Origin of the sequence: Shewanella zhuhaiensis (assembly GCF_022484835.1) — a bacterium.
Classification (GTDB): Bacteria; Pseudomonadota; Gammaproteobacteria; order Enterobacterales; family Shewanellaceae; genus Shewanella; species Shewanella khirikhana.
In genome coordinates, this window is record NZ_JAKUDL010000001.1 from 1 (window position 1) to 461,373 (window position 461,373).

General features: G+C 55.1%; 385 protein-coding genes, 2 tRNA genes, 1 rRNA gene, 1 pseudogene and 1 riboswitch (1 of these 390 only partly in view). Of the genes and pseudogenes, 225 read left to right on the forward strand and 164 right to left on the reverse strand.

The features are described 5' to 3' along the window. The first annotated feature begins 114 nt into the window (after positions 1 to 114). Together MJ923_RS00005 and rrf are read left to right on the forward strand one after the other, a co-directional pair. Positions 115 to 190, forward strand: a tRNA-Thr gene (locus MJ923_RS00005). 40 nt (positions 191 to 230) lie between these two features. After that, positions 231 to 346: ribosomal RNA gene (gene rrf, locus MJ923_RS00010) — 5S ribosomal RNA — on the forward strand. Positions 347 to 476: 130 nt separating this feature from the next. Here the strand turns inward: rrf and mutT are convergent. The 9 genes from mutT to nadC all read right to left on the reverse strand — a co-directional run bounded on the left by mutT (position 477) and on the right by nadC (position 9,185). Beyond that, complete coding sequence (mutT, locus tag MJ923_RS00015) at positions 477 to 872, reverse strand: 8-oxo-dGTP diphosphatase MutT (protein ID WP_240589363.1); 396 nt, start codon at positions 870 to 872, stop codon at positions 477 to 479. A 41-nt stretch (positions 873 to 913) separates the two neighbouring features. Next, positions 914 to 1,129 carry a DNA gyrase inhibitor YacG gene (gene yacG, locus MJ923_RS00020; protein WP_240589364.1) on the reverse strand — a complete coding sequence of 72 codons (216 nt, stop codon included), beginning with the start codon at positions 1,127 to 1,129 and terminating at the stop codon, positions 914 to 916. Between the two features lie 62 nt (positions 1,130 to 1,191). Beyond that, entirely contained in the window at positions 1,192 to 1,926 is a 735-nt protein-coding gene (zapD, locus tag MJ923_RS00025) for a cell division protein ZapD (protein ID WP_240589365.1), read from the reverse strand. Next, positions 1,919 to 2,536: a dephospho-CoA kinase gene (gene coaE, locus MJ923_RS00030; RefSeq protein ID WP_240589366.1), complete on the reverse strand. Its 618-nt coding sequence runs from the start codon at positions 2,534 to 2,536 to the stop codon at positions 1,919 to 1,921. Before coaE ends, zapD begins: the two co-directional genes overlap by 8 nt. Beyond that, the gene (locus MJ923_RS00035) at positions 2,536 to 3,450 is read right to left on the reverse strand and encodes a prepilin peptidase (protein ID WP_276312929.1); all 915 of its coding nucleotides are present in this window, start codon (positions 3,448 to 3,450) and stop codon (positions 2,536 to 2,538) included. Before MJ923_RS00035 ends, coaE begins: the two co-directional genes overlap by 1 nt. A 13-nt stretch (positions 3,451 to 3,463) precedes the next feature. Continuing rightward, on the reverse strand, positions 3,464 to 4,723 hold the full coding sequence (locus MJ923_RS00040; RefSeq protein WP_240589368.1) for a type II secretion system F family protein: 1,260 nt from the start codon (positions 4,721 to 4,723) through the stop codon (positions 3,464 to 3,466). 56 nt (positions 4,724 to 4,779) lie between these two features. Next, positions 4,780 to 6,486: a type IV-A pilus assembly ATPase PilB gene (pilB, locus tag MJ923_RS00045; protein ID WP_240589369.1), complete on the reverse strand. Its 1,707-nt coding sequence runs from the start codon at positions 6,484 to 6,486 to the stop codon at positions 4,780 to 4,782. 171 nt (positions 6,487 to 6,657) lie between these two features. Further along, on the reverse strand, positions 6,658 to 7,014 hold the full coding sequence (locus MJ923_RS20735; protein ID WP_276312930.1) for a prepilin-type N-terminal cleavage/methylation domain-containing protein: 357 nt from the start codon (positions 7,012 to 7,014) through the stop codon (positions 6,658 to 6,660). Positions 7,015 to 8,327: 1,313 nt separating this feature from the next. Continuing rightward, positions 8,328 to 9,185 carry a carboxylating nicotinate-nucleotide diphosphorylase gene (gene nadC / locus MJ923_RS00055; protein ID WP_240589370.1) on the reverse strand — a complete coding sequence of 286 codons (858 nt, stop codon included), beginning with the start codon at positions 9,183 to 9,185 and terminating at the stop codon, positions 8,328 to 8,330. Positions 9,186 to 9,431: 246 nt separating this feature from the next. Here nadC and ampD point away from each other — a divergent pair, with 246 nt between their 5' ends. From ampD to MJ923_RS00100, 9 genes are all read left to right on the forward strand, one after another. Continuing rightward, on the forward strand, positions 9,432 to 10,004 hold the full coding sequence (gene ampD, locus MJ923_RS00060) for a 1,6-anhydro-N-acetylmuramyl-L-alanine amidase AmpD (RefSeq protein WP_240589371.1): 573 nt from the start codon (positions 9,432 to 9,434) through the stop codon (positions 10,002 to 10,004). Position 10,005: 1 nt separating this feature from the next. Next, a complete protein-coding gene (gene ampE, locus MJ923_RS00065) occupies positions 10,006 to 10,884 on the forward strand; it encodes a beta-lactamase regulator AmpE (protein WP_240589372.1) in 879 nt (292 codons plus the stop codon). 327 nt (positions 10,885 to 11,211) lie between these two features. Next, positions 11,212 to 11,964 (forward strand): pyruvate dehydrogenase complex transcriptional repressor PdhR, encoded by a 753-nt coding sequence (pdhR, locus tag MJ923_RS00070; RefSeq protein ID WP_126169211.1) that lies wholly within the window; start codon positions 11,212 to 11,214, stop codon positions 11,962 to 11,964. 72 nt (positions 11,965 to 12,036) lie between these two features. Further along, positions 12,037 to 14,742 carry a pyruvate dehydrogenase (acetyl-transferring), homodimeric type gene (aceE, locus tag MJ923_RS00075; protein ID WP_240589373.1) on the forward strand — a complete coding sequence of 902 codons (2,706 nt, stop codon included), beginning with the start codon at positions 12,037 to 12,039 and terminating at the stop codon, positions 14,740 to 14,742. An 11-nt stretch (positions 14,743 to 14,753) separates the two neighbouring features. Then, positions 14,754 to 16,676 carry a pyruvate dehydrogenase complex dihydrolipoyllysine-residue acetyltransferase gene (gene aceF / locus MJ923_RS00080; protein ID WP_240589374.1) on the forward strand — a complete coding sequence of 641 codons (1,923 nt, stop codon included), beginning with the start codon at positions 14,754 to 14,756 and terminating at the stop codon, positions 16,674 to 16,676. Positions 16,677 to 16,846: 170 nt separating this feature from the next. Beyond that, entirely contained in the window at positions 16,847 to 18,277 is a 1,431-nt protein-coding gene (gene lpdA / locus MJ923_RS00085) for a dihydrolipoyl dehydrogenase (protein ID WP_126169213.1), read from the forward strand. A 151-nt stretch (positions 18,278 to 18,428) separates the two neighbouring features. After that, on the forward strand, positions 18,429 to 22,904 hold the full coding sequence (locus MJ923_RS00090) for an EAL domain-containing protein (protein ID WP_240589375.1): 4,476 nt from the start codon (positions 18,429 to 18,431) through the stop codon (positions 22,902 to 22,904). A gap of 104 nt (positions 22,905 to 23,008) precedes the next feature. After that, positions 23,009 to 25,210 (forward strand): patatin-like phospholipase family protein, encoded by a 2,202-nt coding sequence (locus MJ923_RS00095; RefSeq protein ID WP_240589376.1) that lies wholly within the window; start codon positions 23,009 to 23,011, stop codon positions 25,208 to 25,210. A gap of 142 nt (positions 25,211 to 25,352) precedes the next feature. After that, positions 25,353 to 27,413 (forward strand): M13 family metallopeptidase, encoded by a 2,061-nt coding sequence (locus MJ923_RS00100; RefSeq protein WP_240589377.1) that lies wholly within the window; start codon positions 25,353 to 25,355, stop codon positions 27,411 to 27,413. 74 nt (positions 27,414 to 27,487) lie between these two features. On the opposite strand, the gene hxpB is transcribed toward MJ923_RS00100, so the two are convergent. Next, positions 27,488 to 28,153, reverse strand: coding sequence for a hexitol phosphatase HxpB (hxpB, locus tag MJ923_RS00105; protein ID WP_240589378.1), 666 nt, complete (start codon positions 28,151 to 28,153; stop codon positions 27,488 to 27,490). A 370-nt stretch (positions 28,154 to 28,523) separates the two neighbouring features. Here hxpB and acnB point away from each other — a divergent pair, with 370 nt between their 5' ends. Beyond that, on the forward strand, positions 28,524 to 31,121 hold the full coding sequence (gene acnB / locus MJ923_RS00110) for a bifunctional aconitate hydratase 2/2-methylisocitrate dehydratase (protein WP_240589379.1): 2,598 nt from the start codon (positions 28,524 to 28,526) through the stop codon (positions 31,119 to 31,121). Between the two features lie 1,596 nt (positions 31,122 to 32,717). Then, positions 32,718 to 33,467 carry a DUF2971 domain-containing protein gene (locus MJ923_RS00115; RefSeq protein WP_140051739.1) on the forward strand — a complete coding sequence of 250 codons (750 nt, stop codon included), beginning with the start codon at positions 32,718 to 32,720 and terminating at the stop codon, positions 33,465 to 33,467. A gap of 865 nt (positions 33,468 to 34,332) precedes the next feature. Here the strand turns inward: MJ923_RS00115 and MJ923_RS00120 are convergent. Beyond that, entirely contained in the window at positions 34,333 to 35,766 is a 1,434-nt protein-coding gene (locus MJ923_RS00120) for a DEAD/DEAH box helicase (RefSeq protein ID WP_240589380.1), read from the reverse strand. A gap of 600 nt (positions 35,767 to 36,366) precedes the next feature. Continuing rightward, a complete protein-coding gene (locus MJ923_RS00125; RefSeq protein ID WP_240589381.1) occupies positions 36,367 to 37,029 on the reverse strand; it encodes an alpha/beta hydrolase in 663 nt (220 codons plus the stop codon). A 478-nt stretch (positions 37,030 to 37,507) separates the two neighbouring features. On the opposite strand from MJ923_RS00125, the gene MJ923_RS00130 reads away from it, so the two are divergent. Further along, positions 37,508 to 38,494, forward strand: a complete 987-nt coding sequence (locus MJ923_RS00130) for a DUF1852 domain-containing protein (RefSeq protein ID WP_240589382.1) — start codon at positions 37,508 to 37,510, stop codon at positions 38,492 to 38,494. Positions 38,495 to 38,507: 13 nt separating this feature from the next. After that, a complete protein-coding gene (locus MJ923_RS00135; protein ID WP_240589383.1) occupies positions 38,508 to 39,551 on the forward strand; it encodes a methionine synthase in 1,044 nt (347 codons plus the stop codon). Positions 39,552 to 39,813: 262 nt separating this feature from the next. On the opposite strand, the gene rsd is transcribed toward MJ923_RS00135, so the two are convergent. Then, entirely contained in the window at positions 39,814 to 40,278 is a 465-nt protein-coding gene (gene rsd, locus MJ923_RS00140) for a sigma D regulator (RefSeq protein ID WP_126169224.1), read from the reverse strand. 458 nt (positions 40,279 to 40,736) lie between these two features. Here rsd and hemE point away from each other — a divergent pair, with 458 nt between their 5' ends. Then, the gene (hemE, locus tag MJ923_RS00145) at positions 40,737 to 41,801 is read left to right on the forward strand and encodes a uroporphyrinogen decarboxylase (RefSeq protein WP_126169225.1); all 1,065 of its coding nucleotides are present in this window, start codon (positions 40,737 to 40,739) and stop codon (positions 41,799 to 41,801) included. A 165-nt stretch (positions 41,802 to 41,966) separates the two neighbouring features. Here hemE and MJ923_RS00150 read toward each other — a convergent pair whose 3' ends face one another. The 4 genes from MJ923_RS00150 to MJ923_RS00165 all read right to left on the reverse strand — a co-directional run bounded on the left by MJ923_RS00150 (position 41,967) and on the right by MJ923_RS00165 (position 45,648). Continuing rightward, a complete protein-coding gene (locus MJ923_RS00150) occupies positions 41,967 to 43,394 on the reverse strand; it encodes a sensor histidine kinase (protein ID WP_240589384.1) in 1,428 nt (475 codons plus the stop codon). After that, complete coding sequence (locus MJ923_RS00155; protein ID WP_420854397.1) at positions 43,394 to 44,152, reverse strand: response regulator transcription factor; 759 nt, start codon at positions 44,150 to 44,152, stop codon at positions 43,394 to 43,396. Before MJ923_RS00155 ends, MJ923_RS00150 begins: the two co-directional genes overlap by 1 nt. Positions 44,153 to 44,215: 63 nt before the next feature. Continuing rightward, a complete protein-coding gene (locus MJ923_RS00160; RefSeq protein ID WP_240589386.1) occupies positions 44,216 to 44,935 on the reverse strand; it encodes a spondin domain-containing protein in 720 nt (239 codons plus the stop codon). Between the two features lie 11 nt (positions 44,936 to 44,946). Then, positions 44,947 to 45,648 carry a spondin domain-containing protein gene (locus tag MJ923_RS00165; protein ID WP_240589387.1) on the reverse strand — a complete coding sequence of 234 codons (702 nt, stop codon included), beginning with the start codon at positions 45,646 to 45,648 and terminating at the stop codon, positions 44,947 to 44,949. 338 nt (positions 45,649 to 45,986) lie between these two features. Between MJ923_RS00165 and MJ923_RS00170 the strand changes: the two genes are divergently transcribed. After that, positions 45,987 to 48,452, forward strand: coding sequence for a putative bifunctional diguanylate cyclase/phosphodiesterase (locus MJ923_RS00170; protein ID WP_240590213.1), 2,466 nt, complete (start codon positions 45,987 to 45,989; stop codon positions 48,450 to 48,452). 70 nt (positions 48,453 to 48,522) lie between these two features. Next, positions 48,523 to 49,323 carry an SDR family oxidoreductase gene (locus MJ923_RS00175; RefSeq protein ID WP_240589388.1) on the forward strand — a complete coding sequence of 267 codons (801 nt, stop codon included), beginning with the start codon at positions 48,523 to 48,525 and terminating at the stop codon, positions 49,321 to 49,323. Positions 49,324 to 49,380: 57 nt separating this feature from the next. Here the strand turns inward: MJ923_RS00175 and MJ923_RS00180 are convergent, their stop codons facing one another. From MJ923_RS00180 to purH, 3 genes are all read right to left on the reverse strand, one after another. After that, on the reverse strand, positions 49,381 to 52,578 hold the full coding sequence (locus tag MJ923_RS00180) for an ImpA family metalloprotease (protein WP_240590214.1): 3,198 nt from the start codon (positions 52,576 to 52,578) through the stop codon (positions 49,381 to 49,383). A 194-nt stretch (positions 52,579 to 52,772) separates the two neighbouring features. Further along, positions 52,773 to 54,068 carry a phosphoribosylamine--glycine ligase gene (gene purD, locus MJ923_RS00185; RefSeq protein WP_240589389.1) on the reverse strand — a complete coding sequence of 432 codons (1,296 nt, stop codon included), beginning with the start codon at positions 54,066 to 54,068 and terminating at the stop codon, positions 52,773 to 52,775. Positions 54,069 to 54,125: 57 nt separating this feature from the next. After that, entirely contained in the window at positions 54,126 to 55,715 is a 1,590-nt protein-coding gene (purH, locus tag MJ923_RS00190) for a bifunctional phosphoribosylaminoimidazolecarboxamide formyltransferase/IMP cyclohydrolase (protein ID WP_240589390.1), read from the reverse strand. A gap of 294 nt (positions 55,716 to 56,009) precedes the next feature. On the opposite strand from purH, the gene zntR reads away from it, so the two are divergent. Both zntR and MJ923_RS00200 read left to right on the forward strand, forming a co-directional pair. Further along, positions 56,010 to 56,471 carry a Zn(2+)-responsive transcriptional regulator gene (gene zntR / locus MJ923_RS00195; protein ID WP_240589391.1) on the forward strand — a complete coding sequence of 154 codons (462 nt, stop codon included), beginning with the start codon at positions 56,010 to 56,012 and terminating at the stop codon, positions 56,469 to 56,471. Next, complete coding sequence (locus tag MJ923_RS00200) at positions 56,462 to 57,958, forward strand: SO_0444 family Cu/Zn efflux transporter (protein ID WP_240589392.1); 1,497 nt, start codon at positions 56,462 to 56,464, stop codon at positions 57,956 to 57,958. The genes zntR and MJ923_RS00200 overlap by 10 nt, the downstream gene beginning before the upstream one ends. A 57-nt stretch (positions 57,959 to 58,015) precedes the next feature. Here the strand turns inward: MJ923_RS00200 and MJ923_RS00205 are convergent, their stop codons facing one another. Next, on the reverse strand, positions 58,016 to 58,606 hold the full coding sequence (locus tag MJ923_RS00205; RefSeq protein ID WP_126169236.1) for a carboxymuconolactone decarboxylase family protein: 591 nt from the start codon (positions 58,604 to 58,606) through the stop codon (positions 58,016 to 58,018). A 199-nt stretch (positions 58,607 to 58,805) separates the two neighbouring features. On the opposite strand from MJ923_RS00205, the gene MJ923_RS00210 reads away from it, so the two are divergent. Both MJ923_RS00210 and MJ923_RS00215 read left to right on the forward strand, forming a co-directional pair. Next, positions 58,806 to 60,194: an aminotransferase-like domain-containing protein gene (locus MJ923_RS00210; protein ID WP_240589393.1), complete on the forward strand. Its 1,389-nt coding sequence runs from the start codon at positions 58,806 to 58,808 to the stop codon at positions 60,192 to 60,194. Between the two features lie 93 nt (positions 60,195 to 60,287). Further along, complete coding sequence (locus MJ923_RS00215; RefSeq protein ID WP_240589394.1) at positions 60,288 to 62,243, forward strand: alpha/beta hydrolase family protein; 1,956 nt, start codon at positions 60,288 to 60,290, stop codon at positions 62,241 to 62,243. A gap of 390 nt (positions 62,244 to 62,633) precedes the next feature. Here the strand turns inward: MJ923_RS00215 and MJ923_RS00220 are convergent, their stop codons facing one another. Both MJ923_RS00220 and MJ923_RS00225 read right to left on the reverse strand, forming a co-directional pair. Beyond that, on the reverse strand, positions 62,634 to 63,659 hold the full coding sequence (locus MJ923_RS00220) for a DUF4382 domain-containing protein (RefSeq protein WP_240589395.1): 1,026 nt from the start codon (positions 63,657 to 63,659) through the stop codon (positions 62,634 to 62,636). 185 nt (positions 63,660 to 63,844) lie between these two features. Next, on the reverse strand, positions 63,845 to 64,771 hold the full coding sequence (locus tag MJ923_RS00225; RefSeq protein WP_126169240.1) for a LysR family transcriptional regulator: 927 nt from the start codon (positions 64,769 to 64,771) through the stop codon (positions 63,845 to 63,847). 98 nt (positions 64,772 to 64,869) lie between these two features. On the opposite strand from MJ923_RS00225, the gene MJ923_RS00230 reads away from it, so the two are divergent. The 4 genes from MJ923_RS00230 to MJ923_RS00245 all read left to right on the forward strand — a co-directional run bounded on the left by MJ923_RS00230 (position 64,870) and on the right by MJ923_RS00245 (position 68,427). Beyond that, positions 64,870 to 65,913 carry an HlyD family secretion protein gene (locus MJ923_RS00230; RefSeq protein WP_240589396.1) on the forward strand — a complete coding sequence of 348 codons (1,044 nt, stop codon included), beginning with the start codon at positions 64,870 to 64,872 and terminating at the stop codon, positions 65,911 to 65,913. 53 nt (positions 65,914 to 65,966) lie between these two features. After that, positions 65,967 to 67,574, forward strand: coding sequence for a DHA2 family efflux MFS transporter permease subunit (locus tag MJ923_RS00235; RefSeq protein WP_240590215.1), 1,608 nt, complete (start codon positions 65,967 to 65,969; stop codon positions 67,572 to 67,574). A 77-nt stretch (positions 67,575 to 67,651) separates the two neighbouring features. Continuing rightward, positions 67,652 to 68,113, forward strand: coding sequence for a GNAT family N-acetyltransferase (locus MJ923_RS00240; protein ID WP_240590216.1), 462 nt, complete (start codon positions 67,652 to 67,654; stop codon positions 68,111 to 68,113). Further along, the gene (locus MJ923_RS00245; RefSeq protein WP_240589397.1) at positions 68,110 to 68,427 is read left to right on the forward strand and encodes a putative quinol monooxygenase; all 318 of its coding nucleotides are present in this window, start codon (positions 68,110 to 68,112) and stop codon (positions 68,425 to 68,427) included. The genes MJ923_RS00240 and MJ923_RS00245 overlap by 4 nt, the downstream gene beginning before the upstream one ends. 237 nt (positions 68,428 to 68,664) lie before the next feature. Here the strand turns inward: MJ923_RS00245 and MJ923_RS00250 are convergent, their stop codons facing one another. Continuing rightward, entirely contained in the window at positions 68,665 to 68,919 is a 255-nt protein-coding gene (locus tag MJ923_RS00250; protein ID WP_240589398.1) for a hypothetical protein, read from the reverse strand. A gap of 133 nt (positions 68,920 to 69,052) precedes the next feature. On the opposite strand from MJ923_RS00250, the gene MJ923_RS00255 reads away from it, so the two are divergent. Continuing rightward, positions 69,053 to 69,937, forward strand: coding sequence for a radical SAM protein (locus tag MJ923_RS00255; RefSeq protein ID WP_240589399.1), 885 nt, complete (start codon positions 69,053 to 69,055; stop codon positions 69,935 to 69,937). A 71-nt stretch (positions 69,938 to 70,008) separates the two neighbouring features. Here the strand turns inward: MJ923_RS00255 and MJ923_RS00260 are convergent, their stop codons facing one another. The 4 genes from MJ923_RS00260 to MJ923_RS00275 all read right to left on the reverse strand — a co-directional run bounded on the left by MJ923_RS00260 (position 70,009) and on the right by MJ923_RS00275 (position 74,314). Continuing rightward, complete coding sequence (locus MJ923_RS00260; RefSeq protein ID WP_237158677.1) at positions 70,009 to 70,947, reverse strand: LysR family transcriptional regulator; 939 nt, start codon at positions 70,945 to 70,947, stop codon at positions 70,009 to 70,011. Further along, positions 70,941 to 71,858, reverse strand: coding sequence for a LysR family transcriptional regulator (locus tag MJ923_RS00265; RefSeq protein ID WP_240589400.1), 918 nt, complete (start codon positions 71,856 to 71,858; stop codon positions 70,941 to 70,943). The genes MJ923_RS00260 and MJ923_RS00265 overlap by 7 nt, the downstream gene beginning before the upstream one ends. 320 nt (positions 71,859 to 72,178) lie before the next feature. Beyond that, entirely contained in the window at positions 72,179 to 73,201 is a 1,023-nt protein-coding gene (locus MJ923_RS00270) for an outer membrane beta-barrel protein (RefSeq protein ID WP_240589401.1), read from the reverse strand. A 279-nt stretch (positions 73,202 to 73,480) separates the two neighbouring features. Next, complete coding sequence (locus MJ923_RS00275) at positions 73,481 to 74,314, reverse strand: mechanosensitive ion channel family protein (protein WP_240589402.1); 834 nt, start codon at positions 74,312 to 74,314, stop codon at positions 73,481 to 73,483. Between the two features lie 304 nt (positions 74,315 to 74,618). Here MJ923_RS00275 and MJ923_RS00280 point away from each other — a divergent pair, with 304 nt between their 5' ends. Beyond that, the gene (locus MJ923_RS00280; protein ID WP_126169249.1) at positions 74,619 to 75,794 is read left to right on the forward strand and encodes a type III PLP-dependent enzyme; all 1,176 of its coding nucleotides are present in this window, start codon (positions 74,619 to 74,621) and stop codon (positions 75,792 to 75,794) included. A 72-nt stretch (positions 75,795 to 75,866) separates the two neighbouring features. On the opposite strand, the gene MJ923_RS00285 is transcribed toward MJ923_RS00280, so the two are convergent. Further along, positions 75,867 to 76,082: an HP1242/YdcH family protein gene (locus MJ923_RS00285; RefSeq protein ID WP_126169250.1), complete on the reverse strand. Its 216-nt coding sequence runs from the start codon at positions 76,080 to 76,082 to the stop codon at positions 75,867 to 75,869. A gap of 380 nt (positions 76,083 to 76,462) precedes the next feature. Here MJ923_RS00285 and udp point away from each other — a divergent pair, with 380 nt between their 5' ends. The 5 genes from udp (at position 76,463) to MJ923_RS00310 (ending at position 80,261) form a co-directional block, all read left to right on the forward strand. After that, positions 76,463 to 77,221 (forward strand): uridine phosphorylase, encoded by a 759-nt coding sequence (gene udp, locus MJ923_RS00290; protein WP_126169251.1) that lies wholly within the window; start codon positions 76,463 to 76,465, stop codon positions 77,219 to 77,221. A gap of 139 nt (positions 77,222 to 77,360) precedes the next feature. After that, entirely contained in the window at positions 77,361 to 77,828 is a 468-nt protein-coding gene (locus tag MJ923_RS00295) for an NfeD family protein (RefSeq protein ID WP_126169252.1), read from the forward strand. Between the two features lie 22 nt (positions 77,829 to 77,850). After that, entirely contained in the window at positions 77,851 to 78,762 is a 912-nt protein-coding gene (locus MJ923_RS00300) for an SPFH domain-containing protein (protein ID WP_240589403.1), read from the forward strand. A 12-nt stretch (positions 78,763 to 78,774) separates the two neighbouring features. Continuing rightward, the gene (locus tag MJ923_RS00305) at positions 78,775 to 79,707 is read left to right on the forward strand and encodes an SPFH domain-containing protein (RefSeq protein ID WP_240589404.1); all 933 of its coding nucleotides are present in this window, start codon (positions 78,775 to 78,777) and stop codon (positions 79,705 to 79,707) included. 44 nt (positions 79,708 to 79,751) lie between these two features. Further along, entirely contained in the window at positions 79,752 to 80,261 is a 510-nt protein-coding gene (locus MJ923_RS00310; RefSeq protein ID WP_240589405.1) for a DUF2059 domain-containing protein, read from the forward strand. A 49-nt stretch (positions 80,262 to 80,310) separates the two neighbouring features. Here the strand turns inward: MJ923_RS00310 and MJ923_RS00315 are convergent, their stop codons facing one another. Together MJ923_RS00315 and MJ923_RS00320 are read right to left on the reverse strand one after the other, a co-directional pair. Further along, positions 80,311 to 81,804, reverse strand: a complete 1,494-nt coding sequence (locus tag MJ923_RS00315) for an amidase (RefSeq protein ID WP_240589406.1) — start codon at positions 81,802 to 81,804, stop codon at positions 80,311 to 80,313. A gap of 500 nt (positions 81,805 to 82,304) precedes the next feature. Continuing rightward, positions 82,305 to 83,198, reverse strand: a complete 894-nt coding sequence (locus MJ923_RS00320; RefSeq protein ID WP_240589407.1) for a response regulator — start codon at positions 83,196 to 83,198, stop codon at positions 82,305 to 82,307. A gap of 141 nt (positions 83,199 to 83,339) precedes the next feature. On the opposite strand from MJ923_RS00320, the gene uvrD reads away from it, so the two are divergent. Together uvrD and ubiA are read left to right on the forward strand one after the other, a co-directional pair. After that, on the forward strand, positions 83,340 to 85,505 hold the full coding sequence (uvrD, locus tag MJ923_RS00325) for a DNA helicase II (RefSeq protein ID WP_240589408.1): 2,166 nt from the start codon (positions 83,340 to 83,342) through the stop codon (positions 85,503 to 85,505). Positions 85,506 to 85,561: 56 nt separating this feature from the next. Continuing rightward, positions 85,562 to 86,434 (forward strand): 4-hydroxybenzoate octaprenyltransferase, encoded by an 873-nt coding sequence (gene ubiA / locus MJ923_RS00330; RefSeq protein ID WP_240589409.1) that lies wholly within the window; start codon positions 85,562 to 85,564, stop codon positions 86,432 to 86,434. On the opposite strand, the gene torT is transcribed toward ubiA, so the two are convergent. Then, positions 86,385 to 87,458, reverse strand: a complete 1,074-nt coding sequence (gene torT / locus MJ923_RS00335) for a TMAO reductase system periplasmic protein TorT (RefSeq protein WP_240589410.1) — start codon at positions 87,456 to 87,458, stop codon at positions 86,385 to 86,387. The two genes, ubiA and torT, sit on opposite strands and share 50 nt — an antisense overlap. Before the next feature lie 238 nt (positions 87,459 to 87,696). On the opposite strand from torT, the gene MJ923_RS00340 reads away from it, so the two are divergent. Next, complete coding sequence (locus MJ923_RS00340; protein WP_240589411.1) at positions 87,697 to 88,125, forward strand: excinuclease ABC subunit A; 429 nt, start codon at positions 87,697 to 87,699, stop codon at positions 88,123 to 88,125. 64 nt (positions 88,126 to 88,189) lie between these two features. Here the strand turns inward: MJ923_RS00340 and MJ923_RS00345 are convergent, their stop codons facing one another. Next, on the reverse strand, positions 88,190 to 88,762 hold the full coding sequence (locus MJ923_RS00345; RefSeq protein WP_240589412.1) for a nucleoside triphosphate pyrophosphohydrolase family protein: 573 nt from the start codon (positions 88,760 to 88,762) through the stop codon (positions 88,190 to 88,192). Between the two features lie 94 nt (positions 88,763 to 88,856). Here MJ923_RS00345 and MJ923_RS00350 point away from each other — a divergent pair, with 94 nt between their 5' ends. Continuing rightward, positions 88,857 to 89,147, forward strand: coding sequence for a helix-hairpin-helix domain-containing protein (locus MJ923_RS00350; RefSeq protein WP_240589413.1), 291 nt, complete (start codon positions 88,857 to 88,859; stop codon positions 89,145 to 89,147). Positions 89,148 to 89,263: 116 nt separating this feature from the next. Here MJ923_RS00350 and MJ923_RS00355 read toward each other — a convergent pair whose 3' ends face one another. From MJ923_RS00355 to MJ923_RS00365, 3 genes are read right to left on the reverse strand one after another with little or no spacing between them, the layout of a single operon-like run. After that, positions 89,264 to 89,869 (reverse strand): TlpA family protein disulfide reductase, encoded by a 606-nt coding sequence (locus tag MJ923_RS00355; RefSeq protein ID WP_240589414.1) that lies wholly within the window; start codon positions 89,867 to 89,869, stop codon positions 89,264 to 89,266. 9 nt (positions 89,870 to 89,878) lie between these two features. After that, positions 89,879 to 90,298, reverse strand: coding sequence for a cytochrome c-type biogenesis protein (locus tag MJ923_RS00360; RefSeq protein WP_240589415.1), 420 nt, complete (start codon positions 90,296 to 90,298; stop codon positions 89,879 to 89,881). After that, the gene (locus MJ923_RS00365) at positions 90,295 to 92,274 is read right to left on the reverse strand and encodes a heme lyase CcmF/NrfE family subunit (RefSeq protein ID WP_240589416.1); all 1,980 of its coding nucleotides are present in this window, start codon (positions 92,272 to 92,274) and stop codon (positions 90,295 to 90,297) included. The genes MJ923_RS00360 and MJ923_RS00365 overlap by 4 nt, the downstream gene beginning before the upstream one ends. 369 nt (positions 92,275 to 92,643) lie before the next feature. Between MJ923_RS00365 and MJ923_RS00370 the strand changes: the two genes are divergently transcribed. The 11 genes from MJ923_RS00370 to MJ923_RS00420 all read left to right on the forward strand — a co-directional run bounded on the left by MJ923_RS00370 (position 92,644) and on the right by MJ923_RS00420 (position 103,339). Continuing rightward, positions 92,644 to 94,689 carry a cytochrome c3 family protein gene (locus MJ923_RS00370; protein ID WP_240589417.1) on the forward strand — a complete coding sequence of 682 codons (2,046 nt, stop codon included), beginning with the start codon at positions 92,644 to 92,646 and terminating at the stop codon, positions 94,687 to 94,689. Positions 94,690 to 94,736: 47 nt separating this feature from the next. After that, the gene (locus tag MJ923_RS00375) at positions 94,737 to 95,177 is read left to right on the forward strand and encodes a rhodanese-like domain-containing protein (RefSeq protein ID WP_126169268.1); all 441 of its coding nucleotides are present in this window, start codon (positions 94,737 to 94,739) and stop codon (positions 95,175 to 95,177) included. Between the two features lie 28 nt (positions 95,178 to 95,205). Further along, positions 95,206 to 95,949, forward strand: a complete 744-nt coding sequence (locus MJ923_RS00380) for an FKBP-type peptidyl-prolyl cis-trans isomerase (protein WP_240589418.1) — start codon at positions 95,206 to 95,208, stop codon at positions 95,947 to 95,949. A gap of 44 nt (positions 95,950 to 95,993) precedes the next feature. Next, on the forward strand, positions 95,994 to 96,680 hold the full coding sequence (locus tag MJ923_RS00385; RefSeq protein WP_240589419.1) for a tetratricopeptide repeat protein: 687 nt from the start codon (positions 95,994 to 95,996) through the stop codon (positions 96,678 to 96,680). Between the two features lie 15 nt (positions 96,681 to 96,695). Further along, positions 96,696 to 97,397 carry a 4Fe-4S dicluster domain-containing protein gene (locus tag MJ923_RS00390; RefSeq protein ID WP_240589420.1) on the forward strand — a complete coding sequence of 234 codons (702 nt, stop codon included), beginning with the start codon at positions 96,696 to 96,698 and terminating at the stop codon, positions 97,395 to 97,397. A 1-nt stretch (position 97,398) separates the two neighbouring features. Continuing rightward, positions 97,399 to 98,346, forward strand: coding sequence for an NrfD/PsrC family molybdoenzyme membrane anchor subunit (gene nrfD, locus MJ923_RS00395; RefSeq protein WP_240589421.1), 948 nt, complete (start codon positions 97,399 to 97,401; stop codon positions 98,344 to 98,346). A 123-nt stretch (positions 98,347 to 98,469) separates the two neighbouring features. Continuing rightward, positions 98,470 to 98,955, forward strand: coding sequence for a nitrous oxide reductase accessory protein NosL (locus MJ923_RS00400; protein ID WP_240589422.1), 486 nt, complete (start codon positions 98,470 to 98,472; stop codon positions 98,953 to 98,955). A gap of 1 nt (position 98,956) precedes the next feature. Continuing rightward, positions 98,957 to 100,360 (forward strand): nitrous oxide reductase family maturation protein NosD, encoded by a 1,404-nt coding sequence (nosD, locus tag MJ923_RS00405; RefSeq protein WP_240589423.1) that lies wholly within the window; start codon positions 98,957 to 98,959, stop codon positions 100,358 to 100,360. Next, positions 100,350 to 101,111 (forward strand): ATP-binding cassette domain-containing protein, encoded by a 762-nt coding sequence (locus MJ923_RS00410; protein WP_240589424.1) that lies wholly within the window; start codon positions 100,350 to 100,352, stop codon positions 101,109 to 101,111. The genes nosD and MJ923_RS00410 overlap by 11 nt, the downstream gene beginning before the upstream one ends. Continuing rightward, positions 101,111 to 101,929, forward strand: coding sequence for an ABC transporter permease (locus tag MJ923_RS00415; RefSeq protein ID WP_240589425.1), 819 nt, complete (start codon positions 101,111 to 101,113; stop codon positions 101,927 to 101,929). Before MJ923_RS00410 ends, MJ923_RS00415 begins: the two co-directional genes overlap by 1 nt. A 129-nt stretch (positions 101,930 to 102,058) precedes the next feature. After that, on the forward strand, positions 102,059 to 103,339 hold the full coding sequence (locus tag MJ923_RS00420) for a winged helix-turn-helix domain-containing protein (RefSeq protein WP_240589426.1): 1,281 nt from the start codon (positions 102,059 to 102,061) through the stop codon (positions 103,337 to 103,339). Positions 103,340 to 103,371: 32 nt separating this feature from the next. Here MJ923_RS00420 and MJ923_RS00425 read toward each other — a convergent pair whose 3' ends face one another. The 3 genes from MJ923_RS00425 to ubiD all read right to left on the reverse strand — a co-directional run bounded on the left by MJ923_RS00425 (position 103,372) and on the right by ubiD (position 106,582). Continuing rightward, entirely contained in the window at positions 103,372 to 104,151 is a 780-nt protein-coding gene (locus MJ923_RS00425; protein WP_240589427.1) for a substrate-binding periplasmic protein, read from the reverse strand. Positions 104,152 to 104,259: 108 nt separating this feature from the next. After that, positions 104,260 to 104,958, reverse strand: a complete 699-nt coding sequence (gene fre, locus MJ923_RS00430; RefSeq protein ID WP_240589428.1) for an NAD(P)H-flavin reductase — start codon at positions 104,956 to 104,958, stop codon at positions 104,260 to 104,262. A 142-nt stretch (positions 104,959 to 105,100) separates the two neighbouring features. Beyond that, positions 105,101 to 106,582, reverse strand: a complete 1,482-nt coding sequence (ubiD, locus tag MJ923_RS00435; protein ID WP_240589429.1) for a 4-hydroxy-3-polyprenylbenzoate decarboxylase — start codon at positions 106,580 to 106,582, stop codon at positions 105,101 to 105,103. 96 nt (positions 106,583 to 106,678) lie between these two features. Between ubiD and MJ923_RS00440 the strand changes: the two genes are divergently transcribed. Next, positions 106,679 to 107,194 carry a hypothetical protein gene (locus MJ923_RS00440; protein WP_240589430.1) on the forward strand — a complete coding sequence of 172 codons (516 nt, stop codon included), beginning with the start codon at positions 106,679 to 106,681 and terminating at the stop codon, positions 107,192 to 107,194. Positions 107,195 to 107,254: 60 nt separating this feature from the next. Here the strand turns inward: MJ923_RS00440 and MJ923_RS00445 are convergent, their stop codons facing one another. Next, positions 107,255 to 109,585: a M4 family metallopeptidase gene (locus MJ923_RS00445; RefSeq protein ID WP_240589431.1), complete on the reverse strand. Its 2,331-nt coding sequence runs from the start codon at positions 109,583 to 109,585 to the stop codon at positions 107,255 to 107,257. A gap of 279 nt (positions 109,586 to 109,864) precedes the next feature. Further along, positions 109,865 to 110,245: a gamma-butyrobetaine hydroxylase family protein gene (locus MJ923_RS00450; protein ID WP_240589432.1), complete on the reverse strand. Its 381-nt coding sequence runs from the start codon at positions 110,243 to 110,245 to the stop codon at positions 109,865 to 109,867. Positions 110,246 to 110,364: 119 nt separating this feature from the next. Here MJ923_RS00450 and MJ923_RS00455 point away from each other — a divergent pair, with 119 nt between their 5' ends. From MJ923_RS00455 to MJ923_RS00470, 4 genes are all read left to right on the forward strand, one after another. Continuing rightward, a complete protein-coding gene (locus tag MJ923_RS00455; RefSeq protein WP_240589433.1) occupies positions 110,365 to 113,595 on the forward strand; it encodes an nSTAND1 domain-containing NTPase in 3,231 nt (1,076 codons plus the stop codon). Positions 113,596 to 113,701: 106 nt separating this feature from the next. Continuing rightward, entirely contained in the window at positions 113,702 to 114,040 is a 339-nt protein-coding gene (locus MJ923_RS00460; protein ID WP_240589434.1) for a DP-EP family protein, read from the forward strand. Between the two features lie 253 nt (positions 114,041 to 114,293). Continuing rightward, the gene (locus MJ923_RS00465; protein ID WP_240589435.1) at positions 114,294 to 115,205 is read left to right on the forward strand and encodes a GGDEF domain-containing protein; all 912 of its coding nucleotides are present in this window, start codon (positions 114,294 to 114,296) and stop codon (positions 115,203 to 115,205) included. 23 nt (positions 115,206 to 115,228) lie between these two features. After that, on the forward strand, positions 115,229 to 115,522 hold the full coding sequence (locus MJ923_RS00470) for a hypothetical protein (RefSeq protein WP_240589436.1): 294 nt from the start codon (positions 115,229 to 115,231) through the stop codon (positions 115,520 to 115,522). Here MJ923_RS00470 and MJ923_RS00475 read toward each other — a convergent pair. Both MJ923_RS00475 and MJ923_RS00480 read right to left on the reverse strand, forming a co-directional pair. Further along, positions 115,512 to 116,807: a Xaa-Pro dipeptidase gene (locus tag MJ923_RS00475; RefSeq protein WP_240589437.1), complete on the reverse strand. Its 1,296-nt coding sequence runs from the start codon at positions 116,805 to 116,807 to the stop codon at positions 115,512 to 115,514. The genes MJ923_RS00470 and MJ923_RS00475 overlap by 11 nt on opposite strands. A gap of 132 nt (positions 116,808 to 116,939) precedes the next feature. After that, positions 116,940 to 117,542, reverse strand: a complete 603-nt coding sequence (locus MJ923_RS00480; RefSeq protein WP_240589438.1) for a histidine phosphatase family protein — start codon at positions 117,540 to 117,542, stop codon at positions 116,940 to 116,942. Between the two features lie 41 nt (positions 117,543 to 117,583). Between MJ923_RS00480 and MJ923_RS00485 the strand changes: the two genes are divergently transcribed. Then, positions 117,584 to 117,970, forward strand: a complete 387-nt coding sequence (locus tag MJ923_RS00485; RefSeq protein WP_240589439.1) for a hypothetical protein — start codon at positions 117,584 to 117,586, stop codon at positions 117,968 to 117,970. A gap of 42 nt (positions 117,971 to 118,012) precedes the next feature. Here the strand turns inward: MJ923_RS00485 and hslU are convergent, their stop codons facing one another. The 4 genes from hslU to argS all read right to left on the reverse strand — a co-directional run bounded on the left by hslU (position 118,013) and on the right by argS (position 122,331). Next, entirely contained in the window at positions 118,013 to 119,335 is a 1,323-nt protein-coding gene (gene hslU, locus MJ923_RS00490) for an HslU--HslV peptidase ATPase subunit (RefSeq protein WP_240589440.1), read from the reverse strand. Positions 119,336 to 119,344: 9 nt separating this feature from the next. Further along, positions 119,345 to 119,869: an ATP-dependent protease subunit HslV gene (gene hslV / locus MJ923_RS00495; RefSeq protein ID WP_011758561.1), complete on the reverse strand. Its 525-nt coding sequence runs from the start codon at positions 119,867 to 119,869 to the stop codon at positions 119,345 to 119,347. A 149-nt stretch (positions 119,870 to 120,018) separates the two neighbouring features. Continuing rightward, positions 120,019 to 120,582 carry an SPOR domain-containing protein gene (locus tag MJ923_RS00500; RefSeq protein ID WP_126169291.1) on the reverse strand — a complete coding sequence of 188 codons (564 nt, stop codon included), beginning with the start codon at positions 120,580 to 120,582 and terminating at the stop codon, positions 120,019 to 120,021. 3 nt (positions 120,583 to 120,585) lie between these two features. Next, positions 120,586 to 122,331 (reverse strand): arginine--tRNA ligase, encoded by a 1,746-nt coding sequence (argS, locus tag MJ923_RS00505; RefSeq protein WP_240589441.1) that lies wholly within the window; start codon positions 122,329 to 122,331, stop codon positions 120,586 to 120,588. A 280-nt stretch (positions 122,332 to 122,611) separates the two neighbouring features. Here argS and MJ923_RS00510 point away from each other — a divergent pair, with 280 nt between their 5' ends. The 5 genes from MJ923_RS00510 to MJ923_RS00530 all read left to right on the forward strand — a co-directional run bounded on the left by MJ923_RS00510 (position 122,612) and on the right by MJ923_RS00530 (position 125,543). After that, on the forward strand, positions 122,612 to 123,127 hold the full coding sequence (locus tag MJ923_RS00510) for a DUF2589 domain-containing protein (RefSeq protein ID WP_240589442.1): 516 nt from the start codon (positions 122,612 to 122,614) through the stop codon (positions 123,125 to 123,127). A gap of 49 nt (positions 123,128 to 123,176) precedes the next feature. Next, the gene (locus tag MJ923_RS00515; RefSeq protein ID WP_240589443.1) at positions 123,177 to 123,845 is read left to right on the forward strand and encodes a DUF2589 domain-containing protein; all 669 of its coding nucleotides are present in this window, start codon (positions 123,177 to 123,179) and stop codon (positions 123,843 to 123,845) included. A gap of 65 nt (positions 123,846 to 123,910) precedes the next feature. After that, on the forward strand, positions 123,911 to 124,129 hold the full coding sequence (locus tag MJ923_RS00520; RefSeq protein ID WP_240589444.1) for a hypothetical protein: 219 nt from the start codon (positions 123,911 to 123,913) through the stop codon (positions 124,127 to 124,129). Next, positions 124,122 to 124,577, forward strand: coding sequence for a hypothetical protein (locus MJ923_RS00525; protein WP_240589445.1), 456 nt, complete (start codon positions 124,122 to 124,124; stop codon positions 124,575 to 124,577). Before MJ923_RS00520 ends, MJ923_RS00525 begins: the two co-directional genes overlap by 8 nt. Positions 124,578 to 124,625: 48 nt before the next feature. Beyond that, positions 124,626 to 125,543, forward strand: a complete 918-nt coding sequence (locus tag MJ923_RS00530) for a hypothetical protein (RefSeq protein WP_240589446.1) — start codon at positions 124,626 to 124,628, stop codon at positions 125,541 to 125,543. Between the two features lie 3 nt (positions 125,544 to 125,546). On the opposite strand, the gene MJ923_RS00535 is transcribed toward MJ923_RS00530, so the two are convergent. Beyond that, positions 125,547 to 126,851, reverse strand: a complete 1,305-nt coding sequence (locus MJ923_RS00535; RefSeq protein WP_240589447.1) for a LuxR C-terminal-related transcriptional regulator — start codon at positions 126,849 to 126,851, stop codon at positions 125,547 to 125,549. A 611-nt stretch (positions 126,852 to 127,462) separates the two neighbouring features. On the opposite strand from MJ923_RS00535, the gene MJ923_RS00540 reads away from it, so the two are divergent. Continuing rightward, positions 127,463 to 127,630 carry a hypothetical protein gene (locus MJ923_RS00540; RefSeq protein WP_240589448.1) on the forward strand — a complete coding sequence of 56 codons (168 nt, stop codon included), beginning with the start codon at positions 127,463 to 127,465 and terminating at the stop codon, positions 127,628 to 127,630. A 134-nt stretch (positions 127,631 to 127,764) separates the two neighbouring features. On the opposite strand, the gene MJ923_RS00545 is transcribed toward MJ923_RS00540, so the two are convergent. Continuing rightward, positions 127,765 to 129,612 carry a hypothetical protein gene (locus MJ923_RS00545; RefSeq protein ID WP_240589449.1) on the reverse strand — a complete coding sequence of 616 codons (1,848 nt, stop codon included), beginning with the start codon at positions 129,610 to 129,612 and terminating at the stop codon, positions 127,765 to 127,767. Positions 129,613 to 129,897: 285 nt separating this feature from the next. Between MJ923_RS00545 and MJ923_RS00550 the strand changes: the two genes are divergently transcribed. Then, positions 129,898 to 130,035, forward strand: coding sequence for a hypothetical protein (locus MJ923_RS00550; protein WP_240589450.1), 138 nt, complete (start codon positions 129,898 to 129,900; stop codon positions 130,033 to 130,035). 38 nt (positions 130,036 to 130,073) lie between these two features. Here MJ923_RS00550 and priA read toward each other — a convergent pair whose 3' ends face one another. Continuing rightward, positions 130,074 to 132,266, reverse strand: a complete 2,193-nt coding sequence (priA, locus tag MJ923_RS00555) for a primosomal protein N' (RefSeq protein ID WP_240590217.1) — start codon at positions 132,264 to 132,266, stop codon at positions 130,074 to 130,076. Positions 132,267 to 132,350: 84 nt separating this feature from the next. On the opposite strand from priA, the gene MJ923_RS00560 reads away from it, so the two are divergent. From MJ923_RS00560 to tldD, 29 genes are all read left to right on the forward strand, one after another. Beyond that, positions 132,351 to 133,088, forward strand: coding sequence for a FimV/HubP family polar landmark protein (locus MJ923_RS00560; protein ID WP_240589451.1), 738 nt, complete (start codon positions 132,351 to 132,353; stop codon positions 133,086 to 133,088). A 146-nt stretch (positions 133,089 to 133,234) separates the two neighbouring features. Next, a complete protein-coding gene (gene rpmE / locus MJ923_RS00565; RefSeq protein WP_011758567.1) occupies positions 133,235 to 133,447 on the forward strand; it encodes a 50S ribosomal protein L31 in 213 nt (70 codons plus the stop codon). A 514-nt stretch (positions 133,448 to 133,961) separates the two neighbouring features. Further along, on the forward strand, positions 133,962 to 135,209 hold the full coding sequence (locus MJ923_RS00570; protein ID WP_240589452.1) for a malic enzyme-like NAD(P)-binding protein: 1,248 nt from the start codon (positions 133,962 to 133,964) through the stop codon (positions 135,207 to 135,209). 146 nt (positions 135,210 to 135,355) lie between these two features. Further along, the gene (gene csrD, locus MJ923_RS00575) at positions 135,356 to 137,263 is read left to right on the forward strand and encodes an RNase E specificity factor CsrD (protein ID WP_240589453.1); all 1,908 of its coding nucleotides are present in this window, start codon (positions 135,356 to 135,358) and stop codon (positions 137,261 to 137,263) included. 185 nt (positions 137,264 to 137,448) lie between these two features. Next, positions 137,449 to 138,309 carry an MSHA biogenesis protein MshI gene (locus tag MJ923_RS00580; protein WP_240589454.1) on the forward strand — a complete coding sequence of 287 codons (861 nt, stop codon included), beginning with the start codon at positions 137,449 to 137,451 and terminating at the stop codon, positions 138,307 to 138,309. Further along, positions 138,306 to 138,908, forward strand: a complete 603-nt coding sequence (locus tag MJ923_RS00585) for a PilN domain-containing protein (RefSeq protein ID WP_240589455.1) — start codon at positions 138,306 to 138,308, stop codon at positions 138,906 to 138,908. The genes MJ923_RS00580 and MJ923_RS00585 overlap by 4 nt, the downstream gene beginning before the upstream one ends. Next, a complete protein-coding gene (locus tag MJ923_RS00590; protein WP_240589456.1) occupies positions 138,905 to 139,555 on the forward strand; it encodes an MSHA biogenesis protein MshJ in 651 nt (216 codons plus the stop codon). The genes MJ923_RS00585 and MJ923_RS00590 overlap by 4 nt, the downstream gene beginning before the upstream one ends. Beyond that, positions 139,539 to 139,838, forward strand: a complete 300-nt coding sequence (locus MJ923_RS00595; protein ID WP_126169307.1) for an MSHA biogenesis protein MshK — start codon at positions 139,539 to 139,541, stop codon at positions 139,836 to 139,838. The genes MJ923_RS00590 and MJ923_RS00595 overlap by 17 nt, the downstream gene beginning before the upstream one ends. Before the next feature lie 5 nt (positions 139,839 to 139,843). Continuing rightward, positions 139,844 to 141,526 carry a pilus (MSHA type) biogenesis protein MshL gene (gene mshL, locus MJ923_RS00600; protein WP_240589457.1) on the forward strand — a complete coding sequence of 561 codons (1,683 nt, stop codon included), beginning with the start codon at positions 139,844 to 139,846 and terminating at the stop codon, positions 141,524 to 141,526. A 1-nt stretch (position 141,527) separates the two neighbouring features. Further along, positions 141,528 to 142,433, forward strand: coding sequence for an ExeA family protein (locus tag MJ923_RS00605; protein ID WP_240589458.1), 906 nt, complete (start codon positions 141,528 to 141,530; stop codon positions 142,431 to 142,433). Continuing rightward, entirely contained in the window at positions 142,430 to 143,689 is a 1,260-nt protein-coding gene (locus tag MJ923_RS20820; protein WP_240589459.1) for a tetratricopeptide repeat protein, read from the forward strand. The genes MJ923_RS00605 and MJ923_RS20820 overlap by 4 nt, the downstream gene beginning before the upstream one ends. Beyond that, positions 143,686 to 145,449 (forward strand): GspE/PulE family protein, encoded by a 1,764-nt coding sequence (locus tag MJ923_RS00615; protein WP_240589460.1) that lies wholly within the window; start codon positions 143,686 to 143,688, stop codon positions 145,447 to 145,449. The genes MJ923_RS20820 and MJ923_RS00615 overlap by 4 nt, the downstream gene beginning before the upstream one ends. A 2-nt stretch (positions 145,450 to 145,451) precedes the next feature. Continuing rightward, complete coding sequence (locus tag MJ923_RS00620; protein ID WP_240589461.1) at positions 145,452 to 146,672, forward strand: type II secretion system F family protein; 1,221 nt, start codon at positions 145,452 to 145,454, stop codon at positions 146,670 to 146,672. Further along, positions 146,672 to 147,163: a hypothetical protein gene (locus MJ923_RS00625; protein ID WP_240589462.1), complete on the forward strand. Its 492-nt coding sequence runs from the start codon at positions 146,672 to 146,674 to the stop codon at positions 147,161 to 147,163. Before MJ923_RS00620 ends, MJ923_RS00625 begins: the two co-directional genes overlap by 1 nt. Before the next feature lie 70 nt (positions 147,164 to 147,233). Then, a complete protein-coding gene (locus tag MJ923_RS00630; protein WP_126169314.1) occupies positions 147,234 to 147,839 on the forward strand; it encodes a pilin in 606 nt (201 codons plus the stop codon). A 38-nt stretch (positions 147,840 to 147,877) separates the two neighbouring features. Then, entirely contained in the window at positions 147,878 to 148,396 is a 519-nt protein-coding gene (locus MJ923_RS00635) for a type II secretion system protein (protein ID WP_240589463.1), read from the forward strand. Between the two features lie 131 nt (positions 148,397 to 148,527). After that, complete coding sequence (locus tag MJ923_RS00640) at positions 148,528 to 149,028, forward strand: pilus assembly FimT family protein (protein WP_240589464.1); 501 nt, start codon at positions 148,528 to 148,530, stop codon at positions 149,026 to 149,028. Further along, positions 149,018 to 149,542 carry a type IV pilus modification PilV family protein gene (locus MJ923_RS00645; protein WP_240589465.1) on the forward strand — a complete coding sequence of 175 codons (525 nt, stop codon included), beginning with the start codon at positions 149,018 to 149,020 and terminating at the stop codon, positions 149,540 to 149,542. Before MJ923_RS00640 ends, MJ923_RS00645 begins: the two co-directional genes overlap by 11 nt. After that, complete coding sequence (locus MJ923_RS00650) at positions 149,542 to 150,384, forward strand: PilW family protein (protein WP_240589466.1); 843 nt, start codon at positions 149,542 to 149,544, stop codon at positions 150,382 to 150,384. Before MJ923_RS00645 ends, MJ923_RS00650 begins: the two co-directional genes overlap by 1 nt. Next, entirely contained in the window at positions 150,374 to 150,805 is a 432-nt protein-coding gene (locus MJ923_RS00655; RefSeq protein ID WP_240589467.1) for an MSHA biogenesis protein MshP, read from the forward strand. Before MJ923_RS00650 ends, MJ923_RS00655 begins: the two co-directional genes overlap by 11 nt. After that, positions 150,795 to 154,190, forward strand: coding sequence for a DUF6701 domain-containing protein (locus tag MJ923_RS00660; RefSeq protein ID WP_240589468.1), 3,396 nt, complete (start codon positions 150,795 to 150,797; stop codon positions 154,188 to 154,190). The genes MJ923_RS00655 and MJ923_RS00660 overlap by 11 nt, the downstream gene beginning before the upstream one ends. Positions 154,191 to 154,488: 298 nt before the next feature. Then, a complete protein-coding gene (locus MJ923_RS00665) occupies positions 154,489 to 155,538 on the forward strand; it encodes a rod shape-determining protein (RefSeq protein WP_126169321.1) in 1,050 nt (349 codons plus the stop codon). Positions 155,539 to 155,584: 46 nt separating this feature from the next. Further along, positions 155,585 to 156,493 carry a rod shape-determining protein MreC gene (mreC, locus tag MJ923_RS00670; protein WP_240589469.1) on the forward strand — a complete coding sequence of 303 codons (909 nt, stop codon included), beginning with the start codon at positions 155,585 to 155,587 and terminating at the stop codon, positions 156,491 to 156,493. Then, positions 156,490 to 156,978, forward strand: coding sequence for a rod shape-determining protein MreD (mreD, locus tag MJ923_RS00675; RefSeq protein ID WP_126169323.1), 489 nt, complete (start codon positions 156,490 to 156,492; stop codon positions 156,976 to 156,978). Before mreC ends, mreD begins: the two co-directional genes overlap by 4 nt. 6 nt (positions 156,979 to 156,984) lie before the next feature. After that, on the forward strand, positions 156,985 to 157,569 hold the full coding sequence (locus MJ923_RS00680) for a Maf family protein (RefSeq protein ID WP_240589470.1): 585 nt from the start codon (positions 156,985 to 156,987) through the stop codon (positions 157,567 to 157,569). A 91-nt stretch (positions 157,570 to 157,660) separates the two neighbouring features. Further along, positions 157,661 to 159,127, forward strand: a complete 1,467-nt coding sequence (rng, locus tag MJ923_RS00685; RefSeq protein ID WP_240590218.1) for a ribonuclease G — start codon at positions 157,661 to 157,663, stop codon at positions 159,125 to 159,127. A gap of 26 nt (positions 159,128 to 159,153) precedes the next feature. Beyond that, positions 159,154 to 163,386, forward strand: coding sequence for a YhdP family protein (locus tag MJ923_RS20825; protein ID WP_338092214.1), 4,233 nt, complete (start codon positions 159,154 to 159,156; stop codon positions 163,384 to 163,386). Further along, on the forward strand, positions 163,310 to 164,152 hold the full coding sequence (locus tag MJ923_RS00695) for a carbon-nitrogen hydrolase family protein (protein WP_240589472.1): 843 nt from the start codon (positions 163,310 to 163,312) through the stop codon (positions 164,150 to 164,152). Before MJ923_RS20825 ends, MJ923_RS00695 begins: the two co-directional genes overlap by 77 nt. A gap of 23 nt (positions 164,153 to 164,175) precedes the next feature. Continuing rightward, positions 164,176 to 165,624: a metalloprotease TldD gene (gene tldD, locus MJ923_RS00700; protein ID WP_126169328.1), complete on the forward strand. Its 1,449-nt coding sequence runs from the start codon at positions 164,176 to 164,178 to the stop codon at positions 165,622 to 165,624. Positions 165,625 to 165,688: 64 nt separating this feature from the next. On the opposite strand, the gene MJ923_RS00705 is transcribed toward tldD, so the two are convergent. Together MJ923_RS00705 and MJ923_RS00710 are read right to left on the reverse strand one after the other, a co-directional pair. Further along, positions 165,689 to 166,390, reverse strand: coding sequence for an aspartate/glutamate racemase family protein (locus MJ923_RS00705; protein ID WP_240589473.1), 702 nt, complete (start codon positions 166,388 to 166,390; stop codon positions 165,689 to 165,691). Between the two features lie 76 nt (positions 166,391 to 166,466). Next, entirely contained in the window at positions 166,467 to 167,321 is an 855-nt protein-coding gene (locus MJ923_RS00710; protein WP_240589474.1) for a polysaccharide deacetylase family protein, read from the reverse strand. Positions 167,322 to 167,524: 203 nt separating this feature from the next. Between MJ923_RS00710 and MJ923_RS00715 the strand changes: the two genes are divergently transcribed. The 5 genes from MJ923_RS00715 (at position 167,525) to MJ923_RS00735 (ending at position 172,904) form a co-directional block, all read left to right on the forward strand. Next, positions 167,525 to 168,940 carry an alpha/beta hydrolase family protein gene (locus MJ923_RS00715; protein ID WP_240589475.1) on the forward strand — a complete coding sequence of 472 codons (1,416 nt, stop codon included), beginning with the start codon at positions 167,525 to 167,527 and terminating at the stop codon, positions 168,938 to 168,940. Next, on the forward strand, positions 168,937 to 170,076 hold the full coding sequence (locus MJ923_RS00720; RefSeq protein WP_240589476.1) for a sensor histidine kinase: 1,140 nt from the start codon (positions 168,937 to 168,939) through the stop codon (positions 170,074 to 170,076). Before MJ923_RS00715 ends, MJ923_RS00720 begins: the two co-directional genes overlap by 4 nt. Further along, positions 170,069 to 170,779 carry a LytR/AlgR family response regulator transcription factor gene (locus MJ923_RS00725; protein ID WP_240589477.1) on the forward strand — a complete coding sequence of 237 codons (711 nt, stop codon included), beginning with the start codon at positions 170,069 to 170,071 and terminating at the stop codon, positions 170,777 to 170,779. The genes MJ923_RS00720 and MJ923_RS00725 overlap by 8 nt, the downstream gene beginning before the upstream one ends. 98 nt (positions 170,780 to 170,877) lie before the next feature. After that, on the forward strand, positions 170,878 to 172,284 hold the full coding sequence (locus MJ923_RS00730; protein ID WP_240589478.1) for a sensor histidine kinase: 1,407 nt from the start codon (positions 170,878 to 170,880) through the stop codon (positions 172,282 to 172,284). Continuing rightward, the gene (locus tag MJ923_RS00735; RefSeq protein WP_240589479.1) at positions 172,281 to 172,904 is read left to right on the forward strand and encodes a response regulator transcription factor; all 624 of its coding nucleotides are present in this window, start codon (positions 172,281 to 172,283) and stop codon (positions 172,902 to 172,904) included. The genes MJ923_RS00730 and MJ923_RS00735 overlap by 4 nt, the downstream gene beginning before the upstream one ends. A 237-nt stretch (positions 172,905 to 173,141) precedes the next feature. Here the strand turns inward: MJ923_RS00735 and MJ923_RS00740 are convergent, their stop codons facing one another. Continuing rightward, positions 173,142 to 175,199, reverse strand: a complete 2,058-nt coding sequence (locus MJ923_RS00740; RefSeq protein WP_240589480.1) for a TonB-dependent receptor plug domain-containing protein — start codon at positions 175,197 to 175,199, stop codon at positions 173,142 to 173,144. A 118-nt stretch (positions 175,200 to 175,317) separates the two neighbouring features. Beyond that, complete coding sequence (locus MJ923_RS00745; protein WP_240589481.1) at positions 175,318 to 175,812, reverse strand: cupin domain-containing protein; 495 nt, start codon at positions 175,810 to 175,812, stop codon at positions 175,318 to 175,320. Positions 175,813 to 176,255: 443 nt separating this feature from the next. Between MJ923_RS00745 and brnQ the strand changes: the two genes are divergently transcribed. After that, positions 176,256 to 177,548, forward strand: a complete 1,293-nt coding sequence (gene brnQ, locus MJ923_RS00750) for a branched-chain amino acid transport system II carrier protein (protein ID WP_240589482.1) — start codon at positions 176,256 to 176,258, stop codon at positions 177,546 to 177,548. A 23-nt stretch (positions 177,549 to 177,571) separates the two neighbouring features. On the opposite strand, the gene MJ923_RS00755 is transcribed toward brnQ, so the two are convergent. Then, complete coding sequence (locus tag MJ923_RS00755) at positions 177,572 to 178,156, reverse strand: response regulator transcription factor (protein ID WP_240589483.1); 585 nt, start codon at positions 178,154 to 178,156, stop codon at positions 177,572 to 177,574. A gap of 298 nt (positions 178,157 to 178,454) precedes the next feature. On the opposite strand from MJ923_RS00755, the gene MJ923_RS00760 reads away from it, so the two are divergent. Then, entirely contained in the window at positions 178,455 to 180,188 is a 1,734-nt protein-coding gene (locus tag MJ923_RS00760; RefSeq protein WP_420854412.1) for a sensor histidine kinase, read from the forward strand. A 91-nt stretch (positions 180,189 to 180,279) separates the two neighbouring features. Here MJ923_RS00760 and MJ923_RS00765 read toward each other — a convergent pair whose 3' ends face one another. Next, positions 180,280 to 181,383, reverse strand: a complete 1,104-nt coding sequence (locus MJ923_RS00765) for a putative sulfate/molybdate transporter (RefSeq protein ID WP_240589485.1) — start codon at positions 181,381 to 181,383, stop codon at positions 180,280 to 180,282. Between the two features lie 341 nt (positions 181,384 to 181,724). Between MJ923_RS00765 and MJ923_RS00770 the strand changes: the two genes are divergently transcribed. Next, complete coding sequence (locus MJ923_RS00770; protein ID WP_240589486.1) at positions 181,725 to 183,230, forward strand: EAL domain-containing protein; 1,506 nt, start codon at positions 181,725 to 181,727, stop codon at positions 183,228 to 183,230. A 177-nt stretch (positions 183,231 to 183,407) separates the two neighbouring features. Here MJ923_RS00770 and MJ923_RS00775 read toward each other — a convergent pair whose 3' ends face one another. The 4 genes from MJ923_RS00775 to MJ923_RS00790 all read right to left on the reverse strand — a co-directional run bounded on the left by MJ923_RS00775 (position 183,408) and on the right by MJ923_RS00790 (position 188,156). Further along, positions 183,408 to 184,775 (reverse strand): tetrathionate reductase family octaheme c-type cytochrome, encoded by a 1,368-nt coding sequence (locus MJ923_RS00775; RefSeq protein ID WP_420854413.1) that lies wholly within the window; start codon positions 184,773 to 184,775, stop codon positions 183,408 to 183,410. A gap of 88 nt (positions 184,776 to 184,863) precedes the next feature. Beyond that, positions 184,864 to 186,603, reverse strand: coding sequence for a DUF3373 domain-containing protein (locus MJ923_RS00780; protein WP_240589488.1), 1,740 nt, complete (start codon positions 186,601 to 186,603; stop codon positions 184,864 to 184,866). 152 nt (positions 186,604 to 186,755) lie between these two features. Then, positions 186,756 to 187,085 carry a c-type cytochrome gene (locus MJ923_RS00785; protein WP_240590219.1) on the reverse strand — a complete coding sequence of 110 codons (330 nt, stop codon included), beginning with the start codon at positions 187,083 to 187,085 and terminating at the stop codon, positions 186,756 to 186,758. Positions 187,086 to 187,415: 330 nt separating this feature from the next. Beyond that, on the reverse strand, positions 187,416 to 188,156 hold the full coding sequence (locus MJ923_RS00790) for an SDR family oxidoreductase (protein WP_240589489.1): 741 nt from the start codon (positions 188,154 to 188,156) through the stop codon (positions 187,416 to 187,418). 161 nt (positions 188,157 to 188,317) lie between these two features. On the opposite strand from MJ923_RS00790, the gene MJ923_RS00795 reads away from it, so the two are divergent. The 5 genes from MJ923_RS00795 to MJ923_RS00815 all read left to right on the forward strand — a co-directional run bounded on the left by MJ923_RS00795 (position 188,318) and on the right by MJ923_RS00815 (position 194,613). After that, positions 188,318 to 189,163 (forward strand): LysR family transcriptional regulator, encoded by an 846-nt coding sequence (locus tag MJ923_RS00795; RefSeq protein ID WP_240589490.1) that lies wholly within the window; start codon positions 188,318 to 188,320, stop codon positions 189,161 to 189,163. Positions 189,164 to 189,428: 265 nt separating this feature from the next. Further along, entirely contained in the window at positions 189,429 to 191,711 is a 2,283-nt protein-coding gene (phsA, locus tag MJ923_RS00800) for a thiosulfate reductase PhsA (RefSeq protein WP_240589491.1), read from the forward strand. A gap of 13 nt (positions 191,712 to 191,724) precedes the next feature. Beyond that, positions 191,725 to 192,291, forward strand: coding sequence for a 4Fe-4S dicluster domain-containing protein (locus MJ923_RS00805; protein WP_240589492.1), 567 nt, complete (start codon positions 191,725 to 191,727; stop codon positions 192,289 to 192,291). A gap of 2 nt (positions 192,292 to 192,293) precedes the next feature. Next, on the forward strand, positions 192,294 to 193,280 hold the full coding sequence (nrfD, locus tag MJ923_RS00810; protein WP_240589493.1) for an NrfD/PsrC family molybdoenzyme membrane anchor subunit: 987 nt from the start codon (positions 192,294 to 192,296) through the stop codon (positions 193,278 to 193,280). 139 nt (positions 193,281 to 193,419) lie between these two features. Further along, a complete protein-coding gene (locus MJ923_RS00815; RefSeq protein ID WP_240589494.1) occupies positions 193,420 to 194,613 on the forward strand; it encodes a conjugal transfer protein TraF in 1,194 nt (397 codons plus the stop codon). 30 nt (positions 194,614 to 194,643) lie between these two features. On the opposite strand, the gene MJ923_RS00820 is transcribed toward MJ923_RS00815, so the two are convergent. Beyond that, entirely contained in the window at positions 194,644 to 195,372 is a 729-nt protein-coding gene (locus MJ923_RS00820) for a sulfite exporter TauE/SafE family protein (RefSeq protein WP_240589495.1), read from the reverse strand. Positions 195,373 to 195,435: 63 nt separating this feature from the next. After that, positions 195,436 to 195,750: a met regulon transcriptional regulator MetJ gene (gene metJ, locus MJ923_RS00825; RefSeq protein ID WP_126169354.1), complete on the reverse strand. Its 315-nt coding sequence runs from the start codon at positions 195,748 to 195,750 to the stop codon at positions 195,436 to 195,438. A gap of 215 nt (positions 195,751 to 195,965) precedes the next feature. Between metJ and metB the strand changes: the two genes are divergently transcribed. From metB to MJ923_RS00855, 7 genes are all read left to right on the forward strand, one after another. Further along, positions 195,966 to 197,126, forward strand: a complete 1,161-nt coding sequence (metB, locus tag MJ923_RS00830; RefSeq protein WP_240589496.1) for a cystathionine gamma-synthase — start codon at positions 195,966 to 195,968, stop codon at positions 197,124 to 197,126. A 13-nt stretch (positions 197,127 to 197,139) separates the two neighbouring features. Continuing rightward, positions 197,140 to 199,533 (forward strand): bifunctional aspartate kinase/homoserine dehydrogenase II, encoded by a 2,394-nt coding sequence (locus tag MJ923_RS00835; protein WP_240589497.1) that lies wholly within the window; start codon positions 197,140 to 197,142, stop codon positions 199,531 to 199,533. 174 nt (positions 199,534 to 199,707) lie between these two features. Further along, positions 199,708 to 200,598 carry a methylenetetrahydrofolate reductase gene (gene metF / locus MJ923_RS00840; protein WP_126169357.1) on the forward strand — a complete coding sequence of 297 codons (891 nt, stop codon included), beginning with the start codon at positions 199,708 to 199,710 and terminating at the stop codon, positions 200,596 to 200,598. A gap of 83 nt (positions 200,599 to 200,681) precedes the next feature. Further along, the gene (locus MJ923_RS00845; protein WP_126169358.1) at positions 200,682 to 200,906 is read left to right on the forward strand and encodes a hypothetical protein; all 225 of its coding nucleotides are present in this window, start codon (positions 200,682 to 200,684) and stop codon (positions 200,904 to 200,906) included. Next, entirely contained in the window at positions 200,907 to 201,107 is a 201-nt protein-coding gene (locus MJ923_RS20875) for a cysteine-rich CWC family protein (RefSeq protein WP_126169359.1), read from the forward strand. 43 nt (positions 201,108 to 201,150) lie between these two features. Then, on the forward strand, positions 201,151 to 201,690 hold the full coding sequence (locus tag MJ923_RS00850) for an SRPBCC family protein (protein ID WP_240589498.1): 540 nt from the start codon (positions 201,151 to 201,153) through the stop codon (positions 201,688 to 201,690). 195 nt (positions 201,691 to 201,885) lie between these two features. Beyond that, positions 201,886 to 203,265 carry an alanine/glycine:cation symporter family protein gene (locus tag MJ923_RS00855; protein WP_240589499.1) on the forward strand — a complete coding sequence of 460 codons (1,380 nt, stop codon included), beginning with the start codon at positions 201,886 to 201,888 and terminating at the stop codon, positions 203,263 to 203,265. 68 nt (positions 203,266 to 203,333) lie between these two features. On the opposite strand, the gene MJ923_RS00860 is transcribed toward MJ923_RS00855, so the two are convergent. Then, the gene (locus MJ923_RS00860) at positions 203,334 to 204,689 is read right to left on the reverse strand and encodes a flavohemoglobin expression-modulating QEGLA motif protein (protein WP_240589500.1); all 1,356 of its coding nucleotides are present in this window, start codon (positions 204,687 to 204,689) and stop codon (positions 203,334 to 203,336) included. A 127-nt stretch (positions 204,690 to 204,816) separates the two neighbouring features. Next, positions 204,817 to 204,999 (reverse strand): hypothetical protein, encoded by a 183-nt coding sequence (locus MJ923_RS00865; RefSeq protein WP_126165654.1) that lies wholly within the window; start codon positions 204,997 to 204,999, stop codon positions 204,817 to 204,819. Positions 205,000 to 205,280: 281 nt separating this feature from the next. On the opposite strand from MJ923_RS00865, the gene MJ923_RS00870 reads away from it, so the two are divergent. The 4 genes from MJ923_RS00870 (at position 205,281) to rimK (ending at position 210,537) form a co-directional block, all read left to right on the forward strand. Continuing rightward, positions 205,281 to 207,386 carry a CHASE domain-containing sensor histidine kinase gene (locus MJ923_RS00870; protein WP_240589501.1) on the forward strand — a complete coding sequence of 702 codons (2,106 nt, stop codon included), beginning with the start codon at positions 205,281 to 205,283 and terminating at the stop codon, positions 207,384 to 207,386. After that, positions 207,383 to 207,814 carry a response regulator gene (locus MJ923_RS00875; protein ID WP_240589502.1) on the forward strand — a complete coding sequence of 144 codons (432 nt, stop codon included), beginning with the start codon at positions 207,383 to 207,385 and terminating at the stop codon, positions 207,812 to 207,814. Before MJ923_RS00870 ends, MJ923_RS00875 begins: the two co-directional genes overlap by 4 nt. Positions 207,815 to 207,824: 10 nt before the next feature. Beyond that, positions 207,825 to 209,555, forward strand: coding sequence for a putative bifunctional diguanylate cyclase/phosphodiesterase (locus tag MJ923_RS00880; RefSeq protein WP_240589503.1), 1,731 nt, complete (start codon positions 207,825 to 207,827; stop codon positions 209,553 to 209,555). Between the two features lie 76 nt (positions 209,556 to 209,631). Further along, the gene (rimK, locus tag MJ923_RS00885; RefSeq protein ID WP_126165657.1) at positions 209,632 to 210,537 is read left to right on the forward strand and encodes a 30S ribosomal protein S6--L-glutamate ligase; all 906 of its coding nucleotides are present in this window, start codon (positions 209,632 to 209,634) and stop codon (positions 210,535 to 210,537) included. Between the two features lie 43 nt (positions 210,538 to 210,580). Here the strand turns inward: rimK and MJ923_RS00890 are convergent, their stop codons facing one another. The 4 genes from MJ923_RS00890 to MJ923_RS00905 all read right to left on the reverse strand — a co-directional run bounded on the left by MJ923_RS00890 (position 210,581) and on the right by MJ923_RS00905 (position 213,200). Continuing rightward, positions 210,581 to 211,270 (reverse strand): TorF family putative porin, encoded by a 690-nt coding sequence (locus tag MJ923_RS00890; RefSeq protein WP_240589504.1) that lies wholly within the window; start codon positions 211,268 to 211,270, stop codon positions 210,581 to 210,583. 226 nt (positions 211,271 to 211,496) lie between these two features. After that, positions 211,497 to 211,769: an HU family DNA-binding protein gene (locus MJ923_RS00895; RefSeq protein ID WP_126165659.1), complete on the reverse strand. Its 273-nt coding sequence runs from the start codon at positions 211,767 to 211,769 to the stop codon at positions 211,497 to 211,499. Positions 211,770 to 211,900: 131 nt separating this feature from the next. Beyond that, positions 211,901 to 212,701 carry a response regulator gene (locus MJ923_RS00900; protein ID WP_126165660.1) on the reverse strand — a complete coding sequence of 267 codons (801 nt, stop codon included), beginning with the start codon at positions 212,699 to 212,701 and terminating at the stop codon, positions 211,901 to 211,903. Between the two features lie 112 nt (positions 212,702 to 212,813). Beyond that, positions 212,814 to 213,200, reverse strand: coding sequence for a hypothetical protein (locus MJ923_RS00905; RefSeq protein ID WP_240589505.1), 387 nt, complete (start codon positions 213,198 to 213,200; stop codon positions 212,814 to 212,816). A gap of 122 nt (positions 213,201 to 213,322) precedes the next feature. On the opposite strand from MJ923_RS00905, the gene MJ923_RS00910 reads away from it, so the two are divergent. Then, a complete protein-coding gene (locus tag MJ923_RS00910) occupies positions 213,323 to 213,832 on the forward strand; it encodes a DUF4240 domain-containing protein (RefSeq protein WP_240589506.1) in 510 nt (169 codons plus the stop codon). Here the strand turns inward: MJ923_RS00910 and MJ923_RS00915 are convergent, their stop codons facing one another. Next, positions 213,833 to 214,135, reverse strand: coding sequence for a hypothetical protein (locus MJ923_RS00915; RefSeq protein WP_240589507.1), 303 nt, complete (start codon positions 214,133 to 214,135; stop codon positions 213,833 to 213,835). It abuts the gene before it with no gap. A gap of 465 nt (positions 214,136 to 214,600) precedes the next feature. On the opposite strand from MJ923_RS00915, the gene MJ923_RS00920 reads away from it, so the two are divergent. Next, positions 214,601 to 215,125, forward strand: a complete 525-nt coding sequence (locus tag MJ923_RS00920) for a DUF3016 domain-containing protein (protein ID WP_240589508.1) — start codon at positions 214,601 to 214,603, stop codon at positions 215,123 to 215,125. Between the two features lie 6 nt (positions 215,126 to 215,131). Here MJ923_RS00920 and MJ923_RS00925 read toward each other — a convergent pair whose 3' ends face one another. Both MJ923_RS00925 and MJ923_RS00930 read right to left on the reverse strand, forming a co-directional pair. Next, the gene (locus tag MJ923_RS00925; RefSeq protein WP_240589509.1) at positions 215,132 to 216,883 is read right to left on the reverse strand and encodes a bifunctional diguanylate cyclase/phosphodiesterase; all 1,752 of its coding nucleotides are present in this window, start codon (positions 216,881 to 216,883) and stop codon (positions 215,132 to 215,134) included. 63 nt (positions 216,884 to 216,946) lie between these two features. Then, positions 216,947 to 217,255: a prephenate dehydrogenase gene (locus tag MJ923_RS00930; protein WP_240589510.1), complete on the reverse strand. Its 309-nt coding sequence runs from the start codon at positions 217,253 to 217,255 to the stop codon at positions 216,947 to 216,949. A gap of 45 nt (positions 217,256 to 217,300) precedes the next feature. Between MJ923_RS00930 and MJ923_RS00935 the strand changes: the two genes are divergently transcribed. Together MJ923_RS00935 and MJ923_RS00940 are read left to right on the forward strand one after the other, a co-directional pair. Then, positions 217,301 to 218,212 carry a TraB/GumN family protein gene (locus MJ923_RS00935; protein ID WP_240589511.1) on the forward strand — a complete coding sequence of 304 codons (912 nt, stop codon included), beginning with the start codon at positions 217,301 to 217,303 and terminating at the stop codon, positions 218,210 to 218,212. A gap of 147 nt (positions 218,213 to 218,359) precedes the next feature. Further along, complete coding sequence (locus tag MJ923_RS00940; protein ID WP_126165668.1) at positions 218,360 to 218,995, forward strand: chemoreceptor glutamine deamidase CheD; 636 nt, start codon at positions 218,360 to 218,362, stop codon at positions 218,993 to 218,995. Here the strand turns inward: MJ923_RS00940 and MJ923_RS00945 are convergent. Continuing rightward, a complete protein-coding gene (locus MJ923_RS00945) occupies positions 218,992 to 219,765 on the reverse strand; it encodes a methyltransferase domain-containing protein (protein ID WP_240589512.1) in 774 nt (257 codons plus the stop codon). The genes MJ923_RS00940 and MJ923_RS00945 overlap by 4 nt on opposite strands. A gap of 248 nt (positions 219,766 to 220,013) precedes the next feature. Between MJ923_RS00945 and MJ923_RS00950 the strand changes: the two genes are divergently transcribed. After that, the gene (locus MJ923_RS00950; protein ID WP_240590220.1) at positions 220,014 to 220,850 is read left to right on the forward strand and encodes a MaoC family dehydratase; all 837 of its coding nucleotides are present in this window, start codon (positions 220,014 to 220,016) and stop codon (positions 220,848 to 220,850) included. A gap of 75 nt (positions 220,851 to 220,925) precedes the next feature. Here MJ923_RS00950 and MJ923_RS00955 read toward each other — a convergent pair whose 3' ends face one another. After that, positions 220,926 to 221,816: an aldo/keto reductase gene (locus tag MJ923_RS00955; RefSeq protein WP_240589513.1), complete on the reverse strand. Its 891-nt coding sequence runs from the start codon at positions 221,814 to 221,816 to the stop codon at positions 220,926 to 220,928. A 153-nt stretch (positions 221,817 to 221,969) separates the two neighbouring features. On the opposite strand from MJ923_RS00955, the gene MJ923_RS00960 reads away from it, so the two are divergent. After that, entirely contained in the window at positions 221,970 to 223,652 is a 1,683-nt protein-coding gene (locus MJ923_RS00960) for a formate--tetrahydrofolate ligase (RefSeq protein WP_240589514.1), read from the forward strand. 86 nt (positions 223,653 to 223,738) lie between these two features. Here the strand turns inward: MJ923_RS00960 and MJ923_RS00965 are convergent, their stop codons facing one another. Then, positions 223,739 to 225,340 (reverse strand): mechanosensitive ion channel family protein, encoded by a 1,602-nt coding sequence (locus MJ923_RS00965; RefSeq protein ID WP_240589515.1) that lies wholly within the window; start codon positions 225,338 to 225,340, stop codon positions 223,739 to 223,741. Between the two features lie 136 nt (positions 225,341 to 225,476). Here MJ923_RS00965 and MJ923_RS00970 point away from each other — a divergent pair, with 136 nt between their 5' ends. Beyond that, positions 225,477 to 225,806, forward strand: a complete 330-nt coding sequence (locus MJ923_RS00970) for a hypothetical protein (protein ID WP_126165672.1) — start codon at positions 225,477 to 225,479, stop codon at positions 225,804 to 225,806. Here MJ923_RS00970 and MJ923_RS20755 read toward each other — a convergent pair. Next, positions 225,803 to 225,925 (reverse strand): hypothetical protein, encoded by a 123-nt coding sequence (locus MJ923_RS20755; RefSeq protein ID WP_257791721.1) that lies wholly within the window; start codon positions 225,923 to 225,925, stop codon positions 225,803 to 225,805. The two genes, MJ923_RS00970 and MJ923_RS20755, sit on opposite strands and share 4 nt — an antisense overlap. 203 nt (positions 225,926 to 226,128) lie before the next feature. On the opposite strand from MJ923_RS20755, the gene MJ923_RS00975 reads away from it, so the two are divergent. The 6 genes from MJ923_RS00975 (at position 226,129) to rraB (ending at position 230,764) form a co-directional block, all read left to right on the forward strand. Continuing rightward, the gene (locus MJ923_RS00975; RefSeq protein WP_237158691.1) at positions 226,129 to 226,422 is read left to right on the forward strand and encodes an ABC-type zinc uptake system zinc chaperone; all 294 of its coding nucleotides are present in this window, start codon (positions 226,129 to 226,131) and stop codon (positions 226,420 to 226,422) included. Positions 226,423 to 226,505: 83 nt separating this feature from the next. Then, positions 226,506 to 227,699, forward strand: a complete 1,194-nt coding sequence (locus tag MJ923_RS00980) for a hypothetical protein (protein ID WP_240589516.1) — start codon at positions 226,506 to 226,508, stop codon at positions 227,697 to 227,699. After that, a complete protein-coding gene (locus MJ923_RS00985) occupies positions 227,683 to 228,588 on the forward strand; it encodes a metal ABC transporter solute-binding protein, Zn/Mn family (RefSeq protein ID WP_240589517.1) in 906 nt (301 codons plus the stop codon). The genes MJ923_RS00980 and MJ923_RS00985 overlap by 17 nt, the downstream gene beginning before the upstream one ends. Positions 228,589 to 228,591: 3 nt before the next feature. Beyond that, complete coding sequence (locus MJ923_RS00990; RefSeq protein WP_240589518.1) at positions 228,592 to 229,353, forward strand: metal ABC transporter permease; 762 nt, start codon at positions 228,592 to 228,594, stop codon at positions 229,351 to 229,353. A gap of 162 nt (positions 229,354 to 229,515) precedes the next feature. Beyond that, the gene (locus tag MJ923_RS00995; RefSeq protein ID WP_240589519.1) at positions 229,516 to 230,253 is read left to right on the forward strand and encodes a 1-acylglycerol-3-phosphate O-acyltransferase; all 738 of its coding nucleotides are present in this window, start codon (positions 229,516 to 229,518) and stop codon (positions 230,251 to 230,253) included. 85 nt (positions 230,254 to 230,338) lie between these two features. After that, positions 230,339 to 230,764 carry a ribonuclease E inhibitor RraB gene (rraB, locus tag MJ923_RS01000; RefSeq protein WP_126165677.1) on the forward strand — a complete coding sequence of 142 codons (426 nt, stop codon included), beginning with the start codon at positions 230,339 to 230,341 and terminating at the stop codon, positions 230,762 to 230,764. Between the two features lie 84 nt (positions 230,765 to 230,848). Here rraB and MJ923_RS01005 read toward each other — a convergent pair whose 3' ends face one another. After that, positions 230,849 to 231,808 (reverse strand): sensor domain-containing diguanylate cyclase, encoded by a 960-nt coding sequence (locus tag MJ923_RS01005; RefSeq protein ID WP_240589520.1) that lies wholly within the window; start codon positions 231,806 to 231,808, stop codon positions 230,849 to 230,851. 13 nt (positions 231,809 to 231,821) lie between these two features. After that, positions 231,822 to 232,829 carry a response regulator gene (locus MJ923_RS01010; RefSeq protein WP_240589521.1) on the reverse strand — a complete coding sequence of 336 codons (1,008 nt, stop codon included), beginning with the start codon at positions 232,827 to 232,829 and terminating at the stop codon, positions 231,822 to 231,824. 304 nt (positions 232,830 to 233,133) lie between these two features. On the opposite strand from MJ923_RS01010, the gene MJ923_RS01015 reads away from it, so the two are divergent. Further along, a complete protein-coding gene (locus MJ923_RS01015; RefSeq protein ID WP_240589522.1) occupies positions 233,134 to 233,940 on the forward strand; it encodes a crotonase/enoyl-CoA hydratase family protein in 807 nt (268 codons plus the stop codon). Between the two features lie 122 nt (positions 233,941 to 234,062). Continuing rightward, the gene (locus tag MJ923_RS01020) at positions 234,063 to 234,560 is read left to right on the forward strand and encodes a YqhA family protein (RefSeq protein WP_240589523.1); all 498 of its coding nucleotides are present in this window, start codon (positions 234,063 to 234,065) and stop codon (positions 234,558 to 234,560) included. Between the two features lie 38 nt (positions 234,561 to 234,598). Here the strand turns inward: MJ923_RS01020 and MJ923_RS01025 are convergent, their stop codons facing one another. The 3 genes from MJ923_RS01025 to rapA form a co-directional block, all read right to left on the reverse strand. Next, positions 234,599 to 235,492, reverse strand: a complete 894-nt coding sequence (locus tag MJ923_RS01025; RefSeq protein WP_240589524.1) for a DUF3530 family protein — start codon at positions 235,490 to 235,492, stop codon at positions 234,599 to 234,601. Positions 235,493 to 235,535: 43 nt separating this feature from the next. Next, on the reverse strand, positions 235,536 to 237,305 hold the full coding sequence (locus MJ923_RS01030; RefSeq protein ID WP_420854399.1) for an amidohydrolase: 1,770 nt from the start codon (positions 237,303 to 237,305) through the stop codon (positions 235,536 to 235,538). 198 nt (positions 237,306 to 237,503) lie between these two features. Beyond that, on the reverse strand, positions 237,504 to 240,407 hold the full coding sequence (gene rapA / locus MJ923_RS01035; protein WP_240589525.1) for an RNA polymerase-associated protein RapA: 2,904 nt from the start codon (positions 240,405 to 240,407) through the stop codon (positions 237,504 to 237,506). Positions 240,408 to 240,741: 334 nt separating this feature from the next. Here rapA and MJ923_RS01040 point away from each other — a divergent pair, with 334 nt between their 5' ends. The 4 genes from MJ923_RS01040 (at position 240,742) to MJ923_RS01055 (ending at position 249,164) form a co-directional block, all read left to right on the forward strand. After that, a complete protein-coding gene (locus MJ923_RS01040; protein ID WP_240589526.1) occupies positions 240,742 to 242,133 on the forward strand; it encodes a PhoH family protein in 1,392 nt (463 codons plus the stop codon). 195 nt (positions 242,134 to 242,328) lie between these two features. Then, positions 242,329 to 246,036: a response regulator gene (locus MJ923_RS01045; protein WP_240589527.1), complete on the forward strand. Its 3,708-nt coding sequence runs from the start codon at positions 242,329 to 242,331 to the stop codon at positions 246,034 to 246,036. 11 nt (positions 246,037 to 246,047) lie between these two features. After that, positions 246,048 to 248,432: a zinc-dependent metalloprotease gene (locus tag MJ923_RS01050; protein ID WP_240589528.1), complete on the forward strand. Its 2,385-nt coding sequence runs from the start codon at positions 246,048 to 246,050 to the stop codon at positions 248,430 to 248,432. 192 nt (positions 248,433 to 248,624) lie between these two features. After that, positions 248,625 to 249,164, forward strand: coding sequence for a hypothetical protein (locus MJ923_RS01055; protein ID WP_240589529.1), 540 nt, complete (start codon positions 248,625 to 248,627; stop codon positions 249,162 to 249,164). Positions 249,165 to 249,238: 74 nt separating this feature from the next. Here MJ923_RS01055 and MJ923_RS01060 read toward each other — a convergent pair whose 3' ends face one another. Then, a complete protein-coding gene (locus MJ923_RS01060) occupies positions 249,239 to 250,591 on the reverse strand; it encodes an MATE family efflux transporter (RefSeq protein ID WP_240589530.1) in 1,353 nt (450 codons plus the stop codon). 224 nt (positions 250,592 to 250,815) lie between these two features. On the opposite strand from MJ923_RS01060, the gene MJ923_RS01065 reads away from it, so the two are divergent. From MJ923_RS01065 to MJ923_RS01080, 4 genes are all read left to right on the forward strand, one after another. After that, complete coding sequence (locus tag MJ923_RS01065) at positions 250,816 to 251,106, forward strand: co-chaperone GroES (protein ID WP_126165692.1); 291 nt, start codon at positions 250,816 to 250,818, stop codon at positions 251,104 to 251,106. Positions 251,107 to 251,160: 54 nt separating this feature from the next. Beyond that, positions 251,161 to 252,798, forward strand: a complete 1,638-nt coding sequence (gene groL / locus MJ923_RS01070; protein WP_240589531.1) for a chaperonin GroEL — start codon at positions 251,161 to 251,163, stop codon at positions 252,796 to 252,798. A gap of 1,083 nt (positions 252,799 to 253,881) precedes the next feature. After that, positions 253,882 to 254,859 (forward strand): retron St85 family effector protein, encoded by a 978-nt coding sequence (locus tag MJ923_RS01075; protein WP_240589532.1) that lies wholly within the window; start codon positions 253,882 to 253,884, stop codon positions 254,857 to 254,859. Next, positions 254,849 to 255,790: a retron St85 family RNA-directed DNA polymerase gene (locus tag MJ923_RS01080; protein ID WP_240589533.1), complete on the forward strand. Its 942-nt coding sequence runs from the start codon at positions 254,849 to 254,851 to the stop codon at positions 255,788 to 255,790. Before MJ923_RS01075 ends, MJ923_RS01080 begins: the two co-directional genes overlap by 11 nt. A gap of 208 nt (positions 255,791 to 255,998) precedes the next feature. Here the strand turns inward: MJ923_RS01080 and MJ923_RS01085 are convergent, their stop codons facing one another. Both MJ923_RS01085 and MJ923_RS01090 read right to left on the reverse strand, forming a co-directional pair. Further along, positions 255,999 to 258,434: a nuclease-related domain-containing DEAD/DEAH box helicase gene (locus tag MJ923_RS01085; RefSeq protein WP_240589534.1), complete on the reverse strand. Its 2,436-nt coding sequence runs from the start codon at positions 258,432 to 258,434 to the stop codon at positions 255,999 to 256,001. 282 nt (positions 258,435 to 258,716) lie between these two features. Continuing rightward, positions 258,717 to 259,010, reverse strand: coding sequence for a hypothetical protein (locus MJ923_RS01090; RefSeq protein ID WP_240589535.1), 294 nt, complete (start codon positions 259,008 to 259,010; stop codon positions 258,717 to 258,719). Between the two features lie 344 nt (positions 259,011 to 259,354). On the opposite strand from MJ923_RS01090, the gene MJ923_RS01095 reads away from it, so the two are divergent. After that, the gene (locus MJ923_RS01095) at positions 259,355 to 259,591 is read left to right on the forward strand and encodes a helix-turn-helix domain-containing protein (protein WP_240589536.1); all 237 of its coding nucleotides are present in this window, start codon (positions 259,355 to 259,357) and stop codon (positions 259,589 to 259,591) included. 225 nt (positions 259,592 to 259,816) lie between these two features. On the opposite strand, the gene MJ923_RS01100 is transcribed toward MJ923_RS01095, so the two are convergent. From MJ923_RS01100 to MJ923_RS01110, 3 genes are all read right to left on the reverse strand, one after another. Further along, a complete protein-coding gene (locus tag MJ923_RS01100) occupies positions 259,817 to 260,704 on the reverse strand; it encodes a Tim44 domain-containing protein (RefSeq protein WP_240589537.1) in 888 nt (295 codons plus the stop codon). Between the two features lie 720 nt (positions 260,705 to 261,424). Beyond that, the gene (locus MJ923_RS01105) at positions 261,425 to 261,796 is read right to left on the reverse strand and encodes a hypothetical protein (RefSeq protein WP_240589538.1); all 372 of its coding nucleotides are present in this window, start codon (positions 261,794 to 261,796) and stop codon (positions 261,425 to 261,427) included. Next, a complete protein-coding gene (locus tag MJ923_RS01110) occupies positions 261,793 to 262,116 on the reverse strand; it encodes a monooxygenase (RefSeq protein ID WP_338092207.1) in 324 nt (107 codons plus the stop codon). The genes MJ923_RS01105 and MJ923_RS01110 overlap by 4 nt, the downstream gene beginning before the upstream one ends. A gap of 129 nt (positions 262,117 to 262,245) precedes the next feature. Between MJ923_RS01110 and MJ923_RS01115 the strand changes: the two genes are divergently transcribed. Next, entirely contained in the window at positions 262,246 to 263,145 is a 900-nt protein-coding gene (locus tag MJ923_RS01115) for a LysR family transcriptional regulator (protein WP_240589539.1), read from the forward strand. Between the two features lie 193 nt (positions 263,146 to 263,338). Further along, the gene (locus MJ923_RS01120; protein WP_240589540.1) at positions 263,339 to 263,812 is read left to right on the forward strand and encodes a LabA-like NYN domain-containing protein; all 474 of its coding nucleotides are present in this window, start codon (positions 263,339 to 263,341) and stop codon (positions 263,810 to 263,812) included. Between the two features lie 191 nt (positions 263,813 to 264,003). On the opposite strand, the gene MJ923_RS01125 is transcribed toward MJ923_RS01120, so the two are convergent. The 4 genes from MJ923_RS01125 to MJ923_RS01140 all read right to left on the reverse strand — a co-directional run bounded on the left by MJ923_RS01125 (position 264,004) and on the right by MJ923_RS01140 (position 268,371). Further along, positions 264,004 to 264,474 carry a group I truncated hemoglobin gene (locus tag MJ923_RS01125; protein ID WP_240589541.1) on the reverse strand — a complete coding sequence of 157 codons (471 nt, stop codon included), beginning with the start codon at positions 264,472 to 264,474 and terminating at the stop codon, positions 264,004 to 264,006. Further along, the gene (locus MJ923_RS01130) at positions 264,471 to 265,349 is read right to left on the reverse strand and encodes a DUF3034 family protein (protein ID WP_240589542.1); all 879 of its coding nucleotides are present in this window, start codon (positions 265,347 to 265,349) and stop codon (positions 264,471 to 264,473) included. Before MJ923_RS01130 ends, MJ923_RS01125 begins: the two co-directional genes overlap by 4 nt. An 81-nt stretch (positions 265,350 to 265,430) precedes the next feature. Beyond that, positions 265,431 to 267,728 carry a bifunctional diguanylate cyclase/phosphodiesterase gene (locus MJ923_RS01135; RefSeq protein ID WP_240589543.1) on the reverse strand — a complete coding sequence of 766 codons (2,298 nt, stop codon included), beginning with the start codon at positions 267,726 to 267,728 and terminating at the stop codon, positions 265,431 to 265,433. Next, positions 267,718 to 268,371 carry a methylamine utilization protein gene (locus MJ923_RS01140; protein WP_240589544.1) on the reverse strand — a complete coding sequence of 218 codons (654 nt, stop codon included), beginning with the start codon at positions 268,369 to 268,371 and terminating at the stop codon, positions 267,718 to 267,720. Before MJ923_RS01140 ends, MJ923_RS01135 begins: the two co-directional genes overlap by 11 nt. Before the next feature lie 405 nt (positions 268,372 to 268,776). On the opposite strand from MJ923_RS01140, the gene MJ923_RS01145 reads away from it, so the two are divergent. After that, positions 268,777 to 269,640: a transporter substrate-binding domain-containing protein gene (locus tag MJ923_RS01145; protein WP_240589545.1), complete on the forward strand. Its 864-nt coding sequence runs from the start codon at positions 268,777 to 268,779 to the stop codon at positions 269,638 to 269,640. Positions 269,641 to 269,947: 307 nt separating this feature from the next. After that, positions 269,948 to 272,239, forward strand: a complete 2,292-nt coding sequence (locus tag MJ923_RS01150; protein ID WP_240589546.1) for a carboxypeptidase-like regulatory domain-containing protein — start codon at positions 269,948 to 269,950, stop codon at positions 272,237 to 272,239. Positions 272,240 to 272,317: 78 nt separating this feature from the next. Here the strand turns inward: MJ923_RS01150 and MJ923_RS01155 are convergent, their stop codons facing one another. The 3 genes from MJ923_RS01155 to MJ923_RS01165 all read right to left on the reverse strand — a co-directional run bounded on the left by MJ923_RS01155 (position 272,318) and on the right by MJ923_RS01165 (position 275,349). Then, positions 272,318 to 273,865 carry an MFS transporter gene (locus MJ923_RS01155; RefSeq protein WP_240589547.1) on the reverse strand — a complete coding sequence of 516 codons (1,548 nt, stop codon included), beginning with the start codon at positions 273,863 to 273,865 and terminating at the stop codon, positions 272,318 to 272,320. A 259-nt stretch (positions 273,866 to 274,124) separates the two neighbouring features. Continuing rightward, a complete protein-coding gene (locus MJ923_RS01160; RefSeq protein WP_240589548.1) occupies positions 274,125 to 274,703 on the reverse strand; it encodes a cytochrome P460 family protein in 579 nt (192 codons plus the stop codon). 1 nt (position 274,704) lies between these two features. Further along, entirely contained in the window at positions 274,705 to 275,349 is a 645-nt protein-coding gene (locus MJ923_RS01165; RefSeq protein WP_240589549.1) for a cytochrome P460 family protein, read from the reverse strand. A gap of 75 nt (positions 275,350 to 275,424) precedes the next feature. On the opposite strand from MJ923_RS01165, the gene MJ923_RS01170 reads away from it, so the two are divergent. The 5 genes from MJ923_RS01170 (at position 275,425) to MJ923_RS01190 (ending at position 280,608) form a co-directional block, all read left to right on the forward strand. Next, positions 275,425 to 276,378 (forward strand): AraC family transcriptional regulator, encoded by a 954-nt coding sequence (locus tag MJ923_RS01170; protein ID WP_240589550.1) that lies wholly within the window; start codon positions 275,425 to 275,427, stop codon positions 276,376 to 276,378. 65 nt (positions 276,379 to 276,443) lie between these two features. Further along, on the forward strand, positions 276,444 to 277,184 hold the full coding sequence (locus MJ923_RS01175) for an arginine N-succinyltransferase (RefSeq protein WP_420854400.1): 741 nt from the start codon (positions 276,444 to 276,446) through the stop codon (positions 277,182 to 277,184). 202 nt (positions 277,185 to 277,386) lie between these two features. Next, positions 277,387 to 278,565: a GGDEF domain-containing protein gene (locus tag MJ923_RS01180; protein WP_240589552.1), complete on the forward strand. Its 1,179-nt coding sequence runs from the start codon at positions 277,387 to 277,389 to the stop codon at positions 278,563 to 278,565. A gap of 165 nt (positions 278,566 to 278,730) precedes the next feature. After that, on the forward strand, positions 278,731 to 279,207 hold the full coding sequence (ybaK, locus tag MJ923_RS01185; RefSeq protein WP_240589553.1) for a Cys-tRNA(Pro) deacylase: 477 nt from the start codon (positions 278,731 to 278,733) through the stop codon (positions 279,205 to 279,207). Positions 279,208 to 279,288: 81 nt separating this feature from the next. Then, complete coding sequence (locus MJ923_RS01190) at positions 279,289 to 280,608, forward strand: BamA/TamA family outer membrane protein (protein ID WP_240589554.1); 1,320 nt, start codon at positions 279,289 to 279,291, stop codon at positions 280,606 to 280,608. A 94-nt stretch (positions 280,609 to 280,702) separates the two neighbouring features. Here MJ923_RS01190 and MJ923_RS01195 read toward each other — a convergent pair whose 3' ends face one another. After that, complete coding sequence (locus tag MJ923_RS01195) at positions 280,703 to 283,717, reverse strand: M9 family metallopeptidase (protein WP_240589555.1); 3,015 nt, start codon at positions 283,715 to 283,717, stop codon at positions 280,703 to 280,705. Between the two features lie 332 nt (positions 283,718 to 284,049). Between MJ923_RS01195 and MJ923_RS01200 the strand changes: the two genes are divergently transcribed. Next, positions 284,050 to 285,039: an NAD(P)H-quinone oxidoreductase gene (locus tag MJ923_RS01200; RefSeq protein WP_240589556.1), complete on the forward strand. Its 990-nt coding sequence runs from the start codon at positions 284,050 to 284,052 to the stop codon at positions 285,037 to 285,039. Positions 285,040 to 285,286: 247 nt separating this feature from the next. After that, positions 285,287 to 285,706 carry a hypothetical protein gene (locus tag MJ923_RS01205; protein WP_126165716.1) on the forward strand — a complete coding sequence of 140 codons (420 nt, stop codon included), beginning with the start codon at positions 285,287 to 285,289 and terminating at the stop codon, positions 285,704 to 285,706. An 83-nt stretch (positions 285,707 to 285,789) separates the two neighbouring features. On the opposite strand, the gene MJ923_RS01210 is transcribed toward MJ923_RS01205, so the two are convergent. From MJ923_RS01210 to cutA, 5 genes are all read right to left on the reverse strand, one after another. Then, positions 285,790 to 286,815: an aldose epimerase family protein gene (locus MJ923_RS01210; protein WP_240589557.1), complete on the reverse strand. Its 1,026-nt coding sequence runs from the start codon at positions 286,813 to 286,815 to the stop codon at positions 285,790 to 285,792. A gap of 144 nt (positions 286,816 to 286,959) precedes the next feature. Beyond that, positions 286,960 to 288,108, reverse strand: a complete 1,149-nt coding sequence (gene galK / locus MJ923_RS01215) for a galactokinase (protein ID WP_240589558.1) — start codon at positions 288,106 to 288,108, stop codon at positions 286,960 to 286,962. 140 nt (positions 288,109 to 288,248) lie between these two features. Next, on the reverse strand, positions 288,249 to 289,856 hold the full coding sequence (locus MJ923_RS01220) for a cation:proton antiporter family protein (RefSeq protein ID WP_240589559.1): 1,608 nt from the start codon (positions 289,854 to 289,856) through the stop codon (positions 288,249 to 288,251). A 137-nt stretch (positions 289,857 to 289,993) separates the two neighbouring features. Beyond that, positions 289,994 to 291,808, reverse strand: a complete 1,815-nt coding sequence (locus tag MJ923_RS01225) for a protein-disulfide reductase DsbD (protein WP_240590223.1) — start codon at positions 291,806 to 291,808, stop codon at positions 289,994 to 289,996. Continuing rightward, complete coding sequence (gene cutA / locus MJ923_RS01230) at positions 291,808 to 292,137, reverse strand: divalent-cation tolerance protein CutA (protein WP_126165719.1); 330 nt, start codon at positions 292,135 to 292,137, stop codon at positions 291,808 to 291,810. The genes MJ923_RS01225 and cutA overlap by 1 nt, the downstream gene beginning before the upstream one ends. Before the next feature lie 308 nt (positions 292,138 to 292,445). Here cutA and MJ923_RS01235 point away from each other — a divergent pair, with 308 nt between their 5' ends. Further along, positions 292,446 to 293,003, forward strand: a complete 558-nt coding sequence (locus MJ923_RS01235; protein WP_240589560.1) for an FxsA family protein — start codon at positions 292,446 to 292,448, stop codon at positions 293,001 to 293,003. Positions 293,004 to 293,136: 133 nt separating this feature from the next. Here the strand turns inward: MJ923_RS01235 and MJ923_RS01240 are convergent, their stop codons facing one another. Next, positions 293,137 to 294,951, reverse strand: coding sequence for a protein kinase domain-containing protein (locus tag MJ923_RS01240; protein WP_126165721.1), 1,815 nt, complete (start codon positions 294,949 to 294,951; stop codon positions 293,137 to 293,139). A gap of 200 nt (positions 294,952 to 295,151) precedes the next feature. Here MJ923_RS01240 and MJ923_RS01245 point away from each other — a divergent pair, with 200 nt between their 5' ends. Beyond that, complete coding sequence (locus MJ923_RS01245; RefSeq protein WP_240589561.1) at positions 295,152 to 295,496, forward strand: hypothetical protein; 345 nt, start codon at positions 295,152 to 295,154, stop codon at positions 295,494 to 295,496. A 90-nt stretch (positions 295,497 to 295,586) separates the two neighbouring features. Beyond that, positions 295,587 to 296,243 carry a thiopurine S-methyltransferase gene (locus MJ923_RS01250; RefSeq protein ID WP_126165723.1) on the forward strand — a complete coding sequence of 219 codons (657 nt, stop codon included), beginning with the start codon at positions 295,587 to 295,589 and terminating at the stop codon, positions 296,241 to 296,243. Positions 296,244 to 296,307: 64 nt separating this feature from the next. On the opposite strand, the gene MJ923_RS01255 is transcribed toward MJ923_RS01250, so the two are convergent. From MJ923_RS01255 to MJ923_RS01265, 3 genes are all read right to left on the reverse strand, one after another. Continuing rightward, positions 296,308 to 297,333, reverse strand: a complete 1,026-nt coding sequence (locus MJ923_RS01255) for a porin (protein WP_240589562.1) — start codon at positions 297,331 to 297,333, stop codon at positions 296,308 to 296,310. Positions 297,334 to 297,615: 282 nt separating this feature from the next. After that, positions 297,616 to 298,647 (reverse strand): porin, encoded by a 1,032-nt coding sequence (locus tag MJ923_RS01260; protein WP_240589563.1) that lies wholly within the window; start codon positions 298,645 to 298,647, stop codon positions 297,616 to 297,618. 390 nt (positions 298,648 to 299,037) lie between these two features. Then, positions 299,038 to 300,105, reverse strand: a complete 1,068-nt coding sequence (locus tag MJ923_RS01265) for a porin (RefSeq protein WP_240589564.1) — start codon at positions 300,103 to 300,105, stop codon at positions 299,038 to 299,040. 425 nt (positions 300,106 to 300,530) lie between these two features. Here MJ923_RS01265 and tcdA point away from each other — a divergent pair, with 425 nt between their 5' ends. Beyond that, positions 300,531 to 301,337, forward strand: a complete 807-nt coding sequence (gene tcdA / locus MJ923_RS01270) for a tRNA cyclic N6-threonylcarbamoyladenosine(37) synthase TcdA (RefSeq protein WP_240589565.1) — start codon at positions 300,531 to 300,533, stop codon at positions 301,335 to 301,337. A 23-nt stretch (positions 301,338 to 301,360) separates the two neighbouring features. On the opposite strand, the gene MJ923_RS01275 is transcribed toward tcdA, so the two are convergent. Next, entirely contained in the window at positions 301,361 to 303,001 is a 1,641-nt protein-coding gene (locus MJ923_RS01275; RefSeq protein ID WP_240589566.1) for a sensor histidine kinase, read from the reverse strand. A gap of 156 nt (positions 303,002 to 303,157) precedes the next feature. Here MJ923_RS01275 and MJ923_RS01280 point away from each other — a divergent pair, with 156 nt between their 5' ends. Next, positions 303,158 to 303,778, forward strand: coding sequence for a superinfection exclusion B family protein (locus MJ923_RS01280; protein ID WP_240589567.1), 621 nt, complete (start codon positions 303,158 to 303,160; stop codon positions 303,776 to 303,778). 189 nt (positions 303,779 to 303,967) lie between these two features. Here the strand turns inward: MJ923_RS01280 and MJ923_RS01285 are convergent, their stop codons facing one another. Continuing rightward, positions 303,968 to 304,096, reverse strand: coding sequence for a DUF3149 domain-containing protein (locus MJ923_RS01285; protein WP_240589568.1), 129 nt, complete (start codon positions 304,094 to 304,096; stop codon positions 303,968 to 303,970). 241 nt (positions 304,097 to 304,337) lie between these two features. On the opposite strand from MJ923_RS01285, the gene MJ923_RS01290 reads away from it, so the two are divergent. After that, a complete protein-coding gene (locus tag MJ923_RS01290; RefSeq protein ID WP_240589569.1) occupies positions 304,338 to 305,900 on the forward strand; it encodes a bacteriohemerythrin in 1,563 nt (520 codons plus the stop codon). Positions 305,901 to 306,038: 138 nt separating this feature from the next. Next, positions 306,039 to 306,125 (forward strand) — tRNA-Leu (locus MJ923_RS01295). A 389-nt stretch (positions 306,126 to 306,514) separates the two neighbouring features. Here the strand turns inward: MJ923_RS01295 and MJ923_RS01300 are convergent. From MJ923_RS01300 to MJ923_RS01320, 5 genes are all read right to left on the reverse strand, one after another. Next, on the reverse strand, positions 306,515 to 307,684 hold the full coding sequence (locus MJ923_RS01300; protein WP_240589570.1) for an AGE family epimerase/isomerase: 1,170 nt from the start codon (positions 307,682 to 307,684) through the stop codon (positions 306,515 to 306,517). A 75-nt stretch (positions 307,685 to 307,759) separates the two neighbouring features. Continuing rightward, complete coding sequence (locus tag MJ923_RS01305) at positions 307,760 to 308,734, reverse strand: carbohydrate kinase family protein (RefSeq protein ID WP_240589571.1); 975 nt, start codon at positions 308,732 to 308,734, stop codon at positions 307,760 to 307,762. Beyond that, positions 308,731 to 309,972, reverse strand: a complete 1,242-nt coding sequence (locus MJ923_RS01310) for a sugar MFS transporter (RefSeq protein WP_240589572.1) — start codon at positions 309,970 to 309,972, stop codon at positions 308,731 to 308,733. Before MJ923_RS01310 ends, MJ923_RS01305 begins: the two co-directional genes overlap by 4 nt. A 3-nt stretch (positions 309,973 to 309,975) precedes the next feature. Beyond that, complete coding sequence (locus MJ923_RS01315; RefSeq protein ID WP_240589573.1) at positions 309,976 to 312,507, reverse strand: GH92 family glycosyl hydrolase; 2,532 nt, start codon at positions 312,505 to 312,507, stop codon at positions 309,976 to 309,978. Positions 312,508 to 312,551: 44 nt separating this feature from the next. Further along, a complete protein-coding gene (locus tag MJ923_RS01320) occupies positions 312,552 to 314,906 on the reverse strand; it encodes a GH92 family glycosyl hydrolase (RefSeq protein ID WP_420854401.1) in 2,355 nt (784 codons plus the stop codon). 159 nt (positions 314,907 to 315,065) lie between these two features. On the opposite strand from MJ923_RS01320, the gene MJ923_RS01325 reads away from it, so the two are divergent. Further along, the gene (locus tag MJ923_RS01325) at positions 315,066 to 316,082 is read left to right on the forward strand and encodes a LacI family DNA-binding transcriptional regulator (protein ID WP_240589574.1); all 1,017 of its coding nucleotides are present in this window, start codon (positions 315,066 to 315,068) and stop codon (positions 316,080 to 316,082) included. Between the two features lie 82 nt (positions 316,083 to 316,164). Here MJ923_RS01325 and MJ923_RS01330 read toward each other — a convergent pair whose 3' ends face one another. The 6 genes from MJ923_RS01330 to MJ923_RS01355 all read right to left on the reverse strand — a co-directional run bounded on the left by MJ923_RS01330 (position 316,165) and on the right by MJ923_RS01355 (position 325,085). Beyond that, a complete protein-coding gene (locus tag MJ923_RS01330; RefSeq protein ID WP_240589575.1) occupies positions 316,165 to 319,236 on the reverse strand; it encodes an efflux RND transporter permease subunit in 3,072 nt (1,023 codons plus the stop codon). Continuing rightward, on the reverse strand, positions 319,236 to 320,321 hold the full coding sequence (locus MJ923_RS01335) for an efflux RND transporter periplasmic adaptor subunit (RefSeq protein WP_240589576.1): 1,086 nt from the start codon (positions 320,319 to 320,321) through the stop codon (positions 319,236 to 319,238). Before MJ923_RS01335 ends, MJ923_RS01330 begins: the two co-directional genes overlap by 1 nt. 291 nt (positions 320,322 to 320,612) lie before the next feature. Further along, positions 320,613 to 321,713 carry a site-2 protease family protein gene (locus tag MJ923_RS01340; protein ID WP_240589577.1) on the reverse strand — a complete coding sequence of 367 codons (1,101 nt, stop codon included), beginning with the start codon at positions 321,711 to 321,713 and terminating at the stop codon, positions 320,613 to 320,615. A gap of 96 nt (positions 321,714 to 321,809) precedes the next feature. Further along, entirely contained in the window at positions 321,810 to 322,139 is a 330-nt protein-coding gene (locus tag MJ923_RS01345) for a DUF4144 domain-containing protein (RefSeq protein ID WP_240589578.1), read from the reverse strand. Then, positions 322,139 to 323,809, reverse strand: coding sequence for a DUF342 domain-containing protein (locus MJ923_RS01350; protein ID WP_240589579.1), 1,671 nt, complete (start codon positions 323,807 to 323,809; stop codon positions 322,139 to 322,141). The genes MJ923_RS01345 and MJ923_RS01350 overlap by 1 nt, the downstream gene beginning before the upstream one ends. A gap of 247 nt (positions 323,810 to 324,056) precedes the next feature. After that, positions 324,057 to 325,085 (reverse strand): class I SAM-dependent methyltransferase, encoded by a 1,029-nt coding sequence (locus MJ923_RS01355; RefSeq protein WP_240589580.1) that lies wholly within the window; start codon positions 325,083 to 325,085, stop codon positions 324,057 to 324,059. A 176-nt stretch (positions 325,086 to 325,261) separates the two neighbouring features. Here MJ923_RS01355 and MJ923_RS01360 point away from each other — a divergent pair, with 176 nt between their 5' ends. Genes MJ923_RS01360 through MJ923_RS01370 form a run of 3 tightly spaced genes read left to right on the forward strand, consistent with a single transcriptional unit; the run spans position 325,262 to position 329,283 of the window. Next, the gene (locus tag MJ923_RS01360) at positions 325,262 to 325,666 is read left to right on the forward strand and encodes a type 2 periplasmic-binding domain-containing protein (RefSeq protein WP_240589581.1); all 405 of its coding nucleotides are present in this window, start codon (positions 325,262 to 325,264) and stop codon (positions 325,664 to 325,666) included. Beyond that, positions 325,653 to 326,804, forward strand: a complete 1,152-nt coding sequence (locus MJ923_RS01365) for a TonB-dependent receptor (protein ID WP_240589582.1) — start codon at positions 325,653 to 325,655, stop codon at positions 326,802 to 326,804. The genes MJ923_RS01360 and MJ923_RS01365 overlap by 14 nt, the downstream gene beginning before the upstream one ends. Before the next feature lie 4 nt (positions 326,805 to 326,808). Further along, entirely contained in the window at positions 326,809 to 329,283 is a 2,475-nt protein-coding gene (locus tag MJ923_RS01370) for a putative bifunctional diguanylate cyclase/phosphodiesterase (RefSeq protein WP_240589583.1), read from the forward strand. A 268-nt stretch (positions 329,284 to 329,551) separates the two neighbouring features. On the opposite strand, the pseudogene MJ923_RS01375 reads toward MJ923_RS01370, so the two are convergent. From MJ923_RS01375 to MJ923_RS01405, 7 genes and pseudogenes are all read right to left on the reverse strand, one after another. Further along, positions 329,552 to 330,844 (reverse strand): annotated as a pseudogene (locus MJ923_RS01375) (alkaline phosphatase); the annotation flags it as partial. 40 nt (positions 330,845 to 330,884) lie between these two features. Continuing rightward, the gene (gene gshB, locus MJ923_RS01380; RefSeq protein ID WP_126165746.1) at positions 330,885 to 331,832 is read right to left on the reverse strand and encodes a glutathione synthase; all 948 of its coding nucleotides are present in this window, start codon (positions 331,830 to 331,832) and stop codon (positions 330,885 to 330,887) included. A gap of 30 nt (positions 331,833 to 331,862) precedes the next feature. After that, positions 331,863 to 332,594, reverse strand: coding sequence for a 16S rRNA (uracil(1498)-N(3))-methyltransferase (gene rsmE, locus MJ923_RS01385; RefSeq protein WP_240589585.1), 732 nt, complete (start codon positions 332,592 to 332,594; stop codon positions 331,863 to 331,865). Positions 332,595 to 332,619: 25 nt separating this feature from the next. Then, a complete protein-coding gene (locus MJ923_RS01390) occupies positions 332,620 to 333,336 on the reverse strand; it encodes an endonuclease (RefSeq protein WP_240589586.1) in 717 nt (238 codons plus the stop codon). Positions 333,337 to 333,411: 75 nt separating this feature from the next. Beyond that, positions 333,412 to 334,002 carry a SprT family zinc-dependent metalloprotease gene (locus MJ923_RS01395; protein WP_240589587.1) on the reverse strand — a complete coding sequence of 197 codons (591 nt, stop codon included), beginning with the start codon at positions 334,000 to 334,002 and terminating at the stop codon, positions 333,412 to 333,414. A 133-nt stretch (positions 334,003 to 334,135) separates the two neighbouring features. Beyond that, a complete protein-coding gene (locus MJ923_RS01400; protein ID WP_240589588.1) occupies positions 334,136 to 335,284 on the reverse strand; it encodes a C15 family peptidase in 1,149 nt (382 codons plus the stop codon). A gap of 257 nt (positions 335,285 to 335,541) precedes the next feature. Beyond that, complete coding sequence (locus MJ923_RS01405) at positions 335,542 to 336,453, reverse strand: LysR family transcriptional regulator (protein ID WP_126165751.1); 912 nt, start codon at positions 336,451 to 336,453, stop codon at positions 335,542 to 335,544. A gap of 121 nt (positions 336,454 to 336,574) precedes the next feature. Here MJ923_RS01405 and MJ923_RS01410 point away from each other — a divergent pair, with 121 nt between their 5' ends. The 6 genes from MJ923_RS01410 to MJ923_RS01435 all read left to right on the forward strand — a co-directional run bounded on the left by MJ923_RS01410 (position 336,575) and on the right by MJ923_RS01435 (position 348,102). Then, a complete protein-coding gene (locus MJ923_RS01410; protein ID WP_240589589.1) occupies positions 336,575 to 341,128 on the forward strand; it encodes an ATP-binding protein in 4,554 nt (1,517 codons plus the stop codon). Between the two features lie 332 nt (positions 341,129 to 341,460). After that, positions 341,461 to 342,660 carry a hypothetical protein gene (locus MJ923_RS01415; RefSeq protein ID WP_240589590.1) on the forward strand — a complete coding sequence of 400 codons (1,200 nt, stop codon included), beginning with the start codon at positions 341,461 to 341,463 and terminating at the stop codon, positions 342,658 to 342,660. A gap of 2 nt (positions 342,661 to 342,662) precedes the next feature. Continuing rightward, positions 342,663 to 343,088, forward strand: coding sequence for a type 2 periplasmic-binding domain-containing protein (locus MJ923_RS01420; protein ID WP_240589591.1), 426 nt, complete (start codon positions 342,663 to 342,665; stop codon positions 343,086 to 343,088). Beyond that, entirely contained in the window at positions 343,078 to 344,673 is a 1,596-nt protein-coding gene (locus MJ923_RS01425; protein ID WP_240589592.1) for a sensor domain-containing diguanylate cyclase, read from the forward strand. Before MJ923_RS01420 ends, MJ923_RS01425 begins: the two co-directional genes overlap by 11 nt. 279 nt (positions 344,674 to 344,952) lie before the next feature. Continuing rightward, positions 344,953 to 347,043 (forward strand): elongation factor G, encoded by a 2,091-nt coding sequence (gene fusA / locus MJ923_RS01430; protein ID WP_240589593.1) that lies wholly within the window; start codon positions 344,953 to 344,955, stop codon positions 347,041 to 347,043. Positions 347,044 to 347,232: 189 nt separating this feature from the next. After that, complete coding sequence (locus MJ923_RS01435; protein ID WP_240589594.1) at positions 347,233 to 348,102, forward strand: universal stress protein; 870 nt, start codon at positions 347,233 to 347,235, stop codon at positions 348,100 to 348,102. Here MJ923_RS01435 and MJ923_RS01440 read toward each other — a convergent pair. The 5 genes from MJ923_RS01440 to MJ923_RS01460 form a co-directional block, all read right to left on the reverse strand. Beyond that, positions 348,099 to 348,992 (reverse strand): LysR family transcriptional regulator, encoded by an 894-nt coding sequence (locus MJ923_RS01440; protein ID WP_240589595.1) that lies wholly within the window; start codon positions 348,990 to 348,992, stop codon positions 348,099 to 348,101. The genes MJ923_RS01435 and MJ923_RS01440 overlap by 4 nt on opposite strands. Before the next feature lie 338 nt (positions 348,993 to 349,330). Beyond that, positions 349,331 to 350,089 (reverse strand): PepSY domain-containing protein, encoded by a 759-nt coding sequence (locus MJ923_RS01445; protein ID WP_240589596.1) that lies wholly within the window; start codon positions 350,087 to 350,089, stop codon positions 349,331 to 349,333. Positions 350,090 to 350,097: 8 nt separating this feature from the next. Then, the gene (locus MJ923_RS01450) at positions 350,098 to 350,607 is read right to left on the reverse strand and encodes an FMN-binding protein (RefSeq protein ID WP_240589597.1); all 510 of its coding nucleotides are present in this window, start codon (positions 350,605 to 350,607) and stop codon (positions 350,098 to 350,100) included. A 50-nt stretch (positions 350,608 to 350,657) separates the two neighbouring features. Further along, complete coding sequence (locus MJ923_RS01455) at positions 350,658 to 351,809, reverse strand: porin (protein ID WP_240590225.1); 1,152 nt, start codon at positions 351,807 to 351,809, stop codon at positions 350,658 to 350,660. Positions 351,810 to 352,069: 260 nt separating this feature from the next. Beyond that, positions 352,070 to 354,244 (reverse strand): TonB-dependent receptor family protein, encoded by a 2,175-nt coding sequence (locus MJ923_RS01460; RefSeq protein ID WP_240589598.1) that lies wholly within the window; start codon positions 354,242 to 354,244, stop codon positions 352,070 to 352,072. Positions 354,245 to 354,505: 261 nt separating this feature from the next. Between MJ923_RS01460 and MJ923_RS01465 the strand changes: the two genes are divergently transcribed. From MJ923_RS01465 to MJ923_RS01485, 5 genes are all read left to right on the forward strand, one after another. After that, positions 354,506 to 355,207, forward strand: a complete 702-nt coding sequence (locus MJ923_RS01465) for a DUF3581 domain-containing protein (protein WP_240589599.1) — start codon at positions 354,506 to 354,508, stop codon at positions 355,205 to 355,207. Positions 355,208 to 355,442: 235 nt separating this feature from the next. Beyond that, positions 355,443 to 359,123, forward strand: coding sequence for an ATP-binding protein (locus MJ923_RS01470; protein WP_240589600.1), 3,681 nt, complete (start codon positions 355,443 to 355,445; stop codon positions 359,121 to 359,123). Continuing rightward, positions 359,123 to 359,788 (forward strand): hypothetical protein, encoded by a 666-nt coding sequence (locus MJ923_RS01475; protein WP_240589601.1) that lies wholly within the window; start codon positions 359,123 to 359,125, stop codon positions 359,786 to 359,788. Before MJ923_RS01470 ends, MJ923_RS01475 begins: the two co-directional genes overlap by 1 nt. Further along, positions 359,785 to 361,005 carry a phosphoenolpyruvate carboxylase gene (locus MJ923_RS01480; RefSeq protein WP_240589602.1) on the forward strand — a complete coding sequence of 407 codons (1,221 nt, stop codon included), beginning with the start codon at positions 359,785 to 359,787 and terminating at the stop codon, positions 361,003 to 361,005. The genes MJ923_RS01475 and MJ923_RS01480 overlap by 4 nt, the downstream gene beginning before the upstream one ends. Positions 361,006 to 361,411: 406 nt before the next feature. Further along, entirely contained in the window at positions 361,412 to 362,656 is a 1,245-nt protein-coding gene (locus MJ923_RS01485) for a dicarboxylate/amino acid:cation symporter (protein WP_126165765.1), read from the forward strand. A 143-nt stretch (positions 362,657 to 362,799) separates the two neighbouring features. Here MJ923_RS01485 and ppa read toward each other — a convergent pair whose 3' ends face one another. Together ppa and MJ923_RS01495 are read right to left on the reverse strand one after the other, a co-directional pair. After that, on the reverse strand, positions 362,800 to 363,333 hold the full coding sequence (gene ppa / locus MJ923_RS01490) for an inorganic diphosphatase (RefSeq protein ID WP_126165766.1): 534 nt from the start codon (positions 363,331 to 363,333) through the stop codon (positions 362,800 to 362,802). 123 nt (positions 363,334 to 363,456) lie between these two features. Then, a complete protein-coding gene (locus MJ923_RS01495) occupies positions 363,457 to 364,419 on the reverse strand; it encodes a class 1 fructose-bisphosphatase (RefSeq protein WP_240589603.1) in 963 nt (320 codons plus the stop codon). A 228-nt stretch (positions 364,420 to 364,647) separates the two neighbouring features. Here MJ923_RS01495 and MJ923_RS01500 point away from each other — a divergent pair, with 228 nt between their 5' ends. Next, on the forward strand, positions 364,648 to 366,855 hold the full coding sequence (locus MJ923_RS01500; protein WP_420854414.1) for a S9 family peptidase: 2,208 nt from the start codon (positions 364,648 to 364,650) through the stop codon (positions 366,853 to 366,855). A gap of 171 nt (positions 366,856 to 367,026) precedes the next feature. Here MJ923_RS01500 and arcA read toward each other — a convergent pair whose 3' ends face one another. Further along, positions 367,027 to 367,743, reverse strand: coding sequence for a two-component system response regulator ArcA (gene arcA / locus MJ923_RS01505; protein WP_240589605.1), 717 nt, complete (start codon positions 367,741 to 367,743; stop codon positions 367,027 to 367,029). A 558-nt stretch (positions 367,744 to 368,301) separates the two neighbouring features. On the opposite strand from arcA, the gene MJ923_RS01510 reads away from it, so the two are divergent. From MJ923_RS01510 to MJ923_RS01520, 3 genes are all read left to right on the forward strand, one after another. After that, the gene (locus MJ923_RS01510) at positions 368,302 to 368,748 is read left to right on the forward strand and encodes a DUF3293 domain-containing protein (protein ID WP_240589606.1); all 447 of its coding nucleotides are present in this window, start codon (positions 368,302 to 368,304) and stop codon (positions 368,746 to 368,748) included. Positions 368,749 to 368,846: 98 nt separating this feature from the next. Continuing rightward, positions 368,847 to 369,022, forward strand: a riboswitch (Lysine riboswitch). Positions 369,023 to 369,160: 138 nt separating this feature from the next. Beyond that, entirely contained in the window at positions 369,161 to 370,519 is a 1,359-nt protein-coding gene (gene lysC, locus MJ923_RS01515; protein ID WP_240589607.1) for a lysine-sensitive aspartokinase 3, read from the forward strand. Next, on the forward strand, positions 370,519 to 371,622 hold the full coding sequence (locus MJ923_RS01520; RefSeq protein ID WP_240589608.1) for a succinylglutamate desuccinylase/aspartoacylase family protein: 1,104 nt from the start codon (positions 370,519 to 370,521) through the stop codon (positions 371,620 to 371,622). Before lysC ends, MJ923_RS01520 begins: the two co-directional genes overlap by 1 nt. A 71-nt stretch (positions 371,623 to 371,693) precedes the next feature. Here the strand turns inward: MJ923_RS01520 and asnC are convergent, their stop codons facing one another. Continuing rightward, the gene (asnC, locus tag MJ923_RS01525; RefSeq protein ID WP_126165772.1) at positions 371,694 to 372,155 is read right to left on the reverse strand and encodes a transcriptional regulator AsnC; all 462 of its coding nucleotides are present in this window, start codon (positions 372,153 to 372,155) and stop codon (positions 371,694 to 371,696) included. A 78-nt stretch (positions 372,156 to 372,233) separates the two neighbouring features. Next, positions 372,234 to 372,908 (reverse strand): bifunctional tRNA pseudouridine(32) synthase/23S rRNA pseudouridine(746) synthase RluA, encoded by a 675-nt coding sequence (gene rluA, locus MJ923_RS01530; protein ID WP_240589609.1) that lies wholly within the window; start codon positions 372,906 to 372,908, stop codon positions 372,234 to 372,236. A gap of 156 nt (positions 372,909 to 373,064) precedes the next feature. On the opposite strand from rluA, the gene MJ923_RS01535 reads away from it, so the two are divergent. Further along, complete coding sequence (locus MJ923_RS01535) at positions 373,065 to 375,275, forward strand: winged helix-turn-helix domain-containing protein (protein ID WP_240589610.1); 2,211 nt, start codon at positions 373,065 to 373,067, stop codon at positions 375,273 to 375,275. 293 nt (positions 375,276 to 375,568) lie between these two features. Further along, the gene (locus MJ923_RS01540) at positions 375,569 to 375,757 is read left to right on the forward strand and encodes a hypothetical protein (RefSeq protein WP_240589611.1); all 189 of its coding nucleotides are present in this window, start codon (positions 375,569 to 375,571) and stop codon (positions 375,755 to 375,757) included. A gap of 260 nt (positions 375,758 to 376,017) precedes the next feature. Here the strand turns inward: MJ923_RS01540 and MJ923_RS01545 are convergent, their stop codons facing one another. Genes MJ923_RS01545 through MJ923_RS01555 form a run of 3 tightly spaced genes read right to left on the reverse strand, consistent with a single transcriptional unit; the run spans position 376,018 to position 377,233 of the window. Continuing rightward, positions 376,018 to 376,305, reverse strand: coding sequence for a hypothetical protein (locus tag MJ923_RS01545; RefSeq protein ID WP_240589612.1), 288 nt, complete (start codon positions 376,303 to 376,305; stop codon positions 376,018 to 376,020). Between the two features lie 2 nt (positions 376,306 to 376,307). Continuing rightward, positions 376,308 to 376,826: a class I SAM-dependent methyltransferase gene (locus MJ923_RS01550; RefSeq protein WP_240589613.1), complete on the reverse strand. Its 519-nt coding sequence runs from the start codon at positions 376,824 to 376,826 to the stop codon at positions 376,308 to 376,310. After that, a complete protein-coding gene (locus MJ923_RS01555) occupies positions 376,823 to 377,233 on the reverse strand; it encodes a hypothetical protein (protein ID WP_240590226.1) in 411 nt (136 codons plus the stop codon). Before MJ923_RS01555 ends, MJ923_RS01550 begins: the two co-directional genes overlap by 4 nt. Positions 377,234 to 377,595: 362 nt before the next feature. Here MJ923_RS01555 and fccA point away from each other — a divergent pair, with 362 nt between their 5' ends. The 3 genes from fccA to MJ923_RS01570 all read left to right on the forward strand — a co-directional run bounded on the left by fccA (position 377,596) and on the right by MJ923_RS01570 (position 381,335). Beyond that, complete coding sequence (gene fccA / locus MJ923_RS01560) at positions 377,596 to 379,377, forward strand: fumarate reductase flavoprotein subunit FccA (protein ID WP_240589614.1); 1,782 nt, start codon at positions 377,596 to 377,598, stop codon at positions 379,375 to 379,377. A gap of 167 nt (positions 379,378 to 379,544) precedes the next feature. Continuing rightward, entirely contained in the window at positions 379,545 to 380,534 is a 990-nt protein-coding gene (locus tag MJ923_RS01565; protein WP_240589615.1) for a 2-hydroxyacid dehydrogenase, read from the forward strand. A gap of 66 nt (positions 380,535 to 380,600) precedes the next feature. Then, positions 380,601 to 381,335, forward strand: a complete 735-nt coding sequence (locus tag MJ923_RS01570; RefSeq protein ID WP_240589616.1) for a dienelactone hydrolase family protein — start codon at positions 380,601 to 380,603, stop codon at positions 381,333 to 381,335. Positions 381,336 to 381,404: 69 nt separating this feature from the next. Here MJ923_RS01570 and MJ923_RS01575 read toward each other — a convergent pair whose 3' ends face one another. Next, complete coding sequence (locus MJ923_RS01575) at positions 381,405 to 382,049, reverse strand: mechanosensitive ion channel family protein (protein WP_240589617.1); 645 nt, start codon at positions 382,047 to 382,049, stop codon at positions 381,405 to 381,407. Between the two features lie 96 nt (positions 382,050 to 382,145). Here MJ923_RS01575 and MJ923_RS01580 point away from each other — a divergent pair, with 96 nt between their 5' ends. The 12 genes from MJ923_RS01580 (at position 382,146) to MJ923_RS01635 (ending at position 396,044) form a co-directional block, all read left to right on the forward strand. Beyond that, positions 382,146 to 382,892, forward strand: coding sequence for a spermidine synthase (locus MJ923_RS01580; protein ID WP_240589618.1), 747 nt, complete (start codon positions 382,146 to 382,148; stop codon positions 382,890 to 382,892). Positions 382,893 to 383,028: 136 nt separating this feature from the next. Beyond that, on the forward strand, positions 383,029 to 384,555 hold the full coding sequence (locus tag MJ923_RS01585; RefSeq protein ID WP_240589619.1) for a leucyl aminopeptidase: 1,527 nt from the start codon (positions 383,029 to 383,031) through the stop codon (positions 384,553 to 384,555). 205 nt (positions 384,556 to 384,760) lie between these two features. Further along, a complete protein-coding gene (gene ahpC / locus MJ923_RS01590) occupies positions 384,761 to 385,330 on the forward strand; it encodes an alkyl hydroperoxide reductase subunit C (RefSeq protein WP_011758735.1) in 570 nt (189 codons plus the stop codon). Positions 385,331 to 385,423: 93 nt separating this feature from the next. Continuing rightward, entirely contained in the window at positions 385,424 to 386,998 is a 1,575-nt protein-coding gene (gene ahpF / locus MJ923_RS01595) for an alkyl hydroperoxide reductase subunit F (protein WP_240589620.1), read from the forward strand. 129 nt (positions 386,999 to 387,127) lie between these two features. Then, a complete protein-coding gene (locus MJ923_RS01600; RefSeq protein ID WP_240589621.1) occupies positions 387,128 to 388,252 on the forward strand; it encodes a GGDEF domain-containing protein in 1,125 nt (374 codons plus the stop codon). Between the two features lie 119 nt (positions 388,253 to 388,371). Further along, positions 388,372 to 389,457, forward strand: a complete 1,086-nt coding sequence (locus tag MJ923_RS01605) for a porin (protein WP_240589622.1) — start codon at positions 388,372 to 388,374, stop codon at positions 389,455 to 389,457. A 9-nt stretch (positions 389,458 to 389,466) separates the two neighbouring features. Continuing rightward, a complete protein-coding gene (locus tag MJ923_RS01610; RefSeq protein WP_240589623.1) occupies positions 389,467 to 389,874 on the forward strand; it encodes a type 2 periplasmic-binding domain-containing protein in 408 nt (135 codons plus the stop codon). A 45-nt stretch (positions 389,875 to 389,919) separates the two neighbouring features. After that, positions 389,920 to 391,539 (forward strand): methyl-accepting chemotaxis protein, encoded by a 1,620-nt coding sequence (locus MJ923_RS01615; RefSeq protein ID WP_240589624.1) that lies wholly within the window; start codon positions 389,920 to 389,922, stop codon positions 391,537 to 391,539. 656 nt (positions 391,540 to 392,195) lie between these two features. Continuing rightward, positions 392,196 to 393,719, forward strand: coding sequence for a M20 family peptidase (locus MJ923_RS01620; protein ID WP_240589625.1), 1,524 nt, complete (start codon positions 392,196 to 392,198; stop codon positions 393,717 to 393,719). Between the two features lie 110 nt (positions 393,720 to 393,829). Further along, positions 393,830 to 394,474 carry a DUF3299 domain-containing protein gene (locus tag MJ923_RS01625; protein WP_240589626.1) on the forward strand — a complete coding sequence of 215 codons (645 nt, stop codon included), beginning with the start codon at positions 393,830 to 393,832 and terminating at the stop codon, positions 394,472 to 394,474. A gap of 228 nt (positions 394,475 to 394,702) precedes the next feature. After that, positions 394,703 to 395,611 carry a LysR family transcriptional regulator gene (locus MJ923_RS01630; RefSeq protein ID WP_240589627.1) on the forward strand — a complete coding sequence of 303 codons (909 nt, stop codon included), beginning with the start codon at positions 394,703 to 394,705 and terminating at the stop codon, positions 395,609 to 395,611. A 142-nt stretch (positions 395,612 to 395,753) separates the two neighbouring features. Then, on the forward strand, positions 395,754 to 396,044 hold the full coding sequence (locus MJ923_RS01635; RefSeq protein WP_240589628.1) for a hypothetical protein: 291 nt from the start codon (positions 395,754 to 395,756) through the stop codon (positions 396,042 to 396,044). A 16-nt stretch (positions 396,045 to 396,060) separates the two neighbouring features. On the opposite strand, the gene MJ923_RS01640 is transcribed toward MJ923_RS01635, so the two are convergent. From MJ923_RS01640 to MJ923_RS01650, 3 genes are all read right to left on the reverse strand, one after another. Beyond that, positions 396,061 to 396,261 carry a cytoplasmic protein gene (locus MJ923_RS01640; protein WP_126165790.1) on the reverse strand — a complete coding sequence of 67 codons (201 nt, stop codon included), beginning with the start codon at positions 396,259 to 396,261 and terminating at the stop codon, positions 396,061 to 396,063. Positions 396,262 to 396,365: 104 nt separating this feature from the next. Further along, positions 396,366 to 397,769, reverse strand: coding sequence for a TlpA family protein disulfide reductase (locus MJ923_RS01645; protein ID WP_240589629.1), 1,404 nt, complete (start codon positions 397,767 to 397,769; stop codon positions 396,366 to 396,368). Between the two features lie 168 nt (positions 397,770 to 397,937). Then, complete coding sequence (locus MJ923_RS01650; protein WP_240589630.1) at positions 397,938 to 398,381, reverse strand: OmpA family protein; 444 nt, start codon at positions 398,379 to 398,381, stop codon at positions 397,938 to 397,940. A gap of 303 nt (positions 398,382 to 398,684) precedes the next feature. Here MJ923_RS01650 and ohrR point away from each other — a divergent pair, with 303 nt between their 5' ends. From ohrR to rlmC, 3 genes are read left to right on the forward strand one after another with little or no spacing between them, the layout of a single operon-like run. Then, on the forward strand, positions 398,685 to 399,122 hold the full coding sequence (gene ohrR / locus MJ923_RS01655; RefSeq protein WP_126165793.1) for a transcriptional regulator OhrR: 438 nt from the start codon (positions 398,685 to 398,687) through the stop codon (positions 399,120 to 399,122). Next, the gene (locus MJ923_RS01660; protein WP_240589631.1) at positions 399,119 to 400,336 is read left to right on the forward strand and encodes a glycerol-3-phosphate dehydrogenase/oxidase; all 1,218 of its coding nucleotides are present in this window, start codon (positions 399,119 to 399,121) and stop codon (positions 400,334 to 400,336) included. The genes ohrR and MJ923_RS01660 overlap by 4 nt, the downstream gene beginning before the upstream one ends. Before the next feature lie 32 nt (positions 400,337 to 400,368). After that, positions 400,369 to 401,505: a 23S rRNA (uracil(747)-C(5))-methyltransferase RlmC gene (gene rlmC, locus MJ923_RS01665; RefSeq protein WP_338092209.1), complete on the forward strand. Its 1,137-nt coding sequence runs from the start codon at positions 400,369 to 400,371 to the stop codon at positions 401,503 to 401,505. 18 nt (positions 401,506 to 401,523) lie between these two features. Here the strand turns inward: rlmC and MJ923_RS01670 are convergent, their stop codons facing one another. The 5 genes from MJ923_RS01670 to MJ923_RS01690 form a co-directional block, all read right to left on the reverse strand. Beyond that, complete coding sequence (locus MJ923_RS01670; RefSeq protein WP_240589632.1) at positions 401,524 to 402,720, reverse strand: sensor histidine kinase; 1,197 nt, start codon at positions 402,718 to 402,720, stop codon at positions 401,524 to 401,526. Further along, a complete protein-coding gene (locus MJ923_RS01675; protein ID WP_240589633.1) occupies positions 402,717 to 403,421 on the reverse strand; it encodes a response regulator transcription factor in 705 nt (234 codons plus the stop codon). Before MJ923_RS01675 ends, MJ923_RS01670 begins: the two co-directional genes overlap by 4 nt. Beyond that, entirely contained in the window at positions 403,406 to 403,777 is a 372-nt protein-coding gene (locus MJ923_RS01680) for a DUF3019 domain-containing protein (protein WP_240589634.1), read from the reverse strand. Before MJ923_RS01680 ends, MJ923_RS01675 begins: the two co-directional genes overlap by 16 nt. 9 nt (positions 403,778 to 403,786) lie before the next feature. Further along, a complete protein-coding gene (locus tag MJ923_RS01685; protein WP_240589635.1) occupies positions 403,787 to 404,623 on the reverse strand; it encodes a MipA/OmpV family protein in 837 nt (278 codons plus the stop codon). An 85-nt stretch (positions 404,624 to 404,708) separates the two neighbouring features. After that, positions 404,709 to 404,975 (reverse strand): hypothetical protein, encoded by a 267-nt coding sequence (locus MJ923_RS01690; protein WP_240589636.1) that lies wholly within the window; start codon positions 404,973 to 404,975, stop codon positions 404,709 to 404,711. 52 nt (positions 404,976 to 405,027) lie between these two features. Here MJ923_RS01690 and chrA point away from each other — a divergent pair, with 52 nt between their 5' ends. Then, positions 405,028 to 406,173 carry a chromate efflux transporter gene (gene chrA / locus MJ923_RS01695; protein ID WP_240589637.1) on the forward strand — a complete coding sequence of 382 codons (1,146 nt, stop codon included), beginning with the start codon at positions 405,028 to 405,030 and terminating at the stop codon, positions 406,171 to 406,173. Between the two features lie 109 nt (positions 406,174 to 406,282). Here chrA and lpoB read toward each other — a convergent pair whose 3' ends face one another. Genes lpoB through MJ923_RS01720 form a run of 5 tightly spaced genes read right to left on the reverse strand, consistent with a single transcriptional unit; the run spans position 406,283 to position 409,983 of the window. Further along, complete coding sequence (gene lpoB, locus MJ923_RS01700; RefSeq protein ID WP_164551116.1) at positions 406,283 to 406,876, reverse strand: penicillin-binding protein activator LpoB; 594 nt, start codon at positions 406,874 to 406,876, stop codon at positions 406,283 to 406,285. 2 nt (positions 406,877 to 406,878) lie between these two features. Then, positions 406,879 to 408,267 carry a COG3014 family protein gene (locus MJ923_RS01705; RefSeq protein ID WP_240589638.1) on the reverse strand — a complete coding sequence of 463 codons (1,389 nt, stop codon included), beginning with the start codon at positions 408,265 to 408,267 and terminating at the stop codon, positions 406,879 to 406,881. Beyond that, positions 408,264 to 408,764, reverse strand: a complete 501-nt coding sequence (gene def, locus MJ923_RS01710) for a peptide deformylase (RefSeq protein ID WP_240589639.1) — start codon at positions 408,762 to 408,764, stop codon at positions 408,264 to 408,266. The genes MJ923_RS01705 and def overlap by 4 nt, the downstream gene beginning before the upstream one ends. Before the next feature lie 17 nt (positions 408,765 to 408,781). Then, on the reverse strand, positions 408,782 to 409,006 hold the full coding sequence (locus MJ923_RS01715) for a SlyX family protein (protein WP_240589640.1): 225 nt from the start codon (positions 409,004 to 409,006) through the stop codon (positions 408,782 to 408,784). Between the two features lie 2 nt (positions 409,007 to 409,008). After that, positions 409,009 to 409,983 (reverse strand): WD40 repeat domain-containing protein, encoded by a 975-nt coding sequence (locus MJ923_RS01720; RefSeq protein WP_240589641.1) that lies wholly within the window; start codon positions 409,981 to 409,983, stop codon positions 409,009 to 409,011. A gap of 145 nt (positions 409,984 to 410,128) precedes the next feature. Between MJ923_RS01720 and fkpA the strand changes: the two genes are divergently transcribed. Continuing rightward, positions 410,129 to 410,905 (forward strand): FKBP-type peptidyl-prolyl cis-trans isomerase, encoded by a 777-nt coding sequence (gene fkpA, locus MJ923_RS01725; protein ID WP_240589642.1) that lies wholly within the window; start codon positions 410,129 to 410,131, stop codon positions 410,903 to 410,905. A gap of 84 nt (positions 410,906 to 410,989) precedes the next feature. On the opposite strand, the gene MJ923_RS01730 is transcribed toward fkpA, so the two are convergent. Further along, on the reverse strand, positions 410,990 to 411,955 hold the full coding sequence (locus MJ923_RS01730) for a zinc transporter ZntB (RefSeq protein WP_240589643.1): 966 nt from the start codon (positions 411,953 to 411,955) through the stop codon (positions 410,990 to 410,992). A 141-nt stretch (positions 411,956 to 412,096) separates the two neighbouring features. On the opposite strand from MJ923_RS01730, the gene MJ923_RS01735 reads away from it, so the two are divergent. Beyond that, positions 412,097 to 412,471: a YacL family protein gene (locus tag MJ923_RS01735; protein WP_240589644.1), complete on the forward strand. Its 375-nt coding sequence runs from the start codon at positions 412,097 to 412,099 to the stop codon at positions 412,469 to 412,471. 100 nt (positions 412,472 to 412,571) lie between these two features. Here the strand turns inward: MJ923_RS01735 and MJ923_RS01740 are convergent, their stop codons facing one another. Both MJ923_RS01740 and narQ read right to left on the reverse strand, forming a co-directional pair. After that, positions 412,572 to 413,201: a response regulator gene (locus MJ923_RS01740; RefSeq protein WP_240589645.1), complete on the reverse strand. Its 630-nt coding sequence runs from the start codon at positions 413,199 to 413,201 to the stop codon at positions 412,572 to 412,574. Beyond that, positions 413,194 to 414,906, reverse strand: a complete 1,713-nt coding sequence (narQ, locus tag MJ923_RS01745; protein WP_240589646.1) for a nitrate/nitrite two-component system sensor histidine kinase NarQ — start codon at positions 414,904 to 414,906, stop codon at positions 413,194 to 413,196. The genes MJ923_RS01740 and narQ overlap by 8 nt, the downstream gene beginning before the upstream one ends. A gap of 245 nt (positions 414,907 to 415,151) precedes the next feature. Here narQ and nrfA point away from each other — a divergent pair, with 245 nt between their 5' ends. Then, positions 415,152 to 416,555: an ammonia-forming nitrite reductase cytochrome c552 subunit gene (nrfA, locus tag MJ923_RS01750; RefSeq protein ID WP_240589647.1), complete on the forward strand. Its 1,404-nt coding sequence runs from the start codon at positions 415,152 to 415,154 to the stop codon at positions 416,553 to 416,555. 93 nt (positions 416,556 to 416,648) lie between these two features. Here nrfA and MJ923_RS01755 read toward each other — a convergent pair whose 3' ends face one another. Further along, a complete protein-coding gene (locus tag MJ923_RS01755) occupies positions 416,649 to 417,188 on the reverse strand; it encodes a hydrolase (RefSeq protein WP_240589648.1) in 540 nt (179 codons plus the stop codon). Positions 417,189 to 417,426: 238 nt separating this feature from the next. On the opposite strand from MJ923_RS01755, the gene MJ923_RS01760 reads away from it, so the two are divergent. The 4 genes from MJ923_RS01760 to MJ923_RS01775 all read left to right on the forward strand — a co-directional run bounded on the left by MJ923_RS01760 (position 417,427) and on the right by MJ923_RS01775 (position 420,760). Beyond that, positions 417,427 to 417,765 carry a P-II family nitrogen regulator gene (locus MJ923_RS01760; protein WP_126165812.1) on the forward strand — a complete coding sequence of 113 codons (339 nt, stop codon included), beginning with the start codon at positions 417,427 to 417,429 and terminating at the stop codon, positions 417,763 to 417,765. Between the two features lie 12 nt (positions 417,766 to 417,777). After that, on the forward strand, positions 417,778 to 419,028 hold the full coding sequence (locus MJ923_RS01765) for an ammonium transporter (protein WP_240589649.1): 1,251 nt from the start codon (positions 417,778 to 417,780) through the stop codon (positions 419,026 to 419,028). Positions 419,029 to 419,154: 126 nt separating this feature from the next. Then, a complete protein-coding gene (locus MJ923_RS01770) occupies positions 419,155 to 419,520 on the forward strand; it encodes a hypothetical protein (RefSeq protein ID WP_240589650.1) in 366 nt (121 codons plus the stop codon). A gap of 82 nt (positions 419,521 to 419,602) precedes the next feature. Further along, positions 419,603 to 420,760, forward strand: a complete 1,158-nt coding sequence (locus tag MJ923_RS01775) for a tetratricopeptide repeat protein (RefSeq protein WP_240589651.1) — start codon at positions 419,603 to 419,605, stop codon at positions 420,758 to 420,760. A 79-nt stretch (positions 420,761 to 420,839) separates the two neighbouring features. On the opposite strand, the gene MJ923_RS01780 is transcribed toward MJ923_RS01775, so the two are convergent. Further along, entirely contained in the window at positions 420,840 to 422,099 is a 1,260-nt protein-coding gene (locus MJ923_RS01780; protein ID WP_240589652.1) for a DUF4785 family protein, read from the reverse strand. 10 nt (positions 422,100 to 422,109) lie between these two features. Further along, positions 422,110 to 422,967, reverse strand: a complete 858-nt coding sequence (locus MJ923_RS01785) for a lipase family protein (RefSeq protein ID WP_240589653.1) — start codon at positions 422,965 to 422,967, stop codon at positions 422,110 to 422,112. Positions 422,968 to 423,961: 994 nt separating this feature from the next. Between MJ923_RS01785 and aroG the strand changes: the two genes are divergently transcribed. Further along, on the forward strand, positions 423,962 to 425,017 hold the full coding sequence (gene aroG, locus MJ923_RS01790; RefSeq protein ID WP_240589654.1) for a 3-deoxy-7-phosphoheptulonate synthase AroG: 1,056 nt from the start codon (positions 423,962 to 423,964) through the stop codon (positions 425,015 to 425,017). A gap of 56 nt (positions 425,018 to 425,073) precedes the next feature. Here aroG and MJ923_RS01795 read toward each other — a convergent pair whose 3' ends face one another. Then, positions 425,074 to 425,250, reverse strand: coding sequence for a hypothetical protein (locus MJ923_RS01795; RefSeq protein ID WP_126165818.1), 177 nt, complete (start codon positions 425,248 to 425,250; stop codon positions 425,074 to 425,076). Positions 425,251 to 425,617: 367 nt separating this feature from the next. Between MJ923_RS01795 and MJ923_RS01800 the strand changes: the two genes are divergently transcribed. The 5 genes from MJ923_RS01800 (at position 425,618) to MJ923_RS01825 (ending at position 430,368) form a co-directional block, all read left to right on the forward strand. Further along, positions 425,618 to 427,402, forward strand: a complete 1,785-nt coding sequence (locus tag MJ923_RS01800) for an ABCB family ABC transporter ATP-binding protein/permease (protein WP_240589655.1) — start codon at positions 425,618 to 425,620, stop codon at positions 427,400 to 427,402. 70 nt (positions 427,403 to 427,472) lie between these two features. Beyond that, on the forward strand, positions 427,473 to 427,730 hold the full coding sequence (locus MJ923_RS01805; RefSeq protein WP_126165820.1) for a hypothetical protein: 258 nt from the start codon (positions 427,473 to 427,475) through the stop codon (positions 427,728 to 427,730). Between the two features lie 439 nt (positions 427,731 to 428,169). Beyond that, positions 428,170 to 428,775 (forward strand): DUF5610 domain-containing protein, encoded by a 606-nt coding sequence (locus MJ923_RS01815; protein ID WP_240589657.1) that lies wholly within the window; start codon positions 428,170 to 428,172, stop codon positions 428,773 to 428,775. A 116-nt stretch (positions 428,776 to 428,891) separates the two neighbouring features. Continuing rightward, positions 428,892 to 429,638 carry a ferredoxin--NADP reductase gene (locus MJ923_RS01820; protein ID WP_240589658.1) on the forward strand — a complete coding sequence of 249 codons (747 nt, stop codon included), beginning with the start codon at positions 428,892 to 428,894 and terminating at the stop codon, positions 429,636 to 429,638. 136 nt (positions 429,639 to 429,774) lie between these two features. Further along, a complete protein-coding gene (locus MJ923_RS01825; protein ID WP_240589659.1) occupies positions 429,775 to 430,368 on the forward strand; it encodes a glutathione S-transferase family protein in 594 nt (197 codons plus the stop codon). Between the two features lie 97 nt (positions 430,369 to 430,465). On the opposite strand, the gene MJ923_RS01830 is transcribed toward MJ923_RS01825, so the two are convergent. Continuing rightward, a complete protein-coding gene (locus MJ923_RS01830; RefSeq protein WP_240589660.1) occupies positions 430,466 to 430,969 on the reverse strand; it encodes a hypothetical protein in 504 nt (167 codons plus the stop codon). A 303-nt stretch (positions 430,970 to 431,272) separates the two neighbouring features. Here MJ923_RS01830 and MJ923_RS01835 point away from each other — a divergent pair, with 303 nt between their 5' ends. The 5 genes from MJ923_RS01835 (at position 431,273) to MJ923_RS01855 (ending at position 437,820) form a co-directional block, all read left to right on the forward strand. Then, positions 431,273 to 432,280 carry an extracellular solute-binding protein gene (locus MJ923_RS01835; RefSeq protein WP_240589661.1) on the forward strand — a complete coding sequence of 336 codons (1,008 nt, stop codon included), beginning with the start codon at positions 431,273 to 431,275 and terminating at the stop codon, positions 432,278 to 432,280. 81 nt (positions 432,281 to 432,361) lie between these two features. Continuing rightward, on the forward strand, positions 432,362 to 433,990 hold the full coding sequence (locus MJ923_RS01840) for an ABC transporter permease (protein ID WP_240589662.1): 1,629 nt from the start codon (positions 432,362 to 432,364) through the stop codon (positions 433,988 to 433,990). Position 433,991: 1 nt separating this feature from the next. Then, positions 433,992 to 435,017, forward strand: a complete 1,026-nt coding sequence (locus tag MJ923_RS01845; RefSeq protein WP_240589663.1) for an ABC transporter ATP-binding protein — start codon at positions 433,992 to 433,994, stop codon at positions 435,015 to 435,017. A gap of 53 nt (positions 435,018 to 435,070) precedes the next feature. Next, on the forward strand, positions 435,071 to 436,777 hold the full coding sequence (gene ggt, locus MJ923_RS01850) for a gamma-glutamyltransferase (protein WP_240589664.1): 1,707 nt from the start codon (positions 435,071 to 435,073) through the stop codon (positions 436,775 to 436,777). 107 nt (positions 436,778 to 436,884) lie between these two features. Further along, positions 436,885 to 437,820 carry a Dyp-type peroxidase gene (locus tag MJ923_RS01855; RefSeq protein WP_240589665.1) on the forward strand — a complete coding sequence of 312 codons (936 nt, stop codon included), beginning with the start codon at positions 436,885 to 436,887 and terminating at the stop codon, positions 437,818 to 437,820. 99 nt (positions 437,821 to 437,919) lie between these two features. Here MJ923_RS01855 and argR read toward each other — a convergent pair whose 3' ends face one another. Continuing rightward, complete coding sequence (gene argR, locus MJ923_RS01860; RefSeq protein WP_126165831.1) at positions 437,920 to 438,384, reverse strand: transcriptional regulator ArgR; 465 nt, start codon at positions 438,382 to 438,384, stop codon at positions 437,920 to 437,922. Positions 438,385 to 438,668: 284 nt separating this feature from the next. Here argR and mdh point away from each other — a divergent pair, with 284 nt between their 5' ends. From mdh to MJ923_RS01895, 7 genes are all read left to right on the forward strand, one after another. Next, positions 438,669 to 439,604, forward strand: coding sequence for a malate dehydrogenase (gene mdh / locus MJ923_RS01865; protein WP_126165832.1), 936 nt, complete (start codon positions 438,669 to 438,671; stop codon positions 439,602 to 439,604). Positions 439,605 to 439,916: 312 nt separating this feature from the next. Next, positions 439,917 to 440,978 (forward strand): efflux RND transporter periplasmic adaptor subunit, encoded by a 1,062-nt coding sequence (locus MJ923_RS01870; protein ID WP_240589666.1) that lies wholly within the window; start codon positions 439,917 to 439,919, stop codon positions 440,976 to 440,978. Then, complete coding sequence (locus MJ923_RS01875) at positions 440,978 to 442,051, forward strand: efflux RND transporter periplasmic adaptor subunit (protein ID WP_240589667.1); 1,074 nt, start codon at positions 440,978 to 440,980, stop codon at positions 442,049 to 442,051. Before MJ923_RS01870 ends, MJ923_RS01875 begins: the two co-directional genes overlap by 1 nt. Before the next feature lie 9 nt (positions 442,052 to 442,060). Beyond that, on the forward strand, positions 442,061 to 445,141 hold the full coding sequence (locus tag MJ923_RS01880; protein WP_240589668.1) for an efflux RND transporter permease subunit: 3,081 nt from the start codon (positions 442,061 to 442,063) through the stop codon (positions 445,139 to 445,141). 198 nt (positions 445,142 to 445,339) lie between these two features. Then, a complete protein-coding gene (locus MJ923_RS01885; RefSeq protein WP_240589669.1) occupies positions 445,340 to 445,936 on the forward strand; it encodes a hypothetical protein in 597 nt (198 codons plus the stop codon). Further along, entirely contained in the window at positions 445,936 to 446,271 is a 336-nt protein-coding gene (locus MJ923_RS01890) for a cupin domain-containing protein (RefSeq protein WP_240589670.1), read from the forward strand. Before MJ923_RS01885 ends, MJ923_RS01890 begins: the two co-directional genes overlap by 1 nt. 112 nt (positions 446,272 to 446,383) lie before the next feature. Beyond that, positions 446,384 to 448,303, forward strand: coding sequence for a peptidase U32 family protein (locus MJ923_RS01895; RefSeq protein WP_240589671.1), 1,920 nt, complete (start codon positions 446,384 to 446,386; stop codon positions 448,301 to 448,303). Between the two features lie 88 nt (positions 448,304 to 448,391). Here the strand turns inward: MJ923_RS01895 and MJ923_RS01900 are convergent, their stop codons facing one another. Beyond that, positions 448,392 to 450,767, reverse strand: coding sequence for a M4 family metallopeptidase (locus tag MJ923_RS01900; protein WP_240589672.1), 2,376 nt, complete (start codon positions 450,765 to 450,767; stop codon positions 448,392 to 448,394). A gap of 503 nt (positions 450,768 to 451,270) precedes the next feature. Here MJ923_RS01900 and MJ923_RS01905 point away from each other — a divergent pair. Both MJ923_RS01905 and MJ923_RS01910 read left to right on the forward strand, forming a co-directional pair. Further along, positions 451,271 to 451,648 (forward strand): PH domain-containing protein, encoded by a 378-nt coding sequence (locus MJ923_RS01905; RefSeq protein ID WP_240589673.1) that lies wholly within the window; start codon positions 451,271 to 451,273, stop codon positions 451,646 to 451,648. Between the two features lie 359 nt (positions 451,649 to 452,007). After that, positions 452,008 to 455,031 (forward strand): TonB-dependent receptor plug domain-containing protein, encoded by a 3,024-nt coding sequence (locus MJ923_RS01910; RefSeq protein ID WP_240589674.1) that lies wholly within the window; start codon positions 452,008 to 452,010, stop codon positions 455,029 to 455,031. Positions 455,032 to 455,128: 97 nt separating this feature from the next. Here MJ923_RS01910 and MJ923_RS01915 read toward each other — a convergent pair whose 3' ends face one another. Beyond that, on the reverse strand, positions 455,129 to 456,304 hold the full coding sequence (locus MJ923_RS01915; RefSeq protein ID WP_240589675.1) for an AAA family ATPase: 1,176 nt from the start codon (positions 456,302 to 456,304) through the stop codon (positions 455,129 to 455,131). Positions 456,305 to 456,364: 60 nt separating this feature from the next. Continuing rightward, on the reverse strand, positions 456,365 to 457,885 hold the full coding sequence (locus MJ923_RS01920) for a DUF3612 domain-containing protein (RefSeq protein WP_240589676.1): 1,521 nt from the start codon (positions 457,883 to 457,885) through the stop codon (positions 456,365 to 456,367). Positions 457,886 to 458,051: 166 nt separating this feature from the next. Between MJ923_RS01920 and MJ923_RS01925 the strand changes: the two genes are divergently transcribed. Continuing rightward, positions 458,052 to 458,627, forward strand: coding sequence for an aldolase/citrate lyase/malate synthase family protein (locus tag MJ923_RS01925; protein ID WP_240589677.1), 576 nt, complete (start codon positions 458,052 to 458,054; stop codon positions 458,625 to 458,627). Between the two features lie 65 nt (positions 458,628 to 458,692). On the opposite strand, the gene MJ923_RS01930 is transcribed toward MJ923_RS01925, so the two are convergent. After that, positions 458,693 to 458,983 carry an antibiotic biosynthesis monooxygenase family protein gene (locus MJ923_RS01930; protein ID WP_240589678.1) on the reverse strand — a complete coding sequence of 97 codons (291 nt, stop codon included), beginning with the start codon at positions 458,981 to 458,983 and terminating at the stop codon, positions 458,693 to 458,695. Positions 458,984 to 459,026: 43 nt separating this feature from the next. After that, positions 459,027 to 460,826, reverse strand: coding sequence for an aminopeptidase P family protein (locus MJ923_RS01935; RefSeq protein WP_240589679.1), 1,800 nt, complete (start codon positions 460,824 to 460,826; stop codon positions 459,027 to 459,029). 205 nt (positions 460,827 to 461,031) lie between these two features. On the opposite strand from MJ923_RS01935, the gene MJ923_RS01940 reads away from it, so the two are divergent. Continuing rightward, on the forward strand, positions 461,032 to 461,373 hold the 5' end (the start) of the coding sequence (locus tag MJ923_RS01940; RefSeq protein WP_240589680.1) for an MFS transporter. Its footprint extends 852 nt past the window's final position; 342 of the gene's 1,194 nt are visible here — the first part of the coding sequence; its start codon is at positions 461,032 to 461,034; its stop codon lies beyond the right edge, outside the window.

The following is a 461,373-nucleotide window of genomic DNA, read 5'->3' on the forward strand; positions in this document are numbered from 1 at the left end:
AGTAGTGAAACGGAGCAGCGCCGATGGTAGTGTGGGGTCTCCCCATGTGAGAGTAGGTCATTGCCAGACGCCTAATTCTGATTTATACATTTTTAATGTGAAATCAAAGAGTTTGCTGATATGGCTCAGTCGGTAGAGCGCATCCTTGGTAAGGATGAGGTCCCCAGTTCGATTCTGGGTATCAGCACCATTATTCGCCGCCAGGTACTAAATGGCAGCAACAAAATTTGCTTGGAAACCATAGCGCTGTGGTCCCACCTGATCCCATTCCGAACTCAGTAGTGAAACGCAGTAGCGCCGATGGTAGTGTGGGGTCTCCCCATGTGAGAGTAGGACATTTCCAGGCATCAAATACGAGAACCCCGACGGCAACGTCGGGGTTTTTCTTTATCTGGGCATCGAAGGCCAGATGCTGTTTTTAGGAGGGTGTTACGCCACAGCTGACGTAACACCTCGGTAAAGCCTGTAGAGGAAGTTCAGCTAAAGTCTTGCAATATTTTATCAAGGATCGGCTGGTTGGCATCCGGGAATTGATAGGTGTCGATGTCCTGCAGTGACACCCATTCGATTTGCTGCCCTTCGATACCGCTAGCTTCACCGCTGAAGTCTTCAACCAGATGAATATCCAGCAACACCTGCTTGTCAGGATAATCGTGGCTGATTTCCATATAAGGTCGGCTGGAGTGTACAGTCAGGCCAACTTCTTCTTTTAGCTCGCGTTTGAGGGCTTCTGAGGTGCTTTCACCGGCCTCTACCTTGCCACCGGGAAACTCCCATTTTCCACCCTGATGTAGATGGCCATGACGCTTCGCCAGCAAGATGTGCGAACCTTGTTTAATGATGCCTACGGCAACGTGAACACGTTTGGTCATACGATGATTCTTTGATAGTAAGTTTGGGAATGGGCTAGGGGTCAATCGGGTGCTTTGAAGAAATCTGCTTCTTCATAACCGAGCTGATCCAGCAGCTCTTCGCTGATGTCATCTTTTATTGGAATGGCATGCTTCTCTGAGGCCCAATCTCCCAAGTCAATCAGTTTGCAGCGTTCACTGCAAAATGGCTTGAAGGCGGAGGAGGCGTCCCAGGTAACAGGCTTTTGGCACTGGGGGCACTTAACCATCAATGTCATGAGAAAAACCTTTTTGGATGGAATAACAATCCCAAAATGGGGAAGGCCTTATGGTAAAGCCTTCAGGCGCAGGTCGCCAGTTTAAAGGCAATGGTCTTATCTGAATGACGTTGATCGGCGAATTGAACGAAGTGAATGGCATAGCGGGTTTTGTGGCCGCTGATAGTAGGATAGCAGCCTTGACCCGGGTCAATCTTTACCCGAATGAGCGATAGTGGCTGGGCATTGGTACCCTGATAGAAGCCGCCAGCAGCGGTTGCGTCCTGGTATTCAGCGGTGCTGCGGATCAGTGAGAGTAACAGGCTTACCGGTGTAAGCAGTGGCGTAAAGTGTTCTACCCACTGTTGATATTCGCCTCTGCGCTCATCCCAGGGTTTGGCAAGCCAATAGTGCAGTTGAGGCAGGTCGAAGTTGCAGCAAGCGCCTGGCATGCCAAAACGTTGCCTGAGAGCACTTAGAAATCTGTCTTGTTTGAGGGCACTGCCGATCCGGGATGGGTTTTGCAACAGCTCTCGCGCCTTGGAGAGGCCATCGATATATTCCTGTACCTGGACTGAGTCAACGTGGGGGAGTACCTGCCACTTGGCCAGGATGAAGAGTTGTTTATCAATTTCTTTAAGAAGATCACCGCGGTAGTCGCAGCGTTCATTGAGCTCAAGCAGCGAAAATAAGGGGTAGAAACAGCGCTGCTGATGGTCATTATCCAAATTGTGCTGAACTTGCTGAGCAAGGTATTCAAGCCGCAGATAGCTGCGGATTTTTTCATTTAAGGGTTGCTCATAAATCAGTTCAGTCATTTTTTGTCTTCGATGCTGCCAATGCCAGATATTTCTGGTGCAGGAGATCAACCTGCTTTTCCAGCTCGGCAATCACTCCCCGGTTATCGATAATGTCGTCAGCCATGGCAAGCCTTTGTTCACGGCTTACTTGACTGGCAACGATACTGGCGACTTGATCTTCGCTCACGTTATCTCGTTTGGCGGTACGACTGATTTGTAGTTCGGGTGAAATATCAACCACCAAGGTACGATCGACTAACCTATCTAACCCGTTTTCAAATAGCAAGGGCACGACCAAAATTACATAAGCCGAGTCGGCCTTTTTTGCCGAAGACATCATGGTTTCGCGGATCATCGGGTGCAGCAGATTATTGAGCCAAAACCGCTCGGTCTCGTTGGCAAAAATGTATTGGCGTAACTTGGCGCGATTAAGCGTGCCATCGGGCTGGAGAATCTCGGCTCCAAAGTGCTCTGCTATTGCATGAAGTCCGCTCGAGCCTGGCTCAACTACTTGTCGGGCAATAATGTCGGCGTCTACCAGGTCAATGCCACGGGCATGGAATAGGTTGGCGACGGTTGTTTTGCCGCTGCCAATACCACCGGTGAGCCCAAGCACATATCTGGCCATCACAGGCTTCCCAAGTACCAGGTAACGATGTCATTCCCCCACACCAGTGCTATCCAGCCTGCGGCAGCTATATAGGGGCCGAATGGAATTGGATTCTCCCGTTTATGGCTTTTCCAAACCATCATCGCGATGCCTACAAGGGCGCCGACGAGGCTCGAGAGCATGATGATAAGCGGCAGCATTTGCCAGCCAAGCCAGGCCCCAAAGAGTGCCATCAACTTGAAGTCACCATAACCCATGCCTTCCTTGCCGGTGGTAATCTTAAATAGCCAATAAACCGACCAAAGCGACAGGTAGCCCGCAACGGCACCAATCAGCGCATCCTCTAGACTGGTGAAAAGGCCTTGGTAATTCAGCAGCAATCCAAGCCACAGCAGAGGCAGTGTAAGGCTGTCGGGCAGCAGCATCTCATCCAGATCGATACCTGACATAGCAATCAGACCTAAGGTTAACAATGCTGATGCCGCAAATTCCCACGTAGGGCCAAAATGCCACGCGAGCGCTGCGACAGCGACTCCTGTAAATGCTTCAACAATAGGGTAGCGACTGGATATAGCGGCTTTACATGAGGCACATTGGCCACCAAGCACAAGCCACCCCAGAACTGGAAGATTGTGCCAGGGCTTGATGCCGTTGCCACATTTTGGGCAGGAGGAGCCTGGGACAATCAGATTGTAACGTGCGGGATAACCATCAATGGGCTTTTCCAGATTTGCTTTGCCAAGTTTTTTAAAAAGCTCAGGCTGGTACTCTTCCAGATAGGCATTACATTCCTGTTGCCACTCTCTTTTCATCATGACGGGAAGGCGATGAATGACGACATTCAAAAAACTGCCGATGGTGGCTGCAAAAATGAATGCGAGCAAAATAAAGAGCCAGGGGTACTGGCTCATTAAGGATATTAGTTCTGTCATTATTTTTTAATTGTTACCCAACGATATTACCCATCTGGAAGATTGGCAGATACATACCTACAATCAATCCACCCACCAAGGTGCCGATTACTACCATCATAATGGGCTCAATCAGGCTTGATAAACCATCGACAGCATCATCAACCTGCATCTCATAAATGTTGGCTATTTTGTTAAGCATGCTATCTAGTGAGCCTGATTCTTCGCCTATCATAACCATCTGAATCAGCATATCTGGAAAAAGACGAACTGTTCTCATAGCCACATTCATTTGCATGCCTGCCATGACTTCTGTTCTTATTTTGAAAAGAGCTTTACGATACACAGCGTTACCAGATGCCCCAGCAGCTGACTCCAAACCATCTATTAATGGAACCCCTGCTGCAAAAGTTGTCGCTAACGTCCTAGCAAAACGTGCCATGGCGGCTTTATGAAGAATCTCACCAACAACCGGGATTTTCAGAACAAGTTCATCTTGTCTATCTCGAACAGACTGAGAACCTCTATGCATTTTAATATACAGCCAACTCAAGGCTACGACTATTGTTAGAAAAATATACCAAGAAGACTGAAGGAAGCGTGAGATATTCACGATCATTTGAGTGAACGCTGGTAGCTCGGTACCAAAACCTTTAAAAATCTCTTCAAATTGAGGCACCACAAATAGCAGCAGAAGAGTTGTGACAGCTATAGCCACAATAACAACAGCAACTGGATAGAACATTGCCTTTTTAATCTTTGATTTAAGTTGTTCAGCTTTCTCTTTATAAGTGGCTATTCTATCAAATACAGTATCCAATGAACCTGAATGCTCACCGGCAGCTACTAAATCGATAACTAGATCATCAAAATAAATTCTATGGGGTCTGAGAGCCTCAGAAAGAGGTATACCTGATTGGATATCATTTAGGATTGTTCCCAACAGTTCTCTCATCTTCGGCTTTTCATGTCCCTTGCCCAAAATATCTATCGTCGTTACCAAAGGCACTCCAGCAGCGAGCATCGTTGCGATCTGCCGGGTTATCATAGCAATATCCATTGCTTTGATTTTTTTACCGCTATTACCTAGCAACCCCTCGGGTTTTTTACGGACCTGTTTTGGATTTATGCCTTGTGTCTTCAGAATAGACTTAATTTCAGCAGCACTTGTTCCTCTGAGTTCACCGCTGGTTTTCTTACCATCGCGATTTGTACCCTTCCACTCAAAGGTATATGCCTTTGTTTGCTGTTTAGGTGAACTTTTTTTGGGTTTACTCACAGTAGCGGTTGCCATGAGATATTATTCCTTTAGGATTTTAATTTTTTCATGTGAGTTGAATAATTTAGTGTCTAAAAACTGGTCACGCGGTTAACTTCGGTGATGCTCGTTACGCCTTGGATAACTTTAAGGAGTCCTGAGCGTCTAAGATCTCTAACTCCCTGAGAAATGGCCATTCTAGCAATTTCGAGTGAGTTACCACCCTCCATTATCACTCTGGCTATTTCGTCAGACATGGGCATCACTTCATAGATACCGACCCGTCCTTTATAGCCTCCTGAGCACAAGTCACAGCCACATGGCCTATAAACGGTAAAGCCTTCAGAAATCTGAGTTTGGGTAAATCCAAGTCTTTCCAGCTCGTGATTGGGTACTTCTTCAGGCTGTTTACACTCTGGACAGAGTCTTCGTGCCAAGCGTTGGGCGATAATCAGATTTACTGAACTGGCAATGTTGTAACCCGGTACACCCATATTCAAAAGTCGGGTCAGGGTTTCAGCAGCTGAATTAGTATGCAGGGTTGAAAGCACCAAGTGACCAGTTTGTGCTGCCTTGATCGCAATTTCAGCGGTTTCCAAATCCCGGATTTCCCCGACCATCACCACATCGGGATCCTGACGTAGGAAGGAGCGTAGGGCAGAGGCAAAGGTAAGCCCTGCTTTGTTATTAATATGAACCTGGTTTACACCTTCCAGGTTGATTTCGACCGGATCTTCGGCGGTGGAGATATTGCGCTCTTCGGTATTGAGAATATTCAGACCCGTATAAAGGGATACGGTTTTACCCGAGCCTGTGGGTCCGGTAACCAGAATCATGCCCTGGGGCTTCGCCAGGTTATCCAAGTAGAGCTGTTTTTGGTCTGGTTCGTAACCGAGTTTCTCAATCCCCAACTGCGCAGAGGACGAATCCAGAATACGCATTACAATTTTTTCGCCCCAGAGCGTCGGCAGGGTACTTACCCGAAAATCGATGCTCTTGGTACGACTGAGCTTCATCTTGATTCGGCCGTCCTGGGGCAGGCGGCGCTCGGCGATATCAAGCTTGGACATCACCTTTAAACGGGCCGATATCCGCCCTGAGAGGTTGATCGGTGGTTCAGAAACTTCGTGAAGGATGCCATCGATACGAAAACGGATGCGGTAGCGTTTTTCGTAGGGCTCAAAGTGTAAGTCAGACGCACCACGACGAATGGCATCTGTTAGGATCTTATTGATATAGATAACGATAGGTGCATCATCAGCCCCTTCGTTTTCTGTATCAGAGCGCCTATCAGTATCGGTGACTTCAATTCCGGCGAGCGCTTCTTCATCCATACCGCCCAAATCTAACGCACTGATATCCTCTTCCAGAATCTTTTCAAGCACCTTACCAAGTTTATCGTCTTCAACAAGTATGGCTTCTGCGTGAAGCCCAGCAGAGAACTGAAAATCTTCCAGTGCTGCAATATTGGTAGGATCTGAGGTGCCAATGTAGAGCCTGTTTCCACGCTTAAAAAGTGGTAGGCAGCGATGCTTTTCTATTAACTTTTTGTTGATGAATTCTTCTGGGATGGTTGCAACTTCAAACTCAGCCAGATCCAATAAAGGGGTGCCGTATTCTTCGTAACAGAGCTCAGCAACTTCTCTTGCAGACACAGCCCCTTCACTAATCAGTGACGATACCAAAGTGAGCTTATTCTTACGAGATTTGGAGATAGCCGTGGCCATTTGCTCTTCACTGAGCAAACCTTTGCGGATAAATAGTGTTGAAAGCCCTAAGTGAAGGCCGGTTGTCGGCATTACAGGTTCCTTAAGATGCTGAGTCCAGTATATCCATACTGGATAATTATATTCATCCCCGTTCAAATAGCTTCTAATTTTAAAGGTTTATAAAGGCATGAACCACATGATTCATGCCTTTATTACTAGAAAGTGGCCTAATGATATCTCGTTAAGCGACTTACCCTAGTATTAAGGTGCAGTACATACTGCATTCGCCCAGTCACAAGTAATGATTGTCGAATTTTGATCTTTGGCCGTTGTTGTCTCAGTACCTGTCAAGTCTGCAATAGTAGCTGGTTTTTTCAGTGCAGAAACACAGGCTGAAGGAGTGTGTGTGGGAATTGGTGTTTCACCGATTACGGCAGCATGGGCAGCCTTTGCGTAGGCCGAAGCCTCGCCTTCACACGCATTGACCTTACCTTTGTTGATATAATCGGTGTAAGCGGGCAGCGCTATAGCTGCAAGCACACCGATGATGGCTACTACGATCATCAGTTCGATCAGGGTGAAACCCTTGGCGTTTTTGTTTAAAGTGATACCTTTCATTTCTCTCTCCGTTAATTGCAATGCTGTGTGAGGTAGTGTGTGTTAAACCTCAGCAACAGCGCAAAAAAGTTGCCTTCGTTGTGGTCCATCTTTATCACTCGTCCCCGTTCTGTAAAGAGCCGGTTTGGTGAGACTTCCCACAGCAAGGTGTTGGCGTCACTCCTGTGGTGCCCTGTCATGCAAGCTAGAGCAGTTAAAGTGTAATGCACCATTTACTACCTGTAAAAAGCGCGCTACGAATGCTAAAGCTTACGTCTTCCTCGACGACACTTGCACTTTCCAGCTTATGCGGCCGCAAACATTGAGTCTGCATAAGATGGAGAAGGCCTGTTAACCAATTTGGGCTTAGCATCCACTTTGTTGGATAGCATGTGCTGCTGCACTTGTTATCCTCAAAGCTTGGTCCAGCCCCGTGTTTTCACCCTGGATGTGGCCTTGCCCATTACTGGAACCGTTCACATCTTGGTTTGTTATTGCCCCACAGTCCATTCTGTTAAGAATGAGCGTTCTGCTATGAATTAACCTTTGACTGCTTGCTGCACAGGCTGTTTGGATGAGCCGATGCTGCGCGCTGCTAACTGTTAACCCCCAGCGAACAGACTGTGGGGTAGAAACCGATTTTGGCCCTTCTGGCTATCTCGGTATCCAGTACCTTAGGCGTTGCCCGGCCCACTTGTAAACAAATTGTAGTGGTTTGCTCGCTGTACCCAGTTTGCTTGCCTTCTACTCTTCGTCAGCTAGCCAAGTTGCCGCATAACGTACTTTATTCCGGTAGTGCGGTAAAGCGGCACTCCCAAGACTCGGAAGTTTACCTGCATTTATAGTGCTTTAGTATGAACCTCTGCAGAAGGCAAAAGATCCAATGATTTAAAACACCCTAAATTTGCTGCTTTTTTGCACTGGCCGGAAAGGCCATTGAGCCTTGGGTAAAAGTTAGTACAAAGTTTGCGAAAATGAAACAGGAAATTGCACGAAAGTCGTCGCTATTCACTTAATTTATCTAAAGTAGTTTGTTTGGTGTACGGTTTGTTCTAACAATTTTTTGACTGCGTTCGAAAGGGTGACGGTTTTCTGTTCAAGGTCAAAAAACCGTCGTGATTTGCGGGTTGAACCTGTGTCAAAAAGGGCAGGGATTTTTGTTGAGGAATGAAACCTGAGACTGATGGGAATTTGAAGTAATTCACTGCTGTCAGCTGCAGTGGCAGAATAATCTGCATTCAGGGGCAATCAAGCTAAGCGTTCAGAATATCGAGCAAAATTAAAAGTGGCGGTTGGTTGCCTGTATGAACTACAGGCAACCAATATCAATCAAATCAGCTCTTTAAGCGGAGAGATAAATCCATGGCGCGCACGTGCTTGGTGAGGGCGCCAACGGAAATAAAGTCGACGCCTGTTTTGGCAAACTCGCCCAGGGTATCTAAGGTCACGTTACCGGACACTTCCAGTTTGGCTCCGCCACCACGGGCTTTGTAGCCATCATTGATGCTGACTGCTTCGAGCATCATGGTGATGTCGAAGTTATCCAGCATAATGATGTCGCTGCCGGCGTCCAATGCCTGGGTCAGTTCATCCAGGCTTTCTACCTCAACTTCCACTGGCTTGGTTGGATGCAGACTCCGGGCTTTGTCGATGGCGGCTTTGATGCCGCCGCACGCCATGATGTGGTTTTCTTTAATCAGAAATGCATCATAAAGACCGATGCGATGATTTTTACCGCCACCACAGGTGACTGCGTATTTCTGCGCGGTTCTGAGCCCTGGAATCGTCTTGCGGGTATCCAGCAACCGGCAATCCGTGCCTGCCAGCTTATCCACATAGATTTTGGTCAGACTGGCTACGCCGGAAAGTGTCTGGATAAAGTTCATCGCAGTGCGCTCGCCGGTGAGGATGGCTCGGGCGGGGCCAGACAGCTCACATAGCATCTGATTGGGCACCACCAGATCGCCATCATCTACATGCCAGTGAATGGCAACCGTGCCGCCCAGCTGGTTGAAGACTTGCTCGGCCCAGGCTTTGCCGCAGAAAACCCCTTCTTCTCGGGTGATCAGAGTGGCTTCGGCAATCTTGTCTTCGGGGATAAGCTCGGCAGTAATATCGGCGTTGGCACCGCCCTGACCCAGATCTTCATCCAGTGCGGCTTTAACTGCGAGTCTGATGTCATTTTCCAGCATGACGACTTCCTTGAATTTAAGTGAGCGTTGTATCTATTGGCGTTAAGAACAGGCTACGAACCTTATGCGGCAAAGGATACCACGTATCGGCTCCCATCTAGAAGTGAAGCAGACCTCCCCAAAGCCAACCCCATGGTTGCCCGACCGGCATCTGCTGGCAATTCAGATTATGGCTGGAGAACATAAGTAAAATCGCTACAATAATCAGGCATTAGCCAAATACAGGTGGAGGCTCGATAAGCTGCGATGACAAAGGCAACGTGGGAAAATGGGTGGTATGCCGATGCCAGGCGAAGCCCGTCAGCCTTTTTTAATCAGCGCCCCCTCGGTGAGGTGAGTCTGCTGGTGATCCACAATATCAGTCTGCCAGCCGGGCACTTCGGGTTGCCGCACATCGAAGCCTTGTTCACCGGTTGCCTCGATTGCCATGCGCATCACAGCTTTGCCCAGCTCAAGGGGCTGGAGGTGTCGGCGCATTTTCTTATCCGCCGCGACGGTGAGCTGGTGCAATTTGTTTCCTGTGATGACAGAGCCTGGCACGCCGGGGTGTCCTCGTTTGAGGGGCGTACAAATTGTAATGATTATGCGGTAGGCATAGAGCTTGAAGGCACTGACAATTCGCTGTACACAGACGCGCAATATGCCTGTCTTGAAACCCTGACAAAGGCTATGATGGCCAAATACCCGGCCATTACGCCTGAGCGGATCACCGGCCACAGCGAGATAGCCCCCGGGCGCAAGACCGACCCCGGTCCGGGATTTGATTGGCAGCGTTACTTGACCGGTCTGACTCCAATCAACCAGGGAGAGGAGATTTAACATGGCACTGTTTTCATTGTTGATGGCCATTCTGGCCGAGCGCCTTAAGCTGTTGCCGGAGTCCTGGCAATTCGACTCGTTACAAACTTGGCTGCACCAACGTCTGTTTGCTGGAGACGACTTTTATTCAGGCAAGGTTTCAGAATTCAAAGTGCTGGCGGCGCTACTGCTGCCTGCACTCCTGGTGTATCTCGCCATTTCCCTGGTTGAGGGTATGGTGTGGGGGCTGGTATCGCTGGCGGTGTGGGTGCTGGTCGCCATGGTTTGCTTCAGCCATCAGGAACAGCGCAGTGCCTTCAAGCGTTATATTCAGGCAGCTTGTCGTGGTGATATCCAGGCCTGTTATCGTCATGCAGCCGAGCTGGATTGCTCCTCCTGCCTCGAGGCGGTGAGTGCCGATGAGCTTGGGCTCAAGGTCGGGCAGAGTGTGGCCTGGATTAACTACCGTTTTTATGGCGCTGTGGCGCTTTATCTGATTGTGCTTGGTCCGGTCGCGGCCGTCCTGTATTGCACGGTGCGTTTTTATGATGTGCGTCAAAAGGCGCTGCAGCAAACTACTGCCGAGTTCAAACTGCCTTATGTCGATGCCATTCTGACAGTACTCGATTGGTTACCAAGTCGCTTATTTGCTTTCGGCTATGTGCTGACGGGGCATTTCCACTCGGCCTTCAGTCGCTGGCAAAAGCTCGCGTTCAATGCATCGTCTTCGGCGCGGCAAATCATTACCGAAACCGCCACCGAGGCTGAAACTATTCCCGCCCCCAGCGCTGCGCCCGTGTGTTTGCAACCAACCCTGGTGCTGCTTGGGCTGAGTAAACGTAACTTTGTGTTGCTGCTGGCGCTGGCATCGTTGCTGACAATATTTGGCTTTATCAGTTAACCACCAATAAAATGCTGGCAGATTGACGCTGCCCTGGGCTCAGGGCAGCTGATATAGGGTAGATGCCGACAAGGTTGCTGCTCAGCGTCGTCAATCATCTTAAGACCCGGGCCAAAGGAGATGGCCAAAGCCTGCGATTTACGCCTACTTGAAGAGGCTATTTCAGGCTTTCATAAATTGGTCTGACCCCATGACAATTTTTTTCCGCTATCCTCTCTTGTCGTGGGTGATATCGATCACTGTATGGACTTTAAAACTGTGATTTGATAAAGTGCGCTCACTCGCATAAATTGGTAAGACCAATTTACAATGGAGCTGAGGGCCCACATGGCATATAGCAAAATCAACCAGCCGAAGATCTCAGATGTGATCATGCAGCAGCTCGAGCGCATGATCCTCGAAGGCAGTCTCAAGCCCGGCCAAAAACTGCCCCCCGAAAGGGAGCTGGCCATTCAATTCGAAGTTTCCCGTCCTTCCCTGCGCGAAGCCATCCAGAAACTGGAAGCCAAAGGCCTGCTTATGCGCCGTCAGGGTGGTGGCACCTATGTAAAGGAACAGCTGTGGCAAAGCATGGCTGATCCTATCGTGGAGCTCATGCAGAGCGACACCGAAAGCCAATACGACCTGCTCGAATTCCGTCATGCCACCGAAGGCATGATGGCTTACTTTGCCGCCCTGCGCGGTACCGATGCCGACATGCAAAACATCCAGCGGATGATCCTCGAAGTGGAAGAGGCCAAGGATATTGAAGGCCAGGCCGCTGCCATCGTGCGTTTTTATCGCGCCGTGGCCGAAGCCTCCCACAACGTGGCCATGTTGCATCTGGTTTTAAGTTTAACTCCGGTGCTTCACAAGAATGTGGCACAAAACCTGGAGCTTCTGAGCCGCCGCGAAGAAGCCTCCCGCATGGCGAACGAACACCGCCGGGCTCTGCTCGCCGCCATTGTTCGCCGCGATCCCGAAGCGGCCCGCGAAGCCTCGAATGAGCACTTGAGCTACATCGAGGAGGTCATGCTGGCCGTGAGGGAAGAAGACAGCCGGTTGCAGCGCAGTCTGCGCCGATTAAAGAGCGGCGCCTGATAACTGGGATGGCACTTCGCCAGTACCCAGTCAGCCGCTTTCCTATAAATATGTATAAATAAGGACAGTCTCATGTCTGAACCTATGCAAAAAAATTCAGTGCTACAAGACTTAGACCCAACCGAAACCCAGGAGTGGCTTGCGGCCCTCGAGTCCGTTGTTCGTGAAGAAGGCGTAGAGCGTGCCCAGTTCCTGTTGGAGCAAGTGTTGGAGCAGGCCCGTCTTGACGGTGTAGACATGCCCACCGGCATCACCACCAACTATGTGAACACCATTCCGCCTACCCAGGAGCCGGCTTACCCTGGCGACACCACCATCGAGCGCCGTATCCGTTCCATCATCCGCTGGAACGCCATCATGATCGTACTGCGCGCCTCCAAGAAGGATCTGGAGCTGGGTGGTCACATGGCGTCTTTCCAGTCGGCGGCTGCTTTCTACGAAGTGTGTTTCAACCACTTCTTCCGCGCACCTAACCACAAAGATGGCGGCGACCTGGTGTACTATCAGGGCCACATTGCCCCCGGTATCTACAGCCGCGCTTTCCTCGAAGGCCGCCTGACCGAAGAGCAGCTGGACAACTTCCGTCAGGAAGTGGATGGCAAGGGTATTTCTTCTTACCCGCATCCCAAGCTGATGCCTGAATTCTGGCAATTCCCAACCGTATCTATGGGTCTGGGTCCTATCTCTGCTATCTATCAGGCGCGTTTCCTCAAGTACCTGAACGGCCGTGGCCTGAAAGACACCACTGAGCAGCGCGTATACGCCTTCCTCGGCGACGGTGAAATGGACGAGCCGGAAAGCCGCGGTGCTATTTCTTTCGCTGCCCGTGAGAAGCTGGACAACCTGTGCTTCCTCATCAACTGTAACCTGCAGCGTCTCGACGGCCCGGTAATGGGTAACGGCAAGATCATCCAGGAACTCGAAGGCCTGTTCAAAGGCGCCGGCTGGAACGTGATCAAGGTAGTGTGGGGCAGTGGCTGGGACAAGCTGCTGGCCAAAGACACCACCGGCAAGCTGTTGCAGCTGATGAACGAAACCGTTGACGGTGACTATCAGACCTTCAAGGCCAAAGATGGTGCCTACGTGCGTGAGCACTTCTTCGGTAAGTACCCAGAGACTGCTGCTCTGGTTGCCGACATGACCGACGAAGAAATCTTCGCCCTCAAGCGCGGTGGCCATGAGCCATCCAAGCTGTACGCGGCATTCAAGGCTGCCCAGGATACCAAGGGCCGTCCAACTGTGATCCTGGCCAAGACCGTAAAAGGTTACGGCATGGGCGATGCTGCCGAAGGTAAGAACATCGCGCACCAGGTGAAGAAGATGGATATGTCCCACGTAGCCAAGCTGCGTGACCGTCTGGGTCTTGGCGACCTCATCAGCGATGAATCTCTGGTTAACCTGCCTTACATCAAGCTTGAAGAAGGCAGCACTGAGCACAAGTACCTGCACGCCCGTCGTGAAGCCCTGCTCGGTTACACGCCAAAGCGTCTGCCTAACTTCACCGGCGAGTTTGTTGCCCCTGAACTGACTGAATTCCAGCCGCTGCTGGAAGAACAGAAGCGTGATATTTCTACCACCATGGGCTTTGTTCGTACCCTGAACATCCTGCTCAAGGACAAGAATATCGGCAAAAACATCGTGCCTATCATCGCCGATGAAGCCCGTACCTTCGGTATGGAAGGTCTGTTCCGTCAGATTGGTATCTACAACCCATACGGCCAGAACTACATCCCTGAAGACCGCGATATCGTGTCTTACTACAAGGAAGACACTTCAGGCCAGGTACTGCAGGAAGGTATCAACGAGTTGGGCGCCATGTCTTCATGGGTTGCCGCTGCCACCTCGTACAGCACCAACAACCTGCCGATGATCCCGTTCTACATCTACTACTCCATGTTCGGCTTCCAGCGTGTGGGCGATATGGCGTGGATGGCGGGTGACCAACAGGCGCGCGGCTTCCTGTTGGGTGCCACTGCCGGTCGTACCACTCTGAACGGTGAAGGTCTGCAGCACGAAGACGGTCACAGCCACATCCTGGCCGGTACCGTACCTAACTGTATTTCTTACGATCCGACCTTCGCATACGAAACAGCCGTGATCATTCAGGACGGTATCCGCCGCATGTATGGCGAGCAGGAGAACGTGTTCTACTACCTGACCCTGATGAACGAAAACTACGCCATGCCAGCCATGCCGGAAGGTGCCGAGGAAGGTATTCGCAAGGGTATCTACAAGCTCGAAAGCCATACTGGTGGCAAGGGCAGTGCCTACAGCCCAGCGAAGCCATCAAAGGTACAGCTGATGGGCTCAGGCACCATCATGAACGAAGTACGCAAAGCTGCAGTCATCCTAGCTGAAGAATACGGCGTAGGTTCTGATGTGTTCTCAGTGACCTCGTTCAACGAGCTGGCCCGCAACGGTCAGGACTGCGAGCGTTTCAACATGCTGCATCCAGAAGCCGACGCCCGCGTACCTTACATCACCACTGTGATGGGCAACGAGCCTGCCATCGCCGCGACCGACTACATGAAGAACTACGCCGAACAGGTGCGTGCCTTCATGCCAAGCGTGTCTTACAAGGTGCTGGGTACCGACGGTTTCGGTCGCTCCGACAGCCGCGCCAACCTGCGTCGTCACTTCGAAGTGAACGCCGGTTACGTGGTGGTTGCAGCCCTTAACGAGCTGGCCAAGCGCGGTGACATCGAAAAATCTGTGGTAGTTGCTGCCATCAAGAAGTTCGATATCGACACCGAGAAGATGAACCCACTTTACGCGTAAGAGACGAGACAATGGCAATCGAAATTCATGTACCCGATATCGGCACTGATGAAGTCGAAGTGACCGAGATCCTGGTCAAGGTGGGTGATTCCATCACTGAAGATCAGTCGCTGATCACCGTGGAAGGCGACAAGTCTTCCATGGAAGTACCGGCTCCCAAGGCCGGTGTGGTCAAGGAAATCAAAATTGCGGTGGGCGACAAGGTCGCCACCGGCTCACTGATCATGATGTTTGAAGGTGAGCAAGCGGCTGCTGCTCCGGCGGCCCAGGCCGCGGCGCCAGCGCCGGTTGCTGCAGCTCCTGCGGTAGCCGCACTGAAAGATGTTTTCGTGCCTGACATCGGCGGTGACGAAGTTGAAGTTACTGAAATTCTGGTGAAAGTGGGCGACAGCATCTCTGATGAGCAGCCGCTGATCACCGTAGAAGGCGACAAGGCCTCTATGGAGGTGCCTGCGCCGTTCGCCGGTGTGCTGAAAGAAATCAAGGTCGCCACCGGTGACAAGGTTGCCACTGGCTCCCTTATCATGGTGTTCGAGACTCAGGCTGCATCTGCTGCCCCTGTGGCCGCTGCTGCGCCAGCTCCGGTTGCCGCCGCGCCAGTTGCTGTTGCCGGCGGTGACAAAGACATTCACGTGCCGGATATCGGCGGCGATGAAGTGGAAGTGACCGAAGTGCTGGTGAAGGTAGGCGACACCGTTGCTGCCGACCAGTCACTGCTGACCGTGGAAGGCGACAAGGCCTCCATGGAAGTGCCAGCGCCATTTGCCGGTACCGTGAAAGCCATCAAGGTGGCCACGGGTGACAAGGTGTCTACCGGTTCACTGATCATGGTGTTTGAAGTCGCAGGGAATCCTGTTGCAGGTGCTGCTCCTGCTGCCGCACCAGCTGCACCTGTGGCTCAAGCTGCTGCTCCGGCCGCTGCGGCGCCTGGCGCAAATGCCCAGGCTCAGTCTCCGTCTCAGGGGCAAAGCAAGACCGGCGAGTTCGTGGAAAACCACGAGTACGCCCACGCGTCACCGGTTATCCGTCGTCTGGCCCGTGAGTTTGGCGTTAACCTCGCCAAGGTTAAAGGTACAGGTCGCAAGGGCCGTGTGGTGCGCGAAGACGTGCAGTCTTACATCAAAGAAGCACTCAAGCGTCTCGAGTCAGGTTCAGCCACCGCTGCTGCGGGCGCTGCCTCTGGTGCTGGTCTGAACCTGCTGCCATGGCCTAAGGTCGACTTCAGCAAGTTTGGTGACGTTGAAACTCAGCCGCTGTCTCGCATCAAGAAGATCAGTGGTGCCAACCTGCACCGCAACTGGGTGATGATCCCCCATGTGACTCAGTTTGATGAGGCCGACATCACCGAGCTTGAGGATTTCCGCAAGGCGCAAAACGCCGAGGAAGCCAAGCGCGATACCGGCATGAAGATCACCCCACTGGTGTTCATCATGAAGGCGGTGGCAAAGTCACTGGAAGCCTTCCCATCGTTCAACGCGTCTTTGTCTGAAGATGGCGATAGCCTCATTCTGAAGAAATACATCAACATCGGCATTGCGGTGGATACCCCCAATGGTCTGGTGGTGCCAGTGGTACGCGATGTGAACAAGAAAGGCATCTATGAGCTGTCCCGCGAGCTGGCCGATATCTCCAAGAAGGCCCGCGCCGGTAAGCTTACTGCCTCTGATATGCAGGGCGGCTGCTTTACCATCTCCAGCCTGGGTGGCCTCGGTGGTACCTCGTTCACCCCAATCGTGAATGCCCCTGAAGTGGGTATTCTGGGTGTGTCCAAGTCTGAGATGAAGCCCAAGTGGAACGGCAAAGAATTCGTGCCACGTCTGATGCTGCCACTGTCGCTGTCGTACGATCACCGGGTGATCGACGGCGCCGAAGGTGCCAAGTTCACCACTTATCTGAGCGGTGTACTGTCAGACATACGCAAACTCGTTCTGTAACCGTAAAGGCTGTCCTGAATAGGACGGCCTTTTTATTGTGATCCGTGTCGAACGCGGGTTAAAATGCGGCCACCTTACAAGCGGGCCGATAGTTGGTTTAAAAAGTCGCCTCCCTCAAATGCTTGAGCAACTTTTTAAACGACGGAATGAAGAAAAATTCAGAGGAAAACATGAGTAATCAAATCAAAACTCAGGTAGTAGTGTTGGGCGCGGGCCCTGCGGGTTATTCCGCCGCTTTCCGTGCTGCCGACCTTGGTCTGGAAACCGTAATCATCGAGCGCTTCAGCACCCTGGGTGGCGTGTGTCTGAACGTGGGTTGTATCCCATCAAAGGCCCTGCTGCACATTGCCAAAGTGATTGAAGAAGCCAAAACTGCTGCCGAGCACGGCGTAGTATTCGGCGAGCCAAGCATCGATATCGACAAGCTGCGCGGCTACAAAGAGAAAGTGATCGGCCAACTGACCGGTGGTCTGGGTGGCATGGCCAAGATGCGTAAAGTGCAGGTTGTAAACGGTCTGGGTAAATTCACCGGCCCTAACAGCATCGAAGTAACCGGTGCCGACGGCGCCGCTACCGTAATCAACTTCGACAACGCCATCATTGCTGCCGGTTCACGTCCAATCCAGCTGCCATTCATTCCTCATGAAGACCCACGTATTTGGGACTCTACCGATGCGCTGGAACTGAAAGAAGTACCTAAGAAGCTGCTGGTGATGGGCGGCGGTATTATCGGTCTGGAAATGGGTACTGTGTACCATGCTCTGGGCAGTGACATCGACGTGGTTGAAATGTTCGACCAGGTTATCCCAGCTGCAGACAAAGACGTGGTGAAGGTTTACACCCGTAAGATCAGCAAGAAATTCAACCTGATGCTGGAAACCAAGGTGACCGCGGTTGAAGCCAAAGAAGACGGTATCTACGTCTCTATGGAAGGCAAGAAGGCCCCAACTGAGCCTGTGCGTTACGACGCCGTGCTGGTTGCCATCGGCCGTACCCCTAACGGCAAGCTGATCGACGCCGACAAGGCTGGCATCAACGTTGATGAGCGCGGCTTTATCAATGTAGACAAGCAACTGCGCACCAACGTGCCACACATCTTCGCCGTGGGCGACATCGTGGGTCAGCCAATGCTGGCGCACAAAGGTGTGCATGAAGGCCACGTGGCTGCCGAAGTGATCTCTGGTCTGAAGCACTTCTTCGATCCTAAGGTTATCCCCTCTATCGCTTACACCGACCCTGAAGTGGCCTGGGTAGGTCTGACCGAGAAAGAAGCCAAAGAGAAAGGCATCGCGTACGAGACTGCGACCTTCCCGTGGGCAGCTTCCGGCCGCGCCATCGCCTCTGACGCCAGCGACGGTATGACCAAGCTGATTTTCGACAAAGAGACTCACCGTGTTATCGGTGGTGCCATTGTTGGTGTGAACGGCGGCGAGCTGCTGGGCGAGATCGGCCTGGCCATCGAAATGGGTTGTGATGCCGAAGATATCGCTCTGACCATCCACGCTCACCCAACTCTGCACGAGTCTGTGGGTCTGGCGGCTGAGGTTTACGAAGGTTCTATCACTGACCTGCCAAACCCCAAGGCGAAAAAGAAAAAGTAATTTTCTGATCCGCCGCAAAAAAGACGCCGAAATGGCGTCTTTTTTTATGGCGGCATTTGTGAATGGTGTAAAATTTATGTAATTATCTTCAGGTCTTAGGCTGCTGGTGGCTCTTGGGAATCTGGTCGCAGATCTTAACGCAATAAAAATCATGATAAGAAAAGCCGTTCATCATCTGCTGTTGTGTTTGTGCCTTTATCTGCCCTGGCTGGGAATAAGCCACGGCGGCGAATTTGTGCAGCGCGTTTTTGAAAGCCGCGATGGCTTGTCCAATGGCATGGTGAACTCCATAGCCTTCGATGGCTATGGTTTTGTCTGGGTTGCCACCGAAGATGGCCTGTTCCGGGTCAGCAAGACCCTGGTGCGGCGCATCGATACCTATCAGGGCGAAACCCGCCTCAACGATTCTTACTTTGTGGATGTCAAAGCCCTCGGGCAAGAACATCTGCTGATAAGCCTCTCCGACGTTATTTATCGCTATCACATTCCCTCCGACACCTTCGAGCAGGTCGGCACCGCCGAACTCATGCCTGAATTTGAGGGTGGTGGGATCGTAAGTTCCAACTTTATCGATGACCACACGCTGGTGTTCCTGACCAGCGAAGGCGAAGTGTATCGGCTCAACTTCAGCAGCTGGCAGATAGAAAAAGTCATTCAGCTGCAACAGGACCCGGATCAGCCCTGGGATAAAATTTTGTCCCTCTCCGATGGCAGATTGCTGATTGGTAAGGAATACCACTTGGAGCTTCGCAGTCGCCAGGGTGAAAAGCTGGTGGACTTGCCCTGGGTGGAAGCCTCTGGGCAGGCGAAGCGCTTCTACCGTGACCGGGCCGGGCGGGTATGGCTGACCTCGAGCGACGGTCTGTTCAGCATCGACCCGCAGCGCGAACAGATAACCGCTGTTACCGAAGTGCCGTTTTATGTCACCGCCATCAACGAGGATGCCAAAGGCAATCTGTGGCTTGCCAGCCGCGGTGGGGTACTGAAATGGGAGCCCGAGTCGCGCAAGCTCACCACCTTCGATGGTGATCTGCGCCGCACTGCCAACATCGACTACCTTACCGATCTTGCCATCGACAATCAGGGACTGATTTGGCTTGGTGGCGCCGGTGACGGGCTGGTGCTGGCGGTGGACACGTCGGACTTCATGAAGCAGAAATTTACCGACGCACCGCCGTATCAGCTTGGTAATCAGATGGTGTGGTCCATCTACACCGAGGGCAATAGCTATTGGTTTGGTACCGATGCCGGCGTTATTCGGGTCGAAGAAGGTAAGCCCGGCTCGGTGCTTATCACGCCTGATGAATTTGAGTCCAATGACAGCGTTTACGCCGTGACGTCGTTAAGTCTGGACGAGTTATTAATTGCCACCACCAACGGTCTGTTTGTGCTGAATAAGCAAACCAATGCTGCCCGGCGTTTTTCGGAATGGACCCACGGCAGTGAGTCGTTGAAGCGCAAATACATTCTGAATGTGTATCAGGACCCCGGCATTCCCGGCCGCATCTGGTTTTTGACTGCGACCGGACTCTTCTATTGGGAGCCGGGACTGTTCGACCCTCAGGAGTTTTCCATTCAAAGCCGCAGCGGTGAGCCGCATCTGCCGTCGCTTTACACTATGCTCAGGGCGGCCGATGGTAAGTTGTGGCTAGGGGGCGAGCGCAAGTTCGGCTATCTTGACGGCGATAACTACTACATAGATAAAACCGAGATGTTTGCCAACTTCAAGGGCGATTTGCAGGTCAGCCAGATTGCAGAAATTTCCCCGGGCAAGTTCTGGCTGGGAACGTCCATGTATGGCGTGCTTGAGTATCAGGAAGCCTCCGACAGTCTCGAGTCATTGATGGAGCGCTGGAAGCTCAGCTGCTATATCTCCTACGGTATTGTTGATACCGCGGACTATCGGGTGCTGGTTTGCCCTAAATCTCTGGTGCGGCAACACAAGGCCACCGGTGAGGTGCAGGTGTTTTCGGCCAATGATGGGGTGGTGAACTCCGAATTCAACGAAGGAGCCATCAGTTACCGGCCCGACAAAGGGCTGTTTTTGGGCAGCCCCAATGGGGTGCGACTGCTGGATGTGGCCAAGTTGTCTAATCGGATTTCCAATGAGCGGGTGTTCCTGGAGTCGGTTACAGTGTTTTACGACAATCACGTCGAAAAGGCCTTGGTCCCGTCCAGCGAGACCTATCTCGCCCCCGGTGCGCGCATGATTAGCCTGCAGCTGACCACCAATGATTATCTGGACGATTCCCCCATTTCCTTCCAGTATCGGCTTACCCGCCGCGGCGAGCTGAGAGAGCCCCATTATCTGATGCTCGATGGTCAGCCGCAGCTGAATTTATCCGGGCTTTCCGCCGGTTCCCACAGTCTGGAAATTCTCAGCCAGCGCCACGGGGTTTGGTCAGAAACTCCATACATTCACCAGTTGAAGGTAGATCTTTACTGGTGGGAAACCCCCTGGTTCAAGTGGTCGCTGATTTTTATGCTGATGGGCCTGACCCTGGCCATCATCTTCGTGCGTCAGCGCCAGGTCTCACGTTTCCGCGCCATCAACACTGCGCTGCACGAAAGTGAAGAGCGGCTCCGGCAGTCGCTGCGCGGCAGTGACTCCGATTTGTGGCTGTGGACCCGTAAAGACAACAACTTCTATCTGGATAACAAAAATGGTGTGCTGTCGGTCGACAAGGACGTCCTGGTGTTGGCGCCCGCCGACTTTCCAATCCACCCCGACGATAAAGAGCGGGTGCTGAACCACTGGAATGCGGTGGTGGACGGTGAAGTCGATCGCTTCGATGCTGAATATCGCTTCCGGCGCCGCAGCGGCAGCTGGGGTTGGCTGCGGGTACGTGGCCGTCCAAGTCAACTGGCGCGAGACACAGGTGAAGTGCTGAAAATCAGCGGCATCTACAGTGATATTACTCAGCACAAAGAGCTGCAAAATGAGGTGGATCTGCTGGCGCAGGCCTTTGAAAATACGTCGGAAGGGGTGCTTATTCTCGATGCCGACGAGCAAATCAAGGTGGCCAACCGCGCGGCGCAATCAATACTGGGCTCAACCACGGGTGAGCTTAGTGGGCGCAAGTTTATTTCGCTGCTGTCGGAGCATGGCGGTAACCGCAGTGAGATAGCGGCGCTGCTTTCCAACGGTATGAGCTGGACCGGTGAGCGCGAACTGCGTATCGCCAAGGGGCAGGTGTGTCCTGTGTGGCTCAATGTCTCGGCCATGCTTGGATTGCAGGGCAGGGTCCAGCACTATGTGGTGGTGTTCTCGGACATCACCGAGCGAAAGCGCAGCGAGGCCGACCTGCGCCGTTTGGCCAACTACGATGTGCTCACCGGCTTGCCCAACCGTTCGTTGTTTGCCGCCAGACTGAATCAGGCCATTCACAAGGCGACCCAGCACGATGAGAAGCTGGCGCTGATGTTCCTCGATCTGGACCGCTTCAAGCACGTCAACGATTCTTTCGGCCACAGCATGGGCGATGCACTGCTGGTGGAAGCCGCGGCGCGGCTGCAGTCCTGTATCGACCCTGAGTTCACTCTTTGTCGGTTTGGCGGTGATGAATTTGTAGTGCTCGTCAATGGCGCCGAAGTAGACACGCTCAACCATCTGGCCAACGCTATGCTGGAGCAAATCGAGACGCCGTTCAGGCTGTTTGGCCGCGAATTTTATATCTCCACCAGTATCGGTATTGCCATTTGGCCCGACGATGCGCGTCAGCCGGAGGCGCTGATTAAAAACGCCGATCTGGCCATGTACCACGCCAAAGAAGAAGGCCGTGGCAACTTCCAGTATTACTCTCAGGAGCGCAACGCCGAAGCGCTGTACCATTTGCGCCTGGAGGCTGACCTTCGTAAGGCACTGGAGCGCGGCGAATTTTTGCTGAATTATCAACCACAGGTTGATGTGTTGGAAGACAATCAACCCGTGGGTATGGAGGCCTTGCTGCGCTGGAATCACCCAAAAGACGGCTATGTGCGTACCGACATTTTTATCAAGGTGGCAGAGGCCTGTGGCCTGGTGATCGATATCGACAAGTGGGTGCTGAAGCAGGCCTGCTCCGACGGCGCCCGCTGGAGCAAGCTGCTTGGGCGACCATTCAAGCTGTCAGTGAATATCTCGGCGGTGCATTTCCGTCAGCATGATTTTATTGAGCACCTGCAGCAAACCCTGGACGAAACCGGTATGCCGGTGGAAAACCTGGCGCTGGAAATCACTGAAGGGGTGCTGATGAAGGAGCTGCACGTGGCCCGCGACCACCTGCGGCAGCTGAAAATTATGGGCGTGCAGGTGGCGATTGATGACTTCGGTACCGGTTACTCCTCGCTGGCGTACCTGCGTCACTTCGATGTGAACGTGCTGAAGATTGACCGCTCCTTCCTGATAGATATCGCTGAAAACCCGGCGGATCAGGCCATTGTGTCCAGTATCATAGAACTGGCCCGCAACCTGAAACTCAAGGTAGTGGCCGAAGGGATTGAAACCGAAGAGCAGCTCGAGCAGGTGTTCCGCCGTGGCTGCCATGTCATCCAGGGATATTACTTCGCCAAACCCATGCCAAGGGATGATTTGGATGCCTTCCTCGGCTTGTCTGATCCCGATGAGGCCCTTTCCAGCCAGGTCTGATGAGTCTGTTACTGCTCAGTAAATATTCAAGTTTTTAACTTTATTGCGTCATGTCTGATAGAATGGCGCACAACTTTTTTCCGATACCTTAGCGACCGGCTTAAATGAAGAAGATACTGTCTCTGCTGCTGCTTTTTTCCCTGTCTGCCGCCCAGGCTGCCGATCGCCCCAAGATTGGCCTGGTGCTCAGTGGTGGCGGTGCCAAAGGGGCTGCCCACGTGGGCGTGCTTAAGGTATTGGAAGAGAACCACATTCCGGTGGACTACGTGGCAGGCACCAGTATTGGCGCTTATGTGGCAGGCATGTATGCCCTGGGATACAGCGCCGCCGAAATCGAAGCCATCATGATGAACGTGGACTGGAACCGCGGCTATTCTGACACCATTCCCCGTGAGTCCCTGAGCTACCGCGATAAGCAGCTCAGAGACAAGTACAATATCCCGCTTAATATAGGCTACAGCGAGGGCGAGGTGCAGGCGCCTTCCGGGCTCCTGCGTGGCCAAACCATGTCAGTATTGCTGCGTGAGTCCACGGATGTGGTGCGCGAATTTGCCAGTTTTGACGAGCTGGCGATTCCTTACCGTGCCGTGGCCACCGATCTGGTGACCAGCAGGGCGGTGGTGCTTACCAGCGGCAGCGTGGTCAATGCCATGCAGGCATCAGCCACTGTGCCGGGTGCGCTGCAGCCAATGTTGATTGACGACCGCCTGTTGGTTGATGGTGGTATTGCCAACAATATGCCGGTGGATGTGGTAAAAGCCATGGGGGCCGACATAGTGATTGCGGTGGACATTGGCTCGCCTCTGGTAGGGAAAGATCAGCTCAATGGCACCCTGGCGGTGCTCAATCAGCTATCGACCATGCTGACTGCCGCCAGCACCGAAGCGCAAAAGAAGTTGCTCACAGACGCCGATGTGTTGATTAGACCCGCTATTGATGATCTCAGTACCACCGACTTCACCGTGATGAGCACCGCATTGGTGCTGGGCGAAGAAGCTGCAAACACCCAGGTCGACAAGCTAAAAGCCCTTGGCGTCGACGCCGAGCGTTATGCCGTGTATCAGGATAATAAACGCCAGCGTTCCAGGCAGTGGCTCGAAGACATGCAGCGCCCGGTGGTGAAAGTGGTATACGCCAACCAGTCGCGGGTGAGTGAAAGCCTGCTGGCGGAGACTCTGGGTATCGAGGCCGGAGAAGTGGTCAGCCGTGAAGACCTTGAAGCCGGTATCAACCAGCTTTATGCGCTGAACCGTTTTGAGCGGGTGGATGCCGAGTTTACCGATACCCCGGATGGCCGGGTGCTGACCGTGAACACCAAAGCCAAGTCCTGGGGACCCAACTATTTTGATCTGGGCTTTAACTGGGAAGATGACTTTACCGCTGACTCGGCCGTGACCCTGGATACTGCCTACACCATGACCAACCTCAATGAGAATGGCGGTGAGTGGCGCAACGAGCTAAAGCTGGGTTACGAAAAGCTGATTGGTACCGAGTTTTATCAGCCGCTGGATAAAGATCAGCAGTTTTACGGCCGCGCCCGCTACCAGTATGAGATTGAAGCCTGGGATCTGTTCGACGCCAATAACAAGGTGTTTGAGCTGGACAAAAACACCCATCAAATTGATCTGGGGCTGGGGCTTAATTTTGCCAGCCATGGCCAGATGGAGATTGGTCTGACCGGCGAAAAAGGCAGAATTTCCAATGAGGCCTGGCTTGCCGAAGATTTGGGATTCTCATCCTACGGCAGTTATTTCCAGATTGGCTACGATACTCTCAACAGCATCAGCTTCCCCACTTCCGGCAATAGGGTCACGCTCAAGGTGACCGTGCGCAAGGAAGAGTTTGATGTGGAAGGGGTGGAAAACGAATCCAGCACCCAAATTCAGGCCGATTGGAAAGGTGCCCTGGGCTTTGGCAATCACGCCTTTGTGGGTAAGGCATCGCTGGAGTCGTCCGACTCCGATGGTAATTCTATCCACATTGCTGAGCTGGGCGGCTTCCTCAACCTGTCGGGGTATCGCAAAGATGCACTGGCCGGTGCCCATAAGGTGTTTGGTGCCTTCGTGTATCAGTATGACCTTGGCCGCGATGCGCTTGGGATGACAGATTATCCACTCTATCTTGGCGCCAGTGTCGAGGCCGGTAACGTCTGGTGGGAAATGGATGAGGTGTCGCTGCAGGATCTTATCTATGCCGGCAGCCTCTACATAGGCACAGATACCGATCTTGGTCCTGCCGCCCTTGGCATAGGTCTGAGCGACGATGGTCAGCGTTCCTTCTACCTGTTCATCGGCAAGAACTTCTAAGGCAGGTGCGAACCAGTCCTCGCACCCTGCCAACTAACAGAATTTTACAAAAACCCGCTTAGAGCAGCCTGACATCTCCTGTTAGGCTGTGCGGGACCTTTCTGCCCGCCGCATGGGCATATAACAATAACCGGGGATTGATATGACCAAGTTATCTACTCTGGCGCTGGGCGTAGCCCTGGGGCTGGGTCTGGCTGGCTGTGCCGACAGCACCAAGGCGCCCGAAGCCGCCGTTGCCAATACCGTTGCCGTTTCCGGCATCGAACAGCAAAACTTCGATAAAGATGTGCGTCATCAGGACGACTTCTACTACAGCGTCAACGGCAACTGGCTGAAGAACACGCCAATTCCGGCCGACAAATCCAACTACGGCGCCTTCTCTGTGCTTTATGATGACAGCCAGAAAGCCCTGCGCGAAATCGTTGAAGCAGCCGCCGCCAAAGAAAACAAACAGGCTGGCTCTACCGAGCAAAAAATCGGTGACTTCTACCAGAGCTACATGAACACCGACAAGCTGGAACAGCTGGGTGTTGCGCCGGTTAAGCCTGCGCTGGATGCCATCGCCAAGGCAAAAAGCCATGAGGCACTGGCGGGTTTGATGGGCAAATTGCTCACCGACGGCAGCAAAATTCCTTTCGGTTTCTGGGTTAACAACGACGCCAAAAACTCTTCCCAGTATGCGGTATACATGAGCCAGAGCGGCCTGACCCTGCCTGATCGTGATTACTACCTGAAAGATGACGCCAAGTATGTGGCCAACCGTGACGCCCTGGCCAAGTATGTTACCGAGGTGCTGAGCGCTGCCGGTTACGCCGATGCCAAGCGCGCTGCCAAGAGTGTGGCTGAGATTGAACTCTTTATCGCCAAAAACCAGTGGAGCCGCGTGGAGTCACGTGACGCCAACAAGGTTTACAACAAGCTGAGCCGCAAAGAGCTCGATAAACTGTTCGGAGGTTTTGACTTTGAAGCCTTCGCCGCCAAAGCCGGCATGGGCGACAAGGTGACCGACATTATCGTGCGTCAGCCTTCTTACTTCGAAGCGCTGGGCAAGGGCTTCAATGAATTCCCCGTGGCCGCCTGGCAGGACTATCTGGCCTTCCATCTGGTGGATGGTGCCGCCGAGCTCTTGAGCGACAACTTTGTGCAGCTGCACTTTGATTTCCACGCCAAGACCCTGGCCGGTGTGCAGGAGCAGGCGCCACGTTGGAAGCGCGCCGTGGACGCTGCCGATCAGGTGATTGGTGAGCTGGTGGGTGAAGCCTATGTGAAGGCCCACTTCAAGCCCGAAGCCAAGGCCCGCATGGAGCAGCTTATTCATAACCTTATCAAGGCCTTCGAGGTGAGCATCAATGAGCTGGAGTGGATGACGCCCGAAACCAAGATTGCCGCCCAGGACAAGCTGTCCAAGTTCACCTACAAGATTGGCTATCCGGATAAGTGGAAGGATTACACCGGGCTTGAAATCAAGGCCGACGATCTGGTGGGCAACTACGTGCGCTACGCCAACTTCGAATACGCCGATATGCTGGGCAAGTTGGGTCAGCCAATCGATCGCACCGAGTGGCACATGACGCCGCAAACCGTGAACGCCTATTACAGCCCTGTGGGTAACGAAATTGTGTTCCCGGCCGCGATTCTGCAGCCGCCATTCTTCAACATGGACGCCGACGATGCAGTGAACTACGGTGGTATCGGTGCCGTGATTGGCCATGAAATCAGCCACGGCTTTGACGATCAGGGCTCCAAGTACGACGGTAACGGTAACCTGCGTAACTGGTGGTCTGACAAAGACCGTGACGAATTCCAGAAGCGTGGCAAGCAGTTGTCTGAGCAGTACAGCAAGTACGAAGCCCTGCCAGGCAAGTTTGTTAACGGCGACCTGACCCTGGGTGAAAACATCGGTGACCTTGGCGGCCTGACCGTAGCCCTGCGCGCCTATCAGATGAGCCTGAACGGCAAGCCTGCGCCGGTAATCGATGGTCTGAGCGGCGATCAGCGCTTCTTTATGGGCTGGTCCCAGGTATGGCGCCGCAACTACCGCGATGAAGAGCTGGGCCGTCGTCTGCTGACCGACAACCACTCGCCAAGCCACTTCCGCGCCATGGGCACCCCACGTAACATCCCCGGCTTCTACGAGGCCTTCGGCGTGTCCGAAAACGACAAGATGTACCTGCCAGAAGAGGCGCGGGTGAAGATCTGGTAACGGATTTTTCCCACTAAAAAAGCCGGGCCGCTGAGGATCAGCAGTCCGGCTTTTTTTATTACTTTTACAGCCAGTTAACTGTGGCTTGTCAGCAGCACAGGCAGGGCGGTTAAGTCGTCGGCCTTTACGTGGGCGACGGCCCAGCGGGCCTGTTCGCGCTCGTGGGCGGGGGGAATGGCCAGGGTCTGCATGGTGGCGGCGCGGGCGGCGATCAGGCCGTTGAAGGAGTCTTCCACCGCCAGACAGTTGCGGGCAGGCACCCCCAGAGCGTCGGCACACTTCAGGTATACCTCGGGGTGGGGCTTGCCGTAATCGAGATGCTCGGCAGATTCCATGGCCTCGAAATAGCCGCGGATATTCAGGGTATCCAGCACCGCATCGATAATGGCCCAGCTTGAGGAGGTGGCAAGGCCTATTTTAAGACCCTTGGCACGGCAAAATTCCAGCGCCTCAATCACGCCCTTCATGGGTACGCCTTCGGCGAGGATATGAGCCACCACGCCATCGACAATCTGTTTGGCCACGGCGGCGTTGTCGTAGTTATCCCAGGGGAAACGGCGATACCAGTAGTCGACCACCATATCGATGCGCAGCCCCACGGTGTCGTGGATGTCTTCGGGCTTGATGGGCAGGCCGAGTCCGGCCAGTACTTCGTATTCGGCGAGTTGCCACACGGGTTCTGAATCGATAAGTATGCCGTCCATATCAAAAATTACGGCATCGATGCGGTTGGTTAACATGCTGGCTCCTCAGAAAATGAGTCGATATTGTCGCTTGGGCAAAATTTTTTTTCAGCCCATATTTGTCTGCACTGAAAACCCGGCTGTTGAAATTAAATGGGCAGGTGATTGGTAACGTTTTGTATTGTATGAAATTTGCCCTTGTTTCAAACTATTGTCTAATTTCGTGCGTTTAATCGCTGGGATAAGGTGCCGCTTGCCCACAGAATTTCCGCAGATTTCCCCCGCACAAGAGTGTGAGCTGATTCATACTTTTTCAAAGCTGTAGTATACTGCAGCCCGGAAATCCGGGTCGTCCTGTCGGACTGTAGCCTTCATCCACGAAGACGTGCAGTTTCGTTGAGAGCGCCATACAAAGAGGAATGTTGCCGTGCTAGAAGCATATCGTAAACACGTCGAAGAACGTGCTGCAGAGGGCGTTGTCCCTAAGCCACTCGATGCCCACCAGGTAGCCGAACTGGTTGAATTAGTAAAGAATCCTCCAGCAGGTGAAGAAGCCTTCATCCTGGATCTGCTTGAAAACCGTATTCCCCCCGGCGTTGACGAAGCCGCCTATGTGAAGGCCGGTTTCCTGGATGCCATCGCCAAGGGCGCTGCCACTTCTCCTATCCTGAGCGCTGAGCGTGCCGTTGAGCTGCTGGGCACCATGCAGGGTGGCTACAACATCGAGCCGCTGATCCATCAACTGGACAACGACAAGCTGGCCCCGCTGGCCGTTAAAGCCCTGTCGCACACCCTGCTGATGTTCGACTCATTCCACGATGTGGTTGAGAAGATGAACGCCGGCAATGCCCACGCCAAAACTGTGGTTGAGTCATGGGCCAACGCCGAGTGGTTCCTGAGCCGTCCAAAGCTGGCTGACAAGATTTCCCTGACCGTATTCAAGGTGACCGGTGAAACCAACACCGACGACCTGTCTCCGGCTCCGGATGCCTGGTCTCGTCCAGATATCCCGCTGCACGCCCTGGCGATGCTGAAAAACGCCCGCGACGGCATTGTGCCCGATGAGCCAGGCGCCATTGGCCCAATCAAGAAAATCGAAGAGCTGAAAACCCAGGGTTTCCCACTGGTTTATGTGGGTGACGTAGTAGGTACAGGTTCTTCCCGTAAGTCTGCCACCAACTCAGTGCTGTGGTTCATGGGTGATGACATCCCATTCGTACCTAACAAGCGTGCCGGTGGTTTCTGTCTGGGCGGCAAGATTGCGCCTATCTTCTTCAACACCATGGAAGATGCCGGCGCGCTGCCAATCGAGCTGGACGTCAGCAAGATGGAAATGGGCGATGTGATTGATATCTACCCTTACGAGGGCAAGGTACGTCGCCATGGCAGTGATGAAGTGATTTCTGAGTTTGAACTCAAGACCGACGTGCTGCTCGATGAAGTACGCGCCGGTGGCCGTATTCCGCTGATCATTGGCCGCGGTCTCACCGACAAGGCCCGTGAAGTGCTGGGTCTGGGCGCGTCGAAAGAGTTCGTCCGTCCGCAGGACGTAGCCGATACTGGCAAGGGTTTCACCCTGGCCCAGAAGATGGTTGGTAAAGCCTGTGGCGTGGCCGGTGTTCGCCCCGGTCAATACTGTGAGCCCAAGATGACTTCTGTTGGTTCTCAGGACACCACAGGTCCTATGACCCGTGACGAGCTGAAAGACCTCGCCTGTCTGGGCTTCAGCGCCGACCTGACCATGCAGTCATTCTGTCACACCGCCGCTTATCCAAAGCCAGTGGACGTGAACACCCACCACACCCTGCCTGACTTCATCATGAACCGCGGTGGTATTTCACTGCGTCCGGGTGACGGTGTTATCCACTCATGGCTGAACCGCATGCTGCTGCCCGATACCGTAGGTACCGGCGGTGACTCGCACACCCGTTTCCCAATCGGTATCTCCTTCCCGGCCGGTTCCGGTCTGGTAGCCTTCGCCGCTGCCACCGGCGTTATGCCACTGGATATGCCTGAGTCGGTACTGGTGCGCTTCAAGGGTCAGATGCAGCCTGGTATCACCCTGCGTGACCTGGTGCATGCCATCCCGCACAAGGCCATCGAAATGGGTCTGCTGACCGTTGAGAAGAAGGGCAAGAAGAACATCTTCTCTGGCCGCATTCTCGAAATCGAAGGTCTGGAACACCTGAAAGTTGAGCAGGCGTTCGAGCTGTCTGATGCCTCTGCCGAGCGCTCTGCCGCCGGTTGTACCATCAAGCTGGATAAAGATCCTATCATCGAGTATCTGAACTCCAACATCGTCATGCTCAAGTGGATGATCGCTGAAGGCTACGGTGACCGCCGTACCATCGAGCGTCGCATCAAGGGCATGGAAGAGTGGTTGAAGAACCCAGAGCTGATGGAAGCCGATAAGGATGCCGAGTACGCTGCGGTTATCGAAATCGACCTGAACAACATCAAAGAGCCAATCCTGTGTGCGCCTAACGATCCGGACGATGCCGTGCTGCTGTCTGCCGTTGCCAACACCAAGATTGACGAAGTGTTCGTCGGTTCCTGTATGACCAACATCGGCCACTTCCGTGCTACCGGTAAGGTGCTGGACAAGTTCGCCAAGAGCCTGCCAACCCGTCTGTGGATTGCTCCGCCAACCAAGATGGACAAGGACCAGCTGACCGAAGAAGGTTACTACGGTATCTTCGGCCGCGTCGGTGCCCGTATCGAAATCCCGGGTTGTTCTCTGTGTATGGGTAACCAGGCTCGCGTAGCCGATGGCGCCACTGTGGTGTCTACCTCTACCCGTAACTTCCCGAACCGTCTGGGTACCGGTGCCAACGTGTACCTGGCCTCAGCGGAACTGGCCGCCGTAGCCGCCCTGCTGGGCCGTCTGCCATCGCCAGAGGAATATCAGGTATACGCCAAGGAAATCGACGCCACTGCCGCCGATACCTACCGCTACCTGAACTTCGACCAGATTGATTCCTACACCAAGAAAGCCGGTGAAGTGATCTTCCAATCTGCGGTCTAAGTACTGACGCTTTGAGTCAAATTAAAAGCCGGCGCAAGCCGGCTTTTTTGTGTGTTTTTTTAGTAGGTTAGTAAAAGCCTGCCGCCTACGGCAAGGCTACATACTCGTACAGACATTTGGTTGCCCACCACCAGTCTTTGTTGTACCTTGGTGCAACTTGTTACTGACAAGGCTTTGTTAACCCTAAGGTGATGAATTAAGGGCGTTAATTAAGCATGCCGTACACGGTAAACAGTAAAGGGTACAACAACGTGGATCAGGGAAGAACCGCTTAGCCAAGCCGCCACAGGCTCGGCCAGCAAAGCAGGGACAGCGCCACTTAGGCACGCCACTTAGGCACGCCACTTCGGCAAACACAGCCCTCCCTTCAACTTCTCCCCTCGTTGCACAAAACATGAACCAGTCCAAGGTTTGATTAAGCCCATACTGTTAGCGTAGTAAAGTTAATTTTTTAAACGAAATCTGTTGGTTGGGTACGTAATAAGGCTGCGAGTGCCGGTGCGGTAGCCTACCCGGAATTTGGGCGCTGCGCTTGGCTGATATGGGTTTTGGCGAGATGAATTGGCAGGTAAACCGACCTGCGGTCGGTTTGGGGAGATTGCCAAACTGCGTTTGGCGAAAGTCGTGGGGCTTCACCCCACACCCGAGGAAAGGGGGCAGTATCGACTTGCCCCCTTGTCCAATCCCCCTGCGACCCCAGACGAAGCCGAGCACTTTGGCCTTATGGGCTGAAAACGACCACCGTGACCGATTCGCTCCAAGCTCAACGGTCACTGCCTCGACGTCCCTGTCTCGGCTCGCTCGTTTCACTCAGCCCAACAGCCAAAGCGGCTTCGACGGGGGGGAGGGGGGGAGAAGTGAAACCTTTGGGCGCAGTGTTGTGTGAAAGAGTTGTGGTTGTCCTCACTCTTTTTTGAAAATCAGTCGATTTTTGGGCTAAAAACCGTGCCGTCTTTGCGCATTATTTCTGAAACACTTTTTATAAAGTGAACGATTTCAGATGGTTATAAACAGTGCGCGAAACAAAGCGAGCGCAAATCATGCGCATGCGCACTTTCCACCCAGGATGATTTTTGCTAATTTAAAAATCAAATTTAAAAACAGCGTGTTGCGTGATTTCTTGCCAAGTGGTTGGAGGTGAGATTATGCGCAAGCGCACTATACAAATGTTATGCGGGGTAATTTTATAATTGTCCGGCGTGCTCAATATGGTTCGGAAATTTAGTCAGTCAGAACGAAGGATTATTCAAACACGGAAGTTTGCACATCTTTTCATACTTCAAATTTTTATAAATTCCGTGTTTTCTTGAGGCATTGCACACTTAATCTAGCGCTAACGTTTTGAGCTGGTGTTGTGTTAAATTTAGGCTTCTTTGGCCTGGTTTTGTTTGCGAGTCTTGGCCATTAAATTAACAATGCACCTTGTTCTGCTTGTGGTTGTAGGCTTTTGTTTTACACAGCTTCTAAGCCAATTCCGCACACGCATAACAAGGTGCAGCAGCTGACCTTCGGCAATTGTCACCTTTTGTGCATTCGCACAAAAACTGCCAATTACCTTGGCCGCTGTGCACGGCGTTATGTTTAAAGAGGTTAAGCTTGAAGTTCTATAAATACATGACATTAAATAAGAATACTCTTGATGCGTTTATCAATGAGTATTGTTGGTATAGCTCTCCGCTCAGTTTCAATGACCCATTTGATTGTGCGTTAATGAAAGGGAAGAAGTTTAAAGAGTTCTTTCTAGAAACCAAGAAAATACTATGTTTAGCAACTGAGCATAACAATTTGCTAATGTGGTCTCACTATGCTGATTCGCATAAAGGAATTTGTATTGAATATACGCCTTTTAGTGATGAAGAAATTGCTAGTTTAAAAGAACAAGGGATTTTCGGAGATTCTCCCAACGACAGATTGTGTATCGTACAAAACGCTCGTAAAGTTGAGTATAAATCAGTTGAAGCAATAAATGATTACCTTGCTTTATTGCCGAATACTGACCAAGAATTTATGGAATTGCATGATCAAAAGCAGGCAGCTGGACAGGCTGAGGAATACTACTCAATGATAAGTAAAGCTTTGACCATAAAGCATGAATCTTGGGCGTATGAAAACGAGTATCGCATTATCCATGATGGTAATAACAGAAATACTCATCCGGGCAAAATCACCAAGATCTATATTGGCGCTAAGGCATCTTCACAAGACAAGCGAACGCTATCGATGTTGACGAATGGCAGTATAGACCTCGTATGTATGGACTTTTCTGAATCAACATATGCTTTAACCGAAAGAAGCCTAAATCCGGAAATTGATTTTCAGGGTTTGGGCTTGCGCTTTGAAGAATAAACATAACAAACGCTTTAAGACGGATTCGCAACGCGTGGCATTTTCATCATGCGTTGATTTTAGTGATTTAGGTGGTGTGCGGACACACTGTATTGCGTTGCTCACCACTTAAGCGGGCGTTGATATGATTCCCTCTGTCAAATGGATAATAGTGTCCTTAGCGGAGACCTAAAAAATCTCCGGTAAGGACACTCTGGCAGACGGGCTTCGGCGAGTAAGTGTCGGCGGTTGACCTTGCACTCTTGTTGACGAAATGGCCGCGAGTTTGGTTATTCGCATTACTTGTGTTCGCCGCTGGAGCCTTGCCTCAGTCTAGAAGCGCGGGCGAAAGAGTCAGGAGAGGCATAACACTTCACTTGCAGATTGCACCGCACCTTCATCCCGCTCGAAGCGGCCGAGGGAGTTGCTGAAAATGGCGTAGCGAGGCATGGATGCCGATGCAGCGCCAGTCGAATCAGGGATGAGCGTCTGGCGCGTTAGCCAATTTTCAGCATAAGCCCGAAGGAGTGGTCCGCTTCGTCGCGGGTCGCAGGGGATTGGACAAGGGGCCTGTCGAAACGGCCCCTTTCCTCGGGTGTGGGTTGAAGACCCACGACCTTCTGTCGCTTGCAAAGCGACTATAGAACTATAGAGTTGAGGGCGTCCTCACTCTTTCTTTCCTCGAGTGTGGGTTGGCGAGTGTCGCACAGCGACAGGCTCACGAGCGAGAGCCGGGGATGGTGAGCTGGCCTTTTTGCACTGATGCAATCACAAGTCGAAACGGCATCCGCGTGGCGCCAAGAGTGCTTCGGCTCCAGCAAAGCGACAATACACAGTTAAGGCCGCTGAATGCGGCCTCATTTCCTCTGGCGCTATTCCTCTCGCGTCAGCCTCTTGGCTTACCTGAGTCCTTGCCCTTTGGCGTTCCAGATCTGGCGGCGCTGGTGCCACGCTGCGGGTTGGCAGGTTTTTTCCTTTGCGCCGATGCCCAAGGGTCTTTGGCTGGGCTCATGTCCTTACCTGTGCCGCTTTCGCTTGCCCCTGGTTTTTCTGGGCGCGACTTTGATTGAGAGATGCGCTGAGAGCTGGGTTGAGCGCTGGGTTGAGAGCTGCGCTGAGAGCCGGGGCGAGAGCTGGGTTGAGAGCTGCGCTGAGAGTTGGGCTTATAATTGAGAATAGACACCGGAATGGGCTTTTTGGGCTCAAATCCCTCAATCACTCGCCGTTCAATCACATGCCCCAGACGGCTTTCAATCATACACAGATTCTTGAAGTCATCTTTTGACAGCAAAGATACAGCTTCCCCTGTCATGCCCGCCCGACCGGTACGACCGATACGGTGAATATATTCATCCGGCGGGTATGGCAGATCGTAGTTCACCACCCTTTGCAGCTTGTCGACATCAATCCCCCGTGCGGCCACGCCGGTGGCTACCAGATACTGCAAACTGCCGTCTTTGAATTCACTCAACAGCTGTTCACGCACCGCCTGACTGCGGCCACTGTGAAAGGCTTCGGCGTGAATGCCACGCTTTTCAAGCTGGCTGACCAACTTGGCCGCGCCATGTTTGGTTTCAATGAAAATCAGCGCCTGCTGCCATTGTTCAGTTTGGATAAGATGGCTCAGGAGGGCTGACTTGGCGTCCTTATCTACCGTCACCAGCCACTGGGAAATCTCTTTTTTGCTGGGCTTGGCAATGGCAATTTCAACCGGATCCGGCACCGCAGTTTTGGCCAGCTCGCGAATGCGCGGAGACAAGGTCGCTGAAAACAGCAGATTCTGGCGGTTCGTCGGCATACGGCCGATAAGGTCGTTAATGACCTCAATAAAGCCCATATCCAGCATGCGGTCAGCTTCATCCAGCACCAGCACCTGGATTTCTTCAAAATGCACAGCGCGCTGATGGTACATGTCTTTGAGCCTGCCTGGCGTCGCCACCAGAATATCCACGCCCGCAATCAGTGCCTGCTTTTGGGCCTGCATATCCACACCGCCATACATGGCCAGCACGGTCAGTGGCAAATTTGCCGCGTAGGCGCTCAGATTGTCAGCCACCTGCACCACCAACTCCCGGGTTGGCGCCAAAATCACCGCCCGTACCCGTTTTTTCCGCTCGGTCTTGCCCTGGCTCAGGCGCTCAATCAGCGGCAGTCCAAATGCTGCGGTTTTGCCTGTTCCGGTTTGAGCCGCGGCCAGCAGATTGCGGCCACTTAAGGCTACCGGGATAGCCTTTTGCTGGATCTCGGTAGGCTGTTGATAGTTCAGCGACTCAAGTGCAGAAGTAATGGCGGGAGCTAATCCCAGACTGGCAAATGACATAGAAAATCCAACTCAGTGTAGTGGGCAGTAGCCTCAGGATGGGCGCGCATTCTATCGCTATTCATCCGGTATTCAAAGCCAGCGGCGCGTGATGGGGGTAAGCCGACATGGCATTAAGTCTGGCACAGAAAGGCCGCACACACATGGACACATCCCACAGATGCAGGCCGCCTTTTATTCGCGGATAGCCATCCGTTGTGTGAAGCAAAAGTGAGGACAGCTATAACACTTCACTCGCAGATTGCACCAGCTTTTACCCCATCGAAGCCGCTTTGGCGGTTGGACTGAGTGAAACGGGCAAGCCGAGATATGGATATCGAGGCAGAGACCGTCGAGCTTGGAGCGAGTCGGTCTTGGTGACCGTTTTCAGTCCATAAGGCCAAAGTGCCCGGCTTCGTCAGGGGTCGTTGGGGGATTGGACAAGGGGGCAAGTCGATACTGCCCCCTTTCCCCGGGTGTGGGTCGGCGACCCACGACTTCGAGCAAACTTTCCGTCATTTAGTCAAACGACACCCAAAACGCGCAGACAGCCACTATTCGGCCATCCTGTCGAACATCATGAAACTGATACCGTTTGCATCTGAAGTAAGCGCCAATCCATCACTCTGCCTTACCGTGTATCCAATCCAGCATTGGGCTTAGCCACTCGGGTAGGGGTTGATAAAAGGCACCGTGCAGTTTGCCGGTATCGATTTTAAGCTCCTTGAAGCTTGCCGGTTTTTCGGGAAAGTCCATAAAGTGGCGGCAGCTTGCGCCCAGGGTATCGCTCGCTTCATAAATCGACAGCACCTTGCCGGATAATCTTAAGCTGGGTGGCACTGAACCTTCGGGGCAGGAAGCCAGCAGCACGTAGCGCAGCTGTGGTCGATGCAGATAGCTCGACACTCTGGTAGTAATGCCGCCGCCCTTTGAAAAGCCGACCACCACTATGTTGTGCTCGGGTACACCCGCTTCAATCAATTGTTCAACCTGCGCCACTATGGTGCCTGCATAGGCGTACATGTTGGTATTGGCCGGGCGCTGGGATGAAATCACCACCGCGCCACGGGAAGCCAGCGCATCAAGCACTGCCGGATAGTCATATAAGCCAAAACGTGGGTCGGTTGGCCTGGGGCCGCTGTTTTCAATAATGCGGCCGTGTAAATAAAAGAGATAGGTTGCCGATGGGCTCGGCTTGTCAGGCGGCGCAGTCACCACAGTGCCGGCGTGCGCCTGCATGGCTACAAAGCTTGCCAGCGCCAATGCTGCCAATTTTAATTGCATCACCACCTCGTCAGTTTGTTGCTCCAGCCCCTTAAGGTCACACACATTGGTAACTTTGTGAACAGTGAGTCGTCAGTTGCTTGGTGTTGTCGGTGCAGTGTTGCCAAGGCTTTCAGCAAAGGCTGCCAGATGTTGAACTGTGAGCCGAAAGGCTGATATTGCCGGGACTTGTCTGCCTGCTCATCGGCTTTACCTCAGTTACAGCCCAGGCGGATGCGGCTTTCAGCTCATGTTGAATTTGGCTCATATTGAAGTCGTGGATCATTCAATTTGCTTCGACCTTCTGTGTCTGTATAAAGCTCTCTTATAGCGAGCTTTGGACGTTTAGATGGCTAAATATCTTGAGTGCGACAGATGTTATGGCGGCTGAAGCCCCCGGGCTCTGGCACAGGCTCACAGACCCAGTGATACCGCAAAGCCCGCAGGCGCCAGTGAATAATGGCGCGGGTTTGGCTAAGCGTTAATGGAGCGCAGCAGTATGAGTAACGAATTTTCTTTTTCAATCAAAAGTATCTGTTTTGATGAGCATTACGTCCCATCCGACAGTACCCGCATCACCACCAACTTTGCCAATCTGGCCCGGGGTGAGCGTCGTCAGCAAAACCTGCGCAATACTCTGACCATGATTAACGACCGCTTCAATTCGCTGGCCCATTGGGATAACCCCGACGCCAATCGCTATTCGGTTGAGCTGGAGATAGTGTCGGTGGATATTCAAATTGAGACGCAGGCCAATGCCTTTCCGTCCATTGAAGTGCTGAAAACCAACATTATCGATCACAAGACCAATGAGCGAATTGAAGGGCTGGTGGGCAATAACTTCTCTTCTTACGTGCGGGATTACGATTTCAGCGTGCTCTTGCTGGAGCACAATAAAAACAGGCAAGGGTTCAGCATTCCGGAAAACTTCGGTGAGCTGCACGGACGGCTGTTCCAGCATTTTGTGAAATCCGATGCCTATCAACGCCAGTTTAAAAAGCGGCCGGTGATTTGCCTCAGCGTATCCGATAGCAAGGTATACCAGCGCAGCACCAATCAGCATCCGGTGCTGGGCTTTGAATACCTGCCAAATGAGACGTCACTGACAGAGCAGTATTTCAAGAAGATGGGCCTGAATGTGCGCTATTTTATGCCCACAGGCTGCGCTGCGCCGCTGGCGTTTTACTTCTTTGGCGATCTTCTTAACGACTACAGCAACCTTGAGCTGATTGGCACCATCAGCACCATGGAAACCTTCCAGAAAATCTACCGTCCGGAAATTTATAACGCCCATGCTGCCGCAGGTCAGCGGTATCAGGCCGATTTGAACAGCCAGCAGCACTCGCTTACCAAAATCGTTTACGACCGTGAAGAGCGCAGCAAACTGGCGATTCAGCAGGGCAAATTTGCCGAAGAGCACTTTATCAAGCCCCACAGGGCGTTCCTCGAGCAGTGGGCCGCCAATTTTTCTCAGTCAGTCGCATAAGCCCGGAGCCGTTATGAAAAAACTCTTACCTACCTCGAGTGCAGGCAGCTTACCCAAGCCGCGGTGGCTGGCTGAGCCTGAAACTCTCTGGTCGCCCTGGAAGCTTGAGGGCGATGCACTGCACGACGGCAAATGTGATGCGCTGCGTATCGCCCTGCAGGAGCAGCAACAGGCAGGGATTGATATTGTCAGCGATGGCGAGCAGTCCCGGCAGCACTTTGTTACCACCTTTATCGAGCATTTGAACGGGGTTGATTTCGAGAAGCGCGAGACGGTGCGTATTCGCGACCGCTACGATGCCAGCGTGCCAACCGTGGTGGGGCCGGTATCGCGCACCAAACCTGTGTTTGTTGAAGATGCCAAATTCCTGCGCCAGCAAACCGACAAGCCAATCAAGTGGGCATTGCCGGGGCCTATGACCATGATAGATACCCTGTACGACGCCCATTACCGTGACCGCGAAACCTTGGCGTTTGAGTTTGCCAAAATCCTCAACGAAGAGGCCAAACAGCTCGAGGCCGCCGGGGTCGATATCATCCAGTTTGATGAACCGGCCTTTAACGTGTTTTTTGATGAGGTAAACCAGTGGGGCATAGCGGCGCTGGAGCGCGCCATCGAAGGCCTCAAATGCGAAACCGCAGTGCACATTTGCTATGGCTACGGCATTAAGGCCAACACCGACTGGAAGAAAACCCTGGGCTCAGAGTGGCGCCAGTATGAGGAGATTTTCCCCAAACTGCAGCAGTCATCCATCGACATTATTTCGCTTGAGTGCCACAACTCCCGGGTGCCGATGGAGCTATTGGAACTGGTGCGCGGCAAAAAGGTGATGGTGGGTGCCATCGATGTGGCAAACCATGCCATCGAGACCCCGGAAGAGGTGGCAGCAACCTTACGTAAGGCACTGCAATTTGTGGATGCCGACAAGCTTTACCCCTGTACCAATTGCGGCATGGCGCCGCTGCCCCGCCAGGTGGCACGCGGCAAACTGGCGGCACTCGCGGCCGGGGCCCAGCTTGTTCGAGAAGAGTTAGTGCGTGAAGCGCTGGCTCGTTAAAAACTGGAGCCTGAAGCGTCAGCGCGTTCACGCTGATGCTTCACAAGCCGCAAGCCAAGGCAAGTTAACGCCAACTCTGTAAGCCATCCCATGGCGGTGCTGCTTTGCTCAGGGGCTCGGTTGATGATAGCGATAAGGCGTGGCGGCTAAGGTGCTTTATCCCCTGTGGGCAGATACCAAACAAAAAGCCGGCATCAGCCGGCTTTTTGCTTAAGCTCTTTTTTGCTTAAGTGCAAATAAGCGCTTAAGTGCAAATAAGCGCTTAAGAGTGTTTGGCGTGCAGCACTTCGAGCAGCTGATCTTCGAGCTGGAAGCGGGTTTCCATGGCGTCGCCCAAGTGGGAGAGGTCTTCATCGAGCTGCATCAGCACATTGTCATCGTCTGAGCCTGTGTACTTGTCGTTGAAGTCGAGTGCGGCATCCGTGGTGTTGTGAATGCGTGGCAGCAACTGCTTGGCAATGGCCTGGCTGGACTGACCGTTGGTTTCGCAGGCGCTCACCACCCGGTTGTAGATTTCGAAGTGGCCTTCGGAGACATAATCGACCAAGAGGTCGCAGAAGGCTTTGACATGATCGGCAGAAGGCAGGCTCTGTCGCCCTTCATAGGGAGGTAAACCGGCGATTTGGCAATAGTGCACCAGCAGATTTCTGCGGTTTTCCAGCCACTGATCGATGAGCTTATTGGCTCCACCCCATCTTTGTTCTGCTCTTTCAAGCTGGCTCAGCATTTTTGGCCTCACTTCCTCAACAGTCCTTCCTCTACTGTAGGAGAGAAATCGGTCCTTGATCAACTGATTTTTGACGCTTTCAGTATCCCGTATGGAATGGACAAACCAGTTGTTTTGTATACAAAAATGACAAAAATAAAAAGCCCGGCGACAGAAACCTGTAGCCGGGCGAGTCAGAATATATGCGGGCTCGATGTGACGAGCTTCTTGATTGTTCTTGCTAGCGCAGAGTTTTTATACCAAAGGGGATCCCCCCACGCAACTTTTTTCTGCCTTCAAATTCACAAAGGCGTCATTTTCCCGTCATCTGTTGATCTTGATCAGAACTACTGCAGTTGGTTGACAGGATCCGCTCCGCGGGCGGGATCAGGTCACAGAAATGCACTGAGAAAGGTTACTTTATTCCCGTAAATGCTAAACTACCGCGCAGCTTTCAATAAGAACAGGAATCACGCCAAATGGCAGAATTGAAAAACGATCGTTACCTGCGCGCCCTGCTTAAACAACCCGTGGATGTCACTCCCGTGTGGATGATGCGTCAGGCGGGCCGTTATCTTCCTGAATACCGTGCCACCCGTGCCCAGGCCGGTGACTTTATGTCACTGTGCAAAAACGCTGAACTGGCCTGCGAAGTGACTCTGCAGCCACTGCGTCGCTATGAGCTGGACGCCGCAATCCTGTTCTCTGACATTCTGACCATTCCCGATGCCATGGGCCTGGGTCTGTACTTTGAAACCGGCGAAGGCCCACGTTTCGAGCGTAAGGCCGATACGCTGGAAGCCATCAAGGCACTGCCTATCCCGGATCCGGAAGATGAGCTGGGCTACGTGATGCGTGCCGTGAGCACCATCCGCCGCGAGCTTAAGGGTGAAGTCCCTCTGATTGGTTTCTCCGGTTCGCCATGGACCCTGGCCACCTACATGGTGGAAGGTGGTTCCAGCAAGGCGTTCGAAAAAATCAAACGTATGATGTACTCCGAGCCAATGGCTTTGCACCTGCTGCTGGACAAGCTGGCCGATTCGGTCATCCTGTACCTGAACGCGCAAATCGCCAACGGTGCCCAGTCAGTGATGATTTTCGACTCCTGGGGCGGCGCCCTGTCTCACAGCGCCTACCGTGAGTTCTCACTGCGTTACATGCAGAAGATTGTTGATGGCCTGACCCGCGAAGCCGATGGCCGCAAAGTGCCTGTGACCCTGTTCACCAAGGGTGGCGGTCTGTGGCTCGAATCTATGGCCGAAACCGGCTGTGATGCCCTGGGTCTGGACTGGACCGTGGACATCGCCGATGCCCGCCGCCGCGTAGGCCACAAGGTTGCGCTGCAGGGCAACATGGACCCATCCATGCTGTATGCGCCAATCCCACGCATCGAAGAAGAAGTTGAGCAAATTCTGGCTGGCTTCGGCGAAGGTACCGGTCACGTGTTCAACCTCGGCCACGGTATCCATCAGCATGTGGATCCTGAGCATGCAGGCGCCTTCATCAAGGCGGTACACGAGAAGTCGCGCAAGTATCACAAGTAAACGGTCGTTACGCTTAACTGAATACTGCCAAAAGGCCCGCAATTGCGGGCCTTTATGTTTTTGAAAGCCGGTTTTTGAAAGACGATTGGTGAATGCCGGTTGGTGAGTGCCAATTGTTCAGGATGTGTTGCCTATGGGCTGGACGCTGTGGAATTGACCCGCCTTTCAGGTGGGCAGTTCAATTCTGAACTCGCAGCCCTCACCGGGGCGGCTGACGGGCATCAGCTTCATGCCCAGCAGGCCGGTCAACTGGCGCACAATCGACAGGCCGACCCCCAGCTGTGGCAAATCCGTACTGCCGGTTTGCTGCCATGCCGCCTGCAATTCAGCGCCCATGCCGGGGCCTGTGTCGCGAATGCAGATGCTCTGCTGCTCGCCCTCAAGCAGGCTGACAGAGATTTTGCCGCCCTGCGGGGTGTAGCGCAGCGCGTTGTCCACCAGATTGGCCAGCACCCGGCCGAAGAGTTGCGGGTCGGTATGCAGCGACAAGGCGCCGGGATCGTCGATACAGAGTTCAATCTGTTTCTGCTGAGCCTTGGGTGCAAAGCACTGGCCCAGCTCATCCAGCACGGGCTTAAGCGGCGTTAAGCGTGAACGCACCCGTATCTGCCCATTTTCCAGCGCAGCCAGCTCCAGCAGCTCGCCAAGTTGCGATTTAAGCTTATCCCCCGAGCGCATCCCGGCTTCAAGCCAGGCGGTGTCACGCTGCTTTTCTGGGGTGATAAGAAAGGTTTCCAGATAGCCCAGCAGTGAGGTCAGTGGCGTCTTGAGGTCGTGGGATAAGTGCAACAAAAACTGTTGCCGGGCCACTTGTTGGCTCACCAGTTTTTGATGCTGCTGCGACAAAGTTGTCAGCAACAGATTGATATTATTCGCAAGACTTTCTATTTCGGCGCCGCCGCCATAATGCCCCGGCAATGTGGTGTGGCCCGCTTCGGCACCCGACAGCCGCAGGGTTTCCAAATCTTTACTCAAGCGCCTGAGCGGCGTGCTCAGCGCCTTGGCCAGCAGTAAAAACAGCGCTATCACAAAGCCAATGGCCAGCAGCATACCGGCGCCAAGGCCGCGACTTTGAATGTCACTTGCGAGCAGTTGATGCCAGCTGTCGTAAATCTCGCCGCCGATGATGACATAAAGGTAACCCGTGAGATTGCCGCTGGGGTCTTTAAGCTCGCTGACCGAGAAAATTTTTTGCAGCTTTTCGGAGCGCGGATCCGTGCCGGTAATCGGCAGCGGCTCGCCTCGCAGAAAGCGCGCAATCGGTGCCAAATCCACCTTACCGGTGACGACCTTGTTTGGCGCGGCATCGAATGCCAGCACCTGCCCGGTTGGGCTTAGAGTATAAATTTCAAAGCTTGGCCCCAGCAGCATAAAGTCGTGAAAGGCTTCTTTGAGGGCGCTGTCGGAGGTGATCCCCCGCGACAGCATGGGGTTGATATGGGCCATATGGGCCGCCAGTTCCAGATGCAGCGACTGCTGCACCTTGTCGCGCCCCAGCCGGTGGCTTTGCTCCAAAAAGGCGCCGAGAGCCAGCATCAGCCCCAGCATCAATACGGTCGAGGCCAGCAGCAGCCGGGAAAACAGGGTTTTCATCAGTGCAATGCCGCCTGAGCTGCGGGAGGAGCAAATTTATAGCCCACGCCCCACACGGTTTGCACCAGCTCACGGGAGCCGGGGATATGGGCGAGTTTGCCCCGCAGACGATTGATGTGGCTGTTGACCGTGTGCTCGAAGCCATCAAAACGATAGCCCCACACGGCATCCAGCAGTTGGGTGCGGCTGAAAACCTGTTGCGGGTGGCGAGCCAAAAAGGCAAGCAAGTCAAACTCTTTGGCGGTGAGGGGCAGGGGATTGTCGAAGGCGACCACTTCGCGGGAGTCTACATCGATACGCAGTCCTTCAAATTCAATCAGCTGCCGAGAAGGTGCGGCGGTCAGACGGCGTCTGAGCAGCGCTTTGGCACGGGCACGCAGCTCGAGCACGCTGAAGGGCTTGGTCATATAGTCGTCGGCACCGCTTTCGAGCCCGAGAACTGTATCGGCCTCACCATCGCGGGCGGTCAGCAGCATCACCGGCATTTCCTGGCCTGTATTTCTCAGTTGCTGACACAGCAACAGGCCATCGCCATCGGGCAACATGCGGTCGAGCAGCACCAGATCGATACGCTTGGCCTGCAGCAGCGCCTTGGCCTGATGCAAAGAGGCGGCGTGAAAGACCCGGAAATTAAGGGCCGTCAGGTTAACCATAATCATTTGGGCCAAATCCTGCTCGTCTTCCACAAGCAGGATCTGCACCCCTCCTTCCATAGCATGGCTATCTTTGGTGTTGCTTCCATTAATCTGATAAGGCATCACACAGGCTCCGGCGGTGACAGGTAACAAGATGACCTGACGCCGGCGCCTTTTATTTCACCCTTATTCGGTGCGTGTGATGGTTACCTTGAGTACAGGGTTGTCGAACTTGTGTGAAGCGTGCAGCACAGAGTCGGCCAAACCATCGTCCTGGCTGATAACACCCGGGTGCACGTGAACCCGGTTCACATCGTCCCGCGCGGCATTAAAACCTTCGCCGCCATCGGCTGGGCCGGGGATGGTGCCTTTGGCTTCGGAGTTGGCCTCGGTACCTGCATCGTATGCCATCAGCCTCAGGCTCTTGCTGGCGCCATTTTCCATGGATTCGATATCCATGGCGTTGAAACCGCTGAAGGCATCATTGGTATTCACCAGCATGGTCAGCAGCGACAGCGCATCCACCTTATCTTCTGCGAGTGTGAGCGTGAGGGTTTCACTCATACCCGGCGGCAAAATGCCTGTGCCGCGCACCAGGGTATCTACGCCGCTGATAGCGTCGAATCCGCTACTGTCGCCACCTTCGGCCAGTTGCTCCAGCGCCACACTGGCACTTTCACCTATTTGCCACAGTGCTATGTCATCATTATGACTGGCAAGCGCCAGTGGCGACATCGGCTGATTGGCGGTGAGGTTGGTGACTGTAACCTCGAAGCTCTTCATTACCACTGGAGGCGGCGCAGGTGGCTCCGGCGGCGGTGGTGGCAGATTGTCACTGTCGGAGCAGGCTCCCAGCCCTAACAGGGCAAGCGCCAGCAGGCTGGTTTTCATAGGAAGCTTATTCATCTTGAGCCTCCTTATTTCACAGTGACAACCACGCGGGCCACGGGGTTGAGCCAGCGGTGGATACGGCTGTCGAGATCAGAGGCGCCGCCATTAGGGTCGGTGTCACCCAGCACGCCGGGGTGGATATGCACCTTGTCATTGGTTGAGCCGTCGGCTACGCCGGTGCCGTTGCTGCCGCCATCACCGCCGGGGGCTGCTGGAATACCGGGTTGGCCCGGAGCTCCGGCACCATTGATGATTTCATCGTTGGCTTCGGTACCGGCATCGTAGGCGTTCAGATACAGGGTGTAGGTGCCAGGCTCGGTGGGAATAGGCCAGCTATCCAGGCCGATAAAGGCATCGTTGGTGGGCAGCACCATGGCGACCACACTCAGGTGAGTTTGGCTGCCGCTGTCCATCATAACGCCGGACACGGTGCTACCTGCGGCCATCAGGCCTGCTGCGGGGTTTTGTACTGTTACACCTCCTGCGCCTTCTACCTGAGTAACCAGCTCGTCGATAGCGCCGCCTTCGGCCATTTTTTGCAGCGCGGCAGTGGCCATTTCGCCACTTTGGAACAGGTGCATGTCAGCGCCATGGGCGGCAATCAGTACCGGAGTAAAGTGGTTGCCGTGGGTGAGGTTGGTGATGCTGATGTCCAATTCGGCGGCGTTGCCGATAAAGGGCAGGGCAGCGGCAAGCAGGGCGCCTGCGGGCAAAATTCTGTGGGCCATGGTGTCTCTCCTTTTTGTGATTGATGGAGAGCAGCATCCCTTGAGAACTTCACTCAAATATCGCCGAAATATCACAAAAAAATCACAGAGTGCCGGTTGTTTGTGCCAAAAAATGCGCTAAGTCAAAGCGAATTGTCATGGATTTAGGCAAGCTGCCGCTGTTTTTGCATTGGAAGGCACAAGACTGGTTTCGGCGCGGCCGCAAATAAGGTATGTTTCGCCGCGTTATCGCAGTACCCGGCAGGTATTTGGCCTGCGTGGGGTGAACACAGCCGTGGTTTAAGATGCACATTGGCAGAAAATTTCTGGTTTTCATTGCGGGCTTTTGCGTGCCGGCGATGTTACTGGTCTATTGGGGATTGGGGCTTTGGTTCGACAACAAGGCATCGTCCTTGCTTGAACAGAACATTTCTCAGGAGCTGGCGAGCATTCGCGAGCACTATCAAAGCAGTGTCAAACGGCAGCTGCTGTTGAGTCACATCTATGCCGGGCCGTTAAAGGCCTTACCGCCGGAGGCGCAGGCCAGTATGGACTCGGCCTGGCACGAGCGCACCCATGCGCTGGGGCTGCACTTTTACCGCTTTACCGACGGCGGCCTGTCGGTGCTTGGGCAAAGCACAGACGCAGGCTTGCCCGATGACGTGCTGCAAACGCTGGCGTTTGACGATGAAGTAGTCGGCGCCGTACTGCTCGACAGCGGCCCCCATATCCTCACCTCCATTCATATTGGCGACGCCAGAGTATTGGTGTCCCGCACGCTTTCTGACAACGAACTCAATCGCCTCGGGCAAACCGGCTTTGTGGAGCGAATCCGCATGGTGCCTGTGGCGGGCAGTCCGGCTGACGCCCATCTGGTGCCCATCGACAGCCTGGGCGCGACTCCGCTGGCATTGCAGGTCAGTTTTGGCACTGCCGATTACAGCGGATTGGCTATTACACCCGACTGGGTGGTGTGGGGCATTTTCGGCCTGGGTGTGTCTGTGCTGGCGCTTGGCTATGTGTGGATCCGCCGCAGCCTGGTAGCGCCACTGCGGGGATTGATGGCGCAGCTTGGCAATATCGACCCCAGCGCCAGTGAATATCAGCCACTGAGTGCCGAGGGCTGCACCGAGGTGCGGCATTTCTCAAGGGTAAGCAATCAGTTACTGGCGGAAATCTTTGCCCAGAAAGAGCGGGCAAGAGCGATTCTGGAAGGCATTGCCGATGCGGTGCTGCTGACCGACACCCAGGGACAATTGCTGTATCTCAATCCACCTGCGGCCCGGCTGCTTGGGGTTGAGGCCGGGCAGCTCGAAGGCAAGAGCCTGGTGGCCGAGCTGGGCCTGAAGGCATCCACTATCTCCGATTTTCTGATTGGCTCCGGCCAGCAGCGGCGTCAGGGGCGGCTTCGCTTTGCCAATAAGCTGATGCAATACAGTTTGAGCCGCATCGAAGATCATCAGGGCCAATTGCAGGGAGCGCTGATGGCGCTGCGGGACGTGACAGCCGAAGAGCGGCTTAAGGCCGAGCTGCGCCGTCAGGCTGAGGAAGACACCATTACCGGCCTGCCCAACCGCGCCACTTTCGAGTCACGGCTGCAAACCATCAGCGGTGATGTGGGCTCGGCGGCTGTTTGTTACCTCGATTTGGAGCAGTTCAAAATCATCAACGACAGCTGTGGTCATCTGCAGGGCGACAAGATGTTGCGTATGGTAGCCAGAGCACTGCAAAGCTGCCTGAACCCCAAAGAAATTCTGGCGCGTTTGGGGGGCGATGAATTCGGCATTCTGCTGCTTGGTCGCAGTGCCCATGAAGTGGCCATGGTGCTTAAAGAATTGCAGCGGCAGTTGTCGATGCAGGTGCTGGAATATCGCGGTCAGTGTTACCGGGTCGGTGTGAGTATTGGGGTCGCCTTTGCCCGGGCGCCTCTGCCACGGCTGCAGGAGCTGTTCAAAGATGCCGACATTGCCTGCGTGGCCGCCAAACGTAAGGGCAGCAATCAAATCCACTTCTACGATGACAAAGATAAAGAGCTGAATTATCAGCGTAATGCGCCTAAATGGGCCATGCGCATTGCCCATGCGATCCACAGCCATGAGCTGGAGCTGTACTACCAGCCCATCCATGCTTTGGATGCGGGCAACCCGCGTCAGCGGCTGGAAGTGCTGCTGAGAATTCGTGAGGCCGACGGCCGTATTTTGCCGCCGGCGCAGTTTATTGCCTCGGCGGAGCGCTTCAAGCTGATGCCCGAGGTCGACAAGGCCGTGGTATCAAAGGCCATGCAATGGCTGGCGGCCCGGCCTGAACTCTGGAGCGACCATTGCCTGTCCATTAACCTCTCGGGCAACTCGCTTGGAGTTGAAGGTATGGAAACCTTTATCGTTGAAGAGCTTAAACGCACCGGCGCCCCTTCAAGCTGTATCTGTTTTGAAATCACCGAAACCTCGGCCATTCAGAACCGTCAGCGGGCATTGGATATGCTTCGAAACCTTCGTAAACAAGGGTTTGCCTTCGCTATCGACGACTTTGGCAGCGGCTTTGCGTCTTACGGTTATCTGCGTGAGCTGCCGGTGGACTATGTGAAAATCGACGGCTGCTTTGTGCGTCAGTTGGCGGGCAACGCCAAGGACTACGCCATTGTGAAATCCATTCACGATGTGTGCGCCGTGATGGGCATAGAAACCGTGGCGGAATTCGTCGAGAGCCAGGACATCATCCGCAAACTGGAAGAAATAGGCATCAATTATGCCCAGGGTTATGCCGTTGGCAGGCCCAAGCCGCTGGAGGACTACCACGGCCGGCCGCAGTTGGCCCGATTGGCCTGATATTGCAAGTTACCCCCGATTGTGACAGTGTAAATCCTTGTTAGTTAGGATAAATAAGGTTGGGGGACCTATGGATGGCCTGATGGACAAGGTGGTGATACTCACAGGTGCCTCGGAAGGTATTGGTCGGGCGTTGGCCCGCTCACTGGCGCGCCTGGGTTGCCGTCTGGTGCTGAGCGCCCGCAATGAAGCCCGCCTCAGAACACTGCAGCTGGAGCTGGGCTCGGCGGCAGACGTGCTGCTGGTGGCAACAGATGTGGCCGATGAGACGCAGTGCCGCAGCTTGGTGGATGCTTGTATAGACAAGTACGGCCGCCTCGATATTCTGATCAATAACGCCGGTATGACCATGTGGTCGCGCTTTGATGAGCTGGAAGATCTTCAGGTGCTCGAGCAGATCATGCAGGTCAATTACCTCGGCCCTGCCAGACTCACTCACTACGCCTTACCGCATCTCAAGCAAAGCCATGGTCAGGTGGTCGCCATTGCCTCTGTGGCTGGGTTGACCGGCGTTCCCACCCGCAGCGGCTATGCCGCTTCCAAACATGCCATGATGGGCTTTTTTGACTCGCTCAGAATCGAGCTTGCCGACGATGATGTGGCCGTCACCGTGATTTGCCCCGACTTTGTGGTCTCCCAGATCCATAAACGGGCCCTGGATGGCAAAGGTAATCCGCTTGGCACCACGCCGATGAAAGAAGACAAGATTATGAGTGCTGAGGCCTGCGCCGAAGCCATGATCCCCGCCATCGCCTGCCGTGAGCGTATGTTGATTATGTCCCGCCGCGGCCGTCTTGGCCGTTGGGTGCGTCTGCTGTGGCCCTCGGCCATCGACCGAATCGCCAAAAAGGCCATTGCCGGTGGTCACTGAGGTAAATTTTTAAGCCAATAAAAAAACGCCCCTAAGGGCGTTTTTTGTTTTACAGGTTTATTGCGCCGGGCAACTTGCCGGTGAGCTGCCATCGCGCCACTGGGTGGTGGCATCTGAGAGTGACAGCGGCAGGAAGCTCAGGCCTTCACTCATGTTGGCTGGCGGCAGGTCTGTCTCCAGCACATACATGCCCATCGGCAGGCTGCCCTTGGTGGCATTGGCCTGCGCTTGGGTGGCGGCGAGGCTGGAGTAGCGCAGCCCCAGCATATCGAAGTGGCTCTGCCAGTTGATGCCGGTGAGCTTGCTTAATGACACCAGCATAAAGTCGTTGCCCGGAATATCCCGCACCTTCTTGCCCGCGTAAACGCTGTGGCCTTCGAAGGGGAACAGGCCAAAACCGAGGCGGTCTTTATTGGCATCCCAGTCAGCCTGATTGCCGCTTAAGGCGCCAAAGACGCGCTGGTGCTGGTACAGCAGGGTGAAGATGTTGAAACCATTGGCCAGACGGGTGCCATCGGCCAGCTGCATGCCGTGGCTGCGCAGCGCCATCTGGATGTAAAACGCCATCCGATAGCCGTTGTGCACCGCGTAGTTATTGCTCTTCCAGGGGGCTTCGTAGCGGTCGCTGCCCGCATCCAGCACCTTGCAGTTGGCGCCAAGCACCACCCGGTTGCCGCTGCTGTCTTTCACGCCAGCGGCATCCGACATAAACACATAAAACAAATCTTTATGGTTCATATGGCCATCGGTGATGGGGGCCGTGTTGCCGTCACGCACATAATGGGCCTGCCATTTCACCACGTAGGGGAAGATGTTGTTGGAGTTCTCCCCGGCGCGGCTGCCGTAACCCGCCCAGTTGTCTCCGTCGCCTGCGGCGGCATATTGCACATTGAGGCGGTTGGTTTGCAGGTTGTGGCCAAGCTCGTGGTTATCGCCCCAGCCGGTTGGGCTGATATTCCAGGCCGCATCCCAGGGGTTGCCGCTGCAACCGGCGCCGCAGTGAGCGTTCTGGTCGTAGTTGGCGTGCTGGATGATTTTGCGGGTGTGCAGGGTTTCATCCAGGCACTCGTTGCCAAGTAGATTCACGCAGGCGGATTTCACATCGGCAGGCAGAGATTCTGCCAGGGTTTTGCCCTGAATTTTAAAACCGGCCAGGGTGTAGACCGCATTGATATGATCTTCAGAGATGCTCTCAAGCAGCGCATTCACATCGGCCACGGCGCCGCCAATGGCATTGGTAAAGCGGTCGCGGCGCATATGCTGCTCGGCGCCATCGGTACGCAGATCCACATGGGGCAGTTCGGTCTGGCTCAGGCGCTCATTAAAGGCAGCGATTTGGCTGTCATCGCTGAAATTCATGATGGCCGGATGGCGGGTCACGCCGCTGGCGCTGATGTCTGCGCTCAGGGCTTCACCGCTGCCACCCAGATACAGGTACAGAGGTCCGCCATAGGGACTTGAAAAGCTGATGCTCTCGCCCTTTTCCAGTCGCAGGCGCTGGGTGGCCAGCTCCAGTGGTGCCCGGTACACCTTTTGCTCGAAGGCGCGGTTGGTGTTGCGTCTGTGGTAGTTGAGTTTGATTTCCACCCGTGCATCGCTGTTATCCAGTCGATTCAGGGTCACAGTTTGTCCCGGCAGTACATACCAACCGGTGGTGCTCCACTGGTTGGGGTAGGGCACGCCTATGGTTTTACGTTCGGTGACTGTGGCCGGATGGGCGTAACTGGCGTTGCTGCCCTTGGCGAGATTGTTCCTGTCGGTTACGTATTCTCCGAGGTCGGCCTGAGCCGGATTGTCCTTGCGGGCATAGTTCACCAGCCAGTCGGCGAACATGGCTTGCTGCCAGCTTTGCTGCTCTTCCCAGGCGATGGGGTAGTCGATGGCTGCGCGATATTTGTCGGCAAGCAGCACGGCAGCATGCAGGGTGTCTGCGCCGCTCAGTGACAAGGCATCCTGGCCCATATTATCGAGGGTGACGGCAGCGCCTCTAAGCCAGTCGGCCCCGGCTTTGAAGGCGTCAACAAAGCCTGTCTCGTTACAGGAGAGGAAGTTGCCGCCACAGTTGGCCAGCAGCGCAGTATCGAAGTTACCGGTGCCGAGGTTGGCCAGCAGGCGGTCGACCGCTGCCAGATTGGCATCGTTGGCGCGGATGTCGCTCACGGCCAGATTGTCGGCATTGAGTTTTGACCAATAGTTGCCATAGGTCACCAGCCCCATTTGCTGATACAGCGGGCTGAGCGTGGGGCTGGCTTCACGCCAGTAGTTGGACAGCAGCAGCGGGATCCCCGCCGCTCTGGCCTTGGCGACGGCTGCGGCTATGCCCTCATGACCAAGTGACTTGCGGTCTATGTCCGACAGGATAATCAGGTCGGGCTTAAGGTTGTCTATACAAGTTGATAACTCATTGTAATCACAGTTATTGGCTTCGTTAATGCTGTGGGCATTGGCATAGTTATTGGTCAGCCAGGTGCGGATCCCTTCGTTATGGGGGAAATACCAGCTGTCGGCGCGGCTCGGCATTTGCGCGGTGACTATGCTGAGGCCATCGGCTTGGTCGGCCCCCTTGGTGAGCCAGCCAATGAGGCTTTTGAGCAGCATATCGGTTTCGGTGGAGGTACTGACCGAAAACAGGTTTGCTGCCATGGCCGCGCTGCGGTATTCACCGTCTTCTGACACCATTACCAGGCCACGATTGGCGCTGTTGCCAGCGCCATCTTTATTGGCGGGTAGCAAGGTGTGGGTGCGCTCAGGCAGGAAACTGGTGAAGGTGATGGAGTCGTGGCTTGGATGCCAGCTGATTTGGGATATGCCCTGATACAGGGAATCGACCAGCGCCTTACGTGAGCCCTCGGCGGCAGCGACGGCCTCCCTTGCGTGGCTGATAAGCTCAGCATCAGTTGCCAGGCTGTGGTCGCGGTGGCGAATGGCATTGGCGGCATTGGTGATAAAGCTGGCGCTCACGGTGCAATCCGCGCCCATGGCGGCGGTGGTGTAGCTGCTGCCCGACAAGGTGCCGCCACAACCGTCTATGGTATCCAGAGTAAAGCCGCTGCTTGCGGTTACAGTGAAGCTGCCCTGTTTGCCTGCTTCAATGCTGAGACTGGCGGGAGACAGCTGACCGCCGCTGCCACTTTGGGCCTTGGCGGTGTACAGGGTAGCGGCAGGTGGCGTGGTGGTGCCACCATCGGAAGAACCGCCGCCACCACAGCCATAGAGGGCCAGGCTCAGGGCGGTGAAAACCAGGGTATTTCGCATGGCCACTGTGTTTCTCATGGGTAGTCCTTGTGGTCTTTTTGTACTGTTATTGTGCAGGCATTATAACCTTTCCTTCTTAGCTTTAAAGAATTAAATATAAGAAATTCATTGCGTTACAGAATGGCATCTTTGACGTTCGTCAAATTTCAGGCACAAAAAAGCCGGCTGGCGCCGGCTTTTCAACAGCTGACTATTTACTGTTTTTCGCGGGCAATGGCGCGGTAGCCAATGTCGGTGCGGAAGTACACGTCATCCCAGTGGATTTCATCTACCAGCGCATAAGCGGCTTTTTGGGCTTCGGTCACTGTGTTGCCAAGGGCAGTGGCGCACAGCACGCGGCCACCGTTGGTGACAACGCGGCCATCGACCAGCTTGGTACCGGCATGGAACACCTTGGCGTCGTTGTTGCCGAGGGACAGACCCTCAATCACATCACCCTTGCGGTAGTCATCCGGATAACCACCGGCGGCCAGTACCACACCTACGGCGGCGCGGCTGTCGTACTCGGCGGTCACCTTGTCCAGCTCACCGCGGCAGGCGGCCAGACACAGCTCAACCAGATCAGACTTCAGACGCATCATGATGGGCTGAGTCTCTGGGTCGCCGAAGCGGCAGTTGTATTCCAGCACCTTGGCCTGGCCCTGTGGGTCGACCATCAGACCGGCATACAGGAAGCCGGTGTAGACATTGCCTTCGGCGGCCATGCCATCCACGGTTGGGCGGATCACATTGGCCATAACCCAGTTGTGTACGTCCTGAGTTACCACAGGGGCTGGTGAGTAGGCGCCCATGCCACCTGTGTTGGGGCCATGGTCGGCGTTATCGCGGGCCTTGTGATCCTGGCTGGTGGCCATCGGCAGAATGTTTTTGCCGTCGACCATCACGATAAAGCTGGCTTCTTCACCCTTGAGGAATTCTTCTACTACCACGCGGGAACCGGCTTCGCCGAACTTGTTGCCAGCCAGCATATCGTCGATGGCGGCATCGGCTTCGGCCTGATCCTGCGCGATAATCACGCCCTTACCGGCGGCCAGACCATCGGCCTTGATAACCACTGGGAAACCGGTCTTGCTGGCAAGCTCGGCCACAAAGGCCTTGGCGGCTGGGATCTCGGTGAAGTTCTGGTAATCCGCTGTCGGGATCTGATGACGGGCCAAAAAGTCCTTGGTGAAGGCCTTGGAGCCTTCCAGCTGGGCGGCACCCTGGGTAGGACCAAAAATGGTCAGGCCGTCGGCGCGAAACGCATCCACCACACCAATCACCAGTGGCGCTTCCGGGCCGACTATGGTCAGGGCGATATTGCTTTCTTTGGCAAAAGCGAGCAGCGCAGGGATGTCGGTGGCTTCAATGGCCACGTTTTCCACTTTTGGCTCCAGGCTTGAACCGGCGTTGCCGGGTGCCACAAATACGGTATTTACGTCGGCATTCTGAGCGGCTTTCCAGGCCAGGGCGTGTTCGCGGCCACCACTGCCAATTACGAGAATATTCATCTGCTTATTCCTTAAATCTTGAATGCGAAAGGCAGCCATAAGGCTGCCTCAATCTTATCAGTGGCGGAAGTGGCGCATGTTGGTGAATACCATGGCCATGCCGTGCTCGTCGGCAGCGGCAATCACTTCCTCGTCGCGGATAGAACCGCCGGGCTGGATGATGCAGCTGATCCCGGCAGCCGCTGCGGCGTCGATACCGTCGCGGAATGGGAAGAAGGCGTCGGACGCCATCACAGAGCCCTCAACCACCAGACCTTCGTCGGCGGCTTTGATGCCGGCAATCTTGGCACTGTAGACGCGGCTCATCTGGCCTGCGCCCACGCCTATGGTCATGCCTTCTTTGGCATACACGATGGCGTTGGATTTCACGAACTTGGCCACTTTCCAGCAGAACATCAGATCTTTGAGTTCAGCTTCGGTCGGTACACGCTTGGTCACGACTTTAAGCTCGGCCTCGGTCACCATGCCCTGATCGCGATCCTGAATAAGCAGGCCACCGTTTACGCGCTTATAGTCCAGACCCTTGGTTTGCTCGGTCCACTGGCCACATTCCAGCAGGCGCACGTTGGTTTTCTTGGCAACCACGTCGCGGGCGGCCTGGCTCACCACAGGGGCGATGATCACTTCCACGAACTGACGCTCAACGATGGCAGCGGCGGTTTCGCCGTCCAGCTCGCGGTTAAAGGCGATGATGCCACCGAAAGCAGAAGTTGGGTCGGTCTTGTAGGCGCGGTTGTAAGCGTCCAGCAGGTTGTCGCCCAGAGCCACACCACAGGGGTTGGCGTGCTTGACGATAACGCAGGCTGGGGCGTCGAATTCTTTTACGCACTCAAGGGCGGCATCGGTGTCGGCGATGTTGTTGTAAGACAGTGCCTTACCCTGTAGCTGAGTGGCGGTGGCCACGGAGGCTTCGTCGCTGTTCAAATCCACGTAGAAGGCAGCGCTCTGGTGGCTGTTTTCGCCGTAGCGCAGGTCCTGCTTCTTCACCAGCTGGGTGTTGAAGGTGCGTGGGAATTTGGAGTCGTCGTGGCACTCGTCGCTGCTGTGAGCTGGAACCATGGTGCCGAAGTAGTTGGCAATCATGCCATCGTAAGCAGCAGTGTGCTCAAAGGCGGCAATGGCCAAATCAAAACGGGTAGCGTGGGTGGTAGAGCCGCCATTGGCGCTCATTTCGGCCAGCACGCGGTCGTAGTCTTTGGCGTTAACCACAATCACCACGTCTTTGTGGTTCTTGGCGGCAGCGCGCACCATGGTAGGACCGCCGATATCGATGTTTTCGATGGCGTCTTCCAGTGTGCAGCCTGGCTTGGCAACGGTAGCGGCAAAGGGATACAGGTTAACGGCAACCAGATCGATAGGGCCAATGTTGTTGGCGGCCATTACGTCTTCATCCTGGCCGCGGCGCGCCAGAATGCCACCATGCACCTTGGGATGCAGGGTCTTGACCCGACCGTCCATGATCTCAGGGTGACCTGTGTAGTCAGAAACTTCGATCACAGGTACGCCGTTATCGGCCAGCAGCTTGGCGGTGCCACCGGTGGACAGGAGTTCTACGCCCTGTGCATGCAGTGCCTGGGCAAACTCGAGGATACCTGTTTTATCGGACACGCTCAGCAGCGCGCGGCGAATGGGTCTGGCATTATTCATTTTGGGTACAGTTTTCCGCTGTTAAGGGTTCAAGGATCTTTCGGAAAACAAAACAGCATCAATGTTTTATTTTCCAAAAGTCCCTCGCGTTTCCCCTCACGCGAGTTTATTTGTCTGCCAAGACACCTTTTTATGGGCGCGTATTCTACCGTAAAACGCTGCCCGGCGCTGTTTTTTCTGCGTGATTTCACAATATCGTTCTGCGAACGACACCCAAGCCAACACAGACCCTTGACCTTGGATTAAACTCCAAGGTTTATACTTGCGCCATTGTTGGAAATTCGGGATAGACACATGTATCGCATTGGTGAATTGGCGAGCCTCTGTGAGGTGAAAGCCGATACCCTGAGGTTTTACGAAAAACACGGTTTGCTGGCGCCCTCGATGCGCACTGATTCGGGCTATCGGCTTTACAGCCGCGATGATGCCGCCCGGCTGAAATTCATTTTGCGTGCCAAGGCGGTGGGCTTTAGCCTGAATGAAATCACCGAGCTGTTGTCCATCGAGCTGAATAAGGCCGAGTGGGCCTGCGCCGATGTGAAAGGTATGGTGGATGACAAGCTCGAGCAGGTCAGCGCCAAAATCGCCGAGCTGGCTGTGTTTCACGATTCCTTGCAGCGTCTGTCTGATGCCTGCTGCGGCGGCCCCGAGAGCGCCGAACACTGCTCCATTTTGGAAGCCTTGGAAACCAATCGTCAGGTGCGCGCCGAAGATCACGGCAGCACACAGCATAAGGGTGATGATTCATGCTGTTGAATAACTTTCTTCATTTATTTTTGGAATCCGCCCCCTGGCTGCTGCTGGGGCTGTTCCTCGCCGGAATGCTGAAAATGTTTGTGCCGATGGAGTGGATGCAAAGGCAGCTCGGTGGCCACGGCTTTAAGGCCACGGTTAAGGCGGCGCTCTTGGGCGCGCCCCTGCCGCTGTGCTCCTGCGGGGTCATTCCGGCGGCCGTGGGCCTTCGGCGCAGCGGCGCTTCCAAGGCAGCCACCACTTCGTTTTTGGTGTCCACCCCTGAGACAGGCGTCGACTCAGTCACCGTCTCCTATGTGCTGCTTGGGCCCTTTATGGCCATCATCCGCCCCATCGCTGCTGTGACCAGCGCCATAGTGGCAGGCCTGCTGGTTGGCCGCGATGAAGATGAGCCGGATAACGGATATCAATCCACAGAAGCATCACCTCAAAAGCCGCCTGAAAAGCAGTCTGATAAGTCTTCTGAAAAGCCAATGGCCAAGCCTGCCATGAGCTTCAAACCGGTTGCGGCAGACAGCCCACTGATGACCCCAACCGGCGCCAAGTTGGCTGGGGCTCCGGCGGTGAGCTTCAAACCCGTTTCCGAAAAAACAGCGGCAAAGACTGGCGCCAGCTGCTGCTCAGGCAAAGCCGAAGCTGAGCCCAAGCCTGAACCCGTACAGGGATCCTGCTGCACGCCGAAGGCGGTTGCGACTGCTTCTGCTTCCTGCTGCGATGCAGAGCCCTCTGCCGAAACGGCTTCTTGCTGCGACGCCAAGCCCGCCGCTGAAATGGCTTCTTGCTGCAGCCCCAAGGCCGTAGTACCCGAGGCATCAAGCTGCTGCGCTTCTTCATCATCCTCGTCCATGGCCAAAGCTGCTGATGCAGGCTGCTGTGGCAGCACGCAACCGCATGCTCGTCCGGCGGATAAGCCTGCCTCTGTGATAGAGCGGATTTGGCACGGGCTGGTGTATGCCTCAACCGACCTGGTGCGCGATACCGCCATCTGGTTGCTGATAGGTCTTTTCTTTGCCGCCTTGGTGCAAACCTATGTGCCGGCAGACTTTTTAGCTCAGTGGGGTAACGGCATTCTCGCCATGTTGGTGATGGTGCTGGTGTCCATTCCCATGTATATCTGCGCCACGGCGTCGACCCCGATTGCGGCAGGATTGCTGCTGGCCGGTGTGTCTCCCGGCGCTGTGCTGGTGTTTATGATGGCAGGCCCAGCCACCAATATCGCAACCCTGGGGGTGGTGACCAAGGAGCTGGGTAAGCGGGCGCTGTTTGGCTACCTGGGTGGTGTGCTGGGTGTGGCCCTGGCGTTTGGTGTGCTGGTGAACTATCTGGTGGCGACCTTCGGCTTTGAAGTGGCGCCGCAGATTGGTGAAGAGCATGCCATGCTGCCAGACTGGCTGGTGGCCTCATCCGGGCTGCTGCTCGCCTTCCTGATGGGCCGGGTGCTGTGGCAAAAACTGCCCCGCAAGCAAAAAACCGGCAGCTGTTGTAGCTAATCCCAACGCATCAAAAAGCCCCGCAGCGCGGGGCTTTTTGTTTAAAAAGAGCTGAGCTTATTTGTGCTTGCCGGTATTCCAGCCGCGGTGGCCAAGCAGTTTTTCACCGGATTCGATGGCGCCGGTTTCCAGGGTGGTGCCCATGGAATCGTTCCAGCGGTTGAGGTAGCCAAAGAGGGCGATAACCCCCAGCATTTCCACTATCTCATCTTCTTCCCAATACTGATGCAGTCTGGCATTCAGCTCGGCGTCTACTTCATTGGGCACAACCGAGGCCGCCACGGCAAAATCCAGCGCCGCCCGTTCGGCCTCACTGAATGCGCTGTGGGTCTTGTATTCCCACACATGCTCCAGTTGCTCAGCGTCGGCCCCGTATCGTTCGGCGGCGCGAATGGTGTGCGCCTGGCAGTAGCGACAGCCGGTGATATTGCTGGATACATAGGCTATCAGCCGCTTCTGGGCGCTGGTCAGGCGCCCCTTGTTTTCCATTACCGCCATGTTCAGTTCGATAAATGCCTTGGCGATACGGGGGCGGCGCATCATGGTCAACACGCTATTGGGGCAAAAGCCCAGTGTCTCGTTGAAAAACTTGGCCATTTCGGCCACTTCCGGGTTGGAATCGGCGGGCAGGGGGCTAACCAGCGGCATGATGTCTCCTTGATGCATCCAAAAAGAGAAAAAGCACCTTGGGGCAATCCCGCACCCGCGGCGCTTTGAGAGAGTACCTTCATAGCCTAAGAAAAAGTTTTGCTTGGCAATAGTTGCGCCGCCGCACTAAGTTATCGATACACTTTCGGAGCAAACTTTCACTGTATCGTGGATTTTTGGCACAACTGTATCGGTTGAAATGAAAAAATATCAGCAAGTCGCAGAGGCTATCGCCAGGCAGATCCGCGAAGGCCGTTATGGCCTCGGCGAGCGTTTGCCCTCGGTTCGGGAGGTGTGCGGCCGCTTTGGTATCAGTATGTCCACTGCCCAGGCCGCGTTTCGGTTGTTGGAAGATCAGGCACTGGCACAGGCCCGGCCGGGCGCCGGTTTTTATGTCAGTTTTCGCGGCACGCCGCAGGTACCGGTGGAGGGGCCGACCAGGTATGAGGTGCATAACCGCATGCTGCAGGTGCTGTCCTGGTGCGCCCAGCCTGGCATCACAGATTTGGGTACCGCGGTATTGTCTCCCGGGCTGTTGCCCAGAGCGGCTTTATCGAAGCTGCTGGCTCGTCAGGCACGTTTTGAGATGGCAACCGTGCTGCAACCGCTTTTCAGTGGTGGCCATCCACCGCTGAGGCGCGAAATTTCCAAGCGGCTGATACTGCAAGGGATTGAGCTCGGTGAAAGCGAGGTACTTGTTACCGGTGGCTGTCAGGATGCGATTTCACTGGCTCTCAGTGCCATTGCCCGTGCAGGCGACACCATAGCGGTGGAAAGCCCCTGTTTTCCCGGGTTGCTGCAGGTGATTGAATCTTTGGGTATGAAGGTGCTGGAAATTCCCTGCTCCCCCGGACAGGGGATCAGTGTGGAGGCGCTGCAACTGGCGCTGGCACGTTGGCAGGTGGCAGCTCTGGTGCTTTGCCCGGATTTTTCCAATCCCACCGGCAGCCAAATGCCCCTGGCCAATCGGCAACGGTTGCTGGCGCTGGCGAGGCAGCACGATCTGGCGATTATTGAGGATGACCTGTTTTCTGAGTTGCAGGAGCCGGGCAAAGGCATACCCGCCCTGAAGGCGCTCGATACTGACGGGCGGGTTATCTACTGCTCATCGGTGGCCAAATCGCTGGGATCTGGGCTCAGGCTCGGTTGGCTCTGCGGCGGCCGTTATCATGGCGATATCGCCAAATTGAAGGCGTTTCGGAATGTATCTGAGCCCTTGATTATTCAGGCATTGGTGGCGGAGTTTATGGCCAGCGGTGGTTATAGCAGGCACCTTGGAAGCCTTGGAAAGCGACTGCAACTGAATTTGAAAAAACTGCGCAGCTGGGTGGAGCAGGCCTTTCCGGGTCAGACTCAAATCGGGCGGCCGGAGGGGGGCTTTGTGCTCTGGGTAACCTTGCCCGGCATAGATTCGCGGCAGCTGTTGTCCCTCGCGGTTGCCGAAGGGGTTGCCTTCTTCCCGGGGGATGTGTTTTCCGGGGCGGGGCAATACAACCACTGCCTGCGTTTAAGTGGTGCCTTCGACGATGACGACAAGACCCAAAAAGCCGTGGCAGTGCTTGGGCGACTTGCCCATAGTTTGTTGTAAATGCTTACAAAAGGAACTTGTCTAAACAAGTTCATCCACCCATGATGGATGAGTTCCAGCGGTAACGGATTAATAATTTTCAGAGGGATTTTCATGAAAAAAACCATGCTGGCGCTAAGCCTGTCTGCCTTGGCAGTCATGGGGTGCCAATCCACATCAAATGAATCGGCCACAGCGCCAACGGCCAGCCAAAGTGGCGCCGAAGCCCTGGGCCCCATGGCCAAGCCTCGTTTGTTGGCGCATACCCGTTATGACGCCAAAACCTTCTACGACACCACGTCCTATACAGGCTCCAGCATCAGTGCCGATGGCCGTTCTGTGCTGGTGGGCTCTGATGAGTCGGGCATTTACAACCTGTACAGCCTCAATCTCGCCGATGGCAGCAAGACACAGCTGACCAATTTCGAAGACAGTACCTATCCCGAGCGCTGGTTCCCGGCCGACGACAGGGTGCTGTTTTCCAAGGATCAGGGTGGTAACGAGTTAAATCATGTTTATGTGCGTGAACTCGATGGCAGCATCCGTGATCTGACCCCGGGCGATAACACCCGCGCCTCCTTTGCCGGCTTTACCGAAGACGGTAAGTCATTCTTTATCCTCACCAATGAGCGCGATCCCAAGTTTATGGATCTTTACCGCTACGATGCCTCCAGCTACGAGCGCACCCGGGTATTCCAAAACGATCAGGGCTTTTCGCTGGGGGATATAGATAAGAGTGGCCGCTTTGTGGCACTGAACAAATCAGTAAGTAACAAAGACAGCGACATCTATTTGCTGGATTTGCGCAGCCGCAGCCTCAAACCCGTGATGGTCAGCGAGTCTGGCCTTGAAGCTGCAGAAGAGGTGAAGAGCTTCTCGCCGGATGGTCGCACCCTGTATTACAGCAGCAATGCCAAGTCTGAATTCGATGAGGTGTGGGCCTACGATATTGCCTCTGGCAAGCGCACTAAGGTGGCCTCGGAATACTGGGATATTCTTTACTATGGCTTCTCTGAAAGTGGCCGTTATCAGGCGATGGCGGTGAATGCCGATGCCCGAACCAAGGTCAGCATCACCGACACCCAAACCGGCAAGGCGCTGGCGTTGCCACCGCTGCCTGCGGGTGACATCCGTGGCGTGAGTTTTTCCAAAGACGATAAAACCATGGTGTTTTATCTGAACTCGGACATTTCGCCTTCGGATCTGTACGTGTGGCGTGTTGGCGAGCCGTCGGTGAAACGCCTGACCAATGCCCTGAGCGCGGATATCGATCGCAACAGCCTGGTGGCTTCCAAAGTGGTGCGCTACAAGAGCTTCGATGGCCTTGAAGTGCCGGGGCTGCTGTATCAGCCCAAGCTGGCCCATGGCGCCAAACCGGCACCGGCCATTTTGTGGGTTCACGGCGGTCCGGGTGGCCAGAGCCGCAGCGGCTACAGCCCTACCATCCAGCATCTGGTGAACCATGGCTATACTGTGTTTGCGGTTAACAACCGTGGCAGCTCAGGTTACGGCAAAACCTTCTTCCATCTGGATGATAAAAACCATGGTGAAGGCGATCTGCAGGACATGGTGTGGGCCAAAAAGTATCTGCAAAGCCTCGACTGGGTCGACAACGACCGCATTGGCATTGTCGGCGGCAGTTATGGTGGCTTTATGGTGGCCGCTGCGCTGGCCTTCACTCCGGAGGAATTCAAGGTCGGTATCGATATCTTTGGGGTGACCAACTGGGTACGTACCCTGAACTCAATACCGCCCTGGTGGGAGAGTTTCCGCAAGTCGCTCTACGATGAAATGGGCGATCCGGCCACCGATGGCGAGCGCCACAAAGCGATTTCACCCCTGTTCCACGCCAGCAATATAGTGCGGCCGCTGATGGTCATTCAGGGCGCCAACGACCCAAGGGTATTGCAGGTGGAAAGCGATGAGCTGGTGGAAAAAGTTCGCGCCAACGGGGTGCCGGTGGAATATGTTCTGTTTGATGACGAAGGTCACGGCTTTACCAAGAAGGCCAACAGAATTGCGGCATCCGAGGCGTATCTCAAATTCCTTGATACCTATTTAAAGCCCTGATAGCACAGGCTGAAGACACAAAAAAGGCACTCATTTGAGTGCCTTTTTCATGGATGTTCTATAACGGCGGTGCTGGCTTACTTGCCCTTTTTACCGAGGTTTTCAACCTTGCTGCCGGCTTGTTGTTTCTTCGCCTGTTTGGCGGCGCGTTTTTCCTTCATGCTTTTTTTCGGTGCTTTCTTTTGGTCTTTGCTCATGGTGGCTCCCTGCGGTGGTCGGTGGCGCCGTTTGCTGAATTTTTAAACGGCAAGAGTCAGCTTAGAGAATCCCGAAAAAGACAGATAGATTATTTTGCGCTAATAGAAATTGGCTTATTCGAAAGCTTGCTAACGGCGCAAAGCCATAAAAAAAGCCCCTGTTTTAAGGGGCTTTTTTTGACTGCTGTTCGACTTAACCCGCAGGGGTGTAGTCGGCAGGGAAGTTACGGCTGCTGGTGGCGCCCTGGGTGACAGTTACGTCCTGCTCATCGGCGTGGATGAAGAAGGGGGCAACTTCGTCTGTGGGCGCGTTGTCGGCTTCAGGATCGTCGTTCTGGGCCACGCAGGTGTAACCCAGGGCATAGCTGCCAGTCACCACATAGCCAAACTCATAGCCATGGCCGGTAACATTACCCGCTTCATCGGTGATGTCATTGACGCGGGCCACCGCCAGAGGCGCAACCATGGGCTCGGTAACCTGAGCGCGGATGTCGCTCATGTTTTCCAGCACAGTGCCTGCGTCGTACAGGTACACGGCACCGGCAAACTCGCTGCCACCGGCCGCGGTTTCACAGGCAGCAATGGTGTCAGGGCCAATCAGACCTTCGATGTTGCCAACTTCGGCGCGGTTAACCAGCTGTACAGAGGTCGGCTTGAGGGTCCAGTAGTCTTTGTTGCCATGGGGCGCCTGAATACCACGGGCGAGGTCAAACTCGGCAACGTAGTCGTTGGCACCGGCGGCAATGGTGAAGCTCTTGTTGAAGAACAGGCGGCCAGTGTCGGCGTCTTCGGCGCCTGTGCCACCGCAGCTGCCGTTGCTATTGGTTACCAGACCATGGTCGTTACCATCGTTGGTTTTCACAAATGAGCTGGCGGTATCCACGGTTTCGCGGTTTTCCATGTAGATGCACATCTGGTATTCGCCAACAGGTACCTGCACACCTTCTACCAGGGTCTCGGCCGACGCGCCCTGGAACGACAGCAGGTCAACCTGCTTGGCGGCGCCATTGTTTGCCACGTTGAAGGAGTATGTGCCGCTGGCATTTTTCAATACCACTTGTTTGAAGGCGATATTAACCTCGGTCGCATCGGCTGGGTTATCCGATACGCCCAGGCTGAAGCTGCCCATTTGTACCTGTGGGGTGTCATCGCCACCGCCGCCGCATGCGGCAAGCAAGGAGGTCAGGGTGACGGCAATCAGAGTTTGGGTGAATTTCATGTTGCACCTTTTTCGTTATTCAGAGTTCCATAAGTCCCTGTTTTTGAGGTTTACTTCTTCCCTGATCCCTCAGTGCTCATGCGAAAGTGTTAGCCTGAGCACCTGCCGGACAGGATAACCCCTCGTACGGTAAATGCAAATCTCCTGATGTAGCGCCCGTTTGCCACCGTCGAACAGGCCCGGTTTCAGCGTTTGATAAAGTCTGGCACTTCCAGCACCTCATCGCCAAATCGCTCGAACAAATGGGTAAACACAAATTCGATAAACACCCGGTAGCGCCGTGGCAGGTAGGCGCGCTGGGGGTAATTGAGGGTGATTTTCGCCTGCTGCATGGGAAAGTCTTCCAGCACAGGCACCAGTTGCCCGGCCTCAATGGCATCTTTGGCTATCAGGGTGGGTACGGCGGCGATCCCCACCCCTTCGAGGGCCGCTTCCCGCGCCAGGGTGACATTGTTGACCGTGAGCTGCGCCTCGGGCTCAAACACCTGCCACTGCTCGCCATCAAAAATGCGCCACACGCCATCGATATGAGCCGAGGTCAGCCTGATGGCTCTGTGATGCACCAGATCGGCTGGAACCTTCGGGGTGCCGAATCTGGCCAGATAATCCGGTGAGGCCAGCAAAATCTTTTCGGCGCGGATCAGCGCATGGCTTGTTAGCCGGGTGTCTTTGACATCGGAAATCTGAAACAGCATATCGATGCCTTCTTCCATTACGTCTACCCGGCGGTTAGTCAGCTCAGTTTCAATATTGATTTCAGGGTATTGCATCAAGAAGCGCGCCAGTACCCGGCCAAGATACAGCTGCCCCAATTCGATAGGGCAAATGACCTTGAGGGTGCCACGAATTTGCTGCTGGCTGGCGCTCAGCTGTTCTTCGGCCAGTTGCAGCTCAGACAAAATCCGATTGATGCGGTTGTAGTAGTTGTTACCTGCCTCGGTGAGTTTGAGGGCGCGGGTGGTGCGAAATAGCAGCTGCACTCCGGCGTCTTTCTCCAGCTCGGCAACTTTGCGACTTACGGTGGCCTTGGTAACGCCAAGCTGCGCGGCCGCCGCAGTGAAGCTGCCCTGTTCCACCACAGCGGCAAACAGCTGTACCCGATTTAAGTCCATGATTGTTACACCTGTGAAACAGTGGGTTGAATTTTGGCTGACTAATCAAAAAAAAGAGACAGAAGTACAATAGCAGTCACTGAATAAGGAGTCTACGAATGAGCAAATCAAAACTCTGGGTGCTGTTGCCTGTGCTGGCCATAGTTGGCGGTGGCCTGTATCTGTGGCACAGCCTCAGGTTTATTGAGCGCACCGACAATGCCTATGTGGAAGCCGATATTTCTCAGGTCAGCGTGAAGGTGCCAGGGCTGGTGGTGGAGTCGCGGGTGCAGGACAACCAGCATGTGCTCGCCGGCGCCCTGCTTGCCCGCCTCGATGACAGTGAATACCGCGCCAGGGTGGCACAGAGCGAGGCGCGTCTGGCCAATGTCAGTGCCGAACTTGCCACCTTGGAAGCCAAGATAAATTTGCAGGGCGCCCTGATCGCCCAGGCCCGTGCGGGGGTGCAGGCGGCCGATGCCGAGCACAAGCGGGTGAAGCAACAACTGGTGCGTGCCAGTGAGCTGCGCCGCCGTGACTACAGCTCCCAGGACGATGTGGATCGCCTGAGCGCCGAGCTCGATGGCGCCACAGCCCGCACTGAAGAGAGCCAGGCATCGCTGGATGCCCGTGAGCAGGAACTGGCGGTGCTGGTGGCCGAGCGCAATCAGCTCAATGCCAGCCATGCCGAAGCAGTGGCAGGATTAAGCCTGGCCAAATTGCAGCTTAAAGATACCGAAATCCGCGCCCCCTTCGATGGGGTGGTGGGCAAGCGCGGCGCCTTTGTCGGCCAATATGTGCAGCCGGGGCAAGCGCTTTTCAGTTTGGTGCCGGACGGGGCCATGTGGATCACTGCCAATTTCAAAGAAACGCAGATCCACGGGATGAAACCCGGTCAGCCGGTGACAGTGTCACTCGACGCGTTTCCCGACCATGAGTTCCATGGAGTCATCGACAGCCTGTCGCCGGCTTCCGGTGCCAAATTCAGCCTGCTGCCAGCAGAGAATGCCACCGGCAACTTCACCAAGATTGTGCAGCGTATTCCTGTGCGGATCCGGCTTGAAATGAGTGAAGAGCAGGCCCACGTCGTGCCCGGCCTCAGCGCCGTGGTGTCGGTGGATACCCAGCTGGCCCCCAAGCAGGCGTTGACGGCGAGCCGCTGAGGTTGCCAGACGCTGCCCGGATGTAAGGAGCCACCATGAGCCACTCTGTTTCCATGCCCGGCCACGCCCCGGGCGACAAATCTGATATTGCCCCCGCCATCGACTATGGGGTTGGCAGCCGCCGCGCCTGGATTGCTGTGATGGGCGGTCTTATCGGCGCCTTTATGGCGATATTGGATATCCAAATCACCAATGCGTCGATGAAGGAAATTCAGGGGAGCCTGGGGGCGACACTGGAAGAAGGCTCCTGGATTTCCACCGCCTATCTGGTGGCGGAGATGATTGCCATTCCGCTGTCCGGTTGGCTCAGCACCGGCTTGTCGGTGCGCCGTTATTTGCTGTGGAGTACCTCGGCCTTTATTGTCAGTTCGCTTTTGTGCTCCATGGCCTGGGATTTAAACTCGCTTATTGCCTTTCGGGCGATGCAGGGCTTTTTTGGTGGTGCCTTAATTCCCTTGGCCTTCAGGCTGATTGTGGAATGTTTGCCTCAGGAAAAGCGGGCCACAGGGATGGCGCTGTTTGGAGTAACGGCTACCTTTGCGCCGTCGATTGGCCCAACTCTGGGCGGCTGGCTTACCGAGCATTTCAGCTGGCATTTTCTGTTTTACATCAACCTGCCACCCGGACTGCTGGTGCTGGCCATGTTGGGGTGGGGGCTTGAGAAGCATCCTATCGATTGGAGCAAGCTGACCCAGGTGAGTCTGGGGGCTATTCTGACCATGGCTTTGGGGCTTGGCTGCCTCGAAGTGGTGCTGGAGGAGGGCAACCGCAAAGACTGGTTTGGCTCGGATCTTATCCTGAATCTTGCCATAGTTGCGGCCATCAATCTGGTGCTGTTTGTGGTATTGCAGCTCAGAAGCCGGGCGCCACTGGTGAATCTCAGACTGCTGGCGCAGCGTGACTTTGCGCTGTCATCTGTGGCTTATTTTCTGCTGGGGTTGGGCCTGTTTGGCGCCATCTATCTAATCCCTCTGTACTTGTCGCAGATCCACAATTACTCGGCGTTGGAGATTGGCAAGGTCATCATGTGGATGGGCTTCCCGCAGCTGCTGATCCTGCCGCTGGTGCCCAAGTTGGTTGAGCGCTGGGATCCCCGTTATCTGGCGGCATGGGGCTTTTTACTGTTTGCGCTGAGTTATTACCTGAACTCCCATATGACCGCCGACTTCGCCGGTGAGCAAATGATAGTGGCGCAAATTGTGCGCGCCATGGGGCAGCCCTTTGTGTTGGTGCCCATAGGTATTATTGCCACCATGCACCTTAAACCACAGGACAGTGCCAGCGCCTCTACACTACTGAATCTTATCCGAAATCTTGGCGGCGCCTGTGGTATTGCGCTGGTAGCCACCATGCTCGATAACCGGGCGCGGGAGCATCTGGCCTATCTGAAAGAGTCGGTGCCGGCGGTCAGAGCCTCGGTGCAGCAGCATCTGTCGGCGCAGGCATCGAGCCTGTTTGCCTCGGGGATTGACCCTGTCAGCGCCGATGCCATGGCCCGCAAGCTGTTTGGCGATACCCTGACGCGGGAAGCCTTTATGCAGGCGTATAACGATGTGTTTTTTGCCATTGGCATGTTGCTGGGGCTGGCGGTTGTGGCAGTGCTGCTTATCCGTCCTAGGGGCAAACAGGCGCCGGGCGCCAGTGCCGGTGAGATGCATTAATTCCGATAACGGCGGGGCTGCGCCACGGGTTTGGCGGTGATAGACTGGCGTTTTCGACTGTTTCGGAGAGCCCCGTGATCCAATGGCAAATCAAACGCTTCGCTGAGCTGGATGCGCTGACGCTGTATCAGCTGCTCAAGCTCAGGGTTGATATCTTCGTGGTGGAACAAAGCTGCCCTTATCCCGAACTGGACAACAAAGATCTGGCTCCGGATGCACTGCATCTGCTTGGCTGGCGTGATGATGCGCTGATGGCTTACGCCCGTATTCTGCCGCCGGGAGTGAGTTACCCTGAGGCCAGTATTGGCCGGGTGGCGGTGGCTGAGGCAGCCCGTGGCGGCGGCAATGCGCGCCAGTTGATGGCCCAGGCTATAGAGGCTGCGCTGACTCAGTGGCCTGATGCCGGGATCCGGATTGGTGCCCAGCAGTACCTCGAAGGCTTTTATGGCTCATTGGGTTTTGCAGCTGTCTCCGAAGTCTATCTTGAAGATGGTATTCCCCACCTCGACATGTTGTTCAACAAGGAATCGATGTCATGACTCAATACGTGAAAAACGAGCGCCAATTGGTATGTGTTGCCAGCTTTCTGGCTTTTCCCGGCAAAGAAGAGGCGCTGATTGCAGCCTTAAGTTCGCTGATTGCCGACACCCGCCGCGAGCCGGGTTGTATCCGCTACGAGCTGAACCAGAGCCGTGATGAGCCCAGACGCATTACCTTTGTGGAGAAGTTTGTCGACCTGCAGGCGTTTGAGGAGCACTGCGCCAAAGACGCTATCCAGCACTATTTTCATCAGGTCATGCCGGGGCTGGTGGAGTCGTATCAGGTAGAAACCTATCACGAAATCATCGCCTGATTTGCAAGCAAGCCATCTGAGCAAAAGCCCCGCCGAGCGGGGCTTTTTGTTTGAGCGTGAATCGGCCACAGAATGCGAAAAGGCCGTATCAGGGAAGTCTTGAACTGTGCCGGAAGGGAAAGGGATTTGAGAAAACAAGGCAGTGGCGACCAGATTGACCGCCTGCTGTCTGTGTCAGCCCACTATTGCCGGGGAGGACTGCCGGGAGGGGGCATCGGCAACAGGGCCCGCGAAGGCTTAATGAGGCCTCAGGGTTATCTCAGGCCGGATGTTCAACTCGCCATCGGCATCCAGGGTGGCTATGTCTTTATCCTGGGCGATAATCGCCAATGGACCCTGGGGCAGGTTTCGCACAAACAGCAGGCGATATCCCCAGGTTTGCAGCCGGTAGAGGCTCATCTTCTGTTCTGCGGTCATGGTGTCCCAGTGGTCCTGGGTACGCAGTGCAATCCCTCGCCTGTCTTGATCCACCGCCAAGGTTTGATTCATCATATCTCGCCCCAACAATTAGGTGATAACTGGCATATTAAGCGCGCATTTTACCCTATTTTATCTGGTTAAAATTTGCGCTGGCGCATGTTTATCCTCTATACGCACCCAGAGCTTGTCAAGGATCAACTTAAGTATGTTCGACTACATCGCGCCCGTGTTTCGTCCACCCTCGGAATGGAAGTCACTGATATTGCAAGTGACCAACGGTTGCAGCTATAACCGCTGCCGTTTTTGCGACATGTATACCGCCGAGCAGAAACGTTTTCGGGCCTTTAAAGAAGACAAAATCGAGGCGGAACTGGCCAAAGCTGCTGCCTCGGGCGTGCCCATCAGACGGGTGTTTCTGGCCGATGGCGATGCCATGACGCTGCCATTTGCCCGCCTCGAAGCCATCTTGCTGCTTATCAAACAATACCTGCCCGATGTGAGCCGGGTGAGCAGTTATTGCCTGCCGCGCAATCTGGCCAATAAGTCGGTACCACAGTTGGCGCGGCTGCGGGAGCTGGGGCTTAGTTTGATGTATGTCGGTTGCGAGAGCGGCGATGATGAAGTGCTGGCCCGGGTTGCCAAGGGTGAAACCTTTGCATCGTCGCTGGAGGCGCTGGAAAAAATCCGCGCCGCGGGGATGAAATCGTCGGTGATGATTTTAAATGGCCTCGGCGGCAAGGCTCTGTCGCAGCAGCATGCGCTGAATTCCGCCCGGCTGATGAATGCCGCCCAGCCCGATTATCTGAGCACTCTGGTGGTGACATTGCCGCTTGGCAAGGCGCGGATGGATGAGGGGTTTGATGGCGGTTTTGAGCTGCCGTCCCAGGCGGAACTTTTTACCGAAATGCACACGCTGCTGGCCAATCTTGAACTTGAGCAGACTGTGTTCCGCTCAGATCACGTTTCCAACTATTTGGTGCTGAAGGGCATTTTGGGGCGGGATAAGGATGCGCTGCTCAGGCAGGTTCAACTGGCAATGCAGGCGCCTGCCGAGGCAAATCTGCGACAGGAGTGGCAGCGGGGGCTGTAGCGCTTGCTTGGCTCTCGTACTCGCTTCGCTGAGGCACAGGCAAGCACAGAGCCGACTTTGGAGGTGTGCCACTAGGATTGTGGCAGCTGTCCCTCGGCAATCATGTCTTTGGTCAGCTCGATACACAAATCTTTAAACCATTGGATTAATGGGTCTTTATGTACCCTTGCATGCCAGTAAAGCATGCCTTCGATGGCCGGGATTTGTGCCAGCGCCAGATGCTGCAGGCCTTCGCTGCGGGCTAAGAATCGCTCCGGCAGGAATGCCAGGTGCCTGCCGGCTTTCAGGGATTGTTGCAGTACCAGAATCGATGAGCAGCTGAAACTGCATTTGCGGCCAAGGCCCAGCTCCTGCGCCAACAGGTCGATTTGCTGTTCAATCAGATTCGAGGCGCTGAAGCGGGCATGATCCCACTCGAACACATCTTCAATCGTCGGCTTTGCCAGCTTGGCGATGGGATGATTTGGGCTGAAAAACACCAGATATTGCTCGCGGGTGGTGCGGCGGCCATAAATGTTGGGCGGCGGCATTTCCACCCCGCCTACTGCCAAGTCGAGCTCACCCGACTCCAACATGGAAAAGATATCCGACGGTTTATGGATAAACTCCAGCTCCACATTGGGCGCATCCACCATCAACCGCTCCAGCAGTCTCGGCACAAAGGCCTCGGCCACATCGGCCACCAGACTGAAGCGAATTTTACCGCTGGCTTCCTCCGGCAAAAATGGCTTTTGCAGCAGCAGTCGGCTGGATAATTGCAGCCACTGGTGCAGCGGCTGGTACAGCTTGAGCGCTTTGTCGGTGGCGGCAATGCCCTGGCCTTGCTTAACAAACAGCGGTTCATCAAACAGCTTGTGCAGTTTTTTCAGGTTCTGGCTCATGGCCGGTTGTGACAGGCCCAGCCGCTCGGCGCTGCGCGAGACACTCTGCTCTTCAATCAATACTGCAAGACACAGCAGCAGATTGAGGTCGCAACTACGGATACGGGCGATGTCGGCCTGATTCAACATAATGAAAACTCTTTGGATAACAGGCTGGCCTTCACTAACGATGCCAACTCGTTTCGAAAATACTGATGCAGTTGTCTGTGCCTTGGACGGTCCGCCCAGCACAGCTGCAAATCGAGGTATTGGGGCTCGCCAAACCAGACCAGCCGCTGTTGTATTTCTGCGGGCAATACCAGCACCGCATGATGGGGCAGCAGGGTGGCGGTTCCGGCCTGGCGCAGACCATTGACCAGCACGCTTAAGGATTCGGACGACAGTAAATAACCCTGCGCCGCATCATCCATGGCCTGCAGACTTTGCTGCTGCTTTAACTGGCCGTGCTCCTGAAACTGATAACTGAGCAGTCGCTTGGGGCCTGAATCACTATCCAGGGTGGCATATTGCCAGCAAGCCTTGCCGATACTGGTGTGCCTGATACCTTTGGGAAAGCTGTCGTAAAACCCCAGCACCAAATCCAGTCTGTCCCGCAGCAGCGACTGAAAACAGTCTTTGTGCTGGGCCTGATAGTCCAGCGTCAGCCCCGGCGCGCGTTCACCAAAGTGGCTGATAAGGTCGGGAATAAGCAGCTGAGCCGCCACATCATTCATGGCGAAGCGTACCTGCTCCTGCGCCTTGGCCGGGTCAAAACTCTGATCCCCCAGCAGCGCCGATGCCATGGTGAGGCAGTTTTGCAGCTCAGGCAGCATGGCTTCTGCCTTGCTCGACAGAGTCATGCCGTTGTGACTTTTAATCAGCAGGGGATCTTCAAACAGCACTCTTAAGCGGTTCAATGCCTGGCTCATGGCCGATTGGGACATTCCCAGCGCCTGCGCCGCTCTGGATACATGGGCATGCTCCAGCAGTACCGACAGGGTAAACAGGGCATTGAGATCGCTCGCTCTGAGCTTTTCAAGGTTTTGGTCCGAAAGGGGCATCCGTGTCTCACAGCAGGGGGTAACCTGCTGACTATAAAATGAAAGCACCCTTATCGCAAAATTAGCTGCACAAACCCTGTGGATATAAAAAAGGCCATTCCATGGCCCCGGATCACAAAGGCTGAAAGCGCCGTCCCCTCCACTCGCTCTGCTCTCTGTCGGGAATTGCCGGGGGGAGCTGCATAGCGGCTATGCATGATTGGCAATTCTGAGCAGAACGAGCTTGCCCGAGGCGTGGTTGACTCAAAGTGGCAGTCATTGAATCAACCGGGAGGTTGGGCAATCCATCAGCCCCACTATCCAAACCTTGAAGGTACCCCTTACGGGGCTACCTGAATTTGCTTCTCGGCGGTCAGGGTCACAATCACCCGGCGCTCCAGCTGACGTTCGCTGATGCTGTCACCATGGGCCTGAGTTTCACCTTCGGCGCGCTGGTCCATGGACTGTACGTCAACACCGTGGCTGGCCAGATAATCGGTCACTGTGGCAACACGCTTCTCAGACAGCATCTGGTTGTAAGTCGCATCGCCCTGGTTGTCGGCCTGACCGATAAGCACAATGGCGTCTTTATCGTTCTGCTTCGACAGGTCCACGATTTGGTCCAGCTTGGCCTGGCCTTCACCGGTCAGAGTGGCTGAATCAAAGCCGAACAGTACGGCAACACTGGTGCTCTCGGTGCGGGTTTCCACCACAGGACGAGGCATCGGCTTGGTTTGCTTGTCGATGACTGCAGGCAGTGTCACGGCTGTTACCGGAGCCGGCTTGGCACCAAAGCGGTAGGTCAGCTGCACGCCAACGGTTTCGGCGTCCATATGGGCGGTTTCCCATGCGGTTTCATCGATATCGGTGAAACGGCGGTACTTGGCGGTCACGTCCATATTGTCGGTGATGCGATAGCCGATACCGGCGCCCACATAGGGAGAGGTGTCAGTGGCACTCACGTACTTGCCCACGCCCATCTGGTGCTCGAGGTGGTACTGATAGGCTCCCGCCTCACCGGTCAAAAACCATTTCTCAGACAGTGGCAGGGTACCCACAATGCCGAGGGTGGCACCGCTCACGTCGATGTTCTGACCCTGAGCCGCTGCGCCGCGCATATCGGTGGCATCCAGGGTGCCCAGGTCTTGCCAGCCAGCTTCGACGGCAAAATATTTGTTCAGTTGATAACCTGCAACAGCATTCCAGGCGGTGTCGTCACCGTCTTTCAGGTGGCTGTCGGTGCTGACATTGTTGAAGTCAGTCTGGCCGGCGCCGGCGCCGAAGTAGAAGCCGCTATCAGGTGCGGCGGCGCTGGCATAAGAGGTGGCAGCAATCAGGGCCAGTGCAATCATTGACTTTTTCATCGTTCACTCCTTGGTGTTGGAACACTTTGTTTTCGAAAGTGAAGCCATTGTAGGCAAGGCAACGGTGATGAACGATAAGGCGAATCTAATATTGATTATTAGCTGTGGTTATATTTATTTGCCGGACGAATGAATGGCACAAGAACGGATAAGCAGAAAAAATGAAGGCCCCGCCAAATGCGGAGCCTTTATTGGTGAGCTTTATTGCTGGTGCTGATTAGCAGGTCTTTGGTGACTCAGCCCCATCAGCGCTTATGAATGGCGCTTACCGGCGTTGATTCATTCCGAAATCAGATGCACTTCACGGCTGGGGCAGGGGATCTTGATCGCGGCTGCCTTCAGCGCTTTGTGAATCGCCTGATGGGTAATGTATTTGTCCTGGAAGTAGCTTTGGGTTGGCAGCCAATAGCGGATACCTATCTCGATGCCTATAGCATTAAAGCCGTTAATACCAACCTGAGGTGGATGTTCGGCGCTGAGGCGGCCGCTTTGGCACAGGGCGTCGTTGATAAGGACCACAACTGCCTCGGCATCTTCCTGATAAGCAATATTGAAATGGCTTTCCACCAATTTGAACTCGAAGGAGTTATGCAGGATTTCACCGACAATGTGCTTGTTGGGGATGCTGATTTGTTCGCCTTCTTCATTGGTCAGAATGGTCATGCCCAGCAGTATGTCTTTTACTACGCCGGTGACGCCGCGCACGCTGATGGTATTACCCACAACGAAGGGGCGGGTGACTATGATGGTGATCCCGGCGGCGTAGTTGGACAGCATTCCCTGAATGGCAAGACCTGCACCAAGGGAGGCAGCACCTATGGCGGCGACCATGGGGGTGACACTGATCCCAAGCTTACTCAGGGCGACAATGGCCACCATAATCACAATCAAAATACGGATAAGATTGGTGGCAAAGTTGCTCAGGGTGATATCGATTTCATGCTTTTCGAGCTGCTTGGCCACCATAGAGGCCACCTTTTTTGCCAGCCACAGGCCCGCGAGAAAGATGAGGATGGCGCCCATCAATTGAAAGCTGTAATTCACCAGATATTGGTAAATGATGTCGTAGGCGCCCTGAAGCTGCGCCAGTTCCTGTTCCAGACTCGAATTCATGTCCATATTTCCTTTATCTTTGCCTCAAGCTGAGGGCAAGGGACATCTTAGCCAATCAACAGCAGAAATGAGAGCAAAAAAATGCAGATAGGTACCGATTTTGTGGTCGCAAAACCTTCTATATCTTTTTGTTTTTATTAATTAAAACGCACCGTTCAATATATTTGACTTTGTATGAATAATAAATTACGCAAATCGCATAAAAATTCGTTGCATCTTCATAAAAAATAGCGTCTACTTCGCTCGATTTTTAGCGGCAGACTGCCATCCTTTATTTAGGCGAAGCACAGGAGACCAAGGGCCAATGAGCCAATTTCAATCTATTGACGTTGCTGATTTTTATGACAGTGAAACCTTTGCGCGAATTCAGGAATTCGCCAAGGACAAGGCAACCCCTTTCGTGGTGATTGATACCAATATCATCGCGAAGCAATACGATGACATGGTGACTAATTTTCCCTTTGCCAACGTTTATTATGCAGTTAAGGCTAATCCGGCGAAGGAAATCCTGACGCTGCTGAAAGACAAGGGCTCCAATTTCGATATCGCCTCTATCTATGAGCTGGATATGGTGATGGCTGTGGGCGTAAGCGCCGATAGGGTCAGCTTTGGCAATACCATCAAGAAGCGCAAAGACGTGCGTGCCTTCTTTGAGCGCGGTGTTCGCCTTTTTGCATCCGACTCTGAAGCGGATCTGCGCATGATTGCCGAAGAAGCCCCCGGCTCAAAAGTGTATGTGCGCATTCTGACCGAAGGCTCACAAACCGCTGACTGGCCGCTGTCGCGTAAGTTCGGCTGCCAGAATGAAATGGCCTACGAGCTGCTTGCTCTGGCCAAAGAGCTGGGTCTGGACCCTTATGGCATCTCCTTCCACGTGGGCTCACAGCAGCGCGATATCGGCGCCTGGGATGCGGCGATTGGCAAGGTGAAGGTGTTGTTCGACCGTCTGCGCGACGATCACGGCATTACCCTGAAGATGATCAACATGGGTGGCGGCTTCCCCGCCAACTACATCGACAAAACCAATCAGCTTGGTGTTTATGCCCAGCAGATCAAACACTTCCTCAAAGAGGACTTTGGTGATGAACTGCCGGAGATCATTCTGGAGCCAGGCCGCTCGCTGATTTCCAACGCCGGTGTGCTGGTATCGGAAGTGGTGCTGATCAGCCGTAAATCCCACACGGCGCTGGAGCGTTGGGTGTATACCGACGTGGGTAAGTTCTCCGGTCTGATTGAGACCATGGATGAGGCCATCAAGTACCCGATTTACACCGAGGCCAAGGGTGAGCTGGAGAAATGCGTGATTGCCGGTCCTACCTGCGACAGCGCCGATATCATGTATGAGCACTACGCATATGGCCTGCCCGCTGATCTGGCCATTGGCGATCGCCTCTACTGGCTGACTGCGGGCGCGTACACCACGACCTATTCAGCAGTGTGCTTCAACGGTTTCCCACCACTGAAAGACTACTACCTGTAACGGTTTTCCTATAAAAGAAGGGCGCCTTATCGGCGCCCTTCGCTTTTTGAAGCAGCAGCTAACAGGGTGACATCAGTTGTCGTATGACTTGAGGATTTGGTGTATTTCCTCTTTCAAGTGCAGCTTCTTCTGCTTCAAAACTTTCAATTCCGGGGTGCTGTCGCTGGCTGGATGTCTCTCCAATTCTGTGATTTCTTTGTCTAGCTCATTGTGTTCATTAAATTTTTTAATAAAGTGCGCATCTTCGGTTTTTAATTTGGTGATCAGCTCTCGGTACTCTGGAAACATCGGCAGCGTCCTTTTTTACAGGTGTTTTTTCTTGGGTTCACCTTAACCCTACGCCTGAGTTTCAGGGCAAAAAGTGATCTGGATCACCAAATGAATATCATTAAATTAAGCTATTTATTTTTAAGACTTTTATTGCGAATTGACCACCGGATTTGCCACTGTGATCACATTTGTGGGAATCGGCCTTTCGGCCAATGGAATCGCTACTCACGGCTGCTATCTTATTAATCAGCAGATTAGTTTGTTTGGTAACTCTATTACGACATAACCTTTACGCATTGGCAGAAATTTCGTGATCAAGTTAACCTTATCGGCTTCGATACTAGGTTAAAGTCGAAGCTATTAGAATTTTATTATCAAAAATGAAAGGGGTTTTCACCATGGCTGATGTATTTCACCTGGGTTTGACTAAAGACATGCTCGACGGCGCCACCCTGGCGATTGTGCCGGGCGACCCGGAGCGCGTGAAGCGAATCGCCGAACTGATGGATAAGCCAACCTTCCTGGCAAGCCACCGCGAATTCACCACTTATCTGGCCTATCTGGACGGCAAGCCTGTGGTGGTTTGCTCTACCGGTATTGGTGGTCCATCTACCTCTATTGCCGTGGAAGAGCTGGCTCAGCTGGGCATCAACACCTTCCTGCGCGTGGGCACCACGGGTGCCATTCAGCCCCATGTGAACGTGGGCGACCTGATTGTGACCCAGGCATCTGTGCGTCTTGATGGCGCCAGCCTGCACTTTGCACCTATGGAGTTCCCTGCGGTGGCCAACTTTGAATGTACCAGCGCCATGGTAGCCGCCTGCCGCGATGCCGGTGTTGAGCCACACGTTGGTGTAACTGCCTCCAGCGACACCTTCTATCCAGGTCAGGAGCGTTACGATACTGTATCTGGCCGCGTGACCCGTCGTTTTGAAGGTTCCATGAAAGAGTGGCAGGACATGGGCGTGCTGAACTACGAGATGGAGTCCGCCACCCTGTTCACCATGTGTGCCTCTCAAGGCTGGCGCGCTGCCTGTGTGGCTGGTGTGATTGTAAACCGCACCCAGCAGGAGATCCCGGACGAGTCCACCATGAAGAACACAGAAGTCAGTGCTGTGTCTGTGGTAGTGGCTGCGGCCCGCAAGCTGCTGGCCTGATCCCGGCTTGATTAAAAAGGCGCCCTCGGGGCGCTTTTTTTATGGTCAAAGAAATTCCATTATGATTGACATAATATGTCGCCAAGCTGAAAAACTGCTGTTATAGTCGTGTCAGGATCGCACTGGATTGGAGGGGGAGATGGAGTTTTCAAATCCGGTAATCATTTGGGCCTGTGTCGGTGTGGTGTTGATGTTGGCCGAGGTCATAGTACCCGGTGGCATTGTCATCCTGCTGGGCGCAAGCTGCCTTATTGTGGCGGCCTCGCTGGGCATTGGGTTGATTGAGGGCGTGGCTCAGGCTTTCACCCTCTGGTTCATCAGTTCTATGGTGTTGTTGCTGGGATTTCGTCATGTGACTCAGCGACTGGTGGGGGGCGACTCTCACGTCGACAACACCGATGAAGAGCTGGATCTGTACAATCAGCAGGCGCTGGTTAAAGCCGATATCGGGCCGGGGGAAAAACCGGGCCGGGTCGAGTTTCAGGGGGCCGATTGGCCCGCATTGGGGGATGGCAGCCTGATCCCATCAGGAAGCCGTGTCAGGGTAATTTGCCGTGACAACATTTCATTAGTGGTCGAGGCTGTGCCTGCGGACCAACACGCCTGATTTTTCGAACAGGGAGGGAACCATGTTACTGTTCACAATCGTTTTCTTATTCATTGTTTTTCTTCTTTTTAAGCTGATGCTGGTGGTGCCCATGCGCGAGGTGGCTGTGATTGAGCGCCTTGGCAAGTTCCGCACCGTGCTGGCACCCGGCTTCCATTTTCTGATCCCGTTTTTTGATCGGGTGGCTTACAAACACGATACCCGCGAGCAGGTGCTGGACGTACCCGCCCAAAGCTGTATTTCCAAGGACAACACCCAGCTTGAGGTGGATGGCCTGGTATACCTCAAGGTGATGGATGGCAAACTGGCGAGCTATGGCATTGAGGATTATCGTCTGGCGGCGGTAAACCTGGCCCAGACCACCATGCGCTCGGAAATCGGTAAGCTCACCCTGAGTGAAACCTTCTCTGAGCGGGATCGCCTCAACGAGTCCATCGTACGCGAAATTGATAAGGCCTCTGAGCCCTGGGGCATCAAGGTGCTGCGCTACGAGATTAAGAACATCACCCCATCGCGCCACGTTATTCATACCCTTGAAAAGCAAATGGAAGCTGAGCGTCGCAAGCGGGCAGAAATTACCCTCGCCAACGCCGAGAAGGCGGCCATGATTAACCTTTCCGAAGGTGAGCGTCAGGAGGCCATCAACCTCTCTGAAGGCGAGAAGCAAAAGCGCATCAACGAAGCCAGGGGCACAGCGGCGGAAATCGCCATTGTGGCCGGCGCCAAGGCCGAAGGTATGGCGCTGGTTTCCCATGCCCTGTCGGTGAATGGCGGTACCGAAGCGATGAACATGCAGCTTAAGGAACAGTTCATCAAGCAGATAGGTGAAGTGCTGAAAAATGCCGAAGTCTCAGTGGTTCCGGCGGAGCTTGGCAAGATGGAAGGCTTCTTCGAAGGCATGGACAAAGTCAGCCACGCATTGAACAAGGCATAAGGAGACGCACACATGGAATTGCCAGTAGAAACCGATCTGATTGTGATGGCCATCTGGGGCCTGATTTTCTTCATCTTTATTGTGAAGCTGTTCCAATCTATCCGTCTGGTGCCCACCAAGTCGGCTTATATTGTTGAGCGTCTTGGCAAGTATCACTCCACCCTGGATGCAGGCTTCCACGCTCTGGTCCCCTTTATCGATAAGGTTTCTTATATTCATGATCTGAAAGAAGAAACTATCGATGTTCCGCCGCAGGAATGCTTCTCCAGCGACGAAGTAAAGGTGGAAGTGGACGGGGTGATTTATATCTCTGTGGTTGACCCGGTTAAAGCCAGTTACGGCGTGACCGACTACCGCTTTGCCGCCATCCAGCTGGCGCAGACCACCACCCGCTCTGTGATTGGTACTCTGGAGCTGGACCGCACCTTCGAAGAGCGCGATGTGATCAGCGCCAAGGTGGTGGAAGTGCTGGATCAGGCCGGTGCCACCTGGGGTATTCGGGTACATCGTTACGAGATTAAAAACATCCAGCCGCCTGAAACCGTGAAAAACGCCATGGAAATGCAGGTGAACGCCGAGCGTGAGCGCCGGGCGCTGCTGGCCAAGAGTGAAGGTGATAAACAGGCCAAAATTAACCGCTCCGAGGGTATCAAGGCCGAAACCATCAACCGCTCAGAAGGTGAGATGCAAAAGCGCATCAACGAAGCCGAAGGTAAGGCGGAAGAGATCCTGGCCATTGCCCGTGCCACCGCCGAGTCGATTGAAAAGCTCGCCGGGGTGATTGCTGCGCCCGGGGGCCAGAACGCACTCAGGCTACAACTGGGTGAGCAGTATCTGAGTCAGCTCAAGGGCCTTGGCCAGCAAGGCAGCCGCGTGGTGGTGCCCGCCAATATGGTCAACTTCGACCAGTGGATGGATGCCATGGGATTAAAAGAAAAGCGCTGAAATAACAGCGTTGTTAACGCCTGAATCATAGCAAGGAAAGCCCTATGAAAAAGACACTGATGTCCATCCTGATCGGCGCAAGCCTCCTGAGTGCTCCGGTATTTGCCGGTGAAGCAGAGCGCCGTGCCCAGGTTGAAGAGCTGCTGATTGCCATGAATGCCGATGCCCTGATGGATGCCATCTATGGCCAGATGGCAGGCATGATGAACCAGATGCAGGCGCAGCTGCAGGTGAAAGAAAGTGAGCGTGCGATCGTGGATGAATTCAACGCTAATGTCGTTAACTTTATCACTGAGGAGATAGGTTGGGATAAGCTCAAAGGCCCGATGATTGATATCTACGTGAATAACTTAACCGAGAAAGAAATCAGCGACATGCTGGCTTTTTATCAGAGTGAAACCGGTCAATCCATGGTGAAAAAGATGCCGGCCATGACTCAGGAGTCGATGCAGGTGACCATGGGGCTGATGCAGCAGGCGATGCCGAAAATGGACGCCTTGGTAGAAGATTTTAAGCGTAAGCTTCAGGCGGAACGCGCCAAGAACAACCAGTAATCACTGCTTGTGTCTGAATAAAAAAGAGGGCCTTGGCCCTCTTTTTGTTTTAATGCGATTTGCTTTGCAGTAAGGGCTCCAGCGCCATCGCAATACCAATCAAACGGGCGTCACTGTCTTTACCTGCAAAGAGTGACAATCCCAGCGGCATGCCGCCGGTTTTGGCCATGGGAATGGTGATATGGGGATAACCCGCCACGGCTGCAGGGCTGCTTGCACTGCCGCCATAATGGTCGCCGTTGAGTTCATCGATTTTCCAGCCGGGCCCTGTGGTGGGGGCGACAAGGGCATCGAGCTTATGCGCTGCAAGCAGCTTATCGATACCCAGCTTGCCTGCCAGTTCCTGCGCCCGCGCGCGCGCAGCTGCAAACTCAGGCTCGGCGCGGCCTTTGGAAGCATCACTCATTTCAAACAGTTCCTGACCGAACAGCGGCATGGCCTTCTGGGCATTGGCGTTATTGGCAACAATCAGATCCGCAAGGCTTTTTTGCGGCAGTGCTGTGCCCGCCAGGTACTCGGCAATGGCATCTTTGAAGTCCCACAGCAGTAGTTGAAACTCAAGCTCGCCCATTTCACCCAGCCCCTCTAGCTCAAGGCCATCGACCAGGGTGACGCCGGATGCCTGCAACTTTTCAAGGCTGGCGGCAAAGGCGGCATCAGTACGGGGGCTGTAGCCCATCAGATTGGCCACTACACCAAGGCGCAGGCCCTTAAGCTCAGCGGCGGGCACCCTCATGTTGTGACCCGAAATCACCACAAGCAGGGTGGCGGCATCGGCAACCGAGTTGGCCATGGGGCCTGCGGTATCCTGCAGCGCTGAGATGGGAATAATCCCCTGTTGGCTAACCCATCCAAGCGTTGGCTTGATACCCACCACGCCGTTCATGGCCGCAGGGCAGGTGATAGAGCCATCGGTTTCTGTGCCTATGGCCAGCGGCGCCATTCCCAGTGCCACAGCGGCGGCAGAGCCGGAACTTGAACCACAGGGGCTGCGACTGGGGTCGTGGGCGTTACCGGTTTGGCCACTGAGGCTGCTCCAGCCGCTGAGGCTGTGGGTGGAGCGAAAGTTGGCCCATTCACTGAGGTTGGTTTTGCCAAGAATAATGGCACCTTCGGCCCTGAGTTTCTGGATAAGCGGCGCATCCTGAGTGGGGACGTTGTTGGCCAGCAGCACGCTGCCAGCGGTATTGGCCATGCCATCGGCGGTGTCGATGTTGTCTTTTATCAGCACAGGAATGCCATGCAACGCGCCCATGGGTTTACCTTGTGTACGGGCGGCATCCAGCCGTTGTGCCTGGGCGCTAACATCGGGCGCCAGGGTGATTACCGCGCGGTATTGGGGGTTTTTGGCGGCAATCACATCCAAATAGTGACGGCTGATGTCGGCGGCTGACAAGGTACCCTGCTGCTGGGCATTCAGCAGCGAGGCAACATTGGCATGTTCAAAATCGAAGGGCGCGGCAGTTTGCTCAGCAAAGGCGCTGCCAAGTGACACGGCACAGAGCAGAGCGCTGAGAAGCAGAAATCGGGCTTGGGGTTTCACGTATGACCTTTCCTTGGGCGTAACAGGTATGGGTCAAGGTGCGCAAATTTCAGTCCGCCGTCAAGCGGCTGGGTTCTGGTGTCTGTCTGGTGGCGCTCAGGCAGCATGTCGCGGCTTTACACGGGAAGCACGCAGGTCTGGCGTTACTCCCGCAGATGAAACAGCAGATACAGACTGGTGATAATGAAGATGGCAAGCAGGATGGCAAGTAACATGAATTTCCCTCCCTTCAGGCGACTCCTCCTTTTGCGCCTTGATTGCACCTGTAACTGGGTGGCGGCGCCCCGGTCATCCTTGACCATGGCCGGTGCCAGGCTCGACTCCAAAGCCCCGACCAATTGGGCGCCATTGTAAGGGGAATTTCCCCTTTTCCCTTTCCGCAGTTATCCGACCCTGAGCCGCATACTTTTGGACAGCAAAGTTGTAGCGCCAAATGGCCAAAAGTGGGTGTGAAATGTTTTGAATTTATTTGAAATCTAAATAAATCAAGTGATTAGATTTTACTGTTGTTGCGCCAATGAAGCGGCCGGTGGGGCTTTATCGGTGGATTTAACTCCCCAGCTTACGCCATCCAGCAGGGCAAACAGCGCTTCCTCATCCACGGCCACTCCCTGGGCACCGTGCTCAAGTACCAGCTGACGCTGGGCATCCGAGGGCAAAATGGTATAGAGGAAAAATGGGGTGTTGTCGCCACTCTGTCGCAGGCTCTCTACCAGCTTAAGCCCTGCCAGCGAATCTTCGCCACGACCCATGTCGGAGATAATCACATCGTAGCGATACATCGACAGCAGCATAAGCGCTTCGTCGGTGCTGGTGGTGGTGTACACCGCGATATTGCGTTTTTTCAGGCTGGTGATTTCAGCCTGGTTGTTACTGGGATGGTCATCCACCCACAGTAGTCGGCCTTTTACGTCCGCGGGTTCGCCAATGAGCAGGGTTTGCGGATTTTGACTGAGATACTGCCAAACGCCTGCCAACAGCACTGTGGCTGCAAGGGCTGCCCACAGCAGCGGATGGGCACGGCGTTTAGTGGCTGGATGCATCTGTGTTGTTGGGGCGGTCTCTTGCTGCGGGGCTGTTTGCAACCGGGCGGCCAGTTCGGGCTCGAGCCGATAGCCACGGCCGTGCAGGGTTTGAATAACGCTCTCGGTCACCCCGGCATCTTTAAATAACTTGCGGGTATCGGAGATCAGCCGGGCAACTGACCAGCTACTGACCACTGTGTTGGGCCACAGGGTGTCGAGCAACATTTGCTGATCCACCGGCTCCGGAAAGCGCTCGATCAGCAGTTGCATCAGCAGCAGGGTACGTTCGTCACAATGAAGCTTCTGACCATGGCAGGTCAGGTTGCGTCCTTGGACGTCCAGTGTCAGCGGCGGCAGTGTATAAGTCATGGAGTCGAATTTGGCTGTATCAGAATTGCACAATTGTATCTTAATCACTCGCCGGCGATTTGCCCAGTAATGGATTGTGCGGCGGCGCCCCATGCCGGAATGCTTCTGTTATAATGCCGCCTCGACTTTTGGGAGGCAGGAATGGACGTTTCTTTTTTACTGGATGGCCTGAACGATAAACAGCGTGAAGCGGTGGCAGCGCCCCAATCCAGCATGCTGGTGCTGGCCGGTGCAGGCAGTGGCAAGACCCGGGTATTGACCCACAGGATTGCCTGGCTGTTGCAGGTTGAAAACCAGAGTCCTTATTCCATTCTCGCCGTGACCTTTACCAACAAGGCCGCCGCCGAAATGCGCGAGCGGGTGGAAAAAATCGTTGGCCATAACACCGGCCGGATGTGGATTGGTACTTTCCACGGCCTGGCTCACCGGCTGCTTCGTACCCACTGGCAGGACGCCGGATTGCCGCAAAGTTTCCAGATCATGGACTCCGACGATCAGCAGCGACTGCTTAAGCGTATCCTCAAGAGTCTGAATCTGGATGAAAAACAGTATCCGCCCAGGCTGGTGGCGGGCTATATCAATGGCAAAAAAGATCAGGGCTTAAGACCCGACCATATTGATGCCGGTCCCTTCCCGATGGAGCAAAAGCTGCTGGAGCTGTATCGCATCTATCAGGACAGCTGTGACAGAGCCGGTTTGGTGGATTTTGCCGAAATCCTGCTGCGCGCCCATGAACTGTGGCTCAATAAGCCCCATCTGCTGGCTCATTATCAGGACAGATTCCGCCATATTCTGGTGGACGAGTTTCAGGACACCAACGCCATTCAATACGCCTGGATCCGGGTGCTGGCGGGTAACAGCGGCAATGTGATGATAGTGGGCGACGACGATCAGTCGATTTACGGCTGGCGCGGCGCTCAGGTGGAAAACCTGCATCGCTTCTTAAAAGATTTCCCCAGCGCCCAGACCATACGTCTTGAGCAAAACTACCGCTCCACCGGCAATATCCTCAAAGCCTCCAACGAGCTCATTGCCAACAACCCCGACCGTATGGGCAAGGAGCTGTGGACCGAAGACAAAGACGGCGAGCCGATTTCTCTTTACTGCGCCTTCAACGAAATGGATGAGGCGCGCTTTATTGTCGGTCGGATCAGCGACTGGCAGGACAAGGGCGGCATGCTGGGCGAGTGCGCCATTCTCTACCGCTCCAACGCCCAGTCGCGGGTATTGGAAGAAGCCTTGTTGCACAAAGGCTTACCTTATCGTATCTATGGCGGCCTGCGCTTCTTCGAGCGTCAGGAAATTAAAGACGCCATGGGCTATCTGCGGCTTATTTCCAACCGCGATGACGATGCCGCCTTCGAGCGGGTGGTCAACACCCCCGCCCGTGGCATAGGCGAGCGCACCATGGATATCTTGCGCTCAACCGCCCGCAAAGAGCAGCTGACCCTGTGGCAGACCAGTCTGCGACTGATGGAAGAAAAGGTATTGTCTGGCCGCGCCGCCAACGCGGTGAAGGGCTTTTTGGATTTGATAGTGCAGCTGCGAAACGACACCGACGAGCTGCCACTGTATCGGGTGGCTGACCATGTGATTCAGCACTCGGGCCTTAAGGCTATGTACGAGGCTGAAAAGGGTGAAAATGCCCAGGCTCGGGTAGAAAACCTTGAAGAATTGGTCACTGCCGCCCGCAGTTTTGAGATGCCCGAAGAGCTGGATGACATGCCAGAGCTGGACGCCTTCCTGTCCCACGCAGCGCTGGAAGCCGGTGAAGGTCAGGCAGATGCCCACACGGATGCGGTGCAGCTGATGACGCTGCACTCCGCTAAGGGCCTGGAGTTTCCGCTGGTGTTTATGGCCGGGGTGGAAGAAGGGATTTTCCCAAGCAAACTGGCGCTGGAAGAAGGCGACAGGCTCGAAGAAGAGCGGCGCCTGTGTTACGTGGGTATGACCCGCGCCATGGACAAGCTCTACATCACCTATGCTGAGTCACGGCGCATTTACGGCCGTGAAGATTACGCCCGTCCCTCGCGCTTTATCCGCGAAATTCCGCCGCAGTATGTGGAGGAAATTCGCCTCAAGGCTCAGGTGTCGGCGCCCATGGCGGCCAACCGTTTTGCCCATGCTCAGCAGTCGTTCAACGATTCGGGCCTCAGAGTGGGCGGCCGGGTCAGACACTTCAAGTTTGGCGATGGCACAGTCACCAACTACGAAGGCAGCGGCCCCCAGGCGCGGGTACAGGTACATTTCGATGACTTCGGCAGCAAGTGGCTGGTGGTCAGTTACGCCAAGCTGGAAAATATCTGATTTAAGGTCGTCACGGCATTTGGCATAATCGGGCGCGAAACCCAAAAGGAAGTCACATGAGCAAACTTGCGCAAAAATGGGATGCATACTCCCGCCTGATGCGGCTTGACCGCCCGATCGGCACTCTGCTGCTGCTGTGGCCCTGTCTGATGGCACTGCTGCTTGCTGCCGGTGGCATGCCCGACATCAAGGTGCTGATGGTGTTTGTGATTGGTGTGGTGGTGATGCGTGCCTGCGGCTGCATTATCAACGACTATGCCGACCGGGATCTCGATGGTCATGTGGCCCGCACCAAAAGCCGTCCGCTGGCCAGCGGTGAAGTCTCGGTGCGTGAGGCGATTATTCTGTTTGTGGCGCTGGGGCTGTTTGCCTTTACCCTGGTGCTGATGCTCAATCCGCTGGTGGTGAAGTTGTCGGTGGTGGGCATTATCCTCACCGTAATTTACCCCTTCACCAAGCGCTGGACCAATATGCCGCAGATGTTCCTCGGTGTGGTGTGGAGCTGGTCGATTCCCATGGCCTATGCCGCCCAGACCGGTGAAGTGCCTGCGTCTGCCTGGTGGCTTTTTGCCGCCAACTGGTTCTGGACTGTGGCCTACGACACCATGTATGCCATGGTCGACAGGGATGATGACCTTAAGGTTGGTATCAAGTCGACGGCGATTTTGTTTGGCCGATTTGACAGAGAAATCATTGGCTTATTTCAGCTTGCGGCGCTGGGCTGCTTTATTGCCGCCGGTTGGAGTGCCGATCGTGGCCTGCTCTATGCCCTGGGCATTGCTACCTTTATCGGCTTTTCGGTGTACCAACAGCGGCTTATCCATGGCCGCGACCGCGCCGATTGCTTCAAGGCGTTTTTGAACAACAACTATGCCGGACTTACTCTCTTTTTGGCGCTGGGTGCAGATTACGGAATATCTGCGCTGTAGCCGCGCCTACCGGGCTGAGCTGCTGGTGGATCATCCACTGATTGTCCGGCGGTAGCGTTCGCTCCAGATCAGCATCTTTCACATTCTCCGGCGTCAGCACCTCGATAATGGGACTGACCAGTGCCGGCGCATAGCCATCTTCCAGCCATTTCACGGCCAGACTCACAGATACTCTTGCCTGCAGCACCGGCGAGTCGGTGACTGTCGCCTGCAGGGCGCCATCGCGAATAAGTTCAATGGTTTGCGGGTTTGAATAAAAGGAAATCACCTTGGTTTTGCCGCGCTTGCCATCGGTAAAGTACTTGCTTGCCACTGTGGCGGCCACTGCGTTGGCGATGATGTAGTTGGGGTGGTGGCTGCCCACCATTTTGCGTACCAAATCGGCCTGTACAAAGGTTTCGGTAACCCCGTAGCCGCCGTGGTACAGGGTAAATTGCTGGCCCTCCAGCGCGGCTTCTAGGCCGTTTTCAGCGTCTGTGACCCAGGCGGCGCCTTCCGGCCCGGGGAACCAGCCCAGATCCCGCTCACCCTGAGTGTCCTGTGCCAGCATAAATTCCACAGCGGCCCTGGTCATATCCGAAAAATGCACCAGCGAGCGACTGCTGACCTTATCGGTGCTCATGCCATTGACCAGATCGATTACCGGAATGCCATCGGCATTCAGCAGTGCCGCCTCGGCGTTGAGGCCATCGGCGGAAATGGCCGCGATGATATAAGCATCGGCCTTGAGTTTATGGCAGTCGCGCAGCTGCTGTTTTTGTACTGCCAGCTTGTCGTAGCCACCGGCATCGTAAATACCGATTTCCACGCCGAGGCGTTTCGCTTCCTCCGACAAGCCCCAGGCAACGCCCCACCAGTAATGATCTTTGCCATGGGGCAGGAGGGCGCACAGGCGCCAGGGCTTGCTGGCCGTCCTGGGAGGCTGGAACTGGGCAGGGCTGCCATCGACCATCATTTCCAGGGGAAACCACTGTGCTGCACAGGGCAGGGATAGCAGGGTCAGCAGCAGGGCAAGGGTTCGCATAGTGCACGGGTTGATTAAGGGTTATTGAAATAAGCCTAGTTCTTCTGTGGCCAATTGAAAGGCGCCCGCAAGCAGCAAGGCAAATAAAGCGATAAATCAGCGGCTTAACCGTATGCCGAACGTTTAAAAATATTAGATCTGCAGTGGTTTCTGTTGTCAAAATCCACCGCGATGGCGTTATCATGATGCGGTTTAGCAAAATAATTGCGTATCAGCTGTCTGTTATAGGGAAATTTAGATGAAGAAAGTGATTGTGCTGGCGCTGCTTGCCGCTGGTGTTGTGGGCTCTGCCCAGGCTCGGGACTCTATTGGTCAATATCCCATTGAAACCCTGCTGGCGAGCAGCAAAGCCAAAGAGGCGCTGCTGGATGTACCTTTGTATTTTGGCAGCCAAACTCACCCGGAAGTGAAGAGCAGCTATGGCGAAGTGGTCAGCAATAAAAAGACCAATGCCTTTGGCAAATCGGATCAGGAAGCCTGTGAATGGGTCATGCTGAGTGCGCTCAAAGCCCTGCAGGAACGAGCCCAACGTGAAGGCATGGATGCGGTGGTGAATATCCAGTCCTGGTACAAGAAGCGCGATTTTGCCAGCGACACCGAGTATGAATGTGGCGCCGGAAACATTATGGCCGGCGTGGCGCTGAAAGGCACTCTGGTGAAGTTCTAACACTGAACTCAAGAGACAAAAAAGCAGGCCTTGGCCTGCTTTTTCTGTTTATGTCTAAGGCTGATTACACCAGTGTGGCCAGGTTGGCCGGACGGTAATACACGGATTTGAGCACCTTACCCTGACGTACGGTTTTGCCTTCCAGATCAACATCTTTGGCGCACTTGGCAATTAAAAAATCGCCCTGATGGCTGCCAACAATCTCCACACCCTGCTTGGCGTAGTGGGCGATGGTGTCGTTAAGCTCGGCCTCGGTGCGGCACACCTTGCTCATATTGCTTGAGTGCACTTCATCCCAGCAAACTTCAAAGTTGATGCCACGGTTTGCCGCCACGTGCAGCAGCACATCGATAAAATAGCTGATTTCCAGATGGGCATCGGCGCGCTTGGCACCCAGATGCACCGCGCGGCCCATGAGTACATAGACGCTGTCCACAATGGCATCGGCCTGCTCGACTTTGCTATCGGCTTCGGCAAGCTCGGTCAGCTCTTCAATAATCAGCGAAGAGTGCAGGGTGTCGGCCTTGTCATCCAGGCTGGCGCCGTCTTCCACCGGTAAATCGAAGGTGGTGCGGAATTCGTGAATGTCCCGGTACAGTTTTTCATAGAGTGCCGGTGTCAGCATGGTCAGTTTCATGGCTCGCCTTTTTGCGGAAATTACGTGAGACTCGGGATGATAAAGAATTGCCTCGCCCGAGGCAAAACCCATTCAAGCCAACCAAGGAGCCCGAATGCATCCCGCCAAGGTCGACCGTAACAAGCTGAATAAGCTCACCGACTTGCCCAACGTGGGGCCAGCCACTGCCAAGGATTTGGTATTACTGGGAATTCATCACCATGATGCGCTGAAGGGGCAAGATCCGCTGACCTTGTATTTGCGGCTGTGCGACCTCACCGGGGAGCGGCACGACCCTTGTGTACTTGATGTGTTTATGTCGTTGGTGGCTTTCAGTGAGGGGGATGACCCCAGGCCATGGTGGGATTACACCGAGGCGCGCAAAGCGCGATATCCAGAGATTTAGAAAAAGCCTTTCCCGCCGGAAAGTCGGCGTGCATGGCGGGAAAGGGGCACAACACTCTTTGGGTGGAGGAACCCGAAAAGACTCTTGCCTAGCAGGGTGGTTTGCAGGGAACCAGTTTAGACGGAAGGGGTTTCCATCAGGGTTTGTAGATGCTCGCCGGTATACTTGTGGCCGAGCGCGCGCAAAAACGCCTCGGACTCCTTATCGCTCCAGTCAAGGAAACCTCGGACAAAGCCCACAAGGTTTCCCTCACCATCAAATACATAGGTTGCCGGTACCACGTTGGCGGGCATGATGGCCTCCACTTTCAACTGTGGGTCGAACCAGCTTTGATATTGCTCCAGCCCATGGCGGCTCAAAAAGGCCGGAATGCCGGACGGATCTTCATCCAGCGACAGCGGCACTATTTCGATAGGCGCATCAATGAGCTGGGTTTGCAGCGCCTGCAGCGCCGGCATTTCCCGAAGACAGGGGGCACACCAGCTGGCCCACAGGTTCAGTACCACCAGTTTGCCCTGATGCTCATCGAGGCGTTTGGCATTGCCATCGATATCGGCAAAGCGAATATCCGGAATGCTGCGGGCACGGCTGAGTTCCACAAAGCCTGTCATCACCATGGGCTTACTGAGAGCTTCCCCTGTGTCATAGGCCTTGTGTTGCAGGTTTCCGGCAGCCATGGCCGCGCTGCCAAACAGGCTCAGAATAATCAGCAAGATACGCATAGTTGTTCCTTATTCGGTTCGGGTGAGCCGGGTGAAGTTGGGCCTCAGGGCCAGTAATATCAGCCCCAAAAACAGCAGCACAGGTGCGCCCCACAGCATGGCTGTGCCGAGGGCGAGTTTGGGCTGATAGCGGATCTGCTCACCGTATCTTTGGGTCATAAAATCGAGAATTTGCTCGCGGCTCTGACCCTGTTCCAGCATCAGGTAAATCTGTGCCTTGAGTTCGCTGGCAATAGCGGTTTCCGACTCAAACAGATTCTGATTGGTGGCCATGGGGCAGCGCAGTTCTTTGGCGATATCCATGGCGAGGCTGAGCCTATCTGTACCCTTTGAGCTGGCCACAGCATGGCCCTGGGCGGCGCAGGCGCTTTGCTGCGGCGCCATTGCCAGCAACATGAATAACATCAGTGGCAAAAACAGCAGCTTCATAAAACCTCCCCGGATATGGCTGGTGATGAAGAGTGCTCGGTCTGTGTTGAAAGGCGCGCCGAGCAGCCCTTTGCGCCTGCGCTGATTCGCCGGCGGGCAAACGCCAGACACCTGAGCAGAACTGGCAGCAGTACCGCCAGCATCATCAAGGCGCCGCCCAGCCATATCCAGCTCACCAGTGGCTTGATGGACAGGCGGATGAGATAGGTGTTTTCATCGAGTTTCTGCCCCATGGATACATAAAAGTCCTGCCACAGACCATGGCTGATGCCTGCCTGGGACATTTCCATGCCATTGCTTTTGAAGCTTTGACGCTGTGGCAGCAGCCACAGGATGCGCTCGCCTTGGGCGTCGAGCAGCTCAATCCGGCCTTCAATGGCGTGGAAAGCACGGGTTTCCACCCGGGCGGTTTCGCGGTAAACAAAGCTGTAGTCGCCGCCCAGGCTGCTGATGGTTTTGCCTGTGTCCGGCCCCATTCGCAGCACGGCTTCGGTTTCGTACTGACTGACAAAGGTGGCGCCAAGGATGCTGATAGCAACGCCAATGTGGGCCAGTCGCGCCCGGGGGCGTGGGCGTTTGCGGGCTTGGCGCCACAATGACAGCTCGGCAAGGATTAGCCAGCAGGCGGCGCTCATGCCAAGCAGTGCCCAGATATCAGAGTCCGGCCGCTCAGTGGCTATCAAGCCAAGCGGCAATAGCATCGCCAGTGCGGCGGCCAGCCATCGCTGCGATGCCGAGCCAAACCAGCGCCAGCCCATCAGCGCCGCCGCCAGCCACACCAGCGGCACGAATACGCTGTTGAAGTAGGGGGCGCCAACGGAAATTTTGCCAAGGCCGCTCAGTTCATAAAGCAGCGGATACAGGGTGCCAAGCAGTACGGTCAGCGCCGCTGTGCTGAGGCTGACGATGCCGAGGTCCAAGGTCTGCGATTGCCGGTTCGCTGCCTGCCCGGATTGATGCCCGGATTGAAGTCCGGATTGATAACCTGAATGGCGCAGGGCAAATAACCACAGGGCTGGCATGAGGCAGGCGCCAATCAGAGCCAGCAAGCTTGCGCCGCGCTCGGGGGAGCTGGCAAAGGCATGCACAGATTGCACTATGCCGGAACGCACCAAAAAGCTGCCCAGCAAACAGGTACCGAAGGCGGCGACGGCCAGTAGCTGAATAGAACGCCCGGTTACAGATGCGCTTTTACCACAAAGGCTGTGCAGCAGCGCCGTGGTCAGTAGCCAGGGGATAAAGGCTGCGTTTTCAACCGGATCCCAAAACCACCAACCGCCCCAGCCAAGCTCGTTATAGGCCCACCAGGACCCCAGCACATTGCCGCCGGTTAAAAACAGCCAGCCAAGCAGGGTCAGGGTACGCAGCTGTTTGCGTGCCGCTGGCTGCTGCGCCGCCGTGGGTGGTTGCCACAGCGCGGCCAGCACGGCCACAAAAATCAGGCACAAAAACACATAACCGATAAACAGCATCGGCGGATGCAAAATCAGCCCTATATCCTGCAAGACCGGGTTAAGGTCGCGACCTTCGGCTGGCACCCCCGGCAGTAATCGGGCAAAGGGGTTGGCCGAAAACACTATCACCAGGCCGAAACCGGCCAGCAGCCATTGGCTTAGCCCCAACCCAGGCTGGGATTTGAAAAATATCACCGCGAACAGCCCAAGCAAGCCAGCCCACAGCAGCAGTGAGCCCTCATGGCTGCCCCAAAGTGCTGCCACCTTGAAAACCGGTGGCAGCCCTGAGTTGGAGTGGTTGGCCACATAGGCCACCGAAAAGTCATCCGTGAGAAAGCACAGCGCCAATATCAGCATGGCACCCAGCCACAGCGCCGCACCCATCCAGGCCAGCGCCTGGGACAGCCGACACAAATAGCGGGTGTATCTGGGTTGCCATTGGCCACTGGCCATAAGGCAGCCGCCTCCCAGCCCCACTGTCGTGGCGAGAATAAGCAGATAGTGTCCGATTTCGGCAAGCATAAAGGTGCTCTGGTGTTTGCAGGTGAGGGCACCTTAACGACAAATCGCCGGGGGAAATGTGATCCCTCTCAAGGGCAAAATCGGCTGTGTTTTTTTTCACTTTTCAAGGGGGGATTCATAAGTTTTGAGAACTCAAAAAAGGCATTTTTACATCTGAATTGATGTGATTTGGTGATGGCTAACATTATGAAAAATAATGGAATGTACCTCTTTGATAATTCCTGAGATATAAGCCGTTTTCCAGTGTGCGTCAGCGCAGATTTTTTCCCTTCACTCCCACTCATTATGGCCTCGCTCAAGTCGTTGACCGCTCTGGCAAGTGCGCCGGGGCGGCAAGAAAACAAACAAAGATGATGAGAGGAGAGTGTGATGAAACCATGGAAATCCAGGACGGCACTGTCAGTGCTGTTGAGCCTGGGTAGCGTCGCCTTATCCGGCGCTGCCGTTGCGGCTTCTGAAGGGGATCCGGGCTATGGCAATAAGAACATGGGCAAGTCTGCCCAGAAGGTCATTGCCAATCCGGATCTGACCGAAGAAAGCAAGGGCGTAAAAACCCTGCAGGACTATATTGTTCAGGAAAAAGAGCTGTTTGACTTCCTGTTCCAGAACCACCCTGTATTCAAGTACGCCGAAGAAGGCCGTATCAAGGGGACCTACCGTATTTCCGACCGGGGTGAAGAATACCTGGATCAGGGCAACAGCCAGAAATACAGTGAGCGCGTTGGCCGCCCAATGGCGGTGCAATACCGTCTGGGTGCCAAATCGATTCTCGATTATCCCAACAAGTTTGTTGGCCCCGAGAAGTGCGGCGAGTGTCACGCGGTGCAGTACGAGAAGTGGAAACGCTCCCGTCACGCCAAGACAATCCGCTTCCCCGGCGATCACCCTGAGGTGGATAACGACCTCAAGCAAAAAATGTATGGCTCAGAGGCATCTATCCTGCCTGATGGGGTGACCGCCGAAGCTATTTACGCCACCGTGGGTACGCCACGTACCAAGTACGGCTTTATCGACAGCTATCTGGTGCGCGGCAGCTACCACATCAAAGACGGTCTGCTCAAAGACGGCACCGGCACCCTGGTGGCGGGCGGTAACCAGTTTTCCCGTGGCTGGGCCGAGTGGCTGACCCCGGAAATGGCCAAAAAAATCAACAAGGCAATTCCTGGCTTCCCAACCGAAATGAAGGACTTTGGCGCCAGTGGCTCCCACCAGTGGGGCATGACCTCCTACGGTGCCAAGTACGAAAAAGACTTCCTGTTCCAGCCTGCCAGCTCCTACTGCGAGGTGTGCCACACCTTCAAGTTTGACTTCAAGAGCAAGGATGAATTCTTAAGCGCCCTGGGCGACCCCAAGAAGCTGCAGGAACACACCATCAGTAAAGGTATCGCCTGTGAAGAGTGTCACGGCGCCGGAGGTCACCTCGATGGCGGTGTGGGCGGCGGCATGCCATCCAACTGTGAACGTTGTCACCAGCGGTTCAACTTTATCGATGAACTGGCAGACACCCCACAGGGCAAGGAAAAGATGGAGTACGCCTTCAACGTGAAGATGAAGTCGGCCTGTCCATCCTGTGGTACCGAAGGCTCGCAAATGTTCATGTCGGCTCACTACGACAAGGGCATGCGCTGCGCTACCTGTCACGATCCCCACGAAGTGACCGGCAACGATTGGCAGTCTGGCTTCACCAAGCCAACCCTCAAGAAAGAATGTACCGACTGTCACACAGTGCAGGCGGAAGTGGCCAAAAACACCGACACCCACAGCAACAGCACCTGTACCAGCTGTCACATGCCCAACATGGGCAGCTGTGAGAACTTCACCGCCATTCAGTATCCGGATCAGGCCGGTTTCGATGCGGTGCGTAAGTCTCACCTGTGGAAGATTGACGTGAGCCCTGACCGCAAGACCCTCAACCCACCGGAAGGCAAGCCTCGGGAATCCACCACCAAGGGCTGGACTGTGGCCCAGGACGAGAACGGCCATGGCTACCTCGACCTGATGTGGAGCTGTGCCCGTACTGCGATTTCCGACCACTCAGTGGTGGAAGGCAAGGGCTGTCACAGCCAGTTCCAGTCTGAGCTGGAAGTTGGCCTGCACTTCGAAGATCAGATGGAAATCTACGGCGAAGTGATGAAGTGGCAGACCCCGGTGAAAGAGGTGTTCGAGAAGGTGGAACAGGCACTGGTACGCATCGACAAACTGATGGAAGTGACTGTGCTGAACGTGGATGACAAGACCCAGGTATTGCTGCTGACCGACAAGGCCCGCGATACCGTCGACATGGTCCGTAAAGACGGTTCATGGGGTGTTCACGGCCCACGCTATATCCAAAAACGTCTGGATGCGGCCCTGACCTACGTCACCCAGGCCCAGAACATTCTGGATGCCAGCGGCACTACCGCCAAAACCCTGTAATACCCAAGGCCCCCGGCTAAGGTCGGGGGCAGCAAGAGAGGATGCTGATGCGAAACCCAAGCCTGTATCTGTGGCCGGCGCTGCTGGCGCTTGGCGCCCCCTTTGTCCTGACCAGTGAGTGTCAGGCCGGCGGTGGCGGCGAGCTTAAACCCGCAGTGCGCTACGAGGCCGAGCTTAACCAGATCTCCATGATGGAAGCCGAGTCACTGCTCGGTCAGCCCAATGTGCACTTCTTCGATGTGAACACCCTGGAAATCTGGGCCGATGGCTACCTGCCCGGCGCCGTGTTTTTCAACGTGCGCGACTGGCAGAAGCTGCTGCCCGCAAACAAGAGCGCCACTCTGGTGTTCTATTGCGCCAACCGCCTGTGCACCGCCAGCGTGCTGGCCGCGCGGGAAGTGATGAAGCTTGGCTACACAGATGTGCGCCAGATGCCCGACGGTGTCTATGGTTGGCGTATTTCCGGCAGGCCGGTGGAAAAGCCCTGATCCCTTTTTGCTTTTGGAGAAAGTAGTAATGAAATCAATCCAGTTCAAATTCAAAACCCTCACCCTGGCCCTGTCTGGAGTGTGTCTTTCACTGTCTGTTGCTGCCGCCGATGCCCCTGCGGATGAGTCCTATGCGCTGGGCGCCTCTGTGGGCAGCTATGTGTCCAATCAGCTCTATCAACATGCCGAACTTGGTGAAAATGCCGAGGTGGCCAAGGTGATTGAAGGCTTCGTCGATGCCCTCAAAAACCAAAGCAAACTCAGCGATGACGTCATTGTTGGCCTTTTGAACGACAGAGCCGAGCGGCTGAACAGCGCCCGTGACGCCAAACTGGCCGAGCTTGCCGCCGAGCAGAAGGCGCGCAGCGAGGCGTTTTTGGCCTCCAACGCCAGCAACGCCAAGGTCACCACCCTGGAGTCTGGGGTGCAGCTGGAGATGCTGAGCGTTGGTAAGGGCGAGCAGCCCAAGCCCGAGGATGTGGTCACAGTGAAATACCGCGGCACCTTAAGCGACGGCAGCGAGTTTGAGAACACCGGCGACACACCGGCACGCTTTGCGCTGATGACGGTGATCCCGGGGCTTGAGCAGGGTATCCGTCAGCTGCGCGAAGGCGGCAAGGCGAAAATCCTGATCCCCGCCGACCTCGCCTACGGCAAGGACGGTGCCGGAGTCATTCCGCCCGAGGCTGCGGTGATGTTCGAACTTGAACTGGTCAAAGTCGAACAGCCTGGCAAGGGTGACCACGGCGCCATGATGGGCATGGGTCACTGAGGCGCGGATGAGTCGTTGAGTTTGGTAACCCGAAGGATGTTGTCATGACGCTGCTGATAGTGCTCATCGCCATAAGTTTGCTGGTCCCTGCTGCACTGGTATTCGGTCATCTCCGTGCCAGCGCCGGGGGCGAGGCCACCGACGCCTGGCTACCCATCTCCCTGGTGTGCCTGTTGCTGCCGCTGGCGGCAGCCATCTACGCCGGGCAGGGAGCCTTTGGGCAGTGGCAAACGGCAAGGGTAGATGAGCGTATCGACTATCAGCTGGCAGGCCGTATCACTGAGACGCGCCGCGAGCTGGAAGCCAGGCCCGGCGATGTCGGAGTGATGCGAAAGCTCGCCGGACTTTACGGCGAGGGCAGCCGCTACAGTGAGGCCGCGAGCCTGTGGCAGCAAGTGCGTTTGCTTGAAGGGGAAAAGAGCGAACTTTTCACCCGCGAAGCCGAGGCACTCTACTACCGTGATGGCCGCATCTTAAGCCAAACCAGCTCAGGGCTTATCGCCCGCGCCCTGGCTATCGACCCCTTTGATTTGCAAAGCCGCCTGCTGCTGGCCACCGCCTTTTATCAGGCCGGTGCCTTCAGTGCCGCCCGAGGGCAGTGGCAGTGGCTGCTGGACAGCAACGCCGGGGAAACCAGGCGCGAGGCCATAGAACGCGCAATTGCCCGTGTCGATGCCCGCATCGAGGCCCGTGTCGAAGCCAGGCTGAAGGATAACAGGGTCAATCCATGACCCGAGGAGGAATCTGTGAGTGAACATCTATCGCGGCGCCGGTTTTTGATCGGTGCCTGCTCGGCAGCCCTGCTGCCCATGGGATGTACCAGCCGCGAGGACGCCGAAGCCGGCGGCCACAAGCCGCACTACGTAATGGTGTTCGACCAGAACAAGTGTGTCGGCTGCGGCGAATGTAAAACCGCCTGCAATCAGGCCAATGGCTTGCCCGAAGGCCAGTCGCGGCTGTTGCTTGAGCAGCAGTCCGGCCGGGTGGAAGGTAAGCCTTGCCCCCACTGCGGTAAGCTCAAGTGCGACTGCGAGCGCAAGTTCGTGCGGGTGTCCTGCCAGCAGTGTAAGGACGCGCCCTGCGTGACCGTATGCCCCACCGGCGCCGCCATGCGTGACCCGGCCACCGGCGTGGTCACCATGGATGAAGGCAAGTGTGCCGGCTGCAAGTACTGCATCGGTGCCTGCCCCTACAACGCGCGCTTTATCAACGCTGCCACCAAGGTGGCCGATAACTGCGACTTCTGCCTCGAAAGCCGCCTGTCGAAGGGACTGCTGCCTGCCTGTGTGGAGAGTTGCCGTCACGACGCGCTGGTGTTTGGCGACATCAATGATCCGGACTCTTACGTCAGCAAGCTTTTGGCGGTGAAGGACTCGGTCAGGATCAAGCCGCATCTTGGCACCGAGCCGAGCCTGCGTTACATCCCCATAGTGAAAACAGGAGTCTGACATGGACGGAAGCATTGCTTTTACCCTCGGGCTGTCTGAAGGGGTCGCCTGGCCCTGGCCTATCGCGGTGTACCTGTTTTTCGCCGGGATTTCCGGCGGCGCCCTGACCATCGCCCTTGGGCTTAGGCTATTTAAAGGCCAGAGCGGCAACACGCCACTGCTGAAGGCTGCCAGCATTACCGCGCTGGTTACCATTGGCCTTGGGATGTTGTGTCTGGTATTGGACTTGACCAACCCGCTGTTTTTCTGGCGAATTCTGGTGTTTTATAACCTGAACTCGGTCATGTCCATCGGGGTGATTGCCCTGTGTGCCTATATGCCGCTGTTGGCGCTGGTGTGTTTGGTTGCCCTGAAAGAAGAGCTTAAGTATTTGCCCATGGGCGCCATGCTCAGCGGCATTGCTGCCAGGCTTGAAGGTCAGCGTCGGCCGATGGAAATCGCGCTCCTGGTACTCGCGGTATCCGTGTGTGCCTACACCGGCTTTCTGATCTCGGCACTTATCCGCTTCCCCATCATCAACACCTCGGTACTGCCGGCGCTGTTTGTGGCGTCGGGTCTGTCGGCGGGTGCGGCGGCGGCCAAGATGGTGGCGGTGCGCTTCTTCAATGAAGATTTGCACAGCAGTGACATGAAGCTCCTGCACGGCGCCGAGTGGCCGATTATGGCCGCCGAAGCCCTGTTCATCTTCATGATCATGGTGTCGCTTGCCACAGGTAATGCCGGTGCCCAGATGGCCTTTGCCGCCTTTAACGGCGGTGACTGGTCGATGCTGTTCTGGCTTGGTGTGGTTGGTGTCGGCTTTGTTCTGCCGCTGTTGCTTAACTTCGCCACCGGCAAGCGCTTCAGCCACTCGGCCCAGGCGTTCTATCTGGGTGGGCTGTGTGCGGTCAGCGGCATGATGTGTCTTAGACTCTTCATCCTGTATGCAGGCCAAAGCTATGCGATCTGACAGGTAGCTATGCCATCTGACAAGCAGAGCGCTTAACGTCTGCGTGGTAAAACCGGCCGCCGCCCCATCTCATCTCCGTGTTGGGCGGCGGCTTTTAAGGAATCATTTCATCCGGAGCCAGCCATGAAAAAACTGCTGATTGCCGCCCTTATCCCTTTGCTCAGCGCCTGCTTTTCTGAGGTCACTGCTACCGATCTGCGCCCCGAGCCATTGCACGACCATGACCGCTGCCACCTGTGCGGTATGATGATCACCAAATATCCCGGCCCCAAAGGGCAGGTGATACTGAATGACGGCGAGACCCGTCCGCGCTTCTGCTCCAGCCGCGACATGTTCAACTATGTGCTGCAGCCCGAAAACGGCCGCCGTACCCTGGCGTTGTTTGTCCACGACATGGGCGCAACCAACTGGGAAACGCCTGACGACAGCGCCTTTATCGATGCCAAGAGCGCCTTTTATGTGTACGGCACCAGCAAAAAAGCCGTAATGGGCCCGGCAGTGGCGCCCTTTGCCAGCCGTGAAGCGGCCGAGAAGTTTGCCGCCGACTTTGGTGGCCGGGTGCTTGGCTTCGATGACATCACCCTTGAGCTGCTCAAAGGCGAGGATTGAGATGGCTACCCGGCAGGGGGGCTTGCTGGCGCTTGGCCTGAGCTTGTCCTTTGGTCTGCTGTTGCCTTATTACCTAAGCGCAGACGAGAGAGCTTCAGGCATCCCCACAGCCACCCCGGCAAGTTTCAGGGCGATGTTGGCGCAAAAGCCTGCGACTCTGCTGCTTGATGAGGGTCGCTACGCCTGCGGCGATACCATCGACTTTCCAATTGAACTCATCGCCCAAACCCCGGGCAAGGTGCTGTTTGACTGCGGCGGTGTCGGCTCGGGGCTCATTATCGCCGCAGCCGATGTCACCCTGGATGGCATACATTTTCGTGATGTTGGCGGCTCTCAGCTTAGCCGTGATGCGGCGGTGCAAGTGCTCCCCGGCGCCCATAGAGTGACGCTTGCCAATCTCAATATTGAGGGACCCGGTTTTGGTGTTCATGCCGAACATGCGGATTTTCTTGAGGTTCACCACAGCCGTATTCGCGGTGATGCCAGTTTGCATCTGCTCGATAGGGGCGATGGCATTCACCTCAAGGGTGGCAAGGGGGCGCGCATCGCCCATAACCGCATCGAAGCGGTGCGGGATGGCATTTACCTTGAAAGCACCCAGGGCAGTGAACTGATTGCCAACCACATGAATTCGTTGCAATACGCCGTGCACACCATGTACAGCCGAGGCGAGCGGATAAGCAGCAATCGGGCTGAGGATGTGCTCGGCGGCTATGCGCTGATGAGTTCACAGGCGCTGCAACTTGTCGAAAACGCAGTGCATAACGCCGTCGATTTTGGGGTGCTTTTGAATGTCACCGAGGACACCCATGTGCGCGGCAATCTGGTGAAGGGCAGCAAGGCTCAAGCTGAAACCAGCCTGGGTGCCAGCATGGATATTTTCAGTGTCGGTAAGGGGCTCTTTATCTACGATGCCAAAAAAAACCTGATTGAAAATAATCACTTTATTGATGGGGATGTCGGCGTTGCCATTGCCATGGGCGCGGAGGCAAACCGCTTTCATGGCAATGTTATCGCGGGTAATGGCGAGGAGCTGCGTTACACGGGCACAGTGGCCATGAACTGGAGTGAGCAGGGGCGGGGCAACTTCTGGGGTGGCCATTCGGGTCTGGATCTCGACGGCAATGGCATAGGCGATGCGCCTTATCGGCCAAACGATCGCTTCGATCGGCTGTTTCTCATCTACCCCGAAGCCAGACGGTTGATGCAAAGCCCGTTGGTGATGTTGCTTAAGTCCATGTCCGAAGCGCTGGCGCTGGAGCGGGGAGAAGGAGTGACCGACCCCTATCCGCTGATGAGCGCGCCGCCGCTGACCTTGCATGCTCAAGTTCAAGCTCAAGTTCAAAATGATGATGAGCAGCCTCCATCTTCCCTTCCCGCCACGGAGTATCGCCATGCTGATTGATGCGCAGCAACTGGGTTATTGCAGGCCAGCACGCGGCCAGTCCCTGACGGCACGGCTGTTTAAGGCCCGCCGCGCCAGCGCGACCAGTGCCCTTGAGGGGGTAAGTTTCTCACTCGGGGCCGGAGAGTTGCTGGCGCTTGTTGGTCATAACGGCGCCGGTAAGTCCACGCTTATCAAGCTGCTGCTGGGGCTGATTGCGCCAACCAGTGGCCGTCTTCAGGTGCTGGGGCAAACGCCCCGGCGTGGCATGGCCGGGGTTGGTTATCTGCCGGAGCATTGCAGGCTCTACCCCAGGCTGTGCGCCGCTGAGTTGTTGTCGCTGTTTGCCCGTGCCAGAGGTGCATCCAAAGCCGAGGTTGATGAGCTTATCGACGCCTTCAGGCTGCAAGCCATTTTGCACCAGCCGAGTATGAGCCTGTCGAAAGGACAGTTGCAGCGCCTGGCGCTGGCGTTGGCGCTCCTCGGTAAACCTGGGTTATTGCTGCTTGATGAACCCACCACCGGGCTTGACCCCGGCGCCTGCGATTTTATGTATCAGCGCCTGGATGCACTTAAGCGCGGCGGCAGCGGTCTGGTGATTTGCAGCCATGATTTGGCGCTGATTGAACCCAGGTGCGACAAAGCGCTGTTTATTGGCGCAGGCGAGCAGCAGGCGTTTGGCTGCATAGAGGAGTTTGTGAGCCAATCCGGCGGTTTGCGTCAGGCTTACAGCCGCTTGATGGCACCTTTGGCAATGGGGGAGTTGGGCTGATGACTGAGCTTATTCAGGAGCGGCGCCAAAGCTGGGTAACACCTAAGGGTTCCCGGGCGGCGCCGGTGATGTTTATTGCCCGGCTGGAATGGCTACAGGCCAGACGGCAGCGGCTTTTTGCCATCAGTTCGCTGATGTTGTTGCTGCTGGGGCTCAGTGTCTGTTTATCTTTTTCAGCGGATAGCAGCTTGCTTGCCGAGCCGATGGCGGCGCTTAAATCCCTGAGTGCCCTGTGGGGCCTGGCGCTGCCACTGATGGCGCTGATGGCTGGCTTTAAAGGCATTGCCGCCGAGCGTGAAGCCGCCACCCTGGGATTACTGCTTACGGCGCCGCTGACAGACACTCAGCTGTTGCTTGGCAAGTGGCTTGGTGGCGTGTTGCCATTGCTGCTTGCCATCAGCCTGGCGGCGCTGATGACGGCGATGATTTATGGTTTTGCCAGTGACGGTGTGCCTGCTCAATTTTACCCAGGACTGCTGCGACTCTGGCTTGGCGGCACGGCGCTGACCTTGGCCTGCCATCTCACAGCGCTTGCCATCAGTGCCTGGTGCACCAGCAGCCAGAGTGCGCTGTTTTTGGGGCTGGCCTGGTTGGGGGCGCTGCTGTTTTTGTGGGATTTGGCACTGCTGCTGGCGCTACTGCTCGGCGCCATTCCTGCAGGCTTGCTTGAAGGGCTGATGTATTTCAACCCGCTGAGTTTGTTTCGCGATTTTTGCGAGTTTGGGGCATTGCCGCTGTGGGCGCTGTTCCTGCAGCTTGCCGCCGTGGCCACGGTTTTTCGGCTGGGACTTATTGGCTTGGGGCGCCGGGAACTGTGATCCGGCCTTAAATTAACAAAAGTGGTTGCCATACATAGACTTGATTGGGTTCGGGGTCACACATTGGCTTGAGGCTGGCCGTTAAAATGACGGCAATGCCCTGCCTTGGGGCCGCGTTTCGGACAAGCTATGCATCAACTGACCCCATACCTGATATTTGAGCCATCGGCCAAGGTGCTGGTGGATCAGCGTGACGACAGCCAGATCCCCCTGACGTTCTCGGAAACTCAGGTGCTGGCGGCCTTGCTTGAGTCCCCGGAAACCATTCTCAGCAAAGAAGATTTGCTCGCCATTGGCTGGCCCGATCGTGTGGTGTCGATGACCTCGCTGACCCAATGTGTCAGCACCCTGCGCAAGAAGCTCGAACCCTTTCCCGAACTGCAACTGAAAACCGTGGCCCGCCGTGGCTATCAGCTGCATATTTCCCGTCAGTCCCATGTACATATGCTGGCGCTTCACGACGGCGAAGCCATCAAGGATGCCTTGATAGGGGTGTCGCTGCGGGTCAAGCTGGTGGGCATAGTGATACTTGGCATCATACTGGCGCTGTTTTGGTATCTGAGTGATCGCCACGCCATGATGAAAGAGGTCAGCCGTTGGCACTCGGATCGCAATATTCCTCTGAATGTGGGTGGTAGCCTCACCAATGCGGCGCTGTTTTATCTGGACGACAGCGACAGACTGCATCCCACGATGTGGCAGCGCCATCTGGCGCCCGAAGGCAATCAGCTCAGTGGTTATGGCGCCCTGTCAGGCTTTGCCGCCACCGATGGCCACAACTACTCCTTTGCCGTGTGTCCGGGTGAGTCACCGCTGGATTGCGCCGGCAAGCGCATCATCAATATCACCAGCATAGGTGAAGAGCCTGCGGGCCTCAGTATGGCGGAGTTTTTGCCCTTAAGTCGCAAGATGGAAGAGCGCATTCGCTACAACAAGGTGATCCTTCCTGCCGCCCAGGGCAGTGGTGAGATTGAAGAGCATAACTTCCAGGCCGACGTCTACTTTCCGGTGGCTGGAGAGCTGATGGTGCGGGCGGATTTGAGCCTGTCGTTGGTATATGAAGGCACGGATGTGGGGCAGTTCCATGTGTCGGCCTGTATTACCGATGAGAACTGCATTACCACCCCCATCAAGTACCGGCTGCGGGGCGACTTTATCCAGTACCAGAGCCGGATAGGCGGCTTTGGTGCCGATGTGTTTCAGGTGAAGGTAAGGCAAAAAACGCTGGAAAAGCCGGACAATGTCAGTGACTCAGCGCTGCATTTTTACCGTGAGATCCGCAAACACGATATCCGCGACGATACCCTGTATTTCTACCGGGTGTGGCAGGGCAAGGACACCGCAGTGTGGATTGTGCCGCAGATAGGGCACATTCTGGCATGGACCCGCTACACCAAGGCGGTGCTGTAAGGCTGCGGATTAATCCAAAAAGTGGCTGCTGCCTAATCCAAATACAGGCTGCGGATCTGCTGCCAGTGGCTGTTGCCGTTTTCATCCGCCGTTTTGATGGCATCTATCGCGCGCTGCAGCCTATCCCGCAGCGGCGCGGGCACATCGCGGCTGAAGGCATAGTAAAGCTCAGCTTCTTTGAGCACATACACCACTTCAAAGTCATCAAAACTCATACCGGCTTCTTTTATCAGCCAGCGGGCCACGGTTTCTTCGTAGGCCCATAAATCAATGCGGCCCCGGGCCATCATTTTCAGCAACAGATCTGTGCTGGCGTTGCTTTGCAGCCGATGATCCAGTCCCATGCTGGAAAGGGTGACTTCGCCAATGTCGTCCCGCACCACGCCAATACGATAGCGCTCCAACTCACTGGCATCCTTTATCCGAATAGCGCTTTCTTTGCGGGCCAGCAGCACCAGTCGGATAGGGGAGATAGGGCCAACCCAGTGGAACAGCGACTCCCGCTCCGGGGTGCGGGTGGTGGAGAACAGCACGCTGTTTTTGCCGTGCAGAGTGAGGGTGTAAGCGCGGGTCCAGGGAAACACCCGGATATTGGCTGCCTGGACCGGGCTGTCATTCTGCCGGGCCGCCGCCAGCAGCAAATCCACCGCCATGCCCTGTAACTTGCCGTTATGGGTGAAATTAAAAGGCGGGTATTCCTCGGTCATCAGGTTAAGCTCGCCGAGTGTCTCGGCGGCGCGTGGAGCACCTGTGCTCAACAGAGTGAGCAGCACAAACAGCAACAGTTGCCTGAAGAGCCGCGCAGCATCCATGACATAAACCTCCACAGCGGTGGTCTGTACAGTGTAGTTTGCTGCGGGCCTGGCGTAAAAAATCCCGGCCGGGGCCGGGATGTTCAAAATCAAAGCAAGCGCTGCGACTTATTTGATAAAGGCAAAGGCGTCGCCATAGAGGTGCGGCTCATCCACGCCCATTTCGCGGAAGACTTCGCGAGCGGCGCCGACCATGTTAAAGCGACCGGCGATGTAGATGTCGTAACCCACCAGGCTGATAAAGTCGGCCTTGATTTGCGCCAGCAGGTTGTTGGTTTTGCCATCCCAACCTTCAGGCGCTTCTTCCACCACAGGCACAAAGTGCATCCAGGGGTGAGCATCGTGCCACTGGCGGGCGATTGACTCGTAATACATGGCGTCCTGGGTGCGGCAGCCCCAGTAGAGGCTGGTTTCCACTTGCTGGCCCAGAGCGATTTGCTGCTCGACTATGCTCTTGATGTAAGAGAAACCTGTACCACCGGCAATCAGCAGTCGTGGACGATGGCTGTCTTGGCGCAGGAAGGCGTCGCCGCCGGGGGCTTCGATGTCGATATGGGTCTCGGTTTTCAGGCGCTCAACCACCTGCATTGGGTAGCTTTCGCTTACCGCAGCACCTATGTGCAGCTCGATAATCTCACTGCCGGGAGCCGAAGCGATGGAGAAGGGGCGCTTGTCTTTTTCGCCCATCACCACGCACAGGTATTGGCCGGCCTGAAACTCAAATGGGGTTTCCGGGGCCAGTTTGACCTGAAACACGGCGTCGTTAAACGGCTGGATACTGAGAACCTTACATCGGATGCTGTTCATCTGTGTTCTTTAAAACCTCTGTGCTTTTAGGGTCCCTTTCTGCTGAAGGGTTGCTTTCAATGTTGTAAGTATTGCCGCCATCGCCGTGAGGGCAAGTGCGGCCCGGCGGGTGACGGCGTTTGCCGCCCCGCGTTTGCAATGGTTACAGTGTTGGCGCCTGATCTATGCCAAGCTCGTCCCAGATACTGTCGACCTTTTGTTTCACCGACTCATCCATCACGATTGGGGTGCCCCATTCGCGGCTGGTCTCGCCTTCCCACTTGTTGGTGGCATCCAGACCCATCTTGGAGCCCAGGCCCGCCACCGGTGAGGCAAAGTCGAGATAGTCGATGGGGGTGTTGTCTATCATCACGGTATCGCGGGTCGGATCCATGCGGGTGGTGATGGCCCAAATCACGTCCTGCCAGTCGCGGCAGTTCACATCTTCATCCACCACCACAATAAACTTGGTGTACATAAACTGGCGCAGGAACGACCAGGCACCCATCATCACCCGCTTGGCATGACCTGGGTATTGCTTGCGGATGGAGATCACAGCCATCCGATAGGAACAACCTTCAGGCGGCAGGTAAAAATCAACAATTTCAGGATATTGCTTGCGCAAAATCGGCACGAACACTTCGTTCAGTGCCACCCCCAGCATCGCAGGTTCATCCGGTGGACGGCCGGTGTAGGTGCTGTGGTAGATGGCGTCTTTCCTGTGAGTTATATGAGTCACGGTAAACACAGGGAAGCTGTCGGTTTCGTTGTAATAACCGGTGTGGTCGCCGTAGGGGCCTTCTTCGGCCATCTCGCCGGGGGCGATATAGCCCTCGAGGATGATTTCGCTGGTGGCCGGTACTTCAAGGTCGCAAGACAGCGCTTTCACCACCTCGGTACGCTCACCGCGCAGCAGGCCCGCAAAGGCATATTCACTCATGGAGTCAGGCACAGGGGTTACTGCGCCCAAAATAGTCACGGGATCTGAGCCCAGCGCTACTACTACCGGGTAGTTTTCGCCCGGGTGTTTTTCCTGGAAATCGCGGAAATCCAGCGCGCCGCCCCGGTGGGACAACCAGCGCATAATCAGCTTGTTCTTGCCCAAAAGCTGCTGACGGTAGATGCCGAGGTTCTGACGCTTCTGGCGTGGACCCTTGGTGATGGTCAGGCCCCAGGTAACAAGGGGGGCAACATCGCCGGGCCAGCAGTGCTGAATGGGCAGCTTGGTCAGGTCAACATCGTCGCCTGTCATCACCACTTCCTGACAGGGCGCTCGGCTCACTGTCTTGGGCGGCATATTCAGCGCCTGCTTGAACATGGGGATTTTGGCGATGGCATCTTTAAAGCCGCGTGGTGGCTCGGGTTCTTTGAGGAACGCCAGCAGTTCGCCCACATCGCGCAGCGCCAGTGGGTCTTCTTTACCCAGCGCCATGGCCACGCGTTTTGGCGTGCCAAACAGGTTTGCCAGTACCGGCATGCTGTGCCCCTTGGGGTTTTCAAACAGCAGCGCCGGGCCGCCCGCGCGCAGTACGCGGTCAGCGATTTCTGTCATTTCAAGATAAGGATCAACTGGATAGTCGACGCGCTTAAGCTCACCGCACTCTTCAAGGTGAGCGATGAAGCTGCGTAAATCCTTAAAACTCATATGGAAATGCCTCGGTTTGCAAACATCCGTCGTGGCGCGCACTATACCACTATTGGCCCTTGGGCGGAATTAAAAGCGCCTGCAGCAGGAGGGGGTATGGCAACACATTGGCATTTGGCGGCGCTGCTCAGCGCGGCTCTGCTTGGCGGTATGTCGGCGGCGCAGGCTGACGGCAACCTCAGCACCTCGGTATGGGTGGGGAACCACAATGGTCTGGGGATGAGTTATTCCAGCGGTGGCTATGGTCACTGGCGTTATCCGGGGCCTTATTGGAACACGGGGATTGGCTGGGGCTGGCGCGATCCCTTTTACCGGGATCCCTTCTGGCGCTACAACGACAGCTGGTACTGGCAGGAGCGCGCCTGGGAGCGGGAACGTCAGGCACGGCGGGAAGAGCGTGCCGAGCGTGAGCGCCAGCGGCTGATGACCCAGCCAAGGGTGGTGCCGCCGGCCATGATCACCCGCAGTGAAGAAAAGGTCGAAGGCCTGGCAGCGTTACCGCAAAACGCGCGGGTGATTATGGTGGATGGCAAGCCTCAGTATGAATGGCAGGGGCAAAGATACAGTTTCGACTGGCAAACCCAGCGTTATATGCCCTTGAAACAAGAGTAACCCGAGCAATAAAAAACGCCGTCCACTGGACGGCGTTTTCAGTTTAAACCGTTTTGCTTATCAGAAGCTTACGGTTTCGATGTCAGAGCAGCCACCGTCAGCGTTACATACCTGGTAGGTATAGCTTACGCCGGTTGGAGTGCTGAAACGGTCAACGAAGCTGTTGGCAGAAGTGGTGCCAACCAGGTTGCCGTCACGCAGTACTGAGTAAGAGCTGCTGTTACCGGTCCATTCCAGGCCAACACGGGCACTGCCGCGGCGTGAACGGTTAACCTTGGTCACAGTCAGATCCATCTCGGCTGCTGGTACTTCCACGTCGTATACCTGAGATACGGAGCTGGTGGCGCCGTCATCGTCGGTTACGGTCAGGGTGACAGTGTAGCTGCCGCTCATCAGGTACTGGTGGCTGGCAGTTTCGCCGCTGCCGGTATCGCCATCACCGAAGTCCCAGCTCCAGGCAACTACGCTGCCGTCACTGTCGCTGGAGGTGCTGGTGAAGTTGTATAGGGCGCCGGTGTTGTCAGCGGTGAAGCTGGCCATTGGGGCTTCGTTAGGATCGGTGCTGCCACCGTCGAAGCTGCCCACCAGAGTGGTGCCGCTGTAAGCGCTGTAACCGTTCAGCATCACCCAGTAAGTGCCGGTCTGAGCAGGATCGATAGCACAGTTTTCGTTGTTGCCAGAAGCATATGGACGGCAATCGTAGTCAGTGCTGGTTGGGAAAGTGCCAAACTTCACATAGAGGTCGGCATCGCCCGAGCCACCAGACAGGTTGAACACCAGGTTGCTGGCACCGGCAGGAACGTCCAGGGTCCAGTACTGCTTGGAACCGGCGCCGCCGCTGATGTCAGTTACGGCTACGCCGTTTTGCAGCACGTCAGCTTCTGGTGGTGGTGGTGGTGGTGGTACTTCACATGGGGTGATACCCACGGCCGCGAAGGCAGCTTCTACGTCGGCAGTGCTGTAGCCCTTGTCGGCGGCAGCGCTTTTCACGCCGCATGCACCTTCATACATCAGGCTGTTGGGTGTCCAGTAGATTTGGTTGGCAACCACAAATACTTCGAAGGCTTTGCGGGTGTCCCAGCCAGCTGTGGTGGCCAGAGTGTAGAAGGCCTTGTTGAACACACCTGAGCTGTAGTGTACATCCAGACCATCATAGTAGTCGTCGATGTGACCGATAGACTTGCCATCCTGGGTTGGGTCGGCCATGTAGCGCAGCGCGCCAGTACCCTTGAAGATATCGGCGCCCACCAGCCAGTCGTTGGTGCCTTTCATAAAGAATTCGGCAGCTTCACCGGCCATATCAGAGAAGGCTTCGTTCATACCGCCAGACTGGTTGGCATACACCAGACCAGAGTTCTGCTCGGTGAAACCGTGGCTCACTTCGTGGGCAGAAACGTCCAGAGACACCAGTGGGTAGAAGTAGTTCTGACCGTCACCGAAGGTCATGGCACTACCGTCCCAGAAGGCGTTTTCGTAGTTGTTGCTGTAGTGTACGCGCATGGTCAGCTGGAAGCTCAGCGGCGCAGTGCCGTACCACTGATCGTACATGTCATACACCACACCACCGAAGTAGTGAGCATCGTTCAGCGGCGAGTAGGCGCCGTTGATTTCTTTTACTGTGTTGCGTGGGCAGGTGTAGCTGAACGCGGTGTTGCCGGTGGTGCCGTGGTTCAGGTTCACGGTTTTCACGTTGGCGTTGTTCATGGTGCAGGTATCACCATTCACTTCCACGTCCAGATTGCCGTAGTTGGTGCCGTACTCGTACTGGCCGGTTTTGGCGTTACCGCCTGGGCCGGTACCTATGTCGGCATGGTTCAGGCCTTCCCAACGCTGCAGCACTTCACCTGAGTGAGCGTCTACCATGGTGAATGGACGGCTTGGGGCATCGCCATCAACCACGTAAGAGGTGATGTACACCAGACGCGGCTCCTGAGCTTTGCCGTAAAGGATGATCCATGGCTGAGCACTGTCATTGCGGGTCTTGCCGGCCTTGAGGCCGTGGCCACCCTTGGCGGCTTTGGCAATTTCCAGGGCTTTTTCTTTGCTCAGGGTAGGCTTGGCAAAGGCAGCATCCTTGTCGATATCGGCCAGCATCTGACCTTTAAGGTTACTGTAGAAGCCCATTTCAGAGCGATTAGCGGCCACAGTGAAGCCATAAACAGGCACACCGTGGAAGTATTGCTGCAGACGCTCTTTTTTCAGGCCCTTGCCCAGATCGAGTTGTTTGGCGGTACGGAACTCATGGCCCGGGGCCAGTTGCAGTACACTGCCGATGTCGCCTGAGGCGGCGTGGCGCATCTTGGCCACGTCCACTACGTTGGCGGCGTAAGCTGATGTACCCAGGGTTGCCGAAACGGCGATAAACAAGAGTGAGAGTTGTTGCTTGCGCATAAGTGACTTGTCCTTGTGGTCTGGCGGCTTGGCTGCCGCAAAGCACTTCCTTTAGTCCACCGCAGGCAGTTGCCGGACGATGGTTCACAACTACATTGAAGTCGGGGTTAACCCCTTTTTCACGGATTTTTAACCCGAGAGAAACCTCATGTTATTGAGCTGTGAATGGATGAACAATTGTACGAACGCACTATACTTGCAAAGCTGAAACAGACTCCGATGCTACTTTTGGCTAGGTGGATCACCAGTTTTGACTGGCTTTTTGCTAATTGGCGGAGCTTATCTGTAGCGGATTTCCATGGGGATAACCGCTTCTCTGGATCCCTTTTCAGCCCGCAGCCGCGCCAGATACTGTTCCCACAAAATTAATTGGTTGGTCGCCAGTTGGTGTAATACCTGCCACGAATAAAGTCCGGTATCATGGCCATCATCAAACACCAGTTTAACCGCGTAGTTACCTACAGGTTCAATGGCGGTGATGTTCACGGCTTTCTTATTGGTAACCAATACCGGGTTGCCATGGCCGTGCACCTCTGCCGAAGGGGAATACACCCGCAGGAACTCACAGCTCAGTTGATACTGGCTGCCGTCATCAAAACCCACTTCCAGCAGGCGAGACTTGCGTTTCAGCTTGAGGGATACAACCTGGGGATGGCTCATGGAAACTCCTGACAGTGAATAACCCGGATATGGTCGCTCGCTTTGCAGCGCTTGTGAACCCCGCAAAATAGAAAAAGGTGAGGCTGATACAGCCAAGGCCAAACAAGGTACAGCAGGGAATGACAGATACGATTTTTTTCTTCGGCGAATGGCAAGTCTCGCCCCAAAGTAATCGACTGAGTCGCGGCAGTATCAGCCGCCAACTCGAACCCAAGGCCATGGAGGTGTTGCTGTATCTGTGCCATCGCCCGGGGGATGTGGTTAGCAGTGACGATCTGCTCGATGCCTGCTGGCCGGGGCTGGAAACCGGCGACAACCCGCTGCACAAAACCATCGCCCAGCTGCGCCGCGCATTGGATGACAGCGCTACAGCGCCGCAATTTATCGAAACCATTCGCCGCCGTGGCTACCGTACCCTGGCCCAGGTCAGCTTTCCCTCGGGGGATGAGCAGAGTGTGGACGAGGTGGTGTGGCAGTCCGGTTCGCCTTTTCCGGGGCTGCGCCCCTTCAGTGCCAAAGATGCCGGGGTCTTCTTTGGTCGCCGTGAACAAATCAATGGCGTCCTTGAAAATATCCATAGGCAGGTACGCAGCGGCCGTGGCCTGTGTTTGCTGCTTGGCCCCAGTGGCAGCGGCAAAACCTCGTTAATCCACGCCGGTATTCTGCCTAACCTCAGTACCCCGCAAGGCGTAAATGGTATTGGGCTGGTGTCCAGCGCCGCCATGGATATGGCCGATGTCGCCCCCGGCGCTTTGCTGCTGGAGCTGGCTTCGGCCATGCTCGATTGGGAGAGCGGCGATAAACCCGTATTCGACGGCGACAGCGCCGACACCCTGGCGGCCAAGCTTGCCGAGGGCGGCGCCACAATCGCTGTGACTTTGCAATTGGCGCTGCCAAGTGGCCGCTGGGAAAAGCCGCGTTTTGCGCTGGTGGTCGATAGGCTCGAAGTGCTGTTGTCGTCCCCGGCCTTCGATGAAGCCAGCCGCAGCCAGTTTCTGGCACTGCTCGATAGCCTGTCCCGCAGCGGTGCGGTACTGGTGCTGTGCGCCTGTCGTAACGACTTTTACCCGCAGGTGGTCAGCCGCAGTGTGCTGATGGCAGGCAAGGGCAATGGTGCCCACTTTGACCTTGAGCCCCCAAGCCGCCAGGCGTTGCTGCAGATGATCCGTCTGCCAGCGGCGGCTGCCGGTCTTAGCTGGGAGTTTGATAGCGACAGTGCCCTCGGCCTCGATGAAATTCTCTGCCGCGAAGCGGCCGCCAGCCCAGATGCGCTGCCGATGCTGCAATACCTGCTGCAGGCGCTTTACCTTGCCCGGGGCGATGACAATCAGCTCAAACTCGAAGTGTATCAACGCCTGGGTGGCATTGAAGGCGCCATTGGTCGCGCTGCCGATGAGGCCATCGCCGACCTCAGCGCTTCCACCCGCGAGGCGCTACCCGGAGTGCTGGCACGGCTGGTCACCCTCAAGGAAGATGAACTCTCGGTTACCAGCCGCAGCGCCCGTTACAGTGAGCTTGCCACCGATGCCGAGCGCAAACTGGTGCAGGCACTGGTGGACAGCCGCCTGTTTGTTTCCCACCTCGATGGCGCCGAGCCCAGCTTCAGCGTCGCCCACGAAGCCCTGCTGCGGCGCTGGCGCCGCGCCGCCAGCTGGATTGAAGAACACCGCCGCTTGCTGGCGCTCAAAGCCCGGGTATTTCATCAGGCGCTGCGTTGGCAGCGCTCGGGCCGCGAGCGGGATTATCTGCTGGGGTCTGGCAAACCCGTGCTGGAGGCGCGCCAGTTGCTGGCCGATAACCAGCTGATACTGGACGAGCAAAGCCGCGATTATATTCAGGCCTCGCTGGCGCGGGACATACGCCGGGGCTGGATAAAGCGCGGCACAGTGGCGCTGCTGACCCTGCTTACTTTTGTCTCTGTGGTGATGGGGATTAAAAGCATGCAGGCCGAGCGGCAGGCCACCGAGCGGCGTCTTGCCGCCGAAGACTTGCTGGGTTTTATGGTGGGCCAGTTTGCCGACCGGCTTCGCAGTATCGGCCGCATGGATTTGCTCGACGGGGTCAGCAACAAAGCACTGGACTACTTCAGCGCCCCGGACGCAGGGCTCTCGGAGGCCGCCCTGTTCCGCCACGGACAAACCCTGGAGGCCATGGGTGAGGTAGCCTATAGCCGCGAAAAGCCCGACGAGGCGAGGGCGGCGCTGCTGGCAGCGCGGGATAAGCTATTGCCGCTGCGGGGGCGTGATGTGCCACAGCTCGAACTGTACAAAACCCTGGGTGCCAACGCATTCTGGCTGGGGCAACTCGAATACGACAAGAGTGACTGGGAAGCCGCCAAGCCCTGGTTGACGGCCTACCTTGAGCACAGCGAAGCCATGTTGGCGCTGGCGCCCGACAGTCGCGATGCCATGCTGGAGTTGTCCTACGCCGAAAACTCCCTCGGCAGCCTGGCGATGAAGCTCCAGGACTACGCCACTGCCCAACAACGATTTGAGTCATCACTGATTTTGAAGCAAAAGTTACTTGCAGATACACCTGATGACGGTCAATTGATTGCCGATCTTGCTGATACTGAGTCCTGGCTTGCCAGTGCGGCATTGGCGACAGGGGATATTAAGACTGCATTGGCACTCCACCAGCATATCGAAGCAGTCCTTGGCAGCTCTAATGAAGCTTATGTGCTTGACCGGTTATCTCATAGCCAAGCGAACTTGGTGCTGCTTTATCAGGTGCTTGGTGATATTGATGGAGCACAGCAAGCTTTGGGCAGAGCTCTTGCCAAACGCCTTGATACTCTCGCCAGTGACCCAGAAAATTTATCCTGGCGTTACGATCTGCTGAACTTGAAGTTGCATGGGTTGGAATTGGGTTTGTATGCAACCTCAAAATCAGCGATGGAGTCTTTTTACCAAAGTTTACAGCTGGATGCTGCTGCTCTATCGGAAGGAAAACAACAGCAGTTGGATGCTCACTATCATTTAGCCGCGGCCAGCCAATTATTGCGTTGGGGGGACATTGCAGCATCCAAGGATGCCACCGAAAAAGCGACAGCAGTTTTCAATGTCCTAGCCGGTGCTTCGCCGGATGACTTGAAGGTACAGATTCAACTTTCAGAGGCAGAGCTTATGTTGATGAAACTCAGTCAGAGAGGTAAATCAAATATTGAGGTTATGGAGCTATGTCGGCGGGTTAAAATGCGTCTTTATCCCCTATCCCAAACGTCAAAAGAACCCAGAATTGTCCGGCCTTTAGTACAGGCTCTTGAGTGTTTGGGTGAAAAATCTCAGGCTGAGAGTCTAAAATCACCTCTGGTTGCTCAGGGGGTGAATTTTGAGTCATCAGTTTTTTAATATAAAACAAATGGATGTGAGGTAAGATTATCGGAAGGTGTTTACTGGCAGTACGAGTATTCTGCCCCTTCCGCAGTAAACCTAATAACCAAATTAAGGAACAATTATGCCAACTCCAATAGCGATAACCGTAACTGCATCATTGAATATCAATAATGAGCCTGTGTTCACTTACGACCCAAGTGGCCCAGTTGTGATCACTCAGAAGTCACGTATTGATTACACTCTGGTGGACAATACCGGTAAGAATTTAGGTTTTGCTGGCGCGGCTTTCACCACTCCCTTTGATAGTATTGTTGATTCGGTCGAAGTGACTCCAAATTTGCTGAGTCTATTTGATACCGACAAAGTGGTAGGTGAAACTGGTTTCCACTTAGTTTTCACCATACCCGGAAGCACTTTGTTAATGTGTAGTCCAGATCCTCAGATCATAAATAAAATCTAAAATCATCGCGATTTATTAAATGCCCGGCCATGTGCCGGGCTTTTTTATGGTCATAAGCATCTGTCTTTGGCCCATGCGTGCTGGCATTTTGGCTCGAATAGCTGGATTTAATAGCGTCTGGCGTCGTAAGTTTGGCGGAAGGTTGATTTTTACCGGTTATTTATCAATGCTTTGCGTGGTAAGGTTGGCGGAAGGTAGTTTTTTGGGGAATTCGTACACTGGTTAGCATCAAGGACGTTGCCAGGAGCCAGCCATGTACGCCATCCGTGAAAGTTACTGCGATTTTGAAGCCGTTGCCGAGGTTATCCACTGTCTGAATCAGCCGATGGTGCTGGCCGATGGCAATGGCAAGGTGCTGTGTGTCAATCAGGCCGCCGCCGGTTTGCTGGGTGATGAGCCGGAAACCTTTGTGGGTGAGCACTGGCCTAGTTGGTTGGAGAGCGGCTATCAGACGCAGTATCAACAAATGTTTGAGCAAGTGCTTGGTGAGCTCCGGCCGTTGCAGCACCAGGCCAGGGAAATACAGCTCAGGCGAGTGGATGGCGCGCTGTTATCGGTGAAGCTGACACTCTCTTTCGTGCAGGGGTTGCTGCCGCTGTTTCTGGTGGGGATTGAAGATCTGTCGCAGCACAAGGCTGAGATCCGCCGCCTTAAATCTCTGGCTGCAACCGATTGTTTAACCGGTCTTGCCAATCGTCGCACCCTGATGGAAACCCTGGAAAAGCAATGGCAGCTGTGCGTTGCCCGCCGGCATCCGGTGAGTGTGGTGATTGTGGATGTGGACTTTTTTAAGCAATTCAACGACCTTTACGGCCATCTGAAAGGAGATGAATGCTTAAAGCTGATTGCGGCTGCGCTGGCATCGGCTTTACCCTCTCCTCAGTGTCTGGCGGCACGGTTTGGCGGTGAAGAGTTTGTGCTGATCCTGCCGGGCTTTAATGCCGCCATGGCCGAGCTGATTGCACAGCAGGTGTCACAGGCCATTGCTGCCATTGATACTACTGCTATGGGCTTGCCCGCCGGGGCGCTGCTGACCGTGAGTCAGGGCATTGCCAGCGAAACCTGCGGTCAGTTCCGCACCGCCGATGCCATGTTGCTGGGGGCTGATACTGCGCTGTACCGGGCCAAGCGGGAAGGCAGAAACAAAATCATTTTGTCGGACTGAAACGGATTTCGGGAGATAACATCATGAATTGGTCAATTATTTCGGTGTTGGCAACACCCAGGGAACGGGCTGACACCTTCGTGTATTTACAACGCAAGCGCTACGGCCGCGCCCCTGAGCAGGCGGCACTGGCATTGTGGAAAGGGGTGTGCACCGAGCCATTGGCCCGGCGCCTTGTTGATGACTTAAAGCAGGTTCTGCAGCATGACGTGCTGCCGCCCCGTGACCGCAGCTATCTCACATCTATGCTTGATCACTTTGATACTCTGTCTTCGGGGCAGCAGGTGGTGGCGTTGGCGCCTTATCTCAGTTCTTGAACACAGCGCCGTCTTTCATCACAAAGCTGACGTTTTCCAGCAGACGGATGTTGTCCAGCGGATTGCCATCCACTGCAATGATATCGGCCAGATAACCGGGCTTGAGTTCGCCAAGATCCGGCTGCTTGAGCAGCGCTGCACTGGTGAGCGTTGCCGCCTGAATCGCCTGCAGCGGCGTCATGCCGAATTCCACCATGGTGGCAAACTGCTTACCGTTGTCGCCATGGGGGTAGATGGCGGCATCCGAGCCAAACACCATGCGCACCCCGGCCTTGGTGGCCTTGCGGAAACTCTCACGCTGAGCCTTGGATACCTGTTTCTCTTTGTTGATGTTCTCTTCGGGTACCCCATTGGCGGCGCCGAAGGCGAGGGTGTATTCGGTGTTGTAGATATCACAGCTAAGATAGGTGCCGTTTTTCAGTGCCAGCTTGATTGCTTCGTCATCGAGGAAGCTGCAATGCTCAATGCTGTCGATACCGGCGCGAATGGCCGCCTTGATGCCGCTGGTGCCATGGGCGTGGGCGGCAATAATCATCCCGCGCTGATGGGCTTCTTCGGCTGCAGCCCTGAGTTCATCCTCGGTGTACTGCTGCACGCCCACCTTGGTGCCCTTGGAGAACACGCCGCCGGTGGCGCAAATCTTTAAGGTGTTGGCGCCGTATTTTATATTTTCCCGCGCCTTGGCCCGCACCGCCCAGGGGCCGTCGGCCACGCCGCCTGCCACTGAGTGCATTTCAGGAGCGCTGAAGTTATCGTCGCAGTGGCCGCCGGTAATCGACAGCGCATGGCCTGCAGTCCAGATACGCGGACCGGGGATTTCTCCAGCGTTAATGCCATCGCGCACTGCAATCACGCTGTAGCCTGAATCTCCCAAATCCCGCACCGTGGTAAAGCCCGCTTCGAGGGTCTTTTTGGCGTTTTTCACCGCCTTTACTGTTTGCCGGGGCACCGAGTAGTTCATCGACTCGAGGAAGTTGTCTTCGGCATCGCTGCCAAGGTGCACGTGCATATCCATCAGCCCCGGCAGCAGGGTTTTACCTTTAAGTTCAATCAGCTCGCTGCCTTCTGGCACGCTAAGCTTGCCCTGGGTACCAAGCTCAAGGATGCGGCCATCCTCAATTTTCAGCACAGGATTTAGCATCATTTTGCCGGTTTTGACATCCAGCAGCGCATCGGCGCTCAGATAAGTGGCTGCAAGGGCAGGCAGGGGTGACAGTGCCGTGATTAACGACAGGCCGAGCAGGGATAAACGCTGCCTGGACGCATGGGGACGAGTGTTGTGCATGGGACGCTCTTTTGATTGTTATTGTAAAAAACGCGTTAAAACGATTCCTGAGCATATCCCAGTGGCGGCGGGCGAACAACGCTGCCGCCAAGCCAAAATGCTTGGGTTCCGGCCAATTTGGCCGTTAACAGGTCAGCGGCAGGCGATGCGCTTTAGGGTGCCCTGCGAGAAGTAATAAAAGGCGTCCTGGGGTTTGTCCTGAGCCCACATGGCTTGGGGTTCGAGCCCCAACAGTAATCCGCGCAGCACCACGCCGGTCACGCCGTGGGAAACCACAATCACTCGTGAAGGGGTGGCCGGATCCTTGAGCCAGTCATGCAGCCTGGCCTGAATATTTTCGAGCGGCTCGGCACCCGGACCATCCAGATACCAGCCAGGTTTGTCGGCAAGGCCGGGGTTGGCGGCGTGGATATCGGGAATATGGCCATGCTCCCACTCCCCAAGCCCGGCTTCCTTGACTCTGTCATCGGCGCTCACAGCGCCAGGTTCACGGCCGAGGCCTGCTGCCACTATGGCGGCAGTTTGTATGGCGCGTCCCAGGGGACTCGACACTATGGCAAAGTCGTTCAGTTCGGCGGTGTTTAACTGCCCGGCAAGGCTCTTTAAGGTATTGCCGTAGGCCAGCGCCTGGGCTTCACCCTGCGCAGTTAAGGGCGAGTTACAGTGCCCCTGCAAGCGCCGCTGGGCGTTAAATTCGGTTTGGCCGTGACGAAGGATAAAAAGTTCTGAAACCATAGGGACGACTGGGCTTTCATACGCTAAAACGGGTGGCGGCAGTGTATCACAATCACCCCCAGCCGCAGCCTGCTTGTGGCGCAACAGAGGCCTTGCTACATTGGGCTTGGTGGCAGCTTTTATTCAGCCAAACAGAACAGGGAAGAAAATTGAAGACAAAACAAGAGGAAGCAACGCAAGTTAAACTGCGTGGGAACTGGCATCTAACCCGCGCGGGCTTTTGGGTGTTTGGCCTTGGGTGCTTGATCATGTTGCCATTTTTGGCCCTGCCGGATTTGTATCCCTCTGTTTTTGAAGATGAACTGAGTTTACTGGCATCTTTTCCGCTCCGAGCCCTGCTTGGACTGCCAGCCATGCTGTTTATGCTTGGAGTGGAGCGCTTACTGCTTAGAAAAGGTATCGTACTGCTGAGCCCACCAGAAAAGTAAAGCCGGGTTTCCCCGGCTTTACTTTGCTTTCCCTCAAACTGCTTACAGAATAAAGCGGCTTAAGTCTTCATCCTGCACCAGGTTATCCAGGTGCGCATTCACATATTCGGCATCTATGGTGAATTTGCTGCCGGATTTGTCGCTGGCCTCGAAGGAAATGTCTTCCATCAACCTTTCCATGACCGTGTGCAGACGGCGTGCACCGATGTTTTCGGTGCGCTCGTTCACCTGCCAGGCGGCCTGGGCGATGCGGTCGATGCCGGTCTCGGTAAACTCTATGGTCACGCCTTCGGTGGCCATCAGCGCCACATATTGCTCGGTGAGCGAGGCATGGGGCTCGGTAAGAATACGCTTGAAGTCGGAGGCGGTGAGGGCATCCAGCTCAACCCGAATTGGCAGGCGGCCCTGCAGCTCGGGGATAAGATCCGATGGCTTGGCCATCTGGAATGCGCCCGAGGCGATAAACAGGATATGGTCGGTTTTCACCATGCCGTGCTTGGTGTTGACTGTGCAGCCTTCCACCAGGGGCAGCAGGTCGCGCTGTACCCCTTCTCGGGACACATCGGGGCCTGAGGTTTCGCCGCGCTTACAGATTTTGTCGATTTCATCGATAAAGACGATACCGTGCTGCTCCACCAGTTCGATGGCCTTTTCTTTCAGATCTTCCTGATTCACCAGCTTGGCGGCTTCTTCATCCACCAGTTGCTTGAGGGCATCTTTGATCTTCATCTTTTTACGCTTGGCAGGCGCCTGACCCATGTTCTGGAACAGGCTCTGCAGCTGATTGGTCATTTCTTCCATGCCGGGGGGTGACATGATTTCCACGCCAATCTGCGGGCCTGAAATGTCGATTTCGATTTCTTTATCGTCCAGCTGACCTTCACGCAGTTTTTTACGGAAGATCTGACGGCTGGAGGAGTTGTCGTCGCTGTTGTCCCAGTCGTTTTTCGGGCGTGGCAGCAGCGCATCCAGTACCCGCTCCTCGGCAGCCTCTTCGGCGCGGGCGCGGCACTTTTTCATTTCCACTTCGCGGGTGAGCTTGATGGCGCTGTCGGTCAGATCGCGAATGATCTGCTCCACTTCTTTGCCCACATAGCCCACTTCGGTGAACTTGGTGGCTTCGACCTTGATAAAGGGCGCGTTGGCGAGCTTGGCCAGGCGGCGGGCAATTTCGGTTTTACCTACGCCGGTAGGGCCAATCATCAGGATGTTTTTGGGGGTCACTTCGTGACGCAACGCGGCGTCCAGCTGCATGCGGCGCCAGCGGTTACGCAGGGCCACGGCCACGCTGCGTTTGGCTTTTTGCTGACCAATGATATGGGCGTCCAGTTCGTGAACAATCTCGCGGGGAGTCATTTCAGACATGATGATTCCTCAGTAACTCAGTTCTTCGATGGTCTTGAACTGGTTGGTGAATACGCAAATATCGCCGGCGATGGTCAGTGACTTTTCGGCAATCTCGAGGGCGCCAAGGTCGGTGTTTTCCAAGAGCGCAGTGGCGGCGGCCTGGGCGAAGTTACCGCCGGAGCCGATGGCAATCAGGTCGTTTTCGGGCTGCACTACGTCGCCGTTACCGGTAATGATAAGTGAGCTTTCGGCATCGGCCACGGCCAGCAGGGCCTCGAGTTTTCGCAGCATGCGATCGGTGCGCCAGTCTTTGGCCAACTCCACCGCGGCGCGCATCAAATGGCCCTGGTGCATTTCCAGCTTGGCTTCAAAGCGCTCGAACAGGGTGAAAGCATCGGCGGTGCCACCGGCAAATCCGGCCAATACCTTGCCGTGGTACAGGCGGCGTACCTTGCGGGCATTGCCCTTCATCACGGTATTGCCGAGGGAGACCTGGCCATCACCTGCGATGACCACCTGATTGTTACGGCGGACGGATACGATAGTAGTCACAATGGATCCTCTTTTAGCGTCCGAAGGATAGGCCTTCGGGGACGGATAGAGCTTATATGGGGTCGTGACCTTTTTTTTCAAGTGGGCAAAAAGAAAGGCCGCCCGAGGCGACCTTATTTTTGTGACAGTTTAGCGATTGTTGCTACCCGTTATTGCCACAGCCAGATTTGGCAGGTGTTCATACCAATGGCCTGCAGTTTGTGGCGGGCGCGCTCTGCATCACGTTTGCGCTCGTAGGGGCCAAGTACCACCTTGTACCAGGCGCCGTTGCTGCCCTGGGCCTTGCGGATTTGTGCTTCCATGCCCTGGAAGGCGATAACTGCCTTCATCTTCTCGGCCTGTGCCTCTTCGCGGAAAGAGCCGCACTGCATCTGATACGGGCCTGTGGCGCGCAGGGTGTCCTGCTTGGGAACATCCACTTCAACCTGCTTGTTTTCAAGCTCTTGCAGATAGGTCCATTCTTCCTGCGGCTTGGGCGGCAGGGCGTTTGGATCCTTCTTTGGCTTGCTGGATTTGGTTTCGGCTTTGGCTTCCACTCTGGGCTCTTCCTTATCGGCGCTGCCCTTGATGGTCCACAGGAAATAGCCAAAGCCCAGCACCAGTACCAGTACCGCAATCAGCGCAACCCAGGGTTTACGCCGGGGCGCGGGGGCACCCTTGCGGCCGCCACGGCCTTTACCCCGTGGCGCTCGATTGGCGTAATCACGACTCATGGGTTACATGCGCTCCAGAGTCTCGATGCCCAGCAGTGACAGACCCTGCTTGAGGGTGTCGGCGGTCAGGCGCGACAGCAGCAGACGGCTTTCACGGGCGGTTTCACTGTCGGCGCTGAGCACTGGGCAGGCTTCGTAGAAGCTGGAGAAGGCGCCTGCCAACTCGTACAGGTAACCACAGAGGATGTGCGGCTGGCCCTTGTCCACCATACGGGCAAGGATTTCACCGAACTGTGCCAGCTTGTTGCCCAGTTCTTTCTCTTTGTCGTGATCCAGTACCAGCTCGGCGTTGGTCAGGTCGATGTCTTCGGCTTTCTTAAAGATACCTGCCACACGGGTGTAGGCGTACAGCAGATAGGGGGCTGTGTTGCCTTCGAAGCTCAGCATCTGCTCGAAGCTGAAGATGTAATCGCTGCTGCGGTTCTTGGACAGGTCGGCGTATTTCACCGAGGCAATACCAACCACGCGGGCGATTTCTTTAACTTCGGCCTCATCCATATCCGGGTTCTTGCTGCGAACCAGCTGCTCGGCACGCTCAACCGCTTCATCGAGCAGGTCAACCAGCTTCACTACGCCGCCGGAGCGGGTCTTGAAGGGGCGGCCGTCTTCGCCGTTCATGGTGCCAAAGCCCATGTGCTCGAGGGTCATGTTTTCACGTACGAAACCGGCGGTGCGGGCCAGGCTGAACACCTGCTGGAAGTGCAGTGCCTGACGCAAATCTACAAAGTAGAGCACGCGGTCGGCATTCAGCACACTTGAGCGGTAGCGCATGGCGGCCAGATCGGTCGTGGCATACAGGAAGCCGCCATCGGCCTTCTGGATGATCACCGGCAGCGGCTCGCCGTCTTTGTTGCGGAACTCTTCCTGGAATACCACCTTGGCGCCGTCGCTGATGGCGAGCAGGCCCTTGGCATCGAGATCGGCTACAACCTGCGCCAAATCGGCGTTGTAGGCGCTCTCACCGTGTACGTCTTTACGGGTCAGGCTCACGCCCAGACGGGCATAGACTTCATGGCAATGACTCAGGGAGATGTCGTTGAACTCGCGCCACAGCTTGTTGCAGTACTCATCACCGCTTTGCAGCTCAACCACCAATTGGCGGGCTCGGGTGGCGAATTCGTCGGATTCATCGAAGCGCAGCTTGGCGGCGCGGTAGAAGCTTTCAAGATCTGACAGCTCCAGATTGGCCTTGTCGTCGCCCTGGGCGCGCAGTTCTTCCATGTAGGCCAGCAGCATGCCGAACTGGGTACCCCAGTCACCTACGTGGTTTTGACGGATGACATTGTGGCCGAGGAATTCCAGCGCGCGCACCACGCTGTCACCGATGATGGTGGAGCGCAGGTGACCTACGTGCATTTCCTTGGCGAGGTTGGGGGAAGAGTAGTCCACCACCACGGTTTGAGCTGCGGCGGCTTTTACGCCCAGCATGGCATCGCCGAGCGCGGCCTTGAGCTGATTGGCCAGGGCGTTGTCGTCGATAAAGAAGTTGATAAAGCCAGGGCCGGCAATCTCGACCTTGGCTACCTGCGCCGAGGCAGGCAGGTTGTCGATGATCAGCTGCGCCAGTTCACGTGGCGGCTTACCGGCAACCTTGGTCAGCATCATGGCCAGATTGGTGGCCAGATCGCCATGGCTCTTGTCCTTGGTTCGGTCGACCTGAATGCGCGCTTCAAAGTCGGCGGGCACTATGCCCTGGGCTTTCAAGGATTCAAGGGTTTGTTCCAGCAAGGATTGAATGAGTTCTTTCATCGGCCTGTATCTACTGACTGCAAGGATTAACGGGAATAACCGCGCATTGTAGCCTCTGGGGCCCCCGGCTGGCTATTGGTTGAAAGAACTTTTTGAGCAAAAACGCAAGGCTTTTCTTCTTCCGGGGCCGCTAGCGGCCGTTTCTATCCGTTTTCTGTGCTGGATGGTTCTACCGGGTGAGGCTGCTCACCCGGCTGGGCGATGTTGCCCGCAGCGCCACAGGCGTAGGCTGCATCTTAAGGATTAACCCCTCAGGGGTGGGTTAGCCAAGGAGGACAAGATGATGGATTTACATGCGCTGGTCAGCGCGGTGCAGCTCAGTGTATCTGCCGCAGGGCAGGCGCTGCAGGAGCAAAATAATCAACTGCTTGGACGTTTTTTTGAGCCGCTCGAACCCACAGAGGATACGCCGCAAACTCTGTCACTCAGTACGGTTGGAGTAGCAACAGCGCTCAAGCCCAAATGCGTGACCCTGATGTATCCGCAGGAGACAGCAACCGGGCTGACCGATGTGCCTGTGACTGTGCCGCTGATTTCGCTGGTACCCATCAGCGCGGCCCGTATTCAGGAAGTGCGGTTTTCAACCCAATTGGAAGTGGGAATGGATGATAACGGCGCCATGCAGGTCGCCTTTCCGTCCCGCTCCGGCTCCGGCCTGTTTGGCGGCGCCAAGTCTGCGTCGAACAGCCATCTCGCGACACTGGAGATAGTGCTGAACGACAGTACCAATCCCGAAGGCCTGCAATTGCTGGTGGAGGGATATGAGAGAGCGCTGCGGGCCCAAATCCCTGGGTAAGGCGGCATAACGTCCACATGGACAAGGCAAGATAATAAGGAGAGTTATCATGGCAAATCCCACAGTCGATACCGGACCCGCATTGGTGTCCATGGCACAGCAATTCAGTGGCTTACCTATGCGGTCATTGATTGGTGGCCCGCTGAATGCGGCGGCCCAGGCCAACAGTATGATGGCGGTGACCCAGACCAAATTTATGCTCGACACCTGCTTTAACAAATCGGGTACAGATGCGGATACCACGCTCGAACCCATTATGGTGACTATGCACATCAGCCGTACCGTGTTTGAAGAAGAAACAGACAAGGACGGCCAGACCACGGTGACCCCAACGCCAGTCGACACCACCTTTGATCTGCCGCTGCTGACCTTAATTCCTCTCAATGCGCTGGGGGTGGATTCGGTGCAGGTGGATTTCGACATGGAAGTGAAGTCCAGTTACACCAACGAAAGCTCCACCAACAGCTCAAGCGAAACACAGGCTGCGGCCAGTTTCGATGCCAAGCTGGGTGAGGGCTGGTGGTCGGTAGAGGTCAAAGGCAGCGTGAGCTACGACAGCAAGACCAGCTCATCGAATTCGGCTACCTACCAAAAGAGCAACAGCGCCAAGTACACGGTGAGTGTGCACGCGGGGCAACTGCCGCTGCCCCAGGGCGTGACCACCATCATTCAGGCCTACACCAATGCCATTTCAGCCAACCCCAAAACTGCTGGCTGACGGATGAGTAAGCCCGGGGCCGCCAGTCGGCCCCTTATCGAGTGGATGACACAAGGAGAGACGAGATGAAACACCAGATCCCCTGCCCGGACTGCAATGCCCCGATTTTCCTCGAAATGCAGCAGCTGCTCGCGGGCCAACGGTTTTGCTGCGCCAATTGTAACGCCGTGTTGTCGCTGTCGGTGCAGAGTCGGCCGCTGGTGGCCGACACCATGGCGGCGTTGATGGAGCTTAAGCAGCAAAGCGCCCGGAACCGTGGCGACGGGAGAGACCGCCATGGATAAATGGAGTTTCTTGGCCACAGTGCTGGAAGACGACGGGCGGATTTCCGAGGCCATTGCCACCGGCGCTGCCTGGGAGATCTGGATGCAGGTTGAGCTGATGATTGCCTGCAGGCGTCTTGGTTGGTCTGTGGCCCGAGAGCTGCCGTATCCCGCACCGCTGGAGCGTAAACGGCTGGACATGATGTTCTCAGATGGCCGCGAAAAAGTGGCGCTGGAGCTGAAAGTGGAAAGCGCCCAAACCTCGGGGGATGCCCTGATGGCCAAGGTGGAAGATGACCGCCACAAACTGGCGTTGTACCCGCAATCGCCGGGACTCAGTCGCTGGCTGCTGGTGCTGGGTTATTCCTGGCCGGTACGCTGCGCCATGGAAGACTTGGAGCGGCAGCAGCCCGAAAGGGTGATATTGCGTATCCGTGGCGGCATAGCCGCTATGCTTTGGGAGATCTGAGGCGCAAGCGCCCCGGGCCGCCCTGAGACAACGACAAGGAGAAAACTCATGACACAGGACACAGAAAGCACCCTGACCCTGGCTGACCTCAAGCCCGGCGATGTACTGATTATGGAAGGCGACCTGCGTCCTTCCAATCCCACCCGTTACCTCGATGAGCTTATTATGCTGCTCAATGACTCGGACGTTTGCCACGGCGCCATCTTTATCGGCAAAGACAGCAGCGGCCAGTTCACCCTGATAGACGATGCTCTCAACGGTGTAGGCATTCGCCCCATTCGCGACAGTCAGGACAGCAGCGATCCGCGCTTCGATACCTGGTATGTGCGGCGCATGGCCAGTGACAATCTCAAGCCGGTTATCGCCCAGGCGCAAACCTATCTTGGCAAGGCTTACTACGACAAGGCCTGGCTGGTGATGCTGGGGCTGCTGCTTATCGTGAAAGACATTACACCCAGCGGCGTTGGCCAATCGGCACTGCTTGAAGTGCTTAAGTTTTTTGCTTACGAGCTGGATAAGCATCTGTTTGGCCGCCCCGGGGAAACCGGATTGGTGTGCTCGCAGTTTGTGGCCGTCTCTTTCGATGGCGCCGGGCCTGGTTATCAGTTGCAAATCAAACCCGGCCGTCTCGCAGGACAGCAAAGCATTGAAGCCCTGCGGGCACAGGCGCCCATTCATGCGCTGGCCCTTGGCAGCAATGATGTGGAAGGGCTGATGGAAAAGGTGCGGGTGACCCGTGGACTGAGCCTTGGCTATCCGGCTTCGGGCGGCAGTTTAAGCAGCTTGCTTGCCAGCATAGGTGAGGCCGGGGTCAGCCTGGTGAAAGGGCTTGGCAGCGGTGAGCTGGCAGGATTGCAACAAAGCTACGCCAGCTATCAGGCCAATTTCGTTACGCCTGCGTGCCTTAAGGAGGGTTGCACCAACCTGTCGGCCATCGGCAAGGTTGGTTTTCATTACGGCGATTAGCACTCAGGCCTGTTCGGGCAGGGGTTCTGGCAGGGACACTCCTGCCCGCAGCAGGCTTTGGCGAAACTGCTGAAAGCTTGTCGGCGGCAGCACCCGTTGCAGCAGTGCCATCAGCCTTGGCAGCATGGCCGGGTCGCTGAGCTGCTGGGCCAGTTGCTCCCTGGCAAGCGTAAGCCCTGCGGCGTCCTCTTGCTGCTCGGCAATGCTGACCAGCATCATACACAGGCCTGCCTGCACGCTGTGACGATAGGGAATGGCCTGTAAAATATGGCTTTTTGCTTCGTCCAGCTGCCCTGCCAGAAAGTGGGTAACAGCCCGGCCAACCAATAATCGCCCGGTACTTTGCCCCTGGGGATAAAGCAGTTCGTACTGCTCGTACGCTGCCAGCGCCTGGGGATACAGACCACAAAGCGCCAGCACCTGCGCCCTGAAGAACAAGCCTGATTCCAACATGGGGTTGGCGTTAATGGCCTGCTCCGTGTGCGCCAGTGCCACCGGCAATTGCCCCATCAGCAGCGCTGCGGCGGCAAAAGCCAGTTGCGCATATGCCGATTGCGGCGCCAGATGCAGCGCCTGCTGGGCGTGGTTTATCAGGTTTGCCGCAGGCGGCAGCTGGCTGACGGCGCCTTCCTGCCAGGCGGCATACGCCACCAGAACATAAAAGCTCTTTGGCAGAGACCAGTCGGGGAAGGCGCTCAGCATGGGGGACAGGGTTTCCAGAGCCTCCCGCAGCGTGCCTGCCTCGCGGCTTCGCAGCCGATATTCGATTTGCAGCAAAGTTTGAATGGCATCCTCATGGGATGCGGTGGGCTGGCGTACTCGGATCCCCAGCAGTTTATCGAACAGTTGCGCGGCGAGGCGCTGTCTGGACTGGCTGCTGTCGACCTCGGCGCGGGCAAAGCTGTGGATTAGGCTGCTCGTGCCTTGCTGAATTTGCATCAGCCGACCGCTGTCGCCCGGACAATCCAGATAAAAGCCGGACGTTGGCGGCTGTGCCGAGGGGCACAGGCTTAAAAACTCGAAACACATCAGACAGGAGAGCAGTTCAGGCGGGCAGTTATCGGCAACAAACACTGGCAAGGGCTGGATGTGGGCTTGCTGCTGATGGCGGTAGTCTTCAAACCATACCGATGCCTCGGTGCGATTGCTCACCCCCAGGGTTTGCAACAGGTTGGAGATATGGGTTTTCACCGTGTTCTGGGATAACCCCAGTAGCCTGGCTATGTCCGGATTGGAGAGGCCTTTGCTCATCAATTCCAGAATTTCCAATTGCCTGGCGGTTAACGGGGGATCGGATTCCCTGCTCATGGCTGATGTTCCCCTGACGGACTTTATCCAGTGATACCAGTTTGCACCCGGCAGGTAAAGGAAGGTGCAAATGTGTTCCATGTTTGCTAAGCCAGAGCTGGCGATGGCTCATTACGGCAAAAAATGTTCTGCGCCTTGGTGGTTTGGCAAGTTTTTCCAGATTAAGGAGCCGCTTAAATGCTTGATGAACATTAATTCATGCGCGGCCAAGGGGGAGTTCATGGTCGCTGTTGCATAGTGAAGTCCATGGTTCGTTAGACATGGATGTTTATTGTGCTGGATGTGTTGATTCACATATTGATCTTGCTAGCGCTGATCTACCCAGCTGGCCTCCTCGAGTCGGTAAGGCGAGACAAGAGCCTGCTTTATTTTGTACTCGGAGGCCTCACTTTTTTAACCTGTTTCTCACTCCTGTTTGCTTACCTGGCGAACATTTATCATTGACATCCCACCTTGCGCGGCTTTTTAGCCGCGATTTTTTTATCTGATGTACTCACGCTGCTTGCCGTGCTGGCTGGCACTGAATAAATAAGTCTTCATGCACAGCAAAGACTGGTTTCATCATGGTTGTTGCATAGTCGCCCTAGGTTGGTTGGACAAGGAGGTTACACATGTTGGATATCCTGAGTTTGTTCGCGGCATTCGTTTCTCCGATCGCCTATGGCGCGGATGAGCGACCGGAACAAGATAGCACTCTGCTGTATGTATTTGGTGTAGCGCTTATTTTCCTCACAGGATTTTCGCTGCTGTTTGCTTATCTGGTGAGCATTTACCACTGACTTCCCAGTTATCATTGACATCCCAGCTTGCGCGGCTTTTTAGCCGCGATTTTTTTGTTGGCCGATTAAGAAAAAATGCAGCCAAATGGCTGCATTTTTCGTGGTGTTGCGGTTTTTGTGGCGTTGCGGTGAGCTTAGTTGACGGACTCGGCCAGCATTTGGCTTTGCCACAGCGAGTCTTCATCTTCTGACGATGTCAGGGAGATGAGCACTGCATTGGCTTTGCCTTCGATGGAGGCCAGCACCATCTCGAACTGGGTTTCGCTGCTGTCTGTGTAGCTTATCTCGATGGAGCCGGCCATGTTAATGTGCCAGCTCATGGCCAGACTGGGCTCGTCACCTTCCCAGACACTGCCCACGCCATCGGCACCGAAGTACACGTGGAAGGTACCAGTTTCCCCTTCGAACAGTTTGAAATCCATACTGAATTGCTGCTGCAATACATCTGTATCACTAAAGCCTTCGCTGCTGCGAACCAGGCTGACCTGCCCGAGAGGCTTGTCGCTGCCGTAGTCCTGCAACATGGCGCTGAAACGCTCGAGTTTTGGCAGGCTGAAGCGGCCATCTTCGGCGTCAGTAAACCAGATCTCGCCGAAGGGTTTCAGAGCAACTGTATCGCCCGAGGTGCTGCTGTCGGCATCAAAAAGACCGCCCGGGCCGTCCGAGTCCACGGTCACGCTGGTGACACTGAAACCCGCGTCAGTCCACTGGTATTTGCCAAACTCCCCGGACAGTGCCTGAGGCGTGGATTCGCCGTAGCTCTCTAGGTTGTTGGTGTGCACCAGCGCGTAATCGGTTTCGGACAGAAACACCACCACGGTGAGGTTTTCATCCGCCTCTTCCCATACTTTCCAAGAGCCTGAAATCGGGCTGCTGCCGTCATCTATACGGCTAAAGGCAACTTCGCCTTCGCTGAAGCTGAGGGTCAGGGTTTCGCCGAGGGTCATGGATTGGATTTCGTGGCTGCCGCCATCGAAAAAGCCGCCGCTGTTGTCTGACTCATCAATCAGGGTCAGGCTGATGTCCCCGGTTTCAGGGTTCCACTCGTAACTGCCAAGCTCGGCGCTGCCCGCCTGCTGATCGCCATCGTCAGTGTGCTCGTGCAGGATCAGGTAATGGCTGTCATCGATGAAGGTAAGTATGTTGCGCTTGCCTTCGCCTTCCTTATACAGCCAGCTGCCAAGCAGTTGTTGCCGCAGCGAGGTTTCAACGTGAGCCTTGGCGTCGGCATCGCTCACCAGGGGGCGGTTGTCCAGGGTGGTGAGCACCGGGGCCACAGCGTCGGCGAAGCCTGTGCTGCTGACATCGAGCGCCGTGCCGGTAAAGGCATCGGTACTGGCCTGGGTGAGTGTGATGCCGTTGCTGGGATCGCTATCTTCATCCAGCGTTTGCAGGATGCGGGCGATGTTCGAGACTGTGGTGGCGTCACCTTCGGCAAAGTCGTTGGGGGTCAGTAGTCCGGTGGCGGCTACGGCAGGAAAGGTCAGATCGCCAATGAAAAACTCCACAGTTTCGCCCGGCAAGTACTGGTAATACCCCATGGCATCGGTAACGCCGCTTTGGGTCTCGGTGCGGTAGCCAATGCCGGCCACGGGGCTGTCGAGAAAGAGTCCTGCCTGCACGCTGGCGCAGCTGATCTGGGCCGTGTTGGCATTGCTGCTGCTCAGGGTGCCGCTGGCGCCTGTGATAGTGCACACCTGGCCGTCGGGTTGGCTGCTGATGCTGATGCTGAAACTGCTGCCCTCGGTCACGCTGGTGGAAAATTGAAAACTGCTCCCGGTAAAGTTTTGGGTTTGGGTGGAGCCTGCAGTTAGGGTCAGGCCTATAGTGCTGCCAAGGCCACTGATGCTGCCGCCGATGGCTAACTGGGCCGGGGTTGTGGGTTCCGGGCTGGTGTCGTCATCGCTGCTGCCACCGCAGGCAGTCAGACACAGTGCCAGTGGCAACAAGAGTCCGCGGTAACTAAAGAGGGAGTTTTCCATGATTGAGTCCTTAATGTATGAGCTTCCGTGTTGTCCCGGCAGGGGACTGGGTATTGCACCCAACCAAAAGCATAAGAAGGACCAACAAAAGTTGGATGTGATTCTTTTTGAAAAGTTTTGAATGCTTTTAAAACAAATGCTTATGACAAGCTAGAAGGGTCGGTCTCAGTGGCGGATTTGACCGCTTCTCGTGGTTTTTCGATGGATTTCAAAACGCTCTTGTCATCATGTGTACAAATACCTGTCGCCAATATTTACAACTGGCTCGCTAATAATTAAAGACCTATGGCCTTCCCTGAAAAGCGGTTGCAGCAATACTTTGCCCAATTGGCGAGCTGGTTTGGTTTAAGCCCATTCCTGCTGGTGGATATGCTCCCTAATCAGGTGCACCTTGATACAGGCCAACTGGCGCTGCTTCGCTGAGTGTCTCAACTGAAAAACGCGGCCAAGGCCGCGTTTTTTTACAGTAAGTCCTGAGGATCGCGGTCGAGGCTCCAGCGGCAGCGCTTGGCTTCGGGCAGCAGGTCGATAGCGGGCAAAATGGCTTCCAGCGCCTGTTGCAAGCCCTGGCGCTGCTCGGCCTGAAACATCAACTGGCGTCTGTGTTTGCCAGCCTTTCTGTCCATGGGCGCGGGCAGGGGACCTATGACCTCAAAGCCTTTGTCCCTTGGCAACATGGCGGCAATGGCGGCCAAAAAGGCCTCGGCATCTTCGGCCCTGTGGGCTTCGGCGCGGGCGAGCACCATGTGCCAGGCGGGCGGCAGTGCCGCCTGTTTGCGTTCACTCAGTTGATTGCGGGCAAATTCGCCGTAGCCCTTGTGCATCAGTTCCCTGAGAATGAGGTTGTCGCTCTGATGGGTTTGCAGCAGCACTGTGCCGGGTTTGGCAGCACGGCCAGCGCGGCCCGCCACCTGGGTATACAGCTGCCCGAATCGCTCGGGTGCCCTGAAATCGGCGCTGAACAGGGCACCGTCCACATCCAGCAGCCCCACCAGAGTCACATCCGGAAAGTGATGGCCCTTGGCCAGCATCTGGGTGCCTACCAGAATCTTATAATCGCCGCGGTGAATGGCCTTTAAGTGGTTTTCCAGCGAGCCCTTGAGGCGGGTAGTGTCACGGTCGATGCGTACCACCGGGTATTTGGGAAACTCTTCTTTTAATACTTGCTCGAGCTGCTCTGTACCTATGCCCTGGCCCATCAACATGGTAGAGCCACAATTGTGACACTGGCGTGGAATGGCGTATTGGTTGCCGCAGTGATGGCAGCGGATTTCGCCAAGCTTTTGATGCACGGTAAAAAAGGCGTCGCAGCGATCGCACTCATGCAGATGGCCACATTCGTGGCACAGCAGCGCCGGGGCGAAGCCACGCCGGTTCAAAAACAGCAGTACCTGATTACCAGCGTCCAGATGCAGTCGCATTTCATTTAGCAGTGCCGCCGACATGCCAGCCTTCAGTGGTTGGTTGCGGATATCGATAATGCCCTGGCGTACCTTTTTGGCGTTACCGGCCCGCTCGCCCAGATGCAAATGGCGATAGCGGCCAGACAGGGCATTTTGCAGTGACTCCAGCGACGGCGTGGCCGAGCCAAGCAGTACCGGAATGTTCTCCAGATGACCGCGCATCACCGCCAGATCCCGGGCATGGTAGCCCACGCCTTCCTGCTGTTTAAAGGAACTGTCGTGCTCTTCATCGAGAATAATCACCCCGGGGAAGGCCATGGGGGTGAAGAGTGCCGAGCGGGTTCCAATGATGATGGCCGCTTCACCGCTGCGTCCGGCGCGCCAGGCATCGAGCCGCTGATTGTCGGTGAGGTTGGAGTGGATAACGGCCACTTCGACCTTGAAGCGGCGGCGAAAGCGATCGATGGTTTGCGGCGTCAGGCCAATTTCAGGTACCAGGATCAGCGCCTGTTTGCCTTCGCCCAGCACCTTTTCAAGCACGGCAAGATATACCTCTGTCTTGCCTGAGCCAGTTATCCCTTCCAGCAAGGTGGTGCTGTAGCCGCTGCTGCCGTTAATAGCTGCTACCGCAACGGCTTGTTCTTTATTTAGTTTGTGCGGAGCCTCGCCAAGTTCGAGTTGCTCGCGCCAGCCAAGATTTACCTCAACTGCCACCTCGTCGCGCTTCAGCCAGCCCTTGTCGTCCAAGCCTTTGAGGGCGGCCTTGCTGAGCTCCTGGGCATTGAATTCATCCATGCTCATGGGGGCGGCAAGCAGCATCTCGGCCAGTTTCTGCTGGGCGGGCGCCCTTTTCAGCGCCGGTAACCCGGCTTCCTGAGCCTTGTCGGTGAGACTTAACATGATCCGGCTTTTGGGGGAGGCGTCGGCACCTTTTCTCAGGGCAACCGGCAGAGCCTGGGTCAACATCTGCCCCTGGCTGCAGAAATAATACCTTGCGGCCCACAGCGTCAGTTTATAGAGTGGTTCGGGAAGGGCGGGTTCGGTATCAATAAGCTCAATAATATCTTTGAGTTGGTTCTCGGCCAGGGTGCAACTGTCGGTAACCGCAGTCACCAGCCCTATCAGTTGTTGCCTGCCAAAGGGCACCCGTACCCGCACACCGGGGCGAGGTGGTGGCAGGTCCGGCAAAAGCCGGTAGCTGTAGCTCCTGCGCATGGGAACGGGCAGGGCAACTTCAACAAACTGTGGCATAATCAGGTACATCTGGCTTGAGTTGTCCCTAGTGTAACGGCAGCGTCGAGACTCAGCCAGCCGTAATCCAGAGCAGGAATAATAATGACAAGAACCCTTATCCTTGCCTTGCTGCTGCTTGGCGGCCTGTCGCCGTCGGCCGAGGCACGCTTATCCCATGTCAGCATTAATAAAAGCCAGTTTACCCTGGGCGAATATCCCCGTTTGAGAGTGAATATCGTCTCTGAGCGCAGCGACGTCTCCAGGCTGGAGTTTGTGGTGCGTCAGGGCAATGGCGAAGAGAAGCTTATGGTTGAGCCGCTGAACAACTTTATGTTGCTGCTGACCGGCGTCGACAATGTGACCGACCCCGGCGCCGAGCTGGTGGTGCGTGAATATGTGGTCAATCAATGGCGTGAATACAAGGTGATCCCGCTGTTTGGCGGCGCGCCGCGGCTGGCACAGAGTACCCCGAAAGCGCCGGTTAAGGCCTCGGCTGTGCTTGGCAGCAGTGCCGTACCTGCGGCCAAATTTGCCGCTCCGGCAGAGGAAGTGACCGCCCCGGTGCTGCAGATTGCCAGTGGCGATGGCAGCTGTCTGGTGGACTACCAAAGCGGTGAGACCCTGTGGCGCATTGCCAGCCGTTATGCGCCTCGCTGGAACACCAATGTGTACGGCACCATGCTGGCGCTGTTTGATGCCAATCCCAAGGCATTTCATCGTGGAAAAATCAGTGGATTGAAGCAGGGCGCAAAGCTCGAATGCCCTTCTCCGGCGCTGCTTTCACGCTATCCGGATACCAGAGAGGCCAAGCAGGCATTTGAGGCGCGGGAACAGGAGTAAGCCCCGCCGCAGGCGCCTATAATCTGCTTGTCAGAGTTGGCGATATCCTGTACCATTCTGCGCCCTAACATACTTGTTATTAACTGCATGTGGTGTCCGACTTCGGGTTGGAAGAGCGACATGGCCTTTACTTTGAGGTAATCCCGATGAAACCAGGTATCCATCCTGAATACGCCCAGATCACTGCCACCTGTACTTGTGGTAACGTTATCAAAATCAACTCTACTGTAGGTAAAGACCTGCACCTGGACGTGTGTGGTGCTTGTCACCCATTCTACACCGGCACCCAGAAAGTAGTTGATACCGGCGGTCGTATCGACAAGTTCAACAAGCGTTTCGGTATGCTTGGCAAGAAGTAATTGCAACAGCAATGAATTCCTTAAAGAGGGCACCCCGCGGGGTGCCCTCTTTGCTTTTGGGGATTTTCCAGCCTCAACTGCCTTCAGCCATGGCTGCCGGATCAGGCAAATGTATCTTTTTTCATGAGGTCAGAGCAGTTGCAGGTCAAAGGCCTGTTTTGGCATCTTTTGCAGGCGTCACGGCGAGATTTGCCGCAATTGGAATTAAATTTGGTAATTTTGCTACAACAGCTGCACTAAAACCGAACTGCAGTGCCGTTTTATTGAGTTAATTAAGTATTAAAACAACAAAGTTAACTACAGGTTTTGGGAATGTTTTATTGAGTTAACTTGCAAAAATGACCCTTTGGCATCGCTGGCGTTGGCAAGGCGGTGAAATTTGTTGAAGTTCGGTTTCAAAGGTCAGGTAATTCGCGTAATCTTAACGACTTCAGCGAGGGGCTGTCGGCCCGAATACACCTTAAGGCTCTCGCACAGAAACTTCAAACTACAAAACGTCGTTCAGGATTAGAAAATGGCAGACCTTCGTCAACAAGCACTCGATTATCACGAATTTCCTGTACCTGGAAAAATGGCCGTGTGTCTCACCAAACCGGCCCAGACCAGTATGGACCTGGCGCTGGCGTACAGCCCGGGTGTGGCTGAGCCTGTGCGTGAAATTGCTTCCAATCCTGCCGATGCCTATCGTTTCACCGCCAAGGGCAACACGGTTGCGGTTATTTCCAACGGTACTGCGATTCTGGGACTGGGCAACCTGGGGCCTTTGGCCTCCAAGCCGGTGATGGAAGGTAAGGCGCTGCTGTTCAAGCACTTCGCCAATATTGATGCCACCGACATCCAGGTAAAACACCGCACCACCGAAGAGTTTATCAACACGGTTGAAGCCATTGCCGATACTTTTGGCGGTATTAACCTTGAAGACATCAAGGCGCCAGAGTGTTTCGAAATCGAGCGTGAACTGATTGAGCGCTGCGCCATTCCCGTGTTCCACGACGATCAGCACGGCACCGCCATCGTGACCGCAGCCGGCATGATCAACGCGCTGGAAATTCAGGGCAAATCCATCGAGAAAGCCGTATTCGTGTGTATGGGCGCCGGCGCTGCTGCTATCGCCTGTATGACCATGCTGGTGAAGTGTGGTGCTCAGCGTGAAAATGTATACATGCTGGATCGCAAGGGCATTATCCATACTCGTCGTGAAGATCTGAACGAATACAAAGCCTTGTTCGCCAACAACACCGACAAGCGTACCCTGCAGGATGTGATCAGGGGCGCCGATGTGTTCCTGGGTCTGTCTGGTCCTGATGTACTGAGCGCTGATGACGTGCTGCTGATGGCCGATAATCCGGTGATCTTTGCCTGCTCCAACCCGGATCCTGAAATCAAGCCGGAACTGGCCCACGAAATCCGTAAAGACATCATCATGGGCACCGGCCGCAGCGATTACCCCAACCAGGTAAACAATGTGCTGTGCTTCCCGTTTATCTTCCGTGGTGCATTGGACGTTCGCGCTTCACGCATCAACGATGAGATGAAAATCGCCGCCGTTCACGCTATCGCCGAACTGGCGAAGGAGCCTGTACCTGAAGCCGTGGTGGCAGCGTATCCCAACGTGACCAGCCTGAGCTTTGGCGCCGATTATGTGCTGCCCAAGCCAATGGACCCACGTTTGCTGCCACGGGTTGCCCGCGCGGTAGCTCAGGCCGCCATCGATTCCGGTGTGGCCGCAGTGGAGTCACTGCCAGAGAACTATCTTGCCTGATACATTTACATCGATGGCATGACGATAAAAGGCAACCCTTGTGGTTGCCTTTTGTTATTCAGTACCTGATAATTTTTAACAATTTGCTTGGGCTCCCCAGGGATCCTGCCGGAAAATAATAACGACAATCAGGACGACCTTTCTCCATGCAACTCACACGCATGCTGACCAAAAAACTCATCAGCTTCTGGATGATGTCGCTGGCGGCAGTTGCCTTTGTCTTTTTGCTCAGCGCCCTGATGAGCTTCGTGCAGCTTACCTACCGTTTTCAGCAGCAAAAAGTGGGTGAGCTGGAAACCATGCTCATCAATCACTACCAAAATGAAAGCACCTGGGAGCTGGACTCCTGGCTGCCTCCTATGCTGCTTGCCTACAACGCCATCAGTTTCCGTCTGACAGAAAACGATGAGTTGGTCTTTGAATATCAAGGCAATACCGGTTTTGAGCAGAAGGTGCTCTACGAGCGGGTGCTGAAAGATAACGAGGCGCTGAAGATGCGTCTTGAATTGCCCAGGCCATTTTCCAGCCACGAACTTGGCTGGCGTGAAATCATGATCCTGTTGGTGGGCATTGCCGCCGTTGGTGGCTTTGTCCGCTTTGGCTATTTATGGTTTTCGGCGGAGCTTGAAGGCATAGAAGCGCTGGCGCAGCGCAGTAAACTCATTCTCGATGGCAAGCTGGAACAGGCAGCCAAGACCCCGGGCAACGGCAAACCCAGACTGATTAACCGCGCCCTGACGCGGCTGCTGGCCGAGCTGGCGGACGCCCACAAGGAGCGCGCCAGATTCGATAAATTTATCCGCTCCAACACCTTCCTCGACCCCCAAACCCGCATAGGTAACCGGCTGTTTTTGCAAAACAGGCTCAATGCGCTTTCGGGGGATCACGGCATGATGGCCCCCGGGGTCTTGTATCTGCTGGAAATGGAAGATCTGGATATTCTGCAACAAGAGCTTGGCGATGAGCCGGTGCATGAGCTGCTGCACGGCACTATCAATGCCATCAATCTGGTGCTGCAAACCCAGGCCAACAGTATCTTTGCCCGTCGCTCCCATAATCAGCTGGCAATAGTGGTGCCGCAAATTTCCCTCGCCGAAGCCGATGCGCTGGCCGACAAGCTACTGAAAATCTGTCTGGCGCAGCCGCTGCCCAAGGTGGATGAGGCCGATAACTTTTTCCATCTTGGCGGCGCTTATTTTAAAGAAGGTGACGCGCCGGAGCAGTTGCTGGAAGAGGCCGATATGGCGCTCAGAGCGGCGCAGCTGCAGGGCACCAGCGGCTGGTTTATGTACGACAAAGGCGCGGTAGATCAAGAGTTTGCCAAGGGCTCGGTGCGCTGGCGCGCGTTTCTGGAAAACGCCCTTGTGCATCGGCAGTTTGTGGCCTTTGCCCAGCCGGTGTCCGAAGGTGATGGCACCCGTCATCATTATGAAATCTTTACCAGGGTAAAAGATCCCATGGGTAGTCTGGTGCGGGCGACCCTGTTTATTCCCATGGCAGTGAAATGCGGTTTGATGCCGCAAATCGAGCGTCAGGTGGTTGAGCGCACCCTGTTCGAGCTGATGATTGACCCCGCCGCGCAAAACCGCCACTACAGCATTAACCTGAGTCTGGACTCCCTCACCAGTCGTGCGTTTGTGCGCTGGCTGCAAACCACCCTGCTGGAATACCGCCATCTGGCTTCACGGCTGGTGTTCGAAGTGACCGAAGATGTGGTGATTAAGCACAGGGAAAAGCTCGAGCCGCGGCTCAATATGCTGCGCAAAATGGGCGCCAGGATCTGTGTTGATCATGTGGGTCAGCAGGTAGTGAGCACCCAGTACATTAAGGAACTGGGGTTCAATTTCATCAAACTGCATCGCTCTGTGGTACGTCAAATCGATTTAAGGCCAGAAAATCAGCTGTTTGTCCGCAGCTTGATAGGCAGCCTCTACCGCACCGAGGTGCGGGTATTTGCCGAAGGGGTAGGGTCGTTCGAAGAGTGGCAAACCCTGCAGATTTTGGGTGTAAGTGCTGGCCAGGGCAGTTATTTTGGCGATCCACAGCAGACTTGAGCCGCAAAAGTTACCAAAGACCTTGTGAAACACTGACTTGCGGCCTATCTTATGCTGTGTATTCACTGCATAATAACTATTAAAAATAAATAATTAGTTTAATAACGCCGCGCCCTTTTCCTGATTGGCTTTTTTCACCGGTGGCGGCACACGGCAACCCGCATAATCAACTGGACATGAGTGCAATGGGCCGATTCTCTTTTTTCAAAAAACAATCCGCGCTGCGAGACGTGGGGCTGTATCTCGCAGCCAACCAATGTTGGGTGATTGCCGCCGGCGATCCCGATGCCCCGGCGCTTGAGATCCCGCTCGATGGCGACAACTGGCAAGGCTTGCTGGCCGCCATTGTCAGCCATTTCGGTCCTGTCCGGCTGGCAGTAATATTGGGTGCGGGTCGTTACCAACTGCTGCTCACCGACAAGCCCAATGTGCCCGAATCCGACATGGCCGATGCCATCAAATGGTCCATCAAGGACATGGTTTCCGAGCCAGTGACGTCTTTGCAGGTCGATTACTTCGAACCGCCCCAATCCGGCAGCAACAAAATTACCGTCGTCAGTGTAACCAGAGGTGCTCTGGTGGATTTCGTTCGCGCTGTGGATGAGGCCAAATGCGAAGTGGCAGGTATTGGTATCGAAGAGCTGGTCACAGCGCGCCTGTTTCCCGCCGAAACCCAGGCGCGGATGGTGGTCAGCCACGTGCCCGGTAACGAGCTGCTGCTCACTGTCATCAAGGGCGGCGATCTGTGGATGCAGCGGCGGGTGCGGGGCTTCAGTGAGCTCAATCAGATTGCCGAGCAGGACCTTGCCTTTGGCGCTGCCGACAATCTCAGCCTTGAGCTGCAACGTTCCATGGATTACTTCGAAAGCCAGTTGCGTCAGCCGCCGGTGGCCAGTATCGAGATGCTGACCGAAGGCGCCTGTGCGGCCCTTGCTCGTTTGGTTGGAGGCAACTTCAATCAGCCGGTGTCGGCCATGTCAACGCTGCCCGTGGGTCACACCTTTGCCCGGCTCGCCTGTGATGAATTTATGGGGGCGCGCCCATGAGCAAAACCCATATTAACCTCTACGACGAAACTCTGTTGCCACCCAGGCAGCGGCTAAGTTTTGAGCGGCTGAAATTGGCGGTGTCGCTGCTGTTGGCTGTGATGGTCGTGGCCTTTGGCGCCCTGTATTGGCAACTGCAATCTGAGCGCAGCCAATTGGCACAGGCGCGGCAGACAGAGCAGCAACTTAATTCTGAAAAACAGCAGCTTGAGCAGCAAATTGCCAATCACAAGCCCGACGATGCCCTGGTGGCCGAGGTGACTGAACTGCAGGATGCGCTCGAGCTTAAGCGTTTGTTGCTGGGCGAAATTGGCAAACAGCAGCGCTTTACCAGTGAGGGTTATGCGGCCCTGCTAACGGATCTGGCCCGCAGCGCCGATGGCAGTGTTTGGCTGGGGCGGATTGTGGTGGATCAGGGTGACCTCAGGTTTGAAGGCTTTGCCAAAGACCCCAAAAGTGTCCCCCTGTGGGTGGAGCGTTTGAAGGAAACCAGCACCTTGCAGGGCAAGCAGTTTGCCACCATGACCATGGCCCGAGAGCCGGACGAGCCCCTTGGCTTTGTGCTCACAAGCGGTGCGCTCAAGGAGGTGAAGCCATGAGCCGATTGGACGCCCTTGGTGAGCGCTATCAGGCGCTCACCTCCCGCGAGCGCGGCATTATCTTCTGGGCCAGCTTGCTTGGGCTGTTGTTGCTGCTGTCGATGCCAATTGAAAGCCTGTGGAAGGAGCATCAACAAACCCGCCAGCGGCTGGATGACGTAAACCGCAATAACCGGCTGGCCGGACAGCAAATCAGCCTGTATCAGGAGCGGCTGGCACAGGATCCGAACCGGGATCATCTGCAGCGTAAAACTTTGCTGCTGACCGAGCACGCCAAGCTGGATAAAGCGCTGGATGACGAAATGGTCGACATGGTGCCTGCCCGTCGTATGCCAGAGGTGCTGTCGAAAATGCTCGATGGCGCCAGCGGCCTGAAGCTCACGGCCTTCGAATCCATTGCCCCTGTGCCTTTACTGGAAGTGGGTGAAACCAAAAAGCTGAATCTTTTCTCCCACGGCATAGCGCTGACCCTCGAAGGGGATTTTTTTGCGGTGCTTAAGTTTGTGCAGGCGGTGGAAAACATGGAGCACAAGCTTTATTGGAAGCGGCTTGATTACCGGGTTGGGGCTTATCCCAAGGCCGAAGTGCAGCTGGTGCTGCATACCTTAAGCATTAACGAGGACTTTATCCGTGTGGCGAATCATTAGTTTGCTGTGCCTGCTGCCGGGCCTGGCGCTTGGCGCCGAAGGGCTTAAAGATCCCACCATGCCTGGGAATTTCCGTGGGCAATCGACGGCCGCCGCCTCCGGTGGCAGTCAGCTGAAAAGCATTATCACCTCCGCCAGCGGCAACTACGCCGTGGTGGGTGACAGGGTGCTTTCCGTTGGAGACAGCATTGGCAGTGCGCGCATTGTGGCTATCGGCAGTGATTCCATCAAACTGTCGGATGGCAAAACACTCAAGCTGTTTCAGGCAATTACAGAGAGATAATCGACATGGCTAACCTTGGTATCAAATACCTTACTCCCGTGCTGACACTGTGCCTGATGGCCTGCCAGACCACCGACAGACCTGTGCCGGTGGAGTCCAAGGCGGCGCTTAATGACGTGGTGGCAGCCAAACCCGAACCTGCCATGCCACCGGCCAAGATGCCTGATTCGGTTTCCCGTGAATTGAGTGGTCAGTCGCAGGTGTTCGCCCCGGCCTTGCCACCTGAACGCCGCTTTGATGTGGCTGCCAATAACGTCGACGCGCGGGTATTTTTCCCGAGTCTGGTGAAGGGCACCCCGTTCAGCATGGCGGTGCACCCCGATGTGCAGGGGTCTATCTCGTTATCACTCAAGGGCGTGACCCTGAGTGAAGCCCTGCAGGTGGTGGAAGACCTCTACGGCTATGAAGTCAGCCACGAAGGCAAGGTGCTCAGGGTCTTCCCCTCTGGCATGCGTACCGAAACCTTCCCGCTTAACTACCTCTACATGGAGCGTCAGGGGATATCTCTGACCTCGGTGACCTCGGGCCGTATTTCCGACAACAACACCAACAATGGCAGCAACAACGGCAATAACAACAATAACGGTAACAACAGCGGCTTCGGCAATAACGGCAACAACAATGGTGGCGTGAGCAACGGTAGTAATGGCAACAACACCAACGGCACCTTTATCCAGTCGCGCACCAAGACCGATTTCTGGGGCGAATTGAAAGAAACCCTGGAGTCGCTGATTGGCGGCACCGGCAATGGCCGCCATGTGGTGGTGACACCCCAGGCCGGATTGGTCACAGTTCGTGCGCTGCCCAACGAATTACGACAGGTGCGGGAGTTTATTGCGACCGCCGAAACCCATTTGCAACGTCAGGTGATTTTGGAAGCCAAGGTGCTGGAAGTGACCCTCTCTGATGGTTATCAGCAGGGGATCCAGTGGACTGAAATCGCTGGCAGTGCCTTTGCCGACGGCAATACCAAGATTAAATTTGGCACCAGCGGCGGCACCTTCACCGATCAAATTACAGGTGTGCTGGGCGGCGTGACTTCTTTGTCGGTTACAGGTGCTGACTTTGGCGCCATGATCACCCTGCTCGATACTCAGGGCGATGTGGATGTGCTGTCGAGCCCGCGCGTTACCGCTTCCAACAACCAAAAGGCGGTGATTAAAGTCGGTAAAGACGAATACTTCGTCACTGAAGTGTCGTCCACCACTGTGGCTGGCACGACGCCGGTAACCAACCCCGAAGTGGAGCTGACGCCCTTCTTCTCGGGCATTGCGCTGGATGTGACCCCACAAATCGACGGCGAAGGTAATGTGCTGCTGCACGTGCATCCGTCGGTGATTGAAGTGAAAGAGCAAACCAAGCAAATCAAAATCAGCGACAGTAGCCTCGAGTTGCCGCTGGCTCAAAGTGAAATCCGCGAGTCAGATACCGTGATTAAAGCCACTTCCGGCGATGTGGTGGTGATTGGCGGCCTTATGAAGAGTGAGAACCTGGAGCTGGTTTCCAAGGTGCCGCTGCTGGGTGACATTCCGCTGCTGGGCGAGGCCTTTACCAACCGCAGCAAGTCGACCCGCAAGACAGAACTGGTGATCCTGCTCAAGCCCACAGTGGTGGTCAGCGGCACCTGGCAGAAGGAACTGCAGCGCTCCAAGCAGTTGCTGGACCGCTGGTATCCAGAGGAAAACTAAGGTGTATTTGCAGCACTTCGGCTTGCGGGAGGCGCCTTTTGCGCTGACACCCAATACCGGCTTCTTTTTTGCGTTGGCGCCCCATGTGGAGGCGCTGCAAGTGCTGCAAACCGCATTGCAAACAGGTGAAGGTTTTATCAAGGTTACCGGTGAAGTGGGCACCGGCAAAACGCTGATTTTACGTAAGCTCATCAACGAATTACCGGCGCCGCTGCGCTGTGCCTACCTGCCAAACCCCTGCCTGTCCCCGGACGAGCTGCGCTGGGCTCTGGCGCTGGAGTTGGGGCTTAAGTACTCCGCCAATATCGACCAGCAGCAGCTGACCTGCCTTATTCAGCAGCAGTTGCTGGCGCTCTCAGCCCATGGTCACAGTGTGGTGCTGGTGTTGGACGAGGCTCAGGCGCTGCCGGATGCCAGTCTGGAGACCTTGCGACTCTTCACCAATCTCGAAACTGAAAGCCGCAAATTGCTGCAGGTGGTGCTGTTTGGTCAGCCCGAGCTGGATGAACGTCTGGCCGAGCCCCATTTGCGCCAGCTGCGTCAGCGTATCACCTTCAGTTATCGGCTGCGGCCGCTCGACAAACAGGAAACTCAGGCCTATCTGGCGCATCGACTGCGGGTGGCCGGTTACAGTGGTGAGTCCCTTTTCGACCGCGCTGCCGTGGCCGCACTTGCCCGTGCTTCCCGGGGGATCCCAAGACTTATTAATATCTTGGCCCATAAAGCCCTGATGCTGGGTTATGGCGAAGGAGTGCTACATATAGGGCGGCGTCAGCTTAAGGTCGCCATTGCCGACACCGACGATGCCAGCCGCACTGTGCTGCCCCACTGGCTGCCGTTTGTCACCCTGGCCAGCGTTGCCTGTGTGGCCGCGTTGGGCGTTTGGTGGCGCGGAGGTGGGCTGTGAGCGTTATCAATCAAATGCTCAAGGACCTAGATAAGCGTCAGCAGGGGCATGGGGTGCAGCAATTGCCCAATGCCGTGGCGGTGATGCCTGCCAACAAGGCCTCAGGCTCAGTGATTTGGTTGGGTGTGGCGCTGCTGGTGCTGATTCTGCTCGCTGTCTACGCAGTTATGGTGTGGCAACAAACAGGTTCTGCAACGCAAATGCCGCAGCTTGTCAGCAATCAGGAGCCAGCGGTGGCCGTGGCGGCCACGGGATCTGAAAGTCCTGCTCTGGCGGCACAACGCGAAACCGCCGCGCTCGAATCGCCAGCGGCCGCAAATACCGATAAAGCTAACGACGACAATCAGGTGCTGCAAGCACAGCGACAAGCAAAGGTAGTTAAGCAGTCTGAGCCAGAAGCTGAGCAGCCGTCGTTGCAAACCAGCTCGCCTTCCCACTTGTTGGTGGCGCCCGCAAGCCACTCAGCGAAGCTGCCGGCAGCTTCATCAAGCGAGCCACTGTCGGCCGATAACTCAGCTTCAGGCGCTGTCAGTCCGGCGCCAATCGAAGCGGCTTCCTCTGCTACGAAACCAGAGCAGCAGGCGGGCGCCGTGCATGCGGGCGCCGTGCATACGGGCAACATGCACGCGGGCGCTGTGCAGATGGGCGCTATGGAAGTCACCGAAGTGCGCTTATCTGCCGCCGAGCAGGCCGACAGGGCCATGCAAAAGGCGCGCGCCGCCCAAAACGCCGGCAAGCTCAATGAGGCCGCGGCTTTGTATGGTGAAGCCCTGGCGCTGGAGCCTGCCCGTCATCAGGCCCGCAGGCAGTTGGCGGCGCTGCGTTATGGTCAGGGGCGGGTGGCTGAAGCCATTCAGGTGCTTGAGGCAGGGCGTAGCCGTTTCCCCGATGAGTATTCGTTTGCGCTTTTGCTTGCCAGGCTGTGGCGAGAACAGGGCGACGAGCAACGGGCACTGACCGCACTTGCGGACATTGCCGACAGCTCGCCCCTTGCCAGCGACAAATGGCAGCTGACCGCCGATATTGCCAGGGAGCAGGAAAACTATCCGCTTGCCGAGCAGGCTTACAGGCAGCTACTGACCGCTGGCAGCGGACCTGCGACCTGGTGGTTGGGGCTTGCCTATGCCCAGGATGCGCAGGGAAATTTTGCTGAGGCCGGTGACAATTACCGCCGGGCACTCAGGGGGCGGGAGCTGTCAGCCGACGCCCGCAGCTTCGTTCAAAACAGATTAATGCAGTTGGGAGAGCGCCAATGAAACCTAAACTCAAGATGCGCCTGGGCGACCTCTTGGTATCCGAGCAGATCATTGGTGAAGATCAGTTGATGGCCGCCCTAGGCGAGCAAAAGAAGACCGGCCGTAAGCTGGGCCATACCCTGATTGACCTGGGTTACATTACCGAAGACCAACTGCTTAAGTTCTTGTCTCAGCAGCTGAATATTCCCTTTATCGATATCAGTCGCCGTCCGGTGCCGCCGCCGGTGGTTAATTTGCTGCCCGAAGTGCAGGCTCGCCGTTACCGTGCGTTGGTGATTGAAGATAAGGGCGATGCTGTGGTGGTCGCCATGAGCGATCCGGCCGATTTGCAGGCGCTGGACAACCTGGAAGTGATGCTGGCGCCCAAGCGTCTGGAACTGGCGGTGGCGCCGGAAGCCCAGCTGATGCAGGCCTTTGATAACCTGTATCGTCGCACCGAGCAAATCGCCCAGATGGCCGGGCAGCTCGAAGAAGAATACGCCGCCGACGAAGCCTTTGATTTGGCAGCGCTGACCGCCGGTGACAGCGACAGCGAAACCACTGTGGTGAAGCTGCTGCAGTCCATTTTTGAAGACGCGGTTCAGATGCGCGCCTCGGATATTCACATTGAGCCAGGTGATAAGTCGCTGCGCATCCGGCAGCGGGTCGACGGTCATTTGCAGGAAACTATCCTGAATGAAGTGACTATTGCTGCGGCACTGGTGCTGCGCCTCAAGCTGATGGCCGGGCTTGATATTTCAGAAAAACGTCTGCCCCAGGATGGCCGTTTCCATATGGAAATCAAGGGCCATAAAATCGATGTGCGTATCTCCACCATGCCGATTTATCACGGCGAATCTGTGGTAATGCGTCTGTTGGATCAATCGGCGGGCCTGCTGACCCTCAATGAGACCGGGATGCCGCAAAACATCCTTGAGCGGGTTCGCAAACAAATCAAACGCCCCCACGGCATGCTGCTGGTGACCGGGCCGACCGGTAGCGGTAAAACCACCACTCTGTATGGCATTTTGAGTGAGCTTAACACCGCCGACAGAAAAATCATCACGGTAGAAGACCCGGTGGAATATCAGCTGCCGCGGATTAACCAGGTGCAGGTTAACCATAAGATTGGCCTCGACTTTTCCAACGTGCTGCGCACCACATTGCGTCAGGACCCTGACATTATCATGGTGGGTGAGATGCGTGACCACGAAACAGTGGAAATTGGTCTTCGTGGGGCGCTGACCGGTCACTTTGTGCTGTCAACCCTGCACACCAACGATGCGGTAACCTCGGCGCTGCGTTTGCTGGATATGGGGGCGGCCAGCTATCTGGTGGCCAGTGCTCTGCGGGTGATTATTGCCCAGCGCCTGGTGCGCCGGGTATGCCAGAACTGCGCGGTGGATTATCAGCTGACCCCTCAGGATAAAGCCTGGCTCACCACAGTGGGTAAGGATGTGGATTTTGCCTCGGCGCGTTTTCGGATTGGTACAGGTTGCCAGAGCTGCAACGGCACAGGTTACCGTGGCCGTATCGGTATTTTTGAGCTGCTGGAGCTCGATGATGCCATGGTCGATGCCATGCGCACCGGTAATCCCCAGGACTTCGCCCGTGCGGCCCACGCCAGTCCGAATTTCACCCCACTGACTGTGTCGGCGCTCAGCTATCTTCAGCAGGGCATGACCACCATTGAAGAGGTCGCCAAGCTGGTGGAAGATATGAGCGATTCGCCGTTGCCGCTCTCGGAAGAGCTGGCGCAATTTGACGGCGCGGGAGTCTGACCATGCCTGTGTATCAGTATCGGGGGCGGAATGCCCAGGGGCAGCAAGTGACGGGGCAGCTGGATGCGGCCTCGGAAAATGCTGCCGCCGATCAATTGATGCAGCGCGCCGTGATCCCGCTGGAGCTGACAGAAGCTGCAGCCACCTCGGCCGGAATTGATATTGCCTCACTGTTTCGTCGCAAGGTGAGTCTGGATGAGCTGCAGATTTTCACGCGCCAGATGTACTCGCTTACCCGCTCTGGCATTCCCATTCTGCGGGCCATTGCCGGCCTCAGCGAGACCACCCATTCCCAACAAATGAAAGAGGCGCTGGACGATATCTCGGTGCAGCTCACCGCCGGTCGGCCACTGTCATCGGCGATGAATCATCACCCAGAAGTGTTCGATGCCCTGTTTGTATCCATGGTTCACGTGGGGGAAAACACAGGTAAGCTGGAAGATGTGTTCCTGCAGCTGTCCGGCTATCTGGAGCGGGAGCAGGAAACCCGTCGCCGCATCAAGTCGGCCATGCGTTATCCCATTTTCGTGCTGATTGCCATCGCCATTGCCATGGTGATCCTGAACATCATGGTCATCCCCAAGTTCGCCGACATGTTCTCGCGCTTTGGCGCCGAGCTGCCCTGGGCGACCAAGCTGCTGATTGCCACCTCCAACTTTTTCGTCAACTACTGGTGGCTACTGGCGCTGATTGTGGTGGGGACAATAGGCGGCGTCAGTTACTGGCACCGTACCCCGCAGGGCGAGAAGAAATGGGATAAATGGAAGCTGCACCTGCCAGCCGTGGGCTCCATCATCGAACGCTCAACCCTGTCGCGCTATTGCCGCAGTTTCGCGATGATGATGGGCGCAGGTGTGCCCATGACCCAGGCGCTGAGTCTGGTGGCCGATGCAGTGGATAACGCCTTTATGCACGACAAAATTGTTGCCATGCGCCGTGGTATCGAGTCTGGGGAGTCCATGCTCAGGGTGTCTAATCACAGTCAGCTGTTTACCCCTCTGGTGCTGCAAATGGTGGCGGTGGGCGAGGAGACCGGCCAGCTGGAGCAGCTGCTTAACGATGCCGCCGACTTTTACGAAGGTGAGGTGGACTATGACCTTAAAAACCTCACTGCCAAGCTTGAACCCATACTGATTGGCATAGTGGCGGGCATAGTATTGGTGCTGGCGCTGGGTATCTACCTGCCAATGTGGGACATGCTCAATGTGGTCAAGGGGGGCTGATGCAGCCGCAGCGCGAGGTCGAAGGTGAGTTAATTGGTACGTACCGCCAACTGTTGGCGGTGATAGTGCTGATGCTGCTGCTCGCCATCGTGGGCCTGCGTTATTTTGGCAGCCTGGATTCCATGGCATCCCATGGCATGACGCTGGAGCAAAGCCGTTGGTTGAACATAGTGTCGATGGCACGCTCTAAATGGTTGGGGCAGGGGCGCGGCGATACGCTCAAGCTTGAGTGGGAAATGCTCGGCCGTGAGAAGCCGGCAGATCCTGTGTTGGTCGCCATGAGCAGTAACGGCTGGCCGCAGCCGCAAACCGAAACCGCCGAGGGCTGTTTGCAGTTGTGGCAACAGTTGCTTGGGAATGATGGCAAACAGCTGGTGGATGTAGGCTTCGATTATCAGGCTCGAGCCTGTGACTATTTTGGTGAGGCTGGCAGTCAATTAACCTACACCTTGGACACCGGAAAAGTGACCTTAGTCACTCAGACTAATTAGCTGTTATATATAGGACTTTTCAAGATGATTTTAGCTGCTACAATGGGGAAATGGACTATTGGGGGCACCTATGAAGGCTAAACAGCAGGGATTTTCACTGATTGAGCTGGTGATAGTGATTGTTATCCTCGGACTCCTGGCGGCCACCGCCATTCCGAGATTTTTAAATATCACCGACGAAGCCGAAGCGGCCAGCGTGGATGCCGTGAGTGGCGGCCTGGTGACGGCGGTCAGTTTTGTGCGTGCCCAATGGGAAATCGATGGCCGTAACAATAGCTACGTACTGCTCGATGGTACCCAGATTGGTCTGGATAAGCGTTTCGGTTATCCCACCGGCGACAGTAATTTTTCTGCCACCGAGATGACCGATACTACCTGCCAGCAGGTATTTAACCTGATCCTGCAAAGCACGCCACGTAACGTGCTCTACACTCAGGATGCCCGCAAGCAAAGATACACGGTACGGGCAATTGGCGGCGCCGGTGGCAGTACCAATGATTTAAACGGACAAACCGTGAATGGTTTGGATCTGTGCGTCTACCATCAGGTGTCTTCTTTGACGCTGGATCCCAATACCGGGATTGCCAATCCGGCTCCGGACCTGACCACCCCGGGTGCCTCCGGCATCACTTATAACCCGGGTACCGGCAAGGTTCTCAGTTTTACCAACCCCTGATCATCAGGATCTTCAGTTCTACTTAAAGGTAAATTGTCATGAAAAAACAACAAGGTTTTACCCTGATTGAGTTGGTGGTGGTAATCATCATCCTCGGTATTCTGGCCGTGACGGCAGCACCTAAGTTTATCAACCTGCAGTCGGATGCAAGAGAATCAGCACTCCAAGGCTTGAAGGGCGCCATACAAGGTGCAAACAGTCTGTTGTATTCTAAAGCTGCGCTGGCTGGCAAAGAAAGCAAAGCAACCGAGACTATCGATATTGCTGGGACGTCAGCAACAACTGACGATGTCGCAATCGTTTACGGTTATATGGCACCAACCTTGGCAGCCTTTGAAGCTGGTATGGACATTAAGTTAGATGCAGGCAGTTCACCGACAGCCGCTGGTACAGATGAGTGGGTATTCTTGGCTGGAACGCCTGCAAACGGTGCAACCATTTGGCAGCGCGGTGCTCCGGCAGATGTTGCCTCCCCAGCAGCAGCGTGCAAGCTTGAATACGTTCAAGCGGCGCAAGGTGGAACGCCAACCATTACGGTAACTACCACTGGTTGCTGACAGTATTGATAAAAAAGGCCCGCTTAGCGGGCCTTTTTACTTTAACGGCAAATACTTGGGCGCTGTGCATTTGCCTTGTGGCCCAAGTTGTTGGAAACTTGAAGGACTGACACCAGGCCGGTGGACACGGGATGCACAGCCAGCGATTCAAGTTTCATGCAATACACAGCCGCACTGGGGGATTCACCCTGGTCGAGCTGGTGACCACCATCATCCTGATTGGGGTGCTTTCTGTGGTGGCGATTCCGCGGCTGATGTCCTCTTCTTCCTACAGTGCTTACAGTCTCAGAAACGAATTTACGGCTGAGCTGCGTAAGGCTCAGCTGCTGGCAATGAATAACACCGATATCTGTATCCGTATCGAAGTGGATGCGGCCAATGGCTACCGCCAACTGCACTTTCCTGCGAGAGTTGGCAACCTTTGCAGCGGCACAGCCTCATTAAGTTTGGGCTGGCAGGCGTTTCAAGGCGGCAGCAGCTTGCGCCTGGCGGGCGCTAGCAGTTTTGCGCTGGATTTTGATGCCCTTGGTCGCCTTCCCGCCACCGGCTGTAATGGCGCCTGTATCGAGGTCATCGCCGATGAAACCCTCATTCTGGCGGTGGAATCAGAGGGCTTTATCCATGCCCTTTAACGTCTCCTTTAAGCACCTCAAGCAAGCCAAAGGCTTCACCCTGATAGAGCTGGTGGTGGGTATGGTGGTGCTGTCCATCGCCTTGGTGATGTTAGCCACCATGCTGTTTCCCCAGGCCGACAGAGCCGCGATGACGCTGCAGCGGGTGCGCAGCGCCGAGTTGGCCCATTCAGTCCTGAATGAAATTTGGGGCAAGCGCTATGACGACAACAGCAATATCAACGGCGGCGTGCCTGCCTGTGGCAGCACCGGAGCCCCAGCCTGCAGTAGTGTGATGGGGCAGGAAGCTGGCGAGCAACGTAACGATTTTGACGATGTTGATGATTACCACGGCCTGAACCAAGACGACTTTATGCTCAATTCGAACGAAGCATACAGTAACAGATATCCCGGCTATGGCTTGTCTGTGGTGGTGACCAGCACCAACAGTGCCGTGGACAAGCTTATTGCCATTCATGTCACCACACCTGCCGGCGAAGTGATCACTTACCATGCGGTAAGGAGTAACTACTGATGCGCATGTTAAGCCGCCGCAGCCGGGGCTTTACCCTGGTGGAAATGGTTACCGTGATTCTGGTGCTTGGGGTGCTGGCGGTGGGCGTCAGCAGCTTTATCATTTTCGGCACCCGGATTTTTATCGAGTCATCGGCGGTAGAACAGGTGACCGGCGAGAGCCGTTATGCCATCGAGCGGATGACCCGCGATATCCGCAGCGCCTTACCCGGCAGTCCGCGCTTAGCCAGCGGCAGCGCAGGCAGTGAAAGCTGGCAGTGTCTTGAGTTGGTGCCTATTGCCGCCAGCAGCAGTTATGTGGCACTGGGCCTGGCCCCCGGCCCCGCCGCCAAAACGGCCACCGTGTTTCGGGATGCGCCCGTCAGCACGGTAGCCGCGGGGCAGTGGGCTTTTGTTTATCCGCTGACCTCAGATGATGTGTATGGCAGCTTCCCCGGGAATCTGGGCAAACGCTTCGTGCTGGAGAAGGTAACTGCCTCAGCCAGCAGTATCGAGCTTGAATTTCCTAATGCCGTGCGCTTTGCTGAGGCATCACCCAGGCGACGGATGTACTTTTCAAATCAGCCGGTGAGTTATTGTTTCGTGCAATCGCTCGGCGGTGGCGGCATCAATCTGTGGCGTTATGGCAATTATGGTTTCAGCGCAGCGCAGCCAGATCTGCTGACACTCAGAGCCAACGGCAGCGCAGCCTTGATGGCACAGAATCTGACGTCGCCGCAGCCTTTGTCATTGCAGGGGTCTACCCTGATAAACAATGCCGTGGTGCAAATGGCCATTGGTTTTGCCGTGAATGGCCAAACGTTTGAATATCAACATCAGGTGCAGATGATCAATGTTCCCTAATCGCGCAGGCTTGGCTGCCCATCGCCGACAAAGGGGCAGCGCACTCATCGTTGGCATTTTCGTCATCACAGTGATGTTTCTGTTAGCGGCGGTACTTATCCGTATCAGCAGTGACGGCGATGAGGCGTTGACGCTGGAAGTGTGGGGTATCCGGGCGCTGGCGGCAGCCAACAGCGGCGCCGATGTTGCCATGAGTAAGCTTTTTCCACTCGATAACGGCGCATCGAGCTGTGCCAATGTACCGGCAGCCTGGAGTGTGCCTAACGTGGTTGGCTTTCATGGCTGCGCCGTGAGTTTAAGCTGCAACGCCTTTGTGGTCGATGGGGTTACCCAGTACCGGATAGTCAGTACGGCAGTGTGTCAAAGCGCCGATTTACGTGTAAGCCGAACCGTGGAGGTCACCGCCCGTGATGTGGAATAGAATCGCGCTGCTGTTTGGGTTACTGCTGTGGTTGCCACTCGCAACTGCTGTGCCCCTGTGCAGTGACATTTTTACCGACCCACCATCAGGCAGCCACAATCCGGGGCTTGAGCCTCCTCCGGGGCTTGAACCGAGTCGCGGCAACTTTATCTGTGGTCGACGGGGCTGCGGTGGCACCTCGGATGTGTTTACTCCCGGTGACTATAACTACTCTTACGGTGAGTTTAAGCAAGGCAGTTTCGTTAGAACCAATGGCGCGACTACCCGCTTGTATTTCAATAATCTCAACCTGACTCAGGCCAGTCTGAACCGGTTTGGCAAGGCCGAAAACCTGATCATCTATGTGCGTAACAACCTGTCTATTTCGGGGCAGAACTATGTGAATGCCATCGTCTATGTGGCGGGAAATGTGTCTCTGGCCGGCCAGGCCAGCATCGATGGTGCGCTTGCGGCCGGTGGCAGCCTGAATATTTCAGGGAATGGCTCGGTCGATGTGGATCAGGACGCCATCGATAACGCCGACTTTGGCGGCATGTGTAACACCACACAGTTGAGCTGTTTCTCTGACGATTTTGCCCGCACCAGCTTGGGGGATGATTGGGCTACCAAGGTGTTGGGTAGCTCCCGACCACCTTCATTAACCGGCGGCAGGCTCAATATCACCCAGGCCATAGGTAATCAGGCTACGGCGGTGACCTACCAGCGCCTGTTCCCGGCTGAAAATAACCTGGTGACGGTGGAATTTGATTACTACGCCTGGTCACCCCAGTCAGGCACGGGCGCCGATGGAGTGGCGGTGATTTTGTCGGATGCTACCATTACCCCGCAACCCGGCGGTTATGGCGGCTCTCTTGGCTATGCCCAGCGCTCTGGCGTTGTCGGTTTTGCCGGGGGCTGGATTGGTGTGGGCCTCGATGAGTATGGCAACTTCTCCAATCCATCTGAGGGGCGTCAGGGAGGGCCAGGCTTCCGGGCGCAGGCGGTGGCCATCCGCGGGGCAGCTTCCGGCAACTATGCCTATTTGGCGGGCACTCAGGCCAATCTCAGTCCGCGGATCGATGTGCGTCGAACCAGTGTGCCTGCGCCAGGGCACAGGTATCGGCTGACCGTGGATTCCAGAACCCCCAACGTCAGCATGGTGTCGCTTGCCCGCAACACCGGCAGTGGCTTTGTTGACCTGGTTGCACCCTTTAACGCCCGCAGTTTCCCGGGGCAGAGCACTGTGCCCGCTGATTTTTACCTGTCGTTGACGGGGTCGACCGGCGGCTCCAACAATAACCATGAAATCGATAACTTCCAGGTCTGCGCCATCGACTCCCGGCCTGTGGGGCCGCTGATTAACCACTTTGAATTTGACTATTCCGACTCACCACTGACCTGCGATGTGGAAGAGATGACCATTCGCGCCTGTAAAAATGCCGATTGCAGCGAATTATTTACTGACCCGGTAACCGCCAATCTGCTGCCGGTAAGCTCCAGTAATGGCGGCTGGCTTGGTGGTGCACAGGTGAGTTTCAGCGGTGGCACCGGCAAGGTGTATTTGTCCCACACCAGCGCCACTGTGCCTGTGACCATAGGCGTCAGTGGCTCTGTGCCCGGCACGCTGGCGGGCAGCGACACCCTGTGTCGTAAAGGTTCGGGCCCCAAGAGCATAGCGGCCTGTACCATCAACTTTGCCGACAGTGGCTTTGTGTTTGACGTTCCAGACAAATACGCTGGGCAAGCTGAAACGATAAAACTCAAGGCGGTGAAAAAGGATGATGCCACCAAGCAGTGTGTGCCCTCGTTTGCCAACGTTACCCGGGATCTGTTGTTCTGGAGTGGTTATCAAACGCCTACGGCGGCGCAAATCATCGGCACCCCCCAGGTAACAGTAAATGGCACGCCTGTGGGCACATCGGAAACCAGCGCAGAGCATCTGGTACTGAACTTCGATGCCGCCGGTGAGGCGCAAATCAATGTGGATTACCCCGATGCGGGGCAGTTGTCACTGTCAGCAAAATACATAGGCTCTGATGTCACAGGCGATCCGGGCTTGCTGATGACAGGCTCAGACATTTTTGTCAGCAGTCCCTATGGTTTTTGTGTGGCAACTCAGGCCAATGAGGGCCAGTGCAACTCACCCTATGAAAGCTGCAATGTATTCAAGCGCGCCGGGGAACCCTTCAATTTACTGATTTCTCCAGTAGCGTGGAAGGTAGCCAGCACCGATTTTTGCAGCAATAACACCACGCCAAATTTTGCCTGGCCCAGGGTGGCGTTAGCCCATGAGCTGGTGGCACCCTCGGGTGGTGTGCTTGGTCAGGCAAGCGTGCAGGAGTATGGGCATGTGGCCGGGACTACCCCTAACACGGTGGCGCAAAGCGTCAGCGAAGTCGGGGTATTCCGCTTTGGTACGGCTGCATTCAGCGGTTATCTGGGCAGCAATAAGACCATTCAGGCCAGCAATTCCCAACCCTTGGGGCGCTTCGTGCCGGCCAAATACATAGTGAAAGATGTATCACTCATTCCCGGCTGTAGCGGCTTTAGCTATATGGATCAACCCACACCGCTGACCATGACGATAGAGGCGCAAAACCTTGGCTCAGTGGTGACTCAGAATTATCAGGGCGTGTTTGCCAAAGGTGTAGTACAGCTGCAAGCGGAAAATGCCGATGATGGCATTAACCTGTCGGCACGTTTAAGTAGCCTTGGCGGCAGCTGGAATCAGGGTTCAATGACTTTTGGTGCCAGCAACAGTTTCCTGTTTGCCCGCACCACGGCGCCGGGTGCTGATGGCCCCTTTGAACTGCTGGATATTGGCCTTGGAGTTGATGACAACGACGGCGAGTATTCGCAGCTCTCTCCTCTGGACATGAAACCGGATAGCAGCGGCGATTGCACCCTGCCCAGCAATAATTGCACGGCCCAGCGGCTCGGCACCATCAAGATGCGTCATGGCCGGCTGGTGCTGGAAAATACCTATGGCCCCGAAAATGAAATTCTGCGGATGCCAGCAAGAACCCAGGTTTGGCAGGGAAGCGGCTGGGGCTTGTCTGTCGATGACAGTTGCACCTCAGTGAATCCGGCCTTACCAACACCTCAGGTGGACGATCCCGCCCGGGGCTATGTGTTTGAGCCGGATCTGAGTGCAGGGCAAAGCATAGTGCGCAGCGCTACGCCAGCCCAGTTCAGTGCCGGTATGCTGGATTTGTACTGGCAGGCGCAGGGCAGCCCTTTGTACCGTGGCCAGGTTAGCGCACCCCTTGATGCGCCGCAGTGGCTGAAATGGTATTGGAACTGGGACAACAGTTCGCCCAATAGCTTGGTTGACCCCAGAGCCAGCGCTTATTTTGGTCGTTTTCGTGGCGATGACCGGATTATTTTTTGGCGTGAGGTGAACTAAGAACAGGCGCAACCGCGCCTGTAATCGGTCATCCCAAGGCAAGTGCTGAGCATGCAAGGAGGCTTTTTGCCTGTGATGCTGCCTGGTGGGGTGGCGGGTGCAATTTTCACATTCAGGATGCAAAAGTGCGTCAAATTGCATCAAAAACTGCCGCATTTTTCATCACCTTACTTTCGGTTCAAAAAAAATCACTTCATTAGCGTTTGTTAACCTCAGCGGTCTTGTGGAATCAGGGTGGCATTGATAAAGTTAGCTGATTTTTCTTTTCCCTGGCTCCTCAGAAAAACAGGCTGGTTACATGTTCAAGAAGCTGCGTGGCATTTTTTCCAATGATCTCTCGATCGACCTGGGTACCGCCAACACCCTCATTTATGTTCGCGAAGAAGGTATTGTTCTGAATGAACCTTCGGTGGTGGCAATTCGTAACGAACGCAATAGCTCAGGGCAAAAGTCCGTGGCTGCTGTGGGTACCGAAGCCAAGCTGATGCTCGGACGTACCCCTGGTAACATTCAGGCAATCCGCCCCATGAAAGACGGCGTTATTGCCGATTTCTATGTGACCGAGAAGATGCTGCAGCACTTCATTAAGCAGGTTCACAACAACAGTTTTTTCCGCCCCAGCCCACGCGTGCTGGTGTGTGTGCCTGTGGGAGCCACACAGGTTGAGCGTCGAGCCATCCGTGAATCAGCCATGGGCGCTGGTGCCCGCGAAGTGTATCTGATTGAAGAGCCAATGGCGGCCGCCATTGGTGCCGGCCTGCCGGTATCTGAGGCCACAGGTTCCATGGTAGTGGATATCGGTGGTGGTACCACTGAAGTGGCCATTATCTCTTTGAATGGTGTGGTGTATTCCTCTTCTGTACGTATCGGTGGCGACAAGTTTGACGATGCCATTATCAATTACGTACGCCGTAACTACGGCAGCCTGATTGGTGAAGCCACTGCCGAGCGCATCAAGCACACCATAGGTACTGCCTATCCCGGCGATGAAGTGCTGGAAATTGAAGTGCGTGGCCGTAACCTCGCCGAAGGTGTGCCAAGAAGCTTCACCCTCAACAGCAACGAAATTCTCGAAGCCCTGCAAGAGCCGTTGTCGGGTATCGTCAGTGCCGTTATGGTGGCACTGGAGCAGTCTCCGCCGGAGCTGGCTTCTGATATCTCCGAGCGTGGCATGGTGCTGACCGGTGGTGGCGCACTCTTGCGTGACCTCGACCGTCTGCTGATGCAGGAAACCGGCATTCCAGTGATGGTTGCAGAAGATCCGCTGACCTGCGTTGCCCGCGGTGGTGGTAAAGCGCTGGAGATGATCGACATGCACGGTGGCGATCTCTTCTCCGACGAAAACTGATTTTCGGGGACGAAAGAGGCGGTGAGGCAACCGCCTCCTTTATTTTATGAAGCCTATTTTTGTTCGTGGCGTCTCCAACCAATTCCGATTGACACTGGCAATTGCATTGTCGGTGATCCTCATCGTGGCCAACGATCGCCTCACGCCGGTGCGCCAATCGGTGGCTACCCTGCTGAGTCCGTTACAGTATCTGGCTAACGTGCCCGGCGACATGCTGGACAACGTGGCCGAGATGCTGGCTACCCGTAACATGCTCCAGCGCCAAAACGCCGAAATGCTGCGTCAGCAACTGCTGATGAGCGAGCGTTTGCAACGCTTTGAACACCTGCGTCAGGAAAACGAGCGTCTGCGGGCCTTGCTTGGCTCGCCGCTGCACATGGATGCCCGCAAAATGGTGGCCGAAGTGATGGAGGTGGCCAGCGACCCCTTCCATCAGCAAATCGTCATCAATCGCGGTACCCAAAATGGCGTCTATGTCGGTCAGCCGGTGCTGGATGCTCAGGGTATTGTCGGCCAGGTGGTGGAAGTCAGTGCCATTACTGCGCGGGTGCTCTTGATGTCTGATTCCAGCCACGCCATTCCTGTGCGTATTACCCGCAACGATGTGCGCATGATAGTCAATGGCACCGGCGAGCTGGATGAGATGGAGCTGCGCCACGTGGCGAAAAGCACCGATGTGAAGGTGGGCGACTTGCTGGTGACATCCGGCCTGGGTCGCCGCTTCCCGGAAGGCTATCCGGTAGCACGGGTCACTGAGGTGTCCCGCGATGATGCCCAGGCCTACGCCAGGGTAACCGCCCAGCCGCTGGCTGCGCTGGATAGAATTCGTTACCTGCTGCTGATTTGGCCCGATATGGACCGTAACCCGGTCGGCGATACTGAAGCCAATGAAACGCCTGCGGTGGATGCGACAGAGCCCAAGGATGCCGCCGTGGCTGAGGAGAGCGCCCAATGAGTTTGCAAGCGCCCAATGGCCGAATCGTTGTGTGGCTGACGTTATTCGTCGGCGTGTTATTTCAGATTATGCCGCTGCCGGATTTGGTAGAGGCCTGGCGCCCTGACTGGCTGCTGCTGGTGCTGATTTACTGGACCATGGCGCTGCCGCACAGATACAACATTTTGACCGCCTGGATCCTCGGGGTGGTACTCGACATCATGCTTGGCGCGACCTTAGGGGTCAGGGCGCTGGCATTTTCTTTGGTAATTTATGTAGTCGCGATGCACTTCCAGCGGATGCGCAACTTCACCATCTGGCAGCAATCCTTGCTGGTGGCAGCCTTGGTTGGTGTGTTCCATCTGGTGGTGTTCTGGTTGCAGTATGTGCTCACCAAGGCCAGCTACAGCCACGCCATCTTCTGGCCAATGCTCTCGAGCCTTATTATCTGGCCCTGGGTGTTCTGGTTCCTGCGCCGCCTGCGCCGCCACTACAAAGTGAGATAACGCGCAATGACACTGGTTTTGGCTTCCCAATCCCCTCGTCGCCGGGAGCTGCTCGCTCAGGCAGGTCTGGGTGTTTCCGGCTTTTCGTTTGAGCGGGTTAACCCGGATATCGATGAAACGCCACTGGCTGATGAACTGCCTGCGAACTATGTCGCCCGGCTTGCGGTCGAAAAAGCAAAGGCTGGTCTGGCGATGTGCGGCCAAATCGATGCCCCCGTGGTGCTGGGTTCAGACACCATAGTGGTGCTGGATGGCGAGCTGCTGGGCAAACCTCTGGATGAAGCCGATGCCCGCGCCATGCTGGCGTCCTTATCCGGACGCAGTCATGAAGTCATGACCGCCGTTGCCCTCACAGACGGGCAGCGCACCCTGTGCGACACTGTCACCACCAAGGTGGAATTCGCTTGTCTCAGCGAAGCCGATATCATGGCCTATGTGGCCAGCGGCGAGCCAATGGATAAGGCCGGAGCCTATGGTATTCAGGGGCTTGGCGGTATTTTCGTTGAAGCCATCAACGGCAGCTACAGCGCCGTGGTGGGACTTCCCCTGGTTGAGACCCGTCGGCTGCTGGCCGCGTTCTCCCTGATTTAAGGCGGCGCCGTCGACATTCGTTTAACTGACTTTCCCTGAGGGGGAAACCGTGAACAGCCCAAGTTATTCCAGTCAGAAAAATCCACGCAAAATCGGCTCAGAATTGCTGATCAACGTGACCCCCAACGAGGCCCGGGTGGCGCTGGTTGAACACGGGGTATTGCAGGAAGTACACATAGAGCGGCGCATGAAACGCGGTTTGGTCGGCAATATTTATAAGGGCCGGATCAGCCGGGTACTGCCGGGTATGCAGGCCGCCTTCGTGGACATAGGTCTCGATAAGGCGGCCTTTTTGCACGCCTCAGACATCATGCCCCACACCGAGTGTGTGGCCGATGTTGAGAAGGGCAACTTCGTGGTGCGCGACATCGCTGAGTTGGTGCGTCAGGGCCAGGACATCATGGTGCAGGTGGTCAAAGACCCCCTGGGTACCAAGGGCGCGCGCCTGACTACCGACATCACCTTACCGTCGCGTTACCTGGTGTTTATGCCGGGTTCCAGCCATGTGGGGGTGTCGCAGCGGATTGAATCCGAAGAAGAGCGCACTCGCCTTAAAGAAGTCACCCAGCCTTTCGTGGATGAAGACGGCGGCTTTATTATCCGCACCGCCGCCGAAGGTGCGGGCGAAGATGAGCTGCGTCAGGATGCATCGTTTTTGCGCCGGGTGTGGGCCAAGGTCACCGAGCGGCGCAAGCGCAAGGGCAGCACGCTTTTGTATCAGGATTTGGCGTTACCTGTACGCATCGTGCGCGACTTTGTCGGCACTGAGCTTGACCGTATCCAGGTGGATTCCCGCAGCACCTTTGAAGAGCTTAAACACTTTGCTCAGGAGTTTATGCCTGAGTTCGAGGAAAAGATTGAGCTGTACAGTGGCACTGTGCCCATCTTCGACCTCTACGATGTGGAAAATGAAATCCAGCGGGCGCTGGGTCGCAAGGTGGAGCTTAAGTCCGGCGGTTACCTTATTATCGACCAGACCGAGGCCATGACCACGGTGGACATCAACACCGGCGCCTTTGTTGGCCACCGCAATCTGGAAGAAACCATCTTCAACACCAACCTCGAAGCCACCCAGGCGATTGCCCGCCAGCTGCGGCTTAGAAACCTCGGCGGCATCATCATCATCGACTTTATCGATATGCTCAGTGAGGATCACAGGGCGCGGGTGCTGACCAGCCTGACGGCGGCGCTGGCCAACGACAGGGTTAAAACCAATGTCAGCGGCTTCTCAGGCTTGGGGCTGGTGGAAATGACCCGCAAGCGTACCCGGGAGAGTCTGGAGCATGTGCTGTGCGGTGAGTGTCCGGCCTGTAAGGGCAGCGGCTACATGAAGACGGTGGAAACCGTGTCCTACGAGATCTTCCGCGAGATCATCCGCCTCAACAAGGCCTACAAGGCCGATGAGTTTCTGGTGTACTGCGCTCCGCCGGTGCATGCCAGTTTGAGTGGCGACGACAGTCACCATGTGGCCGAACTGGAAGTCTACATCGGCAAGCGCATTCGGGTACAAATGGAACCCCTGTACGCCCAGAACAAGTTTGATGTGGTAATGGTCTAGTGGCGGGATTCTGGCGTCCGGCGAACGTGGGCCGGGTTTGTGGATTGACTTTGGCGACCCTGCTGGTGCTGTTTGCACTGGGGGTAAGCCTTATCCGCAGCCTGTTGCCTCAGCTGGACCAAGCCAGAGACAGAGTGACCGCTTACCTTTGGGACAACTATGGTCTCAAGGTGCAGGTGACCCGCCTTGCCGCCGAGTGGCAGGCCTTTGGGCCGGCGCTGACGGTGGAAAACCTGGTGCTGCCGCCCCAGGATGGTTTGCCGCTGACCCTGATTATCAAGCGCACCGAGGTGAAACTCGATTTCTGGCAGAGCCTGCTAAGCCGCGAGGCCTTCATTGAAAACGTGGTATTCGATGGGGTACAGGTAGCACTGGATCTCGATGCCATGGGCGGCGGTGAAGACAAGCAAACCGCTTCAACCGGCACCGATTGGCTGTATCGTTTGCTGCTTGAGCAACTGCAGAGTTTTGCCATGCGCGAAGCCATGGTGCAGCTTAAGAGCCGCCACCATGATTTTCGCCCCATCTACCTTGGTGATTTGCGCTGGCACAACGGCCAGGGGCGTCACCGCGCCGAAGGCTATGTCTATCTGGATGCCGACGCCAACGAATCCGAGCGACTGTCGCTGCAAATCGATTTAAAAGGCGATGGCAATGAGCCGGACAGCATTCGTGGTCAGGCGTACCTTGCCGCCCGCGAGCTGGATCTGGGTGAGTGGGCCGCCCGTCGTCCCAATCCGTTTGATGAAAGCAAACCTTTGCCGCTCAAGGGCGTTGCCAATTTGCAGGCCTGGGCCGAAGTGGCAAATCGCAGCCTGGTGTCGGCCATGGTGGAGTTTGCCCCGAGTTACCTTGAATGGCCCGCGATTGAAGGTCACCAGCGCCTGGCGGTGGATGGCGGCCGGATCCTGTGGCAGCGTCATGGTCGCGGCTGGATCCTAGGCAGTGACCAACTGGAATTGGCCAGCAACGATATTCCCTGGGCGTCCAGCGATTTTCGTTTTGGTTACGATGGCCAGCGCCTGACTGGCGGCATAGATCAAATTGCGCTGGCGTCCCTGGCGCCGTTAACGCCGCTTATCCCCGGCATCAGCAAGCAAGGGCTGCGCACCGCGCTGGAAATGGCGCCCCAGGGGAATGTAGATGCGCTGAACATCAGCTGGCAGCCCGGCAAGTTGGCTGCCAGTGCCAGTCTTAGCGCCATTCAATGGCAGCGCTCCGGCGCCGTACCCGGGGTCAGTGCTCTGGATGCCAGGCTCTATTTTGATGGTAATTTGCTGCGTGCCTCTGTTCCGGCCCAAACCCTGGGCGCCGATTTCGGTAAAGGCTTTAAAGCGCCGCTTGCGTTTACCACGCCGGGCATGGAGCTTGGGTATGATATTGCCGCCCAAACCTTGCTGGCGCCATCGGTGCGGCTCGATAACGCCGACCTGGCGCTGGATGCTGCCATGCGCCTCAGTTTTGCTGCGCCCGCGCATCTGGCGCTGGCCGCAGGTGTGGAAGTGAAAAACGGTGCCCGCGCCGGATATTATCTGCCCCGCGGCGCCATGGGTGAGCCCCTTGCCGACTACCTTGAGGGCGCGATTCTGGCAGGGCGCACCCGTGAGGCCGCAGTGGTCTGGCATGGCGCCCTGCAAGATTTCCCCTATCGCGACAACTCAGGCATTTTCCAGGCCGGATTTATTTTCGATGAAGGTCATTACGCCTTCCAACCCGACTGGCCGGCAGTGACCGATATTCGCCTGCGAGCCCTGTTTGAAAACCTGCGCATGGATCTTTGGGTCGATGAGGGCATGCTCGAAGACGTCAACGCCGCCGGTGCCCATGTGTACATTCCCGAAATGGGCCTTAACACCCTGCTGAAGGTAGAAGCGGCGCTGGCGACCACAGGCCCTGCGGCCACGGCTGTGTTGCAGCAGTCGCCGCTGAAAGACTCAGTGGGCGCGACTCTTGAAGTGGTGCAGGTGCAGGGCAAGGTTCGTGGCGATCTGGATTTGGCAATTCCCCTCTACCATGGCGGAGAGCCGGATATTCAGGGATTGGTGTTGTTTGAAGAAAGCCCGGTGTTTATTAAAACCCCAGGAGTGCAACTGACCCGCGTTAAGGGCGAACTGCGTTTTGCCAACGACAAGATAACCACCCGTGGCCTGAACGCGAGACTCTTCGGTCAGCCGTTGGAGCTTAAGGTAGCAGGAGCCCATGGCGACGAAGGCTATGGAGTAAAGGCCGAGCTTAAAGGTGGCTGGGATTTGGCGACGCTGCCAAAGGCGCTCGACAATCCACTGTCGCCGTTTTACAGCGGCCAGATGGCCTGGCAGGGCGAGCTGAATTTGACCCTGCCCGCTGAGGGTGACTGGCTGCTTGATGCTTCCGCCCAAACCAGCCTGAGAAACACTGAGCTTAAGTTGCCACCGCCATTTGCCAAAACTGCAGGTACTCCCATGCCCCTGTCACTGAGCCTTGGCGGCTCCGCCAAAGGGCTCAATCTGGCGCTTACCCTGGATGGCAAGGGCCGCTTTGAAGGAGATATCAATCCGCAAAGCGCAACCATGGACAGCTTTTTACTGACCCTGAGCGACAGCCTGTCGGTTCCGCCAGCCGCAGCCGCTGAAGCCAGTGCTACAACACAGGTCCCGGTCGCTACAGGAACGACTGCGGCGCCAGACGCGAGTGCTGATATGACATCAGCCCCGGCTGGGCCTGTGCGCGCCGGTACCCTGGAGGTTCGCTTAACCAAGGCGGCCTTTGCCGATTGGCTGCCTATCATCATGGGGTTCGTTAATAACGACAGCGCTGGTGAAGGGCCGTCCTTTTTCCCGCCGCTGATGGCCATCAACACCCAAATCGGCACCCTGAATATTCTGGGGCAGGATCTGAATCAAACGCTGCTGACAGCGCAGCCTGTGGACGGTTTGTGGCGGGTGAGCACTAAAGCCAACGAGTTTGTGGGTGATATTGATTTCTTCCCCGATTGGCATGGTGGCGGCCTCAAACTCAGGGCATCACGTCTTTATCTGGCGCCGGAATTTGCCGAGGGCGAAGCGGCCTTCAAGAGTGATGATATTGCCAAAAACCTGCCGCCACTGGCGGTGGATGTGGATGATTTCAGGTTGTATCAGCGGCCATTGGGGCATCTGGTGATGCAGGCCCAGCCGGAAGAGGGGGGCTACCGCTTCCAGACCTTGTCGCTGGAATCTCCTGCGGCCACTCTGCGTGGTCAGGGCGTGTGGAAAACGGCACCTGAGCTGAACGAAACCCGAATGAACTTTACTGTGAAGGCCAATCAGTTTGATGCGCTCAGCGAACAGCTGGGTATTAACCCCGGCATCAAGGATTCGCCGCTGGATGTGAGCGCCGAGCTGTTTTGGCGTGGTGGCCCCCACGAGTTTGAACTGGGTAACCTCAGCGGTGGCTTAAGCTTTAATCTGGGCAAGGGCAGCCTGACTGAGATAAGCGACAAGGGCGCACGGATTTTCTCTCTGTTCAGTCTGGACTCGCTGCTGCGCAAGCTGTCGCTGGACTTTACCGACGTATTTGGCAAGGGCATGTTTTATAACAGCTTCACCGGCACGCTGGAGCTGGATAACGGCGTGGTGAAGACCCGGGATACCGAAATGGACGCCATCGCCGGCAATATGAAGGTGCGCGGCTTTACCGACTTAACCACCCAGAGCCTGAACTACGATATTCGCTTTGTGCCTCAGCTCGCGTCCAGCGTGCCTACTGTGGTGCTGTTAAGTACCAGCGCCTGGACCATGGGGCTTGGTGCATTCGCCCTGACCAAGGTGCTGGAGCCTGTGATTGAGGTAATTTCAGAAATCCGTTTCCGCCTTACCGGCACCATGAGCGACCCCATGCTGGAAGAGCTGGAGCGTAAGAGTAAGGAAATAGAAATCCCTGAATCTGTGCTGCCAAGAAAACCCGGCGAGGTACCAGCAGGCACTGTGCCGCCAACAGGACAGCCACAGTCTGAGTCGCTTGAAGGACAACAGCCGCCAGCCACCCAGCCTGAGCAAGAACAGAAGCAAGAACAGAAGCAGGAACCTGCTCCGGCACAGTCGCCCGCGCAGCACGAAAACGAACTGAAAACCCCACCTCTGACCAACTTGCTCCCCGGGGCGATACCGCTACAATGGAGCGCACCGAGGCAATTTAGCCAAGTCTCAAGCACCGGAGATTTCCATGCAGATAAGTCTGCTGCAATGTCAAAGCAGCCGCGATGTGGCGGCCAATCTGGCCTTTATCGAATCGCAGCTTGAGGCCTTGCCAAGGCAGGCGGATGAGCCACAATTGGTGGTGTTGCCCGAGTGCTGTCTGTTATTTGGTGGCCATGAGAGTGAGCAGCTTGCCTGGTCCGCAGAAGACGAGCCGTTAAAGCTGGCGCTGTCGGCACTGGCGGCACGCTTCCAGGTACATATGGTGGCGGGCACCATTCCGGTCCGCAGTGGTGATGGTCGGGTTTACAGCCGCTGTTATGTATTTGATGATAAAGGCGATGTGCTGGGGCATTATGAAAAAATCCACCTCTTTGATGTGGATGTGGCCGATGGCACCAGGCGCTACCGTGAAAGCGACACCTTTTGCCCCGGTGAACAGCTGGTGGTGGTGGACACCCCCTTTGGTAAGCTTGGGCTCGCCATTTGCTACGATGTACGCTTCCCGGACCTGTTCAGGGCGCTTAGACTGGCGGGTGCAGAAATTATTACCCTGCCTGCCGCTTTTACCAGGGTAACCGGTGAGGCGCATTGGGAAATTTTGCTCAAGGCGCGGGCCATCGAGAGTCAGTGCTTTGTGCTTGGTGCGGCCCAGTGGGGCAGCCACAATACCGGCAGCCGTGAAACCTGGGGCCAGAGCATGGTGATTGACCCTTGGGGCAAAACCCTGGCCGAGATGCCTGCGGGCACTGGCTGGGTGCAGGCCAGGCTCGATATGAGCGAACTTGCCAGAGTGCGCGCCGCCATGCCGGTGGCAAGCCATAACCGATTTGCAAAACCGGTGCTGCTGGGCGCCGGAAAATCAGAATAATCACAAGTTTATTGAGAGACCAGATGCCATTTTTAACCCAAGTGGAACACAGCCTGCTCGGCAACCAACTGAGCCTGGATAGCCTCGCGGAATACCTGAAACTCATCCACGCTCACAAGGTGGATTTTTCCGATCTCTATTTTCAGGGCAGCCGCCACGAAACCTGGGTGCTGGAAGATGGCATCATCAAGGAAGGTTCGTTTCACATCGAGCGTGGCGTGGGTGTGCGCGCCATCAGCGGTGAGAAAACCGGCTTCGCCTATGCCGATGAAATCACCCCCGCTGCACTGGAAGCCGCCTCACTGGCCGCCCGTGGCATAGCACAGGTGGGCAGCGACTATCAGGTACGCGCCTGGAAACGTCAGGGTGCCAAGACCCTGTACGACAGCGCCGACCCCATCGCCGCCATGGAAGAAGCCACCAAAATCGCCATGTTGCGTCAGGCCGATGCCTATATCCGCAGCCTGGATCCCCGCATCATTCAGGTGGTGGTGAGCCTCTCCGCCGTGCACGAAGAAATTCTGGTGGCTGCCAGCGATGGCACCCTGGCTGCCGATATTCGTCCGCTGGTGCGCTTCAACTGCTCGGTGATCATGGAAGAAAACGGCAAGCGTGAGCGCGGCGGTGCCGGTGGTGGTGGTCGCCATGACTTTGCGCCGCTGTTTGCCAATGACGACAGTGGCTTACCAATGTGCTTTGGCTTCGCCCGTGAAGCCGTGCGTCAGGCGCAGGTCAATCTTACGGCTGTGGATGCGCCTGCCGGTGAAATGCCTGTGGTACTTGGTCCGGGTTGGCCAGGGGTGCTGCTGCACGAGGCCGTGGGTCATGGTCTTGAGGGCGACTTTAACCGCAAAGGCTCCAGCGCCTTCAGTGGCAAAGTTGGCCAGCAGGTGGCTTCAAGCCTGGTGACTGTGGTGGACGACGGCACCCTGCCGGGTCGCCGCGGCTCCCTCACCATCGATGATGAAGGCGTACCGGCCCACAGAACCGTGCTGATTGAAAACGGTATTTTGAAAGGCTACATGCAGGATAAACTCAATGCCCGCCTGATGGGCGTGGCCCCAACCGGCAACGGTCGCCGCGAGTCCTACGCCCACCTGCCGATGCCGCGCATGACCAATACCTATATGACTGCGGGTAACGACAACCCAGCCGACATCATCAAGTCGGTAGAAAAGGGCATCTATGCCCCCAACTTCGGTGGCGGTCAGGTGGATATCACCTCAGGCAAGTTCGTGTTCTCTGCCTCCGAAGCCTACCTTATCGAGAAGGGTGAAATCACCCAGGCCATCAAGGGCGCCACCCTGATTGGTAACGGCCCCGAGGCCATGAGCCAGATCTCCATGGTGGGTAACGATCTCGAGCTCGACAAGGGCGTGGGCGTTTGCGGTAAAGACGGCCAAAGCGTGCCGGTTGGCGTTGGTCAGCCAACCTTAAGGCTGGATCGCTTAACCGTTGGCGGCACGGCGTAACTCAGCTTTAAAGCAGCTCTAAAAAATAGAAAAGACGACCCTAGGGTCGTCTTTTTGTTGTCGATTAACCCTCTGTCTGCAACGCCATCTCCACCGCGCTTTGGGCGTGGATTTGAGTGGTGTCGTAAAGCTTAATCTGAGTATCTTGCTGACGCACCAAGAGGGCTATTTCGGTGCAGCCCAGGATGATGGCCTGGGCGCCCTGGCTTACCAGTGATCCCATAATGCCAAGATAGGCCTCGCGGGACGCTGGGTTAATCTTGCCAAGGCATAGCTCATCGTAAATCACCCTGTGTACCAGCTCGCGCCCGGCAAGGTCAGGCACCAGTACCTCTATGCCAAACAGCTCAGTCAGACGTGATTTGTAGAAGTCCTGCTCCATGGTAAAGCGAGTGCCGAGCAGGCCTACTCTGCTGATGCCGTCTGCTTTCAATTGCTTAGCGGTGGCATCGGCAATGTGCAAAATGGGGATCTGGATATTGGCGGCAATTTGCGGCGCCACCTTATGCATGGTGTTGGTGCAAATCAGCAGAAAATCGGCGCCGGCGGCTTCCACAGCTTTCGCGCCGTCTGTCAGAATGCGGGCTGTTGCGTCCCAGTCGCCCTGATGTTGCAGCCGCTCGATTTCGGCAAAGTCCACAGAATAGAGGGCAATCTTTGCCGAGTGCAGGCCGCCGAGACGCTGCTTTACCCCTTCATTAATTGCCTTGTAATAGCTCAAGGTGGACTCCCAGCTCATACCGCCGAGCATGCCGATGGTTTTCATCTGATTTCTCCCGTGTTTATTCCTAAGTCAACGCCAATAAGCCAACGCCAATACAGCTTATTGGCGACTGCTCTGACTACTGGCTACTGGCCGCTGCCGTGGCAGCGTTTTCGCCTGCCTGTAGATGCGCGGCTACTTGCCCCACGGGCGCCAGCCAGTAGCCGTTGGCTGGGTCCTGCAGATATTGAATAAGCTGCTCCAAGGCTTCGGTGCGGGTGGTGAAGGTGCCTTCGCTGCCTATGTTGTGGCCCGCCAGAATGAGCCACTTATTGGTTTCCCGCTGCGCTTCAAGCATGGCCTTTATTTCGGCAAAGCTTTTATTGTCGATAGGCAGGGTGCGCAGCTGGGCAAAGTCGGTGTAGCCGGGCAGGTTGGCGGTTTCATCGTTCCAGGTGCGGCCGGTAATAAAGCGCTCGGCAATCAGCGGCACATAGCTTTTAACCTCTTTACCGCGTCCAACAAAGGTCTGGCCGCAGGGGTAGGCGAAGTGTTTTGGGGTGATACCAAGCTCTTTTTCAAAAAAAGCCTGTGACTGATCCAGGTCTTTGGCGATAAAGGCTAAATCGGCCTGCTCCAGTCCGGCATCCTTGTCCCGTAGCCACTGAAAATTGCCGGTGCACAGGTGATTCATGGTGTGGTTACCAATCTCATGGCCGCTTTTCAGTGCCGCTTGCCATTGTGGCAGCCGCTCTTTGGCAAATACCGGCAGCAGATAAAAGGTGGCCTTGACCTGATAGCGCGCCAGCAGCGGCAACCCCACATCTGCCTGGCTGACCCTGGCATCATCAAAGCTTAAGGACACTGCGTTACGGGCCTGGTTGGGGTAGAGGCTCGTGGCCTTGGTATCGATGCGGCCTGGCGCCTCAGCGGCGCTGAGGCTTGATGTAAACAGCAGGGCAATTGCCGTCAGGTTTATGGGCAAGCGATTCATTTAAAATCCGTTTTATATTTGTCCGTCGATAGGTCTTGGGACTATTGCAGTTCGGCTGGCCGATTGCAAACCGGCGCCTTTATGTGGCTAAAGAGGATGAGTCGCCGCTTAAAGAGAATTTCTGCCGCTCGCATAAGTCTTGCCCATGGGCTGGGGGCGCCCCGTTAGCATGGCTTCATCAAAACGATAACAGGAGCACAGCCATGAAATCTTTTACCAGCCACAGTATCAGCATCAGCAATACACAGCGCCCTTCAACCCCGGTACGGAGCAAGCTGCATTGGATGGCTGCCAGCCTGCTGGCCGTCAGTCTTGGCTGCCCAGCGTATGCCGACTCTACTGCGACTGAGACCATCAACGGCAACTGGATCGCCGAGCTTAAGGTCAACGCCAAGACGTCTTTGGAACTGGTATTGAAGTTAAAGCAGTCTGATAACGGCTTTGAAGCCTGTATGGATGTGCCGGCGCAGGGACAGTTTGATATCTGTTTTCCTGAGGCCAGCCTGACCGGCCAGGCATTGAAGCTGGGCTTACCGGCCGCCGCCATCAATATCGAGGGCCAGTGGCAGGGGGATGCGATTCACAGCCAGTATCAGCAGGGCGGTTTCAGTGCCCCTGTGACTTTTGAGCGGCAGCAGCAACCGTTGGCGGGCCGCAAGCCCAAGCCGCAGGAGCTGTTCAGCGCCGATTATCAGGTGCAGGACGTGAGCTTTGCCAGCGAGGCCGGTATCACGCTGGCCGGAACCCTTAGCCTGCCAAAGACGCCAAAGGCGGTCGCTATCTTGCTGTCGGGCTCGGGCCCCAGCACCCGGGATGCCGAAGCCTTTGGTCACAAAATCTTTATGGTGCTCGCCCATCAACTGAGCCGGGAAGACATTGCCGTGCTGCGTTTCGACGACCGGGGTGTGGGTCAGTCGGGTGGCGACTTCGCCAGTGCCACCAGTCTGGATTTTGCCACCGACGCCCTGGCCGCGTTTGAATTTATCCGCGCTCAACCCTGGGCAGACAAGCTGCCGGTAGGCTTTGTCGGCCACAGTGAGGGCGGTTTGATAGGCACCCTGGCTGCGGCAAAAGAGCCCAGAGTTAACTTTTTGGTATCGCTGGCCGGGCTTGGCACCAGCGGCGAGCAAATCCTGATTGATCAATCCTTTAGAATTTCTCAGTTGATGGGGATGGACAAAGCGGCGCTCGAAAAAGATGATAGGGCGCAAAAACAAATATTCAGCGCTGTGCGCCGCGGTGTGGCGACTGATGAACTGACCGAGCTGATGGTATCCCTCGGCGATGAGCAGGAGAGTGCCAAAGCCAAGGCAGAGCAGCTTTCCAGCCCCTGGTTCAGGTACTTTGTCAGTGCCGATCCTGCCCCCAGTCTGGCCAAACTGACCATGCCGGTGCTGGCTTTGAATGGTGAGCTGGATGTGCAGGTACTGGCTGACCCCAACATAAAAGGATTTAAAAACAACGTGAAGCATGAACTGCTGACCACCCGTATCTACCCGGGCCTTAACCACCTGTTTCAGCCTGCAAAATCTGGGCTGCCCAATGAATATGTTACCAGCGAGATTAGCTTCAGCGACGCGGTAAGTCTGGATATCGCCAATTGGGTGAAGGCTCTATGAGCTCCAATCTGAAGCGTTTCTGGCTGTACCAGACGCTTGGTTGGGGAAGCTTTGCCCTGCTCAACCTGAGTGTGCGGGGCTACTTCAGCCACTACGGTGTGGGGGAGCTGGTCAATTCAGTGTCGCTGTTTGCGGCATTGATGGTGTCCACAGGGTTACTGCGACTGTATTTTCATCGCTTTATTGAAGATAAGTCGCTGGGCAGGGTGGTGGCCCATGTGCTGTTGGGCGCCTTGCTGGCGGCTCTGTTAACCACCGCGTTAGTGGCGCTGGTGCTGCTTCCCAATCAGGAGCTGGTGTTTGGCAAGGTCATCCCGGAGGCCCCGTCTCAGCTGCTGATGTCCATCCCCAATACCCTGTTTATTATTTTGCTCTGGTCGCTGTTTTATCTGGTGATTAAGCGCCAGCGACTGCTAAGCCAGCGTGAGAAGTCACAGGAAGCCCTGCAGCAGTCGCTGCAGGCGGCGCAGCTGGATTTATTGCTAAGTCAGATAAATCCGCACTTTATTTTTAATGCAATCAATAATATCAGAGCACTTATCCTGGAGGATAAAGACAAGGCACGGCAAATGTTAACTGAGCTGTCGGATGTGATGCGCTATGTAATGTACGCCGACAGCAGCGCCCTTATTCCGTTTCAGCAGGAACTCGGCACAGTTAAGCAGTACCTCAGTATCAATGAGCTGCAATTTGAATCCCGCCTCAGTTACCGGTTGGACATAGCACCGGATTGCCAGGATGTGCTGTTCCCCAAGATGATGTTGCAGCTGATGGTGGAAAACGCCATTAAACACGGCATAGGCAAGCGGCTGCAGGGCGGCAGAATTGATATCTCGGCGCGCTGCGAAGCCGGCTGCCTGATGGTGGAAGTCACCAACCCCGGCACCTTGGCGCCGGAAGATGCCCGGGGCACCGGGATAGGGATCCAGAACATTCGCCAGCGATTGCAACTGCACTATGGCCTCGGGAATGGCCTCGAGAATGGCCATGAGAGTGGTCTTGAGAGTAGTCATGATAATGGCGAGCAGGCCCACAGGTTGGCAGGCAAGGCCGCCTTCGATATTCGGGCCGACGGTGAAAACGTGGTGGCGTGTTTGCGCTTGCCGCTGGATAAAAAGGACAGGGAAATTGCTTAAGGCACTGATAGTCGAAGATTCAAGGCTGGCAAGAGTTGAGCTGAAACAGCAGCTTGCAGCCATAGAAGGTATTACCGTGGTGGCCGAAGCCGCTTCGGTGCAGGAGGGCATCAGCGCCTGTGAAGCACATGCACCGGATCTGCTGTTTTTGGATATCGACCTGCCCGATGGCTCCGGTTTTGAGCTACTGGCGAGCCTTAATGAGGCGCCGCGGGTGATTTTTACCACCGCCTTTGAAGAGTTTGCCCTGCAGGCTTTTGAAAAGCAGGCGCTGGATTATCTGCTCAAACCCATCAACAGTCAGCGGCTGCAGCAGGCCTGTGAACGGGCGATGCTGGCGATAGAATCGGCCAATCGCAGTGAAAAAATGACCCTCGACAGCCAGTTTTTCGTTAAAGATGGGCGCAATTGTTATCTGGTCAGGCTCGGTGATGTGGAGCGCTTCGAAGCTCAGGGAAACTACACCCAGGTCTATTTTGACGACAACAAGCCGCTCATCTATCGTACCTTGAATAAAATCGAGCCGCGCCTGCCAAGCCAACACTTCTTTCGGGTCAGTCGTCAGCACATAGTGCAGCTGGCGCATATCCGTCATATCGAAGCCTGCAGCAGTGGCGGGTTGGAGCTGACCCTCTCCAGCGGTGCCCGTATTGAAGTCTCCCGCCGCCAAACCAGCCTGCTGCGGGATCTGATGAGCCTGTGAGCAAGGCTTTTTAACCTGCTTTTGTGCCGGGTCAGTGTTCTTGGCCGGGGATAAGGGTAAAATCGCACCAACCTACAGTTGCTGGCTTTTTGCCTCTTATGCCACAGAGTTTTTCCCATTCGCCACTGGCGGCCAATCAGCTTATTACCCTGCGGGCGCTGGGGTTGCTGCTGCAATTGGTGCTCACCTTCTTTGGCGCCGATGCCTTTGGGCTGTCGCTGAAAACTGAGCCACTGCAGTACGTGTTTGCCATCGAGCTTGCCTATCTTGGCGTTACCCTGTGGCTCAGGCACGGTATAGTGCGCCACAGCGGCGGGCTTTTTATCAGCCTGCTTATCGATACCTTGCTGTGGATCTCCTGGCTGTATTTCAGCGGCGGCGCCACCAACGCCTTTATCTCGTTGCTGCTGTTACCGATTGCCATTGCCGCCGTCACCTTGCCTTCCTGGGCACCCTGGACCATGGCGGCGCTGACCACGGCTGCCTACAGCCTGATGCTGTTTGCCGCGCCGGACAGCAGCGACATGGCGGGCAGCATGCACAGCGCCCATGCCCACATGGGACATGAGATGGCCGATACCGGCGGCATGAACTCTCACTTTATTGGCATGTGGCTTAACTTTGTGTTGAGCGCCCTGGTGCTGACCACCAGCGTGGCGCTGATTTCACGGCGCCTGCGGGCAGCCGATGCCAGGCTTGCAGCGCTTAGGGAGTCCCAGCTTCGACAGGAGCAGCTGCTGGCACTGGGCACAGCTTCGGCGCAGATGAGTCACCAACTGGCCACACCGCTTGCCACCTTGCGGCTGCTTGTGGATGAGGCCATGGAGGAGGCTGCCGAAAACGCTGGGAATGGCGCTGGCAATAACGCGGCAGCAGGCGCGGCAGCAGGCGTAGCTGAGCTGCCTGCCGAGATGGATCTCGCGCTCAGGCGCTGTGAGTCCACCTTAAGCGAGCTTCGCGCCGCCACCGAGGCGATCCGCGAGCGGCATCAGGCGGTGGTGTCGGTAGAGGCGCTGTGTAACAGCCTGGCAGACAGGGTGCTGCTGCTGATGCCCGATGTCAGCATAGAAATACAGTTTGATAAAACAGTGCAGGCCCGGCGGCTTTGCAGCGACATGAGCCTACTGCCTTCGTTGCTGGCGCTGGTGGACAACGGCGCCCGCGCCTCCCGTCAGCAAACCGGTGAAGCGAGGGTGTGGCTGTCGGCGACCGCCGTGGACAACAATCGCTTGCGCCTGACCATACGCGATGAAGGCAAGGGCATTGATGCGGCGCAGCTGCAAGCGCTGGGCGCACGGCCAGTGGCGAGCGAGCAGGGGCTTGGCATGGCGCTGATGCTGACCCACGCCAGCCTCGAGCGCCTCGGCGGCGAGTTGGTGCTTTCCAATATGTCCCCCGATGCAACAGGCGGTATTTCTTCCAGGGGCGCTGCAACGGGTTCAAGCAGCGGCTGTATCGCCAGCGTGTATCTGCCGCTGCTCTGTGCCGAGGAGGCTGGGTTATGAGCCAGAGCACTCAATCTTTCCAACTCACGCAATCCACATCGAAATCCCCACTCAGACTCATGGTGGTGGAGGATGACCTCGCCTATGGTGCGGCCCTGTGCAGGCGCTTAAGCCGCCACGGTTTTGAGTGCCGCCACGTGAGTGAACCCACAGAGGCGCTCTTGTGCGCCCGCAGCTGGCAGCCAAGCCATGTGCTCTTGGATATGAAGCTTGAACAGACCAGCGGCCTTAAGCTGATAACGCCGCTTCGGGCCAGTTTGCCCGCTGCCAATATAGTGCTGCTGACCGGCTTTGCCAGTATCGCCACCGCGGTGGAAGCGGTAAAGCTCGGCGCCGACAACTACCTTGCCAAGCCGGTGGACAGCCAGACCCTAGTCGTCACCCTGCTGCCCGAGGCGAAACGCCGCGGCTGTGCTGAGGAGGCAACGTCACAGTTAGCCCTGCATGAACAAACAGCGGAGGTGGATGAGAGTCTCGATGCGCCCATGAGCCCAAGACGGCTTGAGTGGGAACATATTCAGCAGGTGCTGGCCGCTAACGAGGGCAATGTGTCGGCCACGGCGCGTAAGCTTGGTATGCACAGGCGTACCCTGCAGCGCAAATTGGCCAAAAAGCCCTGACGCCTGTTCACTACCGCTAATGGATAAAAAAATCCCCCGCAGAGGCGGGGGGTGGTTCAAGCGAGTGGAAGTCTTTTCAGAGTGGCAGTCTTTGCACCCTTGCTGTCATTTAAGAGTTGCAGTCGTGCATTTGCCATTCTGATGTGAACCCAATGCCAGGCGGCGCATAGACGCAAGCGCTTAGACACAGGCGCGTATGCGCTTATGCGTGCCCGGACGCGACATTTAAATCCGCTGTTAAAAACGATAATCCGCCATCACCCAGGCATTCAAACCGGGTTGGGGCATACGTTCGCCCATGGCAATATCGCCACCGGCCACCCGGTTGTAACCGGCAAGGTGGTCGGCATATTCAATATCAAACAGGTTGTCGACCCCGGCTTTGATGGCGAAGGCGCCTGACTCCCAGCCAGCGGCCACATCCACAGTGGCATAACCGCTGGAGCGCAGCTCCTGCTGCACTTCAGACACCTTTTCCTGTGCTGCAACCGCGCGGCCCTGCAATCTGGCAAACCAGTCGCCACGGCGATACTCAAGTCCCATGGCGACTGAAGGCGGCGCAATGCGATACAGATCGTCTTTTACATCGCGGCGCTCACCCCGAACGTAAAGGGCGTTTACATCGAGGCTCAGTACCTCGGTGAGTTGCCAGTCGGCGGTCACGTCCATGCCGTACAGCAGAGCATCGGTGTTGCTGAATACCAGGGTATTGGCATCACCGGCGGCGATAATGGCGGCATCATCGGTTGGCAGCCCCTGAATGTAGTTGTCGATGCGATTGATAAACAGCCTTGGGCTCAGGGCAAAATTCCCCTGATAAAGTTCCAGCCCGAGCTCAAGCTGCCAGGCGGTTTCCAGCTCCAAATCCATATCGCCCACATAGGTGCGGCCATCGGCAAGACCGCCGGTGGACTGCATCGGCACCCACAAATAGCGCTGCTGATAACTGGCGCTGGCCTGCTTGTGCGCCAGGCCAACAATCAGACTCAGTTCGTCATTGATGGGTTTACGGCCATTGGCAACCAAGTCAAACCCAGTGTCGCTTTGGCTGCGATCTGCGCTGTTGTAGCGGCGCATCAGCTCGGCAATGGCGGGCTTCATGGCGGCCATGGAGTGGCTCACTTCATCGGCATCGAAACGGTAGTGTTTTACCCGGGCGCCCAGCTGCCATTGCCAGTCGGAGAGCATGAGTTGCCGCTCGGCAAACAGGCTGTAGCTCGCATCCTCAACTCCGGCAAAATTGTCTACCCGGAACATGGGCTTGCCGGGCTCGGTGATCACAGAGTCGTGGGTCGCCTGACTGAAGTCGGCACCAAACAGCCAATCGCGGCTGCCAAGGGTTAACTTGCCTTGCCAGCTCTGGGCATCGGCGCTGTTGTAGCGCGGCGCCATCGAGGGCATCTTCATCCGCAGGCTGTAGTTATCCATGCCGTGACGGGCATCGTTATAGCCAAGCTCCCAGTCCAGCTGCCAGTCGGCGGCGAGCATAGAGCGGCCTTCGAGCTTGAATCTGTCGGTGCGGATATAGTCGATGTCCATCGGCAGTGCCGGGGTGGCGGAGTTCAGCGTTTCCAGATGCGACACACCAAGGCCGATAAAGCTGTCGCCGCGGTAGTAACGGTACTTGGCGCCAGCCAGGGTTTTATCGTAGACGCCAGGCAGGATCTCGCGGCCCGCGCCGGTTTCGGGGGCATCTTTGCCCTGCAGGGTTTCGCCGTATAGCAGCAATGCGTGATTGTCGCTGCCAAGATTGGTTTTGGCGCCGAGGCGATATTGCTCGCCGTTTGCCTGATACTGGCCTGAGATACGGCCCGAAACTTCGCCTGCCATTGCCTGGCTTTCACTGGTGCGTACGCTGCCGCCCAAGGTGTCGGTGCCCCGGCTTACGGGGGCGATGCCGCGGTCGACTTCAAGGCTTTGGGTAAGGATGCCGCCCGCGTAAGACAGTGGCGTATCCATGGCGTTGGGGCCTGCTCCTGCCGGAGTTTGGCCGTCAATGGATACATGCACGCGGTCGCCGTACAGGCCACGGTACTGGGCAATGCCGGTCAGGGGGCCATTGCGGTTGATATCGGCGCCGGGCAGGCTTCGCAGCACTTCGCTGATGTCTGCGTGGGGGGCGCTGTGGCTGCTGGCTTGCACCACCGAGGTTTCGCGCGCTGAACGCACTTCAATCACTTCATCCATCAGCTGATTGGCACTGGCGGCAGAGGAGGTCAGCAGTGCAGGAAACAGCGCCAGCGGTGAGACAAAAGGCATAAGGGCCAGAAAAACAGGGGAGAGTTTGGCTTGCATCTTCTTGTTGTGTATTGGAAAAGATGGCCTATTGTTGTGAACCCGGTATAGATGCACAAACCCAAAGCGGCAAACTGCGACACTGTGTCGCACCCCGGAGTAATCGAAAGAGTGCCGGTTACTCGAGTTCACCCTCCCAATAATCCACTGCATCCTGTTTGCGGCTGATATGGCGCAGGGTGCGTGCGCCCTGGGGGCCTGTCATGGCGAGAATTTTATTTGAATCCGGGTATTCACACACATCCACCTCATCCTGAGTCGACAGGCACAGGTATTTAAGGTCAGTGTCGCCGCTGTTGATAAGCTGATGCGCCACCTCAGGGCCGCCCGGTGGGCAGGCGATGATGTCCATCGGCCCAACCGGGTAGCTGTGCTCGCCGAATCTGAGGGTGCCCGAGCCTGCCAGAATGAGAAACATCTCTTCATTTACCCTGTGGTTATGAAACGGGCATACCCGCTTGCCCGGTGGCACTATCGAAACGCTATAACCCAGGCGTTTCGCACCAATCAGATTGCTGACGGCAAAGCTGGTTTCGCCATATTGGCCAAGTTCACTTTGCTCGCCCATGTCGGGCTGGTGGCAAAGGTCGTTCAGATTGATAAAGGGTTTCATGGGCTGCTCGCAGAGGTGAATTCAGGCTTTATTGTTACACGACTGCTAAATATGGCAATGTTCCACCCTGATTAAAATACGAGCAAAGATCAAAATGGATACAATTAATTATCTTTGATTTAACATGTTGATTATATTGCACAAAGTGTGCGTTGAACCCTTGTTTTTGTCACAGGAAACTGCTGTAATTTGCAGCGCCCAACCGGGCATAGCGTAAAACCACACAGGTGCATCATGCAAAAGCATACCCAGCAAAAAGCCCAACATCACTCAGCCAAACCCGCTCCGGCCGGTGCTGCGCGCGTGACCGGCCTATTGCTCCTGCTCTCCCTGTTCTCTACTCAGGGCTGACGGGAAACTTCTGCCAGCCTTCACTGAGGCTGGCAGCGAGTGTTTTCTCTTCTTTCCAGCCTCTTCCGGTTCCCCGAGTTGAGGTAATCACATTGAAATTCCGCGATATCGCCGCCCTTGGCTTCTTAACCTTTGCCATGTATCTGGGCGCAGGCAATCTTATTTTTCCGCCCTTTTTGGGTTATCAGGCCGGTGACGCCTTTTGGCCAGCCATGGCAGGGTTTCTGCTGACCGGTGTCGGCCTGCCAGCGTTTGCGCTGGTGATGGTGGCGCTGTGCCGCGGCTCTGAAAATCTTACTGCGCATCTGCCCAACTGGTTTGCCAAAAGCTTCTGGGTACTGCTGTTTATCGTCATAGGACCGGCCTTTGTGATCCCAAGGGCGATTACCGTGGCCTACGAGTTTACCTTGGCGCCGGCTGGGGATGATTTGCTGTTGCCATTCACTATTGGCTTTTGTCTGTTATCGGCCTGGTTTTGTTTCCACCCCGGGCGCCTGATAGACAGGGTTGGCAAGTTACTGACCCCCATGCTGCTTATCCTGCTTGGGGTGCTGGCGGTTCTGGCGCTGGGACAAACGCCTGACATTGGCGCTGCGACCGGTGCTTATGCCACTCGCCCCTTTGCTGAAGGCCTGACCCAGGGTTACATGACCATGGATGCGCTGGGCTCCATTGGCTTTGGCTGGGTGATTTTTGCTGCTATCCGTGGATTTGGGGTCAACTGCCCCAAACTCACCAGCCGATACACCCTGCTGGCGGCGCTGATGTATGGCTTTGCCATGGCCTTGGTGTATCTGGCGCTGGCCTGGCTTGGCCGCGGCGCCGTGGGGGAGTTTGCCAATGGCGGTGCTATTCTTACCAGCTTTACCTCGGCGCATCTGGGAACGGCGGGCAGCCTGATACTGGCGCTGGTGATGTTGCTGGCCTGTCTGACCACAGTGATTGGGGTAACCAGTGCCGGCAGTGAGTTTTATGAGAAGAGCTTTCGCCAGGTTCGTTATCGTCAGGCGGTCGGAGTGAGTCTGCTGGTGTCGGCGCTGGTGGCCAATTTGGGGCTGGATACTCTGCTCACCATCACCCTGCCTGTGGTGGTGGCGCTGCATCCGCTGGCGATTGCCTTGCTGCTGATTGCGCCGCTGCGTCGCCGTTTAAGTCGTCAGGCCCAAGGCATGGTGCTGGCTACGGCAACGGCTTTTGGCGTGATTGATGCGGGCCATATTCTGGGACTGTTTGGTGAAAAGGCGCTTAAGCTGCTGGGTCATCTGCCGCTGTTTGACAGCTTTGCCAGCTGGCTGTTGCCCACGCTTGCGGTGCTTGGCATGTCAGTTCTGATAGCCCGGCTCAGGGCCAACAGACAAAAAACCAAGGCAGTGGCTGCTGCCTGATACGACCGCTGACAACGACAGTATTAACCCGGCTGGCTGCAGGCAAAACGGCCCAGTTCGGCCAGGGTATGCACGCCGAGCTTCTTCATGCAGCTGGCGCGGTGCACTTCAATGGTGCGCTCGGCCAAAAACAGGGTCTCGGAAATCTGCTTGTTGGTCAGCCCGTCGGTCAGCAGTTTCAGTACCTGGGCTTCGCGCTGGCTCAGGGCTGCCAGCTTTTGTTTCAGTGCCATGGTGTCGAAGCGATGCTGGCTTTGCAGGCTTGCCTTATCGATGGCATCGCACAAAGGCGCGGCCTGCACTGGTTTTTGGAAGAAGTCACAGGCACCTTCACGAAAGGCGCACAGCGCCATTGGCAGATCGCCGTGACCGGTTAAAAAGATAATCCCCAGTGGACTCTGCTGGCGGTTCAGTTCTCGCTGCAGCGCTTCACCGCACAGCCCCGGCATCCGGCTATCCAGAATAAGGCAGCCGGGTTGGCTCACATCCACCGCCGTCAAAAAAGCCTCGGCACTGGCAAAGCTCGTCACCTGGCGGCCGAATTGCCCCAGCATAAAGCTCAGTGAATCGCGGATTGCCTCGTCATCATCAACCAGATAGAGCGCCATGGTCGCATCCCCCTCTTTTCGTCCAGCCTAAAAAAGCCTGGCCCGCCCGGCAAGCCGGATGTGTGGTAGTTGGCGCTGGATCACTGCCGGGCAGGTGATTTTGCGTCTGGCTTCACGTTGGTGTTGGCACTGTCACGGCACAATAACCAAAAGCTTTTGAATAAGGCAGGCAAGGGTGGGTGCGTACTGGGTCAGCGGGGTTGAACGTGTCGGGGCACGGTCGGCAGTGTATCTGCCGCTGCTGTGGCTGCTGGCGTTTTTGCTGTGGCCGCTCAAGCTTGGCGCCACCGACGCGGAAATGGGGGATGAGCCCATTGAAGCTGTGTTTCGGGTTGGGGTGCTGGCAAATCATGGGGTGGCCGAGGCCAAACAGCGCTGGCAGGGGATGATGCAGTACTTGTCTGACAGGGTGCCCGGCAATCGCTTCGAAGTGGTGCCGGTGGATTTTGATGATATGCGTGAGCAGCTTTTGGATTTACGGATCCAGTTTATTGTCACTAACCCCGGCCAGTATCTGAGCCTGTCGAACGAGATGCCACTGTCCTGGCTTGCCACCATGCGCAGCCGCAAACATAACGGCGCCACCTATGCCATTGGCTCTACCATCCTAGTGCGAAGCGACAGTCCGGTGCAGAACATTGAGCAGCTCAAGGGGGCACGTATCGTGGCGTCGGATCCTCAGGCGCTTGGGGGCTATCAGGCCACCATTGGGCTGTTAAACCGCCGGGGACTGGATGCGGCCAACTTCTTCGCCGATGTACGCTTTTTGGGGTTTCCGCTGGAGCCGCTGGTGTATCAGGTGCGCGATGGCATGGTCGATGGCGCCATCACTCCCTTTTGCACTCTGGAAGAAATGGTCGACTCGGGCCTTATCCGGCGTGAGGACTTCCGGATTATCAACGCGGTAAAACCTGAGGGCTACGACTGTGAAATCAGCACCAGCTTGTATCCCAACTGGTCTTTTGCCGCCTCGGATAAGGTGCCTGCCCGCATCACTCAGGCGGTGACCAAGGCGCTGTTCGAGTTGCCGCCGGGCTCGGAGGCGGCAATTTCGGCCAGAACCCTGGGCTGGACCGCCCCAATCAGCCAGCTTACGGTGATAAAACTCTATGAAGAATTGCAGCTGCATGGCACAGGCGCTGAGCCGCTGAAGCTGGCGCTGGGCTGGCTCAAGGCTAACCGTGAGTATGCGGTTACCGTTATCCTGCTGCTGCTTGCTGGCATGCTGTATCATCTCTGGCTTGAGTATAGGTTTCGGCAAAAGAGTGACAGCCTGCTGGCCGCCGAGCGTTCGCTGCGGGACAAAGAGCTGATGCTGGAGCGGATGCAAAGTGCCGCCGTGCTTGGGGAGATAGGCGCCGGTCTGGCCCATGAACTGAATCAGCCCATTGCGGCCATCACCCAATACAGTGAAGGCGGTTTGCAGGGGCTTAAGTTTCGGGCGCTTGAATCGAGTCAGGACTATGAACTGCTTGGAAAAATTCACGCCCAGTCTTTGAGGGCGGGCGCCGTGGTGCATCGCATTCGCAGCTTGCTTAAGCGTCAGCGGGGTGAAAGTGAGCTGCTGGAGCTGCCTCTGCTGATTGGCGATACCCTGAGCTTACTGGAGCGGGAGCTTGGAGGCCTTAATGTGGTGCTGCATCGGGAGCTGACAGGCAGCCCAAGGCCGGTGCTTGGTGACTCTGTGGCCCTGAGTCAGCTGCTGGTGAATCTGCTGAAAAATGCCCTCGATGCGCTGGCTGAGGTGTCGCGGCCAAGGCACATATTGCTCAGGCTCAGCTTTGAGCCAAGGGGGGCTTGTCTGATTGTTGCAGACAATGGAACCGGGCTGTTACTCGAAGAAAATGAAGTGCTGACCAGCTTTACCAGCACCAAGCGTGATGGTTTGGGGCTGGGACTGGCAATTTGCCGCGATGTGGTGGCGCGCCACGGCGGCAAACTCAGTATCCGCAATATTGCTCCTGAAGACTCCCTTCCCTGGCAGCAGGGCTGTTTGGTGAAGGTGTGCCTGCCACACAGCCGTGAGAGCTAAGGAAGATGCGAACAGTGCCTTGCATCTATCCATCGTAAACTCACGCAGAGCAAACACGGGACTTATTCGCTTCCTTAAGCCTCTAAGCGATTCAGGCACGGGCCAGTGCCCGTTTGCGGCCCCACTCCAAAACCAGCCCCAGGGCGAGGCCTGCCGCCATATTGACCATAAGTGCGGTGATAGCGGTGGCACCTATCACCACAAGACAGAAAGGTCGGCCATCGAGGAAGCGCTTTGACCAGGCCAGTTGGCCGCCTGCCAGGGTCAGCAGCGCACCCAGTATTGGCAGTGGCAACAGCAGCAACAGATCTCCAAGGCCATATTGCCATCCGGCTGCAAAAATCAGGCAACTGACCCCAAATATCGCCGGGGCCAAAGCGGTTCTGGCGCCGAAGCTGTACTGGGCGGCCAGACCGCCGGCGCCGTGGCACATGGCGATACCGCCAAAAGGCGCGCTGAGCAGGTTGGCAAGCCCCGAGCTGAGCCCCAAGTGTTTTGGGGTAAGCTTGGCTTTGTCTTCAGGGAACTTATCACTGGCCATGGCCGAGGTGGCGATAACGGCATTGGTGAGTGTCAGTGCCAACTGCGGCAATACCAGCGAAAACATTGCGAACTGCCACTCAGAAAGGCTGGGCAGGGTCATCTGCCAGCTTTGTCTTGGCAGCTGACCCGGACTGGTGCCAAGGCTCTGCCACAGGATACCGCCGGCAATAATCAACAGCATCACAATACTTGCCTTATTGCCACGGAACATTAGCAGTAACCCCAGTGCTCCAAGGCCTGCGACCCAATTGAGGCTGATTTGCTCAAGTCCCATCTTCATTAATTGCAAGCCAATGGCCAGTTGCAATCCCACACTCACCGCCTGAGACAGCTGCCGCGCCAACGCTGTGATGGCGCCGCTCAGGGCGAGGAGAATTAAAATCAACCCAATCATCAGGGTACTGGCTTCCATCACAGCAGGTGAGAGACCAAGGCCGATGGTCATGGCGGCAATCACCTTCATCGGCTGCACCGGAATGGGGCGACGGTAATAGCAGGCAATGGCGATGGCAAACAGGCCAAATCCCAGGAAGATCCGTTCGGCTGAAAAACCATTCAGGGCAATCAGCCCCAGAACCAGTGGCAGGAAGGTGCCGAGATCGGCAAAGGCGCCGGAGAATTCGTTGAGCCTGTTTGGTGCAGGCGTTGGCATTATGGTTGCCTGGCTAATAAATCGTCATTTAGCTCAGCAAGTTAGGTGCCATCTTTATGGTCGGTAATTGTCCGTAAAAGTCATGGATTTAGCCGGTTTGGCAGAGATAGGTGGGACAAAATTTCCGTCTATGTCTTTAGAGATAGGCATTTTGCCCCTGCTGGTGGGTTGGCGCTGCGGCTTCTGAGTTCAGAGGCGCGGAACAAGGCTGCATTGAATGTGTCAGTGTTGCCTCGTCAAAACGACTGATAGGAATGGCTGAGATTGGTACCGATCCGTTGTTAACAGGATCGCATTCAGGAATAATCACGCCATACACTGGTGGATTATCGGGTTGTACCATGGATTGGAAACGTGCCTTTTTACTGTTTGTGTTGATGTTCCTCTGCGGGTGGATGCTGACCCGTGGGCTGGACTACTACTTTGCCACCCAGGCGATTAAACGGGACGCCGAATTGCTCGACAGCAAGTTCAGACTTTACTTTGCCGAGTCCGAAGCTGTAATGGAGCGGCTGCCGGAGTGGGATCTCAATGCTCAGTGTTCTCCAGAAAAGCAAAAACAGCTCCGTCACCAAGTATTTAACGCCAGTTTTCTGCGCTGGATGGGGGTGTTTAAAGATGGTCAGCAGCTGTGCTCCAGTGGCGAGATTGACCGCAATATCACTACCTACCAGACCCACAGGGTAAGCGATAAATACAGCATTACCGTGGTGCAACTGGATCTTGATGGCCGTGTCGGTTACGAAGTGGGGCTGGTGCGGCATATGAACGGTTACCACTATATCGGCAGTTTTGCCCGCCTCGAGCCCAAGCACTTTCTACCTTTAAGCTGCGAAAACTGCCTTACCTATCGCATCAGCTTTCAGGCTAATCCCTTATTGGAGTTTGGCTTTACTGGTTTTAACGGCAAGCCGGTGGTCAGCAACAAAACCCTGATTGAAACTCCTTACTACAAAGCCACTTATGAGCTGGCGGGTAATCAGGATTTTCTGGAGCAGTATTATAGAGTCAGTAACCTGATTGGCATGCTGGTGGGGCTGGTGTTTGGCCTGTTGTCGGTGCTGTTTTACTGGATGTGGCTTAAAAACCGCAGCTCGCTGGATTATCAAATTCGTCAGGCGGTGAAAAGCGGCGAGTTTGTGCCTTTTTATCAACCGATTGTGGATTCGCAATCCGGCGAGCTGGTGGGTGCTGAAGTGCTGATGCGCTGGCAGCGAAACGATGGCACCCTGGTGCCGCCCAATCAGTTTATTCCTTTTGCCGAAGCCTCGGGGCTGGTACTGCCGATGACCAGGGTGATGCTTGATAAAGTGGTGAATGACATTGCCACCTTTGGCAGGCAAAAGCCGCCGCTGTTTTTCAGTATCAACATAGTGCCCGCGCACTTATATGATGAAGCCTTGCTGACGGAATTGAGCGCCATAGTGGCCTCCGGCAAGCTTGGCGGGCACAGGTTATCGCTGGAAATTACCGAGCGTTTGCCGCTGACCGATTTGGATACAGCCAAGTCGCTGCTGGATCGGATTTATGGGCTGGGGATCGATTTAAAACTGGACGATGCCGGTACCGGCTACGGCTGCTTTACCTATGTGCAAAACCTCGGGGTGAGCACCCTTAAAATCGACAAGATGTTCATCGATACCATAGGCCAGGAGCACAATTTCAACGGCAAGACCCTGGATGCAATTATCTCTTTTGCTAAAGAATCCGAACTGAAGATGATTGCCGAAGGGGTTGAGAATGAAGTGCAGCTTGAGTATCTGCGCTCGCAGGGCGTGAGCTTAATTCAGGGTTATGTCTATTCCAAGCCGCTGGATGCCAAAGCCTTTTTTAACTGGAAGTGTTAAAAAGACCGGCAGCCTCAAACGCTTAGGCTGCCAGCTCAGGCGGGAGCGAGTGCCTGGAGTGTATGCAGGAAATATCAAGTCGTGGAGCCCAGCATGGACAGGCCAAAATAGAGCCGTCCACGCTGGTGGAGATGCCCGCCGTGCGGGCGATGATCGTGTGTCGGTTTCCTTCTGTTATCAATTGCCTGAGTTGTGTCTTGGGCCTTGCTTGTTTTTCATCGGATCGCCGTCATAACCCAGGGCTTTCCAGTCGAGGCGATCGCCGCCGTTGTGGCAGGCATTACACTTGAGCGCTTCTTCCTTTGGCGACACCATGTGGTTGATACGCCACCACATTTCAGTTGGCGCAAAGCTATATTCACCACTGTAAGTTATCCCCTTGGCCTTGAGCGTCGGGTTGGCTTCCATCCCCAGCTTGGCCGCCTTGTCCCAATCAAAATCAGACCAGTAGCCACCTTTGCCGTATGTTTTGGCGGTGACAAGAATATTGTGTTTCTTGTCATAGATTTGCTTACCGGTATGCACCTTGAACGGATAGATTTTGGCGCCTGCGTCCTGGATATCACCCAGTGGGTAAGACAGACGGGTTACTTCATCGGCCTTGATGGGGTCGCCCGCCATGTAGGCACCGGCCTTGCCGTTGTACCAGGCGTAGGATGGCTTAACCATCTTGCCCCAGGTGAAGCTGCCTTTCTTCTTCTGGAAGGTCTTGCGGCCGTACTCGTCCAGAGTTTCTTCCCTGTCCTGACCTGCGGTGGACCAGTCCCAGCTCATCTTGGTCGCTTCGTTGCGGGCGAAGAAGGGGATGTGACAGGTCTGGCAGGCCACAGTGGCCGTATGCTGATTGACCTTTTTGTTTTTGTGCGGCGCCGCTTCGTGGCAGTTTTCACAGCCAATGTGGTCGATGCCGCCGGGTGACACGCCCATGGCATTGCCGCTGATGGCATGGGACTCGGTCTGGTGACAGTCCTGACACTGGAAGTCATTGCCGTCTGAGTCCATGTGCACATCGGTGGTTTTGTCCGGGTAGGCCATGGAAGAGTCGAGGTCGCCGTGCTTCACCGCATCACCGCCGCCACCGTAGAAGTGGCAGCTGCCGCAGTTGTCGCGTACCGGCTTGCCGACGTTTTTGGCCACTTTTTCCAAATCCACTTTGGCCAGTGGCTCGCCTGCGCCTGCGGGATCCTTGACGTAGGTGCCCGTGGTGTCGTGACACACCAAACAGTCCACCTTGGCAGCGTCGGAGAAATCAAAGCTGCTGTCTTTCCAGCCGTAACCCGCATGGCAGCTGGTGCAACGGGGCTCGTTACCGGCAATCGAAGTACAGAAGTTGTTGATGGCGTTCTTTTTGCCCCGCTCCACTGTGCGGCCGGGCAGCTCCTGGGTCAGGCTCCAGCTCCAGTGGGAGGTTTTCATAAAGTCGTGGGCTTCATCTTCGTGGCAGGCCAGGCACTGTTGGGTGACTTCTGTGCCTGAGGCGAAGGGGCCTTCGATGGCTTCCTTGTGGGGATTGTCGGCCGCTGCCATGCCACTGCCCAGCAGCATCAGGCCGGACAGAGGGGCGAGGGCCCATTGGGAGAAAACAGATCTCATGGTCAAACTCCTGCCCCGGCGGAGCCGGGGCCTTGAGAGGTTAGAACTTCACTGTGAGTGAGGCGTTGATGTCCATGGCGGTATCCACCACTGGCAGCAGTGAATAGGCACTGCCCGCCAGCACGTCATCCACCTTCACAGGTGCACCCACCGGTGTGCCTGAGCCTGTGTACTCGTAGTCGTAGTAAAGGCCTGCGAGCTTGATAAACATCCGTGGGTTCACGTCGAACAGGTAGTAGGCCTCAACCACATGGCCACGGGTCGCCAGCTTGCTGCCGATGGGGTCGTCCTGGGCTTGGGTGAAGGGGCTCCAGTATTTGGAGCCGTAGTTATACTCGAGACCAAACTTGCCGTAGGGCGCGGGCATCTGCATGCCGATATAGACACCGTAGCCGTCGTGGGCGGCATCGCTTTCTGCGGCCATAGGCACCATCAGCAGCTCGCTGCCATCGGCGCTGAGCTTGCCGGTAAAGGTGGCGTCGGTGAGCAGGCCGCCGAACATGCCTGCGTTGCCGTTGGACTCGGCGCGGGTCCAGCCAAGGGAGGCAAAGGCTTTAAAATCTTCATCGGATTCATACAGGTAACCGAGACCACCCAGGAACATGTCGCCAATTACGCCGCTGGGTTGTACTCGGGTGACGAAGTTGAAACTGTCGAACTTTTGCATGTCCTGATACATGGTGGGGGCGAAAATGGCCGCCAGTTCGTTGGGGAAGGCCATGGTGCCCTTAAAGCCATCGTTGATGTCTTTGGCGCCAAACAGGGTCAGCTGCACGAAGTGGTTGCCGTCATTAATCACATCGATATTGAAGCCGCCGAGGTGGGTGTCCTTGGTCAGCAGATTGCCAAAGAGCTCGCCATTACCCCATTGGGACTCAAAGCCCTGGCCGTAGCAGAAGCGCACCACCTGACCTTCGATGCCGGTGATTTTGCCCAGGTTATAACCCAAGGTGGCGCCATCGAAATTAAAGTGCACCAGATGGCCTGACGGGGTGCCGCCACGCTGCTCGTTTTCGCGGATATGGGACGGTGGGCCATAGGTGGATGGGCGGCGGCCGATGGACAGGTAGAACTCGCTGTCACCGATGTTTTTCCAGTCGAAATAGGCCCGCTCTACCCGCAGCCAGTCGCCGCTGGTGTTGCCTGAGTTGGTGCCATCCATCGAGAAAGAACGCCAGGAGTCAAATACCTGCACTCCGGTGGAGTCGCCCCAGTTTTTGTACATGGCGAGGCGACCGGCGAAGTTGACGTTGTCCCATACCTTGGCCTTGATATCGAGCCGCAGCCGGGTGGTGTAATTGAGATCGTTGTCGATGTCGTAGGTGTTTTTGCTGCCAAGGGCCCAGGGCATAACCCCCGAGAGTTGCCCTGCCATAAAGGCGGCGGCCATGTCGGGATTGGCGGTCATCATCTTGCCCAGAGGGGAGGTGGGATCCATGGGATCGCCATATTCACCGGCCATGGCGCGGCGACCGAAGTCGTCGAAATTCATCTTGATGCCGGGGTTCCAGGTCACGTCCCGGTAGTGCAGCGAGTGGGCCTTGGTGCGAAAATCGCCACTGAAGGTAATTCGGTCCAGCGCCGTGTGACGCTCGGTTTTGTTTACCCGGCTGTCGAGGTCCGCCAGCTCTTCAGATAGCTCATCGATTTTTTGTTGCAGTCGCTCGATTTTGGCCTGATCGCTGGATGCCGCGGTGTCAGCCGCCAACGCCTGAGGGGTAAACAGCAGGGGAGCGAATCCCAGTGCACTTGCCACTGCCAGAGAGATAAGGGTACGCATACTCACACTCCTGACCGGTTGTTCCGGTCGAATTTGGGTTGTACGAGGCCCTGGGGCTTGCCCCATCTGTCCCGCAACCCGGGAATATTTTGCTGGTATCTGCCCGTTATTTACGGGCTAGGCTTAGCCGAATGGGCTCGGCCTAAGGCCGCTTAGCCGCAGGTCTGTGGCTGGTCAGAATCGGCCGCGTGGTCATAAAGAAATTGCTGAATATCCTTCAGATCTTTCTCAGACAGCTTTTGGAAGACCTCGGGCTTGCCCTTGTGCAGATCCTTTTCAAAGAATCTGTCCCACTGGGCCATAGTCTTGGTCATAGGGGTGAGTTCACCTGCGGCGTCGCCCTTGCTGTGGCACGCCTTGCATTCTTTCTTGTACAGGTGTTTACCTTTCTTGGGATTACCGCCATCGGCTGCCATAGCGCTGCTGCCGAGGATCAGGCCAAGGAGCAGTCCAAGGCCAATGGAGTAGGTAGTTTTCATCATCATCTTCCTTTCGCGGGTTGGCTGATTTTCTTCCCTGAGCGGGGAGCCTGGCTCCCTCGTTTTCCTGTTGCCTAAAATTTAACAAAAGGTGCGATAAGGAAATTTGAACTGGATCAGATCCATGAATTTTATCTAATTGATAAAAATTTCATTGAAAAAAATCTAATGGAATGTGTGTAAGTGTAAGAAAAATAGTGATTTCGTATTTAATCTTTTGCTAAGTCTTTGCGGAAAACAATGGTTAAAGGTGTGTGATCTCTGTGACATTTTTGAACATCACCCTCCCCTTAACTACCTCTTTAGGGGAGGGTGCAGTCAAATAGACGCAGATTAGGGCTGCTGACGTGTGGCGGCCAGCACGATTTCGCGGATGCAAACGGACTGCGGCTGATTCATGGCAAACAGCGCTGCATCGGCCACGGTTTGCGCAGCGAGCACGCCGCCCATGTGGGTTTTCCAATCCTCATAGCCTGCCTTAATGTTCTCATCGCTGGTGTGGCTTAACAGCTCGGTTTCCACCGCGCCGGGGGCGATTGTGACAAGGCGTACGTCATCCATGGCCACTTCTTCGCGGATGTTTTCGGTCAGGGCATGCACCGCAAACTTGGTGCCGCAGTAAGCGGCGTGGTTCGGGAAGGTTTTGCGACCGGCGATGGAGCTGATATTGATAATGGTGCCGGTTTTGCGGCGCTTCATCTCTGGCAGCACTGCATGAATGCCGTTGAGCACGCCCATCACGTTGATGTCCAGCATACGTTGCCACTCGGCTGGGTCCTGACGATGCACTTCGCCCAGCAGCATGACGCCGGCATTGTTGATAAAGCAGCCCACAGGGCCGAATTGGGTTTCTGCCTCAATAAGGGCAGCCTTGATGGCATCGATGTCGGTTACATCCACGGCTTTGCACAGGGTATTCGGCAGTTTCAGTGCCTGCATCGGCTCGAGGCGACGGGCCAACAACAGCAGCGGAAAACCGGCCGCTGAAAAGGTGCGGGCGAGGGCGGCACCAATGCCTGAAGAGGCGCCGGTGATCACTGTCAGTGGTTTGGTCTGTGATGTAGAATTGGTCATCGTTTTATCCTATTGATACATGCTTTAGCCTGGGTTTAAGGCCAGTATATTGGTTGGTGGCCAGTATATTTGCCCCGCAAAAGGCTGAAAAATACTTATTTTGGCTGGATATAATAGGTATGGGCTATGGATAGAAAGCCGGTTAACAGAATGGGTATCGGATGATTGAACTCAGATTGCTGCGATTTTTTATCGCCATCTTCGAAGAGAAGAACATTACCGCCGCTGCAGAGCGCTGCCATGTGAGTCAGCCGAGTCTGTCGGCTGGGCTTAAACAGCTGGAAGAAAGCCTGGATGGACCGCTGTTTGTGCGAAGCAAAAAAGGGGTTGAGCCGCTTGAGAGCGCTCACTACCTGTATCCGCTGGCGCTTAGGTTGGTGGAAGAAGCCAAATCTCTGCCGACGCTGTTTAAAGCCAAGGCCAGCCGCCGCAAACTGAAAATTGCGCTGATGCCGGACCTTGGCCGCGGCCCGCTGGGGCAGTTTCTTGGCAAGCTGCATCAGCACATTGACCGGCTGGATCTGGAACTGGTGGATTACCACAGCAGCGCCGATTGTCGCCTGACCCTGGATGCCCTGCGTCACGAAGATGAGATTTTCGTGCCGCTGTGGGACGAGGACTATGTGCTCTGTGCTCCCAAGGATCATCCGCTTGTGCTGGCCGCCAAAGCGAGCGGCGCCGCAACCCCCGAGATGCTGAGTGGCTATGATTTTATCGAATGCCCACCCTGCGAGGCTCATCAGCAGACCCTCGGCCTACTGGCCTGCAATGGCATGAGTCTGAATCTGGTGGCCAGAGCCGAAACCAAGTCACAGGTGCTGGCGCTGGTGGTGGCAGGTCTTGGGGTGAGCTTTTTGCCCGATGGTCTGATTGCCGATGCGCCAAGCCTGGCGACTGTGCCCTTCAAGGGACCCAGGATGCAGCGGCGGATTGGCCTTTGCTACCCGGCGCACCAGAGCATCAGCCCGGTGCTGGCGGATTTGCTAAACCTTTTCAGCCACGACTGAGCACCAGGTTCAGCCACGACTGACATCCAAGCCTTCAAAAAACGCCTGCTTTTACGAGGCAAGATGCCCTAAAGCCCTGAGAGCGCGAGCTTACAGGGCTTTTTAGTGTTGCCTGTATCACAAAGGGGCGCGCTATGTGGTTTTCCACAATACCCCCGCCAACACGCCCTGCAGACAATGGCATTAGCCGGTGAATGCACGCCATTCGCCACAGAAGAACGATAACGCTAATCCCATTCTGCCCTTTGGGCATTTGGAGGAAACCATGATAGAGCTCTGCAGGCGCGACTTTCTCAAAGGTGCCGGTGCGGCCGGGGCGGGGTGTGCCCTGGCCACAGCGCTGCCAGGGACGCTGGCGGCCATGGGGGCACAGCCCCTCAGTGGCAGCGAAAAAGCCATTCCGAGTATTTGTGAAATGTGCTCCACCCGTTGCCCGATTTCGGCAAGGGTTTTGGATGGCAAGGCCGTGTATATCGAAGGCAACGCGGCAGCCAAATCCTTTGGCGGCAAGGTGTGTGCCCGGGGTGGCGCCGGCCACAGTTTGCTGTACGACCCACAGCGGTTGGTAAAACCCCTGAAACGCGTCGGCGAGCGCGGTGAAGGTAAGTGGCAGGAAATCGAATGGAGCGAAGCCTATGGCATCCTCGCACAGCGGCTTGAACAAATTCGCCGTGAACACGGCGCCGAAGCCGTGGCCTTCTCGTCCAAATCAGGCTCGCTGTCGGGCCATCTGTTCCACTTTGCCAAGGCTTTTGGCAGCCCCAATACCTTTACCCACGCATCTACCTGCCCAGGAGCCTATGTGGTAGCTGCCAAGGCCATGTTCGGTGGCAAGGTAAAGCGGGATCTGGGCAATTCCAAATACATCATCAACTTCGGCCATAACCTTTACGAAGGCATCAATATGTCCGAAACCCGCGCCATGATGAAGGCGCAAACCGACAAGCGTGCCAAGCTGGTAGTGTTTGAGCCACGCTTCTCCATCGTGGCCGACAAGGCCGATGAATGGTACGCCATTCGTCCCGGCTCGGATGTGGCGGTGGCGCTGGCGCTGTGCCATGTGCTGATTAGCGAAAACCTCTACGACAAAGCCTTTATCGAGCGCTACGTGGAAGGTTTCGAGGCCTTCGCCGCCGAAGTCAGCGCCTATACCCCCGAGTGGGCAGAAACCATTTCCGATGTGCCTGCCAAAGACATTCGCCGCATTGCCCGCGAATTTGCCAAGGCCGCGCCCCATGCGGTGGTGGACTTTGGCCACCGCGCCACCTTCACCCCGGAAGAGTTTGATATGCGCCGGGCCCTGTATGCGGCCAACGTGCTGATTGGCAACTTTGAGCGCAAGGGCGGTATCTACTTTGGCCAGAAGGCGGCCGGTTACAACAAGCTTGCCGGTGAAGCCGTGGCGCCTGTGTTGGGTAAACCCGGCGTGGCTGACATGCCCAAGCCAACGGCCAAGCGTATCGATCAGGTGGATGAGCAGTACGCCATGATGTGGAGCGAAGGCGGCATTTATCAGTCGGTTATCGATGCCACCCTGGAGGCCAAACCCTATCAGCTGCGTGGCTGGGTGATGTGCCGCACTAACCCGATGCAAACCATGACTGACCGCGCCAAGGTGGTTGAGTCGCTGAAAAAGCTCGATTTTGTGGCCGTGGTGGATGTGTATATCAGCGAAACAGCCGCCTGGGCCGATTTGATTTTGCCCGAGTCTACCTACCTTGAGCGTGATGAAGAGATCAGCGACAAGTCCGGCAAGAGTCCCGGCTACTACGTGCGTCAGCGGGTGGTTGACGTGATTGGCGACACCAAGCCGTCATGGCAAATCTTCCGCGAGCTGGGTCTTAAGATGGGCATGGACAAGTACTACCCCTGGGAGACCATGGAAACCCTGCAACTGCTGCAGGCCAACAAGGATGTGGCGCTTTTGAATCACATCAAGGAGAAGGGCTTTGTCAGCTATGGCAAGCCGCTGATGCTGCGTGAAAAATCCATGGTACAGGACTTTGTGGCCGCCTATCCCGGCGCCCATGTCGTGGATGAGGACGGCAGTTACGCCAGCCTGCTCAAGTTCAAAACCCCCAGCGGCAAGATAGAACTGGTGAGCCCCAAGGTGGAAGCCATGGCCCCGGGCCGCGGCGGCATCAAGTACCGGCCCGTGACCTTAAAACAGCCCAATGAGCTCTACTTCATTCAGGGTAAGGTGGCGGTGCACACCAATGGTGCCACCCACAATATCCCTATGCTCGCCAATCTGATGTCGGACAACGCCGTGTGGGTACATCCCAGCACAGCCGAGGCGCTTGGTATCAAGGATGGTGATGCTATCCGGCTTAAATCCAGCGTGGGCGTGGAAGAGGGTAAGGCGCTGGTCACCAGGGGCATCCGCCCGGATACCTTGTTTGCTTACATGGGCTTTGGCTCGAAAAACCGTGAGCTGGTGCGTGCCTCCGGCAAGGGGATCCACTGTGGAAACCTGCTGCCCAATATGACGGCGCCTGTCTGTGGCATGAACGTGCACACCACGGGTGTGATCCTGGAAAAGGCATAAGGGGGCCCGGACTATGAGCAAAAGATACGTAATGGTGCACGACGAGAACAAGTGCATCGGCTGTCAGGCCTGTAGCGTGGCTTGCCGCAGCATCAATCAGGTACCCGATGGCGTAAGCCGCTTGCAGGTGCGCATCGAAGGCCCCTTTGGTGAGGCGCCCCATTTGCACTTCAAGTACAACCGGGTGTCGTGCCAGCAGTGTGAGGATGCGCCCTGCGTCAAGGTGTGCCCAACCGGCGCTGCTTACGTTGGTGACGATGGCATAGTTTCCATCAAGGCCGAGAAGTGTGTGGGCTGCATGTACTGCGTGGCCGCCTGCCCCTACAAGGTGCGCTTTATGAACCCCGAAACCAGGGTGGCAGACAAGTGCAACTTCTGTAAGGAAAGCCGTCTTGCCCGGGGAGAACAGCCCGCCTGTGTCACTGTATGCCCAACAGATGCGCTCTGTTTCGGTGATGCGGCAGACCCTGCCAGCGAGGTATCCAAACTGCTTGCCACCAAGGTGAGCTATCAGGACAAGACACATCTTGGCACCAAACCCAGGCTGTACCGTATTCCAGCCAAGCGTGGAGGTATCTGATTATGAACAATATCTGGGGTGATATGAGTCAGTACGACGGCATTACCTGGCATTGGGTGATTGCGGTGTACCTCTTTATGGCCGGTTTGTCGGCGGGCAGTTTGCTGATGGGGATTGGTCTGCGCTGGTATCGCGGCCAAACCCGGGGCGCTGGCCAGAACCTGGGGGAAAGCGCCGTGCTCAAGGCCGCCGCCTTGATTGCGCCCATCGCCATTTGCCTTGGGATGCTGTGTCTGGTGTTTGACCTGACCAAGCCGTTCCACTTCTGGCTGATTTTGATTAACTACAACTTAAGCTCGGTGATGTCGATTGGGGTGATAGCGCTCCTCGCATACATTCCGCTGACCTTTGCCTATGCGCTGGTGGTGCTCAAAGATGAGCTGCCAAAGTGGGGTCTGGGATTCCTGGGCGGCCTTGCCGATAGCCTCGGCAAGCTTCGCGGCACGCTGGAAGGAGCGCTCTTTGTGCTGTCGCTGGTGGTGGGGGCCTATACAGGTTTCCTGATTTCCGCCATGAACGCCTATCCGATGCTTAATACCGCGGTGTTGCCGGCGCTGTTTTTGGTATCGGGTTTATCGGCGGGTGCGGCGGCCAACAGCCTGCTGGCGGTGCTGATGTTTGGTGGCGATAAGTATGGCAGTCAGGCTTCGGGCGACCACTCTGGTGGCTCCTCTGGTGACCTTGAGCGGCAACACGCCTTCGAGCTGCCGGTGATGGGCATGGAAATGCTGTTCCTGTTTATGCTGTTTACTGCGCTGTATTTCAAAGGTGGCGCGGCGGCTGCGGCGCTGGCCTCTCTCTCCGGTGGGCTGTGGGCAGCCGTGTTCTGGATTGGGGTGGTAGCCATTGGTTTTGGGATACCGCTGCTGATGCGTCTTACTGGCAAACATGGTCGCAGCGCCATGGTAACCGCGGCCTGCGCCAGTCTGATTGGGGTGCTGGCACTGCGGCATTTCATCCTTTACGCCGGTCAATCTTACCTGTCCTGACCGCTTGAATCGATTCAGCCAAAAGCCCGCATTTTGCGGGCTTTTTTTGCGTAAATTTCCGCCAATCCCCCACGGCTGAACTACGCTTTTAGGAGGCTTGCTGTATGCCGTAAAAGAACGATGCCGGGGGGAGAAAGGGATGAAAACAAAGCTCGTGGCAGCCTCGTTGGGGCTGGTGTTCAGCCAGTATGGATTGTGCGCGCAGGACGTTTTTGAAGCCCGCAGTGATGCCATGGGCGGCACTGGTGTGGCATCAGCCAGCCTGGAGGCGGCCCCCTGGATGAACCCGGCGCTCCTGTCTTTACCCGGTTATACCGAAGGAGACTTTGGGCTGCTTATTCCTGTGCTGGGGGCCGAAGTGTCAGACAAAGACAATATGACCGACAAGTTCGACACCCTCGAAGATAACTACAATGGCCTGGATACGGCCATCAATAACGGCGATGTGGTTGCCATAGATGCCTACCGCGCTGCCCTGCTGGCCAACCTTAAGGGGCTTGATGGCAACACAGCGTATGCCTCAGCCGGTATTGGTTTCAGCTTTGCCATGCCAACCAAGGGTATGAGCTGGGGCGTGTATTATCGCAGTTATCTCGATGGCGTCGCAGTGGCGGATATCAGCGATGCCGATTTGGTACTGCTGGAAACCCTTGACCCCATGAATCCCCCTGAACTCGATGACCTGACCTCCCAGGGGCGGGTGATTGCCGGTGCTTCTTCGGAGCTGGCGCTCTCGGTCAGCATGCCACTGTCGATAGTGAATATGCCGGTCACCATCGGCCTGACCCCCAAGCTGCAGCGGCTCGACAGCTTCAACTACGCCGTCAGTGCCAACAACTTTGATGCAGGCGACTTCGACAGCGACGATTACCGTAACGATGACACTGGATTCAATCTGGATGCCGGTCTTGCCATTATGCCGATGCGCGGCCTGACCCTGGGCTTGGTGGGGCGTAATTTAATTGAGCGCGAGCTGGAAACCGTGGAGTCAGAAGGGGTGCAGCTTAAATACCGCGCCGGCCCCATGGTGACACTGGGCGCCGCATACACCAGCGCCAGTTGGCAGCTGAGCACCGATTTGGATTTGACCGACAACGAAAAGTTTGTCGGCCTTGAAGGCACCAAATACTGGCGTTTTGGCGGAGAATGGCAAGCGCTCGACTGGCTGTCGCTGAGGCTTGGTTATCGCCAGGATCTGAATGATATGACCGCCGATATCTACTCGGTGGGCACAGGTTTTCAGATTGGCGAAGGCTTCAAGCTCGACCTCACCGGGATGTGGGGTGACAATGACACCGTCGGCGCCGTATTGCAGAGCTCATATCACTTTTAAAAGCCCGCCCTTGAGTGAAGGCGCCTAAGTTCAGAGCTCGGCGAGGGACTTCAGTGTCAGCAGCAGGGCGCTGAGACTACATAAAACCAGGGTTGCGACTCTGGTTTTTTGTTTATCGACTCTGCCAAGCAGTTTGCCAGCAACCCAATAACCGGCAACGACTGCGGGCAACAGGGTGACTGACCACCAAAGCTGAGCCTCGGTTACCAGCCCGGCAAAGGCCAGAATACTCAAGGCAATCAGCGAGCTGAAAATGAAAAAGGCGGACAGGGCCGCACGGAACTTGCCGGGGTCTTTGCCTGCCAGCAGTATCGCCATCGGTGGCCCGCCAATGGCGGCGATGGTACCAAACACGCCGGAGACGGTGCCGGCAATAAACAGGGTCACGCGGTTAATGGGCGCGCTCAGGCGCAGCAGGCTCAGGGCTACCGCCAAAAATACGATAGTGGCGATGGCGAGGCCAAGTACCGGCGTGGGCGCGGCAAGCAGCAATGCTGCGCCTAAAAGTCCGCCGGGGATCCGCCCCAGCAGCGCATATTGCAGCCCGGAAAACTCAAGGGCGCTGCGCTCTCTCAGTAAGGTGAGCAGGGCAATGGAAAAGCCCATCAGAATAACAGGCACAGGCACCAGTTCGGGCTCGACCAGATACAGCAGCGGGCTTGCCACCACGGCGAGACCAAAACCAATCAGGCTTTGGATTAGCGCACCACTGAAAATAATTAACAGCGCCAGCACCAGAGTGAGAGGATCGGACAACATTTACCAGCTCCTGAAACGACACAAGGACCCGGAGGGGTCCTTGTGCTAGTGTGGAAGGGAGGCTTACTCCATGTCTTCCCATTCGATGCCCATCTCATCCATCAGCTTTTTGGCCTCGGAAGGAATAGAATCGGGCTTATCCTTGGACAGATCATCGTCGTTTGGCAGTGGCTGGCCGGTATAGGCGTGGAGGAAAGCCTCACACAGGAGCTCACTGTTGGTGGCATGACGAAGGTTGTTAACCTGGCGGCGGGTGCGCTCGTCTGTCAGGATTTTCAACACTTTCAAAGGAATGGAAACGGTGATCTTTTTCACCTGCTCATTCTTTTTGCCGTGCTCAGCGTAAGGGCTGATGTATTCGCCATTCCATTCAGTCATTGACTCACCTGTTAAATCCAAATTTCGCAGCAGATTTTAAACCCTTACGAAATACAGTCAAATTATTGCTGCGAAAACGCGCCAAACATCAGTAGATTTCCTGATATTTGGACGTCTAAACGTCTCGATGCCTATTGACGATTGGCGTCCGCTTGAGTTAATTTAGACGTCCAGACATCTTTATTTCCGTCGTAGACTATCCGGAGGAACACAGAATGACACAGCGCAAAGCAGCCACCATCGCGGTGCGTCAGGGCATCGAGAGCGACACCCAGCATGGCGCCGTGGTTCCTCCCATTTATCTGTCGACCAATTATTCCTTCGATGGCCACAAGAATCCGCGCAAATTCGACTACAGCCGCTCGGGTAATCCGACCCGTTGTATTCTGGGCGAAGCCCTGGCTGAGCTTGAACAAGGCGCGACCGGGGTTGTGACCTGTACCGGCATGGCCGCTATTACCCTGGTGACCAGCCTTCTGGGGCCGGATGACCTCTTGGTTGTGCCCCACGATTGTTACGGTGGCAGCTATCGTCTGTTCACCAATCTCGCCAACAAAGGCGCATTCAAGCTGGCTGTTGTGGATCAGACCGATGGCGCTGCACTGGCGGCTGCCATTGCCCAAAAGCCTCGGATGGTATGGCTCGAAACCCCATCCAACCCGCTGCTGCGGGTCGTGGATATCCAGGCCATCAGCAATGCCAGCCACGAGGTGGGCGCCCTGGTGGTGGTGGACAACACCTTCCTGTCGCCCATTTTGCAGCAACCGCTGCTGCTCGGTGCTGACATAGTTATTCACTCCACTACCAAGTACATCAATGGTCACAGCGATGTGGTTGGCGGCGCTGTGATTGCCAAGGATGCCGAGCTGGGCGAGACCCTGCACTGGTGGTCCAACACCCTGGGGCTGACCGGCAGCGCCTTCGACAGCTACCTGACCCTGCGCGGCATTCGCACCCTGGGTGTGCGGGTGCGTGAGCATCAGTCCAATGCCCAGCGCATTGTTGAAGTGCTGAATAACAGCCCCCAGGTGAGCAAGGTCTACTACCCTGGGCTTGCCGATCACCCTGGCCATGAAATTGCCGCAAGACAGCAAAAAGGCTTTGGCGCTATGCTGAGTTTTGAACTGGTTGGCGGCGAGAAAGAAGTGGTGGCATTCCTTGAATCGCTGCAACACTTCAGCGTGGCAGAAAGCTTAGGCGGAGTGGAGTCCCTGATTGCTGTACCCGCCACCATGACCCACAGAGCCATGGTGCCAGAGGCCCGTGCCGAGGCCGGAATTAAAGACACCCTACTGCGCCTGTCGGTGGGGATTGAAGATGCAGAAGATTTAGTGGCCGACATCAAGGCCGCCCTGGCTGCCGTAGCAGCCTGTTAAATAGGAGTCAGTGATGGCGCGTTGTCATTTGCATAAGTTTGGTGGCTCCAGTCTGGCCGATGCTGACTGTTACCGCCGCGTGGCCCATATCCTGCTGACCCAGGGGCACAGCGACGATCTGGTGGTGGTATCTGCCGCCGGTAAAACCACCAACTTTTTGTATAAGCTGCTTTCGCTGCGCGATGCCAAAGAGCTGTGGCAGGAAGAATTGCAGGTGCTGATAAGCTATCAGCAGGGGCTTATCGAGCAGCTGCTCAGCGCCGAGCAGGCCCGCCATCTGCGTGAGCGCCTGTCTACCGATAAGGCACAGTTGGTCAGCCTCTTGTCGCTGGAAACCCTCAACGATTATCAAACCAGCCATGTGGTGAGTTTTGGCGAGCGTTGGTCAGCCAGGCTGATGGCAGCGCTGTTGCGTGAGTCCGGCGTGGCAGCAAGCCATGTGGATGCCTGCAGCATTCTGGTAGCCGATGAAGGTGCTGTGCCCAATATCCGCGAGCAGGAATCCCGCGAAAAAGTGGCAGCTATGCTCGCCGAACATGAAAAAGAACGCATTGTTATCACAGGCTTTATTTGTGCAAATCCTGCCGGTGAAACCCTGCTGCTTGGGCGCAACGGTTCAGACTTTTCTGCAACCCTGATTGCCAGCCTCGCCGATATCGACCGGGTGACTATCTGGACCGATGTGGAAGGGGTGTTTAATGCCGACCCGAACAAAATTAATGATGCCAAGCTGCTCAAGAGCATGTCGCTGGCGGAGGCCGACCGCTTGGCGCGATTGGGCTCGCCTGTGCTGCACAGCCGTACCTTGCAGCCACTGTTCAACACCCTGGTAAGCATGGCGGTGCGCTCAAGTTACGCGCCCCATACCGATTTTACTCTGGTGGCACCCACCAGTTCCCAGGCCAGTGCGCCTGTGGTGACCAATCTGAATGAAGTCGCCCTGTTCAGCCTGTCGCTGGATGGCGATGCCGAAGCCCTGGTGAGTGCTGCTCAGCAGGCTGGCTTGACGCCGCTTGCCCATTGGCAAAGCACCCGTGGCAAGCTGGAACTGGCTTACACGGTGGAAAATCAAAAGCAGGTCAGCAGTTTCCTTAAAGCCCAGTCCGATGATTTCGCCATTGCTGAAGTTGTGGTGAATACCGACAATGGGCTGGTGGCGCTGGTAAGTGCCGATGCCATTCTCTATCGCAGAAGCTTCGCCAGGCTGCTCAGCCGTGAGGCCAGGCCTTTGTATCAGGATGGTCTGAGTCTGGTGACTCTGGTGCCAAAGAGTCAGGTTAACCTGCTCACTCAAAAGGTGCATCGCCGCTGCGCCGGACCACGTAAGCGCATCGGTGTGGTGCTGCTGGGAGTGGGCAATATCGGCGAAGCCTGGGTGGACCTGTTCCGCCGCTCCCATGCCAGCCTGTGCCGCGAACTCGAGGCCAGAGTCGAACTGGTGGGCCTGGTGAGTTCCTCCCGCGCCTATATCAGCGATGCCGGCGTGCATCTGGATAACTGGAAGAGCGAGTTTGCCGACTACGCCACCGACTGGCAGTACGAGCAGTTGTTCGATGCCTTGTCGGCCCTGAATTGCGATGAGTTGGTGGCACTGGATATCAGCGCCAGCGCCAGTCTGACCCTGCAATACCCTGAATTTTTTGCCCGTGGCATTCATGTGGTCAGTGCCAACAAGCTGGCAGGCTCGGGTCCACTGCCTTTCTACCGCGACCTTAAGCTACAGCTGGGTAATCGCCGTCTGTACTGGCGTTACAATGCCAGCTGTGGCGCCGGTCTGCCGGTACAGCACGCGCTGAATGACCTGCACAACAGCGGCGACACTGTCGAAGCCGTGGGCGGTATTTTCTCCGGTACCCTGTGCTGGCTGTTTGAACATTATGATGGCAGTCGTCCGTTTTCTGAGCTGGTACTTGAGGCCCGTGGCCTTGGGATCACAGAGCCGGATCCGCGTGACGATCTTTCTGGCCGGGATATGCAGCGCAAGCTGTTGATTTTGGCTCGTGAAATCGGTCTCGATCTCGAGCTTGACGACATCAAGGTGAAGTCGCCTGTGCCGCAGGCGCTGGCGGAACTTCCGCTGGATGCCTTCCTTGCCCGAATCGACGAGCTGGACGCGCCCATGAGTGATGCGCTGCACGCTGCCGCTGCCGAAGGCAAGGTGCTCAGGTACATAGCCGCGCTGGATAAAGCCGGTGGCAAGCTGACCGCCGAAGTAGGGCTGCAGTGGGTAGACAAGGCGCACCCGTACGCCAATCTCACCCCCGGCGACAACGTGTTTGTGATCCGCAGTGCCTTCTATCAGGGTAACCCACTGATTATTCGAGGTCCGGGCGCTGGTCGTGAAGTTACTGCGGCGGCTGTCCAGTCAGATCTGGTGCATATCTGCCGGGATCTCTTACAGGATTGATTTCGTAACCTACTGAATAACAGGGACTCTTTTGAGTCCCTGTATTTTTTTCACCATTTTGTGGCGAAATGGAGCAAACAAGGTCATTTTTTAACTTGACTTAGCTCCCAGAATCTCTAGTATATGGCCATATAGACGTCCAAACGTCCATTTGATGAGTTGAGGGAATTTAAAATGGCTTTTCACCACGCACAACATGCAAACTCGCTGAACCAGAATCTGGCTGAAGTCGGCGATATCAATGTGTCTTTTGAATTCTTCCCGCCCTCAACCCCAGAGATGGAACAGATCCTGTGGAACTCCATCCGTCGCCTTGAGCCACTGAATCCCAAATTTGTGTCTGTGACCTATGGCGCCAATTCAGGGGTGCGTGACCGCACCCACGGCGTAATTGAGCGTATCCAAAACGAAACCAAGCTGGTGGCGGCGCCACATCTGACTTTGGTGGATGCCAGCGACGAAGAGCTGCTGGCTCTGGCTAAAAATTACTGGAACAGCGGTATTCGCAATATCGTTGCCCTGCGTGGTGACTTGCCTGCGGGCAGCCCCAAGCCAACCCGTTTTGCTGCCGATTTGGTGCGTTTGCTAAAGAGCGTGGCCGACTTTGATATTTCGGTAGCCGCCTATCCAGAAGTACACCCCGAAGCGGCCAATGCCCAGGCGGATCTGGTGAACCTGAAGCGTAAAATCGATGCCGGTGCCAACCGCGCCATCACCCAGTTTTTCTTTGATGTGGAGTCTTATCTGCGTTTTCGCGACCGCTGCGTGGCGGCCGGAATCGACGTGGAAATTGTGCCGGGTATTCTACCGGTGACCAACTTCACTCAGCTCAAGCGCTTTGCCGCCATGACCAATGTGTCGCTGCCAGGCTGGCTGCACCGCCAGTTTGAAGGGTTGGAAAACGATGCTGCAACCCGTCAGCTGGTGGGCGCTAACGTTGCCATCGATATGGTAAAAGTGCTTGCCCGCGAAGGAGTGAAGGACTTCCACTTCTACACCCTCAATCGCGCCGAGCTGACCTACGCCATCTGCCACACCCTGGGTGTGCGTCCCAAGCAAGACTGATTTTGATAAGGCCCCGCAAGGGGCCTTTCTTTTACTCCGTGGATGCACTATGGTTTTGGTGTTATGGACAAGGATGCCAGACCATGAACGATAGAATCGAGTACCACGAGCAAAAGCTGCCCATGGATGTGGCCAAGCTTATTCTCTCCCTTTCTGTGCTTATCACACTGTATTTTGTGCAGATCCACCACGAGTCGGCCTTCGGCTTTTTTGTTTGGTGTGCCTGCGGCATATATGCCCTGTTGTCCCTCGGCAGCCTGGTGTATCGCCTGAGTGAGCTCAGGGGGCATTACCGTCAGCGAGGCTGAATGTCGGACAAATCCCACTGTCCCTTGTGTGCAAGGGCAAATGGCTGCGCCCTTGAAAATGGTGGCGGCATAGATGAGTGTTGGTGCCGTATGGCCTTATTTCCCAAGGCATTACCTGAGAACCTGGCGGCATGCATCTGTGCCGAATGTGCAGCCAGGCTTGCCAAAGCAGAGCAATTGGCGATAAAACTGGCTGAGTAAGCGGATATGGGTTGTGCCGCACCTCACTGCCGGGAGCCCCGCCATGCTAAAAAAACTGCTTATTTTCATCGTGCTGCTGATTGCAGCCCCTTTCATCGCCGCCCTGTTTATCAAAACCGACTACGAAGTCAGCGTAAGCCGCACCATAGACAAGCCCTCGAATGAGGTGTTTGACTATATCAAGTATCTGAAAAATCAGGATGAATTCAGTGTGTGGGCCAAGATGGACCCCAATATGCGCCAGAGTTTTTCCGGCACCGACGGTGAAGTGGGCTTTATCAGCGCCTGGGAGAGCGACAATCCGGATGTGGGCAAAGGGGAGCAGGAAATCATTGCCCTGGAACCAGAGGCACGCATCGATTATGCGCTCAGATTTATCGAGCCTTTTGCCTCAAACGACCAGGCCTATATGACCACGGATGCCATTGAAGATGGCAGCACCCTGGTTACCTGGGGTTTTGTTGGGCACATGGATTATCCGATGAATATCCTTATTCCCTTGATGAACATAGAGTCGATGATTTTAAAGGATCTGGATACCGGGCTTGCCAATCTCAAGCAGAGGCTCGAGTCGCGTCCGTGAGATCCTGAATGATTCTGGCTTTCCAATTGTTAATTATTCGTTGTACTCTGGTCGTTGCGCTTCCCCTGCCAAGCGGGGGAATTTAAAAGAAAAATCAAAGAACAATAAGCGAAGGGGCGAGCAGCTAGCCCGGCACCCCGGCATTGGCCGGGGACGGAGATTGCCTGCACCTTTCGAAGCATCGACGAGGTTTGAATGGAAGCTGTAACGGAATTAGTCAAGTCTATCAATGGCTTGGTGTGGGGTATTCCCATGCTGGTCATGATCCTCGGTGTGGGTTTGTACCTGTCTTTGGGTCTTAAACTCCTGCCAATTCTCAAATTGGGCAAAGGTTTTCGCTTGCTTTGGTCCGGCAGAACGCCCGGCAGCGGCAAGGATGTCAAAGGTGATGTCAGCCCCTTCAATGCCCTGATGACCTCGCTCTCTGCCACCATAGGTACAGGTAATATTGCCGGGGTGGCGACAGCTATTTTCGTCGGTGGCCCGGGCGCGCTGTTCTGGATGTGGTGTACCGCACTGGTGGGGATGGCAACCAAGTATTCCGAGGCTGTGCTGGCGGTACGTTTTCGCGAAGTGGATGAAAAGGGCAACCATATCGGTGGCCCCATGTATTACATCAAAAACGGCCTTGGCAGTAAGTGGACCTGGCTGGGTACCGCCTTTGCCCTGTTCGGCTCGTTCGCCGGTTTCGGTATTGGCAATACGGTGCAGGCCAACTCGGTGGCGTCGGCGCTCACTACCAACTTTGGCGTGCCAACTTGGGTTTCAGGTGTAGTGATGATGGTGCTGGTCGGTATGGTGCTGATGGGCGGAATCAAACGTATCGCCGTGGTGGCCGGTAAGCTGGTACCCATGATGACCATTTTTTATATCACTGCCGGTATCGCCGTACTTGTGGTGTATGCCAGTGAAATTCCTGCGGCGCTGTCGCTGATTTTCCACAGCGCCTTTAATCCGGTTGCAGCTCAGGGCGGCTTTGCCGGTGCGGCTGTAATGGTAGCGATTCAGATGGGGGTTGCCCGCGGCGTGTTCTCCAACGAAGCAGGCCTTGGCAGTGCGCCCATTGCCCACGCGGCGGCGCAGACCAAGAGCCCGGTAGCTCAGGGCCTGGTTGGTATGCTCGGCACCTTTATCGATACCTTGGTGGTGTGTACCATCACTGGCCTGGCGATTGTGGTTTCAGGCGCCTGGAGCAGCGGTGAAAACGGTGCGGCGCTGACGTCTTACGCCTTCTCCCACGCGCTGCCTATCGGTAACTACATAGTGGCTGTTGCTCTGGCTATTTTCGCCTTTACCACCATCCTTGGCTGGAGTGTGTACAGCGAAAAATGCGTCCAGTATCTGCTGGGCGTTAAGGCCGTTATGCCGTTTCGACTGATCTGGACCCTGGCAGTGCCACTTGGTGCCATGGGTTCACTGGATTTCGTCTGGCTGCTGGCCGATACCCTCAATGCCATGATGGCCATTCCCAACCTTATCGCGCTGACATTGCTGAGCCCTGTGGTGTTCAAACTCACCAGGGAGTTCTTCAGCAGCCGCAGCGAAGAGAAAAAAGTTGAGGTTGAGGCCGAATAACTCATTTAAGCAAAGCAAAAAAGGATGCCTTGGCATCCTTTTTGTTTGGGAGACGACTTGTTCGGAGTTTACTCGGCCGGGGCGTCGAATTCGGTATCTTCCACTGCGGGGAACATGGGTTCCACGTTGGGCAGAATACGGAACTGCCTCTGGAAGTGGCGCTGCACCCCTTTGAGGTTGATGTTGCCCAGCCCTGTGGCGAAGCCAAACCAGGCATAGAGGCCGCTGTAGTCATCAAACATTGGTGGCAGGTATCTGGGGCCAGCGAGGATGCCTTCACGGTAGGCCAGATACAGGGTCGGAATATCCTCAATGGCAAGCTTGCCAAGGAACAGCATGGGAATGAGTTCCGGGATCCCCGAGGCAATGGCGCTGCGGATAAAGTTGACGTTTTCGACATAGCCACGCACGTAGGAAATGTCTTTGGTAAAGCAACTGCCGCCTTCAACCATGCCACCGCGAAATACCCGCTGGGTGACGCGGTAGCTGTCTTTCTTACTGAGGTTTTGCTCGCGAAAATAACGATAAACCTCAATGAAATCAGCGCCATTCTCCGCCATGTCCACGGCGGTAACCCGGTCGCTGATCCTGCGGGCGCGGCCGGGGGTCGAACTCAGGGTCAGCATCTCCATCAATACCGCCAAGCCTTCCTGAGCCGCGGCTACCCGGGGGGAGCCCACGCTAAGCCAGGTGGCGTGAGGCTGGGCCCGACCGTTTAAGGTGGTGCCCACGTGCACCCAACCTTCGTGCACTTCGTACACGTTCAAGTCGGCCTTGCTGAACACGGCTTTGGAATTGATTTTTACTGTGTCACCACCCACGGCCGCATCGGAGACAATACCGTCGCTGAGTTTTACCCGCATTTCGTCGCTGTGGAAGTATTTGCTCAGCCGCGAGCCAAGGTGATCGACGGCGCTGGCGGCGTCTATGTCCTTGGGATGCTGTTTGTTCATGTGCGCCGCCGCTGGCAGCGAGAAGATGTAGCTGAGGCGATCGCCGAGCTGACGCAGGGTATGTCTGTCGCCATGAAGCTTGTTGCTGGCGCTGCCGTACAGGGTTTTACTGAGCTTTCCGAATTGTGGAGTGCCCCTGTGGCCCAGCATGTCGATAACCAAACGGTATTGATCCACGTTGGCGACCAGCAGTTTTCCGAGGCTGTCGTCCTTGCCCAGAGAGCGGTGAATTTCCTGCTTCAGTGCCTTGAGCTCCCGCTGGGTGCCGTGGGCGTCAAAGGGCAGGGTAAGCCGGTCGTAAAAAGCCTTGTCTACCAGAGGTAAGCTGTTGGCACCTTTGTCAAAAAAGGTCTGCTCCAGCTCTCTTGGCCACTTGATGGCATCGAGAATTTTGATGGGGGCTTGCAGGGCGATGAGGCGATCAGAAAACTGTTTCAGGTGTTCACAATACCTGAGTCTGGCATCGTTCATGGCGGATTAATTCCGAAGAGAGTCTGGACACATGATAGCCCGAAACACGTATTTCAACCACTTAAGCGACTGAATTAATAGAGCGATTTTTGGGTGGGGCAGGGCTATGCCCTGCTGGCTGTGAGGGTTAGAAGTCCTCGTCGTCATCGACGCCAAGGGCTCTTCGCAGTTCTGCGCGTTCAAGGTAGTCGTCCAATCGGCGTTTGACCTCTCGCCTGTGTTTCAGGGCTTTGGCGGCCTGGGCATTTTTAGGCGAGGTCAGTTCCTCAATTTCGCTATCCTGGGGCAAGACTTCAATAATGCGAGCCATAACGAATTCCTCATAGGTTGCCTTAAGGTCTTTCTAACCAGTTTGTTTCGCTCAGAAAAGCAAAAATTTTTTGTTGTGTGGGTAAAAAACTCTCGTCAGTGATGCTTCTGTGAGTATGGTCGCAAATTGGGCGAATGGCAGCCTTAAATGAGGCCGGTTATACCTGAGCGAAAAACTTGGTTTTTACTTGCTTATTAACACAATTGAACCAGACTCAAAGAGACGGCCGTGATGCAAAGGGAAATGCCGTGACCGAATAAAGGATGATACCGGTGCCCATGATGTCGAAAGCTCCCCCAGCAAAACCTTTCCGCGCTCCCCGCTTCGTGTGGGTGGTGATGCTGGTTGCTTTTGTATTTTCCTTTGGCGGTTGGCTGTTGTTCCATCAGTACATTAATGGCCGCGGCATCGAACGCTTTGAAGACTTGACGCAGGAGATGCGCCTGGCGATTGAGGCTCGGATGCAGGCCTATGAACAGGTGCTTCGCAGCGGTGTGGGGCTGTTTAAAGCCTCTGACTTTGTTTCCCGCGACGAGTGGCATATCTATGTCGCCAATGCCAAATTGCAGGAATATTATCCGGGTATTCAGGGGTTTGGTTTCAGTAAAATCCTTGATGCCAAAGACTTGCCCACCCTTGAGCAACAGATCCGCGCTGAAGGTTTCAGCGACTTTACCGTTTATCCCGCCAACCAACGTGAGCGTTACCACGTCATTATCTACCTCGAACCCTTTGACTGGCGCAATCAGCGCGCCTTCGGTTACGACATGTATACCGAACCCAACCGTCGCCGGGCGATAGATTGGGCCATGAACAGCGGCAACGCCGCAGTTTCGGCCAAAATTACCCTGGTGCAGGAAACCGGGCAGGATGTTCAGGCCGGCTTTTTGATGTATTTGCCGCTGTATGCCGATGAGCGTAACAGCCCGGAAGCCGTGACTGGCATGGTGTATGCCGCTTTTCGGGTGGATGACCTGATGCGCGGCATTCTTGGCGATCATTTTCCGGCCCTGGATTTGGATATTTACGATGGCAGCAGTCTGGACACTGATGCACTGATGTACAGCTCTGCCCAGCCCCACGCGCAGTGGCACTACCAAACGCTGGTTCCGCTGCAACTCGGCGGACATCAGTGGCAGCTCAGTATAGGCTCAACCTCCGACTTTATCAGTGACTCTGAACGGTTGCAGAGCGGACTGATGCTGCTGATGGCGGTGATTTTCCAACTGCTGATGTTCTACTTTCTGGTGAGCATTGCCCGCGCCCGGCATCAGGAAGCCTTGCTATCCGATGAAGTGATGGCCAACGAAAGGCGTTTCCGACTGGTGGTGGAGGCATCGCCGAGTGCCCTTATCATCACCGACAATAAGGGCATCATCACGCTGGTGAATATCCACACCGAGCAGTTATTTGGTTATACCCGCGAAGAGCTGCTTGGTCAGAGCGTGAATATGCTGCTGCCCGGCCAATTGCAGGGCCACCATCAGCAGCATATAGAGTCTTATCTTGCCAACCCTATCGCCAAGAAGATGTCGCTGCGTGACGAGCTGTATGGCAGTGATAAAAAGGGCCGACTGATCCCCATCGAGGTTGGGCTTACCCCTATTCATTTCGCATCCGGTATGTCGGTGCTTGCAACCATCAATGATATCTCGGTGCGCCGCAGCGTAGAGGTGCAGCGACTGGCCCATACCCGTGAGCTTGAACGGATCAATAAAGAGCTCGACAGCTTCGCTTATATCGCCTCACACGATTTGAAATCGCCGCTGAGGGGCATAGAACAGCTGAGTCTGTGGATTGAAGAAGACCTCAGCGGCAAGTTGGATAAATCCACTGCCAAGTACTTAACGCTAATCCGCAGCCGTATTGAGCGGATGAGCAATCTGCTCGATGGCCTGCTGATGTATTCCCGCATTGGCCGCATTGAAGAAGCGCTGTCCGACATCGAACTTGGCAGCCTGGTGCGTGACACCTTCGCCTATGTGGCGCCGCCCAGCGGCTTTGAGCTCAAAATCAGTTCCCCCGGAGTGCAGTTGCACACGGCCAGGGTGCCGCTGGAGCTGGTATTTCGCAATCTGTTTGCCAATGCCATTAAGCACCATGATCTGGAAAAAGGGGTGATTGAAGTGAATTGGACCGAGGATGAGCACTGGCTACAGTGCTGTGTAAGTGATGACGGCCCAGGCATAGCGCCCGAATATCAGGAAAAGGTATTTGAGATATTTCAGACGCTTAAATCGCGTGATGAAGTGGAAGGATGTGGCTTGGGCTTATCCCTGGTACGAAAAACAGTTGAGCGCTACGGCGGCAAGGTGTGGCTGGAGTCATCCGGTCGCGGCTGCCGTTTTTGGTTTTCCTGGCCAGAACATATGGAAGCAACCAGATGAATAATCCAACCGAGTACCAACAGGCGGTCTTGTTTCTGGTCGACGATGATGACGTTGACTACATGGCGGTTGAGCGGGCAATGCAGAAGATGCGGCTGCTAAATCCCCTCGTCAGGGCAAGGGATGGGCAAACTGCGCTGGAGATGCTCAGGAGTGGTGAAGTGCAGGGCGCTTTTATCATACTGCTGGATTTGAATATGCCACGGATGAATGGGCTGGAGTTTCTGGCGGCCCTCAGGGCCGATCCTCACTTAAGCTCGTCGGTGGTTTTTGTGCTCACCACCTCCCGCTCCGATGAAGACAAGGTGGCCGCCTACAGTTTCAACGTGGCCGGATATTTGGTTAAGCACAATATCAATGAAGAGTTCTCCAACATTATCAATATGCTGGATGGTTATTGGCGCATTGTTGAACTGCCAAAGATATGAGGATTGGGATATGAATCTGCTGTTGGTGGATGACGATGAAGTCGATCGCGAAATGATTGTCAGAGCCCTGTCCCAGTCGGATAGGGAGTTTGTGGTATCGCAATCCAGTCATGCCAAAGAAGCCTTGGCCCTGTTTGGCAAAAATCGTTACGACGGCATTCTGCTCGATTATATGCTGCCCGATGCCAATGGTCTGGAAGTGCTGACCTGGCTCAATGACGTGGGGAACGAAGACACCGCCGTGGTAATGATTAGCCGCTACGAGGATGACAAGCTGGCAGAGCGCTGCATTGAATTGGGTGCCCAGGACTTTTTGCTCAAAGATGAGGTTACTCCGGGGCGCCTGTGCCGCGCAATCATCAACGCCCGCCAGCGTTTTTCCATGGCCAAGGCGCTGCGTCACAGCCACGAAAAACTCAAAGAGCTGGCCGAGCATGACTCTCTGACCCGGCTGGTGAACCGCTATGGCTTTGATTTGTGCCTGAATCGGGCGCTGAGCCAGGTCAGACGCACCGGCGGTATGCTCAGCGTTATCCTGCTGGATCTGGATGATTTCAAGGGGATTAATGACACTCTTGGCCACCAGATGGGGGATGTGCTGCTGGTGGAAGTGGCGAGCCGATTGTCGTCGGCGCTGCGAGAAAGTGACTTGATTGCCCGCATTGGTGGCGATGAGTTTGTGGCTCTGCTTTGCGATCAGAACCACAAGTTTTTACCTTTCGGGCTTGCCAGACGGCTTCTGGATACCTTTGAGGAGCCCTTCGCCCTCGGTGATACCACGGTAATGATAGGCGCAAGCCTTGGCATTGCCATGTACGGTGAGTGTGCCAACACTGCCGATGAGTTGCTTAAGTGCGCCGACATCGCCATGTACCGGGCCAAACAGGAAGGGCGTAATCAAATTCAATGTTACTCGCGGGAGCTGGAATCTGAGGTTCGCTACCGCACCCGTATTGAGCAGGGGCTCAGACGGGCGATACTGGATAAAGAATTCCGACTGTTTTATCAGGGGAAATTCGATAGCCGCACCGGGCAGTTAACCGGTATGGAAGCGCTGCTTCGCTGGCAACATCCCGAAGATGGCCTGCTGGCGCCGGACAGCTTTATGGCTATTGCCGAAGACGCCGGGCTTATGGAGGAAATTGGCGGCTGGGTACTGGAAACCGCCTGCAACCAAACCCGAGCGTGGCTCGATATTGTCGGTGAAGACATTCCCGGATTATCGGTGGCCGTTAACTTTTCCGCCTCGCAAATCGCGGCCGAAAAATTGCCCCATGTTATCCGCGACGCCTTGGCCAGTTCCGGGCTGGCGCCACAAAACCTTGAACTCGAAATCACTGAAAATGCGTTAATAAAGCGGCCAGAAGAGATTGCCCATGCGCTGGCATGTGTGGCGGCGATGGGGGTTACCCTGGCGCTGGATGACTTTGGCACCGGCTACTCTTCCCTAGAGCATCTGATGCACTTCCCTATTAAGGTGATCAAAATCGATAAGAGCCTGGTGTCCACAGTGCCTGAGGATGAAAAGGGGTGTAAGTTGCTGACAGCATTGCTTAATTTTACTGAGGGGTTTGACATGGTGTCTGTGGCTGAAGGCATTGAAACCCGTGAGCAAGCCGAGTTTTGCGCCGCCCATGGCTGCCGGTTGCTGCAGGGCTACCTGTATGGCCGGCCTGTGGATGCGGCCACCTTTGAGCAGGAAGTGCTACTGCCGGCGGTGTCGAAATACCGGGTTGGCTGACTTGCCAAGGTGAGTCTATTACTACAGAATTTTCATATCCTTAAAAGAAGGCGGCTGGCCCGCTTTGGTTAACGTTATGAAAATTGGTGTGCTTTCTCAGTTCCCTGAACTTTACTCCACCCGTCGACTGGTGGAAGCCTGCGTATCCCGGGGACATGAGGCGCAGGTGATTAACCCCATCAATTGCTACATGAATATCAACTCGGTGAAGCCGAGCATTCATCTGGAAGGGGCAGAAGTGCCTCATCTTGATGCCATCATCCCCCGCATCCATGCCAGTGTGACCTTCTACGGCTGCGCCGTGGTGCGTCAGTTTGAGATGATGGGGGTGTATGCCGCCAACGATTCCATTTCCATTGCCCGTTCGCGGGATAAGCTGCGGGCGTTGCAGTTACTGTCCCGTAAAGGGGTTGGCATGCCAATCACCGGCTTTGCCAATAAGCCCCATGATATTCCCGACCTTATCAATATGGTTGGCGGTACGCCGCTGGTGATTAAGCTGCTGGAAGGCACTCAGGGTATAGGCGTGGTACTGGCGGAAACCCGTAAAGCTGCTGAGAGTGTGATTGAGGCCTTCCTGGGACTTAAAGCCAACATCATGGTGCAGGAATTTATCAAAGAGGCCAACGGCAGCGACATCCGCTGTTTCGTGGTGGGTGACAAGGTGGTAGCCGCCATGCGCCGCCAGGGGCCGGAGGGCGATTTTCGCTCTAATCTGCATCTTGGCGGCAGCGCCGAGAAAATCAAAATCACCCCTGAAGAGCGGAAAACCGCGGTAGCTGCGGTCAAGGCTATGGGCTTGGTTGTGGCCGGGGTGGATATTCTGCGCTCGTCCCGCGGGCCTTTGGTGCTGGAAGTGAATTCGGCGCCGGGCATCGAGGGCATAGAGCAGGCCACCGGCATCAAGGTGGCAGAGCCCATCGTCGAGCATATCGAGAAGATGGTGGCGGCCCGCAAAGCGAACCGCCCGGTTATTGCCTGATTGTCTGTGTCAGGTCGCTATTTGGCGATAGCCTTTAGCACTGTCACAGCCCGAAAGAGTATGCCCAGCGCAGTGCGACCTTGGGATCGTCTCCGTCAAGATCGGTGTCGGAGACGATAAAGCTCACATCACCCAGGTCGGTGCTCTTGGTAATGGCCGCCGAGTAGTCGCTGTAGCTCGATTCGTCGTACCAGCTGCTCACCACATCACCGCTGGAATAGCCGTAGTGGAAATCCAGGCTCAGACTGTCGCTCAGGGGAATGGACACCTCGGCGCTCAGGTAATCCATATCGTCATCTGACAATCCATCCGGCGCCAGGTCATTGCCGGCATGGATAACCCGGGCGTAACCCAGGGTCAGCCACTCCCAACTCACGCTGGCATAGAGCTCGCCAAAATCGATATCGGCATCCGCATCCGGATAGCCGTAATAGAGATAACCCACATCAAAACCAATAGCTTCGGTGATCTGGCCGCTGTAGCCGCCGTAAAGGTCGAGCTCAAAGGTAGTATCGTCGCCAAAGTCGACATTGGATGCCCAGAACCCTGCATAAAAGCCGCTGTCGTGGCTGTAATCAATGCCGCCATCCAGTGCCACGGCATCGCCGGTCTGGCTGATCCCGCGCCACAGGTAGTTGGAACTCACGCCAATATTGCCATCCAGTGCCGCCATTGCGGGTGAGCTGGCGGCCAGGGCGCCCAGTAGCAGTAAGCAAACAGGTGTTTTGGTCATCATATTCCCCTTAAGGTTGATATCGTGTTCTTTTTGTATGGTCGGGGGAAGAATTGCCAAACTTGTGCCAAAGATTAACCAATTGATATTAATGTGGTTTTTGTTTTGCTCTGTGACAGAAACGGGCAGACTGCCCTGTCGCTGGGCAAGAAATGCACAGCCATGGTGCGCAGACAATAAAAAAGCCTCCACAGGGAGGCTTTTAGCTACTACGTGAACTTATCGGTTAGTTAACGCTGTCACGCAGGGCCTTGCCGGCCTTGAACTTTGGAATGGTTGCCGCAGGGATTTTGATTTCCTTGCCGGTCTGTGGGTTACGACCGGTGCGCTCGGCGCGGGTGCTGGTTTCGAATGAACCGAAACCTACGATAGAAATCTTGTCGCCTTCTTTCATGGCGGCAGTCACAGCTTCTTCAAAGGATTTCAGTGCACGGCCAGCCTCGGCTTTGGTCAGGTCGGCGCTCTCGGCAATCTTGGCGATAAGTTCAGTTCTGTTCATAGCTAAATACTCGTCTTTCCGTGATTATTGTTTTAAAACTCGCCTAACATGCCACAGCCCTGAACGTTTGGGAAGCGGTTTTACTGCCCAAAATCCCGGCCGGGATCAATTTTTCAGGGGTTTTATCTCAATTAATTCTCATCCAGCAGCTGGTAAAGGATTTGCTTCACCAATTGTGGCTCAAAAGGCTTATCACACAAGGCATTGACGCCAGCCTGGCTGACGTTGGACAAATGCGCATCGTTGGCCTCGGACGATACCATCAGGATGGGAATATGGGATTGCTGGCTTTCGGTGCGGATAAACTGGGTCAGTGCCAGACCATCAACGCTGGGCATGTTGTAGTCGGTCACCACCAGATCGAACATTTGCTCGCGCATCAGGGCAATCGCCTCACTGCCATCACAGGCCTCGGTGATTTGGCGCATGCCAAGGTTGGTGAGGGTGCGGCGAATGACATTGCGGGCCATGCGGCTGTCGTCCACCACCAGCACCCGCAGGTCCTGCACATCGAAGTGGGACAAATCCAGCTCATCGTGGGACAGCAGGTCGATGGTCGCGTTGAGCGCCTTGCCCAGGTGCTCCTTGTAAAACGGCTTGGGCAGAATGGCGACCACGCCGGACTGTCGGAAAATCTCCAACTGCTCGCGGCGACACTCGCTGGACACCAGCATAAACTGAATATCCTGACAACCGGGTTCGGCCTTGATAAAGGTCAGCAGCGCCAGGGCGTCGCCATCGGCAAAATGCATGGCACTGGCAATCAGATCCGGCTTGTGGGCACGGATAAGCTCACGGGCCTCTTCCAGACCCGGGGCTGTTTCTATGTTCAGAATGCCCTCATCACGAAGGCGATTGATGATAATTTTGCGTTGTGTGTCTGATGGTTCAACCAACAGAATGGACAATTCACTCGGTGACAGTTGATGCATGTCGTCAAATACCAAAAAGCAGGCCGGTTCCGGCGCAGTTAAAGGGGCTGCAATCAGTGTAGCTGCCGGGGGCCATTACAGCGGGCACCTGGCCTCGGTTTGCTGCCGTTTATTATTGTTGTTGGCTCAAATAGGCCTTGGTTTTGCTGTGAAACGCCACCCACCACTGGAATGCCAACAAGGCAGCAATAGCGGCGGCAACCAGCGGCAGCGGGATTTCTTTGCCTTCGATAAACAGCTTGGCGTCTTCCGGGCTGATTTGGGTAGCGATAATGGCGGTCACCCCCAGGGCGGCGAAACCCAGCGTTTGAATGGCCACATAAATCCGCAGCGCCCACAGGCCCCAGTTGGCTCTGAGCACCAAGCCTATCAGTACAGGGATAACCCCCAGGGAAAACATATCCGGCGCGCCGGTGGTAATCAGTCTGCCAATGGCAAGAGCGGTAAACACCACATAGAGCACCAAGAGTACAAGCAGGGGAAATGGCGGGAGTTTCATGGGGATCCTCGTCACAGAAAGTCGGCCAAGTGTAGAAAAACCCAGAGGGTCAGTCCAGCTCGGCATCATATCCATGGCCAATACATTTGATATAAAATAGCGCTCCGAAAAGGAGACCCTGTATGACCGAAAACCAATTTTGGCAGTTGGTAACCCGCCAAAGCGCCGATGAATCTCAGGAAAGCCTGTGTGAGCGGCTGAAACTGGCGCTGGAGCCGATGGACAATGACCAGCTGAAAGCCTTCGATAAATGGTTTGGGCAGAAGATGCGTCAGGCCTATACCTGGCCGCTGTGGGGCGCCGCCTACGTGGTGACCGGATGTGACAGCGACTACGGCTTTGCCGAGTTTCGCAGCTTTTTGATTTCCCTTGGTCAGGAATGGTTTGAGCGTATTGTGGCGAACCCGGATGCCCTGGCTGGATTGCCTGGCTGGCCGACAGTGGATGGCTACGCTTATCCCTTTATTGAAGATTACGATCTGATTGCCGGGCAGATATTTGAGGACAGAACTCAGGAAGAGCTGCCCTTCGTGCCCTCTGGCAGCGTCAACCCCGCGGGCAAGCAGTTCAGTACCCGCCCGAAGGATCTTAAGGCCAATTACCCGGCCCTGTGTCAGCTGTTTCCTTTCTGATTATTCAGTGCAGGTGCTGGTGGCGTCGTCGTACTGACGGCCGTGCTCGGTGCAAAGCCGGGCAACCAGTGCCGACTCCTGCTGCTTCAGTTGCTCGTTCATTTGATTGAACATCTTATCGCTGTAGCTCTGTTCCACTTGGGTTTGTGTCTGTTCCAACAGCGAAAAATGACGTGCGACAGCGGCCCGCTGGGCACTGGTTTCTGGCTTGACAGCGGCTTGTGCATTGGCAAGGCTGCTGATGCTGAGCAGACCTGTCAGGGCCAGCGCAGACATCAGGGTGGCAGTGGATGGCTTGGTCATGGTGTTACCCTCAAAGTAGACAAGACCCGGCCATGGTAGCGGCCGGGGTTGAACCGCCGCTGAACAGAATTTTGCCCGATTTTGGGGTTTTTCCCTGCTTGGGGCCCCGGTGCCGCGCTGCGGCAGCGTGCTCCCTGGCTGCCAACATCGCTGGCAAGATCCCGATATCAGGCTTTGCATTTCAGGTAGTTATATCAGCTCAAGCCAATCAGTGGCAGCAACTGACGGCCGAACGTGGCGGCGCTGCAATCCGTGTCCACCTGCCCCGGCAGTCGGTCGGAAGTGGGGTTTGCCTGATACAAATTGATACCGGAACCTTTTGCGACTACTCTGTCTAAACTAATGGATAAACAAAAACTTATAATCGGTACATTGTATCGACGCCGGTTTTGTATTAAGTATTGGTTCAGCTTTGTTTAGCTAGAGTTGATACGAGTGAAAAGTGTACAGGCCCAAGGAGGCTTTATGAAATCCAAGATGATTCTGATTGCCGGTCTCTTTATCGCAGGTTCTGCGATGGCGGCCGACGAGGCCACCCCGAACCCGGTGACCGAAGACGGCGCGGTGAAAATCACCTGGCAGGAGCCGAAAAAGTTTCGCGATATCAAATCCAGCGGTGAGCTGCAGTCACGCTATGAGAATCGCATGTTTGAGACCCTGACCAAGGAACTCAATAAAGAGGCGTCCAAGTCGCTTAAACCTAACCAGAAACTGGAACTGGTGGTGACCGATGTGGATCTGGCCGGTGATATGCGCCCCACCTTTGGCGCCACTGCCAACGATCTGCGCATAGTGAAAGAAATCTATCCGCCACGTATGACCTTTACCTATCAGGTGCTTGACGGCGAGCAGGTGGTGATTGCCGGTGACGAGAAGCTCACCAACCTGAACTTTATGAACGACATTCGTCCGGTAAACGATAAGCCGTTTATGCATGAGTCCCGTCTCTTGTCCCAGTGGTTCGACAAGCAAGTGGCTCCCAAGCTGTAATAAAGCTTAAGCCTGTCGCAACTTAGGCGGCAGGGTATCCAGCAGGCAAAACCCACCTTTGGTGAGTTTTGCCTGTTTTTTTGCCCGGGCACTGAGCTCTGACAATTCATGTTCGGTGGCATGATAGGTGTGCTTGGGCGAGAGTATTCCGGCGCACAGCGATACCAGAGGATGCAGGCAGCTGTTGCCCTGGCGGTCTTCGGCTTCAATTGCCTGCGCCTGCCAGTGCTGCTGGTGGTAAAAGCTTTCCCGGGTTTGCTCAAAGGCCGCAATCACCGACATCACCCGGTTGTGGGGATCTTCGGTGGAAATCATCACAAAATCATCGCCGCCGATATGACCAACAAAGCAGTCGCTGTCCTGGTGCTGCCCCAGCAACCCGGCTACCTCGCAAATCACTTCATCGCCCCGACAAAACCCGTAAATATCGTTGTAAGGCTTGAAGTGGCACAGGTCAAAATACACCAGATAAAAGGGGCGCGCGTGTTGTCTGAGACGCTGCAATTCTTCCTGAATAGGCACATTCCCCGGCAGCCCGGACAGCGGATTGGCGTGGCGCGCCACTTTAATCCGATGCTCGGTAATGCGCGACAGCAAGTCCTTGGTGTGGCCCACCCCAATGAACTTTCCCTGCCTGGAAATAATAAAGTGCTGCGCCATTTGCTGCTCAGGATCGGCTGTGAGACGCTGGCTGACTGAACTCAGTGGCTCGCAGGCTTCCACCAAAGGCACGGCGCTGTCCATCACTTCGGTTACCAGATGGTTTTCGTGCAGGGCGCGGCCGTAAGGGGTTGAGAAGAGTTCCAGCAGGGCGGTGCGACTGATAAGCCCAAGGGGCGTATCGCCATTAGCTACCACCACTGCCTGCAATGCCGGTTGGCTGCAAAAACGGTCGCTGATATGCCTTAATTTGGTTTCTGGCCCTACAGTTACCGCACTGCAGGCCAGGCTTTCGGCTGACTCTCCGTATCTGGGGCTGACACTGATAACGGCGCTGCCGCTTACCAGCGACTCCGGCAATTGCCGCTGAGGCTGCAGGGCCGGCAGCCCCAGCAGAAACCCCTGACAGTAGGTAATGCCGAGTTGCCTGAGTACCTGAAGTTCGGCTTCGGTTTCTATGCCTTCGGCAATGACCTTACAGGTCAGGCTTTGGCAAAGCTCAACAATAGAGCGAACAAACTCCTGTTTTACCGGATGTTTATCTATGTCATGGATAAAGTGGCGGTCGATTTTTACATAGTCTGGCGCCAGTTCTGACCAGAGCCTGAGCCCGGAGTAGCCCGCGCCCAAATCGTCTATGGCGGTTAAAAAGCCCTGGTTGCGGTAATGCAGCAGGCAGGCTTTGAGCAGGTCAATATCGTCGGCGGGGTGCTGCTCCGATAACTCAATGACGACCTGAGAAGGCGGGATCCCCAGCTGTTGCAACATGGCGAGCGTCTTGCCCCGGGGATGATCCGGATCCAGCAGTGCCTTGGGGGAAATATTGATAAACAGCTTGCCCGGCAATTTGCGCTCGGCAAAACGGCAGGCGGCGATTTGCCTGCACAGGGTTTCCAGTTCGCTCAGCCGACCTTCGTGCTCAGCTGTTTTAAACAGGGGCACAGGGGCAAAAAGAGGGCTGTGGGCCGGGCCGCGGGACAGAGCCTCAAAGCCATGAACCTTACCCACCGAGATATTGAATATCGGTTGGAACAAGGCTTCGATGCTTTGCTTTTCAATGATTTTTGTCAGTTCTGCCTGAAGGTCGATAGCGGGCATGGAGGCAACTCAGGTGCTTGGATGCCCGCAGTCTATGGCAGCGGTATGACAAAAGTATGAAACTTACTTGCCTTGCTGTTTGAACGCCTGCAGGGTTTGTAGCAATACGCCGAGTTTGCGCACCACGGTTTCCAGTGCCGCCGTCGTCACTTCGGCTTCACGCAGACGGCTGAAGTCTGTCCCCAGCTCCTGCACATAGGGGCCGAAGCGGTTACTGCGGGTGCTGAACCCTTCATCGGCGGTGAAGATATAACTGAACTTGCCGTGGCCAGCCTTTTGCAGCTCATCCAGGCGTGTGTCTGCGTCGATGGCCTGGCGGTAAGCCAGTTGCAGGTTTTCGGTCAGTTGCTCAAGGACCTTGGTGTATGGCATAACAGCTTCCAATCAATTTTTTCGGGATTATAAGAGGCAAGGGAGATGGCAACAAGTTCATGGTCATGGCGATTGGCCGCCATAGCGTTGGCCGGATTGGCGTGGATGGGGGCGGCAAAGGCCGCAGAGCAGGACAAACCGCCGTTTTACGAATTCAGCCATAAGGGCAAAACCGTGTACCTGCTGGGTTCTATTCATGTGGGCAGCCACGACTTCTATCCTTTGCCCAAGGCGGTGGAGCAGGCCTTTAACCGGGCCGATGCATTGGTGGTCGAAGCGGATGTTGGCGCTGCAAGTGGCGACATTCAAACGCTGCTGGCCAAATACGGCATGGCAAGTGGCAAGCCGGATACGCAAACCGCGGCGGCATTGGCTGGATACTGCGCACCAAGGCAGCAGGTGTGTGCGTCCTTGTCGGCATTCGCCCCCTGGCTGCAGGCATCGCAAATTACCATGGTGCAATTTGCTGCCATGGGTTTCAGCCCGGAATCGGGGGTGGATGTCACCCTGCTTGAGCGCGCCAGAGGCAGTAAACGCATTCTTGAGCTCGAGGGCATGGAGTACCAGTTCAACCTGATGGCATCACTGCAGCCCGAACATCAATGGGCCATGGTACGGGAGGCGATTGAAGCCAAAGACTCGGATATCCGCGATCTGGTACAAAGCTGGCGCAGCGGCGATATAGACTCGCTGGCGCAGTTGATGCGTGAGTCCATGGAAGAAGGAGAAGACCTCACCTTGCTCAAAACCTTGCTGTGGGACAGAAACCAGCGCATGGCCGACACCCTGATGACCATGCTGGCACAGCCGGACACCCCGGATACCCTGATGGTAGTGGTGGGCGCCGGGCACCTGGTGGGCGAGCAGAGCCTGACTTCGATTCTGGCGCAGCGTGATTTAGTCATTCACAGCGCCCTCGGCCACTGCGGTGCGAATGGTGCAGTTTGCAAGTTCTGATGCCGGGCGCATTTCCGCCACTAATCTGTTCAGGTTATTGATTCAGGCGGGCGGGGGCACTTTTTACTAATTAGGTAGGCAAATTCCTGCCAATACCGTATGGCGTCTTTTCGTTGTCTATACTGTTAAGGTAGCAACGGAGGCGCCATGGCATTGCAATCCCCACAATTGGTCTACCCCGGTTTTGAAAAAATCCCCAGATATTGGGACAACGAGCAGCAATCTCAGGTTGCCCGTGTCGACCCGGGGGAGTTTTACCTTACCTGTCAGGATGAATATGTCTACACACGCCTCGGCTCCTGCGTTGCCGCCTGTATCTGGGATCCTTTGATGGGCATAGGCGGGCTGAACCACTTTCTGTTGCCGGAAAAAACCCTCCATGAAGATTGGCACCAGCTGACCAGCTACTCCTGCCGCTATGGCAACTGGGCGATGGAGCAGCTAATCAACGGTATTCTGGCGGTGGGTGGTCTCAAGAGTCGGCTGCAGGCGAAAATTTTTGGTGGCGCCAGTCTGGGGCGAATTTCAGTACTCAATGTGGGGCAGTCAAATATCGACTTTGTGCGCGAGTATCTGGCGATGGAAGGGATCCCGGTGATCTCGGAAGATCTCGGTGGCCCCTGGCCGCGCAAGGTGCTGTTTCATCCCCAGAGCGGCCGGGTAAAGTTAAAGCGCCTGGAGATGACCGGCATGGCGCAAATCGAGAAAGAAGAAGAGGCCTACCTCAAAGACGTTACCCAGCATGCCGATGCACCGGAGCCGGGCAGCGTGGAGCTGTTTTAGGCTGTTGGCTTTTGACACACAAAATGCACGTAACGTCCCAGCGGCAGAAATGCCGCTTCCCGGGAGTATTTCAGCTCCATCTCTATCAGTCCGGCATCGGAGTATTCGGTGGAAAGGCTGCCTTTCTTAAGGTAGTCGTGGATCACCCTGACTCCGGAGCGGCAATGCACCTCAAACTGCCATTCCCGGCACCAGCTTTCAACCTCGTTCACTGTCAGCGGAAAATTGGGGCTCAGCCGCACCCGCTTGGCCTTGAATCCCGACGCCACATAGCCAAAGTTACCCGCCACCAGAGCGTGAAAACACATGGCATCCTTGTTGTAAAACATCAGTGAAAACAAGCCGCCGGGCCGCAGCATCTGCAAAAGGCCGGTCATGGTGCCTTTGGCATCGGCAAGCCACTCCACCACCGCATGGCACAGGATAAGATCGAACTGCCCCAGGGCGTCGGCATCCAGCTCCTGAATGGGCGCATGAATACACTCGATATCCAGAGCATCGGAACTCTGGGCTATCTGACGCCTGGCTTCGGCAAGCATTTCGGCAGAGATGTCACACAGCACCACGCTGTGGCCCAGCGCCGCCAGCCGTTGGCTGAAAAAGCCAAAACCGCCGCCGGCATCCAAAATCCGCAGTTTGCCTTGGCCGAGGCGAGGCAGCTGTTCCTGCAGATCCCGCCACAGTACCGCCGAGCGAATATCGCCTTTCAGAGTGCCATAGATATTCTTGGCAAATTTGCCCGCCAGGGAGTCGAAGTTCTTATCTTGCAATTGCGCTCATCCGCAGTGAATTAACGGCGGATAGTGTGGCACAGCTTTGGCATTTTGGGGATATGGGCCGGTGAATGTCTTTTAGAGCAATAAAATCAAACAGGGTTTAAATATTTATTTCATAAATTTCATGTGGATAGGCTGTGGATTCAGGCGAGGGTACACATTGGCGGGAATGAGAGTATAATTCCCGCTCTTTTCATGTGGGGGAAGCTTGCACCATGGGACACCAGGTGACATTAAAGGCGATGCCATCGCTATTTTCGCTGTATCGCAAGATATTTCTTGGCCGTAAGCCCGGCTGGGATCAAAAGCCGCTGCCGGAAATCCGGGTCAGTGTGTCTGAGGTTGCGCTCGATGCGGCCGTGGTGGCCCGTTATGCTGAGGTGTGTGGTTTTCGCTTTGATGGCAGTACCTTACCTCCGACTTTCCTCTACATTTTGGCGTTTCGCCTGCATGCGGTGATCTTCACCCATGACGCCATTACCTTCCCTTTGCTGGGGATGATCCACCTGAAAAACCGCATCAGCCAGTACCGTCAGGTCAGCACTCAGGAAAAGGTGCGACTCGAATGTGCCCTCACCGGCAGCGAGCAAACCGACGCCGGGCTGGAGTTCGAGCTGGTGTCCAAGGCCTGGGTGGGTGATGAACTGGTGTGGGAAGCGCACTCCATTTATCTGTATCGCATCGAGTCTGCTGGTCGCCGTGCCCGTCCGCCAAAGGGCAGCGAAATGGCCTGGGAAGATGTGAAAACCTGGGCGCTGGACGACAAGCTTGGCTGGCGATATGCCCGTGCATCAGGGGATTACAACCTGATCCACCTGCATCCTTCTTTGTCCAAGCGCTTTGGATTCGATCGGGTGCTGGCCCATGGCATGTGGTCCAAGGCCCGCTGCGTGGCGGAGCTGATGGAACAGATTGGCAACCGTCCCTGCACGCTGGACGTGGCCTTCAAGCTGCCGCTGTTTATGCCGGCAGAGGTGACCTTTGGTGTTGAGGCGGTGGATGCCGGTTGGCGTTTTGAGCTTCGCGACCAGAAAGGGCGTCGCCCTCATCTGAGTGGCGAAGTGACATTTCACGATTGATTTGCCACAGTTCCTATAAATGAAAAGGCCGCAGCAGCGGCCTTTTTTTATGGCATTTCAAACGACTTTTGCCGCTCAAGGCACGCTGTGGCCGGTGGACGCCTGCCAGATACTAAACCATTGCTGGCGGTCCAGTTTGACCTTCTCTGAGGCCAGCGCCGATAGAATCCGTTCTTTGTTCCCACTGCCGATAATCGGATGGGGTTTGCTTGGGTGCATCCTTACCCAGGCATAAATTACCTGGCTGATGTCGGCGGCGCCGGTTTGCTCTTTTATCTGCTCCAGCACCGAGCGCAGGCGTACGGCCCGCTCGTCCGAACCCGTCATCAGCGCGCCGCCGCCCAAACAGGACCAGGCCATGGGGCGGATCTTGAGCTGCTGACATTGATCCAGGGTGCCATCGTGGATCACTGACATAGCCACAGGCGACAGCTCCACCTGATTGGTTACCAAGGCAAAATCCAGCCGCGATTGCAGCAGCGAAAACTGCGCCGGGGTAAAGTTGGACACGCCAAAATGGCGCACCTTGCCGGACTGCCTGAGGGTGCTGAAGGCGTCAGCCACTTCATCGGCATCCATCAGCGGATCGGGCCTGTGGATCAGCAGCAGATCCAGATGATCCGTCGCCAGATTGGCCAAAGAGCGTTCGGCGCTGTGGATTATGTGATCCCGGCCGGTGTCATAGTGATTCACATAGCGGCTGGCATCGCCCATGATGGCGGGCTTGATGCCGCACTTGCTGATCAGGGTCATCTTTTCCCGCAAATGGGGCGCTTGTTTAAGTACCTCGCCGAACAGTTGCTCGCACTGGTAGCCGCCGTAAATATCGGCATGGTCCATGGCACTGACGCCATGTTCCAGATAGGTTTCAACCAATTGGCGCCGTTCATTCAGGCTCAGTTGCCAGTCGGCCAAGCGCCAGAATCCGCCGATAAATTCCGAGAGGGTAAAAGAGGTGTTGCTCATGCTGGTTCCTAAAAACTGCGCTGAAATTGATTTGGATTCAGGAAAGGTGAATTAGTGAATTGTTGAGCTTCCTGAGTCCCGGCTTTTGCCGTAGGTTTGTGTCACAAGACCCGCCTAACAGGGGCAAATAATACTCTACAGCGAGATCTCACTATGTTGACAGATATGGAAATATCAAGACAGGCCAAAATACGCCCTATAGGTTGGATTGCCGATGATTTCGGCCTTGGCAGGCAGCTGTGGCGCGAGGCCGGTCATTCCATGGCCAAAATCAGTCTCGACGCCGCCCGCGCCCCGGCCAGAGGAAAACTGGTCATAGTCACTGCCGTGACTCCCACTCCCCACGGGGAAGGTAAAACCGTGACCACCATAGGCCTGACCCAGGGGCTGCATCTGCTGGGCCACAAGGCCTGCGCCTGCATCCGCCAGCCAAGCCTTGGCCCGGTGTTTGGGGTTAAGGGGGGCGCTGCCGGCGGTGGTTTTGCCCAGGTGGTGCCCATGGAAGTGATGAACCTGCATATGACAGGCGACATACATGCGGTGACCAGTGCCCATAACCTGGCAGCTGCCGCTATCGATTCCAGGCTGTTCCATGAGTCCCGCCTTGGCGCCGAGGCTTTTGCTGCCAAGACCGGCCTTAAACCGCTGGATATTGACCCCGAAAACATCCTGTGGCGCCGGGTGGTTGATCATAACGACCGCGCGCTGCGCCACATTCAGGTGGCCTTTGGCGACAACAATGGCCCTGTGCATGACAGTGGCTTTGATATTACAGCTGCATCTGAACTGATGGCGATTCTTGCTCTGTGTGAAAACATTGCCGATATGCGCAGCCGCATCGGCAGGGTGATCCTGGCGATGAGCAAATCCGGTCTGCCGATCACCGCAGAAGATTTGGGGGTGGCTGGCGCCATGACAGCCATTATGCGCGATGCCATTGAACCTACGCTGATGCAAACCCTGAGCGGCGCGCCCTGCCTTATCCACGCAGGGCCCTTTGCCAATATTGCCCACGGCAACTCATCGATTATTGCCGACCGGGTGGCGCTGGCGCACCACGACTTTGTGGTCACAGAAGGCGGCTTTGGCTCGGACATGGGCTTTGAAAAGTTCTGTAATATCAAGACCCGCGCCTCCAATATCGCCCCTGCGGCGGCCGTGCTGGTGGTGACCTTGCGGGCGCTCAAGGCCAATTCCGGGGTGGAAGGGGATGAGCAAAGCAGGCTCGAAGCAGGCTTTGCCAATCTTCAATGGCATATGAGCAACGTGATGGGTTACGGCCTGCCGCTGGTGGTGGCCATTAACCGCTTTCCTGACGATGCCATGGCCGAGCTTGAGTGGCTTAAGCAGCGTTGCATGGCAGAAGGGGCCTTTGGCTGTGAAATCAGTGATGCCTTCAGCCACGGCGCCGGGGGCGCCAAAGCCCTTGCGACTGTGGTGGCCAGAGCCTGCGACAGCCCATCCAGCTTCCAGCGGCTTTACGATGATGAGATGGACTTTGGTGCCCGGCTGATGACCCTTGCCGAACGCTACGGCGCCTCGGGTGTCAGCCTGTCAGACACAGCCCGCGCCGATTTGGCGCTGATTGAATCTCTGGGGTTGTCCAAATTACCCCTGTGCATTGCCAAAACGCCGCTGTCCATCAGTCACGATCCGGCTCTGAAAGGCGCGCCCAGCGGCTTTGAGCTGCCGGTGGCAGGGCTCAGGCTCAGTGCCGGAGCCGGTTTTATCACAGTGCTCACCGGCAAGGTGATGACCATGCCCGGCCTTGGGCTTAAACCCGGTTACCTCAATATTGACGTGGATGAGCGCGGCGACATCATCGGCCTTGGCTAGTCACCGCAGTTAACCCGGCAAAATAAAAAGGCACCCCGGGGTGCCTTTTTGCTGTAACGGCATGGCAGCCGTGGCAGAACTAGGGGTTAGCCACGGAAGAAATGCACATCCCGCTGCGGGAACGGAATGGTGATGCCTTCGGCATCGAAGCGCTGTTTCACCGCCTTGGTAATGTCCCAGTACACTTCCCAATAGTCGTCCGGTTTCACCCAGGGGCGTACCACAAAGTCCACCGAGGACTCGCCAAGCAGGTGCAGTTTTACTGTCACATCCGGATCCTTGAGCACCTTTGGATGGGCTTTGACTATCTCGGTCAGTATTGTTTCGGCGTGGTCGACATTGTCGGCATAGCTGATGCCAAAGGTCATATCCACCCGGCGATGGCGCTCGGCGGTGATATTGTTGATGGTATCGCCCCAAATCTTGTTGTTGGGGATGATAAGCCGCTGATTATCCAAGGTCTTGATGGTGGTAGACACCAGGCTCATATGGCTGACACGGCCGGTTACTCCGGCGGCACTGATAAGATCGCCCACATCATAGGGGCGGTAGATAAGGATCATCATGCCGGACGCGAAGTTCGACAGTGTGTCCTGCAGCGCAAAACCGATAATCACACCGGCAATACCGAAACCAGCCAGCAGCGGGCCAAGCTCAAAGCCCAGCTGCGACAGGGCAATCAGCACCCCGAGGGTGTACACGCCCTTAACCGACAGCGAGATAAAGAAGTCCTGCAGCAGCTTGCTGAACTTGAGTTTGGAGTTACTGACGGCTTTCTTCACCAGGCGTTTTACCAGTTTGGCTACCAGGCTGGCGCCAAAGAGGATCAGCAGGAACACAAACACCTTGAACATCACCTTGGGGCCGTTTTCGACGGTTTGGGCCTCGGCGGCGCCCAGCCACTGGCTGAGCAGGCTGCCCACCACATCGATGTCGAGTACATCCTGGGTGATGTCGCCGGAGACCTTGAACAGGGTTTGTTTCAGGTTGGCGGTGTCGGTGCCAAGCTCATCGAGCAAGCCGATAGCGGTGGATAAGCTCTGGCTGTTTTGCTCCAATCGGGCCTTGAGTTCGCTCACCTTGGCGGTTTGCTCGGCGGTCACGTCTTTGCCGGCCGCGCGGGCATCTTCCACCGCCGCTTGCAGTTGCTCCTGGGTGTAATTCACCAGACTGGCGAGGCGATCTGCACGGTTACCAAGCGACGCCTTGAGTTCGGCGCGGCGTACATCTGTTTCCATGCCAAGCTTAGCACCCCAGTCCAGCAGCTTAAGCTCGGTCTTGTAGCTTTCATCCCGTTGACGCTCGCGATTGGACAGGGTGACCAGCGTCGGGGCGTCATTGTCTGTGCCCAGACTCGCCTGCAGCCTGGCGATATCTGACTTCAGATAGCTTTGGGATTTCTGTACATAGGCCAGCTGATGCTCCACCAGCGCGAGCAGATACTGACTGTCGGCGTTGGGTTCTTCCAGGGCATTGCCCAGCATCTGTTGCAGCTCGCGGGTTTTCTCGCCGATACGAAATTCGGTGATGGCCACCAACTCGCCCTTGGCGCGGCCGAGGGCATCCAGATCCTGGCTGATACTGGTTTCCAGGCTGGTGACCCTGTCTTTGAAGTCATCGCTGACGGCGAAGGCCGGGGCAGACAGTACACTTGCCCCCAGCAGCAAAACGGGAATGAATCGATGCATTTTCAACATCCTGTTGCCAAAAGATGCATGCATCATAGCGACAGAAACCGCTGCCGTACAATTGCGGCCTCACAAGTGTGATCCCATCCGGGCGTATCTTTGGTAGAATTCGCGCCTCAATAACCGAGGACTCCCCATGATTTGCAGCCACTGTCATTCCAACTTCAAAGCGACCGCCGTGAAGGCGCAACGTGGCAAGGGGTTTGAAGCCCAGATCCAGTGTCCCCACTGTGATGCCTGGCTTGGGCGCAGCCCATTGCTGGCCAAACTCAAGTTGCTGGGGTTTTATTTGGGCGTGGCGGCAGTGCTGACTGCCTGGCTGCATGCCCCCTGGCGGGGGCTGGCGATGTTGGCCGCGGGCTTTTGCCTGACGCTGCTGTTGGTATCACACCTGATGGATCAGCTGGTTGTGATTGAAGCGCCTGAAGTGGAAGACAAAAGCCACGAGCGGCAGAAATACCGTTAGAGCACGGTTTCCTGTGCGGCGAGTGAGGCTTCTACCCACCAGATCCCACCCAGAATGCCGCCAACCACCAACACGGCCACCAGAATAAGTTTGACGTTTTCTTTGAAGAACTGGCTCATCTCAAGCTTCTCCTGACACAGCGAGCAGACCATCTGCTCACTTATACACCATGGTAACTCTGGCGGCTTAAGGCAAGATTAACCCCGCCAAACCCGCATGGTATGCGGAAAATATTCTGTAACCATTGGGTTATCGCAGTGGTTGCCAGTGTGTAAACCCTGCCGTAAACTTGAGCGGCTTAAATTTCGAGGGGAACCGCTGCGTGCGCTTTTCAGGATACAAACCCAACCGACTGATTGCTGTATGGCTTGCCGCCGTACTGGCAGTGCTGTCGTTTGTGTCCTCGGCCCACAGCGTGTCGCACCTCGATGAGGGTGCCAACAGTCACTGTACCCTCTGCTTCCATCAGCACCAGCTGAACAAACTGCTTCCCGGCACTGCCTCTGTGGCCGTGCCTGCCGGGGTTGTGCGTGAACTGCCTGTCAGCGAACCTGTGTTTGCTGTCACGGCTGACTCTCCCTCGCCCCAGGCCCGTGGCCCTCCTGCCGCTCCTTAAATACAACACATTTAACGCATTTTTTGACTTGTTTACCCGGTAGCAGCTTGCTGCCGGGCGTTTGCTGTATTTTTGGAGAATTTATGAACACCTTTCGTTTTTCTTTGCTGGCTACTGCCCTGATTTCTGCCACCGCCGCTGCCGAGTCGCCGACCCTGACCAACCCGGCCATCAGCGCCGTGTTGGATGGCTATTATCAAAGCGGTGATCGCGCCCTGGGTGGCCGCGAAGAAGGATTTGGTCTGGGGGAGAGCGAGCTTGCCATCAGCGCCAATATCGATGACCTCTTCTACGGCAAGGTGACCACAGTGATTGAGGCCCACGACGGTGAGACTGAACTCGAGCTCGAAGAAGCCTTTATCCAAACCCTGGCCATGCCTGCCGGGTTCTCGGTTCGTGCCGGTCGCTTCCTGTCTGACATCGGTTATCTGAACAACCAGCACCTGCACACCGATGCCTTTGCCGACCGCCCTGCGGCCTATCGCGCCTTCCTCGGTGGCCATTATTTCGATGACGGTGTGCGCATCAGCTGGGTGGCCCCAACCGACCTTTACTGGACCCTGGGTTTTGAAGCCCTGAAGGGCGACAGCATGCGCGCCGAAGATGAGCACGGTGAGCGTGAGTTCGATACCGTGGGTGTCTATAACGCCTTTACCAAAATCGGTGGCGACATCGGCGACAACAGCTCCTGGCAGCTGGGTCTGGCAATGATGAACAACCGTAATGGCCGTCTCACTCCCCATGAAGAAGGCGAAGAAGCCCATGCGGATGAGGGCCACGACCATGGTCACAGCCACAGCGCCGCCTACACAGGTGAGAAAACCTACGTGGCCGATGTGGTCTACAAGTGGGCGCCAAACGGTAACTACAAATATCAGCACCTGACCCTGAGCGGCGAGTTCTTCCGCGTCAATGATTTCAAGGCACTTGAGCTGCACGATGAAGATCATGCCGAAGAGGACGATCACGACCACAGCCATGGCAAGGACTACCATCAGGGCTGGTACTTAAGCGGTGTGTATCAGTTTAATCCCAACTGGTCGGCCGGTTTGCGTTACGGTGAGCTGGATACCCAGCTGGCCCATGACGACCACTTCGATGCCCAGAAACTCAAAGAAACCGAGTTCAGCCTTAACTGGCATCACAGCCATTTCTCAACTGTTCGCCTGCAGTACACCCGTCAGAAGGGCACCAACTTCGACGGTTTGAGCGATGACAACCTGTTTACTTTGCAATACGTGATGACTTTGGGGGCCCACGGTGCGCATCAATTCTAAAATTTCAGCGGCACTGGCCGCATTACTGCTCGGTCACAGCGCTGCTGCGCTGGCCGAGGTGAATATTTTTGCCTGCGAACCTGAGTATGCGGCCTTGGCGAAGGAGCTGGCCCCCGGGGCCAGCATCTACTCAGCCACCACGGCGCTGCAGGACCCGCATCAGGTACAGGCTCGCCCGAGCCTGATTGCCAAGATGCGCCAGGCAGATCTGGCTATCTGTGCCGGGGCCGACCTGGAAGTGGGCTGGCTGCCAATGTTGCAAATGAAGTCGGCCAACAGCGCCGTGCGTGATGGCAGCGAGGGCATGTTCTACGCTGCCGAAGCCATCGAGACACTGGACAAGCTCGCCAAGGTCGACCGCTCCATGGGCGATGTGCATGCCAAGGGCAACCCGCACCTGCATTTCTCGCCATCGCGGCTGCTGACTGTAGCCCAGGCTGTAAGTGCCCGCCTGCAGCAAATTGACCCTGAGCACGCCGCCGATTATCAGGCGGCACTGAGCCAGTTCAGCGACCGCTGGCAGGCTGCTATCCCACGCTGGGAAGCCGATGCCAAGGTGCTGGCGGGACGTAAGGTGATTGCCTATCACACCAGCTTCCGTTACCTGTTTGACTGGCTGGGGGTAGAGCAGGTAGCCGATCTCGAGCCCAAGCCGGGGTTGCCGCCTTCCAGCGGCCATCTGGCGAGTTTGCTTGAACGGTCACGTCAGGGCGATGTGATGGCCATTGTGGTGGCATCGTATCAGGACACCCGCGGTGCCAACTGGTTGGCCGAAAAAGCCACTCTGCCGGTGGTGGTGTTGCCCATGTCTGTGGGGGGCAATGATGAGAGTCAGGATCTCTTCAGCCTCTACGACAGTGTCATCAAACTGCTGAAAGACGTGAGCTGACCTATGTTGAACTGGGATCTTCTGGACATTCTGCTGCCGGCGCTTGGCGCCGGTATTCTGGTGCTGTCCACCCATGTAGTGCTGGGCAGGCAGGTGCTGCGCCGTGGCATCATCTTTATCGATCTGGCCATTGCTCAGGTGGCGGCGCTGGGGGCGATTGTGTCCCATATGCATCCGCTGCTGGAAGAGGCGCCATTCTCCGGTTTGTGGATGCCGGCACTGTTTGCGCTGGCGGGGGCCGGGCTGATTGCCTGGTTATCGCGGCGCATGGCCGGGGAGCTGGAGGCCATGATTGGCTGCCTGTATGTGCTGGCGGCGGTGGCGGCCATGTTGCTGCTGGCCAACGATCCCCATGGCGCTGAGCTGCTTAAGCAGCTGATGTCCGGACAGATCCTCTGGGTCAGCTGGGATCAACTGTGGCTGCCGGCACTGGTTTCTGCCGCTGTGCTGGCGCTGATCATGGGGCGTCCGACCCTGCTTGATGGCCCGGCATTCTACTTGCTGTTTGCGCTGGTGATCACCCTGTCGGTAGAGCTGGTGGGTGTGTATCTGGTCTTCAGTACCCTGATTTTGCCAGCCCTTGCGGTTAATCGCCTCACTGGCTCCCGTGCACTCGGCTGGGCTTACGGCGTGGGGCTTTGCGGCTATCTTACCGGTCTGGTGCTGTCGGCAATGTTCGATTTGCCCAGCGGCGCCATGATAGTGGCAACCCTGGCACTGTCGGCGGCAAGCTTCCGGATAATTACCGCCAAAGCACGTCAATAGGGTAGAATGCGTCGTCAAAGCCTGATTAAGCCCACCGAGAGGTGGGCTTAATTTATTGATATATAAGTTGATAGTTAAAATCAGCGAACACGTGTAAACAAAGGATTGTTCCTCAGGGCCTGTGTCGTTATACTGCGCAGGAGTTTTTACCGGGAGTATGTCGTGCTGTTAATCGTCAGATCCTTACTGCTTGCCATTATGTTGCTGGTTGCCTTCCTGGTGGGCAGTGTTGCCTGTGTCGTGCGTCCACGTCACAGGGACAATGTACATATGTTCGCCAAGTGGTTTTCCGCCGTGGCCCCTGTACTGGGGATCAAGGTGATTGTGCGCCGCCCCAGCGACGAGCGCAAAGAGCCTTGTGTGTACCTGGCCAACCACCAGAACAACTTCGATATGTTCACCCATACTGCCGCTGTGCCCAAGGGCACTGTGAGCCTGGGTAAGAAGAGCATTGCCTGGATGCCACTGTTTGGGCAGATCTATTGGCTCTCCGGCAACATTCTTATCGATCGCAAGAACCGTAACCGTGCCTTTGAAACCATGGCCAACACCGCCCGCAAGATCAAAGAGAAGTGCTTGTCGGTGTGGATTTTCCCCGAAGGGACACGCTCCCGTGGCCGGGGCTTGTTGCCGTTCAAAGCCGGTGCCTTCCACACTGCCATTGCCGCCGGCGTGCCCATGGTACCTGTGTTGGCGTCCAATCAATGCCATATCAAGCTTAACCGCTGGAACAATGGTGTGGTGATCATCGAAGTGATGGAGCCTTTTGAAACCAAGGGGCTGGACAAGAGCAATGTCAAAGAGCTGTCTGAGCGAATTCACGCAGCCATGTCGGCCAAACTCGAGCAGCTTAACCGCGAAGCCGAAGCCCTGATGAAGAAGGCGCGTCTGGCCAACTGACGCTCTTTTGGATCTCTGTTATACTGCGCCCAAACTGCGCCGCCCGTGGTGGGTCGGCGACTGTGTTTGTTATTGGAGTCAGCCCATGTCTATCGAGCGCCTGCTGAAGGCCCAACAGGAAGAGACCCGCGATATTGTTCAGTCACTGCTGGACGACGGTTCCGATCCCCATGCCGAGTATATAATTGAGCACCACTTCTCAAGCACCAATTTCGATCGTCTCGAAAAGGCCGCTGTGGATGCCTTTAAACTGGGTTTTGAAGTGACTGACGCCGAAGAGCTGGAGCTGGAAGACGGCAGCCTGATCTTCTGTTTCGATGCCATCGCCAACCACAAGCTGGATGCCGATCTGATTGATAAGGCCTGTGAGCAGCTGCTGAATCTGGCGGTGAAGCAAAAGGTTGATTACGACGGTTGGGGCACCTACTTTATGGGTGACGATGATGAGCTGGACGACGAAGACGATGAAGAAGACTTCGACGACGACGGCTTCCCTATCGAGCGCCACTGAGCCGCATCCCCAAAGCCAGGCGTGAACAGCGCTAGGCAGCAAAAAGCCCGTCCAAAGACGGGCTTTTTTCATGGCTGTAAGGGGTTATTCGCTATAAATTACCGAGCAATTACGGCCCTGCTGTTTGGCCTGATACAGGGCGCTATCGGCATTGGCCACCCATTGGGAGGCGCTTTCGATAAAGTCGCCCATGCCGCAAATGCCCAGACTGATAGTGACCTGAATTTTTTTGCCTTCAAACTGAATGGGTGAGTTGGCTACCTTTTCCCGCAAACGCTCGGTGAAGTGCAGCGCTTCTTCGCAGGACGTCCCCGCCAACACCACCGCAAACTCTTCACCGCCATAACGGCCAGCACAGTCAGTTTCCCGCAATGACTGACTGAGCAGATGGGCAATGTGCTGGATAACCTTGTCGCCAGCCACATGGCCGTGCTCGTCGTTTACCTGCTTGAAGCGGTCGATATCGAACATCACCAGGCTCACAGGGTCGCCATAGCGGTTAAAGCGTTCGTATTCGCGGTTCATGCACATCTGCCAGTGACGGCGGTTATTCAGTTGGGTCAGGCCATCGGTTTGGCTCAGGTGCTCCAGTTGCTCGTTGACGCTCTTGAGTTGCAAGCGATTCACGGCCACATCGGTGACGTCGTACACGATAATGCTGATATGGGTGATTTGCCCGGTGAGGGACGCCAGCGGCAGCAGAGTCACGTTCTGGTACATAAACTCGGCGCGGCCGGTAATGGGGCGATAGTTTTTGAATTTAAAAACGTAAGGGCGCTGTTCCCAACTGATAAAGGCGCGGTTTTTCAGAAGGTAAACCGACTCCATTTTCTTTTTCAGCCAGCCGGCGGGCAGATCGGGAAACTCGTCAAACAGGTTTTTGCCCTTGATAGAATTGGGTGACACGCCGCTGTGGTTTTCCATAAAACCATTCCACAGGGCGATATTGTAATTTCTATCCAGCACCACCAGCCCGACCTCTATGGTTTGCACCATATCGATCAGCCAGTGAAGCTCATTCATCAGGTCTGCATCATTGGACATCTGCTGTCTTGCCTCAATCTTCATCCAACATGTAGCCGAGCTTGTAGGTCAGGGTCGGCAGCGAGTCTTCGGTGAACAGGAGCAGGAGGTCACATTCGATATTGTGGTCCTCGATGCGGTAGTTGATTTCCATCGCCAGGGTGCGATGCCATTTCTCGGCGTTGTCGTGGATAAGGTCGTTCACTGTGCAGTGACGCCCAAGCACCACGGGGTGCGACTGGCTGAAGTGCATATCCAGTTGCTCGGCAATGCCGCTGAGGAAGGCGCCAATCAGCACATTGCCCGTATCAATAAGCACTTCCACTTCGGTGGCATCATTGTTGGGGTCGTCCAGCTTCATCAGCTTGGCCATGTCCTGGAAGCTGGAGTCATGGAACAGCAGCAGGGCTTCACCTGCTACCCCGGCGCTGATAAAGCCCTGACACAAGGCGGTAATCTTAGAGCTGGAGTCGGTCGCCTTAAGCGCCATGGTGAGTTCACTCACTTCCAGCACGTTTACCCGCGGAATGGGCAGCAGCACAAATACATCGAGCAGCTTGGCGAGCAGATCAGCGGCGCGGCCCATGGCCACGTTGGCAATTTCCTGGCAGGCATCGCGCAAGTCCACCTTGATAAGCGGATTGTCTTCTTCGGCTTCCAGCTCACCATCGCCTGGCACCAAAATGCCGTATTCCTGCAGGATGGCAGAAATGGCCTCAGCGCTGACCGGCTTTTGAATAAAGTCCAGTGCGCCCAAGGCTTTAACCCGTTCATGGGCCTTAATTTGAATGTCGCCTGAGACCACGATAATCAATGCGGGCAAGTCTTGCTGCTGCACGGTTTGCAGCACCTCGTAGCCATCCATCACCGGCATGTTGAGGTCAAGAAACACCACTTCGCCTTTACCGGCGCGTATGGCTTCAAGGCCTTCGGCGCCATTGGTGGCGAAGGTAATGTCGACTTCCCAGTCCTTGGGCAGGGTGCGCGCCATCTGCTTGCGAGCCATGGCTGAGTCGTCACAAATCAATACTGGAAGTGCCATGCTGGGGATGAGTCCTCGTTCATTCTTATTATTCAAGATAACACCAAATACGGGTGTCAGCCTGTTTCTGAGTGCTTCTTCGGGAAAGTTAAAAGAGAATCGGCAGGCCAAAAGTCGTAAAAAAACCGCCAACGTATGCACACTTAGGGCGAATCATACTCTGCTGACTTTGACGTGCAATACAGTTGCGCACAGGAATGTCAGAAAACTGACACTCGTCAAAAGTCTGCATATGTTAAAGCCAATAGTGATTTATGCCAAATGTGTTACCATCCCGTTCTGGACAGACCAGTTGAGAATCGCCATGACAGCAAGCACAGTGACAGTGGAATATCAGGGAGAGACAGCTCTGGTGACCCTGGATCGCCCCGATAAATTCAATGCCCTGAATTACGAGATGTTTTTGGATATCTGCCGGGTGCAGAAACAGCTGAAACGCCAGCGTCATATCCGGCTGGTGATAGTCACAGGTCGTGGTGGCAATTTCTCCTCCGGGCTAGATATTAAAAGCGTGATCAAAAAGCCGCTGCAACCTATTGGGCTGCTCGCAAAATGGCTGCCGGGCAACGCCAATCTGGCCCAGCGGGTCTCCATTGGTTGGAGCCGTTTGCCTATGCCGGTTATCGTCGTGATTGAAGGCTATTGCTATGGAGGCGGCATGCAGATTGCGCTGGGGGCCGACTTCAGAATTGCCAGTCCTGGGGCTAAGTTATCTGTGATGGAAGCCAAATGGGGCCTGGTGCCGGATATGGCTGGGCTGGTAAGTTTGCGTAACATTATGCCCAAGGATAAGGCGCTGGAGCTGACCATGACGGCGCGGGTGCTGGACGCCGCTGAGGCCGAGGCGCTGGGGCTGGTTACCTGGGTCGATGAGGCGCCCATGACCCGGGCGCAGGCGCTGGCCGATGAGCTGCTGAAGCGCTCACCGGATGCGCTGGCAGCGATTAAGTTTTCAACCCACAACAGCTGGAGCGCCAGTATTCGCAGCCTGCTGGCGCGGGAGTCCTGGTATCAACTGCGACTACTCCTTGGTGCCAATTTCCGTCTCGCCGGAGCGCGGGAGCAGGGCAAGACGGATAAGCCGTATCGTCCAAGACAAAGATTCTGGTAATTTGCCACCTGAGCCTCCCGGGCTCACACAACTGAGGCGCCGGACTTGCCCTCACTGCATCAAAGCGCCGACAATCGGCGCTTTACTTTTTGTTTCGCTTATTAACGTCAGGAAGACTCTGGATGAAGAACAAACTCGAACGCCTGCTGTGGAGCAGCCGTCTGTCGGTGATTTTTGGGGTAGTGGCGTGCATAGTGGCGGCCCTGGTGGTATTTGTCATGGGCGCCAAGGACATGCTGCACATGTTTCACCTGCTGTGGGACTATCTGGTCAGCGGCAGCCTCGACGTGCGTAACGACCTGGTGATGGTGGTGATTGAAATCCTCGATACCTTCCTGCTGGGCGCGGTGCTTTTGATTTTTGCCTTTGGTCTGTACGAGCTGTTTATCCGCGACATCAAACCGGCTTCTGAGTCGGATGTTGGTGGTAAGATATTGATTATCAGTAGTATTGATTCGCTCAAGAGCAAGCTTGGCAAGGTCATCCTGATGATGCTGGTGATCAAGCTGTTCTCGTTTTTCAGCGAGCTTAAGCCCCAGAGTGCGCTGGAGCTGGTGTACATGGGCATAGTGGTGGTGTTGGTGGCGCTGGCACTGATGCTGACCAAGGACAAATCCTGATAAAGACGCTGTCCTTAAAGCACGGCCAGCATCCCGGGCTACTGCGGCGGTGCTTCCTTGATGCTGGCGGCAAAGCCGCGCAGGGCTGAGAGCACCTCGGCCCAGGCGTCAGGTTCGCTGATATTGAGTGACAGGGTCAGCTGGCGATACTGCATGCCATCTTTGGCCGAGGCCGCCGCACGGCGCAGCGGTGCGTTGGCGAGGCTGGCGCTGTTGCCATCCGGCGACTGAATATCCAGCACCGGCACTTCCTGCACCGCCACCAGTCCTGGCAGGCGGTCGTCAAATTCCGGTGAGCTGCTGTAGGGGTTAATGATCACCAACAGATCCGGCGGCGCCACCTTGCCATCATTGAGCAGGCTCAGGATCAGGGCCGCGCTTCTGTCCATGGCCACCAAAATCCGTTTGCCCGGATAGGCGGCACCAATCTGGGTCAGGCCGGTGAGGCTGGCTTCGACAAAACCAAGCTGGGTTTCCACGTGTTTTTGCCACTCTTCCGGCTTGTATTTTTCCATGGCCTTGGCGGCCGGGGTACTGAGCTGGCCTTCTCCTGCTTTGGTAATTTCTTCCGGCGCTGTGGTAAAGCTGGGGTGGGGAGGGCTCTTGGGCGGCGTCATGCTGATGCTGGCCCAGCCTGTGGGGCTCAGGCCACTGCGCAGGTAGGCCACCAGTCCGGGGGCATCGGGGCCAAAGCCGGTGTCGGCAAAAATAATCGCTGCGCCGTGCTGCTTTTTACCTTCCCAGGGGCGCACCAACACAGGTAAATCCTGTCCTTCCACAGTAATGCTGCGCAGTTGGCGGCTTTGCAAATAATCGAAGGCCGGATCATCGGCTGCAACGGCCACGCCAAACAATAAGCTCAGGCTCAGGACAATAAGGGCGCGCATGGGATTCCCGTGGTCAAAGCGGATAACCCTCTGATAATAACCCATGGCACCCTCCTGTTAGAACTCCAGGCCTGATATTCGGTAAGGTCTATTGCCCAAGGGCATAAAGGCGTTTGCCTGCCACATGGGTTTCAAGCACTTGGGTTTGCCAGATTTCGGCAGGTTCAGCTGCGAAAATATCCCTGTCTATCAGGATAAAATCCGCCATGCTGCCTTCGACGAGGCTTCCCAAATCCTGCTCCTGAAAGGCGCCATAGGCTGCATCCACAGTGAAGGCTCGCAGCGCCTCTGCCAGGGTCAGTTTTTCTTCCGGGCGCCAGCCTCCTGCGGGCTGGTTTTGATGATCCTGGCGGGTTACAGCGGCATGCAGCCCATGGAAGGGGTTAGCCAGCTCCACCGGAAAGTCGGAGCCGCCAATAATTGGACTGCCAAGGTCGGTAAGGGTACGCCAGGCATAAGCGCCCTTAAGTCTGGCTTCACCGAGGCGATCGCCTGCCATATTCATATCCGAGGTGGCATGGGTGGGTTGCATCGATGGCAGCACCTTGAGCTTGGCAAAGCGAGGCAGATCCGCCGGGGCGACCACCTGAGCGTGTTCGATACGGTGGCGTGCCGTTTCACGGGATTTTTTATCGAGTTTGGCAAGCTTATCCAGCACCATGCGATTGGCACGGTCGCCGATGGCATGAATATTGGCCTGAAACCCGGCGGCGGCAACGGCTTTAACGAGGCTGCCAAGTTCCGGCTCTGGGGTAACCAGCAGGCCGGTCTCCCCCGGTCTGTCGCTGTAAGGGGCGAGCAGCGCGGCGCCGCGGCTGCCAAGGGCGCCATCGCTGTAGATTTTTACCGAGCGAGCTACCAACTGCTGGCGCTCATCCAGTATCGGCCCCTGATTAAGCCAGGTTTCAAGCTCGGGAGCCGAGGCCGACAACATGGCATAAATCCGCACCGGCAGCTTGCCTTCATCCTTCAGCGCCTGATAGTCCGCCAGCTCATCGGCGCCTATGCCTGCGTCATGGACGCTGGTTATCCCAAGGGACAACAGATGATTAAATGCCGTGCCAAAGGCGGCGCGCCGCTCGGCCGTGGTGGGCTCAGGGATATGTTGCTCAAGCAGCGCCATGGCGTTATCTACCAGTACGCCTGTGGGTTCGCCATTGGCGTCTTTCAGGATTTGGCCGCCGTCCGGATCCTGGGTGTCTCTGGTAATGCCTGCGAGCGCCAGCGCCTTGCTGTTGGCCCAGCCTGCGTGACCATCGACGCGTCTGAGCCATACCGGCTTATCCAAGCCTGCGGCATCTAAAGACGCGCGGCTCGGGAAGCCTTTGCTTTGCCAAAGCTCCTGATTCCAGCCTCGGCCCAGCACCCATTGCAGCGCCGGATTGGCCACGGCGAAGGCCTTGACCATGGCGGCTGCGTCCTGCTCGCTGGCACTTTCACGCAGTTCTACCCTGGACAAGCTCTGGCCCAACCCCAGCACATGACCATGACCATCAATCAGCCCCGGCAGCAGAGTCTTACCTTTGCCATCAACCACTTTGGCCTGTTCAAAGCCTTGCTCGCCATTGCCCCGCGCCAGCACCCGGCCGCTGACATCGTCGTAAACCAGCTGGTTAAAGGTGACCAGATTGCGCCCGGCATCGAATCCATAGCCCTTGATATTTTTCAGCATGATAACGTCGGCACTGGCCTGGGTTGCCAGCAGTGGACTCAGGCTAAGGGCGCCCAGCAGTGCGGCGCGGATAGCCTGTTTGATACTGCGCTTGTTGGTGCTGGGGCTGATAGCAGCGGCGGCTTGCAGGGCGGGCGATTGGCGGCGCTGTGGGTGGCATTGCTGGCGAAGATGTTGGCAAAGCATGGGCATTCCTTTTTTGAGTTATTTTTATTCTTTAAGGGGTTATACCATTCTATTTCCTGTACCGTCATCGAACTTTCCCGTTTGGTTAACGAAAAAGTGGCGAAAAAAAGACCCGCACAGGCGGGCCTTTTTATTGAGCTTCTTACAACGAACGTCTCAGCGAACCTCTTGGCAAATGTCGCTGGGTTCTGGCTGGGCTCAGGCGTGGCTTACCAGCACCAGACGAATGGCATCCAGCTTAAGCTGGGTGTTGCCAAGGTAGCCTGACAGCTCGGTAATCTGGCCTTTGAGGTGCTCCAGCTCTTCGTCACGGATATTGGGGTTTACCGCCTTCAGTGACTCCAGACGTGACAGTTCTGCCGTCAGCTGGGTTTCCATGCGGCTGCGGGCATCCCCGGTGAGTTTGGCCAGCGCCTCTTGCGCCACGGCTTCACCATTGGCAAACAGCGGGTGCAGCATGGTTTGGGAGGCGTTCACCAGCTTGCTGGCGATATGGCGGTTCACACCGGACAACTGCTTGTCGAAGCTGTCGTAATCGACCTTGTCTGACAGATTGTTGCCGCTCTTGTCCAGCAGCACCCGGATAGGGGTGGGCGGCAGATAGCGCTGAACCTGGCTGGCCTTGGGCGCCGAGGTTTCGGCGAGGTACATCAGCTCCAGGAACAGGGTGCCGGCGGGCAGGGCCTTGTTCTTCAGCAGCGCCACACAGGTGGTGCCTGTGTCAGAACCTGTGATGAGATCCAGGCCGGTCTGTACCAGCGGGTGCTCCAGGGTGATCAGGGCAATATCGTCACGGGACAGCGCCGTGTTGCGATCGAAGGTGACGGTAATGCCATCTTCGCTGAGGCCCGGATAGGTGGGGAACATCATGTGGTCGGTGGGGTGCAGCACTATGCAGTTTTCGCCGCGATCGTCCTGATCCAGACCAATCACATCCCACAGCCGCAGCACAGAGGCAATCAGATCTGTGTCTTCATCGGCATCGGCAAGTTTGGCCGCCAGGGCTTCGGCGCGGGCGCCGCCATGGCTGTTAAGTTCCAGCAGCTTGTCGCGGCCCTGTTCCATGGCTTCCTTAAGTGCCTTGTAGCGCGCCTGGGTGTCGGCCATCAGTTCGGCTTCATCTTCCATTTCACCGGCGAGCATGGCCAGCAGACGTCCCTTGAACTCGCTGAACAGCAGATGGCCGCCGGGGCAAGTCAGTTCGAAAGCACACAGACCTTGGTGATACCAGTTCATCAGCTGTTCCTGAGCAGTGTTTTTCAGGAATGGCAGGTGAATTTGCACATCGTGACGCTGGCCGATACGGTCCAGACGGCCGATGCGCTGCTCCAGCAGATCCGGGTTCAGTGGCAGGTCGAACAGCACCAGATGGCTGGCGAACTGGAAGTTACGACCTTCTGAGCCAATTTCGGAGCAAATCAGCGCCTGGGCGCCGCCTTCTTCCTGGGCAAAGTAAGCACCGGCCTTGTCACGCTCGATAATGGACATGCCTTCGTGGAATACTGTGGCCTGAATGCCTTCGCGGGTGCGCAGCGCTTCTTCCAATGCCAGTGCGGTTTCGGCGCGGCTGGCGATGACCAGCACCTTCTTGGAGCGGTGGGCTTTCAAAAAGTCGATAAGCCAGTCGACCCGTGGGTCGAACTTCCACCAGCTGGCGTTGTTATCATCAAACTGCTGATAAATACGCTCTGGGCTCAGCACCTGGGCTACCTTGGCTTCGGCGGTCTTGCTGCCGCCCATCATGGCATTTACCCGCATGGCGGTGGCGTATTGCTCAGGCATATCAAAGCCGTAGCTGTGGAAAATACGCTTGGGGAAGCCTTTTACTGAGGCGCGGCTGTTGCGGAACAGCACCCGGCCGGTGCCATGGCGGTCCAGAAGCTCCTGCAGCAGTTCGTCGCGGGCGGCCTGACGCAGTTCTTCATCGAGGTTTTCGGCCTGAATTTGGCGGATGGCCGGGGCTATGTCTTTTTCAGACAAAAGCTCGGTCAGGCCATTGATGGCGTCGTCGGAAAGCTTGATGCCACGGGCGAGGGCATCGGCGGCTTCGGCCACCTTTTGGTAGCCCTTCTCTTCATTGAGGAAGGCCTGATAGTCGTAGAAACGATCCGGATCCAAGAGGCGCAAACGGGCGAAGTGGCTCTGGTGACCCAGCTGATCCGGCGTTGCGGTCAGCAGCAGTACCCCGGGCACCACGGCGGCCAGGGCTTCCACTACCTGATAGGCGCGGCTTGGCTCATCTTCGCTCCACTCCAGATGGTGGGCTTCATCCACCACCATCAGATCCCAGTCGGCATCCAGCGCCTGCTCCAGACGGCGTTTCTTGCGCAGCAGCTCCAGCGAACAGATAACCAGCTGCTCTGTGTAGAAGGGGTTGTCGTGATCGGCAAAGGCTTCCACGCAGCGGTCTTCATCAAATACCGCAAAGCGCAGGTTAAAGCGGCGCAGCATTTCCACCAGCCATTGGTGGCGCAGGGTGTCGGGCACTATCACCAGAATGCGCTCGGCGCGGCCGGTCATCAGCTGCTGGTGAATAATCAGGCCCGCTTCTATGGTCTTGCCCAAACCTACTTCGTCGGCGAGCAATACCCTGGGGGCGTGACGGCGACCCACTTCATGGGCAATCCACAGCTGATGCGGAATAAGACCTACGCGGGGGCCTTGCAGGCCCAGCATGTCGGAGGTGGCCAGCTTGTGGCGCAAAAGCTGCGACTTGTAGCGCACGCCAAAGCGCTCGATGCGATCGATTTGACCGGCGTAGAGGCGATCCTGGGGCTTGTTGAAACGAATATTGTGCTCGAGCAGGGTTTCCCTGAGCATGGTTTCTTCGCCATCGTCGGTACGCTTGCCGAAGTAGAACACTATGCCGTTCATCTCTTCGAGCTTGTCTACCGTCATGCTCCAGCCTTCGGCCGAATCAATGGTATCGCCGGGGTTGTAAATTACCCGGGTCAGGGGGGCTTCGGCCATGGCAAACATACGGTTTTCGCCGGTAGCGGGGAACAGCACAGTCACCATGCGCCCTTCAACCTGCACCACTGTGCCCAAACCCAACTCCGACTCTGTATCGCTTATCCAGCGCTGCCCAATCGCGAACGACATCTTACACTCTCAACTCAAGGGGAAACTCAAAGGGCGCGTATGTTATACCAATGGCCCGGATATTTGAATCAGACTAGATCCCCAAAGGCGTCAGCACAACCGCTGCGATTGTCACTTTCCTGTCATATGAACGTCTTTCAATGGCCATAAGGGATGTGAACACCGGCCAATGGATTCTGGCTTACACCCTTTGGACAGTTGAGCTTTTTGGGGAAGGGTGCCAGTATTAAGTTAATGACGGTATTTGATTTTGTCAGCCCAGGAGGACAAGGCCCCAACCACAAAAGCCAGCGCTGTAACAGTATCGCCCTATGTCACTAAAACCGGAGGCGCCATGGAACAAGACGACAGAAAGTTGTTTGTACTGGATACCAATGTTTTATTGCACGAACCCTTAGCGATTTACTCCTTTAAAGAACATGACGTCGTCGTCCCGATGACAGTGCTCGAAGAGCTGGATCAGATTAAAGACCGCAAGCGGGATGTCAGCCGTGACGCCCGGGTCGCCATCAGGGCACTGGAAGATACCCTGGGCGGCGAAACCACCCCCGAACAAATCATCGAAGGCGTATCCCTGCCAGCCCGCGAAGGCCATGACGCCTCAGGCACCCTGGCGATTTTCCCCGACCACCAACTCGAAATGTCCACCGGCAGCCTGCCGGGCGACCATAACGATAATCGAATCATCAATACTGCGCTGCACTTACAAAAACTCCACGCCCCCAGGGCCGTGGTGCTGGTGACCAAAGACATCAATATGCGCCTGAAGGCCAAGGGCGCTGGCATTAAGCTGGTAGAGGATTACCGTACCGACCAGTTGATTGACGATATCCGCTTCTTAACCAAAGGTTTTCATCAGTTTGAAGGCAACTTCTGGGAGCATCTGGAAAAGGTATCCACCACCCGCCATGGCCGCCAGACCATCCACGAAGTGCCACTGCAAGATTTGGAAGACGACCATCTCTATATCAATCAATATCTTATCGACGAAGAGTCAGACTTCTGTGGCCGGGTGATTTCCAAGGACGATACCCATCTGCATATTCTGGATCTCGGTCAGAGCCGTTTGCTCAATCTGGAAGCCTGGGGCATTCGCCCGAAAAATGTCTATCAGGGCATGGCCTTGCAGGCACTGCTGGACCCTGAAATCGACATGGTTATCCTCACCGGCCCCGCAGGTTGCGGCAAGACCTTGCTGGCCATGGCCGCAGCGCTGGAACTGGTGGTGGAGCGTAATCAGTACGACAAGGTGATTGTGACCCGTAACACTCCGGAAATTGCTGAGTCCATTGGCTTTTTGCCCGGCACCGAAGAAGAGAAAATGGCACCCTGGCTCGCGGCCATTACCGATACCCTGGAAGTGCTGCACAAAAACGATGTAAACCCCCATGGCTCCATGAACTACATCATGGAAAAAGCCAACATCCAGTTTAAATCCATCAACTTTATGCGTGGCCGTTCCATCCAGAATGCCATTGTGATTCTGGATGAATGTCAAAACCTTACCGCCTCCCAAATCAAAACCATGATCACCCGCATGGGGGAAGGCACCAAGCTGATTTGCTCCGGTAACCTGGCGCAAATCGATTCCAACTACCTGACTGCCGTGACCTCAGGTCTGACCTACATAGTGGAGCGATTCAAGAACTTTGAGGGCAGTGCCAATGTCTACCTCAATGGTGTGGTCAGATCCCGTCTGGCAGAGTTCGCTGAGGAACACCTGTAATTCCTTCGGCGTAAATGCGGCAAAAACGGACCCCAGTGGGTCCGTTTTTTGTACCTAAAGCGGTGTAAAACCAGCTACTTTGAAACATATTCAACGACAATTATTTTATGTGCCTTCAATCGGGTTCCTGTTACTATACCCAGTCAAGTTTTGCGGGGACAGGGCCCCGCCACAGGGGATGCGAAAGGTTTTTTGATGAAATCAAATGAGCCGGATCTTCAGCTCAAATCGCCTATTCAACGCAATTACAACCGGGCGGTGTTTTACACCTATATAGGTGTAATCGTCATGGCGTGTCTCACGGCCTGGTTCTTCTTCGACCGGGAAAAGACCCAGTTGCTGGCCCAGCGCGAAGAACAAATCGACAGGCACGTACTGCAAATCGACCTGCTGCTGGAATCCAGTATCCGCGCGGTAAAATCGTTAAGAGACGTTGCCGTGGACCATTTACGGCTTGGGGAGCTGGTCCGTAAAGAGCGCCTGCCCCAGTACGAAAAGTTCAATCAGGACGGCCAGTACTTCACCCTAGAACCCCACTATGCCGAAAGCGGCAAACCCTTCACCAATATGGGCCGTATCACGGGTATAGGCTCGCTGAAGAACCGGGTTGACAAGTTCTATCAGGAACTGGAGATGCTGTTCGAGCTGTCGCTGTCGTTCCCGGTTGCCAAAGAGGCGGCGCCCAAGGCATCGGCGATTTATTACATTTCCAAGCGGCGGATGATGTCCTACTACCCCTGGCCCTTGGACGAACAGCGCTTTCGCGACGAACTGCTGAACAAGAAGCAGTTTCAACTGGCCACCCCGGCCATGAACCCCCAGCGCAGCGTGTTCTGGAGTGAGGCCTACCTTGACTCCAGCGACAAGGGCCTGCTGACCACCCTCGGGGTGCCGATTTACCTTGAAGATGAGTTTATCGGCTCCATCAATCTGGACATGACCCTGGCGTCGCTGGCGCGGCAAATCCGCCTCTACTTCAAGATGCCGGGCACAGTGATCCTGCTCGACCAGAGCAACAATATTCTGTCCCACTCAGACATGGCCAGCGAAGACCTCAAGCGGGTCTATCACATCAGCCAGCGTATTCCGTCTGAGCTGCATTCACTGCCGGAGTCAGAGCTGTTCGATGCTCAGGGCGGCGTTATCCGTAACGGCTACTACATTCACTCGGTGGCGCTGCACAACGCCCCTTGGCGTCTGTTGTATATACAAGATGTCGATGACCTGTTTAAAGACAGCTGGGAGAAGCTGCAGCTGACTTTTATTCTGGTGGTACTGGCGCTGTCGGTGCTGGTAACCATAGTGCACTGGCAGACCCGCCGCTCCTTTGTCAGCCCGGCATCGAGACTGCTGTCGCACCTCGAAGGCTGCTCGGCCCAGCCGATGCCAGCGCCTGAGAAAGTGACCGCAGGCTGGGAGCCGTGGTTTGCACTTGTGAGCCGGATTTTTGAAGAAAACCAGCAATATACCAAGCACCTTGCCGAGCAGAACAAACGCCTCGATAAGCTGGTGGCCCGCCGCACCGAGCGTCTTAAAGAAACCACAGAGCGGCGTGAGCGTGAGTACGCCTTGCTGCGCTCCTTGCTGGACTCCATCCCTGAAGCCATTGTCTTTAAAGATAAAGAAGGCCATTACCTCGGCTGTAACAAGTCGGCCGAACGTATGCTGGGCTTCAGCGAAGCCGAGATGATTGGCCTCTCCAGCGACGAGCTGACCAGTCCCGAGCAGTCCAGCCGTATCCGCGCCGAGGACGAGCAGGTGCTCAGTGAGCGTACGCCGCTGCGTTATCAGGAGAAGATAGAGCTGGCCGGTAAGCCGGTGCTGCTCGATACCCTCAAGCTGCCGTTCTATAACCGCCGCGGCGAGCTGATGGGTCTGATTGCGGTATGGCGTGACGTGACCCGCGAATATGAGTCGGCCGAGCAGCTGCGGCTTTCGGAAGAGCGTTATCACCTCGCCATGGACGCGGTGGAAGATGGCCTGTGGGACTGGTATCTCGACTCAGAGCAAATTATCTGTAACCCGGCCTATTACTCGATGCTGGGCTACAAGACCAACGAATTCCCGGCGCTGTTGTCGACCATCGACAGCCTTATCCATCCGGACGATCGCATTCGGGTGCAGGAATACCGCGAGCAGTACCTCAAAGACCCGATTGGCGCCTATGAGATTGAGTTTAGGATGCGCGCCAAGACCGGCCAGTACCACTGGATGCTGAGCCGTGGCCGGGTGGTGGAGTTTACCCAGGATGCCCAGCCAAAGCGGATGGTGGGTACCCACAAAGACATTACCCGTCACAAGAGCAACGAGGTCGCGCTGCTGGAAGCCAAACAGGATGCGGAACTGGCGAACCTGTACAAGAGTGAATTCCTGGCCAATATGAGCCACGAAATCCGCACCCCGATGAACGCCATTATCGGTATGTTGCAGCTGGCCGGGCGCACCAGCTTGACCGAGCAGCAAAAAGATTACCTCGACAAGGCCAGCTTCTCGGCCCAGTCGCTGCTTAGGATCATCAACGACATCCTCGACTTCTCCAAGATTGAGGCCGGTAAGCTGGAGCTGGAAAAAGTCTCCTTCCCGCTGGATAAGGTGCTGGACCACACCCTGGATCTCAACGCTCTCAAGGCGCAGGAGAAGGGCATTGAGCTGCTGCTGTACGCCCCTGTGACCGCCGGGCTGATGCTCAAGGGCGATCCGCTGCGTCTGGGGCAGGTGCTGATTAACCTCTTGTCCAACGCGGTTAAATTTACCCAGCACGGCGAAATTGAACTTGGCTGTGAAGATGTGGGCGAGCGTGATCATCGCATTACCCTCAAGTTCTGGGTGCGTGATACCGGCATAGGTATCAGCCGCGAGCAGCAGGATAAGCTGTTCGACGCCTTCGCCCAGGCCGATGGCTCCACCACCCGCAAATACGGTGGCACCGGCCTTGGCCTGTCCATCAGTAAGCACCTGGTGTCCATGATGGGCGGCACCATGCAGGTTGAGAGTGAGCCCGGCGTGGGCTCCACCTTCAGCTTTACCGTGAGCTTTGAGATTGCCGAAGAAGCCAAGGCGCCGCCAATGATAGTACCCGAGCGGCTGGCAAGCCTGCGCACCTTGGTGGTGGACGATAACCCCACGGCGCTGCAGATTTATTCCACCGTGATGCGCGACTTCCACTTCGAGGTGGAAACCGCCGCCAGCGGCGCTGAAGCCCTGTATAAGCTGGGTCGCCAACCGGTTGATCTGGTATTGCTCGACTGGATGATGCCGGAAATGGACGGCATTCAGGTGATAGATGCCATCGACGATATGGTCGCCGAAGGCAAGTTGGCCACCCGGCCGGTAATCATCATAATGACCGCCTATGCTGCTGAGCCGCTTCGTATGGATCTGGACAGCGATCGGGTGTTTGCCATGTTGCAAAAGCCGTTCAAGGCCTCAAGTCTGTTCGATGAAATCATCCGCGCCTTTGCTCCGGCCGCCCCCGAGGCACTGCCGGAGCCGGAAGTGAGCCACGACAGTGAGCACAAGGGTGTGGTGCTCTTGGTAGAAGACAACTTTATCAACCAGCAGGTGGCCACCGAGCTTCTGAAGAGCGCCGGTTACGAGGTGGATGTGGCCGATAATGGTCAGATTTCACTCGAGATGGTTGAAAAACGCAGCTACGATGCGGTACTCATGGATATTCAGATGCCGGTGATGGACGGTCTGACCGCCGCTACTGAGCTTCGCAAGCGTTACAGTTTTGATGAATTACCCATTATCGCCATGACGGCCCATGCCATGTCCGGCGACAGAGAAAAAAGTCTGGCTGCGGGCATGAATGCCCACATTACCAAGCCGATAGTACTCACCGAGCTGTTTGAGACGCTGAGCCACTGGATAGGACACAAAGAAAAACATCGGACCCCCTGAAAGGAGAACACATGAAACCCTCGACCCTCGCCTTGGCGCTTATGCTCGCTGCCGTGCCTGCCTCGCCAATCTGGGCCGCCGAATCTGCCGCCGCCATCATCAAGCAGAGCCAATCGGCCCGGGGGTTTCTGAATCTCCATTACGATAAACAGGGTCAGGTTTATGTGGAGGCCAACCACCTGGATCAGCCGTTTTTGTTGGTCACCAGCCTGCCACAGGGCGTGGGTTCCAACGATATCGGCCTCGACCGCGGCCAGCTCGGTCGCACCCGCATGGTGCAGTTTGAGCGCATCGGCCCCGACCTGATTTTGCGTGAACTCAACACCCGCTACCGCGCCGGCAGCGACTATGCCCCCGAGCAGCGGGCAGTAAAAGAAGCCTTTGCCGATTCCATTTTGTGGCGCGCCCCGGTCGTCGATGGCAAGACGGCGCTGGCACCGCTCAATGCTTTGGTACTGAATGATTTGCACGGCGTTACCGACTCGCTGAAAGCCAGCGGTCAGGGCAGTTTCAGCCTGGATAGCTCACGCTCGCTCATTATCCCCGAGTACGTGAAATCCTTCCCCAATAACAGCGATGTGGATGTGCAGCTCACCTTTGCCTCCGGCGAGCCCGGCGCCTATGTGGCCCAGGTGACCCCAGACCCCAAGGCAATTTCCATCCGCATGCGTTTCTCCTTTATTGCCTTGCCTGAGCCAGGCTATGTCGCCCGCGACTATCACCCGCAAAGCGGCTATCTGTCTGATGAATATCTGGATTACGCCACCGGCATCGACCAGAGCGTAGTTAAGCGCCATCTGCTGCGCCACCGGCTGCAGAAAAAGACGCCCGGCGCCGCGCCTTCCGAGGTGGTTGAGCCCATAGTCTATTACCTCGACCCAGGCGTGCCCGAGCCTATCCGCAGTGCGCTGCTCGACGGCGGCCGCTGGTGGGAAGAGGCCTTCAATGCCGCAGGCTTTATTAACGGCTTCAAGATGGAGCTGCTCCCCGAAGATGCCGATCCGCAGGATGTGCGCTTTAATGTGGTGCAGTGGGTGCATCGCGCCAGCCGTGGCTGGTCTTACGGCTCGGCCATTGCCGATCCGCGCAGCGGCGAAATCATCAAGGGCCATGTGACCCTGGGCAGCCTGCGTGTGCGTCAGGATCACCTGATTGCCCGCGGCCTGACCGCCGGTTGGGAAGACAGAGACGCCGCCGCCAAGGCGTCGGAACATCTGGCGCTTGAGCGTATTCGTCAGCTGTCGGCCCACGAGATTGGCCACACCCTCGGCCTTGACCATAACTTTGCCGCCTCCAGCAACAACAATGCCTCTGTGATGGATTACCCCCATCCCATGGTCAGCCTCAATGGCGGCAAGATTGATATCTCCAGGCCGTACACCCCGGGCATAGGCGAGTGGGACAAGTTTGCCATCGCTTATGGCTACGGCGACTTTGGCGCCGATGAAGCGACAGGGCTGTCGAAACTGCTTATGGATGTGCAGACCAAGGGCCTGCGCTACATAGGCGAGAGCGACTCCCGCAGTGCGGATGCCAGCCACGCCTACGCCAGCCTGTGGGATAACGGCAGCGACCCTGTGGCTGAGCTTACCCGCCTGCAGGAGGTGCGTCGCAAGGCGCTGGCCGACTTCAATCCGGATGCCTTGCTTAAGGGGGAGCCGCTGGGCGAACTGGCCGATGCCCTGGTGCCCCTGTATCTGTTGTCGCGCTACCAGATTGAAGCCGCCACCAAGGTGATTGGCGGCGCCGATTACGGCTACGATGGTACCTACAGCTGGCACTATATGGCGCCAGAACTGCAAAAGCAGGCATTGGGCACAGTGCTGGCTACCCTGGATACCGCCGAGCTGACCTTGCCGCGCGAACTGGTAGAAGGCCTGCTGCCCAAGCAGGGCAATTACTACAACAGCCGTGAAAGCTTTGCCTCGGGCCTTGGTATTCTGCCAGACCCCATCGGCATGGCCGAAGTGCTGTCGCGCCACACGGTAAAAACCCTGCTGATGCCCAAGCGCCTCAACCGGGTAGAGCAGGGCTTCCAAAGCGACAGCGAGCAGCTGTCGGTCACCACCTTGGTGGATCGCCTGTTTGCCGTGACCCTGTTCCAGGAAGGCAAGATTGGCCTTGAGCGTGGCGTCTGGATGCGCCTCAATGCCGTCACCGTGGATGCGGTGCTGGATGCCTTTCACCACGAGGATACCTCACCCGAGGTCAAGGCGGTGCTGGGTGCCAGACTCGCCTACGCCCAAAAGCAGCTGGAACGTAAGTCCAGCCGCTCCAGCGAGGCCGATGCCGCCCATTACAAGTATCTGGCACTGGGCATTGCCCGTGGCCTCGATGACGCCACAGCCCGCATCATCAAAAAGCCGCTGCCCATGCCGCCGGGTTCGCCTATCTAAGCATTAGCTGCATTGTTTTAAAGCCCGCATTTGCGGGCTTTTTTGTGATGGGCGGCGTCAATCCGCTTATCTCAATCTTTCGGCGCACGCGGGGTAGGCGAAAAGGCTGCTAAAATTCAGTCTGTATAAGTTCAAAGCATGCTCCGCGGCGTCGTTGGGGCGTGATTGTGGTCAATTTCAAAGGATTGAATGATGACAAGACTGGTGTTTTTGCTGCTGGTGCTGGCAGCGAGCTTTTTCGGCTATCGCCACTATCTGGCGCCCATCCCCCTCGAAAGTCACTTCCTTGCCAGTATTCCGGTGAAGGTGCGTATGCTGCCTGAGCCCAATACCGCCTCGCGTATGACCGGCCAGGTGAGCGTAGAGCAGGTGGTGAACCAAAAGGCTGAAAACCGCGATATGACCCTGGTGGTACTGGCCATGGGTACTGCCTTCGATGTGTTCGACGATCAGGATATCAACGAGTTATCGCTGGAAGACTTCGACAGCATCAGCCGCCGTTTTGGCACCGACTATGGCATCAATGCGTCCATCATTCGCCGTGGCTTTATTCAGCACAACGGCAAAAAAGGCTACGAGCTGGTGATTAACCTCGGCGCCGAGAAGGGTGAGCTGGTGCAGCATATCTACACCCACGACAATCACTTACTGCTGCTGATGGCAAGCTACGCCGGTAATGACAGAGAAAAGCAAACCGCGCTGGCATTCCTGGATTCGGTGGAGTTTCTCTAAGCGCAGCCGCCAAAGCACAGGCAACAAAAAAGGACGCATCTGCGTCCTTTTTTGTTGGTCGTGCTAACACTGCCTCAAGCTGCTTTAGCGGCGCTCTCTGGCTCTGTCACCCGGCCTGCCAGCAAATAACAGGCAATGCCCATCAGGGCGTTGGTTACCGGCAGTGCCAGCATCAGGCCTTTTACGCCGTAAAGGAAAGAGCCAAGAGCGCACAGCGGCAGCATCAGCAAAAACAGGCGGCACACATTGATAATCAGCGATGCCATGGGTCTGTGGAAGGCATTGAATGAAGTGGCAACAATGATCACCACCCCCAGCGGGCCATAGGCGGCGGGCAGGGCGATAATGTAGAAGGTCAGCCATTCCACTACCTGCGGGTCGTCACTGAAGAGCCCGGCAATAGGGCCTGCCAGCAGCGCCAGTGGTATATACAACAGGAACTGGAACAAGAGCACAAAGCGCAGCGACATCATCAGCGCCTCACGCGCCCGCTGTGGCTGACCGGCCCCCAGGTTTTGCGCCACAAAGGGCATCAGACTCGATGACAGCGCCATCACCACAATGAGCAGCACAGACTCGAGCCGGGTTCCGGCACCGAAGGCCGCCACGGCGCCGTGGTCGATACGGGCCAGCATAGCCATGATCACCGCATTGGCGATAGGGTTCATCAGGTTCATCAGCGCCGCTGGCTGGGCAATGTGTGCCAGCCGTTTCCAGTTATCCCTAAGCCGCGACCACACCACTTCGGTGAGGGTCAGCATCCGCCGCTTAACGATAAGCAGATAACCCGAGAGCGACATGGCCACCACCCAGGAAATCACGCTGGCAATGGCGGCGCCTTCGATTTCGAGCCGTGGGAAAGGGCCAATGCCAAAAATCAGCAAGGGGTCGAGAATAAGGTTGATAATGGCCGCCAGCGCCATGATTTTCGCCGGTGACTTGGTGTCACCGGTGGCGCGAAGCCCCTGATTACCCACCATTAACAGCACCAGCAGCGGGCAGCCCAGATACCACACCAGCATGTATTCATGAATGAGTGGCAGGCTCTTGTCGTTGGCCCCCAGCAGACTGAACAGCGGGTCGATAAACACCAGCCCCAGCGAGGCGAGGGTGCCCACCAGAGCAAAGGTCAGCAGCAATGCATCGTGTAAAAACACCTTGGCCTCGGGGGCGCAGCCCGAGCCAATCAGGCGCCCAAGATTGGTCGAGACTCCGGCGCCTATGCCCACCGCAATGCTGGACAGCACCAGGGTAACGGGAAAGGTAAAGCTGATGGCTGCCAGGGCTTCGGTGCCTAACTGGCTGATAAAAAAAGTGTCGACCAGACTGAACCCCAGAATGGTCAAAATCCCCAGCATGTTGGGCAGGGTCATTTTTAACAGTACAGAGCCAATCGGCGCTGTTAAAAGGCCGTGTCTGTCTTTCATGGGGGCCAAAATACTCTTATTGCGGTGCGAGGCGCGATTCTAACAGGAATGATGACGGCGAACGAAAAGCCAGGCCAAAAAAATCCAAAAAATTTTGTAAATCCCCCTTGAGTCCCTTGGCCCCTGTCCCCATATAGACTTCATCGAGCGGCAAGCCCGTTGGGCACGCTGCGACTTCAAAAACCGCTCATTGCTGGGCAAAAAATCTTTAGGAGAATCCATAGATGAATATTCGTCCATTACATGACCGCGTAATCGTTAAGCGTCTGGAAGTGGAATCCACTTCAGCTGGTGGCATTGTGCTGACCGGCAGCGCGGCTGAAAAGTCTACCCGTGGCGAAGTGCTGGCGGTAGGCAATGGCCGGATCCTTGAGAACGGCACCGTACGTCCACTGGATGTAAAAGTTGGTGACCAGGTGATCTTCAACGAAGGTTACGGCGTGAAGAAAGAAAAAATCGACGGTCAGGAAGTACTGATCCTGTCCGAAATGGATCTGATGGCTGTAGTGGAATAATCCACTCCAATTGTGAAATTTCAGTCTAACGCAAATATTTAAAGGAAATCGAACATGGCAGCTAAAGAAGTAGTATTTGGTAATGACGCCCGCGTAAAAATGCTGGCTGGTGTAAACGTGCTGGCCAACGCCGTTAAAGTTACCCTGGGCCCTAAAGGCCGCAACGTGGTTCTGGAAAAGAGCTTCGGCGCGCCGCTCATCACCAAAGACGGTGTATCTGTAGCCAAAGAAATCGAACTGGAAGACAAGTTCGAAAACATGGGCGCCCAGATGGTGAAGGAAGTGGCTTCCAAGGCCAACGACGCTGCCGGTGACGGCACCACCACCGCCACCGTACTGGCACAGGCCATTGTTAACGAAGGTCTGAAGGCCGTTGCCGCTGGCATGAACCCTATGGATCTGAAGCGCGGTATCGACAAAGCCGTTGCCGCCGCTGTGGTTGAACTCAAAGCCCTGTCTCAGGAATGTGCCGACTCCAAGGCCATTGCTCAGGTAGGTACCATCTCTGCCAACTCTGACGAGTCCATCGGTGACATCATTGCCACCGCCATGGAAAAAGTAGGCAAAGAAGGCGTTATCACAGTTGAAGAAGGCCAGGCGCTGGAAAACGAACTGGACGTAGTAGAAGGTATGCAGTTTGACCGCGGCTACCTGTCTCCTTACTTCATCAACAAGCCAGAAACCGGCGCTGTTGAACTGGACAACCCATTCGTACTGCTGGTTGACAAGAAGATCTCCAACATCCGCGAACTGCTGCCTATCCTCGAAGGTCTGGCCAAGACCGGCAAGCCACTGCTGATCGTTGCCGAAGACGTGGAAGGCGAAGCCCTGGCGACTCTGGTAGTAAACAACATGCGCGGTATCGTGAAGGTTGCTGCCGTTAAAGCCCCAGGCTTTGGTGACCGTCGCAAGGCCATGCTGCAGGATATCGCCATCCTCACCGGTGGTACTGTTATCGCTGAAGAAATCGGCCTGGAGCTGGAAAAAGCCACTCTGGAAGATCTGGGTACTGCCAAGCGCGTAGTGATCACCAAAGACAACACCACCATCATCGATGGCAACGGTGCTGAAGAGCAGATCAAGGCTCGCGTAACCCAAATCAAACAGCAAATCGAAGAAACCTCTTCCGATTACGACCGTGAAAAACTGCAAGAGCGTATGGCCAAGCTGGCTGGCGGTGTTGCCGTTATCAAGGTTGGCGCTGCCACCGAAGTGGAAATGAAAGAGAAGAAAGCCCGCGTTGAAGACGCCCTGCACGCCACCCGCGCCGCCGTTGAAGAAGGTGTGGTTCCTGGCGGCGGTGTAGCCCTGGTACGCGTTGCTTCCAAGATTAGCGACGTTGAAGTAGCCAACGAAGATCAGAAGCACGGTGTGGTTATCGCCCTGCGCGCCATGGAAGCCCCACTGCGCCAAATCGCCACCAACGCCGGTGAAGAAGCCTCTGTAGTGGCCAATACTGTGAAGAACGGCTCTGGTAACTTCGGTTACAACGCCGGTAACGACAGCTACGGCGACATGCTGGAAATGGGTATCCTGGATCCAACCAAGGTAACCCGCTCTGCACTGCAGTTCGCCGCCTCTGTAGCAGGTCTGATGATCACCACCGAAGCCATGGTAGCCGAGCTGCCGAAGGCCGATGCCCCTGATATGGGTGGTATGGGTGGTATGGGCGGTATGGGCGGCATGATGTAATCTGCCCCGCCGCAGATTGATCAAGGCGGTTGCCTTGGTCTCTCTGAGACCACAACAAAACCCAGCTTCGACTGGGTTTTGTTTATTCGCGTTACAGAAAAAGGCCCGCGTATCGAACGCGGGCCTTTTCCATTTCAGCGGTTTCTGCCGGGGGCGGGGGAGTGGGTTGGGGTTGGAATGGCTTCGGACTTTGGTGGAGGTGAGACTTTGCATGCTGCAGGCTCAGTTGAATAGAGAGCCGCTTTCAGCGGCTTAACGTCGTGGAGCTTCGCCCCACACCCGAGGAAAGGGCAGAAGCGGCCTGTAAGGCAAGCGACAGAATAGTTTCTGTCGCTTAGCTGGCGCCGAAGCGCTCTGCGCGCCACGCGGAGGCAGTATCGACTTGCAATTGCCTCCATGCAAAAAAGCCAACTCGCCATCCTTAGCTCGCGCGCATGGACGCTCTGGCGAGCATGAGCCCTTATCCAATTCCCCAGCGACCCGCGACGAAGCGGACGACTCCTTGGGCTCCAGGCGTCCTTTTGCTATCGCGTCAGACGCTCATCCCTGATTCGACTGACGCTGCCTCGGCCACGCAATGGACACCTAGGCCCCGCGGCCGCTTCGAGCGGGATTGGTGTATTCCTCGACATAAGTGTTGTGGGTGTCCTAACTCTTTCTGGGGTTTAGTCGGACCAAGGAATTTGGGAGAAGAGCAATTGCGTTGCAAAAGAGGTTTGGGTGTCGTGACTCTCACTTCAGGATTAGGTTAAGTAGCTATAAAATATAGTAATTGACAAATTTCGAAAGCAAATCTACGATGGAGTTACTCTTTAGCTTCTGGACTTCTAAAGTCTAGTCGGGCGATTAGCCAGACTGTTAACTATTGAGCACACTTAGGCCGCGTTATAAAGAATTACGCCGATCCTGAGCTTGTGCTCAAGATCGGCGTAATTCTTTATAACGCTTCCTTTAGTAAAGAGTATAGGCGGTCGAGAAAGAGTATTTTTCTCGACCGCCATTCACGAAACTCCGCTGAACCTGATTTAACTTAGTATCTTTGGTGGGAATTGTTTTTGCTAATGATTGCGAATGGTATGTGATTTGGGTAAATCATACGAACAAACAATCTTAAGTATTTTTAGTGGATGCGATATTAGAAATTTTATCGTTAACTTTAATGCTGTTAGGATATTTGTTTGTGGTGGTGAAGTTGATATAAAAAGTACTACATGCAAGTCATTTAGACATAAGATATTTGAATATACAGCAGCCAAAGTAGATTTCAAGATAATTCATGATAGTCTCATAATGGCCGAGGCGTTCAAAAACTACTATAGAAATAATTATAGTGACTTGCTTACATTCGAGGCAGATATTGCAAATCTTTCAACATTGATCCTGATATTCTTGGAGGCTCCGGGGTCATTAGTTGAGTTTGGTTTGTACTGCGCAAAACCTGAGTTTTTTAATAAGCTCATAATTGTAGTACCCCAACAACATGTAGAGCAGCAAGATTCTTTTATTTACCTTGGCCCTTTAGAATTTATAAAAAGTAAGGTGGACGACTCAGTTTTAGTCTATCCTTTTCAAGATAAAAGCTGCTTGTATAAAGACGATTACGCGGAAGATGTATGTCAAACTATCTTAAATAAAATACATAGCGGAAATAAAACTGGAAAGTTTGAAGCCAATAATTCAGGTCATTTGGCGTTGTTAATTTTTGAGTTAATAAGACTTTGTTTCCCTATTCAACAGTTTGAAATTGAGAAGGTTTTAAAATCGCTTGGATTAGATGAGGTTAAACAAGGAACCTTAAAAAGGTTGATTTATCTTCTAAAAGAAATGGACTACATAGATTCTTGTGGCATTAGTTCCAATACATATTTTTATCCTAAGTTGAAAGTAAAAGAGAATAAAGCAATATCATTTAGTAAGAGTAATGGTGGACTAGACTCAACATCTATTAAAATTAAAGTATTAGAGTCAATAAATTTAGGTGGTGATTTACTAGCTCATAGAAGGAAAATGGCGGTAGAGCAGATATCTAAAATTTTCGAGGATGTGAACAATGGTTATTGATGATTGTATCACTAAGATGTTAAAAAATCAGCTATTACTAAGTGATGCCGAGCTTTTATATTTTGCATCAACGGCCCCGCACCGATATAAAAAATACTTTATTCCAAAAAGAAATGGTGTTGATTTAAGAGAAATAGCACATCCATCATCTCAGTTAAAATATGTTCAGAGATTGCTTGTTGAAAGTATGGTAAAAACATTCCCAATTCACTCATCTGCAGTTGCATATAGAAAAGGGATATCTATTCGTGATAATGCTACTTTGCATTTAAAGAATAATTATTTATTAAAGATGGATTTTGAAAATTTTTTCAACAACATTACGCCGGAAATATTTTTTGATGCTTGTGAAGATAATAATATAAGTTATTCTGAGAAAGATAAGAATCTTCTAAAAAATATTTTGTTTTACAAAAAAAGGAGAGCTTCAGGACTTAGTTTAAGCATCGGTGCGCCATCTTCACCATTGGTTTCAAACTTTATCATGTATCAGTTTGATGTTCTTGTTAGTGACTTCTGTGCGGCAAGAAATATTGTTTATAGTCGATATGCAGATGACTTGTTTTTTTCTACACGCAAATCTGATGAATTGTCTCAAGTGGCTGGTTTTATAAAGGAAATTTTGAGAACAATGTATCGTGGAAGATTAAAGATTAATGATGCTAAGACGATACATACATCGAAGAAAAATAAAAGACTTGTTACAGGTGTTGTATTGTCATCCGAGGATAAACTTTCAATTGGTCGAGAGAAAAAGAGGTTCTACTCATCAATGATTCATAAATTCACCTTGAAATTGTTGGATGGTGATGAGATTCATAAGCTTCAAGGCTATTTATCGCACGCAAAAAACATTGAGCCATTATTTATTTCTAGGATGGAAAAGAAATATGGTCACAAGGCGTTAGCTGAAATTATGAGTTACAATTGATTTCTCTAACTGGTCTATTTATTTGAAGAGTGAAAACATCCAAACACTTATAATAAACATCTTGTTAGAAGGTTTCATAATTTTATCTCGCTCAAAGTGGCTGTTCGGAACGTACATTAACTATAAGGACGTCTTTGTCGTTTTTATTTAATATCACCTCTACCTATTTGTCCCGCGAAATAATCGGAAATGTCACGGTGGCTTGAATTTATGTTTTTTGAAATAAGGCGGGGGTTACGCCTCGAAAACCCTTTTTGGATTTTGCTAGAATGTTTTCACCCTCCAATTTCAATAAACAATCTTGAAAATAACCATTCCACTTCATTAGTTCAATTTTTCTGAAAATTTCATTTTCTTCTTTTATTTGTTTTTGCAATGGGTTAGTTTCAATAAGTAATATGTTTTCTGATATGAATTCTTCTAACCTAATCAATACATGAATACTTATCAAACAACTAATTAGTCGGCTAGATTTTTTAATTAGCCTTGATAAAGCGGATCTGTCTATTAGTTTTAGCTGATTGAATAAGCTCAATACTAAGGGTAACCCATCAAGATTATTATTTGGTGAGTAACCAAAAGCGTGTGTAAATTCATCGATATCCCGTTCAAATAAGAAATCTCTCTCATTTTCTTTGTGATGGCACGAGAAACAAGACGTTTTACACAAATCCATCCATAACCTTTCAGGAACTAAAGTATTACAACTAGAACAATGTTTTAAATATGAGCAATCAAAATTGTTGTACTCTAGAAGATCAACTTTTAGATCCGAAATATATGTTAAGCTACCTCTACTCTCCGCTCCATATGAAAATACATGGCCGCCTTCACAAAGTTTAAAACAAATTGTCAATATGTTCTTCAGAGCCTCATCTAACCCCAGCAGTAAATAGGCTCGCCACTTTCTACTCCAATACAAATTCAAAGAGGAGTTTACTTCTTTTAAATCTAAATCAGGTTTAATGTTTCTTAGAAGGTTTGATGTCAAATCGATTTTGAGCAAATTCTCTATCCGTTCTGATTCGTTTTTGGCTATATCGTATCCGAGTGTGCCGTATCCATTATGTTTCAATGAATATGCTTCCAAGATCACTATGCATTTACTTGTTGCTCTAGAGTACGAACAGAAATATTCAATATCAGACATTGAATTAGTTGGAAGTATTATAACAATGGGTTTTTCTAAGCCTCTGAAGCGACTAATGTTTTCAACGCTAATAGCTTGAGGGACTAACTCCGAAGGAACTCTCAGCATTGGAGGTGTTAAAACACATATATCTTTGTGATCAATCCCTTCCGCCGTAAGCGAAGCTATGATCTGTTTCAACCCTTCTTCCTGTTTGGTTACTATTATTTCATTTAGAGAGTCATCTTCTAACTCCCTAGGATTTTCAACAATATACTTAGGTCTATTGAATAGTTTCATTCTATTACAGACCTTTTTAGGAACGCGTAGGCTTGTAGCAAGAGTTATCGCGTCTGTACCTAGAGCATTTTCTAAAAACTCTAAACTAACTGGCTCTTCGTACTCAAACGCTTGTGAAACATCACACATTGCAATGATTCTTTTGTTATTAAATGCGTTTACTAGGCTATTCCAGCCCCTTTCTTTAATAACCTGAGATTCATCAACAAGAAGTGAGTCATAATGATCTAGTTTTCCTAGAGCAATAGCAGTCTCTAAATCTTGGTATGCACCAGTATCTAGCCAATCTTTGTCTGAGGTATTGCCCATTGTATGAAGTTTACAGAACTTGTGAAAATGATAGACATCACAGTTCTGAAAGTCTTTAAGTAAAACCTCCAGCTTTTTGGCTAACAGTTTATTGAATGTGAGGATTAATAAGCGATTATATTCATGCACGTTCTTCGACAAAATTCGGGCAATTTGAATAAGAATTATCGTTTTCCCACTTCCAGGCCAGCCATTTAGTAAAAGCCGATTATTGTGCAACCCCATCTCAACACACTCTTTTTGCTGCTCTGTCAGCTTAAGCCATGTTTTGGAGTCATTTTTTATTCTTGAACTCCAGCAAGCCCCATAGTCTGATTTAGGCAAGATGATTTCTAAGATTTTATCAATTAGGTCTGGTGATATGGGTGATGATCTAAATGCGTCTAAATGATACCTCATTATTTTTTGAACTTTCTCTCCCACTGAGTCATTAATATCAATAGTTAGGGTTTTTGGCGCTAAAGAAGAATAGTCAACTAACTCTGGCGGCAGTTCGAAAGGGCTCATTTTTAAATCTGGAAAGTAAAAACCTCTTCCAATTTTTATCTTAACTCCATTGTTTTCTAGAATTCTTTGGAGAGCAAACATACTCCTATCTAGCTGAGAGACTGGGTCAAGTCTATCGCCAGTATTTGTATAGTAGTAACCATTGCGGTCATGAGATATTTTTCCACCTTTAACTTCAACTGCCAAAGCTCCAAGAACAGGGTGTAATATTAGGAAGTCTATTTCACCAATTGGACTTCTTTTGTTTTGTAAGCCTGATACAAATGATGAAAGCCAAGGTATAGAGTGGATCACAGTAAATTTGTCATCTAGCTCATTTTTTAATGTTCTATAAAATAAAGGCTCGGCATACTTACTATCGTTGAATTTTGGCCCAAAGTCTGGAAACATCCTTGCCATATTGCTTTTTTCCTCATTTTCTCATTTATTTTTGGGCAAATTTTTGCAAGATGACATCAATCTCGCACACTACTCTACTTTGATATCCTGGGTAAACTGGCATTTAGGGTAAGAAGAACTGATCTGCATCAGCAAAGTTTGACACAGTCGAGAGTGCGAAACTCACAACTCTTTCGCCAAGCCCAGCTTGGCTTCCAATCTCACCACCCGTTCCGTCTGCGAAACTCACCTTCATCAAAAAATCATTTTAAAACAACATCAAAGCTAACAGCTTGGCTAAGGCTAAACCTTGGCTAAGGTCAAAAAATGCACCCATGCCGGTAGCGTCAAATTGGAGGGGAATCGAAGAGGGTTACTTGAGTGAAAGCCATCCTTGCTGCGCCGTCTTAACGGTGTTGCGTTTCTTCCCTGATCCACATTGTTGTTTTTTGTATTGTTGTTTTTGTACTGCTGTTTTGTGTGCCGCAGTGCTGTGCGCTGTTTTGCGCTGCCCGTGTGGCTTGCGCCATGATTCAGCAACTGCTTAAGCTTGGCTTTGATAATCAAACGCTTATCAGCCAAAAGTACTTCAATCAAAAAGTGGAACCAGCGTACAGTATGGTGTTTTAACAGGCAAGCCTTGGCGGCGGTAAATCACTAAGCTGATAGAGGTCCGGCTGCCCTTGAAGCTGTTGAAGTTGTCAGTTCGTGAAGATTGAACTCAGTTCGACTTCAGCTGCTAAAGGTGTGTGCTAAGGTGTACAAAGTTACACTTTTATCTGTTATAGCTGCCAACTGCATCAATAAGTGTAAGATGCTGCACTTTTTGTGGTAGATGGCTGTGACTCGGATTAAAAGTGTAGATAAGTACACTTTGTTGTTGAAGCTGGCTTATCTCAGCGGTAAGGTGTAGCAAGGTACACTTTTTAGGTTGGCTAATAATGACATCACCACTGAACCAAACCTCGATAGGGCAGTTGGTAAAGTCGCGCCGTAAGCAGGCGGGGTTGACGCAGGATACCGCCGCGCTCTTGTGTGGGGTCACCAAGAAAACGCTCATCCGGGTTGAGAAAGGGGAGGATGTGTATATTTCTACCCTGTTCAAGATTTTGGATGGCCTGGGTGTGCGCCTGGTTGAGCCTGATAAGGGTGATGTTGCCGCTGATGGGTGGTACTAGGCCATGAGTACACTGCAACTGGATATGCGTTTGGGTGACAGCCTGATAGGGGCGCTGACATTCGATACTGACACCGAAGTCTTTACTGTGACCTATTAATTATGGGTGTGTTTGTCATTGAGGCGTTGGGTGTGCTGCGCTCTGGGCTTTAAAAACAAAACCCCGGTCTGTGCCGGGGTTTTGCTTGGTGTTACTGAGTGGCAAAGAGCATGCTAATGCGCGCTTTTATTGCTGGATGCCCACAATCAGCCAGGGGGCGTTGGCTTGTAGCAGGTTACGCTCCAGATGCCAGACTTCCTTGATGTCTTCTTCTATGCCCTCAACGGCGTCGCGGTAGCGGCCGCTGAATTTTACGCTTACTTCGGCAAGCTCGTTGTTGTAGGTGGCACGCACCAGCTCGGCGTCGAGGAACATCACTTCGGTGTGCTGCTCACCCTCGAGTTCACGGCGTTGCTGGCTGAGTTCGTTAAACAGCTCAATCGACACGTATTCCTGAATTTTGTTCAGGTCGCCCTCATTCCAGGCCTGTTGCAGGGTTTTGTAGTGGCCGCGGGCGCCTTCCAAAAAGGCGGCTAAATCGAACCCCGGTGGCAAGTGAAACGGCACTGTGCTCTGGGGCTGGGCAAAACCGCTGTTGCCGCCATGGCCTCCAAAGGCGGCGCCCTCAGACTGCTGACGATAAAGGTTCTGGCCTGGCGCGGCGCTGGCTTGCCCTGCACCTGAGTAGGCCGGTCTTGGCTGCGCCTGTGCTTTGGAGGCCATCAGCATGCGGATGACTTTAAACAGCACGAAGGCCAGCAAGGCGATGATCACTATGTCCATAATCTGGATGTTTTCAAAACCTTCACCCATAAAGAGTGCGGCCAGTAAGCCACCCGCCAGCAGGCCGCCTAGCATACCACCCATCATGCCTTTTTTAGCCACAGGCGCTGCCGTGGCAGGCGCTGCAGTGGTATTGCTCGCCGTGGTATTGGTGGCCGCAGGCTGCGACTGTTCCGTTTTCTGAGTTTTACCGGCAGACTTATTGCTGCCGAATTTCTTGGCTTCCACCATGGGGCTGGTTACCAGGCTGACGGCAAAAAACATCGCCAGCATAATGAATAACTTTTTCATTTATTCCATCTCTATTTTGAACACCGAATGGCAGGCATCATAGCGTCATGTTAGTTCATGTCAATGGTGATAAAAGTCGCATTAATAAGAAGACGCTGAATATTAAAATGTCTGCAGTTTTATTTAAGGTTATTTTAAGTTTTAGCGTGCTCAAACCCGTTAGCTAAAGTGTTGGGTTCGTACTGTGTCTGCTGTTAATTTATCAAGCTTGCAGGTGTTTAATCTGTGCTGGCTTAGAGTGAATATAATGAAATAAATCAAGTATTATCAATGTGATAATCATTCTCTCTGTGTTCTTTATCAGGTTGTTATTCATTGATGGTATCGGATTTTGAATTTTTAATTAGTAATGACCTGTGGCTCGCCAGGCTCTATATCACGTATTGAACCTTTATCGTGCTATTAAGGTGTTATGTATTCACCTTGTGTATCCAGTTGGGTTTATTTTAGTCAGTATTGTGATTATAAAAACGTTTTGTTTGGGTTATTAAATTTAACCTGAATGAATGCTTGGTAAACTAGCCAGAAAAATATAAAGACGCGCCTCAATAATAGGCTGGCAGCAGCGAAATTGAGTGTTTTTTGGCAGGCCACTTGTTTAGGTCTGGCTGCTGTCGCTAGTGTTGAGGCCTGTGGTTTAAAGCGGGGGACGGGGGCACCTTCCCAAAGCGTATCTTGGTGACAGAGATTGCCTGATCTTCTGTCGCCCCCCCCTGAAACTTATTGTCGTTTCAGTTGCATCCAGCTTAAAACCGACATCACCGAGAAGAAGATGGGGTCGCTCCAGCCCATGCCGGTGAAAATACCTGTTACCCCGGCAAAAGTGGTAATAGCAACGCCAATCAGGTTGGTGAACAGCAATCCTTTTATCAGTTGGCTTAGTGGTTTACCCTGCGGAGTATCGCGCATTAACCAACTGATGATGGCAATACCACCCAGGAAAATACTGGTGTGTTGCGATAAAAAGTAAGCGTATTCGTCATTGATCTGCACTCCATATATCGGCCACAACTGGGCGGGCACTACAAAAAGAGCCACCGCAAATACGGCATAGATGATGGCATGTACCGACAGAAAGGTTTTGTTGTTCATACTTTTCTCCTGGCTGGCTCAACCGGAGCAGCATTTATCCTGCTTAAGTCATGGTTAATATCGAAGATGATGCCGCGAACCTCTGCCACTCCCAACGCCTTTAGTCGTTTGCTGTGCATCTCCAGATAGGCTTGTGCTGAGGCTTCATCTTCAAAAAGATAGATGCCGCCACCAAGTTGTTGTGATTCACTTTCGGTCCATATCTTCCATATCATACCGGGTTCATCATTGATTGATTCAGCCAGGCCGACCAGATTAGCCGCCATCTCGGCGCCAAAAGGGCCGCTAAAGTTAAAGTCTACTTGCAGTAATTTCGCCACGATAGGTTCTCCTCGTAAATTTGTTGCCACCAGCGCCTTGGCTCAGTGGTTTACCTCGTCTATGTTATCTTTAAAAATTGAACATAAAAGTTCATAATATCGCCAATAACTGTCAGTAATTTGCACTATATGAGACTAAGAACCACACTGGAACAGTGGCTGACGCTGGCCGAGATTGAACGCGCTGGCAGTATTCAGGCTGCTGCCATCAAGCTCAATAAAAGCCATACGACCCTTATCTATGCGGTAAAGAAGCTGGAGCAGCAGCTTAATGTGCCGTTACTGGCATTGCAGGGACGGAAGGCGGTGCTGACTGAGCAGGGGCGGCTGTTGTTACGCCGTGCCACTCCTATGCTGGAGCAGGCTCAGGCATTGGAAGTCGTCAGCGCCCAGCTGTCTGCTGGCATCGAGTCTCAGTTGACTGTCAGCATTGATCACCTCTGTAACCCCGATTGGCTTTACGAACCCATGGCGGCTTTTTTGGCGCAAAACGCCACGACATCCATTCAGGTTGTAGAGACCTCTCTGTCGAAGACCGCGGATGTTGTTGCTGCAGGGCAAGTGGATATTGCGATTATTAACTTACCGGTGACAAATTATCCCGCTGAAGCATTTGGGGTGACGACTATGGTTCCGGTAGTCTCGGCTGAGCACCCATTGGCCGAGAAGGAACGTCTTGTCATGGCTGATTTGCTCACCAGCTGCCAGATTGTCATCAGAGATCTGGGGGGAGTGGTTGGTGCCGGCAAAGAGCAGAATGTCGGTTGGCTTAAGTCAGGGCAACGCATTACCGTGGATTACTTTGATCAGGCGCTGCGCGCCGTGGTCAAAGGTATGGGTTTTTGCCGGTTACCCAAACATCTGGTCGACGCGAATAATGATGGTGCACTGAAAGTATTGAATATCGACAATGCTGATAGATATCAGGTACCTCTGCATGTGACATTGCCCAAGGCGGAGCTGACAGGGCCTGCGGCCAATCAGTTTTATCGTTTGTTATTGTCTGCTGCCAAAGAACGGCTCAGTTGAGTTGGTTGGACTCACAGGCAGATACATGGCTGATGTGGTGAACTCAGCAGTTCCCCCAAAGCCCGGTTCGTTGAGTGTTAGCGTCAATAGCCGTTTGCACTGTGCTACAGTGCGCAGAGTCTCGCCGCTGACAGCCGAATGCTGAAAGCCTGCTCGTTTTTTTATATGAATCGGCCTGTTATAAGAATCGCCCGTGAAAAAAATCGCCCTGTTTGTCGATGTACAAAACATCTATTACACCTGCCGTGAGGCGTATCAGCGCCAGTTTAACTATCGCAAACTCTGGCAGCAGCTCTGCAGTGAGGGGCAGATAGTCAGCGCTACTGCTTACGCCATTCATCGCGGCGACGATGGCCAGTTAAAGTTTCAGGATGCCCTTAGGCATATCGGCTTTGAGCTTAAGCTTAAGCCCTTTATTCAGCGCAGCGATGGCTCGGCCAAGGGCGATTGGGATGTGGGCATTACCATAGATGTGCTGGAGACAGCGCCCGAGGTGGATTGCGTGATACTGCTGTCTGGCGATGGTGATTTTGCCCTCTTGCTTGACAAGATAAGACAAAAATACGCCGTCGAGGCCGAGGCGTATGGCGTGCCATCGCTGACCGCCAAAGCCCTGATGGAGGCCGCCAGCCGCTTTCATCCCATCGATGAGTCCTTGCTGCTCTAAACTCACGCGCCTGCGTGCATCTGCTTTTCCGCCTTCGCTCTCTGCTTATTCCCCCGCGCTATCCACTTAGCCGCATACGCTGATCTGGGTAGCGGCCTGCGTTCGTCTGCGTCGCCACAGTTGCGCTGGTACTTGCCACTAAAAACCTGACTCTTGCGATATAGAATCTGTCGCAAGCGGCTTAAAAGTGGCTACTGATAGGTCACGTCGCCATACATGGGGGCAAGGCGTTTTAGCAGGGCATTGCGGGTCGATGTCGGAACGTCTGCATCCTTCATGGATTCAATCAAGTGCCCCACCAGGGCATCAAAGTCGGCCTGAGTGATATTCAAACCCCGATGGCTGTCTGCCATATTTTCGCCCTGATAGACACAGCCACCATCGGTAACAGCACACAGATGCTCGATAAGGCGCTCGCGGAATATCGCAATATCCGTTTCGTCGAAGTGCTGCACTATGCGGGGATCCCGTGCGATCCGCTCAAGTAATCCATCGACAATCTGGACGACGCCCACCTCGCCACCGAGGGCCTGATATAGGCTGGGCCGGCTGGTGTGTGTGGCGGGTGCCTGAGTATCGTTAGGCATAGCGCAGCCTGTGAGAGCAAGTGCTGTGCTGAGCGGCAGTATGCTGCGCAATAAACGGCGTAATACATGGCTCATAGCGCGCCCTCCAGCGACAGATACCAGCCTTGCTGATTATCAAAGCCTGCAATGCTGCCCAAATCGGCATAGGCGGTGACCACCGACAGATGTTTATTGATAAACCAGGCTAAAAACACATCCTGCCAATCATCTTCACGGGCAAATCCCAGTTCATTCTGTTTTTGGCGATATTCAATCCCCAGCGCCAGATTGTCGGTGAGGAGCAGCGCCGCTGAGGCTTCCAGCATAAGGTGGTAATCGTTACTGGCCTCAGTGCCAAACCCCAGCAGCCCGGTTTGGTTGGCCTTTGTTGCACGCACTGTGCCGTTGATAAGAATGTTTCGCCCCGCGACCACATCAAAAAAGACTTTACTGGCGGCAAGGTAAACATCAATGCCCCAGTCACTGCGGGCGCCAACTGCCTGAGGAAGGGTAAAGTCAGCCACTTTTTTATACTGGGCGCCCAGGGTAATTTGTGGCATGGCGGTATATAACAGCTCGCCGGCAAGTTTGTATTTTACCCCCAGAATATCCTGGCCAAGCTCGCCGCCCAGGGTGTCCAAATCAAAGGTTTGCCTTGCGACACTCAGCTCAAACCGATTGTCATAGCTGACGGAGGCGCCCATTACTTTCAGCGTAAAATCATCCACATAAACGCCGGTTGCCATGGCGGTAGCCGACCACTCTTCGCTGCTGCCATAACCATTGAGCACGGCCCAGGGCACTATGCCACCACCGGCACTGCCTTCAATCATAGAGGCGCCGCCAGTGGCAATCACGCGGCTGCCTTCAGCCATGGCAGGCGCAACGGCCCCTATCCCAAGCGGGCACAGCAGGCAAAGCAGTGCCCTGATATAGCGCCGGGCCGATAAGCTCAACTTCATTGTGTTCATGGGTATACTCACTCAATACGCGATTAGCTTGCATTCGAAGGCGAATACCGTGTTTAACGCCGTCAGGCGCAAACGCTCAAGTTACTTACCTGCAGGATGAAAAGCGTCAAACCACAGATCAAATTCAGCCGCTTTCAAGGGCTTGGAAAATACGTAGCCCTGGATGATGTCGCAGTTAAGCTTGCGAAGCATATCAACCCCTGCCTCATCTTCGACGCCCTCGGCCACCACGCTGAAACCCAGGCCGTGGATCAGCTGAATACTGGTATTGACTATCATGGCGTCCTGGCTGTTGCTGTGGATATGTTGGATGAAGCTGCGGTCAATTTTGACTTCATCGACGGGCAACATTTTCAAATATGCCAACGATGAATGCCCGGTACCAAAATCATCAATAGCAACCGACACACCCATGTCGCGGAATTGCTGCAATACACCCACCACGGTTTGCGCGTCTGTCATCACAGCGCCTTCGGTGACTTCAATACAGAGCGCGCCGCTTGGCAGATGATTGTCTTTTAAGAGGGTGGAAATCTGGTTTGGCAAGCGGGTATCACTCAAATCATGGGCCGAGAGGTTAATGGCTAATTTCAGCGCCACCCCCCGCTGCTGCCATGCAACCAACTGCTTGATGGCTTGCTTCAATACCCATTGGCTGACGATATCTATGTTCCCCGAGTTTTCGGCGAGCTGAATAAATTCATCCGGGGGAATAAAACCCAGGGTTGGGTGTTGCCAACGAATTAATGCCTCGGCGCCAACACATTGATTGAGGTGCAGATTAACCTTGGGCTGAAACACCAGATAGAGTTGGTCCCGGGCTAAGCCCAAGGGTAAATCACGGATAAGCGTGAGTTCACGTTGATACTTTTCATCGTCGCCCTCTCGATAACTGGCAATACGCTGCGCGTGCAGGCATGCCTGATTAAGGGCGATTTCTGCGCGGCGCATTAACACGTCTATGTCGGTGCCATTGCCATCGATTTCGAGCAGTCCGGCGCGGACCGTGAGGGAGATATTGGACCCCTGAACAGGAAAGGGCGCCTCCAGCATATCCAGCGACTTCTGCAAATGTTCGTGCGAAATACTCTGGCGGTAAAGGAGTAAAAACGAATCGCCGTCCAATCGGGCAAGTAAATCCGGTGTCGGCGCCAACTGCTCCAGACGGCGGGCAAACAGCAGCAATAAGGCATCGGCGTTGGCAAAACCAATAATGTCGTTGATATGACGAAAATGCTTGATATCCAACAATACGATAGCGCCGGACAGCTGTTGGCTGAGCTCGGTTAAATGCTGTTTTGCCGCAAATCGGTTAAGCAGGCCGGTTAAACCATCGTGGCGTGACTGGTACAGCAAATCCTTTTCGCGCGCTTCAATATCATCGCGCATCAAGGACAAGCTTTTGGCCAACACCCGCAATTCCGCTGGGGCACCCTGAATGCTTTCCGGCTGCTTACCCTGACCAATTTGACGGGCATACAGCACCAGGCGATGAACCGGCTCAGTCAAACTGCCCGACAACCAAATGGCCACAGCAATCGCCAGCGCCAGGGTCAGGGCAAAGATAGCGAGCATGTTATTGCGCAGCTGCTGATAACTTTGCTGCCACTTTAGGTTTGACTGATGCAGCAGCACCAACTGCTTGCCATTGTGCTCATAGAGCTTGATTGCCATGGATAAATGGTCTGCAGGAACTGTTTCGCTGGGGTTCTTCAACAGGCTGGAGAATTGGTTTGCCTGTGCAATCACTGTCTGTTTTTCGCTGCCGGATAAGGTTGAGGCGATTTCAATCCGGCCCTTGGTCTGGTTAACAAAGCTCACATCAATCCCTGTGATGGCTTTGGCTTGGCTGGCCACCTTCTCATCCAACAGAAAACCCATGCCAACCCAGGCTATCAGGGTAGGGGCTTTCACTGGCTGCAGCACAAACTGGTAACTGGCATGGTCAAAATCGAGCACCGCCAGCGCATTGGTACTGCTGGCGGTGAGTTCGAAAAGCGACTGGATATCATCCTGTGTCAGACCCGGCAGGCTTGAGGTTAACAGTTCTCCCTTGGGTGACAATAAGACGGCCGCATCAGCCCCGATACGGGCACCATGATTGGACAATACCGACTCAATGGTTTCTTGCTCTCTTGTTGCAATGGCACGCTTAAAGCCAAAGTCGGCACTGAGCACCGACAGGCTTTGACTGAGCTGAATACCGCGATTGGACAGCACTTCACGAAACACATTTGCGCCGATTTCAAGGCTCTTTTGTTGCTGTAAAAAGTTATCTCTCTGGGTTGCCGTCAGCACCGAAAATGCCGTGGCAAACTGCACCAAAGTCAGCACTGTAAAGAAAACCAGAATCAGCCGGGCACGAAAGCTATTTAACATCGAATTGCCCAAATCCCGATGGCGGGGCAGAAGGTTTAGCCTGACGTTCGATATCCATTGCCAGCGTGAGCGTCTGTGCCGCTGTGGTTACGCTGAGCTCGCTCGGCTTAGTAACCTCTTTCTGCCATGGATGCCAGAGTTTGATGCGGTATTGGCCGGGGGACACATTGGCAAAGTGGACTTCTCCATTTTCGTCGGTCACGGCCACCATGGGGCTGTCAGCAACATAAATAAAGGCCTGCATATAGTCGTGAATATTGCAGCCGAGTGCGACCAGACCGGGTTTATCGAACAGGATTGGGGCTTCGGCCTTGCCCACATACAGTTTGAGCTCAAACGGCTTGGCCTCAGAGAAGGAATACACATGGTGGCGGGTACGATCCAGATTGGGAAAATCGACCAGCGAGCCTTTGACAACAGCCAGCACAAAGGGGGTGAAGGTTCGATTTTTCTGCGACATTTCATAATGTTCGCCAGCTGCTGTGGCGGGTATCGCATCTGAAATCAGTTCTACCGCCGCATCGGCTATGGCCAGCTGCGCTGGGTCCACCACGCGAAAATGAAGGTCAGCGGCCAGGGATGGCGGCGTAAAACACACGGCAACGCTGAGTAAAAACATACACACAACGCGATTTAAAATCATCGGTTACCCCAAGCGAGCTGTTGCTGTCGGCGTGTCGCAGGACACAGGAATACTCTATTCATACGACATCAGTATAGGGTTTGGATCTCTGTGGTGTCGCAAATCCGGCATTTATCAAAAATGCCGTTCAAACAAAGCGCTGCTGAGCATAGTAGTAACTATATCCCCACTGTCGCGAACTTGCCTGCCGGGGCGGCAATCAGTGTGGCAGGCAGGCTTTGGTTGGCGCTGTATCTGACTATTCCGATGCCTTTGCCGATATGGCTGGCTATTTAGCTTACGATGCCGCTTTGCATCCCGCTGCCTTTAGGCCGCGAAGCGGCACCTTCTACTATACTTAGCGCTGTCTGTGTTTTTCCTTCAGCCCTTGGTTCAGGACTGGTCATAGCCACTATGGGGGCCTTGATGATGCGGTTACTTAAAAGCGTGTTGCTGAGCGTGGCCTTGCTGTTGATATCAATGGCGACTCAAGCCAAAGAGCAGGTGATTTGGGTGTTGGAGCGCTTTGAACCCTATTACATCCTCGATGGGGAGTATCAGGGGCAAGGGATTGCAGACAGGCTCATCAAATTGTTCCAACAGGCTCTGCCCGAATACGATCATACCACCGAATATATGCCGATTCTGCGCATTCGCACGGCGCTGAAAACCGGTCAGCACGTGGTGTGTATCTCATTTCTTAAAGACACCAGTCTCGCCGACTATGTGCAATACAGTGGCGTTACCATGTTGGTGCCGCCGCTTGAGCTGACAGTTCGTCGTGAGGATTGGGAATCCAAATGGCACAGCGCCCCGCAGCTGAGTTTGGCGCAGCTAATGGAGCAGGGTGGCAAGATTGGTGTTGCCGATGGCCGAAACTATGGCAAGGCCTTTGATGTGCTGCTTCAGGACAAGGCGCGATTTGCCGAGGGAACCTATTCCCGGGTCGGAGAACACTACGCCGGGCTTGCCAAAATGGTCAGCTTGCACCGCATCGATGCCACCATCGGCTACCGCGCCGAACTGGCTTATGCCCAAAAGCTGGACCCTAAGCTTGAGCCCCTGATAAGCGTTGGGGCCACCGAAAATACCGAGTTTTTATTTGCTTATGCAGTGATGCCAAAAGGGGACTGGGGCAACAGCTTTCGCGCCCGTATTGATGAAGCGCTGCTCCGTTTGAGAGACACCCCCGAATATCGTCATGCCATGACCGATTGGTTTGGTGACACGCCTCGATGGGAAGCCGAATATCAACAGCGGGTGCTGAGCGGCGCGATGGATCCCCAGTAATCGAGTGGCGCCATGGATCCCCAGTAATCAGCAGCCACAGCGGTTGCCAAGCTCAAGGTCTGCGGCAGTTTTGGTTAGTCGTTGCCGAATTGGCTGTCAGGACCAGATCCTGGCAACACCCGCAGCCATATGTACGAAAGTGTTAGTGTCTAACCCTTAAGTGGCAATCCCGCCGATGTCGACTACCCTTATTCGTTCTCCTTGACCAAGGCAGGAGGGGTTGTTGTGGCAGGATGCGTTCGCGAAACTCTGACCTGCATTCGTCTGGTTAGCAGGAGCTTCTTCAAAGACGAAAAGGGAAATCAGTATGCAAGTCAAATCACTCTCCACGGCATGGGGGCTGGGTGCGCTGGCGGTTTGCTCCGGCCTCACATTCAGCGGCGCTGCGCTTGCCGAGCAAATCAAAATCCAGAATGTGCACTTTGATGCCGACACTAATCAGCTGTTGGTGAAAGCCAAAATCGATGGTCATCACCACAGGCAGGACAGCGCCGGTGACGCCTATATCGAGATTGTGGATGCGGCCAATCCGGGCTTTGTATTAAGTGCCTTTCAAACCCCAAAGCAAATCCACAGTAAAATCGATGCCGCGAGCCTCGCGTTTCTGCCGTGCCAGGTCGGCATAGTGGTTAATGGCGATATGGCCAATATGGCGGTTGCCGATGTGAAAAATGTGCCCGCCAGTTGTGGCGGTTTTGCGGCCACCATCACCGGCTTGGTGACCGACGAGCCTATTCCTTATGCCACAGTGTCTGTCACCCTCAATGGCAACACCTTTACCACGGTGGCGGATGAAAACGGCGCCTACAGCCTGGATGTGCTCACCACCAACATTGAGCAGCTGCTGCTGATTGAGTCGTCGGCCACCAATAGCGAGACCGGCGACAGCATCGACTTTGTCAATCTGGTGGGCAGCTTTTCCAGGGTGCTCAGTGAAGATGACCCCATCAATGTGACTAACCTGACCACGGCCAAATACAGCCTGGTGCTTGAGGCCAATGGCGGCGAGCAACCGGCCACGCTGGCGGAACTGGAACAGGCCGAAACCGCAGTGGACGCCACCGAGCTGTTTCAGCTGGCGGCCATTATCAAGTTGATAGTGGATGACCCCAATTATCAGCTGCCGGATGGCTTTGACAGTATCCTCAGCTTTATAGCTGACGACGCCGCAGTAGAGACCTTTGTCGCCAGTACGCCACCTGAGACGCTGGAGCAGGCGCTTGCGGATATTCTGGCCGACAGCAATCTGGTGGCAGGCTTCAGCGCTGCCGATGTGCCCAGCCTCTATTACGCCATCAGCACCACCAGTCCGGGCTTTATGGCCCGAAACGGCGCGGCGCTGGAATTTGATAATGTCACTATGACGGGCACAGATCTCAGGTTTCAGCAGTGGAACGGGCAGGCCATCAACGAGAGTTTTAACTGGCAGATAGCGAATGGCCGCATCGAGGCGAACTACCCCAATGCGACTGTGACCGAGGAGCTGACCGACAGTATCGAATATGTGACCGACGACCCGGCAGAAATCGCCGCATACTATGCCGGGGGCGGCGTGACAGATCTGTTTGTGACCCGTCGCAGCCTGATCCAGCGGGCCTACACCCGAGTGGTGGATGGCAGCCTGGTGGATCTGGTGTCGGTGGAGTCCCGCAGTGAGATTAACACCCCACCGATTTTGCTTAACGATGGCAGCACCCTCACCATAGCTCAGCCGAAACTGCTGCTGGAAACTGCGACCCAAAACTTCCGGGCCAACTACGATATCGACAATATTCCCTTCGTTACCGGCTGCAGCTCGGGTGATACCTGCCTGGCTGGGCTTTGGGGCGGGCAATACCATTATTCTGAAGGATTAAGGGTCTACGACGACTATCTGTTCCCCCATACTGCCTACGCCGATGCGCTGCAGTTTGCTGCCAACGGCACAGTAACGGGCAAGCACTCCAACGTGAGCGCCAATTGGCAGGTGGATGGGGCAGGACGGCTGGTGATCAGTTACGCCGATGGCATGACCCAGACCAGCCAAATCCTCGATAAGCTCGGCATTGAGTTGGGGGTATTTTCGGTATTTGAGCACGGCGGTCAGCGCTTTGCCGTGTATGACATCTGGGTGAAGGGCGATGCCAGCCTGCAACTGGGGGCGGCCGAGTTGCAGCCCAGTTCACCCAGCCGTTTCTGGGTGGGGGAAATCAACAGCTGGCTGCCGGGCTCGGTGGATGCCATGGGGCTGCTCAGTTACGAGCGTCTGTGGGGCTGGCAGTTCAATGGCGCTGAAGTGCAAAACACCTTTGCCAGTGGCGATTGGAGCGCGCCGGATGCAAATGGCCTCAGCAGTATTCCCTTCGTTCAGGCCGCATCTGTGCCCTATCAGGTAGAAACTGACTATGTGAGAATCGATCGCTTACCCTTTGCGCGGCGCTACTGGTACCCGATTAACAGCCAGATGATTGACGGTGAGCGGGTGTTTTATGTGGTGGAGCGTGAGGAGCGGGATGGCGAGGTCTATGGTCGTGCCCCCGGCTATCGCACCTTTATTCCCGCCCGTATCAACATAGAGCGTGAGCGGGATATGGCGGATTACACCAACGTGGCCCGTTGAGTCTTAAGCCAATAAAAAAACCTCGCTGCGGCGAGGTTTTTTATTGGTGGCAGGAGTCGGGCGGTTAGCCTTTGGGGCTCAGCGTCCCGGCCTTGTCGGCGTCGGGCTCAGCGTCCCGGCTTTCTCGGCGCCGGGCTCAGCTTCAGGGGCTTTATCCTGTGCGGCTTCGGCCGAGTGCGCTTGTTCAGTGACAAAGTCCTGCGCTTCGATAAAGCCGTTGCTGTTGTCGTCGCTGCTGTTATCGCGATCACTTTCATCGCGACTGTCATGGCCACTGTCTTGGTCGTCATCGCCATCATAGTCGTCGGCGCTGTTATCAGTGCTGTCGTCAGTGTCGGCCTGGCTGTCGGCATCTGCGCTAGCGTCGCTGTTTGGGGTCATCTGTTCCTGCACAGATTCAATATCTACCCGCGGATCGAGGGCGGCGGCGAGCGGCGAGGATACCAGGTCGCCCGTGGCCATAATGTAGTCGTCGGTGGAGGGCACTTCGGCTTTCTGGCGGGCGCTGATGTAATTCAGCCCGGCAAACAGCACCAGGGTACAGGCAGACATAAAGCCATAGAGCATACTGTTGCCAAACCACTGCATCAGGGTTGAGGCGATTAAAGGGCCGATACAGGCGCCAAGGCCGAAGGTCAGCAGAATGGTGGCCGACAAGCCCACACGCTCGTATTGTTCTACCCGCGAGTTGGCGAGCGCCGTGGCCAGCGGATACAGGGTAAAGCCGAGAATACCGAACAGGAAGGTCATCACCAGCGCCAGCGTGGGCTGGTAAGGGGTGATGGCAATGCCGAGGGTGAGTACGCCCAGCAGCAGGCAGTTGCTGCGAATAAGGCGACTGCGGGACATCTTATCCGACAGCTTGCCCATGGGCCACTGGGCCAGCAGGCCTGCGGCTATGGTGGCGGTCATAAAGGTAGCCACCTGCTGAGGGTCCAGTCCAAGGTTACTGGCGTAGGCGGGCGCCAGGCCGTAAAAAGAGCCCACAATCATGCTGCCGATGGCAACTGTGGTCAGCGCCTGGGGCGCCTTTTTAAAGTAGTGAGTCACGTTCAGCGGCGCAGGCACCAAAGGCGCCGGGTGAATGCGGCGGGTGATGGCAATGGGCACAATACACAGGGCAAAACAGATGGCGATTAGCAGCAGGGGCTCAAGGCCCAGATCCGGGTAGAGGCTGATGGCGCCCTGACCTAAAATCAGCGCCAGATAGGAGACAATCATATAGCTTGCGAATACGGCGCCGCGCTGGCTGTTGTCGGCCTGCTCGTTCAGCCAACTTTCCAGCACCATGTACTGGCACATCATACCAAGGCCGACCAAGAGGCGCAGCACTATCCAAATCGACAGGTCGTCAACCAGCGCATGCCCAAGCGCCGAGGCGGTGACTATCCCGGCACTGGCTACAAAGGCGCGGATATGGCCAACCCGGGCAATGAGTTTGTGGCCAATTTTGGAGCCCGCCACCAGACCGGCGTAATAGGCCGACATCATGGCGCCAATCCAAATCTGGGGCACAGCCATGGCCGAAAGCTTAAGGCCCAAATAGGTGGTCAACAGACCCCCGGCAAGAACCGTCAACAGGGTGGTACTGTACAGCGACGCGAAGGTGCGCAGGGGATTGGTCATCTACCACTCCTTGTGAGAATGCCTGGCAGAGTATAACAAGGATGCCGCATTAGCCGGTTGGAATTTATACCAAAAGCGGAGCTGCCTCACCCAATGGCGCAGGCAGTTTTAAGCAGCTTTGGCTGGCAATTATGCCATAGTCGGATGACAACTTTTTACTGCATTTGCCAGTTTGGCGCTGGCGATTGCGGCTGAAATCACTGCCAGCAAACCATGAAAAAGGCCGGATTGACCGGCCTTGTAATAGCGAGTGCTTGTCTCAGCGCGCCATCAGGCTCGGATAAGCCTGCAGGTAAATCCAATCGGTATCCTTGGCGGGTTGATGGCAGCCCAGGCAAGACTCCTTGTAGTTGCCTCCCACATTGGTGTTAGTGTCACCGGGTTTGAACAGCGCCCAGCCCCAGCCGTCACCCCAGGCAGGATTGCCAGCAAAGCGGTTTTGGCTGTCTTTGACCATCACAAACCATTGCTTTACCCCGGCCTTGCTGTAGCTGACATTGTCGCCGGTGGTGAAGTTACCCGACTCGGCGCCCCTGAGCTCTTTTACCAATACAGCGCCCTCAGGAAACTTGCCATCACGGCGAAAGGCTCTGACCGACTCTGTGTCGGCATAAACATCGTGAAAGCCACTGGCATCGCCGCCGGGAACATACCAAGAGCCCAGATGAGTCATGGTCAGCCTGAAATCATCCGGCAGTCTAATGTTACCTTTGGCATCGACTACCTCGCTCAAACCAGTGCCCTGATGGTCAGTTGCCTGCACTGTTGGTGTCAGACCGAACAGCACGGCTCCCGCCAGTGACGCTATAGAGATAAAAGATATCAAGGTGTTACGCATATTATTGTCCTCCGCTAGCGGCCTTGGGCTCCTGATAGTGATTATTCAGCTCATCAGCAAAACCGCCGCTGGCCGCCTTGCCGCTACCCTTACCCTGGCTCAGTACCGGATAAAACTGGGTGAACACAAAGTCGTCGGCGGCAGACGTTTGATGGCAAGCGTTACAGGCAGTGGCGGGAAAGGGCTTTGCGCTTTTGCTCAGACGCTTGTGATCGGGGCTTGAAAAACTGAAATAGGCCCAGTTTCCCGGTTCGTTGGGGAAATGCTTCTTGCTTTTTATGGTGGCTTCCAGCCCCAGAAACTCACCCTGAAAATAGCCGTTACCACTGACGGCTGCCTTGCTGCCAACGCTTACCAACTCTTTGATTAATATGGTTCCATCACGGAAGGTGCCGGTTTTTTTCCAGTGGGCCCAGCTGCCGGGATCTATGTAGACGTTATGGTGTTCAGGAAAGGCAGCCTTGCCGTTATTCATGTCGTTGGGGGTAACAGGGGTGCCCACATAGACCCATTCGCGGTAACCCGTGGGCCGCAATAGCTCTCCTTTATCAAAGGAATAATAGTCACCGGCCAATGCCGCAGTGGTGCCCAATGGCATTGCCAGCAAGAGTGCAATTAGTTTTATGCTTGTTTTTTTTGCCTTCATGGTGCGTTCTCCTTGGTTATTGTTGTACCTTGCATACTTGTACGAAAAATATGCTACGCGCACAGAGGAATCGCCTTGGTATCCCAGCCAATCAAAAAATACGCTCAAACGCGCATTGATGACGCCAGTCACTTTGATTTGCTTGATGATTTGATGCAGACCCTGAGGTTTCGTGGCAGTGTCTTTTTCCAGTCGTCATTGGCATCGCCCTGGGGCATAGCCCTGCCAGCGATGACGATGCCGAGGTTTCATGTCGCCCTTGAGGGTGAGTTTGTCGTGGGCAGTGGCGATAGCCAATTGCAGGTGCCCAAGATGCACATTGCCATGCTGCCGCTGGGCCACAGCCACTGGATTGCCGACAAACCCGGCAGGATGCTGGTGGATGCAGATAAAGCCGCGGCGGCCTGTCAATTGCAGCCACTGTTTCAGGAGGGGCCAATCAGCCACAGGATCCTCTGCGGCATGGTGGAATACGAGCATGCGCTGTCCCATCCGATGATCACCGCATTGCCGCAGCTGTTACTGCTGGGGGAATTTGCCGCCGATACCAATCTGTGGCTGACGGTTGAGCTGATAGCCAAGGAAATACAGCAGAGCCATTCGCTGCAAAGCCCGGTTATCGACAGGCTCACTGAGGTGCTGTTTATCCTGCTGATGAAAGCCTATCTGGCGCGCCAGCCCGATATGGGCGGATTTTTCGGTGCTTTGAAAGACCCTCGTCTGATGCGGGTACTGACCGCCATTCACCGTATGCCAGCCCACACCTGGACGCTGGCGTGGCTGGCAGAAGAGGGCAATATGTCGGTGGCAACCCTGGTGAGGCGCTTCAATGCCGAGCTTGGTATGTCGCCGGTGCAGTATCTGGCCGAGTGGCGGCTGACCAAGGCATATCAACTGGTGAAGCATTCATCCCAGAATCTGGAGCAGATAGCCGATGCCGTGGGTTTTTCCGGGGCCAAGAGTCTTGGCCGGGCTTTTTTGCGCCGCTTCGGGCTGCCGCCGGGGAAGCTGCGGCAGCAGGCTCAATGACTGGAATAGCGGCATTTTTGCTTTGGATGACCAAGGCGAAGTAACATGCCTCACACAAATTATGCATGAGATCAATGTGGGGACTTTGCATGGACACAACACAAGAGCGAACGCAGAAACCTGGCTTCAGCGGCGCCCAGGTGCTGCTGATTGTAATGGCTGTGATGCTGCTGACCGCAGTGGTGAGCTTTTTTATCATCCGCAGTCATATCTTCCCGAGCCCCTTTACCCCGGTGACCTTAAGCGCCAAAGAGGAAAAGAAGCTCGAAGCCAAGCTGGAAACCCTGGGCTGGGACGTATCCGGCAGTAGCCAGAGTAGTCAAAGCAGCCAAAGCCGCCAGCACAAAAGCAGTGGCAGCCAAAAGGGCGGCAGCAATGATTTAACCCCTGAGCCATACCGGGAGCTGGATGGTGATCGTCAGGTGACCTTCAGCGAAAAAGAAGTCAACGCCATGATTGGCCGCAGCCCTGATTTTGCCCAGCGTCTCGCCATCGACTTTTCCAGCAATCTGGCCAGCGCCAAGATGCTTATTCCTATCCCTGAAGATTTTCCCATCATGGCCGGTGAAACCCTGAGGGTGAACGCCGGGCTCAATATCCATCTGGATCAGCGCCGCCGGCCTGTGGTGTCGCTGGCGGGGGTAAGCCTGATGGGGGTACCCATTCCCAATGCCTGGCTTGGCAATATGAAACAGGTGAATCTGGTGAGCGAGTTTGGCGACAGCGGCTTTTGGAATGCCTTTGCCGATGGGGTGGAGGATATCGAAATCCGCGACGGTGAGCTGTATATCAAGCTCAAACCTTAATGAGTTAATTCAATCAAAGGGCCGCCACAGTGCGGCCCTGTTTTTTGGATCCCGTTGAAATGTATATTAGCAATTCACATTTAACTGAATGAAATACATCGCAAAGTTTGATGGAGTTGCCTGTTTGGCTGAGTTAAGATGGCGACCAGACTGATATAGTGCATTGCATGCGGATAATCCGCCGCGCTGCAAGTGAGTGAGAATGGATGCTTACACCCTTCATATAGCTACCGCGTTTGCCAGCGCCATGATGACCATCAGCATGCTGGGGTTATTCATCGCCAGCCCCCGCGAATACAGTCTGCTCGACTGGTCTTTTGCCGGTATGTGTTTTTTCAGTGGCAATATTCTCACCGTACTGGTTTTCCATTATCCGCTGCCCTTTTGGGTGGTGCCCGTTGTTGTTAATGTCTGCTATTTTGCCGGCCACAGCGCCCTGTTGATGGGGGTTAGGCGCTACTTTGGCCTTAAAACGTACTGGTCGTTGGCGCTGGCAGTGGTGGTGTTTGTTGCCAGCCTGCACTTGCTGCCCTGGCTGCAGGAGTCGGTGAATAATCGCCAGATGTTGCTGTTACCCATGTTGATGGTGCTGAATCTGGCGACGGTCAGCACCCTGTGGCGCCACGCCCCCGGTGAGCTCAAGCTGGCCTGTCTGCCTCTCATGCTGCTGGAACTTGCGTTCTTTTTGCAGTTGCTGCTGCGCACCGCGATTTTGCATCTGGATGCCGATTTGAATTTGACCATGACCGGCAGCCAGTTCTTCCAGACCTCTGGCACTCTGGCGATTTTCGTGTTGCTGAGCCTGGGCACCATGGCCTGCGCCCTGATGGTGATCCGCCGTCAGGAGCTGGAACTGCGGGAGCTGACTATCAAGGATCCGCTTACAGGCTGGTTCAATCGCCGCGCCCTGAACGACATTGCCGTGCGTGAGTTTGAACGCAGCGCCCGCACCTCGTCCGAGCTTGGACTTCTGGTGCTGGATATAGATCATTTCAAAAAAATCAACGACACCCATGGCCACGTTTATGGTGATGCGGCGCTTAAGCATGTGACTCAAACCTGCGAGCGATTGCTGCGGGGTTACGATTACCTGTTCCGTTTTGGCGGCGAGGAGTTTGTGATCCTGCTGCCCGGCAGCGGCCATGATTGCACCCGTAAACTGGCCAGCCGGCTGCGACAGAAAATTCAGGGCGAACCCCTGACCTTGTCTGATACCGAGGTGCTGCTGACAGTCAGTATTGGTGTGGCTCAGCGGCGCGAGCGGGATCAAACCTGGCTGCAATTGATGGAGCGGGCCGATGCGGCCTTGTACCACGCCAAGCAGAGTGGCCGCGATCGGGTGGCTTTCCACAATGGTATGGAACTCAGTCAGGTATTCTGAGTATCGCAGGGCTTCTGTTTTACTCCCATCAAAGCGTGCGGCGCCTCACAGGCTGATTTGCGCGCCAGGGCGCAGTATCACATTCGGCGTTTTTGCACCTTTGTGGGTTTTACCCTGAGCCAAGCTGCTGGCACACTGAACAAAATTATCATCAGAGCCGCAGTTATGACCCCAGCAATCAAGCAGGCCGAAAAGGCCGGTGTTCCCTTTGAGGTGCTCGAGTATCAGCACGATAGCCGTGCTGGATCCTACGGTCTGGAAGCCGCCGACAAACTTGGGCTGGCGCCCGGGAGTGTGTTTAAAACCCTGCTGGTGGCAGTGGACGAAAAGTCCATGCCAATCGCCGTGGCACTGGTGCCTGTGGCCTGTCAGCTGAACCTCAAACTGGCTGCCAAGGCGCTGGGGCAAAAGAAGTTGGTGATGGCAAACCCGGCAGCCGCCGAGCGCTCCAGCGGCTATCTGGTGGGTGGCATCAGTCCGCTTGGGCAAAAGAAGGCCCTGCCGACCCTGATAGACAACAGCGCCGAGGCGCAGTCCCGTATCCATGTGAGTGCCGGAAAAAGAGGGCTGGAAATCGCTCTGGCGCCGGCCGCGCTTGCCAAGTTGTGCCGTGGCAGTTTTGCCGCCATCGCCAGCTGCTGAGCGCAAACCACCGGCGCTGTCAGCCAGGCATAGGCAATCGTATTCGGACATCCACAGGCATTGAAGCACAAGGAAGACACCATGAGATCAACGTTGGCCAAGCTGGCCGTCATTGCAGTGCCTCTGCTGCTGCACAGCAGCCTGGCAAGCGCCGCAAGCCCCAGGGTGAAAAACACCGTCGATCGGGCCGAAAGCCCGGATCGGGTACGGGAGAATCTGGTGTTGCCGTACCTGTTCAGTACCGAGACCATGGGGCTGAACCTCGGTGTCGGCGGCATGATAAAGGGATGGCATCAGGATCAGATGACCCTGGGCGCCACCGCCTTTGGCGGCGATGTCAGCCGCGGCGCCTGGGCCGGGGTATTCAACTATCGGATTGAAGGCACAGAGCGCTGGTTCGCCAGCGCCCACGGGCTGTGGGCCTATTATCCGGATCAACGCGCCTATGCCGGTGGATCCATAGTGCCTGTGCCTGAGGGCACGCCCATTCCCGGCAGCAATGAATCGTCAAACAGCCAATACTTCGAGGCAGATGGCAACTCCAACTGGCTGGACATGCGGCTCGAATATGCCCTGCCCATAGGTGCCACCGCCAACAGTGGCATGGTGAATTATCGGCTTAAGCAGGGGCTGCTTATCTCCGAGCCCAGTGGCGGTAAAGAATGGAACCCCATGACCAGCGGTGCCACCGTGGCCATGCTGAGGTATTTCTCACGTTATCAAAGTTTTGAGTTTGAGAAGCGCCAGCTGGATGGCGACTTTGGTGCGGTGGAACTGGGGCTTTTGTACGACAACACCGACTTCGCGATAAACCCCAGTTACGGCAGCCGTCAGTGGTTGTCATGGTCGACGGACCTTGGCTTTGTTGACTCAGATTTTGAATGGGACTTCTGGCAATTTTCTGCCAGCAAGTTTTTCTCCTTTGGCGAGTCGGATTACGCCCATCAGCGGGTGCTGGCACTGAATCTGTGGAGTGGCTATTCCCCCAGTTGGGAGCTGGAAACCCTGAATGACGGCGCCCGCATTGTGCGCGGCGGCGCCCCCTACAACGAAGGAGCCACCCTTGGCGGCTTCACCCGGATGCGCGGCTACGACCTGAACCGTTTCCACGATAAGGCCGCCCTGTATGCCAGCGCCGAGTACCGTTACACCCTGAAATACAATCCGCTGGCAGATGTAAACTGGCTGCGCTTCCTGCGATTGGACTGGTTCCAGCTGGTGGGTTTTGTCGAAGCAGGGCGGGTTGCACCTGAATATAAGCTGAGCACCCTTACCGACGAGATGAAGTTTGACTATGGGGTGTCGCTCAGGGCCATGACCGCCGGGCTGGTGGTGCGCGCCGATTTGGCGAGGAGCGATGAAGGCACAAACCTGTGGCTGATGGTGGATCATCCATTTTGAGCAAGCCTGGTCCTGTTCAATAGAAAGGCCCGCAATCGCGGGCCTTTTGCTGTCGGTGTAGCCCCCGGCGCCATATGGCGCCGGGGTGTTGGGATTACTGCATATCCAACTGCACAGTCACGCCACTGGTGCCAGCGTCGCCCTGAACCATAAAGTAGTACCAGCCGCTGCCTGGGTTGCTGACACTGATAGATTCAGTGTTGCTGCCAGCTGTGGCGGAAATGGCCTGATAGTTGGACTCGGTAGGCCAGTATCCGCTGGCGCCGTAGAGGCTGACATCACCGCTGCCGTGGGCCGAGCGCAGGGTCAGCTTGGCTGTACCTGCGGGTACGTAGACATAGTAGTCGTTGCGGCCTTCGCTGGCACAAACTGGCACGCCAGATTCCAGCGCTGTGTAGCTCACCGGGCTTTGGCTGGCACAGGCGTTGGTGAGGGTGCCTGGGGTATTGCCACCATTATCGCCACCAGTGTCACCGCCGCTGCCAAGGGCAAGACGCAGGGTCACGCCGCTGTATTCGCTGTCGGTGTTGACCGACACATAACGCCAGCCGCGGTTAACAGTAACGCTGATGCGCTCGCTGTTGCCGCTGCCTTCGCTGCGGGCCTGAGCGTTACCGGCATCCGGCCAGCTGTCGGCATGGAAGTAGAGGTTGGCGTTGCCATTGCCACCGGCGGTGCTGATGGTCACTTCGGTGTTGTCTTCTTCTACCCAGAAGTAGAAGCTGCTGCGACCACCGGCGATGCACTCATCCACGCCGAACTCGAGCTTGCCGTAGTCCTTGGTGGCTGCGCCGCAGTCGGCTGGTGGGGTACCGCCGCCATTGTCGCCACCGCCATTGTCACCACCACCATTGTCACCACCGCCTTGGGCGGGGTCGGGATCGGCCACCACTTCAGTGGTCGACAGCAGCAGATCCACGCCGCCAAAGTCGCCATCCAGGGTCAGGTAGTGCCAATATTCGTTGGGGTTCAGGCGAACCTTAATCACTTCATGGTTGCCGTTGCCGATACCATAGCCTTCGTTGTTTTCGCCGCTGGCCCAGTTGCCGGAGTTGAAGTAAATATCGGCATCGCCCCAGCCGCCGCCGATCTTAATCCAGATCTCGGCATCGCTGCGGCTCTCGTTGGCAAAGGCGAAGCTGGCACGGCCGTTCTGGGCGTCGATACATTCCATTGGCTGGTCGATTTTGAGCTCAGCGTCCTTGGTGTAGCGGTAAGCTTCGTTGGTTACCTCACACGGGCTGTAGTCGGTGCTGATGCTGCTGCCCGGACCCGACCAGTTACCTGTGGTGCCACTGGCTTCGGCGGCGGTGTCATCCGGGCCCTTGTCGACTATGCCATCGTTGGCGGTGGACAGGCCACTGGTGAGCCAGCCGTACCACTCGTTGTCGTAACGGGTGCCGATGTTGTCCATAAAGGTTTGATATTCGGTGTACTTATCGTTGCGCAGGTAGTTAAGAATGGTGCGCACATCGTCGCGGTGGTTCTCAAACATAAAGCGCACCGCCAGATAACCCCAGCGGTAGATGCGGTCCTGACCCGACTCGTAATTGTTTTTGAAGATGGTGGACAGCGCATAGCCCTTGGTTTCGCCCATCTCGATGGCGCGCAGATTGGCATCGCGGTAGCTGATGTATTCCGCCAGACCTTCAACCCACCATACGGTGTTGGCCGACATACCACGGGCAAAGTCGCCGTGCAGATTAAAGCGGCCATCGAGGTAGTGCACGTATTCGTGTTGCAGGTTCCAGACGTGGAAGTCGGGGCGGCGCCACTCGGCTTCATAGGCGATAAAGCGTGCCTGGTTTTTCAGCCCGGCTGGGGAGCCTTCCAGATACATGCCGCCGTTATTGGTATCGATACCAAAGAAGGTGCCGGCGTAGGAGCCATAGTCTTCTGAGCTGTTGAAAATCACCAGTTCCAGATCGTCGTTGTTATCGTTGGCCACTGGCTGGCGGCCGGTTTCCAGCATCTGGTGGAAGTAACTTTCCTGACCTGTCAGCACGGTACAGGCCCAGTTGGCCTGATCCACATACAGCTGCTGGGCCCGCATTTTCAGGGTGTCGGAACACTTGTGGTTGAAGCTTAAGGTTTCGGCTTCCAGTGTGGCCTTGAAACCACAAATGCCGTAGTCGTTACAGTTGGCGCGATCGTAATAATCGGCCATTTCGGCGGCGGCCATCCAAATGGTTTTGCTGGCGTCATTCTTGCTGCTGGAGCTGAGCACAGCTTTTACCAGGGTGCGTACCCGTGACTCCATTTGGGGGATGTAGTACAGACGCGACATTTCGCGCACCGCGTTCACCAGCACGTATTCGGCATTGGTACCAAGCAGGTTGCGGTTGCGGCTCTGGAAGCCATTGAGGGCATCGAGGATGCTCTGGTCGCTGGCAAACAGGGTTTTCATTGGTTCGTCCCACTGGGCGCGGAATAGGGTAGTGAAGACGGCGTTGGCTGCGGCGTTCATGCCAAAGCTTGCCTGCCAGTTGGCGTTGTATTCGTTGAGCACCTTGATGGTGACCCAATTGAAGTGCGCCCCGAGTCCGGCCGAATCCACCAGGATCAGCGCTTCTTTGAGCACCCCGGCGTTGCTGTCGGCGGCAATCCAGGCATTGCTGTTGTTAAACAGGGTGGTCAGGCCGGTTTTGACATCATTGCCAAAGGCGCTGGAGTAAGCGGGCACTAACTCAGGGTTGTACCACTGCACGTAAAGACCGGCGCGCAGGAAGTAAATCAGTGACTCGATACCGCTGCTGTCTGTGCCAGTGTAGCTGGCGGCGCGGCTGTTCACCCCTTGCATGACTGCACGCATGTTGCTTTCGGCAAATAGTGCAGTGGCATCGCTGCCTTTGAGGTTATACAGGCTGCTGACACAATCCGGTGCTGAGGCGGCCAGCTTGCTGACCAGGGCCGAGCCGGACAGGCCGATGAAGTTTTCACATTCGGCGGCAGCCATGGGGCCAGGCAGGCCGGGCATGCCCATTGGACCTTGTTTGCTGAGGGCTTTTTGCACCTCGGCTTGGTGCAGCTGGGTCAGGCCTGTGTGGCTTGCCAGGGCGACCGGGGCGGCGAACAGCCCCAGGGCAACGACCAGGGTATTGAGTTTCATAATGACTCCAAGTAGTGAAATGTCTGCAGGGCAGATGCTTGTTATTGCCGGCGGTAAGGCACACCGGTCAGTTGTTAATCAGGTGTAACAATATAGTCACATAAATAAAATATACAATATATAAACTATGGGGTTTTTATGCTTTTGAAAGGCGAAAGGGAGGTGATTTTTCAATAACAGAAACTAAAACAACAGGATAAAAACACTCAAAATGTGTAAATTTTATACTGTATGCCATTCATGTAAGCGCTCACCAAAAGGTTTCAGTCTTTCGTCCTTTCACTAAGCTGCTATGCTGGGTACAACTTTTGCTGGCTACTGGACCCTGCCCGATGACCTCTGTTTATACCCATGTTGATTTTGCATCCGCCGGTGCGCCGGAGGTGATGACACTGGTGCAAAGCCCCATGCCTGAACCCGCCGAGGGTGAAGTGCTGATCCGGGTGCGGGCTGCAGGGGTGAACGGCCCGGATCTGGCGCAAAGGCGCGGCGCTTATCCACCGCCGCCGGGGGCGTCGCCTGTGCTCGGATTGGAAGTAGCCGGCGAGATAGCAGCCCTCGGGAAGGGCGTCAGCCGCTGGCAGCTTGGTGACAAGGTGTGTGCCCTGGTGCCGGGCGGCGGCTATGGTGAGTATGTGCTTACCCCTGCGCAGCACTGCCTGGCGCTGCCGCAGGGGATGTCTATGGCGCAGGCGGCAGCGCTGCCGGAAACCTTCTTTACCGTGTGGGGCAATCTGTTTATGCGGGCGGGGCTTAAATCGGGCGAGACGCTGCTTATCCAGGGTGGCAGTGGTGGCATAGGTTCCACTGCCATAGTACTGGCCAAGGCGTTTGGAAGCCGGGTACTGGTGACCTCCGGCAGCGAACAGAAGCGTGCCTACTGCCTGAACCTTGGTGCTGACGAAGCCTTTGATTATCGGGACGAGGCACTGGTGGACAAGGTGCTTGCCGCCAGCGACGGCCGCGGCGTGGACGTGGTTCTGGATATGGCGGGCGGCGCCATGATCAATACCAATTTGAAGCTGCTGGCCATGGATGGGCGCATGGTGTCGGTGGCCATGCAGTCAGGCCCCCGGGCCGAGGTGGATATTTTCCGGCTGATGATGAAGCGCATCAACTGGACCGGCTCGACCTTACGCCCCCAGAGCATTGCCGCCAAGGCTGAGATTGCCCGGCAGCTTGAACAGCAGGTGTGGCCGCTGCTGGAAAAGGGTGAGTGCCGGGTGCCGATTTTCGGCGAATATCCGTTGTCAGAGGTGGTGAAAGTGCACGCGCTGATGGAGGCCGGAAGTCACAACGGAAAATTGGTACTTGTGCCTTGATATGGTGTTTTTTTCGACTAAAGTCGGGATTGAACGGAAAAATGAAATAAAGAGGTGAAAATTAAACGCAATATCTCAAAAAATTCGCTAATTTTGGCATTGATTCTCGGAAAGATTCTGTAAGAATACCCAACTTGAAACGTCCGAACTATTCGTACGATTTATCGCAGGGGTGGAGCGCTTCCCCGGCGAGTTATAAAGACCGAAAACTCTTAGTGTATGTGTTGATTAAAAGGTATTGGCATATATGTATAACACGGCGAAGAAACAGGTTTGGTGGGGTGAGTTAAAGACGTCCCGTGGAACCGCCATCGTCATCCACGACAACCAGTTGCCCGAAGCCTCGGCTGGACGTATCTATCTCTATAACACTGAACGTAAAGCCATCGTTGAGTACGTAGAGGACATAGTGAAGCCCAACCTGCACGAGCTGGATGACGCAGCCCTCAAGGCCGCAGAAGGCAAATTTGGCAGCGAGTGGAAAGCGGCGCGTTCGGACTTTTTGGACAAGCAGCAGTCACGGATCAATCTGAATAATATGAAGGACACTCCAGCCCCGGCCCGTAAAGCCAAGGCCGAAGCTGAGCCTGAATATGAAGATTTGAGCGGTGGTGGCAGCAGCAGCGACGATTTCAGCGACGACTGGTCAGACGATTTCGACGATTAACACCGCCTTGCGGTAGCGCAGTCGGCCCAATCGGGCCGACGCGGACTTATTGCCTTTCCCCGGCTCTTTGCAGAGCCTGTCTTTTATTCCGTAATATCAAACTGATAACGGCTGATGTGATGATAGATCTCACCCGGCTGCAGCCAGCCTTTGCCCAAAATGGGCTGATTGGGCGAGTCCGGGATCAGTTGTGGCTCCAGACATACCCCCTGATAGCGACCATAGATTTTGCCGCCACGGCCAGTTTCGCCGCCGAGGAAGTTGGCGCCATACAGCTGGATGCCCGGCTGGTTGGTATAAAGCTGTAACTGGCGCCCAGACAATAGCGATGCCAGGGTTGCGGCAAGCGTCAGCTCACCGTTATTGCCAAGCAGGTAGCAATGGTCAAACCCCTGGGTGGCAGCCAGCGCGCTATGGCTGCGACGGCTGCCAAGGTTATCCAGCTGACGCAGATCCAGCGCCGTGCCTTCGACCGGGTAGACGCCGGTGGGTATACCGGTTGGGTCCATTTCCAGATAGCTGTTGGCATGCATGGCAACCCTGTGGCTGGCGCAGTCGGCCTGGCCATCGAGATTGAAATAGCTGTGCTGAGTCAGGCTCACCGGGCAGGCCTTGTCGGTGGCGGCCATGATCTCCACAAACAGGTTGTTGCCCACCAGGCGGTAATCGAGTTGTACCGAGCAATTGCCGGGAAAGCCCATGTCGCCATCAGGGCTCTTAAGGCTCAGGCGCACTCCATCGGGCAGCAGACCAAGATCCCAGTTCTTGCGGTTGAAGCCTTCGTGGCCGCCATGCAGGCAGTTACCTGACTGGTTCACATCAAGCTGGATTTGCTGGCCCTGATAGTCGAGTTTGCCTTTGGCGATGCGGTTGGCAAAACGCCCGGCAATGGCACCCAAATGGGCCTGCTGGGTGAGGTAGTCTTCGGCGCTGTCGCAGCCAAGTACTATGTTGGCGCGTTCGCCATGGCGATCGGGGGTCCACAGAGAGCGGATAATACCGCCCAGGCTCAGTACCTCAATGGCCAGTTGGCCATTGTCCAGCCGTACCCGCTCAATCTCGCCGCCCCTGGGATCCTGCCAGGGGTCAAGTACCGTATGACGCACCATGAATTGCCTTCCTTATTCATTTAATTTCAACGCACTATAAACGAAAGTCCGGGAGGGCAACAGCGACTGCATTCGTATGCTTTGACGGCACAAACGGCAACACAGATGCCACACAGGCGTGCGGCCATGGCGGGGTGTATTTGCCTAGTTGTCGATGCGTCCGGCACCACCACTGGCGGCGCACATGTAGAGCATGGGTTCCAGCCCGGTCAATTTGGGGTATTCGGATTCCACGGCCTGAATAACGGCATCGGTCAGGTCGTGTTCCACCAGTGCCACCACGCTGCAGGCGTCGGTCATGCGCACGCCGCCGCGAGAACCTACGGCTTTGGCAATCACCTGCACCAGGGTTTCGATTTCGGGCACCATCAGCTCAAAATCGTCCCGCAGTGAAGCATGGGACTGCGCCATCAGCTCCGACAGACGTGCCACATCGCCCCGTTTCAGGGCGCGGCCAGCGCTTTGGGTGCGGGCGTTTTCACTGAGCACATGGCGTACCCGCTTGTGCAGGGTGGCGTCGAGGGTGCCTTGGGCGGCGTCCAGATCATGGGGTTCAAGATCCCGAAGGGAATCCAGTCCGAAATAGTCTGCGGCAGCGCGGCACTCTTCGGCGCGTTGGCGGTAGGTGTCGTCCAGCAGTTTGGGATCCAGTGGCGAGTGCACTATCATCAGGCTCAGATCGTCCGGGATCAGCACGGCCTCAACATCCAGATCCAGACAGTCAATCAACAGCGCCGAGTCGGCTTCGCCAAGGGCACTGGTCATATGATCCATGATGCCGCAGGCATACCCCTGGAATCGGCTTTCGCCGCGCTGTGCCAACTGGGCGATGGCCATGGGGGAGAGGTGCAGTTGGCTGGTGTCGTTAATCGCGGTGCCAAAGGCAATTTCCAGGGCGCCTGAAGAGGAGAGTCCTGCGCCCATGGGCACAGAACTGACCACGGCCAAATCCAGTCCCTTGGGCTTAAGACCTGCGTGGCCCAGCGCCTGGGTAAAGCTCTTAAGGTAGTTAACCCAGTCGCCACCGGCGGTCACTTCGCCTTCTTCGCCAAAGCTCCACTCGCCAAGCTCGCCGGCAAAGGCTTCGGTGATCACCCGAAATTTGTGGTCATCACGGCGCTTTACCGCGATAACTGTATGAAAATTAATGGCAGCCGGCAGTACAAAGCCGTCGTTGTAGTCGGTGTGTTCACCGATAAGATTGACCCGCCCCGGCGCCTGATAGCAGGCGTCGGCCTTGGTTCCGAAGGTTTGGACAAACAGCTTGGTGGCGCGCTGCGCAGGGTTCGACATGCTCACTGATCCCACTGATAACCGGACGCCCCTCTGACGGCGGGGGCTTTTCTCCGTTATATCATGTCTGAAGGAGGTGGCAAACTGAGATTTTTGCGTGACGCGAACAAAGAAAACGCCGCGATTTCGCGGCGTTTTTATCAGGCGTTGGCCTCGGCGGTTTTTGCCGAGGAGGGCATGAGTTCATTGGCCACATGATCCACAAAACCGGCACCCGCCGCTTCATACAGATTGTAGACGCTGTGGACGCCACACTCCCTGAGGGATTCGGTATGTTCCGCATACTGAACAATGGCGCTGATCTTGCCCTGATAATCCTGTTTCTTGAGCTGCTCAACCGCAAACAGGTTACCCGTGTGGTGCGGCATTGCCAGCAGCACCAGTTCCAGATTGGGGGCGCGGTCGAGCTTTTCCCAGAAGTCGGTATCCGAGGCGTCGCCCTGCACTACGTTGCGTCCTTCAGAACGGTGGAACTCCACCAGTTCCTGCTTGTGCTCGATGCCGAGGATCTCGCCGTCAAAGCGCGCGGCCAGTTCATCGTAGGCACCGGAGCCGATACGGCCCATACCCAAAATCAAAAAGCGTGGGTTGCCAATGGGAATGGGTCTGTCCTCGGGGTGCAGTGGTGGACGCTCCATGCGTTTCAGTGGCTGCTGGTACTTCTGGTAAATCTTGCCCACGAGGTTGTTCAGCGGCGCCGCAATCAGGAAGCTTAAGCTGAGCGCCACCGCGATGATGATAAGCCACTGTGACGGCAGCCAGCCTTTGGAGGCGGCCACGGCGGCCACAATCAGACCGAATTCACTGTAGTTACCCAGGTTGAACGAGGCCAGCATCGAGGTGCGCGAGCGCAGCTTGAAGCGGGTCAGCAGCATCACAAACAGGGCGATCTTAAAGGGCAGCAGTGCCACCAAAAGTCCCGCCAGTGCCACGTCTTCCAGGGTCGGCAAGCCGTTGAGACCTATGGTGAGGAAGAAGGCCACCAGGAAGAGTTCTTTAAAGTAAAACAGCGATTTGGCAAGCTCGGATGCCTTGGGGTGTCCTGCCAGCAGCACACCGACAATCAGGGCGCCAAGGTCGGGTTTAAGGCCCACGGCCTCAAACAGCCAGGCGCCCATTACCAATGCCATTACCAGGCCAAACAGCACCAGCAGTTCGCCATGACCGACCCGGTCAAAAGCGCGGTAAATCAGTGGCCGCGCCAACGGCAGCAATAAGAGTGACAGCGCCCAGATGGATGGTACTTCGCCCTTGGAGGCCGTGAGGAAGGCCACGGCGAAGATGTCCTGCATAATCAGGATACCGATGGCGACCCGGCCGTAGAGGGTCTGCATATCGCCCTTGTCTTCCAGCACCTTGACCGCAAACACGGTGGAGGAGAAGCCGAGCGCAAAGGCCAGCAGGGTCAGTTGGTTAAAGCTTAAATCTGTGAGCTGACTGAGCCCCAGAATGCCCAGCAGTTTGAGTACTGGCACCAAAAACAGCATGGTGCCCAGCAGATGCAAACTGGCACCGGCCCAGACTTCGGCCTTGAACAGGCTGCGTAAATCGAGTTTCAGGCCAATGGCAAACAGCAGCAGGGTCACACCCAGATCGGCAAATTGCTGCAGCATTGGCAGGCTTGATTCTTCAATGCCGAACATAAACAGCACAAATCCGGCGACCAGATATCCGATGAGAGGCGGCAGACCGACGCGGTTGACCAGCAGGCCGCAGGCGAGGGTGATGACGAGGATGGCCGGTTCCATGATGCTCCTTTATGGCGTTGGCAGACTTGGGTATTGCGAGTTAAACAGCTTAGTTTACAGCAGAATATTTAATAAAAAATGAAAAAGGCAAAGACTTCAATGAAATCTTTGCCTTTCTATGGGATGGATTTTTGCTATCAGTGCTGGTTCAGCAGATCCAGATGAGCAGCAAATTCCTTGGGCGACATAAAGCCGGTTACCCGCAGATCATCCCTGAGGCCGCTTTGTGGATCAAACAGCAGCAGGGTAGGCAGACCCAGCACACCGTAGGTTTCCAGCAGGGTCACATCCACAGCATCGGATTTGGTGACATCGGCTTGCAGCAGCACCATGTTGTCGAGGCGCTTTTTCACTTCCGGATCCGGGAAGGTGATGTGCTCGAATTCCTTACAGGCCACACACCAGTCGGCGTAGAGATCCAGCATCACAAACTTGCCTTCCAGACGGGCGATGGCGAGTTCGGCATTGAGGTCTTCCACTGACTTGATGCGTTTGAACTCAACCCCCTCCTTGGCTTGCTGCGCCTTATTGGTGGGCATTTGATAGCCAAGGCCACCCATCACCGCCTGGAAACCGTAGGAGAACGCCGCCAGCAGACCCAGCATCAACAGCACCGAACGTACGGTTTGCTTCCAGTTGAACTCGGTCTTCTTGTTCTGATGCAGCAGGTAGCCCGCCAGCGCCACGCCCCACAGGGCCCATAGCAGATCCGACACCATGCCCGGCCAGATCCGGCCAATCATCATTACAGACACGGCAATCAGCAGGAAACCGAAGATGGTCTTGATGATTTCCATCCAGGCGCCGGCCCTTGGCAACAGCTTGCCACCGGAGGTGCCCATCAGCAGCAGTGGCAGACCCATGCCCATGCTGAGCACGTACAGGGCGGCAAAGCCCATCAGCAGGTCGCCACTCTGGGCCACATACACCAGCGCGCCGGACAAAGGTGCAGTAGTGCAGGGCGATGCCACCAGACCCGAGATAACCCCCATCATAAAGACGCCGGTGAGGTTGCCGCCTTTTTGGTTGTTGGACAGGCTGTTCATCTTCTCCTGCCAGGAGGAGGGCAGCTTGAGGTCGTACAGACCAAACATGGACAAACTGAGGATAAAGAACAGGATAGCCAGGCCAATCAACACCACGGGGTGTTGCAGCGCTGCCTGGTATTTCATACCGGCAGATGCAACTACCAGCCCCAGCAGCGAGTAGGTAATGGCCATACCCTGCACATAAGCCATGGACAGGGTAAAGGCGCGGCCGGTAGAGAGCTTTTCACCCTGACCGACGATAATGCCCGACAAAATCGGGTACATGGGGAAGACGCAGGGAGTGAGCGCCAGACCAATGCCAAGGCCGAAGAAAATCAGCAAGGTCCAACCGAGATTCCCCTCGGTCAGCATTTGCGCCAGGCTGTCCTGCTGGGTCAGCGGCCCTGAGGATTGCGGCTGGGAGGCATTGGCGGCAGGCGCGCTGCCTGCCATATCCAGCTTGCCGTCATTGTCGGCCACCGGCTTTATATCTGTGCTGACCTTGGTGGGCGGGAAGCAGAGTTTGCCTTCGGCGCAGCCCATAAAGGTGACTGTGAGTTTGGCATTATCGCCTGCTGCTTTGAGGGCCGCAGGCAGTTCAACGAAGGTGTAATACACCTCCTGTTTGCCGAAGTACTCGTCTTCGTGCATCTTGCCCTTGGGCAGGGCGATATCACCCAGCTCGCCGTTTTCAAGCTCAAACTTAAGCTTGTCGCGGTACAGGTAATAGCCATCGGCAATCACAAATGACAGAGTGACCTTATTGTCTTGCTGACTGGCATCAAACACAAAGGCCTGATCCACCGGCATCAATTCGGGTTCGCCCTTCAGAAAATCAAACTTTTTGCCAAACAGGTCGTCGGCAAAGGCCGTAGGCGCGAGCAATAACAGGGTGCTCAGCAGCAGGGTGGTGATTTTTTTCATCATTGGGTGTTGTCTTTAATCCAGTTCAAATAGCCGGGGAGTCCCTGAGTTATGGGCAAGGCGATAATCTCAGGCAGCTCGTAGGGATGCTGCGTCAGGATTTGCGCTTCCACCTCGGCATACAGCGCCTGTTTCGTTTTGATAAACAAGGGATACTCCTTGTCTTCACACACTTTCCCCTGCCATGGGTAGACAGAGGTGATTGGGCTGCCAAGCTGCACGCAGGCGGCCAGTTTGCCGGTCACCAAATGGTTTGCAATCTCAAGACCGACTTCCCGTGAGGGACAGCTGGTCATGATCAGGATATAGTCTTCCATGGGCGTGGCCATGATCTCTCCCAAGGTTTAAACCTCCCTTAAGGCGGCTTTGTTAATCTTGAAACCGTGCCTTGGCACAGCATTCAGCAGCAAAGGACCTCAGGGGTGAAGCTGGCAAACACTTTACGTGTTTTAACCGAGGCTTGCATTAAGAGAAAGCTGAAATAGTGATACCGGTTGTTTCTACCCTAAGCCAGGCTTGCGGGCTTGAACTTTGACCGGACAACCCCCATTTATATTGCACAACCCAAGCAAGGGAACACGGTCAGCGGGCGCGAATGCCCGGCCGGTTTGTCCCTTCTTCAGCGCGCGAGGGCGAGATGTTTTTTGTTTTATTATTGGTATTTATCGTCATACCCGTGGTTGAGCTGTCGGTGCTTATCCGGGTAGGAGAAGCCCTCGGCAGTTTGACCACAGTGGCACTGGTTATCTTCACCGCCGTGGTGGGGGTATCGCTGGTGCGAAGCCAGGGACTGTCTACCCTGATGCAGGCACAGCAGAAAATGGCCCGCGGCGAAGCGCCCACCGGCGAGCTGGTGGAAGGCATGATGCTGGCCATGGCCGGGGTGCTGTTGCTGATCCCGGGCTTTGTAACCGACTTTATCGGCCTGTTGTTGCTGACACCCATTACCCGCAAGCCGTTGGCGGCATTGGTGCAAAAGCGCATGCAATTCAAGGTGATGGGCAATGGTGGTTTTGGCGCCAATGGCCAAAACCCTTTCGGTGGCCAGAACCCTTTTGGCAGTCAGAATCCCTTTGGTGGCAACACCTTTGAAGGCGACTTCGAGCGTAAAGACGAGCCTGTGGATGGCAGTAAGCGTCTCAATAGCAGCGACACCAAGTCGCCCCAGGATGATGACGAGCAACCGAAACGCTAAGGAAGGTGCGAACTGTGCCTTGCAGCTATCCACTGTAAGCTCACGCAGAGCAAGCACGGGACTTATTCGCTCCTTTCCAAAGGCATCTTACGTCTGGAAATAACAAACCCCGCCTTAGCGGGGTTTGTTTTGGTTACTCCTGAAGCATCCGCGGATCCTTTGGATAAAAATCATCGGGTTTGCGGGTAATACGCTCAAAGCGGCGGGTGTTTTTGTAGGGTAGTTTCATAAAGCCTGAGACGCCGCTGCCCTGAATTTTGTCCACGTGGTGCAGGATACGATCGAGGCTGGCACGAAATGCAGCCTGTTTGCGGGGGTTGAGCAGCTTAAGGTAGCTGTGAATTTTTAGGTGCCCACCCTGGGATTCAAAAATGATGCAGCCGGTGTGGTGAATTTGGTTTATCCAGCCAAGCTCGGTCATGATCTCGCTGGGCAGTTCCAGGTTTTCGTCCGGATCTTTTCCGTCTTCAAAGTAAGAGTGCAGCCGGGACTTGTCTTCCAGCATGGGTACGTCGCCTACTTCAAACGGCAATTGCTGATCGGCGCTGGCGGCAAAGGCGCCGGTGTCGGGGTGTCTGCTGATGTGCAGAGTATCCCTGGCATTAAAGAAGCAGGCCTTAAAGGTACCCAGCCGGGTAATGCCACGGGCCATCAGCACCATATTGTTCACCGCCTGCACCAGCGCCTGCTTGAGCCCGGCATCGTGCAGCGCCAGGTTGGAGTCGATAAACACCCCTTCCTGCTGCCAGTGAATCGCCAGCCCACCCACGATGGGATACTGCCCCAGGCGGCCCACAGCGGCGATAAAGCCTTTCTCTGTGTCGCCCATGCCGGCGAGGAAGTTGCGGTAGTACTTGTCGAGCTGCACATCGTCTACCCGGGCAATGGGCTCTTCTGCGTTGTGCTCCCGCAGGAAGGATTTGCGCGAGCTGTAAGTAACAGTATCCACCTCTTTACCGCGGCTTTGCACCCACACAGGGATTTCGGCCATGGCTTCGGGTCTGGGGATATCCGGCAGCAGCAAACGGTGGCTGTGGCGCATGCTGCGAAGGAAGTAGTCGCCGCCGCGATTGCGGACGTTCGGATCTTCACTCAGCATGGCTTCCAGGGTGCGGGCAAGCTCCAGCGGCAGGCCTATGCTGGTGGGTGGGATAACCCGAGAGCCGAAGCGACTCGCCTGCCCTGACGCCAGCGCGTACAGGGTTGCTGCCACCCCTTGCTCGTCGAAACGGGGAGTGGAGAGGGCACCGTTTAATTGCTCGTCCCCGATAAAGTAGACGTCACCCATGCGGGCATTGGTGTGCTGCTGGTCGCTGGAGAGCAGGTTCATCACGTGCTCTTCCACCGGGCGGCCATGTTCGTCGCGCTGGGCAAATACCGCCGAGCCCCAGTCAATCAGCGACAGGTGGCCGGTGGCCTCATCGAACACCAGATTCGAGGGTTTGATATCCCCATGCACCAGCGGCCGACCGGTGCGCAAATACACCAATAAATCCGCCAGTTGCCGGGCGATGCTCATAATCATGGGCACCGGCAGGGCGCCACGTTTACGGCACAGCTGCTCCAGTTCTTCCCCCGGGGCCCGCGCCATCACCAGAATTCCCTGTTTGCCTACCCGTTCGAACTTCACCAGCGGCGGTACATTGGGATGGCGGCAGTGGGACAGCATAAAGGCCTCTTCTTCGAGGCGATCCTGAATGTGCTGTGGCAGGGTTATGCGGGAGAACTTGAACACGTGGGCGTCACCGGCCTCGTTGACGCCGGCAAACACAAAGCCATAAGCCCCCTTGCCGATAAAGTCGATGTCGCGGTAGCCGAGTTTTGACAACTGCTGCTTACACAAACGCACCCAGGCCTTGTGCTTGCGGGCATCGTCGGCCTTGAGCAGGTAGATGGATTGTTCTTCAGAAATGTAAAAGTGTTGCAGCTGCGGCGTATGGGCGGACAAGGACTTCCCCGTTACTGTATCCAATCTTTCATTTAAGCCATATCGTTGTGTCTCAGGCAAGGAGTTTACCCCGTACCTACCCAAGTTTTTTGCCTGCCATTTTGATTGAAATCAATCCTGCGCCATTCACTTCTCGCTACTCTGTTTTTAACTTCCATACTTTTATTGAGTGTCGTCAAACGGCCGACAAGGAGGGCGATATGACAGCCCAGAACAAAGAGAAACTCATCGAGTTATTTGATTTTGCCAGGCGGCGTATCATTCAGTCGATGGAGCTGAGGCACTGTCCCCACGCGGGCTTCTACAACAGTGTCGATGAGCGCTGCATTCATTGCCATCAGGGCATGGAATGCGTGTGGATGAACCACAACGACGAACTGGTGACCCTGGAAGAGAAGACCGAGGAGCAACTGAAACAGCAGCTGCTGATTGCGGTGGACTTTGTTGACTCTAATCTGTCGCCTTACCACCTGACCCGGCGCAAGTGTCAGTGCGAAAACTGCCTGTGGCTTCGAGAGGTGAACGAGGTGCTGGGGAACGCCTGAGCACTGATGTACCTTTTGCCTTGGCTGGCTTTTGCATCCCCCGGGCTTTGCCGTTAGAGTAAGTCGTCTTTTTCATCTTAGGGGACGACTATGGAGCCCGGATTTTGGCACGATAAGTGGCAATTGCAGCAGATTGGCTTTCATCAGGCCGACATTAACCCATTTCTTGTAAGGCATTGGCAGCAATTGAATTTGCCACAGGGCAGCAAGGTGTTTGTGCCCCTGTGCGGCAAGTCATTGGATATGGAATTTATCGCCGCTCAGGGCCATGAGGTGCTGGGCTGTGAGCTCTCCGCGCTGGCGGTGCAGCAGTTTTTCGAAACGGCCGGAACTGAGGCCCATATCGAAACCCGAGCTGAGCATGTGCATCACAGCGCCAAGGGTATTGAGCTGGTGCAGGGGGACTTTTTCACCCTGCCTGAAGAGCTGGTGGCCGGGTGTGAGGGCTTTTACGACAGGGCTGCGCTTATCGCCTGGCCTGCCGAGATGCGTATCGATTATGCCAAAAAGCTCGCCGCACTAATCCCTTCCGGCGCCCGCGGTTTGCTGGTTACCCTGGATTATCCCCAGGAAGCCCTGAGTGGCCCGCCGTTTGCCGTATCACCTGACTGGGTGCAAACCCATCTCGGCCCTTGGTTCGAGGTGACGCCGCTTGAATGTCAGGACGTGCTGGCGGAAAACCCCCGCTTTGTTAAAAAGGAAGTGCCCTGGCTGAATGAAGCGGCCTTCTTGCTGGTGCGAAAATAGGCGAATAGTTTGCAGAAAATAAAAGGCGACCTTGGGTCGCCTTTTTCAGATGAGCTCTGAGCTATCAGAAATCGTAACGCACGCCGACCGAGAAGACGTTATCGTCCTGCAAATCGACCTTGCTGCCTGCCACCACATGGTCGCCTTCATACATGGCGTAGTGACCATAGAGCAGGGTGGATTTGGCCACCCGATAATCGGCACCCACGGTGATGTTGGTGACGCTGATATCAGTACCGGTAGTACCGCTTAACGATTTGTAATACTTACCAAATCCGGCCTCATCTTTGCCGTATTCGGCCTTCAGGTTTACGCCGTTCAGGTTATAGGCCACATTCAGCAGATAGGTGTTGTTGTCATCGCCGCCGCTGGCACTTTCAGTGTTCTGGAACAGGCCGCCGAGCTTGAATTCACCCAGCTTAACCTGCGCCACTGCGCGGTAGGCATCGACATTGCTGATGCCCTTGTTATAGGCACCAGCAAGGTAGAAGTTCTGCTTTTTCAGCTTCTTGTCACCCAGGGTAACCGACAGTGCGTACTGGGCATCGTCGCTGCCGTTGTTGTCTTCCATCAGGTAGGTGGCGTTGAAGGTAATGAGGTCGGCAATCACCGGCGAGTGGTACCAGATACCATCGGCGCTGCGGGTCTGACCGGCCAGCAGGCGATCCATATCGGCGTTGGTATTGCCAAAGAGGTCTATGCCCCCTTCAGATTGCTTGAACACGGTATCGTTACGGCCAACCAGCAGGGTACCGGCGGCGGTTTTGATCCCCAGGAAGGAGTTACGCGGCTTGAAGGTATCGCCCTTGGAGGAGGTGTTTTCTACCTGAAATTCCAGTTGGTAAATGATATCCAGGCCGCTGCTGATGTTCTCGCTGCCCTTTACCCCCAGGTGGGAGAAGTTGTTTTCGAAGTAGGTGCCACTTTCGCCAACCGTCACTCCATTGGTGCCGCTTTGCAGGGTTGAACTGGCGTCAGAATTGGTGACTGCAAGGTCGATACGGCCATAAAAAGCGGGGCCTTCGGCAAAGGCCGCAGCGCTGAATACGCCAAGCCCAAGCAGGCTGGCTGAGATGAGGGTCTTGTTCATAGGGTCTCCCTAAAGGTCTGTTTATTGTCTTGTTTCCTCTGCTCTACGAGCGCACTGATAAGGCAAGTTATAGGCCAACTGGCGCACCGTTAATTAAGTGGATGGTTATTAAGATGTTTCTGAAATGTTATAGCTTGGCGTGCGGTTTAGGTGGGTGGAATGCCGCCTGAAACAGAGCGCGCCCTGGGTGGAAATCCGCCGCTTTTTGAGGCGGCAAGCACCTGAAAAAAGGCAATAAAAAAGGCGACCTCTGGCCGCCTTTTACTGTCACCTCAAGGGTGATTAGAAGTCGTAGCGAACACCTACGGTGAACACGTTGTCATCTTTCAGATCAACCTTGGTACCGCCAACCACATGGTCACCTTCGTACATGGCATAGTGGCCGTACAGCAGGGTGGACTTGGCTACACGGTAGTCAGCACCCACGGTGATGTTGGTTACGCTCACGTCAGTTGCAGGATCGGCACCCTTCAGAGAAGAGTAGTATTTGCCCAGACCAGCTTCGTCTTTACCATATTCGGCTTTCAGGTTTACACCGTTAAGGTTGTAAGCCACGTTCACGAAGTAAGTGTTGTTGTCGTTACCGCTGTCCACTTTCTCAGTGTTCTGGAACAGACCACCAATCTTGAACTCGCCCAGTTTAACCTGAGCTACGGCGCGGTAAGCGTCAACATTGCTGATGCCTTTGTTGTAAGCACCGGCCAGGTAGAAGTTTTGCTTTTTCAGCTTCTTGTCACCTACAGTCACAGACAGCGCGTACTGAGCGTCGTCGCTGTTGTTGTTGTCTTCCATCAGGTAGGTGGCGTTGAAGGTGATAAGGTCAGCAATCACTGGAGAGTAGTACCAGATACCGTCGGCGCTACGGGTTTGGCCAGCCAGCATGCGGTCGATATCCGCGTTGGTGTTGCCGAACAGGTCGATGCCGCCTTCAGACTGCTTGAATACGGTGTCGTTACGACCTACCAGTACAGTACCGGCAGCGGTCTTGATACCCAGGAATGAGTTACGTGGCTTGAAAGTGTCGCCCTTGGAAGAGGTGTTTTCCACCTGGAATTCCAGTTGGTAAACGATATCGATACCAGAGCTGATGTTTTCAGAACCTTTCACACCCAGGTGAGAGAAGTTGTTTTCAAAGTAGGTGCCGCTTTCGCCAACAGTCACGCCGTTGGTGCCGCCCTGCAGGGTGGAGCTGGCATCTGAGTTGGTTACAGCGAGATCGATACGGCCATAGAACTGGGGACCTTCGGCCAGCGCGCCGAATGATGCCAGGGCCATTACCGATGCAACTGATGCAGAGATAAGGGTCTTCTTCATTTTTTCATGCTCCCTAGAACCGAAGTTCTAATCCATTTTTATGGTTATTAAATTGTTTTCCTCTATTTTTGCTACGGCTGTGAAGGCGCGTAACAAAGTTGCCGTCGATTTTTACAGGTTTGTCGATTGCAAGTTGTGGAGTGGATCAAAGTTTTGGGCCTCCTTTGAAGGATTTAAGACAATTTTGTGACTGAGTCCCTCGTTGGCCACACTTTATGCTTAAATCCTGTAAAAACACGGTATTGCATACCTAAAAAGGCATAAAAATTCCGTGTAATGTCATCTAACTTTAGCAGTGCTTAATGTATCTGCAATAAAACTGACATCTTTTCTGCACAAAAAAGAAGCGGCCCGAAGGCCGCTTCTTATCGTTGATTTGGTGTTTAAAAATCAGAAGTCAACGCGCAGACCCAGGGTCACCACATCGTCACTCAGATCCACTTTTGCACCGCCAAGGGACATATCGCCGTCAAAGCGGGTGTAATGGCCATAAACCAGAGTATTCTTGCTCAGGCGATGATCGGCACCCACAGTGTATTGTTTCAGATCCACATCGCTCACATCTTCCATACCGCTTTGGGTATCGCCAACGAAGCGGCCCACATATTTACCCAGACCCGAGTCATCCTGGCCGTAGGCGGCTTTAAGGGTGGTATTGCCCAGCTTGTAACCGGCGTTGATAAACCAGGTGTCGCCTTCGAGGTTGCTGTAACGGTCGGCCACATGCTCAGAGTTCTGATACAGGGCGCCCAGCAGCAGCTCGCCAAACTTCACCTGTGCCACACCGCGGTAAGCTTTGATGCCGTCCAGGCCGTCGTTGTAGGCGGCGGCAACATAATAGTTTTGCGCCTTCAGCGCTTTGTCACCCAGGGTGGCAGACAGGGCGTAGTTGTTGCTGTTCCACTCATCGTTTTCGCCTGGGTTGTACCAGCTGCCTTCGCTGTAGTTGTCGGACATCACGTAGGTGGCATTCAGGGTCAGGATGTTGGCAATCTTGGGTGAGTAATAAGTGATGCCATCACCCAGACGGCTCTGACCGGCGGCCAGCAGGTCGATATCGGCGTTGGTGTTGCCAAACAGGTCGAAACCACCTTCAGACTGCTTGAACACGGTATCGTTACGGCCAACCAGTGCGGTACCGGCCAGGGTTTGCAGACCCACGTAGGTGTTACGGGCGTTGAAGGTATCGCCTGAGTTGTCGAAGTTGTTAACACCGAACTCCATCTGATAGATCACCGCGATGTTGTCGCTCAGCGCTTCAGAACCCTTAACACCCAACCAGGAGAAGTTGTTCTCAAATACGGTGCCGTCCTTTTGGTTTTGGGTCGCGTAACCGTTGTTGGAGTTGGTCAGGGCCAGGTCTACGCGGCCGTAAAAATCAGGACCTTCGGCCAGCGCGCCGAAAGAAGACAGGGCGGTTGAAGAAGCGATGGCCATAGCCAGAACGGATTTTTTCATAGGTGTGTTCCTTGCATTGAATAAGATGCTCCAGGGTGCGATTTTGGGCACCCGTTAACTTCGGGAAGGGACAAATAACGGCTGTGCAGGCACTGGGTGAAACCAAAGCCCACCGCGCCATGGCGGTATTTGCACCTTCCTTAGAACCGGCGGCAGTTTGGCAGGGCAAAATGGCTTTGATTGTGATCAGGGTCACATCGAGTTAAAAGGGGCTTTGTTCTATCATTTTGTTTTACTTGGATAAAACAATAGGCTCATTGCGCAGTAACTGTGGCGGTGCCAAGCTGGATCCCACAGATGACAGCGGCAACAGTTCGGCTACAGGCGCAAAGGCTTGTATCCGGGGGCGCCGGCGCCATGGCAGGCTTTATGCCCGTGGCGCTTTAGGCTAGAATGCGGCGTTTTTTACGGCACGGGGTAACAGGGTGGAACAGCAACTTTCAGAGGCGTATTTGAACCGCTTTGGCGGCATCGGCAGGCTTTATGGCCAAAAGGCGCTGACCCGTTTCCATCAGGCGCATGTCATGGTGGTGGGGATTGGCGGCGTTGGCACCTGGGTGGCAGAATCGCTGGCCCGCAGCGGTATTGGTCAAATCAGTCTGATGGATCTCGATGATATTTGCGTAACCAACACCAATCGCCAGATCCATGCGCTGGCAGGCACGGTCGGCCAGTCAAAAGTGGCGGTGATGGCAGAGCGTATCCGTGAGATAAACCCCGAATGCCAGGTCAATGAGCTTGAAGACTTCCTCACCACCGACAACCTCGGCGAGTACCTGCCCCGTGATGGCAGTATCGACTATGTGGTGGACTGTATCGATGCGGTAAAACCCAAGGCGGCGCTGATCGCCTGGTGTAAGCGCAATAAAATCCGCATTGTGACCATTGGCGGTGCCGGTGGACAGATGGACCCATCCAAAATTCAGGTTACCGACTTATCACGCACTATTCAGGACCCACTGCTGGCCAAGGTGCGGAACATATTGCGCCGCGAATACAACTTCTCCCGTAACCTCGAGCGCAAGTTTGCCATTGAAGCGGTGTTTTCCACCGAGCCATTAACTTATCCCGGCAACGATGGCGAAGTTTGTGCCACCAAGCCCGAGGGCGGCGGCAGTATGCGGATGGATTGCTCGTCAGGATTTGGTGCCGTAACCGTGGTCACCGGCACCTTTGGCTTTATGGCGGTCAGCCGGGTGCTGAGCAAGCTGCGCCAACTGGCTCAGCAGTAAGCGCTTGTCTCAGTCCGGATAGGTTAGATAGTGTATTGATAGCCTTCGGGCGGTGGCGTACCGCCCTGAGAATCATCGAGTTTGATGGGAATGCTGAGCACGAAGGTGGCACCGCCCAGCGATGACTTACCTTCGTATCTCACACTGCCCTTGAGCAGCGTCGCCGCATTAAAGGCGGCCGACAAACCAAGCCCGGTACCGCCTTTGGAGCGGCTGGTGGTATAGAAGGGTTCGAACATGTGCTCGGCTACTTCAGGGCTGACCCCCTTGCCGTTATCTTCAAAACGCACGACCAGCAGCCGGTTTTCCAGATAGGCTTCCACCCGGAAGCGGTTGTCGCGATCCGGACTGAAGGCGTGGGCATAGATATTGGACATCAGGTTACTCAGGATCTGATTGAGCAAACTGTAGTTGGTTTCAACCTGCAAATCCCCACTCACATCCAGCTCCATGGTGGCCGCCATGGGGGCGTAAATCACTTGAGTTGCGTCATAAATGTCACGGCACATCTGCGGAATATGAATGTCTTCGTGGGCCTCGTGGCTTTGCTCGGCAGCAATGGTCTTGAATTTCTGAATTAAATTGCTGGCACGGGTAATGTTGCTGACAATCAGTTCGCAGCTTTGCTGGTACTCTTCCAAAATGGCATTGATTTCTTCCAGGGTGGCATCTTCGCTGTGGATGAGCTTTACCAGCTCGTCGATATGCGCAAGCTGGGCGCTGGCTGCGGTAAGGCAAATACCTATGGGGGTGTTGATTTCGTGGGCAACCCCTGACACCAGCCCCCCCAGCGCCGCCATTTTCTCTTGCTCGACCAGGGCTTCCTGAGCGCGCTTTAAGATCATCAGCGACTGCTCCAGCTCTATGGTCCGCTCTTTTACCTGTTTTGCCAGCTCGTCCTTGTAGGAGCGTTCCAGCTCCAACAAGCGTTCTCTGTCTTCGAGGGCATTTTGCAGCTCGGATTTGGAGCGTTTCAGGGCGCCGAAGGAGCGGTGCAACTGCTCCTGCATCTCATTGATGGCCAGGGCCACCTGATCAAACTCGTTTTGTGAGCCGCGCTTATTGAAGATAAGTGGGTTGTAGTCTTTCTCGACGTCTATGTTCTGGCAGTAGCTGGCCAGGGTATTGAGGTGACGGGTAATGTTTATCCACACCAGAATGAGGATCATCCCCGCCACCAGAAAGGTTTTAATGGCGTTGGACAGCAGAATAACAATGGCTTTGTCGTACAGGCGCTGGTAGACCTCGTTCAAATCCGCCTGAATCGTCAGCTTACCCACGGAGATGCTTTCGGTGCCCGAGTTGTAATTGAGGGAAAATACCTTTTCGATGATGTTCTTATCGATGGGACTGCCGCGACTCCAGTGCTGGCCGCTGTCATCGTCGATGGAAATGTAAGTGATGTCGGGCAGTTGAATCAGGCCCTCGAGTTGGGTGTTGATAAGGCGCTCGTCGATAACCCAAATGCTGGCAGCCAGCACATCCAGGCTGACCTTTTCGATATTGGAAAATGCCCGGTCGATGCGGTGCAAATCGCCGTTATAGTCGTTGTAAAGTTGGTAGCCAGTGGTGATCAGGGTGATCAGCGAACTGAACAGCACGATGGAAATCATCAGTTTTCGACCGATTTTGCTGCTTACCGCCTGGCGAGAGAAACCCAGCATTTGTCCCTTTGTATCCTGGCCTGCCGTTGATTATGTATAAGCATAGTTGGGATGCGAAAAAAACACAGATTTTCTGGACTTATCTTGCATTTTCACTGTGGCATTCAATTTGCTTGTTAGCGTCTGTGTTCAATTTTCTGACGGACGGGGTTTGCCATGTACAAGCCAAATTGGGAGTCGCTAAAAGGGTTATCGGCCAAAGAGTGGGGATTCAGGGCCATGTTGTGGTTGCTGATAGCCTCTGCCTCGCTGAAGTTTGCACCGGCTGACTGGCTGGCGCTGCTGCATCTGGATGCCTGGGCTGCTACCAATTCCGCATTTGTGGGATTGGGACTGATTGTTTCCATTGCCTTTTTTGTCGCCTTGCTGGCGAACTTTCTGCTTGATGAGGCCATCGGCTATTTAGGTACCAAGCGGAAAAAGGAAATCATTGAACACAAGGTGCAGCTGCTGGACCCGGCCGAGCGCGCCTTGCTGCGTGAATTCTTCCTGCAGGGCAAAACCATTCTCACCCTGCCAGTGGATGAACTGGCGGTTCGCAGCCTGGTCGATACCAATATTCTCGAGTGTTTGGGAAACATCAAACACTATGCTATTCAAGGCTCTACTGCAGATTACAAGATAAGCATGCTGGCGCGGGTGTATCTGAACCGCAGCGTGCTCAGGCTGCCCAATGGCGAGCTTAGCCAGGAAGATATGCAAAACCTTATCAAGGCGCGTCCGGGGTTTGCCAGCAGCGTGGTTTCACACCGTAAACCGCCACAGCGGGCGGCTTAAGCGAGCGCAGGCAAGCCTGGACGATGAAGCTGAGCTACGCCTCAGCTTGATTGAACCAGCCAAGGAAGGTGCGCAGACATTGTGTACACCGCAGCCAAACGTCAAAAATCAGACACAAAAAAGGGGGGCCATCAGGCCCCCTAATTCACTCTTGAAACATGCACAGTTAAGAACATTGAAAGCAAAAAACTAAGGCTTTGCAGACTTCACAAACAGCATCCACGTGATGTAGGAAACGATTCCGATTGTGGTGAAAATAACAATCATGGACATTAACCCTATAGGGTTACCAAACATCAGATCTAGCCAAAACGCCATGATTGAAATCCTCTTTCCTGTGAAGTCACAGCTAAATTACTCCTCGCAGCTTTAGGCTTTTCTGATCTCGATCAATAAAGCGCCCTGATTCATTACATCGCTGAAAAACAAGTGTTAATAATTTGATGTGAATCAAGTTTTGCTTAATTTTGGAACCCTGAACCATACTTAGCCGTGATGATGGATTCCAAACTCATTAGCATATACCTCTTTATGGGTATAAATTTCTGAGGGACTAGGCATGTCAGCATTGCTTGAACACAAAGCCATTTATCCTTTTGCCGCCATTGTGCTGGCTATTGCAACACTGCTTTTGTTGGCGCACGGACTCTGGCTTGAGCCTTTGCTAATTGTGGTTGCCGGGTTACTGGCTGCCGGTGGGCTTTGGCGGAATCGTCAGTTGCTGGCGGCGCTGGAACAGGACGCATCGCATCTCGGGGATGGCGATCTAACCCGCAGCATCCCAGTGGAGCAGCAGGGCCAATATCAGTTGGTGGCGCGCGGCCTGGCGAGGATGTCTGAGGACGTTGGTCGTACTGTATCGGCACTGATGGACACCAGCGAATCGATGAATTTGGTGGCTGCCGATTTGAAGCAGGTCAGTGATGTGGCGGCCAAAGGGGTGGCCTCTCAGGAGCAGCGTACCGAAGAAGCTGCATCTTCCATGGCGCAAATGGTCAATACAGTGCATGACATCTCGGCCAATGCCGCCCGGGTTGCCTCGTCCGTGGATGAAGCCAAATCCCGCGCCGTGCAGGGTGGAAGGGTGGTGACCGAGGCAGTAGGCCGAATCAATGCCATGACCGAACAAATCAGCCAGAGCGAGCAGGTGATTGAGCGTCTGGCCCATGATGCCGCCAATATCAGCAGCATTATCGATACCATTTCACAGGTGGCGGAACAAACCAATCTGTTGGCGCTGAATGCGGCCATTGAAAGTGCCCGCGCAGGCGAGCATGGCCGTGGCTTTGCCGTGGTTGCCGACGAAGTGCGTAACCTTGCCAAGCGCACCTCAGAAGCCACGGTGGAAATTCAGCAGCAAATTCAAACTCTGCAGGCGGGTAGCCGTGAAGGCGTCAGCGTAATGCATGCTTCGGTGAGTCTGGCCGAAGAAACCCGCACCCTGGTTACAGAAGCCAGCGAAGCCCTTGAAGTGATAGTGTCGCAGGTGTCGGAAATTACTCAAATGAGCCATCAGATAGCCAGTGCCTCCGAGCATCAGCAGCAGGTGGCGGAGCTTATCAACGACTCCATTTCTTCTATTTCACGCCAGGCGGCCGACAATGCCCAAAACACCAATCGCAACAACCTGGCCAGCCTGAAGCTGTTTAATATGTCGCAGGAAATTGGCTCGCTGCTCAACCGTTTCCATATCGACAGAAGCCGCAAAGACAGTATTAAAAGCTTTGTCAGTTGGGGGCCAACGCTGGATGTGGGCATGGCCGAGATTAACCGTCAGCATCAACGGCTTATCTCCCTGATAAACGAATTGCACCGTGCCATGCAAGAAGGCTACGGTATCGAAGTGATCAAACGGATTGTACAGGGGCTGGTGGACTACACCGCCAACCATTTCAGCTATGAAGAAGAGCTGTTTGCCCGCTTCGGCTACCCCCATAGCCAGGAGCACATTGCCGAGCACCACAAGCTGGTGACTCAGGTGCTGGAGTTCCAGCGCCGTGTTGGCCGCGGCGAAGACGTCTCGGATGAGCTGATGGGCTTCCTCAAGGCTTGGCTGCTCGACCACATTCAGGGCAGTGACCGTGCCTACAGCGACTTTTTGGTTCGTATGGGGGCAGACTGAGTATCTTGGCGTATTTTTTAAGCGATTGATGGCCTGAGTCTTTGAAACTCGGGCAAAGGGCTTGCCAAGTGATTGGGCACAGGTATAATCCATGCCCAGAGTCGATGGCCGAATTCGGTTACGACCACACAATATGATGCCAGAGTGGTGAAATTGGTAGACACAGGGGATTCAAAATCCCCCGCCCTTAAAAGCGTGTCGGTTCGAGTCCGACCTCTGGTACCAACTTAAAAGTCAGCCTTGAGCTGGCTTTTTTGTTTTTGGGTTCGGTACCTAATCGACCCGTTCCGCCGCGTGTCGGCTGGAAGGCCAGCCCCGTCGGTCCGACCTCTGGTACCAACTTAAAAGTCAGCCTTGAGCTGGCTTTTTTGTTTTTTGGGGCTAGCGAAAATAATCGCAGTAACCTGGCTTGGTCCGGTTGATGCGTCTTTTTTGTGTGGTGCGCCACTGGCTTTATTTTTCTTGCCCCAACATAAAAAAGCCGCCTCTTAGTTATAAGAGGCGGCAAAGAGAGAAGCGGGAGGGGGGCCGCTTCAACTTGGGCTCGGTGATGTCGGGCTGCAGTTCTTGCTGTTTTCGATGCTTAGGCTTCGCTTGTTTAGTGATGCTGCGGTTTATTCAAGATCCCGCAGGGAATCGAAGCAGGCGCCCAGGGTGTGGTAGTCACACTTGGCACCGGCAGCGCTTTTTTCGTTGGAATATTTGCGGTTATCGCGATACAGCACCCTGAACCAGGCGCCGTGTTCATGGTCAACAAAATGCTGCCAAGCATAGTCCCACAGGGCGTTATAGGCATCGAGGTACTTTTGCTCGCCGGTTTGCTGATACAGCATGGCGGCTGCGGCAAAGCTCTCTGCCTGCACCCAGAAGTACTTGTCGTCGTCACACCATTCGCCATCCGGGCCGAAGCCATACACCATGCCGCCGTGTTCCTTGTCCCAGCTTTTGTCAAAGGCGGTATCGAACAGGGTTTTGGCGCGGCTTATCAGCCAGGATTGATGGCTGTGGCGGGCGAGTGACAGCAGCAGTTTGGCCCACTCGGTCTGGTGGCCGCCCTGAAAGCCCCAGGGGCGGTAGAGGTTCTTGGGATCGTCCTTGTTGTAGTCCCAATCGATGGCGAATTCAGGGGTAAAGTGTTCCCAGATGATGCCGCCGGTGAGCGCCGCCTGACGGTTGGCAATCTTGTCGGCAATCTCCATGGCACGGTCGAGGAAGCGACCTTCGCCGCTGGCTTCGAAGGCGGCGATCATGGCTTCACACAGGTGCATGTTGGCGTTCTGGCCGCGATAGTCAGACAGCACGCCATCGGCACTGATTTCATCGGCATAGAGGCCATATTCCGGTTGCCAGAAGCGCTGCTCCAACAACTTGAAGATCCACAGCAGCTTATCGTTGTCTTTCAAAATGCCGGCCTTACGGCAGGCGGCAAATGCCAGTAGCACGAAGGCATAACCATAGGCCTGTTGGGTCATATCCTCTGTCTTGTTGTCTCTGAGGGTCCAGGCGAATTTGTCGTCTGCGCGCAGGTGAACATCCAACAAGTAGTTCAGGCCATGGCGGGCGTGGGCCAGATACTCAGGTTTATCCAGCACCTCTGCGGCGCGGGCGTAATTCACTATGATGCGGCAACTGCTTACCAGCTGGCGAAACCCCGGGTCAAACAGGCTGCCGTCGTCATAGTAGTTGTGAAAATAACCGCCGCTGGCATCCAGTACCCGTGGGTCGTAAAAATCCAGAATGCTTTGGGAATGGGACAGTAAAAAGTCACGGCTGTAGAAGTTCATAGAATTCCTTGAAATCAGGCCCCGCCAACAATGTAAGCAGGGCTTGTGGGATCAATCATCGTCAACGATGGCGCCTCAGGCACCACTTTTTGAGGCGTGAAACACCTCTGCCTCGGCGAGCCCCGGCAGTGCCGGGAAGGCGCCTGGGCGGCTTACCGCCAGTGCGCCGCAGCCAATGGCAAAGCCAAGGGCATCTTTGAGGGTTGCTTCTGTTTCGAGCAGGCTATTCAGTCCATCGCGGGCGATGCGATACAAGAGGCCGCCGATAAAACCATCGCCGCCGGCGGTGGTGTCCACAACATCCACTTTGGGCGCAGCTAAGGTGAGGCATTGTTTGCCGAAAAAGGCGCGTACCGGATTGCCGCCATCAGTAACCAGCAGCAACCTGCAGCCGGAATCGAGCAGGGTTTGGATAAAGTCGAGCTGATTGGCGTCTGCCAAATACTCAAGTTCCTCCCTGGCAAACTTGAGTACATGGGCCTTGTGCACCAGGCGCATCACAGTTTCTTTGCAGGCGAGGCTGCCTTGCCATAAGTTGTGGCGCAGGTTCACATCCACGCTCACGTAAAGCCCGGTGGTAATGGCTTTGTCGGCAATCGACAGGGTAGCTTCTGCGCTTTGGGGCGTGGTGAGTGTGTTGCTGCACAGGTGTAAGATGGCGGTGTTTTCAAACCAGCTGTTATCCACTGCGGTGGCATCAAACAGGGTGTCGGCGCCGCCATCACGGTAAAAGCTGAAGCTGCGGTCGCCCTCATCGTTCAAATGCACAAAAGCCAGTGAGGTAGGCGCAGAAACGTGGCGCCCAAGCAGGCTGATATCCACGCCGTAACGGGCCAGCGAATTGGCCAGAAAGTCACCGAATTTATCTTTGCCAACCAATCCGGCAAAACGGGCATGGCCACCGAGCTTGGCCACCGCTACTGCGGCATTGGCCGGGGCGCCGCCGGGGTATTGGCGAAAGCAGGGCAACATCAGGCCATCGTCTTCATCGCTGCCGGTACACAAAAAATCAATTAGGGCTTCACCGAAGCACAGCACCCTTTTACTCATGACACAGTTTCTCCGTGTGGCCGCTGACGGGCAAAAAAGGCATACCAGCAAATATAGAGATAACAAAGTGTTGGTACGATAAAGCTCAATTGAATGCCGACATTGTCGGCCACAAAACCCTGGATAACCGGTAGAATGGCGCCGCCCACGATTGCCTGACACAGGAGACCCGAGCCTCTGCTGGTAAGCTCGCCCAGGCCTTCAATGGCCAGAGTGAAGATGGTGGGGAACATGATGGAGTTGAAAAAGCCCACTGCCAGCACAGCCACCATGGCCATCTCGCCGGTCGAGATGATGGTGAGCATCAACAGCAGGTTGGCAAACACGGCATTGGCCGCCAGCACCATGGCCGGGTTAAAGCGGCGGGTAAGGGCAGCTCCTGCAAAGCGGCCGAGCATGGCGCCGCCCCAGTACCATGCCACCAGATCCGCAGCGCTCTTTTCATCCAAACCGCCAATGCTCGGCTCGGCGAAGTAGTTCACCAAAAAGCTGCCAATCGACACCTCTGCGCCCACATAGAGGAATATCGCCAGCGCGCCCAGCAACAGGCGTTTATGGGTTCGAAGCGAACCGGCGTGGCGATGGTCCACTCCCATATCCGTGTGTTTGACCTTGTCGCCAAGGAAGATAAAGCCCACCGCAATAATGCCTATCACAGCGGCCAGCAGCAGATAGGGCAACTGCACCGCTTCGTGGGTGCCAGCGGCAGCGCCGAAAATCAGCAGGCTGCCAAACAGGGGACCCAGCGTATGGCCGAGGGAGTTCAGTGCCTGGGCCAGATTGAGGCGGCTGGCGGCGGTGCGCTCTGGGCCGAGGCGAGCCACAAACGGATTGGCGGAAACCTGTAAAATGGTAATGCCCGAGGCCAGCACGAACAGCGCCAGCAGGAACAGCTCATATTCCTCCAGGCTGGAGGCCGGGTAAAACAGCAGGCAACCTGTGGCCATGGTGCACAGGCCAAAGATGATACCCCGCAGGTAGCCGATGCGGGCGATGATAAGCCCCGCCAGCGGTGACACCAGAAAGTAGGCGCCAAAGAAGCAGAACTGCACCAGCATCGCCTGGGTGTAGCTGAGCTCGAATATCCCCTTCAGATGCGGGATCAGAATATCGTTCAGCGCCGTGATAAAGCCCCAGATGAAAAACAAACTGGTCATGGCGCCAAACAGCAGTTGCTGATGGCTCTGGGTCGGCAGAGCACTTCCGCTGTGGGATGAGGTGGATGAAACGAAGGCCATGGCTTAGTTTCCTGTCAGTGAAAATGAAGGCGGACGGTCGGTCTTGGCCTGGCCAAAGGCCGGGTTCGGCTTGTCTGAAAGCTTGAATTCCAGGCTGGTTTTTCGCTCTACGTAATCGGCCGGAATAAAGCTTTTCAGGCTGGGATTGCCATTAAGCACTATTTCATCGATATAGAGTCTGTCGTTGCTGGCGCCGGGTGCGCGGATGCTGAGCTTGCCTATCTCGGCGGCTTCAAACACGGGGGCGGCCAGAACCAGTTCGGCGCGGCCCGGCAGCATGGGGTAAAGCCCAAGCGCCGAGAACACATACCAGGATGACATCTGTCCCAAATCGTCCTGCCCAGGAATGCCTTTTGGCGTTGGCAGCCACAGGGTGTTCAGGGTCTCGCGCACCACCTTTTGGGTTTTATAGGCGGCGCCTGTGTGCAAGTACATCCAGGGGCTGTTGATGGACGGCTGGTTGGATACATCGGCAAAGAAGGCATCATCGCGGAACAGCACATAGCTGCCATCTGGCTTGATAAAGTGGCTATCGAGCCGTGCTTCCATTGCGGCATCACCGCCCAGCAGCGCTGACATGCCAGCGCCATCAAAGGGCAGCATCCACAGGTACTGGGCTGGGCTGCCCTCAACAAACAGGTGCGGACTCGCCGGGTCGAAGTCGGCCTTCCAGCTGCCGTCTTTGTTGCGGCCCTGAATGTAGCCAAGCTCGGCGGTGGCCTTGGGGTTGTAGAGGTTTTTCCAGTAGTCTGCGCGCTTAAGCAGCTGTTTGCTCTGGCTCACATGGCCAAGGCTCGCGGAAAGCTGCGACAGGGCGAAGTCGGCGCTTACCTGCTCCAGGGTTTCGCTGGCGCCTTCCCAGCTATTGGATTGGTCGGAAATGTAGTTGAGCGACAACCACTGATCCAGCGAAGGCCGCTGGCCACGGCAGAATACCGGGCAGCCGGTGTTGCCAAGGTCAAACTGAGTCGGCTTGGTGGCGGCCTGGTACAGAGACTGATAAGCCTCGTTGACGGCAAAGTCATCGGCGCCGAAGGCGACAAAGTTGGCGATGGCGATGGTGGACGGGTCGCCGGACATTACCGAGGTCGCGCCCGAGTTGTGGGTCCATCTGTCCCATACGCCGCCATATTGATTGGCTTGATTGAGCATCGACTGGGCCATGTCGGAGGCGATTTTGGGCTCCATCAGGCTGATCAGCTGCAACTGCGAGCGGTATACATCCCAGAGGGAATAGTTGGCGTACTGCGCGGCCTGACCTGCGCTCAGCTTATGCACCTTGCCATCGAAGCCGGTGTACTCGCCGTTAACGTCACTGAACAGATTGGGGTGGTGCAGGGCGTGATACAGCGCGGTGTAAAAGGTGGTGAGCCGGTCTTTGTCGGCCTCTGGGTTGGCTGCAACGGCAACCTTGGCCAGGGTCTTGTTCCAGCGTTGATTGGCCGCCGTTTCTATGGCGGCAAAGTCCTTATGGGCTTGCTCGGCAATCAGGTTTTGACGGGCATTGGCTTCGCTCACGTAAGAGATGCCAACCCGCAGGGTGACTTTTTGCTGCGCTGCGGTATCAAGCTCAAGCCACAGGCCTGAGCCTTTGCCGAGCTCGGGCACGCCCTTGGGGCCGTAGCCGGTGCCACCCTCGCTGTAGCTGGCGCCCGGCAGCATTTTGTCATCTTGCCAGCCGCCGCTGGAGGTTACGGGCACGTCCAGTTTGGCGACAAAGTGCAGGGTGTAATAGCTGTAGCGGTTGGCGTCGCCCAGATAGCCGCAGAAGTTGCCACTGGTGACAGAACCTGTGATTTCGCCGGTTTCGGGATTAAAGCGGGTGCTGGCCTTTTCGCTGCCTAGCTGATTGTAGGCAGTGCGGAACAGAAGCTTGGCATCGGCATTTTTAGGGAAATCAAACTCGGCGATGCCGCTGCGCTCGGAGGCGCTTAAGTTCACGCCCACGCCGTTATCAAGGGTGATGCGGTAGCTGCCGGGGCGCACGCTTTCATTGGCGTGGCTGTAACCCACGCTGTAGTAAGCATCCATCAAATCTGTGTCGGGTGAGTGCTTGATAGGCTCCAAAAACGGCAGCACAGGCACTTCGCCGGAGGCGCCAAGGCAGCCGGTGCCGGACAGCCGGGTAAAGCTGAAGCCCTTGACGCGGGTGGCGTCGTAGTTGTAACCACCCGGCGACACCGGAATGCGTACCTTCTCTTCCAGTACCCGCTTTTTCAAGCCTTCGCTTTCGCTCAGCAGTGCCTCGGTGTAGGCGTGCTCAGGGCCAAAGTTGAACATACCAAAGGGCAGCGAGGCGCCCACGGCCACGTTGGCGGCCTGGCGATGGTTGAATACGCCCTGACTGCCAATCAGAGGGTTAACAAAATCGACCGGCTGAGTCACCCAGTTGGGTGTGTTCGCGACCTGATTTTTGGCCGGATTGTCGCCTTGGTTGCCATGGGTGTCTGAGTCGTTGCTGCCGCAGCCACTGAGCGCGAGGCCGCCCAGCACTGAAGTAACGGCGAGGCCGATGAGGGTACGAGGTGTGTGCATTGTCTGTCCTTTATGTCCTATTTCGCTTTTGACGGTGGACGTTTTTAGTTTTTGTAAGGGCTCATGGCCTTGGGGCGCGCAGTAATCGCCTTGCCCCAGGCTTTGTTCGGTGTGGCTGCCATCTCAAAAACCAGCTCGCCACCGGCCATGATGTCGTTATGGTGCAGGTAACTTTGGCTTAGCGGCTTGCCATTGAGGCTTACGCTGGCGATGTACAGATTGTCCTTGGACAGCCCCTTGGCGATGACCTTAAAGCGCTTGCCGTTACTCAGCTTTAGGGTCACTTCCGGCAGCTGCGGCGCGCCAATGACATAGGTCATGTCTCCCGGCGTCACCGGGTAAAAACCCATGGCGGAAAACAGATACCAGGCCGACATCTGGCCCACATCGTCGTTTCCGGCAAGGCCAGATGGGGTGTCGTTGGACAGGGTATCCATGATCTGACGAATGCGCGCCTGGGTCATCCAGGGGGCACCGGCATGATTGTACAAATAAGCAATATGATGGCTGGGTTCATTGCCGTGGGCGTATTGACCAATCAAACCGGCAATGTCTTCATGCTCTTTAATTTTGTCGGCGTGCAGCGGGCGGGTGAAAAGCTCATCCAAACGCTCGATAAAGGCGCCGTCGCCACCCTTGATGTCGATAAGCCCCGCCACATCGTGGGGTACGTAGAAGCTGTACTGGAAGCTGTTGCCCTCGGTGAAGGGGCCCATGTACTTGGCTTCTTCTACATCAAAGTCTTTATCCCAGTTGCCTTGGCTGTCGCGGCCGCGGGCAAATTGAGTCTCAGGATCAAACACATTACGCCAGCTTTGGGCACGCTTATCGAACGCATCGCGAACGGCAGTCTCGCCCATGCTTTCGGCCATGCGGGCGATGGCAAAGTCATCGTAGGCGTATTCCAGCGTGATGGACACAGACTCTGGCAGCACATCCATGGGCACGTAGCCGTATTTCAGGTACTCAGGAATGGCATCGTAATTGGGGTGGTTGGCGGTGGCCGTCATCGCATCCAGTGCCCGCTTGCCATCGAAGCCGCGAATGCCCTTTTGCCAGGCGTCGCTGATGACCGACACTGCATGGTAGCCAATCATGGTCCAGGTTTCGTGGCCGTGAAACGACCAAATCGGCAGGATGCGGTCATAACTCTGATCATAGTGGGCCAGCATGGAGTTAATCATGTCGGGTACGCGCTCGGGCGACACCAGCGTCAGCAGCGGATGCAGGGCGCGGTAAGTGTCCCACAGTGAAAACAGGGTGTAGTGGGTAAAGTCAGCTTTATGGATTTCACCGTCAACGCCCAGGTACTCGCCATTGACGTCCTGATACAGGCTGGGCGCCTGCAAAGCATGATAAAGCGCAGTGTAAAACTGGCGCTTTTGCGAACGGTCGCCCTTGGCTTCCATCCGTTCAAGCTCGGTTTGCCAAGCGGCCTTGGCATCGCTGCGTATCTTGTCAAAATCCCAGTGGGGCAGCTCGCTGTTTAAGTTTTCCAGCGCATTGCTTTTATCCACGGCCGATACGCCTACCTTGACCAAAAGCGGTGCCTGATGCGGGTTATCGAAGCGGGCCAGCACCTTGACCGCCTTGCCGGCGGTGAAGGGAATACGGCTGTTGACTATGGTGGAGTGTTTGCCATCTTTCTTGTCGAGGCAGCCCATGCAGCGGTAGCGGGCGTTGTCTTCGTTGATAAGCTCAATGTCGTCGAAGGGGCGGGAGAAGCGGATGGCGAAGTACATGGGGCGCTCAGCGGCCCAGCCGTTGCTGCGGCGCGAGGCGATGAGGGTATTGTCGTCCACCACCCGCACATCACTCCAAATCACCTTGTTGGCAAAGTTGTAGATGCCGTGGGTCAGGTCAATCAGCACATGACCCTGGTCGGTCTCGGGGAAACTGTACCTGTGCATGCCGGTGCGGGCGGTGGTGGTAAGCTCTGCATCGATTTGATAATCGGTGAGTTTTACTCTGTAGTAGCCGGGGGAGGCTTCTTCATCCTCATGGCTGAAGCGGGAGCGGTAGCCGCTGTCAGGGTCGGCCGCGGTGCCTGGTTCGGTTTTGGGCGTGCCGGTCATTGGCATGATGAGCAAATCGCCCAGATCCGAGTGGCCGGTGCCGCTGAAGTGGGTGTGGGAGAAACCCATTATGGTGCTGTCGTCATAGTGGTAACCGGCGCAGCGTTTGTAGATTTCACTTTGGGGCGAGACGCCGCGCATCGGGTTGTCGGTGTCGGGGCTTAACTGCACCATGCCGAAGGGCACCACGGCGCCGGGAAAGGTATGGCCATCACCGCCGGTGCCAATAAAGGGGTCGACCCACTGGGTCAGATCCCCGGCCTGCACCTGAAGGCTGCCCAGCATTACGCCGGTCAGCAGCGACCATTTTGTTAACATTCCCATCCGCAGGGCTCCTTGCTGTTTTCTTTTTTAGGCAATGGGTTAGTATGTATAAAACACATTTGGAACGTTCCAATTTGTGTTAATATAAATTTTGACTGGTTATAATTCAATCCTTTTTCACGCTCAGGCGACTCTTCAGACCAGACTCAGGGAACTGGCATGCAGGCAAAACACACAAGAAAAAATGTCACTGTAATTGATGTGGCCAAGGCGGCGGGCGTCTCCAAATCCACGGTATCTCTGGTGCTGCAGGGCAGTGACAAGGTCAACCCCACCACCCGTGACAAGGTGCAGGCGGCCATGGCTGAACTTGGCTATGTGTACAACCGTGAGGCGGCATCGCTTCGGGGTAAACGTTCCAATCTGGTGGCGATAGTCATCAACGACCTGACCAACCCCTACTCAGCGCAGCTGGCGGTGGGGCTCGAGGCCAATATTCGCCGGATGGGGCTGTTTTCCATGTTGGTGAACTCGGGTGAAGACAAAGATACCCAAAGCCAATTGGTGCAAAGCCTCAAAGAATACAATGTGGCGGCCTTCGTGATTTGTCCTGCGCCCGGCACAGAGGCAGGCTGGGTGGATAGGCTGGCCGCCGCAGTGCCGGTTATCCATATCATGCGGGAAGTGTCGGGGGCGAGCGTGCCCACAGTGCTGCCCGATAACCATGCCGGCACCCTGGCGTCGACCCGTCATCTGCTGAGCCAGGGTTATACCCGTATCGGCTTTTTTGGCGGCAATCAGCATATTTCAGACTACGGAGAGCGTTTGGCGGGCTTTAAGGCCGCGCTTGCAGAAGCCGGACTTGAACCTGCAGGAGTGTGGGAGACAGCACTGACCAATCGTCATGGCGGCCGCCTTGCCATGGCTGAGCTGCTCGCATCATCACAGCGCCCCGAGGCGTTGGTGTGCTTTACCGATATTGTCGCCTACGGCGCCATTGAGCAGCTGCGCCAGCAGGGGCTTAAGCCCGGTGAGGATATGGCCATTGTCGGCTTTGACGATTTGGACGACTCGAAACTGATGACGCCTGCCCTGAGCAGCATCGCCATCGATGCCGATGCCATAGGCGCCGCCGTGTGCAGCGTGCTGGACAATATCCGCCACGGCCAGCAGGTGCCCGGGTTGCAGCGGCTGCCGGTGGCGCTGAATGTGCGCGGCTCAAGCCCGAAAAAGTAACTGAGCTGGCCGGGGCTTAAATCCAAGTGCCCCGGTCAGTCGTTTATCCACGCTAAAAAGCGCCTGCGTAAGACATTCGCTGCTAAATTTTGCCTCGCAGTTTAGCGAGCACGTCTTTTTGCTTCAGTTCGCTCATTGCAAGGTATGCCACCGGCACCACAAACAGCGAAAAGAAGGTGCCCATCAGCAGGCCGCCCACCAACACCAGGCCGATATTGACCCGTCCAAGCGAGCCCGGCCCCGACGCGATTGCCAGCGGGATCGCACTCAGGATCATTGCCAGCGATGTCATCAGAATCGGCCTTAGCCGCGAACGGGCGCTGGCAATGGCGGCCTCTCTGGCACTCTTGCCCGCCAAACGCTGCTTGTTGGCAAACTCCACCAACAGAATACCGTGCTTGGTCACCAGCCCCACCAGTGTCAGCAAGCCTATCTGCGAGTAGATATTCATGCTCTGGCCGAACAGGCTTAAGGTAAGCAGGGCGCCCACCAGGCACAGGGGGACCGTCAGCAGGATGATCAGGGGATCGACAAAGCTTTCAAACTGCGCCGCCAGAATGAGGTAGATAAACACCAGCGCCAGCAGGAACAGCGACTGAGTACCCGCCTGGGCGTTCATCAGCTCTTTGATAATGCCGTTGTAAGCGTAACTTTGCGATGGGGCCAGTACGCTTGGCAGCTGCTCATCAAGCCATTGCTTCACTTCATCCGGAGAATAGCCCGGCATTAAACTGGCGCTGATAAGGGCGCTGTCGCGGCCCATAAAGGTCTTGATATTGGACTCGGCCGTTGCCGGTTTGATGGTGACAAACTGCGACAGCGGCAGTGCCTGCTTGGATTCAGTAATCACATACAGCTTTTCCAATACGTGGAAATCGCCGAGCATTTTCCGGTTCACCTGAACCTGAATGGGGTAGGTAAACCCATCCTGCGCATGCAAATCGGCCGCCTTTACCGAACCAAGAAACGTCGATAGCGCGTCTGTTACATCGGCATAGCTGGCACCGGAGAGGATGACGGCATTGCGGTCGATGGACAGGTCGAAGCGAATTTTATCCCGCACTGTGGAGTTGTTGACGTTGGTCAGCCCCGGGTAGCGCTCCAGCAGGGTAACAACCTTGGCAGCTGTGGCGTCCAGGGCCTCTTTATCGCGATTCAATGTGGTCAGCTGCAATTGCAGATTGGTGGGAATATTCAATCCATCGGCGGCGCGAACATTGAACGACATGTTATAGGCGGGAAGCTGCTGCGCTTTGGTTATCAGTTGGTCTATGACGTCGGCGGCGGTGTCACTGCGTTCATCCCAGGGCTTCAACAGCACATGGTTGGTAGGACTGCCCTCGATGTAAGACAGATTGGCCGCCACATTGGCATTGCCATCCATCAGCGCATTCAACTCATCTCTGTGGTTAAGGTGGTACTCGCGGCCAACCCCGGTGGGGCCTTTGGGGACGGCCTCAATAAAGCCGGTGTCTTCGGCGGGCAACAACACCTTGGGCATGGCCCAATAGAGCAGGGCGCCCACAGATACCAGCAGCAGGGCTATGCCCGCCATCAGACGTTTGCGCTCAAACCACTTTTCCAGCTCGCCGGCATAGAGACGTATCAGCCGCTCCTGAGTCTGCTCTACCTTTTGGAACCAGTCGGGATGTGCTTCTGCCGGTTTGATCAGGTAGGCGCTCATCATAGGTGACAGTGTGAGCGCTACAATGCCGGAGATAAGCACCGCGGCTGCCAGGGTGAAGGAGAACTGACGGAACAGATCGGCGGTGAGGCCTGACATCAACCCAATTGGCAGGTAGACGGCGGCAAGCGTCAGGGTCATGACTATGATTGGAAAGATAATTTCCTGGCAGCCCTTAATGGCGGCATTAAAGGGCGTTTCGCCTTTTTCGATGTGACGATAGCAGTTTTCCACCACCACAATGGCATCATCCACCACCAGACCGATAGCCAGAATGATGGCCAGAATAGTGAGCACGTTAATGCTGAACCCCAGCCAGGCCATAACGGCAAACACCCCAATCACACACACGGGAATGGTGACAATCGGGATCGAGGCCGCCCGCAGCGAGCCAAGAAACAGCCACACTACCAGTGACACCAGCACCACGGCCTCCACCAGTGCCGAAAAGCCTTCATCAATCGCTGTTTCGATAAAGTTGGCCTGGTTGTAAACCATCTCCATTTTGAGATCCTTGGGCAGATCCTGTTGGATCTTTTCCACTTCGGCCTTAATGGTTCGGGCCACAGCAACCGGGTTGGCGTTGGCCAGCGGCAGGATCTGCAACGACATCCCCGGATGGCCATTGATGCTCAGCAGACTTGGCCGCAGGTAACGCTCGCCCATCACCACCTCTGCCACGTCCTTGATGCGGATTATGTTGCCGTTGTCGACCCGGATAACCAGATCGCGGATATCATCGATATTTTTCACCTGACTTAAGGGGTTAATCGAAATATCCCGGGATTTGCCAACTATGGTGCCCGAGGTGAAAGCGCTGTTGTAAGCGCGCAGTGTCTGCACTACCTGCGCGGTGGTGATATTCAGCGCCTTCATTTGCGCCGGGTTGAGCCAAACCCGTGCCGCCTGAGGTGAGCCCCCATAGGGCCCCCATACGCCGCCAACACCTTGCAGATTCTTGAATCTGGGCACAATTTGCTGGCGAATGTAATTTGCCAGCGCCTGTTTGTCGGTATTGCCAAGGCTGATAAAGCTGATGATATTGCTGGTGGCGTTCTTGGCTGAGGTGTCGTCGGTCACCCTGGGCCTGTCGGTCATGCTCTGGGGGAAGTCTTCAATGGCTTCCACGCTGGAGCGCAACTTGTTCATTAAATTGGTGTATTCGACATCATCGACATCGTCATTGAACTTAATCGACAGGGTGCAGCTAGCCTCGCGGCAATCGGTGCTGGTGGTGTTGACCTTATCGAGGCTTGAGGCCACATCGATAAGCTTGTTGGCTACGTTTTCCGACATAAACTCGGCGCTGGCGCCATCTATGCTGGCGTGCACCGAGCCCGAATGGGTCTTGTAATCGGGAAAGTAGCGAATCGGCAGCTTATCGAATGAAACCAGCCCGAGCAGTATCATCATGATACTGATCACTGTGGCAAATATAGGGTGACGAATACAAATTTCCGGCAGACGCATCAGTGCTTCTCCTGTGTGTCGGCGGGTTTGTCTGGCACTAACCTGACCCTGGCATTCTCGGTAAGGTTCTGAATGCCGGTTTTCACCACCATATCAGAGGCCTGCAGGCCAGCCGTAACCACAACATCACCATCGTTGGTGTTATTTCCCAGGGTGACATTGCGCTTTTTCACCCTATCGCCGCTGACCACCCAAACAAAGCGCTCCTTGTCTTTGGCGACCACGGAATTTTGCGGCACCAACAGGCGTTCGATGTTTTCGCGAAAGATTTGTTTGACGCTGGCGAACATGCCGGGGGCGAGGGCGTAGTCCGGATTCGACAGCGACGCATGCACAGCTACCCGGCCGGAGCTTTCATCCACCACGGGCGCGACATAGGTGACGATGCCTTCGAAGCTACGGTCTTTGTAGGTCTCGACCTTGACCTGTACCTTTTGCCCGCTGGCGGCCTTACCAAAATCCTCCTGACCCAGGGCGTAGCGGATTTCCACCGAGTCCACCCGGTAGAGGGTGACCAGAGGATCGGCTTCCTTAAGCCGGGCGCCGATGGAAGGTTTAAAGGAGCTCAGCTGGCCGTCGAAGGGGGCGCGAAGATAGTAATCATTGAGCTCGGCGGCCTTGAGTTTGAACTCGGCATTGGCTAGATTCACCGCCTCTTCCAGCTCGTCGGCATCCTGTTTGGAGAGCGAGCCAGGCTCTTTGGCCAGCAGCTCGCGGGTGCGCACCAGTTTGGATTTGGCCAGTGCCAGATTGCTGCGGGCCATGTCCAGCTCCGCCCTGGCCTTGGTGCTGTCGAGCTCGGCAATTAACTCTCCTTGCTGGACCTTGTCACCGTCGTTAAAGTAAACCGCAACCAGCCTTGCGCTGCCGCTTAGGCTAAAGCCGAGCTCCACCGAATCGATGGCGGAAATCTTGCCGACTTCGTTGCTGACATCGCGAAAGGATGCTTTTTTCACCGGCTGGGCGGTGACCGGAATGGCGTCGGTTGCCGGGGGCTCTTCTGCCGAAACAGGCAACACAGTCAGGATGAAAAGGATAGATACAGCGAAGCCGAAACCAGCTCGGCGCAGCCTTGATCTGTTCATAAAAGTACGCTCCCTGCCTGAACAACTTATAAGCAATGAGGGTACCGAAAAATGCCAGCGGCAAGGCCGAACATGCCCATATTGAATGGGTTTTGGGCCGTTCAGTGATCAAGATCCACTTTTAATTATTGGGTTGTTATTTCGATGATGCAGCTCTGTTGCTCGTGGGTTTCTGGGCTGTTGCCATGAAGCAGCGAGGGGTTTGCGCTTCATGTGCAGCCTCAGCAGCTGCAGCTTGCCATCAGGCACAAAAAAGGGCGCCTTGGCGCCCTTTGTTTTGTCAGTTTTGTGTCAGCTTTGCAGAATTTGCAGTGGCAGCCCCAGCAGGCCATCGCCCATACCGGCAAAGTACCAGATGATGGCGACAAAGGCACCGAGGGTCAGCAGGTACCACACGGCAGAGAAGATTTGGCCGTAACGGTCGAGGGGGATCAGGTGGCTGTGATGACGACCACGCCACTCGAACAGGATCTCGGCGCTGCCAATCAGCAGCAAAAAGCCCAGCAGTGCCAGCCCCAGGCTGTAGCTGAGCCACACCCCAAACACGGCGCCGAGCACACAGATCAGTAGCCCTGTTTTGCTGTTCATTGAAAAGCTGATGCTTTTAATCACATGACCGCCGTCCAGTGGCAGAATCGGCAGCAGGTTAAACAGGTTCAGCAGTGAGTTGAAGGCAGCGAGACCGGCAAAAAATGGGTTGTCGGTCAGCCACCAACCTACCAGACAGGCGAGCGACATAAACAGCCCAAAGGTGGGTCCCATGATGGAAATCACCACATCCTGCCAGCGGGTGTTTATTTTGTCTTCCGACAGCGCCAGACCGCCCATAAAGGGGATAAGGTAAAAGCCTTTGGTTTTCATGCCGAAGTACTTCATGGCCCGCACGTGGCCGTATTCATGCACCACCAGACAGGCGATAAGCGCCAGGGCAAACTGGAATGAAAACAGCCAGCTGTATGCGGCAAGGCTGGCACCCGCGAGCACTGCCTTGATGACTTTGGCACTTTTGAGCAGTTTAAAGCCCAGCGACGCCAAACCCACCAGACTCAGTTTTTGGGTATTCTGCCGTGGCAGCTCAGGCTCCTGCCGCTCCATGTCTTTTTCGTTGCGGCTGCCTTCGGCGAGAATTTGATCTTCAACCAGCAGCCGATAATCCAGCTTAAAGGGTTGCCAAATCAGGTCGGTTTCCAGCCTTACCGCAATCTTTTGCGGCTCGTCCTGTTCGGCCGTTTGGGTTTGCAGATTAAATTCGTGTACCCGCAGGCCCTGATTATCGACCCCCGCGACTTTTTGCGACACCAGCTGGTTGTCCCAGTAGAGCTCCTGCCATCCGGCGAGTGAGCCCTCCAGTCGTAAGGTTTTCCCAAGACACTGAACCCTGAGCAATTCCAAAATGCACCTCGTTTCCCTGCTCTGAACATGCGCCGGGCCGGAAAATGGCCGTACGCAACAAATTGGCCAGCATCATAACGGGAAACGGGGCGTTTTTCAGCTGTCTAATGCGCTGATGAGTTCAATGGCATCAGCCAGTGAATTCAACTGCAATTTGGCCAGGCAGCAGTGCCCCTGGGTTGCCAGATGGGCGCGCAGCAGTTGCGTCAGCTCAGCGCTAGAGATAGCGCCGTCCGCCAGCAGACTATGGTCGCCTGTGAGCGTAAAGCGCGTGAGGGTAGCATCAATCAGCATATCGCCCGGGCACAGCAGGTGGCGGCATTCCAACTGATACTTTTGCCAGTCGGCTTGTAGAGGCAATGGCAGAAGTTCGTCACAGCCCTGCTGCTGGAGCAGGGCTGGCCACTGTGGCTGAGGAATTGGCATCAGGCTTTGACGCTGTAGTCGAAGTTTACTTCCTGGCCCTGATTGGTAACTATGCAGGTGCCGTGTTCACGTTGGGTGCGGTTAAATGCCTGACCTATATGAATTTCGACGTTGGCGAAGATGTGTTTCAGCACTTCAATGCGGTAGTTGTTGTAGTAGTTGTCTACTTCCTGCCTTACCGCGTCGTGCTCGAGCTCTTCGCGGGTGCGTTCTTCCGCCATGCGCTTTTTCTCTTCCATCATCATCTTCACCTGCTCGTACATCACAGGGTCGTCCTGCCATTCACTCTTGGGCGGCAGTTTGCGGATGCGGGCATCGATATCGAGGCAGGCCACCACCATGGATTTCACGCTTTCATCGAGGGCTTTAAGGTCGGATTTCAGCTGGCCAAGATCCATGGCGCAGAAGACTTCGGTTTTGGTACCGGCGGTGGCACCAATCACCACGGCCCGCACGCCCTTGGCTGCATGGGCCTGACCGCCAACCAAATCGCCGCGGCGGCCGTTGTTGTCGCTCACAATCAGTTTGCTGCGGGTTTGGCTGTGGCTGTGCAGTAGCTGTTTGGTCACCTGAATATCGCCGTCGGCAATCAGATCGGAATACTGCACGAACTGGGCGGCAATTTGCCCCTTGGCCTTGAGCACTGTGGAATGTTTGCCTTCGGCGAGCTGACGGCCAATAACCCCTTTGCTGACAATGATATCGCCTTCGGCTTCAAGCTGGGCTGAGTCGACAAAGCCCATCACGGTAATGTCACCGCTGGCCCGAACCTGCATGCCTTCGTGCACATCGCCGGTAATCAGCACCGAGCCTTTAAAGTTTACATGGCCGTATTTCACGTCCACTTCTTTGATTTGCAGCACATCGTCAACCTGCATGCCGGTGCGGGTTTCCACCGGTTGGCCGGCCACAGTGGCAATCAACTTGTTGGGATCTTTGGGTGAAATCGCCGTACCTTCGCCGGGCACCAACGCCACATCTTTGCCGGGTTTGGGCTGCAATACTTCGCCCTTGACGGTAAAACCTGCGCTGCCTTCGGTAGCGGGGATTTTAACCATCAGTGCATCGTTGGGCTTAACCGTGATAACTGAGCCGAGGTTACGCATATCGACTGTGCCGTCTTCCCGCTCCTGGGGTTGCAGCAAACGTTCACGGGCCAGTGCCACCTTGCGCTCCAGAATAGCGTTTTCGCCGTTAACGGCCGGTTTGCCGATAGCAATCACCTGTTGGCAGCTGGCGCCGGGTTCGAGCAGCGGGATTTGTTTCAGCAACTGCTCAATGCGCACCTTGCTGAGCCCCATAGACACCCCTTCGGATTTGAGGGCCATGAGTACATCGGGGAGGGAAATCTGTTTGCCACCGAACGCAGCGGTAATGACCATTTCGGCCTGCATTCTGTCGGGGCTGATTTTTATTTCAACTTTGCCGTCACGTTTTTCGGCAATGGCAAAAAACTGCTCAAATTTTCCGTCGTCCTGACCGCAGAGTTTATTGATGCTGATAACGGCTTTTTGAATGACAGGATCGAGGGGGTACAAATCGTCAAATCCCGGCAGTGACAGTAACTCCCGCAGATCGGTTTCGGTGACGGGGCCGTGCTCGGCGGGAATTAATCGAAGTTCCGCCTTGGTGCCATCCGAGCTCAGCTCAAGCAGTTCTGGAGCCAACATAAGTGTATACCCGTTTATCTGTAGTTATTTTTCTTCGGTTTAAGTCACAACTAACCCTAAAAAACTTATTCCCGGTAGGGGGTTAGTAAGGTATCAAGCCTTCGGAGTATAACAAGATAAACTTTCGCCAAAAAAGTGTGCAGCGACTAATTTGTGCACTGGTTTTCAGTTTAGTTATTTTTCTTAAAACTGACCAGCTTGGGATATTTGGCGACTAATTTTGCATCAATGCTGCTTGCTGGTGGTATCAACTGTTTTTGTTGTAATACACCTTGTATTTGTTGTTTTCTGCCTGGGTGTGTACCTTGCCGAAAACCTTGGCAATGGTGTCGGAATAGGGCAGGTGGCGGTTGGCGACAATACACCAGTCGCCATGGGGCTTAAGCTGGGCCTTGCTGTCGGCTACAAAGCGGGTGGCGATATCTGTAGTGCTGCTCAGGCCGTCGTGAAATGGCGGATTGGAGATCACCGCATCGAACTGACCATCAACCTGCGCCAGTCCATCAGAGGCATACACTCTGGCATTCATGCCGTTGGCCTTAAGTGATAACTCGCAGGACAACAGCGCCATAGCGTTGATGTCGACGCAATCCAGTTGCAGCGCCGGGTTGGCTTTCAGCAGCGCAATGGCAATCACGCCGGCGCCGCAGCCGAAATCCAGCACCCGGCCCGACAAGGCGGGCAGATTATCCAGCAGCAGCGCTGTGCCTTCGTCGAGCCGTTTATCGGAAAATACCCCAACCATATTGCAGATGGTGACATCGCCGCCGGGCAGGCTCAGCTGATATTGGCTGACAAAATCATCGACCTTCGGCTTCGTCGCTTCGCCCAGCAGCACCGCGGTGTACAGCAGGCAATGGCGGGCATTGTCCCGTTTCACCGGCTTGGAAAAGTGCGCGCCAGTGAGCTTGTCTACCGATTTGATCCCGCCCTTGTTTTCGCCCACAACCAGCAGCAGGCCTTCCGGTGCCAGATGCCAGGCCGCCAGGGCAAACAGGTAGGGCGCCAGCGCCTTGGCCTTGGGGAAATACACTACCACGGCATCGAACTTGTCATCGGTTTGCAGCTCATGGCCAAAGTGCAGCTTAAGCTTGCTATTTGTGGCTGCGTTCTGATGCAGGAAGTGATTGAAATCCAGCGCAAGTCCGCTGACTTCCGGGCAATGTTCCAGCAGCGTTTTACAGAGTGTATCTGACTCAAAATTGACTACGAGCACCCGTTGGTTTTCGAGTAACTCACTGTTTCTGATGAGAAGTTGCGAAGGATTGGTAAGCAAGGCCGGGTCTTGAGCTGAGAATTTGTCGCAATTATACCCCATGCCCCTTGATGCATCAGCCAATTTTACTGTGCAGCGCCTCGATTCCTTGCCTAAGCTTTAGCTAAGGCTAACCGCCTGATGGAAGGTGCTGCGGCCACAAGCCTGCAACGCAAGCAAACTTACGGAGAGTTTTGATGCGCCGTTATATGACATGGATGTGGCTGATGATGATAAGTCTTGGTGTGGACGCCAAGATCATTGCCCACGAACAAGTCGAGACCGAGGCGCTGACCGTATCTGATTTAAGGCTCATATTTTCCCGGCAGCGTCTGTTTTGGCCTGATGGAACCCCCATCAGGGTATTCGTGCTTCCCCCCGACTCCGAACTGCACAAACGTTTTTGCACCGATGCGTTGGAAGTGCTGCCCTATGTGCTGCAACGGAACTGGGATCGACTGGTTTACTCCGGCACCGCTGACCGCCCCGAGATAGTCAGTACGCTGGCGGAAATGCGGGTGAAGGTGGAACAAACAGAAGGGGCAATTGGATATCTTCCGGATGAAATCACTGCACAGGATGATGCGCATGAAAAGCAATAACGGCCTGTTGTGCTTGCTGCTGTTGGGGCCGGGTGTCTCCTGCGCGCAGGAGTGGCAGTTTAATGGCTTTATCAGCCAGGGGCTGGTGGCAGTGGATGGCAGTGAGTTTTTTACCGGCAAGGATGATACCAGCCTGGAATTAACAGAAGCAACCCTGATGGCCTCCTGGCGGCCCTGGGAAAACCTGCGCTTTGCCGGTGCCCTCAGTTATCGCCAGCGCGGCACCCTGATTGACGAACATCTGCAAGCCGATTACCTGTTTTTGGAATACTTAAGCCCCATTGAGTCGGGCTTTTTGGGGATGCGTCTTGGGCGGGTGAAAAATGAAGTGGGCTTTTTCTCCAGCACCCGTGACGTGCCTTTTTCCCGCCCGGGCATTTTGCTGCCGCAATCCATTTATGCCGATTACTATCGTGACACCCAGCTGCATATCAATGGCGGTGAAATTCTGGGGCGCCATCATCTGGCCGGTGGAGAACTTGCCTGGCACCTCACCGGCGGGGTGCTCAATATCACCGATGACTTAACCCGCAATACTGTTGGCACTCTCGACTTCGGCACCCTGGATTCCGACTACTTTTATTCAATCGACCTGGACTACAGCACCGACTCGCTGCGCCTTGGCGCCAATGTGTATCAAACCTTAATGACCTACGACGGCGGCTTGCCGGGGGCCTTTGCCGAGCTTGAACTGCTGACCTGGGTGTTGTCGGCGCAGTACCGGGTGGGCACGCTGGAGCTGACCTCGGAGTTCAGTCAGGGGGAGCGCACCCTGCGGGGAACACCACTGGCTGGTTGGCAGCAAGAGCAGCCATACCGGGGTTATTATGTGGATGCCCGTTATGGGTTGAGTGACACCCTGGATATCTTTGTTCGTTATGACTATTCGGTTGAAAACCTTGATGATCCCGACGGCAAACTCTTGGCTGAGGCCGGGATCCCGGCCTACTTTGGCTATGCCCGTGACTGGACCCTGGGCGGCCGCTGGCGTTTTGCTGACAACTGGCAGCTCAGCGCTGAATATCATTGGGTCGAGGGCGCCTCCTGGGTGCCGCCCATTCTGAACAAGGACCCAATGACCCAGGACGAACACTGGTCAGTGCTGGCCCTTGAAGTGTCTTACCGAATGCAGTGGTGAATCTATGACGAAAGTTTCCCCCGGCAGTTGGTTTTTGAGTCTCAGATGGAAGGTACTGATCACCGTATTCTTCCTGATGACTGTGCTGACTTTGGTGCTCGGCAACTTCGCTTATCGCGAGCTTGGGCGTCAGCAGGGCTTTTTGCTGGAGTCACAGCAGCACACATTGCAACAAAACCTGAGCCATGCTGTGTCGCAGGCGGTGGACGTGGCTGTGTCCAGCGCCCATCAGGTGTTGCTGCTGGCGGGGTCGCGGGTGTTTGAGCCCAAGCTCAGCCACAGCGAATTTGAAGCGCTTTGGGGCGAGGTGCAGCTGGCCTGGGGATTGGATGCCTTCGGCCGCATAGCCCAAAACAGTCACAGTGGTTTTTACCTTGGGCGCCTGCCCGGTGATGATGAATACAAATGGTTTCAGCGCTGGAGCCGTGCCAGTGTGCCCATCTGGCGTATTCATTGTGTTGAGCGTTGTTTGCTGCAAGTGCAGGTGCCAGTGCTGAAACACAAGGTTGCCCATCGCTTCTATCTTGAAATGGAACTCACTTCGCTGCTAACCAGTTTTCGCTCCCAGGATGAGTTTGAGCTGGCGGTGCTGAGTGGCCGTGAAGATTCAGCTAATGCCGACCTCTTCTGGGGCCGCAAGCTATTCAATATCAGCAACCGCCAAACCAGTTTGCCGTTGCTTGAAGAGGCCCGCGCCAGCTTGTCCTGGCAGGATGTTACCGCCAAGCAGCGTTTGTACCGGTTACACGGCGAACCCTATGCCCTGTGGTACTTCTCGTTGGATGCCAGTGATGATGGTCCCGGCATAGTGGTGCTGTGGCAGCTTGATGAATGGCATCAGCTGTTAAAAGCCTTCCAGCAGAACATTCTTGGGCTGCTGCTGATTGCCTTACTGCTGACCGGCGCCTTGATGGCGCTGGTGGCCTGGTCTCCGATACGGCGGCTTGAGGGCCAAACCCGAATGTTGCCGCTGATCGCTGAGCGCCGTTTCGATGAGGTGCGCACTTCGCTGAAACCCAGAACTGCACTGTTTCTCGATGAAGTAGACATGATGGGCAGCTCCATGTTGGAGCTGGCCGACCGGCAGCAAAGCCTGGAGCAGGATGTCGATGCATACACCCGCGAGCTTGAGCGGATGGCCATGCTGGATGTGCTCACCGGCTTGCCCAACAAGGCCATGCTAATTCACGAACTCAACAAGGCCATAGCCTGTGTGGGGCGGGTACACGACCGAATTGCCCTGCTGTTTTTGGATCTCGATGCATTTAAGCGGATTAACGACGCGCTGGGGCATAACGAAGGAGATGAGCTGCTGAAAATTATCGCCTCGCGGCTCAATAACAGCGTGCGCAGCATGGACACAGTGTTCCGCCAGGGTGGCGATGAGTTTTTGATCCTGCTGCGCGGTATCCGTGACGAGCAGGACATTCGGCGGGTGATCCATAAGATTTTTGCCGCCTTGCAGCAACCCGTGGTGCTTGGCAATCACAAGTTGATTGTCACCACCAGTATTGGGGTCGCCATGTGCGACTCGCCGTCGGTGAATGCCGAAGAGCTTATCAAGTATGCCGATCTGGCCATGTATCAGGCGAAGGATGCCGGTCGCTCCAATTTCCGGGTGTTTACCGAAGACATGCTGCACCACGCCAACAACCGCCTGATGGTGGAGCAGGATATCAACAGTGCCATTGCCGAGCGCGAATTATCGCTGTTCCTGCAGCCGATTGTTGGGCTTAAAGATGGTCATATCAAAGGCTTCGAGGCCTTGGTGCGCTGGTTCCACCCAAGCCGGGGCCTGATCATGCCCGGCAACTTTATCCCGCACATTGAAGAGAGCGACGCCATCATCAAGCTGGGTAACTATGTGCTGGCCGAGGCGGTGGAAATACTCAAACGCTTCAGGCTGTTGGGCTGGGATGATATCTACATCGCCGTTAACCTGTCGGCGCGCCACTACCTGACGCCAGGCCTAAGTGACTACATCAAAAAACTTCTGAGCAGCAGCATGGTGCCGCCACAAAGCCTGCTGCTGGAAGTGACCGAAGAGAGCGTTATCGAACAGGTCGACAAGGCGATGGAGGTCATGCGAGAGCTTAAGCTGCTTGGAGTGCGCATCGCCATTGACGACTTTGGCACCGGGTATTCGTCACTCAGCTACCTCAAACAGTTGCCCTTTGACGTGCTGAAAATTGACCGCTGCTTTACCGCAGGCGTGCTGGAGAATGGCGCCGACACTCACATTGTGACTACTGTGATTGATTTGGCGCACCACCTTGGCAGAACCGTGGTAGCGGAAGGGATTGAAACTGAGTTGCAGTGCGAGTTCTTGGAGGCGGCGGGCTGCGAGCTGGCGCAGGGGTATCTATACTCCAAACCCATCACTGAAGAGAAAACCCTGGAAGTGCTGGAATCGATTGCCATTACCCGGCGTTGGCCCAAAGGCGCCGATCACGTGCCCCTGGGCCAAAAGGCGGGTTAGAGGTCAAAGATCAATGATCAACGGCCTGCTTGGCTTCAGTACTGGCCTCAGCATTGGCAGCTGTATCCGTGGCTGGTTTTGTCGCTGATTGCGCCGCTCCCGTCGCTGTTGGAGACACCTCTGATGCCGCCACGTTTTGTACATCCATCGCAGGCTTTACCACATCGGCAGGTGCAGCCACAGGTGCAGCAGGCTGAGCCGCATCCTGTTTGGGTTCTTCAGCGGCCGGTGGCAGTGTCACTGTGGGGGCGGTTGGCGCCACCGCGGCTCTCTTTGGCCTAGGCAGCAGGCTCATCATCTTCTGCGCAATTTCAGTGTTGTCCTGATGACCGATAAACAGGCCGGAGGCCGGTCCCTGGGCAAACACCTGCACATCCAGTGCTGTATGGCCGCCACTGGTCCAGCCGGTGAAGCTGCGGGTATCGATAATCTTCTTGATGGCATCGGCCAGCACGCTCTGGCCCTGAGGTCTGGCTTTGGTGAGGCTATTGAGTTCATCATCACTTAGCTCAAAACCCAGACTTGCCTGCATCGGGGCTTGCCAGTCGTCGGACTCAATCGCTTTACTCGCCATCAGATCCGGGCTCGCGCTGACAGCGCGCAGCAGGGCTGCATTCCACTCATATTGCCCATCGGCACCTATGCTGAGACCACCGGTGTTGTGGTCGGCCGTCACTACCATCAGGGTATCGCCGCGGCTGCGAACAAACTCTTCCACCACCTCGATGGCGCGGGCAAATTCATCCATCTCACCCATAGCGGTCACTATGTCGTTGTTGTGGCCTGCCCAGTCAATCAGGCTGCCTTCAACCAGCAGCACAAAGCCTTTGTCGTTTTGTGCCAGCAGTTCCAGTGCCTTGGCGGTGAGAGTAGACAGCTGATTGGCACCCGGATTGTCTATTACCCAAGGTAGCTGCACATCGGCAAACAGACCAATGACCTTGCCGCTTTGAACGGCGCTCAGGGCCTGAAGGTCTGTCAGATGGGTATAACCCTTGGCGGTAAATTGCCCCAGCAAAGCGTCATCGAAATAACGCTGACCGCCGCCCAGCAGCACCTCGGTGTTACTGTCGAGAATGGCTTTGGCTATCTCATCGTAATTTTTGCGGCTTTCATTGTGGGCCAGGAAGGCCGCCGGTGTGGCGTGGTTTATCTGGCTCGATACGGCAACACCGGTGGCAAGGCCAGCCTCGCGGGCTTTTTCAAACAGGGTTGGCAGGGGAGACTTGTTCACATCCACCGAAATGGCGCCGTTGTAGCTCTTGTGACCTGTGGCAAGGGCGGTGGCCGCCGCGGCTGAGTCGGTCACATAACCCGATACACTGGCCGGGTAGGTGCTGGCCATGCCCGCCAACAAACGGTCAAACACGGTCTGCTCAATTTCTTCGGTGTCCGGATTGTCTTTAAAGTAACGGTAGGCCGAGGTGTAGGCAGGTCCCATACCGTCACCCACCATGATCACCATGTTTTTGGGTTTGGCGGGTGTCTTGAGCGGATCTGTGGTGGCGGTGACGGCAAACGGCAGCGAAAACAATAAAACTGCCAGGAATTTCGATGACATAGTCTTCCCCAAAATGGGGCGCGCTGCGCCCCTGCACTGGTTATTTTTTGATGCGTGCTTCGATGGCATTCATCAGCATGCCGGTGATGTCCACCTCGAAGGCGGCTTCAATTTCACGGATGCAGGTTGGGCTGGTGACGTTAATTTCAGTGAGCTTGTCACCAATTACGTCTAGGCCAACAAAAATCAGGCCGCGGCGCTTCAGCTCAGGGCCAAGCGCCTTGGCGATACGCCAGTCTGCCTCTGACAGCGGCTGGGCAACACCACGGCCACCGGCAGCGAGATTACCGCGGGTTTCGCCCTGCTTGGGGATGCGCGCCAGGCAGTAAGGTACTGGCTCGCCGTCCACCACCAGGATGCGCTTGTCACCGGCAGTAATTTCCGGAATAAACACCTGCGCCATGGCGTAGCAATTGCCGTGGTTGGTCAGGGTTTCGATGATAACGCCGAGGTTGGGGTCGTCCTGTTTTACCCGGAAAATCGAGGCGCCGCCCATGCCGTCCAGCGGCTTTAAGATGATATCGCCATGCTCGGCGTGGAAGGCGCGAATACGGGCAGCGTCACGGGTCACCATGGTCAGGGGGGTAAACTCGCTGAACCAGGCAGTGAACAGCTTTTCGTTGGCGTCGCGCAGGCTCTGTGGCTTGTTGACTATCAGCACACCGGCTTCTTCGGCGCGCTCCAGCATGTATGTGGCGTAGATATATTCGGTATCGAATGGCGGGTCTTTGCGCATTAGAATGACGTCAAGATCGGCCAGCGGCGCATCAACGGCTTCGCCCAGCTCAAACCAGCAGTCGGCGTTTTGCATCACCTTCAGCGGATGCATGCGGGCGCGGGCCTCGCCTTTGACCATGGCGAGATCCTGCATCTCCATGTAATACAGGGCATAGCCCCGGGCTTGGGCGGCCAGCAACATGGCGAAGCTGGAGTCCTTTTTGATATTGATGTCGCTGATGGGGTCCATCACTATGCCAAGCTTAATCATCTTGCGTCCTCTTTGCTGAGCGAGCCGGGGTTAACCCAGATCGCCAAATGTCATTTGCAGTGCCGTGATAGCGGTCAGTGCCGCAGTCTCGGTGCGAAGCACCCGGGGGCCAAGCAGAACTTCGCTGAATTGGTGGGTTTCTGTCATGGCAATTTCCTCGGCCGAGAGCCCACCCTCGGGGCCAATCAGCAGTCTGACTCTGGGATTGTCGAGCTTGAGTCCGGCAATGCCATGGCTGGCTCTGGGGTGCAAATTCAGTTTCAGCGCGCTGGAAGGCTCGGCGCACCAGTCGGCCAGTTCCATCGCTGGACGAACCTCTGGCACAGTGGCGCGGCCACACTGCTCGCAGGCACTGATGACGATTTTTTGCCACTGGGCGATTTTCTTCTCCAGCCGCTCGCCGGTGAGCTTAACGCCGCAGCGCTCTGAAAACAGCGGCGTGATGGTGTTTACGCCAAGTTCCACCGATTTTTGCAGGGTGAAGTCCATGCGATCGCCGCGGGAAATAACCTGCCCCAAATGCAGATTGAGCGGTGACTCGCTTTGGTTGTCAGTGGCGGACAATACCTTGACTGTCATCGACTTTTTACCAGCGGTGACGATTTCCGCCAGATAGTCTTTGCCATCGCCATTGAACAGGCAGAGGTGTTGTCCTTCTCCCATGCGCAGCACCCGGCCTACGTGGGCAAAGCCGTCTTCATCCAGATCAAACTGCTGTGAAGGAGACAGAGGAAAGGGCTGAAAAATTCTTGGGATTCTCATTGGGTGTCCTGACGCTGGTTACTGACTAGTCCGCTGCACGCTTGTTTGTCTCCTGGGCACAGCCCCGTGAGACAAAGGGATTATGGTTGCCCTGGGTTTTGGCAATCAGGGCGTCGCGCTGGCATTCAATAGTATCAACTGGATAGCTTTTATCCCATGCCTCGAACAATTTTAATTGGGCGGAGGCAATTTTAAGCCCGTAGGTTTGCTTCATATAAAGGTAGCTGCGGGCAATGGCACCGCGGGCATGTGCCGGTGGCTGGGCTCGGCGGCCTTTGAAGTCGATGGCCATATCGCACTGACCGTACTGGCCGCGCTGACCGTTCCACTGGCTGAAGCGGAAGTTGCTGCGATCGCCATTTACCTCGCCGATGGCAGGCACCAGATTGTGCAGATCGGCTTCCATGCGCATGAATTGCTTGTCGTTGCCGGCACATGCCTTGCGGCCACCCTGTTGCCAGCATTGCAGCTGGTGGCCAAATTCCCAGGCGGGTACCAGATGTTCCCACTCGATGCGTTCGGCACGCTCGGCACGTTTACGCACCTGATAGCCACAGGATGGCAAATCCACCTCCCAGCGTTTGCCATTGAGGCGAATATCGCAGCCGCAGTAGAAGCTGCGCATCGGCAGATCGCGGTAGATTTTCTGTGCCTTGCGTTTGGCGTCTGAGAAATTGGCGGGGTGGCTGGCGGCCTGTGTGAAACTTGCTGTAAAAATCAGTAATACAATGAGATAGCGCAAAATAATCTATGACTTTAATTGTGAAAAAGGCGGCTTTGGCCGCTCTGAAAGAAGCTGGATGGTAAATCAATCGACTTAGGTGGGCAAGGCAGTGGCAGGCTGTAAATATTGCTGGCAGCGGCGGCACAGATAGCGGGTATCACCGCGGCTGACTTTGTTGTGACGGCGAACACTCAGTTCCACCGGGCCGCAGCCGCACTGGTAGCTGATGCTCTTGCTGACGCTGCGGGTATCCAGGCTGTGGGTGGTGCGCGGGGAAAGGCCATAGAGAGTGCGCATCAGCGTTTGCCACTCATGTCCATGGGGTTTGACCTTGCCGTGCAGTCGATGCGCCAGCAAATGACAAAGCTCGTGGGGAATGACTTCGGTAAAAAAGATGTCGGGGTTTTCTTCCAGCAGCCTGGGGTTTAATCGAATAAGATTCAGCTGACCATAGGCCATGCCAGCGGTTTTGCCGCGAACATCAAACCTGAGAGTAGGGCGGGGCAAACTTATCCCAAGGCCCGCCTCGGCTCGAAGGCAGGCACTCTCGAGATGCAAAAAGGCATCTTCTTCCACGGCGCTGCGCGGCGCCATGCTTTCACAGTTGGCGAGTACGCCGGATAAGGCTTTTACCGGGTGTTTGCTTGCCTTTGTTGTTTTTTTGGGGCGTAAAAAACTGAACATACAGATCCCTGAGCCAATGCGCTGGCATTTTACCCCCGGGGCTGCGCTGCGGGCAAATATGGGCTTGGCTGCGATACAGCAAACAGAAAAAAGCGGGGCATTTGCCCCGCTGTTGCTATCTGCGCTACCTGATTCAGAGCGTGGATGCCGCCAGTTCCACCATGGCGCGCACCTGCTCGGCAATGGCTTTGCCCGCCTCGGCATCGTAACCGGCCACTTTCGGGGTATGGATATGGCCCACCGGGATCTTCAAACCGAATTGATCCCGCAGCAGCACCGCGCGGTAAGAAATCTCATTGGACAGGTAGCCGCCGCCGGAACCTTCGACCGAGGTTTCGTTATAAAGCTCTGACAAGGAGCGGGCCTCAAAGCTGCCCTTGGACAGGGTAGTGACCTTGTGATTGTCGTTGATTTTGTAACTGCCGGGCGCGGCCTGCATTACCGAGGCTGGCAGTGAAAACTCCACAAACTCATCGCCATTCAGGGTCTTGCCGTTGAGCATTGGGGCAATAGGGCGGCTTTTGCTGGCGCCGGTGAACACGTTCAGATTATCCGGCGCCTCGGCGCTGCGGTTGCGGCCGGGGAAACGCTCGAGGTCGAAATCATCCCGGCCCATGCTGACGGTAAACACCGCATTAATGGAGCGCTTGCGATAGAAAGGGGTGAGCAGCGACTCAATCATGCCCTGGTCGAAATCGGCAAAGCGTACCGGGATCATCACTGTCTCGATTTGTGCCTGCTTGCCGCCCACCTTGAATTTATAACCGTCGAGCATCAGCGCTGTGATACCGGAGGGATTGCTTTGCTGAATGTTGCGGTCGAGGAAGAAGGGGTCAAAGCCAGTCAGCAGAATACGGATCTGCACATCGTCGCCGAAATTAATATCCGAAAAGCCACGGGAAGCGGTCTCGACCGCCCTTACCAGAATATCGCGCTGCCAGGGCACTATGTTATAGCCTGCGGGGCTTGTTTTCAGGTGGCTGCGCATGGCCAGCCGGGCCCAATAAAGGCTGCGATCGTCAATGTTGCCGGACTGCACATCCCGCACCGCCTGTTGCCACAAACGAATGCCCTGGGCGGCGGTCATTTGGGTCACCTGCTTTTCTTCATTGCCTGCGGCAAGCTTTTCCTGCAGACCCGTCACCAAACCCTGATAACGGTTGGCAACATCCGGGAACTCGGCTTTGGCCTTGTCAACGCGGAGCTCTTCCACGTCGAGACTGGCCATGGCGGCCATGGGGAGGGAGGCCATAAAGAGCGCAGGGAGCATTCGCTTGAACATAGGGGGCGTCCTTTTCTCGATGATTTCGGTTCTATCAGTTGGCTCGGTTTCAATCAGCCGGTTTCAATCAGTTGATTAGCCAGATTTTAGTAGAAAAACAGGGGTACCACAGCTGCCATGGAAAAGCGAGGTTGGCGTACAACTTTTTGCCGCTTTTGGTGGATTGAGCGTTGGGGGGGAGGAGGCTGGTTTTTGGCGTCCCTGCAGCCGTGTCACGTAGAAAGCCTGGGCTTTCTGAGTCTCTGCCGCCATTGAATTCAGCCCATCAGACCAAGCAGTGACTCCTGGCTGCCAAAGCGCTTGGTAAAGAAGTCGAGAAATACGCTGATGTTGGTGGCGAGCTGCTTGCGGCTTGAATACACGCCGTAAACTTTAAAGGGTTCCATCGGCCACTCGGGCAATATGGGCACCAGGGCGCCGCTGGCGAGATCTTTTTTGCACTGGGCATGGGACAGCATAGCTATACCGAAATCATCCAGCGCCAGCTGCCGCACCATCACGGCGCTGTTTACCCGTACCCGTCGCTTAAAGGCAACCATGGTCTTACGACCGCCTTTACCCAGCGGCCAGATGGGCGCTGAGCGGGTGGTGCCGAGCAAAATACCGGCGTGCTGACCCAGCTCTTTGGGGGTGGCCGGGGTGCCGAATTGTTTTAAATAGCCGGGGCTTGCCACCAAAATCGGCTGGCGCTCGAACAGCAGTCTGGCAACGTTATCCGACGGCTGCAGTGGGCCGTATTTGATGGCGATATCATAGCCTTCACCCACCAGACCCACATCCGAGTCGGTAAACTGTACATCCAGTTCTACGCTGGGGTACAGGCGCAAAAAGCCACTGCACAGATTGGAGATAAGCTCCTGACTGAAGGAGACCGGAATGGCAATTCGCAGCGAGCCGGAGACATCGGCGTGGGTGTGTTCAATCACCGCTTTGGCGGCTTCGAGCTCGTTCACTATGGTTTCGCAGTGCTGATAGAACAGGGCGCCCACCTGGGTGAGGCTCAGATTGCGGGTATCCCTTTGTAGCAAACGTACACCAAGCTCTTCTTCAAGCTGAGCAACTTTGCGACTTATGGTGGATTTTGGCATGCCGGTATCACGGGCCGCCTGACTGAATCCTTGAGATCTGACCACTGCTGCAAACAGCGCCATCCCATTCAAATCTGGCATGTTTTTTCTATCGTCTCAAAAATGGAACAAAGCGTCCAGGGCAGTTTAATGGTATTTGCAAACCGAAGAAAGGTATATTTGATGGCTAAAAATTTTCAGAGGCTTAGCAGAGGATCTCTTAATGACCACCAACAAGCAGCCCACTAACATGACTCAAGCACAAAAGCCTGATCCGCTGTTTCTGCAAGCGGAGCACCTGGCCAAGGATTTTTCGCTGTTCCCTGAGCACAGCAAACAGAGTTTATCAGAAGAAATTAAAGGTCTGCTGGATGACGCCGCCATCCAGGCCAACCTGAAGGAACTGGCGAATCTGGATGTGGATGGCTATGTTGCCAAGGTTATCCAGCCAACCCAGGACAAGGGCCGCCCCGGCGCCAAGCGCATTATTGCCGATCTCAAGGGTAAGGTCATCACTGAAACCCACATGGGTTCCTTCTATAGCGCTGAAGTGGATTTGAACTTCGGTAGCCGCGTACGTCGCGTGGGTTTTGTAGCCCAGGAACGTACCACCGCCAACGGCGCCTGGATGCCTGAGCATCACCTGGCCGCCTGCAAGGCCATTCGTCACTTTGCCGAACTGTCCATGCCAATTGTTTATCTCATCGACACACCCGGTGCGGACGCCGGTGAGATTGCCAACAGCAACAACCAGGCACACTCCATTTCCAAGGCGATTGCCGAGAGTGCCAACGTTGATGTGCCAACCGTGGGTATCGTTATTGGTGCCGGTTACTCGGGTGGTGCAATTCCGCTGGCTGCGGCCAACATTCTGCTGTCGCTGCGTGATGGTATCTTCAACACCATCCAGCCACAGGGTCTGCAGAGTATTGCCCGTAAATACAACCTGTCCTGGCAGGAATGTGCCAAGTCGGTGGGTGTGTCTCCTGAGGAGCTTTACACTGCCGGTTGTATCGATGGCATCATCGACTTTTCTCCGTCTGACCGTGACGAGCGTCAGCACAACCTGCGCCGTGCCATCATCAGCTCTATTGAAGCGGTTGAGCGCGCTGCGGTTAACTTCGTTAAAGAATCCAAAGATCTGCGCGAGCACTACGAGCGCAGTCTGACCCGCTTCCTGAACCCGTCCAAGAACCTCAAGGCGCTGGAAAATACCGCTGATCTGGCCGTGGCCAACAGCCCAACCATGCACCTGAACCTGTTCGGCAGTGCCTACCGTTACCTGCGTTACCTGACTCTGCGCAGCCGTATCCACTCCATCTCCATGGAGCAATATGGCCGTCTGTCCAAGGTGAGCGTGCCTGAAGGCGATCTGCTGGAGCGTATCCAGAAAGAACAGGAAAAGGTATTCCAGGCCTGGCTCTCAAGCCCGGACAAAGTGGTTTACGACGAAGAGCTGTCTAAGCTGTGGAACAACTTCGTTAACAAGCGCAGCGAAGTCAGCACCGAACGTAACATGCTGACCCGTTTGATTTTGGGTGAACCAAAAGAAAACTACAAAAAGGCCAAGAAGGCGCTGCTGTTCAACATCGGCTGGTCTTTGTACCACCGCTGGAAGGCCAATGCCGCCAACAACTTCAAGGGCCTTATCCACTATCTGGAAACCCTGCCTGCCGAGGTGACTGAGGCCGACTGGCCTGAGCTGAACAACCTCACAGTGCTGGACGTGGTAGTGAATAAAGAACTGCGCGAAGACTTTATTTGGCAGTGCTACAACATCCTGATCTTCAACGCCCTGTACGACAACGTGGTGGGCAGCCTGGCCTCTATCGCCAAAGAAGCCATGATGAGCAAGAGCCTGTCCCGCGCCTCGGTAGACAGCCTGCTGCACAAGGCCATCGACCGCGCCCTGTCGACTCAGGACATTGCCAACGACAAGAGCAAGTTCTACAAGTGGCTGAAGTACTTCATGTCTCAGTCAAACCGTGCCGAATTGCTGACCAAGACCGAACAGTGGAAGAGTGTGGGTTTCCCACAGCTTAACGACTCTCTGTTCGTGATCCTGACCTACTTCTTCGAGCGTCTGTTGCCTGAATACTTCGACAGTGAAGAAGACACCGGCAAGTACACCGGCGCCATCAACCCGGTGCGCATCGGTCGTCGTAAGGACTTCTGGAACCGTCTGACCATGGGTTACCAGGATCTGCTGATCCAGAAGGTACTGCGCGACGAGAAGAAAGCCGGCAAGATGACCTGGGAAAACGTCATCAACCGTTTCTTTGCCAACTTCGATGAACTGAACAGCGACAAGATGAGCGCCAACCTGCTCAACTTCCCTGGCTTCCGTCTGTCGATTGAAGATGCGCTGGATAAGGGCATTCGTCCTTGCGGCCTTATCACTGGTGTGGCCGACTTTGAACACAGTGGTACTTCCCTCAAGGTGGGTGTGGCTGTGTCCAACACCGCCTTCCAGGCCGGTGCCTTTGATATGGCCTCTGCCGAGAAATTCTCTGCGCTGCTTATTGAGTGTGCCAAGCGTCACATGCCAGTGATCTGCTTTATCTCTTCCGGTGGTATGCAGACCAAAGAAGGTGCCGCGGCACTGTTCTCCATGGCGGTGGTGAACGATCGTATCACCCGCTTTATCCGTGACAACGAGCTGCCAGTGCTGATGTTCGGCTTCGGTGACTGTACCGGTGGTGCTCAGGCATCTTTCGTGACTCACCCGCTGGTACAGACCTATTACATGTCTGGCACCAACATGCCGTTTGCCGGTCAGATGGTGGTACCTGCGTATCTGCCGTCAACTGCCACTCTGTCTAACTACCTGTCCAAGGTGCCTGGCGCCATGAACGGTCTGGTGGCTAACCCCTTCAGCGATACTCTGGACTCTCAGCTGTCCAGCATCGACCCGCTGATGCCAATGCCTAACCAGCAGATTGAAGAAGTGATCAAGGGCGCTCTGTCTAGCCTGGTGCCTGAAGCGCAGGTGATTGATGATGAGCTGCATCAGGACGACCCCCGTGCGCTGATGAAGCCAATCGACAAGGTGCTGGTGCATGCCCGTGGCTGTACCGCGGTGAAGCTTATTCGCAAGGCTCACGACAACAACATCAACGTGGTGCTGGTTGCCTCTGACCCTGACATGACTGCCGTTCCGGCCGACATGCTCAAGGAAAACGACAAGCTGGTGTGTCTGGGTGGTAACACCTCTGACGAATCTTACCTGAACGCTTACTCGGTGCTGAAAGTGGCTGAATACGAAAACGTAGACGCCCTGCACCCAGGTATCGGCTTCCTGTCCGAGAGCCCTCAGTTTGCCGCCTTGTGTGTAAACAATGGCGTGAACTTCGTTGGTCCAAGCGTGCACTCCATGACCACCATGGGTAACAAGTCCAACGCAATCAAGACCTCTCAGGCGCAGAACGTGCCTGTGGTTCCCGGTTCCCACGGCATTCTGTCCAACGCCGAACAGGCGGTGAACGTGGCCAGTGAAATTGGTTACCCAGTGCTGCTTAAAGCGGTACAAGGCGGTGGCGGTAAGGGTATCCAGGTGGTGAAACGCCCAGAGGATATGATCCCGCTGTTTATGAAGACCTCTACCGAAGCCGCTGCGGCGTTCGGTAACGGTGACCTGTATCTCGAGAAGTATGTGACTTCACTGCGTCACATCGAAGTGCAGCTGCTGCGTGACAAGTTCGGCAACACCAAGGTATTGGGTTTGCGTGACTGCTCGGTGCAGCGCAACAACCAGAAGGTGATTGAAGAGTCTGGTTCCACCATGCTGCCGCCAGAGCTGAAGCAGAAGGTGATGGAATACACCAAGGCACTGGGTGATGCCGTGGACTACATGGGCGCAGGTACTGTGGAATTCATCTACAACCTGGATGCCAACGAAGTCTACTTCATGGAAATGAACACCCGTCTGCAGGTAGAACACCCTGTGACCGAGGCCACTTCCGGTATCGACATCGTTTCTGCCCAGTTTGACATTGCTGCCGGTCGCTCCATTGAAAACCTGGAGCCTCAGGAAATCGGTTACGCCATGGAAGTGCGTGTGACCGCTGAGAAGGCCGCCCTTGACAGCAACGGTGTACTGCAGCTGATGCCAAACCCTGGCAAGATCACCGAGTGCGTGATGCCAGAGCGTGACGATGTGGAAATCATCTCTATCGCCGCCGAAGGCAAGGAAGTATCGCCTTACTACGACAGCCTGATTGCCCAGATCATCATCCGTGGTGAGTCCCGTGAAGACGTGGTAGCCAAGATGTACGACTATCTGGACAGCGTGGTTCTCAAGGGTATTGCGACCAACATTCCGCTGCTCAAGCGTATCCTCAAGGATGCCACCTTCAACGAAGGTGTGTATGACACCAACTACCTGCCTCGTCTGATGGCTGAGCTGGATATCCCTGAGCTTATCGCCGAAATGGAAGCGGCTGCCGAAACCCAGGGCGTGGATACCGAGTCTCTACGTGTGGGTGACTCCAACGAGCTGAAAGTGCTGGCTCAGGGCGCGGGTATCTTCTACAGCTCACCTGCTCCAGGCGAGCCGGAGTTTGTCCGTGAAGGTGACATTGTGACCACCGACACCACCCTGGCGCTGACCGAAGCGATGAAGATGTTCTCCCAGGTCACTCTGGCAAGCTTCAACCGCAAGGGCGCTGTGCTCTATCCGGAAGACAAGAAGTACCGCATCGAGCGTATCCTGAACACCAATGGTCAACAGGTGTCTCAGGGCGACCTGCTGTTTGTGGTATCGCCAGTGGAAGACTAAGCGTCATTCACGCAAAAGCCCGCCTGATGGCGGGCTTTTTTATGGGCGCGTGTGGGGATTTGGCGCGCCATTTATTCATCCTTCGTCAAAAATGTGACAAAATTCCGCAGAATCGCGCACAAACCGTACAGCGTTGACTTTCTTCCGTTGCAACAAACATTTACACTCGATGTTAAAACGTGACACAAAGATGCGTCTTTTCTTAACAGTTTTACCCATCTGTCGGGAAAGCTTCTAAGCTTAAGAATGACATAAAGATCGCGTTGTTACCGGGGAGAGTCACCTTGTATAAATTCTTGACGATCGGCCTGCTTGGCACGATGTCAGCGGGAATGGCATACGCGGAACCCAACATCAGCTTCAGTGGCTTTGGCAGTATTGGCGCCCTGTACAACAGCAGTGATAGTTTGGGTTTTCACCGTGATTACACCATGGAAGCCGTGGGACAGGGTTGGTCCACCGCCGGCGATACCATGTTGGGGCTGCAGCTGAACGCCGATCTTCCGGGCGGTTTCGATGCAGTCGCGCAAATGGTTTTCAAAGACAGAGTCAGCGACGAGACAGCTGATAATCTCGAATGGCTGTTTCTGCGCTACCGCCCCAACCGCGATTGGGCGTTCCGGGTCGGCCGTCTGGGGCTGGATCTTTACATGCTCACCGAATACCGGGACGTGTCCTACGCCTATCCGTGGGTCAGGCCTGTGCCCGAGTTCTACAATCTTATCTCCTCTATCTCCCGCTACGATGGCGCCGACATTAGCTATCGCACCCGCTTTGGCGACACCATGTTTGAAGCCAAGCTCGCCTATGGCAGTACCGATGCCGCCTTGCAGGGGGCAGAGCAGCAAATTGAGATAGAACTCGATAACATCACAGCTGTAACCCTGTCGCTGTCGGGAACCGATTGGTTAGTAAGGGCGGCCGTGGCCGAAGCCTCTACCACGGGAACGAACTATGACGCCTACCAGTTGCTGTATGCCCTGCGAACCTTACCGCCCCAGCTGTGGCCCGAGGCTGCCGCAATCGCCGATGAAATTGAGTTTGTCGATCGCCAGTCCCGTTATTACGCTCTCGGGGCTCAATATGATGATGGCATCTGGCTGGTGCAATCTGAGCTCGGTTACACAGAAACCGACTGGAAGCTGTTACAACCTTATGTCTCCGGTTATGTGAGCCTTGGCCGCCGAATCAATGACTTTACCTTTTATGGCGTGATTGCCGCTGTTTCCAATACCGAGGATGCAGATGTATTGCCCCAGCCGCAAATACTGCCGTTGCTGCCAGCACAGCAGCAGGCGCAATTGATGGGTTTGTATCAGGCGGCGCAGTACACCTATGAAGTGTCACGGCTGGACCAAACCAGCTACACCCTGGGGGTGCGCTGGGACTTTTATGAAGATATGGCGCTCAAGCTGCAGTGGGATCACACTGAAGTCGGCGAAAAGGGCTCCAGCTTGTGGGTACGGGATTTGCCTATGGGTCATGATGACTCGGTGGATCTGTTTTCAATCAACCTGAGCTTTACCTTCTAGCCATGAAATTATTGACGCATATCATGATTGCCTGGTTGGTCGCGGCTCCTGCGAGGGGAGACGATTCGCTGTACGTGGTCGTCAATGCCGGCAGCAAGGTTGAGCAGCTCAGTCACCATGAGCTGGTGGATATTTTTATGGGCCGTTACGACACCTTTCCCAATGGTGACGAAGTGACCGTATTCGACAACGCCAGTGACGAAGCGCTGCGGGAAGAGTTTTACCGCCAGCTTGTAGACCGCAGCCTGGCCCAGGTTAGTGCTTATTGGGCCCGATTGCAGTTTTCCGGGCGGGTAACCCAGCCCCAGGAAGTGGACTCGGATGAGGCACTGGCCGAGAAGATGCAAAGCACGCCCTCGGGCATTACCTTTGTCCGTGGCAGCGAGTTGAATCAGAGCCTGAAGGTGGTGCATAAGTTTGATCCTTAATCGCCAGAAGCTGTACATCAAGGTGGCAATTTCCATCGGCCTGGGAGCATTTGTGGCCGCGGTGGTGGCCTGTCTGTATTTCTTTATGGACGCCAAAAGCAGCAAGTACCTTGAGGCCCGCAGTCAAATCTCCCAAATTGCAATGACAGTGCAAAAAACTGCCTCAATCGCCCTGTATGTGCAGGATGCGGAGCTTGGGCGCGAGATTGTTGAAGGTCTTGAAGTCAACGACTTGATTGCCGGCGCACTGCTTACCACCGGCAGCGGAGATTGGGTCAGCTCCAAAGGCTTTAAGCACGATGGCGCCGATGCGCTGCTGGAATACGAAATCCCCCATCCCTTCTTTGCAGGGGAGGTGCTTGGCCGCCTCAAGCTGATGCCCAACAGCCGTTATATCGAGTCGCGGGCCACCGAGGTGGCGCTCAAGCAGGCCTGGGTATTGGCGCTGCAATCGGCTTTGATTGCGGTGCTGGTATCGATTCTGGTGCATAAAACGCTGACCGCGCCCTTAAAAAAGCTCACCGGCGATTTTGAGCAAATCAGCCCGGGGCAGGACGACCCGCTGCAGGTGCCGCGATATCACGAGCAAGATGAAATTGGCAGTCTGGTACGGGGGATTAATGCCCTTGTTGGCAACCTGAATCAGTCCATCGATAAAGAGCGCAGCATGCGTGAAAAAACCGAGCTGCTGGAGCGCAAATTCAGGCTGATTTTCGAGCGTGCCAGCGCCGGGATATGCCTTATCGATAAGCAAAATCAGCTGCTGGTGGCCAACGAGGCGTTTGAGCGCTTATGCGGTACCAAGTCGCTGGAATCCAAACCGTTTCTGGTTAGCTGGTTTGAAGAGGAGTTCGAGCTTGAAACCTTCCTCAAGGAGCTGCGGCAGAACGTCAACTTAAACCATGTGGAGATGGAGCTGCAGCTGCGTACTGAGCAGGCCGAGTCGCTTAAGTGGGTGCATTGTCTGTTCTCCAAGGTGGAGGATACCGAAGGGGTATCGGATCTGCTGATTGAAATCATGATGTACGACATTACCGAGCGTACTTACCGCGAACGTATGATCCGCTTTGAGGCCGAACACGACCTGCTGACCCAGCTGAAAAACCGCCGTGCCGGTGAGCGGATTTTGTCTGAAATGATGCGTAAGGCCGACCAGACCCGCGGCATGATGGGGCTGATGCTTATCGATCTGGACCGCTTTAAGCCCATTAACGATATTTATGGTCACGAGGCTGGCGATACTGTACTCAAAGCGGTGGCAGACCGATTGCAGCGGCTCGCCGGAGACGGTGTGGCAATCCGTTGGGGTGGAGATGAATTCCTGATTGGCGTGAATGGTGTCGATAAGGATTACAACAAACTCAGGCAATTAGCGCAGGAAATCCTGCTGCAGGTGTCCAAGCCTGTGATGGTGCGTGGGAATCTTACCTGCGATGTTGGCGCCAGTGTCGGTATTGCCGTGTACCCTCATCATGGCCACAGCCTGGAAGAGTTGTTGGAAGCTGCCGACGTGGCCATGTACGAAGTCAAAGAGCAGGGCAGGGGCAACTTCCGCTTCGGCCGCATCTCATCCGGTGCCGCCTGAACAGCAACGAAAGCATGAGAAAAGCCGTGTCCTGTCACAGTGTTGCTTAAAAATTCCACCAAATTTCAACTATGCCCAAGCGGCCTTTAAGGTTGATTTTTAACCGTTTTTATTTGGCTGTTTTCTGTAGCCTCTGTTTTGTCAGCTAAAAAATGCCTAAGCAGTTTGCGCCGGGCGTCCTTCCCAATTACAATATGCGCCTCGAATCCTGATGTGTGGTCTGCTGCTTTTTTGTGGCATACTCCGTCTACTTTATAAACCAAGCAAAAAAGTTGAATCATGACCGATTTATCAAAATACAGAAACATTGGTATTTTCGCTCACGTTGACGCGGGTAAAACCACGACCACCGAGCGTATCCTTAAGCTGACCGGTAAAATCCACAAACTGGGTGAAGTACACGACGGCGCCTCTACCATGGACTTCATGGATCAAGAAGCTGAGCGTGGTATTACCATTCAGTCTGCTGCCACCACCTGTTTCTGGAAAGGTCACCGCTTTAACGTAATCGACACCCCCGGCCACGTTGACTTCACCGTTGAAGTTTATCGTTCTCTGAAGGTTCTGGATGGTGGTGTTGGTGTATTCTGCGGTAGCGGCGGTGTAGAACCACAATCAGAAACCAACTGGCGTTATGCTAACGAGTCTGAAGTAGCTCGTCTGATCTTCGTAAACAAGCTGGACCGTATCGGTGCTGACTTCCTGCGCGTTGTTGGTCAGGTTAAGCGTGTACTGGCTGCCAACCCGCTGGTAATGACTCTGCCTATCGGCCGCGAAGACGAATTCACAGGCGTTGTAGACGTACTGAACCGTCAGGCTTTCGTATGGGATGACACCGGTCTGCCAGAAAACTACACCGTGACTGACATTCCTGCTGACATGGTTGATCTGGTTGAAGAATACCGTGAAATGCTGGTTGAGACTGCCGTTGAGCAGGACGACGATCTGATGGAAGCTTACATGGAAGGTGAAGAGCCTTCTATCGAAGACCTGAAGCGTTGTATCCGTAAGGGTACCATCAACCTGTCTTTCTTCCCCACTTTCTGTGGCTCTGCGTTCAAGAACAAAGGTATGCAGCTGCTGTTGGATGCGGTAGTAGACTACCTGCCTTCTCCAACTGAAGTTGACCCACAGCCTCTGACTGACCCAGAGACTGGTGAAGAAACTGGCAAGGTTGCTACTGTTTCTGTAGACGAGCCTTTCCGCGCTCTGGCGTTTAAGATCATGGATGACCGTTTCGGCGCCCTGACCTTTATCCGTATCTACTCTGGTAAGCTGAAGAAGGGTGACACCATCCTGAACTCTGCTACCGGTAAGACTGAGCGTATCGGCCGTATGGTTGAGATGCACGCCAACGACCGTAACGAAATCGACAGCGCTCAAGCTGGTGACATCATCGCGGTTGTAGGTATGAAGAACGTTCAGACTGGTCACACCCTGTGTGATCCTAAGCACGAATGTACTCTCGAACCTATGATCTTCCCAACTCCAGTAATCTCTATTGCTGTGACTCCGAAGGACAAAGGTGCTTCTGAGAAGCTGGGTGTTGCTCTGGGTAAGATGGTTGCTGAAGATCCATCATTCCAGGTTGAAACCGACCAGGAAACCGGTGACACCATCCTGAAAGGTATGGGTGAACTGCACCTGGACATCAAGGTAGACATCCTGAAGCGTACCTTCGGTGTTGACCTGACTGTAGGCGCTCCTCAGGTGGCCTACCGTGAAACCATCACTGCCGCCATCGAAGACAGCTACACTCACAAGAAGCAGTCTGGTGGTTCTGGTCAGTACGGTAAGATTGACTACCGTATCCGTCCAGGCGAAGTAGGCAGCGGCTTCACCTTTAAGTCTGCCGTAGTTGGTGGTAACGTTCCTCGTGAATTCTGGCCTGCTGTTGAGTCTGGCTTCGAAGACATGATGAGCGAAGGTCCTCTGGCTGGCTTCCCAGTGCTGGACGTTGAAGTTGAACTGTTTGACGGTGCTTACCACGCAGTTGACTCCTCTGCCATCGCGTTCGAAATCGCCGCTAAAGGTGCATTCCGTCAGTCTATGCCTAAGGCCAAGCCACAGCTGCTCGAGCCTATCATGAAGGTTGACGTGTTCACTCCAGACGATCACGTAGGTGACGTAATTGGTGACCTGAACCGTCGTCGCGGCATGATCAAGGATCAGGAAGCTGGTCTGACTGGTGTTCGCGTTAAGGCAGACGTACCGCTGGCCGAAATGTTCGGTTACATCGGTCACCTGCGTACCATGACCTCTGGTCGTGGTCAGTTCTCCATGGAGTTCTCTCACTACAACCCATGTCCAGCCAACGTTGCTGAGACTGTGATTGCTGAGACCAAGGCCAAGAACGCCGCTAAGAAGTAATTAATACTTCTGCGAATAAAAACCCGCCCCTGTGGCGGGTTTTTTTATGGCCAATTTCCACAAATAAAGAAGGGAAATTCAGATTAAATAAAGCAACTGCGCCTAGTATGGAAACTGGGGGAAGGACTATTCCCGCGTAGGAGAGGGCGCCAGGCGCCTGAATACCAGGGTTGTACGGGAGGGATTCATATGGACAAAGCACTTGTTGTAGCTCAGTGTCAGGAAGGCAAAACCGATACGCTGAAAGATGGGTTGGCGCTCGCCGCCGCGCTGAACATGGCACCCAAGGTGTATGCATACACCCACGCCTATTTTTCCGGAGCTGAATACTATAATCCTCGCTTGGCTGGCGCTGCCAAGCAAACACTCACCCAGCAGCGCCACGATGAAGTCGCTGCTCATCTCGGTGAGTTGGGACAGGGCGATACGCCGCTGGAAACCCTGTGGTGCAAGCGGCTGCATGAACATGCCATCGACTGCGCAGCCAAAGAAGGTTACTCCCTGATTATCAAAGGCATCGAGGGCGCAGAGGCCCCCGAGCCTAACGACTGGCACCTCATTCGCCACACCCGCACTCCCTTGATGCTGCTGACCAACAATCCGCTCGCCCGTGGCCGCTGTGTATTAATGGCAGTGGACCTGGGTGCACAGAGTGAAGATAAGCAGTTGCTCAATCGATTGGTACTGAGCCATGGCAAGCAGCTCGCCGAGGCGCTGGGTTTACCGCTGCATCTGGCCTGCGTGGTGAGAGTGCCCACCATTTTGCGCGATATGGATTTGGTCGCACCCCAGGAAATCCTGAAGGCCGCCCACGATAAATATCAGCACATTTTGCAGCAAACCGGGTTGCCGGCAGAGCAAATCCACCTGGTGACCGGCTCGCCTGAGCTGTGCCTGTATCAGTTAAGTTCGAGCCTCAAGGCCAAGTATCTGGTGCTGGGTGCACGTAAGCGTGAAGGCCTGTTTGGCGCCATGATTGGCAGCACGGCCGAGGCCATAGTGCATAGGGTGCGCTGCAACCTGCTTATTCTGCCACCTGACGAGCAGTGGCTGCTTTAGACGCTGGTCTTAAGCCGCTCGCGGCTCAGTGACAGGAAGGCGTCAGCCGCTGGGGTCAGGCGCATATGGCTGCGCCAGATAAGTGCCAGATCCCAGGTGTGGCCGCCGGTTAACGGCCGAAAGCTCAGCGCCTTATCGGTTAACTTCTCGCAAATGGGGGCAGGCAGAATAGCCAGCCCCATTTTGGCTTCCACCATGGTGGCCAGAAAGTCCCACTGGCCGCTGCGATAGGCCACGTTCAGCTCGACTCCCGCCTGTTTTGCCAGCCTGTCCAGCAGTTTCGCCAGTGCAAAGTCCTGGTTGTACATGATGAAAGGATGAGAGCCGAAATCGCCCCAGTCCAGCGCCGCTTTTTCTGCGAGTGGATGAGAGTGAGGCAGGCACGCCAGCAGCGGATAGGCCGTCAGTGGCTGAGCGGTCAGCTCATCTTCATGGGTGGCCGGCAGGGCGGTGAAGGCGATATCGAGGGTGTTGGCCAGCAGCGCCTGCTCGCAGCCAAAGCCGCCGTATTCAAACATTTCCAGCTTGATGCCGGGGTAGCGGGCGCGAAAGGCAGTGAGGTGCTCTATCACCAGGCTGCTCATCATGGGGCACACGCCCAAGCGCAAATATCCCCGCTGCACGCCACTGAGGTGTGACAAGTCCTGATCGAGCAAATGCCAGTGGCCAAGGATCTCACGGGATCGCGTCAGCAGCAGTTCTCCTGCCTGGGTCAGTGCCAGCCCCTGGGTGGCGCGGATCACCAGTTGTTGCTGCCAATGATCTTCAAGCCGTTGGATCATTTTGCTGAGCGTTGGCTGAGTCAGATGCAGCTTTTCAGCGGCCTGAGTAAAACTGCCGGTCTCTGCCAGGGTCACAAAGCAGTGTAAGTTCTTGATAGGAATGTTCATGCCGATTTGGAATGGCTGCAATGGAATAGATTCATTTTACTTATTCCGGCGGCGGCGATACCTTGAGCCACATCTCAGCTTTGGAGGATTTTCGATGAAAGCCTATCGCAGTGTGTGGGTCAGCAGCCTGTGGCTGGCGGCCTCGCCCAAAAAGGAAGTGCAAGCTCTGGAAGTTCATGCTTCGCAAGTGAGCAGGCCTTCCCTGTGGCGTCGATTGCTGCGGCGGCCAACTCCGGCCTCCTGATGTGCTCGCACATCCACCATCGCCTCAATTGGGCCCAGTGCCCTGTTGCTTTTACCCGGCTCTTGCAGCCGGGTCTTTTTTTATCTGGCGACGGCTATTTGCGTCTCGGGCGCTGGCTCCACCAGATGTAGAGTCCGCTTAAGGATAAAAAGACAAAGCAAGCTGCCAGCAGATCCCAAAGCCAGATGGCCCAGCTGCCAAACAGGCGGCCGCTGTGCAGGTCCAGCAGCAGTCGCTCCCAGGTCAGGTTGGCGCTGCGGGCCTGAAGCAGTAGCGCTTCAGAAGCTGTGCTGCCCTCAAGCCAGTTAAGAGGCACAAAGCTTGTGGCCTGGCGCCACTCAAGAAAGTCTTCATCGGCCAGATATTGGCCTTTCTCGCCTTTGAGCCACACCTGGGTGCTGCCTTCGATGGCGAGGCCACTTAAGGGCGTAGGTAGGCCGGTGCTCTTATCCTGGGTTTCCAGCAGTTCGCCGTCGCTGCTAAGCAAATACAGCTGCTCGGCATCGATGGCGACAATCATTGAATTTACGTGTCCCGCAGCCAGTAGCGGGCGTCTGGCTTCCAACAGCAGCCGCTGTTGCTGCCACAGCAGGTTGTCGGTTACCCCTAAATCATCGAACTGGCGGCTTTGGGCTGGCGCCTGAATACCATAGTAATCCAGCAGCCAGCCAATGCGCACCTTGGCATGGGCAAGCCCCCAACCATCGGCATGATTAATGGCCACGCCTGTGAGGGTAAGCAGCATGAGGAACAGCGCCCCGAGCAAGCCAAGGCGGCGATGCCAGGGGCGAATGGATTTTCGTATTTGATGGCCTGTGTGGGTGGCGGCCCGGTTGTGATGGCGTCGATTCATCCGGTCAATCAAGGCTGAGTTTGTACGGCAGCATCCAGATACAGGGCAATGCGGGAAAGCTTGGTCAGGGCTTTTACCGACAGGGTGGCACCCGTGATGCCGTCGATGCTGCGATCCAATTCCAATGAGGGCGTCAGTGTGGCGGATTTGAATTGATCCGTAAAGAAGTCATGCCTGACTTCATCGCCGCGGCTTTCGCGATAAACCAGTACCTGGGTCTTGATAATCTTGCCGCCGCTGACATGAATACCCACGGTAATGGGGGATTCCTTGCCAATTTCATCCATGATCCACACGGTTTGGCCACCATCGCGCCAGTAACGCAGCCTGAGCTTATTGAACCTGTGGGCCAGAATCGACTCGATGTCGGCCTTTTGGGTGTCATTCAGCCACAGCACCTGTGCCTTGGGCAGGGTGCCCAAACTCGCGCTGATAAAGGCATCGTTGCTCTGATAAACCGTTTCTGCCTGTGCCAGAGGGAAGAGTAAGCAGAGGCAAAGAAATAGCAGTTTTTTCATGGTGTTGACCCGTAAAGCAAAAGGGGCCGAAGCCCCTTGGAATCACAAACTTAGAACTGGTAGCCAACACCCAGGTTGAAGCCATCGGCATCGAGCTTACCGCTCTGCTTCTCGTAGTCGGCCTTGAACACTACGTTTTCGTGCAGCCAGTAGTTGATACCAACGCTGGTTACCTTCTTGGTGGTGTCATCGCTGTTACCGGCTTCGTTGTCCCACTCGTTGTAACGGGCGAAGATGCCGAATTCGTTGTTGAAGCGATAAGAAGGCTCTATGTACCAGCCCTTCTGGCTGTCGCGGCCAAGCAGCTCGGCTTCAACGCCATCGATGTTCCACTGGGCATACAGGGCACGCACGGTGAAGCCACCAATGGTGTAAATACCGTGGGCTTCCAGCAGGGTGGCAGAGGCTTCATCCACGCCGTCCTTGCCCTGGGTCAGATCGCTTTGGTACTGGGCGGTGGCGGCCAGTTCCAGACCGGCAATGCCGGTGTACTTCACGCGGCCAGTGTAGGCAAGGGCGTCGGCATTGGCTTCAGACACCTTCTGACGGCCACCACGCACCTTGTAATCATCTTTCACTTTCAGGCCAGAGGTCACGGCAGCGTCGAAAGCGAGGCCAGGGGCGGCCTTGATGTTCAGTGCCAGACCACCTTCCCACCAGGTGGTAGGCAGAATGTCTTTCTCAACCGGGTTACGCTCAACACCGTAGAAGGTGTTGGGTTCGTGGGTTTCGTTAAGGATGCCCACTGGCAGCAGGAACAGACCGGCTTTGGCGGTCAGGGCGTCACTGAAGTCATGCTCGATATAAGCCTGTTCCAGTTCCACTTCGCCTTTCTTGCCTTCGCCTGAGAGCGAGTGCTCCAGTTCCAGCTCAGAGAAGAAACGGGTCTTTTTGGTGAACTCATGACCGAAGAACAGCACAAAGCGGTGGAAGTCGATTTCTTTCTCGTCATCCATGTTGTTGTAGTGCAGTTCGCCATAACCACCGATGGTGGTTGCGCTCTTGGCGTCGGCGTTGGCTTCGGCCGCATCGGCAGTTTGCTCAACGCGCTTTTCGGTTTCTTCCAGACGCTTTTCCAGATCCTTCAGTACCTGTTGCTGCTGTTCAATCACTTTACGCAGTTCGGCGGTGTCGTCGGCGGCAATGGCAGTTTGGCTGGCAAACAGGCCCAGCAAGGCGCTGGCGATCAGAGTCTTTTTCATCATTTCCCTTTCCCGTTTTATTATCTGAGGGTTATCGAACGGAGCGGATTCTAACAACCGATTAAGCAAATGCAAACGATTCGTATTGGGATTAATGATCCAGATCAACAAATGTAAAGCCAAAGTAAAGCCTTTTGATTTGTAAGGCTTTTTATTTTTAACATCCATTAATTGATAATTAATTGAAATTTAAGGTTTATTTTTATGGCATAAAAAAGGCGGAGCCTGAGCCCCGCCTTGTAGAACGTTTGTCTATATGATTAGAACTTATATGAATATCCGACCGTCACTGAGCGTGGTTTGCCGGAAAACACCGAGCCATGGGCACGGGTGGTCATGTAGGTTTCATCCAGCAGATTGTCCACTGTCAGGTAAACTTCCTGCTGCTTATCAATAAAGTAGCGACCGGACAGATCAACCAGTGTCTTGGCGGCAATCAGGTCATCGGCGGCAATCTCACCCTGACCCGCAGTGGCGCGCATATCCGAGGTATAACGGCCTGCCAGGGTCAACTGCCACTGCTCGGCGCTGATGCCGGCGCTCAGGTACAGCTGATGCTTAGGGGTGTAGCTGAACTCGTCACCCACCTGCACTGAACCCCAGGTATCGAACTCAGAGTCGAAACTGTTCTGGAACTCGGTGCTGGTGTAGGTGTACGCCAGTTTTACCGGGAAGCTCAAAGCGCCTTCGGTGTTGAATTGGTGGCCAGCTGACAATTCCAGCCCTTTCACCACTACTTCGCCGGCGTTGTACTGGTTGTCCAGCTTGTCTTCATCACAGCCCTGGGCGGCGGTGCAGTTGCCGTGCATGTTGCTGTAATCACCATAGAAGGCGATGGCTTCGGCATTGAAGTTGCCATTCACAAAGCGCGCACCCGCCTCGTAGTTCCAGCTCTCCTCTTCCTGGCCCTCGGTATTGCCTGGGGCGGCAGGGGCAAAGCCCTTTTGCACACCGGCCAGCAGCAGGGTGTTGTCGGTCAGCTGCCAAGTGGCAGACAACGATGGCAGCAGCGCCGAGAAGCTGTTTTCCTTGAGCTTACCTTCGCCGTTACGGCCAGGGTTGGTTTTGCCCCAGTCTTCACGCTCTACGGTCACATCTTCGTAGCGCACACCGGCGGTAAGGGTAAAGGCGCCCAGGGTGAATCTGTCCTGAACATAAGCAGACAGGGCTTCGGAGCTGTCGATACGGTTAGAGTCGGTACCCGGCACACCGGCCTTGGTCAGGCTCATGTGCTGACTGGCGTCCAGACTGTAGATATCGGCCCACTGGAAGCGGTCCATTTCGTCCTGATGCAGGCGCACACCTATATCCAACTGGTGATCGCCCAGCAGCAGTCCCAGTTCGGTTTGAATACCCTGAGAAATGTAGGCACGGTTATTGGCTTTAACGCTGACGTCGATGGCACCTTCAGGGTTGGCATCGAAGGCACTGGCGGCGTCAATGCCACCCTTGGACAGGCTCTTGCCGTTAACCTTGTCGGCTTTGTACCAGTTGCGCTTGAAGTCGTTGTAATAGGCGGTGGTAGCCAGGCTAACTGTGCCGCTGAAGTCGATAATATGATTCAGTTGCAGCTGTTTGTGCTCAGTGGTCATCACATCTTTTTGTGACGCTGAGTAACGGCTGAATGGCTTGGCGGCATAATCTTCGTCAGTCAGACCCATGTAGGTCTCGTCGGAAACTTCATCGGCATACTTGAGTTTGAGTTCCAGCCGCTGGGCGTATTTGGCATCTTTAGCGCTGTCGATGGCCACTTTGGCCAGCAGATCGTTTTTCACAAAACCTGTGTCACCGCCAACGCCGTTGATGTCGCGGAAACCATCGGCCTGATAACGGTACACTTCGGTTACGGCACCAATGCGTTCGCCCTGACCACCGGCGTGGGCGTGCAACTTGCCGTAACCGTCCTGCCCCAGGGCGACATCGAGGGCGCCAGCCAGTTCGGCATCAGGAATTTGGCGGGAAACCATGTTCACCACGCCGCCGGTGGTGCGCGGGCCGTATTTCACGGTAGAAGAGCCTTTGAGCACTTCAATTTGCTGCATGCGGCCGGAGGTTGGGAAGTAATAGGCCGCTGGTGAAGCATAAGGCGCCGGTGCTGCCAGCACGCCATCTTCCATCACGGTGATCTTTTCTGAGCGGTTCTGACCCGTGCCGCGCATGCCAAGATTGGGGCGCAGACCATAGCCTTCTTCTTCCTGAATATAGACACCGGGCACCGAGGCCAGGGTGCGCATGATGTCGGAATACTTGAAGGTATCCAGCTCTTCCTGGCTCAGCTGATGGGCGCTGCCTGGCACTGTGTTGATGGGGTTCTTTTTACCGAAAATGCTGATCTGCTCGATGTCGGCATTGGCGGTTGCAGTGGCGGCAAAGCTTGCCAGCAGGGCGCTGGTCAGCAGGCTCAGCTTGATGGCTGGCTTGGCGATGGTGGTCATGGTGTCTCCCTTTTGTCGATAATGACAATAGTTATCATTTGTGTTTTGAGGTTAGGGAGTAGTGCTTAAGACTAGCTTAATTTCCGATTTCTTTACCTTTGTAATGAAAAGGTAAAACCTTGCTGGAAAAGCCTTTTATCTCGCCGCTGTCGCAGGCGTTGCTTACTGGCGCAAGTCATCGGGTGAGTTAATTGTCATAATTGAGGTAGACTGCTTGGCCTAAAAAAACGACACAACAAGATTTCAGGTGTATCACTGCCTATGTTTCTCGAGCCTTTTTTTACTCAAACTGATGAAACTGTAACGATTTCCCCTTTTCAGGCCAGCGAGTTTGCCAAGCGGGTTGCAGAAGATTTCAACCCTATTCATGACGAAAGTGCCAAGCGCTTTTGTGTGCCCGGTGACCTTTTGTTTGCACTGGTGCTGAGCCACTATGGCCTGAGCCAGAAGATGCAATTCAAGTTCGAAGGCATGGTAGGCGAGGGCGTGTGCCTGAACTTCCCGGTCGAGGTGGGCGACAGCTTCCCAATCTGCGACAGCCGCGATAAGACTTACCTCAGCGTCAGCCGCCAGGGCGACGTAAGCCGCTGCGCGACCCAAATCGAGTCTTTCGTGCGCAGCTATGTGTCTTTCTCAGGGCTTAACTTTATTCATGTGCTGGTGCCCATGATGCGTGAGCACGGGGTAATGATTAACCCCGATCGTCCACTGGTGATCTACGAAAGCATGGCGTTCGATCTCACAACCCTGGATTTCGATCAGGTAGCGCTCGAGCTCAGTGATGCCCGCCTCAGCGTGGATGGCAAGCGTGGTGACGTAACGCTGGAATTTGCCCTTATCAGCGATGGTAAGCAGGTTGGCACCGGCGTTAAGACTCTGGTGATGAGTGGCCTGCGAGCCCTCGATGAAGCCGCCCTCGATGGCATGGCACAGTTCTACGAAGAGCGCCGCGCCACCCTGTAACGCACAGCTTGGCTTAAATTCCCGCCAAACAGTGCGCAAAGCCTGATATGGCGCCGCTTCAAGGCCCCGTGTGATTGCCATCCACGGGGCTTTCCTTTACCTTAATAATCCTTTCCCGTGTGTGTTCGCTCCGCTCAGGTGTTTACCTCTAAACGCGTGTATTCCATCCATGGGCCTTGGTCGTGATCCCGACCTCTTGCCGCCAGATTGCGGCCGCTTTGCTTTAAGGATAAAGATGTCTAGCTTGCAACGAATCGTGCTTATCGACACCCACTTGCCTGGGGTGGTCGAGCTGGCCCTCGACGGCCATACCAATATCTGTGGTACCAATGCCTCGGGCAAGACCACACTGCAGCGACTGGTGCCTGTGTTTTATGGCGAATACCCAAGCCGGGTGGTGCCCTCCACCCGCGACAGTTTTGAGCGCTGGTACCTGCCCCACGACAGCAGCTATATCATTTACGAATATCGCCGCGGCGACGGCATGCTGTATCAGGCGGTATTAAGCTCCAACGGCGATGGCAAAGGTATCAGTTACCGCTTTATCGCCAAGGGCTTCGAGCTGGACGACTATGTGAAGGCCCGTAACGGCGATGCTCTGGTGTGTCACACCGCCGCCGAGCTTGGCCGTGAAATGAAACGTGCCGGCATTGCCCACACCAATCTGCTCAATACCCGCGAATACCGCGCCATTATTCAAAACGATCGCACTCTGCTGTCGAGCGGCACCAACAGGGTTGAGCTTAGAAGCTATGCCCGCCAGTTTGCCCTGTGCGACGCCGAGCACACCTTAAGACACATCGAAAAACTCGCCAAAGCGGTGCACTCCAAAGAAGGCAAGATGGAAACGGTGAAGTCCATGATTGCCGCCATTCTGGAAGAAGATGGCGTAAATCCGCCGACCTCGCGCATCAATCCACAGCAGGTGGAAAACTGGATCCGCGAGTGCCAACTTATTGCCGGATTTGAAGAAATTCGTCCAGAGTTCGACAAGCTGGAGCAGGAGTTCAATCAACTGCTGTCTGCCGAGCTGCGTCTGGCCGGGCTGCACAAGGGCTATAAGGATGATGAAGTGCTGGAGGCCGAGCGGCTGGAGCGCTGTCAGACCGCCTCCAAGGAATACAACTTCCGCCTGCGCCAGCTCGATGATGAGTGGAAGGAAAAGCGCGACGAGCTGAACCAGGAAATCTCCGCCGCCCGTGGTGATGTCAGCAAGTTCGAGCACGAACTTGAGGTGATTGAAGATCAGCACGGCGCCTTCCTCGATGCCGACATCGAAACCGCCAAGGGCGATCTCGAGCAGCTGCCGCTGTGGCGCACCGACCTTGAAAACTTAAGCGAGCGCCATAAGCTGCTCACCGACAAACATCAGGACGTAGAGGCTGCCTATAACGCCCGCCGCTCCAAGATTGTTGAGCAGTTAAACCGCGACCTGGAAGTGCTGGATCAGGATCTGGATAAGCAGCGCGACGCCCGTGAGCGTCAGGCCGCAGCTGCCCGCAGCGATCTTGAGAAACTCGAGCAGTTCTGGCGCGATCAGCTGGAAGCAGGCAAGAACCGTTTCCGTGAAGAAGAATATGAGCTGAAGCTCGCCGCTTCTGAAGAAAAGCTGCGCCAGGATGCGGTGACCTACACCGAAGAGGAAAAGCTCAATCTGGCGGTGTTCGATGAGCGCATTGAACGTGCCGACGAAGAGCAGGAAGCCAGCAACGCCAACGTGGAGCGTCTGGCGCTGGAAGAGCGTCGTCTGCGTTCCCGCCGCGATCAGGCCAGCGAAGCCCTGCGTCTGGCCAGCATCCGTGTCAGCGAGCGCCAGAATGCGCTGGACGAGCTCAAGACCATGCTCTTTCCTCAGTCGCACACCCTGCTGGAGTTTCTGCGTAAAGAAGCCCCCGGCTGGGAAGAGCACCTGGGTAAGGTGATTGCCCCGGAGCTGTTGCATCGCACCGATCTGCATCCCTTTAACGCTAACAGTGGCGCTGATGGCAATAGCCTGTTCGGCATAGGGCTGGACTTAAAGGCGCTGGATATTCCCGAATATGCCCAGAGTGAGCAGGAACTCAGAAGCCGTCTTGCCAAGGCAGAAGAAGCTCTGGGCAGTGCCCGCGAAGTGCAGGAAGCCGCCGAAGAGCAGCTGGTGACAATCAACGGCGAGCTGGAAAAGCTCTCCCGCGAACTCACCTTTGCCCGCACCGCCTTTAAAAATGCCCGTGAAGACCTGCGCCGTTTATTCGATGAAAAGCGCGCCGAGCAGGACAGGGTCAACAAGGCTCTGGCCGAGCGTAAGCAACTGGCCGGTAAGCGTTTGGTGACCATTGAGCATCAGCTTAAGCAGCTTGGCCGCGACCATCAGGACTGGCTGGAGGAGACCAAGGAAGAGTCCCTCGAAGCGCGGATGGAGAAGAATGCCTACTGGCAGGAAGTGGTGGGCGCACTGGATGCCCAGATTGCTTCGGTCAAGACAGGTATCGAGAGCCGCCGCGCCAACGCCAAGGCCGAAACCAAGGCCTGTGAGCAGTGGTACAAAAACGAGCTTAAGTCCCGCGGTGTGGACGAAGACAAGATTGTGGGTCTCAAGGCCGATATCCGCACTCTTGAGCGCAAGATTGCCGATGCCGAAGGCCGCCGCGCTGACGTACTGCGCTACGAAGACTGGTATCAGCATACCTGGCTTAGCCGCAAGCCACGGCTCGCCGAGGAGCTGGCCAAGGTGCGCCGCGCTCAATCGGAGCTGGAGCAGCAGCTCGCCCGACTGTCTGCTGAGGTGAAAACCCAGCGCAGCGAACTGGAGTCGGGCCGCAAGACCTCCGATGCCGCCCAGGTGGAAGCCTCGGAAAACCTCACCAAGCTGCGCTCATTACTGCGTAAACTGGCCGACCTTAAGCTGGCGCCTACCGACGATGAGGCCCAGGGCAGCATAGGCGAGCGACTGCGTCAGGGTGAAGAGTTGCTGCTTAAACGCGACTATCTGGTGGGCTCGGTGAAACAGTATGTAGAGCACTTCGATACCGTGATTGCCGCCAAGTCGGGCTCTGGCCTTGCCGAAACCTGGGAGCGAGCCCGGGAAGAGGCCACCTCTATTAACGACAAGGGCATCCGTATTCTGGATTACCGTAAGCTGGTGCCAAGTCTGGAGCAACTTTTGAACGTGATGGTGCCCCAGTCGATTATGGCGCTGCGGGAGCAGGGCAGGATCTTCGGGGTGGATCTCACTGCCTTCTACGACGTGCTGGCGGATATCGACCGCCGTATCGCATCCCAAAGTGCCCGCATCACCCGTGAAGTGGGCGAGGAACTGTTCCTCGACGGGGTGTCTGAATCTGCGGTGCGCATTCGCTCGCGGATCAGCGAGCTTGAGTTCTGGCCTGAGCTTGAAGTGTTTGTGGCCGCCTTCCGCCGCTGGAAGAGCGATGGCTTTGCCGGTTTGCCGGACGAGCATTACACCAACAGTATGCGCCGGGCGCTGGATATCATCGGCAAGGCGGCGCTCAGTGGCGGTATCGCCAAGCTGCTGGAAATCGAGCTGCGTCTGCGTGAAGGCAACTCGGATCTGATTATTCGCACCGACCGTCAGCTGAATGAATCCTCAAGCCACGGTATGGCATACCTGATTTTGTGTAAGTTCCTGCTGGCCTTTACCCGCCTGCTGCGGGGCTCGGCCCAGGTGACAGTGCACTGGCCCATCGACGAGCTGGGTACCTTGCACCACAACAACGTGAAGAAGATTTTCGATGCCTGCGAGAACAACAATATCTCGGTGCTGGGGGCCTTCCCGAACCCTGAGTCTGAGGTGCTGAGCCTGTTTAAAAACCGCTATATCATCAACAAGCAAACCCGCAAGCTTCAGGTGGTGAAGCCAAAGAGCAACCCCATCGCCGATAAGCTGGCCAGCCGTATTTCCAGGGAGGCGGTGTAATGTCTGAGGCAAACTTTTCAGGAACTGGTGCAGGTCTTGTGGGTCATGGCGCCCTGATCGAACGGCTGCTGCGGGGCGAGTTTATTTGCCGCGTGACTGACGAAGACGGCTGGCGTGCGCTCAAGTCGCCTGCCGTGCGTGAGCGTATCGAAACCTACCTCAACCAAATCAACCGCACTGTTGCCAGCGCCGGCGAGGGCGAGGTGTTTTTCTGCGGTTATGCCCAGTTGGGTGAGGCAGAGCGCAAGGTGATTTCCAGCCAGTTCAAGGATATCTGCCAGGCGCTCATTCCGCTGGTGGAGTGGCTGGTGTTGGTGCAGGAGGCCTCCGGCCAGGATGCGCCCCTCACCGAAGGCGCACCAGTGCGTTTGACTGAACTCCAGGGCCGTATCGAAGAGACCCCGGCGTTTCGCGAGCAGCTTGGCAAACTCAGCCAGTACCGGCTGTTTGGCTCCACTTCAAGTAACGTAGATGCCCAGCTTAAGCTGGTGTTCAAGCGTCTGGTGGAGCTTGGCTTCCTGACCCGCCCCAACGTGGAAAAACAAATCTACATCGCCACGGGTAAGCTTGATTATCTCTATGAAGTGATTCGCTTTATCGATGAAACCGAAGGCCTGAACCTGGAAGCGCAGGCCGAAACCGCCACCCAGAGGGAGCTGATATGAGCAGCAACCTGCACCAGTCCGGGGTGCGGCTGCTGAGGATGCTTGGCCGCCACGCCGAGACTGTGATGGATGTGTACCTGAGCGGCGCCGTGGACGAGGCCAACGCCGATGCCGGTGTGCTGAAAAAGCTCACCGAGGCGGGCATTCTGTGGCGCCCAGAGGAAGACGAGGGCCTAAGGCTGACCCGCAGCGTGCGGGCGCTGCTCGAAGAGGGGCTTAAAGATGAGCGCAATCGTCAGATCAATGCCAACGTAGGCTCGGCGCTTGCCACCATCAAGACCTTGGCCGACCACTACAAGGAGGCGCGCAGCCACTCTGACTACAGCGCCGCCGAGGCGTATCTGGCCGACCTCAGTGAGCATGTGTACGCCTTTACCGAAAACCTTCGTTATTCCATCCGTGTGCTGTGGGGGCGGATTAACAACGAATTCGGTTATGTCGGTACCATCAGCGCCAAAATCCGTGAGAACGAACTGGCCCAGAGCCAGGTGTCTGAGCTGTTGAACGGCCTGGAGCTGTTTCAGTTCAGCGAACTTGGGGAAATCGCCTCTGATATCCGTGAGCTTCGAAAACTGCTGGTAACCACCCTGCAGGAGACCCTGAGTGACTGTACTCAGGAGCTCAGCGTGGTGCAGGCGAGGCTCCTTGAACTGCTTGGTCGCTTCCGCCAAATTCAGGGCCGTACCAGGCTGCTCAGGGGCTGGCTTCTGTACACAGATATGCACCCTGACTACGAGCCGATGGATCATGTGGCTCACCGCAAGGTGCCCATGCTGTTTAACCGCGCCGAGGCCATGCTGGCCGATGCCCATGTGGATGTGCATAACCAGAGCCAGGAGCAGGAGCTGATGGAAATGGTGGCGCGCATCAAATCCATCAGTCGCCTCGATCTAAAGCCTGTAACCAAGGCGGCAGAAACCAGCGTGGTGCTGAGTGCGGCGGAAGACTTCGATATTCCGGAAAATCCGCTCAAGCAGGATGTGGAAGACTACTTTGTGGCGGTAATAGATTCGGGCAAGCGCCAGTCGGCGCTGGAATACCTGCAGGAAAAAGCCTTGCCATGGGATTCAGAAAGCTGGATTTATCAGGTGATTGGCGGCTTTGAGGGCCTGAGCGAAGAGCATAAATCCTTCTTCGAACTGGAGCCTTTAGGTGAGCCTCATCCTGTGTATACCGGCAACTTCATTATCCGCGACGTGGAGCTGTGGCTCAGTTAATCCCCTTGTTCTGCCAAGGCCACCTCAGGGTGGCCTTTTTATTGGCTGTAACATGGCGTGCTGGGCTGGTGGTGGCGGTGGATGCAGAGAATTACTTAGTTGCGCGGGTTCGGCCTGGTTATATCGACTGCAATACTTAATGTTTTTGGCTTTATCCACTGGCTGTTTTTAAGTGGTTGTTTTGGAAGTGTTTGCCATTGGTAAAATTGGCTGCGTCTGTGTAAAGGCAGAAATTTCTGCACTTGAGTGATAACTGTTAAATTTCAGCAGGTTATGTTCAGCTTGTTATAGGGTTGCAGGATTGTGTCCATACATTTTCGTTGAAATTGCCGCTGGCATGTTTCACTATCCGGGAGCGAACGGGGCAGCAGACCCCAGACACAATAACAACACAGGCATGCAATCTATGTTCAAATCTCTGTCGGCCAGGATCTTCCTTGGCCTCGCTATCGGACTCCTGTCCGGCACTCTGGTGCAGTATGTGCTGCACGATATCAATTTCTTCTCCGGCACCCTGGTCGAAATCGCCTCGGGCCTTGGCACCATGTTCGTCAACATGATCATGATGCTGGTGGTGCCACTGGTGTTTGTCAGCATCGTTTGCGGCGTGTGTGAGCTTAAAGATCTCTCAAGCTTCGGCCGCCTCGGTGGCAAGACCTTTGGTTTTTACATCATCAATACCCTGGTGGCTATATTCGCGGCCCTGACGGTTGCGCTGTTGCTGGAACCCGGCAAGGGCGTGGACATGACCGGCGGCGGAGAGCTGGCCATTACCGCCACAGAACTGCCGAGCCTGATGGCGCTGGTGGTGGACATAGTGCCCCGCAATCCGGTGGCGGCCTTTATGTCGGGTAATATGCTGCAGGTGATTTTTATGGCTTTGCTGCTTGGCGGCGTTATCAAGTCGCTGGGTGAGCATGTAGCCGGCGCCGTATCGGCGTTCCAAACCGCCAATAAAATCATGATGAAGCTGATTTCGGTGGTGATGCATCTGGCGCCCATTGGTGTTGGCGCACTGATGTTTAAACTGGGCGCTACCCTGGAAGCCGGGGTGTTTCTCAGTGTGATGGAATATCTGGTGCTTATTCTTGGCTTGCTGCTGCTGTGGATTTTCGTGGTCTACCCTTATGCGGTGCAGCTGTTCACTCCGGTGAAAGCCAGCGTGTTTCGTGAGAAAACCCAGGAGCAAATCCTGTTTTCCCTCTCTACCGCCAGCTCCAATGCCACCATTCCGGTGACCATGCGAACCCTCACCGAAAAGCTCAAGGTGAACCGCGCCGTGGCCGGTTTTGGGGTGCCGCTGGGCGCCACCATGAACATGGGCGGCGTGTCCATCTATATCACAGTGGCCATTTTCTTTATCGCCAACGCCTTTGGCATGCCTATTACCATGGAGCAGTTGCCAGCGCTGGTATTCAGTATCTTCCTGCTTTCTGTGGGCGCCGGTGGCGTACCTGGCGGCGGCATGGTGATGATTGGCGTGCTTATCCACCAGATGGGCTTGCCGGTGGAAGCCTTTGCGCTGGTGGCCGCGCTGGATAGGCTTATCGATATGGTACTGACTTCCTGTAACGTGGTGGGCGACACCGCGGTGCTGACGATTGTCGATCAGACCGAGCGCCCCCATCAGGTTGCCAGTGATGATGACTGAGCCGGTATAAGGCAATAATACCTGACCAAAAAGCCGCCTAAGGGCGGCTTTTTACTGTGAGTATGCCGCACGTTACCAGGCGGCAGGCACAAGAAAGCCGACCCTGAGGTCGGCTCTTACGCAATGTGTCGCAAACAGGCCGATTAGGCTTGCTTGTTGTAGCGCTCGGCGCTGGTGAGGATTTCTTCGCGGGCAGCAGCGGCGTCTTCCCAGCTTTCAACCTTCACCCACTTGCCAACTTCCAGATCCTTGTAGTGTTCGAAGAACTGTTTGATCTGGGCTTTCAGCAGAGCTGGCAGGTCGTTCACGTCCTGAATGTGGCCGTATTCTTTGGACACTTTCTCGTGAGGAACGGCAACCACTTTGGCGTCTTCACCTGACTCGTCGGTCATTTTCAGCACGCCAACAGGGCGACAACGGATCACGCTGCCAGGCTGCAGTGGGTATTGGGTAGGTACCAGCACGTCAACTGGGTCACCGTCCAGGCTCAGAGTCTGGTTTACATAACCGTAGTTGCAAGGATAGAACATAGGAGCAGTCATGATGCGGTCAACAAACAGGGCGCCGCTGTCCTTGTCCACTTCGTACTTGATAGGATCGTGGTTCTGTGGGATCTCGATGATTACATAGATATCATCTGGCAGGGATTTGCCCGCTGGCACTGCATTCAAGCTCATTTGCATATCCTTTAACGGTATTTGAAATCAGATTTCAGAAAATCGGTTGGCGCGTATTATAGCGCGATTTGGCGGCTTGCCAATCAAAGGCCGCCGCCATTGCACTAAAGACTAACTTGCACCTTATTTGTGGTAACCGAGACAGGCATCAACCTCGTTGGCCGAGCCTAAAATTACCGCCACGCGCTGGTGAATTTCGCTTGGCGCTATATCCAGAATGGTCTCATAGCCTGTGCTGGCTTTGCCGCCCGCCTGCTCAACCAAGAATGCCATGGGGTTGGCTTCGTACATCAGGCGCAGTTTGAACGGCTTTTTCGGGTCCTTGGTGTCGGTGGGGTAGGTGAACAGGCCGCCGCGGCAGAGCACCCTGTGCACATCGCCCACCATGGCTGCAATCCAGCGCATGTTGAAGTTCTTGCCGCGCGGGCCTTCTTTGCCCTGAATCAGGTCGGCAATATAGGCCTGCATGCCGGGCTCCCAGAAGCGCTGGTTGGACATATTGATGGCGAACTCGCCGGTGTCTTTACTTATTTGCACCCCATCTACAGTCAGCAGATAGTCGTCGCTGACCGGGTCGAGGGTAAAGAGCTGCACGCCCTGACCTGTGGTCAGCGCCAGCATGGTGGATGGGCCGTAAAGCACATAACCTGCCGCCACTTGTTTGCGACCTGATTGCAGGAAGCTTTGCTCGCTTACATCACCGCTTGGGGCTGGCAGCACCGAGAAAATGGTGCCCACCAGTGAGTTGATGTCGATATTGGATGAACCATCCAGTGGGTCGAAGCACACCAGAAACTGGCCGTCGTTAGCCAGGGGCACTATCTCATCTTCTTCTTCAGAGGCCAGCGCCTTCACCGAACCCTGGGCAGCCAATGCGTCTTTCAGCATGTCGTTGGTGATAACGTCGAGCTTTTTCTGATCTTCACCCTGCACGTTTTCGGTGCCGGCTACACCCAGCACACCGGCAAGAGCGCCACGACGGACTGCCTGGCTGATGTCTTTGGAGCTGTTGGCCAGCACGGTTAACAGGCTGGCAAGTTCCTCACTGATAGCGCTTTGTTTGAGGGATTGGGACAGGGTCTGCATCTTGTGTCCTTCTGATTAGACAAATTTGTGGGAGGTCTTTGGAATAATTCTGGCGCTAATGATACCCGAGATTGGTGATATTTTCAGTGGCTTTGCCATCGGCGATTACTTTGGCAGCGGCTAAGTTTTCGGGCAGAATGGTTGGCTTACAGTTGATAACTGCTTTGACATACACCTCACGAACCACACATGGAAAAAACAATGATTAAAAAAATCGTGGCTTCATTGATGTTGGCGGGCGTAGCAGCCTCCATCCAGGCGGCGCCCGCCTTTCCGGGCGCAGGGACTGAACCTCTGGCAATCGAGCGCATGTATGCTTCTCCAGCATTGGCGGGCAGCAGCCCACGTGGGCTGGCGCTTTCTCCCGATGGCAGCAAGGTCACCTTTTTGAAGGGCCGCGCCGACAATCAACACTTTTATGATTTGTGGCAGATGGACGTGTCGAGCGGCAAGGTAAGCCTGCTGCTGGATGCCGACAAACTGGCGGGCGGCGAGCTTTCCGATGAAGAAAAGGCCCGCCGCGAACGCCAGCGCATTTATGGCCAGGGCATTATGGAATACTTTTGGGCCAAAGATGGCGAGGCGCTGCTGATCCCGGCCGCCGGGCAGCTGTATTACTTTACCCCCAAGAGCGGCGATGTGCGTCTGCTTGCCACAGGTGAAGGTTTTGCCACCGACGCCAAGCTGTCGCCCAAGGGCAACTATGTCTCCTTTATCAAGGAGCAAAACCTCTATGTGTATGAGCTGGCAGCCAATAAACTCACACAGCTCACCAAAGACGGTGGTGGCGCCATCAAAAACGGCATGGCCGAATTTGTGGCTCAGGAAGAAATGGATCGCATGACCGGTTACTGGTGGTCGCCTGACGAAGCGCGTATTGCCTTTACCCGTATCGATGAGTCACCGGTGGAGCTGGTGACCCGCAATGAAATTTATGCCGACGGCATTAAGCTTACCGAGCAGCGCTATCCCTATGCCGGCAAGGCCAACGTGGAAATCGCCCTTGGCATTGTTGCCCTGGGTGATGGCAAGGCCGATTGGGTGGATCTGGGCAAAGAGAAAGACATTTACCTGCCGCGGGTTAAGTGGCTGCCAAACAGCACTGAACTCAGCTTTCAATGGCAAAGCCGTGATCAGCAGACTCTGGAGCTGCGTAAAGTGGCGGTTGCAAACCCCGGCAAGACAGAGCTGCTGGTAAAAGAAACCAGTAAGGCCTGGGTGAACCTCAATAACGACCTGCGCTTTTTAAAGGATAGCGGCGATTTCCTCTGGACCTCAGAGCGTGATGGTTACAGCCATATTTACCTGTTCGATGCCAGGGGCAAGGTGAAGCGTCAGCTGACCAAGGGCGACTGGACTGTCGATGGTATTGCCTATGTTGATGAAAAGGCAGGCCTTGTGTATTTCAGCGGCCGCAAGGACAAGGTTACCGAGCGTCATCTGTACCGGGTGAGCCTCAAGGGCGGCGAGATTGAACGGCTCTCAACCGAAGCCGGTATGCACGGCACAGTGTTTGCTGAAAACAGCCCTGTGTATCTGGATTACTTCAACAGCCTGTCGCAGCCGCCTCAGGTGAGTTTGCATGACTCGGCCGGTAAGCATTTGGCCTGGGTGGAAGAAAACGCCGTCAAAGTTGGTCATCCATTGCATCCCTTTGCCGGTCTGTGGCAGCTGCCCGAGTTTGGCACTCTGAAGGCCGATGATGGTCAGGCACTGCATTACCGCCTGTTCAAGCCGGTGAATTTCGATGCCGCCAAAAAGTATCCCGTGGTGGTGCGGGTTTACGGCGGCCCCCACGCGCAGCTCGTCACCAACAGCTGGAGCGAGCAGGATTACTTTACCCAGTATCTGCTGCAACAGGATTATCTGGTGTTTCAACTGGATAACCGCGGCTCGGCGCACCGCGGCACCAAGTTCGAGTATGTCATTTACCAAAACCTTGGTGATGCCGAGGTGCGCGATCAGATGGCCGGGGTGGATTACCTGCGCACGCTGCCTTTTGTGGCAGGGGATAAGGTGGCCATTTACGGTCACAGCTATGGCGGGTACATGGCGCTGATGAGTCTCTTTAAGGCGCCAAGCCACTTTAAAGCGGCCATTTCGGGGGCCCCTGTGACCGACTGGCGCCTGTATGATACCCATTACACCGAGCGCTATATGGGTCATCCGGACCGCAACGCTAAGGGTTACGATAAGGCGAGCGTGTTTCCCCATGTGGGCGGCTATCAGGGCGGGCTTTTGATGTACCACGGTATGGCCGACGATAACGTGCTGTTTGAAAACTCGACCCGGGTTTACAAGGCGCTGCAGGACGAAGGCAAGCTGTTCCGTATGGTGGATTACCCGGGCTCCAAGCACTCGATGCGCGGTGAGAAGGTGCGTACCCACCTGTATCGCACCCTGGCAGATTTCCTCGACAGCGAGCTTAAGCGCTGAGCAAACACTGAGCTCCAACCCTAATAGAAAGGCCTGTCATCGACAGGCTTTTTTGTACGGCGTTTTTTGCTTTGCGAGCATGTGCCGGAGCAGCGCAGAGGCTTGTATCTTTCGGAAAATAGAATAAAAAAAGCCAATCCGAAGATTGGCTTTTTAAAGAGAGGTTAACCCTTATTCGTCCAGGTTACCGCAGAAGCGATAGCCTTCACCGTGGATGGTGGCAATGATTTCTGGCGTGTCCGGCTGGCTTTCGAAGTGCTTACGGATACGACGGATTGTCACGTCTACGGTACGGTCATGTGGCTTGAGTTCGCGGCCGGTCATCTTCATCAGCAGATCGGCGCGGCTCAAAATTTTGCCAGGGTTTTCGACGAAGTGCAGCATGGCACGGAACTCACTGCGAGGCAGCTTGTAAGATTCGCCGGATGGGCTGACCAGAGAGCGGCTGTTGATTTCCAGGCTCCAGCCATTGAAACGATAAACCTCGACGGCGGCCTTTTCTTCAACTTCAGTGCCAGTGCTGTTTACGCGAGTCAGCAGGTTACGGGCACGAATAGTCAGCTCACGTGGGTTGAACGGCTTGGTAATATAATCGTCCGCGCCAATTTCAAGACCCAGGATTTTGTCGACTTCGTTGTCACGACCGGTTAGGAAGATAAGGCCGATGTTGTTGATTTCACGCAGTTCGCGTGCCAGCAACAGACCGTTTTTACCTGGCAGGTTGATATCCATCACTACCAGGTTGATCTTGTTTTCCTGCAAGGCTTTATGCATTTCTGCGCCATCGTTGGCTTCAGTTACCACATATCCTTCGGCCTCAAAAATACTCCTTAAGGTATTACGGGTAACGGCTTCGTCTTCTACGATCAGAATGTGCGGGTTTTGCATAATTAAGTACCTAAATTTAAAACAAATTCTGTGCTAACCGGATGTGCCGGTCGACTGTCGGACAGGGCCTGCTTGCTAGCTGGGCAGGGCCTGAAAAACCTGTGTGGTAAAGAGACAGCGCCTGATAGCCGGCACACTCTACGATTAGTCCAATAGTTGCCCCACATTGGGGAACGCGAACTGTACTTACTTTGATAAACAATGCCTTGCTAAAGTTCCTCAGACACCCGTTTTTTGCAAAGTATAAATGTTAAATTGAATATGGATCACATTTCGTACAGTTGATTAGCCAAGTCACTGACATCAGCGGAAAATTTGTAACAGTCTGTATCAAATGAACGGCTGGATGGGTGGAAGGCTAACGGGGCCAATTGTACTCGTTTTAGGCATTTGTTAACAATTGAAATGTTAACAAATCCAGCCGAAAGGCCGATTAATTATGATTAATTTTCTCTAAGTCGATGAAATGTAAGGTGATGGGTGTTTTTGTAAATGAGATCTGCCTCACATGACTAGGCAGCGTAAAAGAGTCTGCTAAACTGTATCGGGTTCTTTTGAATGATTCTCACACGCATGGACAGTCATTTCGAACAGCTTTGGCATCTCTATCAGTCGACAGAATTTCTGTTGACTCAGCAACTTTCTCCTTTTTCCCAGTTCGCCATTATCACAGCCCATAATCCTCAGGGGCGGATTTTGACTGCCTGTCAGAACCGTTTGCGGGATCGGGCGCTGCTCAGAGACATTGAATCTCTGGGGGTGCCTTATCGGGCCATGATAGGGGCGAGCCGCGATTTGTCCCATATGGAAAAAAGCTGGGCGGTGTTTTTGTCCAGAGAAGACGGCCTGGCGCTCGCCAGACGCCATCAGCAAAACGCGATTTATTATGTGGCCGAAAACCAGCTTGAGCTGCTGCCATGCCTGATGCAGGCAACGCCGGCGCAGATGGGGGCGTTCAGCGAGCGGGTGCGGTTGGTGAGCGAACTGCCGGATCTTGGCCGATAGCGCGATTGCTCAGCCAAACACAGTTTTTATCAAGTTGGGTAATTTCGGATTGACTTGATTAGGTCTTTATTGCTACTTTTTTCGTCCCTTCCTATGGAAGGCACAGAAGAGGAGCGTCAACTAGGTAGCAAGTTTGAGGAGTACCCACTCCAACGACGACTTGCGAGGGAGATTGGCGCCGAGGCGTGCACTGCGGGGTAAGCGGTCCATGTCGGTCGTTCAGGCTGAATCCTGACGATTGTCACCTGTAATTTGGTGGAGAGCTTCTGGTGACGATCGCTTTTCCCTCCTATTGGGGTGCCGAATCTTTGCACCAGGCTCTTCGAACGAAGTCAGTTCGGAGCTAACACATGAAAACCCTTACCAATCAATTTGCTGCTTTCGTCTATTCGCCGTCGACGGAGGTGTGCTGATGTCTCTTGTCGTAGCCAAGTTTGGCGGTACCTCTGTTGCCGATTTTGACGCTATGTCCCGCTGCGCCGATATAGTGCTGGCCAATACTGCGACCCGGCTGGTGGTGGTCAGTGCATCCAGCGGTGTGACTAACCTGCTGGTGGAACTCACCCAGGCCACTGTGACCGATGAGCGTCGGTTACAGCTGCTTAAGCAAATTGCCCAAATTCAGTACGCTATCCTCGACAAACTGAGCCGCCCACAGGATGTGGCTGCTGCGCTCGATAGCCTGCTGTCGCGTATTTCTGTGCTCAGTGAGTCACTTATCCTTAATCGCAGCAAGTCGATTATGGATGAGTTGCTGTCCATGGGCGAGCAGTGCTCGTCATTGATTTTTGCCGCCGTGCTACGTGAAAAGGGCGCCAGTAGCGTTAGCTTTGATGTGCGGCAGGTGATGCGGACCGACAGTCACTTTGGCCGCGCAGAGCCGCAGATTGAAGACATTGCGGCGCTGTCACGTGACTTTTTACAACCGCTGCTGGCAAGCCAGATTGTGGTGACCCAGGGCTTTATCGGCGCCGATGCCGACGGCCAAACCACTACCCTTGGCCGCGGTGGCAGTGACTATTCGGCCGCCTTGTTGGCCGAGGCGCTGCGGGCCGATGCGGTAGAGATCTGGACCGACGTGGCTGGTATCTACACCACAGACCCACGTTTGGCACCTAATGCACGCCCCATTGCTGAAATCAGTTTTAACGAAGCAGCTGAAATGGCTACCTTCGGCGCCAAGGTGCTGCATCCAGCCACCATTCTGCCTGCCGTTCGTCAGCAAATTCAGGTGTTTGTGGGATCAAGCAAGGCCCCGGAAAAGGGCGGCACCTGGATCCGTCATCAGGTGGACAATCCACCGACCTATCGTGCCGTTGCGGTACGCCGCGATCAGACTCTTTTGAACCTGCACAGCTTGCAGATGCTGCATGCCCGCGGCTTTTTGGCAGAAACCTTTGCCACTTTGGCGCGTCATAAAATTTCGGTCGACCTTATCACCACGTCTGAAGTGAACGTGTCGCTGACGCTGGATAAAACCGGTTCCGACTCCACCGGCAGTGGCCTTTTGAGTGAAGCCTTGTTACAGGAGTTGTCGCAGCATTGCCGGGTGCGGGTTGAAGATAACCTGGCGCTGGTGGCCATTATCGGTAACCGTATCGCCAGCACGGCGGGTATTTGCCGTCAGGTATTCAGTGTGCTCGAGTCCCACAATGTGCGGATGATTTGCCAGGGCGCCAGCCCACATAATCTGTGCGTCTTGGTGGCTGAGAGTGAGGCAGCGCAGGTGGTGAAAGCATTGCACGAAAACCTGTTTGAAGGCCAGGCATAATGCGGGTTGATAAGCACGAAGTGCGGGTGGGCGAGCTGGCTGCCGGTCAGCCGCTGTCGCTGCCTGTTTATCGCTTTAGCGGTAAGGGTATGGGCCCAAGTGTTTACATTCAGGCCAATGTGCACGGCGCCGAGGTACAGGGCAACGCGGTGATCTATCAGCTGATGAAGCTGCTGGAGCACTACGAGCTGCTGGGAGATATCCAGTTGGTGCCGCTGGCAAATCCTTTGGGAATAAACCAGAAGAGTGGCGAGTTTACCCTGGGCCGCTTTGATCCCATTACTGGGGTGAACTGGAACCGTGAGTATCTCGACCATGGCTTTAATATCGAGGTATGGTATCAGCAGCATGCACATTTGGATGATGAGGCGCTGGTAACGGCGTTTCGCGCCACCTTGGTGGAAGAGTGCGCCCGCAAGCTGGGAAATCCCTGGGGTGTGACCACAGGGCACAGGCTTGCGGTAACCTTGCAGGCGATGGCACACAGGGCTGATATAGTGCTGGATTTGCACACCGGCCCCAAGTCGTGCAAACACTTGTATTGCCCTGAATATGAGCGTGATGCGGCGCAGTTTTTCTCGATTCCTTATACCTTGCTGATCCCCAACAGTTTCGGCGGCGCGATGGATGAGGCGGCTTTTGTGCCCTGGTGGACGCTGGCTGAGGTGGCTTCGAGCCGTGGCCGCGAACTGGGGGTGAAAGTCTCGGCGTTTACTTTAGAGCTTGGCAGTCAGGAGCGTATCGATCTCGATGATGCCCTAGAAGATGCCGAAGGTATTCTGGCGTATCTTAGCCACCGCGGGGTGATTGCCGAGAAAGTGCTGCCCAAGCCGATGAAGCGCTTTGGCTGTTTTCTGAAGAATTACCGTAAATTCCATGCGCCCAAGGCGGGGATGGTGGAGTATCTCGGGAAGGTAGGCGTGCCGATGAAGGCGGGTGAGCCGCTGGTGAATCTGCTCAGATTGGATTTGTACGGCACCGGTGAGGAACTGACGCCGCTTAAATTGCCTGAGGACGGAGTGCCGATACTGCATTTTGCATCGGCGTCTGTGCATCAGGGCACCGAGCTTTATAAGGTGATGACCAAAGTCTTTGAGCTTTGAGTCAGTTAAACAAAAACACCGGACATTGTGCCGGTGTTTTTGTTTTTAAGCTTTACAGTGCCAGAGTTGGATCAGGGCTTTACCGCTCGGACAATCGGATTTTGCAGGCTTATTAAGGTCTCGGTGGACTGAATTTCGGCAATGGATTGAATGCGGTTAATCAGCACATGTTGCAGGCTGTCGATAGACTGACACATGACTTTGACGAAAATGCTGTAGTTGCCGGTGGTGTAGTAAGCTTCAACCACCTCTTCGAGGGCATTGAGTTTGGCAATAGCTGCAGGGTAATCGCCGGCACTTTTCAAATTAATGCCGATAAAACAGCACACATCGTAGCCCAGCGCCTTGGGGTTTACCGTAATTTGGGCGCCGGTGATGATACCAGCCTGCTTCATCTTTTCGACCCGCACATGGATGGTACCCGCACTGACGCCGAATCGTTTGGCCAGTTCGGCAAAGGGAGTGCGGGCATCGGCCATCAGGGCCTCGAGGATCTGATTGTCCAACTGGTCACGCTGAAATGATGTATCCACTGCTTACTGCTCTAACTACCAAATGATTGAACAATAATTTACGGGCTTTAATGTGAATTTTCCAGCGAAAAGGTGACTTTACTGCTCACCAATCGGCTCGGCGAACGGCACTTCGGCATCGAAGGTCAGCGGCTCGGCCGAATAAGGATGTGTGAAGCTGAGGCTGGCTGCATGCAGCAGCAGACGGTCTGCAAGAGACTTCGCCAGCGGGTCAGCATAGAAGCCGTCACCCAGGATGGGGTGTCCAAGGGCCATCATATGTACCCTGAGCTGGTGACTGCGGCCGGTGATGGGGGTGAGCTTCACCAGCGTCGAGCGCTTGCCGTAGCTGACGACTTCCACATGGGTGAGAGAAGGTTTACCTATCTGGTGATCGACCTTTTGTTTGGGGCGATTGGGCCAGTCACAGATAAGCGGCAGATTGACGCTGGTATCTTGCTTAACGTGCCCTGCAACCCGCGCATAGTATATTTTGTGGGTTTCCCGGTCGCGGAACTGACGCTTGAGTTCGCTTTCGGCGCTTTTTCGCAGGGCATAAACCATGACGCCGGAGGTGGCCATATCCAGACGATGCACGACCTGACTGTTGGGATGCTCGGCCTTTATCCGTGACCAGATACTGTCGTAATGAATAGGATCGCGACCGGGCACCGAGAGGATGCCGCTGGGCTTATTGATAACGATGATGTCCTTGTCCTGGTGCAAAATCTCCAGCCAGGGTTTGCAGGGTGGATTGTAAACAAAATCGTCCATTTGCGGTCTCGATACGGTCTTTGGGGCGCTAAAGATACCCAAGGGTAACCACAGCGGCAAGTTCAATGAAAAGATAGATGTGTGCTGCCGCTTCCCCTCAGGCACCGATATTGATTAAATACAGAAAGATAAAACTAAAGTAACAAAGCGAACGGCATGTTTAATAATAATAAATATCGCTTGGGCGAGTACCTTGTTGTACCCGAGCGTTGCGTGGTTTCTCGGGAAGGCATAGATACCAAGCTGGAATTGCGCGTAATGCAGGTGCTGGTGTGCCTGATTGAACGTGCCGGTCGCCCTGTGAGTCGGGATGAGCTCATTAAAGAAGTGTGGCGCGGTGGTGTTGTTTCTGACAACGCTATCAATCGAATCATTGCACTGCTTCGCAGCGCCCTCGGTGATGATGCCCGCAGTCAGAGAGTTATTAAAACCGTGCCCAAGGTCGGTTATCTGGTGGTTGCCGAAATTGAGCAAATCAATACGCCTCTGCTAAAAACCGTGGCTGCTGTCCCTGAGAGCCATGCAGCCGCGACGCTTTCCGGCAAGGCTGAGACCGAAAACAAGCCGGCATTTGACGCCGCAACCGATAGCCCGACTTCAGACCAAATCAACCAGCAGCTTGCTACACCTGTTAAAACTCCCCCGCATGGCAGTTCCCGAAGTGGCAGATTGCTGGGTTTTGCCTTGGCAGGCCTGACTGTGTCACTGGCTATCATGGGGGGTATTCAGTATTTCAGCAAAGCGCCGCCGGTTGAAAATATCTCCCCTATTAAAGATGTGATTGCTTCTCTTGAACCACTGACTTCGCTGGATGGGCAAGAGGTTGACCCGATTTTGTCTCCGGATGGTTCTCAGCTGGCGTTTTCATTTCGGCCATTGAATGAAGAAACATGGCGGGTGCTGGTCCAGGATTTACGTACTGGCGTTGTTTCTCAGGTTGCAGGCAGCTTTCCCGGAAAGATGAATGGCCGATATCCGGCATGGGCGGAGGATGGGCGTCATCTGGCCTACCTTCGCTATGATGGCGTGGCAAGGTGCGAGTTAGTGCTGGTCGATATTGTTTCTGAAGATGAGCAGATAGTGGGCTCCTGCGGAGCGACCAATCAATCGAGCGCCTTGACCTTCAATGGACGACAGCTGTTTTACATAGACTCAGCGAGTATCGAGGACTTCAAGAAAATCTACCGTCTTGATTTGGATACCTTGCAAAAAGAGCAGATAAGTCAACCTCATATTACCGGACGAGGGGACCTGAGCTTTGCCTTGTCTCCTGACGGAAGCCAGCTGGCGGTACTGCGTAACTCGGGCTGGTCAGATACCCAAATTATGCTGTTTACCCTCTCATCCGGAGAGTGGCGCAGCCTGCATAAGGTGGGTTATCCACTTCGCAGTATCGCCTGGAGTGGTGACGGAAAAAGCCTCATCTACCGTGCAGAAGAAGGGCAGCTACACCAGTATAACTTAGCCTCTGGCCAGGTCACCCGTATTACTAAAATTTTGCAGGAAATCAATTCACCCAAATCCAACGCCCGGGGGCAGGTTACAGCGGTAGTAGGTGAATTGGTGGAAGAGGAAATCTGGCTGTGGGACTCCCCCCTGACCACCGACTCCAGCCCCAAACCGTGGATTTCTTCCAGTCGCAGAGATTATAGAGGGGCTATAAGCCCGGATGGCAGCAGAGCAGTCTTTGTTTCCACCAAGACTGGCTTACCTCAAATTTGGATGCGAGAGTTTGATGGGGTAGAGCACAAGCTAACTGACTTAAAACGTTTCTCATATATTGATGAGTTGTCTTTCTCAATGGATGGCAGCATGGTTGCAGGTTCTATCAATGGCGCGGCCTTTACGTTAGACCTGGCTACGGCTCATTTAAATATGGTCCCCAATATGACAATGGTAAGAAATATATCTTTTGGCATTAAGCATGGCGAATTAGTCATGACAGATTTATCTAACTCCAGCGGAAAAATAAAACTCGTAAATGCATTTTCTGGAGAAGAGTTGAGAGTTTTGGTGATTGGTGGTTACTCAGGAAGATATGATTGGGCTACAGGTGATTTCTACTTCTCAAAGAAACATGTACGCGGTACTTGGTCGCTGAGGAATGGCGTGGAGGAGCTTATTACTGAGGATTTTACACCAGTATTCTCTGAGGCTTGGCTCGTAGATAATAAAGATATGTGGTACCTGGAAAAGGATGATGGGCAATTCTACCTAACTCGCCAGTCGGTTAACACTAACGAAAAAGTTCGCGTGGACATCAAGGTAAAACACCTTTCTCTTCGAAACATATCGATGTCTAAGGACAGGAAAATCTTACTTTCAGTTCTCACCAACTCAAATACCGATGTTGTTTATCTAAATTAATCAGTTGTTTACTGGTTAGTAAGGTTTTCATCATCTTTTCATTGTCGCGTTCCGGTACTGGGTTTCCTATCGTTAACCCCGTCAGCCGACTTGGTTGCGCACAACAAAGACGCCTTACCCTGAGTCGCTTTGATTTGCTAATCCGCTGGTCGCAAAAAGCAATGGCGCATCCCCGTGGCCAAGTTGGTTGACACTTAATTTTTATCTGACGCTTTAACAGCAAGCGTTGGATTTTACGGTAAGTATAATAATTCTGCTCGTAAATTATAAATTAATCGGTTGGAGTCAACGCAATGAAAAAGTATATCAATCACCTCTTGGCTGGTGCAGTTTTTACTTCAGCCGTAGCCATGCCTTTTATGTTTGTTAAGCAAGATACTGCCGAGCAAGAGCAAACGATAAAAGTTTCTATGTGTGAGCCATTCCCTGAGTGCTATATCTACCGTGTTGACGAAGCACCAGCGGTAAATAACGAACTGTAATTTTAGTTATTCACGAATGTTAGTTAATGGCCTTGGCCGTTAATTAAATACCTGCGAGATTCAGGAGGATAGCAGATGTGGTCTATCAGTCTTTATGTCGTGGGGACACTGAGTGGGTTATTCATAATCTACTACGTGTTTATCAATGTGGTTCTTGCGTCCGAGGAATCATGTTTGCTTGACCAACAGGACGACTAAATCTCCCTTTCCGCCAAAGTGGGCACCTTGGGTAACCTGGGTGCCACTTTTATTTTCAGCGTTTAAATCCCCATATCCCGCAGATGCATAATGGCAAAGGTCCAAACCACAAATGCCAGGGTACCGTGTACCAGTGCATAAAAACCCTGATCGAGCCGTTTCATTCCCTGGGAATGCCAAATCAGCCAAAGATGAGCGCAAAGGATGACGGGGTACGTCACCAGCAGGGGATAGTAAAACAGCGGGTTGCCCTGGCCTGTGATGGCGCGTCCGAGTATGGCCCACACCACAATAAAGGCGGTAATTAGCGGTGGCAGCGCGTTTCGGTATTGCTCTGGGTAAGGAAACATGTTCAGTCCATGGGTTTACGGCAAATGATGCTTGCCTTGAAGGCACCTTCGCCTTCAACCGGCGTTTGCTCACCATAATACACTTGTTGCCAATGGGCAAAGCGTCGCTTGAGTTCAGCGTCTTCCAGTAAAAAATCCGGGTTGCGCGGCCTGCCAATCTGCGCCTGTTGATGAGTAAAGGTTTCATAAATCAACAAACCGCCGGGTTTCACCGCTGCTTCCAGCAGCGCGAACAATGGCCGATGCAGATAGTTGAATACCAGGACCAGGTCGAATTGACCAAGCGGCGCCTGAGGAGGCGTTTCCAAATCCCGCGCCAGCAGTTTACTGCGGGTATGCTGCTTCAGCTCATCTTCGAGTCGCTGCAGGTCGATATCCAGAAAGCACACCTCGTGGCCCCTCGCCAGAAACCAGGCGCCATTACGGCCGCCGCCGCAGGCCACATCGAGCACTGTGAGGGGAGTATCTGCCAAAAACAGATGCGCAAACCTCTCAAACAGAGGAGATGCAGGCGCCTTCATCCCTTGATTTCCTTCCGGCTTTCAATACGTCTTCTGTGCCAGATGGAATAGTGTCTAAGCCCAGCCGGGCCGTGTGATACCAGTACCGACAGTAGCAGTACCGCCACAAAAATTTCGGCTTTATGGTCAGAGAAGGGAATAAACAAGCTCAGCAGCAGGAGCTTAAGTAGCGTCAGTACGCCTTTGAGTTGGATAAGCCAGCGCCAATCCCGCACAATTTCCCAGCCCATCAGGGCACTGCCGCTGAGCATGGCCATTAGCCAGAAATCCTGCCACTCGGGCTTGGCCACTCCCAGGAGCACTCCGCCACCCACGCCGCAAATCCCCAGCAGATGTACTGCCCGCAGTGCGGTCTTGCTTATCCGCTGGATCCAAAAGCGTTTTTCAGAGAGCTCTTTGTCGGCCATGTCGGTGTTCTCTACCCTAAAAAACCGCAGCATAACAGCATGTGGCGTTACTTTGGAGCTGTGCCGGGGAGTTTGACGGTGGCAATGCCGCTTTTTCTTTGTAAAGTGTTGCCCGTCTGGCATTTTTATATAAGTCGCTGTGATCTTGTTCAATCAACGCAACAAAACCTCGGGGTACCCAGCAAATACTGACAATGATTGATACAAGTTGGGACAGACTGTGACGGCACCGAGAAAAATACCTCTTTAGATAGTGCTACCATTTCATCGCAGGTTAGCGTTTTACTCCGTATATAACCATTAACTAAGTGTAAAACACGCCGCAAAAATACCTCTTAATAAGTAGTTTTGGAGGAACACTTATGTTCACGGGAGCGATGAAAAAAACCATGCTGGCTGTCATGATCTCTGGGGTCATGGCCGGCACTGCCTGGGCCAATGCAGACAATCTGGCCGATTTCCATGGTGATAACGGCTGCGACAGCTGTCACCAAACCGACAAGGGCCCAACCAACGATAACCTGACCCATGAAAACGCCCAGTGCGTGAGCTGTCACGGCGATCTGAAAGAAGTGGCCGGTGGAGAGCGCGAAGGCATAGTGTCTCCTCACCAATCTCACCTCATCGGTGACATTGCTTGTACCAGCTGCCACAAAGGCCACGAAAAATCAGTGACCTACTGTGATGCTTGCCATAATTTCGGTTATGACATGCCTTTCGGTGGCAAGTGGGAGCGCAAGTTCGTACCTGTGGATGCTGAAAAAGCCGCCCAGGACAAAGCTATTGCCGCTGGCCCACGCGAGAGCACTGACGTTGTGATCATCGGCTCTGGTGGCGCGGGTCTGGCCGCAGCCGTTTCTGCCCGTGACGCTGGCGTAAAAGTTATTGTGCTTGAAAAAGAGCCGGTTCCAGGTGGTAACACCAAGCTGGCTGCCGGTGGTATGAACGCTGCCGAAACCAAGCCTCAGGCCAAGCTTGGCATCCAGGACAAGAAACAGATCATGATTGACGACACCATGAAAGGTGGCCGTAACATCAACAATCCTGAGCTGGTAAAAGTGCTGGCCAACAATTCTTCCGACTCCATCGATTGGCTCACCGCACTGGGTGCCGATATGAACGACGTGGGTCGCATGGGTGGCGCCAGTGTTAACCGCAGTCACCGTCCAACCGGTGGTGCCGGTGTGGGTGCCCATGTGGCGCAGGTACTGTGGGATGCCGCCGTTGCCCGCGACACGGATATCCGCCTCAACAGCCGTGTGGTACGCATTCTTGAAGATGGCAGCGGTAAGGTAACTGGCGTACTGGTTCAGGGCGCTTACACAGGTTACTACGTGATCAAGGCTGACGCCGTGGTGGTTGCCACCGGTGGTTTCGCCAAGAACAACGATCGTGTTGCCAAGTATGATGCCAAACTCAAAGGCTTCAAGGCCACCAACCATCCGGGTGCGACCGGTGACGGTCTGGACGTGGCAACCCACGCCGGTGCTGACACTGTGGATCTGGAATACGTGCAGGCTCACCCAACCTACAGCCCAGTGGGCGGTGTAATGGTGACCGAAGCTGTGCGTGGTAACGGCGCTATTCTGGTTAACCGCGAAGGTAAGCGTTTCGTCAACGAAATCACCACCCGCGACAAAGCCTCTGCCGCCATTCTGGCTCAGAAAGGTGAAAGTGCGTACCTGGTGTTTGATGATTCAGTGCGTAAGAGTCTGAGCAAAATTGAAGGCTACATCCACCTGAAGATTGTTAACGAAGGCAAAACCGTGAAAGAGCTGGCCGAGAAACTGGCTATGCCTGCGGCCGAACTGGAAAAATCCATCGCCAGTTACAATGGCTTTGTGAAATCCGGTAAGGATGAGCAGTTCGAGCGCGCCAACCTGCCGCGTGAACTGGCCACTGCGCCTTTCTATGCCATCGAAGTAGCGCCTGCGGTGCACCACACCATGGGCGGCGTAAAAATCGATACCAAGGCTGAAGTTGTCGGCAAAGACGGCAAGCTTATCGGCGGTATGTATGCAGCCGGTGAAGTGACCGGTGGCGTGCACGGTGCCAACCGTCTGGGTGGCAACGCCATCTCCGATATCGTGACCTTCGGTCGTATCGCCGGTGCCCAGGCGGCCCAATACGCCAAAGATCATTAATCTTCCTTAGTATGGGGCACTCGATTGCCCAACGTCAGGCGGCCCTTCGGGGCCGCTTTTTTATGGTCCTTGCGCAGCAAAGGTGATCCGCTTCACCTTTCTGGCGACGACAGCCATGCAGAATTGGCTTACACTGCGGCCATTCACGCAATTCTCAGGACTTTTCCATGAAAATCGGATTCTTCAGCGCCAAACACTACGATATGCAGCACTTTGACCGGACCAATGTGGGCTTCGGTGCCCACATCGAATACTTCGATTCGCGGCTGTGCATGCAAACCGTGAAGCTGGCTTATGGTTTTGAAGTCATTTGTGCCTTCGTTAACGATGAGCTGTCGGCCGAGGTGCTCAATGAATTGAACGCCAATGGCACCCGGGTCATTGCCATGCGCTGTGCCGGTTTTAACAATGTGGATCTCGATGAAGCCAAACGCCTGGGAATGACAGTGGTGAACGTACCGGCTTACTCGCCTGAGTCTGTTGCCGAGCACACGGTTGCGCTGATGCTGACTCTTAACCGCAAGATCCATAAGGCCTATCAGCGTACCCGCGACGCCAACTTTTCCCTCGAAGGCCTGGTGGGCTTTAACATGCACGGCAAAACCGTGGGGGTGGTTGGTACCGGCAAGATTGGTCTGGCGACCATCCGCATCCTGCTGGGCTTTGGCTGTAAGGTGCTTGCGTTTGACCCATATCCCAACCCGGCGGTTGAAGCTCTGGGCGTACCATATCTGAGTCTCGATGAGCTCTTCCCCCAATGTGATGTGGTGAGTCTGCATTGCCCGCTTACCAAAGAGAACCACCACCTGCTGCGCGCCGATACCTTCGCCAAAATGAAGCCCGGCGCCATGGTCATTAATACCAGTCGTGGTGGGCTGCTCAATGCCATGGATGCCATGGAAGCGCTCAAAACCGGTCAAATCGGCGCTTTGGGTCTGGATGTGTATGAAAACGAAAAGGAACTCTTTTTCGAAGATAAGTCCAACGAAGTGATCCAGGACGATGTGTTCCGCCGCTTGTCGGCTTGCCACAACGTGGTTTTTACCGGCCACCAGGCGTTTTTAACTGAAGAAGCCCTGGGCGCCATCGCCCATACCACCTTAACCAATGTGCATGCTGCACTCAGTGGCGAGCGCAGCGGAAACGAACTTTTCTGAAATTGTGCGCTGACACAAGACTTTGGGCTTGCTAGATTGTTGGCAATCTCAAGCCCTGGAGGTCTTATGCGCGTCCTTAGCGAACTTTACACCCTCACCACGGCAACGGGTCCTATGCAGACCCGTGTCTATCGTCCTGTGGCCGAAGGCAGTTTCCCTGCCATCATCTTTTACTCTGAAATCTTTCAGGAAACCGCCCCCATCGGCCGTATGGCCACAGTGCTTGCCGGTCATGGTTTTGCGGTGCTGGTGCCCGAGATTTTCCACGAGCTGAATCCAGCCGGAACCGTGCTTGGTTACGATGATGTGGGTAAGGACAAGGGCAACAGCGACAAAGCCACCAAGCCGCTGGAAAATCATGACAGCGACACTGTTGCCATGGTCGACTTTGCCCGCAGCCAGCCCTGGTGCCGCGGCAAAGTGGGCGCTATGGGAGTGTGCATCGGTGGCCATCTGGCTTACCGTGCTGCGGTAAATCCGGACGTGGCAGCAGCTTTTTGTTTGTATGCCACAGACATTCACTCAGGCACCATTCCCAGCCAGACGGGTAATGATTCGTTGTCGCGCACCAGAGACATCCGCGGTGAGCTTTACATGGTGTTTGGCAAGCAAGACCCCCATGTGCCTGCCGAAGGCCGGCGCCGCATTCAGCAAAATCTCGAGGACTGCCAGAGCCGTTATACCTGGCTTGAGGTCAATGGAGAGCACGCCTTTATGCGCGATGGCGATGCCCGCCACGACCCGGCATTGGCGCTGGAGATGTACCAAAAGGCGATAGCGCTGTTTAAAAATACCCTTTGAGTCTTTCCTGATGAAAAACGCGGCCCGGTGGCCGCGTTTTTTGTTTGAGCAGAATGCCTTGTCGTGGTTTCAGGAGGCGCTTGGCGGCACTGATGGCGGCACTGATGGCGGTACAGGCGTACCCGAAGCTGTGTTGCTGGCTGCATTTGCGGTTGTAGCGGCAGGCGCACTCTCAGTCTTTTTTTCATCCACCTGCGGCAGCACCTGGGATTTGGGTTCGTAAGCTTCTGGATTTAAAAGCTTAATCACCGACTTTTGCAAAATCTGACTGTTGGGGTAGGTGATAAGGTTGCCATCGTCCCTTTTTATCAGCACATGGAACAGGGCGATTTCTTCGATAATGCCGCGGATGTCCTCATCCTTGTCCACCACCTTGATGCGATCGCCAATACGGTATGGAAATACGAAGAAAATCAGCACACCGGCGGTAAGGTTACTGAGTATCGACCACTGGGCAACCAGCGCCACCCCCAGCACCGCAAAGGCGGATGACACAAACAGCGCCACATCGTGATAGCCCAGCCCCAAAGAGACCGCCATCAGCGACAGGGTGATAAAAAACAGCACCGATGTCAGAAAACGGGTCACCATGCTGGTGCGGGCCGCGCTGACCTGCTTTTTGTCCGCCAGTCGCTGCACCATATACTTGAGATTTCGTTGGATAAAATAGAAAGCAGCCAAATAAAAACAGGCAAGAAGGATTTGATTTGTCATAAAATGGAGGCCCCGAAAACCCTTGGCATAAAGCGCAGATTTTACTGAGTGCTGCGGCCGATAGAGAAGTGCTTTTTTGCCCGGAACCGCGATAAATTGTCCGACTATAAGCTGATTTACCAAAGCCAGGATGCCCACGGGCCAGTGCTGGTGCTCGAAGGCGATGGCCTGCGGGTGCTGTCGTTTGGCGATAACGATGAGCAGAGTAAGCTCGACATCCGTACCCCTCATATCCCCAAGCACTCTTACGTGCAGGTAATGCTCGAATCCCTGATGTATAAGTCGCCCCGCAGCGCTTTGGTACTTGGCCTTGGCGGCGGCGCTCTGGTGCATGCACTGCGCCATGCCGATGGGGCAATGAAGATCAGTGCAGTGGAGCTGAGGCACGAAGTCATTGAGGTGGCCAAGCGCTACTTCTTCTTGCCGGTGGGTAAGAAATTGCAGCTGTTCGAAGGGGATGCGAAAGTTTTTCTCGAATCAGCCGAGCATAAACGGGTCGATATTGTGTATGCCGATATCTATGGCGCCGATGGGGTGGACGAGCAGCAGATGAGCCCGGCTTTTATTACCGGCGCGCTGCGATTGCTGAAGGCGGACGGTATGCTGGTGCTCAATTGCTGGAAAGAGCACAGAGACAATTTGGCGCTGCAAACGCTGCTTAAACAGGAGTTTGCCGAAGTGTATGCCAGCCTTTCAAGCGGCGGCAACTGGGTGATATTTGCGTCAAGAGTCCCGGGCGTGCTGCGTGAAGAAGGCCTTAAACAGGCCCGGGCCGAGCTGTCCAATCGTCTTGGTTTCACCGTTGGACGCGCTTCCATGAGCTTTGGTCCCTGGGGCGGCTAATCCTTCGGGGCAGATGTTAAAGGTTACGCCCAGGTAGAAAATTGTAAGCCGGTGTTAAGGGCGGCACTTCGCGGGTTAACCTCAAAATACACCTTTGTTATGCTTGCGCGTCCCATAATAACAAGGTGTGAACCCCATGCTTAAAACCTCCAAATCCACACTTGCTGTGCTGTTTGCTTCTTTGTTGTCCATGCCTGCTCTGGCCGACAAAGTGAGCTTTTCCAATGAATTGAATACTCAGGGCGAGACTCTGGTGCTGTTCAAAGTACAAAATACCGACTTCCCCGGCGCCCGGGTGCTGAGTGACGGCAGCCTGACTCATCTCGAGCGGGCCATGCAGGTTAATCAGTTCGATGGCGAAGAGGGAAAAGTGCTGGAAGTGCTGGCGCCTGCCGGCAGTCAGCTGAACCGGATCCTGGTGATGGGGCTGGGTGATGGCAAGCTGACCGACGGCGAACTCAATAATCTGGGCGGTAAGCTCGCAGATAAGCTGGCAGCCCATAAAGACACCCGCATCACCCTGATTGCCGAGGGAACGCCCAATGCCGCCAATCTGGCTGCGGAAGTGGCCCATGGCGCTAAATTGAAGGGGTATGAGTTCGGCCGTTATGTGAGTAAAGAAGCGAGCGAACGTGAGCTGCGCTTTGCGCTGACCGACGCCAAAGCCGCCGGTGACGAGTTTGCCCGCCTGTCTGCGGTCGAAGCCGGCGTGGCGCTGGCACGGGATCTGGTGAACACCCCTGCCGGGGATATGACGCCGGAAGACTTTGCCATCGAGGCGAAAAAACTGAAGTCACTGGGTGTAAAAGTGACTGTGATCGAGCCCAAGGGCATCCAGAAGCTGGGCATGGGGGCCCTGATGGGGGTGGGTAAGGGCAGCCTGCGCGGCCCTCGCTTGGTGGTGGCGCACTGGGAAGGTGCCGAAGGCGCACCTGTTGCCATGGTGGGTAAAGGCATCACCTTCGATTCGGGTGGCTATAACATCAAGGCGTCCGGCGGCTCGATTTCGCACATGAAATCCGATATGGCCGGTGCCGCTGCCATTCTGGGTACAGTGAAAGCCATGGCGATGCAAAAGGCCAAGGTCAATCTGGTGGCGGTGCTGCCGCTGGCAGAGAACATGGTGTCCGGCGATGCGCTGCGCCCCGGTGATGTGGTGCGAACCGCCCAGGGCCTGAGCGTGGAAGTGATGAACACAGATGCAGAAGGCCGTCTCATTCTGGCCGATGGCATGTGGTATGCCCGTACCCAGTATCAGCCCAAGCTGATGATTGATGTGGCTACCCTCACAGGCTCCAAGGTGCGTGCCCTGGGCCGTGAATATGCGGGTCTGTTCAGTGATGATGAAAGCCTGATTGCAGGTCTGACGGCTTCCGGCGCCGCTGTGGGTGAGAAGCTGTGGCGCCTGCCGCTGGATAAAGCCTATGGTGATGAGCTCAAATCAAGCATTGCCGATCTGAAAAACACCGGCGCCGAAGGCAGCGCGGGCGCATCCTCTGCCGCTATGTTCCTGCAGCGTTTTGCAGGTGAGCAGCCCTGGGCCCACATCGACATCGCAGGTAACGCTTTGTCCTCTGCAGAAAAACCGTTGAGCCCGGCCGGTGCGACTGGCTTTGGCGTGCGCTTGCTGAGCCACTGGTTGACCGAGCAAGCCGGTAACTGAAGCCGCAATCGCTAATCATTAAAAAGGGAAAACCAGGGTTTTCCCTTTTTTCGATTGGTTCAAATAAAAAATCGATTAAGGTGATAGTTTTTATCCGTTATCAATGATTGAAGTCCTTGGCTAATATGCTCTCCATCGACGGGGCGCCAGCCAGTTGCCCTGACAAATTCACTGAACCAAGCGTTTGTTTATAAAGGAGCAAAACATGACTCAATCAATCATCAACAGCACCATCAAGCCATTCAAAGCCACTGCTTTCCACAAGGGCGAATTCGTGCCTGTGACCGAGCAGGATCTGCTGGGCAAGTGGTCTGTGGTGTTCTTCTACCCAGCCGACTTCACCTTCGTATGTCCAACTGAACTGGGCGACATGGCTGACCACTACGCCAAGCTGCAGTCCATGGGCGTTGAAGTGTACTCAGTGTCTACTGACACCCATTTCACCCACAAGGCATGGCACGACACTTCTGACACCATCAACAAGATTGAATTCCCGATGGTGGCCGACCCAACCGGCATCATCAGCCGCAACTTCGGCGTGATGATTGAAGAAGAAGGCCTGGCCCTGCGTGGCACCTTCGTCATCAACCCAGAAGGTCAGGTAAAAGTAGCTGAAATCCACGACCTGGGTATTGGTCGCAGCGCCAGCGAGCTGGTTCGTAAAATCCAGGCTGCTCAGTACGTTGCTACCCACGACGGCGAAGTATGCCCAGCCAAATGGCAGCCAGGCGATGAAACTCTGGCTCCTTCACTGGACCTGGTTGGCAAAATCTAAGCCCTAAACCGCGTCAACCCTTGCTCCGGGCCGCCCCCTGATTTGGCCCGGAGCTTTTCTCCCCAAATTTCTTTGCTTGCATCTGGAGCCACTATGTTAAATGCGGATTTGAAACAGCAGCTTAAGACTTATCTGCAAAATTTACGGCAGGACGTCAGACTCGTGGTGTCTGCCGATGACAGCAAAAAGTCACAAGAGTTGCTCGACCTGGCCAACGACATCGCCTCCTTGTCTCCGTTGGTTTCAGTGACCAAGGCCAGGCTCGAGCGCACCCCTGCCATGCAGGTAACCAACGACCAGGGCAGTGACATTCGATTTGCCGGCTTGCCCATGGGGCATGAATTTACCTCGCTGGTGCTGGCGCTGCTGCACACAGGCGGTCATCCTCTGAAACTGGATGCCGAGGTGATTGAGCAGATAAAAGCCCTGCCGGCTGAGCTTAAGTTCGAGACTTTTGTGTCTTTGACCTGCCAAAACTGCCCCGATGTGGTGCAGGCGCTGAATATGATGGCCGCCCTTAACCCCAAGGTCAGCAACACCATGGTGGATGGCGCCCTGTTCCAGGACGAAGTGGAATCACGGCAGATCATGGCGGTGCCATCGGTTTACCTCAATGGTGAACTCTTTGCCCAGGGCCGTATCAGCCTGAAAGAAATTCTGGCCAAGGTTGATACCCAGGCCAGTGCCCGCGAAGCCGAGGCACTGACGCAAAAAGCGCCTTTCGAGGTGTTGATTGTGGGCGCGGGCCCTGCCGGTGCCTCAGCCGCTATCTACTCTGCCCGTAAAGGTCTAAGCACAGGCTTGGTTGCCGATCGCTTTGGTGGTCAGGTCACCGAAACTGTGGGAATCGAGAACTTTATTTCGGTGAAAGCCACCGAAGGCCCCAAGCTGGTGGCAAGCCTTGAAGCCCACGTTCGTGACTACGAAGTGGATATCATGGAAAGCCAGAAAGCGGTGCGTCTGAGTCAGTCTGCCGATGGCAATGGCCTGTATCAGGTTGAGCTGGCAAGTGGCGCGACGCTGGAAGGCAAAACCGTGTTGCTGGCAACCGGTGCCCGCTGGCGTGAAATGAATGTGCCCGGCGAGAAAGAATACCGTGGCCGCGGCGTGGCTTACTGCCCGCACTGCGATGGCCCGCTGTTTAAGGGTAAGCGCGTAGCCGTGATTGGGGGTGGTAACTCAGGCATTGAAGCGGCCATCGATTTGGCCAATATTGTGGAACACGTGACTGTGCTTGAATTTGACAGCAAGCTGCGCGCCGACGAAGTGCTGGTTCGCAAGGCGCGCTCCATGGGCAATATCGATATTATTACCGAGGCGCAAACCACCGAAGTGAGCGGTGATGGCAACAAGGTGACCGGTTTGGTGTATACCGACCGTCGCAGCGGCGACAGCCACAGTGTGGAGCTGGCCGGGATCTTCGTGCAAATTGGTCTGGTACCGAACACCGAGTGGCTCAAGGGCACACTGGAGCTGACTCCCCGCGGTGAAATTATCGTGGATGAGCGCGGTCAGACCTCACTGCCAGGCGTATTTGCTGCAGGTGATGTAACCAACTCGGCCTACAAGCAAATCATCATTGCCATGGGCAGTGGAGCTACGGCAAGTCTTGGCGCCTTTGATTACCTTATCCGTCATGGTGAGCAGGCTTCAACCCAGGCAGCCTGATTTAACCACTTATTGATGCGCAGTGAAAAAGCCGGCCAGAGCCGGCTTGTTCATTCCCCGGTCGCACAGGCGAGGTCAGCTGTTCGTGCTATATTGTGTTTCGTCGAGTTGAAAATGCAGGAACTTCAGGTGGATAAAGACGCACGCTCCTTTGACGAAGCCCTCAGGGAAGAAACCCAGCAATATCTGCTGCGCGGCATGCTCTGGCTAAGCTCGGCCAGCCTGGTGCTGCTGTTGGTGACCTTGCTGAGCGTGTTGTTGTCACCCCATATGGGAGTGGAGTTCCTGGCGGCGCTGAAGGTTATTCTGCCGTTTGGCGGCCTGTGTTTGCTGTTTATTTTGCTCTATTGGACCCGCTTTCTACACAGTGGCGGCAAAGAGTGGGCCTATGGTCACCTGGTGGCACTGGTGTGCGGCTGGCTGATTGTGATGGCGCTGTTTTCCAACTCCGGCAGTGCCATGCTGACGGCGGTGGAAACCCTGTGCGATATCCTGACGCTGCTGATGGCAATCGCGCTGTTCCCCAGTCTGACATTAATGCTGGCCGCGGTGTTGCCGCTGCTGCTGTTTGCCGCGTTTTACCGTTATCAATTGGTGCCGGAAAGCTGGCTGTTCAACCTAGTGCGCACCTTAAGCTTAACCGTGCTGCTGCTCAGTGGTCGTCAGGTTATCTACAGCTGGTTTCGAAAAGCCGTGCGCCGCGATGTGGAAAAACATCGATTACTCAAACACTTTCGCCGGATGGCGTTGGTGGATGGGTTAACGGGCCTTAGCAACCGGCGCCACTTCGATGAAATTCTCGAGCAGGAAATTCGTGCCGCGACCCGCACCGGCCATTCGCTGTGCCTTATTCTGATGGATATCGATTTCTTTAAACGGCTTAACGATTCCCTTGGTCATCAGGCAGGAGATGAGTGCCTGAAAAAAATGGGCAAGCTGTTGTCGGGCGCCGCCAGCAGGCCGCGGGATCTGGCGGTCCGTTACGGTGGGGAAGAGTTTGCTATGCTGTTACCAGAGACCGACCTTGCCGGGGCCGAGGATATCGCCAACAAGGTGGCGCGGCTTTTGGTTGAGGCCAATATTGCCCATCCGGCATCGGACGTGAGCCAGAGCGTGAGTGTGTCTCAGGGGCTGGTGAAGTGGCAGGCGGGTATGGATAGTGAAAAACTGCTGGCCGCAGCCGATGAAGCCCTGTACGAAGCCAAGGAAATGGGCCGTAACCGATACCGGGTGGCCAGCATTTCAGCAGAATAATTCTCCCCCTTAGACATCCCCTCTGGTGATTTGTTCAAAAATCTAGCCCAAAAGTTTGCCAATTTGTTGCCGTGTCCTAGTCTTAAAGTCGGATACACCTGACAAATAAAGGGTTTTGTATGAAGCACAAGCTGGCAATCTGCCTCGGCGCGCTGATGTTGAGCGGGACGGCGTCGGCTGAGGTCAATATTTCTGGGTTTGCCTCTGTAGTCGGGGGCAAGGTATTGGAAGGCAGTGGGGTAGAGGAGTTTGGGCTTGAACCCACCTTCCTCGCCGATTATCCGCTGGTGGGGGCCTATACCGAAGAGATCAGTTTCGAGCCCGATACGCTGTTTGGCATACAGATATCGGCGGATCTGATGGACGGCTTGTCGGCCACGGCGCAAATTGTTTCGCGGGGGGCCAATGACTTCTCCGCCGACTTTGAGTGGGCTTACCTTTCCTACGAACTCAACGAACACTGGACGGTGCAGGCCGGTAAAAAACGCCTGCCGCTGTACTACTACAGTGACTTCTTCGATGTGGGCTATGCCTATCCGTGGATCCGTCCGCCCGCAGATAACTACACCTGGCAGATCTTCAACTACACAGGCGTAAGTGCCCTCTATAACTATCTGATTGGCGATTGGACCCTGACCGGTCAGGTGTACTTTGGCCGCGAGGATGATGAACCCAACAAGCTGTTGTCGGAATTCTTTTTCGGCGATTCCACCCGGGAGATCTGGAAAGATATTGCCGGTATTGTGGCTCAGCTGAACTACGAATGGCTCGATATCCGACTCACCCACATGCAATACACCAATGAGCGCTACATAGGTGGTGAGCAGGTTGAATGGGACGGACAAACCGAGCGCGACGGCAAGTTTTACGGCCTGTCAGTGAATATCGACTGGAATAATCTGGTGGTGCTCAGCGAGATGAACCGCCTGACTCTGCAAGACTCTGATTTGGATACTTATCTGGTCACTGTCGGCTATCGGATCAAAGACTTTATGCCCTTCGTGTCTTATTCCGATTTCGATGACGGCAGCGAAGTGCACAACACCACCTCTGTGGGGCTACGCTGGGATTTCCATCCATCAGCCGCATTTAAAATCCAGTATGACGATGTGGAAGACAACGGCACGGGCGCAGGTACCCCTGATTCCTGGCGTGTAGCGGGGGATTCCAAGTCCATCAGCTTCGGCGTTGACCTGGTATTTTAGGAGAGAGCCATGAAAAAAGTAATTTACTCAATCCTATTGTGCCTGTGCTCAGTGCAGGCCTGGGCTGGTGTGGCCGTGATAGTTCACCCCAGCAATGGCGACAGTATCGATAAAAAAGCCATCGAGAACATTTACCTGGGCAAAACCAAGTCCTTCCCCGGCGGCGGGCAGGCGGTGCCGGTAAACCTTGAGGCAGGCCCGGTTCGGGAAGCGTTTGATACCAATGTGCTTGGTAAATCGTCCAGCCAGCTCAAGTCTTACTGGTCGCAGAAGGTATTTACCGGTAAAGGCACCCCGCCAAAAGAAGTTGCCAGTGCCGATGAAGTGATAGGCCTGGTTTCCTCCAACCCCAACATTATTGGCTATATTGATAGTAGTCAGGTAAATGGCTCGGTGAAGGTGGTTGCCGAGTTCTAACTGCCGGTGCCGGCGCCCGCCGGCACCCCTCTTAAGGGGCTGCTTATGACATGGTTTAACAACCTTTCCATCTTTAAAAAAGTCGGCGTCATCTTTGTGCTGTCGGTGGCCATATTCATGGTGAACCTCGGCATCAGTATTGTATCTATCAGCAAAAACCGCGACACCCTTGGTTTTATGGAAGATAAGATTTATCAAAGGGTTGAGCTGGCAAATCAAAACGTTATGTTGGTGCAGCGGCTGGAAGAGGTGTATACCCAGGCTGTGTCATTTGCCGATGAAGACTTGCTGGAGCAAGCCGGTACTCTGCATGAAAATCTTGCTACCAACTTAAAACAGCTACAGGGCACGGACAAGGGCGAAGCCGATAAGCTGCAGGCGATGCTGACAGATTTGAGTACCTATAACGGCATGACCTTCGATCTGGCCAAAAGCATGCTCGATGGCACTGCTGACATGGCCAATATCGGCGTGATAAGCCAGAAAAAAACCGCCGCCTATGAAGGGGTGCTGGGAAAAATTCAGGCTTACAAACAAGCCAAAATTGCCGAATTCAAAAACACCATTAAAGAGGCGGGAGACCGCTCTGAAAACAGCCTTTGGATGACCATGGGCGTGGGTATTGCGCTGCTGCTGCTTATGGCCATCGTCACCATTTCCATTGCCCGCGCCATCAGTCGCAGTGCCAAAGATGTGGCCCGATCCTTGGGGGAGCTCGCCGACGGCAAGGGCGATTTAAGCCATCAGTTGCCGGTGAGCGGCAATGATGAGTTGGGACAGGTTGCCAACAACTTCAATCGCTTCCTCGGATTGCTCGCCGAGTCGATTCAGCGGGTGGTCAATGTGACCTCGCCATTGCTGGACAGCGCCCACGATCTGAAAGACAAGATGGATGTCGCTACAGGTGCGACTGAACGTCAAAGCCAGGATGCTCAGGCGGTGCAGGGGTCAATGGAAGAGATGCGTCACTCGGTGACTGACATTTCCCACAATGCCAATCAGGCGGCTGAGGCGGCGCAGATAGCCGAGCGTGAGGCGATGGAGGGCATGTCGGTGGTGCAGCGCACCATAGATATTTCTCAGGAACTCAACGCCGAAATCGAAGTGGCTTCCAGTTCCATTAATGAACTCGCTAAAGATACCGAGAGCGTGGGTTCCATCCTGAATGTGATCACCTCCATTGCTGAGCAGACCAACCTGTTGGCACTGAATGCGGCAATTGAGGCGGCCCGCGCCGGTGAGCAGGGAAGGGGCTTTGCTGTGGTAGCCGATGAAGTGCGGGCGCTGGCCTCCAAAACGGCCGACGCCACCAAGGAAATTCGCGAGGTGCTTTCAAGGCTTAAGAGTGCAGCCGAATCGTCGGTCAGTACCATGACAGTGGCCATGTCCAAGTCGTCAGAGAACGAAGAGCACGCTCAGAAAACCGGGCAGGCGCTAAAGACCATTCAAGAGCAGATTGTCAGCATCAATGCCATGAACACCCATATTGCCAAGGCGACCGACGAACAGTCACAGGTTGCTTCGCAAGTGGTTGATAATGTGGTGGATATGAATGCTTCATTCGAGCAGACCCTGATTATCCTAAACCAGGTTCATCAGGTGTCATCCGGGCTGTCTGATTTTGCCGAAGAGCTGCAAAGCGCCACCTCTCAGTTCAAACTCTAATCTTCTCTCCGTGGTAACTCAGGGATGAGTTCCGCTTTTCTGGCTGGATATTTGCCTTCCTCACTGTGCTGTCAGCTCAATCTGTGCAAACAGATATCTCTTGTGCCTGTGCTTATGGCACTTTTCTCACTCCTTTTTAGCCCCCGGTGTGCGCAAAGCTGCCCTGTCACATTAGCCTGTTAACCTCGCAGGTTGGCGGTGCACTGTTGTAAGAATCTGTGTGCTCAGGTCATTTTCACTGAGTGGGGTCAGCCGCTCTGATTCTGAAAACCCTTAGTTTTGATACGGGGCGTGCTTCGTCCATTCGGCTTAAAGTCAGGTTGAGACTGAGCCGTCACTGCTTGATGTTCTTGGGCCTGTGCTCAAACGATGTTTCATCCGACACCTGACACCTGACACCTGACGCATGACTTTTGCCAGTCCTGCGGAAAGGCACCGTCTCTGGGAAGGCGCAGGCAGAGGTACAGGTACAGGCACAGGCGTTGCCTGAGGTGAGTTGGGCTAATTGTGACTAAGTGGAAAAGAGCGGTGGTAATGAACTTTTGCAGGATTTGATCCATCAAATGCGATTGGTTAGGAGCAAAATTTTTGCGGATACTGAGCGCATTGAAACGACATACACCGACTCACATCCCGACAAGTTGAGGAATTTTATGATGACCAAGCCATCAAAGCTTTTTACCGGTATCGCTTCCGCGCTGGCACTGACAGCCAGTGTCTCTGCATGGGCCGCAGAAGATAGGGACTTCAGTTCAATGCAGATGAAAGGCATTGAGCAAATTGAAGTGAGCGTCGATCTCGATGGCGCTGCGAAGCGCCTGTCAAAGGCGGTGCAGTTTCCTACTATTTCAAATCAGGATCGCAGTGATTTTGATGAAGCGGCGTTTAACGGCTACCACAAGTTTATCGAGCAATCTTATCCGCTGGTGCACAAAACATTGAAGCGCGAGTTGGTAGGTGAGCCCCGTCCTTTCAGTCTGATTTACACCTGGGAAGGAAAAAATCCCGACTTGCCGCCCGCCGTTTTCATGGCTCACCAGGACGTAGTGCCTGTGGCATTGGAGTCCCGTGATCAGTGGCTGGTGGACCCCTTCTCCGGTGATATCAAAGATGGATACATCTGGGGCCGTGGCTCGCTGGATGACAAAAATCAAATTCACGCCATTCTTGAAGCCGCAGAAATGAAAATCAAAGAAGGTTTTCAACCTGAACGCACCATGCTGTTCGTTTTTGGCCACGATGAAGAAGTGGGGGGGCCTGAAGGGGCTAAGCATGCGGCGGATATTATTGAGCAGCGTTACGAAAAGATAGCCTTTGTGCTTGATGAATCGGCGCCGCTGATCCCCGGTGTCTTCCCTGGCATTCGTGAAAACACGGCGCTTATCGGCATTGCTCAAAAAGGCTACGTCAGTCTGGAGATAGCCATCAATGGCATGGGAGGTCACTCATCTCAACCAGCCTCTGAGTCAAACATTGTGGCGCTTGCGAAAGCTGTGACCAAGGTGGAGGCGGCGCAGTTTCCCTATAAAATCCACGATGCAGTGCGTTATCAGTACCGCTTTATGGGGCCAGAGCTGCCTGCTGAGCAGCAGCCTATGTACAAGGCGGTGGCCTATGGTAACAACGACTCAGTGACTGAGCTTGAGCAAAAGTTTATGGACGTGATGTCGCAAAACCAGGTTACCCGGGCGATGTTGCATACCACCACGGCGGTGACCATGTTCAACGCTGGCATTAAAGACAACGTGCTGCCCCCTGCGGCCACGGCTGTGGTGAACTTCAGACCTATGCCCGGCGACACCCCGGAGGTGATCATTGAGCATGTGAAGAAAGCCATCAACGATGACCGTATCACGGTGCGCGATATTTCAGCATCAACGCCAGCAACCAATGTGGCTGATCCCAATGGTCAGGGCTATAAGCTGCTTGAGAAGACCATTCGTCAAACCTGGGGTAACGACCTGATTGTGTCGCCATTCTTTGTCATTGGCGGCTCGGATTCCAAACACTTCCAGGCTCGCGCCTTTGCGCCGGACGTGTACACCATGACAGCGCTGCAGCTGGAAAGCGTGAAAGAGTTTGAAGGTTTCCACGGTGTGAATGAGCGGATTTTGGTGGAGGAGTACGGTCGTTCAATCGGGTTCTTCTACACCCTGATGGAAAATCTGGGCCAGCTGTAAACGCTGAGCCAGCCTTGAAACCATCCCGTGGCTAACACCTGAATAGCCACGGGTTATCTCCTTCCCCAATACCTGCCGTCTGCTGCGGATAACGAATTGGAAATCCAGATATGAAACAGTATTTGTTGCTGAGTATCTTCCTGATGGCGTCAGTTGCCAATGCCTCTGAAACCAATGCCTCTGAAACCAATGCCTCTGAAACCATCAGTTGGGAGGCTTTGCGCCCAAGTGAGACTCGCGCAAGCGCTCTCTCCGGCGCCGACAAGGCATTGCTATCAGAAATTTATGCCTATGAGATGGCCTCGCAAAGCAGAAGCTTAAGCCCGCTGGAGCAAGATGGCTATCGACTGCGCGTCGCGCTGGCTGAAAAGCGGGGGCTGGACGTTACAGCACAAGTGGCTTTGCTGATGGATAGGCAGACATTGTCTTCATCAGTTATCCCCAACCTGGCGATTAAGGATGTGAAGCTTGCGGGGTACCTTATTCCACTGCAGGGGCAAGCTGCCAAATACACCCAGTTTGTATTAGTGCCAAACGCCAGTGTCTGTGCCCACACTCAGTTACCGCCGGCTGGCCAATCTGTTTTGGTCAATGTCCCTGCTGGTTACGAGCTAACTGAAACGTTTGAACCTGTTTGGGTTGAAGGAAATATTCAGACTGATGAAGTAGTGCACTCAGTTCAGCTGTCTGATGGAAATAGAACCATGACAACAGGTTACGTGATCAATGCTGCGAACATAAAAAGACAGGATTGAACTTCTGTTTAACCTGTACCGGACATTTAACCTGTGACCGATTTTGCATTGTGACTTGAGATTGGTGACTTGAGATTTGTGAATCGTCATCCGTGGGCCACAATGTTTGTGGAAGCAAACGTCAATCGCCCTTAAAAGTGATTAGGGGGCTATAAAGGCTGTTGCTTTGGGGTGAAAACGGCAAAAGTAGTGCTATCTTGTGGGCTGTGTCTGAGCTCGGAGACTGGTATGAATTTTAGCCTCGAACAGTTATTGGCGTTTGTGACTGTTTATGAAAAGCTGTCGTTCAGCAAAGCCGCGGTGAAACTGAACAAACATAGAACCACAATAGGTCAGGTCATCACGAATCTTGAAGATCAGTTGGCGGTAACCCTGTTTGAGCGAATAGGTCGTACGGTAGAGCCAACCGAAGATGGCCATCTGCTATATCTCTATGCAAAGCAAGTGATTGAGCAAGTTCGCTCGTTTGACAAGATGGCGCTGAGTCTGTCCTATGGCGCCTTGGGGCGGGTGATTTTTGCCTATCCGAGTTTTATTCCCAGTCATGCACTTTCCTTGATCCGCAAGCAACTTGCGCAAGACTTTCCCGCCATGCAGGTTGAATTTGTGGTCCGGGACAGGGAAGCAATCAAACAAGGCATTATCGATGGCAGTATTCATTTTGGCGTGGTGAATATTCATGACAGCACGGCTATGCACAGCATGGACTCCACCTTCCTCGGGCATGTTGAGTTTCTGCCGTATGTGCAGAGCAATGGCTGGTTGCATACTCTGGATAAAAGTCAGGTGGTCAATGCGCTGCGTACCGAGCGCCAAATCATGCTCAAGTCGCTGGTTGACGAAAGAATGGGTAATAAATTTCTGTTTTCGGCAAACCATGAACTTGTTGATCAGCAGGCGCTCATTATCAACATGGTCAGGGAGGGACTGGGTTGGGCCTGGTTGCCCAAGGCTCTTTCTGAGTCAAACGCAGCAGTTGATGGTATTTCGCCCCTCGATGTCGATATGATGTTTGAAGGTGTGAAATTACCTATTTCACTTTGGTGCCCGCAGAGTAAAAACATAAAGGATATCAAGCACTCCATTCTCAGATCCATTCGTGAGCAAATGCAAAATTACGCCCAAAATGATGGATAACCGATTCTTGTCTGCAAGGCTGCACAGGCTAGGCTCTGCCCGCTGTAAAGCGGCTCTGTATGAGTCAATTTTATTTGTCAGTCAGGCTCAATTCAGCCTGTACCTGATATCTATGTCAGCCACTGTGCGTATAGGAGCGAGAATGATGATAGCTATGCTACCCAAATGCCGGATGCTACCCAAGCCTCGGATGCTACCCAAGCCCCGGATTGCAGTTGTGCTGATGTTGGCCACTTTTTCAGGTGGCTGCGCGCAGGCCCTGTGTGATCTTCGCACCGATAAAGATCCCTATGATCCCCACGGTGACAGGCGTCAATGCGAGCGGCAAGTTGAGCAATACATTGAAACTCAGGCCGCAGAAAAGCAAAAGCGCCAGGATGCAGAGCAACAGGCGCTTTTGAATGAAGCCTTATCTGGACGGCGGACGCGCTAGGCGGCTGCTTCCGGGCTTAGGCGGTGGTATCGATATTGTGGCCTATGTTGCCAACTGGCGCTGACTTGGGAGCCGGTGCGGTGGCGGCGCTGATCAGATCGAGTGCAATTTGCCCCTCAACTTTCTGCTGATCCTTTGCCATTTGAGCAACCTTTACCCCAATGGCGCCGTGGCTCAGATTGGGTTCGATACTGCCTGAATTAATGCTGATTGCCATGAGTTACCTCTTCGTCTCGGTCAGATCCAGTTATCGGCTCCGTATCCATAAACTTTAGTCTTCGAGCCCTGATTTGCAAGGCGCGGCAATGCCAGTGGGCACGCTCATTGGCTCGTCGCCTTTGCTGCCAGTAACTTACGCCCAAGTAAAATCACCGTTGTCAGCAGAATGGAGCCCAGGATCAGGCCAATGGCCAGCGCCACGTTTTGCAGCGAGGTCGGATCCCACACCAGCATCCCCCCCAGGCCGACCATCATAATGCCCGACATGAGTTTCAGCGATTCGCCTTCTTTTTCGCTGAGTTTGCGTTTGCCAAGGGTCATGGCAAACACCAGCACAATCAGTGCCAGCGGAATGACATAAACGATGTTGTACATCACCAGATAGAAATAGCGCTCGGCCGCAGGCAGCTCGTGCATGGCCAGCACGCTGGTATAGATCATTGGGAAGCCTGCGGTGCACAGCAGCTCGTAGGCATTGGCCAGAATGGCCAATACTGTGGTGCCGAGTATCATGGCGGTCATGGAACTGGCGCTGGAGAGCTTGCCCATACGTTTAATCAGGCCCGTGCGCTTTTCGGCCGACATAGATAAGGTCACTTCGCCTTTCTCAAAGAAGAAGTCTTTAACGTTGATGGTGCCAGCCACAAGCGCCAGTATGCCCGCCGCCAGAATAATGGTTCCGCCATCGCCATCGGCGCCCAGCAGCTCAAACATGTTCAGCCAGGCTGTCATAAACAGAAAGTAGATAAAGCCTGAGAAGAACACGAAGATACCACCCACAATCAACATACGGCTGCGGCTCTTGGCATTCACCATAATTGACAGTAAGAACAGCAGTACGAAGAAGGCACAGGGGTTAAAAGCATCGACCCCGGCCAGCACCAGAGTGAGCAATGGCAGCGACAGTTGATCCGGTGTCACCACACCGACAAAGGGCAGTTTAACCGGTTGCACATTGCTGCTGGCACTGCTTGCTGTGTCGGCACCCGAGTCGCAGGTGCCCGCCTCTGAGCTAGATTCACAGGTGCCAAATAACGGCTGTGAGGTGGCGCCGACAGCCATCATGCCTTCATCATCGGCAACTACGCCGCCCAGGCTGCGATAGCAGTCTTTGAGTCTGCCAAGCAGAAACTGGCCGGTTACCTCGGCGCTGCTGTACCCCACGCTGGCCTTGCCACAAATGGCAAAGAAGGGCACTGAACGGGTGTCAGTTCCTGTTGCCTTGGCTACCTCTTGCCATTTGTCCCGTGCACCGGGGGCTGTGATCATATAAGACTCAAGCGAAATCCAGGGGTACTTCTCGGGTAAGGCGTCGATAAAGGGGTGGGCTTCGGCGCAGTGTGGACAGGTTTTGGACCAAAAGAAATACAGCTTCACCACCGGCTTGCCGCTGTCATCGACCTGATGCCAAATCGGCCCGTTATCATCATGCCCTTCGTGGGCGCTGACGGGTAAAGCGAAAACAGAAATAAAGAAAAGCAGTGGGATTAACAGTGCGCGGACCATATGGCCTCCAAACCCGCTTCCCGCGGGGAGTAAAGACAAAACTCTCTGTCTTTACTTTACTGAAAACCGTCCGGCGAACTAAATCGACCTGTCAAAACTGTAAATTGCATCAGAAAATCACCCCATTATGCGAACAAGGCATGGGGTGATTTGGCTGCATTTGTCTTGTCAGAGGGCGTTGTCGTTTGCGGTGGAACCCGCCAACATTTGGCTTGCAGGGGATTCCTGAGCGCACCACTTAAGGGTGAGTTCCCGTGTTTCTGAATCCACAGCGGTTCGGATCCGGCTCACCATGGGGCCACCAAAACCTTCCTTGCCCAGAAATTCTTTTACCCGTTCAATGCGGCGCTCGGCCAGCCACATGTTGTACTTCTGCAGCGCTTCGTCACCCTGATTACGGTTGAACTCGAACTCCAGCAGCAAATAGCCTTCGCGGGTATCGGCGCTGTTTTGGTAGGTTTCGAGCAGCTGCTTGAGGGTATTACTGCCCTCGGCGTTGAAGTACGAACTGTTTTTATCAAAACCTACGCTGCCGAGTACTGTACTGTCCTCGCAGGCTGCGTTGGCTGTGAATGCTGCAAAACAGAATATCGCGGTAATATATTTTAACATCCTTCACCTTTAAAGAACAAAATCCTGTATAACTACTGTTCTTTGGTGAGTCAATGTAAGCGATCACTTCGCTCATTTCAATTTGTCTGACAGGGGTTTAGGGTCTGACGTGCCTTTAAATTGAAACGTCAGAAATCAAACATCCCATGGCTGTTGGGATGCAGGCTTTTCAGCCGATAGAGGTGTCATTATTTTGGCTGAAAAAAATTTTTTACACCCTTCATAATAAACTCGCCAGACCAGTGTTTTTTTTGCTATAACACAACTAATTTGTGCACAACTTAACGCATGTGAGGCAAGACGGTGCAAGATTCTCTGGCGTTGGACCGACAGGTCTGTTTTTCCCTTTATCGGGCGAGCAATGCAATGATCCGGGCATACCGCCCAATTTTGGACGGTTTGGGGCTGACCTATCCGCAATATTTGGTGATGTTGGTGTTGTGGGAGGAAGAGGGCCTCAGCGTCAAGTCTCTGGGCGAACGGCTACATCTCGATTCTGGCACCCTGACACCGCTGCTTAAGCGGCTTGAGAGCAAGGGGCTGGTCAGTCGTGGCCGCAGTGAACAGGATGAGCGGGTGCGGGTATTGCACCTCACCGATGAAGGTCGCATGCTTAAATTGGGCGCCAGGGATATTCCCGACAGGATGCGCTGCATGGTCGGGGCTGGTCTGGATGAGTTGACCGAACTTAAACGCCTGTGTGATAAGGCGGCCAAACTGCTGGAGCGGGAAATATCGTGAGCAAACACGTGGATGTGCTGGTGGTTGGCGGGGGCATTAACGGCGTGGGCGTGGCCCAGTTTGCCGCTGCCGCGGGCTACAGCGTGCTGTTGGTCGAGCGGGGCCGCGTTGGCAGCGAAACCTCGGGCAACTCCAGCAAGCTCATCCACGGCGGCCTGCGTTATCTTGAAAGCTTCCAACTGGATTTGGTGCGAACATCCCTCGCAGCCCGACGCACATTGCTTCGGCTTGCGCCCGGCCTGGTCAAAGCGGTTCCCTTTTATATTCCCATCTATCGTCACAGCCAGCGCGGCGCCCTGACCATCCGTGCCGGGCTGTCTTTGTACGGGCTTTTATCTGAATTTGACCCCCTTGGCCGCTTCAGAAAGCTGCCGCGCAGCGAATGGCAAACCCTCGATGGGCTCGCCACCGATGGCCTTGAAACCGTATTTCAGTATTGGGATGCGCAAACCGACGACAGCCTGTTGTGCGAGGCGGTAGTCCACAGCGCCAGGCTGCTTGGGGCTGAGATATGGGAGCAATCCCGGGTGGAGCAAATTCGTCATCGCGGCGATGGCTGCGAAATCGATATCCTTGCTCAAGGCCAATCGCAAAGCATCTCTGCGGGGCTGGTGATTAATGCCTGCGGCCCCTGGGTGAATGAGCTACTGGGCTGCGTGTCGCCGCCCACAACCAGCTTGCCAATTGACTGGGTACAGGGCTCGCATCTGCTGTTGGATATAGCGCCGCCGAGCGGCATCATGTATCTGGAGTCCCCGGTGGACAAGCGGGTGGTGTTTGTGATGCCCTGGTACGGTAAAACCCTGGTTGGCACCACAGAAACCCGTCTGGCCAGCCTGGATGCCAGGCCCGGGATCACCGAGGCCGAGCGGCGCTATTTGCTGGCGCTTTACTGCCGATATTTCCCCGGCGCCGGCAGTGCCGAGGAGGTTACGGGCAAGATTTGTGGCAGCTTCTGTGGGGTGCGGGTGCTGCCCAAGGTCGATGGTGATGCCTTTAACGCGCCGCGGGATACCCTGATGCACACCAATGTGTCCCATCCCCGACTGCTCAGTATCTATGGCGGTAAGCTCACCACCTTCAGAGCCAGCAGCGCTGAAGTGCTCGACTGGATTAAAGCGCGGCTGGGATACCGCCCCAGTGTCGCCGATGTCGATAAGCTGATGCTGCATGCTGCACCTTCCCGGGATGATTTTGCCTCGCAAACAGGCTAAAGTGTGCGCCGATTTTGTGAGGAGAGCCGTCAGTGAGCTGTGATTACTTTGCCAAAGGCCTTTGCCAATCCTGCCGTTTAATGCCAAGCAGCGTTGAAAAACAGCTTGAGGATAAGCAGCAGCGGCTGCAGTCTTTGCTGGCTGAATTGCCGGTGGAGCAGTATTTGCCTGCGGTGTCCGGCGCTGAGTTCGGTTTTCGCAACAAAGCCAAAATGGTGGTGATGGGGGCTGCGCACCAGCCGGTGCTGGGGATCCCCGGGCCCGATGGCACGCCGGTGAGTTTGACCCAGTGTCCCCTGTATCCATCTGATATGCAAAGCTTACTCGCAGAGCTTGAGGGCTTTGTGCGCCGCGCTGGTATCCCACCCTATAGAGTCGATAAAGCCAAGGGCGAGCTTAAATTTATTCTGCTGACCCGCAGTGCGGTACGTGGCGAGTTTATGCTGCGCTTTGTGCTTCGCAGCAAAGAGGCCATTGCCCGCATTGAGCGGGAACTGCCAGCCTTGTTGACGGCATTTCCCGCCATCAAGGTGGTGTCGGTGAATCTGCAGCCGGTTCATATGGCAAGGCTTGAAGGGGAGGAGGAAATCTTCCTGACCGAAGCGACCCGGCTGGAGGAGGTCTTTAATGGCGTGCCGCTGTTTATCCGTCCGAAGAGCTTTTTCCAGACCAACCCCGAAGTGGCAGCAAGCCTTTATGCCACTGCGGCAAATTGGGTGGATGAACTTGCGCCTAAGAGTCTGTGGGATCTCTTCTGTGGTGTAGGCGGTTTTGGCCTGCACTGTGCCAGTGCCGACTTGCCGGTAACGGGCATCGAGATTGAGGCGGAAGCCATCGACTGTGCCAAAACCTCTGCCAGGGCGCTGGGGCTTGAGAACCTGTCATTTGCTGCGCTCGACTCCACCGACTTTGCCAAAGGCCAGCAAGCTGCGCAGGTGCCCGAAGTGATTATTGTTAATCCACCCCGGCGCGGTATTGGCGAGGCGCTGTGCCACAGCCTGTCTGAGTTTGCCCCCAGGGCCATTCTGTACTCGAGCTGTAATCCCGAGACCCTGGCCAGGGATCTGGCACTGATTTCGGGCTATCGCATCGCCCGGGTGCAGCTTTTCGATATGTTCCCCCACAGCGACCACTTTGAGGTGCTGTGCCTGCTGCTAAAGCAGCAATAAAGCTCGCGTTTCAGTTGACTAAAACACAGGTCTGCGCCAGCGCAGGCTGATGGCGGCGCCGCCGAGGCGCCGTGAATTGTCGACCCTGAGCTTACCCTGATGCCAGATGGCAATTTTGCGGACAATATAGAGCCCCAGGCCGTAGCCTGAACTGTTTGGGCTGCTGCCGCGCTGAAATGCTTGGCGCAGATCCTTGTCGGTATCGGCGATGCCGGGACCATCATCTTCCACGGTAAGGCACCAATGACGCGGCTCGGCTACCAGGCTGATACGTATTTGTTTATCGGCGTATTTCAGCGCATTGGCAATCAGGTTCTGGCCGGCCAAATCCATGCTGAGGGGGTCAAGCAGCACCTTGCCGGCCGTCAGCTTGCAGTCAACTTCTCCTTCGAGTGTTATCGCGCTCTGATACACGGAAAACTTCTCCAGCAGCGCCGAGATAAAGGCATCGGCATCTTGCCAGCCACGGGTTTGCTCTCCCTGTTGATGCTCAACCCGCGCAAACGACAGGTAGCTTTTGGTGAGTTCTTCAATCTGGTCGATATCCTGGCTGAGCCGGTTTAAATAGTCCCCCGGCAGATTGTCTTTCGACAGCTCCAATACAAACCGCATTCTTGACAGGGGAGTGCGGATTTCATGGGACATGGTGCGCGATAAATCTCTGTGCAGCCTTAAAAAGTCCATGATTTGCGCGGTCATGGTTTCAAATCCCTGCGCCAGCGGATAAATGGCCGAGCGAGGGCCAATGCCAGTTTTCAGCCGCTTGGGATGACGGCCAAAATCCACCGCCTGACTTTGCAGCAGGCTTAAGTCTTTAAACACCCGCCCAATCAGCAGCAATATCGCCAGCGCCAGACTGGCATACAGCAGGGGGATGAGCGGGGTGATATCGCCGCTGCCATTGCGCATCGGCACTGGCCCCATTTGCCTTAAGCTGCCGTCCGGATTTTGCTGATAGAAATACTGCTCGCCGCTATCCAGACTCAGGGAAATGATTTTGCCGTTTGCCAGTTTATCGGTGAGTTCTTTTGAGAAGGCGATGGTATTGGCGGGCAGGGTCTTGAATTCCAGTTGCCCTTCTGCCAGCAGCGCTTCCACATCGAGGCTGTAGCCGTAGGCCTCTTCCGAGGCGCTGTAAATCAGGTTGAATGACCAGACGATAAGCGCGCAGGAGGCGATGATAAGCACAAACAGCCGGATCAGCTGACGCCTCATATTGCCTCATCCAGACTGAAGCTCAGCAGGTAGCCCCGGCCATGGACGGTGCGGATACTGAGGCCGGGCACGGCAATTTTTTCAAGCTTACGCCGCAGGCGGGAGATCTTAAGATCCATCGCCCGATCGAGGCCGTCATACTCGCGGCCAATAAATTGCTCGAACAGATATTCGCGGCTCAGCACCTCGTCCAGCCGGTGGACAAAAATCCACATCAGCTCGGTTTCCTGGGTAGTCAGAGGGTAGTTTCGCTCACCAAAACACAGTTGCTGGTGGGCCTTGTGTAAGCTCAGGCCGCGGCGCTGCCAAAGTTGTTTATCTTCGCCGGTCGCAGCTTTAAGACGCGCCTTTATCCGTGCCAGCAGCAAGCTTGGCACCACGGGTTTGCTGATGTAGTCGGCGGCGCCAAGCTCCAGGCCGCGAATTTCATCTTCGCTGTCGGCAAGGGCGGTCATAAAAATAATCGGGGCATTCAGCTGGCCGCTGAGGGTAGGAAAGGCGCTGAAGCCATCCTGGCCAGGCAGCATGACATCGCACAGTGCCAGCGAGATGGTTTTACCTTGCACCAGCTTAAGTGCTTGCTCTACCGAGGGCGCATGAAGTACTTCAAATCCCTGATTCGACAGGAAAGTAACAATAAGCTCTGCCAGCGGCAGATCGTCTTCAATCAGCAGCAGGGTATGAGTTACAGCAGATCCCAATTGAGTCCCCTCCGTTTGCGTTTGGGCGCCGGCTGGAACAGGGCGACCGAAATCTCGGTGCGCATGATAACCCGTGAATTCATATCGCGGATTTCCAGCATGGTGTCTTGTTCCAGCGCTAACGATAGCTGTTCATTCAAAGCCTTGAGTCCAATATAGCAGCGTCTGGGGCTGGCTTCGTGGCTGAGCCACAGACACAGGTTCTGCTCGGTCTCGCCCTCGTAGGACACAGACACATCGAAGCGGCAGGGCAGTTGATCGCTGCTGGTGGCGCAGGCCTTGGGCACCACCTGAAGCTCGCCCGCCGTCAGCGGCAGACTCAGTAACAGCAGGATAAGGCAGACAATATGTTTCATGCAGTCTCCTTAAAAGCTGTAACTGACACCGACAAACCCGGCGAAATAGCCGTCAGCATCGATAAGGACGCTGTCGCGGATGGGTTTGCCGAGCTGGGTGTGTTTAAGGGTGGTAACAAAGGTCAGGCTGTCGGTAATGGGAACATTCAGCACGGCTTTGACATACCAGTTGGTGGCCGCTTCCATCGGTTTTAGCCGAATGGGACGCGCGAATTCCTCCGGACGGACGTTGTAGTAGTAGTCGACCAGGTCGGCATTTTTGTATACGCCGCCAGCTTCGAGCCCGAGGGCGCCCCAGGACCAGCCATAGGCTTTGCGGGCACTTAGTTGCCATTCATAGCCATTGTGTACTCCGGTGACATCGTGGAAGACTCCTGTGGTCAAATCAAATGCCGGGGTGTACCAGGTGGCGCTTATTCCGGCCATGTAAGAGAGTTTGCGCTCGACCGCCGGTGTCGGCTCTACTTCCCGGCCGGGGCGGCTAATGGGTTCGCGGATGGGGGTAAAGCCCATGATGTCGGACAGCAGCAGCTTACCTACGCCGTCGTATTCGAAAAAGATGCCGTCATCGTTGAGCTGGCCCTGAAGATCGACCGAGATCCAGTCGTTTTCATAGAGGCTGTAACCCAGGGTGAAGTTTTCCACATAGAAACGATCGCCATAGTAATACCAACTCGGCAACACATAGGTGGTGATGTTTTCGGTTTTGGCTCTGGGGTTTTCCAGCATGCCGTAGCCCAGCGCCAGGGAAACCTGCCAGTCGCCCGGGGCGACCTGCTGCAATTCCTCGGCGCGGGCGCCGCTACACAGGGGCAGCAGGATCAACAACAATCGGAAATACTTCATCTAATGTCGGTGCCTTATGTGGAACTGTGGGCGTTTCTTTTCTGAACGCCTTCTTATGCACAGCCTACCACCGCCGACTGTGAATTTAAGCAAAATTAACAAAGAGCGTACAAAATGCTACAGCAATTTCCATGCTGTTCACCTTATACCTATGGGCCAGCCGGTTTGTTCCGGCTATGCCCGCTAAAAAGTGCAATGGATGTGCTTTGGGCACACTGCCGGTAGTGAGTGTCGGCAGTTGCACGGCAAGGGATCGCCTGCACTGGGTTGTCCCTGGCAACCGCATTTCATCGTCCTGTGATTCCATGTTGGAACCCACCGCTTCGGCGGTGGTCTTTTCTGTCAACTCCATGCAATAAAGATGTCATAATCTGAGGCCGAATCTTTGCGGGAGATGCGTATTCATGTGGCAGATTTTTGTGCGTTTTTTCATGCTGGGCCTCACCAGCTTTGGCGGTCCTGCCGCTCATATCGGTTATTTCAGACACACCTTTGTCAATGAACTCAATTGGGTCGATGAGCGCCGTTTTGGGGCGCTGGTAGCCCTGTCGCAGTTTTTGCCGGGGCCTGGTTCGAGCCAGCTGGGCTTTGCCATTGGTCTGACCCGCGGTGGCCTGGGCGGCGCCATTGCCGCTTTCGTTGGTTTTACTCTGCCGTCGGCGATGCTGATGTACCTGCTGGCGGTGACCAGCGCCAACCTTCTGGGGCAATCCTGGTTTGAGGGGCTGATTCACGGCCTGAAACTGCTGGCGGTCGTGGTGGTGATGGATGCCTGTCTGGGTATGTTTCGCCAGTTTTGCCAAAGCACGGTTGCCAGGCTGATTATGGCGGCCAGCACTATAGCCCTGTTGCTGTTTGGCCTCAGCTGGGTGCAGTTTGTGGTGCTGGGGCTCGCCGCGGTGGTGGGCGTTGGCTATTTGTCGCCGGCCGGTGAAGCGGGCGGTAAACTGGCTGGGATTGGCTGGGGCTGGCTGCTTGCCTTTGCCCTGCTGCTTGGCGGCGCGTTTTATGGTGTCGATGCCTTCAGTGGCGGCGGCGAGGCCTGGCTGGGGGCAGTGAACTTCCAGGCCGGTTCGCTGGTGTTTGGCGGTGGCCATGTGGTGCTGCCTTTGCTTGAAGGACACTTCAGCGAGCTGATGTCGGCCGACCGCTTCTTAACCGGGTACGCCGCGGCGCAGGCCATTCCTGGCCCTATGTTTACCCTGGCGACATTTTTGGGCGCCGATGCGGCCACGGGCGATGCGGTGTTAGGGGCATTGATTGCCACGCTGGCCATCTTCCTGCCGGGCTTTTTGTTGTTGCTGGCATTCCTGCCCGCCTGGGAAGGGCTCAGTCAGCGTCCAAGAATTGCAGGCGCTGTGGCGGGGGTGAATGCCGCCGTGGTTGGGTTGTTGCTGAGTGCTTTGTATCAGCCGATTTGGCTCTCTGCGGTCGCTGGGCCAATTGACATGGCGCTGGTGGTAGCGGGTTTTGCTGCTCTCAAAGTGCTGAGGTTGCCGATATTGGCGTTGGTGGCCGGATTTGCGCTGGTCGGTGGTCTTTGGCTGTAGCCGCTTGGCTAAAACGGATTTGGTTGTGGCAGAAGCAACGACAGTTATTTAAACCACAGCAATAAAAAACCAGCGCATTGCGCTGGTTTTTTATTTAGCTGTTAGCCAGTTACATGCCAAGGAATGACTTGGACTTGGTCTTGCGGATTTCTTTTTCATCAGACCATTCGATAAGGCCGGTTTCCAAATCCATCAGACGCATGGTCATCTTGTAGTACACATCCTTGGTGCTGCCTTCCTGCTTAACAATGCTCGACAGGTTGCCATAGAGCATGTACTGAGCGCCGATTTGACGGCCGAAGCGGATAGCGGTGGATGGGTCTACCATGCCGGAATTGTTCTGGTAATCCAGTTGCTTACGCACTGAATCTACCTTGGTCATGTCGATAAAACGGAACTTGCCTGAGCGCAGCAGCTTGTTGCTGATAGAGTCGGTGACTGACTCAGTATCAATATGCTCGGAGGTTTTGTTCTTGATTTTGTCAACAAAAATGATTGGACGCTCGTTGGCGGTAATGGCCACCACAGGCGGGAAGGTCAGCATGCTGTCGACCATCTTGGAGGTGATCGCCTGCAGATCGGTGGAACCGAAGTTCTCGTTCACCGTTTCCACTTCGGTGGCGTCGCCGTACTCAACCTTGGATTGACAGGCGCCGAGTCCCAGGGACGCTGCCAGGATGAAAATCAGTTTAAAGTGTTTCATAGTCAGTTCCATTTACGCTTGATGTTGATTGAATAAAACCGGATGTTGTTGCCTGTGTCAATCGCCCAGACCAGCGTGGTCTGGCCGGGCGCAATGTTGATATCTGTGTTGGCGCCGCCCAAGCTCAGCCGATATTGGCCTGCTTTGGCATAGCTTCTGGCAATTTGTGCCTGCCTTGGCAGCGTAAGCCAGCTGCGTCGGTCGGCCTGCTCGCTGAGCACGTTGAAAATCTGCATCGCCACTGCCGCGCCATCAAAATCATTGCGCCTTTTCTTGGAGTCACTCTCGACGCTGCGGGTCAGCTCAGATTTGGCATAAACCCTCGCGGCCTGACGCAAAAGCAGCATAGGCATGTCTTCTTTCAGGGCGTTGATGGCCAGCGCATCGATGTTGGCGATGGGCGCGGCACTGAGCGGCTTATCCAGACCGGCAATGCTGGCCGGTGGAACCGGGCCAAAGCCGCCGCCGTAGGTTGGCAGCGAGACTGTGAGCCAGTTGCCATCTATGGTAAAGGGCACTGTCAGCGCCTGCTTTTCGGGTACAAAGCCTCGCTCGACCAATACCACCAGTTGGCCTTCGTCCTGCTTTGGCAGGCGGGCATCGCCAAAACGGGCCTTGAATTCATCGTACTGTGGCATCGAAAGTTGCTTTGCCAGCCGCACCAAATCCTGCTCCAGATAGCGATTGCCGGGGAAAATCTGTGCCGCCTTGCGATAATCGATAAAGGCGTCGTTTTCTTCGCCAAGCAGCTCGTGCAACAGCCCCGTGGTGTAGTAGCTGTAAGCATTCAAAAAGGAGCTGGTAACCGAGCCGGCCTGCTGGCCAAGACGGTTCATCTCGGCATCCACAGTGCCATTGGCCATGGCTTTTACTGAGTCTTTGGATTTCTCGTAGCGTTTTTGCTCCAGCGCCTGAAGTTCGTTGGCGCGGCGCACTTCCACCAAAGCGCCATCAAAGTCGTTTTGCATCAGATAATTGAGCGCTTGATACTGGTGCACCATGATGCGCTCGAAGCCGGGGCCGCGATAGGGGATCACATTATCGTTCAGCACCAGACTACCAGCGTTGGCACCCAGATCGCTGACGCTCACCAGCGCTTTGTCGTCAAAGCGGGCGTAAGCGGCGATGGCGGTCTGGTAGTAGCTCTGGCTGGCCTTGAAGTCGCCGCCCACCTGGGCCACCCGTCCTGCTTCCTGAGCATACAGCAGGCCATCGCGGGAGCTGATTTCGGCGGCAAGTTCCGGCAGCGCAGCCAAGGGAGTGGGTCCCGACAGCGACTGTTTGACCGGTGCCATCTGCGAGGGATAGCTGATGAACAGGCTGCCCATGGCACAGCCGCCAAGGACAAAGGGTAATGTGAGGGTGAACAGTACCGAGGAAAGTCGCTTCATGCCGGGCTGCGCTCCTGCAGTTGGATGCGCTCCAGCAAGGTGATGCCGTCGAGGTGGTCCAGCTCATGCTGGAAAATCCTTGCAATAAACCCATCGAGCCTTTGCTGGTGGTGTTTACCCTGCGCATCCTGCCAGCGGGCATCGACCCAGCGGTAGCGCGCAATACTGAGGCGGGTGCCCGGTACTGAAAGGCAACCTTCTTCACCATCCTCAGTCTCCTCGCTATGACCCAGCAGCTCGGGGTTTACCATCAGCAGTGGCGCCATTTCCGGCGCATCGGGATAACGCTCGTTCGGACGTGACGCCACGATAAACAGCCGCTGGCTGACACCAATCTGCGGCGCGGCAATCCCCACGCCACTGGCCTGCTCCATGGTCAACATCAGGGTGCGCGCCAGCTCGCCAAGAGCGGCGTTGAACTCGGTCACGGGCAGCGCTTGGCGGTAGAGCACCTCGGCACCTGTGGTAACTATGGCTGCAACTTGAACTTGGGTCATCCCTGGCCTTCTTCCAATCAGTAGTGAGGTGGGGGCGTTTCTTCAGATTCTGAGGCGATATTGCTCGGCTCCATGGCCTTGAGTTTGTTGACAACCAACTCCAGGGTATAGGTCTGCCTGGCTACCATATCATTGAGGCGGATAACCTCCTGATTCAGCTCTTCTACCGTCATTTCGGTGAAAGCGAGCTTGGTTTGCAGCTCTTCAATTTCCCGTTGCAGTGCCTGTAAATCTGTTTGCATTACTACCTCTGTGACCAATATTCGACCCTGCCCGTGCTGCTGATACTGACAACAGGACTTGGCTGGGTGGTTTCGGCTACCGAGTATACAACGGCACCTTTGATTTGGGGGCGGGTTGCCAGGCTAACTTGCCAGCGACCGGCCAATTTTCCATCTTTTGTCTGCCAACGCAGCACTTCGCGAAAGGGCGTGCCGGTCAGCAGTATCTGATTGTCTTTGGTAAAGCGGGTGGCCGAGAAGGTCATGCTGCGCTGTTTTATCCGAAGATCGCTGACGGTTTTGCCGCTGCGGCTGGCAAAAATCCGTGCATTGGCTTTGGCGTCGGCGGCAAAGGCCAGTTCGCCATCGGATGAGAGTGCTACTGACAATACCCGCGCATCGAAGCTTTGTTCATGCAGTGGCTGACCCGTGGTGGCTTGCCACAGGATAGCGCGGTAATCGTTTCCACCACTCAGCGCCAGGCTGCCGTCGGCAGACAGGGCTACGCTGTTGACCTTTTCGCTGTGGCCAAGAAAACGAATAAGCTTGGTTTGTCCGGCGACCAGTGACATCACAGAGCCATCAATCAGCCCTACCAGCAGACTGCCCTGATTGGCAACGGCCACCGCTTGCCCTGGGGAAGGCAAGCTCCACCAGCCCACCTGGGCGCCGTCCTCTATCCTCCACAGGGCAACTGAATCCCGGCTTAACGAAGCGGCGAAAGCGCCGTTATCCGACAGCGCCAGCTCCATCGACTCGTTGCTGGCCTCGCCATGCTGCCAGCGATATTTGAGGGTTTGCGGGGCAAGCTGCCACAGCTCAACGCCGCCGCTCTCGCTGCTGATAAGTGCCAACGAGGCGTCTTTACTGAGCGCTGCGCCGTAAAGGGGGGAGTCGGTCAGGGTAATGACCTTGTCTGCGTCTCTGGGGGCACAGCCAAAAAGCAGGCTTGCCAGCAGGGGCAGCCACAGAAAAAAAGTGATGAACTTATTCCACATGCCTCGGTCTCACTGCTGTCTGGGTTCCCGGACGGCCCTCACTTGGCGCTGCCCATGGCATAAGCTTAGTAACTAGTATAAAGTGGGTCGGTTCGATTTATAACAAAGGTTATTGTAACCACTTGAGGATGCTAAGGAAGCTTCAATGAAATCTATTTATAAATACTCTCTGGTCGCTCTGGCTGTAGTAGGTTTAACTGCTTGTAATCAAGAAGAAAAAGCAACTGAAGTTGCTCCAGCTGTTACCCTGACCACCGAAGCGCAAAAAGAAGCTTACAGCGTGGGTGCCTCTATCGGCAGCTACATGTCAGGTCACATCAAGGAACAGGAAGATCTGGGTCTGCCAGTTGATCGCGCTCTGATCATCGAAGGCTTCGCCAATGGCCTGAACAGCAACCTCAAGCTGACCGAAGAAGAAATGCAGACAGTGCTGCAAAACCTGGACAAGAAGCTGAACGACAAGCGTATCGAACAAGCTGAAGCCATGGCTTCCAAGAACCTGGAAGAAGGCAAAAAGTATCAGGAAACCAACAAGGCCAAAGAAGGCGTGACCACCACTGAATCCGGTCTGCAATACGAAGTGCTGACTGCCGGTAACGGTGACAAGCCAGCCGCCGAAGACGTGGTTGAAGTGCACTATGTTGGCACCCTGATCGATGGCACCAAGTTCGACAGCTCTTACGATCGCGGCCAAACAGCCAAGTTCCCGCTGAACCGCGTTATCGCCGGTTGGACTGAAGGCGTGCAGCTGATGCCAGTAGGTTCAAAGTATCGCTTCGTTATCCCTGCTGAGCTGGCTTACGGTGAGCGTGACAACGGCACCATTCCTGCCAACTCTACCCTGGTATTCGAAGTTGAGCTGGTGTCTATCGAGAAAGCCCCAGCCGTTGAAGCCAAAGCTGAAGATACTCACGCTCACTGATAACTCACTGAGCTGAAATAAAAAAGACGCCTGATGGCGTCTTTTTTTGTGGCAGGTGTCCAGGATGTCGCAAGGCTCCGGCGGCTACAGCCAGCGTTTACGGTAAAACAGCCACAGCTGCCCCAGCACCAGGATCAGCAGCAGTAAACAAAAGGCACCAAAGGCCCAGGGGGTATCGGCGCCGGGGATGCCACCAATATTGACCCCCAGCAGCCCGGTTAAAAAGCCCAGCGGCAGGAACACCGCCGTTACCAGTGACAGGAAGTACAGCCGCTGGTTTAACTCTTCTGACTGGCGGCTCATCAGTTCTTCGTGGGTTACGCTGGCCCTGTCTTTCAGGGCATCGAGATCTTCAATGGCGCGGGTGAGACGATCGCGGATCTCGCGCATTTTCAGCTGTTCAGTCTTTTTAAACAGGTGGCCGGTTTCGGTTTGCAGCGCAGCAAAGGCTTCCCGCTGGGGCGCTAGATAGCGGCGCACCATCACGGTTTGGCGTCTAAGCTCAGCAATGTCGTTACGCAGATCGCGGCTGTTGCCGGTGACGATTTGCTCTTCGAGATCGTCAAGCTTCTCTTCCAGACTATTGATAAAGTCGGTTTTTCTGAGAGTTAACTTATCGCACAGCGACAAAATAAAGTCTGCCGGCGTGGCTGGGCCTGCGCGCTTGCCAATCTGCTCGGCCAGCTCTTTAACCGACTGCAAGCCACGGCGACAGGCACTGACGATACGGTGCTTATCGGCGTAGAGCCTCAGCGCCACCATGTCTTCCGGCGCCGAATCGGGGTTCATGTTCACGCCTCTCAGCGCCACCAGAATGCCGCTTTCATTGGCGATGGCGCGGGGACGGGTATCACGGGACAAGAGCGCATCGATTTCCAGCGGCGGCAGATCTGAGCCCTGCAGCCATTCGCGGGCATCTTTGGAGTGGTAGTTCAGGTGAACCCAGATATTGCCCTGCTCCGGCGTCCACTGTGCCAGTGCCTCGGCGCTTAGGGCTTCACCGGCCCGCTCGCCACTGAGCCACAGACTGTACACAAAGCCATGGGACATAGTGCATTCCTTTTCAACGGTTTTTCAGACACTAGCCTATACCGGCGGCAGGTTTCAAGCGACCTGCGTGATGGCGATGGAGGAAAGCTTGGCCGCAATGGGATAAAATTGGCTTATTGATTAATGGTTGTGGATATTCCGATGGAGTATGAATTTCGCCGCAACGGGCTGGATGGCTCGGTTTTGGCGCGTTTCAGTATGGAACATGAGGTCATGGGGCGCTGGTTTGGTGAAGAGCTCGGTGACGATCAAACGGCAATTACCGAGGTGCTGACGGCCATCGAGGCGCTGCTCAACGGCGGTGAGCGTGAATGGCGCAAAACCGGCCGCGAGTTCAGCGTTGAGCTGGATACAGAGCAGGCCAGGGTGTTTGCCAATGTGCTTGGCGTCAACCACGATGAAGAGCTGGATGACGGCATGGCACTGTACGACAGCGAGCTGGAAGCAAGCTGCGGTCTGGAAGATTTACAGACGGCGCTGACAAGCTGGCAGCAGTTTTTAAAAGACAGCCGCTGAGCCGACTGAATTGCGCTTTGCGCGCACGAGCCGCTTTACAGCAGACCCAATAAAAAAGGCAGCCTCGGCTGCCTTTATGATTTTAGATAGATCTTTTTGATCAGCGGTTTAAGTAGCGCACGGCCATTTCGGTGCGGGACTTGGCGCCAGCCTTACGCAGCAGGTTTTTCACGTGCACCTTCACCGTGCCTTCGCTGATGTGCAGCTGCTCCGAAATCAGACGGTTGCTCATGCCTTCGGCCAGATGCTCAAGAATTTGCAGCTCACGTGGCGTGAGCGCATCAATCCACTCGTTTTCGTCGGTGGCATTCTTAAGCTCAAACAGGTATTCCTCAACTGCTTCGCTGATCACCCTGTGGCCCAGCATGGCTTCTTTGAGTTTTTCCAGCAGCAGATCCGGCTCTGTGTCTTTAAGCAGATAGCCATCGGCACCGGCGCGCAGCAGGCGGATAACGTCCTGCTTGGCATCGGATACCGTGAGGATAACGATGCGTGACGTCACCCCTTCCTGGCGCAGACCGCTTAAGGTGTCGAGCCCCGACATGCCTTTCATGTTCAGATCCAGCAGCACTATGTCCGGCTCATCGGTGGCCACGGCGCTTAAAGCGTCCAGGCCGCTGCCAGCTTCACCGAACAGGGTAAAATCCTTATCAGAAGTAATAAGCTGACAAATACCACGGCGCAGCAGGGGATGGTCGTCAACGACCAGAACTGAATAGGGTTTACCCATGTTGATTAGGCTCCTGATGTGGGGGAAGCGTCAGGGTGACAGTGGTGCCCCCGGCTTCGTTGCTTGAAAAACTCAGTTGACCATCCAGTTTGCTGGCCCGTTCATGCATGATGCCAATGCCAAAGTGTTGGTCACGTTCTTTCAGGTGTTCAAGACCGATGCCATCATCGCTGATGCTGATGTTAATCATACCTTCGGCGTTTTTACAGCACTGAATCACAATTTCTCTGGCATTGGCATGCTTGATGGCATTCAGTGTGGCTTCGCGGGTTAACTGCAGAATGTGGATATGTTGATTGGCACCCAGCAGCTGCTCACGAATGCCGTAATCAATCCGCAGTTTCACATCGGTTTGGCTGCGAAGCTGCTCGAGCATGGCTTCGAGCGCATGCTTGAGATTGGGCTCCTTGATGGTCAGGCGGAAGGTCGACAGCAGCTCTCTGAGCTGAGCATAGGCGCTGTTCACCCCTTCGTTAATCTCGTTAAGTTGTTCTTCTACCTGCTGATTACGGCAGCTGTCATCCAGGCCTTTGCGCAGCAGGTTGATTTGAATTTTCAGAAACGACAAGACCTGACCGAGGGAGTCGTGCAGTTCGCGGGCAATCACGCCGCGCTCTTCCATCAGCGCCAATTGCTGACGCTGCTCGGCCGATTGGTGAATGAGAATTGAGCGAGCCAGCATGATGGCGAAGTTTTCAAATAAGGGGCGGTTGGGAGTCTTGCCGGAGACCATCTCGAGGTACCCCAGATCCGTATGTTCGAAGGTGAGCGGGAAGCGGCAGGAGGCCTCTGTATCCGCAGGCCAGCCACCGTCGGCTTCAATGGCTTCGTCGGTATCGTCTTCGTACTGGATCACCAGGCGCAGATGATCCAGATGCTCATATTCCTTGAGCTGATCCAGCGCGCCCTTGAGCGCCTTGTAATCGAGGCTCTTGCCGTGGAGCATCACCAGATTATCGTACAGGAAACTCAGCTCCTGATTGGCGCGGGTGAGGGCGTGGGTCTTTTCCTGCACCTGAGATTCGAGATCGCCATACAGGGCCGAGAGTTCTTTGGCGGTGGAGTCCAGCGCATCGGCCAGCGCCTGCAGCTCTATGTATTCGGTCTGTGGCATGTCCACATCAAAGTTGCCCTTGGAGATGGTGTTGGCCGAAATCATCAACTGATTCAATGGCTCTACCACCTTGCGCTTGGTGTAGCGCACCGCTACCAGGGCGATGGCCAGCATCAGCCCCAGGCCAATCAGCTGACTGGCCGCCAGCAGCCGCAGTTTAAAGGCGGCGTGGTGCTCGGTTTCCAGCACCAGCAGGTCGATGGTGTCGACAAAGTCCTTCAGCGATGAAGCGTACAGGCGTGAGTTTTCTTCTTCGATGAAGTACTTCATCACCTTCCATTTATCGATAACCAGCAGGTATTGGTCTTTCAGCCGTTGGGGCGTGCTCCAGTCCAGCGAACGTTTCAGGGCGGGGGAATACAGGGTGGTTTCGAACTCGCGGATTTTCTCGGCGGCTTCTTCACTGCCGGAATTGGCATAGAACATCAGCCGGTAACTTTGCATCCGCAGCGAGCCGGAGGCGTTGATGGCACGGGCATCGCCTAAGCTGTAAGACAGGTTGGCGAGAGCGAAAATCGACAGGCCGCTGGAGAGCAGGATGAGGATCATCATCAGACCGAGAATTTTGGACGTCAGGCTGCCGCGTTTCATGGCGCTCCCTGTAAATCGGTGTCGGAGTGTTTACGACTAAAGTGTATGTTCTACATTAGCTTTTTCTTTACCACATCCCTTAAGCAGCAAAAGTGTGAACAAAGACACATCCATATGTTGATCTTGTGCAAACTTTAGCTCTGATACCCCTTATGGGGTATGTAATAAGGGGGGGATCAGGTCTAACTTTGACCCTGGAGATGTCGTGGATATTCAGAAACACAATAACGCAACACGGAGATGAGATGGTGAAAAAGCTTAACGGAAAATCCTTTGCGCTCAGCGCATTGGTCGCCGCCAGCTTTGTAGCTGCCGGCGCGATGGCCAGTGAAAAAACCGAGCCACGCAGTGAAGTATACAAAGACAAATTCAGTAAGCAATACAACAGCTGGCATGCCACTGCCGAAAGCGAAGCTCTGACCGATGCCCTTGGTCAGGATCCTGCGCTGGTTATTCTGTGGGCCGGTTATGGTTTTGCCAAAGATTACAATGCACCGCGCGGTCACATGTATGCCCTGAGCGACGTACGTAACACCCTGCGTACCGGCGGCCCGACTTCTGCAGAAGACGGCCCAATGCCAATGGCGTGCTGGAGCTGTAAGAGCCCTGACGTACCCCGCCTGATCGAAGAGCAGGGCGAGGACGGCTACTTTAAAGGCAAGTGGGCCAAGGGCGGCGCCGAAGTGGCCAATACCATTGGTTGCAGCGACTGCCACGAGAAAGGCTCACCTAAACTGCGTCTGTCCCGCCCATTCGCTGAGCGCGCGATGGAAGCCATTGGTACTCCATTTGACAAAGCCTCCAAGCAGGACAAAGAGTCCATGGTGTGCGCCCAGTGTCACGTTGAGTACTACTTCGAGAAAGTTGACGGCCGTAAGGGCTTCGTGAAGTTCCCATGGGACGGTGGCACCACTGTTGAAAACATGGAAGCTTACTACGATGCTATCCAGTTTGTTGATTGGACCCACGCCGTATCCAAGACCCCAATGCTGAAAGCGCAGCACCCTGGTTATGAAACCTGGAAGCTGGGTACTCACGGTCAGAACAATGTGTCTTGTGTTGACTGTCACATGCCAAAAGTGACCAACGAGCAGGGCAAGAAGTTCACCGATCACAAAGTGGGTAACCCATTCGATCGCTTCGAAGAAACCTGTGGTACCTGTCACAGCCAGGACAAAGAGCACATGCTGACTGTCTACAAAGACAACAAGTCAAAAGTGATGGAGCTCAAAGGCAAGGCTGAAACTCAGCTGGTAGCCGCTCACTTCGAAGCCGGTGCCGCCTGGAAAGCCGGTGCGACCGAAGAAGAAATGAAGCCAATCCTGACCAACATTCGTCACGCTCAGTGGCGCTGGGACTACGCGATTGCTTCTCACGGTGTGTCTGCTCACGCCCCTGCCGAAGCCCTGCGTGTTCTGGGTACTGCGGTAGACAAGGCGGCCAATGCCCGCGTACAGCTGGCGCAGCTGCTGGCCACCAAGGGTGTGAAACAGCCTATCGAACTGCCTGATATCTCTACCAAGGCCAAAGCTCAGGCTGCCCTGGGTATGGACATGGACAAGATGAAGGCTGAGAAAGAGAAGTTCAAGAAAGAACTGCTGCCCAAGTGGGAAGAAGAAGCCAAGGCTCGCGAAGCGACCTATAAGTAAGCAGCAAACCCCAAGCCTGCATACTCAAAGCCCCCGCATCGCGGGGGCTTTTCTTTGGCTGCGCTGCTACATCGGGCGTGTGGCGTGCAGGCTTTATTTGATGAGTTTCAGCAGCGCTCTGAAGCTGTCGCCCACCGCGTGGTGTTGCAGCTCAAACAGTAGCGATTCCACATTGGTGAGTCGGGCGCCGGCCTCGCGCATCATCTCCAGTCCCAACGCCTTGTTTTCGCTGGTGCGAGATCCCATGGCATCGGCCACCAGATGCACCCCAAAACCATTGTCCAACAGGTCGCGACAGGTCTGATACACGCAGATATGGGTTTCTATGCCGCACAGCAGTACCTGCTTACGGCCGCTGGCCTGCAGTGCTTCGCGAAAGGCATCGCAGGGCCAGGCGCTGAAGTGTTCCTTGGCGATGGGGCTTAGGCCTTCGAGCACCAGTTGCAGCTCTTCTGAGGTGGAGCCGAGCTTTTCGGGCAGTTGCTCCAGCCACAGTATGGGCATATCGAAAATACGCGCGCCGCTTATCAGGGTGATCAGTTGTTGGTGCAGCGCTTCAGAGTTTTGCATCAGGCGGGCGAGTTTTCCCTGAACATCTACCACAACCAGGGCCGTTTCGTTTGGGGTCAGCATGGGTTATCTCCTTTTTTGCTCCAGTAAACTCCTTTTCCCCGTCGATGCCAATAAGCCATAAGTCATATGCACCAGCTTGGTGCATAGGCTGCATAGCTGCACTTCATTTGTGCGTTTTTATGCACCAATGTTGGGGTGCGTAAAAGGTATTTTCAATAAAAACAGCAAGATGAAATCTTGGCCTGATGCTTGTAAATCCTAAGCCAGAACAGACTGACAACAATAACTGGAGGCCGGGATGAAACTGGTGAGTGCAATCATCAAACCTTTCAAACTCGACGATGTGCGTGAAGCCATTGCGGGCATGGGAATAGAGGGAATGACGGTAACAGAGGTCAAAGGATTTGGCCGTCAAAAGGGGCATACCGAGTTGTATCGGGGCGCCGAATATCAGGTGGATTTTCTGCCCAAGATCAAACTGGATATCGCCACCAAGGCGGAAAACGTTGATCTGTTGGTGGAAGCCATCGTAAAGGCTGCTCACACCGGCAAGATTGGCGACGGCAAGATTTTTGTTATCGATCTCGAGCAGGCGGTGCGTATTCGTACCGGCGAAACCGACGACGAAGCACTGTAAGGGGGAGGGGAAATGGAAGAGTTAAGCAAACTGGGCCTGACCGTGGCCGAACTGAGATTTGCACTGGATACCTTTTACTTTTTAATATCCGGCGCGTTGGTAATGTGGATGGCAGCGGGTTTCGCCATGTTGGAGGCAGGCCTGGTGCGCTCCAAAAACACCACTGAAATCCTGACCAAAAACGTGTGCCTGTACTCCATTGCCTGTATCACCTACCTGATTGTGGGCTACAACATCATGTACGTGGACAACCCGGAAGGCGGCTGGTTGCCAAGCTTTGGTGCCCTGATTGGCAGCCAGGCGGCAGATGCCGACCATTCGCTGGAATCTGACTTCTTCTTCCAGGTGGTGTTTGTGGCCACTTCCATGTCCATCGTCTCCGGCGCTGTGGCTGAACGCATGAAGCTGTGGGCTTTCTTGGCTTTCTCTGTGGTGATGACCGCAGTTATCTACCCTGTTGAAGGTTTCTGGACCTGGGGCGGCGGCTTTGTCAGCGCAGCAGGTTTTGTGGATTTTGCCGGCAGCGGCATTGTGCATATGGCCGGTGCTGCAGCGGCGCTGTCCGGGGTGATTCTGCTGGGTGCCCGTAAAGGCAAATATGGCCCCAAAGGTCAGGTAAATCCTATCCCTGGCTCCAACCTGCCTATGGCCACACTGGGGATGTTTATCCTGTGGATGGGCTGGTTTGGCTTCAACGGCGGCTCGCAGCTGATGGTATCTGATGCGGCCAACGCTACTTCGGTAGGCAAGATTTTCGTGAACACCAACTCGGCAGCGGCTTTTGGTGCCATCTCGGCGCTGGTGGTGTGCAAAATGATTTGGGGCAAGGCAGATTTGACCATGATCTTAAACGGCGCCCTGGCCGGTCTGGTGGCCATTACTGCCGATCCTTTGTCACCCTCACTGGGGCTGGCGGCTGTGATTGGTCTGGTGGCCGGTGGTCTGGTGGTGTTTTCCATCGTCGGCTTTGACCGTGTGCGTATCGATGACCCTGTGGGCGCCATTTCGGTGCACGGCGTAGCCGGTATCTTCGGGTTGCTGCTTGTGCCGCTGTCAAACGCCGATGCCACTCTTACCGGCCAGCTGTTCGGCATTGTCTCTATCTTTGCCTGGGTGTTCGGCGCTTCCTTTGTGGTGTGGCTGGTGCTCAAAAAGACCATGGGGATCCGCGTCAGCGAAGAGGAAGAGTACAATGGCATGGATGCGTCCGACTGTGGTATCGATGCCTATCCCGAGTTTGTGACGGTGAAGACCGCGGGCTAAGCGCGAACAGCAATAACAGCAGGCCACCCAATTGGCCTGCTGTCTTGCGTTAAGGCGGGGAATAAGGCTTGCCGCTGCCGTCTGGCAGCGGGATACTGGCTCAAAGCGCACACACAGGAGCCCCCCATGAAACGGCTTACGCGAATCATGCCAGTAATGTTTGCCCTGGGTTTGACCCTGCCAGCCCTGGCCGGGCAGGTGGTGGTGCGAAACACTGATGAGCCCTTTGATGCCTTTGCGGTACGGGATGAACTGGCCCGTCAGCACGAGTGGCAGGAGGCGCTGCGCGCCGAGCAGCAATTGCAAATTCTTGAGCGCCTGCCAGTGGGGTGCCTGCTACGACCCACTCCATATCGACATTTTCGCTGCGATGGCCTGTTTTACCGCCCCTACCCCTGGCGCGGCAAGGAGCTGTATATCTCGGTGCCCAATCCACAGCAGGGCGACCATCCTCAGCAAAAGAACACCAAGCCTGCGCGGGAGCAGCGTTAATCTTTTGTTACTTATTGACTGGGTCTTTGGCGACTTTTTGGCGTACTCTCAGATTAAGGAAAGTTGAAACCGGGAGGCCGCCATGTCTGCCAGAATGCTGCTTTGTCTGTTACTGCCTCTGATGGTGGCTTGCGCCTCCACCGAAAAATCACCTCCCAAAGCTAATCCCAACACCTTATTTCATGACGATATTTTCAGCGATGTCAGTGGCTTGCCAACGCCTGAACAGGTATTTGCCTTACCCCCGGGCGTTGCTCAAAACCTGAAGCGGGAGTTTGAACGGCAACGGATGGCGCCCGGCGATAATGAACTGGCCCATACCTGGCTGTCCGAGCAGCTCAATGCCAGCAAAGGTGGTTTCCGCTATCAGGACAATGACACCCGCGTTGCCGCCGACACCTATTACGATCGAGCCGGCAACTGCATGTCGCTGGTGGTGCTGGCCGCGGCCATGGCCGATGCGCTTGGGGTGCAGGTTGATTTTCAGGACGTACTGGTGCAGCCGGTGTGGGACAGACAGGGCGACTTTTACCTGGTCAATGGCCATGTGAATCTGCGCTTACTGGCACCGAACCAGGCCAATGTAGTGCATTTCAAAGGCCCCATTCTGGTGGATTTCCTGCCCGAGCGTGCGGTGCGCGGCTACGAACGGGTGCGTATCGACCGGCAGATGCTGCTGGCCATGTTTTACAACAACCTTGCTGCCGAGGCGCTGGTAAAAGGCGAACATGACCGCGCCTATGGCCTTATCCGTATGTCGCTGACCCAGAGCACGGCATTTGTGCCTGCGCTGAATACCCTGGCAATCCTGTATCGTTACCATAAGCGGGAAGACCTGGCTGAGGCGGTCTACCGCGAGGCGCTGCGGCTTGAGCCCGACAATATGACCACCCTGTATAATCTGGCGCTGATTTTGTCGGCCCAGGACCGACTGGACGAGTGGGCCGAAGTACACAAGGTGCTGGAGCTGGCGCGTATTCGAAACCCTTATTACTACTACGATATGGCCGAGCAGGCGTTGTCGGAACATGAATACCAGCAGGCCGTGAGCTGGTATTTGCGGGCGGTGGAGAAGGCCGACTATCGGCACGAGTTTTATTTTGGCCTGTCCCAGGCATACTGGGCCTCGGGCAATGCCAAAAAGGCCAAGCAAAGCATGGAAAAAGCCATAGCGCTAAGCCGTGATGAAAACAATAAGCGTCGCTATCAGGCCAAGCTGAATGCCATGGCAAGCCATTGAAAGAAGGTTATTGAATAAGCGAGAAGCCAAAACAAAAGGCGCCGGATGGCGCCTTTTTTACTGCAGGTGCTTACTGGGGTTACAGGCTCAAAGCCTTATCCTGGAATGAAAGCCTTGCCATCTGGCCCTGATCTTTAAGCTCCAGTTCCCGCACATGGAATGGGGCGCCAACACCTGAGGCGGCAATCATTTCTTTGCTGATGGGTAAGCTGAGGCTACCACTGCCATCGAGCCAGGCGGCGGCTTCGGTGCGCAGAATGGCCACTTCCCTGCCACTGGCATCGGTGCCGGTCAGTACCGCTGAGGCGGCAAAACGGCCAGCGTCTGCCAGCTCCAGGCTCAGGTTCAGGCCCACCGGCACGCCATCCTGCCACTGGGTTTCCACCTCAGGGCTGATCCGGGCGCTCGGGGTGTACAGCTTAAAGGCGCTCTTGATGGTGCGCCGTACAGTGCGATTACCGTCGCTGGCTTCAACATCAATCACCAGCTCGCTAAGACCCATGGGGGAGTCGGCGCTGAGGTTGTCAGGCAGGTTCAGCATCAGCTTGTCGCCCTGCTGCTCCAGTGCCAGTTGCAGTTCGCTGTTGCCCTGTTTGAGGCGGGCGCTGGCGTTCATGCCGGCGTTCATGCCATCAAGACCCATGGCCAGCTCGAGGCGGTCGGAGTTGGTGCTGACCAGCATCGGGCTTGAGAGCGTCAGGTTATAGGGGCTGCCTTTCTCTTTCACATTGACCAGATAGCGGGCGCGGCTGTCGAGCGCCTGACGTGCGCTCAAGCGGTAGTCGCCTGCAGGTGCCGCTGCCGACAACAGCAGGGCGCTGGAGTTATCCGTCATCCCCGCAGTGGCCAGTGCCTCGCTGCTTGCCATGGAGCGTACCAGATTGGGCACCTTGGCGCCTTTGGGGGCTTGCAACTCAAGCTGTTCGGGGCTGATGGGGTCGGCGTGATAGAGGGCGCCTGAGCTCATATCGGCGCGGGGAGCAATGCGGATCACCGCGCCGCCCTGGCTGACATTCAGCGTCACGCCCCGGTTCAGCTCTTCGCCGCTGACACTGAACCAGTACTCATTGCTGGCAAGGCTTTGGCTGGTTTGCGGCAGCTTGCTCTGGTATTCGCCGGACAAGGGCGTAACAAAGCCAATGGTATCGCGGCTGGTATTGATGCCGACCGACGTTGGCGCCTGCACATGCATCGGGGCGAAATCCGATGAAATGGGCGCACTCAGGGAAGTAGTTTGTACACTGATGGCCTCGGCCACATTGGTGTCGCCGTCGTTTTGGCAGCCGCCAAGCAGCAGCGCCATCAGCACCGCAGCGGCCAGCTTATTATGCTTATTCATGGGCTGTCTCCTAAATGCGGTTGCGGATAAAGACGTCCAGGCCAAAGCAGGCGCGGCGGCTTTGTTGATGACTCAAAGGCTCAGAGCCCCAAGTCTTCTGCTTGTCTTTGAACCAGACGGTACCGGCGGCACTTTGCGAGCTGCACTCAAGGAAGCCGTCGGAGCAGTCATCGAGCCAGTTCTGGGTGGTTTCCAGCGCGACCTGATATTGGTAACCACCGCAGTAGCTGTCACTGTCCCAGAAGGCGGAGTCTACATCGGAGCCCACCATGGCCTCGAACGGCTTGCCAAGGGCGGGGCGACCGGCAGTGCCATTGAGCCAGTTGGCGTTGTAGTAGGCCATCCAGCTCACTTGCTGCTGTTTTACGGCATCGCTGCCATAACCCAAAATCCAGCCCAGGGTGGTTTCGAAGATATTGCCTTCGGTTACCGCATCCGCCAGCGGGGTGCCGGCGCTGGACGGTGCCAGTGCAATCACCCGCGAGGTGGCGTTGATCACCTTGGGGTAGCGGGCATCCCAGGTGGGGTTGGACAACACCCAGCGCACTACGTTGCCACCGTTGGAGTGGGTCAGCAGCACCAGATCTGTGATGTTTTTACTGTCGATAAAGCTGCCGAGCTGGGTGGCCAGGCAACCGGCTGCCGCTTCGTCCCACATGTATTGGTCGAAGTCGCAGTTGATAACTGTGTAGTTGGCGCTGTTTGGCATACCCTGGCGCACCGAGTTCACAAACTCTGTGGTCCAGTAGTCGTTAAGCGCATCGGTTTGATGACCTGTGCCATGAATAAAAGCTATTCCTGACGCGGCCAGACTCAGGGGGCTGACGGCAAACAGACCCAGAAGCATAAGCGTTTTGGCTGTCTTCATTTGTCTGATCTCTTTAGTTTCTTCTTGTATGGTCTTGTTGAACAGGTAGGACGTCCGACCTGCTTTGTTAACCTATCGCTAACATTTTCACTGGTGCAAGCACTTTAATTGGTACGTTTGTCCATATTAGGGTGTTCGCTCAATACATGGGTTTTAGGTATTTACTCTAAATGCGGAGAGGCCGCCTGATTTGGTTTGCGCTCGCAGGGATGACAGGCCGCGAAGGACAGGAGTCGCGACCGCTGTGAGCTGTGGTAGTTCTGCTATCTATATTGCTGCCAAGCCTTGGCGGCAATATTCATGCTGGCGTTTAAAACTTGCTGCCACTCCTGAGTAAAATTTATACAGAGCTTTGTGTTGTAACCGCTTTACCCTGAAATGGTCATACTCTGTAACGGCTTTGCCCGGGGCCGCTGCAGGGGCTGTGTTCTGGCATTCGGTCTATGTACTCGGTCTATGTACTCGATCCTGGCTCTGTGTTCAGTCACTCCGTCTATGCACTGAGTTCTGTGTTTTCCGCAGGTTTTGCGCATCCGGATGTCGCCGCCTGCTTTTCCTTTTTGCGCTTCGCTTTATGGCTTCCTTTTGGCGCTTCTTTTGAGCACTTCTTTTGAACTTCCCCTGAATACTTCCCTTGAACATTAGCCACTTGAACACTTGGCATTTAACGCCTGAGTCGGTTTCTTCCGGCCGGGTTGAGGCGGAGTCTGTCCAGGGCAGGCACTCTCGATCCCGTTGGCAACTCATGCTCTGAGCCGTGCACTGGGCTAGGCCTCAATTCACGTTTGGGGAAATGCAAGCTGCTAACGCAAAAGCGAAATTAGCAAATTATGAATTTTCAACTTGGAAAAAGTGATTAAATTCAGATGACTAAAAAAGAATTTTTAAATAAATCATATCTTGATTGCTATAGAGGTTATTAATGGCTAAATTGGCTGAGTCATAACAGATAGAGAGACTTTCGATTTAACTTACTCCGGAGCTGATAAAGCCTATGTATTACCAAAATGATGACGTTCGCATTAATGAAGTAAAAGAATTGCTGCCCCCTATCGCTATCCTCGAGCGATTTCCTGCATCAGAGAACGCATCTGCCACTGTTTTTAATGCCCGGAGCAATATTCATCGTCTGCTGGAGAAAAAAGACGATCGCCTGTTGGTGGTGATTGGTCCTTGTTCCATTCACGATCCGGCAGCGGCGCTGGAATATGGCCAGCGGCTGTTGGCGCTCAGAGAGCAATATGCCGACCAGCTTGAAATCGTGATGCGGGTGTATTTCGAAAAGCCGCGTACCACTGTGGGGTGGAAGGGGCTTATCAACGACCCCTACATGGATAACAGCTTTAAACTCAATGATGGTCTGCGCACCGCCCGTAAGCTGTTGCTGGATTTGAACGACATGGGAATGCCCACCGCCGGTGAGTTTCTGGATATGATCACGCCGCAGTATGTGGCCGACCTCATGTGCTGGGGTGCCATCGGGGCGCGCACCACAGAGTCTCAGGTGCACCGTGAGCTGGCGTCAGGTCTTTCCTGTCCGGTTGGCTTTAAAAACGGAACCGACGGCACCATCAAGATTGCCATCGACGCCATTGGTGCCGCCGCAGCGCCGCACCACTTCCTGTCGGTGACCAAGTTTGGTCATTCCGCCATTGTATCGACCAAGGGCAATCCCGATTGTCACATTATCCTGCGTGGTGGCCGCGAGCCAAACTACAGTGCCGCGCACGTGGCACAAATTCAGGCCGAGCTGGTTAAGGCCGGTTTGCCCGACAATGTGATGATTGATTTCAGCCACGCCAACAGCTCCAAACAGTTTGCCCGCCAGATGCTGGTGGCCGAAGATGTTGGCGCGCAGCTGGCCGCGGGTAATCAGGGCATTTTTGGGGTGATGGTGGAGAGCCACCTCAAAGAAGGACGTCAGGATCATCAGCCCGGTGTGCCATTGGAATATGGCAAGAGTGTCACCGATGCCTGCCTTGGCTGGGACGACAGTGCCCGCCTGCTGGAGATACTGAACCAAGCCGTGCTTGCACGCAGAAACCGTTAATCAGAAGCAGGTCTTCAAAAACCGAAAAGGCGCCTTGGGCGCCTTTTTTGTGAGAATCACTTCTTTAAATGTTCAGCCAGATATTCGTTGGCTTTGGCCAGACTGCCGAAGGAGTTAATCAGGTTTCGGCGGCCTTTTTCCTGGATCTCGGGATTGCCTGATTCCATCATCATCCATACCCAAGTCTGGATCAACGTAAGCGGCGGGTACTGAACTTTTGAAGAATCCAACATAAAACTTCCTTAAGTCTTTGTATCTAACAGAAATAAATTCTGTCTATTGCTCTGGGCGTCAGTAGGGAACACTGAGCGGCCCGCTGAAGTGGTCACAGATTAGCAAATTCTTTTTTTTTGTATAACCACGAACTGCCGCGATACTGAAAAAAAATGCATCAGCTAGTAGTAAGTGGTTATACAAATTCATTTGGGATAAGTCAAAAGTATGACTATGTCGCGCTTTATACGGTACCAAATTCTATAAAAGGCCTTGATAAACTGGTTTTGCTCATACCAAAGGTGGCGGGCATTTCGTGACTCGAACTAGAGGCAAGTATTCGGCGGGATGATAGAATGCCTGTCAAATTCCCAAGCTGAATGAGCCATGCGTCCATCTGCCTATTTCGAAGGTCCCATCGATAAACTCAATTGGAAAGTGCTGAAGCTGCTCTGGCCGTATTTGCTGGAGTTCAAGGGGCGCATTTTGCTGGCGCTGTCCTGTCTGGTGGTGGCCAAGCTTGCCAGTGTGGGGATGCCGTTCCTGCTTAAGGAGCTGGTGGATGGCATGGATGAGGGACGAGCTCAGGCGCTGGTGGCTGTGCCCATTGGCTTGGTGCTGGCCTATGGCGGCGCGCGTTTGTTGATGGCGTTGACCGGGGAGATCCGCGACACCCTGTTTGGCAGGGTAACCGAGCGGGCCATCCGGCGGCTGGGGCTCGCGGTGTTTGAGCATTTGCACCGACTTGACCTGGATTTTCACCTTGAGCGGCGCACCGGCGGTCTGTCGCGGGACATAGAACGTGGCACCAGTGGCGTCAGCTTCCTGATGCGTTTTATGGTGTTCAACATAGTGCCAACCTTGCTGGAAATTGGCCTGGTGGTGGGCATTTTCTTGGTTAAATATGGCTGGCAGTTCGCCGCCATTACCCTGGCATCCGTGGTGGCCTATATCGGTTTCAGCGTGGTGGCAACCGAGTGGCGTACCGGCTATGTGCGCGAGGCCGCCAAGGCCGACTCCATTTCCAACACCCGCGCCATAGACAGCCTGCTGAACTACGAAACCGTAAAGTACTTCAACAACGAAAAGTACGAAGCCGATCACTACGACAAGGCGCTGGAAACCTGGGAAACTGCCAAGCGAAACAACCGTTTGTCGCTGTTTGCCCTGAACGGCGGACAGGCCTTTATTATCGCCGCCGCCATGACGGCCATGATGGCACTGGCAGCATCTCAGGTAACCGAGAGCAAGATGACCCTCGGTGACTTTGTGCTGATAAACGCCTTTATGATGCAGCTGTTTATGCCGCTGAACTTCCTGGGATTTGTGTACCGCGAAATCCGCGGCGCACTGGCCAATATCGAGCGCATGTTCGGGCTGTTGGATCAGACGCCGAAGATTTTGAATAAAGACACAGCACAGGCATTTCAGTGCCAGCGCGGCGAGGTGCGCTTTGAGCAGGTGTCCTTCCGTTATGACGAGCGTCCCATCCTCAATGAGGTGAGCTTTACCCTGGCTCCGGGGGAGAAGGTGGCGGTGGTTGGCGACAGCGGCGCCGGTAAATCTACTCTGATTAAGCTGCTGTTCCGCTTTTACGATGTCAGTGGCGGGCGCATTTTAATCGATGGCGTCGATATCCGGGACATGGCCCAGGACAGCCTGCGTCGCGCCATCGCCATCGTGCCCCAGGACACAGTGCTGTTTAACGACTCGCTGCTGGAAAACATCCGCTATGGTCGCCCGGGCGCCAGCGATGATGAAGTGCGGGAAGTGATTCAACATGCCCATCTGGCAGAGTTTGTGGCCTCCTTGCCCCAAGGACTCGAGACCAAGGTGGGTGAGCGAGGACTTAAACTCTCCGGCGGTGAAAAGCAGCGGGTGGCCATTGCCAGGGCCATGCTCAAGGGCTCGCCGATTCTGGTGTTTGATGAAGCCACCTCGTCGCTGGATAGCCGCTCCGAGAAAGCCATTCTTGATGCCCTCAGGGAAGTGGCTGTTGGGCACACCAGTCTGGTGGTGGCCCACAGGCTGTCGACCATAGTGGATGCCGACCGTATTGTGGTGCTCAGTCAGGGCAAAATTGCTGAACAGGGCAGCCACAGTGAACTGCTTGCCAAAGGCGGTTTGTACAGCCGTCTATGGCACATTCAACATGAACAAAAGATGAAGTGAAGTTCAGGTGCGATTCAGCAAACGGCTCGCATAATCCCTTAAAAAACGTGGGAGTTGTAACGGAGTCGCTATGAAAAATATCGCTTTGTTGGTCAATCTGGAAGGCATGCCGGAGAAAGTAACCACGGATTGGAACGCGGTTGCCGCAACATTAAAAAAACGTCAGGTTACTCAGGAAGGTCTGTTGGATATTTATGCCCAGCTGTGTGCCGGACTGAAGGTGTCGACCCGGGGGCTAACCCTGGCGAAGTTGAATACCGACCTGATGTTGGACGGCATTATCCGCGACAGCCAGCCTGCAAGGCAGGCCAGCGTCAGCTTTTATTAATCGGTTTTGCGGATGAGGGGCGGGTTTTGTCGCCATCCCTCACACAGAATAGGGGGCTGCTTACTGTCATCGGCGGGAAGCAGACGGATAATGCGGCCATCCCTGAAGCACAGCTGCTCACCTTCTATTTCCGTCAGTCGGTCACAATTCTTGCAACTGTTACTGCGGGTTTTTGCCTCGGGTAACTTTGGGTTGTTCACAAACAGGATCCTGAGCTGATTGTTGTTGATCCACCTCTCACTTTAATCCGTTCATGTGAGGCAAATCAATCATAGGCCGCACATTATACCCAAGCGAAATTAAGTTTAAATTAAAACTTAAGTCTAAACTCTAAACCCCAAATCACCAGCGGTATGCCACTTTGCAGCGTTAATCGCTAAAGTTGTGCAAAAAATCGCCGATAATAAGTTGATATGCGATCCCGTTATCGAGGTGAGTTATGGAAATCCGTCCCAGTCCGCAAAATCACGGCGCCGAGGTATCGGCCGTTGCCAAGGACAAATCGACCCAGACCGGTCGCAATCATGGCCAGGACGTGGCCGTGGTTGCCAGCCAAAAAACCGCTGCCCATTCCAGCCGGGCATTGATGAATGCCGCTATTCTCTCGGCACAGCAAGAAGTTAACCTCAGTGCCGCCGACGAGCCCATGGTGCTCTTGTACCGTGCAGCCATTGAGGCCATCAACGAGGAACTGGCCCCCGCCATGGGTGAGCAGGCCATTCAGCGTCTGGCGGACGAAGGTGTGGATACCTCGCCCGAGACCACCGCTGGCCGTATCGTCGACTTTGCCACCCAGTTCTTTGCCTTGCATCAGTCGCAAAATGCCAGCCAAAGCTTTGATGAACAGCTCAGTGGATTTATGGACATCATAGGCGGCGCTATCGACCAGGGCTTTAAAGAAGCCCGCGACATCCTCTCGGGTCTTAAGGTGCTTGAAGGCGATATTGCTGCCGGAGTCGACAAAACCTATGAGCTGGTGCAGCAAGGGCTGAAAGACTTTGCGGACAGCTTCAGCCCCCAAGAGTCGCCAGAGCAAACAGAGTAAACTTTGGCCTGCGCCGGCAGTCGGGCTGCGTAAATAAAGGTCTTCAATAAAAAGGGTTTTTATTTCGCGGCCCTGTGCTTATGCTGGAAGCCTGATACACAGTAGCGGGAGCGAACATGTGGGTTGAAGGCACCATTCTGGCGCGGCGCGATTGGACAGACAAACTCTTCAGTCTGCAGATTGCGGCAGACATATCCCCTTTTATTGCCGGGCAGTTTATCAAGCTCAGCCTCCAGCACGAGGAGCGGCGGGTGGCCCGGGCATACTCACTGGTGAATCCTCCCGGCAGCGATTACCTCGAAATTCTTGCTGTTGCCGTTGAAGATGGCCAACTCTCCCCTAAACTTCAGGATTTGAATGTCGGTGATTCGCTGGAAGTCTCGGCCACGGCCACCGGGTTTATGACCCTCGATGAATTGCCCAAGGCTGAAAGCGCCGGGCGTCAGCTGTGGATGCTGGCCACCGGTACCGCGGTTGGGCCCTTTATCTCAATGTTGAAGACCCCCGAGCCCGCCGCGCGCTTTGAACATCTTGTGTTGGTGTATGGTGTGAGGTACGCAGAGGACCTGGCCTACCTCGTGGATTTACAGGCACTTGCCAAGGCCAACCCTGATTTCCATTTGGTGCTTTCCGTCACCCGTGAGCCGATGGCGGGGGCGCTGCAACAAAGGATCCCGCAGGCGCTGAGCTCGGGCGAACTGGAAGCCATGACCGGGCTTACCCTCTCGGCTGAACACTCTCAGGTCATGATTTGCGGCAATCCGGGCATGGTGGCCGAGTGTCAAACACTGCTGCTTGAGCGCGGACTGGCGAAAAACCTGCGCCGGGCGCCCGGCAATATCACGGTCGAAAAATATTGGTAATCAGTGCGTTGTGACATTTTTAGATTAAGTGTTGTTTGCGCTGGCAGGTTCTCGTTCTTGCCTTGCAGAAACACCAATCAAGTTGCTGAAAAACACCTGTGAAAAGTCCACATGCTCCAAAAATAAGGATATAACCATGAAACTTCTGTGCTCTGCGCCTTCACCTTATTCCCGCTTGGTGCGCATTGTGGTGCGCTACCTGGAGCTGAAGGTAGAAGAGATTGGCACCAACCCCTTTGATAACAGCGATGAACTGCTCTCTGGCAATCCGCTTGGGCAGATCCCCTGCCTGTTTTTGAGTGATGGCGCCGCCCTGTACGACAGTGAAGTGATCAGCCGCTACCTGGATGTGACCTATGCCAAGGGACAGCTGTTTGGCGATCCGGCCGCCGACTGGCAGGCGCAGTGTCAGTTTTCGCTGATAAAAGGCCTTATCGACAGCGCGGTGAAGTTGCGTCAGGAGCAGATGCGAGAAGATGAAGGCGTTCGCTCGCCATTCTGGACTGCCCGTTTTGAGCAGGCGTTGCTACGGGGATTCAGGGAGCTTGAGCGTCAGGGGGCCGGCAGTTCAGGGCGTATCGATATCCGCGCCATGGCACTCGTGTGTTTGATTGAGTATGTTGAGTTCCGCCACCCTACGCTGGAGTGGCGCAACCTGGCTCCGGCATTGGCGCTGTGGTTTGACGATATCCGCGAGCTGCCTATTTTTGCCGAAACCCGGCCGAACTGAGCGTTTGGCACCGCCTTGGGATAACACATCAGGCCTGCCATATGCAGGCCTGATGTGTTTTGGAGACGGATTCTGTCTGCGCCCTTAACCGTGCCGGCTACATATCGCTGCGCCTGCGCCCCCTTGGCATCAGCCGCTTATTGGTTTCGCCGAAGTGGCCGTAGAGTTCTTCCGTGAGGCCATATCGTGCCCGCCTGTCAGAGCCGGGCACCCGCCGGTCTTCATAGTGTTCGTAATGGCATTGGCAATGGGCCTGTTGGCAACCCGGTAAGGGCAGGGGCGGGGCATCGGCGGATAAAAAACGTTTTCCATCTATGGCTTGTCTGGCATCGCAGTCTTGATTGCCGGGTGCCACGGCAACACAGTGAAACGGATGCTCACCCTGAGGGATGCTTTCGCTATGGCGCACCTGCTCTTTTACGTCCTCAAGCGTTTCACACAGGGCATGGTCTTTAAAGTGGTTGGCGGCGTGCGCATCCTGCTGATGATGGCTGTGCCTGTGTTTACGGTGGCGCTGATGCCAGTGATCTGACTGGTAGCGGCTATAGAGAAACCAGCCCAGTGTCAGCACCGAGGCCAGGATCAGCAACGACAGTGCCATGGGGTCTCACTCCTGAGTCCTAAACAATTAAGCTTCAGTTTAGTTTAGTTTGCGATACTGCGCGGTTATCGGCTTTACCCTTCCAAAAAGATTAAGATCAAAATCTTTTTAAATCATGACGTAAGATAACATTTCAGCGTTTTTTTGTTGCCAGGTTCCAGCCCTTGAATTACCCTTTATCGAAGTGATAATAATTATCATTAGTTAGATTGATAGAGGACGGAGTTTGCGCTGTTCGCCTGGGCCAATTAGGCCAATACGCAGCTTTGTCTTTCACTGGCACACCTATCACCGGAGTTCGTCATGAAAATATCCAAGGGAGTTTTGCTGGCCGGTCTGGCCTGTTTTGCTGGCTCGAGCATGGCTGCTGACAAGCTGACTGTTTATTCCTATCGTCAGGCGTTTCTGATTGAGCCGATTCTGGCGGAATTTACCAAGGAAACCGGGATTGAAACTCAGGTGGTGTTTGCCAAAGACGGCATTGCTGAGCGCTTGCAGCGTGAAGGACGCCTGTCGCCAGCCGATCTGGTGCTGACATCCGAGTTTTCCAAGCTGATGGAGCTGGTGGATAAGCAACTGGTGGATAAGGTCGACAGCGAGGTGCTCAAAGAGAACATTCCGGCGCAGCTGCGCTCCGGCGATGACGACTGGTACGCACTGACCGTCCGTACCCGCAGCCTCTATTCCTCGAAAGAGCGCCTGGGCAAGCTGGATATTGACTATGAAGATTTGGCCAAGCCTGAGTACAAAGGCAAAATCTGCACCCGCAGCGGCAAGCATCCGTACAACATCTCCCTGGTAGCGTCCATGATTGCCAATAAGGGCGAGGCGGAGACCCGCACCTGGCTTGAGGGCCTGAAGGCCAACCTGGCGCGCAAGCCCCAGGGTAACGACCGGGCGCAGGTTAAGGCGGTGAAAGAAGGCCTGTGCGATATCGCCATCGGTAACAGCTACTACTTCGGCGCCATGATGCAAAATCCCGAGCAAAAAAGCTGGGCCGAAGCCGTTTACATTAACTTCCCCAATCAGAAAAACCGCGGTACCCACATCAATGTGTCGGGTATGGCGCTACCCAAGCATGCTCCCAACCGCGAGCAGGCGGTTAAGCTGATGGAGTTCCTGGCCTCTGACAAGGCTCAGCAGGCCTACGCCGAAGTGAACATGGAATACCCGGTGAAGGTAGATGTTAAGCCGTCTGAGATGGTGGCCTCCTGGGGCGAGTTCAAGGCTGATAGCCTGCCAATCGGTAAACTGGCCGAATACCATGGTGCGGCGGTTAAGCTGCTGGATGAAGTGAAGTTCGATCTCTAATGGCGGGATAGCCAGGGGAGGGCTCAGGCCTTCCCCTACTCATGGCGGCGCCACGGGAAGGCGCCGTAACCGGAAATTTCTATGGTTGTTGGATTGCCCAAGCGCTGGTCGTTTCTGGGTTTTTTTATTGCATTCCTGCTGCTGACTCCGCTGCTTGCTCTGCTGGTCACCGCTACCTTGCCCGATGGCGAGGTTTTTTCGCATCTGTTTGATACGGTTTTGCCCACCTATGTGGCCAATACGGCGCTGCTGATGCTGGGGGTATCGCTGTTGTCGGTGCTGTTCGCCGTGCCCGCCGCCTGGTTGGTGGCCCGCTGCGAACTGCCTGCGAGGCAGTTTTTCCAGTGGTCGCTGCTGTTGCCGCTGGCCATGCCTGGTTATGTGGTCGCCTACGTGTATACCGATCTTTTGGATTACCCCGGACCTGTGCAGCGCTTTGTGCGGGGCCTGCTGGATGCCACTGGTCCAGGAGACTATTACTTCCCTGAAATCCGCAGCCTTGGCGGCGCTACTGTGATGCTGGCGTTGGTGCTGTTTCCCTATGTTTTTCTGCTGGCCCGCACCGCTTTTATGGAGCAGTCGCTAAGTCTGCTGCAGGCATCGCGCATCATGGGTGCCAGCGAGAAGGCCAGTTTCTGGCGGCTGGCGCTGCCGATGGCACGGCCCGCCATCGCCGCCGGTGTCGCTCTGGTGGCCATGGAGACCGCCGCCGATTTCGCTACCGTCAGCTATTTTGCAGTGCCTACACTCACCACGGCGGTGTACGACACCTGGCTTGGTTACGGCAGCCTGGCGTCGGCATCCAAGCTATCAATGATTATCCTGGTGGCAGTATTTTTACTGATTTACCTTGAGCGCTTCGCCAGACGTCGGCAACAGCTGTTTCAGCGTCAGGCGCTGACCGGGCAAATCCCCCGTCTGAACATTGGCCCCTGGCGTTGGCTGGGTGTGGCTTACTGCGGGACGCTGCTGTTTGCTTCTTTCCTGCTGCCGCTTGGGATCCTGATTGGCTACGCCATCAATTATTTCGATGTGAGTTGGCAAAGCGAATTTTGGCAATACAGCTGGAACAGTTTCTCCCTATCGGCCCTGACAGCGCTGCTGTGTGTGGTGCTGGCGTTGGCACTGCTGTTCGTAGGGCGAATCAGCCCAAGGCCGCAGGACGGCTGGCCTGCCAGACTCGGCGCCACCGGCTATGCGCTGCCGGGCACTGTGCTGGCCATTGGGGTATTGGGGCCGCTGACCTGGCTCGATTTCGGTATCAACGATCTGTGTGCCTGGCTGGGCCTTGATGGCCCCGGGCTGCTGTTTACCGGTAGCAGCGCCGCGCTGGTGTTTGCATTTTGCGTGCGTTTTGCTGCCATTGCCATTGGCGGTATCGAAAACTCATGGCGCAGACTGTCACCGTCGCTCGATATGGCGGCGCTCTCCATGGGCAAGGGGCCGGTGGCGCTCTTTTTCAAGGTGCACTTACCGCTGCTGCGTACCGGCATTCTGGCATCGCTGCTGCTGGTGTTTATCGAAGCCATGAAAGAACTGCCGGCGGCGCTGCTGCTCAGGCCCATTGGCTTTGAAAACCTTGCCACCCATGTATTTGAGTTCGTCTCGGACGAGCGGCTTGAGCAGGGGGCCCTTGCCGCGGTTGTGATCGTGCTGGTGGGGCTTATCCCACTGATTTTCCTGAATCGAAGTCTTGAGAAGGAGGGCTGAAATGTCCACCCTGCAAATCGACAATCTGCACAGTGACTACCGCGGCGCCGCCGTGCTCAAAGGACTGTCACTGACCCTGGTCCAGGGGGAAATCGTCGCCCTGCTTGGCCCCAGTGGCTGCGGTAAAACCACGCTGCTGCGTGCCATTGCCGGACTTCAGGATATCAGCCAGGGCAAGATTGCTATCAATGGCGCCGCTGTGAGTGGTGATGGGGTATTTGTACCGCCGGAGAAGCGCGGTATTGGTATGATTTTTCAGGATTATGCGCTATTTCCCCATCTGACAGTGGCCGACAATATTCTCTTTGGCGTACGGGGCCTTGATAAAGCAGCCAGAGCGCAGCGGCTCGATGAAATGCTCGCTCTGGTCAAGCTCGATGGCCTCGGCAGTCGTTATCCGCACGAGCTGTCCGGCGGCCAGCAGCAAAGGGTGTCGATTGCACGTGCGCTGGCTTATGAGCCGCAGCTGCTGTTGCTGGATGAGCCTTTTTCCAACATTGATGCCCAGGTGCGCCGGGCACTGATGCTCGAAATCCGAGCCATCCTCAAGGCCCGCAATGTCAGCGCAGTATTCGTCACCCACAGCAAGGATGAAGCCTTTGCCTTTGCCGACACCCTGGCATTGTTTGAAGAAGGGCGCATAGTGCAGCACGGGGTGCCGGAGGTGCTGTATCAGCAGCCGAAAACCCCTTATGTGGCCGACTTCCTCGGCGCCAGCAACTATCTGGCGGTTACCGTCAGTGACCATGGTCTTAAGAGCCCCCTTGGCAGTCATCTGCTTGGCGAAGGCAACCGCAACCTGCCCGCAGCCGGTCAGTGGCTGCTGCGCCCGGAAGAGATTGAGATTGAAGCGGCAGATGATGGTGAAGGCGAAATCCTAGAGCGGCGCTTCCTCGGCAATGGCTGCCACTATCTGGTGCGCCTTGGGGAGCAGGTGCTGGATATTCACAGCCATCTGGCCCATCTGGCCACCGGCAGTCGGGTACGACTGAAGGCGGAGGCAATTTCGCCGGTCATCTTTCCTTAAACAGGTGATTTACAGCTGAAAACTGTGTAGTTTGTGAGCACGGAGGTACTCGCATGAACAGGTTTTCTACGCTGACCGCAGCCCTGACTCTGGGCTCGGTGTTGGTTTCAGGAGGTGTTTGCGCCATGGACAGGATCACCGGAAAAGCATTTGCGTCCCGCTCTGAGGTATACGCCACCGACGGGATGGCGGCCACCAGTCAGCCACTGGCAACTCAGGTTGCGCTGGATGTGCTTAAAGGCGGTGGCAACGCCGTGGATGCGGCCATTGCGGCCAACGCCATGCTCGGGCTGGTAGAGCCCACGGGGGCCGGTGTCGGCGGCGATCTCTTTGCCATTGTCTGGAATGCCAGGGACAAAAAGCTCTATGGCCTCAATGCCTCGGGCCGCAGTCCCAAGTCCCTGACACTCGAGATGCTTCAGGCAAAGGGGCTTGAGTTTCTGCCCCCCTATGGTCCTTTGCCGGTATCAGTGCCAGGTGCCGTGGATGGCTGGTTTGAACTCCATGACCGCTTTGGGCACATGCCGATGAAACAGGTGCTTGCGCCATCGATTCGCTATGCCGAGCAGGGCTTCCCCGTCTCAGAACTCATCGCCTACTACCTGGCGGGCAGTGCCCGTAAACTGGGGCAGTTTCCAGGTTTTAAAGAAACCTATATGCCCGGCGGCAAGATGCCCGCTGTGGGCGAAATCATGAAAAATCCTGCCCTTGCCAATACCTACCGAAAGATTGCCGAAGGCGGCCGCGATGCCTTTTACAAAGGCGAAATCGCCCGCAGCATAGACACTTATATCAAGGCCAACGGCGGCTACTTAAACTATGAAGATTTGGCGAGCCACAGCAGTGAGTGGATTGAGCCTGTGTCGGTCAATTACCGTGGCTACGATGTGTGGGAGTTGCCGCCCAATGGTCAGGGAATAGCTGCGCTGCAAATCTTAAAGAGCCTCGAAGGCTTTGATATAGCCGCCATGGGCCACGACAGTCCTGAATATGTGCATCATTTTGTGGAAGCCAAGAAGCTCGCCTTTGCCGACAGGGCTCGCTTCTATGCCGACATGGCATTTACCAAGGTGCCGGTGGCCGAACTGATTTCCGAAAAATACAACCGCGAGCGTGCCCGTTTAATTGGCCCAAGAGCCGCCAAGTCGGTGGAGCCGGGCAACCCCAATCTGCAGCAGGGGGATACCGTGTATCTCACCACCGCCGATGCTGAGGGCAATATGGTGTCGCTTATCCAGAGCAATTTCCGTGGTATGGGATCGGGGATGACGCCACCGGATCTGGGTTTTGTGCTTCAGGATCGCGGGCAGCTATTTGATTTAACCCCCGGCAGGCCCAACTCCTATGCCCCGGGCAAGCGGCCGTTTCACACTATTATTCCTGCCTTTGTCACCAAAGATGGCCAGCTCTGGCTCAGCTTTGGGGTGATGGGCGGCGCCACCCAGCCGCAGATGCACGCGCAGATTATCATCAATCTTATCGACTTCGGTATGAACCTGCAGGAAGCCGGTGATGCGCCGCGTATTCTGCATTCTGGCTCCAGTGAGCCTACCGGCGAGGTGATGAGTGATGGCGGCTATGTGAGTCTGGAGTCGGGATTTTCCATGGAAACCCGCCGCGAGCTGGTGAAGAAAGGCCATGTACTTCGGGATGCGCTGGGGGAATTTGGCGGCTATCAGGCCATTGGTGTGGATGTGAAAACCGGCGTTTACCGCGGCGCATCCGAGAGCCGCAAAGACGGTCAGGCGGCCGGCTTCTAGCATGAATCTCAACCAATCTAGTGTAATGTGCGTCGGTCGGTGATATTTTTCGCTAAAGTAAGGGATAATACGACCGACAATGACATATTCAGTAAGGTCTTAATAGTATGGATAAACAGGCTATGCCACGTGAACAATTGGGGGTTTGCGCTGAGGGGAATCTTCACAGCGTTTATCTGATGTTCAATGCCAACGATGGCGTTGAGGCGTCACTGCGCTCTTCTCTGGCCAGCGTTGCCCAGTACCTCTATGACCTCACAGATCAGTATGCCGACAGTGCCTTCAATGGCTTTGTGGCGGTGGGCGCCAATTATTGGGATAGCCTGTTCGCCGATGGTCGCCCGGCACAGCTCAAGCCGTTTCCGGCGATGCATGAAGGTAACCGCGATGCACCGGCGATTGAGTACGATTTGTTCGTGCATCTGCGCTGCGACCGACTCGACATCCTGCACCTGGTGGCCAATGAAGTGAACCAGATGCTGGAAGATTTGGTTGAACTGATTGAAGAAGAGCGCGGCTTCCGCTTTATGGATAATCGCGATCTGACCGGCTTTGTTGATGGCACTGAAAACCCCAAGGGCCGTCAGCGTCAGGACGTGGCGCTGGTGGGTGATGAAGACCCTGAGTTTCGCGGTGGCAGCTATGTGCATGTGCAAAAGTACGCCCACAACCTGTCGAAGTGGCATCGTTTGCCGGTGAAAAAACAGGAAGATATTATCGGTCGCACCAAGGTCGATAACATCGAGTACGCCTCCGCCGACAAGCCGCTTACCAGCCATATCAAGCGGGTAAACCTGAAAGACGAGAATGGCAAGTCGATGGAAATTCTGCGCCAGAGCATGCCCTATGGTTCGGTAAAAGAGCAGGGGCTGATGTTTATCTCTGTGTGCCGCACTCCGGGGCATTTTGAGAAGATGCTGGCCTCTATGGTGCACGGCGACGGTGAAGGTAACCACGACCACCTGATGCACTTTACCAAGGCTGTATCGGGCTCTTCGTTCTTCGCGCCGTCACTGGATTTTCTCATTCGCGAACTCGACTGAACCAGCCAGGCATTGGCTCAATACGTTTTGCGAAAGCAAGCTTAAATAAAAACGCCTCCGTGTGGAGGCGTTTTTTGAGGTCTTGTTGGCTGCCTTGTGTCAGTCGGTGTAGTTGAACAGCGACTTCACTGTATCCAGTGTTTCTTCGATGGTTTTAATGCTGGATGGGCAGATAAAAATGGTATCGTCACCGGCGATGGTACCCAGGATCCCTTCGGGCTTGCCGATGGAGTCCAGCAGACGGGCAATCAATTGCGCAGCGCCCGGACTGGTTCGCACCACTATCATGGCCTGATTGTGGTCCACATCCAGCACCAGATTTTTCAGTGGGCTGCCGGCGGTGGGCACGCCGAGTTCGGCGGGCAAACAGTACACCATCTCCTGCTTGGCATTGCGGGTGCGCACAGCACCGAACTTGCTCAGCATTCGGGAGACTTTGGATTGGTTAATATTGCTGAAGCCTTCGGCCTGCAGCGCATTGACTATCTCACTCTGGGAACCAAAGCGCTCTTCCTTTAACAGCGCCTTGAACGTTCTGACGAGATCATCTTGATTTTTTTGCATAGTGGGCGGCTTTGTAGTTATTCAAAAATCCAGCGCATTCTGCATATTTTTCGGCTAAAAGTCAACATTGCACCAATTTTTGTGAATAAAAATGCAGGTTTGCGCGGCCATCCGGACGGCTGGTCAAACAGGTGTTTCAAAATGCTGACAATACGCATCCAAAATGCCACAAACCCGCAGCCTGCGCGACTAAGGGATAATTGAAATTTGTGTGACTATGCTTTAATGTTGCGCCATCAAATACGGATCTACCTCACAAATTCCGAGATATAACGGAGATTACTATGAAAGTTGCTGTTCTTGGTGCCGCCGGTGGTATCGGCCAGGCTCTCGCCCTACTTCTGAAAACCCAACTGCCTGCCGGCTCACAGCTGTCTCTGTACGACATCGCTCCTGTGACTCCAGGTGTTGCCGTAGATCTGAGCCACATCCCTACCGCCGTTGAGGTAAAAGGTTTTGCCGGTGAAGATCCAACGCCTGCGCTGGAAGGTGCCGATGTGGTACTGATTTCTGCCGGTGTTGCCCGTAAGCCTGGCATGGACCGTTCTGATCTGTTCAACATCAACGCCGGTATCGTGCGTAACCTGATTGAAAAAGTGGCGGTTACCTGTCCAAAGGCGCTGGTTGGTATCATCACCAACCCAGTAAACACCACTGTTGCCATCGCTGCTGAAGTGCTGAAGAAGGCCGGTGTTTACGACAAGAACCGTCTGTTCGGTGTGACCACTCTGGACGTTATCCGCGCTGAGACCTTCGTTGCTGAAGCCAAAGGCGTTGACGTAGCCAGCGTGAAAGTAAACGTGATTGGCGGCCACAGCGGCGTGACCATTCTGCCTCTGCTGTCTCAAATCGAAGGCGTAAGCTTCAGCGATGAAGAAGTGGCTGCTCTGACCAAGCGCATCCAGAACGCCGGTACTGAAGTTGTTGAAGCCAAGGCCGGTGGCGGCAGCGCGACCCTGTCTATGGGCCAGGCGGCTTTCCGCTTCGGTATGTCTCTTATCCGTGGTCTGCAGGGCGAAGCCAACGTGGTTGAATGCGCCTATGTTGACGGCGGCAGCGAGCACGCTGTGTTCTTCGCTCAGCCAGTGCTGCTTGGCAAAAACGGCGTAGAAAAAGTACTGCCTTATGGCGATGTGAGCGCGTTCGAAGCCAACGCCCGCGATGCCATGCTGGATACCCTGAAAGGTGACATCCAGCTGGGTGTAGACTTCGTTAAGTAAGTCTTGCTGATATAAAAAAACGGAGCCTGGTGCTCCGTTTTTTTATGCCTCAAATTTGCCAGGACAGACGGCCCCCAAAGGGCGCGTGGTAAAGGTGCGGACCATCACCGAATCCAATGTTAAATCCACAGTTGATTTACCCGGGCAGCGCGCCGATTTCCCAATTACTGTTACCCTTTTACACACCCGCCGAGTGACTAACCTCCTATATAGATTGGTATTGTGTGCATCATCCGGCAAAGCTGTTAGCATTGTTGTTGAAATGTTATTCAGCCACAGCCATGGGGCAGCCGAAATTTACAGGAGTTTTCAATGACCAAGTTCAGGCGGTTTTCCCGATTGGGAATAGGGGTACTGCTGGGCCTGTGCGGCGCGGCAAGTGTCAGCGCCAGCGTCACTCAGGCACCGCGGCCGGTAAAGGTGACTCAGATTGCCCTCGCCGACGGCATGAGCCAGCGCTTATTGCCAGCCGAGGTACGCGCCTCCGAGCGGGCGGGATTGTCTTTCAGGGTCAGTGGCGAAATTCAGGACATTCAGGTGCGCCCCGGTGAAGAGGTGAAGGCCGGGCAAGTGCTGGCGCTGCTGGATCCTGCGCTTTACGAGCAGCAACTCGAAGTAGCCCGCGCCCAATATGAACTCGCCCGGGTGCTGTATCAGCGCAACTTGAGCCTGGTGGAGCAAGGGGTGGTGTCCCGCAACGATTTCGATAAATCCAAGAGCAACCATGATGTGGCCAAAGCCGCCCTCGATAAGGCCGAGGTTGAGCTGGCCTATACCCGCCTGCTGGCGCCCTACGATGGGGTTATCTCCAAACGCGACAAGCGCCAGTATGAATATGTCCGCGCTCAGGAAACTGTGCTGGGCATTCGCAGCGAAAACCTGATTGATGTGAGCTTCCAGCTGCCGGAGCAGTTTATCGGCGCCATCCAGCGTTATCAGGCCAATACCGGCCGCATCCTTCCGCCGGAAGTGCGTTTCGACAGCCGCGATGCCTGGTACACCGCCAGTTTGAAAGAAATGAGTACTGTGGCTGACAGCGGCACCGGCAGTTACACGGTGATTTTGACCTTGCCGATGCCGGAGCAGCTTAACATTCTGCCGGGCATGTCGGCGTCGGTCAGGGTGTCGCTGCCGGCCGAATCCGGTATGCAGGGGCCGCAAATCCCTGCCGGGGCTCTGCTGGAAGATGCGGGCAAAACCTGGGTGTTCCGCTGGCTCGCCAAAGAGCAAAAAGTCGAGAAAGTCGAGGTGTTGTTGCAGGACGGTAAGCTGATTTCCGGCCTTCAGGACGGCGATTTTCTGGTCATTGCCGGTGCCGATGAACTCAAGGATGGCCAGGCAGCAGTGCGCTGGGTCAAGGAGCGGGGGCTGTAATGATGAAATGGTTTTATGTGGCTTTGCCATTGATGATACTCGCAGGTTGCCGCCAGGCGCCTGACATTGAAGCCAAGCCGGTTCGGGTGGCGGTTTATACCATTCCGCACACCGACAATCAGGTTAATCGCGTCTTCAACGGCGTGGCCCGCGCTCAGGATCTGACCTCGCTGGCGTTTCGGGTTGAGGGCCGTATTGCCCGCATTCCCGTGACCAAGGGCCAGCAGGTAAAGGCAGGTGATGTGCTGGCGGTGCTGGAAAAGAGCGATTTTCAGATTGTGCTTAACGATCGCGCTGCCCGGCTGGATGTCACCCGCAAGCAGGCAGAACGAGCCAAGGTGCTGGTGGATCAAAAACTGATGGCACAGGCTGAATACGATCAGATGAATGCCCAGTATCTGGTGGCCCGCGCCGAGGCCCGTCAGGCCGAGTTGATGCTGGATTACACTGAACTCAAGGCGCCATTTGATGGTGTTATCGGTGATGTGTTTCTTGACTCATTCGAGAACGTCCAGCCCGGTACTGCGGTGATGAGTATTCACCGCACCGAGCGCATCGAAGTGGATGTGCAGGTGCCGGATCTGCTGATTGCTGTGTCACGCCGCGGCGACACAAAGGAGCATAAGCAGGTGTTTGATGTCTCCTTCGAAGCCTTTCCCGACAAGCGTTTTGCCGGTCGTCTGCTGGAAGTCAGCACGGAAAAAGACCCGGTTTCCCACACCTATGTTGCCACCATTGCCGCAGACCTCGAGCCTGGCTTTAAGGTTCTCGAAGGTATGCCCGCCAAGGTAACGGTGGATTTGGGCAAGGTCACCTACACCTATAGTCGCGAATACCTTATCCCCGTGAGTGCGGTGATCATGCGCGATGGCAGCGACATCGACCTGCAGGACGCCGGTGTGTGGCTGTTTGACCCCGCCACAGGTTCGGTGCGTTTTCAAAATGTGACCCTCGGCGTCATCGTTGGGCAGAGCATAGAAGTCACCTCAGGGCTGGAAGATGGTCAGGTGGTGGTAGTGCAGGGCCAATCTCGCCTGACCGACGGTCAGAAAGTAGAACTCATCGAAGGATAAGGACAGACCATGAGCGTTGCAGGCTATTTCGTCAAAAACTCGGTCATCAGCTGGATGTTCACCCTTATTCTGCTGATTGGCGGCGGCGTTGCCTTCCTTGGCCTTGGCCAGCTGGAAGACCCGCCTTTTACCATCAAGGACGCCGTGGTGGTCACCCTGTACCCCGGCGCAACCTCCACCGAGGTAGAAGAAGAAGTGACTTATCCGGTGGAAAAGGCCATTCAGGCCTTGCCCTATGTTGACAAAATCAAGTCACTGAGCACGGCGGGGCTGTCGCAGATCACCGTGACCATGAAAAACAACTATGGTCCCGAAGAGCTGCCGCAGATTTGGGATGAGCTCAGGCGCAAGGTCAATGATATGGCCTCCAGCCTGCCGCCGGGAGCACAGCATCCCATGGTCAATGACGACTTTGGCGATGTGTTTGGCATCATGCTGATGATCACCGGTAAAGACTACAGCTACCGCGATCTGAAAGACTATGTCGACTACGTGAAGCGCGAGCTGGAACTGGTGCCCGGTGTGGGCAAGGTGTCGCTGGCCGGGGAGCAGAAAGAGCAAATCTTTGTTGAGATGTCCCTCAATAAGGCGGCAAGTTCCAATCTGGATCCGAACCTGATCTCCGATCTGCTGAACTCACAGAACATGGTGTCGGATGCGGGCAATATTCAGGTGTCAGGTGACAACCTGCGGATCCGCACCAGCGGTGGATCCCGCAGCGTCGAAGAATTGCAGGAGCTGATTATCCCCGGCACCGAAGGCGATAAGCTGCTGTATCTTAAAGACGTTGCCACAGTTCGCCGCGGTTATCAGGAGATCCCCACCAATGTGCTCAGCTTCAATCAGGAACGCGCCATCAATCTGGGTATTTCCTTCTCCAGCGGTGTCAACGTGGTGGAAGTGGGCAAGGCGGTGGATGCGCGTCTGGCGCAAATCGATTCGGCCCGCCCGGCGGGGATGAAAATCGAATCCATGTACAACCAGCCGGTGGAAGTGGATAAATCCGTTGGCAGCTTTGTGTGGAACCTGATTGCCGCTGTGGTGATTGTGATTGGGGTGCTGCTGCTGTTTATGGGCGTAAAAAGCGGCATCCTGATTGGCCTTATCCTGTTTTTGACCTGTCTTGGCACCTTTATCCTGATGCTGCAGGCGCAAATCGAGCTGCAGCGGATTTCCCTCGGGGCGCTGATTATTGCGCTGGGGATGCTGGTGGACAACGCCATTGTGGTGGTGGAGGGCATTCTTATCGGTCGTCAGCAGGGCAAAACCACCCTGGAAGCGTCCGAAGCCATCGTTAAGCAAACCATGTGGCCGCTGCTGGGGGCGACCGTGATTGCCATTACCGCCTTTGCCCCCATCGGCCTGTCGCCTGACTCCACCGGCGAATTTGCCGGTTCGCTGTTCTGGGTACTGCTGTTCTCGCTGTTTTTATCCTGGATCACCGCCATCACCATTACCCCTTTCTTTGCCAAGCTGTTTTTCGGTGAAGCAGGGGAGCCACAAGTCGAAGGCGAGGCCAAAGACCCTTACGGCGGCGCCTTCTTCACCTTCTACAAGGCGATGCTGGATCTGTGCATGCGTTACCGCTATGTCAGCGTGATTGCGGTAATGATCGCCTTTGTGGCCTCGGTGGTGGGTTTTGGCTATGTGAAACAGTCCTTCTTCCCGCCATCCACCACGCCCATCTTCCTGGTAGACGTGTGGCTGCCTGAAGGCACCGACATCCGCGAGACCCAAAAGGTGCTGGGTGCCATGGAGCAAAAGGCGACCAAGCTTGAGAACGTGGAATTTGTGGCAACCTCGGTTGGCCGCGGCTTCCCGCGCTTTATGCTTACCTACTCACCCGAGAAGAATTATGCCGCCTACGGCCAGATTGCCATCCGCACCAGCGACTTTGAGACGCTGGTAAGCGTGATGACTACCTTCCGCGGTGAGATGGAGCAGGGCTTCCCGCAGACCCAGCTTAAGTTCAAGCGTCTGGAAGTAGGACCTTCCACCGATGCCAAAATCGAGGCCCGAATTTCCGGGGCCGATCCGGATGTACTGCGCACTCTGGGGGCTCAGGTTCAGGCGGTGTTTGCCGCCACGCCTGGCACGGTAAACGTGCGCCATGACTGGCGCGAACGAGTTAAATTCATAGCGCCCAAGTTCAACGAAACCCAGGCCCGTCGGCTTGGGATTGTGAAAAGCGAGGTCGACAAGGCACTTAAATTTGCCTTCGCCGGTTTGCAGATTGGGGTATACCGCGAAGGCACCAATCTGGTGCCCATCGTTGGCCGCCTGCCCGATGATGAACGGGTGGATATCGAGTCGCTGGAGAGTATCCGCATCTGGAGTCCGGTGCTCAAAACCCTGGTGCCTTTGCAGCAGGTGGTGGATGGCTTTGAAGTGAAATTCGAAGACCCCATAGTGCAGCGCCGTGACCGCAAACGCACTCTGACAGTGTTTGCCGATGCGGATTTTGAATATGACATTCTGCCGGCCGAGCTGTTTTCGAAGATGCGTACTGAGGTGGAAGCCATCGAGATGCCGGTCGGCTACGAGCTGGTGTGGGGCGGTGAGTTTGAGTCCTCCCACGATGCCCAGGAGTCGCTGTTTGCCACCTTGCCGCTGGGCTTTTTGTTCATGTTCCTTATCACAGTGTTCCTGTTCAACTCGGTGCGTAAGCCTTTGGTTATTTGGGCCTGTGTGCCGCTGGCCATCATAGGCATCACATTGGGGCTGTTGGTGCTTGATAAGCCGTTCAGCTTTATGGCGCTGCTGGGGATGTTGAGTCTGTCGGGAATGCTGCTGAAGAACGGTATTGTGCTGCTGGATCAGATAAACCTTGAAATCAATGAAGGCAAAGAACCCTTCGAGGCGGTGTTCGAATCCACCGTCAGCCGGGTGCGGCCAGTGTGTATGGCGGCCATTACCACCATTTTGGGGATGTTGCCGCTGATCACCGATGCTTTCTTTGAATCCATGGCGGCGGTGGTGATGTTTGGTCTGGGGGTGGCGACCATCCTCACCCTTATCATAGTGCCGGTGTTTTACCTGATTTTCTTCCGGATCCCATATCGCTCTTACCGGGAGTTTGGCAAATCCTGACCGGGACCCGCTGGATTACACCTGTGTAATATTTGAGCTAAATGTTTAAAAACGACCGATTTTTCGGTCGTTTTTTTATCAACTTTTACAACCTACTATGGATATTTATGACCGCTTGCTGGTGGAAATTTGAACACAAATGATGGCTCATGGTAGATTGAAAGCGGATTAGCGAAACACTTTGCGATTAAAGCGACCATGGACAGATATAAACTCTCTAGCGAAGAGCTGGACAGCTTTAAAGAGCTGTTTGCCATCGAACAGGGAGATGAATTACCCGATGCACATCGGCTGACAATTACCACAGAAGTGCCTGAATTGGTTGCGCGCCTGCTCGGGAAGGCCAAACTCACCCTGTTGGCGGAAGTGAGCCACTACAAGCTCTTTTTCCCGCTGTCGATGCACATAGACGAATTGGGACAGTTCAGTCCTGAACTCGGGATCCCAGAGGTGCTCGATACCCGCGGCAGCGAACGCAGCTGGCGGCTGACGGACCTCGACGGAGTCGTGGTGAAGGCAACCGAAGGCGGTAAGCCGCTGCAGGTGCTGTCGCTGTCGAGTTCCGGAGTTACCTTGAAAGAGCAGGGCGAGCTGGAAAGTGCCGGCGAGATGCAGCTTGAGCTGCCCGGCGGCGAGTTGGTGCCTCTGGCTGTTGAGCCGGTCCGCAACGAAAACGGTGTGGTCGCCGCCCGTATTCTGGCCAGTCGGGAAGCCCGCGAAGCCCTCAGACGCTTCCTGTTTGGTCGTCACCGGGCGCTCTATGCTGACCTTTATAAGGACTTAACTCCCGGATAATGGCCAATCTTTTCTCACCGCTGCCAAGCGACCTTGCCAACGAAGTCTTTGAAACCCTCGCCAGCTCATCCGGTTGCCGCATCGAGCGGATAGTCTCTCTTGGTCACAGCACCGCCGAAGGCCAATGGTACGATCAGGACGACCACGAGTGGGTGATCCTGCTCAGTGGCAGCGCCGTGCTGGCATATGAAGATGGCAGCCGGCTGACATTGGCACCCGGTGACTATGTCAATATCCCCGCCCATGTGCGCCACCGGGTTGAAGCAACTGCCGAAGACATCCCCAGCGTTTGGCTGGCGGTGTTTTACCGCCCTTCTGGCGCAGTCGACCGCTGATTATTTTTTAAACGCCGGCTCATAAGTCTTTTCTGAAAGACTGGCTCTGCTATACTCTGCGTCCGATTTTTCTACCGGGCCATTCAGTCAGGCCAGCAGACGAGTTTGATTCATGAGTACAGAAGGCGTTGAGATTTTCATTCCAGGCAAATCACTGGCCCAGGCGACCCCTGAGCCGGTAAAACTTGCCGACAATAAGCTGGAGCTTTTGGCCCCGGCGAAAAACGCCGACTACGGAATTGAAGCCATTCGTCACGGTGCCGATGCTGTGTACATCGGCGCACCGGCCTTTGGTGCCCGCCATACCGCCGGCAACAGCATTGCTGACATCGCCCGTCTGTGCGATTTTGCCCACCGCTACCATGCCCAGGTGTTTGTTACCGTCAACACCATCATGTTTGACTCTGAGCTTGAACAAGCCCGTCAACTGATTTGGGATGTGTATGAAGCCGGTGCCGATGCCATTATCGTGCAGGATCTTGGTCTGCTCGAAATGGATCTGCCGCCAATCGCGCTGCACGCCAGTACCCAGATGGACAACCGGGTGCCAGCCAAGGTGGCCTTTTTGGAGCACGTGGGTTTCTCCCAGGCGGTGCTTGCCCGTGAGCTTAGTCTGAGTCAGATCCGCGATGTGGCCGCCGAAACCAAGCTGCGCCTCGAGTTTTTTATCCACGGCGCCCTGTGCGTGGCCTTCAGCGGCCAGTGCTATATCAGTGAAGCCTATACCGACAACCGCAGTGCCAACCGCGGTGAATGCTCGCAGCAGTGCCGTATGCCGGGGAATCTCAAGACCCGTCAGGGCGAAACCATTGCCACCAACGAGCACATGCTGTCGCTTAAAGACAACAATCAGACCGAAAACCTCGAAGCGCTGATTGATGCCGGTATCCGTTCGTTCAAGATTGAAGGGCGTCTTAAAGATTTAAGTTACGTGAAGAACGTGACTGCCCACTATCGTCAGCAGCTCGATGCCATTATCGCCCGTCGCCCTGAGTTTGAGAGCGCCTCCCACGGCCGTTGCAGCTACAGCTTTGTGCCGGATCCGGACAAGAGCTTCAACCGTGGCAAGACCGACTATTTTGTTCATGAGCGCAAGCCCGAGATTGCCGACTTCCGCACCCCGAAGTATCTGGGTGTTGCCGTGGGTAAAGTCAGTAAAATCGCTAAAGATCATATTGTTGTGGATTCTGATACCGAGTTTCACAATGGCGATGGCCTCGGCTTCTTTGCCCGTAACTATGAAAAGGCGCGTCTGTCGGACGATAAGCTCACCGGGTTTCGGGTAAACCGTGCCGAAGGCAAGCAGCTGTATTTGAAGAGTATTCCAGAAGAGCTGCGGGTGGGTGTGACCCTGTATCGCAACCACGATCAGCAATTTGAAATGTTGCTGGCCAAAGAGTCTGCCGAGCGTCTGGTTACGGTCGATTTCGCGCTGGAAGAAACCGCCACTGGCCTGAGCCTGACCGCCGCCGATCGCCACGGCCACAGCGTGACTGTGAACGCCGATTTTGAAAAGCAGCAGGCCAAGGATGTTGCCCGCAACTGCGAAGGGCTGAAAAAGAACCTCGGCAAGCTGGGTAACACAGACTTTATGCTGGGCAAGGTAAATGTGGGCAATGCCGGTGGCGTGTTTGCGCCAGCATCCATTATCAATGGCTTGCGCCGTGATGCGGTAGAAGCGCTGTCAAAGGCCCGAATCGATGGCTATCAGCGGCCAACCCCCTGGGAGCGTGACGACAGTGTGCGCTATCCACAAAAAAGCATGACTTACCTTGCCAACGTGGCTAACCAAAAGGCCAAGGACTTCTTTACCCGTCATGGGGTGGTATCGATTCGCGACGCCTATGAAGTGCGGCCGGTAAAAGGTGATGCGCCCCTGATGATCACCAAGCACTGTATCCGTTACAGCTACAACATGTGCCCCAAGGAAGTACCAGGCATCAAGGCTGAGCCGCTGGAAATGGAACTTGGCGGCAAGCAATTCAAGCTGGTATTCGACTGCCACAAGTGCGAGATGCTGGTGGTGGGTTAATCCCAGCAGCAAGAATGGATTGAAACGACAAAAAGGGCGGTGAATTTTCACCGCCCTTTTTTTACTTTTACAGCGTTATTTCAGAGTATTACTGGCAGCTTCCCAGCAGGGTCCACACGTCCCATGGACCTGAGAACACCTCTGGGCTCTGGCCCTGGTTCCACCAGTTGGCGAAGTACTCCTTGCCATTTTGTGAAACCATATCCCCCGACAGGTATACGGTCACGCCGTCCCATGGCTGGGCGCTGCAGCTGCCGTTGCCACCGCCGCTGACATTGACGGTTTTGCTGGCAGTGTGGCTTAAGCCTTCAGCATCGGTAACGGTCAACTGTACCTGATAGTTACCTGCGGCGACGTAGTTGTGGCTTGGGTTGGTGGCCGAGCTGCCGTTGCCATCACCAAAGTTCCAGCTGTGGCTGGCCACACCTTTGTCGTCCTGCGCCAGGCTGGTGAAATCCACCGCGAGGCCATTGGCGCTGTAGCTGAAGTCGGCTACCGGGGCCTGATTATCGCCACCATTGCCGCCGTCACACTTGTCCAGCTTTTGCCACACGTTGGTGTACACATCGGGCGCGGCGCCGGTTGACCACCAGATGGCCTCGTAGTTGTAGCCCTTGTATGACACGCGATCGCCAAGGCTATAGGCGGTCGTTGCGTTCCAGGCTGCGGTAGTACACTCGCCCGGACTGGTGCTGCCAACACTGATGGTTACCTGATGCTCGTCGCTGAGGCCTTCGGCATCGGTCACTTTCAGGGTTACTGTGTAGCTGCCTGCGCTGGCATAGCTGTGACTTGGGTTGGTGGCGGTGCTGCTGCTGTTGTCGCCAAAGTTCCAGCTGCGGCTGCTGATCCCCTTGTCGTCGCTGGAGCTGTCGCTGAAGCTGACGGTCAGGCCATTGATGCTATAGCTGAAGTTGGCATTGGGCGCCTGATTGCTACCTCCGCCGCCACAGCCTGAACCATCTTTGGCGCCACTGCCACTGATGCCGACGCCTTCGAGTGAAGCCACTACATCATCCACGCAGTAACCCAGATCTTTGGCCGCCTTGTAGACGCCCTGGCCCGCGCTGTTGAAGGTAGCGTTGGCAGTCCAGTACAGCTGGTTGGCGCGCACATAGATGTCGAATGCCTTGCGGATGTTCCAGCCGGAGGTGGTCGACAACAGATAAAACGCCTTGTTGTACACGCCTGAGCTGTGGTGTACATCTATGCTGCTGTTGTATTGGCTCGCATGGTCGATAGAGCGGCCATCCTGGGGCGGGTTGTTCATGTAGCGCATGGCGCCACTGCCTTTTTTGATCTTGTCGCCAATCTGCCAACTGAAACTGCCGGTGAGGTAGTAGCTGGCCGCAGCCGCTGCGATATCTGAGAAGGACTCGTTCAGGCCGCCCGACTGATACTGGTATTCAAGGTTGGAGTTTTGCTGGGTGAAGCCGTGGCTGACTTCGTGGGCTACCACGCCAAGGTCAACCAGTGGGTGGAACACTGTGTTGCCATCGCCAAAGGTCATCTGCTGGCCGTCCCAGAAGGCGTTTTCATAGTTGCGGTCATAGTGAACCCGCATTCTGAGTTTTTGGCTGATGGGGGCCTTGTTGTACCAATCGCGATACATGTTGAAGGTGACCTGACCAAAGGCGTGGGCATCGTTCAGCGCCGAGTAGCCGCCATTCACTTCACGGGCGGTGTTTTCGTAGCAGGGGAAGCTATGTACGCTGCCACCTGAGGTGGCATGATTCATGTCCCAGGTTTCCACATTGGTGCTGTCGAGGCGGCAGCTGCTGCCACTGCCGGTGACTTCAAACGCCGGGAAGGTGCCGTTGGGCCCAAAGGTATAGCGGCCGGTGCGCTGGTTACCGCCAGGGCCGGTACCAGAGGCAAACGCCATGGCATCCCAGCTGTCGAGCAGGTCACCCGAGTGGGCATCGATAAACAGCATAGGGCGAACCGGGGCCTGACCGGGCTGAAGGTGGACGTATGAAATCTGCCAGGCAAGGTGCGCCTTATCTTTGTTATCCAGCCAGATAAATAACTGGCTTTGCACATTTTCTACTTCATCGCGGCTGAGCTGTACCCCGGTGTGACCCAGGGCCTGCTCCACTGCGGTATCCAGGTCGTACTTGGGTTTGAGTGACGGCAAATCCTTTTCAATCCCAACGATTTGCTCGCCATAGAGGCCATGAAGCTGCTTCATGGCCGAGCGGCTGGCTACCACTGATGCGGCATACACAGGGATGCCCTGGTGGAACTGCTGAAAACGACCTTTCTCATCCCCGCCGGGAGTGGCGGCAAAGGTGACCGCTTGATAATCGCCGCTGTCGACCGCGGTGAACATCCTGTGGGCCTGTGAGGCCTTGTTGGCGGCATTGCTCTGGTGAAGTTTCACCCGCTCTGCGGCCACGGCCTGAGTGGAAAGGATACTGGTTACTGCGAGGGCACAGAGTGCGAGTCTTGAATGGAAATGCATGTTTGACTCCGATTTTGCTGTTGTTATTGGGCGCACAAACCGAAATAAACCACATGCCGTCATCCGTAACTGCAACTGATAAAAGGCAAATTATAACGGCCGAGGCCGATTTATAGTGACTCCCGGGTAGCCCGGGGCGCTTCTGCATGGAAGCGGTTTTTACCATATGCCTGACATAAAAATTCATCAAATTGTATTTTTTATGCTGTCGCGGGGTGGTTGTGGACTCTTGTTTACAAATGTGTAACAAATTCGTGCCGCTTTTATGCTCATCAGGATACAGGCAGTTTTAGCCGCCATTTTGGGTCCATTGCGGATTGTGTAAAAAGTGTACGCCTTGGCTTACAGTGAAAGTTTCTCAAGCTAAATCTGATATATACCGATTGGATATAATATATCGCGATTGGTTTTTAACCGCTTTGAATCCATAGCCCTATCTGCAGTATGCTGTGGCTTTACGCGGCCAAGAGCTGCCGCAGAATGCACGACAAGGGAGGTGTAGCTTGGGATTTCTGAATGCCCTGATGGGGAATGCCAGTGAAGTGGATTTGTCGGAGTTGACCGCCGAGTTGTCGCCCATTATGGGGGATAACGAAGAGTTGCAGCTGGCGTACAAAATCGTCCGCGATATGTTTGTGTTTACCAACAAGCGCCTGATCCTGATTGATAAGCAGGGCATGACCGGCAAGAAGGTGAGCTACCACTCGATCCCCTACAAGGCGATTGTTCACTTTGAAGTGGAAACCGCCGGAACCTTCGATATGGATGCCGAACTGAAACTGTGGATCTCGGGTCAGCACGATCCGCTGGTGAAGGAACTTAAGCGTGGCACCGATGTGGTTGGCATTCAAAAGACCATTGCCCGCTTTATCCTCGGATAAAGTTGTACCCGCCGATATCCAAGCCGCCTCAGGGCGGCTTTTTGCTGCTTTAGTGCGTCTCTATTTTATCTCTATCGCCCTGAACCTCCGCTTTTAAAGTCGCACCGAATTTGACTTAAATGACTGAATATAAATAAATAGATTTTAAATAGAGATAAAAGTGGGATAGAAACGACTCCCCATTGATTGCCCTCACTTTGCTGCACCCGTAAAAACGACTCAGACCGTTACCTCTTTGTTAATCAGGTTAATGAATGTAACGGCGGGGAGGGGGCCGTCATTTGTTGCCGTGCCCTTATGCGCATCGAAAACGAACAGCAAAAACACTGCAAGCAAAGACAAGCAGGGAAGGGTGAAGCATGAAGAAAACCATTCTGACATTGGCCATTCAGGCGGCGGTATTGGGCAGCGTGTCCATGACTGCACTGGCGGCCGACGAAGTGGAGGTTTCCCAGGTTAAGGGAAGTCAGCCGCAGCAAACCGCTGAACTTGAACAGCAAACCATTGAAAAAATTTCTGTAACCGGCTCGCGCATTAAGCGGGACAGTTTTTCTTTGACCACACCAATCGTGGGTCTGACATCGGAGGATATTTCAGATGCGGGCCTGGGGTCTTTGGCTGAAGTTTTGGTTGATCAGGTGCCATCAATTGCTGAAGGGGTAAGTAACACCAATTCCCAGTCAAGCGTGCAGAACACGGGTCTGTCGACCATTGATCTGCGTGATTTGGGTACAGACAGAACCTTGACCCTTATCGATGGTCGCCGTGTGGTGTCCAACAGTTACTCAGGCAACTATGTAAGCTTATCCACTATCCCAACTGCAATGGTTCAAAAAGTGGAAATCATCACCGGCGGCGCCTCTGCCGTGTATGGCTCTGATGCTATTGCTGGCGTGGTAAACATTATCACCAAGCAAGACAAAACGGGTTTTGAGTTCAATGCCCGTGGTGGTGAAACCACCAATGGCGGCGGTCGAGAGTACACATTCGACTTAGGCTACGGTACTGATTTTGCGGGCGATAGGGGCTATCTGTACGCGAGTGCGACCTATGAAGAGCAGAAAGGTCTGATGGCCTCTGACAGGGATCGTGGCCTGTACGAGTCTGTTTATGCCTATGATACAGATGAAATGTGTAATGCCATGAAGACCGAAGATGGCTATCGTTGTATGCGTGATATCACCCCCGATGATTGGCGTGAGCGCAGCAACGATATTCCCGGTGGTCGTTTCGAAAGTAATGCGTGGTGGTATGACGGCACTGAGCTCAAAGAAGGCTTTAAAGAGGAACGAGACGGCTTCAACACCTTTGAAAACGTGATTCTCAAAGTACCCGAAGATTCCCTGGCAGCAGCGGTTAAAGTGGATTTCGACTTAACTGATGATTTGAAGTCGTATGCGCAGGTACAGTTCAGCAAGAACAATTCCTTCCGAGGTGGTGATGCCGAGGGGCAGGATTACAATGATGCCGAACTGTATTTTGACCCTGTAACAGGAGAGGCCAAAACGATTGCCCCAGGCTCAATCAAGCCAAATAACCCCTTTGTACCAAGTGTGATCGGCGATATGGCTGGCTCCAGTGTGTCCTGGGACAGACGCTTCAATGAAGTCGGTCCCGTGGAGACAGAGAACGAGCGGACAACCATTCGTACCTGGGCTGGTCTGCAGGGCTATGTGTTTGGCGACTGGACCTGGGATGCTTCCGTTGGTTACGGTACCTTCAAACAACGCCAGCAGCGTTATAACGAAATCAGTATTGTTAAGCTAAACCGTGCATTGAAAGCCGAATACGCTGAAGATGGCACAACTATTCAATGTATTGGTGAAGAAGCTCAGGCCGATGGCTGTGTGCCTATCAACATATTCGGTGAAGGCTCAATTACTGCTGACGCTGCCGATTACATTCGTGTAAATCCTTATATTCACACCGATATCAGTCAACTCAACTTCCTGGCCTATATGAGTGGCGAGCTATTCGAAATGCCTGCTGGTGGGGTTCAGTCAGCTTTCGGTGTCGAATATCGCAAAGATACTCAGGAAATTAAGGTAGACAATGAGCTGAGAAGCCTCGCAATAACCTTCAACGATGTTCCTCCCTTTAAAGGTGATGTTGAGGTCTATGAAGCGTTTGGTGAGGCAACCCTGCCTTTACTTAGAGATGTAACCGCAGCGCACAAATTGGATTTGGACGTATCGCTGCGTCTGGCACAGTACAGCCAGAAAAATATTGATGGCATTCTGCCAAGTTATAAATTGGGCCTCTTCTGGGAACCTGCTGCCGACTATGCTCTTCGTGCAAACTATGCAACCGCGCACCGTGCTCCAGGTATCACAGAGCTTATGTCACCTCCTCGTGGCGACTATGACTCTGTTACCGATATCTGTGACGGTGTGGAGGCTGGCACTGAGGGACGATTTGCAGAAAACTGTCGCAAAGATCCCGGTGTTGCTGCAGCAATTGCTGCCAACGGAGTGTATGAGGATGAGGGCGGCTCAAAGTACTCGCCTAACGCGGGTAATGAAGAGCTGATTGAGGAGAAAGCAGACACCTATACTCTGGGCTTTACCATGGCCCCGGAATTTCTGCCTGGCTTTAAGTTTGCAGTGGATTACTACGACATCACTGTGACGAATGCCATTAGTTCATTCTCAAATGAAGATATCCAGGCGCTTTGCTATGACTCAGATCTGGCTTACGGAGCAGAGAATCCTTATTGCGCAGACATCAAGCGCGATGAAGAAGGGCAACTGACTCAAATTATTCAACGTGAACAGAATCTGGATGAAATCTCAACTCGCGGCTATGACGTTGCCATGGATTACAAGTTCGACATGGACTCATGGGGCGACTTAAAGCTCAGAGCTAACTGGACCCATGTCCTTTCCTACAAAGTTGCATATACAGCGGTAGATGGCACTTACTTTGAAGAAGACTATGTTGGTGAGCTCAGCAGTGGCATCTTTGAAGACAAGGCTACGGTATCGCTTACCTGGCAGTACGAAGATCTGCGTCTGCGTTGGACCACCAAGTACAAAGGACCAATGGTTGATGACTATCGTCGTATGGAGTCTTTGGAAGAAGCATTGGTGGAAAACCAACAGGCGTTGGATGCGGGCACTGGCGGTGTAGAAGACCCAGAAACAACACTGGCTTTCTATGATTATGGTTCCTACATCACCCATGACTTCAGCGTTTCGTACACCATGGATGTGGCTAAGCAAACAGAGCTTCGCCTTTACGGCGGTGTGCGTAACATCTTTGATAATCAGGGGCCATGGATCCCTGCATCGGGAGTGTACAACACTGGCCGCGGCAACTACGACAGCCTCTACGGCGGTGGTGTGGGTCGGTACGCCTACCTGGGAGCGGAACTCAAGTTCTGATAATGGAGCGGCAAGGCGGTAACGTCCTAGCCGCAGAATAAAAGTGTTGTTGCAAGCGCAAGGCCGCTTCCCACATCTCCCGGGAAGCGGTCTTTTTTTATCTGTTGTCCAGGCGCCAGTTCCAGCTGGGGGTGGTGAGTAAATCCTGGCCGTAGAGCGTTGATTCCCCGAGGGTCTTCTCCAGCATCAACATCTGGCAGTTGTCATCTTCGATGAGCGCATTAATCAGCCGCTGGGCATGGGAGACCACCCACAGCTGACTTTTTCCCGAGGCGTGGCGGATAAGCCGTGCCAGTGCGGGCAGCAGATCCGGGTGCAGGCTGGTCTCCGGCTCGTTAAGGACCATTAAGGCGGGAGGTCTGGGGGTCAGCAGCGCCGCAGTAAGCAGTAGATACCTTAAGGTGCCATCGGAAAGCTCGGCGGCTCTCAGTGGTCTTAGCAGCCCCTGCTGATGAAAACGCAGCTCCAGCATGCCACCTTCCAGCGCGGCTATGCTCACCCGGGCGCCGGGAAAGGCGTCATCTACGGCCCGGTGCAGATTATCGCCCTGGCCAATCTCAAAAATGGTTTGGATGGCGCTGGCCAAATCATTGCCATCGTGGGCCAGCACCGGGGTGCGGGTGCCAAGCTGCACCTGACGTGCAGGCGCAGCGGCATCGGTGCGAAAGTGATCGTAAAAGCGCCAGGCGCGGATATCGTCCCGCAGGCGCAACAGCTCAGGCGCCTTATGCGGATCGGCAAGCTCGGTAAAGATGCTGTCGCTCAGGGCGAGGTGCTGACTGAGCACTTCCCAACGCCCCTGAGCATCGCGACTTTTGACCACATGACCACGACGTTCAATCAAGGCGCTGGAGGGCCGATACTTGGGGCCGTGCCAAATGGCCTCACGCTTGATTTCCGGGTCGAGGCCAAACAGGGTAGTGCCGTCGGGCTTTGGCAGCCCAAGCTCAATCAGATAGCTGTAGTCAGTGCCGGCAAAGCCGAGGCGCACCCGTTTGCTTTCCTGCCTCACAGTTGCCTCTATGGGGAATTCCCCCTGCTTTACTGCGCGGCTGAAATGTTCAGGGCCTGCCCAAAAACAGGAGTCTATGCCGCCTTCCCGCGCCAGCGCAGAGGTGACGCCGCCCTGTGCGGTCAGGGCCAGCAGACGCAATGCTTTGTATAGATTTGATTTGCCGCTGCCGTTTGGGCCTGTGACCAGGGTGAGTTGCCCAAGTGGCAATACCAGATCCCGCAGGCTGCGGTAATGTTGAATGGCTAAGGTGGTCAGCATAAAAGCCCCGGCGCACTGAAAATCGCTTCAGTGTGCCAGAGCGTCTCAGGGGACGCCAGCTTACATACCCTGGCACTGCCCCCCATAGCAGCTGGGTTTGCGCGGGCACACGGCGCCTCGGGAACAGATAAGCCGGGCGCCTTTTTCTATGCCGCGCTCGACCCAGTTGATATTGAGAATACGGGCAATGCTCATCAGCTGGCGTCGTATGGCGGGCGGAATTTCGCCCTGGCCGCCGGCCTCAATACAATGGGTTTTGAGGGACTCCGCCAGTGTCAGCGCATCCGTGCCCTGGGCATCGATTGCGGGGTTTAAGTCGATACCGGCACACAGCACATGGTGGTTGCCGGCCAGATCCACCACCTTGGTGGACTCACAGCAGTAGATGCGCGGGCTGCCCTCCACATCCAAAATGGAAATCTGCGCCGAACTGCCGCTGGTGGGCTCGCTTATCATCCGAAACACTGCCCAGTGCTGGCAGGGATCCGGTACCTGGCGCATATTGCCCCAGGGCAAGGGAATGCCATTGCCACGGTATACCGCCTTGAGTTTACCCGGCGCATAGGCATCGAAGTAATGCCAGTGTGGGTAGGGCGATACTACCGTCATCCGGCGCATTGCCACCGAGGCAGAAACGCCAATTTTCTTATGAGTATCAATTTCATAGCCTCCGCGTTCCAACAGTTGGCGGAATGGCACCTTGGGGCACAAAAGCGCGCCGGCGAAGAAGCTGGATTCAAAGTCGCGCCAGGCGCTGAGAATATCCTGGGCATTTACAGTGGAGGACAGGGTATCCAGCTCCTGGGTGCTGCCTATGCCCCGGCCCACCGCCAGCACGTTCTTCAGGCCGTCTTTGTTGTGCAGCACACTGTGGCCAATGTGCACCGCCAGGTCGTACTTGAGGCGCTCGGGGTTTTTCTTCAGCGCTTCGTTAACAAAGATGGTGCCCGGCGGCTCAAAATAGGAGGTCACCAGTTGGTGGGTGGGGACGCCGTTATCGTCCACCTGCTCCTGCGCAGGTTCTTTGAAAAAGCGAATTTTCATGCCCATGCGTTTGCAGATAGCGCTGAGATCCTCACCGCTCAGATTCAGCTGCTTGTCACCCACCTCTTCGGCGGCCCGCTCCAGATCTGGAAAATGATTCTGATGATGCTCCTGATGGGCACGAATGAGCAGATGGGCAAACTGACGGCCACTGATCCCGGTCTGCGACAGCATCTCCGGAATGGCGATTTGCAAAATATCCCTGGAGAACAAAAAGCTTGGTTCCAGTGCCATGCCGCTGATACCACCACGGCGCCCCTTATCCGGGGTAATGGCCTCTTCTTCGGGAGCATCGTCCAAAAACCAGTCCGGTGACTTTTCAAAAACCTTGGCAATCACCTCCAGCATGGCGGCGCTGGGCACCCGTTTGCCTCTTTCTATCATCGATAGATAAGACACCGAGGGCGCCGACTCAGGATCCACTCGCACACAACGGGAAGATAAGTCCTCCATGGTTAAGTGATTGCGTTTCCTTAAGTTTCTAATTTTTGTGCCCATAAAATGGGACTTGCGCATCAGACTTTTTTCACTGGCCATTTTGTAAAATTCACATTGTGAAATTTTTATTGTGAAATTGTAGTAAAAAATAACCTAGACTAAAAATCAAGCGAAATCGACAGGCCGCCCGACAACATAAATCAGGCCGGATTTTAGCCAGACCGAACAAGAGCTGACATTTACTCCCGTGACAGAGGGCAAGGCAATGAACATGACCATGATGAATACCCACAGCAATCAGCAACAACTGACACACTTCATCGGGGAAGCCATTGCCGCCGTGGTCAATGGCGCCAAGCGGGGCGTGAGCCTGGAGAGTGCCACCGAGTTTCTGGACAGACGCTTTCCGTTGACCCGAGGCTCCCACAAGGCCGTAAAAAGCTATGTTGTTTACTATCAGCACCTGCTGGCCTTCTTCGACGATGGCAGTCACAGCGGTTTGGAAACCCCTTCGCAGTTTGTTGCCCTGTGTGGCCACAAGGAAAGCCCAGCTGCCATCTTACTGAAATCCGGTGACATTCACGTTGAAATGACCCTGGATAAAAATGGCCATATGGGCTGTGCCAATCCCGCCCATATCGAGGATATCCAGGTGGAGTCTCCCGGCTTTTGTCTGCGTGACAGCGATGAGTGCGCCATTGAATCCGTGAGCCAGTGCCGTAATTGGCTGAGCCTGCTGCACACCGAGCCCTGCAACGACAGTTGCCGCCAGAGCCGCGATCGCCGCTTTACCGCCAAAGATGGCAGCGACTATTGCCTGCCTTCACTGGGGCTGTTTTAAGCCGCTACCATCTGCGCTGAATTTCATTTACGCAAAAGAAACGCCACCGAACGGTGGCGTTTTTGTCAGCGGGATTGATAACGGCGCTTAATTTCCACCACTTCCACGGTGTAGTCGCTGTACCACTTATCCTGGCCAAGCTTTTGTGCCATCAGGTGCCGACTCTCCTGCTTCCAGGCCTCGATATCTGCTTCGCTGTCCCAGTAGGAGATGGCAACTTCCTGATCCCCTTCGGTGACGGCGATAAAGTCGCGGCAACGGAATTTCTCAAATGCCAACTGCCTGAGGCTCGCCGCCATGGCGGAATACTGGGGATCCAGGTCTTTGGCTGTAGCTCTGAAAATAACGGCGTACAAGGTTTTCTCCTTAAATAAAAAAAGCGCCCGCAGGCGCTTTTTATTAGATAGCTTGAGTGGCCTGTTTAAGCCAGGCCAGCTCATTGCCTGACATGAGTGGCGCCAGGGTGGCGTACACCTTCGCGTGATAATCGTTGAGCCAGCTGACTTCCTCTGCGCTCAGCAGCGCCTTGTCGATAAGGCGGGTGTCGATAGGAATAAGCGTCAGCGCATCAAACTCATAGGTTTCACGCTCGGCACCTTTAAGGGCCTCACAGTGACGCACCACAATCAGGTTTTCGATACGGATGCCAAAGCCATCGGCGCGGTAGTACCCCGGTTCGTTGGAGACAACCATGCCCGGCAGCAGTGCTACGCCATTGCTGTTTTTGGCGATGCGCTGTGGCCCTTCGTGCACACTGAGGAAGTGGCCAACACCATGGCCGGTGCCGTGGTCATAATCGAAGCCATGCTGCCACAGGTACTGGCGGGCAAAGGCGTCCAGCTGCTGGCCGGTGGTGCCCTTGGGGAAGCGGGCCTTATCCAGTGCGATATGGCCTTTAAGCACCAGAGTCACCATCTTTTTGTGCTCGCCTGTCACTTCGCCAATGGCCAGTGTACGGGTCACGTCTGTGGTGCCGTCCAGATACTGGGCACCCGAGTCCACCAGATAGATGCTGTTTATGGTGAGCCTGGCCGGGGTGCCATTGTTGTGGTTGTAATGGCACATGGCGGCGTTGGCGCCGGCGGCGGAAATGGTGTCGAAACTGGGCTCGCGGTAGAGTGGATCTTCGAGGCGGAAGCTTTCGAGCTTATCGGCAAGCTCGCCTTCATCATACAGACGCCCGCCAGCCACTTCGGTATCGAGCCAGGCAAGGAAGCGGCTTACGGCCACGCCATCGCGAATATGGCATTCACGCATGCCTTTAAGTTCAGAATCGTTTTTGGCGGCCTTGGGCAGCGCAGCCACATCGAGTGCAGCAAGCAGCTTGGCACCGGCGTCGCGGGCAATCAACTGGCCCCAGGCGTTGCTGCTGGCCGGGTCGGCCAACAGCTTTTTACCGCTAAGCGCCTTGAGTTCAGCTTCAAGGCTCGCCTCAGCGGCCACTGTAACGCCTTCGCCCACGTGCTGATGGAAACCATCGGGAATTTTGGCAGTATCAACAAAGAGTTGCATCCGGCCATCCTGCCACAACAGCGCCGAGCCCAGCACCACCGGCAAGCGGGGCACGTCGAAGCCGCGAATGTTCAAAAGCCAACTGATGGAGTCGAGCGCGGTGATAAGCGCCAGATCGCCGCCGGCCTTTTTCACCAGAGCGCCTATCTCGCGGCGCTTCTCCAGGCTGGTTTTGCCCGCAGACTCATCGGAAAACAGCATCACGGCTTTGGCCTCGGGGATGGGGCGCTGCTGCCAGTGTTTATCGACAGGATTTTCGCTGACGGCCACAAGCTCGATACCGGCTTTGTCCAGCACGGCTTTGGCCTGTTCATACCAGGCGAGGGTATGCATGCGGGCATCAAAACCCACCCGGGCGCCTTCGCCCAAGGTCTCGGCCAGATACTGTGGCTGCGGCGTATCGGTCAGGCTTTCATAGGCATACAGGCTCTCATCTACCTGATCGCGCACCTGCACCGTGTAGCGGCCATCCACAAAAATCGCGGCGCTGTCTTTCATCACAATCGCCATGCCAGCCGAGCCGGTAAAGCCGGTGGCCCACAGCAGGCGCTCGTTATGCTCGGGGACATACTCACCCAAATATTCGTCGGCGCGGGGAATGATAAAAGCATCGAGGTGCGAAGCGGCCATTTCGGTGCGAATGGCATCGAGGCGCTTGGCAATTTCGGTTGTTGGGATGGCTGACATGGGAGACCTTTTTAATTGACTGCTTGTGAGTTGCCCACGGGCTTCGGCCGGGGCTTATAGATATGCAGGGATTATCGCAACCGATGTTGACGGCTGCAACCAAGGCGAACGTGAAAAGTATTGAGACAGTCTATGGCTATTGACTCTCCACTTGGAGGAGTGTTTATGCTGTGTGGTCTTTTTGTTGCTGCTTTTTGGAGAATTCATGCCGCTAAACGTTTGGCTGCTGACGCTGGCCCAGGCGCTGGCCATGAGCGCCACCCCTATTATGGTGCTGCTGGGGGGCCTGGTGGGTGCAAAAATAGCGCCTTCAGCGGAGCTTGCCACCGCACCCATCGCCATGATGATTGTGGGGCTGGCGGCGTCGGTTATCCCGGTGGGGCTGATTGGTCGCAGGTATGGTCGCAGGCGGGTATTTCTGCTCGGCAGTGTGCTCGGTGCGATTGCCGGGCTTGCCGCCGCGGCCGGGGTACATCAGCAGAATTTTGCGCTCTTTTGTTTAGGGGCACTGTTTTTGGGTTCGGCAGGAGCCGTGGTGCAGCAATAC

Coding starts and splice junctions, on each gene's coding strand:
- metB (WP_240589496.1), top strand. CDS start 195,966: ATGACACAGCGCAAAGCAGCCACCATCGCGGTGCGTCAGGGCATCGAG.
- MJ923_RS00790 (WP_240589489.1), bottom strand. CDS start 188,156: ATGACCAATTCTACATCACAGACCAAACCACTGACAGTGATCACCGGC.
- ahpF (WP_240589620.1), top strand. CDS start 385,424: ATGTTAAATGCGGATTTGAAACAGCAGCTTAAGACTTATCTGCAAAAT.
- MJ923_RS01440 (WP_240589595.1), bottom strand. CDS start 348,992: ATGAACATTCCTATCAAGAACTTACACTGCTTTGTGACCCTGGCAGAG.
- MJ923_RS00250 (WP_240589398.1), bottom strand. CDS start 68,919: ATGATGAATCAAACCTTGGCGGTGGATCAAGACAGGCGAGGGATTGCA.
- MJ923_RS00340 (WP_240589411.1), top strand. CDS start 87,697: ATGAAGAAAGTGATTGTGCTGGCGCTGCTTGCCGCTGGTGTTGTGGGC.
- MJ923_RS00205 (WP_126169236.1), bottom strand. CDS start 58,606: ATGCCGCTGGTTAGCCCCCTGCCCGCCGATTCCAACCCGGAAGTGGCC.
- MJ923_RS00155 (WP_420854397.1), bottom strand. CDS start 44,152: ATGCCTTATCAGATTAATGGAAGCAACACCAAAGATAGCCATGCTATG.
- MJ923_RS01250 (WP_126165723.1), top strand. CDS start 295,587: ATGGAGCCCGGATTTTGGCACGATAAGTGGCAATTGCAGCAGATTGGC.
- MJ923_RS00550 (WP_240589450.1), top strand. CDS start 129,898: ATGGCCTTCCCTGAAAAGCGGTTGCAGCAATACTTTGCCCAATTGGCG.
- argR (WP_126165831.1), bottom strand. CDS start 438,384: ATGCAAAAAAATCAAGATGATCTCGTCAGAACGTTCAAGGCGCTGTTA.
- MJ923_RS01140 (WP_240589544.1), bottom strand. CDS start 268,371: ATGATTTTAAATCGCGTTGTGTGTATGTTTTTACTCAGCGTTGCCGTG.
- MJ923_RS00960 (WP_240589514.1), top strand. CDS start 221,970: ATGTTGACAGATATGGAAATATCAAGACAGGCCAAAATACGCCCTATA.
- MJ923_RS01510 (WP_240589606.1), top strand. CDS start 368,302: ATGATTCTCACACGCATGGACAGTCATTTCGAACAGCTTTGGCATCTC.
- lysC (WP_240589607.1), top strand. CDS start 369,161: ATGTCTCTTGTCGTAGCCAAGTTTGGCGGTACCTCTGTTGCCGATTTT.
- MJ923_RS00540 (WP_240589448.1), top strand. CDS start 127,463: ATGTTGGATATCCTGAGTTTGTTCGCGGCATTCGTTTCTCCGATCGCC.
- MJ923_RS00560 (WP_240589451.1), top strand. CDS start 132,351: ATGACAAGAACCCTTATCCTTGCCTTGCTGCTGCTTGGCGGCCTGTCG.
- zntR (WP_240589391.1), top strand. CDS start 56,010: ATGTATCGCATTGGTGAATTGGCGAGCCTCTGTGAGGTGAAAGCCGAT.
- argS (WP_240589441.1), bottom strand. CDS start 122,331: ATGAAAGAACTCATTCAATCCTTGCTGGAACAAACCCTTGAATCCTTG.
- MJ923_RS01685 (WP_240589635.1), bottom strand. CDS start 404,623: ATGAAGTATTTCCGATTGTTGTTGATCCTGCTGCCCCTGTGTAGCGGC.
- MJ923_RS00475 (WP_240589437.1), bottom strand. CDS start 116,807: ATGCACAACACTCGTCCCCATGCGTCCAGGCAGCGTTTATCCCTGCTC.
- MJ923_RS01205 (WP_126165716.1), top strand. CDS start 285,287: ATGTATAACACGGCGAAGAAACAGGTTTGGTGGGGTGAGTTAAAGACG.
- MJ923_RS20875 (WP_126169359.1), top strand. CDS start 200,907: ATGTCGGACAAATCCCACTGTCCCTTGTGTGCAAGGGCAAATGGCTGC.
- MJ923_RS01540 (WP_240589611.1), top strand. CDS start 375,569: ATGAAAAAGTATATCAATCACCTCTTGGCTGGTGCAGTTTTTACTTCA.
- MJ923_RS01835 (WP_240589661.1), top strand. CDS start 431,273: ATGAAAATATCCAAGGGAGTTTTGCTGGCCGGTCTGGCCTGTTTTGCT.
- rluA (WP_240589609.1), bottom strand. CDS start 372,908: ATGGACGATTTTGTTTACAATCCACCCTGCAAACCCTGGCTGGAGATT.
- purD (WP_240589389.1), bottom strand. CDS start 54,068: ATGAATATTCTCGTAATTGGCAGTGGTGGCCGCGAACACGCCCTGGCC.
- MJ923_RS00925 (WP_240589509.1), bottom strand. CDS start 216,883: ATGCCCGCTATCGACCTTCAGGCAGAACTGACAAAAATCATTGAAAAG.
- MJ923_RS00860 (WP_240589500.1), bottom strand. CDS start 204,689: ATGAACGATGCCAGACTCAGGTATTGTGAACACCTGAAACAGTTTTCT.
- MJ923_RS01320 (WP_420854401.1), bottom strand. CDS start 314,906: ATGGGAATGTTAACAAAATGGTCGCTGCTGACCGGCGTAATGCTGGGC.
- ubiA (WP_240589409.1), top strand. CDS start 85,562: ATGAGCAAACTTGCGCAAAAATGGGATGCATACTCCCGCCTGATGCGG.
- MJ923_RS01720 (WP_240589641.1), bottom strand. CDS start 409,983: ATGTGGAATAAGTTCATCACTTTTTTTCTGTGGCTGCCCCTGCTGGCA.
- MJ923_RS01435 (WP_240589594.1), top strand. CDS start 347,233: ATGGACAAAGCACTTGTTGTAGCTCAGTGTCAGGAAGGCAAAACCGAT.
- MJ923_RS00695 (WP_240589472.1), top strand. CDS start 163,310: ATGCAGATAAGTCTGCTGCAATGTCAAAGCAGCCGCGATGTGGCGGCC.
- MJ923_RS00905 (WP_240589505.1), bottom strand. CDS start 213,200: ATGAAACTCCCGCCATTTCCCCTGCTTGTACTCTTGGTGCTCTATGTG.
- MJ923_RS01805 (WP_126165820.1), top strand. CDS start 427,473: ATGAAAAATATCGCTTTGTTGGTCAATCTGGAAGGCATGCCGGAGAAA.
- MJ923_RS00940 (WP_126165668.1), top strand. CDS start 218,360: ATGGCATTGCAATCCCCACAATTGGTCTACCCCGGTTTTGAAAAAATC.
- MJ923_RS01010 (WP_240589521.1), bottom strand. CDS start 232,829: ATGGCACTTCCAGTATTGATTTGTGACGACTCAGCCATGGCTCGCAAG.
- MJ923_RS01815 (WP_240589657.1), top strand. CDS start 428,170: ATGGAAATCCGTCCCAGTCCGCAAAATCACGGCGCCGAGGTATCGGCC.
- MJ923_RS01160 (WP_240589548.1), bottom strand. CDS start 274,703: ATGCGTAACACCTTGATATCTTTTATCTCTATAGCGTCACTGGCGGGA.
- mshL (WP_240589457.1), top strand. CDS start 139,844: ATGGCTAACCTTGGTATCAAATACCTTACTCCCGTGCTGACACTGTGC.
- MJ923_RS01565 (WP_240589615.1), top strand. CDS start 379,545: ATGAAAATCGGATTCTTCAGCGCCAAACACTACGATATGCAGCACTTT.
- phsA (WP_240589491.1), top strand. CDS start 189,429: ATGATAGAGCTCTGCAGGCGCGACTTTCTCAAAGGTGCCGGTGCGGCC.
- MJ923_RS00370 (WP_240589417.1), top strand. CDS start 92,644: ATGAAACCATGGAAATCCAGGACGGCACTGTCAGTGCTGTTGAGCCTG.
- MJ923_RS01275 (WP_240589566.1), bottom strand. CDS start 303,001: ATGCTGGGTTTCTCTCGCCAGGCGGTAAGCAGCAAAATCGGTCGAAAA.
- MJ923_RS00365 (WP_240589416.1), bottom strand. CDS start 92,274: ATGCTTGCCGAAATCGGACACTATCTGCTTATTCTCGCCACGACAGTG.
- MJ923_RS01650 (WP_240589630.1), bottom strand. CDS start 398,381: ATGTTAAAATATATTACCGCGATATTCTGTTTTGCAGCATTCACAGCC.
- groL (WP_240589531.1), top strand. CDS start 251,161: ATGGCAGCTAAAGAAGTAGTATTTGGTAATGACGCCCGCGTAAAAATG.
- MJ923_RS01575 (WP_240589617.1), bottom strand. CDS start 382,049: ATGACAAATCAAATCCTTCTTGCCTGTTTTTATTTGGCTGCTTTCTAT.
- hslU (WP_240589440.1), bottom strand. CDS start 119,335: ATGTCTGAAATGACTCCCCGCGAGATTGTTCACGAACTGGACGCCCAT.
- mreD (WP_126169323.1), top strand. CDS start 156,490: ATGAGTTTGCAAGCGCCCAATGGCCGAATCGTTGTGTGGCTGACGTTA.
- MJ923_RS01770 (WP_240589650.1), top strand. CDS start 419,155: ATGAAACGGCTTACGCGAATCATGCCAGTAATGTTTGCCCTGGGTTTG.
- MJ923_RS01060 (WP_240589530.1), bottom strand. CDS start 250,591: ATGAAAGACAGACACGGCCTTTTAACAGCGCCGATTGGCTCTGTACTG.
- ggt (WP_240589664.1), top strand. CDS start 435,071: ATGAACAGGTTTTCTACGCTGACCGCAGCCCTGACTCTGGGCTCGGTG.
- MJ923_RS01935 (WP_240589679.1), bottom strand. CDS start 460,826: ATGTCAGCCATCCCAACAACCGAAATTGCCAAGCGCCTCGATGCCATT.
- MJ923_RS01820 (WP_240589658.1), top strand. CDS start 428,892: ATGTGGGTTGAAGGCACCATTCTGGCGCGGCGCGATTGGACAGACAAA.
- MJ923_RS01280 (WP_240589567.1), top strand. CDS start 303,158: ATGTACAAGCCAAATTGGGAGTCGCTAAAAGGGTTATCGGCCAAAGAG.
- mdh (WP_126165832.1), top strand. CDS start 438,669: ATGAAAGTTGCTGTTCTTGGTGCCGCCGGTGGTATCGGCCAGGCTCTC.
- MJ923_RS00590 (WP_240589456.1), top strand. CDS start 138,905: ATGAGCCGATTGGACGCCCTTGGTGAGCGCTATCAGGCGCTCACCTCC.
- rpmE (WP_011758567.1), top strand. CDS start 133,235: ATGAAACCAGGTATCCATCCTGAATACGCCCAGATCACTGCCACCTGT.
- MJ923_RS01915 (WP_240589675.1), bottom strand. CDS start 456,304: ATGCTGACCACCTTAGCCATTCAACATTACCGCAGCCTGCGGGATCTG.
- udp (WP_126169251.1), top strand. CDS start 76,463: ATGGCTGATGTATTTCACCTGGGTTTGACTAAAGACATGCTCGACGGC.
- ubiD (WP_240589429.1), bottom strand. CDS start 106,582: ATGAGTTTTAAGGATTTACGCAGCTTCATCGCTCACCTTGAAGAGTGC.
- MJ923_RS01550 (WP_240589613.1), bottom strand. CDS start 376,826: ATGAAGGCGCCTGCATCTCCTCTGTTTGAGAGGTTTGCGCATCTGTTT.
- MJ923_RS00915 (WP_240589507.1), bottom strand. CDS start 214,135: ATGACCAAGCCATCCACTGCCACCCTGATGTCTGCGCTGGCCCTGACA.
- MJ923_RS00230 (WP_240589396.1), top strand. CDS start 64,870: ATGAGCAAATCAAAACTCTGGGTGCTGTTGCCTGTGCTGGCCATAGTT.
- cutA (WP_126165719.1), bottom strand. CDS start 292,137: ATGGCCACGCCCATGGAAGACTATATCCTGATCATGACCAGCTGTCCC.
- MJ923_RS01470 (WP_240589600.1), top strand. CDS start 355,443: ATGTCTAGCTTGCAACGAATCGTGCTTATCGACACCCACTTGCCTGGG.
- MJ923_RS00360 (WP_240589415.1), bottom strand. CDS start 90,298: ATGAAGCTGCTGTTTTTGCCACTGATGTTATTCATGTTGCTGGCAATG.
- nrfA (WP_240589647.1), top strand. CDS start 415,152: ATGGTGAAAAAGCTTAACGGAAAATCCTTTGCGCTCAGCGCATTGGTC.
- MJ923_RS01800 (WP_240589655.1), top strand. CDS start 425,618: ATGCGTCCATCTGCCTATTTCGAAGGTCCCATCGATAAACTCAATTGG.
- MJ923_RS01645 (WP_240589629.1), bottom strand. CDS start 397,769: ATGGTCCGCGCACTGTTAATCCCACTGCTTTTCTTTATTTCTGTTTTC.
- MJ923_RS01050 (WP_240589528.1), top strand. CDS start 246,048: ATGAAACCCTCGACCCTCGCCTTGGCGCTTATGCTCGCTGCCGTGCCT.
- MJ923_RS00520 (WP_240589444.1), top strand. CDS start 123,911: ATGAAACACCAGATCCCCTGCCCGGACTGCAATGCCCCGATTTTCCTC.
- MJ923_RS01245 (WP_240589561.1), top strand. CDS start 295,152: ATGACAGCCCAGAACAAAGAGAAACTCATCGAGTTATTTGATTTTGCC.
- MJ923_RS00310 (WP_240589405.1), top strand. CDS start 79,752: ATGAAAAAGACACTGATGTCCATCCTGATCGGCGCAAGCCTCCTGAGT.
- chrA (WP_240589637.1), top strand. CDS start 405,028: ATGTGGCAGATTTTTGTGCGTTTTTTCATGCTGGGCCTCACCAGCTTT.
- MJ923_RS01830 (WP_240589660.1), bottom strand. CDS start 430,969: ATGGCACTGTCGTTGCTGATCCTGGCCTCGGTGCTGACACTGGGCTGG.
- MJ923_RS01190 (WP_240589554.1), top strand. CDS start 279,289: ATGAGATCAACGTTGGCCAAGCTGGCCGTCATTGCAGTGCCTCTGCTG.
- MJ923_RS01370 (WP_240589583.1), top strand. CDS start 326,809: ATGACGAAAGTTTCCCCCGGCAGTTGGTTTTTGAGTCTCAGATGGAAG.
- MJ923_RS00580 (WP_240589454.1), top strand. CDS start 137,449: ATGGGCCGATTCTCTTTTTTCAAAAAACAATCCGCGCTGCGAGACGTG.
- MJ923_RS00775 (WP_420854413.1), bottom strand. CDS start 184,775: ATGCTGCTGGGCAGTGGCATGGCAGCGGCCGACAATCCCCACAAGGAA.
- MJ923_RS00440 (WP_240589430.1), top strand. CDS start 106,679: ATGGCAACACATTGGCATTTGGCGGCGCTGCTCAGCGCGGCTCTGCTT.
- MJ923_RS01615 (WP_240589624.1), top strand. CDS start 389,920: ATGACATGGTTTAACAACCTTTCCATCTTTAAAAAAGTCGGCGTCATC.
- MJ923_RS00515 (WP_240589443.1), top strand. CDS start 123,177: ATGGCAAATCCCACAGTCGATACCGGACCCGCATTGGTGTCCATGGCA.
- MJ923_RS01020 (WP_240589523.1), top strand. CDS start 234,063: ATGAAGAACAAACTCGAACGCCTGCTGTGGAGCAGCCGTCTGTCGGTG.
- MJ923_RS00850 (WP_240589498.1), top strand. CDS start 201,151: ATGCTAAAAAAACTGCTTATTTTCATCGTGCTGCTGATTGCAGCCCCT.
- MJ923_RS01635 (WP_240589628.1), top strand. CDS start 395,754: ATGATGATAGCTATGCTACCCAAATGCCGGATGCTACCCAAGCCTCGG.
- MJ923_RS01730 (WP_240589643.1), bottom strand. CDS start 411,955: ATGTCCCATGGCTTTGTGTACAGTCTGTGGCTCAGTGGCGAGCGGGCC.
- MJ923_RS01080 (WP_240589533.1), top strand. CDS start 254,849: ATGGTTATTGATGATTGTATCACTAAGATGTTAAAAAATCAGCTATTA.
- MJ923_RS00235 (WP_240590215.1), top strand. CDS start 65,967: ATGCCCGGCCACGCCCCGGGCGACAAATCTGATATTGCCCCCGCCATC.
- MJ923_RS01670 (WP_240589632.1), bottom strand. CDS start 402,720: ATGAGGCGTCAGCTGATCCGGCTGTTTGTGCTTATCATCGCCTCCTGC.
- MJ923_RS01175 (WP_420854400.1), top strand. CDS start 276,444: ATGAGATCAATGTGGGGACTTTGCATGGACACAACACAAGAGCGAACG.
- MJ923_RS00705 (WP_240589473.1), bottom strand. CDS start 166,390: ATGAAAACCATCGGCATGCTCGGCGGTATGAGCTGGGAGTCCACCTTG.
- MJ923_RS01130 (WP_240589542.1), bottom strand. CDS start 265,349: ATGAACACAATGAAGTTGAGCTTATCGGCCCGGCGCTATATCAGGGCA.
- MJ923_RS01545 (WP_240589612.1), bottom strand. CDS start 376,305: ATGTTTCCTTACCCAGAGCAATACCGAAACGCGCTGCCACCGCTAATT.
- MJ923_RS00890 (WP_240589504.1), bottom strand. CDS start 211,270: ATGACCAAAACACCTGTTTGCTTACTGCTACTGGGCGCCCTGGCCGCC.
- MJ923_RS00795 (WP_240589490.1), top strand. CDS start 188,318: ATGATTGAACTCAGATTGCTGCGATTTTTTATCGCCATCTTCGAAGAG.
- MJ923_RS01225 (WP_240590223.1), bottom strand. CDS start 291,808: ATGAAAAAAATCACCACCCTGCTGCTGAGCACCCTGTTATTGCTCGCG.
- MJ923_RS00585 (WP_240589455.1), top strand. CDS start 138,306: ATGAGCAAAACCCATATTAACCTCTACGACGAAACTCTGTTGCCACCC.
- MJ923_RS00545 (WP_240589449.1), bottom strand. CDS start 129,612: ATGGAAAACTCCCTCTTTAGTTACCGCGGACTCTTGTTGCCACTGGCA.
- MJ923_RS01885 (WP_240589669.1), top strand. CDS start 445,340: ATGGACAGATATAAACTCTCTAGCGAAGAGCTGGACAGCTTTAAAGAG.
- MJ923_RS01345 (WP_240589578.1), bottom strand. CDS start 322,139: ATGCCAATTCCTCAGCCACAGTGGCCAGCCCTGCTCCAGCAGCAGGGC.
- gshB (WP_126165746.1), bottom strand. CDS start 331,832: ATGATTAAGCTTGGCATAGTGATGGACCCCATCAGCGACATCAATATC.
- MJ923_RS01165 (WP_240589549.1), bottom strand. CDS start 275,349: ATGAAGGCAAAAAAAACAAGCATAAAACTAATTGCACTCTTGCTGGCA.
- MJ923_RS00355 (WP_240589414.1), bottom strand. CDS start 89,869: ATGCGTATCTTGCTGATTATTCTGAGCCTGTTTGGCAGCGCGGCCATG.
- MJ923_RS01495 (WP_240589603.1), bottom strand. CDS start 364,419: ATGCAGACCCTGTCCCAATCCCTCAAACAAAGCGCTATCAGTGAGGAA.
- metF (WP_126169357.1), top strand. CDS start 199,708: ATGGCTTTTCACCACGCACAACATGCAAACTCGCTGAACCAGAATCTG.
- MJ923_RS00245 (WP_240589397.1), top strand. CDS start 68,110: ATGACTCAATACGTGAAAAACGAGCGCCAATTGGTATGTGTTGCCAGC.
- MJ923_RS00785 (WP_240590219.1), bottom strand. CDS start 187,085: ATGATGAAAACTACCTACTCCATTGGCCTTGGACTGCTCCTTGGCCTG.
- MJ923_RS01475 (WP_240589601.1), top strand. CDS start 359,123: ATGTCTGAGGCAAACTTTTCAGGAACTGGTGCAGGTCTTGTGGGTCAT.
- fre (WP_240589428.1), bottom strand. CDS start 104,958: ATGAACAGCATCCGATGTAAGGTTCTCAGTATCCAGCCGTTTAACGAC.
- MJ923_RS01415 (WP_240589590.1), top strand. CDS start 341,461: ATGGCATACGCGGAACCCAACATCAGCTTCAGTGGCTTTGGCAGTATT.
- hxpB (WP_240589378.1), bottom strand. CDS start 28,153: ATGTTAACCAACCGCATCGATGCCGTAATTTTTGATATGGACGGCATA.
- MJ923_RS00260 (WP_237158677.1), bottom strand. CDS start 70,947: ATGTTGAATCAGGCCGACATCGCCCGTATCCGTAGTTGCGACCTCAAT.
- MJ923_RS00835 (WP_240589497.1), top strand. CDS start 197,140: ATGGCGCGTTGTCATTTGCATAAGTTTGGTGGCTCCAGTCTGGCCGAT.
- MJ923_RS01040 (WP_240589526.1), top strand. CDS start 240,742: ATGGAACAAGACGACAGAAAGTTGTTTGTACTGGATACCAATGTTTTA.
- MJ923_RS00640 (WP_240589464.1), top strand. CDS start 148,528: ATGCACAGCCAGCGATTCAAGTTTCATGCAATACACAGCCGCACTGGG.
- MJ923_RS01310 (WP_240589572.1), bottom strand. CDS start 309,972: ATGGCCTTCGTTTCATCCACCTCATCCCACAGCGGAAGTGCTCTGCCG.
- MJ923_RS00455 (WP_240589433.1), top strand. CDS start 110,365: ATGACAGATACGATTTTTTTCTTCGGCGAATGGCAAGTCTCGCCCCAA.
- MJ923_RS00450 (WP_240589432.1), bottom strand. CDS start 110,245: ATGAGCCATCCCCAGGTTGTATCCCTCAAGCTGAAACGCAAGTCTCGC.
- MJ923_RS01845 (WP_240589663.1), top strand. CDS start 433,992: ATGTCCACCCTGCAAATCGACAATCTGCACAGTGACTACCGCGGCGCC.
- hemE (WP_126169225.1), top strand. CDS start 40,737: ATGGCAGAATTGAAAAACGATCGTTACCTGCGCGCCCTGCTTAAACAA.
- MJ923_RS01195 (WP_240589555.1), bottom strand. CDS start 283,717: ATGAAACTCAATACCCTGGTCGTTGCCCTGGGGCTGTTCGCCGCCCCG.
- MJ923_RS00660 (WP_240589468.1), top strand. CDS start 150,795: ATGTGGAATAGAATCGCGCTGCTGTTTGGGTTACTGCTGTGGTTGCCA.
- MJ923_RS00805 (WP_240589492.1), top strand. CDS start 191,725: ATGAGCAAAAGATACGTAATGGTGCACGACGAGAACAAGTGCATCGGC.
- MJ923_RS00630 (WP_126169314.1), top strand. CDS start 147,234: ATGAAGGCTAAACAGCAGGGATTTTCACTGATTGAGCTGGTGATAGTG.
- MJ923_RS00125 (WP_240589381.1), bottom strand. CDS start 37,029: ATGCAATTAAAATTGGCAGCATTGGCGCTGGCAAGCTTTGTAGCCATG.
- MJ923_RS00710 (WP_240589474.1), bottom strand. CDS start 167,321: ATGAATCGCTTGCCCATAAACCTGACGGCAATTGCCCTGCTGTTTACA.
- MJ923_RS00265 (WP_240589400.1), bottom strand. CDS start 71,858: ATGCCCCTTTCGGACCAAAACCTTGAAAAGCTCAGAGCGAGCGATCTC.
- MJ923_RS00625 (WP_240589462.1), top strand. CDS start 146,672: ATGCAGCCGCAGCGCGAGGTCGAAGGTGAGTTAATTGGTACGTACCGC.
- MJ923_RS00035 (WP_276312929.1), bottom strand. CDS start 3,450: ATGACAGAACTAATATCCTTAATGAGCCAGTACCCCTGGCTCTTTATT.
- MJ923_RS01410 (WP_240589589.1), top strand. CDS start 336,575: ATGACCACCAACAAGCAGCCCACTAACATGACTCAAGCACAAAAGCCT.
- MJ923_RS00655 (WP_240589467.1), top strand. CDS start 150,374: ATGTTCCCTAATCGCGCAGGCTTGGCTGCCCATCGCCGACAAAGGGGC.
- MJ923_RS00170 (WP_240590213.1), top strand. CDS start 45,987: ATGTTACTGGTCTATTGGGGATTGGGGCTTTGGTTCGACAACAAGGCA.
- MJ923_RS00525 (WP_240589445.1), top strand. CDS start 124,122: ATGGATAAATGGAGTTTCTTGGCCACAGTGCTGGAAGACGACGGGCGG.
- MJ923_RS00295 (WP_126169252.1), top strand. CDS start 77,361: ATGGAGTTTTCAAATCCGGTAATCATTTGGGCCTGTGTCGGTGTGGTG.
- MJ923_RS01200 (WP_240589556.1), top strand. CDS start 284,050: ATGACCTCTGTTTATACCCATGTTGATTTTGCATCCGCCGGTGCGCCG.
- MJ923_RS01555 (WP_240590226.1), bottom strand. CDS start 377,233: ATGGCCGACAAAGAGCTCTCTGAAAAACGCTTTTGGATCCAGCGGATA.
- MJ923_RS00160 (WP_240589386.1), bottom strand. CDS start 44,935: ATGAATAAGCTTCCTATGAAAACCAGCCTGCTGGCGCTTGCCCTGTTA.
- MJ923_RS00965 (WP_240589515.1), bottom strand. CDS start 225,340: ATGCATCGATTCATTCCCGTTTTGCTGCTGGGGGCAAGTGTACTGTCT.
- rimK (WP_126165657.1), top strand. CDS start 209,632: ATGAAAATTGGTGTGCTTTCTCAGTTCCCTGAACTTTACTCCACCCGT.
- MJ923_RS00780 (WP_240589488.1), bottom strand. CDS start 186,603: ATGCGTACCCTTATCTCTCTGGCAGTGGCAAGTGCACTGGGATTCGCT.
- MJ923_RS00280 (WP_126169249.1), top strand. CDS start 74,619: ATGAGCCAATTTCAATCTATTGACGTTGCTGATTTTTATGACAGTGAA.
- MJ923_RS01115 (WP_240589539.1), top strand. CDS start 262,246: ATGAGACTAAGAACCACACTGGAACAGTGGCTGACGCTGGCCGAGATT.
- MJ923_RS01705 (WP_240589638.1), bottom strand. CDS start 408,267: ATGAAGCGACTTTCCTCGGTACTGTTCACCCTCACATTACCCTTTGTC.
- MJ923_RS01535 (WP_240589610.1), top strand. CDS start 373,065: ATGTTTAATAATAATAAATATCGCTTGGGCGAGTACCTTGTTGTACCC.
- ampE (WP_240589372.1), top strand. CDS start 10,006: ATGGCACTGTTTTCATTGTTGATGGCCATTCTGGCCGAGCGCCTTAAG.
- MJ923_RS00930 (WP_240589510.1), bottom strand. CDS start 217,255: ATGCCATACACCAAGGTCCTTGAGCAACTGACCGAAAACCTGCAACTG.
- MJ923_RS00875 (WP_240589502.1), top strand. CDS start 207,383: ATGAATAATCCAACCGAGTACCAACAGGCGGTCTTGTTTCTGGTCGAC.
- nrfD (WP_240589421.1), top strand. CDS start 97,399: ATGGACGGAAGCATTGCTTTTACCCTCGGGCTGTCTGAAGGGGTCGCC.
- mutT (WP_240589363.1), bottom strand. CDS start 872: ATGACCAAACGTGTTCACGTTGCCGTAGGCATCATTAAACAAGGTTCG.
- MJ923_RS01405 (WP_126165751.1), bottom strand. CDS start 336,453: ATGCCAGATTTGAATGGGATGGCGCTGTTTGCAGCAGTGGTCAGATCT.
- MJ923_RS00950 (WP_240590220.1), top strand. CDS start 220,014: ATGCCATCGCTATTTTCGCTGTATCGCAAGATATTTCTTGGCCGTAAG.
- MJ923_RS00095 (WP_240589376.1), top strand. CDS start 23,009: ATGAAGAAGATACTGTCTCTGCTGCTGCTTTTTTCCCTGTCTGCCGCC.
- MJ923_RS01400 (WP_240589588.1), bottom strand. CDS start 335,284: ATGTTCAAGCGAATGCTCCCTGCGCTCTTTATGGCCTCCCTCCCCATG.
- MJ923_RS01570 (WP_240589616.1), top strand. CDS start 380,601: ATGCGCGTCCTTAGCGAACTTTACACCCTCACCACGGCAACGGGTCCT.
- MJ923_RS00120 (WP_240589380.1), bottom strand. CDS start 35,766: ATGTCATTTGCCAGTCTGGGATTAGCTCCCGCCATTACTTCTGCACTT.
- MJ923_RS00225 (WP_126169240.1), bottom strand. CDS start 64,771: ATGGACTTAAATCGGGTACAGCTGTTTGCCGCTGTGGTGGAACAGGGC.
- MJ923_RS00380 (WP_240589418.1), top strand. CDS start 95,206: ATGAAATCAATCCAGTTCAAATTCAAAACCCTCACCCTGGCCCTGTCT.
- MJ923_RS01350 (WP_240589579.1), bottom strand. CDS start 323,809: ATGTTGGCTCCAGAACTGCTTGAGCTGAGCTCGGATGGCACCAAGGCG.
- MJ923_RS01005 (WP_240589520.1), bottom strand. CDS start 231,808: ATGTCCAATGATGCAGACCTGATGAATGAGCTTCACTGGCTGATCGAT.
- pilB (WP_240589369.1), bottom strand. CDS start 6,486: ATGCCGACAACCGGCCTTCACTTAGGGCTTTCAACACTATTTATCCGC.
- MJ923_RS01155 (WP_240589547.1), bottom strand. CDS start 273,865: ATGACCAATCCCCTGCGCACCTTCGCGTCGCTGTACAGTACCACCCTG.
- MJ923_RS00465 (WP_240589435.1), top strand. CDS start 114,294: ATGTACGCCATCCGTGAAAGTTACTGCGATTTTGAAGCCGTTGCCGAG.
- MJ923_RS00900 (WP_126165660.1), bottom strand. CDS start 212,701: ATGCATCAACTGTCACCGAGTGAATTGTCCATTCTGTTGGTTGAACCA.
- ybaK (WP_240589553.1), top strand. CDS start 278,731: ATGACCCCAGCAATCAAGCAGGCCGAAAAGGCCGGTGTTCCCTTTGAG.
- MJ923_RS01395 (WP_240589587.1), bottom strand. CDS start 334,002: ATGTTCAGTTTTTTACGCCCCAAAAAAACAACAAAGGCAAGCAAACAC.
- MJ923_RS01840 (WP_240589662.1), top strand. CDS start 432,362: ATGGTTGTTGGATTGCCCAAGCGCTGGTCGTTTCTGGGTTTTTTTATT.
- MJ923_RS01900 (WP_240589672.1), bottom strand. CDS start 450,767: ATGCATTTCCATTCAAGACTCGCACTCTGTGCCCTCGCAGTAACCAGT.
- MJ923_RS00935 (WP_240589511.1), top strand. CDS start 217,301: ATGGCAACAAGTTCATGGTCATGGCGATTGGCCGCCATAGCGTTGGCC.
- MJ923_RS01255 (WP_240589562.1), bottom strand. CDS start 297,333: ATGAACAAGACCCTCATCTCAGCCAGCCTGCTTGGGCTTGGCGTATTC.
- MJ923_RS00500 (WP_126169291.1), bottom strand. CDS start 120,582: ATGAGTCGTGATTACGCCAATCGAGCGCCACGGGGTAAAGGCCGTGGC.
- rapA (WP_240589525.1), bottom strand. CDS start 240,407: ATGTCGTTCGCGATTGGGCAGCGCTGGATAAGCGATACAGAGTCGGAG.
- MJ923_RS00615 (WP_240589460.1), top strand. CDS start 143,686: ATGAAACCTAAACTCAAGATGCGCCTGGGCGACCTCTTGGTATCCGAG.
- MJ923_RS01145 (WP_240589545.1), top strand. CDS start 268,777: ATGATGCGGTTACTTAAAAGCGTGTTGCTGAGCGTGGCCTTGCTGTTG.
- MJ923_RS01715 (WP_240589640.1), bottom strand. CDS start 409,006: ATGCAAACAGATTTACAGGCACTGCAACGGGAAATTGAAGAGCTGCAA.
- MJ923_RS00955 (WP_240589513.1), bottom strand. CDS start 221,816: ATGAGCAACACCTCTTTTACCCTCTCGGAATTTATCGGCGGATTCTGG.
- ppa (WP_126165766.1), bottom strand. CDS start 363,333: ATGAGCTTGAATGCAGTGCCAGCGGGCAAATCCCTGCCAGATGATATC.
- MJ923_RS01620 (WP_240589625.1), top strand. CDS start 392,196: ATGACCAAGCCATCAAAGCTTTTTACCGGTATCGCTTCCGCGCTGGCA.
- MJ923_RS00350 (WP_240589413.1), top strand. CDS start 88,857: ATGCATCCCGCCAAGGTCGACCGTAACAAGCTGAATAAGCTCACCGAC.
- MJ923_RS00345 (WP_240589412.1), bottom strand. CDS start 88,762: ATGAAACTGACCATGCTGACACCGGCACTCTATGAAAAACTGTACCGG.
- MJ923_RS01780 (WP_240589652.1), bottom strand. CDS start 422,099: ATGAATAAGCATAATAAGCTGGCCGCTGCGGTGCTGATGGCGCTGCTG.
- MJ923_RS01360 (WP_240589581.1), top strand. CDS start 325,262: ATGCGCCGTTATATGACATGGATGTGGCTGATGATGATAAGTCTTGGT.
- MJ923_RS01480 (WP_240589602.1), top strand. CDS start 359,785: ATGAGCAGCAACCTGCACCAGTCCGGGGTGCGGCTGCTGAGGATGCTT.
- MJ923_RS00275 (WP_240589402.1), bottom strand. CDS start 74,314: ATGAATTCGAGTCTGGAACAGGAACTGGCGCAGCTTCAGGGCGCCTAC.
- MJ923_RS01460 (WP_240589598.1), bottom strand. CDS start 354,244: ATGACCACCATCGCCAAGCCAGCCATCAAGCTGAGCCTGCTGACCAGC.
- MJ923_RS01300 (WP_240589570.1), bottom strand. CDS start 307,684: ATGAACTTCTACAGCCGTGACTTTTTACTGTCCCATTCCCAAAGCATT.
- MJ923_RS01500 (WP_420854414.1), top strand. CDS start 364,648: ATGTTGGCGGGCGTAGCAGCCTCCATCCAGGCGGCGCCCGCCTTTCCG.
- MJ923_RS00735 (WP_240589479.1), top strand. CDS start 172,281: ATGAGCCAGAGCACTCAATCTTTCCAACTCACGCAATCCACATCGAAA.
- MJ923_RS01585 (WP_240589619.1), top strand. CDS start 383,029: ATGCTTAAAACCTCCAAATCCACACTTGCTGTGCTGTTTGCTTCTTTG.
- MJ923_RS01775 (WP_240589651.1), top strand. CDS start 419,603: ATGTCTGCCAGAATGCTGCTTTGTCTGTTACTGCCTCTGATGGTGGCT.
- MJ923_RS00865 (WP_126165654.1), bottom strand. CDS start 204,999: ATGGCTCGCATTATTGAAGTCTTGCCCCAGGATAGCGAAATTGAGGAA.
- MJ923_RS01325 (WP_240589574.1), top strand. CDS start 315,066: ATGCAGGCAAAACACACAAGAAAAAATGTCACTGTAATTGATGTGGCC.
- MJ923_RS00895 (WP_126165659.1), bottom strand. CDS start 211,769: ATGAACAGAACTGAACTTATCGCCAAGATTGCCGAGAGCGCCGACCTG.
- priA (WP_240590217.1), bottom strand. CDS start 132,266: ATGCCACAGTTTGTTGAAGTTGCCCTGCCCGTTCCCATGCGCAGGAGC.
- MJ923_RS00150 (WP_240589384.1), bottom strand. CDS start 43,394: ATGAAAACCCTGTTTTCCCGGCTGCTGCTGGCCTCGACCGTATTGATG.
- zapD (WP_240589365.1), bottom strand. CDS start 1,926: ATGACTGAACTGATTTATGAGCAACCCTTAAATGAAAAAATCCGCAGC.
- MJ923_RS00460 (WP_240589434.1), top strand. CDS start 113,702: ATGCCAACTCCAATAGCGATAACCGTAACTGCATCATTGAATATCAAT.
- MJ923_RS01855 (WP_240589665.1), top strand. CDS start 436,885: ATGGATAAACAGGCTATGCCACGTGAACAATTGGGGGTTTGCGCTGAG.
- MJ923_RS01625 (WP_240589626.1), top strand. CDS start 393,830: ATGAAACAGTATTTGTTGCTGAGTATCTTCCTGATGGCGTCAGTTGCC.
- MJ923_RS01875 (WP_240589667.1), top strand. CDS start 440,978: ATGATGAAATGGTTTTATGTGGCTTTGCCATTGATGATACTCGCAGGT.
- MJ923_RS01630 (WP_240589627.1), top strand. CDS start 394,703: ATGAATTTTAGCCTCGAACAGTTATTGGCGTTTGTGACTGTTTATGAA.
- MJ923_RS01785 (WP_240589653.1), bottom strand. CDS start 422,967: ATGAAGACAGCCAAAACGCTTATGCTTCTGGGTCTGTTTGCCGTCAGC.
- MJ923_RS01680 (WP_240589634.1), bottom strand. CDS start 403,777: ATGAAACATATTGTCTGCCTTATCCTGCTGTTACTGAGTCTGCCGCTG.
- MJ923_RS00180 (WP_240590214.1), bottom strand. CDS start 52,578: ATGCGAAATACCCTGGTTTTCACCGCCCTGAGCCTGGCCCTCTATGGC.
- tldD (WP_126169328.1), top strand. CDS start 164,176: ATGCCATTTTTAACCCAAGTGGAACACAGCCTGCTCGGCAACCAACTG.
- aceF (WP_240589374.1), top strand. CDS start 14,754: ATGGCAATCGAAATTCATGTACCCGATATCGGCACTGATGAAGTCGAA.
- MJ923_RS00740 (WP_240589480.1), bottom strand. CDS start 175,199: ATGCAAGCCAAACTCTCCCCTGTTTTTCTGGCCCTTATGCCTTTTGTC.
- rsd (WP_126169224.1), bottom strand. CDS start 40,278: ATGCTGAGCCAGCTTGAAAGAGCAGAACAAAGATGGGGTGGAGCCAAT.
- MJ923_RS00135 (WP_240589383.1), top strand. CDS start 38,508: ATGAAAAAACTCTTACCTACCTCGAGTGCAGGCAGCTTACCCAAGCCG.
- MJ923_RS00570 (WP_240589452.1), top strand. CDS start 133,962: ATGGCAGACCTTCGTCAACAAGCACTCGATTATCACGAATTTCCTGTA.
- MJ923_RS01125 (WP_240589541.1), bottom strand. CDS start 264,474: ATGAGCCATGTATTACGCCGTTTATTGCGCAGCATACTGCCGCTCAGC.
- MJ923_RS00165 (WP_240589387.1), bottom strand. CDS start 45,648: ATGGCCCACAGAATTTTGCCCGCAGGCGCCCTGCTTGCCGCTGCCCTG.
- MJ923_RS01305 (WP_240589571.1), bottom strand. CDS start 308,734: ATGAGTAAAAGGGTGCTGTGCTTCGGTGAAGCCCTAATTGATTTTTTG.
- MJ923_RS01290 (WP_240589569.1), top strand. CDS start 304,338: ATGTCAGCATTGCTTGAACACAAAGCCATTTATCCTTTTGCCGCCATT.
- MJ923_RS00760 (WP_420854412.1), top strand. CDS start 178,455: ATGGGGGATGAGCCCATTGAAGCTGTGTTTCGGGTTGGGGTGCTGGCA.
- MJ923_RS01105 (WP_240589538.1), bottom strand. CDS start 261,796: ATGAACAACAAAACCTTTCTGTCGGTACATGCCATCATCTATGCCGTA.
- MJ923_RS01365 (WP_240589582.1), top strand. CDS start 325,653: ATGAAAAGCAATAACGGCCTGTTGTGCTTGCTGCTGTTGGGGCCGGGT.
- fkpA (WP_240589642.1), top strand. CDS start 410,129: ATGAAATCTATTTATAAATACTCTCTGGTCGCTCTGGCTGTAGTAGGT.
- MJ923_RS00970 (WP_126165672.1), top strand. CDS start 225,477: ATGATTTGCAGCCACTGTCATTCCAACTTCAAAGCGACCGCCGTGAAG.
- MJ923_RS00470 (WP_240589436.1), top strand. CDS start 115,229: ATGAATTGGTCAATTATTTCGGTGTTGGCAACACCCAGGGAACGGGCT.
- MJ923_RS00285 (WP_126169250.1), bottom strand. CDS start 76,082: ATGTTTCCAGAGTACCGAGAGCTGATCACCAAATTAAAAACCGAAGAT.
- pdhR (WP_126169211.1), top strand. CDS start 11,212: ATGGCATATAGCAAAATCAACCAGCCGAAGATCTCAGATGTGATCATG.
- coaE (WP_240589366.1), bottom strand. CDS start 2,536: ATGGCCAGATATGTGCTTGGGCTCACCGGTGGTATTGGCAGCGGCAAA.
- MJ923_RS00620 (WP_240589461.1), top strand. CDS start 145,452: ATGCCTGTGTATCAGTATCGGGGGCGGAATGCCCAGGGGCAGCAAGTG.
- MJ923_RS00445 (WP_240589431.1), bottom strand. CDS start 109,585: ATGCGCAAGCAACAACTCTCACTCTTGTTTATCGCCGTTTCGGCAACC.
- ampD (WP_240589371.1), top strand. CDS start 9,432: ATGACAAAGGCAACGTGGGAAAATGGGTGGTATGCCGATGCCAGGCGA.
- MJ923_RS00920 (WP_240589508.1), top strand. CDS start 214,601: ATGAAATCCAAGATGATTCTGATTGCCGGTCTCTTTATCGCAGGTTCT.
- MJ923_RS01690 (WP_240589636.1), bottom strand. CDS start 404,975: ATGGAGTTGACAGAAAAGACCACCGCCGAAGCGGTGGGTTCCAACATG.
- MJ923_RS01605 (WP_240589622.1), top strand. CDS start 388,372: ATGAAGCACAAGCTGGCAATCTGCCTCGGCGCGCTGATGTTGAGCGGG.
- arcA (WP_240589605.1), bottom strand. CDS start 367,743: ATGCAAAACCCGCACATTCTGATCGTAGAAGACGAAGCCGTTACCCGT.
- nrfD (WP_240589493.1), top strand. CDS start 192,294: ATGAACAATATCTGGGGTGATATGAGTCAGTACGACGGCATTACCTGG.
- MJ923_RS00510 (WP_240589442.1), top strand. CDS start 122,612: ATGATGGATTTACATGCGCTGGTCAGCGCGGTGCAGCTCAGTGTATCT.
- MJ923_RS01610 (WP_240589623.1), top strand. CDS start 389,467: ATGAAAAAAGTAATTTACTCAATCCTATTGTGCCTGTGCTCAGTGCAG.
- MJ923_RS00910 (WP_240589506.1), top strand. CDS start 213,323: ATGACCGAAAACCAATTTTGGCAGTTGGTAACCCGCCAAAGCGCCGAT.
- MJ923_RS00815 (WP_240589494.1), top strand. CDS start 193,420: ATGAAAACAAAGCTCGTGGCAGCCTCGTTGGGGCTGGTGTTCAGCCAG.
- MJ923_RS00175 (WP_240589388.1), top strand. CDS start 48,523: ATGGATGGCCTGATGGACAAGGTGGTGATACTCACAGGTGCCTCGGAA.
- metJ (WP_126169354.1), bottom strand. CDS start 195,750: ATGACTGAATGGAATGGCGAATACATCAGCCCTTACGCTGAGCACGGC.
- mreC (WP_240589469.1), top strand. CDS start 155,585: ATGAAGCCTATTTTTGTTCGTGGCGTCTCCAACCAATTCCGATTGACA.
- MJ923_RS01910 (WP_240589674.1), top strand. CDS start 452,008: ATGAAGAAAACCATTCTGACATTGGCCATTCAGGCGGCGGTATTGGGC.
- MJ923_RS00425 (WP_240589427.1), bottom strand. CDS start 104,151: ATGGATGCTGCGCGGCTCTTCAGGCAACTGTTGCTGTTTGTGCTGCTC.
- MJ923_RS00270 (WP_240589401.1), bottom strand. CDS start 73,201: ATGAAAAAGTCAATGATTGCACTGGCCCTGATTGCTGCCACCTCTTAT.
- MJ923_RS00755 (WP_240589483.1), bottom strand. CDS start 178,156: ATGGCGCTCTATCTGGTTGATGATGACGAGGCAATCCGCGATTCACTG.
- aceE (WP_240589373.1), top strand. CDS start 12,037: ATGTCTGAACCTATGCAAAAAAATTCAGTGCTACAAGACTTAGACCCA.
- MJ923_RS00375 (WP_126169268.1), top strand. CDS start 94,737: ATGCGAAACCCAAGCCTGTATCTGTGGCCGGCGCTGCTGGCGCTTGGC.
- MJ923_RS00645 (WP_240589465.1), top strand. CDS start 149,018: ATGCCCTTTAACGTCTCCTTTAAGCACCTCAAGCAAGCCAAAGGCTTC.
- MJ923_RS00820 (WP_240589495.1), bottom strand. CDS start 195,372: ATGTTGTCCGATCCTCTCACTCTGGTGCTGGCGCTGTTAATTATTTTC.
- aroG (WP_240589654.1), top strand. CDS start 423,962: ATGTATTACCAAAATGATGACGTTCGCATTAATGAAGTAAAAGAATTG.
- MJ923_RS01890 (WP_240589670.1), top strand. CDS start 445,936: ATGGCCAATCTTTTCTCACCGCTGCCAAGCGACCTTGCCAACGAAGTC.
- MJ923_RS00420 (WP_240589426.1), top strand. CDS start 102,059: ATGCATCAACTGACCCCATACCTGATATTTGAGCCATCGGCCAAGGTG.
- csrD (WP_240589453.1), top strand. CDS start 135,356: ATGCAACTCACACGCATGCTGACCAAAAAACTCATCAGCTTCTGGATG.
- MJ923_RS01055 (WP_240589529.1), top strand. CDS start 248,625: ATGACAAGACTGGTGTTTTTGCTGCTGGTGCTGGCAGCGAGCTTTTTC.
- def (WP_240589639.1), bottom strand. CDS start 408,764: ATGACCCAAGTTCAAGTTGCAGCCATAGTTACCACAGGTGCCGAGGTG.
- MJ923_RS00480 (WP_240589438.1), bottom strand. CDS start 117,542: ATGGTTTCAGAACTTTTTATCCTTCGTCACGGCCAAACCGAATTTAAC.
- MJ923_RS00980 (WP_240589516.1), top strand. CDS start 226,506: ATGAACACCTTTCGTTTTTCTTTGCTGGCTACTGCCCTGATTTCTGCC.
- MJ923_RS01220 (WP_240589559.1), bottom strand. CDS start 289,856: ATGGAACCGGCCATCCTCGTCATCACCCTCGCCTGCGGCCTGCTGGTC.
- MJ923_RS01640 (WP_126165790.1), bottom strand. CDS start 396,261: ATGGCAATCAGCATTAATTCAGGCAGTATCGAACCCAATCTGAGCCAC.
- MJ923_RS01100 (WP_240589537.1), bottom strand. CDS start 260,704: ATGAAAAAGTTATTCATTATGCTGGCGATGTTTTTTGCCGTCAGCCTG.
- MJ923_RS00530 (WP_240589446.1), top strand. CDS start 124,626: ATGACACAGGACACAGAAAGCACCCTGACCCTGGCTGACCTCAAGCCC.
- MJ923_RS01740 (WP_240589645.1), bottom strand. CDS start 413,201: ATGGGTAAACCCTATTCAGTTCTGGTCGTTGACGACCATCCCCTGCTG.
- MJ923_RS01135 (WP_240589543.1), bottom strand. CDS start 267,728: ATGTTAAATAGCTTTCGTGCCCGGCTGATTCTGGTTTTCTTTACAGTG.
- MJ923_RS01465 (WP_240589599.1), top strand. CDS start 354,506: ATGTTTCTCGAGCCTTTTTTTACTCAAACTGATGAAACTGTAACGATT.
- MJ923_RS00880 (WP_240589503.1), top strand. CDS start 207,825: ATGAATCTGCTGTTGGTGGATGACGATGAAGTCGATCGCGAAATGATT.
- ahpC (WP_011758735.1), top strand. CDS start 384,761: ATGACTCAATCAATCATCAACAGCACCATCAAGCCATTCAAAGCCACT.
- MJ923_RS01420 (WP_240589591.1), top strand. CDS start 342,663: ATGAAATTATTGACGCATATCATGATTGCCTGGTTGGTCGCGGCTCCT.
- MJ923_RS01260 (WP_240589563.1), bottom strand. CDS start 298,647: ATGAAGAAGACCCTTATCTCTGCATCAGTTGCATCGGTAATGGCCCTG.
- MJ923_RS01445 (WP_240589596.1), bottom strand. CDS start 350,089: ATGAATCGACGCCATCACAACCGGGCCGCCACCCACACAGGCCATCAA.
- lpdA (WP_126169213.1), top strand. CDS start 16,847: ATGAGTAATCAAATCAAAACTCAGGTAGTAGTGTTGGGCGCGGGCCCT.
- MJ923_RS00855 (WP_240589499.1), top strand. CDS start 201,886: ATGGAAGCTGTAACGGAATTAGTCAAGTCTATCAATGGCTTGGTGTGG.
- MJ923_RS00130 (WP_240589382.1), top strand. CDS start 37,508: ATGAGTAACGAATTTTCTTTTTCAATCAAAAGTATCTGTTTTGATGAG.
- MJ923_RS01455 (WP_240590225.1), bottom strand. CDS start 351,809: ATGAAAAAGACTCTGATCGCCAGCGCCTTGCTGGGCCTGTTTGCCAGC.
- galK (WP_240589558.1), bottom strand. CDS start 288,108: ATGTCGAACCCTGCGCAGCGCGCCACCAAGCTGTTTGTCCAAACCTTC.
- MJ923_RS00210 (WP_240589393.1), top strand. CDS start 58,806: ATGAAAAAATATCAGCAAGTCGCAGAGGCTATCGCCAGGCAGATCCGC.
- fccA (WP_240589614.1), top strand. CDS start 377,596: ATGTTCACGGGAGCGATGAAAAAAACCATGCTGGCTGTCATGATCTCT.
- MJ923_RS01085 (WP_240589534.1), bottom strand. CDS start 258,434: ATGGCAAGGATGTTTCCAGACTTTGGGCCAAAATTCAACGATAGTAAG.
- MJ923_RS01330 (WP_240589575.1), bottom strand. CDS start 319,236: ATGCGTCTGCCGGAAATTTGTATTCGTCACCCTATATTTGCCACAGTG.
- MJ923_RS00255 (WP_240589399.1), top strand. CDS start 69,053: ATGTTCGACTACATCGCGCCCGTGTTTCGTCCACCCTCGGAATGGAAG.
- MJ923_RS01210 (WP_240589557.1), bottom strand. CDS start 286,815: ATGGTGCGTCATACGGTACTTGACCCCTGGCAGGATCCCAGGGGCGGC.
- MJ923_RS00635 (WP_240589463.1), top strand. CDS start 147,878: ATGAAAAAACAACAAGGTTTTACCCTGATTGAGTTGGTGGTGGTAATC.
- MJ923_RS00535 (WP_240589447.1), bottom strand. CDS start 126,851: ATGAGCAGGGAATCCGATCCCCCGTTAACCGCCAGGCAATTGGAAATT.
- MJ923_RS00100 (WP_240589377.1), top strand. CDS start 25,353: ATGACCAAGTTATCTACTCTGGCGCTGGGCGTAGCCCTGGGGCTGGGT.
- MJ923_RS01870 (WP_240589666.1), top strand. CDS start 439,917: ATGACCAAGTTCAGGCGGTTTTCCCGATTGGGAATAGGGGTACTGCTG.
- MJ923_RS01755 (WP_240589648.1), bottom strand. CDS start 417,188: ATGCTGACCCCAAACGAAACGGCCCTGGTTGTGGTAGATGTTCAGGGA.
- MJ923_RS00745 (WP_240589481.1), bottom strand. CDS start 175,812: ATGAAACCCTTTATCAATCTGAACGACCTTTGCCACCAGCCCGACATG.
- MJ923_RS01025 (WP_240589524.1), bottom strand. CDS start 235,492: ATGGGTTATTATCAGAGGGTTATCCGCTTTGACCACGGGAATCCCATG.
- MJ923_RS01285 (WP_240589568.1), bottom strand. CDS start 304,096: ATGGCGTTTTGGCTAGATCTGATGTTTGGTAACCCTATAGGGTTAATG.
- MJ923_RS01895 (WP_240589671.1), top strand. CDS start 446,384: ATGAGTACAGAAGGCGTTGAGATTTTCATTCCAGGCAAATCACTGGCC.
- MJ923_RS01015 (WP_240589522.1), top strand. CDS start 233,134: ATGACAGCAAGCACAGTGACAGTGGAATATCAGGGAGAGACAGCTCTG.
- MJ923_RS00770 (WP_240589486.1), top strand. CDS start 181,725: ATGGATTGGAAACGTGCCTTTTTACTGTTTGTGTTGATGTTCCTCTGC.
- MJ923_RS00870 (WP_240589501.1), top strand. CDS start 205,281: ATGTCGAAAGCTCCCCCAGCAAAACCTTTCCGCGCTCCCCGCTTCGTG.
- rraB (WP_126165677.1), top strand. CDS start 230,339: ATGTCTATCGAGCGCCTGCTGAAGGCCCAACAGGAAGAGACCCGCGAT.
- MJ923_RS01180 (WP_240589552.1), top strand. CDS start 277,387: ATGGATGCTTACACCCTTCATATAGCTACCGCGTTTGCCAGCGCCATG.
- MJ923_RS01485 (WP_126165765.1), top strand. CDS start 361,412: ATGTTCAAATCTCTGTCGGCCAGGATCTTCCTTGGCCTCGCTATCGGA.
- uvrD (WP_240589408.1), top strand. CDS start 83,340: ATGGACGTTTCTTTTTTACTGGATGGCCTGAACGATAAACAGCGTGAA.
- yacG (WP_240589364.1), bottom strand. CDS start 1,129: ATGACATTGATGGTTAAGTGCCCCCAGTGCCAAAAGCCTGTTACCTGG.
- nadC (WP_240589370.1), bottom strand. CDS start 9,185: ATGCTGGAAAATGACATCAGACTCGCAGTTAAAGCCGCACTGGATGAA.
- MJ923_RS01335 (WP_240589576.1), bottom strand. CDS start 320,321: ATGAACAGATCAAGGCTGCGCCGAGCTGGTTTCGGCTTCGCTGTATCT.
- MJ923_RS01065 (WP_126165692.1), top strand. CDS start 250,816: ATGAATATTCGTCCATTACATGACCGCGTAATCGTTAAGCGTCTGGAA.
- MJ923_RS01735 (WP_240589644.1), top strand. CDS start 412,097: ATGGAGTATGAATTTCGCCGCAACGGGCTGGATGGCTCGGTTTTGGCG.
- torT (WP_240589410.1), bottom strand. CDS start 87,458: ATGCGAACCCTTGCCCTGCTGCTGACCCTGCTATCCCTGCCCTGTGCA.
- MJ923_RS00650 (WP_240589466.1), top strand. CDS start 149,542: ATGCGCATGTTAAGCCGCCGCAGCCGGGGCTTTACCCTGGTGGAAATG.
- MJ923_RS01235 (WP_240589560.1), top strand. CDS start 292,446: ATGTTTTTTGTTTTATTATTGGTATTTATCGTCATACCCGTGGTTGAG.
- nosD (WP_240589423.1), top strand. CDS start 98,957: ATGGCTACCCGGCAGGGGGGCTTGCTGGCGCTTGGCCTGAGCTTGTCC.
- purH (WP_240589390.1), bottom strand. CDS start 55,715: ATGAATAATGCCAGACCCATTCGCCGCGCGCTGCTGAGCGTGTCCGAT.
- MJ923_RS00730 (WP_240589478.1), top strand. CDS start 170,878: ATGCCACAGAGTTTTTCCCATTCGCCACTGGCGGCCAATCAGCTTATT.
- MJ923_RS01520 (WP_240589608.1), top strand. CDS start 370,519: ATGCGGGTTGATAAGCACGAAGTGCGGGTGGGCGAGCTGGCTGCCGGT.
- MJ923_RS00410 (WP_240589424.1), top strand. CDS start 100,350: ATGCTGATTGATGCGCAGCAACTGGGTTATTGCAGGCCAGCACGCGGC.
- MJ923_RS00720 (WP_240589476.1), top strand. CDS start 168,937: ATGAGCTCCAATCTGAAGCGTTTCTGGCTGTACCAGACGCTTGGTTGG.
- MJ923_RS00220 (WP_240589395.1), bottom strand. CDS start 63,659: ATGAAATTCACCCAAACTCTGATTGCCGTCACCCTGACCTCCTTGCTT.
- MJ923_RS01920 (WP_240589676.1), bottom strand. CDS start 457,885: ATGGCCAGTGAAAAAAGTCTGATGCGCAAGTCCCATTTTATGGGCACA.
- MJ923_RS01095 (WP_240589536.1), top strand. CDS start 259,355: ATGACATCACCACTGAACCAAACCTCGATAGGGCAGTTGGTAAAGTCG.
- MJ923_RS20735 (WP_276312930.1), bottom strand. CDS start 7,014: ATGAAAGGTATCACTTTAAACAAAAACGCCAAGGGTTTCACCCTGATC.
- fusA (WP_240589593.1), top strand. CDS start 344,953: ATGACCGATTTATCAAAATACAGAAACATTGGTATTTTCGCTCACGTT.
- MJ923_RS00990 (WP_240589518.1), top strand. CDS start 228,592: ATGTTGAACTGGGATCTTCTGGACATTCTGCTGCCGGCGCTTGGCGCC.
- MJ923_RS00715 (WP_240589475.1), top strand. CDS start 167,525: ATGAAATCTTTTACCAGCCACAGTATCAGCATCAGCAATACACAGCGC.
- MJ923_RS00385 (WP_240589419.1), top strand. CDS start 95,994: ATGACGCTGCTGATAGTGCTCATCGCCATAAGTTTGCTGGTCCCTGCT.
- lpoB (WP_164551116.1), bottom strand. CDS start 406,876: ATGAAACACTTTAAACTGATTTTCATCCTGGCAGCGTCCCTGGGACTC.
- MJ923_RS00305 (WP_240589404.1), top strand. CDS start 78,775: ATGGAATTGCCAGTAGAAACCGATCTGATTGTGATGGCCATCTGGGGC.
- MJ923_RS01760 (WP_126165812.1), top strand. CDS start 417,427: ATGAAACTGGTGAGTGCAATCATCAAACCTTTCAAACTCGACGATGTG.
- MJ923_RS00090 (WP_240589375.1), top strand. CDS start 18,429: ATGATAAGAAAAGCCGTTCATCATCTGCTGTTGTGTTTGTGCCTTTAT.
- MJ923_RS01150 (WP_240589546.1), top strand. CDS start 269,948: ATGCAAGTCAAATCACTCTCCACGGCATGGGGGCTGGGTGCGCTGGCG.
- MJ923_RS01265 (WP_240589564.1), bottom strand. CDS start 300,105: ATGAAAAAATCCGTTCTGGCTATGGCCATCGCTTCTTCAACCGCCCTG.
- MJ923_RS01315 (WP_240589573.1), bottom strand. CDS start 312,507: ATGCACACACCTCGTACCCTCATCGGCCTCGCCGTTACTTCAGTGCTG.
- MJ923_RS00200 (WP_240589392.1), top strand. CDS start 56,462: ATGCTGTTGAATAACTTTCTTCATTTATTTTTGGAATCCGCCCCCTGG.
- MJ923_RS00665 (WP_126169321.1), top strand. CDS start 154,489: ATGTTCAAGAAGCTGCGTGGCATTTTTTCCAATGATCTCTCGATCGAC.
- MJ923_RS00040 (WP_240589368.1), bottom strand. CDS start 4,723: ATGGCAACCGCTACTGTGAGTAAACCCAAAAAAAGTTCACCTAAACAG.
- MJ923_RS01765 (WP_240589649.1), top strand. CDS start 417,778: ATGGAAGAGTTAAGCAAACTGGGCCTGACCGTGGCCGAACTGAGATTT.
- MJ923_RS00320 (WP_240589407.1), bottom strand. CDS start 83,198: ATGACTTATACACTGCCGCCGCTGACACTGGACGTCCAAGGACGCAAC.
- MJ923_RS01795 (WP_126165818.1), bottom strand. CDS start 425,250: ATGTTGGATTCTTCAAAAGTTCAGTACCCGCCGCTTACGTTGATCCAG.
- MJ923_RS20755 (WP_257791721.1), bottom strand. CDS start 225,925: ATGAGCCAGTTCTTCAAAGAAAACGTCAAACTTATTCTGGTGGCCGTG.
- MJ923_RS00680 (WP_240589470.1), top strand. CDS start 156,985: ATGACACTGGTTTTGGCTTCCCAATCCCCTCGTCGCCGGGAGCTGCTC.
- MJ923_RS00765 (WP_240589485.1), bottom strand. CDS start 181,383: ATGCCAACGCCTGCACCAAACAGGCTCAACGAATTCTCCGGCGCCTTT.
- MJ923_RS00300 (WP_240589403.1), top strand. CDS start 77,851: ATGTTACTGTTCACAATCGTTTTCTTATTCATTGTTTTTCTTCTTTTT.
- MJ923_RS00400 (WP_240589422.1), top strand. CDS start 98,470: ATGAAAAAACTGCTGATTGCCGCCCTTATCCCTTTGCTCAGCGCCTGC.
- MJ923_RS01030 (WP_420854399.1), bottom strand. CDS start 237,305: ATGCTTTGCCAACATCTTCGCCAGCAATGCCACCCACAGCGCCGCCAA.
- MJ923_RS01880 (WP_240589668.1), top strand. CDS start 442,061: ATGAGCGTTGCAGGCTATTTCGTCAAAAACTCGGTCATCAGCTGGATG.
- MJ923_RS00415 (WP_240589425.1), top strand. CDS start 101,111: ATGACTGAGCTTATTCAGGAGCGGCGCCAAAGCTGGGTAACACCTAAG.
- MJ923_RS01450 (WP_240589597.1), bottom strand. CDS start 350,607: ATGAAAAAACTGCTATTTCTTTGCCTCTGCTTACTCTTCCCTCTGGCA.
- MJ923_RS01825 (WP_240589659.1), top strand. CDS start 429,775: ATGAAACTTCTGTGCTCTGCGCCTTCACCTTATTCCCGCTTGGTGCGC.
- MJ923_RS01925 (WP_240589677.1), top strand. CDS start 458,052: ATGAACATGACCATGATGAATACCCACAGCAATCAGCAACAACTGACA.
- narQ (WP_240589646.1), bottom strand. CDS start 414,906: ATGAAACGCGGCAGCCTGACGTCCAAAATTCTCGGTCTGATGATGATC.
- MJ923_RS00845 (WP_126169358.1), top strand. CDS start 200,682: ATGAACGATAGAATCGAGTACCACGAGCAAAAGCTGCCCATGGATGTG.
- MJ923_RS00215 (WP_240589394.1), top strand. CDS start 60,288: ATGAAAAAAACCATGCTGGCGCTAAGCCTGTCTGCCTTGGCAGTCATG.
- rsmE (WP_240589585.1), bottom strand. CDS start 332,594: ATGAGAATCCCAAGAATTTTTCAGCCCTTTCCTCTGTCTCCTTCACAG.
- MJ923_RS01045 (WP_240589527.1), top strand. CDS start 242,329: ATGAAATCAAATGAGCCGGATCTTCAGCTCAAATCGCCTATTCAACGC.